The sequence below is a fragment of the Pseudoblastomonas marina genome (assembly GCF_014641655.1).
Taxonomy (GTDB): domain Bacteria; phylum Pseudomonadota; class Alphaproteobacteria; order Sphingomonadales; family Sphingomonadaceae; genus Alteriqipengyuania_A; species Alteriqipengyuania_A marina.
In genome coordinates, this window is sequence record NZ_BMID01000001.1 from 1607533 (window position 1) to 2057350 (window position 449818).

Consider the following 449818-nt stretch of genomic DNA (forward strand, 5'->3'; position numbering starts at 1 on the left):
CAGAAGATCGTGCTGGTCTTCTCCGCCATGCGCCACTTCGCCGAGGAACTGCGCGATGCCGGGTGGACGGTCGACTATGTGAAGCTCGACGACGATGGCAATTCCGGCAGCTTCACCGGCGAACTCGCACGCGCGATCGAGGAGCATGATCCACGCCTCGTCAGCGTGGTCGAGGCCGGCGAATGGCGCGTGCGGCAGGACATGGAGCAATGGGCCGACAAGTTCGCCTGCGCGGTCGAGATCCTGCGCGACGACCGCTTCGTCTGTTCGCAGGCCGAGTTCGACGAATGGGCCGACGATCGCAAGGAGCTCCGGATGGAGTTCTTCTATCGCGAGATGCGGCGGAAGACCGGGTTGCTGTTGGATGGCGACAAGCCGGTCGGCGGCGAATGGAACTACGACAGCGAGAACCGCAAGCCGCCGAAAGAGGGCCTCGCCGCGCCCGAGCGACCCAAGTTCGAGCCCAACGCGATCACGCAGGAAGTTATCGCCCTGGCCGAAGACCGTTTCGGCGATCACTTTGGATCATTGGAAAAGTTCGAGTGGCCCGTCACCCGCGACGAAGCGGAAGAGGCCGCCGACGCCTTCTTCGCCGAGCGGATCGAGTGCTTCGGTCCCTACCAGGACGCGATGGTCGCGGGGGAGGACGACCTCTTCCACTCGATGCTCTCGACCAGCATCAACCTGGGCCTGCTCGACCCGCTCGACCTCTGCCGCCGCGCCGAACAGGCGTACAGGGACGGCAAGGCGCCGCTCAATTCGGTCGAGGGATTCATCCGCCAGATCATCGGCTGGCGTGAATATGTGCGCGGCTTCTATTTCCACCAGATGCCGCACCTGCAGAAGGCAAACGCCCTGAACGCACAGCGCGGCTTGCCCGAATTCTACTGGACCGGCGAGACCGACATGGCCTGCATGGCCGACTGTATCCGCTCGACCCGCGACAACGCGCATGCGCACCACATCCAGCGGCTGATGGTGCTCGGCAATTTCGCGCTGCTCGCCGGGATTTCCCCGCGCGAAGTGCAGGACTGGTTCCTGGTGGTCTACGCCGACGCATACGAATGGGTCGAGCTGCCCAATGTCGCGGCCATGATCCTCTACGCCGATGGCGGCAAGCTCGCCTCCAAGCCGTATGCGGCCTCCGGCAATTACATCAACAAGATGAGCAATTACTGCTCGGGCTGCGCCTACTCGCCGAACAAGAAGACCGGCGACGGTGCCTGCCCGTTCAACCCGCTCTACTGGCACTTCATGGACCGCCACCGCGACCGCCTCGAAAAGAACCACCGCATCGGCCGGATCTACGCGACCTGGGACCGGATGGGCGAGGACCGCCAGCGCGAATATCTCGCCAGCGCCGAGGCGTTCCTCGACACGCTCGAGCCGGCGCGCGAGGGCTGGGCGCGCGCGGACTGACAAGCACGGCCTTCGTGGCGGCCCGCGCCCCGCCCCGTCCGCACGCCTGCAAAGGTTAACCGGAACAAGGCGATAGCCTTAACGTAGTCTAGGCATCCGGCACATAGGTGCCATCCCCTCCCCCAGGAGAGCCCCGATGAAAAAGACGTTTGTACCCGCCACCCTCGCCGCCACCCTTCTGCTCGGCGGTTGCGCCGGGCTCGGCGGGCTGCTCGACCCCGTGCTCGGCAACGACCGCTACGACGACCGCAATCTGAGCCAGTTCGAACGCGCCGCGGTCGAGGCCTGCGGGCGCGAGGCGTCGCGCTATGGCCGGGTCCAGGTCACCGATGCACGCCAGTCCGATCGCGAATACGTGCAGGTCCGCGGCCGCATCGACACGCGCGATCGCCGCAACGACGAATTCTACTGCGTCTTCCGCAATGACGGCCGGATCGTCGAATTCCGCGTCAGCTAGGCTTTTCTGCGGGCCTCGCGCCGCAATAGCTCGGCCTTGATCTCGGTGCCGTAGGCATAGCCCCCGAGCCCGCCATCGGCGGCGATCACGCGGTGGCAGGGGATCAGCACGGCGATGTTGTTCGCCCCGTTGGCACCGCCCACCGCGCGGCTGGCCTTCGGGTTGCCGAGCGCTGCGGCGAGTTCGCCGTAGCTGCGGGTCTCGCCCGGCGGGATATCGCACAGCGCCTGCCACACGCGCTGCTGGAAGGCGGTGCCCTTCACGTCGATCGGAATGTCCGTGCCGGTCCCGGGGCGTTCGACCGCCTCGGTGACGCGCGCGAACAGGTCGCGGAATTCCGTGCCGCCCTCGACCAGCTCGGCCTTGGGGAAGCGGGCGCGCAATTCGTCCTCGCCTTCATCGAAACTGAGGCAGCACACGCCGGTTTCGGTCGCGGCGACCAGCATCGCGCCTAGGCTCGTGTCGACCACGGTCCAGTGGATCGTGCGCCCCTTGCCGCCATCGCGCCATTCGCTCGCGCTCATGCCCAGTTTCCCTTTCGTATCGTCGTAGAAGCGGCTCGGCGCTTCGTAGCCGGCATCGTAGATCGCATCGGAAACCCGCGCCGAGCCGCCCAGCGCATCCTTCGCCCGCTCCTCGCGCAGCGCGCGGGCATAGGCCGAGGGCGAAAGCCCTGTCGCGCGCTTGAACACGCGCTGGAAATGGCTCGCCGAATAGCCGGTCAGCACCGCGAGTTCGCCCAGTGTCGGCTTGCCCTCGGAGGCCTTGATCTCGTCGATCGCCGCCGCGACCGCCGCCTCGTCGCGCGTGACGTCGTCGGGCAGGCAGCGCTTGCAGGCGCGCAGCCCCGCACCGCGCGCTTCCGCCCCGCTGGCGAAAAAGCGCACATTGGCGCGCGCCGGGTGCCGCGCCGCGCAGCTCGGGCGGCAGTAGATGCCGGTGGTCAGCACGCCGGTCACGAAGCGTCCGTCGAAGGCGCGGTCGCGGCGGAGCACGGCGTTCCAGCGAATGTCGTCGTCGATCCTCATGCTTCCTTCCTAGCGCGGTGGCGGATAGCGCGCATCCCGAAGCTTGCGGTCAAAAGACGCTCCCCATAGACAGGCGACAACATGACCCGGCTCATCCTCGCAATCGCGGTCCTGCTGACCGCCCTTCATCCCACCGCTGCGCAGGCCGACCAGGCCGATATCAACGCCGCCGCGCGATCGGTGGTGCGCGTGGTCGTGGTTGCCGACGATGGCGACACGGTCGAGATCGTCGGCCACGGTTCGGGCATCGTCGTGTCGCGCGACCTCGTGCTGACCAATGCCCATGTGATCGCGCCGCTGGCCGAGGACAGCGACCTCCGGCTCGGCGTGATCCCGAGCCAGGGCAAGACCGGCTACTTCGCCCGCGTCCAGCGTTTCGCCCCGCGGGTCGACCTCGCGCTGATCAAGCTGACCGAGGAAGGCCGACTGGTGCCGATGACCTTCACTCCCGGCGCGGTACCCGACGGGGCCGAAGTGTTCGCGATCGGATACCCAGCCAATGTCGATATCGCGCAGGGGCTGGATTTCGGCGACCTCATTTCGCCGATCTCGCCGGTCAAGACGCGCGGCAACGTCTCGGGCGGGCGATCGTCCAAACGTTTCGAGACGATCCTCCACACCGCCGCGATCGGTGGCGGCAACAGTGGCGGCCCGCTGGTCGACGGCTGCGGCCGTGTGATCGGGGTGAACAGCTTCGGTACCTTGTCGGACGGCTCGGACAGCGAATTCTTCTTCGCCGTCTCGGTGCGCGAAGTCCTCGAATTCCTGCGCGAGGCCGACGTCCAGCCGCGCCTCTCCTCGGCACCCTGCCGCAGCCTCGAGGATTTCGACGAGGACGAGGCCGAGCGCGCCGCTGCCGCCGAGCGCCGCCGCGATGCCGCGCGCCGCGCCGCCGAGAGCGAGCGTACCCGCGCGATGATCCGCGCCGAGCGCCGCGCGCAGCTCGAAGTCATGGCCGAACGCGAGAACGGCATGGCGCTCGCCGCGGTCCTGCTGCTGCTCGCCTTCGCCGCCGGCGGCGGTTCGGCCTGGCTCGTCGCTTCGGGGGCGAAGCGCGAATACGCGATTGGAGCCGGTGCCGCGTCGGCCTTCCTGGTGCTCGGCAGCCTGCTCGCGTGGTTCTCGCGCCCCGAGATCACCGACATCGAGGCGCGTGCCGAAGCGATGCTGCCCGAATCGGCCGGAGCCTCGGCCGAAGAGCCCGAGGACGGGACGATCGTCGCGGGCGATCTCATCTGCACGCTCGATCCCGCGCGCAGCCGGGTGACCGTCTCGGGTGGCGGCGACCTCGCCTTCGCCTGGGCCGAGGACGGCTGCGTCTCCGAACGCACCCAGTATGCCCGTGCCGACGACGGCCAGTGGAGCCGCGTGCTGGTGCCCAACGAGGACGATACCGTCGCCGTTAACCGCTACGATCCCGACACCGGCATCTTCCTCACCGAACGCTATCTTCTCCCGCTGTCGACGATGCAGCAGGCGCGCGAGGCGCGCGGCGAGTATTCGGCCCCCAAATGCGACGCGGGCGAGGACAAGGTGCTCGAACTCGGCTCGAACCAGCAGACGATCCTCGACCTGCTCCCTGCGCGCCCGAACGAGCGGCTGGTCTATCGCTGCGAAGTGAGCGCCGCCGCCGACTGACCGGACGCACGACAGGAATCGCAAAGCCGGCATCCATCCTGGCGCATTTATCGTGCGAATTGGCGTGCGATCTTCCCGGATACGGGCCAGCGTCTTGCAAAGAATCGGGAGTGTTGCTAGGCGCGCGCCAGCCTTGCCGGGGTGCACCCTCCGCACGATAGATTCGGCCTGGCGTCGCACTTATTTTCCGGCCCCGAGAGGACCATACCGCGTGGAGATTTCCGCCGCACTCAAGGCCAGCCTGGCAGGGCGCTATGCGTCCGCGCTGTTCGACCTGGCATCCGAAGCGGGCACCGTGACCGCGGTCGAAACCGACCTCGAGAAAATCGAGGCCGCGCTCGACCAGTCGCCCGAATTCGCTTCGCTGACGACAAGCCCCAAGGTTTCGCGCCGCGAAGCCGAAGTAGCGCTGCGCAATATCGCGCCGCTGCTCGGCATTTCGGAGCTGACGCAGAGCTTCCTCGGCACGCTGGCGGAAAACCGCCGCCTGTCGAAGCTGCCCGAGATGATCCGCGCCTTTCGCGCGATTGCCGCCGGCCAGCGCGGTGAAGTCTCGGCCGAAGTCACCAGCGCCCATGCGTTGACCGACGCGCAGATCGCCGAACTGCAGAAGAAGCTGACCGCGCGCGAAGGCCGCACGGTCAAGCTCGACACCCGAATCGACCCCGACCTCCTCGGCGGGCTCGTCGTCACCATCGGATCGAAGCGCATTGACGGCTCGATCCGCACCCGCCTCAACTCTCTTGCTCAAGCCATGAAGGGCTAAACAGTCATGGACATTCGCGCCGCAGAAATTTCCAAGGTCATCAAGGACCAGATCGCCAATTTCGGCACCGAAGCCGAAGTCAGCGAAACCGGCACCGTTCTGAACGTCGGTGACGGCATCGCCCGCATCCACGGCCTCGACAAGGTCCAGGCCGGCGAGATGGTCGAATTCGCCAACGGCGTTCAGGGCATGGCGCTGAACCTCGAAGCCGACAATGTCGGCGTGGTGATCTTCGGCTCTGACGCCGAGATCAAGGAAGGCGACACCGTCAAGCGCACCCAGACCATCGTCGACGTCCCCGTCGGCAAGGGCCTCCTGGGCCGCGTGGTCGACGCGCTGGGCAACCCGATCGACGGCAAGGGCCCGATCGAATCGACCGAGCGTCGCCGCGTCGAAGTGAAGGCGCCTGGCATCATCCCGCGCGAATCGGTTTCCGAACCGGTGCAGTCGGGCCTCAAGGCGATCGACGCGCTCGTTCCCGTCGGCCGCGGCCAGCGCGAACTGATCATCGGCGACCGCCAGACCGGCAAGTCCGCCGTCGCGATCGACACCTTCATCAACCAGAAGGACGCGCACCAGGGCGACGACGAGAAGAAGAAGCTCTACTGCATCTACGTCGCCGTCGGCCAGAAGCGCTCGACCGTCGCGCAGATCGTCAAGTCGCTCGAAGAAAACGGCGCGATGGAATACTCGATCGTCGTCGCCGCGACGGCTTCGGAGCCCGCTCCGCTGCAGTACCTCGCACCCTATACCGGCTGCGCGATGGGCGAATTCTTCCGCGACAACGGCATGCACGCCTGCATCGTCTACGACGACCTTTCGAAGCAGGCCGTCGCCTACCGCCAGATGTCGCTGCTGCTGCGCCGCCCGCCGGGCCGCGAAGCCTATCCGGGCGACGTGTTCTACCTCCACAGCCGCCTGCTCGAGCGCGCGGCCAAGATGAACAAGGCCGAAGGCGGCGGTTCGCTGACCGCGCTGCCGATCATCGAAACGCAGGCGGGCGACGTGTCGGCCTACATCCCGACCAACGTGATCTCGATCACCGACGGCCAGATCTTCCTCGAAACCGACCTGTTCTACCAGGGCATCCGTCCGGCGATTAACGTCGGCCTGTCGGTGTCGCGTGTGGGCGGTGCCGCCCAGACCAAGGCGATGAAGAAGGTCTCGGGCTCGATGAAGCTCGACCTCGCGCAGTATCGCGAAATGGCCGCCTTCGCGCAGTTCGGTTCGGACCTCGACGCTTCGACGCAGAAGCTGCTCAACCGCGGTGCGCGCCTGACCGAGCTGCTCAAGCAGCCGCAGTTCTCGCCGATGCCGTTCGAAGAGCAGACCGTGTCGATCTTCGCAGGCACCAACGGTTACCTCGACAGCGTCGATACGAACCGCGTGACCGAATACGAAAGCGCGATGCTCAGCTTCATGCGCAACGAACACGCCGATGTGCTGGAAGAGATCCGCACCACCGGCAAGTTCGAAGACGACACCAAGAACAAGGTCGTCGCCGCGCTGGACAAGTTCGCCAAGCAGTTCGCCTGAGACCCGCGAGAACACGAGATAGGGAGCCGAAATGGCTAGCCTGAAAGAACTCAAGGGCCGGATCAACTCGGTCAAGTCGACCCAGAAGATCACCAAGGCCAAGCAGATGGTCGCGGCAGCCAAGCTGCGCCGTGCGCAGGAGCGTGCCGAAGCCGCGCGCCCGTATGCCCAGCGCCTGTCGGGCGTGATGGCATCGCTCGCTTCGAAGGTGAGCGGCGACGGTGCGCCCAAGCTGCTCGCCGGTAGCGGCAGCAACCAGCGTCACCTGTTGGTCGTGGTCAACACCGACAAGGGCCTGTGCGGGGGCTTGAACGCGAACATCGTCAAGGCCGCCAAGGTCAAGGCGCGCGCGCTGCTGGCCGAAGGCAAGGACGTCCAGTTCTATCTCGTCGGCAAGAAGGGCCGCGCTCCGATCAAGCGCGACTACGCCGACCGGATCGAGAAGCACTTCGACACCGCCGACGTGAAGACCCCCGGCTTCGACGAAGCCGAAGCGATCGCCGACGACCTTCTCGAACGCTTCGAGAACGGCGAATTCGACGTCGCGCACCTCGTCTATCCGATCTTCCAGTCGGCGTTGACGCAGGACCCGACGGTCGACCAACTGATCCCGGTCCCGGCTCCCGAAGTCGACGCCGATCCCAAAGACGTGGCGAGCACCGGCGAGGCGATCGTCGAATACGAGCCCGACGAGGAAGCGATCCTCGAAGAGCTCCTGCCGCGCTACATCAAGACGCAGCTGTTCGGCTCGCTGCTCGAACGCGAAGCTTCCGAACAGGGCGCGTCGATGACCGCGATGGACAACGCCACGCGCAATGCCGGCGAGCTGATCGACAAGCTTACCATCCAGTACAACCGCAGCCGCCAGGCCGCGATCACCACCGAACTCATCGAAATTATCGCGGGCGCTGAAGCGCTCTAAGCAAGGCTCAAGGAAACGAACATGGCCACCGCTCCCGTTATGAACCAGACCACCAACGGCACGATCAGCCAGGTTATCGGCGCCGTCGTCGACGTGTCGTTCCCCGGCGAACTGCCGGCGATCCTGTCGGCACTCGAAACCAAGAACGGCGACCAGACGCTGGTCCTCGAAGTCGCGCAGCACCTCGGCGAAAACCAGGTCCGCACGATCGCGATGGACTCGACCGAAGGCCTCACCCGCGGCCAGGAAGTCGTCGCCACCGGTTCGCAGATCTCGGTCCCCGTCGGTCCGAAGACGCTCGGCCGCATCATGAACGTCGTCGGCGAACCGATCGACGAGCTCGGCCCGATCGGTGCCGAACAGACCGCCCCGATCCACGCCGAGGCCCCGGCCTTCGTCGACCAGTCGACCGACGCCGCGATCCTCGTCACGGGCATCAAGGTGATCGACCTCCTCGCCCCCTACGCCAAGGGCGGCAAGATCGGCCTGTTCGGCGGCGCCGGCGTCGGCAAGACCGTGCTGATCCAGGAGCTCATCAACAACATCGCCAAGGGCCACGGCGGCGTGTCCGTCTTTGCCGGCGTCGGTGAGCGTACCCGCGAGGGCAACGACCTCTACCACGAATTCCTCGACGCGGGCGTCATCGCCAAGAACGATGAAGGCCAGGCGATCTCCGAGGGTTCGAAGGTGGCGCTGGTGTTCGGCCAGATGAACGAGCCGCCGGGCGCGCGTGCCCGCGTCGCGCTGTCGGGCCTGACCATGGCCGAATATTTCCGCGACCAGGAAGGCCAGGACGTCCTGTTCTTCGTCGACAACATCTTCCGCTTCACGCAGGCGGGTTCGGAAGTTTCAGCGCTGCTCGGCCGCATTCCGTCGGCGGTGGGCTACCAGCCGACCCTGTCGACCGACATGGGCAACCTGCAGGAACGCATCACCTCGACCACCAAGGGCTCGATCACCTCGGTGCAGGCGATCTACGTCCCTGCGGACGACCTTACCGACCCCGCGCCCGCGACCTCGTTCGCGCACTTGGACGCGACCACCAACCTCAACCGTGCGATTTCGGAGCTGGGCATCTACCCGGCGGTCGACCCGCTCGACTCGACCTCGCGCGTACTCGAACCGCGTATCGTCGGCGAAGAGCACTACAACACCGCGCGCCGGGTCCAGGAAACGCTGCAGAAGTACAAGAGCCTGCAGGACATCATCGCCATTCTCGGCATGGACGAGCTTTCCGAAGAAGATAAGCTGACCGTGGCCCGCGCCCGCAAGATCCAGCGCTTCCTCTCGCAGCCGTTCCACGTCGCCGAGGTGTTCACCAACATCCCGGGCCAGTTCGTCCAGCTCGAAGACACGGTGAAATCGTTCAAGGCCGTCGTCGACGGCGAATACGACCACCTGCCCGAAGCCGCCTTCTACATGGTCGGCGGGATCGACCAGGCGGTCGAAAAGGCCAAGAAGCTGGCCGAGGACGCCTAAGACATGGCCCTGCATTTCGAACTCGTCACGCCGGCCAAGCTGGTCCGCTCCGAAGATGTCCACATGGTGGTCGTTCCCGGTGCGGAAGGCGAGTTCGGCGTGCTCGAAGGCCACGCGCCCTTCATGTCGACGATCCGCGACGGCAAGGTCCAAGTCTACAAGACCGAGGGCGCTGCGCCTGAAGAGATCGAAGTCCGCGGCGGTTTCGCCGAGGTCGGCGACAAGGGCCTGACGGTGCTCGCGGAGCACGTCGAGGGCTGATCGTTCTCACATCGAATTCTTGAAAGGGCGGCCTTGTGGTCGCCCTTTTTCGTTCAGGCTGGCACGACCGGCACGCGCGGTTCGAGCTTGCGGGTCATCCAGCGCCGGATATCGCGGCTGCGATGTTCGGTGACGGTGGCGATCAGCGCGCAAGTGCCGACCACCCCGCCCGCCAGCGCCGCAAAACCCATCACGCTGTCGCCGACGCCGATCCCATGGGCCGAGAGTGCCGAGATGATCGGCCAGTGGAAGATGTAGAGCGAGAAGGAAAAGCCCGCGAGCCAGTCGATCGGGCGCTTGATCCGCTCGAGCCCCGCCTGCCCTGCATCGGCGAAGGGACCTGCGGCGACGAACAGGAGCGCGATCCCGATCGCGAACAGATAGTCGGTCACGAAATAGTGCGAGTATTTCAGATCGTAGCCGAACGATTTGTGGAACAGTCCGACCGGGGTCGTGATTGCCCGCGCGAATTCACTGGCAAGCAGCATCGCAACCACCCCGACTATCGCGAGCCGGACGGCACGCTCCTTGGTCAGGTCGGGCTTGGGCCGGTAGCGCGCGAGAGCTGCGCCGAGCAGCCAGATCGGCAGCATCAGCAGGATCCGCCAACCCGCAATGAAGCCAAGCAGCACGACGAACGCGATCCGGGTCCTTCCCTTCAGGAAAAACCCCGCAGCGAAGATCGCGTAGAACCAGACTTCGTAGACCAGCGACCAGTAGGGCGGGTTCCAGACCGGCCCGGCCGCTGCCGCCCCGCTCTCGCTGAGAAAGATGGCCGGCAAGAGGAGCGACGAGGCGGTCAAGTCGTCATACGGCGCCGGTGCCTCGCTGGGCACGAGCCCCTGTACGCTTACTGCGAGATAGACGACCGCGCCGAATGCCAGCGCGGTCAGCGAGACCGGGAGGATCCGCGCCGCACGCGCGATCGCGTAGTCCTTCAGCGTTCCCGGACGGGCATGAACCGAATGCGCGATCACGAGCCCCGACAGCACGAAGAACACGATCACCGCATTGTGCTGCATCAGGTCCGAGAACGGGAACGGGCCGGTGTATATGTCCATCTGCACCATGTGACCGACCAGCACGACCAGCGCCGCGCCGCCGCGGACGGCGTCGAGCACGATCGACATGGCGGGCGTGATGAACGGTGCGCGTTCCATCGCCCCCGATTGCACGAACGCGGTTGAATTCGGGTTAATCGGCCAGCGTCGCGGAACCGAAGGCGAGCATCCGGGCATAGTCGCGCGAAACCCCGGGCACGAAATGGACGCCGTCGTGGGTGAAGCCGCTTGGTAGGTCGGGAGCAGCGATGAGCTGCACCCTCCCCTGCGCGGCCAGCTCGCGGAGATGGGCGGTGATCTCCGCTACCGCCTCGATGTCGTAATTCGCGCCCGCAGGCTCGACGTCCGGTTCGGCGGGCCAGACCTCGGCGAAGCGCAGATCGGGCCGCGCACATTGATCGGCGATGCGATCAAATGCGCCGCGCGTCGCCGCGAGATCGAGTTCGTCGGGTTTGGTGTCGTTGATCCCGAGCGCGATTGTGACCCGCGCGGAAGAAATCGCGCACACCACACCGCTGAGCCGTTCGAGATCGCGGCTGGTGGCGCTGGGATAGCCCGCGAACAGCGCGCCCTGAGGTTCGTCGGCCAGTTCGATCCGGCTGTCGCCGATCACGGTGGTCGCGGCGAAGGGGGCGCGCAGCAGCGTTTCGGCCGTCGTCAGCACCTCGGCCAGTCCCGGCCGAAAAGGAAGGATGATCCACGCGGAGAATGCCAGCACGAGCGCCGCAAGGCTCACGACAAGCCAGCCAACCAGGTTGAGGAATTTGCGAAGCGGCACGTTCATGGCGACAGGGCTCATAGCAGTCGGGTTTCACCAATTCGTGAACCGGCGCGCCTGCGGAGAATCGGGCGGCGAGACTTTCAACGCCGGGCAATTGCGCTATCCCGGGGCGACGGGGCGGGAAACGCATGAACGACGGCGCGACAGCAGCGAGATGGCAGGGCAGGTGGCAGGAGGCGCTGATCCTCCTGCTCGCCGCGCTCGTGTTTCGTTTCCCGAGCCTCGGTGACCCCAACCTCCATGTCGACGAATCGTTCTACTTCATGGTCGGCCAGGCCATGCATGACGGCGCCGTCCCCTATATCGATATCTGGGACCGCAAGCCCTTCGGCCTGTTCGCGCTGTACTGGCTGTTCGCGGCCTTCTCCGATCATGTCCTCGCCTACCAGATCCCCGCGCTGCTCTGCGCCGCGGGCACGGCGTACATCCTGACACGGATAGCCCGACTGTGGATGTCCGGCTGGGGCCCGACCATGGCGGGGATCGCCTATCTTGCCATGCTCCACCCGCTCGACGGCTATGGCGGGCAGGGGCCGGTGTTCTACAATCTGCTGATCGCGGGCGCGGCATGGCTGGTGATCGGCGGGTGGTTCGATTTCGACCGCGCGCGGTTCATGCGGCGCTACCTTGCGGCGATGCTGCTGTGTGCGCTGGCGCTGACGATCAAGCAGACGACGATGTTCGAGGCGATCTTCTTCGGCCTCGCCGGACTGTGGCGGCTGCATCGCGACGGTGTGGGAGCGGCCGGTATCGTCAATACCGGTGCCGCCGCCATCGCCATCGGGCTCGCCCCGACCGCGGCCCTGGCCGCATGGTTCGCCGCGCATGGCTGGATCGGAGAATGGTGGCAGGCGATGTTCCTCTCGAACCTTGCGCGCCAGTCGCTCGGGCTCGCGGTGCAGACCCACAATCTCTACGCGATCTTCCGCCTGATCCTCGTCTTCCTGGGCTGCGCGGCGCTGGGGCTGGTATTCCAGCGCAGTGCGCCCGGCTTCGCGCGCTATCGGGGGCTGATGCTCGGGTGGCTGGTGGCGGCCTTCCTCGGTTTCGCGGTGATTGCCAATGCCTTCACCCACTACCTGCTTCCGCTGCTGGTCCCCCTCACCCCGCTTGTGGCGATTGCCTTCGGCAAGCGCCTGGTCGGCCCGGTGCTGTTCGGTGCCACCGTGGTGGTCGCCTCGATCCTCGGTTCGACCTTCGACTTGGGCTATTATCGCGATAGCCGGGCCTCGTACGAGGCGGCGAACGAGGCGATAAAGGCAAACTTGGAGGATGGCCGACTATTGGTCTTCTTCGGCCCGACACTGTTCTACGAGACCGCCGACGCGATGCCGATGAGCCCGCTGGTCTTCCCCAACCACCTCTACGACCCCCTCGAGCGCAATGTCAGCCATCTCGATACCTATGACGAGTTGGACAGGATGATCAGGGCGCGTCCGGAAGTGATCGTCACACGCAAGATTTATGGATCCGAGCTCGATCAGGATATCCGCGAGTTGGTGGAAAATTACACGGCAGAGAATTGTCGTGTCGTGTGGGATGGGTACCTGCACGAGCCGCGACGTATCCGCCGCCCACACTTGGTCTACGCCTGCGACTGACCGCAATCGACGAACGTCGCGCTGGCTTCGGTCGAATCACTTGTGTTCGCCACCCCCGATGGCACTGTGCCCGCCTGTCTTACGGGAAAGGGGACGCTTACTCATGAAACTCGTATCAACCCGCGCGCTGGCCGCCTCGCTCGCGCTCGCCACCATCACCGCCACTCCGCTGGCTGCGCAGGATTCCAACACCGTGGTCGAACCCGAATTCGAAGCAGAAAACGATCCCTTCATCTGGCTCGAGGAAACCCGTAGTGAGCGCGCGCTCGACTGGGTTCGCGCCGAGAACGAGAAGACCGTCGCCGCACTGCAGACCGATCCCCGGTTCGAAGAGCTGAAGGCCGAGGCGCTGGCGATCTACAACGCCGAGGACCGCATCCCGGGGGTCAGCTTCACCCATTACGGGATGGTCAATTTCTGGCAGGATGCCGACAATCCCAAGGGCGTGCTCCGCCGCACGACGCTCGAGAGCTGGCGCACCGACGATCCCGAGTGGGAAACCATCCTCGACGTCGACGCGCTCGCCGCCGAAGAAGGCAAGGAATGGGTCTATGGCGGGATGAGCTGCCTGCCGCCCGACGGCACCCGCTGCATGGTCTACCTGTCCGACGGCGGCAAGGATGCCCGCGTGGCGCGCGAATTCGACCTCGAGACGCTGGACTTTGTCGAGGGCGGGTTCGAACTGCCCGAAAGCCAGGGCGGTGCCAGCTGGGTCGACCGGGACACGCTGCTGATCAGCCGCGATTTCGGCGATGATACCGTCACCGACAGCTTCTACCCCTTCACCACCCGTGAGTGGAAGCGCGGCACGAGCATCGACGAGGCCCAGGAAATCTTCCGCGGCGAAAAGAGCGACGTCTCGGCCGGCGCCTACCTGCTGCGCGACGGCGAAGGCACGGTGCACGGCCGCATGGCCTATCGCGGCATTTCCTTCCACGAACGCGAATATTATGTCGAGCACGATGGCGAATGGCTGAAGCTCGACCTGCCGAAGAAGGCCGGCCCCTACGGCATCATCGACGGGCACATGCTGTTCACCACCGATGTCGATTGGGAATCGGACGGCGTCACCTTCCCCGCGGATTCGATCGTCGCGGTCGACCTCGAGGAATGGAAAGCCGATCCCAACGGTGCGCAGAAGGTCCTCGTCTGGGCACCCGGCGAGCGCCAGACCAAGCGCGGCGGGGCCAACACCAAGAGCTCGATGTACGTCTCGATCCTCGACAACGTGAAGGGCAAGGTCCTCAAGTTCGATTACGAGGACGGCGGCTGGGGCTGGACCGAGATCGACCTGCCTGCGAATTCGACCGTCGGCGTCGCGACCGCGTCGGACGAGACCGACCAGATCATGTTCACCTCGACCGACTTCCTCTCGCCCGGCACCTATTACTATGCCGAAGACGGGGTGAACCTCGAAGTCGTCAAGGAAAGCCCGACGCGGTTCGACGCGACCGGCATGACGATCCAGCAGTTCGAAGCGACCAGCAAGGACGGGACCAAGATCCCCTATTTCGTGGTCCATGCGGAAGACATGCCGCTGGACGGCAGCACGCCGGTTCTGATGGGCGGCTATGGCGGCTTCCAGGTCCCGCGCCTGCCCTCCTATCTCGACTCGACCGGCAAGATGTGGCTCGAACGCGGCAATGCCTATGTCCTCGCCAATATCCGCGGCGGCGGCGAGTTCGGCCCGGACTGGCACCAGAGTGCGATCCGCGAGAACAAGCAGCGCACCTGGGACGATTTCATCGCCGTGGGCCGCGATCTCGTCGCGCGCGGGATCACCAGCCCCGAACATCTCGGCGTCGAGGGTGGCTCCCAAGGCGGCCTGCTGGTCGGCACCGCCTTCACCCAGGCACCCGACCTGTTCAATGCCGCGATCGTCCAGATCCCGCTCTTCGATATGCTGCGCTATCAGTATATCGGCCGCGGTGCCTCGTGGATCGGCGAATATGGCGACCCGCGCATCCCCGAACAGCGCGAATGGATCGAAGGCTATTCGCCCTACCAGAAGCTGCTCGAGGAAAAGGATTATCCGCGCGTATTCTACGTGACCTCGACCGCCGACGACCGCACCCATCCCAGCCACGGTCGCAAGGCCGCGGCGCGCATGGCCGCCCAGGGCGACGATTACCTGTATTACGAGGACATGCAGGGTGGTCATTCGGGCGGCGTCGACAACGAACAGCGCGCCAAGCTGCGCGCGATGCAGATCGTCTACCTGCTCCAGCAGCTGGCCGACGATCGCGACGGCGGCTGAGCGGCGCTCGCGAACGCGAACGAAAGGGCGGTCCTGCGGGGCCGCCCTTTTGCTATGGTTTCGGACGCCGCGTCACCGCGTGGAAATCGGGCGGCTTGTCGGCGATCCAGCGGAGGAATTTCGCCACCGCCTCGTTTTCGAGCAGCGGCGCGCGATCGCCGTCGAAACGTGCCAATTCGGCATTGCTGAAATGGGCGTGGATCGTGCGGTGGCAGATCGGATGGACCGGCACCGTGTCGCGGCCCTTTTTCGATTTGGGCACGGTGTGGTGCCATTGCAGGCGCTTCCCGATCGGCCGTTCGCACAACCAGCAGGACAGCGCCTCGCTCATTCGCGGACCTGCGGCGGCGCGCGACCGGTTTCGCGCCAGAGGTAGAGCCCCGCTCCGATGATGATCACCGCGCCCAGCAAAGTGAGTGCATCGGGCACGTCGCCGAACAGGACCATGCCGAGCAGCACCGCGACGATCATCTGGACATAGGTCGTCGGCGCGATGGTCGCGGCGCCTGCCCGCGTGGTGCCAAGGAACACCAGCCAGTGCGCGGTGGTGGCCGTGAGCGCCACGATCGCGCAACGCGCCACCACCGTCCAGTCCGGCGACCCGACCGCCAGCGCCTCGACCCCGCTATAGGCACCGATCGCCGCGGCGAGTACGAGGAACACCGCAGCGATGCTCGCGATCGAGAACTGCATTGCCAGCGGGCTCGCGAGATTGGCCGACATGCGATTGCCGAGCATCATCAGGCTGACCCCGAAGGCCGAGACCAGCGGCAAAGCGGCGGCCCAGCCGAGATCGGAGAAGCCCGGGCGCAGGAGTACCAGCACGCCGATGAAGCCTGCGATCGCCGCGACCCAGGTCGCTCGCCGCGACGGTTCGCCGAGAAACATGATCGCGAGAATGGCGGTGATGATCGGGCTGAGGAAGACGATCGCGGTCGCGGTCGCCAGTGGCATCACGAACACCGCACTGAAGAAGCCAAGCGTCGCCCCGCCCACGCCCAGCCCGCGCATCAGTTGCACGCCCGGCCGCGGATAGGCGAAGCCCTTGCGTCCCTCGCGCCACCACAGCAGCACGCCGAGCCCGACGGTGCCGATCGTGTAACGCAGGGCCGCGACCGCCGCAGGAGACCAGTCGCCCGCCATCGTCTTAACCACCGCGTCGCCGGCGGACAGGACCGAAAAGCCCAACAGGGCGAGGAGCAGGCCGGTGCGTTCGTCGTGTTGCATCGCATGCGCCCTAATGCGCTGCGCTCGAAAGGCCAGCACAGGTTTCGCCCGATGGGAGGTTTCCGGAAAATTTACCATTTCCCTGCAGAAGGGCACGCACATGAGGCGGGGCGCCCGCCGCAATGAACGGGATTGGCAGCGAATGAGTGCTTTCGGACGCAGGAGCGGAGGGAATGGCAGCCCGGGTGGCGGACGCCCGAGCTTCGGTGTCGCCCGCCCGATGAAGGGGAGCGGCTCTCCCCCGCCCAAGCGCGACGAAGACGCGCCCGCACCGGGCGGCGGCGAACAGTTTCCCCCGCTTCCGAGCGACAATGCCGACGGTGATGCGCCCGCGTCGGCGAACCCGCGCGGCGGAGATGCGATGGAGCGGCTCGCCCAGCGTTCGAACAGCGTCCACCAGCCCGCGACGCAGGACGGTTTCGAGGCCAGCGTCCACAAGATCAAGGAACAGGTGCTCCCGCGCCTGCTCGAACGTGTCGACCCCGAGGCGGCGGCCACGCTGACCAAGGATGAACTGTCGGAAGAATTCCGGCCGATCATCCTCGAGGTGCTCGCCGAGCTCAAGGTCACGCTCAACCGCCGCGAGCAGTTCGCGCTCGAAAAGGTCCTCGTCGACGAATTGCTCGGCTTCGGCCCGCTCGAGGAATTGCTCAACGATCCCGACGTCTCGGACATCATGGTCAACGGACCCGACCAGACCTACGTCGAAAAGAACGGCAAGCTGCAGCTCGCGCAGATCCGCTTCCGCGACGAGCAGCACCTGTTCCAGATCGCCCAGCGGATCGTGAACCAGGTCGGTCGCCGCGTCGACCAGACCACGCCGCTCGCCGACGCCCGTCTCAAGGACGGCAGCCGTGTCAACGTGATCGTTCCGCCGCTTTCGCTGCGCGGCACCGCGCTCTCGATTCGTAAGTTCTCCGAGAAGCCGATCACGCTCGACATGCTCAAGGGTTTCGGCTCGATGAGCGAGAAGATGTGCACCGCGTTGAAGATCGCGGGCGCGTGCCGGATGAACGTCGTGATCTCGGGCGGTACCGGCTCGGGCAAGACGACGATGCTCAACGCGCTGTCAAAGATGATCGACCCGGGCGAGCGCGTGCTGACGATCGAGGATGCCGCCGAACTTCGCCTGCAGCAGCCGCACTGGCTGCCGCTCGAAACGCGCCCCCCGAACCTCGAAGGCCAGGGCGCGATCACGATCGGCGACCTCGTCAAGAACGATCCTGGGCGAAATTCGTGGCGCGGAGTGTTTCGACCTCCTCGCCGCGATGAACACAGGCCATGACGGCTCGATGTGCACGCTTCACGCCAACAGCCCGCGCGAATGCCTCGGCCGCATGGAAAACATGATCCTGATGGGCGACATCAAGATCCCGAAAGAAGCCATCAGCCGCCAGATCGCCGAATCGGTCGATTTGATCGTGCAGGTGAAGCGCCTGCGCGACGGTTCGCGCCGCACCACCAACATCACCGAGGTGATCGGGATGGAAGGCGACGTGATCGTGACGCAGGAACTGTTCAAGTTCGAATATCTCGACGAGAGCGAGGACGGCAAGATCATGGGCGAATACCGATCGTCCGGTCTGCGCCCCTACACGCTGGAGAAGGCCCGCCAGTTCGGGTTCGACCAGGCGTTCCTCGAAGCCTGTCTCTAAGCCGCTTTCCAACCCTTGACCGCGGCAATCGCGAGGCCCGCGGCAACGAACAGCGACGCCAGCGCGATAAACGTCCACGGCATGAAGCCGACCGCATCGGGCGAACTACGCTTCACCCGGCGGTTGTCCGACCAGATCGAGAATATCGCGAGCAGCACCAGCCCGAGCGCCCACAGCGCCGCATGCGTGGCGGGGCTGGCAAAGCGAATGTGGCTCCAGAGCTCGTTCAAGTCCATCGCGCGCATATGGGCGCTGCATAGCCGATAGCAACGGCCCGGCTTGCACCGAATTGCGTGGTCGCTAAGGCCAGCGACGTGGATTCCACCGTCGCCGCCCCTCGCCCGCTCATGGCGGTCATTCTCCGCATCTGCGCCGCGCTGGTGCTCGCGACGATGTCGGCGCTGGTCAAGCTGGCCGGCGAAGCGGGCGTCCACCTCACCGAAATCGTGTTCTGGCGACAGGCGATCACGTTGCCGATCGTGTTCGGCTGGACGCTGATCGTCGCCGACCTCGCGAGCCTGAAGCCCAACCGCTTCTCCGCCCATTTCGTGCGCGCGCTATTCGGGATCACCGGGATGGCACTGGTCTACGGTGCGGTCACGCTGCTGCCGCTGGCCGAGGCGACGACACTCAATTTCACCGCACCGATCTTCGCGGTGATCCTCGCAATGGTGCTCCTCAAGGAGGAAATCGGCCGCTATCGCTGGACGGCCGTCGCGATCGGTTTCGCCGGCATCCTGATCGTGACCCAGCCCGGCAATGCGACGATCGATCCATTCGGGGTCGCCATCGGGCTCGGCGGCGCGTTCATGATCGCGCTGGTCTCGATCCAGATCCAGGATTTGAACCGCACCGAGACCGCGCAGGGCATCGTGTTCTGGTTCTGCATGCTGACCCTGCCGCTGCTGGCGCTGTTCCTGCCCTTCTTCGGTAGCGCGCACGACGCGAGTGGGTGGCTCCTGCTCGGCGGCGTCGGCCTGACCGGCGCGGCGGGGCAATTGCTGCTGACCACGAGCCTGCGGTTCGGCTCGGCTGCGACGGTGATCGTGATGGATTATACCGCGCTGGTCTGGGCGACGACCTATGGCTGGCTGTTCTGGGATCGCCTGCCGGGGCCCGCATTGTGGCTGGGCGCGCCGCTGATCATCGCGGCGGGCACGATCATCGTCCTGCGTGAACGCCACCTCGCTCGGCGCAAGACCGTCGGCGGAACCTAAATCGGCGCTTTCCGTTTGACTCGCATCGCGACCCGCTCGCTCCAAAGGAAGGAAATACCATGATCCGCAAGCTCCTTATCGCCACGGGCGCCATTGCACTCACGTTGGGCGCCACCGCCTGCAACACCGTCAAGGGGTTGGGACAGGACATCGAATCGGTCGGCGAAGCCGGTGAAGACGCGATCGATTGATCGCCACGCTTCGATAACAGTCGAGAAGGCCGGCCATTGCGCCGGCCTTTTTCATGCGCGCTTGCGATAGACCAGCAGCAGGTTGTTCGCGGGCATTTCGACGCGCCGCGACAGATCGAAGCCCGAGCGATCCGCCAGCCTGTCGAGATCCTCGCGCGGGCGCAGGCCCCAGCGCGGATCGCGGCTGCGCAGGCTGCGGTCGAATTCGACGTTCGACATAGCTGTCTCGGTCCGCCCCTCGAAGAACGGTCCGTAGACGATCAGCGGCGCTTCGACGGCGAGCACCCTCGCCGCGCCCTCGAACAGTCCGACCGTGGCGGGCCAAGGGCTGATATGGACCATGTTGATGCAGAGCAAAGCGGAGGCGCTTTCGACCGGCCATTGTCCCAGCGCTGCATCGAGCCCGAGCGGACCGCGAAGGTTGTCGCGCGCTTCTTCTGCGAAGCGCGCGAGCATTGCCAGCCGCGCTTGCTCGTCGCGATCGGTCGGCTGCCATTCGAGCGCGGGGAATCGCTCGGCGAAATAGGTTGCGTGCTCACCGCTTCCGCTGGCGATTTCGAGCACCAGGCCGGTGTCGGGGAGTTCGTCGGCGAGGATGTCGGCAATCGGTTCGCGATTGCGGAGGGCGGCGGGAGAACTGGGCGGCACCATGCGGCTCAGATCCAGCGCCGCACGCGCTTGCGATATGCCGCGTAATCCTCGCCGAAGACATGCGCGAGATGGCGTTCCTCGCGCGTGATCACGAAACGGTCGACCAGCAGCACCGCCACGACCGTGCCGATCATCGCGCCGAAGCTCCCGAACACCAGCGCGACGCCGAAGGAGGCGAATGCCATGCCCAGATACATCGGGTTGCGCGTGATCCGGTAGAACCCCTTGGTCACCAGCGCGTTGTCGCGCTTCCACGGTTCGGGGTTCGTCCCGGCCGAAAAGAACCAGCCGAGTGCCGCGCCGATCAGCACGCTGCCGAGCCCTACCAGCACCCAGCCGAGCGTTTGGGGCCATGCTCCCACGAGCACCGGCCATTCGAGCGTGCGGCCCGCCCACAGCCCGAGCAACAGGCAGCCGAAGTAAATCAGCGGCGGAGGGAAGCGGACCTGCGGGCTGTCGTCGTCAACCAGCGGCATCGTCGGTCTCCATACCGGGCCTGGTCGCGCGGTAGAACAGGTAGATCGCGAGGCCGAGTGGGCCCGCCATGAGGGTCGCGAGCAGTATCCCCGCCTGCGACCAGCGCGGGATGGCGCGCGCATCGGCGTCACCCGCGATCCACCAGCCGACCATCAGGTCGAAGGCGAGGTAATGCGTCCAGCCGACCACGACCCCACCGCGCGACTGGAACAGTTGCATGATCCCGTCGACCGAATAGTTCGCCAACAGCTCGGACATGCCGCCCGCGGTGCCCTCGGGGTCGAACGAGCCCGACGACAGGCCGAGCAGCAACACCGCATAGGTCGCGCAGAGCAGTGCGATCGGCACCGTCAGCACGAAGCGCCGCAAGGCTTCGGTGCGCGGCGCAAGGATCAGGACGCCCCATCCCGCCACAGCGACCAGGTTGGTCGCCGAGAAGAGCGCGTCCCACATGCCCTAGCGGTCCCCGACTTCGCTGGGAGTGGGGATGCGCGGCACGCCCGGCTCGCCCTGCCATGCCAGCACCGGCTTGCGCGCGGCCTGCGTCTCGTCGAGGCGGCGGCGCGGCGCGTAATACGGCGCGCCGTGGAGCGCCTCGTCGCCGTCCTTGGCGCGCTGCGCGACGTGACGGATGCTCTCGATCAACCGGTCGAGGCCGTCCTTGCTCTCGGTCTCGGTCGGCTCGACCAGCATCGCACCGTGCACCACCAGCGGGAAATAGACCGTCATCGGGTGGAAGCCCTCGTCGATCAGACCCTTGGCGATGTCGAGCGTCGAGAACCCTTCGGCGAGCCCGTCATCGCTGAACAGCGCCTCGTGCATGCACGGGCCGCTGGCGCCGTAGGGCGCGTCGAGCGTGTCCTCGAGCCGGCGCAGCACGTAGTTCGCGTTGAGCACGCAATCCTCGGCCACCTGGCGCAATCCGTCCGCGCCGTGGCTGAGGATATAAGTCAGCGCGCGGGTGAACATGCCCATCTGGCCGTGGAACGCCGCCATCCGGCCGAAGCTCTTGGCGTGGTCGAATTCCTTGAGGCTCTCTTCCTCGACCAGGTGAACCGTGCCGTCCTCCATCCGCGCAGTAAACGGCAGCGGGCCGTAGGGGGACAGCGCCTCGGACAACACAACCGGCCCGGAGCCCGGTCCGCCGCCGCCATGCGGGGTCGAGAAGGTCTTGTGCAAATTGATGTGCATCGCGTCGACGCCGAGGTCGCCCGGGCGGACCTTGCCCACGATCGCGTTGAAGTTCGCGCCGTCGCAATAGACGTAACCGCCGGCGGCATGCACCGCGTCGGAGATCGCCTTCATGTCGCGCTCGAACAGCCCGCAAGTGTTCGGATTGGTGATCATCACGCCCGCGACGTCGGGACCGAGCCGTTCCTTCAACTTGGCGAGGTCGACGCGCCCCTCCTTGGTCGCGGGGATTGCCTCGACCTTGTAGCCGGCGAAGGCCGCAGTCGCAGGATTGGTCCCATGCGCGCTTTCGGGGACGAGGATCACCTCGCGTGCATCGCCCTGCGCCTCGAGCGCGGCCCGGATGCAGAGGATTCCGCACAATTCGCCGTGCGCACCGGCCTTGGGGCTCATCGCGACGCCGTGCATCCCGGTCAGCTCGATCAGCCAGTGCGCGAGCTCGTTCATCACTTCAAACGCGCCGCGCACGGTGTCGACCGGCTGGAGCGGGTGAACATCGGCGAAGCCGGGCATCCGCGCGACCTTCTCGTTGAGGCGCGGATTGTGCTTCATCGTGCACGAGCCGAGCGGGAAAGGACCGAGGTCGATCGCATAGTTCTGGCGGCTGAGGCGGGTGTAGTGGCGCACCGTTTCGGGCTCGCTGAGGCCGGGCAGCTGAGCCCTTTGCTTGCGCGCGAACCGGCCCAGCGCGGGATCGATCTCGCCCGGCTGCTCGTCGAAATCGACGCCGGTCGTGTCGCAGCCCGCGAGTTCGAAGATCAGCTTCTCCTCGAGCATCAGCGCGGCGTCGCCGCTGCTGGTCGGGGCGGCTTCTCCACTGCCATCGCCCATGGCGGGCTTCCAGCCGGATGCGTTGGGCGCGTTCATGCCGCTTCTCCTTCGAGTACCGCGCTCAGGGTGGTGGCGAATGTCTCGATGTCCTCGGGGGTGCAGGTTTCGGTAACCGCGACGACGAGGCCGTTCGCGAGCGCCTCCTCGTCGGGATAGAGGCGGCCCAGCGATACCCCGCCCAGCACGCCGCGTTCGGCCAGTTCGCGCACCACTTCGCGCGCATCGGACGGCAGCACGATGGTGAACTCGTTGAAGTAGACGTCGTTGAGCACGCGCACCCCCTTCACGTCGCCCAGCCGCTGCGCCGCGAGCCGCGCACGCGAGTGGTTGATGCGCGCCAGCGTCTCGAGCCCTGCCCCGCCCAGCAGCGTCATGTGAATGCTGAAGGCGAGCGCACAAAGACCTGAATTGGTGCAGATATTCGAAGTCGCCTTCTCGCGCCGGATATGCTGCTCGCGGGTCGAAAGCGTCAGCACGAAACCGCGCTTGCCGTCGGCGTCGACGGTCTCGCCACAAAGCCGCCCAGGCATCTGGCGGACGAATTTCTCGCGGCAGCCGAACAGGCCGAGATAGGGTCCGCCGAAGTTGAGGCCGACGCCAAGCGACTGGCCTTCGCCGACAACAATATCCGCGCCCAGCGCGCCGGGCGCTTCGATCAGACCGAGCGCGACCGGCTCGGTCACCACCGCGACCAGCAGCGCGCCCCTGTCGTGCGCGGCGTCGGCGATCTTTGCGAGGTCGGGAATGCGGCCGAGGATGTCGGGATACTGCACCACGACGCACGAGGTCCTGTCGTCGATCTGGGCGATGATCGCGTCCTCGTCACAATCGGCATCGAGATCGGGCGCGCCCGAGAACAACTCGTCCTTGGTGAACTTCGCCATGGTCTGCGCGGTCGAGACGTAATGCGGGTGAAGGCCATGTGCGAGCACGGCGCGCGATTTGCGCGTGATCCGCCCGGCCATCACGATCGCTTCCCAGCAGGCGGTCGACCCGTCGTAGAGCGAGGCGTTGGCGATGTCGGTGCCGAACATCCGCGCGACCTGCGTCTGGAATTCGAACAATACCTGCAGCGTGCCCTGCGCGATCTCGGGCTGGTAGGGCGTGTAGGCGGTCAGGAACTCGCCGCGCTGGATAAGGTGGTCGACGCTCGCCGGGACATGGTGGCGGTAGGCTCCCGCGCCGAGGAAGAACGGCGCGTCGTTCGCGGCGAGGTTCTTCTTGCTCAATCGCCGCATGTGCTTTTCGACCGCCATCTCGCTGGCCTGCTTGGGCAGGCCCTCGATATCGCCCTTAAGCCGCGCTTCGGCGGGCACGTCGACGAACAGGTCGTCGATTTCCCTCGCGCCGATCGCTTCGAGCATCTCGCGGCGGTTGTCGTCGGTCAGTGGCAGGTAACGCATTTTCTTCCCCAGTCTGCCCTCCCGCCTTCGGGAGGGGAGCGAGACGCGAGCCGCGAAACGGTTTCAGTCGCAGCGGGGTGGGACTTGCGGCCCATGCCCACCCCCTGCCCCTCCCGCCAGCGGGAGGGGAATTTCGTCACAGATTGTCGACGAAGCTCGAATACTTGTCCTCGTCCATGAGGCCCGACAACTCGTCGGCGTTGGAGAGGCGGATCTTGAAGAACCAGCCGTCGCCCTCGGCGTCGTTGTTGACCAGTTCGGGTTCGCCGTCGAGGTCGCCATTGACCTCGACCACCTCGCCCGAGACCGGCGCATAGACATCGCTGGCGGCCTTCACCGAATCGACCACGCACGGAGCGTCGCCCTTTTTCAGCGTATCGCCCTTCTCCGGCAATTCGACGAAGGTGATGTCGCCCAGCTGGCTCTGCGCATAGTCGGTGATACCGACGGTGCCGACATCGCCGTCAACGTCGATCCACTCATGATCCTCGGTAAAGTAACGGGGCATTTGACTGTCTCCTCAGCGGAAATAGCGGTTGGGTACGAAAGGCATTGGGACGACCGTGGCGGCAAGCCGCTTGCCGCGCACGTCGACCTCGAGTTCGGTGCCGGTCCCGGCGCGGTCGGCGGCGACATAGCCCATCGCGATCGGATGGCCGAGGCTGGGCGCGAACCCGCCGCTGGTGACGGTGCCGACCTGCGTGTCGCCGGCCATGATCGCATCGCCCTCGCGCGCGGCGCGGCGGCCGTCGAGCGCGAGCCCGACGCGCTTGGCTTCGGTCCCGTTTTCGAGCAGTTTCAGGATGCGATCGGCGCCGTGGAAGCCCCCTTCGGCGCGGCGACGCTTGCTGATCGCGAAGGTCAGCCCGGCGCTCACCGGTTCGCTGTCGGTGGTGAGGTCGTGGCCGTAAAGCGGGAGCCCGGCTTCGAGGCGCAGGCTGTCGCGCGCGCCGAGCCCGATCGGCTTGACCTCGTCCATCGCGACCAGCGCTTCGGCCAGCGCCCATGCCTTGTCTGCGGGGACAGATATCTCGAACCCGTCTTCGCCGGTATAGCCCGAGCGGCTGATCCACAGCGGCGTGCCGTTCCAGTCGGCGAGGCCGGCCTGCATGAATTTCAGATCGTCGATCATCGGGGCGATCCGCGCCAGCGCGACCGCCGCCTCGGGCCCCTGCAACGCGAGCAGCGCCTGATCCTCGTGATGGGTGAGCGTGATCTCGTCGGGTAGGTGTTCGCGCAGGAAACCGATATCGTCCCACTTGCACGCGCCGTTGACGACCAGCGCGTAGTGATCGCCGGCGTTGGTGACCATCAGGTCGTCGAGCACGCCGCCGTCCTCGTCGAGCAGCATCGAATAGCGCATCCGGCCCGGCTTCAGGATCGCGAAGTCGCCCGGCATGATCGCTTCGAGCGCCTCGACCGCGCCTTCGCCGCTGACGCTGAGCTGGCCCATATGCGAGACGTCGAACAGGCCGGCATGCTCGCGCGTCCAGAGGTGTTCGGCGATGATTCCCTCATACTGGATCGGCATGTGATAGCCGGCGAATTCGACCATCCGTGCGTCCCGTTCGCGATGCCAGGCATCGAGTGGCAGGCTCTGGGTCTCGATCACGTCTTCGGGGGAATTGTCGGCTTCGGCGGTCACGCAAGGCTCCTTCGCGGGTGCACCCGCACTTTCCAGAGCCCCCTCTGTCGTTTGACCTGAGAGATTACGCGGGAAATCCCGCGCTTACCCCTTCGGTGGCCACCCGTGAGCGGCGCTTTCCAGAGTTCGCATGCGCCCCGCGCGGTCCCTTGCGCCTGAGAGATTCCGGGGCGGTTGCTCCTTCGGCGTCTCTCGGTCCGGAATCCGAATCGAGAGCACTCTCCCGCGCGGTTCAGCGATGCGCGATCACTGGCCGTGACCGCGATGGCTGTCAATCGCGAGGAACTACGATTTCCGGCGAAAGCGCAGGGCCTGACGGCGGATTGCGTCATTGTCGTGGACCTGCCGCCCGCGCGCGGTCTCGCCGGCCAGTTGCAGCATGGCCTCGGCTACCATGCGCGCGGGGATCGAGCGGTACTGGCGATACTTGCCGTGGAGCAGCAGGTCGGTGAGTGGGCTGGCGAGGATTCCGAGCCGTTCCATTGTCCGCCGGTCGCCGCCGCGCGCGCCCCTGAGCAGCCCGGGACGCAGGATGTCGAGCCGCTCGAACCCGATTTCGCCCAGCGCCTTCTCGACCTCGCCCTTCACCCGGAGGTAGAAATTCTTCGCATGCCGGTCCGCCCCGGTGGAGGAGACGACGATGGCGCGCGTCGCCCCGGCGGCGCGCGCGGCGCGGGCGCTGTCGAGCACCAGCCGCTCGTCGACCGCGCGGAACGCCTCTTCAGATTTGCCCGCCTGCCGCCAGGTCGTGCCGAGCGCGCAGGCGAAGACCTGCGGCGCGGTCGCGGCGATCGCGCTCGGCCAGTCGGCGGGATCGGCGAGCACCGCCTCCATCCGCGCACCGCGCGGAAAGGCGACCTCGCGCCGGATCACCGCGCTGAACCGATAGTCGCAGCGGCCGACGGCGGCGGCGATCATTTCCGATCCGACGAGGCCGGTCGCACCGACCAGAGTCAGCCGCACGGGATCAGACATTCTGCAATCCTTCGGGCGAAATGCCGGTGATTCGGCGATAGGCGTCGATGGCATAACGATCGGTCATCCCGGCGATGAAATCGGCGATGTGGCGCGCGCGTGCGGCGGCCTCCGCGGGCACGTCGCGCCAGCCCTCGGCCATCAGCGAGGGGTCGGCGGCATAAGCTTCGTATAGCACCTCGATCACGCCCTTCGCGGTGCGCGCCGCCGCCTGCTGCTCGGGGTGGTAGTAGACGGTCTCGTACATGAAGGATTTGAGCGCGCGTTCCTGCGCCGCGACCTCGTCCGAAAACCCGACAAGCTGGCGACCGGCGGCGCGCACGTCGGCGACGCAGTCGATCCCCGCGCAGCGCCTGCGGGTTTCCTCGAGCACGTCGTTGACCATCCAGCCGATCTGGCTGCGGACGAGCTCTCGCTGGCGCAATTCGACCGAGGCATGCGGGAAGCGCCGCTCGATCGCCCGCCAGCGATCGGCGACGAAATCGAGCGCGAGCAGCTGGTCCATTTCTAGGAAGCCCGCGCGCAACCCGTCGTCGATGTCGTGGTTGTCGTAGGCGATATCGTCCGAGATCGCCGCAATCTGTGCCTCGAGCGAGGGCCAGTCGCCGAGCGCGAGCGGATAGGCCTCGTCGAGCGCGGCGAGCGCCGGATCGGGATCGGCCACCGGCCCGTTATGCTTGGCCAGCCCCTCGAGCGACTCCCAGGTCAGGTTGAGGCCCGGATGCTCGATATAGGGGCTTTCGAGCCGCATCAGCGTGCGCAGTGTCTGCGCGTTGTGATCCCATCCGCCGCGGGTGAACAGCGCATCGTCCAAGGCCTTCTCGCCGGCATGGCCGAACGGGGGATGGCCGATATCGTGCGCCAGGCTCTGCGCCTCGGTCAGATCCTCGTCGAGCCCGAGCGTGCGTGCGATCGTGCGCGCGACCTGCGCAACCTCGAGGCTGTGGGTCAGCCGCACGCGGTAGTGATCGCCGTCGGGCGCGACGAAGACCTGCGTCTTGTGCCGCAGCCGCCGGAACGCGATCGAATGCACGATCCGGTCGCGGTCGCGCTGGAACACGCTGCGGGGGCCGCGCTGGAGGTTCTCGTCGGCAAGGAATTCGCGCCCGCGAGTGGCTGCCGGGTCGCTCGCGAGATGGGACAGGTGTTTCACCGCAGCCTCAGCCGCCCAGGATCCACTCCGCCCCGGCCTCGCAATGGATCGCCGTGCTGTCGTAGATCGGCATGATGTTGGCATCGACGTCGACAATCATCTCGAGCTCGGTCGAGCCGAGGATGATCGCCTCCGCCCCGCGCCGCTCGAGATTGGTGATGATCGTCTTCATGTCGCGCATCGAATCCTTGGTCGCCTTGCCGAGCATGAGCTCGGTATCGATGATCTCGTCGATCTCGGCGACGACCTCTTCCTCTGGCTCGATCAGCTGGAGGCCATGCTCGGTCAGGCGATCGCGATAGAAATTGCCGGTCATCACGTGGCGCGCGCCGAGCAGCGCGGCGACCCCGGAATCGTCGGCATTGACGCGATCGGCGATCTCGTCGGCGACGTGGATCACGGGAATGTCGACCGCGGCCTGGATGTCGTCGTAGACCCGGTGCACCGAATTGGCGGCGATCAGGATCGCGGTCGCGCCCGCCTGTTCGAGACGCTTCGCGGATGGGGCGACGAAATCGGCCAATTCCTGCCAGCTGGTTTCGCGCACGAAACGACGCGGCTGCGCGAAATCGAGGCTTTCGATCAGCAGCGGCGCGCTGTGTTCGGTGCCGCGAGCCTTCTGGATCCGGCGATTGAGCTGCTCATAGTACATGCGGGTCGAGATCCAGCTCATCCCGCCGATCAATCCGAGTTTGCGCAATCTTTCCTCCAGCGATTTTGCGCTGCCCTAGACAGGAAAGGGGCGGCGCGTCCAGCGACGCGCCGCCCCTAATCCTCATTCACGTGATGCGATCAGCGCACGCCAATCGTATCGGGGTTGCCGTCCGGGTCCCCCGAGACGGTGCCGTCAGCGCGAATTCCGCCGAGCAGCAGGATGCCGGCAGCGTGCGGAGACGCCATCGACGTGCCCGAAAGCGTGGCGTAACCGCCGTCCTTGTAGGTCGACAGGATCGCCGAACCCGGTTCCGCGAAGTCGACCGGCGGGTTGCCGTAGTTCGAGAAGCTCGACCAGTTGTCGCCCTGGGCGAAGGACGAGATCGTGTAGACGTTCGGACCGTTGGCCGAGGCCGGCGACTTGGTCGCCGCATCGGTGCTCTCGTTGCCGGCCGCGAGCACGAACTTGACCCCGGTCGCCGCCGCAGCTTCGACCGCCGCATTGAGCTCTGCGCTGTAACCGCCGCCGAGGCTCATATTGGCAACGTCGCCATTCGAGCCGTTGGCCGCGACGTAGTCGATCCCCGCGATGACGCCCGAATAGGAGCCCGAACCGCGGCGATCGAGTACCTTGACCGCGACGACGGTGGTGCCCGGAGCGACGCCGACGACGCCGATGCCGTTGTCGATCGCGGCGACCGTACCCGCAACGTGCGTGCCGTGGCCGTTGAGGTCGTCCGCGCTCTTGTCGCGCGTGTAATTGACCGAGCGCGACACATCGACATTGAGGTCGGGGTGGTCGAGATCGATCCCGCTATCGATGATCCAGGCGGTGGCCGAGCTGGTCCCGCCCGGTCCCCCGACGCGGGCGATGCCCCACGGCGTGGTCTGGGCCGGATCGCTCCCGCCACCACCGCCGCCGGGCTTGCCCCTGCCCTGCAGGACGATCTTGGCGACCTGGTCCTGTTCGCAATTCTTGATCTTGCCCATCGCCTGGAGGCGCGCCGCGCCCTGGGCGGAAATGTTCACGGCGAACCCACGGATCGAGTGTTCGTAAACGAACTTGACCTGCCCGCCCTGGGCGTTGGCCGAGCGCACCGCTTCGGCGCGCACCTGCCCCTTGTTCACCTGCGCCTTGTCGAACGAACAGATATAGCTGTTGGGGATCGCCTGTGCGGCGGCCGGGGTTGCGGCGCACAGGGCACCGGTTGCGGCCGCGAGGCCGAGTAAAATCTTGGTATTCATGTAGACCCTCCAATTGCCCCCGCAGAACGCAGGGTTTCAGTCCCGTCGATCGAAATCAACACCGGCCAATCTCACAATTTGATTGCGCCGAGTCCACCTCGAATTTGCCGTTTGGGTATAAAAAACGGAATACCGATGAAACTTTCTTTCATCACTTTGGTGCGGGAGAAGGGTAAACGGTTTTTAGCCATGTTCTGAGATCGGCAAGCGAGCGTTTCGGCGTCTCCTCCATCGGCAGATGGCCGATGCCCGGATAGATCGCGAGCGTGCTCTGCGGCAGGCGCTCGTCGTACCAGCGCGCCGCCGCGACCGGGATCAGCGCATCCTCCTCGCCCCAGATGACCAGGGTCGGGATCTCGAGCGCGGCAACAGCCTTCGCATCGAAAGCCATGCGCGCATTCGAGAAACGCGCGCGGGTGGCGGCTCGGTTGCCGGGGTAGCGCGCGAGTTCCCAATAGCGGTCGACCGCTTCGGGCGTGACCACCGCCTGGTTGGAGACGCTTTGCGACAGGCTTCGCTCGACGAGCGAGCGCGGCAGGAGCTGGCTCATGGCGGCGCCGATGACGGGCATGCGCGCGATCGTGAAGGCGAGATTGCCCCCGCCCTCGCGCTCGACCGGGGCGCCCGCGGCGTCGACGAGGACCAGCCCGTCGAGCCGGCCGGGATGTTCCATCGCATAGCCCGCCGCGATCCAGCCGCCCATTGAATTGCCGCCGAGGACGAAGCGCTCAAGACCCAGCTCGTCGACGACCAAGTCGAGGTCGGCGACGAAATCCTCGAGCGCATAGCTATCGCGCGCGCCCGGGCCGGTCAGGCCGTGGCCGCGCTGGTCGAAGCGGATCACGCGATAATCCTCGCGCAGCCCGTCGACCCATGCCTGCCAGGTGTGCAGGTCCGCATTCGAGCCGTGGAGCAGCACGATCGCGGGCGCATCGCGCGGGCCTTCGTCGCGCAGGTGGACGGTCATGTCGTTCTCGAGGGTCACGAATTGCGAGGGCGCACCGCCATATTTGGCGCGCATTTCGGTCGCATCGGTGTCGGGCGTGCGGAGCACGAGGAAGGCGACCACGAGCACCGCCGCCAAGGCGCCGAGGACACGCCAGAACCACTTCATTGGTCCATTCCCTCAATCCACGCGCGCACGGCGGCAACGCCTTCCTCGTCGACGGTCGACCTGCCGAGTTCGGGCATCGCAACCCCCGGCTCGAGGCTTTTCATCCGGTGGAGGATGATCGAAGCGGCGGGATCGCCCGGCGCGATCGAAAAGGCCAGTCCGCCCGAACCGCGCCCCGCGGCGACGGGGCGCTTCCGGATGCCGATCTTCACTGGATCGTCCTGCTCCCAGCGCAGGTCGAGCCCCGAATTCGAGGCCGATCCGCCGGGGCGGTGGCAATGGGCGCAATTGACGTCGAGATAGGCGCGCGCGGCCGCTTCGGGCGTGGCCTCCTTCCGCGCTTCCCACAGCGGCAGGCGGACTGCGACCTTCGGCAGGGCATCGAGCGTATCGGCTTCGTAGCGGCCGGCCAGCCATTGATCCGACAGGTTGCGCGCCTTTGGTCCGATCGGCACCACCGCGCCGTCGACCGAGTGGCATTCCTTGCATTGGTTCTTGTTCGGCACGCGGTAGCTGATCGCCTCGCCCTGCGGCGTCACGACCTCGACCCGCGCCCCGGCCAGCGCCAGCTTCGCGTCGGTCTGCTCCTCGTTCCACAGATAGGGCAGCGCCAGCCAGCCATCCGCGCGGTGAAGCAGCACCCGCGTTTCGATCAGGCGCCGTTCGTCGCCCTCGCCGAAGGCGAAGGTCTTGATCAACGCGCTGCCGACGGGGAAGCCGAGCAGGCCCTCTCCGTCCGCCGACAACTGCGTGCCCTCCGGAATGTAGGCGAAGCGCAGTTTGTCCGCCCCGTCCGACCACAACGGCGTGTTCAAGCGATAGGGCACCACCTGCCAGGTCGGGTTCTGCTCGCGCAGGTCGGTGAAGAAGGCATATTCGGACAGCAGGCGCGGCATGCCCTCCATCACCGCGACGTCGCTGACGGGCGCCATTGCCGTCTGGGGTGTGCGCGGCGCGGCGACCGCCGCGGTCGCCAGCGCCAGCGAGGCCAGCAGGGCGGCGCGCGCGATCACTTCAGCCGCGCCTCGAGTTCTTCCGGGGCGCCCCAGCCCTCGATGCTCCAGCCCTGACCGTATGCGGGCGCATCGAGCGGCCCGGGCTGCGCTTCCTCGATCCGCTGGCCCTGGCGCTGAAGGTTGAGCGTCCAGCCCGTGAGGTCGGGATGGACCAGCAGCGCGAAGCGTTCCTCGTTCTCCTCGAGGCCGTCCCACAGGATCGGCGGAAGTTTGCCGCCGAACGCGGCGACAAGCATCTCGCCGCCTTCGATATCGGGATCGGTGCCGCCTTCGCCCAGCACGTTGTCGGCGACCACCACGTCGCGCGGATAGGGATTGTAGTCCGGATCGTCGAACGAGAGCGGGTAGGCGATCACCATGACCTCGGCGGTCTCGTTGCCGCGGATGAGATTATCCTGCAGCCAGACGTTCTCGTTCGCCATCACCATCACCCCGGTGCCGCGTCGTACGCTGGCGACGATATTGCCCGCGGGCGCGAAATTTTCGGTGTCGTTGGCGATCACCAGGTTGTTGCGGATCAGCACGTTGCCGCCGCCCATCACCGGCAGGTTCGGCAGGTCGAAGACGAGGATGCCGCCGGTGTTGCGGGACACGAAATTGCCCTCGACGATCGCGTCGCGGCTGTTCTCGATCTCGATCCCGGCGACGTTGTCGGTCGCGACCGAATTGCGCACGGTGATCTTCGACGACTGGCCGACATAGATGCCGGCATCCGACGCGCCCGAGACCTCGCTCGCATCGACCAGCACGCCGGTGCTCTCGACCGGGTAGATGCCGTAAGCGCCATTGTTCTCGTCGGGCCCGCGGGTCCAGGTGACGCGGATCGCGTGATAGACGATATTGTCCGCACCCTTCGACTTGATCCCGTCGCCCTTGGGGTTCTCGACCGCGAAATCGCGCAGGGTGACGTTGTCCGAGGTGACCAGCAGCCCCTCGCCCGCGCCCTGCTGGCCGCTGAAATCGAGCACCGAGGCCTGCATTCCCGCGCCGCGCAGCGTCACCCCGTCAACATCGAGGCTGAGCCCGTCGGAGAGCGCGTAGCGCCCCGGCTCGAGCACGATCTCGTCGCCGGGCTCGGCTAGGATCAGCGCTTCCTGCAGGCGTTCCTGCGCGCCCTCGCCCGGCGCGATCATGTGCGTATCGGCGAGCGCCGGCGTGGCGACGAGGAGCGCGGGCAGTGCGATGGCGGCAAACAGCGATCTGGTCACGAACCTCTCCCCAAGGTTTTCAATTGCAATGCATCTTATTGCTCCTGCCATCCGTATAGGCAAGCGAAGGAGATTCTAATGACGCTTGCCCGTTTCGCCGCATTCGCCGCCCCCGCCCCCGCCCTCGCCCTTGCCGTCCTTGGCGCTGGCCCCTCCACTGCCGAAGCCCCGCAAGCCTCGATCGCGGGCGACTGGAAGACCGAGGATGGCAAGAGCGTAATCCGGCTCTACCCGTGCGGCGATGCCTTCTGCGGTCGGATCCAGCGCTTCCTCGTGGCCGAACCGGCGGGCGGCGCGCGCGACACGAAGAATCCCGATGCGGACAAGCGCGACCGCAAGCTGAAAGGCCTGCGGATCTTCTGGGACCTCGCCCCCGATGGCGACGATTTCGAAGGGCGCGGCTATTCGCCCGAGGACGGGCGGTATTTCAGGGCGCAGGTCAAGCGCGAGGGCGCGAAACTGCGCGTGCGCGGCTGCGTCGCGGTGTTCTGCAAGACGCAGGTGTGGACCAAGGCCTGAGGCGCAAGATCGTCATCCCCGCGAAGGCGGGAATCCAGGGCGATGGTGCGCCAAGCTATTCTGGATTCCCGCCTGCGCGGCAATAACGACGTGGGAGGCCTGGGCCTCAATCCAGCGCCTTGACGATTTCCTCGACCATCTTCTTCGCGTCGGACAGCAGCATCATCGTCTGGTCCATGTAGAACACGTCGTTGTCGACGCCGGCATAGCCGACGCCGCCCATGCTGCGCTTGATGAAGAAGACCTGCTTGGCAGCACCCACGTCGAATACCGGCATGCCGTAGATCGGCGAGGACTTGTCGGTCTTCGCCGCCGGATTGACCACGTCGTTCGCGCCGATGATGAAGGCGACGTCGGCCTGCGAGAATTCGCTGTTGATGTCCTCGAGCTCGAACACCTTGTCGTAAGGCACGTTGGCCTCGGCCAGCAGCACGTTCATGTGGCCGGGCATGCGGCCCGCGACCGGGTGGATCGCGAACTTCACCTCGACGCCCTTTTCCTCGAGGATATCGGTCATCTCGCGCAAGGCATGCTGCGCCTGAGCCACCGCCATGCCGTAGCCGGGGATGACGATGACCTTCTCGGCCTGTTCGAGCATGAAGGCCGCGTCGTCGGCGCTGCCCTGCTTGTAGGGCCGCTGCTCGCGCGCCTCGCCGCCGCCCGCCGCGCTGTCGTCGGCGCCGAAGCCGCCCGCGATCACCGACAGGAAGCTGCGGTTCATCGCGCGGCACATGATGTAGCTGAGGATCGCGCCAGACGAGCCGACCAGCGCCCCGGTGATGATCATCGCGGTGTTGCCCAGCGTGAAGCCCATCGCCGCCGCGGCCCAGCCCGAATAGCTGTTGAGCATCGAGACCACGACCGGCATGTCCGCCCCGCCGATCGGAATGATCAGCAGGAACCCGATCGCGAAGGCGAGTACGGTCAGCCCCACGATCAGCGGCAGCGTTTCTTCAGGGCCGGTCGTCATCGCGAACATCGCGGTCAGGCCGATGATAGCGGCGAGCGTGCCGAGATTGATGACATGGCGCGCGGGCAGGAGGATCGGGGCACCGCTCATCCGTCCGGATAGCTTGGCGAAGGCGATCACCGACCCGGAGAAGGTGATCGCGCCGATCGCGATACCGAGCCCCATCTCGACCTTGCTGACCGCTCCGATCGCGTCGCCTTCGAGCAGGCCGAACGCGCCCGGATTGAGATAGGCGGCCCAGCCCACGAGCACCGCGGCGAGGCCGACGAGGCTGTGGAACGCCGCGACCAGTTCGGGCATCGCGGTCATCGCGATGCGGCGCGCGATCAGGAAGCCGATCAGGCCGCCAATGGCGATCGCGATGCCAATCTCGGCGAGGCTGGCGACCGAATGGGTGACAAGCGTCGTGACGATGGCGATCAGCATCCCCGCCATGCCGAAGCGGTTACCCGTGCGGCTGGTCGCCGGGCTCGACAGCCCGCGCAGCGCGAGGATGAAGAACACGCCCGCGACGAGATAGGCGAGCGCGACCCAGGGCGAGGTGGTGGAAGCGCTGTCGCTCGCGGCAAGGGCCGGAGAGGCCCACAGCGCGGCTGGGGAAGCAAGCGAAGCAGGAAGGATTTTCGTGAGCATGCTCACTTCTCCTTCTTCTTGTACATCGCGAGCATTCGTTCGGTGACCGCGAAGCCGCCGAAGATGTTGATGCTCGCCAGCACCACGCCCGCCAGCCCCAGCCACTTGGCCGCGGGGCTGCCCGCTTCGGCCGCCGCGATCAGCGCGCCGACGATGATCACGCTGGAAATTGCATTGGTCACCGCCATCAGCGGCGTGTGCAGCGCGGGCGTAACCGACCACACCACGTAGTAGCCGACGAAACACGCCAGCACGAAGATCGACAGGATGCTGATGAAGTCCATTATTCGGCCCCCCTCAGCCGTTCGTTGACGATCGCGCCGCCCTGCGTCAGCCGCACCGCGTCGCCGATTTCCTCGTCGAGCACGGGCTTGCCCGCCTCCTCGTCCCAGAAGGCCGAGAGGAAATTGTAGAGATTGCGCGAATAGAGCGCACTGGCATCGGCGGCGAGGTGCCCGGCGGTGTTCGAGTAGCCGATGATGGTAACGCCGTGCTTCTCGACCGGTTCGTCGGGCTTGCTGCCCTCGACGTTGCCGCCCTGAACAACCGCGAGATCGTAGATCACGCTGCCGGGCTTCATGCTCGCGATCTGTTCATCGCTGATCAGCTTGGGCGCGGGACGCCCAGGGATCAGCGCGGTGGTGATGACGATGTCCTGTTTGGCTATGTGCTCAGACACGAGCTCGGCCTGCGCGGCCTTGTACTCGTCGCTCATCTCGGTGGCGTAGCCCCCCGAGCCCTCGCCCTCGATCCCCTCGACCGTTTCGACGAAGATCGGCTTGGCGCCGAGCGAGGCGATCTGTTCCTTGGTCGCGGAGCGAACATCGGTGGCGGAAACCTGCGCGCCCAGCCGCTTGGCGGTGGCGATCGCCTGCAGCCCTGCGACGCCGACGCCCATCACGAAGACCTTGGCCGGGCTCACCGTGCCCGCCGCGGTCATCATCATCGGGAAGGCGCGCCCGAACGTGTCGGCCGAATGGATCACTGCCTTGTAACCCGACAGGTTCGACTGGCTCGAGAGCACGTCCATCGATTGCGCGCGGGTGATCCGCGGCATGAATTCCATCGCCAGCGCCTCGAACCCGGCCTTGGCATAGGCCGCGACCCGCTCGCCGCGCTGGTAGGGATCGTGCATCGCGACGATCCACGCCCCCGGCTTCGCCCCGGCCAGCACGACCGGATCGGGCGCGCGCACGGCGAGCACGATATCGGCGCCGTCGAGCGCCTGCGGGCCGGTGAGCACCTTGGCCCCCGCCTCGGCATAGGCCGCATCGGACATTCGCGCGCCATCGCCCGCGCCCTGCTCGACCGCGACCTCGGCACCCAGCTTGATGAATTTCCCGACCGTTTCGGGCGTGGCAGCGACCCGCCGCTCGCCCTCCTCGGTCTCTTTGAGGATGGCGATGCGAATCGGTTCGGCCATACTGATCGGTTTATTCCGCGATCAGGAAGACGACGAGCATCGTGATGATCGCGATCACAGGGACCGACCATTTGAGCAGGTTGATGAACCCGCCATAGGTCTTGGTCGCGCTGTCCATATCCACTTTCGCCATGTCGGCGGTTCCCCTTGAAGTTGTCTTGCCCCGCTCCCTATCGCGGGAGGCGCAATGGCTCAAGGGGATCGCCCTTGGTTTCAGTTAATGACCCCTTTACACCTATTCGCTATCAATTCGTGCCAGATAGGGACGGAATGAGGGGTGAATCCCGATATGGAACAGGACGAAGCACGGCTCCTGCTGATCATAGATCGTGATCCAGCGCAGGCGCGCGCGGTGGCGAACCACGCCTCCCGCGACGGCTGGCGCACGGTCTGCGTCGACGAATGCGAGGCGGCGATCGCCACGCTGGGGACGCAGGAAGGCATGCAGCTGACCGCGATCGTGCTCGACCAGTCGGTCCCGGGCGAAGAGGCCTGCGACCTCATCGCCGAAATGAAGAGCCGCCGCCCGGCGCTCCCGATCCTGATGCTGACCGCCAGCACCTCGCCGCAGCTCGCGGTCGAGGCGATGCGTGCCGGTGCGACCGATTACCTCGTTAAGCCGGTCGGTCCCGAAAAGGTGATGCAGGCCGTCGCCGGGGCGACCCGCCGCGGCAGCCCCCAGAACGAGCTCGCTCCCCTCGCCGAGAAGATCAAGTCGGGTCGCGATTTCGACGCGATGGTCGGCGCCGCGCCCGCCTTTCGCAGCGCACTCGCAGTCGCCGCCAAGGCGGCGCGCGGCCACGGCCACTTGCTGATCGAGGGCGAAAGCGGGTCTGGCAAGGAAACGCTGGTCCGCGCGATGCAGGGCGCGAGCCCGCGCGCGAAAGCGCCGTTCAAGCTGCTCAACGTCGCCGACCTATCCGCCAGCGCGGTCGATTCGGCGCTGTTCGGCCATGAGCAGGGCGCCTTCCCCGGTGCCTTCGACAACCAGTCCGGCGCGCTCCAGAATTGCGACGGCGGCACGTTGGTGATCGACGAGATCGACCGCCTCCCGCTGGCCTCGCAGGTCCGGCTCGCCGAAGTGCTCGAGACCGGCTGCGTCCGCCCGCTCGGCGCGACCTACGGCTTCCGCATCGATACACGTGTTCTGGCCTGTTCGAATACCAAGCTCGCAGGACTCGTCGAGGCCGGCCTGTTCGACAAGGACCTGTTCGAGCGGATTTCCTCGACCCGGATCGAATTGCCGCCGCTGCGCGAACGGGCGACCGACATTCCCGCGCTCGCGCGCCACTTCCTCGCGCAGATCGCCGAACAGCCGGGCTTGCGACAGCTCGGTATCACCGACAGCGCGCTGGCGCTGCTCGCCGCGTTCGACTGGCCCGGCAACGCTCGCCAGCTGCAGGCCGTGCTGTTCCGCGCCGCGGTCTTCACCGAAGGCGACGCGCTGACCAGCGAGGACTTCCCGCAACTCTCGAGCATGGTCCTGCCCGAGCCGCAGAAAAGCGCGACCAATTATTCCGAACACGCCGGGGTCATGCTCTACACGGCCGACGGCAACCTGCGCCCGCTCGAGGACATCGAATCGGACGTGATCCGGCTCGCCATCGGCCATTATCGCGGCCGCATGACCGAAGTTGCCCGCCGCCTCGGGATCGGGCGCTCGACGCTCTACCGTAAGCTCTCCGACCTCGGGATCGACAACGCCGCCTGACGCGACGAAGCGCCGCACAGCGCGACCAGGCCGTGCAACGCTCCTGACACACGCTTTCGATCAGACCTTGATCGAGAAGCTGCCCTTCTTGCAGCCGACGATCGGCGCGCAGACCTCGCCCGTGCCCGACAGTTCGAGATTGCTGAAGTCGAAGGTGATCGTCGCCTCCGCCTTGAAGCTGTCGATGCTTCCGCCCAGCGTGATGCTCGGCTTGCTGGCGTTGAGCGTGGTGTCGATGATCGTCACGCTGCCGACCGGCGTCTCGAGCACGACCTGGACATGCACGCCGTCGGCGCCGAACGACCAGTTGAGCACCAGCGAACAGCCGAACGCCGAGACGATCACGATCCGCCCGTCGGTCGCCGAGACCTGGTTGCGGAGCAGCTTCGGATCGTCGGCGTCGATCTTCTCGCCGTAGTCGATGTGCGACAGCGTGTCTTTCTCTGCCATTTGCGGTTTCATCTTGCCTCTCCTCTTCCGTGCCTCCCCGGGATGGGAAAGCGCCGGACCATCGCTCGGCCAAGCCGGGTGGGCGAGGAGAGGCTAGTCCGGGGTGGACCGAAAGGGCTCTTCCGGCGACCGCCGGTTTACGGAAGGGAACGGTTCGCCCGCGCCCCGGGACGAGGTCCAAAATGGAGCGGCTAGTCGGCGGAGATGGACAAGCCTGCGGGCGAGCCCTAGCCCAAGCGGCATGACATTCGATTTCTCGGGCAAGCACGCCCTCGTCACCGGCGCCGCCTCGGGCATCGGCGCCGCCACCGCCCGCCGCCTCGCTGCCGACGGCGTGGATACGCTGCACCTCGTCGATCCGGACGGCGACGGGCTCGACGCGCTCGACCTCGCCTGCACGGTCCACCGTCACGTCGCCGACGTTTCCGACGAAGCGTTCTGGAACGAGTTCGACGCCGCAGAGCACCGGCTCGACCTCGCGCTGGCCAATGCCGGGATCGGCAGCGGCGGACAGATCGCGGATCTCGAGCTCGCCGAGTGGCGCAAGGTGATGGCGGTCAACCTCGACGGTGCGTTCCTCACCCTGCGCTCGGCGCTGCGCGCGATGAAGCTCAGGGGCGGCGGCAGCGCCGTCATCACCGCTTCGATCACCGGGGTGAAGCCGGTCCCGGGCATCGGGCCCTACGGCGTCTCGAAGGCCGGCGCGGCGCACCTTGCGCGGATCGCGGCGGCGGAGAACGCCGCGCACGGCATCCGCGTCAACGCGATCGCGCCGGGCGGGGTCGATACCGCGATCTGGGAATCCTCGCCGGACTTCCGCAAGTCGGCCGCCGAACAGGGCCGAGAGGCCACCATCGCCGCGATGGGCGCGATGAGCCCGCGCGGCCGCTTCGCGACGGCGGACGAGATCGCGGGCGAGATCGCCTTCCTCCTCTCCGACCTCGCAGGCAACGTCACCGGCACGGTGCATGTGACCGACGGCGGTTACTCGCTCTAGGTCCCGCCTTCAGGTCGGCAGCTCTCCGAAGTCCGTCAGCGCGGCATCCCTCAGCCCGCGCCAGACATTGCGCGCCTGCACCGTCTCGGCGACGTCGTGGACGCGCAGCAGCTGGTAGCCTGCCTCCATCCCCTTCACCGCCAGCGCGATGCTGCCGCCGAGCCGCTCGTGCACGGGCGCCTCGTTCGAAAGCGCGCCGATCATCCGCTTGCGGCTGGCGCCGAGCATCAGCGGGTGGCCGAGCGCGTGGAACAGCGGCAGCGCGTTGATCAGCGCGAGGTTCTCCGCCAGCGTCTTGCCGAAGCCGATGCCCGGATCGAGCAGGATGTTGCGCGCCGCGATCCCCGCCTCGAGCGCGACGTCGCGCCGTTCCTTGAGCGCGTCGAACACGTCGAGCACGACATTGGCATAGTCGCCGCCCTCGTGCGGGTTGGGCCCGTCGCCCGGCGCGTGCATCAGGATCACCGGCACGCCGCGATCCGCGACGAAGGCGAGGCTGCGGGGATCGTGGCGCAGCGCCGAGACGTCGTTGACGACATGCGCGCCCGCCTGCAGCGCCGCCTCCATCACGCCGACCTTGCGCGTGTCGATCGAGATCGCGGCGCCCATCGCGGACACCGCCTCGATAGCGGGGACGACGCGCGCGATCTCGTCGCCCTCCCACACTTCCTTGGCGCTCGGCCGCGTGCTTTCGCCGCCGATGTCGATCATCGCCGCGCCGCCCTCGCACATCGCCGCGGCCTGTTCGCGCATGGCTTCCGGATCGTCCATGAACGCGCCGCCGTCGGAGAAGCTGTCGGGCGTGACGTTGAGGATGCCAACTACCTGCGGCTGGTCCATGCGGACGGTCCGCGCGCCCAGTTCGAGCGGCGGATGCGCAAGCGTGAGATTCGCCCACTGCGCCTCGCCCTCAACCCCGAGTTCGTCGGGCAGCGCACCGAGCACCTCGGGCATCTCCGCGACCCCGCACCGCACGCGCGACACGACCTTACCACCTTCGCGCACGATCACCGCAAAGCGGCTGGCATAGACCATCCCCCCGGCGAGCCGGATCGCCTCCCCCTCCTCGCTCTGCGGCGAACCTGCGAGCGCGATCGGGCGGATGTAGACGCTATTGCTCATGCCGCACCCAAGTGGTTGAATTCGGGCGACGTGTTACAGGTGTTACACTGTCCAGGGGAAGGAATCTTCGGGGCGTAATTCGGGGCACACATGCGCGGTTGGTAGCGTCACCAGCGGCAGTAGGACAGTGCCCTTTTCCCTCCGTCATTCCCGCGCAGGCGGGAATCCGGAGCAATCCGGCACCACCCCTCGCTGGATCCCCGCCTACGCGGGGATGACGAAACAATTAGTCCCACCGTTATCCCGGGCCCCGGATCAAGTCCGGTGTGTCGAAAGGGGGCAATCCTCCGTCGCGAGCCTGTACAACTCCCGCGCCGCGTCGAGCGGCTTGACCGCTTCGCCCTCCTCGAAGCGCCAAAAAGTCCAGCCGCTGCAGCCGAGGCGCTAGCTCAGCTCCTGCGCTTTCCCGAGCGCCCGTCGTGTCCTCGATACCGGCAAGACCGTGGCGGTTAGCAACACCCCGACCAGCAGCAGGACGGCGACGAAGGTCATGACGAGATCGAGCGAACCTACGGTGGCGGTGAGTCCATCGATCAGACCGAAACGTTCCAGCAACAAGCGGATCCCTTCATTGGCGAAGAACGAGGCACCCACGAGCAGGAACGGCCAGCGGTCGCGCGATTTGAGCAGAAAGAGCGCCAATCCGCCCGAAAGGCACACCAACTGGCCCGTCATCGCGGCCAGCCCGAACCGGTAAAAGGTTTCCGGCCCCTCGATCCGGAATTGCGGCACAAAGCCGATCAGCGCGAAAAACAGCGCGATGCCGCCAAACAGGATGAGCGTGCTCAGCAGCAGGTGGCCGTGAAGGATCCGGCGTTTCTTGAACAGGAAGGCCAGGACGATGAGCAACGCCAGTTCCAGCGTGACCATCACGTTCTGCACGATCAGGAAATCGCCCTCGCCGGAAGCCGCGCCCTTCTTGGCGGAATAGACGCTGAGTGTTGCGACCGTCGCCACGATGACTGGGCCGACCAGCAGCACCGCCAGCCCCACCCTGCGGTGCAGCGCATAATCGCCCTTCGCGATCACGATCAGTTGCGCAAGCACCAGCAATATCCATCCCAAGGATGTTATGAGGTGAGCATAGTGATGCGGCTGTGGATCGGCCTGCGCTCCGAGGAAGAGATCCCAAAACCCCAACGCGCTGACGACCAGAACGACCGCGACCAGCGTGAAATCCGGTAGATATCGCCCGGTACGTTTCATGTGCAGCCCCCCGCGGGGGCAAGCTTATCGCGCGCGCAATGGCGGCGCAACGGCGGACGCGCAGGAAGACGTTCGCCTCAATCCTCCGTCGCGAGCCTGTACAACTCCCGCCCCGCGTCGAGCGGCTTGATTTCGCCCGCATCCTCAAAGTGCCAGAAGGTCCAGCCGTCGCAACTGGGGGCGCCTTGCAGCTTCGCGCCCAGCGCGTGGATCGAGCCGTCGGTCTTAGCTCGCTTCGCTTAACGTAATCTCGATCCGCAAGGGACGCACCCCGGGGGCTTGGTTGCCGTATTCGATCCGGACGGGTTCACCGATCCGGAGCTTCAGCCTGGGTGCGAAGCTGACATCGCCCAAAGTAGGCGAGGTGGCGTCGATCTGCGAACGCATATCGATCATGCCCGCATCGTCGCGAGTGAAAGTCACGTCGGCGCGATAGCTGCGCCCGTCGGGCTTTGTGATATGGACGGTTGCCGTCTCGCCATCGCGGACCTGCAGTTCGGGCTGGGCGATGGTCTCGCCATTGTCGGTGAGGTCCATGCTCATCGTGTAGAGCGCGGGATCGGCCGGCGCGACATAGCCCGAGAGCGCGAGCGCCATCGGGATGGCGGACGACGCGGCGAATTTCGTGGCCAGCTTCATCGCAAACCTCCCCTCAGTCTTCGGTCGCGAGCCGGTACAGTTCGCGCGCGGCGTCGAGCGGCTTGATTTGGTCGCCGTCCTCGAAGTGCCAGAAGGTCCAGCCGTTGCAGCTGGGGGCGTCCTGCAGTTTCGCGCCGAGCGCATGGATCGAACCGTCCTGCTTGCCGTGGGCCAACGAGCCGTCGGCGCGGACCGTGGCTTCCCACCGGCGCTTCTTGTCGAACACGACCGTGCCCGGCTTGACGAATCCCGCCTCGACCAGCGCGCCGAAGGCGACGCGGGGCGCATTGCGCTTGGCCTGCATGGTGGTGATCGCGCTTTCGTCGAGCGGGAGTTCCTTCTCGATCCGGGCGGTCGCGACGCGGCGGTATTTCGCCTCGCGCTCGCAGCCGATCCATTCGCGGCCCAGGCGCTTGGCGACCGCGCCGGTGGTGCCGGTGCCGAAGAACGGGTCGAGCACGACGTCGCCCTTGTTGGTGGTGGCGAGCATGACGCGGTAAAGGAGGCTTTCGGGCTTTTGCGTCGGGTGAGCCTTGTGCCCGTTCTCCTTCAGGCGTTCCTGCCCGCCGCAGATCGGCAGGACCCAGTCGCTGCGCATCTGCAATTCGTCGTTCAATGTCTTCATCGCGCGATAGTTGAACGTGTAGCGCGATTTCTCGCCCATCCCCGCCCAGATCAGCGTCTCGTGCGCGTTGGTGAAGCGGGTGCCGCGGAAGTTCGGCATCGGGTTCGACTTGCGCCAAATGATGTCGTTGAGGATCCAGAAGCCGAGGTCCTGCAGTGTCGCGCCGACGCGGAAGATGTTGTGGTAGCTGCCGATGACCCAGAGCGAGCCATTGGGCTTCAATACGCGGCGCGCCTCGGCCAGCCAGGCGCGGGTGAATTCGTCGTAGGCGCGGAAGCTGTCGAAGCGGTCCCAATCGTCGGTCACCGCATCGACATGGCTGCCGTCGGGGCGATTGAGATCGCCGCCGAGCTGGAGATTGTAGGGCGGATCGGCGAACACCATGTCGACGCTGTCGTCGGGCAGCGAACGCATCGCCTCGATGCAGTCGCTGTCCAAAATCTTGCCCAACGGCAATAGTTTGCGACGATCTTCTTCGGAAAGCTTGAGCTTCCGCTTCGGCTGCTTCGCGCCTGCGAGCGCCTTCGTTTCCATGACCTGGCCCATCGTCGTCCTTCCCCCTGCTGCCGGGGCAATTGGAGGCTCCGAAGGGGCCCCGTCAAGCAGCGATAAGCTCGGCCAATTTGGTTAACAAAAGGTTACCGGCGACGTCATAACAGCAGCGCACAAGATGTTGAGTCGCGGGCGAATCCGACGACTCCAGATATGGGGGTGTGGCGCGTTTGACTCACCTGCGGAGCCGAACTTCAGACCGTTTCTAGCTTGGCGTCGGGGCGTTCAGAGCAGGCTCAATTGCGCCACCGGGGCGAAGCTGCGGCGGTGGTGCGGGGTCGGCCCGTGGGTGCGCAGGGCCTCGAGATGCTGGGCAGTGCCGTAGCCGGCATTGCGCTCCCAGCCGTAATGAGGATGGCACGCGGCGAGATCGCGCATCGCGGCATCGCGGTGCTCCTTGGCGAGGATCGAGGCGGCCGAGATGCACGGCTCCTTGGCATCGCCCTTCACGATCGCGCGCGCGGGCCAGCTCCAGTCCGCGGTGCGCCCGGCAGGGGTGAGGTTGCCGTCGACCAGCACTTCGGTCGGCTCGCACCCCAGCGCCTCGACCAGCCGCGCGACCGCGAGCGTCATCGCCAGCATGGTCGCACCGAAGATGTTGAGCCGGTCGATCTCCTCGACCTCGACCACGCCGAGTGCCCAGCCGCAGCGCGCGCGGATCGGTTCGGCGAGCGCGGCGCGCTTCGCGGGCGACAGCACCTTGCTGTCGGCGAGCCCGGCGGGTCGCGGCTTGCAAAGCACGCAAGCGGCGGCAACAACGGGTCCCGCCAGCGGCCCGCGGCCTGCCTCGTCGACCCCGATCACGAGGCGGCCGTCATTCTGCCCGGCACATTCGGACCCGAAACCGGGATGAGGAGTTGAAACCAGCATGACCTATCTCTCGCACGCGCTCGCACTTTCGCTATCCACCGCCATGCTGGCAAGCTGTGGCGGCTCCGCCGCCGGGGATGGCGGGACGGAATCGACCCCTGCGGCCTCGGCCCCGGCGCAGGGCGAGCCGTTCGCGATCGCCGAGATCGGCACGTTCAACGAACCGTGGGCGGCAGCCTTCGCGCCCGGCACGCCGGTGCTGTTCATCACCGAGAAGGCCGGCGCGATCGAGGCGGTCGATACGCGGACCGGGCGCATGATCACGGTCAGCGGCGCGCCGCAGGTCGACTATGGCGGCCAGGGCGGGCTCGGCGACATCGCCTTCCTGCCGTCCGAGAGCAGCGCCGCGCTCGACCGGCGCACGATCTACCTGACCTGGGCCGAGGCCGGCGCCGGCGACACGCGCGGCGCGGTGCTCGGGCGCGGCCAGCTGGTGTGCGAACAGGCCGATGCCTGCGCGATTCAAGGTCTGAACGTGATCTGGCGGCAGGACAAGGTGACCGGTCGCGGCCACTATTCGCACCGCATCGCCTTTTCGCCCGACGGCCGATACCTGTTCCTCGCCTCGGGCGAGCGGCAGAAGATGCAGCCGGCGCAGGACACCTCGAACAATCTCGGCTCGGTGCTGCGGCTGACGCTCGACGGCAAGGCCGCACCGGGCAATCCGATGTATGACGAGGGCGGCAGCGCGGCGCAGATCTGGAGCTGGGGCCATCGCAACATCCTCGGCTTCGAGTTCGCGCCCGACGGACAGCTGTGGGAAGTCGAGCACGGACCGCGCGGCGGCGACGAACTGAACCTCGTCAAGCGTGGCCTCAACTACGGCTGGCCGGTGGTCTCGGACGGCATCCATTACGATGGCGGCGCGATTCCCGACCATGCGACCCGGCCCGAATTCGAGGCGCCGAAGGTCGGCTGGACGCCGGTGATCGCGCCGGGCAGCATGACCTTCGTCGATGGCGACATGTTCTCCGGCTGGAACGGCGACCTGCTGATCGCGGGCCTCAAGTCGAAGGCGCTCGTGCACGTGACCTTCGACGGCGATGAAGCCAGCGAGGTCGCGCGCTACGACATGGGCACGCGGCTGCGCGAGATCGTCGAAGGTCCCGATGGCGCGCTATGGGTGCTCGAGGACGGCGAGAACGGCAGGCTGCTCAAGCTGACGCGCTGATCCTGCTCGACTTGGCCGGTGCGCGGGCGTAACGGGCCCGGCCATGCCGTCGATCATCCCGCTCGATAGTGTCGATCCCGAACTGGTCGAGCAATTGCTCGACCGGGTGTTCGGCGACGAGCGCCATGCGCGCACCGCCTATCGCATCCGCGAGGGGCTCTCCCCCCTCCCCGGCCTCAGCTTCGCCGCGCTCGACGAGGAGGACCTGCTGGTCGCGACGCTGCAGAGCTGGCCGGTCGCGCTGACCGATCCGCAGGGGCGCGCCTGCCCGATGGTAATGGTGGGCCCGGTCGCGGTGGTGCCCGAGCGCCAGGGCGCAGGCTATGGCCGCGCGCTGTTCGCGGCGCTGGCGCAGGCGCTGGGCGGCCACGCCCCGCCGCAAGTGCTGATCGGCGACGAGCCCTATTACCGCCAGTTCGGCTATTCGGCGCGGCACACCCTCAATTGGGACACGCCCGGCCCGGTCGAGCGAGACCGGCTGCTCGTGCGCACCGACAACCCCGCCGTGCTTCCCAGCCACGGTATGCTCGGCCCGTGGCAGGCGGATTTGAATTAGCCCGATCGCGTCAGCGGGGATGACGGACCCGCGCCAATCTGCCAATCGGGCAGCGATGCCCTACACCCCTCCCCCCGATCTTGCCGGAATGTCGCTGATGGAGGTCGCGCAGGCGATGCACGATCGCGGCCTGCCGCCGCTCGACCAGTGGCAGCCCGAACATGTCGGCGACAGCGAGATGCGGATTGCGGCGGACGGACGCTGGTACCACCAGGGCGGCGAGGTGAAGCGGACCGCGATGGTGCGCGCCTTCGCCTCGCTGCTGCTGCGCGACGAGGACGGGCAGCACTGGCTCGTCACCCCGCACCAGAAACTGTCCATCGAGGTAGAGGACGCGGGTTTCATCGCGACCGACGTCAAGTGCGAGGACGGCGCGCTCGCCTTCCGGCTCAACACCGACGACCTCGTGATCGCCGGGCCCGACAACCCGCTTTCGGTCGAGGGAACGGCGGAGGAGCCCGCCGCCTATGTCGCGGTGCGCCACGGCACGCGCGCGCGGCTCGACCGTTCGACCTGGCTCCAGCTCGCCGAGATCGCCCTGGCAAATGGCGACGACCCGAGCGTCTCGAGCAACGGCGCGCGCTTTTCGCTGCTCCCCGCATGAGCCAGCTCTTCGCCCGCCTCCAGCGCCTGTTCGACGAGGGGCACGGAGTCGAACTCCCCGACCTGCTCAACGACCAGCGTTTCGCCGATCCCGATCCGCGCCCCGCCGCGGTGCTGATCCCGGTAGTCGAGCGCCCCGACAGCGAGGGCGGGCCGACCGCGATCCTGACCAAGCGGCTCGACGACATGCGCAAGCACCCCGGACAGGTCGCGTTTCCCGGCGGGCGGATCGATCCGGGCGAAGACGCGGTCGAGGCGGCGCTGCGCGAAGCGCACGAGGAGCTCGCGCTCGAACCCGCGCATGTCCGCGTGGTCGGCGCGACCGATCGCTACGTCACCGGAACCGGGTTCGAGATCACCCCGGTGCTCGGCGTCGTGCCGCCGGGCCTGCCACTCAAGCCCAATCCGGGCGAGGTCGAAGCGTGGTTCGAAACCCCGCTCTCGGTCCTACTCGACCGCGCAAACTGGTCGCGCAACACGGTGTTCTGGAAAGGCGCGGACCGGACCTATTACGAGATGGAGTGGGACGGCTTCCATATCTGGGGGGTGACCGCGGCGATCATTGTCAACCTGTCGCGGCGACTGGCATGGGTCGAATCATGACCACCCTGCCCGACACCGAATGGACCACCCGCGCGGACCTGCGCGAACTCGTCGCCGCGCTGGGCGAAGGCAATGCGCGCTGGGTCGGCGGAGCGGTGCGCGACACCCTGCTTGGGCAGCCGGTCAAGGATATCGATTGCGCCACGCCATTGGAGCCGCGCGAAGTGATTGCGCGCTGCAAGGCGGCGGGGATCCGCACCGTGCCGACCGGGATCGATCACGGCACGGTCACCGCGCTGCGCGACGAGGGCAATGTCGAGATCACCACGCTGCGGCGCGACGTCTCGACCGATGGACGCCGCGCCACCGTCGCCTTCAGCGAGAACTGGAAGGAAGACGCCGCGCGGCGCGATTTCACGATCAACGCGCTTTACGCCGATCCCGCGAGCGGCGAAGTCTACGACTATTTCGGCGGGCTCGACGACATCGCCACGCGCACCGTCCGCTTCATCGGCGATGCGCGCGAACGCATCCGCGAGGATCACCTGCGGATCCTGCGCTATTTCCGCTTCCAGGCGCGGTTCGGAAGCGAACCGCCCGACGCCGAAGCGATCGCCGCCTGCGAGGAACTCGCACCGACGCTGAAGGGCATCAGCCGCGAGCGGATCGCGATGGAACTGCTGCAGATCCTCGTCGCACCCGACGAGATGGATACGCTCGCGCGGATGGACGCACTCGGGGTGCTCGACGTGATCCTGCCCGAGGCCGACCTCGCACAGGCGGATGTGGTGAAGTGGGAGCGCCAGAACGAGCTCCGGCCCGAGCCGATCCGGCGTCTGGCCGGATTGCTTCCGCCCGATCCCGAGATCGCAAGCAAGGTCGCGGGACGGCTGCGCCTGTCGAACGCGCAGAAGAAACGCCTCCGGCTCGCCGCCGCACGCGAACCCGAAGATGCCGAAGACCCGCGCGGCCTCGCCTTCCGTTACGGCCTCGAGACGGCCAACGACCGGCTCGCGATCCTCGGTGCAAGCAATGTCGAGCTGCGCGGCTGGGAACCGCCGCAATTCCCCCTGAAGGGCGGCGAAATCGTCAAGCGCGGGGTCAAGGCCGGGCCCGACGTCGCGCGGCTGATGCAGACGGTCGAGAAGCGCTGGATCGCGGAAGGGTTCCCCGATCGGGAGCGAGTGGATGCGCTGCTGGACGAGGAACTGGAAAAATAGTCGTCATGCCCGCGCAGGCGGGGACCGAGTGAGGGGCCGTGCGAGTTTGGTCAGCATTCCCGCCTGCGCGGGAATGCCGAACTAAGCTGCCTTCGCCCGCTTCCGCCACGTGTGCAGCAGGGGCTCGGTATAGCCGTTGGGCTGCGTCGCGCCTTCGAAGATCAGCTCGCACGCGGCCTGGAACGCCGGGCCAGCCTCGTTTCCGACCAGCGGCACGTAAGCCGGATCGCCCGCATTCTGCGCGTCGACCTTGGCCGCCATGCGCCGGAGCGCGGCATCGACCTGGTCTTTGCTGACCACGCCGTGAGCGAGCCAGTTGGCGATATGCTGCGACGAGATGCGCAGCGTCGCACGGTCCTCCATCAAGCCGATATCGTGGATGTCGGGCACTTTGGAGCATCCGACCCCCGCATCGATCCAGCGCACGACATAGCCGAGGATACCCTGGGCATTGTTGTCGAGTTCGGCCTGGACTTCCGCGTCCGACCAGTTCGCCCCGTTCGCGAGCGGGATCGTCAGCAGGTCCGCCAGCGGCGGCACCGGCTCGCCCGCCAGTTCGTCCTGCCGCCGCGCGACGTCGAAGCCGTGGTAATGGATGGCATGCAGCGTCGCCGCGGTGGGCGACGGCACCCAGGCGCAATTGGCCCCGGCCTCGAGATGACCGCTCTTCTCCAGCATCATCGCCTTCATCCGGTCGGGCGCGGCCCACATGCCCTTGCCGATCTGTGCCTTCCCCTTGAACCCGCAGGCGAGCCCGATCGCGACGTTGCGCCGCTCATAGGCCTGCAGCCAGGTACTGTCCTTGATCTCGGCCTTGCGCAGCATCGCACCGGCCCGCATCGAGGTGTGGATTTCGTCCCCGGTGCGATCGAGAAAGCCGGTGTTGATGAACACCACCCGATCCTTCACCGCGTGGATGCACGCGGCAAGGTTGGCCGAGGTGCGGCGCTCCTCGTCCATCACGCCGACCTTGATCGTGTGCCGTTCCAGCTCGAGCAGGTCCTCGACCGCATCGAACAGGTCGTTGGTGAAAGCGCATTCCTCGGGCCCGTGCATCTTGGGCTTCACGATGTAGATCGAGCCCTTGATCGAGTTGCGCCAGCGGACGTGGCCTTCGACGTCGAGCGCACCGATCGCAGACGTTACGACCGCATCGAGCACGCCTTCGGGCACTTCCGCGCCGTCGCTTGTGAGGACCGCATCACTCGTCATCAGGTGGCCGACATTGCGCACGAACATCAGGCTTCGGCCCTGGATCGTCACCAGCCGGCCGTTGGTCGCGCGATATTCGACATCGTCGCCGAGCTCGCGCAGCACGGTTTCGCCGCCCTTCTCGAACTCGGCGGTCAGATTTCCGCAGATCACGCCTTGCCAGTTGCGATAGGCTGCGAGCTTGTCCTCGGCATCGACCGCCGCGACCGAATCCTCGAGGTCGACGATCGTGGTCAACGCGCTTTCGAGCCGCACGTCGGCTATCCCCGCCGGATCGTTGCGTCCGACCGGGTGGTTGCGGTCAATCACCACAACGATGTGCAAGCCGTTGTGCTGGAAGACCCAGCTTCCGTCTTCCTTCCGTCCGCACAAACACGAACCGTCCTTGAGCACCGGGTCGCCGGTCAACTCGGCCCAGCTCCCGCTTTCGAGCGGCAGCGTCACGTCGAGGAATTCCTTGGCTGCGGCGATCACGGCCGCGCCGCGATCGGGATCGTAACGCTTGCTCTTGGCGGGCGGCGCATCGAGCGCATCGGTGCCGTAGAGCGCGTCGTAGAGGCTGCCCCAGCGCGCATTGGCGGCATTGAGCAGGAACCGCGCATTGAGCGCGGGTACGACCAGCTGCGGGCCCGCGCGGGTGGCGATCTCGGCATCGACTTTTTCGGTCCCGATGGTGAACGGGCCGGGCTCGCGAACGAGATAGCCGATATCCTCGAGAAACGCGCGATAGACGTGCGGATCGTGGGGCTTTCCGGCGCGTTCATTGTGCCACCGATCGATGCTGGCCTGCAGCGTCTCGCGGGTTTGCAGCAGCTGCGCGTTGCGCGGCATGAATTCCGCCAGCAGCGCGGCAAAACCCTCCCAGAACCGCTCCGTATCGCGGCCCAGCACCATCAGCACATCGTCTTCGAGAAACTTCGCCAGTGCCGCATCAACCTGCAGACCGGCACGCACAACCCTGTTGGACATCCGTCACCTTGTTTTCGTGTATTAACCAGCGACCACGAAATGCCTGGGGAGGGCAGCCGCGCTATGGAGGTCGGCAGTTACGTTGGCAAGTACAGTAAAGATGCATGGCGCGGCTTGGCGTTCCGGGCGCAGCCGACTAACAGGGCGCCCATGTCGCTGACCGATGCCGAAAAAGCCCTGCTCGACGCGCTCGACGCCTCCCCCATGCTGGACCAGGTGGAGGCCTGGAGCGCGATCAATTCGGGCACCCGCAACCTTGCCGGACTGGCCGAGCAGGCCGATGCGCTGGCCGCCGCCTTCGGCGCGCTGCCGGGCGAGATCGAACTGGTCGAACCCGCGCCCGTCACCGCGATTTCGAGCGACGGGCAGGAGGTCGCACTCGACCACGGCAAGCACCTCGTGCTGCGCGTACGCCCCGGCGCCAACCGCCGCGTGATCCTGACCGGGCACATGGATACGGTGTTTCCCGAGGATCATCCGTTCCAGGACCAGAAATGGCTCGACGACGAGACGCTCAACGGACCCGGCGTCGCGGACATGAAGGGCGGCCTCTCGATCATCCTCGCTGCGGCGAAAGCGCTCGAAACGACGCCCGAGGCAAGCGCCTTGGGCTACGATGTCCTGATCAATTCGGACGAGGAGACCGGTTCGCTGTCTTCCAGCGCGCTGATCGCCGAGCTGGCGCAGGGCAAACTCGCCGCGCTGACCTTCGAACCCGCCGCGCTGCCCGACGGAACGCTGGCGCACGAACGCGGCGGGACCGGCAATTATTCGATCACCATCACCGGCAAGTCGGCCCATGCCGGGCGCAACCCGCACGAGGGCCGAAACGCCCTGCTCGCCGCTGCCGACCTCGCGTTGCGGCTCGAGGCCATGGCGCATGACGAGATGACCGTGAACCCGGCCAAGATCGAAGGCGGCGCGGCCAACAATGTCGTCCCTGACCATGCCGTGCTGCGCTTCAACATCCGTCCCAAGAGCACGCAAGCGATGGAAAGCTTCGATGCCGATCTCGACGGCGTATTGCGGGAGGTCGAAGCGGCGCGCGAAGTATCGATCCACCGCCATGGCGGCGTCACCCGCCCGCCCAAGCCGGTCGACGAACCGGCGCAGAAGCTGTTCGACCTGGTCAAGGAGTGCGGCGCGCTGCTCGGCCAGGAGATTGGCTGGAAATCGACCGGCGGGGTGTGCGACGGCAACAATATCGCCGCCTGCGGCGTCCCCGTGGTCGACACGATGGGCGTGCGCGGCGGCGCGATCCATTCGCCGGACGAATTCCTGATCGTCCCCAGTCTCGAAGAGCGCGCGAAGCTCGCCGCGCTCGTCCTTCACCGTATTGCCACCGGAGCAAAGTTTTGAGTTACGTAATACGCGCGGCCACCGCGCAGGATGTCGAAGCCATGTACGAGATGGCGAAACTGACCGGCGGCGGGTTCACCAACCTCCCGCCCGATCGCGACACGCTGCGCAAGAAGCTAGAGCGTTCTGAAGCGTGCTTTGCCAAGGAGGCCGACCGGCCCGACGACGACCTGTTCGTGCTGGTGCTCGAGGATACCGAGACCGGCGAGGTGCGCGGCACCAGCCAGCTGTTCACCGAAGTGGGCCAGCAATGGCCGTTCTATTCCTACCGGATCCAGACGCACACCCAGCATTCGCAGGAGCTCGACCGGACGTTCCGCGCCGAGATGCTGAGCCTGGTCACCGACCTCGAGGGCGCGAGCGAAGTGGGCGGCCTGTTCCTCCACCCCAGCAGCCGTGCGGGCGGGCTCGGCATGTTGCTCGCGCGCAGCCGCTATCTCTTCATCGCGATGCATCGCGACCGCTTCGGCGACAAGATCCTCGCCGAACTGCGCGGGATCATCGACGATCGCGGCGGGTCGCCGTTCTGGGACGGCCTCGCGGGCAAGTTCTTCGGCATGAGCTTCCAGGAAGCCGACGAGTTCAACGCCTTGAACGGCAACCAGTTCATCGCCGACCTCATGCCCAAGAGCCCGATCTACACCGCGATGCTGCCCGAAAGCGCGCGCGCCGTCATCGGGCTGCCGCACCCGACGGGTCGTGCAGCGATGCGCATGCTTGAGAACGAGGGCTTCGCCTACGAGGGCTATGTCGACATCTTCGACGGCGGTCCGACGGTCACCGCCCGCACCGACCAGTTGAAGACGCTGCGCGAGACGCGCCCGATGGAAATTTCGCGCTGCGATCTCGACATCGGCGACCGCGTGCTGATCGCGACCGGGCACAATGCGAACTTCCGCTGCTGCTACGGCATGATCGAACACGAGGGCGACAAGGTCGCGATCGATCACACCACCTGCCGCACCCTCGCGGTCGAGCCGGGCGACACCGCCTGGTGCGTGGCGCGGTGACGGAGAGGATCGAATGAGCCTCAGGGAAATCAATTTCGACGGGATCGTCGGTCCTTCGCACAATTATGCCGGGCTGAGCCTCGGCAATATCGCGAGTGCGAGCCACAAGGGCGATCCGTCCTATCCGCGCGCCGCGGCGCTGCAGGGCGTCGCCAAGATGCGGCACAATCTCGGCCTCGGGCTGGCGCAGGGTTTCCTGCTTCCGCTGCCCCGGCCCAACCGCGCCTTTCTCGAGGCGATCGCGCCCGACGAAGACACCCCGCCGGCGCTGGTCGCCGCGGCATGGTCCGCCTCCTCGATGTGGACCGCCAATGCGGCGACGGTCTCGCCCGCGCCCGATACGCGCGACGGCAAGTGCCACCTGACCCCCGCCAACCTCGTCACCATGCCGCACCGCGCGCAGGAATGGCAGGACACCAAGGCCCAGCTCGACCTGGCCTTCGGCGGCGAGGGCTTCGTCGTCCACGACGCGGTGATGCCGAGCTTCGGCGACGAGGGCGCGGCCAACCACATGCGGTTCTGCGAAGGCCACGACGCCCCCGGCGTCGAAGTGTTCGTCTGGGGCCGACAGGGCGGGCGCTATCCCGCACGCCAGCACGAACAGGCGAGCCGCATCGTCGCGCGCAGCCACGGGCTCGCCCCGGCGCGCGCGGTATTCATCGAGCAGAATCCCGAGGCGATCGCCGCGGGCGCGTTTCACAACGACGTCGTCTCGGTCGCCAACGAACGCGTGCTGTTCACGCACGAGCGCGCCTATGCCGACCAGGCGGGCGCCTATGACGCGATCCGCGCCGCCTTCCCCGCGCTGCAGGTGGTCGAAGTGCCCGAAACCTCGGTGAGCCTCGAGGAGGCTATCCGCACCTATCTGTTCAACGCCCAGCTCGTCTCGCTGCCCGAGGGCGGGATGGCCCTGGTGGTGCCGAGCGAATGCCGCGAGAGCGAAAGCGTGTGGTCGTGGGTCGAGACCATGCTCGGCTCGAACGGGCCGATCCGGCAGGTGCTGCCGGTCGATGTCCGCCAATCGATGGCCAATGGCGGCGGCCCCGCCTGCCTGCGCCTGCGCGTGGTGGCCGACCCGGATGCGGTCGATCCGCGCTTCATGGTCGACGAGGCCAAGGCCGGACGGATCGAACAGGTAGTCGCAGAGCACTGGCCCGAGCAGATCGATCCCGCCGATATCGGCAGCGATAGCCTCGCCCGCAGCGTGATCGACGCCCGGCGCGCGTTGCTCGATGCGCTGGAGCTCTCCGAACTGGCCTGACCGCCTGTGGTGCGGCTGCTCGATTTCGGGACGGATTCGACAAAGCCGCTTCTGTCGGGCAACTTTACGGTTATCGGATCGTTAAGCACGCAAGCCACGCGATTCCGCACGTGGCACGCTGCTTGCTCATCCGGCAGGCAAAGGAGTTCGGCCACCCATGTTCCGAAAAATCGGACGCCTGTTCACGATCAAGACCAAGTTCGAGGCATACGTCATCATCTATGCCCTCGCGCTCGGCGCGATCGAACGCGGCACGGCCTATCTCGACCAGTATCCGGGCATCGGCGGCTGGCTCCTGCTGCTTGCCTGCACCGGTGCGGTGTTCCTCGGCGGCGCGAAGATCCTCGATTGCGTGACGAAAGAGCAGGCGGAGCGAAAGACGCTCGAGGCGGAGACCGCTGCGGGCGGTGGGGCGTAGAGGATAAGAGTCTTTGTGGTTACGGACCCGCATCCGCGGGTCCATCCTCGGTGCTATTCTCTCCGCTTCGCTCCAAGGCACCTGCGGGCGGGCGGTCGCCCTTGCCTCCGCGCTAGTCGCGCCTCGGACGACCGTCTTGGTCGTATCCGCTTGGCGCTATCTCGCAATGTCCGTCCAGAATTTGCGCGCGATAGCGCGCACGCGTGCGACCGCACGCCGGCCGTTAGGCCGAAGCCAAGCGAGCCGGATGGCTCGCGCCCGGCGTTTGAGGGACCAAAGAAAATAGAAGTGGAGCGTTTCTGTTGCCAGGTACGCTCCGGACCCCTGTATCCGTTCTGTTGACCGGTCGGACCGACCGCGCTTTTGGCTTTGTAAATTCAGGCCGTTAGGCCGTCACATTACGCAGCGAGAGCAAGTGCTTCGTTATCGTTGGCACTTATTGGTTTTGAGCCTTTAACGGGTTACTCAGCCCGGACGAAAACAGCGCCTTTCAACACGCGTCGATCCTGGTTCGGCCCCGTCAATGCGCCCGCCCACTTGCTCGGTGGAGGCAGACGCAATGGTGGAGCCGCCGGGTACTGCCCCCGGGTCCGCCGTGCCTATTGCACGCCGCAGTTTATCGTCATAGCCCGCCGAAACGAGCAGGCCCTATATAGGCGCGCGGAGATTAATGTGAAGTGGACGGAGGCGCGCTCGCCTCGTCTTTCTTCAATTCAGCCAGAATCTTCTTCAGCACGTCGAGCTGCGGGTCGGTCGGCACGTCGGGGCTCTTCGCGCTGTCCTCGGTCTGTCGGGCGAGCTCCTGCATCTCGTCCATCGCCCGGTTCACGCCCCTAACCAACATGAATACGGCGAATGCGATCAGCAGGAAATTGATCACCTGCGTGATCAGGTCGCCATACCCAATCATCTGCACGCCGGCCTCCCTAAGCTCGGCGTAATTGGTCAGCGAGCCATCATAGCCCTCGGGAATCGGACCTAGCCGGACGAACTTGTTCGAGAAATCGATATCGCCGAACAGCCAGCCGATCAGCGGCATGATGATCCCCTCGGCGAGCGAGGTCGTGATCTTGCCGAACGCCGCCCCGATGACCACGCCCACCGCGAGGTCGATCACGTTGCCGCGCGCGATGAATTTCTTGAATTCCTTCCCCAAGCCCATGCTCTATCCTTTCTTGTCTAAGGGACATCGTTTGACACGCGCCGCACGAGGCCACAAGCGAGGTGCAAAGCTTGAAAGCGCGCCTAGCCGTGCTATCTAGGTAAGACAGTCGTTCTTAGGGGAGTTTGCCGCATGTCCTGGAAGTCCTTCCGCTTTGCCCTCATCGCTGCAGGTGCCGCCATGCTGGCGTCCTGCGGCATCAACTCGGTGCCGACCAAGGAAGAGGCCGCCAAGGCCGCCTGGGCCAATGTCGAAAGCGCCTACCAGCGCCGTGCCGACCTGATCCCCAACCTCGTCTCGACCGTGCGCGGCGCCGCCGCGGCAGAGGAAGACACGCTGACCGGCGTGATCGAGGCCCGTTCGCGCGCCACATCGATCCAGCTCAGCGCCGACGATCTCGACGACCCGGCCAAGTTCCAGCAGTTCGAAGCCGCGCAGGGCGAGCTCGGCAGTGCATTGAGCCGCCTGATGGTTACCGTCGAGCGCTATCCCGAGTTGCAGAGCCAGCAGCGTTTCGGCGACCTGATGGTCGCGCTCGAGGGCAGCGAAAACCGCATCGAGACCGCGCGCGTCCGCTACAACGAGGCGGTGCAGGACTATAACACCACGATCCGCACCTTCCCCGACATCGTCGGCGCGAAGGTGATCCACGGTGCCGAGCCGATGCAGACCTTCAGCGCCAAGCCGGGTGCCGACGAAGCGCCCACGGTCGACTTCGGTAACGAGGGCTGATCCTGCTTCAGCTAAACGTCATGTCGCGTGTCCTCGCCGCCTTCGCGCTGGTGTTCGCGCTTATCGCGAGCCCGGCGCTGGCGCAGGACTATCCGGCCCCGCCGGACGGTCCGATCCTCGACGCCGCCGACCTTATCCCCGCGGACCAGGAGGCGGCGCTCGATCGGCGCCTGCGCGACTACAACGAACAGACCGGCCGTGCGGTGATCGTCGCGACGGTACCCTCGATGGACGGTGCCGACATCGACAATTACTCGCGCGGGCTGGCGGAGTTCTGGAATATCGGCGGGGCCACGACCGAGGAAGGCGTGCTCGTTTTCGTCGCGCGCGACGACCGCAAGATGGCGATCAAGACCGCACGCGGGCTCGACGACCGGCTGACCGACATCAGCGCCGGACGGATCATCCGCAACACCATGCGCCCCGCCTTCCGCGCGGGCGATTTCGGCGGCGGGATCACGCAAGCGGTGGACGAGATCATCGAGCGGCTCGACCTGTCGCCCGCCGATGCCCGCGCGATCGCCGAAGCCGAAGCCGCCGCCGAGACGCAACGCGCCGAGGAAGGCGGATTCCCGATCGGCACGATCATCTGGTTCGTCTTCATCTTTTTGTTCTTCATCCTGCCGATGTTCTCGCGCGGGCGCGGCCGCCGCTATCGCCGCGGCGGCGTCGGCAGCGTGGTCGGCGACATCATTCTGTGGGAAGCCGGCAAGGCGGTCGCGCGCGGCCTGTCCGACAGCGGCTCGTCCGGTTGGGGCGGTAGCGGGGGCGGTGGCTTCGGCGGGTTCGGCGGCGGTGGCGGCGGCTTCGGCGGCGGCGGCGCCTCAGGTGGCTGGTAAGCGGGGCTGTAGATGAAATATCTGAACGCAGAAGATCATGCGAAGGTGAGCGAGGCGGTCGCCGCGGCCGAGCTGACCACCAGCGGCGAAATCGTCACCGTGCTGGCCGATCGCTCGGACGGTTATACCGACGTGATCCTCGTCTGGGCGGCGGTGATCGCCTTTACCGCGATGAGCATCTTTGCCGTCGTGCCCGACGCACTGCTCGACACGATCGACTGGTTCCGCGGCGGCTGGACGCACGACTGGACCTTCGGCGAGGTGATCGCCTGGCTGACAGGCCTCGGCGTGGTCCTCTTCCTCGCGATCTGGGGATTGTTCAGCTGGGAACGCCTGACCTACGCGCTGATCCCCGGCCCGGTGAAGACCAAGCGCGTGCACCACCGCGCGATCGAACATTTCAAGGTCGGCGCCGAACGCCGCACCCATGGCCGCACCGGCGTTCTGCTCTATCTCTCGATGAAGGAACACCGCGCCGAGATCGTCGCCGACCAGCCGATTGCCGAGATCGTATCGGCCGAGGTCTGGGGCGAGGCGATGGAGGACATGTTGGTGCATATCCGCGAAGGCCACATCGCCGACGGCCTCGCTGCCGGTGTGCGCGATGTCGGCAAGGTGCTGTCCGAAAACTTCCCCCGCGCGGAAGACGACCAGAACGAGCTGCCCGACCGGTTGATCGAGGTGTGAGCGGTACCGACGCCGACTGTCCCGAGGAAACCGTCTGGGCCGGCGATTACATCACCGCGAAGAAACGCGGGCGGTGGGAATATGTCGGTCGCGCGCGCGGCATCCGCGCGGCGGTGATCGTCGCGGTGGAGGACGGGCACGTCCTGCTGGTCGAGCAGTACCGCGTGCCGCTCGGCAAACGCTGCATCGAATATCCCGCGGGGCTGATCGGCGACGACGACGGCGAGGAGGACGAGGACCCGCTCAAGGCCGCCGGGCGTGAGCTCGAGGAAGAGACCGGCTATCGCGCCGAACGCCTAGAGGATTGCGGCGAATTCTATTCCTCGCCTGGCATGGTCAGCGAAAGCTTCACGCTGGTGAAGGCGTCCGGCCTGACGAAGGTGGGCGAAGGCGGCGGCACCGACAGCGAGGACATCACCGTCCACCGCGTCCCGCTCGAGCGAATCGAGGATTTCATCGCCGCGAAGCGCGCCGAAGGAATGGGTATCGACTCGCGCATCACACTCCTGTTAAGCGAGCGATTAACAAGGGGCTGAAGCCCCGGGCCAAAACGGGAGAGCGCATGGCCGGTCGTGTCGAAGGAAAACTCGCCCTCGTAACCGGCGGCGCGCAGGGCCTCGGCGCCGCGACCGGCCGCCGCCTGGTCGAAGAAGGCGCGCGGATCGTGCTGTCCGATCTCAACGAGCAAGGCGCGCAGGATACTGCCGCCGCGATCTGCGCGGAACATGGCGAGGACAAGGCCTACGCGATCGGCCACGACGTCGCCGATCCCGAAGACTGGGACCGCGTGATCGACTTCGTGAAGGACAAGCTCGGCGGGCTGTCGGTGCTCGTCAACAATGCCGGGATCGGCATTCGCGGCGATATCGAAACCTGCACGCTGGAAGACTGGCGGCGCGGCTTCGCGGTCAATGTCGACAGCATATTCCTCGGCTGCCAGCGCGCCCTCCCCCTGATGGCCGACCACCAGCCCGGTTCGATCGTCAACATCTCCTCGATCGCGGGCCTGATCGCGAGCGAGACGATGCCTGCCTACAATGCCAGCAAGGCGGCGGTGTGGATGCTGTCCAAGTCGATCGCGCTGCACTGCGCCAAGAAGGGCTGGAACATCCGCTGCAACTCGGTCCACCCGACCTTCGTCGACACCCCGATCCTCGACGGCATCGTGCGCAATACCGGGCGCGAGAAGGCCGTGATCATGGACAAGCTCGCGCGGCAGATCCCGCTCGGCCGGGTGGGCGAGCCCGACGACATCGCCAACGGCGTGCTCTACCTCGCGAGCGACGAGAGCAAATTCATGACCGGGGCGGAACTGAAGCTCGACGGGGGGATATCGGCGCAATGAATGATTGGCGGATGCCCGACCCGGCCTCCTTCCGCACCCTCGCGGACCTCGCCATTTTCAACCAGCGCGATTTTCCCGATCGCATCGCCTTCCATTGCGACGGCACCGACCTGACCTTCGACCAATTCGCGCGCCACACCGCGCAGGTCGCCAATGGCTTGCGCGATATCGGCATTGGCGCGGACGAGCGCGTAGCCTTTCTCGGTCGCAACACGATCGAATTCTACGAGACGGTGATCGGCGCCGCGCGCGCCGGGGCGGTGGTCACTCCGATCAACTGGCGGCTGGCCCCGCCAGAGATCGAGTGGATCCTGCGCGATTGCGCCGCGCGCGTGCTGTTCGTCGACGCCGCCTACGTCCAGGTCGCCGCCGAATTGCGCGGCAGCCTTCCGGGTCTCGAATACATCATCTGCCTGCAGGAGTGCGGCGAGGCCTTCGTCTGCTACGACGACTGGCGCGACGAGCAATCGGACAGCGAACCGGGCGTCACCCGCGCGCCCGACGATGCCGCGCTGCAGCTCTACACCTCGGGCACGACCGGCTTTCCCAAGGGCGTCGTGCTCTCGAGCAAGGCGCTGCTGCGCGCCGATTTCGACTATTCGCCCGAGAAAAGGGACCTGTGGGACATCTGGGACGAGGACGACGTCCTGCTGCTCGCCATGCCCAATTTCCATATTGGCGGGATCGCCTCGGGCATCCGCGGATTGAAGGGCGCGATCAAGAGCGCGATGATCCGCGAATTCGAACCCGGAGCCGCGCTCGATGCGATCGAGCGGCACCGCGTCACCAAGACCTTCCTCGTCCCCGCCGCGATTCACGTGATGCTCGCGCACCCCAAGGCGCAGGAGACCGATTTCTCGAGCCTGAGGCTGGTCGGCTACGGTGCCTCGCCGATCCCGCTCGACCTGCTGCGCGCGGCGCTCAAGGTGTTCGGCTGCGATTTCGCGCAGGTCTACGGCCTGACCGAGACCACCGGCACGATCTGCGCGCTGATGCCCGAGGACCACTCGGTCGAGGGCAACGAGCGGATGCGCGGCATCGGCCAGCCGATCAACGGGGTCGAGATGAAGGTGATCGACGCGGACGGCGAGGAGGTCGAAACGCGCGGGATCGGCGAGATCGCGATCCGCTCCTCCGCCAACCTCACCGAGTACTGGAACCGCCCCGATGCCACCGCCGAGGCGGTCGATGCCGAGGGCTGGTTCCGCACCGGCGACGCCGGTTATGTCGACGAGGACGGCTATTATTACCTGTTCGACCGGATCAAGGACATGATCGTGACCGGGGGCGAGAACGTCTACCCGGCCGAGGTCGAGAACGCCGTGTTCGGCTGCGAGGGCGTGGCCGACGTGGCGGTGTTCGGCGTACCGGATGAAAAATGGGGCGAGGCGGTGAAGGCCTGCGTGGTGCGCAAGCCCGGATCGGATGTGAGCGAGGCCGATGTCATCGCCCATGCCCGCGAACGGATCGCGGGCTTCAAATGCCCCAAATCGGTCGATTTCGTCGACGCACTACCCCGCAACCCTTCCGGCAAGGTGCTGCGCCGCGAACTCCGCGCGCCCTATTGGGAAGGCCAGGACCGCCAGATCAGCTAGCGGCCCCTTCCCCCCCCTAGAGCGAGCGACCGATTGCCGAGAAATCGAGCGAACCGTGCTCGTCGGCGAATTTCTCGTACAGTTCCTTGGCGTGCTGGCCGAGCGGCGTGCCCGCATCGGCGGTCTGCGCCGCTTCCATCGCGAGCTTCAGATCCTTGAGCATCAGCGCAGTCGCGAAGCCGCCCTTGTACTCGTTGTCGGCGGGGCTCTTGGGGCCGACGCCGGGAACCGGGCAATAGGAGGTCATCGACCAGCACTGGCCCGAGCTGACCGAGGAAATGTCGTAGAAGGTCTGCGGGTCGAGGCCGAGCTTCTCGGCCATCCCGAACGCTTCGCAGGTGCCGATCATCTGAATCGCGAGCAGCATGTTGTTGCAGATCTTGGCCGCCTGGCCGTTGCCCGCATCGCCGGCATGGATCACCGCCTTGCCCATCGCCTCGAGGATGGGCTTGGCGCGATCGAATGCCTTGTCGGTGCCGCCGACCATGAAGGTCAGCGTGCCGCCCGCTGCAGCCGCAATCCCGCCCGAGACCGGCGCATCGACCATGTCGTAGCCCGCCTCTTCGGCAGCCGAGATGACCTCGCGCGCGGTGGCGACGTCGATCGTCGAGCAATCGAGCAGCACCGCGCCGTCGGGCGCGTGGCCGATCACGTCGTTCTCATAGACCGATTTCACGATTTGCCCGTTGGGCAGCATCGAGACCACCGCCTCGACACCTCCGACCGCATCCTTGGCGGCGGTGAAGGTGTCGCAGCCGCTATCCTTGGCGGATTTGAGCGCGTCCTCGGACAGGTCGAAGGCGCGCACCTCGTGCCCCGCCTTGACCAGGTTCGCGGCCATGCCGCCGCCCATGTTGCCGAGGCCGATGAATGCGATTTTCATGTCTCTCTCCAGTCACACCAATAGAATTGCAAAGCCCAGGACGATCATTGCCGGGCCGAATAGAAGCATGAGGACCGGTTGGGCATATGCCATCATCCGGTCCCAGCGATTGAGCGGCAGCGGCTCATCCTCTCCGCCGATTTTCAGGGTCGCAGCTTCGATCAGGGTGATGCGCTCTTCGCGGCGATGACGCCAGCCGTCGATGCCGCGCCAGACGAACAGGGCACCGAATACAAGAAGGCCGAAGCCTTTCGTAATTACTTCCCCTTCCATTCGCCTTCGCGCTTCTCGATGAAGGCCTTCATGCCCTCGACCTTGTCTTCGGTCGCGGTGAGGATCTGGAACAGGCGGCGCTCGTGGAGAACGCCCTGGTCGAGGAAAGTCTCGTAGGCGGCGTTGACCATTTCCTTGTTCACCTTGGCCGCCATCGGCGGCATGCCGGCGATAGCCTTGGCGGTCTTGACCGCGTCCTCGACGAGGTCGTCATGCGGCACCACGCGCGCGACGAGCCCACTGCGTTCGGCTTCCTCGGCGTCCATCATCCGGCCGGTGAGGCACATTTCCATCGCCTTGGCCTTGCCGACCGCGCGGGTCAGGCGCTGCGAACCGCCCATGCCCGGCGCGACGCCGAGCTTGATCTCGGGCTGGCCGAACTTGGCCTTGTCGCTGGCAAGGATGAAGTCCGCCATCATCGCGAGCTCGCACCCGCCGCCCAACGCGAAGCCGTTGACCGCGGCGATCCACGGCTTGCGCGTCGCCTTGACGAGATGGCTGGTCCAGCGGGCGAAGAAATCCTCGTTGTAGAAATCCGCCGCGGGCTTGTCGGCCATCTCCTTGATGTCCGCGCCTGCGGCAAAGGCCTTTTCGCCCGCGCCGGTGAGCACGAGGCAGCCCTGGCTGTCGTCGGCCTCGAACGCGGCGAAGGCCTCGACGAGGTCCTCGAGGACCTGCGAATTGAGCGCGTTGAGCGCCTGCGGGCGGTTGAGCGTCACGAGCGTGACATTGTCGCGCTGTTCGACGGTGATGGTTTCGTAGGACATGGTCTCTCCAAACTCGTCATTCCCGCGCAGGCGGGAATCCAGGGAAAATTCGTGCGTCGCCGCTCTCGATCCCCGCCTGCGCGGGGATGACGAAGATCAGAGCGGCTGCCACTCCTCGCCTTCGGGGAGCGGCGCGAAGATGCTGTCGAGCAATTCGTCGGTCACGCCTTCGGGCGTCGCCGGATCCCACTTGGGATCGTTCGACTTGTCGACGATCACTGCCCGCACCCCTTCGGCAAAGTCGGGGCGCGTGATCACGCGGCTCGCTATGCGGTATTCGTTGCGCATGTTGTCGGCGAAATCCTCGAACTCGGCCGCCTCGGCGAGCTGGCGCAACGCGACCTTGCAGGTCTGCGGGCTCTTGGTCCTCAGCGTGGCGAGTTCCTTCGCCGCCCATTCGCTGTCGTCGGTTTCCAGGCTCGCCATGATCTCTTCGAGCGAGTCGGACTTGAAATGCCAGGCGACGCGCTCGGCCTGCTCCTCGATCTTCGCCTTGGGCGGGGTTTCGGAGAGGTCCGAGAGGATTCCGCCGATGCGGTCGGGATGCTCGATGATGCGCGCCTTCGCCTCGGCGAGTTTCTCGCTCGGCAGGTAGTGCGTCGCAATCCCGACCCACAGGCAGTCCGCGCCATCGAGCTTTGCGCCGGTGAGCGCGAGGAACTGGCCCATCCGGCCGCCGAGGCGCGAGAGGTACCAGCCGCCGCCGACATCGGGGAACAGGCCGATCCCGCTTTCGGGCATCGCGAAGCGGGTGTGTTCGGTCGCGACGCGATACTTGGCGGGCTGCGAGATGCCGACGCCGCCGCCCATCGTGATCCCGTCCATGAAGGCGACCACCGGCTTGTCGTAGGTGAAGAGCTGGTGGTTGAGCTGGTACTCGTCGTGGAAGAACTTGCGCCCGCTCTCGCCGCCGTCGTGCAGCGCCGAATTGCGCAGGAAGGCGATGTCGCCGCCGGCGCAAAAGCCGCGCCCTTCGGCATGGTCGACAATCACCGCCTCGACCGCATCCTGCGCCGCCCATTCGCTCAGCGCCGCGCTCATCGCGTGGCACATGTCGAGTGTCAGCGCATGCAGTGCCTTGGGGCGGTTCAGGGATAGATGGCCCACGCGATCGTGCGTGTGGGTGAGGACGTCTTCAGTCCGTTCGGTATTCGCTTCTTCGGTCACTGGCGGAGCATGTCCCTTCCGACGATCATTCGCATGACCTGGTTTGTTCCTTCGAGGATCGAATGCACGCGCAGGTCGCGCCAGAAGCGTTCGATCGGGTAATCCTTGAGGTAGCCGTATCCGCCGAACAGCTGGAGCGCGTTGTTCACTACGTTGCTGCCGCTATCGGTCGCGAGCCGCTTGGCCATAGCGGAGAAGCGCGTCTTGTCGGGCGCGTTCTCGGTCACCTTGGCGGCGGCGAGATAGAGCAGCGCGCGCGCCGCCTCGAGCTCGGTCGCCATGTCGGCGAGCATGAACTGCGTGTTCTGGAAATCGGCGATCGGCTGGCCGAATTGCTGGCGGTCCTTGGTGTAGGCGACCGCCTCGTCGAGGCAGCGCTGCGCCCCGCCGAGCGAACAGGCACCGATATTGAGCCGCCCGCCGTCGAGACCCGCCATCGCGAACCGGAACCCGTCGCCTTCTGCGCCGACGAGGTTTTCGGCCGGCACGCGGCAATCCTCGAAGATCAGCTGCGCGGTCGGGCTGGCGTTCCAGCCGAGCTTCTTCTCGGGCGCGCCGTGCGAAAGACCCTCGGTGCCCTTCTCGACCACGAAGCACGAAATGCCCTTCGACTTGTGGTCGCCGGTGCGCGCCATCACGACATAGACGTCGTTGTAGCCGCTACCCGAGATGAACTGCTTGGTACCGTTGAGGACGTAGTGATCGCCGTCCTTGACCGCGCTGGTCTTGAGCGCGGCGGCGTCCGAACCGCTGCCCGGCTCGGTCAGCGCGTAGCTGGCGATCTTCTCCATCGTCACCAGTTCGGGCAGGAATTTCGCCTTGACCGCGTCGCCGCCGAAGCGGTCGATCATCCACGCCGCCATGTTGTGGATCGAGATATAGGCGCTGGTCGCGGGGCAGCCATAGGCCATCGCTTCCATGATCAGCGCCGCCTCGAGCCGACCGAGCGCGATCCCGCCGCTTTCTTCCGAGACGTAGATCGCGCCGAAGCCAAGCTCGCCGGCCTGCTGGATCACCTCCTTGGGGAAGTGATGGGTCTCGTCCCATTCGCCCGCATGCGGGGTGATGTTGTCGGCGGTGAACTTGCGCGCCATCTCCTGGATGGCGAGCTGGTCGTCGGTGAGTGCGAATTGTCCAGTCATGGGGTCCCAATAACGGCTTCGACCTCGATTTCCACCTTCCAATCATCGCGCACAAGCGCGGGCGTGCCCACCATCGTGGCGGCCGGAGGGTGATCGCCGAAGGCGCGCGCATGAGCCGCGCCGACGAGGTCCTGGTCGGCAAGATCGGTGACGTACATGCGCGTGCGGACGACATCGGCGGCCGTCCCGCCCAAATCCTCGATCGCGGCGACGGCGATGGCGAAGCAGCGCGTCGCCTGTGCGCCCGCATCGCCCGGCGTGGTGCTGCCGTCGGGCTCGATCGGCCCGGTGCCCGAGACGAGGATGCGATCATCGACCCTGAGCGCGCGGCAGAATCCGAATTGCGCCTCGTAGGGCGATGCGGACTGCGCGCGGCGGCGTTCCTGTCCTCCTCCCCCGATCACCCGCAATAAATCCGTTCGATGACGTAATCGTCGTCATAGACCACGTTGACGCGGTCGGGCCGGTAATCCTGCGTCACCGCGCTGCGCGGCGGGATCCAGCGGAAGGCATCGGCGCCGCTTTCCGCCCGGATCCGCGCACCGAGTTCGACGCTGGTGCGCTGGCCGACCAGCGACTGGATGGGCGCGGCGTCGCATTCGCCCTGCGGCGCGACTTCGATCGGCTCGTCGCCGGCCTGCGTCGTCGCGCAGGCCGCGAGGGCGAACAGCGGCAAGGCTAGCAGCGCCTTCATGCCGCACACCTCTTGCGCGGCATCGGTTCGTAGCCGCCATCGTCACCGGCTTCAGAGGGAACCAGGCGGTCACCGCCATCCTCGAGCGTGAGCTTTGTCGACTGGGTCCAGGTCTCGCCCTCGCCCGACATGTTCATGTCGACAACGATCGCATCTTCACCCTCTGCGCGGATACCGGTGACGTCGCCGACCGATTCGTAGAACACGATCCGACGCTGGCCGATCTCCATCCGCAGGTCCGAGGTCGGGTCGCAGTTGCCTTCGACATAATCCCACGCGCCGAGGAAGCGTGCGGGGATCGCGCGGAGCGCGTCGGCGCTGTCGGCATTCCCTGCTTCGTCTGCGGGCGGGGCCGAGTCGGCGGCGTTGTCGGCCGCAGGGATATCGCCGTCGACCGGCGTGTCAGGTGCGGCGTCGCATCCCGAAATTGCGAGCACGAGCGCGGCGGCGAACAGGGCTGGTGTTTTCATCATGGCATCTCCGGACAGGGGCGAAATCTTTTCATCGACGGGATTCCGGCATCGTCGCCGCGATCGACGGTCAAGGATCCGTCGGGCTGAAGCGCGAATTCCATCCGCTCACTGGCGATCTCGTCTGCATAGCTGGTGTCGAAGGTCGCCACGATCTTCGACTCGCTGCGATCGTGCAGCTCGACGATCGTGCCGCCCTGCTCGAACAGACTGAAGCCATTCGCCGAGACGGTCATCACCTTGCCGAAATTGCGGTTGGTGTCGGAGGTCTGGTCGCAATCCTCGATCGTCGGCGCGCGGCCGAGATCGTCCTCGCGCCACTCGCCGCGCAGCGCCGGGGGCATGCCCGATCGCCCCTGCGCTTGCACCTCGTCGAGCGGCGGCGCGCCGTCGCCGATCCCGCCATCGGGTTCGACCGGGATCGGCGTTTCGTCTTCAGAAGTGTCGGACGCTTCGCTGCATCCTGCGAGCAGCAGGGCCGCGAGGGCGGCGCAGGCGGCGGGCTTGAAGGCGATCATGGATATATCTCCCATTGATGCTCCAACGCGCCGCCTGCCGATCCTATCCCCGTATCAACCCATCGTCGGTATGACGAAGGCGTTCGAACCGTCGCCGCCGCCATCGGGCCAGCGCTGGGTCACGGTCTTGACCTTGGTCCAGAACTTGAAACCTTCGGTGCCGTACTGGTTGGTGTCGCCGAAGGCCGAGCGCTTCCAGCCGCCGAAGGTGTGGTAGCTCACCGGCACCGGGATCGGAACGTTGATCCCGACCATGCCGACATTGACCCGCTGCGCGAATTCGCGCGCGGCGTGGCCGTTGCGGGTGAAGATCGCGACGCCGTTGCCGTACTGGTGGTCGCTCGGCAGCTTGACCGCGTGCTCGAAATCCTTCGCGCGCACGATCTGCAGGACCGGGCCGAAGATCTCTTCCTTGTAGCTTTCCATGTCGGTGGTGACGCGGTCGAGCAGCGTCGGGCCGACGAAGAAGCCCTCCTCGTGGCCCTGGAGCGAGAAACCGCGCCCGTCGACCACGACTTCCGCGCCTTCCTTTTCGGCGGTGTCGATCCACTGCTCGATGCGCGCCTTGTGCTCGGGCGTGACCACCGGGCCGTAATGCGCGTCGGGATCGTTCGATACGCCGACGCGCAGCGCGTTGATCGCGGGGATCAGCTTTTCCCGGAGGCGCTCGGCGGTGTCCTCGCCCACCGGGACGACGACCGGCAGCGCCATACAGCGTTCGCCCGCCGAGCCGAAGGCCGCACCGGCAAGATCGTTCACCACCTGGTCGAGATCGGCGTCGGGCATGACGATGCCGTGGTTCTTCGCGCCGCCCATCGCCTGCACGCGTTTCCCGGCAGCAACGCCGCGCTTGTAGACGTAGTGCGCGATGTCGGAAGAACCGACGAAGCTGACGCCCGCAATGTCCTCGTGGTCGAGGATCGCGTCGACCATTTCCTTGTCGCCATGGACCACCTGCAGCAGCCCTTCGGGCGCGCCGGCTTCGACGAACAGCTCTGCAAGGCGCACCGGGACGCTCGGATCGCGCTCGGACGGCTTCAAGATGAAGGCATTGCCCGCCGCGATCGCCATCCCGAACATCCACATCGGGATCATCGCGGGAAAGTTGAACGGGGTGATGCCCGCGCCGATGCCGAGCGGCTGGCGCATCGAATAGACGTCGATCCCGGTGCCCGCCCCTTGGGTGTATTCGCCCTTCGAGAATTGCGGCAGGCCCGCGCAATATTCGATCACCTCGAGCCCGCGCTGGACGTCGCCCTTGGCGTCGTCGACCACCTTGCCGTGCTCGGACGACAGCAGCTCGGCGAGCTCCTGCATGTTGGCCTCGATCAGCTCCTTGTACTTGAAAAACACGCGCGCGCGCTTCTGCGGGTTGGTCACGGCCCAGCCGGGCTGCACTTCCTTGGCCTTGGCGACCGCGCGATCGAGCAGCGCGGCGTCGCCGAGCGGGACTTCGGCCTGGACCTCGCCGGTCGACGGGTTCCAGACCTTGTGAGTGCGGCCCGTGGGGCTAGCGGGGCCGCCGACGATGAAATGATCGATGTTGCGCATGTGATATCCTCTCGAGAATCTGTTGGCCGCGCGATGCGCGCGAGAACTCGTTTAATCAAGGGTGGAGACGGCCAAGGGTTCCGAACGCGCCGGTTCCCGCCCCGCAAGCCTTGCAGCGCGGCGCACCTTCGTGGATGGATCGACCCGATGACCGACCACGCCGCCACCGATGCCGCCCTGGCAGCAGAGATCGCCACCCATGCGGGAGAACTATTGCTCGAGCTGCAGCGCTCGGGCCGATTCGAGGGCCGCGAACTGGGCGATGTCGGCGACGCCCGCGCCGATGCGCTGATCCTCGAACGGTTGCGCGCGGCGCGCCCCGCGGACTGCATCCTGTCCGAAGAATCGGCCGATATCGGAGACCGCCACTGCGCGCAGCGTGTGTGGGTGATCGACCCGCTCGACGGCACCCGCAGCTACAGCGAAGGCCGCCGCGAATGGTCGGTCCACGTCGCGCTTGTCGAGGACGGCTTGCCGACGCACGGCGCGGTGGCGCTGCCCACGCGGCAGGAGACCTGGCGGTCGGACAGGCCAAGCGAACTCGCTACCGCGCAGCGCACGCCGCGCATCCTCGTCAGCGGATCGCGCACTCCGGTAGAGGCCGATGCGCTGGCCGCGGCGCTGGGCGGCGAGCTGATCAGGATGGGCTCGGCCGGCTACAAGGCGATGGCGGTGCTGCGCGGCGACGCGGATATCTACTACCATTCGGGCGGGCAGCACGAATGGGACAATTGCGCCCCCGCCGCGGTCGCGCTGGCGAGCGGGCTGCACTGTTCGCGGATCGACGGGACCCAGTTCCGCTACAACCGCGCCGACACGCTGGTGCCCGACCTGCTGTTCGCTCATCCCGACTGGGCGGAGCGTGCCCTCGCCGCAATTGCCGCACTCTGACGGAACGACCGTTCCCGCTCTCCGTTCGTAGGGCAACCCACGAAAAAGAGAGGATAATCCATGTCGCTACAAGAAATGATCTCGCGCCACCCGCAGGTGACCGACGCGACGCTCAACGAGGCGCTGGTCGAAGCCAGCCGCCACGCGAACCTGTGCGCGCAGTTCTGCACCTCGTGTGCCGAGGCCTGCGTCGTCGAGGACATGGACATGGCGCAGTGCATCCGGAACTGTCTCGATTGCGCCGATGTCTGCACCGCCACCGCGCGTCTGGGGATCCGTCGCACGGCGCAGAATGTCGACGTGCTGCGCGCGCAGATCCGGGCCTGCATCGCGGCCTGCGAAGCCTGCGCCGCCGAATGCGTCCGGCACGACAATCCGCACTGCAGCAAATGCGCCGAGATGTGCCGCGAGGTCGCGCGCGACTTCAAGGCATGCCTCGACAGCGTGGACTAGGCCTCAGCCCCCGCTGACCGCGCGCATCATCTCCGCGCACAGGATCGCGCCGTAGGTGCCGAGCGCATAGCCGAGCACCGCCAGCAGCACGCCGACCGGGGCGAGCGCGGGATGGAACGCGCCGGCGACCACCGGGGCGCTGGCCGCGCCGCCGACATTCGCCTTGCTTCCTACCGCGACGAAGAAGAATGGCGCCTTCACGATCTTGGCGACGGTCAGCAGCAGGGCCGAATGGAAGGTCATCCAGATCAGGCCGACCGCCATGAACAGCGGCGCGTCGCCGAGCTGGAAGATGTCCATCTTGGTCCCAATCACCGCGACCAGCAGGAAGATGAATACGGTGCCGATCTTCGATGCGCCGACGCCTTCGAGCTGGCGCGCGGGAGTGAACGAACAGGCGAGGCCGATCGTGGTCGCCATCACGACGACCCAGAAGAAGCGGTCCGCCAGCACTGCTTCGGGGCCAAGCATGCCGGTGAACCAATACGACATCCAGCCCGCGCTCCAGTGGCAAAAGCCGACCGCGGCGAAGGTGAAGCCCGCCAGCATGATCATGTCGTTGGCGCTGGGCACGCGCGCCACCTTCTCGGTGAAGGCGGCCATCGTGTCGCGCAGGCGCGAGACCGAGGAGCTGTCTGCGCCGAGCCAGCGATCGACCCGCTCGTGCATTCCCGCGCCATAAAGCAGGAACGCCATCCAGATATTTGCGACCACGATATCGACCGCGACCATCGCGCCGTATTGCTCGATATCGTAGCCGTAGACTTCGAGCATCGCGGTCTGGTTCGCACCGCCGCCGATCCAGCTTCCCGCGAGCGTCGCGAAGCCGCGCCACGGCGCGTCCGATCCGCCGGTACCGAGGATTTCGGGCGCGAACTGCGCGACGATCCACAGCGCGATCGGCCCACCGATCACAATCCCGATGGTGGCGGTGAAGAACATGATCAGTGCCTTGGGGCCCAATCCGATGATCCCCTTGATGTCGATGCTGAGCGTCAGGAGGATCAGCGCCGCGGTGAGGAAATAATCTTTCGCGATCGGCCAGAGATTGCTTTCCGACACGTCCATGAAGCCGAAGCTGACCAGCAGCGAGGGGATCAAATAGGCGAGCAGGATGATCGGGACGAAGGTGAAGACCCGGCTCCACACCCCTCCGCGCTCGCGCAGCAGAAACAGCACCCCGAGGATGCCGGCGAGGATGCCGAAAATGATGACGTCGCTTTGGATCACTGTTTGCTCTCCCTCGGCGCCGCTCTCCGGTTCGGCGGCGCTTGCCCGGGGAGGCTTCTAGCCGTCGCTGAGCAGGGTGCAAGAGAAGCGGCCGGGCCGGGCCCGGCAGGTGGCCGATCCGCGGTCGGGGACAGGCACGCAAAAAGGATGGCCCGACATCGCTGTCGAGCCATCCTGTGCCCTCCGGCACCGGTGTTGCCGCCGTCACGCCAGTCGCGCGTCGTACGTCCCGTCGGTCACGGCGTAGTTCATGATCCCGACGGTGCCGCTGAAAACGGCCATCGTCATCAGCACGGCGGTGAGCAGGGTGATCGTATTTTTCATTGCAGGTCTCCTGGACGGGTTCGGCACGATTGCCGATGTCCCCTGTCTAGGAGCGGTCGCGCCGGACATCCTGAGGAGGCGCTGGAAAGAATCTGGCCCATAATCTTTCCAGATTCGGGCGACGCTTGGCGGGGTTGACGATTTCGTGATAATTCAATGGGACACCTCTGCAATATCTTCCTCCGGGAAGGTCGACGGAGTCGCGCGGCAAATGCAGGAGGCCCACTTCCTTGGATGCTAAAGCAGGCCCTGCATCGCATTTCCGACTGGGCGAGTTCACGCTCGACCCGCAGGACGAACGGGTGTGGGGTCCCGCCGGGCATGTGAAGCTCGGGAATAAGGCGTTCCAGGTGCTCCTGAGGCTGGTCGAGCAGGATGGCGGTCTCGTGACAAAGGACGAGCTGTTCAGCTCGGTCTGGGACGGGATGGCGGTATCGGAGTCGGCGCTGACCTCGGCGGTCAAGGAACTGCGCCGTGCGCTCGGCGACGATCCGAAGAATCCGCGCTATATCGAAAGCGTCTACGGCCGCGGATACCGGCTGGTCGCGCAGGCCGTGGTCGAGAGCGAGCCGGCCCGCCCGAAGGTGTCCGCAGCCCACCCGGGATCGTCCGATCGCTCCGAACCGCAATCCTATCCGCCGCTGCTGCACGTTCCCGCGCTGCGACACGACTCCGCGCAGGGGGGCTCATGGCTCGACGAGGTGATCCGCGAGGAAATCCTCCACGCGCTATCCCGCTTCAGCGATTTCCGGCTGGTCTCGGGCTCGGTCGCCGAGAATACCGACGACGCTGCGCAACCGACGGGGAAACGGGACTACCGCCTCGAGATCCGGCTGTTCCGCGGCGTCGGCCCGCTCGGGGTATTCGCCAGGCTGGTGAGAATGGAAAACGGCGAGATCATCTGGTCGGATCGCGCCCAGGTCGATCCCGAGCAACCCGAGGCCGATATCGAGAAGCTGGTTCGCGTCATCGTCTCCGCGGTGCTCCCGCGCCTGACCGACGACCTGACACGCCACCTGCCTGCGATACCCACCGATGCCTATGGTCGCTATCTCCAGAACACCAAGGCAATGCGTACGGCAAGCGGCCTCGAGGCGATGCAGGAGGTTGCGCGGAGGTGGGAAGAACTGATCGAGAGCCATCCCGGTTTCGCGCGCGCCTATGCCCCGCTCATCCTCCTGCTGAATACCGATTTCGGGTATAGCGGCCTCGGCTCGACGACCACCGACCACCGGGGCCGCGCCGCGGAGCTGGCGCGGCGGGCGGTGCTGATCGACCCCACCGAACCCTTCCTCCACACCGTCATGGCGTGGTGTTATCTCTGGGCCGGCGAGGCCGCGCAGGCGAGCGAACATTTGCGGCAGGCGTACGATCTCAATCCCTACCATCGCAAGCGGCTGCTCCAGATCGGGACCGGGTGGATGTTCATCGGAGACCTCGACCGGGCGGTCGAACTGCTCGACAAGTGCGAAAGCCTGACTCCCTTCATCACCGAGGCGCCGCACGAGGAAGCGGGCTTGCTGCATCTGTTGCTGGGCGAATACGACAAGGCCGAGGATTGCCTGCGACGGGTCGCGCGCCCGACCATCTCGAGCGAGCTCTACCGCGTCCTTGCCGCTTCGGCCGCGGGCGCAAGCCAGACCGCGACCCTCGCCCGCAAGCTGCACGCGATGGTGGCGGCACGCTGGTGCGGCGATACACCGCCCGATCGCGAGCGGTTCATCGCCTGGGCGCTGTTCCATCATCCGTTCCAGCAGCAGGATCGGCGCGACTGGGTGACGGACCAGCTGCAGGAGATTGCAGATCTCGTGGATTGAGGCCGCGGGAGCGTGCCAGCGCCGCGACGAGGCTGGTCCAGACCATTGTAGGGCGATGACCGGTGACGGCGACTCCCCGAGCTGCCACTTCGAGGCAGGCGATCGCATCGCGGTTCTTCTGCGAAAGCGCGTTGATCTCGATCCAGCGGCGGATAGGCTCGGCGCGCCCGGCGGGAAGATCGGCCTGTTCAAGCAGCGATTCCCATTCGCGCTCGGTATAGTGGAGGCTCCGGGCGGCGGTCATGATCGAACGCGCCTCGCCGGTTGTGAGAGCCTCACGGCGCAGCGCCCGGTGGACGGTTGCGCGGCAATCGACCAGCGGGAGCGTCAACGGCCGCCAGCCCCATTCCGCGGGGCCGTGCACCAGCGCGACCTCGTCGTCCGCGGTGAGCCGCGCAGCGGCATAGGCGCGATAGATGGCCCCCACCCCGACCATCCCGGCCGCCTCCATTTCCGCGGCCCGCAGCGCGCCCATGCTGGCGGCGCCCAGCACGCGCACGCCGCGTGACAGCAGCAGAAGGATTTCCTTGTGCCGAACCGCCGGGCGATGGTCGAAATAGCCGTCGACGAGGCAAACGGTATCATCGGACCCGGCGTCGAGCACGAGCAGGTCGCCCGCTTCGGCCGGATCGCGCCAGGCGATGTCCGGCCAGGCCGCGCGATCCGCCGGCAAGAGCGATGGTCCGGCGAAACAGAATACGGTCATGACGGCGCCCGTCGTTCGCGGTGGAGCGAACCGAGGCCGGGCACGAAGACCTTGACCACCGGGATCGCGTCTTCGGGAGCGAGACGCGCCACGGCGATCCGGTCGTAGCCGAGGCTCGCCAGCCGATCCGCCACACGGCGCGGCTCCGAACAGCGCGGCTCGATCTTCTCGAACGACGAAAGCGGGACGCCCAGTTCGACCGCGCCGAGCAGCCCGCCGCCGGGGGTCGACCGGTAGAGGCGAGGCATCACGTCGTCGCGCGATCCCGCGATGACCGTCAGGCGCGACTGGATCGCCTCGGCCATCGCCCCGAACAGCGCCCGCTCGGGATCGCCGTGCGCGCAGCTGCCCATGAAATCGCGTTGCCCCTCCCCGTAGGCCGCGGGCCCGCTCAGGCAGACGATGCACACCGGGATGCCGTCGATCGTTTCGGTGGCGAAGACGCGCAGCGTCGCCTCGGCGCTCGTGGCGCGCTCCTTCCAATGGCGAAACCAGTCGAAGGGGATCGAGGCGACGTCGATCCGGCCATGCGCCTTGGCCGCCGGCGACGAGCGCTCCCACGCGCCCACCGCATCGCGCTCGAGCACTTCGCGCAGGCCGGTGGCGATCGCCTCGCTTTCGCAGGTGCCCAGCGCCAGGCCCGCGCTGCTGCGTTCGAGCCAGTGACCGTCGGTGAGGGTGAAATCGAGCGACACGAACAGGTGGGGCAGGAAGAATTCGTCACCCGTGTTGAATTCGCGCGCGGCGCACCAGTCGAGCGCCCCGCACGCCTCGCCGACGCCCCGATCGGCGTTGCAATCGTGCGGATCGGGGCAGCGCGCCGACGCAGGCAGGTCGCGCCAGGGTGTCGCACGGATATTGACGACCGCATTCTCGGCGCGATGGCTCTCGAGCGCCTCGCCCAGCGCACCGATCCGCGCCAGCAGGTTGGACGCGTGCTTGCCCTGGTGGACGCTTTGCGCGCGGCCGAACGGGCGCACCGCCTGCCACACGGGAAAACCGATCCGGTCGAGGCCGGTCAGGTCGGCGAGCCGCGTCACTCCGGCTTCGCATCCCTCGGCCGCGATCTTGTCGAAGAACGGCTCGGGCGCGAGCGCACGCGGCTCGGCGGGCGGTCCGGGATCGACGTCCCGGGCCGACATGGCTTCAGTTATCCGTCTGCGCCTGCGCCGTGCTCATCATTTTCTGCGGCGGCTCGATATAGGTTCCGCAGACTTGCTCGCCGCGGTCAAGAAGGACCTTCAATCGATCGATGTCGCTACGGGCATCCTCGCTCAGGTCCGGATCGTCCGGATCAAATTCGGACACCGCCTGCGTGACGTAGATCTTGCCCCCGAACTCGAGCACGAACTTGGGTTCCGCAAATGCTTCGACTGGGTCGACACAAACGAACGCTTTTCTCCTGCCAGACATACCGCCTCCTGTTGCTGAAATCAGCGGCGGCATCTTCGGCGCAGGGAACCCCTTCGTCAATGGCACGGCCGATCGAAACGGGACCCAGTGCAAAATCGCAGGAAAACTACCATCGCCCTGAGGCAAAGGAGTTTTCCTTTTACTTTACCGTCAGCGCTGCCTGCTTGTCCCGCATCTTCGTGACCAAGCTCTCGAGGATTTCGCCCTCGTAATGGAGGCCGGTTTCACTGGCTAAAGCCACGCATCCGGCTCGATCGTCAATCAGATGCATCTCTTCTGACAGGACCATCGCGTCTCTTGTAATTTTTTTGCACGCTGCTATACAGAAATTGCCTAACGTCGTTTGCGACGGATTTTGATTGCCTCATCCTGCGATTAAGCGCGGCAGTGGCACCACTTCCATTTCATCCTACCGGCTCCGCTACGGAATTCGTCCGTGCGGATGATTTTTCGTACGCAAGGATGACTGATTGGCGAAAGAAGAGCTCATTACGATGGAGGGCGCGATCGACGAGATCCTGCCCGACGGACGCTTCGGCGTCACCCTCGACAATGGGCATCGTCTTATCTGCTACACTGCAGGAAAGATGCGTCGCTATCGCATCCGATCGGTCGTTGGAGACCGCGTACACGTCGAAATGACGCCATACGATCTGAGCAAAGGCCGGATCGTCTTCCGCGAACGGACACCGGGGCAAACGCCCGTGGGTGCCCGCAAGCGCGGATTCAGGCGCTGACACTTTTGAAAAGGCGGCGGGACCGACCCGCCGGACACAAGAATTATGACTGCAATGAACCTGCGCGATGCCTCGCGCCCGAAACTTTCGCTGCGCTACGGCGCGATCCACGCCCAGCGCGCCAATCAGGAAGGGACAAGTTCCCTCCCGATGCCGACCGCCGAATTGCGACATCTCGTGGCGACGATGATCGACTGATGACACCACGATACTCGCGGCCATGCATCTGCATTCCCGCCACAGCAGGACGCCTGACATGGACCTGAACCACCAATATGCCGAGCATCAGCGAGCCCTGATGGGGGCCGGTCGTACCGCAAACGAAGACGAGCGCCTGGCCAAACTGGCGACAGCTTCGCGCATCGCAGGCCGTATCAGCGACTTCCAGATCAGACTGGGCGCCGCGGCAGCCTGTGCCTGGAGCAAGGCGCAGTTTGCCGACCACGCGTTGATCAAAACGGACTCCCAAGCGATCCTGTAGTGCGAGCGCCCTGACGAACCAATTCTGCCCAGGTGGAAATTCGACAGGTATCCACGCACGGCCAGGCGATCGGAAATTTCCGATTCTCGCGCCTTGATCACGGCGACCTCGGTCCTTTAGACGACTTGATACACGACCCCGGCCCGCCATCTCGCGCGCCGGGGCAGGGTGTGCTTCAGTCGGCTTGCGCCAGCATCTCCTGAATTGCCGCATGAACCTTACCGGGCATGTAGGGCTTGGGGTAAAACCGCGAACCCTCCGGCAGTGGCGCTTTACCGAACAAGGGTTTTCCGGACGTCACGATAATGCCGATCTCCGGTCGGGTTTCAGAGACTTCTCGCGCCAACATGACACCGTCGAGGTCGCCGGGCATATCCACGTCGGTGAAAAGGATATCGATCGACCCGTCTTTCGACAGCGCTTCGAGAGCCTCGTGCGCGGTAGATGCTTCGATCAACCTGTGGCCAAGGGCGCCAAGTTGATCGACCACATCCATCCGGATGAGGACTTCGTCCTCGACGACGAGGATGACGGCCTCGGCAATATGCATGGGGACCAAATCCTATTGGGACAGTCCCTCCGCCTTTTGGAACGACGTAGCTTGAACGCCGTCCCTCACCCGTCCGTTCCCCCGCTGTCTCCTTTGCGCGAGAATGCGCGTCCGAATGGTATCGCGAAATCGCGATACAGAGAATCGAAGGTGTGCTAATGCGATCGACATCGCAGGAACTTCGTTTGAGCATCTGCGACTGAGAGACAGGTTTGCGCTCCCGCTTATATCGAGGAGCGAAACTTGCCTAACCCCATAACGATCGACGCCCCCGCCATCACTGCGCTCTCGTCATGAGGCGAAATAACCGCAACTCGCGCCTCACCCCCTCGGCCTCGCGACGTCAGGGCGAGACGACGCGCATGGCCATAAAGCTTCTCGGCACGGAGGCCGCGATAGAATTCATGAACGCGCATCATGATGGCTTGGGCGGACGCCCCATCGACCTGGCCGTCGCAAGCGAGGAGGGCCGGTCTCGTGTCGAACTCGCGCTCTCCGTTAGACGCGCCCCATCGCGCAAAAGTAAGATGCTCTAGAGCTTATCCGCCCGGGAGCATCTTGGCAGCACCGCCAGCCTAACAGCAGCACGGCGGGGGCCACAATTCCAACCTCGTCGAGAGGCCTGCGGGCGTTGTCAGTCCAATCGCAACTTGTCTCGGGCAGGTCGCAGCCAAACCCGTCGCGACGTAATGCTCGAGCATCTCGGGCTCCTGGTCGATTACGCACCACCGGCGGCCCGCCTCGTTCAACGAGTTGACACAGCGAAACGGGGCTGGCGGTTTTCGCGGCCGTGGCATGCATGCGCCCTACCCTCGCCCCCTCTTTCTTGAATCGGGTGCATTTGTTCTGACAGGAACGGCGAAAGGGTTGATCTCTCGCAATGGGGCGAAGCCGTTCGTTCCGGAGCCCTGCGCGCAATCTACACTTGGCAATCGTAAGAGGAACTGAAGTTCACGCCTCCTACTATTTGTAATTGCCTCGATCTTAAGGCATCGCAGCGTGTCGCATTGGCGATGAGGCTTCACAGATGCAGCGTACTTTAGCCAATCGGTCCGGTCGGGTGATCTCGCTCAGCAGGCTATTGCTCAGCGTGGTCTTCATCACCGCCATTTGGCTGGACCCTTCGCAACCCACCGCCTTTCCCGAAGCGGGATATATCCTGTTGACGGCCTATGTTGCTTTCGCGGTCGGAGCATTGTTGCTGACTTGGGATAATTGGCGGCGAGACTGGAAATTCGCATGGCCTTTCCATGTCGTCGATATCCTGCTGTTCTCGGTCATGGTTTACCTGACCGATGGTTATACCAGCCCGTTTTTCACGCTGTTCGTTTTCCTGCTGTTTTCCGCTGCGGTTCGCTGGAACTGGCGCGCGACCGCCATGACCGCTCTGGTTGTGACGGGCGCTTTTTTCCTGGCAGGCGCGCTCTCGCTGCAATTCGCTCAAGGCGACTTCGAGCTGCAACGGTTGATCTTTCGCACCAGCTACCTGTTGGTGGTTTCCGCTCTTTTCGTCTGGTTCGGGCAGCATCTCCAAGCCGCCTGGCAATCCGCACACAGCGATCTGGGAAAGAATGAGACCTCCTTGCGCGAAATACTGGAAACGCTGATCAAGAGCAGCGGGGCGCCAAACGTGTCTGTGCTCTGGTGGGATGACGAGGAACCCTGGGTTTACAGAAGCACGGCCACCGGCAAGGCTTATGATTATCAGCGCTTCGAGCCCCAAGCGCTGCAACCGTTTTTCGACCTTGCAGCGGGAGCATCGGGATTGCTGGGGGACGCCCGAGGCGTTGTCGCTCTCGAAGAGGAAGCCGGCCGCCTGGTAGAGCGACCCGCCAATTCGCAGCACTATATAAACCAGATTCTGGACTTCGACCGGTTTGCCGCCGCGCCATTTTCCACGATCGATATCCATGGCTGGATCGTGCTCGCCGGCACTTCAGGCTTGTCGGTCGACGACCTGAAGGAAGCCCGCACGGCTGCGAAAGGCGTAGCGCGCTTTTTCGATCGGACATCGCGCGAGCGATCGCTGGAAGAACGGGTCGCAGCGGAGAGCGGCTTGACGCTCGCACGCGATCTTCACGATAGCGTAGTCCAGATTATCGCGGGGGCCTCGTACCGGCTCAACGCCATGCACGGGATGTTCTCGGATAATGGTCCTCTGCAAGCCGAGATCGACAAGCTCCGCAGCGAACTCACGGCCGAACATGCCGACCTGCGCGCACTGATTGCTCGTTTGCGCGGCCAACCCGGCCATGTCGTTGAGCAGAATTTCGGGGCGGAAATGGCGCAGGTACTGGCGCGGATTTCCCGCCAGTGGGGCGTGACTTGCACTCTGGGGCACTCTCCGGAGCGCTTGACCATTTCGGCGGAGTGCCAGCGCGAAATCGGACTCATGCTGAGGGAAACTGCTGCGAACGCGGTAAAGCACGGCGGTGCGCGGGAAATCGCGGTCGAATGCCTGGTGGAATCCGGCCGTCTGTTGCTGACGATATTCGAGGACGGCAGCGGTTTCAATTCCGCGATGATCGCGGAGGACGGCGAGACCATAACGCACTTGCCGCTTTCCCTTTCCGAGCGCGTGAAAAAGCTGGACGGGGACTTGGAAATAGTGGCGCTTAATTCGGGTTCGCGTACACGTATTTCTCTGCCAATGGAGCGATTGTCATGACGCGGGTAATGATTGCCGATGATCACCCTCTCGTACTCTCGGGGGTGGAATCGATCCTGCGCGACAGCGAATTCGAAGTGGTGGGGCGCGCCAGCGATGGCACCTCCGTTCTTGAAGCGCTCTCCTCCGTGCGCCCAGACATCCTGGTATTGGACGTCTCAATGCCGCAGATGAGCGGGATGGACGTGCTTCGAACGATGCGCGCCCGCGGAGATCAGCGGCCAATCATTCTGCTTACTGCAAGCCTCGCCGATCATTGCTTGGTGGAGGCGCTGTCGCTCAACGTGGACGGCATCCTGCTCAAGGAAGGAGCCGAACACCTGCTGGTGCGCTGCTTGCGGGATGTAAGCCAGGGCAAGCGCTGGATCGATCGCGAGGCGATGGATCGCGCCCTGTCCTATACAATGAACGACGGTAAGAAGGGCCAGCACCCCCTGGCTTGCCTGACCAAGCGCGAGCGCGCCGTCACCGGGTTGATCGCCCGCGGGATGCGCAATCGCGCGATTGCGGTCGAGCTCGGCGTGACCGAGGGAACGGTCAAGGTGTACCTTCACCGAATCTACGAGAAATTGAACGTGCAGAGTCGCACGGAACTGGCGCTCCTGGCGTCGTCCGCGCCGGAAATCGAATGAAATTCAACAGCAAAAGACCTGTTTCGCTGTCGAAGGATAACGTCGATTTGGCCGAACGCTGAATGGGATAAGGGTAAATGGTTCGGTAATCTTCTGGGCATCCCATCGATCACAAAGATCACGGGGACAGCATTTTTTTCGACACCCAGGAGCATACCCATGAAAACCATTTCGATTCTCGGCGGTCTCGCCGCTCTCGCCATGTCTTCCGCCGCGCTGGCCGCGGTTACCTTCGACGCCGAAACCGGCACCGGCTTTGTCGGCAAGGGCGACGTCCAGCTCGCTTTCGGTTGGAACAACAAGGCCGCGCAGGACAATGCCAAGGCCGTCAGCTTCACTTTCGAAACCGAAACCACCTATGTCGCCACCTGCGAGTGGGACACCGTGGCCGGCAAGTCGGGCAACGTCATCCATCACGAAGTGAACTTGAACCGCAAAACCTCCGTGAATTCGGACATCGCTTCCGATCCGCGCAAGACCGGCCAGTACACGGGCTACAACCTGTGGGGCTTCGGCTCGACGACCACCGACGGGCAGTCGGTTCCGACCGTCGGCGGCGCGTGCCCCGGCAACAATCCCGGCACCGTGACCGAAGTGCAGGAACTGGGCACCACCGGCGGCCTGTTCGTGCACTTCAACGGCATGTCGGCGCAGCTCTAACGTTCCTGAGGCTTTCTCCAACTTGAAAGCCCTTCAGAGGGGGCGGGGGACCTCGGTCCTCCGCCCTCTTTGGTTCGGAAAGGCCTATGAAGACCAGCCTCACCGCGATCGGAATCCTTGCCCTGTCGGGATTTCCGCTGGAGCTCGCTGCACAGGAAGCGGCGGGCGAGCAGTCGAGTGAGGAAAACCGCATCGTCATCACCGCCGATCGCTTCATCATGCCGGCTCTACGCGGGATCAAGCCGGAGCGGAGCCTCGATGAAAGCGATGTTGAATCCTACGGTTCGGCCACCGTCGGCGAATTCCTCGACGAGATCAAGGCGCAGAACGGCGATGAAGACCCGGTCTTCCTCGTCGATGGCGAGCGCGTCGCAGGGATCGAGGATATCGAGGACCTGCCGGCCGAAGCGATCGATGCGCTCGACGTGCTTCCGCGCGGAACCAGCCAGATGGCGGGCGGCGTTCCCAATCGGCGCGTCTACAATATCGTCCTCAAGAAACAGCTGCGAAGCGCCGTCGTCACCTCCAGTGCAAGGTTCGCGACCGAAGGGGGATGGGCAGAGGGGCGCGGCGAGATCGCATTGACGAGGATCGCCGGTCGCGACCGGCTCAATGCCGCGCTCCGCTATCGCGATTCCGATGCCTTGCTGGAATCCGATCGCGATTTGGCCCAACCGGCCCTTGCGCGCGACCTTCCGATATTCGGCCTGACCGACACAGCAGACATAGCCGCAGCGCGAACCCTCAAGCCGGATTCGCATGTGATCGAAGCCAGCCTCGCCGGTGCGAACCGCTTGGCGCCTTGGCTGTCCGCCAGCTTCAACCTGCGGGGCCGCTGGTCGCGCGACGACAGTCTCAATGGACTGGCCAATGCCCTGTTTACCGATGCGGGCGGCGAAATCCTGCGGGCCTATTCGCGCGCGCCGCTCGAACAAAGCTTCGCCTTCGATAGCGCCAGCGGCAATTTGGTGCTCAATGCCGACGTGGGTCGCTGGCTGATCAGCTTGGCAGGCCAGCGCAATCGCAGCGCAAGATCCTTTGAAGCGGATTTTGCCCCGGCGGGGATCGCGGCCGGGCCCCGGCTGCCTGCCGGGGTGGATCCCGCGGTCGAACCGCTCGACGCATTTTTTGCCATCACCACCGGACGCAGCAACTCGCGCGGCGCGACGGACGGCGTCCGGCTCAACGCACTCGGCCCGCTACTCGCACTGCCCGCAGGCGATGCACGAGTGCGCGGCGCGCTCGAGTTCCGCCGCGATACACAAACCTCGGTCAGCGATTTCGGCGCAGGCCGGAGATTGCGCGATGTGTCGCGCCGGACCCGCGGCGGTGAAATCGGAGTCGATATTCCCATCGCAAGCGCACGGCAGGATGTCCTTTCCGGGCTCGGCGAATTGAACATGAGCTTCGATTATGCGCGAAGCGATGTCGAAGGCGCGGGGGTGCTCGACCGGATCACCATCGGTACACTCTGGCAACCGATCGCACCGCTTTCCATTACGGCATCGTTCGAGCGCGCCAATCTTCCGGTTCCGGTCGAGGTGCTGGGCGACCCGCTTACCATCACGCCGAATATCCGGATCGTCGATCTGCCGACCGGTCAGACGGTGGATGTGGACTTCCTCAGCGGCGGCAATGCCGGTTTGCGCTCCGCGACCCACGAAACACGCCGCTTCGCCATCAACGCATCGCCCTGGCCCGAGATCGGGTTGAATGTATTCGCCGATTATCGCGGGGAAACGTTGCGCGATACGATCGGGTTCGTTTCTTCTGCGAGCCTGCCCTTCTACACGGCATTTGCCGATCGGTTCGTCCGCGACGGAGCAGGACTGCTGATCGCCGTCGATGGCCGACCGGTGAATTTCGCGCGCCAGGAACGAGAAGAGCTGCGATGGGGTGCCTCGTTTCTCCTCCCCATTGGGGGCTCCGAGACAGCCAGCCCGTCAAACTCTGCGGATGATGCGGGAAGTGATTCCTATATCGCAATTCCGCCGGGAGCGGGGACGCGCCTGCAGTTCGTTCTCGCCCATACGCTGGCGCTGCGCGATCGCGTTTTTTTGAGCGATGCGGCCTCCCCGATCGACCTGCTCGAAGGAGGCGCCATCGGCCTGGGCGGCGGACGGCCGCGCCATATCCTCGATGCAAGCGCCGCATTATCGGCGCGTGGCCAGGGAATTCGCATGGCCACGCAATGGCGCTCGGCTTCGCGCCTGATTACTGGAAATAGCGCGCAGGACAGGCTCGACTTCGGCGGCCTCGCCACCGTCAATGTTCGGGCCTTCACCGATCTCGATCGCATCCTGCAGCCGTCCGGCTTTACCAAAGGTGCGCGCGTCTCACTGTCGATCATCAACGTCGCCAATGACCGCCAGATCGTTTCAGACGACGACGGGGTGACCCCGCTCGCCTACCAAAAGGCATATCGAGACCCGATCGGACGGATTGTCGAGATCGAACTACGCAAGGCATTCTAGCCCCGCAGATCCACCAATCCCGTTCCCAAATAAAGCCTGCGGATGTCGCCGGCGAACATGACTCGGAACCTGTTCCACCAGCCGGATCACCTCGGGCGACGAGTTGAAATTGCGAAATGGGCTGGCCGGTTTTCGTGGGCGAGGCATGCCCTCCACTGGCCGATCAGCGGCGAACCGCCAGTGGGAGCATTTGCCTAGACAATGCCCGGCTGCTTTGGCGATTATCCTCCCGATTTCTGCGTGTTTTCCGCACTTGCACGGTCCTGCAATCACGTGCATCGAACGGGCCTAGAAATTGTCCCGAGTACTCGTCACCGAAATGGCTTCTGTCCCTCGCATCGCAGCCATTCTGGCCGTCAAGAATGGCGCAGATTATCTGGGGGAAGCAGTTCGCAGCATTCTTCGGCAGACCATGGGCGATTTCGAGCTTGTCATCGTCGACAATGGCAGCACCGATGAGACGGCTGAAATCCTCTCCGGGTTTGCCCGGCAGGACAAACGGATAAGACTGCTATTCCTTCCAGACCCCGGGCTATCCGACTGCCTCCGGTTGGGAATAGCCAACAGCGCCGCCCCATACCTTGCGCGCCTCGACGCAGACGACCTGGCCAGGCCAGATCGCTTTGCGCTCCAGATGGAACGCCTCGAAGCGGATCACGGACTTGGTCTAATGGGTTCACAAGTGACGATGATAGACAATCGAAGCCGGCCCCTGGCGAGACTGACCCGTCCAACCCATGATCCCGAAATTCGACGACTGATGTCTCGCCTGGTGCCGTTTTGCCATTCGAGCGTGATGATGAAACGCGAGGTTTATGAGCGCGCCGGAGGGTACCGCCCCGGCATCCGTTACGGCGAAGATTGGGACCTTTGGCTCCGCATGGCTCCGCTCACGAGGATGGCAAACCACGAAGAAGCGCTCGTCTCCTATCGTGTGCATGGCAATTCAATCAGCCAGCGTTACGCCGTGCGGTTTTCGATCGCCCAGCTTCGGCTCCGGGCAGCTTCGCTTCAGGCACAACAGGAACTTGGGTCGCCTGACGGCTTTCCCGCCCGACCGCTGATGCGGGAAAGCTTTGCCCTCGTGCGCACATCTCGCGAAGAATTCGTCCGAGAGATCAAAACTCACGTTTTCAAACAGGCATTGAAGAAACTGCTTTTCGCACTCGGTGCCATGCCGATAGTATCGCGCGCATTCCCGAGGCTTTTTCACGCCTCGCCCTGATCGACGACGCCCTACCTCACCCCGGAACCGAGGCCTGCCGTTCCGGTCATCCCATCGATGAAGGGGACCGACGCGCCCACCAGTTCGCCCATCGCGAACCGGTCCACGAGGTCCTTCATCCCGCGTTCGATCCCGGTTCGAGGTTGCCAGCCAAGCTGGACCATCGCGCGCTCGGGGTTGCCTACGAAGCGGCTCACATCGTAGCTCCGCGGCGGCGCGAGGACGATTTCGACCGGCGCGCGCGCGCATTCGATCGCAAGTTCGGCCAGCCTGCGAAGCGTCGTGCCGCTTCCGGTGAGGAAATGGATCGGGGGCAGCGCCTCGCCGGCCATGGTCGCCATCACCGACCGGTAGAGACCGTCGGTCGCATCATCGATATGGGTGAAGTCGAACAGGTTGTCGGCTCCTTCGAGCCGCAGGACGCCTCCCTCGGCAGCGGTGCGCGCGAAGGCGGGGACAACCCGGTCGGAATGGTCGTGAATACATCCATAGACATTCGAAAACCTGACCAGGCTGGCGCGCAGGCCCGCGGCACTCGCATGGTGCACGAGTTGCTCCCCCGCGACCTTGCTGCGGGCATAGACATTGAGCGGGCTGAGCGGCGCATCCTCGCTCACGGGCAGGCTCGGAGATTCGCCGTAAACCTCTCGGCTGCTGGCGAAGATGAGCCACGGCCGTACCTCCATCCGCAGCGCAATATCGATGATTTCGCGCAGTGGGTTGACGTTGACCGCTTGGCACAGAACGGGATTCTGTTCCGCCCACACGACCCGGGAAATCGCAGCGAGGTGAATGATACCCGTCACGCCTTGCATGGCGCGTTCGAGGGCAGCCGAACTCCGGCTGTCCTCCGCAGGGTTATCGTGAAAATCGAATGTGCGAACCGGGATGGAAGACCGGACCAAGCGCTTCACAATCGAACGGCCGATCAATCCGCTGGAACCTGTGACCAAGATCATCGATCGCGAAGCCCCACTTCCCTTCCGGCCGATGGAGCCCACACGCAAGACGCGATGACCCTCAATCAACCAGCCCGAAGATCGATATAATATCCAGAAGGCTGTTATTGCAAGTTAGGCAGGAGGATGCCTCGCATTGCGCCAACCGCTTGGTTGCGGCTCGCTTTCACATGCGTCAAACGGGACTATTCACAGTCGCGACAGTTCAATTCACAGGAGACACCGGAATTGCGGGGATTGATCACCAGGTCCATGGCTCGGCTCGCCCAGATGGTCTCCGTAAGGTCCGTCCCTCCGGGCGGAGGACGATCGCCCATCCGCGATGCGCGCGTCCGGGCCAGCGGCCATTCGACCCGCGATGTCGAATCCTATTACCAGCACAACACCCCGGCCTACCTCCGGGGTTTCGGAGAATTCTTCCAGGGCAGCAGGCCTGATTCAGACGAACAGCTGGTCAGCTACACGATCGAAGCCGCGCAGCTCGCCGACGGACAGGATGTCCTCGATGCCGGGTGCGGCGTAGGCGGTCCCGCGCTTGCATTCGCCTCCCATCTGGATCTCCGCATCGAGGGTGTCACGCTTGCGCCGGCTCAAGTCGACGAAGCTCGCACGCGGATCGCCAAGGCCGAGCTCAAGGGTTCAGTTGCCGTGAGGCAAGGCGATTTTCACCAGCTGGCGACATTGTACCCGGGGCGACAATTCGACCGGGTGCTGCTGCTCGAATCGCTTTGCCACGCCGAATCCTATCGCGATGTGCTTGCCGGGGCCCGAGACCTGCTCAAGCCCGGCGGCAAGATCTACATCAAGGATTTCTATGCCGTCGACCACCGCGCCCGGCCGGAGCGGACCGAGGCCCAGAACACCGATCTGAAACGGCTGACCGATATCTACAAGCTCGTCGTCCCCGACCTCCCGAGCGTGCTCGATCTGGTCTCGGAGCTGGGCTTCCAGCTGGTCTATCTGCGAATGCCCGAATTCGAGCCGACCTACCGGCACTGGGCGCAATACGAAGTCGAAACCGGCCGGCCGTGGAGCCCGCATACGCAACCGGGCGAAGTGATCCAGGGGTTCGAACTGCTGGCGCAGAGCTAACGGCGTCTGCGGCTGCTCTCGTATTGCGGGTCGCGCAGCCGCGTCACGTCGTCCAGGACCTGCCGCCAACGCTGCGGAAACAGCAGCAGGTGAAAGACGAGCACGGCCAGATTCCTGGGATCGATCGCGATGCACGTCACGAGCAGCGCGAGCGGTAGGAATACGTCGTAGAACTCGTGCAGAAACAAGGTGCCGCGCGGATGGTGCCCGACGATCCTGACCACCATCAGGAAGCGGTCGTTCCGCTCCCACACCAGCCAGCCGTAGAGCGCCAACGCGACGACACCCGCCGCCAAGGCGATCGGTCCTGCCAACAGCGCCAACGAGCCGATTGCCATCAGTTCGAGCGGGAAGATGACCCGACGGGCCCAGCGGGCAGCCGCCTCGACGCCGATGCGCGCGACCAGCGTGTTCGCGCCGGCGAGCCGGTCGAACTCGACATCGACGATCTGATGCCACAGGATTCCGCGCAGACCGAAGCAGGTCGACCAGATGGCTACCCCGGCGAGCCACGCGGTCTGTTCGGCAACGGGCGCCGTCGCGAAGAAGGCGAGCGCAGCCAGTACCGCCGGGACGGTATTGGCGCCGATCGCATCGCACAGAGCTCCCGCAGCCCCGCGGGTCTTGAGCCGGATCGGGGGCAGCGAATAGAGCGAGAAGGCCAGCCAGCCCGTCGCGTAGACCGCGATCATGAAGGGGTTGTCGCGCCAGATGTAGCCGAAGAGGACCCCGCCTGCGGCGCAGGTCGCGAGGATGGCGAGCGGCAGGATCTTCCCGCTTCCGATCTGCGGGTTCGGCTTGCCGGCACGGTGGTCGTCGCCCCGGTCGGTCAGGTCGTTGAGGACGCTGACATAGATCGCGCCGGGGATCAGCGACACCAGCACGAGCGCGATCGGGGCAAGGACATCGTAGAGGGTCCGGTCAAGATAGAGGCTGGTGGCATAGGCGACCGCGAGTGGCGGCAGCAGCTTGTACTCCCACCAGTCCGACGCCCTGATCCACGATCTATTTCGAGATCTACTACCCCAACCCGCCTCCTCATCGTTCCCGATTGCCTGCGTCAACTCGCGCACCCTCCAGAATTTCGAGTAACGGACGATTTCGACTTTCCCGTTGTGGGCGAATGCGCCAACAAGCACAGACAATCAAACGGATTTGGTGGGGAACGCCGGGAATACAGCCGGTCAATTGGGAGGACTAAAACCGATGGCGTCCCGGTCGCCGAGGCGGATTGCCTTCGTCAGCTGCAACGAGACGCCGTGGGGTGGCAGCGAGGAATTATGGGCGCGTGCCGCCCTCGCCCTAGTGGGCAAAGGCATAACCGTCCGGGTCGCCAAGCCGCGGATCGACCCGAGCGCGCCCGCGATAAAGGCGCTGCGCGAGGCGGGCGTGAAGCTTGTCGATCTTGCGCGCATCTGGCCCCTCCCCGACCGGATCCGCGACCTCGCCGCCTGGTTCGCACGTCCGGCATTGATCGGCTGGCAGCTGCTCAGGCTCACCCTGTTCCTGTGGCGTTTTCGCCCCGGCCTCATTGTGCTGTCGCAAGGGGGCAGTTGGGACGGCTTCTACATGCACTTCGTGCTGAAGCGGTTTTCGATCCCCTATGCGCTCATTTGCCAGAAGGCATCCGATCACTACTGGCCGCCCGATCACCTGCGCCCCACGGTGTGCGACTTCATTGAGGGAGCCAGCCACGTCTTTTTCGTGTCCGAGCACAACCGCCGATTGCTCGAGCAGCAGGTTGGCGCTGCGCTCGCATCGGCTTCGGTCGTGCGCAATCCCTACCTCGTCGACCGGGAGGCACCGCTGCCTTGGCCCGGCGAGACGGGCACGACACGGCTGGCATGCGTCGGACGGCTCTTCCCGATGGAAAAGGGCCAGGACATCCTGTTGCGCGTCCTCGCAGATCCGAAGTGGCGCGAGCGCGATGTCGAGGTCAGTTTCTTCGGCGCGGGACCATGCCGGGACGGCCTCCAAGGAATGGCGGGGCATCTCGGTTGCGACAAGGCACATTTCCGGGGGCATGTCGCAGACGTGCGCGAAATCTGGGCGTCGCACCATGCGCTGGTCCTGCCGTCCCGGGCCGAAGGCCTTCCGCTGGTGCTGGTCGAAGCGATGATGGCAGGGCGGGTCGCGATCGTGAGCACCGCCGGCGGGAGTGCGGAAGTCGTCGAGGACGGCCGAACCGCCTTCCTGATGCAGGGCTTCGACGAAGCTGGACTCGATGCCGCGATGGAACGGGCTTGGACGGTCCGCGACCGGTGGCGCGGGATCGGCGAGGCCGCGGCCGCGGCGATCCGCGATAGCGTTCCGCCCGATCCCGCCGCCGAGCTGGCCGCGACGCTTCGTTCGCTGGCCGATACGCAGGCCGTTTCGAGGACGGGCGCGCGATGAGCGTCGAAGGGGTCGGCACTGTCGTATGGCAACGGATCGACCGCACCCTGCTCAGCATCCAGTACCTGCGGGCCCTCGCGGCAATCGCGGTGCTCGTTGCCCACGGCCTGCCGGGCCTCCCGCAGTTGCCGATCTCGCTTCTCGGGCTGGCAATGGACCTGTTCTTCCTGATGAGCGGGTTCCTGGTGGTCGTCATCTCTTCGGACGAGACGAGGCCGCTCGACTTTTTCGGCGATCGGCTGGCGCGGATCGTTCCGCTCTACTGGACGCTCACCCTTGCCGCGTTCGTGCTGATCTATTCGGGCATCCTGTTCCCGATCCTCGATCCGGGAACGATCGCGACACGGATGGCCGGCGCCGATTGGGCATTTCTCGTGCGCTCGCTGCTGTTCATCCCCGGAAGCAGCCCGTTCGAACCCGATCTCAACCCCCTGATTCCTCAGGGGTGGACGCTCAATTACGAAATGATGTTTTACGCGCTGTTCGCCGTCGCGCTGTTTCTACGCCGGCGCTACCTCGTTCCGATGGTATCCGTCGGTTTCGGCGTGCTGGTGGCACTGGGGATCCTGCTGGAGGGGGGCGAACCATTCCGCTTCTGGACCTCGCCGATGATATTCGAGTTCGTATTCGGTTTGTGGGTCGGTCTCGCATGGCAGCGTCGGTGGAATTACGGGCTGGTCTTCCTCGGGCTGATGCTTGCCTGGCTTCCCCTCATGGCGGTGACCGAGCAGTATTTCCTCGACGCACCGTTCACGCCCCAACGGATGCAATACCTGCCCTTCGTCCTTGCGCTCTTCATCGCTTGCGTCGCCCTCGATCGCGCCCGCGGCGGACTGCCCTTGTGGAAGCCCGTCAAGCTGGTCGGCGATGCGAGCTATTCGATCTACCTCGTCCATTTCTTCCCGATCATCCTCCTCGATCGGGTTGGCGCCGCGGTGCCGATCGCGCCCGCGGCGTACTTTGCGGTGGTGGTGGCGGGGGGATTGGCGAGCGGGCTCGCCACGTTCCACCTCGTCGAGCGTCCGATGATGCGGCTGGTCAGGTCGGTCCGCGCCGCCCGCCGCGCACGACCGTTGCGAGGCCTTGCGACGTGACCCGAGGTCGTGCGGCCATCTTCGAGAGGCGTCGGGAGTGGAGCGATGCCTGAACCGGCAAACCTGGCTGGAACTCCGGACGATGCCGCCACCGACCGCACTCCGTCGTTCCGCGACCCGGCGCTCGCACGGCGCTTTTCCGAAGAAGGGTTCGTCAAGTTGCGGATTCTCCCGAGCGATGCAGCGATCGCAATCGCCGGCAGGGTTGCCCGGCTGTATCCCCACGGTGTGGAGGCGAACCAGCCGCAGTCGAACTGGTATCTCGGCCTCATCGACGACGATCGCGAACTCGCCCTGCGCTCGGCGAGGCTGGTGCGCGACGCCATCGTACCGTCTCTTGCTCCGCTCTTCGCCCATGCCCGGTGCCATTATGCGAGCGTCGCCATCAAGCCCGGAGGGGCGGGAGCAACGCCGATCCACCAGCACTGGCCGACCACCATCGATCCGTTCGCGCGCCGGATAGCCTGCTGGGTCCTGCTGTCCGACAGTCACGGAAGCGCGGCTCGCTTCAGGCTCGTACCGCGAAGCCAGCGCATCCTGCCCTATATTCGCCATTCCCGGTCGGGCGACTATTTCGACGGGTTTTCGGAGCAGGTCGAACGGCGCCATGCCCGCGACCTCGAATTGTCGCCGGGAGAGGCCGTGCTGTTCGAGGACAGCATACTGCACGGGACCGGAGCGAATCCCGGTCGACAGATGCGGGTCGCCGCGCTCGCGAACTTTGTCGGCGTCGATATGGGGGCCGCGGCGCTGCTTCCCGACGGCGATGACGCCTTTGCCGTGATCGACACCGGTGGCAGGGACGGCATGGCCGAGTTTCTCGAGGCCGGGGAATGGCCGGAATCCTGGCGCCCCGTGTCACGAATCGCCAACCGCAACCGAGCGATCTCCGAGGAAGAATTCGTGCGCTTGCTGGCGGGGAACGAGGCGGCGACGCTCGACCATGATCCGCTCGATGCCATCCGGTCGCCGCGAAGCCGGTTTTCCCGGATCGTGCGACGCGCGGCAAGACTGGCAGGCCGGTGGACCGGGCGCGGTGCACCAGGTTGAGACGAGCGGCCGTTGCGCGGTGACTTCGAATCGCGCTTGGCCTAGTCCCTCGGGATCGGATTGGGTGACGTCGTTCTAGCGTCGACTTCGTCAGGAGCGCTGATGGGATTCGCGGCTGTAGGAGCACAGGTGGCGAAAGCCTGGACGGAGGCATTCCGGGTCGGGTGGAAAGTCTACCTGTTCCACCTCAAGACCCGGCGGCGACGCAATTGGCTGGGGCTCATCTGGGTGATCGTCCCCTTGCTGGCCGCGCTGGGTATCGGTCTGGGCCTCCAGTCGACCCGCCTGATCGGCCAGTCCGGCCTCGGCGGACTTCCTCCTGCGGTGTTCGTGCTGACCGGGGTGACCTTCTGGCAGGTCTTCGCCGATGCGGTGCTCATGCCCCAGCGACACCTGGCCTCCTTTCAGACCGAGCTTGCGGGGGGACATATGACGGTCGAACTCGCACTCCTGGTCGGACTGTTCGACCTCGCCTTCGCAATCCTTTTCCGCTGCCTGTTTCTCCTGCTGGTCGTCCCGCTCCTCGGCGTGTCTCCTTCGCTCAGCGCGGCAGCCCTCCCCGCCTTCCTCATCGTCCTGGCCACCGGCGGCCTCGCAATCGGCATCTTCGCCGCCTTGCCCGGCATGCTCATCGACGACATCGGCAGGTTATTGGCGGTGTTGCTGGCGGTGGCCATGTTCACCAGCCCGGTATTCTATCGCCAACCCGCCTTCATCCCCGACTGGGTCAATCCCCTGGCCCCGGTGATCGAAGCGGCACGGGCGAGCGCAACCGGCCTGCCGGTCAGTGTCGTATTCCTCGTCGGCTGCGTGGTGGTCGTCGCGGCCATGCTGGTGTTGGCGTTATCTTGGCTGAAGTCGGGCCAACGCCGATTCTTGAGCGCGCTGAGATGACCGCGCTGCGCTTGCGCGCCACCGACCTCGCCGTGGTGCGGTGCGCGAACCGATCGCGCGCCGCCTGGTACGCGCTGGTGGACAGCCTGAAGTCGTTCGGCGGCAGTCGCGCCGCTGCGCCACGGCTGCGTCCCGGGGAATTCTACGCGCTCGACGGGATCGACCTCGAACTTCGTGCGGGCGAGGCCATCGCCGTCATCGGCGAGAACGGTGCGGGCAAGAGCACGCTGCTCAAGGCCCTGGCCGGCACCCTCCAAACGAGCCGGGGCGAAATTGCACGCCATGGCACGGTGGGAGCGGTGATCGAACTGGGCGAAGGGCTCAACCCCCTGCTCACGGGCCGGGAGAACATCGAGCTGGGCGCGCTGTTGAAGGGGCTCCGCGACGACGAGGCGCTGGCCTATGCGAACCGTGTGTTCGTGTTCGCGGACCTGGCCGAGGCGATCGATGCGCCGTTGGAATCCTATAGCAGCGGCATGATCGCGCGGCTGTCGTTCGCTGCAGCGGCGATGACGCAGCCCGACGTGTTGCTCATCGATGAAGCGCTCTCGGTCGGGGACCCGGCCTTCCAGCGCAAGTGCGTCCGCTTCATCGACGACTTCCTCGCACGCGGCGGGTCGATCCTGCTCGCGTCGCACAACCTCGTCCAGGTCCAGATGCTTTGCTCGCAGGCGATCATGCTCGTCTCCGGCAAGCCTGCCTTCGCGGGAAGCGCGACCGATGCGGTCCGCGCACTCGTCGAGCGCAATCGCCATTGTGACCGGCCCGTCGAGGCGGAGGCGACATCGCTTCGCCTCGTTCGCTTCGGTGACGAGGCCGGTAAGGCGGTGACAGGAAAGGCAGCCGTCCTGGAGGTGGATTACACCCTCGATCACCATGTCGACGATGTCTGCTGGGGCTTCGAGATATGGACCGCCGACCAGCTCCAATGCGTCACCACCGCACAGGACATGCGCGGACGCGAGCTTGCCGCGGGATCGGGGACGCTCCGCTGCCGGGTCGACCGCCTTCCGCTCGCACCCGGCACCTATGCGATACGGCTCAACATCATCGACCGCAGGTCCGGGACTCCGGTGGCGCTGGCTGGCTTCGCGGGCGCGGCGAGTTGTATCGTCGTGGAAAGCCCGCCCTCGATCGCGAGCAATTACCAGGTCGAACTCGGCCAGCTCGCGGTGGTCGAAGTCAGCTGGACCTGAGGGGCAGCAACGAAGCAAGGCCGCGCAGGAGCGATGATCGAAGCGAGCCAGGTTCGCCTCCCGAACGCTTCCTTTTCACCAGGCCGACGAATTCACGCTTGTCGATCTGTCGATTGCGGCTCGCCACCCGTCCCCGGACCCGCCAGTCGGCCTGGCGGCTGACCAGGTCGGTGACGTCGTTCTGGAGGTAGAATTCGCTGTCGGCATCGACCAGCTCGAACTCTTCGTCGCCCGAATTGAAATAGAAGACCGGCTCGGCAGCGGCGGGGACGCAGGTGATCTGGACGGCGATGCGAGGATCGGGGCCATGGTTCTCCGGAGAACCGTGGACCAGGCTGTCGTCGAAGATGAAGCCGTGACCTGCCGATGCGGCGAGCGGGACTAACTGGTCGTCGAGATCGTCGCGATAGGCCGAAAAGAACGAGAGCGATCCGGGCCCCTCGATGTGCGGCACGAGCTTGTGGCTCCCCGGCACGACATGGAGCGTTCCGTTGGTCGCATCGACATCGACCAGGGGGCACCACATTGTCACCGAGGTCGCGTCGAGCGAATCGAGCACCGGCCAGTTCTGGTGAACCGGGATGCGCCCTTGGCCGGTCGGCTTCACGTAGAAATTGGCGGAGAGCGGGCGGAAATCGGCCAGGTGGCGCGCGATGGCCTCGGCGAATGCCTTCGAGAGCAGTTCGAAAGCTGCACGCTTGTAGGCCTTCCCCGTATCGAGGAAACTGCAATGATAGCTGTTCATTGCCGGGCCGGAGCCGTCGGGAGTCCACTCGTCGGCCGGGGCAAGCCCGGCCAGCGCCGTCAGTAATCCGGAGACTTCGCGCGGTTCGAGCAGCGGCACCGCCACATAGCCGTCGCGGTCGAGGGCCTCCTGCAATGTCGGATCGCGCAATATGGCGGCCATCAGGCGCCAAGTCCCGCAAAGGCGCGCGAGAGGCGACCGCGCCACGTCGCGCCGCGTTCCGCCCGCAATTGGGCGAGCGGGTCGAAGGTTTCGCTGGCCCGCTGCCCGCGTTCGAGCAGCGCCTCGAATTCCTCGAGCGTGGGCTTGTCTGACCAGGATGGCAGGCGTCCGATTTCACGGCCTTCGATCACGTCGGTGCCGCCGGGGAACATGGTCTGGCACTGGATTTCGTCGAAGTCGTTGTCGATCATCACCGCCTCGCCGGTTTCGTCGTGATGGTAGAGCATGTGCCGCGCGCCCTCGTGCATCACGATGGTCAGGACGATCGGGCGGGCCCGCTCGCTGGTATTGGGCGTCGAGCCATGGAGCAGCGAATTCTCGAACATGATCGCCTCACCCGCGCGGAGCGGGATCGGAATCGCGTGACGGCGCGTGAGCTCGTCACGATAGTCGAGGAAGAACTCGTCCGTTTGGAGGGTGCGGATGAACCGCAGGAGCAGGTGCGAGCCGGGGACCACCAGCAGGGTTCCGGAACTCTCGTCGCAATCCTCGAGCGCACACCAGCAGAACACCGCCGGTTCGAACGGCCTTTCGGTCAGCGGAACGTGCTGGTGGACGTTGAGGGCGCGCGATCGGGGAGGCTTGTACAGCAGCGAGGTCTCGAAATAGCGGGTGTCGTCAAGCATCGCATCGAGGCGTGGATGAAACGCCTCGGCCATGGCATCGCGAAACCGGGCCTGGAAGACGGGCTCCCGCTCGAACATGGAATTGTAGTAGCTGTCCTCGCAATCGTTCCGTTCAAAGCTGCGACCGGCCGCAACGTTTTCGAGCCGCTCGCGTACTTCTACGACCTCGTCTTCACCGAGGATCCTGCGCACCACGAAGCCGGTTCTGTCGAACTCGGCCTGCGTGGCCGCATCTCGAAACATCACCATTTCTCTTCCCTCGCCAGCAATTTCTTCAGTCTCGAGATCCGGCGCTGCCAGCTGCCTCGAGGATGGACTCCCCGCATCCGCAGCCGGTGGCGCCACTCGGCCGCATCGATCGGTTCGCAGCTTTCGTCGACCCGCGCTAATGGGCGCCGCTCGCACGGTGCGGGAAGTCGTCCGTTGAACATGTCCGAATAGGCGTATTCGTCCTCGGCGGCGTAGGCCACCGCCACCTCCCCTCCCTCGTCGCCGACGACGTAGGACGGGGTAGCCCCCTCCGGCACCATCGTGGTCAGGGTTACGAGCCGATCCTGCTCGCGCGCATTCCTCGCCGCACCGTGCGGCATCGTGTCGTCGAACAGGACGGCCTGGCCGGCGCGAACCTCGATCGCTTCGAGATATTGCTGCTGCAAGCTCGCGGTGAAGGACTGCCAGTATGCAGGGCGCATCGGGACCTGGATATGCCGGGTCAGCCGCTGGCTCCGCGGCACGATCGTCAGGGCGCCCGAATCGCGCGTACAGTCGACCAGCGGGCACCAGCAATTGATCGTCGCTCCGCGCAGATCCGAAACGTAGGGCGAATGCTGGTGGATCGGCGTTTCCGGTCCTTTGCCGGGCTTCCAGAAGAACGTCGCGAAGAGCGGCTCGAACCCGACCAGCACTTCGGTCAATGCGGGCTCGACGAAAGAGCGGATCAGCGCTGACGCCTCCGCGCGGTATTCGAGATCGAAATACGAGGTGTAGGCCGCCCCTTGCGGATCGTTGAAGCTTCGCTCGGTCGGCAATAGCCGCCGCGCTTCGCGGGAGAGGGCCTCGACCGCCTCTTCGCCCAGCAGGTCGACAACGACGAAGCCGTCGCGGGCGAACGCCGCGTCGAATCCGGGGTCGCGGAAATACCCGTTCACCGGTGCGCTACTCGAATACGGTCGATGGGATCGTGGCCCGGGGCGATCCTTTCCCCCGCCGCCAAAAGCGCGATGAACTCGGTTTCGTCGAGCGCGAGATTCCGGTTCTCGACGAAGCCGGCGCTCTGCAAAGCCGCTCGATTTTCCCGGGCGATGCAATAGAGCTCGGGGTCGATTTCGCCGGTTCCGACTTCGAGCGCTTCGAAGCGACCGGGGGCTGTCTCGGCGAGGATGCACAGCCGGCTTTCTTCCGGAATCGCCGTCCCGAGGATGCGCAACAGCGGATCGTCGCTCGCATTGGGCTCCGACCCGTGCAGCAGCGACCGCTCGAAGATGATCGCCTGCCCGGCACGAAGTTCGAGCGTGACCGCGTGTCGGCTTTCAAGCGCTTCGGCGAAACCGGCGAAATAGGGCGCGGTATCGAAACTCTGGACATGCCGGGTTATCGCGTGGCTGCCGGGAACGACGCGTAACCCGCCCCGGTTCCGACCGGTATCGTCGAGCGTGAGCCAGCAATGCACCGCGGGCTCGAAAATATCGCGCGTCACCGGCTGGTGCTGGTGGATGTCGAGGCGCCCCGCGCCGGCGGGCTTGGCGACGACATAGCCTCCTTCGTAGCGGAAGCGGTCGAGCAGGTCCGCGACGAGCGGGGCGAGCGTGCGATCCGCGATCCCGGCGCCGTTCGCACGGTGCGGCGGGTCGAACAGTGTGCCATAAAGCGCGCCCTGCGGGTCGTTCACGGGCGTGGCACCATCCATCGACCGGATCACCTGCGCGCGCAGTTCGCGCGCCGCCGCCTCGCCCAGCGCATCGACGACGACATACCCGTCGCGATCGAGGCGCGCCTGCAGGTCGTCGCCAAGAAAGGCCCGGCGTGGGGCACGTACGCTATGCATTGTTGAGGACCCGATCGACGAGCCGCCGCACGCGCCCGCGCCAGCGACCGGGCTGCCGGGAAGCGCGCGGGGCCGAACGTGCCTCGCTCCTGCCAGGGACCAGCGGAAACGTCGTATCGATGTGTCGCCCGGCGTCGAGGCGGCGCCAGAATTCATCGGGATCGACGAGTTCGTGGACGTCGTCGACATAGCCCAGCTTGCGCCAGTGCCCGGGCGGATCGATCATGTCCGGCCGGATGTGATACTGGTAACCGAAATCCTTGCCGGTTTCGTAGACCACGTATTGTCCGTTTGCCGCCGGGAACAACGCGATCGGCTCCAATGCTTCGGGAATGCAATGCGTGGCCAGCGCGATGCGATGGTCGCCGGTCTTGTTGGGGTAGGATGCGTGGATCAGGCTTTCGTCGAACAGCATGGCCTCGCCCGCTTCGAGGTACACCGACTCCATCCTCTCCGCGATCGAGTCCCACGCGCGCAGGAAATAAGGTTCCTGTCCGTACATCGGCATGATCGGGAAAAGCTTGTGGCTCCCCGGGAGGACCTGCATCACGCCGTTTTCCTCACGCATGTCTTCCAGCGCGCACCAGCAGAAGACGGTCGAGACCGACTGGTCGAGCGTGAAGATCGGATGGACATGCGGCGGTACGGCGCGCTCGCCCGCAGGCTTGACGATCACCGAGGGGTGCAGTCGCTTCATGCCGTCGAGCAACGGCATCATGCCCTGATCGAAGACCGGGCCGGCCAGCTCCTCGATCCAGGCTAACTCAGGTTCGTCAGTATAGATGTAGGTTACGTTCTCATGCCGGGGGATGCGCGACGGCAGCGAATGACGGGCCCGACGAGCGATTTCGCGGGCCACTTCGCGATCCATCAGCCGGGCCACGACGAAACCGTCGCGCGCGTACTGTTCTTCCAAGGAATCCGAGTGAAATATGATTCCCCTCCACACTAAAACCCGGCCTTCCTCTTAACAGCTGGCGAAGAGTCGTCGAGTCCCTGAATAGACGCGCTCCAGCCAAGACGTTCCGATCAAAAAGGCTTCCGATCTTCAAGGCGATTAGCAGCGGGACTCTGCTGCGGCAGAGGCTGCGTCTCCAACCATCGCGAGGGTGCGTGAGGCATCGAAATGGCAGTGCGGAAACTCCAACGATCTGCACCGAGCGCCCGTACTGCTGGGAGCCGACCGTCGGCTAACGACCCGACTGCGTTCATTGGGCACCATCTAAGAAGCCGCTATGAAACGAGTGTCCACGCATGCCCTAACTAGAGGCGCGGAGACCTAGTTACGGGCCTTCATCGCTTTTGCGTCTTCAAATGCTAAACACGGAAGGCAAGGAGGCTGTTGGGTCCATTGCAATCCTTCACCTTCCTTTAGCGGTTTGGCGGTATCGGATCGGAGGCGCCGAAACGCACCACCTTCGTGGGGGATTGGGGAACTGAATTTGGATTGGTTCACACTCAGTAAGAGCGACAGAGCACTTCCCCTACCAGTGTATGCCCAGCTCGTAACGAGGCTCTACCAGACGCCCCTTACCGTAACGGTAGGATCTGGCTGCTATATTGGTTTGCTTGGCGGGCTGGCCGCGTTCCGGGCTAACGATCTTGGGTTGGCTGTTCTCACGATCTCCGCGGTATCGTTTGTGCTCTTCGGTCTCCTGCGCCGGCCCCGATTTCTTGAGCAAAGATCTGCTAGGGAAATCTACAAATCGGAGGTGCCCTTCTGGTTTGCGGCATTGGGCTCTTCTTCTGCGGTCGGAGCGCTGAGCGCCCGCGCGATCATCGCGACCAATATCCCCATCGTCCACTTCCTGGCGCTCGCTCTCGCAATGGCCACCATGGCTATAGCACAACGCAACTACCACCGGCCCCGCTTGGTGGCGGCACAGCTCATTTCCGTCGCCGTGCCCGGCGCCTTGGCATGTTTCATTCATGGCGGGATAGAATACGGGGTCTTGGGCGTAGGCGCTCTGATATTATCCTTCATGATTTGGCGAACAGCTTTCGCTCACCACATCGACGCCCAAGAAATCATTATCAAGGACAAGATCCTCAGCGAGCAGAACCGCCGTTTTAATGCCGCCTTGAATAATATGGCGCAGGGTCTCTGTATGTTCGACGGGGATGGTCGTCTGGTTGTCTGTAATAGAAAATATATCGAGATATATGGACTGTCTGAAGATGTCGTTCGTCCTGGCATCGATTTGATGGGCATCCTCAAGCACAGTGTGGAAGTCGGAAATCATTCGGCGCGCGACGCAGAGGATTTGCACGATCGATTCGTTGACAAGATCGTGTCCTCTGACTCCTCAACATTTCTAAACGAGCTGGAAGATGGGCGGACCATTGCACTTGCACATGAGAGGATGCGTTCGGGAGGCTGGGTAACCACGCATGAGGACGTGACCGAGCGTCGACGTGCAGAGGCACGGATCGCTCACATGGCTCGTCACGATGCGCTAACGGATCTTCCCAACCGCACTTTCTTCCAGGAGCGGTTAACCGAAGCGCTTGCTCGAATCCCCGCCCATAAACAAGTGGCGGTGATGTGCCTGGACTTGGACCGATTCAAACCTGTAAACGACACGCTCGGTCATTCGGTCGGCGATGCAATCCTCCAACAAGTCGCAGAAAGACTGAAGGCTTGCGTGCGAGAGAATGACAGCGTCGCCCGGATCGGCGGCGACGAGTTCGCAATCATTCAGTCCGCCTCCACCCAACCAGAAGGCGCAAGCGTACTTGCAGAGCGGATCGTTTCGGCTCTTGACCATCCCTTTTACGTGGGTGCGAAGCAAGTCTGCATCGGGGCGAGCATAGGGATTTCTCTCGGACCGAACGACGGCCTCAACGCGAACCAACTGTTGGTGAACGCCGATCTGGCCTTGTATCAAGCGAAAGCGCGGGGACGGGCCCGTTATTCTTTCTTCGTTCCCGAAATGGACTTGGAGATGCAGACTAAACGCGAGCTTGAAGAAGACCTTCGCCGCGCAGTCGTGAATAACGAGTTCGAGATGGTTTATCAGCCCGTGATAGACACCTGTGACGGGAAGATCTCTTCATTTGAAGCACTCTTGCGCTGGAGCCACCCAAGCAAAGGCATAATCCTGCCTGGCGACTTCATCTCTACTGCCGAAGACATGGGCTTGATCGTGCCCATCGGAGAATGGGCCCTTCGAGAAGCATGCTCGAAGGCTTCAGCTTGGCCCACGAACATAGGGATTTCCGTCAACCTCTCGCCGGTCCAGTTCAGAAGTGGCGAAAAGCTCGTCCGTAGCGTTGCCAACGCACTTGCGGTTTCGGGTATCGATCCCAAGCGTCTCGAATTTGAAGTCACAGAGGGGGTTCTACTAGACGAAACCCTCGAAACTCTGACGATACTACAAGAACTTCGAAACCTTGGAGTGAGATTTGCGCTGGACGATTTTGGGACGGGATATTCGAGCCTAAGTTACTTGCGTTCGTTCCCCTTCCACAGAATCAAAATTGATCAATCTTTCATCAGGGACATCGACGTTCAACCGGAGGCTCTATCTATCGTCCGGGCTGTGACCGATCTCGGAACCAACCTCGGCATGTCTATAACTGCTGAAGGAATTGAAACCGCCGAGCAACTCAAGCACGTCCAAATTGAAGGATGTTCCCACGCTCAGGGGTACTATGTAGGAATGCCAATGGACGCGAAAAACGCTTCACGAGTTCTTGAAAAGGCTTTCTCCGTTCATGGCCGAGAGGCAGCGTAAACTTTTGATGGGGGCCCGTTCCCGAGGTCGGAACGGCAAATGGCTGTTCTCCGCCGCGTTCCGCTAGTTGACGCATTTGCTCTGACAGTGCCTCGCACGGCAGTGAGTATCGAGCGCTGAGCAGGCGCTGCGCGCCCCACCTATCACTGCGACAACTGCCAAGAGGTCTGAACCAGTCCTTGAAAAATATCCCGATAGCTATCCAAATCTTTTTGCGCGGCAGCATCGAATTCAGTTGCACGGTCCAATCGCGTTTCGATTCCGGTCATCGCCCCGAGAAATAAGGAACGAGCTCGATCATAATCCTCGCCCTCACGCTGTAATGCGATTGCAAGCGCAGCATCTGCCCTGATCTTTTCGCTATCGCCGATGTCTCCCAAATTGCGGCTCCTGGCCCAACCGAGCTCGAGATGACGTCTCTGGTTCTCGACCATTCCAAGCTTTGCACTCGCTGCGGCGAGCCTTAGATGCAGCGCTGTCAGTAAACGATGATTGTCGGGTGTGTTTTCGCTTGCGAGGCCGAGCCCCTTGTTGAAATTGTGTCGTGCACCAAAGGCATCACCCAGCGCCAGCTGCGCCTCTCCCAGCTTGAGGCTCAGCCAACCTTGCATCGCCATTGCCGCCATGCGTTCGCTGCGGGCGCGGGGGAGGTTGCCATGCGCGATCGAAAAAGCCTTGTTGTAGAGCGCCTCGGCCTTGGCATAGTCGCCATCGAGCATCCCTAGATCGCCCAATAGCTCGCGAATATGCGCTGTGTCCTTATGGTCGGGCATCTCGCGATCGACATACCAGGCCAATGCATTTTGCAGGTACGAGTGCGCCGCTCCGCTTCGGCCGGTAGCGAGGAAAAATTTGCCGATCGCGACCTGTATCTCGATCGCCAGTCGTGAGGAGTCTTCACCAATCAATTGGAGCAAATCGTAGGCTTCCAGCAAGTGGTCCTCAACCTTGCCCAAGCGACCACTGTACTCACTGGCACTGGCCAGTTCGAGCAATGTGCCCGCCATGAAGATCGCATCGGTGCTTACGGGTTCGGCACTCCTCGACGCGATCAATTTACGCACACGCACGGCGTTTTCCAGCAAGGGAATGGCGTCGGGCTGCCGCCCCCGCAATATAAGAGCCCGCGCCAGACTTCGGGATGTGTTGGCTTGCCAAACGTAATGTCGACTGTCTGGCGCCAACAGGTACGCTATCTCGGCGGCACGAAACCTGAATCTCAGGGACTCCTCCGGCCGTCCGGTTTGATCGGCAATGACTGCGGCACGATCCACCAGGAAAAGGCAGTCTAGGTCGGTGTCACCAGAGCTTTCGCACCTTTCCAACTCGGCAAGCAGGGTGAGATAAGAGTCGGTTCCGGCTTGTAACCCTTGAGCTTCCGCAGGGATTGGCCAGAAGGATTCTTGCGCGCCGAGCGCGCGAGGTAGTACCATCAAACCTAATGCGAAGATGAGACGCATGGCTTATGCCATAGGCTCATGTGCAGGTTTGTCAGCAGTCGAAGCCGGACACCGGCGAAGCTCCTGCCTTGAGGTCGGGCCACCGGAGTGGGCACCCGGCCAGCAAACAGCGCATTTGCGCAAAGCCATCCAATCCGGTGAGGATTTGCGAAGTCGGGTTCGAGCGGTCATTCCTCTCTTGGGTGGAATTGCCGCAATCACGAATCATGGAATAGCTCGGTTTTGCCGCATTGCTACGAAAGGGCCGGGGGCAGAACGCCTGTTCCGCGGCGAAGCGCGAGGCCCCCCCCCCGGCAAACAGATACTAGTGCTGGGGGTCGATGGCGGAGAGGGTGGGATTCGAACCCACGGTACGGTCACCCGCACACTGCATTTCGAGTGCAGCGCATTCGACCACTCTGCCACCTCTCCGTATCGGTGCATCGAGGGCGCCTGGCGCCCGGTCGAACGAAGCGGCGCGGTTAGCCGAAGGCCGTGACCTTGCCAACCCCGTTTTCGGGTCGCGGCGCGCTTTTTCGGGGGATGGGCCTGCGGTGTTCATTGTAGCACCCCGGGGGCGTACCTATATTTTGACCATGAGCGATCGTTCGATCTTCTTTTCGCCCACCGCCGGACGCAGTGTCGATGCGCCGATGCGCAATGTCGCGCGCTATTCGATCGGCGACGTCCTTCGCCACCGTCTGTTCGATTTCCGCGGCGTGGTGTTCGATATCGACCCGGTCTTCGCCAACAGCGACGAATGGTACGAGGCGATCCCCGAAAACCTGCGTCCGAAGAAGGACCAACCGTTCTATCACCTCCTCGCCGAGAACGAGGACAGTAGCTACGTCGCCTATGTCAGCCAGCAGAACCTCGTGTTCGACGGCGATAGCGGCCCGGTGGACCACCCCAACGTCGCCGAGATCTTCGAGGAATTCACCGGCAGCAAGTATCGCCTTCGCCGTTCGATGACCCACTGAGCCGGGATTTCAGCTTCAGGACCGAATCTTCCACCCGCTCTTGAGCAGGCGGTAGGTCAGGTAGCCAAGCGCCGCATTGAACGCGAGCAGGCCGAGCGCCGCCCAAGCGACGTGCGACGCGTCGCCGATATCGCTCTGGCCGAGGAAGCCGTAACGAAAGCCCGAGATCACGTAGAAGAACGGGTTCGCGCGGCTGATCGCCTGGAACAGCGGGGCGAGGTTCTGGATCGTGTAGAACGTCCCCGACAGCAGCGTGAGCGGCGAAATGATGAAATTGGTCACCGCCGCGTTGTGATCGAATTTCTCCGCCCACATGCTCGTTATCAGCCCGGCGAAGCTGAGCAGCAGCGCGCCCATCAGCCCGAACCACACGATCGCCCACGGATGCGGTGCAGCCAGTTCGACGCCCGGATAGAAGGCCATCGCCAGCGCCACCGCGCCGCCGACGAGGATCGCGCGGGTCATCGCCGCACCGACGATCGCGAGCATCATCTCGGCCTCGGATAGCGGCGGCATCAAATAGTCGACGATGGTCCCCTGGATCTTGCCTACCAGCAGGCCGAAGCTCGAATTGGCGAAGGCATTGTTCATCATGCCCATCGCAATCAGGCCGGGCGCGACGAAGGTTGCGAAGTTGACGCCGAGGATTTCGCGCTCGCCACGGCCGAAGGCGACGGTGAAGATAACCAGGAACAGCAAAGTGGTGAGCGCGGGGGCCCAGATCGTCTGCGTCTGCACCTTGAAGAAGCGGCGCACCTCCTTCATATAGAGCGTCCACAGCCCGCGCCGGTTTATCCGGCCGATCTGGGGCACTCCCCTTTCGGGAAACGCAGCGCCCGTCGCCTCGTTCGATGAGACGGAAACCGGCGCGCTGTTTTCGGGTTGGGAAGACATGGCACTCGCGACTAAACGCGCGGCCGAAACGAAGCAAGCCGCGTCCAAGGCACCGAAAATGGGCGCGACACAGATTACGGGACTTTCATGGCAGTCAGCTGGACCGACGAACGCATCGCGACGCTCAAGAAGATGTGGGAGGGCGGATCGACCGCCTCGCAGATCGCCGACGAACTGGGCGGCGTGTCGCGCAATGCCGTGATCGGCAAGGCGCACCGCCTGGGGCTCAAGTCGCGCCCCTCGCCGGTGAAGGCGAACGACAAGCCCAAGGCCAAGAAGGCCGCACCTGCCAAGAAGGCGGCGGCCAAGACCGCCGCAAAGAAGGCCGCGCCCGCCAAGAAGGCAGCGCCTGCGACCAAGCAGCCGACCAAGCCCGATCCGGCCTCCGCTCCGGCGCCGACCCCGGCTCCTGCGGCGGCGAAGGCCGATGCGAGTGGCACGTCGCAGCCGATCCCTAACCGCGCGCCCGACCTGCCCAAGATCGTTTCCTACGGGCCCGGTGGCTTCCTGCGCCAGGGCCCGGGCGACCAGCAGGCGCCGATTCCGCCCGCACCGCCGCGCCGCCGCGTGCCGGCCAAGCCGAGCCCCGAGATCGCCGACAAGACGAGCCTGCTCGACCTCAACGACCGAATCTGCCGCTGGCCGATGGGCCACCCCGGCGAACCCGATTTCCATTTCTGCGGAGCGAAGGTGAACCCCGGGTTCCCCTATTGCGTCGAGCATTGCGGCCGGGCCTATCAGGCGCAGCTGCCGCGCGGCGCGCGCCGCCCCCCGCCGCCCCTTCCCTTCGGCGGTCCGCGGGTCCGCTGACCAACACCTTTCAGAAGGCCCGCCGGTGCAGATCGGCGGGCCTTTTCATTTGGAGAGACCCATGGCCTTCGACCTGTATGCCGCCTTCGTACCGACCACCCGCCAACTGCTGGGCGCGCTACCCGGCGTGATCGCCAAGGCGGAGGAATTCGTCGCCGAGAACCATTGCAGCGATGCCGAGCTGATCGAGGCGCGGCTGGCCGACGACATGTGGCCGCTGCCGTGGCACGTCCGCTCGTGCTGGATGCACAGCGCCTATGCGCTCGACCAGCTGGCGGGGACCGAGTTCACGCCCGATTTCACGAGTATCCCCGACAGCTGGGACGCGATGCTCGCGATGATCGCCGAAGCGGAGGACCGGCTCGCCGATGCGACTCCCGAGGCGGTCAATTCCATCGCCGAACGCAAGATCGATTTCGTGCTCGGCGGCGAAACGCGCTTCACCTTGCCCGGCGAACGTTTCCTTCTCGGCTTCAACCTGCCAAATTTCCAGTTCCACGCGACGACCTTCTACGACATCCTGCGGATGAAGGGCGTGCCGCTGTCGAAGCGCGACTATATGGGCAATCCGGCAGGCCCGATGTTCCAGTCCTAGCGGTTGCGCGCGAACCAGATCGTGTGACGCGGGCCCTTGTTGTAGGGCCGTGCGCGCACTTCGCGCACCTCGACGTCGAAGCCCGCATCCTTGAGCCGCTTGGTGAACTTGTGATCGGGCGCCGCCGACCACACCGACAGGATCCCGCCGGGATTGAGCGCCTCGCGCGCCTTGGCGAGACCGGTGCGGGTGTAGATCCGGCTGTTCTGGTCGCGCACGATCCCGTCGGGACCGTTGTCGACATCGAGCAGGATCGCATCGAATTTTTCACAGGTACCGTCATTGGCGTCGTCGATCAGCGCCGCCACGTCGCAGATCACCACCTCTCCGCGCGGATCGTCGAGTGTATTGCCGGTGAGGTGCTGGAGCGGCCCTTTCGCCCAGTCGAGGATGTCGGGCACGATTTCGGCGACGACCAACTCTCCGTCCTCCCCCACCGCCGCGAGCGCGGCGCGATAGGTAAAGCCCATGCCATAGCCGCCGATCAGCACGCGCGGGTCCTTGGCGTCGAGTTCCGCCAGCGCCAGCACCGCGAGCTGCTCCTCGGAAAACTGCATCCGCGTGCCCATCAGCTCGTCACGCCCGAGCATGATGATGAAATCGCGCCCGTGGCTGACGAGGGTGAGCGTGTCTCCGCCGGGTATTTCTGCAGTGGCAATGGTTTCGCGGGGGAGCATGGACGGCTTTCTCCGATATCTGGTCGCCTATCTCCCGGCACGCCCGGTCCGGTTTGATCGACAATTCGAACCGTCTAGACAGACGCTGACATGACGCAACCCAGCATCGTAACCATCCGTACCCCGTGCCTGCTCCTCGATGAGGGCAAGATGCAGCGAAACATCGATCGAATGGCCGAGCGAGCGCGGAGCCTAGGCGTCGGCCTGCGACCGCATCTCAAGACCTGCAAGTCGATCGAGATCGCGGACCGGGTGGTGACGCGCCGCAAGGGCCCGGCAACGGTTTCTACCCTTGCCGAGGCGGAAGAATTCGCCGCATCCGGATTCAACGACCTGCTCTACGCAGTGGGCATCGCACCGCAAAAGCTCGACCGCGTAACCGCGATCCGGGCCTCTGGCTGCGACCTCGCCATCATCCTCGACAGCCTCGAACAGGCGGAGGCCGTGGCAGCGGCATCCCGAGCGTCGGACGATCCCATTCCGGTGCTCATCGAGATCGACAGCGACGGGCATCGTGCCGGTCTGCGTCCGGACGACGCGCAGCTGGTCGGGATCGGAAAGGCGCTCGACCAAGGCGGTGCCAAACTGCGCGGCGTGATGACCCATGCCGGCGGCAGCTACGACGCTGCCGGAGCCGATCGCCATGCCGAATGGGCGGAGCGCGAGCGCGATGCGGCCGTCGCCGCCGCCGAGCGATTGCGCGAAGCCGGGCTCCCCTGCCCCGTGGTCAGCGTCGGATCGACGCCCACCGCAATGGGCGCGCGCGATCTTACGGGCGTCACCGAACTGAGGGCGGGGGTATACGTATTTCAAGACCTCGTCATGGCGGGCATCGGCGTCTGCACGCTCGACGAGATCGCGATTTCCGTACTCGCCACGGTCATCGGCGCGCGACCGGATCGTGGGCAGGTCTTCGTCGATGCAGGATGGATGGCGCTGTCGCGCGACCGCGGAACCCGGAACCAGGATGTCGACCAGGGCTATGGACTGGTGTGCAGAGTGGACGGCAGACCGTTCGATGACCTGATCATTGCCGGAGCCAACCAGGAACACGGCGTGATCGAAGTCAGGCCGGGTTCCGACGCCCTCATGCCGGACCTTCCGATCGGCACGCGCGTCCGAATCCTCCCCAACCACGCCTGCGCGACAGCCGCGCAGCACGCGGAGTACCGGGTGCTGGACGGCGGAACGTCTGTGGTCGAAACCTGGCCTCGCTTCGGAGGGTGGTAGGCTGACAAGAAAAAAGACCGCGGAAATTGCTTTCCGCGGCCTTTCATCGATTGGTTCGGGGGACGATCAGTCCTTGAGGAAGTCCGGCACGTGGCTGTCGCCGCCGCCGTTGCCGCCCTCGGAGCCGCCGCGTCCGCCACGGTCGCCGCCACGGCCACGGCCACCGCCGTCACGACCGCCGCGCGGGCCACGACGATCGCCACCGCGACCACCACCGCCACTGCGCGGTTCACGCGGAGGACGGGTGTCTTCGAGCTCTTCGCCGGTTTCCTGGTCGACGACGCGCATCGACAGGCGGACCTTGCCGCGCTGGTCGATCTCGAGGACCTTGACCTTAACTTCCTGGCCTTCGGACACGACGTCGGTCGGCTTCTCGACCCGCTCGTTCTTCATTTCGGAGACGTGGACGAGGCCGTCCTTGCCACCCATGAAGTTCACGAACGCACCGAAATCGACGATGTTGACGACCTTGCCGTTGTAGATCTTGCCGACTTCGGCTTCCTCGACGATGCCTTCGATCCACTTCTTCGCGGCTTCGATTTCATCGGCGTTGGAGGAGCTGATCTTGATCGTGCCTTCGTCGTCGATGTCGACCTTGGCACCGGTTTCGGCGACGATCTCGCGGATCACCTTGCCGCCCGTGCCGATCACGTCGCGGATCTTCGACTTGTCGATCTGCATCGTCTCGATGCGCGGCGCGTGCTTGGAAACGCCCGAACGCGAGGAACCGAGCGCCTTCGACATTTCGCCGAGGATGTGCGCACGGCCAGCCTTCGCCTGCTCGAGCGCCTTGCCCATGATTTCCTTGGTGATCCCGGCGACCTTGATGTCCATCTGGAGCGAGGTGATGCCCTTCTCCGAACCGGCGACCTTGAAGTCCATGTCGCCGAGGTGGTCCTCGTCACCGAGGATGTCCGACAGCACGGCGAAGTCTTCGCCTTCGAGGATCAGGCCCATCGCGATGCCCGAGACCGGGCGTTCGATCGGCACGCCGGCGTCCATCATCGACAGACAGCCGCCGCAGACGGTCGCCATCGAGCTCGAGCCGTTCGACTCGGTGATGTCCGACAGGATGCGGATCGTGTAGGGGAAGTCTTCGTGATCGGGCAGCACCGGGTGCAGCGCGCGCCAGGCGAGCTTGCCGTGGCCGGTCTCGCGGCGGCTGGTGAAGCCGAAGCGACCCACTTCGCCGACCGAATAGGGCGGGAAGTTGTAGTGCAGCATGAACGGCGAGTAGCTCAGGCCTTCGAGGCCGTCGATCATCTGCTCGGCGTCCTTGGTGCCCAGCGTGGTGGTGCAGATCGCCTGCGTCTCACCGCGCGTGAACAGTGCCGAACCATGCGTGCGGGGCAGCAGGCCGACCATCGCCTCGATCGGGCGGACCTGGTCGAGCTTGCGGCCGTCGATGCGCTGGCCGTCCTTGAGGATGGCGCCGCGGACGATTTCGGCTTCGAGCTTCTTGACCGCCTTGCCGGCCGTCATCTGGGTCTGGCCGTCTTCCTCGGCATAGGCTTCCTTGGCCTTGGCGCGCGCTGCGTTGAGCGCATCCGAGCGGGCCGACTTGTCGGTCAGCTTGTAGGCCGCGGCGATATCGTCGCCGACGAGACCGCGCAGCTTTTCCTTGATCGCGGCGGAATCGTCCGAGGTGTCGATTTCCCACGGTTCCTTGGCCGCCTGTTCGGCGAGATCGACGATCGCGCCGATGACCTTCTTGGATTCCTCGTGCGCGAACATCACGGCGCCGAGCATTTCCTCTTCGGTCAGTTCCTTGGCTTCGGATTCGACCATCATCACCGCATCGTTGGTGGCGGCGACGACGAGGTCGAGGCGACCTTCTTCGTCGAGCGCACTCGAAAGCGACGGGTTGAGTTCGTATTCGCCATTGCGGAAACCGACGCGCGCGGCGCCGATCGGGCCCATGAAGGGCACGCCCGAGATGGTCAGCGCGGCCGAAGCGGCGATCATCGCGACGATATCGGGTTCGGTCTCGCCGTCATACGACAGGACCTGGCAGATGACGTTGATTTCGTTGTAGAAGCCTTCCGGGAACAGCGGCCGCACCGGGCGGTCGATCAGGCGGGAGGTCAGCGTTTCCTTCTCCGTCGCGCGGCCTTCGCGCTTGAAGAAGCCGCCCGGGATGCGCCCGGCGGAGGAGAACTTTTCCTGGTAGTGCACGGTCAGCGGGAAGAAGTCCTGCCCTTCGCGCACGCTCTTGGCGGCAGTCACGGCGCACAGCACCACGGTTTCGCCATAGGTGGCCAGCACGGCGCCGTCGGCCTGACGGGCGATCTGGCCGGTTTCGAGGGTGAGGGTCTTTCCGCCCCACTCGATCGATACGGTTTTCTTGTCGAACATGTATTTTCCTAAATGACCCGCCGCGCCTGATTGCGTCGGCGGGGCCTACTGCCGGGGATACCGTCCCGGTCCGGTGCGGGGCGTTTTCCTGTGCCCCAATAGTCCCTTCGCCGGATTGCGATGGAACCGGATGCGAAAGAGGCGGCCCTTTGTGGGAGCCGCCTCTCGCGAAACTCTTATTTGCGCAGACCCAGCTTCTGGATCAGGCTGTTGTAGCGCTCCAGATCCTTGCGCTTGAGATAGGCAAGGAGGTTGCGGCGCTTGTTGACCATCATCAGGAGCCCGCGACGCGAGTGGTTGTCCTTGTGGTGGTCCTTGAAGTGCTCCGTCAGGTTGCGGATGCGCTCGGTCAGGATCGCGACCTGGACTTCCGGCGAACCGGTATCGCCCTTGTTGGTGGCGTTGTCCTTGATGATTTCCGTTTTCTTCTCGGCGGTGACCGACATTCCATTTACTCCGCGGTATCCGGTAGGTTGAAACCCCGGACGACCCTCGTCGTCCCGCCTTCGAGTTCGACCAGCGCCACCGGCACGTCAGCGTGGGTGGCGCAGTAGAGCCCGTCGGATTGGGGCATTCCGGAAAGGACCCGGCCCTGGCGGACCGCCTGCGCGTCTTCCGGGTCGAGGGAAAGGGCCGGGATACCGTCCAGCCCCGCCTCTAGCGGCAGGAGTAGGTCTTCAAGGCTCGCGCGCTTAGCGTTTTCGTCGAGGATGTCCAGCGAAATCGCCTGTCGCTCGGTGAAAGGACCGGCCTTGGTCCGGCGCAGATAGGTGACGTGACCGACCGTTCCAAGCGCATGTGCGATATCCCGTGCCAGCGAGCGGATGTATGTCCCCTTCGAGACGCTCGCGACCAGCGTCACCGCCTCGGCCAGCTCGAGCGGGGCCGAGGGATCGTAGGGGTCGGGCCGCCCGGCGGTGGTGGCGAAGGCGCTCGGCTCGATCTCGTTGAAGTCGCGCTCGCCGCTCGCGAAGCCCAGCGAATGAACCGTGACCTTGCGCGTCGCGAGTTCGACCTCCTCGCCCTTGCGCGCGAGGTCGTAAGCGCGCTTCCCGTCGACCTTGAGCGCCGAGTATTTGGGCGGGACCTGCGCGATCTCTCCGGTGAAATGTTCGAGCACCGCCGAGATCGCGGCCATCGGCGGGCGACGATCGGAGCGGCGCACGACCGAGCCCTCGGCATCGAGCGTGTCGGTCTCTTCGCCGAACTGGAGCGTGAATTCGTAGGTCTTGTCGCTGTCGAGCATGCGGCCGGCGAGCTTGGTCGCCTCGCCCAGCGCGATCGGCAGCACGCCTTCGGCGAGCGGATCGAGCGTGCCGCCATGGCCGACCTTGGCCTTGGGCAGGCCGCTCTCCCGGATCGCGCGTTTGACCTTGCCGACCGCCTGGGTCGAACCCAAGCCGCGCGGCTTGTCGAGGATCAGCCAGCCGTTCAATGCCATCAGCCGGCCACCAGCTGCGCGATGAACAGCGCGACTTCGCGGAACTGGCCGAGCACCCAGTCGAGCGGCGGGCCGATCGTGCGTTCGAGGATGCGCCATTCGGGGAAGGCCCAGACGACGATGACCAGCGCGACGAAGACGAGGATGCCGGCCTTCTGGAATTTGGCATACTGCGCCGCCATCGACCGCGGCAGCAGGCCTTCGAGGATGTGCGAACCGTCGAAGGGCGGGATCGGCAGCAGGTTGAACAGCGCGAGGAAGGCGTTGATCAGGACGAAATAGGAAAACACCGTGATCGCGGTTTCGTTCACCCCCGCGAGCCCGACATAGAGTCCGAAGGCGATCGCCCCGAGAAAGCCGAGCAGGATGTTGGTCCCCGGCCCCGCCGCCGCGACCGCCATCATGCCGTAGCGCGGATTGTCGAGCCGGTCCTTGCGCACCGGCACCGGCTTGGCCCAGCCAAAGATCGGCCCTCCGGTCAGCGCGAGCGCGCCGGGCACCAGCAGCGTGCCGATCGGATCGATGTGGCGGATCGGGTTGAGCGACAGGCGGCGCTGCTCCTTGGCGGTCGGATCGCCGAGCGCGAGCGCGGTCCAGCCATGCGCGACTTCATGGAACACGATCGCGACGACGAGGCACGGGATCAGGATCGCCGCGATAAGGAGGGTGTCTGTCATGCGAGACTAGATAGGGTGGGTGCAGCGGGCTCGCCAGTCACCAGGCGGATCACCAATAACCGACATGGACATATTCGCGCTCGTACCAAGCGCCGTTACGCCATTCGAATGCATAAATGCCGATGGTGCCGCTGCCGCTTGAAAATTCTACGAAAGCGTATGTGTCATCCACGATGAGCGGCTGTGCGATACTCTGGCCGCACCATTCTCCTGCTTCGGGACGAGGAATTTCGCCCCAGCGCGACTTGAGAACAAACCGTTCTGTGCGACCACTTTCCGCTCTCTCGGCAGCGTTCCGGACATCGGCATGCTTAAACTGCTTGGGGAACGGGCCAATGCCGTAGGGATCGGTTTCGATGCTCGTCTCTCCACCGACATGGACGCACTGGCATCCGCGCCCAACCGCATCGCCAAGCACAAAATCGACCAGCTCATTGTCGGAATAGAGCCTGCAATCGAAATAGTCGCAGCCGCCGACCATCAGCGCCATTGCCAGAACTGACATCGTCCGTCTCGCGCTACCCACCCAATGCCTCGCTGAAATGCTTGCGGCACAGCGCGACGTAGCGGTCGTTGCCGCCGATCTCGGTCTGGGCGCCGGCCTTGACCGCCCGGCCCGCCTCGTCGACACGCAGATTCATCGTCGCCTTGCGCCCGCATTTGCAGACCGATTTCAGCTCGACCAGCGAGTCCGCGATACCGAGAAGCGCCGCGCTGCCCGGGAACAGCTCGCCCTGGAAATCGGTGCGCAAACCGTAGCACAGCACCGGTATCCCGCCCTTGTCGGCCAGCCGCGCGAGCTGCCAGACCTGGTCGCGGGTGAGGAATTGCGCCTCGTCGACGAGCACGCAGGCGAGCGGCTCCTCGCCATGTTCGCGCAGGACATGTCCCTCGATATCGGTGGAGGCATCGAAACGGTGCGCGTCGCTCGACAGGCCGATGCGGCTGCTGATCGCGCCGAAGCCGGGCCGGTCGTCGATCGCCGCGGTCCACAGCGACACGCGCATGTCGCGCTCGCCATAATTGAATGCGGCCTGCAGCAGGTTCGAGCTCTTCCCCGCGTTCATGCTGGCATAGTAGAAATAGAGCTTGGCCAAGCGCCGCATCCCCGTTGGTGATGATCCCGTCGAGCCCCCTATGGGCCGAGCTACCGCCGTTCGACAAGCGCCGGGGGAACCGCTGTGGGAAACTGGCCGTTCACCTACGCGACAGACCGCCGTGGCAATGCTAGGCGGGACACGAGGGAAAAATCGAAGGGGAATACCGCATGGCAGACGCCGCCACCGCCACGCCGGATGCACCGGACCAGACAGGTTTTCTCGGCTGGGTCGAACGGACAGGCAACCGCCTCCCCGATCCTGTCTTCATCTTCTTCTACCTGATCATCGCACTGGTCGTGGTTTCGGTAGCCTGCGCCTTGCTCGGCGTCTCCGCGGTCCACCCGACCGAAGTGGACGATGCGACGGGCAGCAATGCGGTGATCGCCGCGGTCAGCCTGTTGTCGGCCGAGAACATCCAGCGGCTGTGGGTCGAAATGCCCGCCACCTTCACCCACTTCCATCCGCTCGGCTACGTGCTGGTGGTGATGCTGGGCGCTGGCGTGGCGGAACGCTCGGGCTTCTTCGCCGCCGGCATGGCCAAGGCGGTCAAGGCCGCGCCAAAGGCGCTGCTGACGCCGGTGGTCGCGCTGGTCGCGATGCTCGGTAACCACGCCGCCGATGCGGGTTACGTCGTGCTGATCCCGCTCGCGGGAATCCTGTTCGCCGCCGCCGGACGCCATCCGCTCGCGGGCATCGCCGCCGCCTTCGCCGGGGTCTCGGGCGGGTTCTCGGCCAATATCTCCCCCGGCCAGCTCGACGCCCTGCTGTTCGGGATCACCGAGGAAGCGGTGGGCGCCTCCGCGCTCGACCCGCTGTGGACCGCGAATATTGCGGGCAACTGGTACTTCATCAGCGCGATGACGCTGATCTTCCTGCCGATCATCTGGTACGTCACCGACAAGATCATCGAGCCGCGCCTTGGCCCGTGGAAGGGTGGCGCGCAGGCGGGAATGGACGACGACCCCAGCCCCGACCCGACCGAGCATGACGGCGCGCTCGCCTCGAAGGGCCTGCGCCATGCGGGCCTCGCCGCACTGGGCGTGATCGCGCTGTGGCTCCTGATGACCTTCGCACCCGGCACGCCGCTGATCGACGAGGCGGCCTGCCTGACCGAAGCCGGAGCGCCGGTGGCCGATTGCTCGATCCACACCCAGCTTTCCCCGCTCTATCGCAGCCTCGTCGCCGGGTTCTTCATCCTCTTCCTCGCGACCGGCTGGGCCTACGGCCGCGCGGTCGGCACGATCAAGACCCACAAGGACCTGGTCGAGATGATGGCACAGGCGATGAAGGACATGGGCTACTACCTCGTCCTCGCCTTCGCCGCGGCGCATTTCGTGGCGATGTTCGGCTGGTCCAACCTCGGCCTGATCACCGCGGTGCACGGCGCCGCCGGGATCGAGAGCACCGGGCTGCCGCTGCCGCTGGTGCTTGGCCTGATGGTGATCTTCGCCGCCGTGCTGAACCTGTTCGTGGGCTCGGCCTCGGCCAAATGGGCGCTGCTCGCGCCGATCCTGGTGCCGATGCTGATGCTGCTCGGGATCAGCCCCGAGGGCGCGACCGCGGCCTATCGCGTGGGCGACAGCGCGACCAACATCATCACCCCGCTGATGGTGTATTTTCCGCTGATCCTGGTGTTCGCGCAGCGCTGGCAGAAGAGCTTCGGGCTCGGCAGCCTGACCGCGATGATGCTGCCCTATTCGATCTGGCTGCTGGTCAGCGGCACGCTGCTGATCGTGGCGTGGTTCTACCTCGGCATCCCGCTGGGGCCGGATGCGCCGGTGAGCTACGCGCTGCCGGGCGGGCAGTAGGAAATAGTCGTCATTCCCGCGAAAGCGGGGATGACGAAATGTGTGGTTAGTCCTCGTCCAGATCCCGCTTCACGCGCGGGTCGTCGAGCAGGCTTTCGATCCGGTTGGCCTCGTCGAAGCTCTCGTCAGCGCGAAATTGCAGCTTGGGCGCGAATTTGAGGCCGAGCCGCTGAGCGACTTCCTTCTGGAAGAATGCGGTGTTGGTGCGCAGCGCCTTGAGCGCCGCGGCCTCGTCCTCGCCCAATAGCGGCTTCACATAGACCTTGGCCTGCCGCAGGTCGGGCGACATCCGCACCTCGGTGACCGAGATATTGGTCGCGCGCAGCGTATCGTCATGCGCCTCGCCGCGCGCGAGCAGCTCGGACAGGATATGCCGAACCCGCTCGCCCACCTTGAGGACGCGGACCGATTGCTGTTCGGGGGTCGATGCGTTCTTAGCCATAGGTTTCCTCCCCTTCCGCCTGCGGGAGGGGCGGCGAGACTTGGGCTCGTCTCGCAAGTCCTAGTCGCAGCGGGGTGGGCTCTCGCGAGCCCATGCCCACCCCCGCCCCCTCCCGCGTGCGGGAGGGGAGACTGATCAAAGCGTCCGTTCCTGCTCGTTCACCTCGAACACCTCGAGCTGGTCGCCCGGCTTGATGTCGTTGGTATCCTCGAGCACCACGCCGCATTCGAGGCCCGAGCGGACTTCGTCCACATCGTCCTTGAAGCGCCGCAGCGAGGCGATGGTGGTGGCCGAAACGATGACGTCGTCGCGGGTGAGACGCGCGTGGAGCCCCTTACGGATGACGCCTTCGACCACCAGCAAGCCGGCCGCCTTGTCCTTCTTGCCGGACTTGAAGACTTCCTTGACCTCGGCACGGCCCATGACGTTCTCGACCTTGAGCGGCCCGAGTTCGCCGAGCATCTCCTTGGTGATCTCGTCGGTCAGGTGATAGATCACGTCGTGATACATCATCCGTACGCCGTCGCGTTTCACGAGTTCGCGCGCCTTCGGGTTCGGACGCACGTTGAAGCCGATGATCGGCGCCTTCGAGGCGGCCGCCAGCGTGACGTCGCTTTCGGTGATCGCACCCACGCCCGCATGCAGCACGCGGACCTTGATGTCGTCGTTCGACAAGTTGTGCAGCGCGGTGGTGATCGCCTCGACCGAGCCCTTGACGTCGGCCTTCACCAACACCGGGAACTCGACGACGTTCGACTGCATGTTGTTGAACATGGTGTCGAAATTGGTCGGCGCGAGCGCGGTACGGCTCTCGGTCGCCTTGGCCTGGCGGAACTCGGCGACCTCGCGGGCGCGCTGTTCGTTCTCGACCACGGTGAGCTGCTCGCCGGCATCGGGGACGCCGCCGAGACCGAGCACCTCGACCGGGGTCGACGGGCCGGCTTCCTTCACCTGCTTGCCCTGGTCGTTGACCAGCGCGCGCACGCGGCCGCTCTCGGTCCCGACGACGAAGGTGTCGCCACGCTTCAGCGTGCCGCGCGTGACGAGCACGGTGGCGACCGGGCCGCGGCCCTTGTCGAGCTGCGCTTCGACCACGGTAGCCTCGGCCGCGCGATCGGGGCGCGCCTTCAACTCGAGCAGTTCGGCCTGGAGGTTGATCGCATCGATCAGCTTGTCGAGCCCGGTGCCTTCCTTGGCGGAGACTTCGACGTCCTGCACGTCGCCCGACATCGCCTCGACGATGACTTCGTGCTCGAGCAGGCGCTCGCGAATCTTCTGCGGGTTGGCCTCGGGCTTGTCGATCTTGTTGATCGCGACGATGATCGGCGTGTTCGCCGCCTTCGCGTGGCTGATCGCCTCGATCGTCTGCGGCATGATGCCGTCATCCGCGGCCACCACCAGCACCACGATATCGGTCACGTTGGCGCCGCGCTGGCGCATCTCGGTGAACGCGGCGTGGCCCGGCGTGTCGAGCACGGTGATCTGCTGCTTGTCCTTGGTCGTGATCTGGTAGGCGCCGATGTGCTGGGTGATGCCCCCGGCCTCGCCCTTGGTCACGTTGGTCTTGCGCAGCGCGTCGAGCAGGCTGGTCTTGCCGTGGTCGACATGGCCCATGACCGCGACCACCGGGGCACGCGGCTTGAGCGTGTCTTCCGGATCCTCGTCCTCGGTCGGCACGATATCGATATCGGCTTCGGAAACGCGCTCGATATTGTGGCCGAATTCCTCGACCAGCAACTCGGCGGTGTCCTGGTCGATCGTCTGGTTGACGGTCACCATCATGCCCATGTTGAACAGCGCCTTCACGAGGTCGGCACCCTTCTCGGCCATGCGGTTTGCGAGTTCCTGCACCGTGATCGCGTCGGGCACGACCACGTCGCGGACCTGCTTCTCGCGCGGCTTGCTGGGGCCGCCCTGCGCACGGCGTTCCTTCTCGCGCGCACGCTTCAATGCGGCGAGCGAACGGGCGCGGCGGCCCTCGTCCTCGTTGAGCGCCTTGGTCACGGTCAGCTTGCCCGAGCGGCGCTTGTCCTTGCCGCCACCGGCGGCGCGCGCGGGCTTCTTCTCTTCCTTCTTCGCCGGGCGCTTGGGCTCGGGGCGCGCAACCGGCGTGAACTTGCGTGGCGCAGGACCCTTGCTCTCGCTTTCGTCCGAGGCCGCGGCGGAGGCATCAGCCTTCGCTTCGGCTGCGGCGGTCTGTTCTTCCTGCTCGCGCTCGGCGTCTTCCTTGGCCTGCTGGTCGGCCTGTTCCTTGGCCTCTTCCTTCGCCTTGGCTTTGTTCTCGGCGCGTTGCTTTTCCTCTTCCTCGCGTTCCTTGGCCTTGCGCTCGTCGCGCTTGCGGGCCTCTTCGGCGAGACGCAGGCGGTCTTCCTCGGCCTCGCGCTGCATGCGCGCGACGCGTTCCTGCGGTGTTTCCGCATCGGGCGCGGGCTTCTTCGGCGCAGGCTTCTTTGCCGCGGGCGCAGGCGTCGGCGCGGGCGCCGGGGCCGGTTCGGGCGTCGCTTCGGGCGCAGGCGTCGGTGCGGGCTCTTCGCCCGGCTTGACCAGCTTGCGGCGGCGCTTGACCTCGACCGCGACCTTGTTGGTGCGACCGTGGCTGAAGGTCTGCTTGACCTCGCCCGGCTGACTGCCCTTGAGGGTCAGCGGCTTGCGGGCTGGTTTCTTGTCGTCACTCATCTCGGTCAAACTTCCTTCATCACATTCTTTTCGTCGTCGGCGGTGTGTTCCGCACCGCCCGGGTGCGGCGCAGCGGCACCGCGAAATCGGTTGAGGCGGCCAAAAGCCGTCGCGACGCGCGCAGCGGCTCCTGCATCGACCAGCGCCAGGTGGACGACGTTCGCCCGGCCCAATGCCACAGACAACGCCTCGCGGTCCAGCGGCAAGCGTTCGCCTTTCAACGCCGAACCTTCCGCGTCGCTGCCGACGCGCCAGGCCTGATCGAGCTTTGCGGTCCCGTCCGCCGAGGCATCGGCCGCGTGGCCGAGCCAGCGGACTTCGCCACCGCGCGCCGCGGCGGCGATCTTTTCGGTACCCAAGATTAGGTGTCCTGCGCGCATTTCCAAGCCCAGCCGGTCATTCAGGCTGCGTAGCAGCCCCTTTTCGATCCGTTCGGGCAGGTCGTCGGGCACGTTCAGCGGCGCGCCCTTGAACGCGCGCGCCAAGGCGCTTCGCAGGCGCTTCTTCGCGATCGCCTGCTCGAGCTCGGCGCGCGACACGCCGATCCAGGCACCGCGACCGGGCGCCTTGGCCTGGGCATCGAACAGCACGTCGCCATCGGGCGAGATGGCAAGGCGCAGCAATTCGTGGCGCGCACCGTGCTCGCCCGAAAGGATGCACTTCCTTTCGGGGCAGGATTTCGCGGACCCGGAATTGCCGGGTCGCGCGTCTTCAGCGATGTCGGACGTCAGGCGCTCATTGGGTGGAGTCCGCATCGGCGGCCTCCTGTGTGGTTTCCTCGGCCTCGGTGGCCTCGGCGGGAGCGGCCTCGGCAGGAGCCGGAGCGGCCTCTTCCTCGTCGTCGAACCAGTGGGCGCGGGCGGCCATGATGATCTCGTTGCCCTGCTCTTCGGTCAGGCCGTATTCGCCGAGCACGCCGCCCTTGTCCTGCTCGCGCTGCGGACGATCGCGGCGCAGCGGCGGGCCGTCGGCGGTCGGGCTCTGGCGGCGACGCGGCGCTTCGCGCTTCTTCGCGATCAGCTCGTCGGTGGCGAGGTCGGCCAGATCGTCGAGCGTCTTGATCCCGGCCTTGCCAAGCACGACCAGCATGCCTTCGGTGAGGTGCGGGATATCGGCGAGGTCGTCCTCGACGCCCAGCTCGCGGCGTTCGGCGCGATATGCCTCTTCCTGACGCTCGATAGCTTCCTTGGCACGGTTCTGGAGTTCTTCGGCGAGGTCCTCGTCGAAGCCCTCGATCGAAGCCAGTTCCTCGAGCGGGACGTAGGCGACTTCTTCCAGCTCGACGAAGCCTTCGGCGACGAGCAGCTGCGACAGCGTCTCGTCGACGTCGAGTTCGTTTTCGAACATGTTCGAGCGTTCGGAGAATTCCTTCTGCCGCTTCTCGCTCGCTTCCTCGTCGGTCATGATGTCGATCTGGTGACCGGTGAGCTGGCTGGCGAGGCGCACGTTCTGGCCGCGGCGGCCGATCGCGAGCGAAAGCTGATCGTCGGGCACGACCACTTCGATCCGGCTCTCTTCCTCGTCGAGCACGACGCGGCTGACGGTGGCCGGCTGCAGCGCGTTGACGACGAAGGTCGCGATGTCCTCGCTCCACGGGATGATGTCGATCTTCTCGCCCTGCAGTTCCTGCACGACGGCCTGCACGCGGCTGCCCTTCATGCCGACGCAGGCGCCGACCGGGTCGATCGAGCTGTCATACGAGATGACGCCGATCTTGGCGCGGCTGCCCGGATCGCGGGCGGCGGCCTTGATCTCGATGATGCCGTCGTAGATCTCGGGCACTTCCTGCGCGAACAGCTTGCGCATGAAATCGGGGTGCGCGCGCGACAGGAAGATCTGCGGGCCGCGATTGTTGCGTTCGACCTTGGTGATCAGCGCGCGGATGCGCTCGCCGACACGCGCGGCTTCGCGCGGGATCTGCTGGTCGCGGCGAATGACGCCCTCGGCGCGGCCGAGATTGACGATCACGTGGCCGAATTCGACCGACTTGATCACGCCGGTGATGACTTCGCCGGCGCGGTCCTTGAATTCCTCGTACTGGCGCTCGCGTTCGGCATCGCGGACCTTCTGGAAGATCACCTGCTTGGCGGCCTGCGCATCGATGCGGCCGAGATCGACCGGGGGCAGCGGGTCGACGATGTAGTCGCCGAGCTGCGCGCCGTCTTCGAGCTTCTGCGCCTGCTTGAGGTCGACCTGCTTGAAGTAGTCCTCGACTTCTTCGACGACCTCGACGACGCGCCACAGGCGGAGGTCGCCGGTCTGCGGGTCGAGCTTGGCACGGATGTCGTTTTCGGCGCCGTAACGGTTGCGCGCGCTCTTCTGGATCGCCTCCTCCATCGCCTCGATCACGATCGACTTGTCGATCATCTTCTCGGTCGCGACGGCGTTGGCGATCGCGAGCAGTTCGGCGCGGTTGGCGGAAATCGGGCTTGCCATTGTCAGTCCTGTTCCTCGTTGGACGTGTCTTCGATGATTTCGTCGGCGCCGCTCGTATCGAGCGGCTGGGTCGCGGCGATCAGCCTGTCGGTGAGAACGAGCTTCGCGCTGTGAATCTGTTCGCGGTCGATCCGGGCCTCGCCCGCCTTGGCATCTTCTATCACGACCGTGTCGCCTTCGATGCCCTTCAACTCGCCCTTGTAGGTGCGCTGGCCGTCATAGCCCTTGACCATGCTGATCTTGGCCTCGTGTCCGGCCCAGTCGGCGAAATCCTTCGCGCGGGTAAGCGGACGGTCGATCCCGGGCGAGCTGACTTCGAGGTGGTAATGCCCCTCGACCAGCACCTCGCCCTCTTCCTCGAGCGCGTCGAGCTTGGCCGAGATGCGGCGCGACAGCGCGGCGCACTGCTCGATCACCAGCTGCCCGGTCGCCGGATCCTCGGCCATGACCTGGAGCGCGACGCCGCCGTCGCCGGCTTCGGACGCCATCGTCTTCACGCGCACGAGGTCGAATCCGAGCGCTTGCGCTTCGGGTTCGATCACTTCGGTCAGGCGTGCCAGATCGGCCATTCGTTCTCCGGTTTCGGACATCCGAAGCGGCAAAGGCGGTTTCGGCCGGCCCCTCGCGGCGCCAGCCCCTCCAGTGTCGCGACAATGTCGGGATGCGGGCTAGATAGGGGCGTGTGGCGCCAAAGGCAAGCGCCTAATCCTGCTTCTCCGCGAGGCCGTGTTTCTTGATGCAGTGGCGCAGCTGGTCGTAGCTCAGGCCGAGCGCCTCGGCGGTCTTGCGCTGGTTCCAGCGGTTCTTGCCGAGCGCATGTTCGAGGATCGCGCGCTCGTGCGAATCGACCGCGTTGCGCAAATCGTCGATATCGTCGTAGCGCGGCTTGGCGGAGACGACCCTCGCGCGCGGCGCCGCTTCGCGGTGCGCTTCGTCCTTGCGCTCGCCGAGCGGCTTCCACGGACTGTCGAACGGATCGAACTGGACGTGCCCGATCGGCTCGTCCCAGTCGTCCCAGCGATAGACCGCGCGCTCGACTACGTTGCGCAGCTCGCGCACATTGCCCGGCCAGGCATAGTCCTCGAGCTGCTGCATCACGTGGGGCGCGAATCCCGGCCAGTTGTCCCAATGCAATTCGGCCGCCATCCGCCGGGCGAAGAATTCGGCGAGCACCACGATATCGCCCTCGCGGGCGCGTAGCGGGGGGAGCGTGATGACCTCGAAACTCAGCCGGTCGAGCAGGTCGGCGCGGAACCTGCCCTGGTCGGCGAGCTTGGGAAGGTCCTCGTTGGTCGCGGCGACGATGCGAACGTCGACCCGGGTCGGGCGCGAGGAACCGATCCGGGTGACCTCGCCGTATTCGACTGCGCGCAGCAGGCGCTCCTGCGCGCCCATCGACAGCGTGCCGAGCTCGTCGAGGAACAGCGTGCCCTTGTCGGCCTCCTCGAAGCGGCCTTCGCGCGAGCGGGTCGCGCCGGTGAAGGCGCCCGCCTCGTGGCCGAACAGCTCGGCCTCGATCAGCGTTTCGGGGAGCGCCGCGCAGTTCATGATCACCAGCGGCTCCTCCCACCGGTTCGAGAGGCGATGGAGGCGCTCGGCGATCAGCTCCTTGCCCGTCCCCCGCTCGCCGACGACCAGCACCGGGCGCAGCATCGGGGCGGCGCGGCTGGCGCGTTCGACCGCGTCGAGAAAGGCCCCCGACTGGCCGATGAATTGGGTGTCCCGTTCCATGGGTTACAGCAATAGTGAAAAACCCCAACACTTGGCAATATACCCCAACGTCGTTTTCGACCAACGACATGGAAACCGCGCAATTCCGCGCTTTCCCGCGTTTGGCACAGAGATTGCTAATATGTGAACAACACCAACGCAAACCTTGGACGAAGGAAAAACCGCCATGAAAACCCGCCAGCTTCAGCCGACGCGCAGCAAGCTCGATGGGGCGATCGTCGCCAGCATTCTCGCGACGCTGGGCGTGAACCTGTTCTACATCGCCGGACAGATGCAGGCGGCCCCCGTCTTTGCCATCCTTCCGGGTACCGGGGCGCTGGCATGAGCGACGAGAGCCCCCTCGGTCCCGTCGGCAAGGCCAAGCGCCAGAGCCGCATCGATGCGGAAATCGAACGCATCCGCCGTTCGCCCGAACCGACCCGCGACAAGATGACCGCGGGCGACTGGCTCGACGGCGACAAGGTCCGCCAGAAATTCAACAACTTCCAATCCTCGGGAGCACCCCTAATGGGAATTTTCAACCGTGCGCGCGATATCTTCGCCGCCAATTTCAACGACATGCTCGACAAGGCGGACGATCCCTCGAAGATGATCCGAATGATCATCATGGAGATGGAGGAGACGCTGGTCGAAGTCCGCGCCTCCGCCGCCCGGACGATCGCCGACCAGAAGGAAATGCACCGCCACACGGTCAAGCTCGACAAGCTCCAGGCCGACTGGGCCGAAAAGGCCCAGCTCGCGCTGTCGAAGGACCGCGAAGACCTCGCCCGCGCGGCGCTGGTCGAGAAGAAGAAGGCGTCCGACATGTCGGCCCAGCTCAAGGAAGAGATCGCAGTGCTCGACGATGCGCTGCGCGCCTACGAACAGGACATCCAGAAGCTGCAGGGCCGGTTGCGCGAAGCCCGCAGCCGCCAGTCCTCGATCGCCGCGCGCCTCGAAAGCGCGGAAAACCGCGTCAAGCTGCGCAGCCTGATGACCAACGAGCGCGTCGACGATGCACTGACCCGCTTCGACCAGCTCGAACGCCGCGTCGACTATGCCGAGGGCCGCGCCGACGCGCTCAAGATCGCCGACGGTTCGGACAAGCCGAGCCTCGCCGACGAGATCTCCGCGCTCGAGGGCCAGGACGCGATCGACGACGAACTCGCCGAAATGAAGAAATTGCTTGGCCACGGAGACAGCGCGGCAGGCGACAAAGAACAGAAGAAAGAGGACTGACCCGTGGAAGAAGTAGCAGGAATCCTGATCGTCGCGACGCTGTTCGTCGCACTGCCTTGGCTGATCCTCCACTACGTCACGAAGTGGAAGACCTCCGCCACCATCACCACCGACGACGAGGTTTTGCTCGAGGAGCTCTACAACCTTGCCAAGCGGCTCGACGAACGGATGGACACCGTCGAACGTCTCGTCGCCGCCGATAACCCCGAATACGACGCACCCAAGCTGATCGCCGACCAGGAACGCGACAACCAGCAACTGCGCGAGCTCGACCGACTGCTCGCCGAGAAGGAAAGGACCGCCCGATGAACAGCCCCCGCACTACGCTCTACCGCGACAAGCAGAACGGCAAGATCATGGGTGTTTGCGCCGGGATCGCCGACTACACCGGGATCAACGCGTTCTGGGTCCGTATGGCTGTCATCATTACCCTCTTCGCAGGGATGGGCGTCATACTTCCGGCGTATTTCATCGCCGGGTTCCTGCTGAACAAGAAGCCCCCGCATCTCTATGTCGACCAGGACGAGACCCGTTACTGGCAGCGTGTCCGCCAGAGCCCGAAGCGCACCGCGCGCGAGATCCGCGCCCAGATGCGCGACGTCGATCGCCGGCTGGCCAAGGTCGAGCACTTCTACGTGAGCGACAACCGCCAGCTCAGCGCCGAAATCGAACAGCTGCGCTGAGCGCACGGAAGGGACTGATACGAAATGGATACCGGAACACTTGCCCTGCTGATCCCGATCATCGGCGTGTCGATCCCGATCGTCGCGATCTGGACCAAGCATCGCAAGGACGTCTTGCAGATGGAGATCGAGGCGACCTCGACCCAGACCGCCGAGAAGGCCGCGCAATATGCGAGCCGCGTGCAGGAGCTCGAGGACCGGGTCCAGGTGCTCGAACGGATCGTCACCGATCGCGGCTACAATGTCGCGACCCAGATCGAGGCGCTGCGCGACCAGCGCCGGGTCGACGAGAACGACAGCGGCGTGGCGCTCGACACCGACAAGCAGCACGCACGCTAGAACACGGAAGGAAGAGGGGACAATGGACAAGGAAAGCATGATCATCGTCATCGTCGTCGTCATGACGCTGGGATGGTTGGTCAACAACTGGATCCGCGCCAAGCACGGCTATCCGCTCGAAGACGAATGGGGCGGCAAGACCGAACGCTCCGACAGCACCGAGACCAAGGCGCTGCGCGAGGAAAACCGCGCGCTCCACGACAAGCTCGACGGCATGCAGGACCGCATGATCGTGCTGGAGAAGATCGTCACCGATCGCGGCTACGGCGTCGCCGAGGAAATCGAGCGGCTGCGGGACGAACGCAAGATCGACCAGTCCAGCGGCATCCCGCTCGACCTGAAGAAAGGGGAGCGCGCCTGATGTTCGGCCCCGACACCAGCCTCGTCGTCGATGCCATCCAGATCGGCTTGATCGCGCTGGGTGCGGGGATCGGCGGCACACTTCTGTTCCGGCGCTACGCCCGCACGAACCAGGGCGCGCCGTCACCGGCCGAGCCCAAAACCCAGGGTGCCGGATCGCTCGAAGATCGCGTCCGCGTGCTCGAACGCATCGCGACCGATCGCCCCACGGATCTCGCCGAACAGATCGAAGCCCTGCGCGACGGCGACATCACCTCGCCCGTCACACGAAAGGAAACCGTCTGATGGAATTCGTCGATCTGCTTCCTTATCTGGGCTGGATCATCGGCGGTGCCTTCGCGCTCGGCGCGGGGGGGATCGTCGCCTCGATCCACAACACCCGCCTCAAGGTGAAGCACGGCTATCCGCTCGAAGGTATGTGGGGCCAGTCGCTCAAGCCCGGGATGACCAGCGATGCTCAGCAGCGTGTCACCCTGCTGACCCAGGAAAATGCCGAACTGCGCGCCGAAATCGGATCGCTCAAGGATCGCCTCGGCAATGTCGAACGCATCGTGACCGAGGAAGGGTATCACCTGACCCGCGAAATCGACCGCCTGCGCGGTGACGGCTCCAATGGCGTCGTCTCGCTCGACGACGGGCGGAAGGAGCGCGCCTGATGGACTTCGAATTCCTCGCGATCATGGTCTTCGTCGTCGCGATCCTCGCGATCGTGCTCGGGATTGGCAACGACGCCTTCCAGCGCTGGCTGCGCCACAAGGAGAAGCAGCTCGAGCTGATGGCCGACAAGACCGCCGAGCAGGCCGCGCAATACGCCGCCAAGGCCGAAAAGCTCGAGCAGCGCGTGCGCGTGCTCGAACGGATCGCGACCGATACCGGCGCCGATCTCGCGACCCAGATCGAGGACCTACGCGACCGCGACATCGAGGAGAGCGTACAATGAGTTTCTGGACCGCCGCCGTCATCATCGCCGTGATCATCGCCGTGGTGCAACTCTACAAGGCCAAGCACGGCATCATCTCCGACCGGAGCGGGAACGAGCGCTACATCGAGAAACGCGATCCCGAGGCCGAGCGCGAAATCGCCGAGCTGCGCGAACGGATCAGGGTGCTCGAACGCATCGCCACCGACGACACCGAGGCCAAGCGCCTCGCCAACGAAATCGACGAATTGCGCAAAGACTAGGGAGACGCGCACATGATGATGTCCGAAACATTGATGCTGGCAAGTGCCGTGTTGATCGGCCTCGTCATCCTTTCCGCCACCACGCTGCGCGGTTGGGAAAGCTGGATCGCGCTCAAGCGCCAGGAAATGGAACGGCGCGGCGGCAGCGCCTCGGCGCCCGAAATCGAGGGCGGCGCGCCTGAAGGCGCGGCGCGGATCGAGATCGCCGACCTCAAGGAACGCATCCGCCGGCTCGAGGCGATCGCCAGCGGCGTCGATTTGTGAGCGGCAATTCCGGCACCGCCGCGCAGGCCGGGATCGGGCTCGGCAGCGCGATCGCGGTGGCGATCAGCTGGTCGCTGCACAAATCGATCCTGTGGGCGATCCTGCACGGCATCTTCGGCTGGTTCTACGTGATCTATTACGCGCTCACCCGCCCGGGCGGCATTTCGGGCTGAGCGATCCCCGGCGGGCTTTCGCATCCCCGCCGCCCGCGCTAGAGGCGCCGCCATGCGCAGCCTCGACGACATCCGCGAAGAATACGAATTCCTCGAAGGCGACGAACGCTATCGCCTGCTGATCGAACTCGGGCGCGATCTCGAGCCGATGCCCGATGCGCTCAAGACCGATGCCACGCTGGTGCGCGGCTGTTCGGCGCAGGTGTGGGTCTATCCCACTCAGGAGGGCAAGGCGCTCCACTTCCTAGCCGACAGCAACGCCGCGATCACCAAGGGGATCGTCGCACTTGTGCTGTCCGCCGTGCAGGACAAGCCGGCCGGGGAAGTCGCGGAAATGGACGTGACTGCGGCGCTCGAACCGTTCGACCTGAAGAACCAGCTCTCCTCGAACCGCACCCAGGGCGTCCCCAACATGATCGCCCTGGTGAAGGAACACGCCGCGCGGATCGCCGGCGGATAATTGCACGCCGATGCGAAGGCATATCTATCGCGCGCTGGGGTTCATCGCCGTCGGTCTCGGTGCGATCGGCGCGGTCCTCCCGATCATGCCGACCGTGCCGTTCCTGCTGCTGGCGGTCTATTTCTTCGCACGGTCGAGCCCGCAGCTCGAACAGAAGATCCTCGACCATCCGCAATGGGGTCCGCAGGTGCGCGACTGGCGGGAGCGACGTGCGATCAGCCGTCGGGCGAAGACGATGGCGATCGGCGCGATGGCGACCGGCGCGGTCGTCACCTATCTCACGCTCGGCCATCCCTGGTACTGGATTTCGGTCGCGATTCTCGTGATTGCGGGCAGCTGGATCGCCACGCGCAACGAATAGTAGCGCTAGATCAGGCCCCCGCGCTGTCCCTCACGACCGCGATCCCCGCCTCGCGCTGGGCCTTGAGTTCGGCCTTCAGCTTCGCCGGGTCGCGCGCGAAGACGAAGCCGAAGCTGACCCCGCCTTCCTTGCCCACCGTCGCATGGTGGAGCTTGTGCGCCTGCACCAGCCGCTTGGCATAGCCGCGCTTGGGTACCCATTTGAAATAGCGCTGGTGGACCAGCCCGTCATGCACCAGCGTGTAGATGATCCCGTATCCGAGCACGCCGAGCCCGATCCAGGTCGCCGGCCACCAGGCATCGGCCCCCATCACCATCGGGCTGCCGAGCGCGAACATCGAAATGCTCATCGCCGCGCCGACCAGTGCGTAGAGGTCGTTCTTTTCGAGTGTCTTGTCGTGCGGTTCGTGGTGGTCGCGGTGCCAGCCCCAGCCAAAGCCGTGCATGATGTATTTGTGGCTCGCCCACGCGACCCATTCCATCGCGAAGATGGTGGCAAGGACGATGGCGATTGCGATGGCGACCTGCATGGCAGGCATGAATATAGGCGCTCAGGCCTTCTTCGGAAAGAAGTAGCTCGCGATCTCTTCGCCGATCCGCGCCGGACGCAGCGTTTCGGAATCGATGCAGCACCAGCTCGACTTGACCTCGGCCAGCACCTCCTCGCCGCGCGCGATCACGGTGGTGTAGAAGGCGCGCGCGCCCTTGATACTGTCGAGCACCGTCCTGGCGATCACCTCGTCGTCGATAAAGGCAGGCTTGCGGTAGGTGATCTCATGCTTGAGCGCGACCCAGGCGCGACTCGCGAGCGCTTCTGCCGGGGCGAGCTTGCGCCAGTGCGCAAGCACCGCGTCCTGCACCCAGCCGAGATAGCGGGCATTGTTCACATGGCCCATGAAGTCGATGTCGTCGGGCACGATGTTGATCGGAAGGGTATGGTCGCGACGCGTCATTGACATCAATGTAAGCAACAACCGGTTGCGTTTCCATGACACCATGCGGATTTTGCGACGAAAGGAGGGAAACCGTTGCCCGAAGACAACGCACCTGGCCGCAAGCTCGGCTTCGAACCGGTGGTCGACCGCCGAACGCGCGTGCTGTTGCTCGGTAGCCTGCCGGGCGAATCCTCGCTCGCGGCGCAGCGTTACTACGCGCATCAGGCGAATCGTTTCTGGCACCTGGTCGGCAAGGCGATCGGCGAGGACCTCGCCACGCTCGATTACGAAGCGCGGCTCGCGCTGTTGCTCGCGCGCGGGATCGGCTTGTGGGATACGGTCGACAGCGCGCACCGCAGCGGGAGCCTCGACAGTGCGATTCGCGATGCCCGTCCGACCGACCTATCCGGCCTGGCCGCAACCCTTCCCGCCCTGCGGATGATCGGCTTCAACGGAGCGAAGTCGGCTGCGCTAGGCCGCAAGGCGATCGGGACGACCGATATCGCGTTGGTCGACCTGCCGTCGAGCAGCCCCGCCTATGCCGCGATGCCACTAGCCGAAAAGGAAAAACGCTGGGCCGTGATCGCCGACCATCTCTAGCCTTGCGAGGCCCGGCCTGCGCTTTCATAAGGCCGGGAATGACGAGCAAACTCAAAGGACCGGCAGCCATTGGCGCCGCCATCGGATCCGCCGCCATCGCCGCGGCGCTGCTTTACACCAACAAGCGCAAGAGCAAGGCCAACAAGCCCAAGGCGCCGGACGTCGTCCCGCCCGAAACCGATTGAGGGAGACGCGATCATGAAAGCGCTGCGAACGCACGAAGTCGGCGGCCCCGACACGCTCACGCTCGACGAGGTCGAGACCCCCACGCCCGGCAAGGGCCAGGTGCTGGTCGAGGTGAAGGCCTGCGCGATCAATTACCCCGACACGCTGATGATCCGCGACCTCTACCAGTTCAAGCCCGAGCGCCCCTATGCGCCGGGCGGTGAGATTTCGGGCGTGATCGCCGAGATCGGCGAAGGCGTGAGCGGGTGGAATGTCGGCGACCGTGTGATCGCGATGCTCGGCAATGGCGGGCTCGCCGAACAGGTCGCGGTCGAGGCCGCACGCCTGTTCGCGATTCCCGACGGAGTCGATTTTCCCACCGCCGCCTCGATCCTGATGACCTACGGCACCACGATCCACGGGCTGAAGGATCGCGGCGATATCGCCGAAGGGCAGACCGTGCTGGTGCTCGGTGCGGCGGGCGGCGTCGGCCTGTCGGCGGTCGAACTCGCCAAGGCCTATGGTGCGCGCGTCGTCGCCGCGGTTTCGAGCGAGGAAAAGGCCGAGGTCGCGCGCAAGGCCGGTGCCGACGAGGTCGTGATCTATCCCAAGGGCGACATCGACAAGGACGCCTCGAAAGAACTTGCTGGCCAATTCAAGGCTGCCGTCGGACCGCAAGGCGCGGACATCGTCTACGATATCGTCGGTGGCGCCTATTCGGAACCGGCGCTGCGATCGCTCGCGTGGGAGGGCCGGCACCTCGTGATCGGTTTCCCGGCGGGCATCCCCAAGATCCCGCTCAACCTTACCCTGCTGAAGAGCTGCGACATTCGCGGCGTGTTCTGGGGCGCCTTCACCGCGCGCGAACCGGAAAAGAACCGACAGAACATCGCCGAATTGTTCGACCTGCTCGCGGCGGGCAAGATCAACCCGCTGGTATCCGAGACCTTCCCGCTCGAAAAGGGCGGCGAGGCGATCGCCAAACTCGAGAACCGCCAGGCGATCGGCAAGCTCGTCGTGACGATGGATTGACTTGCAGCCACCCGGCGCGCTGCTATGCGGCGGGCGACCCATTCGAGAGGAACAAGCGATGACCGATTTCAAGGACCGCGAGCGCGGCGAGGAAACCAAGTACGCGTTCGACCAGGAAACCCAGTTCAAGATCACCGCCCGCCGCAACCGGCTGCTGGGCCAGTGGGCAGCCGACCAGATGGGCCTGACCGAGGAAGAAACCGACGCCTACGCCAAGGCGGTGGTGCAGGCCGATTTCGAGGAAGTCGGCGACGAGGACGTGATCCGCAAGGTGCTGGGCGACCTCACCTCGGCCGAATGCGACATCGACGAGGCGACCGTTCGCGCCAAGCTTGACGAGTGCGAAGCCGAAGCGCGCCGCCAGTTCATCGAAAGCACCTGATCCGATGGCGATGCAAGCGGACGAGATCGAACGGCTGATCAAGGCCGCCCTGCCCGATGCCGAGGTGACCATTCGCGACCTCGCCGGCGACGGCGACCATTACGCCGCCGACGTCCGCTCGCCCGCGTTCGAGGGCAAGACCCGGGTCGCGCAACACAAGATAGTCTACGACGCGCTGGGTGGCCGGATGGGCGGCGAACTCCATGCCTTGCAACTGACCACCGGGCTTCCCAACTGAAGCCTACACTCAGTTTGCCAAGGGACCGGGACATGTCGGACACCAACCAACGTATCGAAGACGTCGTCAAAAGCCACGACGTCGTCCTCTTCATGAAGGGCACGCCGCTCTTTCCGCAATGCGGCTTTTCCAGCCGCGCCTGCGCGATCCTCGACCATTGCAAGGTCGAATTCGAGAGCGTCGACGTGCTCCAGGACATGGAAATCCGCCAAGGCATCAAGGCCTATTCGGATTGGCCGACCATTCCCCAGCTCTACGTCAAGGGCGAGTTCGTCGGCGGCAGCGACATCATGATGGAAATGTTCGAGGCCGGCGAATTGCAGCAGATGCTCGCCGACAAGGAAGTCGCCAAGGCCGAATAGGCGCACCCGCGCACCGGATACAAAAAAGCCCGCCATTTCGGCGGGCTTTTTCGTTTGGGTGTCAGGGAGGCGGGACCGCGGAGACTTGGGGTTGCAGTCCCGCCTCGAATGACTGCTTGGGTGACGACCTCCATACAAGACCCGTGCCAGTTGCGAGAAATCGTGGATTTGAGGGATTCCTGAACGCGTTAAGCTTGTTGCGTAACCAGCAGGTGTCAAAATCTCCGACAGGCTTGGCAGTGCCACGCGCATCGTCCACCTAACGTCGCATGAGCGAAACCGACGTCCAGCCCTCGCGCCCGGCCGCGACCTGCGTGATCTTCCGCCGCGCCGATAGCGGTCCCGACGAAATCCTGATGCTGCGGCGCTCGAAGGAACTCGAATTCGCCGGCGGTATGGTGGTGTTTCCGGGCGGACGCGTCGACGAGGCCGATCTCGCGCTGGCCGAGACGCTCGGCGCGGCGGATCGCGAGGAGGCCGGCGCGCGCATAGCCGCGATCCGCGAGACCCTAGAGGAATCGGGTCTCGCCATCGGCCTTACCGAGCAGATCAGTGCCGATCGCGCGCAGGCAGCCCGCGCGATGCTCGACGAGATCGGCGCGCTCGAGCCGGTGCTCGCGCATTTCGGCCTCGCGCTCGATCTCGATGCGCTGGTGCCGTTCGCCCGCTGGCATCCGCGCCACGCGCATTTCCGCGTCTACGACACCCGCTTCTACCTTCACGACCTCGGCACCGGCGCGGTCGACGTCGCGGTCGACGAGACCGAGAACACCCGCCTGTTCTGGGCCAGCGCGAAGGAAGCACTCGCAATGATCGCACGAGGTGAGATCGAGGCGATTTTCCCCACTCTGCGCAATCTCGAACGACTCGCCCTGTTCGACGGCTTCGGCGGCGCGCGCGATCAGGCCGAGGGCATCGAGATTCGCGAGATCCGCCCCGCGGTCGAGACCCGCGAGGACGGCAAATGGCTGACGATTCCCGACGACCAGGGTTATCCGGTGACCGAGCAATTGCTTTCCACCGCCGATCGCGGCGGCGGCAAGGGTAAGTAGCCGGGGCAAATAGTTGCCCGTCGAGTGCTGTGGGACCGTGGTCCGGCGTGTCTTGCTCTCGTCATGCTTGTGCGTAAGACCATGCGGACAAGGGGCAAACGGGACTAGACATGAGCATTCTGACGGTCGCTTCGGTCACCAAGACCTTCGCCGACGTGCGCGCGGTCGACGATCTGAGCTTCGCGGTCGAGCCGGGAGAGATCTACGGCTTCCTCGGCGGCAACGGCGCAGGCAAGACCACCACGCTACGGATGGTGCTCGACATCATCCGCCCGACCAGCGGCGCAATCACCGTGCTCGGCGGATCGCCCGACCGCGACAACGCCGCGGGGATCGGTTTCCTGCCCGAGGAACGCGGGCTTTACGGAAATATGAGCGCGATCGACACGATCGTCTATTTCGGGCGGTTGAAGGGCATGGAAGCGGGCGCGGCGCGCAGCGCGGGGCTCGAACTGCTCGATCGCTTCGGCCTCGCCGACCGTGCGAAATCGAACATCTCCGACATGTCGAAGGGGATGGCGCAGAAGGTCCAGCTCGCCGCCTCGCTGGTCAACCGCCCGCGCCTGCTGCTGCTCGACGAGCCGTTCTCCGGCCTCGACCCGGTCAACCAGGGCCTGCTCGAGGAAGAAATCCTGCGCGCCTCGCGGGATGGTGCCGCGGTGGTCTTCTCGACCCACGTGATGCAGCACGCCGAACGGTTGTGCGACCGGCTGCTGCTGCTGCGCAAGGGGCAGAAGCGCTTCGAAGGTACGCTCGACGAGGCGCGCGACCTGCTGCCCTCGCGGATCGATGCGGTGGCCAAGGATACGATCGAAAAGGTCCCCGGGCTCGCCAAGGCCAAGCGCGGCAAGGCGCTGGGCGACGGGTGGCACGAATACACCCTAACCGTCCCGCCCGAGGGCGATGCCGGCGCGGTGCTAGAACACTGCACCGCCAACAGCGTGCCGCTGCGGCAATTCGCCGAACAGCGCGCGAGCCTGCACGAGGTATTCGTCCAGCTGGTCGGTGACGAGGGAGTCGAACGATGAACAATATCCTGCTCGTCGCACGGCGCGAGTTCCGCCAGATCGTCCAGATGAAGAGCTTCTGGGTCACGCTGCTGCTGATCCCGATCGCGCTCGCGCTCGGTCCGATCGTGGCCGACTCGCTCGACGAGGACGAGGCGACCAAGGTGATGCTGGTCGATCGCTCGGGCGGCGCCATCGCCGCCACGATCGAAGAGCGTTTCGCGCTCGAGGAGGATCGTACCGCCCTCGCCCGCCTGGCGCGCTATGTCCGCCGCCACGGGCTCGAACGCGCCGATCCGGACGCGCCATGGACCCAGTACGACCGCTGGTACACCGAGGCCGATATCGCCAGCTTCCGCGAAGCCGGCGGGATCGAAGGTGCGCTCGAAAGGATCGACGCGGCGAAGGAGGAGGACACCCCCGAATTCGAACCGGGCGAGCCGAACTATCAATTCGTCGAGGCCCCTGATGCGCTCGCCACCGCCGAGGGCGAGGCGCTCGAAGCCGCAGTCGAGGACGTGATCGATCCCGACGAGGGCGACGAGGAAGCATCCTACGTCGTGCTGGTCGACGAGAACTACGAACAACGCCCGGTCGTACGGCTGTGGTCGAACGATACCCCGCGCACCAGTTTCGTCACCACGTTGCAGGACGTGCTCACGACCGATCTGCGCGGGCGGCTGCTGACCGCCGACGGCCTCTCGCCCGAACGCGCTGCTGCGGTCCAGGCCGCCCAGCCCGCGATCGCGGTGACCACGCCCAAGCCCGGCGACGGCGCGCGCGAGGCGCTGCTGGTGCGCTCGATCGTGCCGCTGGCGCTCGCCTATATCCTGATGATGAGCCTGATGCTGTCGGGCAGCTGGATGCTGCAAAGCTCGGTCGAGGAACGCTCGAACAAGCTGCTCGAAAGCCTGCTCGCCTGCGTGCGTGCAGAGGAGCTGATGTGGGGCAAGCTGATCGGCACCGTCGCGGTCGGCCTGTCGATGATCCTCGTCTGGGCGATCTTCGCCGGAATCGCGGGCTTCGCCTTTTCGGGCGCGGTGGCCGATTTCCTGCGGCCCGCGCTCGAACCGGTCAGCGATCCGCTCATCATCCTCGCGATCCTCTATTTCTTCGTCATGGGCTACGTCGCGGTGTCGATCATCTTCCTCGCGATTGGGTCGATGAGCGACACGATGAACGAGGCGCAGGGCTTCCTGATGCCGGTGCTGTTCGCGATCCTGCTGCCGGTAACCTTCGTGATCCAGGCGATCCTCGCGGGCAATTCGGGGCCGATGGTGCAGGCGCTGACCTGGATCCCGCTCTGGACGCCCTTCACCGTGCTCGCGCGGCTGGGCACCGGGATCGAGACTTGGGAAGTGCTCGGATCGGGAGCGCTGCTCGCCGGCTTCGTGGTGCTCGAATTCGTATATCTCGGACGACTGTTCCGAGCGAGCCTGCTCGCCACGGGCCAGAAGCCGGGTCTGAAGGTCTTGGCTGCGAGACTAAAGGGAAGTTGAGCGGGACGGGAGCAGGCCACGCTCCCTTTACTCAATACTTGCCCCAGACGAACCGGCTCGAGAGGGCGAAATTCCACACCGAGCCGATCACGATCCCGGCCAGTGCGGCGACGTATTCGTTGAAATCGTAGCGCACCAGCACCGCCGCGACACCGATATTCGCGAGCAGGCCAATCGAGCAGGTGAGCGCGAACTTGATCCAGCCTGCGACCAACTCGCCGAACCCTGAAAGCCGCTTGTCGGCATAGGTCAGCGCGTTGTTGAGCACGAAGTTGAACGTCATCGCGACCAGCGCGGCGATCGTCTGGCCGACCTCGAACGGGGTCACCACGGTGTTGCGGAAGGTCCCGCCGAAGCTTTCGAGGAACAGCGCCAGCACCACCATGTGGACCACCACGCCCGCCGCGCCGATCGTGCCGAACAGTGCGAAACGGGTCGGGATGATGTGCCCCAGCCACCGATCGTAGAGACCGATGAGGTATTCGAACACGACCGTACGGTCGAGCTTGCTCTCGCCACTTGCGCGTTCTGCGAACTTCAGGGGAAACTCCTTGACCCGGTAGGGCTCGTCTGCGGTCGCCAGGATGTCGAGCAGGATCTTGAACCCGATCCCCGACAGCCGGTCCGCCGTGGCGCGCAGGGTGGCGCTTGGCAGCATGAAGAAACCCGACATCGGGTCGGTCAGTTCCACGCCGGTCAATCTACGGGCCAGCCCGTTGGCCAGGTGCGATCCCTTCTCGCGCGTCGCGCTCGAGAGGCCGGCGGCGCTTCCGCCCTCGACGAACCGGGAACCGACCGCGACCTCCGCCTCGCCGCTGTCCAGCGCAGCGAGCATTTGCGGCAGCAGGTTCGGATCGTGCTGGTGGTCGGCATCCATCACCGCGACATAGGGCGCGGCGGTCGACAGCATCCCCTCGATCGCGGCCGAGGCCAGCCCGCGGCGCCCGATCCGCTGGATCACGCGCACGCGGCGATCCTTCAGCGCCAGTGCGCGCGCCGCGTCGGAAGTACCGTCAGGCGAATTGTCGTCGACGAAGATCGCTTCCCAGCCATCGGGGCCCAGCGCCTGCTCCAGCCGCGCGACCAATGGCGCGAGATTATCGCGTTCGTTGAGCGTGGGCAGCACCACCGCCAGCTTCAGGGCATGGCCCGGGGCAGGAGCTTCTGCGGAGGGAGGGATGGTCTGCGTGGCCATGGAAATCCGGCGTGGCGTTAGCCCAGCGTTGCGAGCATGTTAAGCTCCGATTTGGGCCAGCCGGGCGCGTAGCCGGGCACGTGCGGCGAGCAGGTCTTCGCGCCGTTCGCCCAGCAGGTATTCTCGCAAAGGGGCTTCGAGCCGATCGAGATCGGCGAGAAATCGCGACCAGTCGGCCGGATCGGGCCGCGCGACGCGCCCACCGAAACCGAGTTCGCGCAGCACCAGCAATTCGTAGCCCACCAGCGCCCCGGCCCAGCCGCGTGCGCTCGGCGCGGCGGCGATCGCGGAAAGCAAACCGTCGCAGGCATCGTGCACCGAAGGATAGGGCTGCCGCTCGGGCAGCGCCGCAGCGGTGAGCGCGCAGCACCACTCGATCGCCGCCGCCGGGAGCGGTTCGCCCAGCAGCGGCGCGCGGCTCTCGACCAATTCGACCTTCGCGAAGGGCAATTGCGAAGCCGAACGCGCGCGCAGGTCCAGCGCGACGCGGTTTCCCGGGATCAGGACGGGGCGCAGTACGCGTCCGCGCCCGCCGGCGACATAGCCGGCGACGAGCCCGTGGCTCTCGGTGAGGAAGCGTGCGATCGCCGCGGTCTCGCCATGCGGGCGCGAGGCGACGAGGATGGCGGTCGCGCGCAGCTGCATGGCGCCCTGCTACGCGGTTACTTGCCCGCGAGCTTGGCTTCGAGCGCGGCGAGCTTGGCCTCGAGGATGTCCTGCTTCTCGCGCGCGGTCGCGGCCATCTGCTTGACCGCCTCGAATTCCTCGCGGCTGACGAAGTCGAGCCCGCCGAGCGATTCCTTCAAGCGCTCGCGCGCGCCGTCACGGGCCTCGCGGGTCATCCCCGCAAAGGTGCCCGCCGCCGCGTTGGCGAGCTTCACGAAGTCGGAAATGATCGGGTTTTCGCTTTGCATGCTGCGCAGATGGGCGTTCGCGCGGGACTTGTCTAGATGGCGACGCGCTGCACCGCGCCCGACACTTCGGTCTCCGACGCGTCGGGGTTTTCCTGCCAGAACTGGAAGTTCAGCACGGTCGCGAACAGGACCCATGCGAGATAGGGCAGCAGCAGCAGCCCGGCGAGCTTGCGGATGCGCCAGAACAGCACGACGGTGACGATCACCGCGACATCGATCGCGACAAGCAGCCAGAAGGCCTCGATGATCTTCTGCGCGCCGAAGAACACCGGCGTCCACGCGAGGTTGAGTAGCAATTGCACGAACCACACGCCGAGCGCGAGCTCGCGCCCATAGGCTCCGCGCGCCGAAGCGACCAGCGCGGCGGCAAAGCCGATCATCGCGTAGAGGATCGTCCACACGATGCCGAACACCGCGGGCGGCGGGAACAGCGAAGGCTTGGTGAGGCTCTGGAACCAAGGACTGCCGGCATCGCCGCCGACCTGGCCCGAGAGGTAACCGAGCAGCATCGTCATCGGAACGAGGAACAGTGCCCAGCGCAGCAGCGAGGCGCGTAACTGGCCGGGGGAAGCGATCAGATTCATGACAGTCCTTCTATCGGGCCTTTCGGTCGGTGCGCGCTAGCACAGCGGCGGCGGGGCGCAAATCACGCCGGACCGCTGTCCGGTGAAGGGACATCTCCGGGCGACAAGCGCCCGCGTCGCGCCGCGAGCAGGAACTCGACATTGCCCTCCGGCCCGGTGATCGGGCTCGGCACGATCCCGTCGACGGTCCAGCCCTGCGCCTCGAACCAGGCGCGCGCCTGGTCGCAGACCCGCTCATGCAGCACGGGGTCGCGCACCACCCCGCCCTTGCCGACCTCGTGTCGCGCGACCTCGAATTGCGGCTTGACCAGCACCACCGCGCGGGCATCGGGCGCGACGAGCGCCAGCGGGCGCTCGAGCACCTTGGCAAGCCCGATGAAACTCGCATCGCAAACCACCCAATCGCACGCCCGGTCGATCAGTTCGGGGGTCAGGTGACGCGCATTGGTCTGTTCAAGCACGGTCACGCGCTCGTCGCTGCGCAGCTTCCAGGCGAGCTGGTTGGTCCCGCTGTCGACCGCGAAGACATGGCTCGCGCCCTTGCTCAGCAGCACGTCGGTGAAGCCGCCCGTCGAAGAGCCGATATCCATCGCCACCGCGCCCTTCGGGTCGAGACCGAAGGCGTCGAGCGCGCCCGCCAGTTTGATCCCGCCGCGGCTGACCCAGGGATGGTCGCGCCCGCGCACATCGAGCGCAGCATCCTCGGCGACCTGCTGGCCCGGTTTCTCGATCTTGGTCTCGCCCACGAACACCACGCCGGCCATGATCAGCGCCTGTGCGCGGGTCCGGCTTTCGGCGAGCCCGTGCGCCACAAGCGCCTGATCGACGCGTATTTTCGTCGGCTTGCCCATTTTCGCTGTCGTTTCGGCTCCGGAATGCTTGCGGGCGGGCGATCCCCCTCCCATACCGGATCGATGAAGTCTATTCCCCTGCTCCGCTACACGATCCTTGCCCCCACCGCCGCGCTCGCGCTGGCCGCCTGTTCGCAGCAGGCCGCCCCGCCCTCGCCGACCCCGCCTCCCCCGCCGCCGCCGGTGGTCGAGACACCCGCGCCGGCTCCGGCGCCGGCGCCGACCTATGACGACTGGCGCGACGCACCGAAGACCGCGGGCGCGTGGCGCTCGATCAAGCAGGGGAGCGATCCGGCCTCCGCGGTCTACCAGGCGCCCGGCGGCGAGACGCTGGTCGAAATCCGCTGCGACAATTTGCGCGTCGATATCCGCCGCGCCGGGACGGGGAGCGAGGAATTGCCGATGACCTTCCGCACCGTGCAGGCCGATGGCAGCTTCGGTGCCGACACCCGGACCGCGCGCCCGGTACGTCCGCTGATGTACGAAGCCAGCGTCCCGGCGGTCGATCCGATGCTCGACCGGATCTCGTTCTCGCGCGGGCGCTTCACGCTCGAAGTGCCCGGCCTGCCGACGCTTTACCTGCCGAGCGATCCGGAAATGGTGCGGGTTTTCCAGGAGTGCCGCGCACGTTGATTGCGCGAACGCGATATTCTGACGTGGAAAAAAACTTATTCAAGGGTTGTTTGGCGAACGATCATGACTCACAAAGGGATCACGGTCGGCGCGATGGTAGCCTGAAGGATACCAGCACAAAGGGACCTCCAGGCGCCTGATCCGTCCGAGCCACATGAGTGGCGACTGGCTTACAAGCGCGAAAGGAGGTGATCCGATGTCTCATGGTTCAGCAGGGAGGTCGGTAAGTTTCCGCGCGAGGTACTATCTTTGATCCACCAAGGTAAAAGATAGAGACCTCGTGAAGCGGCGCTGACGGCCGCTGACCATGAAAAGGGCGGCTCCCGCAGATCGCGGGGCCGCCCTTCTCATTTGTGTGGTTACGCCCGAGCATCCGCGCAGGCATCCTCGGTGCTGTTCTCTCCGCTTTGCTCCGAGGCACCTGCGGGCGCCCGGTCGGGCTTGCCTCGGCCTGGTCGGCCTCGGGCGACCGCCTTCGCCGTGTCCGCTTGGCGCTTCATCGCGATGTCCGTCCAGGACTTGCGCGCGGCAGCGCGCACGCGTGCGACCGCACGCCGGCCGTTTGGCCGAAGCCAAGCAGCGCGGATGCGCTGCGCCCGGCGTTTGAGGGCCCCAAACAAAAGACTCCGGATGGGCGAGCGAAACACAAAGACTTTCCCCACCACCTGCACCGCATCCCTTCCCTCCTCTTGTCGAAAATCACCGGCTCGCCTAACCGGCCAACCAAACCCGAGGGAGATACCATGGCCGACGCGCCGGAATACGACATTCGCCATATCGAACACCCCAACCCGGTCCCGTCGGCGACCCGCGAACAGGCGATCGCCGATCCCGGCTTCGGCAAGCTGTTCACCGATCACATGGTCCGGATCGACTGGCACGAGGACAAGGGCTGGCACGATGCGCGGCTGATGGCGCGCGGACCGATCGAACTCGATCCCAGCGCCTCGGTGCTCCACTACGCGCAGGAAATCTTCGAAGGATTGAAGGCCTATCGCCACGCCGACGGCTCGCTGGCGTTGTTCCGGCCCGAGGAAAACGCCCGGCGGTTCAACCGCTCGGCCGCGCGCCTCGCGATGCCCGACCTACCCGAAGAGGCATTCCTCGGCGCGATCCGCGCGCTGGTGCTCAAGGACAGGGACTGGTTCCCGAGCGTCGAGGGCGGCTCGCTTTACATCCGCCCCTTCATGATCGCGACCGAGGCCTTCCTCGGCGTGCGCCCGGCGAAGGAATACGCCTTCATGGTGATCCTTTCGCCCGCCGGCGGCTATTTCAAGTCGGGTGCCCCGGCGATCTCGATCCGCCTGGGCGAGCATTATACCCGCGCCGCGCCGGGCGGGACGGGCTTCGCCAAATGCGGCGGCAATTACGCCGCCAGCCTCGTGCCGCAGGGCGAGGCGCTGGCATCGGGGCACGACCAGGTCGTGTTCCTCGACGCGGTCGAACGCAGGTGGGTCGAGGAACTGGGCGGGATGAACCTGTTCTTCGTGTTCGAGGACGGTCGTATGGTCACCCCGCCGCTGGGCGACACGATCCTCGCCGGTATCACTCGCGACAGCATCCTCACGCTCGCGCGTGAAGAAGGGCTCGACGTGGTCGAGGAACGCTATGCGATCGACCAGTGGCGCGCCGATGCCGAAAGCGGGAAACTGGTCGAGACACTGGCCTGCGGCACCGCCGCGGTGGTGACCCCGGTCGGCAAGGTCACGGCCGAGGATTACAGCTTCGAGATCGGATCGGGCGGTCCGGGTCAGTTGACCCAGAAACTGCGCGAGCGGCTGGTCGGGATCCAGACCGGCACGGTCGAGGACCGCCACGGCTGGATCACCAAGCTCGGCTAGTCCTCGCGCGGGAGCGCGGTCAGCACCATCGTCGCACCGTTTTCGTCGATATGGGACAGGTGCGATGCACGCGCCTGGTGGGCGAAGGCATTGAGCAGGCGGGCGCCGAGGCCGCCGCCCTCGTTCGGGCGCGCGGACGTACCGGCCCCGTCGTCGACGACTGTCGCCGTCCACGCTTTGCCGTCATGGATGAGCGACACCTCGACCGATCCGTCGCGCCCGTCGGCGAAGGCGTATTTGCCGCAATTGGCGATCGCCTCGTTGACATAGAGCCCGATCGCGACCGCAATTTCGCGCGGCAGGGTGACGTCGGCGATATCGCAGTCGAGATCGACCCCGTCGTGCAGTGCGGCGCTCGCCACCCGGCCCGCGAGGTTTTCAAGATAGGGCTTCATCGCCGTTTCGGCGCCCTCCTCCTGCTCGAGCTGGAGGTTCGAATAGGCCTCGGCGAAAGTGCGCACGCGGCGGATCGCATCGTCGAACGCAACATCGAGCCGCGGATCCTTCTCGCGCTTCTTCTGGATCTCGAGCAAGGCGGCGACCAGCGCGAAATTGTTCTTCGTGCGGTGCTCGAGCTCGGCCATCAGCACCTGCTTGCGAGCAAGCTGGTCCTCGGCGAGCTCGGCATTGTTGCGCACCGCGCGGCGAAACGCCTCGGCGAACAGGACCACGACCAGGACGCAGACCGCATTGATCGCCACCCGCGCCGGATCGGTCGGGTCCTCGAAGGCGAAATCTCCCTGGGGGCGCAGCACGAAATACCACGCCCAGCCGAAGGTCAGCACGAAACACGAGATCCCGCCCCGCCACGAGCTGAACAGCGTCGCGATCAGCACCGCCGGGTAGATCATCGCGAAGGGCCCGCTTTCGGGCGCCCACAAGTTCACGAGCGCGCGGATGCCCACCATTGCCCCGCCGCACAGCAGGCCGAACGCGATCTCGGCGAGCTGCCGCCGCGTATCGCTGACATAGCGATCGCCGATATTGAAACGGGCTAGGCGTTGCATGGAAACTGCGGGACCCTTGAAACTGGCAGGCGCTGTAAATCAAAATCTAGCACCTGTCGCATGATTTCAAGTCAGCCAGCGAGCGACAGCAGCTCGGCCGCGCTGGGGGCATGTTCAAGCAGCTCGATCAATGCCCGCTCCTCGCGGCTGTGCCACTTGGTCTTGCGCGGCATGCGCAGCCTGGCGCGCCATTTCTCCTGCCGTCCGACCAGCGCGATCACGGCGGGATGGATGTAGCTCTTGCGCGCCATCGCGGGCGTATTGCCGAGCCGCTCGCCGACCTCGGTCGTCAGCGCCTTGATCGTCAGCTCGCCCTCGGCAGCGGCAAGCTCGCCCAGTCCGATGACGCTCGCATGCCAGGTACGGAAATCCTTCGCGGTGAAGGCCTCGCCCATCGTCTCGCGGAGGTATTCGTTGACGTCGCTGCTATCGATCGGGTGCGGGTCGCCATCCTCGTCGAGGAACTGGAACAGGTGCTGGCCGGGCAGGTCCTGCATCCGCTTGACGAAATTGGCGAGACTGCCGTCGGTGACGCGCATCTCGCGCCGTTTGCCCCCCTTGGCGGTGAAACGAAGCACGAGGCTGCGACCCTTCACCTCGGCATGCTTGCGCCGCAAGGTGGTCGCGCCGAAGCTCTTGTTCTCGCGGGTATAGCCCTCGTTCCCGATCCGAATGCTCCCGGTATCGAGCAGCCGCACCACGCTCGCGAGCGCACGCTCGCGTGTCAGGTTGGGCGAGCGCAAATCCTTCGCCACCCGGTCGCGGATCAGCGGCAGGAGGTTGCCGAAGGCAGCGCAGCGATCGAACTTTTCGCTTTCCTGCTGCGCGCGGAAATCGGGATGGTAGCGATATTGCTTGCGCCCGCGCGCATCGTAGCCGGTCGCGAGGATGTGGCCGTTGGGCGCGGGGCAATACCATTCGTCGGTGTAGGCGGGCGGGAGCGCGATCGCGTTCAATCGGTCCTTCTCCGCCTGGTCGGTGATCAAGCGCCCCTTGGGATCGTAATAGGCGAAGCCGCGCCCCGCTCCCTTGCGCGTGATGCCCGGCATGTCGTCGTCGACATAGATCAGCTTCGTCATCGGGTTGCGTCCCTTCGAAAGAGTCAAACCGCCTTACCGCGCGAGCGGTTCCCCCTGACCTGTCGATCAACGTGATCGCGAAATCGGCCCTTGTGCGCGTAACCCGATGCCCCATCTCGGCCAGACACGGTCGCAGATCGAAACCGAACCAAGGACCCGCCGATGCCCAAAGCCTACACGCCGCCGAAAGTCTGGAAGAACACCGAAAGCGGCGGCAAGTTCGCCAATATCAACCGGCCCACCTCCGGCGCGCGCGAGACGCGCGAGCTGCCGCGCGGCGAGCATGCCTTCCAGCTCTACTCGCTGGCGACGCCCAACGGGGTGAAGGCCTCGGTCATGCTCGAGGAACTGCTCGAAGCCGGCCACGATGCCGAATACGACGCCTACACGATCAATATCGGCGAAGGCGACCAGTTCACCTCGGGCTTCGTCGGCATCAATCCGAACAGCAAGATCCCCGCCCTGCTCGACCTTACCGGCGACGAGGAAGTGCGCGTGTTCGAGAGCGGCGCGATCCTGCTTCACCTGGCCGAAAAGTTCGGTGCCTTCCTGTCATCCGAACATCGCGCCGAAATGCTCAGCTGGCTGTTCTGGCAGGTCGGCAGCGCGCCCTTCATCGGCGGCGGCTTCGGCCATTTCTACGCCTATGCGCCCGAGAAGTTCGAATACCCGATCGACCGCTATTCGATGGAGACCAAGCGGTTGTTCGACGTCGCCGACCAGCGGCTGGGCGAGACGAACTACCTCGCCGGTGACGACTACACGATCGCCGACATCGCGACCTTCCCGTGGTTCGCTCCCTTCGTCGAGGGCACGATTTACAACGACGCCAAGACCTTCCTCTCGATCGACGAATACGAAAACGTCGCGCGCTGGGTGAAGGAGATCGCCGCCCGTCCCGCGGTCAAGCGCGGCCGGATCGTCACCAAGGCCTGGGGCGAGGACGACGAACAATTGCTCGAACGCCACTCCGCCGCCGATTTCGCGGGGAAGAAAATGTAGGTTGCTGGGTGCGGTCAGGCATCCGCCTGACCTCGGTCCCAGGACTCCTCCGCAAGCCATCGACGGATGTCGAGGGCACACCTGAACAATCCTCATCTCGCCCTTCACATCCGCGTCCACCGCGCTATATGGGCGCGCGCTGCTGGGGTGTAGCCAAGTGGTAAGGCAGCGGTTTTTGGTATCGCCATTCGCAGGTTCGATCCCTGCCACCCCAGCCAGCCCTCCTCGATATCGATAGCGGACGCGGGCTGCCCGATTTCGGTGCGAAACGGGCGCGAACCGGCCGCTTGCATGGCGCAGCCGATGGCCCGGTCCGCAGTCGCTACTGCGGCTGGTCTTCGACGGGTGATGTCGCCACGACCATTACGAAGATAAAATTCAATGAAATATTAGGCGCCATGCTTTATCAGGTCGGCATGAGCCTGTTGAATTCCCGGAAATTCCGAGCGAGCTCCAGCGAGGCGGACGCAGGGATCGACCGGAACCAGGTTCGGGCGAAGCCCGACGGAGACGCGGCCAGGCTCCTGCGCATCGCAGTCAAGATATTCGATGCCGCAGGCAGTGCCATCGTCCTGCTCGATCGCCGCGGCGAGCAGTTCGAAAGTATCCACGGAGGGGAACGAGGCAGGCGCGCCGAGATCGTCGCGCTCTGTCAGCGGGCCATTGGCTCCGGCGAAAAGGCGGTGGTGCGCGAAAGGGCTGAGGCCGAAGGGGCATGCCTCCAGCCCGGCTCCAAAGAATCGGGCCACCGGCTTCTTTCGACCGCCGTCCCGCTGTTCGATTGCGCGGACAAGTGCGTGGGCGCACTGTGCGTGTTCGGGCACCCCGAAATCCCGCTGTCGACCGAACTGTCCTGCTGGCAGGACCTGCAGGCGCTTGCCAGGTCGTCGATCCGAAACCGGCCCGGCGCAACGCTCGACCGCATCGTCAGGGAATTCGCATCGGTCACGTCCGACGCCATCCTGGCGGCCGACCATGCCGGCAGGATCCTCTTCTGCAATCCTGCGGCCGAGCGCATGTTCGGCCAATCCGCAACCGACATCGTCGGCCGCCAATTCTCCGCGCTTTTCCCTGATTGCCCGTCGCGCAGCGATAGGTGGGGCGCGTTCGAACCCTCGGCTTCGAACGACGGCTTCGTCGAGCGAGAGGCACTGCACGCCGACGGATCGCGGTTCCCAACCGAATTGTCGTTTGCGAGTATCGGCGAAGCGGATGAGCGGATCGGGTTTGCATCGATCATCAGGGACATCAGCGTCCGCAAGCGGCTCGAAGCGGAAAAACGGCACGCGGTCACGCTGCTCGACACGATCGTGAAAAACCTGCCGGCGATGCTGTTCGTCAAGGACGTGGCGACACGCGAATACGTGTTCGTGAACCCGGCTGCCGAACGACTGATCGGCCGTCCGGCGAAAGACATCATCGGCCGAACCGACCGCGAGCTGTTCCCCGATCAGGGCGCAGACTACGAGGCCCGCGACACGCAGGCGATCGCGCTCGCGGCCCCCTTCACCTTCGAGGGACAATTCGTGCGCGACGACGGCGAAACCGCCAATGTCCGGACCAAGCGCGTGATCATGGACAGCGCGGACGGTGAATCGCGCTACATCCTCGGCCTGTCCGAGGATGTCAGCGAGACCCGCAGGGTCGAGGCCAAGGTCCTCCAGCTCGCAAGGTACGATGCCCTGACCGGGCTCTACAACCGGTCGCACCTCACCGAGATCATGCACGACCTGGTCAATGCGAAGGCACCCTTCACGCTCCTAAGCATCGATCTCGACCGCTTCAAGGCGATCAACGACCAGTTCGGACACCTTGTCGGCGACCGGGTCCTGAAAATGGTAGGAGAACGCCTGCAGGCGATCGTCGGGTCGGACAACCACATCGCCCGGATCGGCGGTGACGAGTTCGCGGCGATCATCGAGGGTGCGGATTGCGAAGCGCAGGCAATAGAGTTGGCGCAACGCGCGATCGATGATCTCGCGCGCCCGTTCGAGGTCGACAACCGGAACTGCTATATCGGAACGTCGATTGGCATGGTCGGCTTTCCGCATGACGGAAAGACCACCGACGAACTCAGGGGAAATGCCGACCTGGCACTGTATCGGGCCAAGGCCGACGGTCGCGGCACCTATTGCGTGTTCGATTCGAGAATGGATGCGGTGCTGAAGGACCAGCGCGAGCTCGAAACCGAATTGCGCGAAGCCATCGCGAATGGCGAGATTTCCCTCGAATTCCAGCCCGTATACTCGGTCGAGGACTGGTCGATAGTCAGCGCAGAAGCGTTGGCGCGCTGGAACCACCCCACCCGCGGCCCGATCTCGCCCGAGACGTTCATTCCGCTGGCGGAGGAATGCGGACTAATCGGGGAGCTCGAAGCCCAGGTCCTGCAGCAGGCCTGCGAGGCGGCATTGCAGTGGCCGTCGCATATCTGCGTCGCGGTCAATCTTTCGCCGCTCCAGTTCCACTCGGGGAGCCTGCCAAGCCGGGTCATCGATACGCTGGAATCCACGGGCTTTCCCCCCGAACGTTTGCAGATGGAAGTGACCGAAAGCCTCCTGATTCAGGATGTCGATCGGACCTTCGAGCAGCTCGAGGCCTTGCGTGCCCACGGCATCCAGGTGCTGCTCGACGATTTCGGCGTGGGCTATTCCTCGCTGAGCTATTTCCAGCGTTTCACCTTCGACCGGGTCAAGATCGACCGGTCCTTCGTCAACGAAATCGATCGATCGCACACCGCGAAGGCGATCGTCGAAGCGATCGTTCGGCTGGGCCGAAAATTGCAGATGGGCGTGGTGGCCGAGGGGGTGGAAACCGAAGAACAGATGCATGTGCTCAGCGCGATGGGCTGCACGCACCTGCAGGGTTATTTCCTGAGCCGCCCGGTGAATTCGAAGCTGGTGTCCCGCGCGTCGCTCCAGAACGTCGCCTAAGTCCTGCCCGACTATTGCGCGGTATGCGGCGCGTATCACCGCCGCGGACGGCGATGCTCGGTCTTCAATCCAGACCGGACTGAAAGTCCCCAACTGGCCGGTTGCGGGGATTAATCGCGCTCGCCATCGCCTTGAACATCCACTGCCGAGCGAATTCGGTTTGCCGTTTCGCTGCGCCGGTTCGCATCACCGGGCCTCCACCAATCAGGAGGCGATCAATGTCAGACAAGAGCAAGCAGGCGCTGGATTTCGTGCGAAGCGTCGAACTCCCGCCCGAAGACAAGGCATTCGACCGCGCGATCGCGCGGGCACGCGATGATGTCGGTCCGATGGCCGACGATCCCGAGGGCGATGAAACCGCTTCGGTGGTCGGCGGGAGCCTCGCCTCGTTCACCGCCAATCTGACCGGCCAGAACCGGTCCGACACCAAGAATGCGACGCTGTTTGCGCAACTGGCGGCCGATGCCGCGTTCGACCGCCAGTCGCAGCCGATGGAATGGTACCACCAGTATGTCGAGGTCCTGAGCCAGATCGGGTGGAACCGCCCCGGCTTCAACTTCAGCAGCTACACTTCGGGCGGCACGACCGTGCAGCTCGACCAGGCGGTGCTGACGATCCTCGGCGGCCTCGCGACCGCGAACGAGATCGCGATGGTCGCCGCCACGATGGAGGCGCTCAAGGAAATGAGCGACGATTCCAAGCAGATGACCGTTTGGGATTCGAAATCGAGTGACGGTTCCAAGGGCAATTTCCAGATCCTGCCCTGTACCCGCGAGGACAATGGCGATGTCGCAATGATCCTGACGGGCATGCAATTTACCGCGCACCATTCGGAAAAGCGCTTCCTGTGGTTCAGCTGGAGCTCGGATTCGATCAAGATCGTACAGGCCGCCGCGCGCTTCGTTCTCAACGAGGATATCTACAAGGAGGTCCGCAAGGCGATCGTCGAGCGCCTCGGCGAGCGGGCGACCAAATACGTTGCCGAAATCCCGCTCGGTGACTGACCGCCGGATCGAGCCCGCGGTGAACAGGAGCTTCGGGGAAGGATATCCCGGAGCAAAATCGCTCCCGATCGCGGTTGATCGACCTGTCCGACGAGCCGTCAGGCTTCCTGCGCGACGGAGAAGTCGACCGCGGCGATCGCTTCGATCACTTCGTGGCGGAGACGCCTGGCCTCGTCGATCGGAACGCCGGGTATCTCCATCGTTCCGCCCGCCAGACCAAACTGCACGGTGGCATAGCCGCGCCATTGCGCCAGCGGGCCCTGCGCGATCTCTACCGACTGGAGCTTGACCTTGGGGGCGGCGGTCAGCTGCGGGGAGAGGATCCCGGTGCGCACGAAGACCTGTTCGAGCGCGGTCGCGTGGCGGTGGCGCCGCCAGCTGAACCAGCTGAGCCCACCAACCACCGCGAGCAGCGGGACCGGTGCGGCAAGCAACCACGGGCTGACGGTGGTCGCTACCACTGCACCGATCACCAATATCCCGGCCGACACGATCAGCGCGGTGTCGATCCACGCCTTCGGGGTGGGACGCACCCACGCGATGCTTTCGGGGGGAAGCGCTATCCTCGCCGCCTCGGCAACGGGGACGATCTCGTCCATTTGCCCGAAGGGGACGACAACGTGGCTCGCTTTCTTGGCATCGCTCGCGAGGCTGACGAATTTGAGCGAGTGCCAACCGAACAGGCGACGGAACCACTTCGTGCCGAGCGTCATCGCCTGCACCCGGTGCGCGGGCATCACGACATCGGTCCTGGTGAACAGGCCGCGCCGGCGACGGAAGCCCTTGGCCGTGCGCTCGAGCAGGAAGCCGTGATCGCGCACGAAGGTCTGCACGACCCCGGTGACGAGACCGAGCGCCACCACCCCGGCCGCCGCGGCGATCGCGCTCAGGACCTGGGCGGCGAGGCCCATCGCGGCAAGCTTGCGCCCCTGCCCCTCAAGCGCGTCGCCGAGCACCGCATCGTACATGTCGTCCCACGAGAACAGGAAGTCGAGCTGGCCGATGGCACCGAAGATCACCGCGAAGATCACCAGCGAGAATTCGAACAGGCCGAACCGCAACAGGCGTTTCTCGTCCATCGCGAACAGCGCCTGCCCGTCCGCGGTCGCGGCCTCGGCGGCAGGGTCGTCGGCATCGATGTCGAGGGCGCCCTCTCGCTGCGCCCGCACGGTTTCGCGCAAGCGCTCGGCCTCGCTTTCGGTGACATAGGCGAGGTTCAGGTCCTCGCCTCCGCCCGCGCCCGTCTCGAACTTGACCCGCACCAGCCCGAACAGCCGCGCTACGAGCGGTTGCTCGAGGCTGACGTCCTGGATCCGCTCGTAGGGCACCGAGCGCGCCTGGCGCGAAACGATCCCGCTTTCGACGCGGATATCTTCCGCCCCCACGCGATAGGTGGTCTTCCACCAGCCGAGCCAGGTGACGAAGCCGATGACCATGACGACGAGACCGAGCAGCGGCAGGAAACCCAGCGCCTCGCGCACTTCGCCGGCGACGAAGAATATACCGATCGCCGGGAGGATCGCCTGGCGCACCGAATCGACCAGTCGGACGAGCAGGCCGATCGGCGCTGTGCGCCGGACGGGCTCGCCTTCTGCAACCGTCACTGCCGCGTGATCTTCCGGCGCGATCGGCGCAGGCGTCTCCGCCGCGTCGATCACAGCGTGTCGCGCTTGATGTGCGCGCGGATTTCCTCGCGCATGGCGAGTGCGTCCTCGTCGAGCAGGCCGGGCAGCGAGACGCTCGCATTGTGGTTGCCCGCCGTGTGGAGGACGATCGTCGAGAGGCCGAAGGCGCGTTCGAGCGGCCCGCGATCGACGTCGATATGCTGGACCCGGCCGAACGGCACGATCGTGTCCGAACGCCACCACACCCCGCGCGCCACCCGCAGCCGGTCGCGCCCGAGATCGTAGCCGCGCGCCTGGTAGCGACGTCGCGGCCAGCGCCAGAGGAAGAACCCGGCCAGCAGCAGCACCGGCCCGACGAAGATGCCGCCAGGCACCGCGTCGTCGAACGGTCGCACGAGCTCGAGCACGCTCGCGCCGACCAGGAACGGCAGCGCGGTCAGCGCAATCGTGATGCGCAGCACCGTACGGTAATTGGGATGGACCGGCGTAAGCCCTTCGTCGCCGCCAGCTTCGGGCACCTTCGCCCGCTCGATACCCTCCACGTCGCTCATGCCAACCTATATGCGACCGGTGTGCTGTTCGCACAAGACAGGTCGGCATGAAAAAGGGGCACCGCCGCGCGGCGATGCCCCGAATTCTCGACTTGAAGCAATCAGAACGATTTGCGCACGGTCATCCCGAAGGTCCGCGGCTGGCCGACCTGGAAGCCGAGGCGCGCGCGGCCCCCGCGTTCGCGGTCGAAGGACAGCAGCGGGTTCTCGTCGAGCACGTTGTTGGCATAGACGATCACCGACAGCCCGCTGTCGAAATCGACCCCGGCGCTGAAATTGAGCAGCGAATAGGCCGGCAATTCGAGATCGAGCGTCGTGCTGTCGGTTCCCGGCGCTCCTGCGAAGGGCAGGTTCGAGACGAAGGTCCGCGGGTTGTTCTCCTGGTCCGCCGGCTGGGTGAAGCGTGAGCCGACATATTGGAACGAGCCCCCGAAGAAGCCGGTCGCATTGTCGGAGAAATCCCACTCGTAGCTGGCCGCCGCCGACATCTGGAATTCGGGCACCGAGGGCAGCCGGTTGCCGTCGCGGATCCCGGTCGCGGCGGTGAGCGCGCCGGGCAGCGTGGTATCGAACTGCGCGTCGATATAGCTCATCGCCAGGCTCACGTCGTAGCCTTCGGCCGGTGCGAACTCGAGTTCCATCTCGACCCCGGCCGAATAGGCGTCCTCGACGTTGAAGACGATGCGCGAGGAGCAGCTGCCGGCGTCGAGCGTGACTTGGAGGTTGTTGATGTCGTTGTAGAACGCCGCGGCGCTGAAGCTGAACGAATCGCCGAACGCCTTGCCACCGACCTCGTAGTTCCAGAGCGTCTCGTCTTCATACGACTGGAAGCTGCCGAACAGCGCCTCGTCCTGTGCCGAGCAGAGCGTCACGTTGAGCGGATCGTTGACACCGCCGAGCCGGAAGCCTTTCGCCGCCTGCGCGTTGAGGGTGAAGTTGTCCGACACGTCGTAGGCGAGGATCACCCGTGGGCTGATCCCGTCGGATTCGGTGGTGTCGAAATTGTTGTCGCCATTGGCGAACAGGCCGCCCGAGAGAAACTGACGCGATTCCTCGAAATCGTAGTACCGCGCGCCCGCGGTAACCGACAGGCGCTCGGTCAGTTCGTAGGTACCCTCGCCGAACACTGCGACCTGCTGGATGTCGTAGGGCAGGTCGGCATTGTAGGGAGAATCGAGGTTGGGGAAGCCGTTGGCGACCGCCGCAGAGGTTCCCGCGCCCAGCGTGGCATCGGTGGCGGCGGCATAGCCCGGAGTCGGCAGGCGCTGGGCATAGGTGCGATCCACCTGCGAATAGAATGCGCCGAACACCCACTGGAACGGTCCTTCGCCGGTCGAGGACGCGCGCACTTCCTGCGTGAAGCTCTGCAACTCGGTCGTGTCGCGCAGGTTCGATGGCAGGTTCACCGCTGCGACGGGATAGCCGAGGTCGACCGAAACCGATCCGGTCAGCGCGCTGGCATCGCGGCTGACGAGGATGTCGCGATCGGTATAGGAGGTCACCGAGGTCAGGCCGACGGAGTCGCCGAGCGGGATTTCGACCACCAGATCGGCGAGGAAGGTCTCGTCCTCGAACGCCTCGCGCAGCAGCAGGTACTGCTGGCGGTCGTCGTAGACCGTCGGCGGGGTGGTGAACTCGTTGGCATAGAGGTTGAACACGTCCTGCCGGTTGAACCCGTTCACGTCGATCCGCTGATAGACGAAGCGCGGCGTGATGCTGAAACCGGGCGCCGGTTCGAGCCGCATCGCGATCCGGCCGCCCGCACGCGTGCCGTCGTTGATGTCCTGCCCCCCGGCCGGACCGATCGCATCGATGAAGCCGGCGTAGCTCGTGTGGTAGCCGACGATGCGGATCGCGCCGATATCGCCGAGCGGCGCATTGGTCGCGCCCTTGATGCTCCAGCCCGCATCGCCGCCGTCGATCGCGGTGACGCCCGCCTCGATGACGCTTTCGGTCACGCCGAGTTCGGGCTGCGCAGTGATGTAGCGGATCGTCCCGCCGACCGAGCCCGATCCGAACAGCGTGCCCTGCGGACCGCGCAGCGTCTCGACGCGCTGCAGGTCGAACAGGTCGAGATCGGGGGTGAACAGCGACAGCGAGATGACCGATTCGTCGAGATAGACGCCGACCTGTTCCTTCACGCCCGGCTGGTCGCGGACGACCTGCCCCGCCGACACGCCGCGCACCGCGACCTGGCTCTGGCCGGGGCCCAGGTTCTGGACCGTGAGCCCTGCGACGTTGCGCGAGATGTCTTCGATGTTCGCCGAACCGGTTTTCCGGATGTCCTCGGCAGTTTGCGCGTTGATCGAGAACGGGACGTCCTGGATCGTCTGGTCGCGCTTGGTCGCGGTCACGACGATGCGGTTCTGCGGCGGAACCTCGTCGGTCGGCTGGGTCGCGGCGTCTTCCTGGTCGCTCTCCCCGGTATCCTGCGCCATTGCCGGCGAAGCGGCGAGCAGCGTGGCGGCGCCGACCAGCAAGGCCGCACGATAGCCGATGGCATGGCTCGATCTCGTTGCGAAAGTTCTCATCAGTCCCGTCCTTTCAAATCGTCGCGAAATTCCCCATTCCGCGACCAGGCGGGTTGATACTTTCACAATTTGACGTGCCCGCGCAAGATTCTAACAGGCAAGAGCTGTGCTTGCGTTCACCGATGTTGCATAGCGGCAACATCCGATGGGATGTCGGCGGCCGGCACGCGACCGGCCGCCGGTCTCGGTCAGGGCAAGCGCCAGACGATCTCGGCCGAGAACGTCCCCTTGACCCTGGCGCCGGTATCGTCGCGCGCGGGAGAGAACGCGCCGCGCCGCGGCAGCAGGCGGCAGGTCGCGCGGTCGAGCGCGCTATGGCCGCTCGAACGCGTCACCGTGCAGCTCTCGATCCTGCCATTTGCGCCGATTTCGAGCCGGTAGCCGACCGTGCCCTCTTCCCCGCGCCGCGCGGAGATCGACGGGTAGTCGGCGGTGCTGAACCAGCTCGCGGGCGGGCTCGACGGCACCGGGCCGGTCGGCGTGTAGGCGACGGTCGGGCTGGGCCTGGGCGTCACCGCCGGGCCCGGCGTGCCGCTCGCGGGGGTGCCGGGCACGACGAACCAGTCGTCGGTCAACTGGGGAACGTCGGTCGTCGGGACACCAGTCGCCGGCGCCGGCAACTCGGTGCGAGGCTTCGGAGTGAAAATCACCGTGTCGCCCGTCTTCGGCACGTCCGGCGAAGCGGTCGGCTCGGGCGGTGGCGGCTCGACCGGGTCGTAGATGACGGCGGTCGGATTGGGCTTGGGCGTTTCGACGAACGGAACGTACCCGCTCGACAGCCCGGTGATGACCAGCGCTGCGATCCCGACCTGGATCGCGGTCGCGGCGGCCATTGCCCTGGGGTCCGGCCCCTTATGGGTATTCGCATAGGACATGCTTCTCTCCTCTTCCCGTGTTGCGCCGCCCCCCCCGGCGGCCCGGGAAAGGGCGGGGTTCCGTTGGGGAACAGGTGAACCGTGCGCCCCCATCGGTGAACCGAAAGTGGAACGGTCGTTCAGAAGACGGACAGGAAAGCTGAATGGGATGAGGCTGAGCGCGCCTGAGCCCGGGAAAGTTACGGCGCGATGCGTTCTTCAGCCGCGCGGCACAGGATCAGGCTGTAGCGCTCCTGCCGGTCGAGCCAGCGCTGCAAGGGCGTCCAGCCGCCCGCGCGCAGCAGCATGAAGGCGCTGCGACGGCTGAACTTGTGGCTGTTCTCGGTGTGGATGCTCTCGCCCTCGGCCATCGCGAACTTGCGACCCGCCACCTCGAAGGTGATGTCGCGCGTCGCGACGAGGTGCATCTCGATCCGGGCATAATCGTCGTGCCAGCGCGCTTCGTGGCGCAGCGCATCGACCGGGATCGTACCGTCCAATTCGCGGTTGATGCGATGCGCGAGGTTGAGGTTGAAGGCGGCTGTCACGCCCTTGGCGTCGTCGTAGGCGGCCTCGAGCACCTTGCGGTCCTTCACGAGGTCCATCCCGATCAGCAGCATCGATTTCGCACCCAGCGTGGCGCGCATCGAGCGGAGCAGGTCGACCCCGGTGCGCGGCACCATGTTGCCGATCGTCGACCCGGTGAAGAAACCGAGCTTAGGCATGTCGGCGGTCTCGGGCGGAAGCGCCACTTCCTTGGTGAAATCCGCCTCGACCGGATGGACCGCCAGACCGGGAAATTGCTGCGCCAAGTCGGCTGCCGCGGCGCGCAGGAAATCGCCCGCGATGTCGAGCGGGACATAGGCCGCCGGATCGATCGCCCGCAGCAGCAGCGGGGTCTTGACCGAACTGCCCGACCCGAATTCGACCACCGCCCTGCCCGGCCCGATCGCATTGGCGAAATCGGCCCCGCGCTCGGTCAGGATCTCGGTCTCGGCGCGGGTCGGGTAGTATTCCTCGACCTGGGTGATGTCCTCGAACAGTTGCGAGCCGTCATCGTCGTAGAGCCAGCGGGCGGGGACCGCCTTCTGGTCGTAGGACAGGCCCGTCAGCACCTCCTCGCGGAAGGCGCGATCGACCCCCTGCTCGTCCTTGTCGACGAGCGCGATGCCCTCTTCTGCGGCCATAAGTCAGATATCCTTTGCCAGTCTCAGGCCGGTGAACTGCCATCGCTGGTGCGGGTAGAAAAAGTTGCGGTAGGAAGCGCGCGAATGGCCGCGCGCGGTGGCGCAACTCGCGCCCTTGAGCACGAACTGCCCGCTCATGAACTTGCCATTGTATTCGCCTACCGCGCCTTCGGCGGGCCGGAAGCGCGGGAACGGGAGATAGGCCGAGCGGGTCCATTGCCAGCAATCGCCGAACAGCTCGGTCCCGCCGCGTGGCATGACCGGGGTGGCGCCGATCCGCCCGGCATCAAGCTGGTTGCCCGCCGCGCTGTCGAAGGCGGCATCGCATTCGGGGCAATCCTGCCCGCGCGCGATCGCTTCCCATTCGAACTCGGTCGGCAGGCGCCGGCCCGCCCATGTCGCGAAGGCATCGGCCTCGAAATAGGAGATGTGGGTGACCGGAGCATCCGGGTCGCGCGCGCGCCAGCCGGCATGGGTGAACTGCTCTCCATCACGCCAGTAGAGCGGCGCCTGCACGTCGTTCTCCTGCACCCAGGCCCAGCCGTCGGACAGCCACAGCAGCGCGTCGTCATATCCGCCATCGGCGACGAACTCGGCCCATTCGCGATTGGTCACCAGCGTCGAACGCATAGCGAAGGGTTCGAGCAGCGCACGATGCGACGGACCTTCGCAATCATAGGCGAAGCCATCGGACTGGTGGCCGATCTTCGCGATTCCGCCGGGGTAGGAGAGCCATTCGGGTTCGCATCGTTTCGCGGCCGGATCCCGTGCCGCGTCGAACATCGCCGGGCCGAGCGGGTTCTGGAACAAAGCGTGCTTGATGTCGGTGAGCAGCAATTCCTGATGCTGCTGTTCGTGCGCGCAACCGAGCACCACCAGTGGTGCCAGCTCATCGTCGGCAAGCAGCGGCTCCATCGCCGCGTTCACGTGCGCGCGATAGGCGAGGACCTCGTCGAGCGAGGGGCGCGAGATCATTCCGCGATTGAAGCGTGCGTTCCGCTCCCCGTGGCTCTCGTAATAGGAATTGAACAGGAACGCCCAGTCGGGGTCGAAGGGCTCGTAGCCATCGACGTGTTCACTCAGCAGGAAGGTCTCGAAGAACCAGGTCGTGTGCGCGAGGTGCCACTTGGCGGGGGAGGCATCCTCCATCGACTGGATCGTCGCATCGGCATCGCCCAGCGGCGCTGCGAGCGCTTCGGTCAACGAACGCACGTCGCGAAAATGCTCGGCTCGCTTCTCGGCGCACCAATCGGGTGCACTTAGCGGTAATGCTGCCTCGGCCAGCGAAACTCTCCCTCGGGCTCCGGTCGACCCAGCATAAGCGACCGTTCACTCATTGAAACCCTCGGGCGGCGATTATTTTCCCGGCAATTTCAGATGGGAAAGATTTGCCGATCCGATCGCTCAGGCGGCATTCGATTTCGCGTCGGGGCCGAAGGCCGCTTGGTCCCGCAGCGTGTCCGCCAGCATGAAGGCGAGTTCGAGCGATTGCGCGGCATTGAGGCGCGGGTCGCAATGGGTGTGGTAGCGATCGCCCAGCCGGTCGTCAGTGATCGCCACCGCACCGCCGACGCATTCGGTCACATCCTGCCCGGTCATCTCGACATGGATCCCGCCGGGATGGGTACCCTCGGCACGGTGGGCGGCGAAGAAACCGCGCACCTCGGCGAGAATCCGCTCGAACGGACGGGTCTTGAGGCCGCCCGCGGTCTTGACGACATTACCGTGCATCGGGTCACAGCTCCACACCACCGGGTGTCCTTCGCGCTCCACCGCGCGCAGCAGCGGCGGCAGGCCGTCATGGATGGCCTCGTGCCCGAAGCGCGAGATAAGCGTGATCCGCCCCTCCTCGCGCGCCGGGTTGAGCGTGTCGAGCAGGCGCAGCAGGAGCTCGGGATCGAGCGAGGGGCCGCACTTGATGCCGACCGGGTTGGCGATCCCGCGCAGGAATTCGACATGTGCGCTGCCATCGAAACGCGTGCGGTCGCCGACCCACAACAGGTGCGCCGAGGAGCCGTACCAGTCGCCGGTCAGCGGGTCCTTGCGCGCCAGCGCCTGCTCGAATGGGAGCAGCAGCGCCTCGTGGCTGGTGTAGAAGGTCGTGCCCTGCAACTGCGGGACCGTGGCGGGATCAACCCCGCAAGCTTCCATGAAATCGAGCGCCTCGCCGATCCGGTCGGCGGTTTCGGTGAAGCGCTGCGCCCAGGGCGAGCTCGCGATATGATCAAGCGTCCACTGGTGGACCTGGCGCAGATTGGCATAACCACCGCCGGCAAACGCGCGCAGCAGATTGAGCGTCGAGGCGGCCTGCGAATAGGCCTGCACCATGCGCCTGGGATCGGGTTCGCGCGCGGCGGCGTCGAAATCGATCCCGTTGATGCTGTCGCCGCGATAGGAGGGCAGCTCGACATCGCCCTGCCGCTCGGTCGGGGTCGAACGCGGCTTGGCAAACTGGCCCGCCATCCGGCCCAGCTTCACCACCGGCATCCGCCCGGCGAAGGTCAGCACCACCGCCATCTGCAGGATCGCGCGGAAGGTGTCGCGAATATTGTCGGGGTGGAACTCGGCGAAGCTCTCGGCGCAATCGCCGCCATGCAGCAGGAAAGCCTCGCCGCGCGCGACTTCGGCGAGGTCCTCGGTCAGCGCGCGCGCTTCTCCCGCGAAGATCAGCGGCGGGCGTTCGGCGAGCTCGTCGGTCGTCGCGCGCAGGGCCGCCTCGTCCGCATATTCGGGCAATTGCCGCGCCTCGTAGCGGCGCCAGCTATCGGGAGACCAATCCTGCTTCATCCCCCGCGACATAGTAAGCGCACCGGGTGGATGCCAGAAAATCCTCGATCGGTTTCGTCGATCAGTCCTCCGGCACGATCGCGATCCGGATCGCATCCTCGGGTCGGAGATATTGGCGCGCGAGGTCCTGCACGTCCTCACGGGTCACCTGCGAGAAGTCCTCGAACACCGTGTCCATCTGCGCGAAGCGGCGGGGGTCGAACGTCGCATCCTCGAGCTGCCACATGTAGAAGGCCGAGCCGAGCAGGCCCGGGCGCAGCAGTCGCCGCATCGGTTCGAGCGCCTTGGCCAGCTCGGCCTCGGTCGGTCCGTTGGCGACCAGGTCGGCCGAGATGCGATCGATCTCCTCGTAGATCGCGGAGACGTCCTCGGGTTTCACCTGCGCGATCGCGAGCATGCGCCCGCCGTTCTCGACGCTGACCGGCCATTGGGACACCATTTGCGGGGTGTAGCTCGCGCCCATCCGCTCGCGCAGCGCATCGAGCAGGCGGCTCGAATAGATCGTCGCAACCGCCTCGAGCTTTCGCGCCTGGCGATAATCGGCAATCCCGCCCGCAGTGTTCCACGCCATCACCGCCATCGCCTGGTCGTCGGCCCCGCGATGGGTGACGGTGATCGGCGTCGCTGTCGGCGCAGTGACGGGGACGGTGGCGCTGGCGGTATCCACCGGCAGCGCCGGACGCGGGGCGAGCGCGCCGAAGGTGCGGTTGAGCCCCGTGATCCCGGCCTCGCGCCGGAAATCGCCGAAGACCTGCACCTCGATCGGGCCGGAAGCGAGGATCTTCCCCCACAGCTCGGCGAAACGCGCCTGGGTGGTGCCTTCGAAATCTTCCCCCGTGGGAGAGCGGAAGCGCGGATCGCCGTCATGCAGCAATTGTTCGAGATCGCGCTCGAACACGCCGAGCGCACTGGTTGCGTAGCTGCGATATCCCTGGATGCCAGCCGCACGCGCGCGACGGACCGGGCCCTCGTCCCATTGCGGATAGGCGAATTTGGCGGCGAACAGGTAGAGCTGGTCGGCGAGGTCTTCATTGCGGGTCTCGGCCTCGAGCACGAAGCGCCCGTCCTCGATCGTGAACTGGTAGCCGATCTTGCGCCCGGTGGTCAGCCGGTCGAGCGCCTCGTTGTCGAGCCCCGCCTGCCCCGCTGCGACCAGCGCCATTTCGCCGAGCGCGGCATAGGGCACGTCCTCGGCCGAAAACGCGCGGCGGCCAGCCCCGAAGCGGACCTTGACCGTCAGCCGCCCCGGCTCGTTGGTCTTGGGCCAGATCAGCGCCGAAACGCCATTGCCCCAGTCGAGCCGTTCGATCGCCTCGATCCCGGTCTGCGTGATCTCCGGTTCGGTGGGTTCGCCGACAGCGGGCAGGCTGTCGATATCGACATCGGCGGCGGCGAGGCGCGCCTCGCCATTGGCCGCGACCTCTCGGGTCAGCGCGAGCGCCAGCGCGGCATCGTCCGCCGTGTCCGGTCGGTTGGTGACGAGCAGCGCGCGCCCGACCGTGCCTTCGAACAGATCGCGCGTCGCGGCATGGATCGCCTCCGGGGTAAAGGACGGCTTGGCACTGGCGAAAAGGCGCAGCACGGCGCCGGGCGAGGTCACCGTCTCGCGGATATCGATCGCCCCGACCAGATCGTCGGCGAGCTCGTCCGAGGGCTGCAGGTTGCGCTTGTCGAAATAGTCCTGGTAGCCGACTTCGTATTCGCTGACCTCGCGGTCGATTTCCTCCTGCGTCGGCGGGGTGGCGATGGCATCGGCGATGATCCCGCGCACCTCGGCGAGCGCGCCCTCCCAATCGCTTTCGAGCGGACCGACCGAGATGTAGGTCGCATCGGTCGAACGGTACACATCGTCCTGCCGCACCGAGGCATAGAGATAGGCCCCCGCGCGGGCGCGCGCCTCGAGCCGGCGGTTGATCACCGCCTGCGCGATGAAGCTCCGCATCAGGCCGCGATTGTATTCCTTAGTGTCGAGCACCGGCCGCCAGGGCCGCAGGATCGCCCAGCTGAGCGAGGGTGCTAGATCGGGCTCGACCATCGTCGCGGCCTCGCCCAGCGGCGGCAGGATCCCGTCCGATGCGACGGCATCGCCGGGTGCCTCCGGATCGCCGAAACGGGGTGCCTCGGTCGCCGGGCCTTCGGCGCGCCAATCGGCGTAATGCGCCTCGATCATCCGCGCGACCGCGACCGGATCGATATCGCCGACCACCACCAGCACGGTGTTGTCGGGCCGGTACCAGCGGCGATGGAAAGCCGAAACGCTCGCTCCCGTGGCGCCCGCAAGCGTTTCAGGCGTGCCGCCCGGCTGGGTCTCGCCGAGCCGCTGCCCGCGATAGAAAATTTCACGCTGGCGTTCGGCAACCCGGCGCTGTGCGCTTTCACCGTCGCGGTTCTCGGCCTGGACGATCGGCAGTTCGCGACGCACGTTCGCGTCCGACAGCACCGGTGCGGCGAGCATCCCCGAAAACAGCCGCAACGTCTCGTCGACATCGTCGTGCGCGGCGCTGGGCAGGTTGATCTGGTAGACTGTCTGGGTCGGGCTGGTCGTCGCATTGGCGTCGATCCCGATCTGCGCGCCCATCGCCTGCCAGCGCGAAAAGGCCTCGTTCGGGCCGAGATACTTGCTCTCGCGGAACAGCAGGTGTTCGAGCAGGTGGGCGTAGCCGTGCTCGGTGTAGGTCTCGTACATCGAGCCCGCATCGACCAGCGCGCGAACTGATACCTGGCCCTGCGGCACGTAATTGCGGCGCACCGCATAGCGCAGGCCGTTGGGAAGCTCGCCGAACAGCCAGGCGCGCTCCTGTTCCAGGTCGGAGCCTTCGTAGAACCAGTTGTCCTCGCCGCGCTGCAGGCTTTCGGGTTCGGCCTGGACCTGCACGGTCGAGGTCGAATCGTGGTTCTGCGCGTGGAGCGGCGCGGCGACGGCGGAGGCGAGGAAGGCAAAGGCGGCAAATGCGCGCGGAAGAAAGGTCATGCTGGGGGCATATCGTCGCACCCCATGAAGCGCGAGTGAATATCCCCCTCCCCTTGCAGGGGCGGATCGCGTCGCTACATCGTGTGCATGTTCATCGAAACCGAAACAACGCCCAATCCCGCGACCCTCAAGTTCATGCCCGGTCGCCCGGTGATGGGCGACGACGGCACGCGCGACTTCGCCTCGCCCGAGGATGCCGAGATATCCCCTCTCGCCGAAATGCTGTTCGCGCTCGGCGACGTCACCGGCGTCTTCTTCGGCAAGGATTTCGTCTCGGTGACCGCCGCGCCCGGCGTGCAATGGGCCGATTTGAAGCCGCAGGTGGTGGCGGTGCTGCTCGATCACTTCGTCACCAAGACCCCGCTTTTCAAACCCGGCGCGACCGGCGGCAACGGGATTGCGGTGCCGCCCGAGGACGATGGCGGGATCGAGATCGAGGACGATCCGGCCGACGCCGATATCGTCGCCCAGATCAAGGAACTGCTCGACACCCGAGTGCGTCCCGCCGTTGCCGGCGACGGTGGCGACATCCGCTATCGCGGGTTCAAGGATGGCGTGGTCCATCTGCAGATGCAGGGGGCCTGCTCGGGCTGCCCCTCATCCACCGCCACGCTCAAGCACGGCATCGAAGGATTGTTGAAACATTACGTGCCCGAAGTGGTTGAAGTCCGCGCAGCCTGATTTTCCCCAACCAGACGGAGCACGAGACCCTTGGCCGATACCCTTTCCGACGACGCCCTCGACATCATCTTCCGCGACGCGCGCAGCTACAATGGCTGGCTCGACAAGGACGTGAGCGAGGAACAGATTCGCGCGATCTACGACTTGATGAAGATGGCGCCGACCTCTGCCAACTCGCAGCCGGCGCGGATCGTGTGGTGCCGGAGCGACGAGGCGAAGCGGAAGCTCGCCGACACCGCGATCGATTCTAACAAGGACAAGATCCTGACCGCCCCGGTCGTGGCGATCGTCGGTTACGATATCGATTTCCACGAGGAATTGCCGTGGCTGTTCCCGCACACCGATGCAAAGAGCTGGTTCGAGGGCGACGAGGACGGCCGCAAGGAAGGCGCGTTCCGCAATTCCTCGCTGCAGGGCGCCTACCTGATGATCGCCGCGCGCGCACTGGGCCTCGATTGCGGCCCGATGTCGGGCTTCGACAACGACAAGGTCGACAAGGCCTTCTTCGGCGACGCGCCCAGGCACCGGTCGAACTTCATCTGCGGCATCGGCCATGGCGATCGCGAGAGCATCTTCGACCGTTCGCCGCGCCCCGAATTCGAGAAATTCAACCGCTTCGAGTGATTGCAGCCGGCGCGCGCGCCGATTAGGCGGATGCGATGCGTACGCTCGTGATCGATAGCGCCACCGAGGCCTGCTCCGTCGCCCTGTTCGAAGGGCGCGAACTGATCGCGCACGAACACCATGTGCTCGGGCGCGGGCATGCCGAACGGCTGGTACCGATGATCGCCCACCTTCCCGAGCGCGGCCGCGCGGGCCGGATCGCGGTGTCGCGCGGCCCGGGCAGCTTCACCGGCGTGCGGGTGGGGATCGCCGCAGCGCGGGCGCTTGCACTTGCATGGAACGCGGGGCTGGTCGGCTATGCCACCCACGCGATGATCGCGGCGATGGCGCGGGCCGAGCGCGGCGCACAGCCGGTTGCGGTTTGTACCCGCGGGGGCCACGGCGAGTGGTTCTGCGCGCAATACGACGCCGAGGGGCGCGAGCTGTTCGCGCCGGCCTCGCTCAAGCCCGAATACGCGGCCGCCTCGCTGTCGGCCGCGCTCGTCGCAGGGGGCGAGGCGGAGACGCTGGTCGAGCGGCGCGGCGCGGGCATGGCGATGGCGCTGTGGCCCGATGCGCGCGGATTCGCCCATCTGAATCCCGAGGCGCTGACGTCCGACGTCGCCGCGATCTACGGCCGCGCGCCCGATGCCAAGCCCGTTGCCGCCCGGGAGCGGACCTGATGGCGAGCCTGGCCGAAGAAGCCGTGCTCGACGGGGTCATGCGGGTAATGGCGCGCGGTTTCGATCCCGAATACAACGAGGCGTGGACGCGCAAGCAGGTGACCGACATGCTCGCCATGCCCAGCGGCCACCTGATCGTGGTGGATCGCGAGGGACGGCGACTCGCTCGTCACGGTCGGGTCGCGGGATTCGCGCTGTCGCGCGCCGCGCCGGGCGAAGAGGAATTGCTGCTGATCGCGGTCGATCCGGCGCATCGCGAAGCCGGTCTCGGCGCCCGGCTACTGGCGCTGCTCGCTGCCGATGCGCGGGCGCGCGGCGGCGAAAGACTGTTTCTCGAAATGCGCGAAGGAAATCCGGCGGTTAGATTGTACGACCGCATCGGTTTTGTCCCAATAGGCCGACGAAAGGAATACTATCGGACGCGTTCGGGACACAAATTGGACGCAATAACCTTCGCGTTAACCATCTAGAGCGAACAAAATAGACCTGTTGGTCTGCTTGCTATATCATGGATTACGGCTTAACCGCGCGACCGTTGGCCGTCCCCCCGGCCACCCCCTCAAGGCTCAAGTGAAAAACAAGGAAACACAATGGAAGAGATCGATCTCGACATGACCGAGACGCTCATTACGCTCACGACCGAAATCGTCGCGGCGCATGTCAGCAACAACAGCGTCGACGTCGCCGATGTCCCGAACCTGATCACCAATGTCTACGGTGCCCTCGCCGGCCTCGGCGACCTTGGCGAGAAAGAGGAAGCGGCCCCCGAACCGGCCGTTTCGATCCGTTCGTCGGTCAAGAAGGACCACATCGTCTGCCTCGAATGCGGCAAGAAGATGAAGATGCTCAAGCGTCACCTGTCGACCGATCACGACCTGACTCCGGAAGAATACAAGGCGCGCTACAACCTGTCGGCCGATTACCCGCTGGTTGCGCCCGACTATGCCGAGAAGCGCCGCGATCTCGCCAAGAAGATCGGCCTCGGCCGCAAGCCCGGCCAGAAGCGCGGGCGCAAGAAGAAGGCCTGATCGGGGCAATCGCCCCCACCGATTTGAAGATTCGCCCTGCCGCGCTATTGCGCCGCAGGGCTTTTCTTTGCGATACGGAATATTGTGCACCAGAAAATCGACATCGAGGCGCTATGCGCCGAACGCGGATTGCGGATCACCGAGCAGCGCAAGGTGATCGCGCAGGTTCTTTCCGACAGCGAGGACCATCCCGATGTCGAGATGCTGCACGAGCGCGCCAGCAAGATCGATCCCAAGATCTCGATCGCGACGGTCTATCGCACCGTCCGCCTGTTCGAAGAGGCCGGCATCCTCGACCGGCACGATTTCGGCGACGGGCGCGCGCGCTACGAGCCCACGCCCGAGGCGCACCACGACCACCTGATCGATATCGAAACCGGCAAGGTCGTCGAATTCGTCGACCCCGAACTCGAAGCGCTCCAGAAAGTCATTGCTGAAAAGCTCGGCTATCGCCTCGTCGACCACCGGATGGAACTGTATGGCGTCCGGCTCTCCCGCAAGGACTGAGGACCCGGACACCCGCGAGGCGGCGACCCGCGGCGAAACGACGCCGATCGGGGCGCTCGGCTGGATCGTGTTCACGGTGCGGATCGCGGCGCTGGTGCTCGCGCTGCTGGTGTTCGTGCCGCTCCACTATCTCTACCGCGTCGCGGCCTACGGCTCGCCCTTCCCGATGTGGTTCCTGGGATTGGCCGCGTGGATCGCGGGAGCGCGGGTGCGCAAGATCGGCACCCCGCTCAAGCGCGACGTGTTCTTCGTCGCCAACCATGTCTCGTGGATCGATATCCTCGCGCTCGCCGGGCACAGCGGCACCGCCTTCGTCGCCAAGGCCGAACTCGAGAAAACGCCGGTGCTCGGCTGGCTCTCGACCTTGAACCGCACCGTCTTCGTCCAGCGCGAACACCGCATGGGGGTGGCCGAACAGATCAACGCGCTGCGCGAGGCGCTGGAAGACAATTGGTCGGTCACCGTCTTCCCCGAGGGCACGACCACCGACAACAAGTCGCTGCTGCCGTTCAAGACCTCGATGCTCTCGGTGCTCGAACCGCCGCCGCCCGGCGTGATGGTCCAGCCGGTGATGCTCGACTACGGCACATACGGCGAATGGCTCGGCTGGATCGGCAACGAGAGCGGCCTCAACAACGCGAAGCGCATCCTTGCGCGCCCCGGCACCTTCACGCTCGACCTGCATTTCCTCGAGCCCTTCAGCCCCGAGGAATTCCGCGGTCGCAAGGCGATCGGCGCCCGCGCCCGCGCCGCAATCGAAGCCGCGCTGGCCACCGCCCACGGCGAGCCGCTGCGCGAGTTCAGGCACGACGTCGTGCCGGTCAGGTACAACGCGCCGAAATAGGCAGCCTGGCACTGGCTTCGCCCCTTCAAATGCGCGCGCACCTATGAAAACCGTCCCCAACCTTCGCGCCGCCGCAATCTACGCCGCCGGCTTTTCGCTGACCGCATTGCTGTTCTCGGCCACGGCAATGTTGCTCGTCGGCATGGCGGCGGGCTTCACCGGCACCACGGCGCCGCCGATTTCGCTGCTCGCCGCCGGTGTGGCGGGCCCGACCCTGGCCGCGATCCTGTTTGCGCGCTTGTTTCGCCGCGAGCGTCTATCGCCGAACACCGGTTTGCCCTCGTGGAAGCTCCTGCTGCTGCCCTTCGGCTACGGCTTGGCCGCACTGCTCGGCGCGAAGGCGAGCGGCGCGACCGTGGTCGTGCCTTCGATCACGGATATCGCGCTCGCCTTCACCCTCCAGTTGCTGGTTGTCGCGCTGCTCGAGGAGATCGGCTGGCGCGGTCACCTCGTCCCGGTCCTCGCCGCGCGCCTTGCGCCGATCGCCGTCGCGTTGCTCGTCGCCCTCGCGTGGTTCTTCTGGCACCTGCCCAAATTCGGGATCGGACCGCTGTTCGTGGCCATGCTCGCGATCGGAGGATTGGCCAATTCGATCCTGCTCACGCGCCTACTCTACGCGCGCGGTGGCGGGCTGGTCGGGTGCATCGTCCTCCACGCATCCTTCAACACCGCCGAAACCGTGATCGATCCGAACGCAACCTCGATGCCCGCGCAATATGGCGCATTCGCTGCCGTGATAGCGGTCTCGGTCGTTGCTGCAGCCATTGCCTGGCACCGAAACCGCGACTGGTTTCACGCGCGACCACGTTGAACGCGGCCCCGGTTTCGCCTAAAGGCGCCCCTCCCATGAAACAGACCACGCCTCCCAAGACCTACCGGGTCAAGAGCTTCGGCTGCCAGATGAACGTCTATGACGGCGAGCGCATGGCCGAATTGCTGGCCGAAAAGGGCATTACGCCCGCGCCCGAGGGCGAAGATGCCGACCTCGTGGTGCTCAACACCTGCCATATCCGCGAGAAGGCGGCAGAGAAGGTCTATTCGGACATCGGGCGTATCGCCAAGGCGGGCGAAGAGGCTGGAAAGAAGCCATTGATCGCGGTCGCGGGCTGCGTCGCGCAGGCCGAGGGCGAGGAAATCATGGCGCGCGCGCCGGCGGTGTCGATGGTGGTCGGCCCGCAGGCCTATCACCGCCTGCCCGCCATGCTCGACCGCGCGGTGAAGGGCGAGCGCGCGACCGATACCGACATGCCGGCCAACGCCAAGTTCGCCGAGCTTCCGCAGCGCCGCAAGAGCGCGCCCAGTGCCTTCCTCACCATCCAGGAAGGCTGCGACAAGTTCTGCACCTATTGCGTCGTGCCCTACACGCGCGGCGCCGAAATCAGCCGCCCCTTCGTCGAGCTGGTCGAGGAGACAAAGCGCCTCGTCGCGGCGGGCGCGAAGGAGATCACGCTGCTCGGGCAGAACGTCTCGGCCTGGAGCGGCGAAAACGAGCGCGGTCACCGCGTCGGCCTCGCCGGACTGGTCGCCGAACTGGCGAAGGACCCCGACCTCGCGCGGATCCGCTACACCACCAGCCACCCGGCCGACATGGACGAGGACATCATCGAGGCGCACGGCAGCATCGCCAAGCTGATGCCCTACCTCCATTTGCCGGTACAGAGCGGCAACGACCGCGTGCTGAAGGCGATGAACCGCAGCCACACGGCGGAAAGCTATCTGAAGCTGCTCGAACGCTTCCGCGCGGCGCGCCCCGACCTTGCGCTGTCGGGCGATTTCATCGTCGGCTTCCCCGGCGAAACCGACGCCGAGTTCGAGGACACGCTCAGGATCGTCGACGAGGTGCGCTACGCCGCCGCCTTCAGCTTCAAGTATTCACCCCGCCCCGGCACCCCCGCGGCGACGATGGACGACCAGGTCGCGCCGGAAGTGATGGACGAGCGCCTCCAGCGGCTCCAGGCCGCACTGCGCCGCGACCAGATGGCGTTCAATGAAGCTTCGGTCGGCAAGACCTGCGAAGTCCTCGTCGAACGCCGCGGCAAGAAGCCCGGCCAGTGGCTCGGTAAGTCGCCCTGGCTGCAATCGGTGTGGTTCGAAGGCGACGCGCAGATCGGCGACCTGGTGCAGGCCGAACTGCTCGAAGCCGGGCAGAATTCGCTCGCCGCAAGGCTCCGCGAAGGCGCCCTCGCCTAATCGATCGGCGACAACGCGGCGGCGTCGACCAGCACCTCGCCAGCCGCCGCTTCCTCACCGCTCGATGCGTTGGCGGTATAACCCTCGCCGGTCCAGACCAGCTTGCGCGTGACTTCCGGAGCGCCGCCGCCATAGGTCGTGACCCACAGGTCGCGCCAGCCGTCGGTCGAGTTGTCGAGGACGCCGAACGGCATTTGCACGACGCTGGTCTCCGATACCTTGCGGAAGCCCTCCTCGCCCTCCGCCAGCACCACCAGCGAGCACCCGCCGGTCCCGCACAGCATCGGACCGCCGACATAAACGAGCGCTTCCGCCCCGCCGTCGCCGTCGAGATCGACCATCGCCGAACGGTACATGAGGCGGCCCATCTCGGCGTAGTTCTCGCGTATCCAGGCTTCGATCGCCGCGCTGTCCGCATCGCCTTGCGCGCCAGCCGCCTCGGGTCCCACCGGGGTCGCCTCCGCCGCCGGTTCTTCGGTTTCCGAATCCTTGGGCGCATTGCACCCGGCAAGCGCGCAAAGGGCAATTGCGGCGGACAGCCTGGCGGCGAGAGGCATGGCGTGATCCTTTCGGTGGTCGCGTGAATCCGCGCAGGATGCGCCGGCGTGCCACTGATGACAAGCTCGTGACTTTCCACCGCCCTGTCGCAAGCAGCCTTGCGCACCGCTCCCCATGGCCTAGATTTCCGACTCGTACGCAAGAAAGGACTCAGTTGGCTCGCAGACCTGCTCACAAGCCCCGCCACGACAAACCCGGCAAGCCGGCCAATGACGGCAGCGGGGGTGGCACCGGTCGCTCGCGGACCGAGGTCGATTTCGAGAACACCGCTCTGCTCGGCGCGTTGTTCGGCCAGTTCGACGCCAATCTCGTCCAGGTCGAAAACCGGCTCGGCGTCTACATTTCCGCCCGCGGCAATACCGTCCAGATCGAAGGCCCGACCGACCAGGTCGCCCGCGCGCGCGACGTGCTCACCACGATGAGCGAACGGGTCGCGGTGGGGCAGGACCTCGATGCCGGGCTGATCGAATCGATCATCGCGATGTCGAACGAACCCACGCTTGAAGGCATCGTCGATTCGAAACAGGATGCGCCGCCGATCATGATCCGCACCCGGCGCAAGACGATCGCCCCGCGTTCGGCAACGCAGATCGACTACATGAAGGCGCTCGCGCGCGACGATATCGTCTTCGCGCTCGGTCCGGCGGGCACCGGCAAGACCTACCTCGCGGTGGCGCAGGCGGTCAGCCAGCTGATCACCGGCGATGTCCAGCGACTGATCCTCTCGCGCCCCGCGGTCGAGGCGGGCGAGAAGATCGGCTTCCTCCCGGGCGACATGAAGGAGAAGGTCGATCCCTTCCTGCGCCCTCTGTACGACGCATTGTTCGATTGCATGCCGCCCGAGCAGGTCGAGCGGCATATCGAAAGCGGCGTGATCGAGATCGCCCCGATCGCCTTCATGCGCGGCCGCACGCTCGCCGATGCCTTCGTGATCCTCGACGAAGCGCAGAACACCACCCGCGAGCAGATGAAGATGTTCCTCACCCGTTTCGGCCAGAACAGCCGGATGGTGGTGTGCGGCGACCCGCGCCAGGTCGACATCCCCGGCGGCGACCGCATGAGCGGCCTCGCCGACGCGGTCGAGAAGCTGGAAGGGGTGGAAGGCTTCGGCACGATCCGCTTCACCGCCAAGGACGTCGTCCGCCACCCGATCGTGGGTCGGATCGTCGACGCCTATGAGGGCACGGCAGAGTAAGAAGCTGGCGCGAAGTGCATCTGGACATCGAGATAGACGGCTGGCCGGACAGCGATTGGCCCGCGCTCGCCGAGCGCGCGGTCGAGGCCGCGGCGGAGGAGCTGCCGGCGCTCGCCAATGAGCGCCTGATGGCGAGCCTGCTGTTCACCACCGACTCCCGGGTCCACGAACTCAACAAGGAATGGCGCGGCAAGGACAAGCCGACCAACGTGCTGTCCTTCCCGATGCTCACCGCGGACGAATTCGAGAGCCTCGCCCCCGACGGCCCTCCCGAAATGTTCGGCGACCTCGCGCTCGCCTCCGAGACCTGCGCGCGCGAGGCGGCGGAGAAGGCCATCCCGATCGAGGATCATACCGCGCACCTCATCGTCCACGGCATGCTCCACCTCGCGGGCTACGACCACGAGACCAGCGACGAAGACGCCGAGGAAATGGAAGCGCTCGAAGTCAAAATACTTGCACGGCTGGGGGTGGCGGACCCATATGATGCATCCAACGCAATAAAGAGAGATTCGTAAGGGCCATGCCCGACAGCAATGGAGACGCGGACAGTAGGGGCGGCCTGCTCCAGGCCATCCGCAAATTGATGGGGTCCGACGATGGCGAGCGCACGCTGCGCGCGCAGATCGAGGACCAGCTCGACGCCGTCGACAACGCCGAAGGCTCCGACGAAACCCAGCGCGAGCCGCGCAGTGACGACCTGACGCTGGTCGAGCGGCAGATGCTCAAGAACCTGCTGCATTTTTCCGAACACGATGCCGACGACGTCGCCGTGCCGCGCAGCGAGATCGTCGCCGTCAGCGCCAGCAACAGCTGGGACGAGGTCGTCGCGACCTTCGCCGAGCACGGTCATTCGCGCCTGCCGGTCTATCGCGACACGCTCGACGAAGTGATCGGCATGGTGCTGGCGAAGGACCTGTTCCCGTTTCTCGCCACGCAATCGCAGCCGCCCGACGACTGGACCGTGCTCATGCGCCAGCCGCTGTTCGTGCCGCAGGCGCGCGGCGCGCTCGACGTGCTGGCCGATATGCGCAGCCACCGCACCCACCTCGCCATCGTGGTCGACGAATATTCGGGCACCGACGGGATCATCACGATCGAGGACCTCGTCGAAGAGATCGTCGGCGAGATCGAGGACGAACATGACGACGAGCCCGAGCCGCAGCTGCGCGCGCTCGAAGACGGAATCTGGGAAGCCGATGCCCGCTGCGAGCTCGACGATATCGCCGAGCACGTCGATCCGCGCCTGGCCGAGGTCGAGGAAGCGGTCGATACGCTCGGCGGGCTCGCCTTCGTGCTCGCCGAACAGGTGCCGCAGCCCGGCGCGATCCTCGTCCATGCCAGCGGCTGGAGGATCGAGGTACTCGAAGGCAATGAGCGCCGGGTCGAGAAGGTGCGACTGCATCCGCCCGGCGAGGACGACGACGAAAGCGCCGACGGCTGATGCGGAGACTGCCTCCGCTGCGTTCGCTCGAAGCCTTCACCCGCACCGTGCGGCTGGGTAGCGCGCGCGCCGCGGCGGAAGAACTCGCACTGAGCCCCAGCGCGCTTTCGCGCCGAATCGCGACGCTCGAGGAATTCACCGGCAAGCGGCTGTTCTCCCGCCAGAAACAGGCGATGAAACTGACCGACGAGGGCGAGGCCTTCTACCGCGCGGTCGCACCGCGGATCGATGCGCTGGCCGATGCGATCGACGGCCAGGTCGAGGACGGGCGGCTCCACCGCCTGCATCTCGGCGTGATGCCGCTGTTCGGTAGCCAGCGCCTGTTCCCGCGCCTCGCCGAATTGCGCAAGAAGCATCCGCAATTGCATATCGACATCGACACCAGCCCGCATCTCGAGGCGCGCGTGGGCGATACGCTCGACGCCGCGATCGTGCTGTCGCAATCGCCCGACAGCGCACTCTATTCGGTGCGGCTCGATCACAACCGGGTGTTCGCGATCGCCGATCGGGCCACGGTGGCCGAAGTGGGTGATACGCCCGACGCGGCGCGGCTCGCGCGGCAGACCTTCCTGGTGCACAACGAGCTGGCCGAAAGCTTCACCGCCTGGCGCGACGAGATCGGCCTGCCCGAGCTCACCCCCGCCGCGATCGACCATTTCGATTCGGGCCAGCTGATCCTCGAAGCGGCCGCGCAGGGCCTCGGCATCGCGATCATGCACGACGATCACCTCGCCCGCGCCAAGGACGAGCGCCTTGCCGCGCTGTTTCCCGATATCGAGGTCGAAAGCCCGTTCAGCTATTGGTTCGTGTGCCGCCCGGGCGCGCTCGAAACCCGAGCGGTGCGGCAATTCCACGACTGGCTGGTGGGCGCGGGGCTCTAGCCGCGGGGCTATTCGGGGGCGAGCGTCATTGCGCGCTCGACGACCGTTTCGGAGCGGGCGGGTTTCTTGATCAGTTCGGCATCGAGCGTGCGGACCAGTTCGTCGTTGCGATCGAGATCGCCCGAATGGAGGATGTAGGGAATTCCGCGGCCGCCGAGTGCCTCGGCGATCGGCACGCAGGTCTCGCCCCCGCCCAGGTTCACGTCGAGCACCGCCGCGACGATGTCGCGGGTTTCGAGCGCCTCGAGCGCCGCCTGCACGCTGCGCACGGCGCAGTAATCGTAGCCCGCGTCCTCGGCCGCGAATTCGAGGTCCATCAGGATCAGGGCCTCGTCTTCGACCAGGAGGAGCGTGCCGTTCAAGGCGTCAGTCCTTGACCATCGGCAGGCAGACGACGACGCGCACGTCGTCTCCCTCGCCGGTGGGCTCGACCGCGATCGAGCCGCCCGCCGCATTCACCATGCGCTGCATGATCAGCGTGCCAGCCTTGCCGCCCTCGCCGGACCACGCCTCGGAGAAGCAATCGTGCCATTTCAGGCAGACGATGCCGTCTTCGTCCGCAGGCGCTTCCCAGTCGAGCCTCGCCGCCCCCTCCCCGCGCGACAGGCAGCCATGCTCGCTCGACATCACGACGAGTTCGTGAATCACGATCGCGAGCATCGAGACGATGCTGAACGGGATCAGGACGTCGGGACCCTCGGCGGTGAGCCGGGCCTGTTCGGTCCGGTGCACGTCGAGGACCGAATCGATCGCCGCCTTGAGGTCGATCGCGTCGTCCTTGGCGGTTTCGAGCGTCGCGTCGTAGATCCGCCCGAGCGACGAAATCCGGTCGTTGATCTCGCGCGCGGTATCGGGGTCGCCGCGCTCGCGTCCGACCAGCTTGGCGACCGAGGAGATCACCGCGATGATGTTCTTCATCCGGTGCGAGAGTTCGCGCGCGAGCTTGGTCGCATGCTGCTGTTCGGCGCGCGCGGCGTAGACGTCGCTGACGTCCCACTGGCTGCCGAAGAAGTAGATCAGGTTACCCTCTGTGTCGTAGATCGGGCCGATATGGAGCGCGTTCCAGAAGGGTGTGCCATCCTTCTTGTAATTGCGGATCTCGACAACGATGACTTCCTCGTTGTCGATCGCATGACGCAGGCGCTCGACGACTTCGGGCCGCGTGTCCGGCCCTTGAAGGAAACGGCAATTGCGCCCGACGACTTCGTCCTCGGAATAACCGGTCAGTTCGCGGAAGGCGCGATTGGCGAAGATGATCGGCACATCGGGCTGGTTGGGATCGCACAGGCAGATCGCCATGCGCGTCTGCGCCATCGCCTGTTCGAACAGGACGCCCGATGCGCCTTCGAACTGGTCTTCGGGATGGTTGTCACGAAAGTGCGCGGGCGCTTCGTCGTGAGTCTGATCGAACGCTCGCGCTCCAAAATTCTCGTTTTCCGACAATGCTTTGTGCTCCCGCTCGCAGCGCGCTTGGCGCCCGGACGTGTTCAGGCCTGCAAAAGGAACGCGCCCGAAAGGGGCGCGTTCCCTCGAAATTCCGCGCTTATGTGACCGTCGCCTTGACGATCTTGCCCGGATTGGCCGGCGGTTCGCCCTTGGGGATCGCGTGGACGACGTCCATCCCGCTCTCGACCTCGCCCCAGACCGTGTACTGGCGGTCGAGGAAACCGGCATCGTCGAGACAGATGAAGAACTGGCTGTTGGCCGAGTTCGGGTCCATCGTGCGCGCCATCGAACAGGTGCCTTCCTTGTGCGGCGCGTCGTTGAATTCCTGCTTGAGGTCGGGCTTGTCCGAGCCGCTCATGCCGGTGCCGGTCGGGTCGCCGCCCTGCGCCATGAAGCCGGCGATCACGCGATGGAACACGACCCCGTCGTAGAAGCCCTCGCCCGCCAGTTCGGCGATGCGCTCGACATGGTTGGGCGCGAGGTCGGGACGCAGCTTGATCACGACGTCCTTGGGTTCGCCGTCGCCGGTGTCGATCGAGAAGGTAAGTTTTTCGGCCATGGATTTGGATCTCCTGTTGATGCGCGAAGCGACTAGCGAGGCTGCGGAGCAATGTCACCCGCGCCTTGCCTTTACGCGCGGCTTGCCTAGACCGCTGTCATGACCGAGACCCGCGATACCGAGCTGCTTGATGCGCCCTATAAAGGCGATGGCGGCAACGTGGCGGACAATTTCGACGAGGACAACCGGCTGAAGCCCGAATTCGTCCGCCGGGTCGAAGACGCGCTGCACGACGGCGAGCCGGGCACCGCGCACGACCTCGTCGAGCCGCTCCACCCGGCGGACATCGCCGACCTTTTCGAGCTCATGGACGAGGACGAGCGCCCGCTGCTCGCGACCTCGATCGCCGAGCTGATGACCGCCGAGGTCGTCGCCGAAATGAACGAGCACGTGCGCGAACTGCTGGTCGAGGCACTGCCCGCCGACGCCGCCGCGCAGATCGCCGAACAGCTCGACACCGACGACGCGGTGGCGATGCTCGAGGATCTCGACGAGGCCGACCAGAAGGCGATCCTCGCCGAGCTCGACCCCGAGGACCGCGCCCCGCTCGAAACCGCGCTCGCCTATCCCGAGGAATCGGCCGGGCGCCTGATGAGCCGCGAATTCGTCGCGGTGCCGGGCCATCTCACGGTCGGCGACCTGATCGATTTCCTGCGCGAACAGCGCGACCTCTCGGCCGATTTCTTCGAGGTCTTCGTGATCGACGAGCGGATGCGCCCGCTCGGCACCTGCCAGCTGTCGTGGATCCTGCGCACCCCGCGCACGGTCCGGCTCGAAGACGTGATGAAACGCGACCAGACGCTGATCCCGGTCGATCTCGACCAGGAGGAGGTGGGCCTCAGGTTCCAGAAATACGCGCTGATCTCGGCCGCGGTGATCAATGCCGATGGACGGCTGGTCGGCCAGATCACCGCCGACGATATCGCCCACGTCATCGCCGAAGAGGCGGGCGAGGACGCGCTGCTGCTCTCCGGCGCGGGCGAAGGCGACATCAACGAGCCGATCCGCGAGGCCTACTCTGCGCGCGTGCGCTGGCTGATCGCGAATCTCGGCACAGCCGTGGTGGCGAGCGCGATCATCGCGTTTTTCGGTGCGGCCATCGAACAGCTGGTCGCGCTGGCGATCCTGATGCCGATCGTCGCCAGCATCGGCGGCAATGCGGGCACGCAGACCATGGCGGTGACGGTGCGTGCAATCGCCACCAATCAGCTGACCGAATCGAACACCATGCGCATATTGTGGCGCGAGTTTCGCGTCGCCGCGCTGATGGGGGTGACCATCGCGGTGCTCATCGGAGCGGCGGTGGCGGTGTTGTTCACGCCGCAACTCGGCGGAGTGATCGCGCTCGCCATGGTCGTCAATATCGTTATCGCAGGGTTGGCGGGCGTGCTGGTGCCGGTGATCTTCGACCGTCTGGATGTCGACCCCGCGGTCGCATCGAGCGTGTTCGTGACGATGATCACCGATTCGATGGGCTTCTTCGCCTTCCTCGGTCTCGCCGTGGCGAGCGGGTTGGTGGGTTGAGGCGCTCCATCGGCGCCCTATCTTGATCCCATGCCGCTTCACCTGACCAAGATCGCCTTCGGCGCGAAGAATTTCGCGGACATCGAGGGCTGGTACGCCAACCGCACCGACTTTCGCCTCAACACGCGCTATTGTCCGAAGCGGGTCGACGAACTCGAAGGCGGATCGCTCTACTGGATCTTCGACCATTCGCTGGTCGCGCGCTCGCCGATCGAGGGGTTCGAGCAGCGCCCCGACGGTCGCTGGTGGATCAACCTCGAGCCGCGGCTGATCCGCGTCCACCCCAAGCCCAAGCGCGCCCACCAGGGTTGGCGCTACTTGAAGGACGAAAATGCCCCGCGCGACCTCGCCGAGGGCGAGGATATCGGTGATGCGCTGCCGGGCCGGTTGCAACTCAAGCTCAAGAAGCTCGGACTGGTCTAATTCGGAACGCCACCCCGACCCGACCCGTTGGTTGGGAAAGGAGGTATTTATGCCCGAACGCCAATCGCTTCACCCTGACAACGATCTCATCGACCGCATGACCGATGAGGAAACGCCTTCGCAAGGGAGTTCCTCGGGCGGCACGGTCAATACCCGCGTCGGCAGCCGCGCCGATCTCAAGCGCGCGACCGATCCCGACAATCGCGAGCCGGTCGTCGGCTCGGACAATCCCGAGGAAGACGCCAAGAAAGGCGACAAGACGCTCGCCGCGATGCAGGACAGCCGCAAGAGCTAGGCGGTCTTCTCCGCTACCCGCCGCAGGGCCGTGACGTAGGTCTCCGGCTCCTGCGCGCCGGGCACCAGGAACTTGCCCGCCACCACCATCGCCGGAACCCCGGTGATATTGGCGTCGAACGCCGCGCGCTCCTCGGCGCGGATGCGCTGGGCCAGCGCCTCGTCATCGAGCGCCGCCGCAGCGGCTTCGCGATCGAGACCCACAGCATCCGCCAGTTCGAGCAGGACCTCGCGATCGGCGACGTCGCGCCGGTCGCGGAAATGCGCGTCGAACAGTGCCAGCTTGAGGTCGGTCTGGACCTCCCACCCGGCCGTATCGAGTGCATGGGCGAGCAGCTTGTGCGCGAGGAAGGTGTTGCGCATCAGCGCGGGCGGTTCCGCGCCGTCCCCCTCCCATTCGAACGAATAGCCGACCCGCTCGGCCATTGCCTGCATCCGCGCGGCGCCCTCGCGCGCCTGATCGATCGTGCGGCCATACTTGCGCGCGATGTGTTCGAGCCGCTCCTCACCCTCGGACGGCATGTCGGGATTGAGCTCGAACGGCCGCCAGCGCGTCTCCACCTCGATCTCGCCCTCGAGTTCATCGAGCGCCTTGAGGAGATTGCGGTACCCGATGATGCACCACGGGCACATCACGTCCGAATAGATGTCGATCGAGAGGTTGGTCATGAATCGTGCTCCAGCCACCAGGTCACGAGGTGATGCGCGATCGCGACCGAGCGGGGGAAGACGAGCGTCTCGGTCCCCTCGGACCCAGCGGCGCGCGCTTCCTCGAGTTCGACGCGGGTGAACCAGCGCGCATCCTCGAGCTCGGTTTCGTCGATCGTCAGCGCGGGATCGACTGCATGCGCGTGGCAGCCGATCATCAATTGCGAGGGGAACGGCCATGGCTGGCTCGCGACATAGCGCACGTCGCGCACGCTCACGCCCGCCTCTTCCTTAACCTCGCGCGCGACCGCCTCCTCGATGCTCTCGCCGGGTTCGACAAAGCCCGCCAGCGCCGAATAGGTGCGCGGCGGGAATTTGGGCTGGCGACCGAGCAACAGCTTGCCCTCGTGCTCGACCAGCATGATCGTGACCGGATCGGTGCGCGGGAAATGCTGGGCGTCGCAGGATGGACAATCGCGCTGCCAGCCACCCTTGGCGATCTCGGTCGCCGCGCCGCAACGCGCACAGAAGCGATGGCGGGCATGCCAGTCGACCAGGCTGCGCGCGCCGCCATAGGTCGCGAGGTCCTGCTCGGAGAGCAGGTTGATCGCCTGCCACACCTGCGGCTGGGCATAGGCCGGGCCCTCGGCACCCTCGGCGGGGACCGGGGCGAAGCACGGCTTGCCCTCCATCAGCCCGAGGAAGACGAGTTCGGCGTCGGGATCGCAATCGGCCAGCGTGCCCCAGGCGAGCGCGCCCCCATCGTCCATCCCCGGCGTCAGCCCGTCGAGCTTGAGCAGCCGCGCGCGCCAGTTCATCTGCCCTGCAAGCGCATCGGGATCGGCGCGCAGATGGTCCGCGCGGTCGAGCGGCGAGCCGGTAAAGGCGATCGCGGGCGGGGCGGAGGTCACGCCGCCGCGGCGGTCGCCATCTCGGCGAGGTCTTCGCGCACCGCCTTGGGGAAGGCCGCCTGAACCGCGTTCTCGCCCTGCGGCATGACCTGGGTGTAGACGCTCGCGCGCAGGTTCGCACCGAAATGGACGAAAGCCGCGGTGCTCGCCGCGCCGCCCCAGCCATAGGTACCCTCGTTATCGCCGAGGCCGACCCGGCCGCCCGCGCCGAAGCCCTCGCCCTGCACCCAGGTGCCGGCGGTGCTGGCGGTATCGGGCAGCAGGTTGGAGGTCGCCAGACGAACCGCGGCCTCGCTCATCACGCGGGTGCCGTCGATGCTGCCGAGCCCGAGCACCATGCGCAGGAACCGGTCGTAATCGCGCGCCGAGGAGACGAGGCCCGACCCGCCCCAGTAGAGCGGGGGCTGATCGAGATAGATCGACGCAACCGCCGGATCGAGCGGGACGAGGCTGCCGTTCATCACGCCATAATTGGTGGTGAGGCGCGATTTCTCGCTCGCGGGCACGCGGAAGAAGGTGCTTACCATCTTGATGGGATCGAAGATGCGGCGCTGCAGGAAGCGATCGAAGCGCATTCCGCTCGCCACCTCGATCACGCGACCGAGGAGGTCGATCGAGGCCGAATAGGACCAGCGCGTGCCCGGCTGGTAGATCAACGGCAGGCCCGCGAGCGTGTCGGCGAATTCCTCGAGCGAGGTGACCGACTTGCCGCCGCTCAGCCCCGGGATCGGCAGGCGGGTGACCTGGCCCGAGGTCAGGCCGAGCTTCCCGTATTCGGAATTGCCGGGCATGCCGGGGATCGCGTAGCCGAGCCCCGCGGTGTGGGTCAGAAGCTGGCGCACGGTGATCGGGCGCTCGGCCTTGACCGTGCCGCCGCCCGCGGTGCGCACCTTCATCTCCTTGAAGGCGGGAATGATCTCGCCGAGGGGCTGGTCGAGCCCGAGCTTGCCCTCGTCGACCAGCATGATCGTGGCGAGGCCGGTGATCGGCTTGGTCATCGAATAGATGCGATAGAGGCTGTCGATATCGGCCTGCGCGGCGCCGTCGCGCGTCTGCGGCCCCTTGGCGATCACGGCCGGCGCCTTCTGCCCGAAGCCGAGCACCGAGACCATGTTGACCGCCTTGCCGCCGCCGACGAACTCGTCGGTCATCTCGGCCACCGAAGGCCACAATTTGCGCGCCGCCTCGCTCTTCGCGAACGCCGCCGCGGGCGATCCGAGGAAGGCGGCACCGGCGCCGAACATGGCAGACCCGCGCAACATCTGGCGACGCGAAAGGGCGGGAACGGCGAATTCGGCTGGGCGCATGGACAAGATTCCTATCGGTTTCGAATGGCAACCGTCGCACTAGTTGCGCGAAGCTGCAAGAGAGTTGAATGGAGGCGCTGTCCTACCTATGTAGGACACATGAGAAACCTGATTTCCTGGATCCTCGGCCTGCTGGCCCTAGTCATCGTCATCCCCTCGACCATCCCGCTGCTCGGCTGGGGCAACTGGTTCGCTCTCCCCGTGCTCGCGCTCGGCGTGATCGTCGGCCAGCTGGCACCGCAGAAGTCCGGCCGGAACTTCAACCTGGTCGTGCTGGTGGTCGCGGCACTCCGCCTCAGCATCGGCGGCGGTATCTTCTAGGCAATCGCGCGGTCGGCTGCCTTCGCGAACAGCGTCGGCAGCCCCGCCTCGTCGAGCCGGTCGAGCAGCCACCATTCGCCATCGCCCGAAGGCTTGCCTTCGCCGCGATGCCGCTTCACCGCGAGCGTGAGTCGCGCATGGGTGAAGGTGTGTGTCACTGCACCGGCATCTTCCCACTCACCGTCGAGCGGGGCTTCGCCCGAGCCATCGACCCGCGCGGTCCAGCCATCGTCGGGCAGCGCGCGCATCCCGCCCATCATGCCTGTCTCGGGTCGGCGGACGAGCCACACCGCGCCGTCGCGCTCGATCCAGAAGGCGGCGCCGCGCCGCTCGGGCTTGGCCTTCCTTGGCGGCTTGACCGGAAACCGCTCGGGCTCGCCGGTGCGATAGCCCTCGCAGTGTTCGCGGACCGGGCACAGCAGGCACTTGGGATCGCGCGCGGTGCAGATCGTCGCGCCGAGATCCATCGCCGCCTGGACGAAATCGCCCGCGCGGCCTTCGGGCCAGATCGTCGCGGCCTCGGCGCGGATCGCCTTCCGCGCTTTGGGCAGCGGCTCGTCCACCGCGAACAGCCGCGCCACCACCCGCTCGACATTGGCGTCGACCGGCACCGCGTCCTCGCCGAACGCGATCGCGGCGATGGCGGCGGCGGTGTAGTCGCCCAGCCCCGGCAATTCGCGCAGGCCCGCCTCGCTTTGCGGGAAACCGCCGCGCTCGGCCACCGCGCGCGCCGCTTTCACAAGGTTGCGGGCGCGGGCGTAGTAACCGAGCCCCGCCCAGGCGGCCATGATCTCCTCGTCGCTGGCGGAAGCGAGGTCCTCGACCGTCGGCCAGCGCGCGACCCATGCCTCCCAACGGGGACGCACCGCGGCGACCGTGGTCTGTTGCAGCATCACTTCGGACAGCCAAACGCGATAGGCATGACCGGCGGGCCGCTCGCCGCCAGGCGGCACGCGCCACGGCAGCGACCGCGCATGGCCGGCATACCAGTCGAGCAAAAGGTCGGCGATCGGTCTGGAAGTCACGTCGCCCCCATGGCATAGTCGGTCCACCGATGAAACGCTCCGATCCCCCCAAGTCGCGCAAAGGACCCAAGCGCTACGAACGTCCGCGCGGACAGGGGGCGCGGCGGCTCGGCGAGCTGGTGCCCGATATCGGGCGCGCGGCGTTCCGCAAGTTCGGCTTCGTGCAGAGCTCGATCGTCACCCGCTGGCCCGAGATCGTCGGCGCGAACCATGCGCGCACCTGCCAGCCCGAGCGCATCCGCTTCGCCCGCGGGCGCAAGGATGGGGGCACGCTCGAACTGGTCGTGCTGCCCGCGCACGCGCCGATGATCCAGCACGTGATCCCCGAGATCATCGAGCGGGTGAACCGTTTCTTCGGCTACAATGCGGTGGCGCAGGTCAAGCTGCGGCAAGGCGCGGTTAAGGCGCCTGTTGCAAGACCGGCCGCCGCACCGCCCAGCCTCAAGCCGGTCCCGGTCGAGCTCGGCGAATCGTTACGCGATATCGGCGATCCCGAACTGCGCGCCGTGCTCGAGGGCCTTGCGCGCGGCCTCGGAGCCGACAAGGACTAGACCACCGAGATGATGCTCAAACAGATCACCGCCGCGTTCGCCGCGGTTCTCGCCATCGGCGCGGCCCCGCCGCAGTCGAAGAATTTCGTCACCAACGTCACCCGGACCGCGACCGGATCGCACCTGATCGGCAATCCGGAGGCGAAGGACACGCTGGTCGAGTTCGTCAGCTATACCTGCGGGCACTGCGCCGCGTTCGAGCGCGAGGGGGCCGAGCTGATGAAGGCGCAATACGTCGCCACCGGCCGGATGAAATTCGAGGTCCGGCACCGCGTGCTCAACGTCGTCGACATGACGGTGGCGACGGGTGTCCACTGCCTGCCGACCGCCAAGTTCTTCACCGCCCATTCGGCGATGCTGCGGAGCCAGGACAAATGGCTGGCGAAGGCGTCCTCGGCCACGGCTTCGCAGCAGGCGCGCTGGAAAGCCGGCACCCCGCGCGACAAGATGCGCGCGGTGGCTTCGGATATCGGGCTCTACGACATGCTGGTTCGCCACGGCCTGTCGCGCAGCCAGCTCGACAATTGCTTCGGCGATCCGGCAGTCTACCAGCCGATCACCGACCAGACCGCCGCCGCATCAAAGCGGGGCATCAACGGCACACCGACCTTCGAATTGAACGGCGTACGGCTCGCCGCGATCACTGCGCGCGATGTGCTGTTCGTGCTCGAGAACGCGATCAAGCGCTGATCCGAGTACCCAAGCCCCCTTCCGTCCGGGGTAAAGCTGTGCAAAGCCGGTGGACGAAGCGCACGGGCGACTTTCCCGCCGCGCGACCCTTCGCCTAGACTGTCATCCAATCTTTCCGTGAGGCCACATCCATGACCCGCAACTTCCACCTTCTCGCCCTCACCCCGCTCGCACTCGCGCTCGCCGCCTGCGGCGGCGGCGACGATGCCACCTCGGGCACCGAGCTGACCGGCGAACCGATCGCCGAAGTCCCCGCGCCCGAAGGCCAGACCTGGACCCAGGTCGTGACCCGCACCGAGGAAGGCGGCTATTTGATGGGCAACCCCGATGCCCCGATCAAGCTGCTTGAATTCGCTTCGCTGACCTGCGGGGCCTGCGCCCAGTTCTCGCAGCAGAGCTCGGAAGAACTCAAATCCGAATTCATCGAAAGCGGCCGGGTCTCGTTCGAATATCGCAACTACCTGCGCGGCCCTCAGGACCTGATCGCGGCGCAGATCATGGAATGCGGCGCGCCCGAGCGCGTGATCCCGCTGGCCGACCAGCACTATGCGCGCTTCGACGAGTTCGGCCAGGCCCTGTCCGATCCGCGCATGCAGCAGATTTCTAGCCTCCCCGAAGACCAGCAGAACGCCGCGTTTGCCGAGATCAGCGGCTTGCTCGATTTCTTCGCCCAGCGCGGCATCAGCCGCGACGAGGCGCTGTCGTGCATCGCCGACGAAGCGAAGGCCACCCAGATGGCCGAGCAGATGCAGAGCTGGAACTCGAATTACGAGATCACCGGCACGCCGACGATCTACATCAACGGCAACCCGGCAGGCGTCACCAGCTGGGACGCGGTCAAGCAACGCCTGGAGGCCATGGGCGCGCGGTAAGCGCGTCCGGGCAGCGCGCGGATGGAGTTCAAGCGGCTTAGACTGAGCGGCTTCAAGAGCTTCGTCGAGCCTGCCGAACTGCGGATCGAGCCGGGGCTGACGGGCGTCGTCGGCCCCAATGGCTGCGGCAAGTCCAACCTGCTCGAGGCGATCCGCTGGGTGATGGGCGAAAACTCGCCCAAGTCGCTGCGCTCGGGCGGGATGGAAGACGTGATCTTCGCCGGCACCGAAGCCCGGTCCCCGCGCGATTTCGCCGAAGTCCAGCTCTCGATCGCCGACGACGACGGCGACGACCTCGAATTCGTCCGCCGGGTCGAACGCGGTGCGGGCAGCGCCTATCGCATCAACGGCAAGGACGTCCGCGCCAAGGACGTCGCGCTGACCTTCGCCGATGCGGCCACCGGCGCGCACAGCCCCGCGCTGGTCAGCCAGGGCAAGATCGCGCAGGTGATCGCGGCCAAGCCGACCGAGCGCCGCCAGATGCTCGAAGAGGCGGCGGGGATCTCGGGCCTCCACGTCCGGCGCAAGGACGCCGAGCAGAAACTGCGCGCGACCGAAGCGAACCTTTCGCGGCTCGAAGACATCATGGCCGGTCTCGACAGCCAGATCGCCTCGCTGCGGCGTCAGGCCAAGGCGGCCGAACGCTACACCAAGGTCACCGACCAGATCCGGGTCGCGGAAGCGCGGCTGGTCTATGCCCGCTGGCGCGATGCCGCTGCCGCCGCCGATGCCGCGCGCAAGGAGGCCGAAGCGGCCGAAGCGAGGGTGACCGAGGCGCAGGCGCGCGCCAGGGAAGCCGAGAAGGCGCAAGGCCTCGCCGCCGAGCGCCTCGCCGAGGCGCGCGAGGAACAGGCCGACCGCCGCGACGATGCCAGCGCGCACGGCCACCGGATGGCGGCGCTGTCCGACCAGTTGCAGGCGGCCGAGGAACGGCTCGCTGACCTCGACCGCCAGAAGGCGCGGCTTGAGGAAGACCGCGGCGACGCCGACCGGCTGACCAAGGACGCCGCCGAGGCGCTGTCGCGGCTCGAGAAGGAATTGAAGGACGGCGCAGCCGCGCTCGCCGCCGACGAGGAGCGCCTGCCCGCGCTGCGCACCGAACTCGAAAAGGCCGAGAGCGCCGCGCGCAGCGCCGAACTCGCGCTCGCCAAGGCTACCGCCGACCAGGCCGGAGTCGAGGCCGAATGGCGTGTCGCCGAAGCCGCGCTCGAACAGGCGCAGAACCGGCTCGACCGGCTCGACGGCGAAGCGCGACGGCTCGCCGAGGTGCGCACCGCGCTGTCGGAGGAAGGCGATCCCGAGGTGCTGCTGCAGGACGCCGCGCAGGCGCGCGCCGCCGCCGAAACGACGCTGACCGGTGCGCGCGACGCGCTTGAGCAGAAGCGCGCGGCGAAGGAGCAATTGCAGGCCGCGCGCGACGAGGCCTCGTCCGCGCTCTCCTCGGCGCGCGCCGAACTCGCCGGGATCGAGCGCGAATGGCAGGCCCTCAAGCGCGACCGCGAAGCGCGCGAGCGGCAGGCGCAGGGCGCGCTCCCCAAGGCGCTCGACAAGGTCCGCGCCGAAAAGGGCTACGAACGCGCGCTCGCCGCCGCGCTGGGGCGCGACGCCAAGGCGATGCTCGGCAATGCGGACGGCGACGGGCGCTACTGGACCGGGGCGAGCAAGCCCGCACCGGTGGTCGACAGTCTCGCCGCCCATGTCACCGACTGCCCTCCCGAACTCACTGCCCGCCTCGCGCTCGTGCATGTCGTCGATACGGATGATGGCCGTGCCCTCAAACCGGGCGAATGGCTGGTCACCCGCGACGGCGCGCTGCGGCGGTGGGACGGGTTCGTCGCCCGCGGCGAAGGCGGGGCGGAAGCCGCGCGGCTCGAGGCCGAGAACCGCTTCGCCGAACTCGACACGCAGCTGCCCGCGCTGCGCAACGCGGTCGAGGCAGCCAATAAGCACCACGAGGAGGCGCAGGAGGACCTGCGCACATTGCAGACCGATCTCGTCGCCGCCGAACGCACGGTCAACGACGCGGTCGAGGACGAACGCGCGGCGCTGCGCGAGGTCGATCGCGCCGAGGCGCTCAAGGCCCGGCTCGCCAGCCGCGCGGAAGAGCTTTCGCGCGCCGAGGGCGAACTCGCCGAGCAACGCAAGCAGGCCGAACTCGATCTCGACCATGCGCGCGGCAAGAAGGCCGAGCTGCCCGACCCCGCAAGCGGGCGTGCCACGCTTTCCGCCGCGCAGGCGAAGCAGGACGCGGCGCGCGCCACCCAGCAATCGGCGCTCACCGCGCTCTCCAGCCACGAACAGTCGCTTGCGGTCGCGCGCGAGCGGGCCGAGCGCCAGAAGGCCGATATCGCCGGCTGGCAGGCGCGCAGCGACGATGCCACGCGGCGCCTCTCGGACATGTCGCGTCGGTTCGAGGAGATCGAGGAAGAGCGCGCGGTGGTCGCCGCCAAGCCCGAGGGGCTGATCAAGGAAATCGAACAGGGCGACGTCGTCCGCGCGCGACTGACCGCCGAGCTCGAGGCGGCCGAACAGGCCGTCGCCGAGGCGGGCGAGACCGCGCGCGCCGCCGACGAAGAGCTGCGCGAGGTGCAGGAAGCACTCTCGACCGCGCGAGAGGGCCGCGCTGCCGCCTCGACCAGGGCGGAGAGCGAGGATGCACGGCGTAAGGAAATGGCAGGGGTCGCGGGCGAGCGCTTCCAGGTCCCGCCGCCGATGCTGCCCGGAAAGTTCGAATTCGACGAAGACGCAGTCAAGTCGGCGGGCGAGGAAAGCACCGAGATGGACCGGCTGGTCGCCAGCCGCGACCGGCTCGGTCCGGTCAACCTCGTCGCCAAGACCGAGCTTGAGGAGGCCGAGGAAAAGCATGGCGCGAGCATCGCCGAGCAGGAAGAGCTGGGCGAAGCGGTCAACCGGTTGCGCGGCTCGATCGGCAACCTCAATCGCGAGGGCCGCGAGCGGCTGCGCGCCGCCTTCCACGCGGTCGACGCACATTTCCAGCGGCTGTTCGCGCGCCTGTTCGAGGGCGGCGAGGCGCATCTCGCGCTGATCGACAGCGACGATCCATTGGAAGCCGGCCTCGAGATCTACGCCCAACCGCCGGGCAAGCGTCTCCAGTCGCTGACGCTGCTGTCGGGCGGCGAACAGGCGTTGACCGCGATCGCGCTGATCTTCGCGCTGTTCCTCACCAATCCCGCGCCGATCTGCGTGCTCGACGAGGTCGACGCGCCATTGGACGACGCCAATATCGATCGCTTCTGCGACCTGCTCGACGCGATGGTCCGCGAAACCGCGACCCGTTACCTGATCGTCACCCACAATGCGGTAACGATGAGCCGGATGCACCGCCTGTTCGGCGTGACGATGGTCGAAAAGGGCGTCTCGCGCCTCGTCAGCGTCGATCTCGGTGGGGCGGAAGAGCTGCTCGCGGCGGAGTAGGTCCGATCAGCGACGCGCAGCGCGGATTTGCGTCAGCGCCGTTTCGAGCATGAGGTCGCGTTTCTCGCCGATCGGATTGGGAGCGATCGGATATTCCGGCACGACACCGCGCACCTCTTCCGAGCCCGATGGCCGCACCATATAGGCCTTTGGATAGACGATCGAAGCGCCCGAATTCGGCAGGCTGAACCGTTCGACGGCGCCGTAGGTGGTCGGCAGGTCGGCGGTCTCTTCGCCCATGATCGTCGCGATATCGAGATCCTGCATCAGCGCCGCGACCACCGCCGCGTTCGAATAGCTGTGCTTGTCGACCAGCAGCCAGACCCGCCCTTCGAAGGCGTTTTCATCGATCGGCTCAATCGACGGAAGTTCGATCGCCACCCGTTCGCCCACTTTTGCGGTTGCGATCGCCGAACCGACCTTGCCGCCAAGCGTATCGGAATCGATCTCGCGATCCTGCCAGATGCGTTTTGTATTGGCTCCCGCCCGAATCTCGTAGCGCGATGAGTGACGAAAAGGCTCGTCGACCAGCCTTGCGACGATGAGATCGGAAAAGCTCGCATCGCCGCCCGGATTCCCGCGCAAGTCGATCAGCAGGTCGCGCGCGCCCGAGCGTGCCATACTGGCGAAGGCCTCGTCGACGAAGGAGCTGAAGGCCCCGATCGCATAATCACCTTCGCCATCGCCGCGTTCTTCTTCGGTGGCGAAGAACGGTCCCGGCTGGAGATAGTAGATATCATCGGGCATCTCCCGCGCAACTCGCGTCGAGGCGCGGCGCTCGGGTTTCACAACAGGGCGCGATTCCTGGAGAGCGAGCATTTCACCATAGGTCATGGCCGCGATCTCGCGGCTTCGGGTCGTGCCGTCCGAAACGACATATTCGACGGCGAGAGCATCGACCGGGCCGAACATCTGGTGAAGGTAGACCGGAAGCGCCATCTCCACCTGCGCGCGCAGCAGGCGTGGCGTATCGGCGGCGATCAATTCGCGGGCTCGATCTTCGAACTGTTGCATGGTCATTCCGCCGATCCGCGTGATACGCGATCCCGGCGGCATATCGTCAGTCGTGTCCGCCCACTCCTCGGTCAGCATGGAATCACCGCGATACACGATGGACAGCGGGACTATCGTTCCGCCGGCCTGGACATACGCAATCGTATCGCCGACGGGCGCATCGGTCTTCGAATGGCCAATATTGCCGAAGGCGAGTGCCTCTTGGACCAGCAGGTTGAACTCCGGCTTTGCAATCGGTCCCGAGATCCGAGCGCGAAGTTCCGCGATCTTGGCGTCGTATTCGGCCTCGCTGCGCCGCGCGAACAGGTCGACATGCTCCTGTTGCAGGCTGGCGTAGAGCGAGGCGAGGTCGGCCCGCGCTTCCTGCGCGGTGAGACAGTCGCGACACGCGGCTTGTTCCTGCGCGGAGGCTCCTGTCGCGGCAGTCACGAGCAGGAAAAAGCCGGCGATTCGAGCGAATAAACGGGTCATGGCCCGCTGTCTTATCCGCCCTGCCCAGCGGGTCAACTGGGCGGGTGGAGGGGCAATCGATGGTGCCGTGGGCGGCTAATCCAGCACGAAGCGCGGGCCTGCCCCCATCGCGGAGGCGCGGTCGTCCTTGTTGTAGAGCGCGCATTTTTCGAGGCTCAGGCAGCCGCAGCCGATGCACTGGTCGAGCTTGTTGCGGGTGCGGTGGAGCAGCTCGATCTTGGCATCGAGCATCGCCCGCATCGACTGGCTGATCTTCTGCCAGTCGCGGAGCGTCGGGGTGCGGCCCTGCGGTAGCTTGGCGAGTTCGCGCTCGATCTCGTCGAGATTGAGCCCGAGCTTCTGCGCGATCAGGATGAAGCTCAACCGGCGGATGTCCGAGCGCAGGAAGCGACGCTGGTTGCCTGGGCTGCGCAGGCTCTCGATCAGGCCCTTCTTCTCGTAGAACCGGATCGCCGACACCGCCAGCCCGGTGCGCTTCGCCAGCGCCCCGATCGGTAGCAAGTCGTTTCGTGTCATCGCCATTTCCGCTTTCCCCCATCGGCAGAACCGCCATTGACCTGAACCTAACTTCAGCTTGCATATAGAGCAAGTCCCTCTCCGGAGGGGCATTGGACCAACCTCGACTAGAGGAGACGAACGATGCCCAAGGGCTTGCTCGAACACGTGAATATCTCGGCAACCGATCCCGACCGCAGCGCCGCGCTGCTCGAAAGACTGTGCGGATGGAAGGAGCGCTGGCGCGGGCCGTCGATGCTGGGCGGGCGCACAATCCATGTCGGCACCGATCGGCAATATGTCGCGCTCTACACCGGCGACCAGGTGAAGGGGGACTTCGCCAAGGGCGCGCCGCTCAACCACGTCGCGCTCGAAGTCGACGATCTGGCGGCGGCGGAAGGAGTGGTGAAGGAAGCGGGTCTCGAACCCTTCGGGCGCGGCGATTACGAGCCGGGCGAGCGCTTCTACTTTTTCGATTGGGACGGGATCGAGTGGGAGGTGGTCAGCTATGAATGAGCCGATCCTGCGCAACCCGATCTTCGGCAGACGTGACGAGGTCGCCCTCGAGGGGCGACCTAGTCTGCGATCAGGCCGATCGCGAGATAGATCAGGAACGGAGCACCGATCCCGAACAGGGCGGCGAGGACCCAGGCCACGCGCACCAGCGTGACGTCCCAGCCGAAGTAATTGGCGATCCCGGAGCACACGCCCATCAGCTTGGCGTCGGCGCGGCCGAGGCGGAATTTGGTCGGTGCCCCGGGATTTTGGCGTCGATCGAGCTGGCTCATGCGAGCTGGCCGATGACGATGGTGTCGGCGGCGATGGCGCTGTCGGTGGGGACGGCGACGGTGCCGGTGATCAGGACCAGGGAAAGCGCGAGCGCCGAGAAGGCGGCGGCGACCTGGTTGCGAAGCGAAGAAAGCGTATTCATTTCAAGGGTCCTTTTGGTGGGCCGAGACCCCATTGTCTGGCCACGCCGAGTACTTTGCAGGAGGTGTGCCAAACTCAAAAAATCGCGGGTTTCTGCGGTTTTCTGACCGGGCGCACGATTCTTTACAGGAAGTGAATGCCACGTTGTGGGATATTTTCCCAATTCTTGGTTTCGTGAATTTCGCGTGACCTTTGCCTGCCCCCTCCCCTAGGAATTCCTCCATGGCGCTCGCCTCGCTCACCCTGTCCGATTTCCGCAACCATGCGCACAGCGAATTCGCCGATGCGCGGCGATTCAACCTTCTGCTCGGCGAAAACGGCGCGGGCAAGACCAATGCGCTCGAAGCGATCTCGCTGCTCTCTCCCGGGCGCGGCATGCGCCGCGCGGCGCTGGGCGAGATGGCGCGCGATGGCGGTACGGGCGGACTCGCGGTTGGCGCGGACCTGCGGGTCGGCGACGACATCGTGCGGCTCGGCACGCGGATCGATCCCGCGCGCCCCGGCAGGCGCACCGCGCGCATCAACGGCGCCGACGCCCCGCTCGCGCGGCTCGGCGAATGGCTCGGCGTGCTGTGGCTGACCCCGGCGATGGATCGGCTCTTTACCGAAAGCCCGGGTGGCAGGCGCCGCTTCCTCGACCGGCTGGTGCTCGCGCTCGAGCCCGGTCACGCGCATCACGCCACGCGCTACGAGACCGCGCTGCGCGAACGCAACCGGTTGCTCGCCGACGATGCCTTGCCCGACCCGGTGTGGATGGCGGGGATCGAGGCGCAGCTCGCCGAGCACGGCGCGGCAATGAATTTCTCGCGTGCGGCGCTGGTCGGTCGCCTCTCGCGCGCGCTCGCACAACTGCCCGAGGAGCCCTTCGCGCGACCCGATATCGCGCTCGACCAGGGCGGGTCGGACGATGCCGACGCGCTGCGCGAGGCGCTGGCCGCGCATCGCCCGCGCGATCGCTCCGCCGGGCGCACGCTGATCGGCCCGCACCGCGCCGACCTCCTCGTCCACATGGCAGGCAAGGACCGCCCTGCCGGCGATTGCTCGACCGGCGAACAGAAGGCGATGCTGATCGCGCTGGTGCTCGCGCATGCCGGGCTGATGCCGAAGGATCGCCCGCTGGTCCTGTTGCTCGACGAGGTCGCCGCGCATCTCGATCCCGAGCGGCGTGCGGCGCTGTTCGATCGCCTGCGCGACGGGCAAGCGCAGGTCTGGCTGACCGGGACCGAGCGCGCGCCCTTTGCCGAGATCGAAGCCGAAGCCGCGCGCTGGGACGTCAGCGCGGGCTCGGTCGAAAGGCGCAGCTGAACCGGGTTATTCGGCGGTCGCGGTCGCTTGCTCGGGAATGGCGGCCACAACCTCGTCAGCCGTATCCTCGACAAGCGTCCCGATCGCCGTAGCGGTCGGGTGGATGCGGTCGGACTGGAAATTGCCCGGGTCGCGGTAGATCGATTCGAGGAAGAACGGCACCAGCGGCACGTCGAACTGCTCGGCGAGCTCGCGATAGATCGCGTCGTACTGGCTGACGAATTCCTCGCCCAGATTGGGCGGCGCGCGCATCCCGAACAGGATCGCGGGCACGTCCTTCTCGCGCGCGATCTCGAGCATGCGGCGCAGGTTCGACCGGGTCTGTTCGGGCGGGATCGAGCGCAGCAAGTCGTTGCCCCCCAGCTCGATGATCACGAGGTCGGGCTTGTGCGGCTGCCCGTCGATCGTGAAGGCGAGGCGATCGCGACCCGCCTGCGTGGTGTCGCCCGAAACGCCGGCATTGGCGATATTGGCGTTGATCCCGCGCGCGCGCAGCGCCGCCTCGAGCTGCGCCGGGTAGCTCTGCCCGGCCTCGACCCCGTAGCCCGCGAACAGGCTGTCGCCGAAGGCGAGGATATGGACCGCTTCGCCCTGCGGGTCGGCGGCGGCTTCGGGCACGACCGGGGTCGCCTGCGCAGCCTCGGCGGGAGCGGGCGCTTCGTCCTCGGTCGAACCGCAGGCGGCCAGCAGCGCCAAGGCGCTCGTCGATGCGATAATGCGTTTCATTGTGAAACCTCCTTGCGGGTTCGCTCCTAGCTATGCCATCGCGTCCGGGTGACAAGTCTTTCCTCGACGAACGCCCCATCCGTGCGGACCGATCTGGCGATCGACGCGCGCGATATCCGCCTCACCCTCGGCGATGCCGCCCGGCCGGTCGAGATCCTCAAGGGGATCGACCTTGCGGTGTGCGAGGGCGAGACACTCGCCCTGCTCGGCCCTTCTGGCTCGGGCAAGAGCTCGCTGATGGCGGTGCTCTCGGGGCTCGAACGCGCCTCCGGCGGCAGCATCGAGGTCGCCGGCGAACAATTCGCCACGCTCGACGAGGATGCGCTGGCGACCGCGCGGCGCGGCAAGATCGGGATCGTGCTCCAGGCATTCCACCTGCTGCCGACCATGACCGCGCGCGAGAATGTCGCCACGCCGATGGAACTGGCGGGGATGGACGGCGCGCGCGCCCGCGCCGCGAGCGAACTCGAGGCGGTCGGGCTCGGCCACCGGCTCGATCATTACCCGACCCAGCTGTCGGGCGGCGAGCAGCAGCGCGTCGCGATCGCCCGCGCGATCGCCCCGCGCCCGACGCTGATCTTCGCCGACGAGCCGACCGGCAATCTCGACGCCGCGACCGGCGAGCAGATCATCGAGGTGCTGCTCGACCGCCGCCGCGAGACCGGCGCCACGCTGGTGATCATCACGCATGACCCCGCGCTGGCCGAACGATGCGACAGGATCGTGACGCTCGCCGACGGCAGGATCGAGAGCGATAGTGCACAATAGCCTCTATTCGTCATTCCCGCGCAGGCGGGAATCCATGGAGAGCGGCAGGACGGGTGTCGATCCGCCCTGGAACCCCGCCTGCGCGCGGATGACGAGATAATGGGCTGGTCCACCGCCTGGCGCATCGCCAAGCGCGATCTCAATGCGCGCTTTCGCGGGTTGCGGCTCCTGCTCGTCTGCCTGTTCCTCGGCGTCGGGGCGCTGTCGGCGATCTATTCGCTGACCGGCGCGATCGAGGGCGAGCTCGAAACGCGCGGGCGCGAAATCCTCGGTGGCGATCTGCAGGCCGAGGTCTGGCAGCGCGGGCCCACTGAAGAGGAACTCGCCGCGTTCGAAGCGCTGGGCGAAGTTTCGATCGGGCTCCGCATGCAGGCCAGCGCGCGCAATGGCGATCTCGTCTCCCCGATCGAATTGAAATCGGTCGACGAGGCCTATCCGCTGGTTGGCGTCCTCACGCTCGAGGACGGTCGCGACGTCGGCGCACCCGCGATGGACGAGGCATGGGTCAGCCGTGGCGCGGCCGACCGGCTCGACCTTGCCCCGGGTGACACCTTCTCGATCGGCGGGCGCGAGGCGCGCGTCGGCGGGATTATCGCGAACGAGCCCGACCGATTGAGCGAAGGCTTCTCGCTCGGCCCGCCCGTGCTGGTGCGCACCGGCTTTCCCGAGGCCGCAGGGCTCGCCGCGCCGGGATCGTTCTACCAGTCGAAGACCCGCATCGCCTTCGACGGCCCGCGTGAGCTCGACGCGACGGTCGAGGATCTCGAAACCCGCTTCCCCACAGCGGGCTTCGATTTCGACACGTCCGAGCGCGCCTCGCCCGGGGCCGAGCGCTTCGTCTCGCGGATGGGCCAATTCCTCGTCCTCGTCGGCCTTGCCGCGCTGGTGATCGCCGGGATCGGGATCGGCGGCGGGGTCGCCTCCTATCTTGAGGCCCGGCGCCAATCGATCGCGACGTTGAAGGTGCTCGGTGCGACCAGCCGCGACATCGCGCGCATCTACCTGTTGCAGATCGTCGCAGCGGCGCTGGTCGGGAGCCTCGCCGGGCTGGTCGCCGGGCTTGCGCTGACACCGCTGCTCGGGGCCGCGCTCGAGGACCTGCTGCCGGTCGCCGCCGGGGTGACTCTCGATCCGCGCGCGCTGCTCGTCGCGCCCGCTTTCGGCCTGCTGGTCGCGCTGGTGTTCGCCGCGCCCCCGCTGGCCAAGGCACGCAGCTTCCCCGCCATGGCGCTGATGCGCGCCCGCGCCGCCCCGCTCGCGCGCGATCGCGCCGCCTGGCTGCCGGTGACGCTCGGCCTCGCCGCGATCGTCGTGCTGGTGCTCCTGACTTCGCAGCAGCGCATGCTGAGCATGTTCTTCCTTGGCGGGGCCGCCGCGATGCTCGCCGCGCTGGCGCTGCTCGGCTGGGCGATCCGCCGGCTCGCCGCGCGCGCGCCGCGGCCCGGTGCGCCGCTGCTGCGGATCGCACTCGCCAACCTCCACCGCCCGGGCGCGCAGACCGGCGCGCTGGTCACCGCGCTCGGCTTCGGCCTCTCGGCCTTCGTCCTGCTCGCCGCGATCCAGACCAGCATCGCGGGCAATATCGCACTGAGCGTGCCCGCACGCGCGCCCGACTATTTCGTGCTCGACGTGCCGCGCGACGACGAACCTGCCTTCCGCAAGCTGATCGAGGAGACCGCGCCCGGCTCCGACGTACGCACAGTGCCCGCACTGCGCGGGCGGATCCTCGCCTACGGTCCCGAAGACGCGCAGGTGGTGGTCGACGAGCTCGAGGAACTGCCCGAGGGCGCGTGGCCGCTGCGCGGCGAACGCGGGCTGACCTATGCCGACGAGGTACCCGAGGGCAATTCGCTGGTCGAGGGCGAGTGGTGGGGGCCGAATTGGGCAGGCGAACCGCTGGTCTCGGTCGACGCAGAACTCGGCGAGGTGCTCGACCTCGACATCGGCGACACCATCACGATCGGCGTGCTCGGGGTCGAACGCACCGCGCGGATCGCCAGCTTCCGGCGGATCGACTGGGAGGCGCTCGGCTTCAATTACGTGCTCGTGTTCTCGCCCAATGCGCTGGAGGATGCGCCGCACAACCTCGCCGCGACGATCGAGACCCCCGGCGGGCCTCCGCCCGAACTGCTGCAGGCGCTGGTGCGAGAATTTCCCTCGAGCTCGCCGATCGAGGTCGGCGGATTGCTGCGCCAGGCGCGCGACCTACTGAGCCAGGTCGGCGCCGCGATCCTCGCCGCCGCCTCGGTCGCGGTGCTGGCCGGGCTCGCGGTGCTGACGGGCGCGATCGCCGCGGCGCGCGCGAGCCGGCTCTACGACAACGTGATCCTGCGCGTGCTCGGCGCGAGCCGGCGCCAGCTGCTGGTGCTGCAATTGCTCGAATACGGCCTGCTCGCGCTGGTGCTGTCGGGGGTCGCGCTCGCGATCGGGAGCGGGCTTGCCTGGCTGGTGGTGGTCGAACTGTTCGAGTTCGACTGGCTGCCCGACTGGCCGACGGTGCTCGCGGTGCTCGGCGGCGGGGTCGCGACGGTGCTGGTGGTGGCGCTGGGCGGCTCGCTGCCGCTACTCAGGGCCAAGCCCGCGCGCGCGCTCCGGACGCTCTAGGCCGCGTCGGCCCGGGCCACGGTGAGCCGGTTCCGCCCGTCGGCCTTCGACTGGTAGAGCGCGGCGTCGGCGGCTTGCAGGAAGAAGCTTTCGTCGGCCCCCGTCTGGTGCAGCGCCACACCGAGGCTGACGGTCAACCTGTCGAGGCCGAGTTCGGGATCGCCAGACAGCTCGTGGACCGCATGGCGCAACCGCTCGGCGACCTTGGCGGCGAGTTCCGCATCCGCACCAGGCAGGATGACGAGGAACTCCTCGCCCCCCAACCGTCCGAACAGGTCCTGGTCGCGCAGGCACGAGCGCCCTGCCCCGGCGATTTTCTGCAGCACGAGATCGCCCACGCCGTGCCCGTGCGTATCGTTGATCGCCTTGAAGTGATCGACGTCGAGCATGATGATCGCGAGATCGCGGCCGGTCTCGTCCGCAGTCTCCATCTCGCGCGCGAGCATGGTCAGCAGCTTGCGCCGGTTGGCCACGCCGGTGAGCTGGTCGGTCTCGGACAGCAGCAGCGCCTTGCGCACGTCCTGTTCCGCCTGCACCCATGCCTGCTCGAGCTTGCCCATCGCCTCGACATGGTTGGTGATGTCCTTGAAGACGCCGAACAGGGCGTCCGAACGATCCATTTCCGACCGCTCGACATAGCCCGACGAATGGACGAACCGCAGCTCGCCGCTCGGGCGCCGGATACGGATCTTGTAGTCGAACGGCTTGCCGCTGATGATCGCCTCGCGGAACGCCGCGCGCACGATTTCCACGTGCTCGGCATCGATCGCACCGCTGTTCAGGTCCTGCGGCTCGTCGTGGTCCGGGTCGAGCCCGAAGATCCGGTACATCTCGTCGGACCATTCGATTTCACCGCTCTCCACGTCGTAGCGCCAGTGCCCGACATTGGCGAAGGCCTCCGCGGTCTCGAGCAGCGTGTTGCGCCGGGCCAGTTCCTGCGCCTGGCGCCGCGATTTCTCGAGCAGCGTCGATAGCGGCAATGCCGAAGCGAACACCGTCAAAAGGTAGAGTTGCAGCATGTAGATGCTGATGATCGGGTCGTCAGTGAAGCCGGTCGGCAAGCGGTCGAGCGCCGCCGCTGTCGAACCGCCGATGGTGACCAGCATCAGCATCCCGAGCGCCCCGGTCACCCCGAGCAGGTAGGTCGCGAACACCGTCACCGTGAGCGGCAGGAACAGCAGCGCAAAGCGGGTCTGAAAGAATGCCACCGCGATCGAGGCCGCGCCGGCGAGCAGGATCACGATCGCCTTGAGCCACATGTCGCGGGACAGGAGGCGGCGGTGCCGTCCCTGATAGAGGATCACGAGGGTGGGGGCCACGATCAGCTGGCCGAGCAGGACGGTACTGAACCACGAGCCGGCGAATTCGAGCGGGGATTCGATCGCGGGCAGGGTCGCGGCGATCATCGCGCCCGAAGCCGAAGCGATCACCGCGCCGAAGAAGAACCGGGCGACCCAGACCGGGTCGTCGAACCGGCCCCAGGCGCGGTTGCCGTCGAGGCTGATCCGGGAGGCGATCATGCCCCCGGCGAGGTTGCCGGCGGTAAACCCAGTCGCAAGCAGCCACGACTGATTGAAGACCAGGTTCACCACCATGCTGGCGATACCGACGAGGAGGAGGAGCGCGATCCGCGCGTTGCCCTTGAGCAGCATCAGCCCCGCGAGCAACACGCCGCTCGACGGCCAGATCACGGCGATCCCATCGGCGGTGCGTGTGGTGACGAGCGCCAGCACCGCGAGCAGGCCGTAGCCGAGCGCGAAGGCAAGCGGAGCCCACCACGCTGTGATCCCGGCGTTGTCGACCCTGTCTGACATCGTATCCCTATGCCGAGTGGCGGTTAACAACGACTTGAGAACGCACGCCGCGCCAATACGAGAAAGGGGGCACAGGGCCCCCTTTCCGTATCATCGAGTGCGGTCGGTTCAGAAGCGGAACCGCGCGGTGGCACCATAGGTGCGCGGGGCGTTGGGATAGCCCGAGACGGTCCGCGACTGCGCCACGCCCGGGAAGATCGTCGTCAGGTAACGATCATTGGTCAGGTTGCGCGCCCAAGCCGACAGTTCGAACCCGTTATCCATCGCGAAGGTCAGCGAGGCGTTGACCTGATTGACCTCGCGGGTGAACTGGGTCGCCGCCGCGCGCGCCGAGGCGAACGGATCGGCCGCGGTCGGATCGGCGAAGTCGGGCAGGCCGTCGAGGATCTGCGTGTCGCTCTCGTGATAGTAGTCGACGCGCGGGATCAGGCGATTGCCCGAGCTGCCGAGATCGATCGTGTACATTGCCGAGGCCGCGAACGTCAGCTCGGGAATGCCGGCCGGGGTGCTGCCCGACAGGTCGCCCACGGCCGAACCGGTGAACTCGTCGTAGTTCGCATCGAGCACGGTGGTCGCCATCGTCAGCACGAGGTTGTCGGTCGGCGTGAGGGTCATGTCGAACTCGATGCCCTTGGTCGACTGGACGCCCGCATTGGCCAGCGCGAAGCCGGTGCCGGTGAAGGCGAAAGACTGGAACCCTTCGATCGTCTGGTCGAACAGCGCGAGGTTGAACGAGATGCCCGGATACACGCCTTTGAGGCCGATTTCGTAGACTTCGGCGTTCTCGGGGCCGGCGAAGCGCGAACCGGTGGTGAGGTTCGGCACGGCGAGACCGGCATTGAAGATCGGCGAGTCGGGTGCGGCGATGAGGCTGCGGCCCGGGCCCGGGGTGAAGTCGGCGGCCGACGGGCGGCTGTCGCGCGACAGGTTCACCGACGAAGCTTTGAAGCCGGTCGCGTAGGTGATGTAGCCGTTGAGCCCCTCATAGAGGTCGGCCGACAGTCGCAGCGTGTAGCTGAAATCGTCGTCCGCGGTCCGGCCCGGCTCGACCGAGTTGGGCAGGTTGAGGAAGGGCGGCTGGAACTGCAGCGCGGTCAGGCCGAGCAGCGGGTTGATCGCCGGATTGGTGGCCGCGGCGATCAGCGCCGCCCGGTTGGCGGCGGGCAGCGACCGGAAGGCCGTGGGCGAATTGATCGCGCCACCCGTGGCACCGATGATGAAGGCGTCGACCACGTTGATCTGCGCCAGCGGATCGTAGCTCGCCTGCGACAGCGTGAAGTTCTTCTTGTCGTCGGTGTAGTTGAACCCGGCGGTCAGCGTCACGCCTTCGAACACCTCGTAATCGAACGTGCCGAAGATCGAGTAGGCTTCGTTGTCGAGCGCGAAGAATTCATCGGTCAGCGGACCGGGCGCGAAGATCGAGTTCTGCGGCAGGCCGAGTGCGAACTCGACGCCCGACAGCGTCCCGGGGACGCCCCCGCCGGCGAGCAGGTCGAAGAACGGCCGCGACTGCGTGCCCGTCGTCAGGCCCGAGACCTGGCGGATTTTCTCGTCGAACAGGAAGCCGCCGAGCAGGACCGAAAGCGGCCCGAATTCGCCGGTCAGGCGAAGCTCGGAAGTGAAGGTGTCGACCGACTGGTCGCGCAGCTCGTTGACCACGTCGACGCTGGTGAAATCGACGTCCTGCTCGTTGCGCGAACGCAGTTCGCGATAGGCGGTGATCGAGGTCACCGAGAACGGTCCGAACTCGGTGTCGAGCTGCAGCGAGACGCCGTAATTCTCGACTTCGTTCTCGGGCAGCCGGTTGAGGAAGGTGCGGTCGTCGTAGATGCTGTCGGGACCGGTATTGGTCGCCCCGCCGAGCGCGAAGAGCAGCGGCGTGGTCGGACCGGCCTGGACGGTGCCGACATAGCAGCACAGTTCGTCGATCTTGCCGTAATCGGCGATCAGGCGTGCGCTGGAGACCGCGTCGGGCTCCCACAGCAGCTGGCCGCGGACGCTGTAGCGATCGCGATCGTTGATGTTCTCGCCGAGCCCGACCGCTTCGACGTAGCCGTCGCGGGTGTTGTACGAACCGTCGATCGCGAAGGCGACCGTGTCGGTGATCGGGCCGGTCACATCGCCCTTGACGATGAACTGGTCGTAATTGCCGTAGGTCGCCGAAACCGAGCCGCCGAATTCGAACTGCGGCGCCTGGGTCACGACCGAGATCACGCCGGCGCTGGCGTTCTTGCCGAACAGCGTCGACTGCGGGCCCCGCAGCACCTCGATGCGCGAAACGTTGGCGAGGTCGGAGATCTGGCCCGCCGAGCGCGAGCGATAGACGCCGTCGATGAAGACGCCGACCGAAGGCTCGATGCCGAAATTGTTCGCGCCGTTGCCGAAGCCGCGGATGATGAAGGTGGTGTTGGCCGAACTCTGCAGCTGGCTGACCCGCAGCGACGGGGTAACCGTCTGGAGGTCGATCAGGTCACGGATTTCGGCGCGCTCGAGCGTTTCGGCGGTCGTCACGCTGACCGAGATGGGCGTGTCCTGAAGCGTCTGCTCGCGCTTGGACGCGGTAATGACGATGCGATTGCCGGTCGCGACATCCTGTTGCGCGCCGAACTCGTCACCGTCGGCGGGCTGCGCCATTTCGAGATCGTCCTCGTCGGATGCCTGGTCGACATCCTGCGCGAAGGCGGCGGAAGGCAGCGCCACGCTCGCCGCACCGGCAAGCAGGGCAAAACGAAGGCCGGCACCACGGCCGTTGAAACGGGTATTCATACGACGATATTCTCCCAAATCGCGCGGCCGGTTTTCGGGCCTGCGCATTTCCCATGTCACAACGGTTAATCGATCGATTAGGATTGGACAATCGCGTTAACGCGGATTTGCCCCGCTCCGTCCCCAAGCGCGTCTATACTGTTGCATCTGCGCCACAAGTCCCCATCTTGCAGGCGACGCGCCCTTAGGCTAGTGGCGCGCCCGATTGTGCGGCGCACAATGAGATGCCGCCGCCCACAACTCGCAACACGGATATTTTCATGACCACTTCGCTCCGCAACGTGGCGATCATCGCGCACGTCGACCACGGCAAGACCACGCTGGTCGACCAGCTTTTTCGCCAGTCCGGCACCTTCCGCGACAACCAGCGCGTGGAAGAGCGCGCGATGGACTCGAACGACCTCGAGAAGGAACGCGGGATCACCATCCTCGCCAAGCCGACCTCGATCGAATGGGCCCCGCCCTCGGGTGGCGAGAATATCCGCATCAACATCGTCGACACCCCCGGCCATGCTGATTTCGGCGCCGAGGTCGAACGCATCCTGTCGATGGTCGACGGCGTGATCCTGCTGGTCGACGCCGCCGAAGGCCCGATGCCGCAGACCAAGTTCGTCACCGGCAAGGCGCTTGGCCTTGGTCTGCGCCCGATCGTCGTGGTCAACAAGATCGACCGCCCCGACGGCCGCCCGCAGGAAGTGCTCGACGAGGTGTTCGACCTGTTCGTCAATCTCGACGCCGACGACGACCAGCTCGATTTTCCGGTGCTCTATGCCTCGGGCCGCGCCGGCTATGCGGGCATGGACGACAGCGTGCGCGACGGCGACCTGCTGCCGCTGTTCGAGACCATCGTCTCGCACATCCCCGAACCCGATCTCGATCCCGACGGCGAATTCGCGATGCTCGCGACGCTGCTCGATCGCGACCCGTTCCTCGGCCGCATCCTGACCGGCCGGATCGAGAGCGGTCGGCTCGAGGTCGGCATGCCGATCCGCGCATTGAACCTGAAGGGCGAAGTGATCGAAGCGGGCCGCGCCACCAAGGTGTTCGCCTATGAAGGCCTCGATCGCGTCCCCGTGCTCCATGCCAAGGCGGGCGACATCGTCGCGATCGCGGGCCTGACAGATGCGACCGTGGCCGACACGATCGCCTCGCCGGAAGTCACCGTGCCGCTCCACGCGCAGGAAATCGACCCGCCGACGCTGAGCATGACCTTCGCGGTCAATGACAGCCCCTATGCGGGCCGTGAGGGCGACAAGGTGCAGAGCCGCGTGATCCGCGAACGACTCGAGCGCGAGGCCGAGACCAACGTCGCGATCCGCATCACCGAAAGCGCCGAGAAAGACGCCTTCGAAGTCGCCGGCCGCGGCGAGCTCCAGCTCGGCGTGCTGATCGAGAACATGCGTCGCGAAGGCTTCGAGCTGTCGATCAGCCGCCCGCGCGTGCTGTTCCAGGAAGAGAACGGCCAGCGGATGGAGCCCTACGAGACGGTCGTGGTCGACGTCGACGACGAGCACTCGGGCACGGTCGTCGAGAAGATGGCGCAGCGCAAGGCCGAGATGACCGACATGCGTCCCTCGGGCGGCGGCAAGACCCGCCTCACCTTCTCCGCCCCCTCGCGCGGCCTGATCGGCTATCACGGCGAATTCCTGTCCGACACGCGCGGCACCGGGATCATGAACCGGCTGTTCGAGAAATACGGCCCCTACAAGGGCAAGATCGAGGGCCGCCAGAACGGCGTGCTGATCTCGATGGAACAGGGCGAAGCGGTGGGCTACGCATTGAACGCGCTCGAAGATCGCGGCGTGCTGTTCGTGAGCCCGGGCGAGAAGCTCTACCAGGGCATGGTGATCGGCGAGAACGCCAAGCCGCAGGACCTCGAGGTGAACCCCTTGAAGTCCAAGCAGCTGACCAACTTCCGCTCGACCGGCAAGGACGACGCGATCAAGCTGACCCCGCCGCGCAAGATGACGCTCGAACAGGCGATCGCCTATATCCAGGACGACGAACTGGTCGAGGTCACCCCGCAGAGCGTCCGCCTCCGCAAGCGCTATCTCGATCCGCACGAGCGCAAGAAGATGTCGCGCAAGGAAGCCGCCTGACGCGCGGCAACAGCTTGTTCCGCTGACTGAAACCGTAAGGGCCGCGATCTTGCTATCGCGGCCCTTCGTGTTTTATCGCTTCCCCGGGTTCGCGACCGAGGGGAGGATGTCGGATGTCGGAACTGCTTGCGCTTGTCGTCATTGCGATCGTCGCAATCTGGCTCTTTCGCAGGGTCACGGCAGGATCGTCATCGCGCAACGCCGCTCCCCCTCGGTCGAGCTTCGAGATCGAGCGGGACGAAGCGATCGAGCGGCTGTTCGAGGGGATGCAGCCGCTGGTGCGACATGCCGAAGCGCTCAATCGCCGCCTGCGCGACCTGCTCGAGCGCGATCTGCAGGGCAATATCCCCGACCTGAAGCGCGAAAAGCTCGAATCCGAGCTGGGGCGGATTTTCGATGACGAGCTGGCCCAGCCCAATTCGATGCACCTGTGGTTGCGACGGATCGGGGAGTCGGGCCCCGTATTCGAATTCTCCGACACGGCGAGCCGCAGCTTCCACGACCGCTTCATGGGCCCGGTCGATCACGACGATACCGAGAAGTGGGAAAAGACCGTCGCCTATGCGGTGCTACGCTGGGACATCCAGGGGGATTACTACACCGGCATGGCGCTGCTCGACCTCGATGCCGCCAAGACCCTGCTCGATCGCCTGATGTGGCTGCACGTCGAACAGATGCCCTTCGGCTACACGCCCGAAATGCTCGGGGTCGAACCGGGATCGGTGCAGGACCTGATCGCGGAGAACAAAGCCTACCCGCAGGTCGGACCCTACTTCAAACGCTGAACTACCGGCGAGCTAGAACCACGCCCGCACGCCCAGCACCGCGACGAACCCGCCGGTGCCCTCGCCCTCGGCGCGCGCGATATCGGCGGTGCGGCCGATCTTGCGCTCCCAGCCGACCCCGACATAGGGCGCGAATTCGCGGGCGATTTCGTAGCGCAGGCGAGCGCCCGCCTCGATCTTGGTGATCCCGCTGCCGAGATCGAATTCGGGGATATCCTGCGCGGAGAATTCCATCTCGACGCGCGGCTGGAGGATCAGGCGTTGGGTGATCTTCTGGTCGAGCTCGGCCTCGACCAGCGCGGTGAGGTCGCCCTCGGTCGAGAGGAAGGCCGCGGCGTCGACATGGAACATGTAGGGCATGAGGCCCTGAACGCCGACCGCGAGATGCGCGCGTTCGACCGGCGCGATGGTGTAGCGCACGCCTGCCTGGAAATCGAACCACGGCCCGATCGCGCGGCTCCAGAGTGCCTGCACGTCTGCGTCCTCGAGCGGCTCGCCGAATTCGCCTTCGCCTTCGGACTTGAGCCAGATCTTGTCGATATCGCCGCCGTACCAGGCCTGCGCGTCCCACAGATAGGCATCGTGCGCGCCGCCGCGATATTCGAGCCGTTCGACCATCACCATGCCGGTGGTCATGCTGCCGTTCTCTTCGGCCAGCTGCGCCCGCGCCGGGGCCATCGCGGCCTCGCCGTAGATTTCGTCGGCGGCGTGGCGCGGCCCTTCTAGCGCGGCGGGCGGCGGGGTCTCGTCGAGCGGGATCACGGTGTCGGCCTCGCCGACGGTCAGCTGCCCGTCGGGGCCGAACTGGAGGCCCGGAAGGATCGGCGCCTGGGTGGGAGCCGGTGCCGGCTGTTCGGCCTTTTCCTTCTCCTGCTCCTCCTGCTTGCCGTGCTGCGAATGGTCCTGCGCCAACGCACTCGCGGGCAACAGTGCAGCACCGGCGACCAGCGTCGCGGCAAGTTTCATCGCGCGGTTCATGCCGGGAACGGCCGCACGGTCACGACCTGCATCATGCCGGCGTGCATGTGGTAGAGCAGGTGGCAGTGGAAGGCCCAGTCGCCGGGCTCGTTGGCGGTCAGGTCGAAGGTTGCCTTGCCGCCCGGCTGGACGACCATCGTGTGCTTCAAGGGCTGGTCGGTCGCGCCCGCGCCGTTGACCAGTTCGAAGAAATGGCCGTGGAGGTGGATCGGGTGCGCCATCATCGTGTCGTTGACCAGCGTCACGCGCACCCGCTCGTCATAGGCGAAGCGGATCGGATCGTCGGTCACCGCCGTGAAGCGCTTGCCGTCAAACGACCACATGTAGCGTTCCATGTTGCCCGTGAGGTGGATTTCCATCCGCCGCGTCGGCTTGCGGCGCGGGTTCGGCTTCTTCGCGCGCAGGTCGGTGTAGCGCAGCACGCGGTGATCCACCTTGTCGAGGCCGAGACCCGGGAAGTCCATCCGGTCGACCGGCATCGGCGAGACCATGTCGACGCCTGCGGGCTCGGCATCGGGCGGCAGCTTGGACATGTCGCGCATCGAATGGTCCATGCCCTCCATCTCGTCCATTCCCGCCATGCCCATATCGGCCATGGTCAGCGTGACCGGTTCGCGCAGCGGCGGCACGAGTCCCTTGCGGCCCGGCGTATCGGTTAGCGTCGCGACGCCCATGCCCGAGCGATCCATCGCCTCGGCGACGATCGTGTGCGCGCCGGCCTTCGGCTCGACCACCACGTCGTAGGTCTCGGCCGTCGCGATCTGGAATTCGTCGACCGCGACGTCGCGCACGTCCTGCCCGTCGACCTGGATCACCTTCATCTCGACGCCCGGGATGCGGACATTGAAGAAAGTCATCGCCGAACCGTTGATGAAGCGCAGCCGCACGCGCTCGCCCGGCTTGAACAAGTATTCGAGATCGTCCGCCGGGCCGTGGCCGTTCATCAGGAAGGTGTAGGTGGATCCGGTAACGTCCGAGATGTCGCGCGGGTTCATCCGCATCTTCGCCCATTCGCGCCGCATTTCGCCCGACATCTCGCCATTGGTGGCGGTCTGCATCTGGCGGTTGAAATAGTGTTCGCCGACCTTCAGTTTCCGCATCACCTCGTGCGGGTGGAGCGGGGTGAACTCGCTTAGCAGCACGACGTAGTCGCGATCGTATTGCGCATCTGACCCGTCGGCCGCCTCGATCACCAGCGGGCCGTAATGCCCGGCCTGTTCCTGCAGCCCCGAATGGCTGTGCCACCAGTATGTCCCGCTCTGGCGGATCGGGAATTCGTAGGTGAAGGTCTCGCCCGGCCTGATTCCCGGGAAGCTGACCCCCGGCACGCCGTCGAACTGGAACGGCACCAGCAGGCCGTGCCAGTGGATCGAGCTGTCCTCGTCGAGATTGTTGGTGACGTGCAGCCGGACGTCCTGCCCTTCGCGCAAGCGCACGAGCGGCCCCGGCACCGACCCGTTGATCGCCACCGCATGGCCACTGCGTCCTCCGGTCGAGAAATGCGCGCGGTCGATGGTCAGGTTTATGTCCTCGCCCGACAGTTCGGGCGGCCCCTTGACGGCATGGCGCAGCGACCCGCCGCGCGCCCAGGCGGGCACGGTCAGCGCGGAGGCCGCGGCGAGCGCGACGGAGCCGGACAGGAACGAGCGGCGGGGAATCGAAAGGCGCGAAATGGTCATGGGGGAAGAGGACCGGTCGACAAGGGGTAACGTTGACTTGATGGGTTCCTTCTATATACCCCCCAAGGGTATTTCAAGAGCGAACCATGGCCGAGCATCCCCAACGAAAAACGCTTCATCGACTCTCGCGGATCGAGGGACAAGTGCGCGGGATCGCGCGCATGATCGAGGACGACCGCTATTGCATCGAAATCCTGCACCAACTGCAGGCGGTCAAATCCGCGCTCGCCAAGGCCGAGAGCGAGATTCTGAAGAACCACGCCGCGCATTGCGTCGCCGAGGCGATCGCGACCGGCGACACTGAGGACCAGCAGGCCAAGTTCGGCGAACTCGTCGACCTGTTCGAGCGCGTCCGGAAATAACACGAGGGAGAGAGCATGAACCATCGAGCACTGAGGATGCTGGCCGCGGCAGGCATGCTGTCGCTTGCACTGCCCAGCCTGGCGACCACCGCATCGGCGCAGGAAGCCGAACAGGGCGCGGACGAAGCCACTGCGGCGGGCGCCCTGATCGCCTATCGCGACGCGCTGGTCGCGCTCGATGCCGACGCCGCGAGCGCGCTGTTCGTCGAGGATTCGAGCGTGTTCGAGAACGGCAAGGCCGAGGGCAGCTGGGCCAATTATCTCGAGCACCATCTCGGGCCCGAGCTAGGTCATTTCGAGGCGTTCGAATTCCCGCGATACGAGGTCGAAATCCGCGAGATGGGGGATCTGGCCTATGGCGAGGAACGCTATTCCTACCGCATCACCCTCGAAGACGGCCGCGTGATCGAGCGCGACGGGGTGGCGACCAGCCTGTTGCGCCGTGAAGGCGACACGTGGAAGATCGTCAGCCACCACAGCTCCAGCCGGGCACCGAGGAACTGACCATGCGATTGATTGCCCTGGCCGCGGCCGTCTTGCTGTTCGCGATCGCGACACCGCTCGCCGCGCACGGCCCCGAGAGCCACGAGGAAGAGAAAACCGCCCAAGTCTCGCCGCCGACCGGGTCCCAGGCCCCAATCGATGCCGATGGCGACAGCTCCGCCCGAGCGGCGCAGGCCGATGTCGGAGCGCGGCAGGAACCGCAGGTGACCGTCGCATCAGTGCTCGAAAACCTGCACCCGGCGACCGTCCATTTTCCGATCGGCCTGCTGTTCGCCGCCGCGCTGGTCGAACTGCTCGCCTGGCGCCGCCGTTCGCAGCGCCTCGCCCAGGCCGCCACCGTGATGGTCGGCGCAGGCGCGATCGGATCGGTGATCGCGGCGCTATTCGGCTGGATCCATACCGGGCTGTGGTTCGGCGGCGACGGTCTGGTCCAGTGGCACCGCTGGCTCGGCACCAATCTCGCCGCGCTCGCGCTGCTGGCCTGGTGGGTCAGCCGCTATCCCGATTATCGCAAGGCCTTCCGCGTCCTGCTTTTTGCGTCGGCCACACTGATCATGGTCCAGGGCTATCTCGGCGCAGAGCTTTCTCACGGGCCGAACCATCTCCTTGGCGCTCACCACGAAGCCTCTCCGCAGGAGAACGAGGCGATCTCTCCGGCACCGCAAGCCGCAGGCGTCGAGGTCTCTGGAGAAACCCGCCCTGCCGTCGATCCCGAGGGTGCGGAATCGCCCGGAGACATGGCCGAGCCATCGCCGGCTCCCTCACCTCGCCAGACCGAGGCTGATGCGACGAGGTCGAGCCCGGCACCCGCGCCCTCGCCCACTCCGCCTCCTGCCGCAGAACAGGCGGATCCGCATGCGGGTCACGACATGGATGCCCCACCCACCGACTAAAGGAACCCCCAAGATGCGCCTGAAACCCCGTCTCTCGCCGGTTCACCTCCGCCGCTCGCTCGGACTTTTTGCGGCCTATGCCCTCGTCGCCTGTGCCGGCGTCGCGCAGGCGGCGAGTTTCACGATGTTTCGCGATCCCGGCTGCGGTTGCTGTCTCGCCTGGACACAGCATGTCGAAGGCGACGAAGCGCACGAAGTCGAGCGCGTCGATCATCCCGACATGGGGGCGATCAAGACCAAGCACGGCGTCCCCGACGACCTGTGGTCATGTCACACGATGCTCGCCGACGGCTACGTGATCGAGGGCCATGTGCCCCGCGCCGATATCGAGCGCCTGCTGCGCGAACGCCCCGAGGGTGTGACGGGTCTGGCGGTCGCCGGAATGCCGCTCGGCTCCCCCGGCATGGAAGCGGGCGACCGGCGCCAGCCCTACCAGGTCATCGCCTTCGGCCCTGCCGGACGCAGCGTATGGGCGAGCTATCCCGCCAAATAGTGATCAACCCGGTCGATCCGGCCCGAAGAAGGAAATGCATCGATGAAGACCATGTTTGCAGCAATGAGCGCGGCGGCCCTGCTGGCCTCCCCGGCCATGGCAGCCGAAATGAAATGCGACATGCCGTGCTGCGAAAAGGACGCGGACGGCGAGATGGCGTGCTGCGAAAAGATGAAGAAGGCGGGCGAGGACGGCGGCGACAAGCCGCACCAGCATCCCGAAAACGGCGAACCCGCTCCGGAAACCCCCGCGACCGGGGAGGAATGACCGCATCCCGCCAAGCTTCCGCCCGTTGAATTGAATGTCGCGTCCCGAGGTCAGGATCGCGCTGTTCGGCTTTCTCGCCGCCTTCCTGTGGGAGATGTGGCAGATGCCGTTCTACGCGACGGCGGGCCTCACCATCGCGGAAGCCGTGCGCGGGTGTTCGCTGGGCTCACTCGGTGATTCGGGGCTGATGGTCCTGGCCTATTCGGTCGGGTCTATCGCCACCGGCAACCGTCACTGGGTCCGGCAATGGACACCGGCGGCGCTCGCTGCCTATCTCGGGACCGGCCTGCTCGCCACCATCGTCGTCGAAATGATCGTCGAGGGACGGGCATGGGGCTGGCACTACGCCCCGCTCATGCCGCGCGAGCCGCTGACCGGTGTCGGCCTGGTCCCGATCGCGATGTGGATCGTCGTCCCGCTCTTCACGCTGTGGCTGTCTCGGAACATTCCTCCCCGAAAAAGCTTGAATCGATAAACTAGACCCATCGGACAGCGGAGGAAGCATTGGCTGCGCCAAACAGCCGCCCGCGGGTTTGCCGCAGGGCGATCGTCCAAATCGACAGGCGCGACGGGATCGCGCGGTGACAACTGCGCTGATCATCGGGGTGATCCTGTTCGTGCTGTCGCTCTACCTGCATCTGACGATGCTGCGCGGCGCGAAAAGGATATCGCCGCCCGAAGGCGATCCGCACCATCTGCGGCTGATCGGCGGATCGGTGCTGGTGCTCATCAGCCACCTACTGATCGCAGGGATTTTCGCGGGCGGCTTCGGCCTTGCCGAAAGCCTCGGGCTCGGCGGGTTCGAGAAGGAGCCGACCGATGGCTGGATGGACTACTACTACTTCGCGCTGATCACGGTTTCGACCGTCGGGCTGGGGGACATCTATCCCACCGGGCACCTGCGCGCGATCACCGGCATCGCGGCGATCACCGGCTTCCTGATGATCAGCTGTACCGCGCAATACGTCTACAAGACCATGAGCCAACAGGAGGATTAGGAATGGCAGACGGACACTCCGGCCACGGACGCAATTACTGGCGCTTCATGGCGATGGTGGCGACCTCCACCGTCATCATGTTCTTCCTGATGTACGCCAACACCTTCGACGCCGATCACGTCTTCTGGAGCGAAACGCGCTTCTGGATGACCTTCGTGATGGGCGGGATGATGATGATCGTCATGCTGCTTTTCATGTGGGGCATGTACAAGGACCGGAAGAAGAATTTCATCATCCTCGCGGTGGGCGCGGTGGTGATGGCGCTGGCGCTGTGGCTGGTCCGCAGCCAGGCGACGATCGACGACAAGGAATACATGTCGGCGATGATCCCGCACCACTCGATCGCGATCATGACCAGCGAGCGCGCCAGTCTCAAGGATCCGCGCGTGCGCAAGCTGGCGCACGACATCATCCTCGCCCAGCGGCGCGAGATCGCGCAGATGAAATACCTGATCGCCGATATCGAGGCCAACGGTGTGCGCAGCGAGGAACGCCTGCCCGAAGGGTTCGAGGCCCCGCGCTCGACGCCGACACCGGCGCCGACCGCGACGCCTGCCCCGACCGAGACGCCCGAGGAAGGAGCAGCGCAATGAAACACGCAGCACTCCCAGCCGTCGCGCTCGCCCTGACCTTGGGCGCCTGCAACCAGAACACTGCGATCGGCAACGACCGCGAAGCCGATCTCTACCCGCCGCCCGAGGCCGCGGCGATCGAGCCCGCCGCGAGCGCGCTGCAGAACGTCGCAACCGCGATCGTGAAGCCCGAGACGATGAGCGAGGCCGATATCGCCGCGATCGGCGGCACGCAGGGCCGCTGCGTCTACCGGCTGACCGAGATCGGTTACCCGGTGTTCGTCTACGAGCCGGGCGGAGAGGGCTTCATCAAGCTCAACGGCAAGCTGATCCCGCTCTCGGCGAGCGGCGCAAACCGCTATGCCAGCGGCGACCTCGTGGTTGCCACGCGCGATCTCGACACCACAGGCAATGCCGGATTGCGCGGGCAGGAGATCATCGTGGTGCCGCCGGGCGCGAAGGACGAGCTCGGCTATCACGGCTTCGTCGGCTGCCCGCGGACCGCGTGAGGCTGCGCCCCGCCTGGTGAGATGCGGGGCGCACCCGACCTGATTTGCGATTGCCGCACGGACCTGCGGGCCCTAGCCTGACACCCAAAGCAATCTGGGGAGAGCCGACCATGCGTATCGCAACCACACTTCTGGCCACCGCCGCGCTTGCCGCAACGCCGCTCGCGGCACAGGAAGCGCAGAACGCCGCCACCACCACGACCGCCGAGGCGACCGGCGGGATCGGTCCCGGCGCGCGGCCGGTGGGCGCGCAATGGAGCCGCTCCCCCGTGGTCGCGCCCAACGGCATGGCCGCCACAGCGCACCCGCTGGCGACGCAGGTCGCGCTCGACATCCTCAAGGCGGGCGGCAGCGCGGTCGACGCGGCGATCGCCGCCAATGCCGCGCTCGGGCTGATGGAGCCGACCGGCAACGGCATCGGCGGGGACCTGTTCGCGATCGTCTACGATCCCAAGACCGACAAGCTTTACGGCATCAACGGCTCGGGGCGCTCGCCCAGCGGCCAGACGCTCGACCAGCTCAAGGAGAAGCTCGGACCGGGGGCGACCTCGATTCCGCCGGTCGGCCCGCTGCCGATCACGATCCCCGGCACGGTCGACGCGTGGTTCGACCTGCACGAAAAATTCGGCAAGCTGTCGATGGCGGACAACCTCGCCCCGACGATCCGCTATGCGCGCGAAGGCCACCCGGTCGCGCCGGTGATCGCGATGTACCTCCAGCGCTCGCTAGCGGCCTATGAAGACCGGCTCGAACGCTACGATTTCGAGTTCGAGAACGCGCGCGCGACCTACTTCCTCAACGGCGCGCCCGAAGCGGGCGACATCTTCCGCAATCCCGACCTCGCCAACACGCTCGAACGGATCGCGAAGAACGGCCGCGACGAATTCTACGAGGGCGAGACCGCGAAGGTGATCGTCGATTACCTGCGCGAACAGGGCAGCGCCTTCACGCTCGAGGATTTTGCCAGCCATGACAGCGAATGGGTCGACGTCGCCTGCGTCACCTACAAGGCGGGCTACGAACTTTGCGAACTGCCGCCCAACGGGCAGGGTTTCGCCGCACTGCAGATGGTCAACATCTTGAAGAACGTCGACCTCTCGCAATGGGAGCGCGGCAGCCCGCAGGTGCTGCACTACATCACCGAGGCCAAGCGGCTGGCGTTCGAGGACGTCGCGCGCTTCTATGCCGATCCCGATTTCTACAAGGCCCCCGAAGGCCTGCTGACCGATCAATACGGGGCCGAGCGCTTCGCACTCATCGATCCGGCGAAGGCCACCCCCGCCTTCACCCCCGGCGCGCCCAAGGCTCCGAAACTCGAGGGCGAAGGCGACACGACCTACCTCACCGTCGCCGACAAGGACGGGATGATGGTGAGCCTGATCCAGTCGAACTATCGCGGCATGGGCGGCGGGCTGGTCGCCGACGGGCTCGGCTTCATGTTCCAGGATCGCGGCGAGCTGTTCAGCCTCGATGCCACCCACCCCAACGCCTATGCGCCCTCCAAGCGGCCGTTCCACACGATCATCCCTGCCTTCGTTAAGAAGGACGGAAAACCCTGGATGAGCTTCGGCCTGATGGGGGGCGGGATGCAGCCGCAGGGCCACGTCCAGATCCTCGTGAACCTCGTCGACTACGGCATGAACCTGCAGGAAGCGGGCGACGCCGCGCGGCTGATGCACGATGGCGGCCGCGCGCCGACCGACGCGATCAAGGGCAGCGCCGCCGACACCTACGAGATCGACAGCCTCGGCGTGTTGATGGTCGAGCCCGGCACCCCCGCGGCTACGATCGAGGCGCTGCGCGATATGGGTCACAATGTCGAGATCGAGACCACCGGCATTCCCTTCGGCGGCTACCAGGCGATCGTCCGCGATCCCGCGACCGGGGCCTATACCGGCGCGACCGAAATGCGGAAGGACGGCCAGGCGGCCGGGTATTGATGCGGATGGCACCGGTCGCCACCAACCCGCTCGACCTGATCGGCAACACCCCCATCGTCCTGCTCGAGGGGCCCAGCGAGGCGGCCGGGTGCGAGATCTGGGGCAAGTGCGAATTCCTCAACCCCGGCGCCTCGGTGAAGGACCGCGCTGCGCTGGGGATCATCCGCGATGCCGAGGAACGCGGCGCGCTGAAGCCCGGCGGCACGGTGGTCGAGGGGACCGCCGGCAATACCGGGATCGGTATCGCGCTGGTCGCCAATGCGCTGGGTTACAAGACCGTGATCGTCATGCCCGACAACCAGGCCTCGGAGAAATACGCCACGCTGCGCGCGCTCGGCGCCAAGCTGGTGCTGGTCAAGCCGACCAAGTTCAAGGACCCGAACCACTTCGTCCATACCAGCCGCCGGATCGCCGAGGAGCGGGACGGCGCGGTGTGGGCCAACCAGTTCGACAACCAGGCCAATCGCCGCATCCACGAGGCCACCACCGCGCCCGAAATCTGGGAGCAGATGGAAGGCCGGGTCGACGGCTTCACCTGCGCGGTCGGCACCGGCGGCACGCTCGCGGGCGTCGGGCTCGGGCTCAAGGCGAAGGACAACGACATCCGCATCGCGCTGACCGACCCGCACGGCGCCGCGCTCTACGAATATTACGCGCATGGCGAGCTCAAGTCCGAAGGCAGCTCGGCCGCCGAGGGGATCGGCCAGGGCCGCATAACCGGCAACCTCGAGGGCGCGCCCATCGACACCCAGTTCCGCATTTCCGACGAGGAAGGACTGCACTGGGTCGCCGAGCTGCTGCGCGAGGAAGGCCTCTGCCTCGGCCTGTCGAGCGGCATCAACGTCGCCGGCGCGATCGCACTGGGCAAGCAGTTGAAGGCCGACGGCCGCGACAACCCGCGCGTCGCGACGATCCTGTGCGACACCGGCTTCCGCTACCTCTCGACCATCTACAACCGCGAATGGCTCGAGGCGAAGGGCCTGCCGGTGTTCGGGTGGTTGTGAGCCAGCCCCCTCCCGCATGCGGGAGGGGAGTTCCAGCGCCTAAAAATCCGCTGAAATCGACGCTTTCATCGTGCGCGGCCGACCTTGCAGCAGTGCGGCGGAGAAGCTGTCGAAGGCGCTGGCCCAATAGGCCTCGTTGGCGACGTTATCGACCGTCAGGCGCAGCGTGACCGGGACCTCGCCCGCCGCCAGCACGTAACGCGCGCCGAGATCGAAGCGGGTCCAGGCATCGAGCCGCAGCGTGTTCGCCGCATCGACCCATTGCTCGCCCGTGTGGACCGCGCGCGCTGTCAGTGTCAGGCCGGGGGCGAAGGGCAGGTCCCACTCGACATCGGCATTGGCGGTGAATTTGGGCACACCGGGCACCTCGCCGCTGCCGTCGAGTTCGGCGTCGGCGAGCGAGACGCCGCCGATGAAGCGCAGGCCCGGCGCCACCGTGCCGTTGGCGGTGAATTCGATGCCCTGGTGGCGCTGCTCGCCGAGATAGCCGAACCGTCCCGAGGGGAGCACGCCCTCGCCCGGCCGGCTGATGCGATAGCCGGCGAGCGTCAGGAACATGTCGCCCAGCGCGAGCTTGCCGCCGACTTCGTATTGTGTCGACTTGCGAGGACCGAGCGTTTCGCCCGGGTTTGAGACCAGCGTCGGGTCGAGCGGCGCGGTCGGCCCCTGCTGCAGCGCCTCGATCCGATTGGCATAGAGCGAGAGCCCCGCGAACGGCTTGGCGACGATCCCGGCCACCGGCGTCACCGCATCCTCCTCGTAGGTCGAATCGAGCTGGCCGCCATTGTAGTAGTTGAAGCTGTCCTGCCGGATCGACTGGATGCGCAGGCCGCCGGTCACCAGCAGCCGCTCGTCGAACAGGCCGACCGTGTCGGATACGAAGCCGCTGACCAGCTTGCTGCGGGCGATCGGGAACGGATCGTCGAGATCGCCGCCGACCAGCGTCGAGCTCGGCAGTGCGACCTGCGGGGTGTCGTAGAGATTGGTCGCGAAGCCGGCGAAGCCCGGGCCGTAGCGGAAATCGAACGCGTTGCGGTTGGTCTGCCAGTTGATGTTGCCGCCGAAATTGAACTCATGCGTCACCGCGCTGCCGACGCGCGCGCGCAGCCCCGCCTCGATTGCCTCGTTATTGTCGGTGCGCGGGACCACCAGCGCGTTGCCGTTGGCGTCGCCGGTTGCAGCGTCGAGCACCGTCAGCCCGCTATAGATGCCGTCTTCGCGCCCGTCGCGCGCCCCACCCCGCAGGTAGAACAGCGCGTTGTCGGCGAGGTCGTATTCGAAGCTCGCGGTGCCGAAGATGTCGCGCATCTCGGTGAAGCTGAAATCCTGCGCGTAGTTCGCCTCCGGCGCGGGCACGGCGGGGATCGTCGCGGTGCCGACCGTCACCTTGGGGCGAAGATTGTCGACCCGCACCTCCTGGTAGGCGAGGTCGAGCGCGGCGCGCACGTTTCCGCCGTCGTAATCGAACCCGGCACCGAGCACCTGCGTGCGGCGGTCCTCGCCGTCGATCGCCAGCTCTCCCTCGCGATACGCGCCGTTCACGCGCACGCCCCATTCGCCATCCGCGCCGAATCGGCGACCGATATCGACGCTGCCGCCGAAATGCGCGTCGCCGGTATAGCCCGCGGTCACACGGGTGAGCGGATCGGCATCGGCGCGCTTCAACATCAGGTTGACGCTGCCGCCGAGGCCCGAGCCGCCCGGCGCGGCACCGTTGAGGAAGGCGCTCGCGCCATTCAGGACCTGCACGCTTTCGAACAGTTCGGGCGCGACCAGCTGGCGCGGGGCGATGCCGTAGAGCCCGTTCAAACCGACATCGTCGCCGAACAGCGCGAAGCCGCGCACCACGAACAACTCGCTCGCATTGCCGAAGCCGTAGCTGGTGCGCACGGTGGGATCGTTCTCGAGCACCTCGCCGAGCGTCTGCGGCTGCTGGTTCAAAATCAGGCTCTCGTCATAGGAGCGAACCGCGAAGGGCAGGTCCTCGGCCGGCTTGTCGCCCAGCGCGCCCGCATCGCCGCCATTGTCGACCTGCGAGGAATTGTCCGCCTGCGCGGTGATGATGATGGTGTTCCCGGGTGCGGCTTCGTTCTCGGCATCCTGCGCCAGCGCGGGGGTGGCGATGGCGGCGGAGAGCGACAGCAGCGAGGCGGACAGGCGGTAGTTCATCGGGAGACTTTCTGTTCTTGGGAGGTGTTGGAATGGGTCAACCGCGTCCGGTCAGGCGCAGCGCGATCAGCGTGAGGAGGGTGGTGCCGAGCAGGAGCGCGGCGGCGATGTCCCACCCGCCCTCGCCGAGCAGCCCGGCGACGAGCCCGCCGAGCGAGGTCGCCATCAGCAGCAGCGGCATGCGGAACACCTGCCACGCGGACAGGCGTCGCGTCGTGCGCCCGGTCGCACGCAGGCTCGGGAGCCAGCTCATGACAGCGCCCCGCGCCGTGCACCGGTGCGGATTTCGGAAATCCGGCGTTCGATATTCTCGTGCCGCCGGCGCCACCACAGCAGCAGCCCGGTCCACAGCACGCGGATCGTCAGCAGGGTGAGCAGCGCCCACAGGATCTTCAGCGCGAGCCCGCCGTAATCGCCGAAATGGAGCGGCTTCGACATCATCAGCGCCTGGTTGAGCGCGGGCATGTCGCGCGCATCGACCAACGCGCCGGTCTCGGCATCGACCAGCGCGGGGGTGAGCAGGTGCGAGGTCAGCGGGCGGTCGCCCTGGAAGAAGATCGCATAGTGCCGGTCGGTGCTCCAGTCGCCGCCGGGAAAGCCGATGAATTGCGGCGAGCGGCCCGGCAGCGCCGCCTTGGCCGCCGCCATCGCGGTGTCGAGCGAGCCGTAATCGGCCGGGTCGAGCGCTTCGCCGCCCGCATTCGCCGCGGTCATCGCGGCCAGCTCGTTCTCGCGCCAGCTATCGGTCAGTGGATCGGCGAAGGCGTTGATCGCGCCCGTCGCGCCGACCACCAGCGCCCAGGCGAGCGTCACCATGCCGAGGTAATTATGCGTATCGAGCCGCTTCACGCGCGCGCTGCGTGTCCGCCGCACCGTGCCGAAGCGCAGCCGCCGCATGAACGGCGCGTAGAGCACCACGCCCGAGACCAGCGCGAGCAGGAAGCCGAGCCCCATCGCGCCGAGGAACAGCATTCCCGGCAGACCGAGAAACAGGTCGGTGTGCAGTTCGAGCACGAAATCGAGAAACGCGTTGGTCGGCGCGGGACCCAGCGAGGCCCCGGTCGCGCGATCGAAGAACAACAGCGACATCTCGCTGCCGGGCGCATCGGGCGCGGGCCCGGTGGTCACGGTCAGCAGCGGCGAATCCTGGCTGAACGCCATGAACAGCGGCACCTCGCCCGACCGCTCGGCGAGCGCGGTGGAGAGCATCGTATCGAGCGGCAACCCACCATCGGCCGACGGCGCGCCCGCCCCCGAAGCCAGCAACGCCCCCTCGGCATCCGCCCCCGACAGTGCATCGATCTCGTCATGAAAGATCAGCGGCAAACCCGTGACGCACAGCATCAACAGGAACGCCATCGGTACGAGGCTGCTCCACTTGTGCAGAAGATACCAGAATCGGATGGCGCGACGAGTCACTCGCGCCGGTTAGGAGCGCACCACCCCGCCGTCAATGCTAATCATTCGCAATAGCGATATTGGCATGCCCTTGCCCGTTTCCCGTTTCAGGCTTCGGCTATCTGCCCGCAAGCCGATGATTTTCCTACATGCCGCCGCGCTGGTATGGTCGCGTCGGCTCTTTCCTACCGTCGATCCTCCCGCTTTCGCTGCGCCTCTTTGCCGGTCCGGGCACGGTTTGCAGGCACACCCCTCCATTGTGGACATTCAGGGGCTCCCTCCCCCTGTCCGTCCGCGCGGCATTTCCGGTGTCAAGCTGTTGACCTGGAGCGATAAATCCGGAGCGTGCGAGGGTGACGCCGTGTCACCTTCGTCACCTTTCGCTGGGTCGCCGTTTTCGCGGCCCAAACCGTGGTCCATGACTCCGGCCATCTCGCAGGATTCCGCGACATGGCTGGATATTGCCCCCCTCATTTGTTAGCCCCCCGCACCATGCAGACCGGAACACTCATTTCGCTCGTCGCCTATTTCGTCCTGATGCTCGGCATCGGGCTGTATGCCTGGCGCAAATCCACCGATACGTCCGAGGGCTATTTGCTCGGCGGGCGCAATTTGCACCCCGCCGTGGCGGCGCTTTCCGCCGGGGCGTCGGACATGTCGGGCTGGCTGCTGCTCGGCCTGCCGGGCGCGCTTTACGCCGCCGGGCTGGTCGAGGCCTGGATCGGGATCGGGCTGTTCGTCGGCGCGCTGGTCAACTGGATCGTGGTCGCGCCGCGGCTGCGCAAGCAGAGCGTCGAGCGCGGCAATGCGCTGACCATCCCCGAATTCCTGTCCAACCGCTTCCCTGACAAGGCGATCGCGCTGCGCACCGTCTCCGCGCTGGTGATCGTGCTGTTCTTCGCGGTCTACACCGCCAGCGGCCTCGTCGCGGGCGGCAAATTGTTCGAGACCGCCTTCCCCGCGCTGCTGCCCGATGTGCCATTGAGCGACTACATGCTCGGCATCTGGATCACCGCGGGCGTGGTGCTCGCCTATACCATGGTCGGCGGGTTCCTCGCGGTCAGCCTGACCGATTTCGTGCAGGGGTGCATCATGCTGGTCGCGCTGGTGCTGATGCCGCTGGTGGTGATGTTCGGCGAAGGCGGCAGCGCCGGAGGATCGCTGGCCGAGGTGCCCGTCGAAGGGTTCCTGAGCCTTACCGAGGGACTGACATTGCTCGGCTTTATCAGCGCTGTGGCCTGGGGCCTCGGCTATTTCGGCCAGCCGCACATCATCGTGCGCTTCATGGCCGTGCGCTCGGTCGAGGCGGTGACCACCGCGCGCAACATCGCGATGAGCTGGATGGGCGTGTGCGTGCTCGGCGCCGTCGGCCTCGGGATCGCCGGGCGCGCCTATGTCGAGCGCAACGGGCTCGCGGTCGAGGATCCGGAAACGATCTTCATCGTCCTCGCCGACCTGCTGTTCCACCCGCTGATCACCGGCTTCCTGCTCGCCGCGCTGCTCGCCGCGATCATGTCGACGATCAGCTCGCAATTGCTGGTCGCGTCATCCTCGCTGACCGAGGATTTCTATCGCCTGTTCCTGCGCAAGGAGGCGAGCGAGCGCGAGACGGTCAATGTCGGGCGGATCTCGACGCTGCTGGTCGCGCTCGCCGCGATCGTGGTGGCGAGCGATCCCGACAGCCAGGTGCTCGGCCTCGTCTCGAACGCCTGGGCCGGCTTCGGGGCGGCCTTCGGTCCGCTGATCATCCTCTCGCTGACCTGGAACCGGATGACCGGTGCCGGCGCGGTGGCTGGGCTGGTGACCGGCACCGGCGTGGTCGCGGCCTGGATCGCGCTCGGCTGGTCGGACTGGCTCTACGAGATCGTCCCCGGCTTCGCCGCCGCATGGCTCGCGATCTGGCTGGTGAGCAAGGCGACCCAGCCCGCGGCCGAAGCGGCGGTCGAGCCCGCCTGATGGCCAAGGTCACGGGGCTCGGCGGCGTATTCTACGTCGTCAAGGACCCGGCCGCGACGCGGGCCTGGTATCGCGAGGTACTGGGTATCGACGGCGAATACGGGCCGCAGATGCCGTGGTCGGAGGAAACCGGCGACCAGCCCTATTCGCTGATCTCGCATTTCAAGGACGGCGAATACCTCAAGCCCGGCCAGCCGCATTTCATGATCAACCTGCGGGTCGACGATCTCGACGCGTTCGTCGCCGAACTCGAGGCGAAGGGCGTCGACGTGATCGACACGGTCGACGAAGGCTACGGCAAGTTTGCATGGTTGCTCGACCCGGACGGGATCAAGATCGAGCTGTGGCAGCAATGCGCCCCGCCGCCGGAATAGGCGGCTAGCGCTACCGCCAAGCTCCGACTGCGATCCTGATGCACCGGGTGCGTCAGGTTGAAGACCGAGCCCCCGCCAGCGCCGACCTTTGCCTTGTATCTCCCGCGCGACTATGGGCTGCGCATGGCCGAACCGCACCCCATCGCCGGCACGCGCATCGCGCTGTTTTCCGGCAACTACAATTACGAGAAGGACGGAGCCAACCAGGCCCTCAACCGGCTCGTCGGTTACCTGTTGCGCCAGGGCGCGGAGGTAAAGGTATTCTCGCCCACCACCGAAACTCCCGCTTTCGAACCCGAGGGCGAACTGCACTCGCTGCCGAGCAAGCCGATCCCGACCCGTACCGAATACCAGTTCCCGCTGGGGCTTTCGGCCGAGAACCGGGCAACCCTCGACGCATTCGATCCGCAAATCGTGCACCTGTCCTCGCCCGACGTTTCGGGCCATCGCGCGCTGACCTGGGCGCGCAAGCGCGGCGTTCCGACGGTGGCATCGGTGCATACGCGGTTCGAGACCTATCCCGCCTACTACGGCGCCGCCTGGGCTGAAAAACCGCTGCTCGCGATCATGCGCCGCTATTACAGCCGCGCCGACGTGGTGCTCGCGCCGACCGAGGTGATCCGCGACGAATACCGCAAGCTCGGTCTCGGTAGGCGGTTCGGCATCTGGCAGCGGGGGGTCGACAAATCCATCTTCAACCCCGGCAAGCGCGACCTGGAATGGCGCCGCGAGCTCGGCATCGCCGACGATGCGGTCGCGATCGGCTACCTTGGACGGCTAGTGCTGGAAAAAGGTCTCGGCCAATTCGCCGAGGTGATCGGCGAGCTCCGCCAGCGCGGGGTTGAGCACGAAGTCCTCGTCATTGGCGAAGGCCCGGCACGCGAATGGTTCGCCGAGCGCGTGCCCGATGCGAAGTTCGCCGGGTTCCAGATCGGCGAAGGGCTGGCGCGCGCAGTCGCCAGCATGGACGTGCTGCTGAATGCCTCGAGCACCGAGGGCTTCTCCAACGTCACGCTCGAGGCGATGGCCTGCGCGCACCCCGTCGTCGCGGTCGACACGATCGGCAGCGACCACCTGGTTCAGGACGGGATCAACGGGCGCCTCGTCGAGCGCGGCGACATCGCCGGCTTTGCCGATGCCTTGCAGGCCTATTGCGAGGACGATGTCCTGCGTCACGCGCACGGCCAGGCCGCACTCGAACGCGCGCACGAATTCGACTGGGACGGCGTCAACGACGCGGTCGCGCAGACCTATCTCGAACTGCTGCGCCAGTAGAATGGCGAAACGCAGACGCGACGACGCCCGCCGCGCCCGCTCGATCGATCAGTGGAGCAGCCCCCGGTTGCGCATCGTCCAGGCATACCAGGTGAAGAAGACCGCGAGCACGATCACCACGTACATGATCGCGCCCCCGCCAAAGTCTTCCAGTTCGGGCGGAACCTCCTGTTGCAACGAAGCGACGAACGAACCCGCCGCGCCCACCAGCGAAACGAGGAAGGCGGGCACCGCCAGCCGGTTGCGCGCCAGCAGCAGCAACGCCCCTGCCAGGCCACCCCAGACGCCCAGCGCCCACAGCGCGCTCATCCAGGCGGGCTGCGCTGCGATCCAGGCCAGCGCGACATCGGTCGTGGCCTCGTCCATGCCCATGAACGCGAACCAGCCGCGATTTTCGAGCTGCGTCATCAAGTAGTCCGTGGCACCGAACCCGTTCCACACCAGCGCCAGGATTCCGACCGCCCAGAAGTGCCAGGGCAATTTCGTATCGGACATTGTTCCTCTCCCCAAGAAAACGTCGTCGACCCCGGGATCGAGATTACCACCTCCCGCAATAATGGCAATTCGGCCGCCAGTGGCTAAGTAGGTCCGCAATGGCCGACCTATTCGCAAACCAAGCGCCGCAAGACGCACCGCCAGCCGAACCGCGGGAGGATGCGCCGCTGGCCGATCGCCTGCGCCCGCGCGCGCTCGACGAGGTGATCGGGCAGGATCACCTCACCGGCGAAGAAGGCGCGATCGGGCGAATGGTCGCCGCCGGGCGGCTGTCGAGCATGATCCTGTGGGGGCCACCGGGCACCGGCAAGACCAGCATCGCGCGGCTTCTTGCCGACAGCGTGGGCATGCGCTTCGCCTCGATCAGCGCAGTATTCTCGGGCGTGGCCGACCTCAAGAAAGCCTTTGCCGAAGCCGACAAGGCAGCCGATGCGGGTCAGCGCACGCTTTTGTTCGTGGACGAGATCCACCGCTTCAATCGCGCGCAGCAGGACGGCTTCCTGCCTTTCGTCGAGCGCGGCACGGTGACGCTGGTCGGTGCGACCACCGAGAACCCGAGCTTCGCGCTCAACGCCGCGCTGCTCAGCCGCGCGCAGGTGCTCATCCTCCACCGGCTCGACCCGCAAGCGCTGGCGCACCTGCTCGATCGGGCGGAAGAACTCGAAGGCCCGCTTCCCCTCACCGCCGAGGCACGCGACGCGCTGGTTGCAAGCGCCGATGGCGACGGGCGTTTCCTGCTCAACCAGGCTGAAACACTCTATGCCGCGCAGATCGATGAGCCGCTCGATCCGGCAGCACTCGGCGCGTTCCTCCAGCGCCGGGTCGCTGTCTACGACAAGGATCGCGAGGGGCATTACAATCTCATCAGCGCGCTGCACAAAGCGGTGCGCGGTTCGGACCCGCAGGCGGCGCTCTACTACCTCGCACGGATGCTCACCGCAGGCGAGGAACCGCGCTTCCTTGCGCGACGCCTGATCCGCATGGCGGTCGAGGATATCGGTCTCGCCGATCCGCATGCCCTCACCCAGTGCATGGCGGCCAAGGATGCCTACGAATTTCTCGGCAGCCCCGAAGGCGAGCTCGCGCTGGTGCAGGCCTGCCTTTATCTCGCCAGCGCACCCAAATCGAACGCCGTCTACAAGGCGCAGAAGGCGGCGTGGAAAAGCGCTAAGGTAACCGGCAGCCTGATGCCTCCGCAGAACATCCTCAATGCGCCGACGAAGCTGATGAAGGATATCGGCTACGGCAAGGGCTACAGCTACGATCACGATGCCGACGAGGGCTTTTCGGGCGATAATTACTGGCCCGAGGAGATGGAACCGCAGACCTATTACGCGCCGGTCGATCGCGGCTTCGAGCGCGAAGTGAAGAAGCGGCTCGACTATTGGGACAGGCTGCGGCGCGAGCGCGGTGAAGGCTGAGCGCTTCAAACACTTCGTCGCGATCGACTGGTCGGGCGCGAAGGGTGCGCGGCAGAAGGGGATCGCGATCGGCGTGGCCGATGCCGCAGGCGGCCCGCCGGTGCTCGCCGAACCAGAGCGCGCGTGGTCGCGCGAAGACGTGCTCGCGATCCTGCGCGACCTGCCCGACGATACGCTGGTCGGGATGGATCTCGGCATGTCGCTGCCCTTCGCAGATTGCGGCGCGTTCTTTCCCGGTTGGGAGGCCAGTCCACCCGATGCCAAGTCGCTGTGGGCGCTGGTGGACGAGATTTGTGCCGACAACCCCAATCTCGAAGTCGGCAACTTCGTCACGCACCCGGACTTGCGCGAATATTTCCACCATGGCGAGCGTATGGGCGAACATTATCGCTGCGATGGTGCCGCCCACCGCAACGGCCGCCTGCGGGTGACCGAGCACGCGCAGGCGCGGATGGGCTGCCGCCCGCACAGCAACCTGAAGCTCGTCGGCAGCGGGCAGGTCGGCAAGTCCTCGCTGACAGGCATGCGGGTATTGCACCGGCTGGGCGGCACGGTGCCGGTCTGGCCCTACGACCCGCTGCCCGATAGCGGCTCGGTGATCGTCGAGATGTACACCGCGATCCCTGCGCTTTCTGCCGGACGCAGCGCCGCGACTTCCAAGCTGCGCGATTACGACGCGCTCAATGCCGCGCTGGCGCATCCGGCGATCGGTTCACCCCGGGTGCGCGGCAGCGGCGCCCTGTCGGACGACGATGCCGACGCGCTGCTCACCGCCGCGTGGCTCCGCGTCCGAGCCCATGATCCGGCGCTCTGGTCGCCCCCAGGCCTGACCCGCGAACTCGCCTCCACCGAAGGCTGGACCTTCGGCGCCGCCTGAACGGGCCGACGCCAGCGTTAACCATCAAATATTATTGCCAAAATGCGACATTCTCCCAGGACCTTGGGGCAATCCCCAACTGACGCCTGATCGCGGTTGACCGACTCCCGCCCGGTTTTCAGGGCCCCCTGCTCAAAAGGGAGTCGCAGAACTTTGAAAACCCGATTTTTTCTCGGGGCAGCACTGCTGCCATTCGTCAGTGCGTGCCAAGAAGACGGCCAAGCCCCCCCGCCGATCTCCGCCCCCTCCCCTTCGCCGACGCCGTCCCCTTCACCGACGCCATCGCCGACCCCGACACCAACACCGACCCCCACCAGCGCCTGTGGGACCGACGCGTCATTGGGGTGTCTCGACCTGGCTTCAACGCCCGCGACGTTCGAGGGCAATCTCGACGTCGAGACCGGGAGCGCGCTTTCGTTCTCACGGCGCGACGTGCTCACCGACATGGACTATTCCTACGGCTTCGCGATCGACGACTTCGATCGGGACGGCCGCCCCGACATCAGTTTCTTCGATTCATGGGTCTCGACCGCAGTCTCGCGTCCGCGCAGCATTACGGGTTACGTCGAATACAGCGGATCCGACCTCAGGACGATCGTACCGGGCGACGCACTCAGCGGGTTCGAGGCGAAGGGGCAGTTGCTGTTCGAGCGGCACACGACCGTGGACGTCAATAATGACGGACACATGGACGTCGTCGGTGTGCTCAATTCCCACGATGCCCTGATCGCCTACCTGAACCCCGGCGATCGCATCAGGAACTGGCCGCGTCGTATCCTCGCGACCGACCTTCCCAACCCGATCAATATCGACAAGGGCGACATCGATAACGACGGAGACATGGATCTCGTCGTGAACCTGCGGATCAATTCCGATGGCGATCCCGAGCAGAAAACCGGTGTCTACTGGCTCGAAAACCCTTCGGCACGCGACGCTGCGTGGGCGGTGAGCGAGGTCTCGGCGACCAAATTCAGCCGCTCGCTTGCGGTCGGCGATTTCGATGATGACGGATTTCTCGATATCTTCGCCTCGGACCTTTCCGGTCGCATGTCCGCCTTCCTCGGGAACGGCGGAAGCAGTTGGAATGCAGTATCCGTTGGCACCGGCGCCGCCCACGGCCATTTCGGCTCGGTTTACGACGTCAACGATTCGGGCAGGTTCGAAATCCTCCAACCTGTCTACCAGGGGATCGCCGTCTACACCTTCGACGCCGACGAATCGACGTTCGGTTCGTATCGCGTCGCCAGTTTCGAGCAGGAAGCGAAACAGATCATCATCACCGAAGCCAAGGCCGCCGATTTCGATGGCGACGGACTGCTCGATATCGCTTTCACGATCGGTTCGTCGGTCTCCGATCCGTTCGCGCCGGCGCGAGGGGGCCTCTATATCCTGCGACAGACCGACACCGGATGGTCACTCGACGTTATCGAGGAGGATCGGGGCTCGATGGTCGGACTTGAGCTCGTGGATTACAATGGCGACGGGAAAATCGATATTGTCGCAAATATCGAATACCCGCTGAATGCGGTGACGGTGTACCTGCAGAACTAGCGATCGGGCCTGTTGGCAGGCGCCATACGAGGCCGCGGGCCCGTTGGGGTGCTGCCTGTCCCAACGGCTTTCGCTTGGTGCGAAAGAAGCAGCCTTGCGGCTCGGCAATCGCTAGATCTCGTCGAGCCGCCCGCTGAAGACCGACCAGCCGGTGCGGTCGGCGATCTGGGCGAGCGCGCGGGCGCCGAGCAGGCTGGTGCCCCAGCGGTTGAGCCCGGGCGACCACACCGCGATCGTCGCGCGGCCTGGAATGCTGGCGAGGATCCCGCCGCCCACCCCCGACTTGCCCGGAAAACCGACATCGAAGGCGAATTCGCCCGAATTGTCGTAGTGGCCGCACAGCAGCATCAGCGCATTGATCCGCCGGGTACGCTCGCGCGAGCACATTCGTTCGCGGGTCACCGGATCGCACCCGTCGAAGGCGAGAAAAAGCGCGGCGTCGGCCAGCTGGCGGCAGGTCAGCGCCAGTGCGCATTGGCGGAAGTAGACCGACAGGACGTCCTCGACCGGGTTCAGCAACCTCCCGAAATCGGCCATGAAATAGGCGAGACTGCGATTGCGCGCGCCGGTTTCGCTTTCCGAGCGGGCGACCCGCTCGTCGATCCCGATATCGTCATCGCGCCCCATGTTCTGCAACTTGGCGAGCAGGTCCGCCACCGCCTCGTCGGGCCCGCGATCGCCGATAAAGCGGTCGGTCGTGACGATCGCGCCCGAATTGATGAACGGGTTGCGAGGAATGCCCTTCTCGCGCTCGAGCTGGACGATCGAGTTGAAGGCGTTGCCCGAAGGCTCGCGGCCGACCGCATCCCACAGCGCCAGCCCTTCGCGCTCGAGCGCCTGGGCGAGCACGAAAACCTTCGAGATCGACTGGATCGAGAACGGCTCGTCCGTATCGCCCGCGCAATGGACCTCGCCGGAACGGGTCGCCACCGCGATGCCGAACTTGGTCGGGTCGACCTCGGCCAGCGCCGGAATATAGCGCGCCGGGGTCCCGCAACCGCGCTCGTCCGCGAGCGCATTCCAGGTGTCGTCAACGATCTGTTGCAGGTCCATGGTGCCCGACTAAGGGAATGGGACTGGATTTTGCAGCCCCTTTCGATCATGGGGCGCTTGTCAGTGCCGGTTTAGCTCAGCTGGTAGAGCAGCGGTTTTGTAAACCGAAGGTCGCGGGTTCGATTCCTGCAACCGGCACCATATCCTTCCCCGCCCGTTACTCTCCCACACAGGGGAGTTAAGCGTTTGAAAGAGCCGCATAGCGTCGCCGATATCCTCGACGATCTCGAGGAGCTGGCGGAGGGAAACGACCAGGTGTCGATCGCCGACACGATCGAAGCGTTCGGCGAGCGCAGTTGGGGGCCGCTCATCATGGTGCCCGCACTGCTCGAGATCACCCCGATCGGTGGAATTCCCGGCGTACCCTCGTTCCTCGCGCTGGTGGTCGCCCTCGTTGCAGTGCAGATGGTGATCGGACACGATCACCTGTGGATGCCCGGCTTCATCGAAAACCGGTGTGTCGAGGCCGACAAGCTGGAGAAGGCTGCGGACAAGCTGCGCGGACCCGGCAAGCGGCTCGACCGGTGGTTTCACGGGCGCTGGTGCAGGTTCACGCGCAATCCGTGGCACAAGATCGCCGGCGTGCTGATCCTGGCCCTATGCGTGACCGTTCCCCCGCTCGAACTGCTGCCCTTCGCGAGCAGTGGCCCGATGATCGCGATCGCGTTCTTCGGGCTCGCACTGATGGTGCGCGACGGATTGCTGATGCTGGTCGCAACCGGCCTCGCGGTCGTTTCGCTTGTCGTCGGGAGCTATTTTGCGCTCGGATCTTCGGGCGGCGGTTAGCTAGCCTCGGCCGCGATACGGGGCGACGCCCTGATCCGGCACCCACAGCCCGGCTGGCGCATCGCCCGATTGCCAGAAAACGTCGATCGGAATGCCGCCGCGCGGATACCAGTAGCCGCCGATCCGGAGCCAGTGCGGTTCCATCTCGTCGAACAGGCGCTGTCCGATCCCCACCGTCACGTCCTCGTGGAAGCCGCAATGGTTGCGGAAGCTGCCGAGGAACAGCTTGAGGCTCTTCGATTCGACGATCTGCGCCTTGGGCGCGTAATCGATCACTAGGTGCGCGAAATCGGGCTGGCCGGTCACCGGGCACAGCGAGGTGAATTCGGGCGCGGCGAAGCGGACCATGTAGGTCGATCCGGCACGCGGGTTGGGCACGTAGTCGAGCACCGCCTCTTCAGGCGATTCGGGCAGCGGGCTCTGCTGGCCCAGGAATTTGGGTGTGTCGGACATGCCACAAGCTCTGGCGCGAATGACACCGCCTTGCAAGCGCGGGGCTGATTCGCCGCGCTTCACCCGCTATTCAGAGCGCTTTCGCGAAGCCGTCGCATCGCGCCCCAATAGCAGCATCGCCCATGTCAAAGATCCTCGTCCTACCGCTCGCTTCGCTTGCCGCACTGATTGCGCTTGCCCCGGCGGAAGTCGCCGCGCAGGGCTTCGACCTGCCCCCTGCCCCGACGCCGTCGCCGTCCTCGAGCCCGGTCTACGGACCGCAGGATCCCGACCGGCCGGCCGCGCGCCCGATTCCCGTCCCGACACAGCGCGCGACCCCGGCGGCACGAAGCACGCCCATGTCGCAGCCGAGCGCGACAGCAACGCCGACGCCCTCGCCGCAGTCTCCGGTCGTCCAATCGGTCCCGACATCGCGCCAGACGACTGCCGCGAGGCGACCGACTGAGCCTGCGAACCGGCCCGTAACGACCGAGCGCGCTCCCGGGACTCCCGGCGAGCCGACGTCGCAGCCAGACGCAATTGGTCCGACCGAAATCCCGACCTCGCTGCCGGCCGCTCCGACCACAGCGACCGCTCCGCCCGAGCCTGCCGGAGAGGCACCCACCGACAGCGGCCTGCCGTGGCTGTGGATCGTTCTGGTCGCGCTCGTCATCGCGCTGGCCGGAGGAGCATTTGCCTGGTGGCGTCGACGCGAAGGCCCCGCGGCCGTCAGCGTCCCCGAAATCGAGCGCCCGGCGCCCGTGAAGCGGTCGCCCGCGGCAACCAACCCGGGTCCGGTGCAGGCAGCCACGCCAGCGGCCACGGTCGCCGATCCGTCCAAGGTCGCGCCGCTCCCCTCACCGCCCAAACCCGCCGCCGTGGCCTTCGACAACGGACCGCTGCACGTGGCGTTCGAGGTGCGCGATATCACCGCGACCCTGATGACGGTCACGCTCAACTACCGCATCACCGTATCCAATCGCGGTCGCGAAACGCTGACCGAGCTGCTCGTCGGGGGGGTGATGGAAGCCGCGCGGGGAGACGTGGCGATCGAGCGCCAGCTCGAGCCCCCGCTGGGCAAGCTGCCCGCTGCGCACAATTCCAAGAACCTCGAGCCCGGCGCGGTGATCGAACTGACCGGAGAGTTCCGGGTGCCGCTCGCGCAACTCAACCCGATCCGCCGCGGCGAGCAGGCCCTGTTCGTACCGATCGTCCGTCTGCGCGCGGCCGCTGCCTCCGACGGCAACGATCCCGTGATCGCACAGCAAAGCATCCTGCTGGGGCGGGCCGACCAGGGACCAGAGCTGGTTCCGATCCGGCTCGACCAGGGGCCGCGCGTCTATCGCCATATCGGCCAGCGCCTCGTCGCCCCGCAGGCCGCGTGACGGGTGGACCTCGCCCTGCGCGCTAGCTAATCCTGATCCTTCGCAGCGGGAGAAGGTGCGATGGACAGTCTCGTATCGACCGAATGGCTCGCGGGAGAGCTCGAAGCCGACGACCTGCGGGTGGTCGATGCCTCGAAGCACCCGTTCGAACCCCAGCGGGACCCGCGCGCCGAATACGAAGCCTCGCACATCCCGGGCGCGGTGTTCCTCGATCTCGGCGCGCTGGTCGACGATGCGGCCGATGCGCCCAACATGCTTCCGCCGCCCGAACAATTCGCCAGCCGGATGCAGGCGCTCGGCATCGGCGACGGCAGCCGGGTCGTCATCTACGACGATCGCAGCCAGGTACGGAGCGCCACCCGCGCCTGGTTCATGTTCAAGCTGTTCGGTGCTTCCAACGTCGCGATCCTCGACGGCGGGCTCACCAAGTGGGAGCGCGAGGGCCGCCCGGTCGAAAGCGGTCGACGGGAGCGGCGAACGCGCCATTTCACCACCTACGGCTCGGGCCGGCAGGTGCGCTCGAAGGCGGACATGCTCGCCAATATCGATCGCGATGCCGAGCAAGTGGTCGATGCCCGCCCGGCCGAGCGTTTCGAAGGCTCGACGCCCGAGCCGCGCGAGGGCATGGGCGCGGGCCATATCCCCGGCGCATGCAACCTGCCGGTGGGCTGGCTGTTCGAAGACGACGGCACCTGGAAGGACGAGGCGGGCCTGCGCGCCGCGTTCGATCGCGCGGGGGTCGATTTCGACCGGCCGCTGGTCACCAGTTGCGGCAGCGGGATGACGGCCGCCGCGGTCCTGTTCGCGGCGCACCTGCTCGGGAAGGACGATGTCGCGCTGTATGACGGCAGCTGGGCCGAATGGGGCGCAGACCCCGCTACCCCCAAGCAGACGGGACCGGCGCGCTGACCGGGGATCGCAAACCGCCCAGGAAGACGGCGACACGGCTCGTCGAGGGAGGACGTCGTCCCGAATGGACCGGCGCGGTGGTCAATCCGCCGGTCTGGCGCGGCTCGACCCACCTCTACGACACCCACGAGGAACTCGCGCGCGGGCACCCCAATGCCGACGGGCATTTCCACTACGGGCGGCGTGGCGCGCCGACCCAATGGGCGTTGGCCGAGGCATTGACCGAGCTCGAACCGGGCGCGGCCGGGACGATGCTCTATCCGTCGGGCACGGCGGCCTTGTTTTCCGCGTTGGCGGCGGTGCTCGAAAGCGGCGACCGGCTCGCGCTGACCGACAATGCCTACGAGCCGACGCGGGCGATCGCGTTCGGCCCGCTCAAGCGGATGGGCGTCGAAACGATCACCTTCGATCCGCTCGACCATGCGGCGTTCGAAGCGCTGGTGAGCGAGGGCGTTGCCGCGGTCCTGCTCGAGAGCCCGGGCAGCCTGACGATGGAAGTGTGCGACGTTCCCGCGCTGGCGGATATCGCACATCGTCACGGAGCCACGGTCCTGCTCGACAATACCTGGGCCTCGCCGCTCGGCTTCGCCGCGCTCGATCACGGGGCCGATATCGCGATCATGTCGCTGACCAAGCATGTCGGCGGGCATTCCGACCTGCTCATGGGGAGCGCGGCCGGCAACGAGAAATTCTACCGCACGCTCCGGCGCGCGGCGCAGTTGCAGGGCCAGCACGTCTCGCCCGACGATGCCGCGCTGGCCCATCGCGGGTTGCGCACGATGCAATTGCGGCTCGAGCGCGCGACCGAGAACGCCCGCAAAGTCGCCGAATGGCTGGCGGGCCGCGACGAGGTCGCGCAGGTGCTCTGCCCGCTGCTCCCCGGCGCGCCGGGCAACGAGCTGTGGCAGCGCGATTTCAGTGGGGGCTGCGGGCTGTTCAGCTTCGTGCTGAAGGGTCGCGACAAGGCTGCGCGCGGGCGTTTCCTCGATGCGCTCGACCTGTTCGGCATGGGCTATAGCTGGGGCGGGTACGAAAGCCTCGCCGTACCGTTCGATCCGGCGCGGATCCGCGACCGGATGGCGTGGCCACCGGCCGGCTGCGCGAATGAAGACGTGCTCGGCATCCGCCTTTCCGTGGGATTGGAAGACAGCAGGGACTTGATTGCAGACCTCGAACAGGGGATTGCTGCTCTCCACGCATGACGACACCAACTGCCACCGCCACCGCTCCCGAGACCGCCGCCGACAGCGGTGCGCAGCCGCTCGCGCCGGTATTCGACCGGCTCGAAGAGGCCGCCAACGCCACACCCGAACCAGTCGATACCGCGACCGGCGCGGTCACCGCCACCGAGGGCATCCGCGAAGTCGCGGCGCAGAACGAAACCGCAGGCACCGTGGTCGAGGCGATCGACGCGGTCGCGCTGACGCTCGGCGATCATCGCATTTCGCTGCTCGATGTGCTGGTTGTGATCGGCATCATCGGCGGCGTGCTGCTGTTCGCCTGGGGCTTCGGCAAGGTCGTACGCCGCGGTATCCGCAAGTTCAGCGGGTTCGACGCAACCCAGCAATTGCTCGCCGAAAAACTCGTCACGATCGTCGTCTGGGCGGTCGCCTTCCTGATCGGGATCGACCTGCTCGGCATCGACCTCACCGCGCTGGCGGTATTCTCGGGTGCTTTCGGCCTGGCGATCGGTTTCGGCCTGCAGAAGACTTTCGGTAACCTGATCGCGGGAATCATCCTGCTGATGGACCGCTCGATTAAGCCGGGCGACGTGATCGCGGTGACCGACCAGGCGGGCAAGGAAAGCTTCGGCCAGATCCGCAAGATCGGCATCCGCGCGGTCTCGGTCACCACCCGCGACCAACGCGAATACCTGATCCCGAACGAAAACCTGATGATCAACCAGGTCGAGAACTGGTCCTATTCGTCAAAGAACGTGCGCATGCAGGTGCCGGTCGGCGTCTCCTATGGCTGCGACATCGGCGTGGCGGAAAAGCTGATGCTTCAGGCGGCGAAGGATTGTCCCCGCGTGCTCGATATCCCGCCTCCCACCGTGTGGCTCGACGGCTATGGCGACAGCAGCGTGAATTTCGTCATCCAATGCTGGATCAAGGATCCCGAAGACGGGGTCGGCAATGTCCGCTCGCAGGTGCTCAAGAACCTGTGGTGGCTGCTCAAGGAAAACGACATCGAGATCCCCTTCCCGCAGCGCGATCTCAACCTGCGCGGCAACGAACAGTTCGACCAGCTGATCGCTGCCGTCGCGCAGCGCATCGATACGACGGGGAAAGAGCCCTAGAGCCAGCCCTCGGTTTCGTACCAGCGCGCGGTTGCGGCGAGCCCCTCGTGCGTATCGATTTGTGGTTCCCACAGCTCCGGTGGCGGCCTGCGATCGGGTCGCGCCACCCAATCGGGGTGCACCATGTAACCGACCCGGTCGGGGGTCAGCTTGGCCTTGTCGCCGCGCAGCATCCGGTCGCCGCGCGCGGCAAGCGAGAGCAGCCGGCCGGGCACGCGTGGCACGAATGCCTTGCGCCCTACCGCCGCAGCGATCGCGCGGGCGAGCTCGCCGTGCTCCCACCCCTGCGCGCGCCCATCGTCGGGCTCGTAAATCCGGTCGTCTCCGCGTTGCCCCGCCAGCGTCAAGAGCAGCGATGCGAGGTCATCGACGTGGATCACCGAGGTCCGTCCCTGTGGCGGCATCGGCAGGACGCGCTTCTTCGCCGCGCGGAACAGTTCGAACATCTCGGTATCATGCGGCCCGTAGACCGCCGGAGGGCGGACGATGCTGCAGTCCAGCCCCGAAGCTCGCACGACGTCCTCGCCGCGCTTCTTCGAGCGACCATAGAGCGACAGGTCGGGTTCGCGCGCTGCCAGCGAGGAAACGAGCACGAGGCGTTCCGGTCCCGCTTGTTCGGCCGCACGGGCCAGCGAGTATGCGCCCCGCACATTGGCTGCTTCGAACAGCGCCGGATCGGAAGCGCTGACCACCCCCGCGACATGGATCACCGCGTCGCTATCCGCGACCAACCGTTCGAGTGAAGTATCGTCGGACAGATCGCCTGCGATCCATTCGAGGCCCTCGCGTTCCGACTGCGGGCGGCGGGTCAGCGCGCGCACGGTGTGTCCGGCGGCGAGCGCCCGTTCGATCGTCGCGCGGCCGACGAAACCCGTGCCGCCGGTGATCGCGAGCACGCTCAAATCGGCGACCACTCCGCATCGTCGGCATCTTCGACCTCGGCACTGCCCGGTGCACCGGTCTTCTTCTCGGGCAAATATCCCAGCACCGCGTCGAGCAGTTCGGGGATTCCGTCGCCGGTCGCACCCGAGATCGGGAAGACCTCGTCGACGCCCGCTTCCTTCAACTCGGCGGCGAAGGCCTCGAACAGTTCCTCGTCGACCAGGTCGAGCTTGTTGAGCGCGACGAGGCGGGGCTTGTCTTCGAGCCCCTCGCCATAGGCCGCCAGCTCATCCTCCACCGTCTTGAGCGCATCGACCGGCTCCTCGCCCTCGATATCGATCAGGTGGATCAGCACGCGGCAGCGCTCGATATGGCCGAGGAAGCGATCGCCGATGCCCTTTCCATCCGCAGCACCCTCGATCAGGCCGGGGATGTCGGCGATCACGAATTCGCGGCCCTTGTGGCGCACCACGCCGAGTTTGGGCGCAATGGTGGTGAAGGCATAGGCTCCGACCTTGGCCTTGGTGTTGGCCACCGCGTTGAGGAAGGTCGACTTGCCCGCATTGGGCAGCCCGACCAGCCCGACATCGGCGAGCAGCTTCAACCGCAGCCAGACCCACATTTCCTGCGACGGTTCGCCCGGCTGGTGCTGGCGCGGCGCACGGTTGGTCGAGGTCTTGTAGCTCGCATTGCCGCGGCCGCCCATGCCGCCCTCGAGCAGCACGATGCGCTGGCCTTCCTCGGTCAGGTCGGCGAGCACCTCTTCCTTGTCCTCGGACAGGATCTGCGTGCCCACGGGCACCTTGATCACCAGCGGCTTGGCCGAGGCGCCGGTGCGGTCCTTGCCCATGCCGTGGCCGCCGCGATCGGCCTTGAAATGCTGCGAATACCGGAAATCGATCAGCGTGTTGAGCGCGGGCACGGCTTCGAAGACCACGTCCGCTCCGCGACCGCCGTCACCGCCATCGGGACCGCCCATCTCGATATACTTCTCGCGCCGGAAGCTTACGGCCCCGGGGCCGCCTGCGCCCGAACGAATGAAAATCTTGGCCTGGTCGAGGAAATGCATGCTGGTTCAGGTAGTCCGGATGGGCGCGATTGGGAAGGAAAGGGTCCATAAAACCGAAAAAGGCGGCCCGAGGGCCGCCCTTTCATTCCAACTGGTGGAGCCGAGCGGGATCGAACCGCTGACCTCGTCATTGCGAACGACGCGCTCTCCCAACTGAGCTACGGCCCCGTTCCAGTGGCTTCTCGCCGCAGCCTAAGCCGTGCGAGGGGCGCCCATTAGCCAAAGCACGCGCGCGTGCCAAGGGCTAATCGCGACCTATTCCTCGCCGTCGGGCGTGGGGCCGTAGGCCGGCTCGTCGGAGGAGGGCGACGCCGGCGTCGGCGTGGGGCGGATCGGATCGGGATCGGGCAGGGCCGCCGTACCCGGCAGGCTCGCCGGGGCGCCGGTTACGGTGAGCGGCGCATCGGGCGTCGGTACGCTCGGTGCGGTTTCCGGATCGACAGGGGCGATGCCCGTCCCGGTCTGGATCGCGGTGTCGCTGACGAGGCTCGATGCCATGATCGGGGCCGAGATCGGCGTACCGTAGGTTTCTTCCCAATCGGCGACCGCGGCGCGCCAGGCCTCGAATTCGTTATAGAAACTGATCAGCACCTCATCGAGCTCGGCCAGTCCCTGGGTGGCGAAGGATTCGAACTCGGCCGGGTCGACCACGGTGACGCCGAAACTCAGCCGGTTCGCAACGTCGCACAGCTCGGGCATCGTCGGCGGGAAAGCGAAATAATTGTAGACCTTGGTCATGTAGCTTTCGCGCGGCATGACGTAGCGGGCGCCGTATTCGTCGCGAAAGCGCTGTTCGACGCCGCGATTGGCAGCCGAAAGCGCGCGCGCGTGGCGCTTGAGCATGGCGCCGTAATTGTCGACCAGCAGGCTGTAGTCGGGCCCGAGGCAATTGAGCGCCGCTACGTTGAGCGCGCTGCGGAAATTCCACACCACCTGCGAGGTCGAGATGTTGCGGTTGACCGTATCGCGCCTGCCGAAGGCATCCATGGGCGGGATCACCACGCCGCCGGTGACGCCCAAGGGCGGCTGCGGGCGCGGCGGAATGACCACGGCGGCGGGCGGCGGCGGGGGTGGCGGCGGCGGAGGAGGAGGCGGCGGTGCCGGCGTCGCACAAGCGGCGAGCGCCGCCACGAGGGTGACAATGACACCCGTTCTCATCGAATTACGACCCGTCATACCAACCTTCCCGAAAATCCTTAACGACAGCCCCCTGTCCGGACCTGCCTTAGCGGAAGCTGAAGCTCCACGCCAACCAACCTTTGTAATGAATAGCCGCTGACAACGAAAAAGCCCGGCAGGATCACTCCTGCCGGGCTTTCGCGTGTTCGGTCGTCCCTTCGCTTATTCGCGTCCGCCGAGGAAGGCGAGCAGGAACTGGAACATGTTGATGAAGTCGAGATACAGGCTGAGCGCGCCGAGGATCACTGCCTTGCCGGCCCACTCGGTCCCGCGGACATGCATGTACTGCGCCTTCAGTCGCTGCGTATCGTAGGCGGTGAGGCCCGCGAAGATCAGCACGCCGATCGCGCTGATCGCCATGGCGAGACCGCTCGACTGCAACCAGATGTTGAGCAGCATCGCAACGAGCAGTCCGACCACGCCCATGATCAGGAAGGTGCCGAAGCCCGACAGGTCCTTCTTGGTGGTGTAGCCGAACAGGCTGAGGCCGGCGAAGGCGGCCGCAGTCGCGAAGAAGGTCAGCGCGATGGATTCACTCGTGTAGACGAGGAAGATCGTCGACAGAGATATACCCATCAGGGTCGCGAAACCCCAGAACATCGCCTGCAAGGCACCTGCCGAGAAGCGATTGGCGCCCAAGCTCATCGCAAACACGATCGCCAGCGGCGACAAGATCACGATCCAGGCCAGGATACCGCCACTCGTGAACAATTGCGCGGCCATCGAATTCTCGCCGCCTTGGGCGAAGACGAGCGCAATGATCCCCGAGAGCAGCACGCCCGAGGTCATGTAGTTGTAGATCGAGAGCATGTGCTTGCGCAGCCCCGTGTCGCGCACGGTGCTCGGCACCGAGGCGCTGTCGATGCCGGTTCCGTAACCGACGCCGGTGCGCTGGTCGTTCCAATCGGCCATTCGTCGAACTCCTATCCCGTCCGCGCCACCATAGGCGCTGACTTGTGCCGACAATATCGGCATCCATCGGCTTAATTTCAAGCGTAATCGGTCGCCGCGACCGTGCGCGTCACTTACCCGATTTACGCGCTTCTTCCGCCATTTCGGTGCCCCGGTCGCGCGCGGCGGCGAGCGTGTCGCGGAGCAGGTTGCGCAGTGCATCGCGCTCGTCGAGCACGTCCATGCCCTTTTGCGTCATGCCGCCGGGGCTCGCGACCCGCTTGGCCAGCTCACCCGGCGAGTGCCGCGAATTCACCGCCAGCTGGGTCGCCCCGTCGACCATGGCGAGCGCCAGCTTGTCGGCTTCCTCGCGATCGAGCCCGAGATCGGTCGCCGCTCCTGCGATCGCATCGATGAAGCGGTAGACGAAAGCCGGGCCCGAACCGCCCAGCGCGGTGGTCAGCTCGTAGTTTTCCTCATCGACCCAAGCGAAGGGGCCGAGCGGCTTGGCCAGCTGCTCGACGGCTTCGCGCTGCTTTTCGGTCAGGCTGCGGCCTGCCAGCGCGATCGGCGACTTGCCCAGCGCACAGGCGAGGTTCGGCATCAGGCGGATCACCTTGCCCGCATTGGGAAAGGCCTTGCGCAGCGAATCGAGGTCGACCCCGGCGAGGATCGAGATGATCGTCGCGCCGTTCGAAGCCGGGCCCAGCTTGGGCGCGACGTCGGCGAGCATGTGCGGCTTGAACCCCAGCACCAGCGCGTCGAAGGGCGTGGGCGGGATATCGGTGACCAGCTTGGTCCCCTGCGGCACCGTTTTCGGGCGCGGGTTGTAGATCGTGAAGTGGTGCGGCGGGATTCCGCCCGCGATCCAGCCTTCGACCATAGCCGAGGCCATGTTGCCGAAACCGCAGACAAGGATACGTTCAAACATTGCGCGATGCCTCCATGGGCATTGCGCCTATTAGGCTTCGCCCGCTGCGTCCACCATTGCATTGGCCAGCGCTTCTGCCGGTTCCTTGTCGCCCCACAGCGCGAACTGGAAGGCGGGATAGAACCGGTCGCATTCGGCCACCGCCGCCTCGACCGCGGCTTTGGCCTGGGCCAGGCTGAGCAATCCGTCGTCGCCGAGCATCAGCCCGTGGCGGTAGAGCAGCATTCCGCCATTCGACCAGATGTCGAAGTGGCCGAGCCAGAGCTGTTCGTTGACCATCGCCAGAAGCTCGAACACGGCCACCCGCTTTTCCTGCGGCACGCGCACTTCGGGCAGGCAGAGCAATTGCAGGACATGATCGTCGCGCCGCCACACGCCGCGCAGCTGGTAGGTCGTCCAACTGCCGCGGATCTCACCCGCGATCTCGTTTTCCTGGGTCAGCTCGAAGGGCCAGCCATGGGCTTCGAACAGCGCCGCGAGCATTTCGACCGGTGCGGCATCCTCGGTGGCCGTGATTGCGTTTACCGTACCCATGCTTCCCTCATGTCCATGGGCGCCCTTATGAATCGCCATGACTCCCGGGAGCAATGTGCGCCGGACTCGCAGCTGCGTATAACTCGATAAGCCTGTGGTATCGCTGTGGAAAAGCCCGGCAGGAACTGGGGATAACTACCCTGCGTCGCAATCCACGGAGCAGCTCAACGGTCGGGCAGGAGGATCACTTCCTCGCCATCTTCGGACCGCCAGACAAGGCTGTCATGCCCCGCTTCCTTGAGCGCATTAACCAAGTCCATGGCCTCCGCGCGCGACGCGAAGGGGCCAGTTACCATCCGGTTGGTCTGGCCCAGCCCAGCTCGATAGCCATCGCGGCCCTCGAGCTGCGAATGGCGTCGCTGGAGCCGGCGCCAGTCGAAGGCCAGCGCATCGACGTCGCGACCGATTCCGAGCTGGACCCAGATTCGCGCGGGGTTCGGTGGCGGCGGGGGGTCTTCGGGCTGCGGGCGCGCAGGTTCGATCCCGGTCACGTCGACCCCGCCCTCCGACGCATCCGGATCGACCGTCGGCCTCGCGAAATCGCCGAATGCGCTGGCGAAATCGGGTTCGGGTTCAGCAATCGGCTCTTCGCGCGTCGTCGACGGCACCTGCGACAGGTCGAATCCCGCGCTTGGCTGCACCGGCTGCTCGACCGGCGCCGCGGCGCCCTGCTCCTGTGTCGGCAGGGTGGAGCGCGAGACTTCGCCTGCACGCGTCTCCGGGTTCGACGGAGCCGGATCTGCCGCTGGCGCCGAATCGGTACGTTCGCGCGGGACCGCTGTTCGAGACTGGCGATCGCGCAGCGTCGTCGCCTGCCGGGCAAGCACTTCACCATCGCTGTCGCGCGTGACTGCGTCCGCTGGCTCGGGGCGGCTGGCCTGCGTCGTTCCTGCATCCGGCCCGAAGGGCTGGCCCTGCGGCACCAGGCCGTCACCGGGCTGTCGCCGCCCCTGCGCCGCCGATTGCGGGCTGCGGACATAGGCCGCGATCTCGGGCGTATCGCGACCGATCTGGCTCGAGCGCGGAAACTGTCCGAGATTGGCGGCCGCCGCTTGCTGGGCGGCTGTCAACCGCGGCATGATCCGCAGGAATGGCTCCATCTCGCGCGCGAGCCCGGCGGGCATGACCGCATTGGCGACCGTGACCGCCTCGTCGCTCGCGCCGAGGATCGCCAGCGCGAAGGCGCGCGTCCGCCATGCCGCCTTGTTCTGTCGTTGCAACAGCGGCAGCAGGGTGGCTTCGGAGGCTTCACGATCGCCCGCGATCGCCTGGCTGAGCGACAGCCGCCGGACGAGTTCCTCCGAACGGGTCACGGCGAGGGCCTCGCGATAGATCGCCTGCGCGCGGGCCTGGTCGCCGACCAGGTCATAGGCCAGCCCGCGTTCGGCGACGATCGAGAGATCGCGCAGCGCGTCGTCCCCGACATTATCGAACAGGCTGAGCGCCAGCACCGGCTCGTTTCGCCGGACCTGGACCGCTGCCAACCCCGCCAGCGCGTCGCTGCTGCCCGGATCGAGATCGCGCAGGCGCGAGAAGAAACCCAGCGCCGCGTCGGTATCGCCCAGCGCCAGCGCCGAGCGCCCGGCCGTCAGCAGCGCGCGCCGTTCGTTCGGGTTGCGCGCCAATGTCTGCAGGGCTTCGGTGAGCGCGCGCTCCTCGGCGCTCGGAAGTCGCTGGACGACTTCCTGCGCCTGGATGGCGACAGGCAGGACCAGTGCCGCCCCGGCACAGGCCAGCGCGGCGAGCGTCGTGCGCAGCGGCTTACTGGTTGTTCTGGCGACCGAGGAAGCGCGGAATATTGACGGCGCCATTGTCGTCCTCCTCCTCGTCTTCCCCCGCGCCCTTTTCCGGTTCCGACGAGGACTTGCCCCCGCCGCGCGACAGGTTGGCCATGCGTTCGAACAGCGTGCTGCCACCGCCCGGAACTGGCGGACCGCCCGAAGGCTGGGCCGGGGCCCCACCTGCCGAGGTCCCGCCGAGGCCGTCGGCGGCGGACGGTGCGGGTTCGGGAGCTGGGGACGGCGTGCCCGCCTCGTCATCGCGGCATTCGGCGAGCCGCGAGGCGTCGAGCAGCAATTCGTCTTCGCCCTCGTCCTCGACCTCGTCGATGCTATTGGGCATGCGCGGAAGACCACCGCCGGTCAGGTCGGCATAGGCATCCTCGTTGACGTCGTCTTCGCCTTCCTCGTCCTCGGCGAAATCGAGTGACAGGTCGAGCGGTTCGTCCTCGTCGTCGGAGAAGCCATGGTCTTCTCCGGGCGCGGTGTAGCCGCTGTCGTCGGCCGGTGGCGGCACCGCGTCGTCCGACGCGCCGGAATAATCATCGCCGCCGTCGAAGCCCTCATTGGTGTCGAGGTCGTCGACCGGTTTCGCCTCGCCACGGCGTGCGAGCGGGGAGTCGCCGAACCCGGCATCGGCGGGCTCGGGCGAGGCCTCCTGCGGTTCGGGCGCTTCGTAGGTGATCTCGGGTTCGGGCACCGGTTCCTTCTTGACCGGCTCGGGCACGCGGGACGCCGGCGACGGGGTACGCGCCGCACGACCGCCGTCATGCGCGCCCGCGACATGGCCGTCGATCCCGGTCGCCACGACCGAGACGCGGATCTTGCCTTCGAGGTCGGGGTTGAACGCCGAGCCCCAGATGATGTTGGCATCGGGATCGACGAGCTCGCGGATGTGGTTGGCGGCCTCGTCGACTTCGAGCAGGCGCATGTCCTCGCCGCCGATGATCGAGATGATGACCCCGCGGGCGCCCTGCATCGAGACGCCGTCGAGCAGCGGATTGGCGATCGCCATTTCGGCCGCTTCGAGCGCGCGGCTTTCGCCCTCGCTTTCGCCGGTGCCCATCATGGCCTTGCCCATTTCCTGCATCACCGAGCGGATGTCGGCGAAGTCGAGGTTGATTAGGCCGGGCATCACCATCAGGTCGGTGATCGAGCGGACGCCCTGCTGCAGCACCTCGTCGGCAAGCTGGAACGCTTCCTTGAAGGTCGTCTCGGCCTTGGCGACGAGGAACAGGTTCTGGTTGGGGATGACGATCAGCGTGTCGACATGGTCCTGCAGCTGGTCGATCCCCTGTTCGGCCGAGCGCATGCGCCGCGTGCCTTCGAACAGGAAGGGCTTGGTCACCACGCCGACAGTGAGGATCCCCATCTTGCGCGCGGTTTCGGCGATCACAGGTGCGGCGCCGGTGCCGGTGCCGCCGCCCATGCCGGCCGCGATGAAGACCATGTTGACGCCTTCGAGCGCCTTTTCGATTTCCTCGATCGTTTCTTCCGCCGCAGCACGGCCGACTTCGGGCCGCGCGCCCGCGCCCAGCCCCTTGGTCAGTTCGGGACCGAGCTGGATGCGGGTTTCGGCGACGGAGCTGTTGAGCGCCTGTGCGTCGGTGTTCGCGTAGACGAAGTCGACGCCCTCGATATCGGCATCGATCATGTTGGTGATCGCGTTGCCGCCCGCGCCGCCCACGCCGATGACGACGATGCGAGGACGCAGTTCGTCCATGTCTGCCGGGGCGATATTGATGCTCATTCCATTCTCTCCTGAAAGCACGCAGCTCTCACCAGGGGGTATTCACTCATAGCAATGGCACAATGCCATGTGCTGTTCCAAAACATATCGGCGACTAATCCACTGTCTCAAGCAGGGGAATCGCCTAGAATCCGTCCTTCATGATGCGCCAGATGCGTTTCGCCATGCCCAGCGGGCCGCTGCCCCCGCTGCTTTCGCCGCCTCCGCGCAGGGCCCGAAGGTCCATCGGCGGGTTCGCGGCATGGAGGGCGAGGCCCGCGAGCGTCGCGAATCCGGGCCCCGAATGCGCTTCCGCCATGCCGCGCACGAAGCCCGGCTTGCCCAGTCGAACGGGGCGTCCCAGCGCGCCCTGCATGTAATCGGCGATCCCCGCCAGTTCCGAACCGCCGCCGGTGAGCACGATCTGCCGACCCGCCCCGGCATTGCCGCCCATGCGCTTCAGTGCGGCCCCGACATCGGCGGTGAAACGCGCCAATTCCTGCCCGACGACGGCAACGAGATCGGCGCGGGCGATGGTGCCGGCCTCCTCGCCCGCGTCGCCTTCGGCCTCGAGCCCGACGATCGGCAGCATTTCCTTGTGGTCGGCGAGCGAGGCGAGCGCCGAACCGTGGACGCATTTCAACCGCTCGGCCTGCCCGCGGCGAATGCCGAAGCTTGAGGCGATCGCCTCGGTCATGTCGGCCGAGCCCCAGGTGATGGTCTGCAGGCCGACCGGCTTTCCGCGCGAAAACAACGCGATGGTGGTCACTTCTCCGCCGAATTCGACCAGCGCGCAGCCGAGGTCGAGCTCCTCCTCGGTAAGACAGGCCTGCGCCGCGGCGATCGGCGAGGCGACGATCCCGGCTACGTCGTAATGCGCATTCTGGACGACTTCGCGCATGTTGCGGATCGGCGCCGGATCGGCGAGCACGGCGTGGACGTGGACGCCGAGCTGCTCGGCATGCATGCCGACCGGGTCGAGCACGCCCTGCGCGTCGTCCATCGTGTAGAGCGCCGGCTGGGCGTGGAGCAGCTGACCGCGATCGCGCCCGATCCGCTCGCGCGCGAGCAGCAGCAGCGTCTCGACGTCCTCGCCCTCGACCCGGCGTCCGCCGATCTCGCACTCGGCGGGCACGATCTCGCTGCGCAGGCCGGCACCCGAACACCCAACCCAGACCTCGCGCACGCTGCGCTCGGCGATCTGTTCGGCGCGGTCGATCACGTGGCGCACGGCGGCGCTCGCGGCGTTCATGTCGACCACGTAGCCGCGGCGAAACCCGTCGGCCTTGCGGTGATGCGCGCCGAGCACGGTCACCTCGCCGCCCTCGCCGACCTGCGCGACGAGCGCCGAAACGCGGAAACTGCCGAGATTGACCGCGCCGATCACGCGGCCCGGTTTGGGCGCGGCCATTATTCCTCTTTCTCCTCGAGCGCACGCTCGGCGCGGCCGGGTTCGCGCAGGTAGATGCGTGGCGGGTTGCGCATGTCGAAACTGGTCGCCTTGCCCCCCAACAGGCGGTTGCGCCCGTCGAGCTGGGCGAATTCGATCAGCGCGGTCGAGGCGGGTCGCTCGCCCTCGGGCAGCGCGAGCACCTGCCCGGTCTTGAAATGGACGTTCCAGCGACGATTGCCGATCCATTCGGCCTCGGCGATCTGCGGGCGCAGCGCAGGCGCGGATTGCAGCAGGCGTTCGAGCGGCTGGATCCGCTCAGCCGAGCCCGCCCCGGCGAGGATCAGGTAATCCTCCGCCTCCTTGCGGCTCACGACATCGAGTTCACGTCCTTCGCTGTCGACCAGCACCAACCGGTCGGCCTTGCGGAGGACCGCGACCGGTTCTCGTTCGACGATATCGACCACCAGCGTATCGGGCAGCTGGCGCGACACGCGCGCATCCTCGACCCAGGGGAGGGTCAGCAGGTCTTCGCGCAGCATGTCGAGATCGACCAGCGGCAATGCGCGCTGCTCGAGATCGAGCACCCGGTCGTAGACGCGCCGCTCGTTGAGGTTGTCGGTTCCGCGCACGTCGACCCGGATCACTTCGAACCCGGCGTCGTGGGCGATGACCGCGACCTGGTGGCGCGCCATGGTCGGAACACCCGCCGCGACCGCGACGGTCCAGGCCAGCGCCAGCCCGCCGGCGATGATCAGCGCCGCGAACACGCCCTGCCATTGTTTCTGGCTGAGCGGGATCGCGCCCAGTGCGGTATCGAGCACCGAGGCCGATTTCCTGCGCGCCGCGCTCGCCTTGGCGCGCGTGTTCTTGCGCCGCGCCGTGGTGCGCGCGGGTGTAGCCTTGCGCTTGACCCTAGCCATCGGCCCGCTCCACCTCCGCCGACTGGCGGCTCCAGGCTTCGGCGAGGATCGCCTCGACCAGTTCCTCGTAGGAGATGCCGCAATGCCGCGCCTGTTCGGGCACGAGGCTCAAAGGCGTCATGCCCGGCTGGGTGTTGGTTTCGAGCACGAACAGACCGTCTTCGCCCTGCTCGTCGTCCCAACGGAAATCGGTGCGGCTGGTGCCGCGACAGGCCAGCAGGCGATGCGCGGAAAGCGCGTGCGCCTTGCAAAGTTCGGCGATCCGCTCGGGGATTTCGGCGGGGCAGACGTGCTCGGTCAGCCCGTCGGTGTACTTGGCATCGAAATCGTAGAAGCCCGCCTTGGGCTTCAACTCGGTCACGGTGAGCGCGCGCGCTTCCGTGCCATCGTCGAGCACCGCGACGGTGAGTTCGCGCCCGCGAATGAACGGCTCGGCGAGCAGTTCGCGGAAATCCTGCCACGGACCCTTCGCATCACGCGCGATCGGATTGCCGTAATTGCTTTCGTCGGTGACGATCGCCACGCCGACCGAGCTGCCCTCGTTCACCGGCTTGAGGACGTAGGGGCGCGGCAGCGGATCGCGCTCGTGCACCTCGGCGCTCTTGACGATGCGCCCGCCGGGCATCGGAATGCCGTGCGGTACCAGCGCCTGCTTGGTCAGCTGCTTGTCGATCGCGATGACCGAGGCGGCGAGACCCGCGTGGGTATAGGGGATGCCCATCAGGTCGAGCATGCCCTGCACGCTGCCATCCTCGCCCGGCACGCCGTGAAGCGCGTTGAAGACGACATCGGGTGCGGCCTCGGCTATGCGCGCCGCGACCTGCCGATCCATGTCGATCCGCGTGACCGTGTGCCCATTGGCTTCGAGCGCCTTGGCGACGCCCTCCCCGCTCATCAGCGACACCGGGCGCTCGTTCGCCCAGCCGCCCATCAGGACGGCGACGTGGAGACGGGGCAGATCAGTCATGGCCGCCCCACGCGCTGGATTTCCCATTCGAGGTCGACGCCGCTGTCGGCGCGCACGCGGCGGCGGACTTCCTCGCCCAGCCCCTCGATATCGGCACTGGTCGCATCGCCGGTATTGATCAGGAAATTGGTGTGTTTTTCGCTCACCTGCGCTCCGCCCATGGTCAGGCCCCGACAACCGGCGGCGTCGACATATTGCCACGCCTTCCCGCCTTCGGGGTTCTTGAAGGTCGAACCGCCGGTCTTGGTCCGCAGCGGCTGCGATTGCTCGCGCGCTTCGGCGATCCGGTCCATTTCCGCGCCGATCTCCTCGGGATCGCCCGGCTCGCCCCTGAAGCGGGCAGAAACGACCACCGCGCCGTCGGGCAGTTCGGAATGGCGATAGGAATAGCGCAGCGCCTCGGCCGGAAGGACCATGCTGTCGCCATTGCGCATCACCACGGTGCAATCGACCAGCACGTCGGCCACTTCGCGGCCATAGGCGCCGCCGTTCATTCGCACGAAACCGCCAACCGTGCCGGGGATGCCGCGCATGAACTCGAGCCCCGCAATCCCCGCATCGCGGGCCGAGGATGCGGCGAGGATACCGGGCGTACCGCCGCCCGCCCTGACCACGTTGCCGTCCTCGATCTCGCAGCCCGAAAACGGCTTGCCGAGGCGGATCACCACGCCGGGGACCCCGCCGTCGCGCACGATCAGGTTCGAGCCAAGCCCGAGCGGCATCACCGGCACGGCTGGGTCGAGCCGCGAGAGGAAGGTGCGGAGGTCATCGAGGTCAGCGGGTTCGAACAGCCAGTCGGCCGTGCCGCCGCTCTTGAACCAGACCAGCTTGGCAAGCGGCGCACATTTGGTCAGCGAGCCGCGTGCCGCGCTTTCGGGCACGCGCGCGACCATCGCCTCGTCGCTCGTGCAATCGGGGGCGTCGTTCGAGCATTCGCCTTTCCAGTCGTCGGGCTGATCGATCACTTGTCTTTTCGCTCCTCGATCGCGTCCGCCAGCCCGGCAGCGATCCTGGTGATGTCTCCGGCGCCGAGGCAGACCACGAGGTCGCCCGCGCGCACTTCCTCGGCCAGTCGGGTCGCGAGCGCCTCTTCGTCGGCGACTTCCTCGGCCGCCCGCGCACCGCGATCGCGCAAGCCAGCGACCAGCGCGGCGGCGTCGACGCCCTCGATCGGGTCCTCGCCCGCCTCGTAGACTGGGGTCACGAACACCATGTCGGCATCGTTGAAGGCGCCCTGGAAATCTCCCATCAGGTCGCGCAGGCGGGTGTAGCGGTGGGGCTGGCACACCGCAATCACGCGTCCGCCCTCGCCCGCCGCGGCGACGTTCTCGCGGGCGGCGGAAAGGACGGCCCGGATCTCGACCGGGTGATGGCCGTAATCGTCGATCACCGTCGCACTGCCGCCCTCGCAGGCCACCTCGCCGACCTTGGTAAAGCGTCGCTTGACCCCGCCGAACTGGTCGAAGCCGTTGCAGATATATTCGTCCGCACAGCCCATCTCGGCGGCCACGGCGACCGCGGCGATCGCGTTCTGGACATTGTGCCGCCCCGACATGGGCAGGTCGATATCGCTGATCGTGCGCTCGCTGCCATCGCGGTCTCGGATCACCACGTCGAAGCGATTGCCGGTCGCGGTCGGGCGGATGTTCTGGCCGCGCACATCGGCCTGCGCGGAGAAACCGTAGGTCACCACGCGGCGATCGCGCACCATCGGAATGATGTTCTGGACCTCGGGATGGTCGACGCACAGCATCGCCGCTCCGTAGAACGGGACGTTCTCGATGAACTCGACGAACGCCTTCTTGACCGCATCGAAGCCGCCGTAGTGATCGAGGTGCTCGGGATCGATATTGGTGACGACCGCGATCGTCCCGTCGAGCCGCAGGAAGCTGCCGTCACTCTCGTCGGCTTCGACAACCATCCAGTCGCTATCGCCGAGCCGGGCGTTCGAGCCGTACTGGTTGATGATCCCGCCATTGATCACGGTCGGGTCGACCCCGCCCGCATCGAGCAGCGCGGCGATCATGCTGGTGGTCGTGGTCTTGCCGTGGGTGCCCGCGACGGCGACCGTGCGCTTCAGGCGCATCAGCTCGGCGAGCATTTCGGCGCGGCGGACCACGGGGATACGCTTCTCCAGCGCGGCGGCGACTTCGGGATTGGTGCGCTTCACCGCGGTCGAAGTCACCACCACCGCCGCATCGCCCAGATTGTCGGGCGAATGGCCGATCGCGACGGGGATTCCCGCATCGCGCAACGAGACCACACGCGCGCTCTCGGCGATGTCCGAGCCCTGTACGCTGTAGCCGAGATTGTGCATGACCTCGGCGATGCCCGACATGCCGATCCCGCCGATCCCGACGAAATGGATCGTGCCGATATCGCGCATGCCGCCCATCGGCAAATTGCCCGCGCCGCTCATGCCCCCGCTCCCTGCATTTCGCCCGAAACCTCTCTTTCGGTGCTGTCTCCCATGCGGATCACGTCCATCAACGGCGCACCGCCGAACCCCTCGACGAGGTCGGCAAGCTTCTGTGCGGCCTTGGGATGGCCGCAATTCCACGCGGCATGGGCGGCGTTGGCCAGCGCATCGGGGCGTTCGGCCAGCGCCTTGATCTGTTTGGCCAGCTCCTTGGCAACGAAATTTTCCTGCCGGATCGCGCGCGCCCCGCCAGCCTTGACCATTTCGCGTGCATTGACGGCCTGGTGGTCGTCGGTCGCGATCGGCAGCGGGACAAGGATCGCCGGTCGCCCCACCGTGGTGAGTTCGGCGATGGTCGAGGCGCCCGCACGCCCGATAAACAGGTGCGCGCGCGCCAGCCGCTCGTGCATGTCCTCGAAGAACGTGCCGAGCTCCGCCGGAATCTCGTGGCTGGCATAGCGTTCGCGCACCGCCTCGATATCTTCGGGGCGACATTGCTGGACCACCTGCAACCGGCTGCGGAGCGCATTGGGAAGCATGGCCAGGCCATCGGGCACGACCTCGGACAGGATTCGCGCACCCTGGCTGCCGCCGGTCACCAGCACACGCAGCAGGCTGTCTTCGGACACCGGGGGAAACGGTTCGTCGCGCAGCGCGAGCACTTCCTTGCGCACCGGGTTGCCGGTCAGTTCGACCTTGTAGCGATGCTTGTCGTCGAGCCGCCGGGTCTCCCGGTAGCTGGTCGCGATCGCATCGACCCCGCCCGCGAGCAGGCGATTGACGCGGCCGAGCACGGCGTTCTGTTCGTGCAGCACCGCCGGGACCTTCGCCTTGCGCGCAGCCAGCAGGGTCGGGAGCGAGGGATAGCCTCCGAACCCGACCACCGCGGTGGGTTCGAAGCTTTCGAACAGCCTCAGCGCCATCTTGCGCCCTGCCAGAACCGCGCGAATCCCCTTGATGAGCTGGATCGGGTTCTTCGAGAAGCGCCCGGCGGGGACGACATGCGTTTCGAGATAATCGGGCTTGCCCGGGATCGCGTCGCCGCGTTCGTCGGTGACCAGCGCGACGTGATGGCCGCGCGCATGCAATTCGTCGGCGAGCGCGAAGGCGGGAATCAAATGTCCCCCGGTCCCCCCGGCGGCGAGAACGAAATGGCGGTTGGCGGTGGTCAAGCGTCGTCTCCCCGATCGGCCCATAGCGGCCCTTCGCGGCTCAGATAGGGATTTCGCCGCGTGAGTGCGAGCAACATTCCGAGCGCCAGGAAAAGCGCGATGGTCGAGGAGCCGCCATAGGAAATCAGCGGCAGCGTCATCCCCTTGGAAGGGAACAGCTGGAGGTTGACGAGGATGTTGATGAAGGCCTGACCCCCGACCAGCGCGACCAGCCCGGTCGATGCGAGCACCGCGAACAGGTCCTCCTCGTCGGCCACGCGCGAGAGGATCCGGATCACGAGCGCAAGATAGACCAGGATGACGATGCCGCAGGTCACCAGCCCGAATTCCTCGCCGATCACCGAGAAGATATAGTCGGTATGCGCTTCGGGCAGCGCCATCTTGCGTTCGCCCATGAACGGCCCGGTGCCGAGCCAGCCGCCCGCCCGGAGCGTGCGCGCGGCAAGATCGACCTGGTCGAACTCGGTCCCGCCGGAGAAAAAGGCGAGGATGCGGTTCCGCCCGTTCTCGTAAAGCAGGAGAACGAGCGCCAGCGCACCCAAGGCTGCGCCGCCGAACATCGCGAAGCGCTGGAACGGTACGCCCGAAACGAGAATCAACACGCCGAGTACGCCGCCGAACAACACCGTCGAGCCGAAATCGGGCTGCATCATCAGCAGCGCCGCGATCAGCCCGAAATAGGCGACCGCCAATCCGACCACAGGAATGCCGGGATCTTTCAGGCGCCAGCTCAGCACCCAGGCGAGCGCGACCGCGAAGGCGGGCTTGAGGAACTCGGCCGGCTGGACGCCCATGCCGAGCCGGATCCAGCGCTGCGCCCCGTTGACTTCGTATCCGGCGATCGGGACCAGCAGCAGCAGGCCGGTAAACCCCGCCGCCGCGAGCAGCGCACCGCGCCGCACGTCGCGCTTGGATTGCATCGAAACGAAGATCATCGCCGCGAAGCCGACCACCAGCCAGCGCAGGTGGAGATAGAGAAAGTGCAGCGGATCGAGCCGTTCGCTCGCAGTGGACAGGTCCGCCGCGGTCGCGGGCGATGCCACCGCCACCGCCGCGATCCCGATCCCGGCGAGCGCGACGATCAATCCGAGCAGGAACTTGTCGACTTCTCGCCACCAGACGGCGAGTTCCTCGATCCGCGAACGAGGGCGGGCGACCGGCAGCTTTCCGCGCTGGGGGCTGAGCGACGACATCTCGGTCACAACGCGACCTCCGAATGGTCTTCGATCAGCGCCGTCACGATCTGGCGGAAGGCATCGCCGCGCGCTTCGTAGTCGCGGAACTGGTCGAAGCTTGCACAGGCAGGTGCGAGCAGAACCACATCGCCCTCATCCGCCGCCGCCATCGCCGCACGCACCGCGTCGCCGAGCATTTCGGAACGCGTCACATCGGTATGGGACGCGAGCAGCTCGGCGAAACGAGGGCCGGCATCGCCGATCGTGTACGCCGCCTTCACGTAGCCGAAATACTGTTCGCATTCATCGAGCCGGTCGCCCTTTGGCAGGCCGCCGCATATCCAGTGGATTCGCGGCGCAGGATCGGGCGGAAAGGCGGCGAGCGCGGGTGCGGCACTGGCCGGATTGGTCGCCTTGCTGTCATTGACGAAAGTCACGCCGCGATGCTCGGCGACCCGTTCCATCCGATGCGGCAGGCCGGGAAATGTCTTGAGCGCCGGAAGCCACTGTTCGGGTGTCAGGCCGACGATCTCGCAGATCGCCACCGCGACCGCGACGTTCTGGAGGTTGTGCGGTCCCTGCAGCGAGGGCCAGTCATGCTGCAAATGCGCCAGCCCGGCTCCCTCGACCTCGTGCACCAGCGCCTCGCCGCGGCGCGCCCGCTCGCGCACGGCCACCGCACACGTCTGCGCATCGCCCATTCCGAACACAGCGTGGCGATCGGCGTCCTGCATCGCGAACAGTCGTGCCTTGGCGCCTGCATAATCGGCAAAATCGGCATAACGATCGAGATGGTCGGGCGTGATGTTGAGCAAGGCCGCGACGTCGCACGACAGCGTCTGCGTGATATCGATCTGGTAGCTCGACAATTCGAGCACGTAGACCCCGTGCGCGGGGAGCGCATCCTCGCCGAGGATCGGCTTGCCGATATTGCCACCCATCAGGCTCGGCACGCCCGCCTGTTCGAACAGGTGGTGGACCAGCGCGGTGGTGGTCGACTTGCCGTTGGTCCCGGTAATCCCGACGACGCGGTGCGGCGGAAGCTCGTCGCGCATCTGCGCAAACAGCTCGATATCGCCGATCAGCGGCACGTTCGCGCGTTGGGCCGCGGCGACGATCGGGTGGCGGTTGAGCGGCACGCCGGGCGAGACGACCACGCCGTCGAACCCCTTGAGGTCGATCATGAGCGGATCGGCGAGCGTGACCCCGTCGGGCACCTGCTGGCGCGGTTCCTCGCGGCTGTCCCAGGCGGTCACCTCGGCCCCGCTGTCGACCAGCATTTGCACGGTTGCGCGACCCGAGCGCGCAAGCCCGAGCACGGCGTAGCGCTTGCTTGCGAAGGCGCGATCCGCCTTCACCGGAGTTTCAGCGTGGACAGGCCGATCAGTGCGAGGACGATGGCGACGATCCAGAAGCGGATCACGACCGTGCTCTCGCTCCAGCCCATCTGCTCGTAATGGTGGTGGATCGGCGCCATGCGGAACACGCGCTTGCCGGTGCGCTTGAACCAGAAGACCTGGACGATCACCGACACGGCCTCGAGCACGAACAGCCCGCCGACGATGCCGAGCACGATCTCGTGATGGCTCGCGACCGCGATTGCGCCGAGCGCGCCGCCCAAAGCGAGGCTACCGGTATCGCCCATGAAGACCGCGGCAGGTGGGGCGTTGAACCACAGGAAGGCGAGCCCCGCCCCCATGATCCCCGCGCACAGAATCGCGAGCTCGCCCGCGCCCTCGACATAGGGGATGCCGAGATATTCGGCATAGTCGACGCGGCCGGCGAGATAGGCGATTACCGCGAAGGCGCCCGCAGCGATGATGACCGGCATGGTGGCGAGGCCATCGAGCCCGTCGGTGAGGTTCACGGCATTGCCCGCCCCCACGATCACCACCGCGGCGAAGACGTAATAAAGTGGCCCGAGCGGGACATAGGTACTCGGCAGGAACGGAATGTAGAGATTGGTGTCGATCTTGCTCACGATCAGCCACACCGCGATACCGGCAATGATGAATTCCAGCAGGAGTCGCACCTTGCCGGAAACCCCTGCATGATGGCTCTTCGTTACCTTGTCGAAGTCGTCCATGAAGCCGATCAGGCCGAAGCCCAGCGTGACCGCGAGGCAGGCCCACACGAACGGGTTGGCGAGATCCATCCATAGCAGCATCGACACGGTCAGGCTGATCAGGATCATCAGCCCGCCCATCGTCGGCGTGCCCTTCTTGGCGAGGTGGCTCTGCGGCCCGTCGTCGCGGATCGGCTGGCCCTTGCCCTGCCGCACGCGCAACATGGCGATGAATTTCGGCCCGATGATCAGGCCGATGATCAGCGCGGTGAACAGCGTCGCGCCGGCGCGGAACGTCTGGTAACGGATAAGATTGGCAGCGCCGGGAAAATCGAACCACTCGGCGAGTAAGAAAAGCATCTGTCAGTCCCCATCGGCCGGCGCATCGACCAGGTCGGCGACCAGCGCGGCCAGGCCGACCGAATTCGAGCCTTTCACCAGCACCGCGTCGCGATTGGCGAGACCGATTTCGTCGAGCGCCGCCTGCGCCGCGGAAGCATCGTCGCAATGGGTGAAGCGGGGCATTTTGCCAAGGTCGGAGACCTCGCCTGTCCCCAGCCGTTCGGCCAACGGCCGCATCGCTGGCCCGACCAGGATCGCCTGGTCTACCTGTGCGGAGAGGATCGGCTCGAGTAACTCGGCGTGGAACCGGTCCGAATGATCGCCCAACTCGCCCATTGCGCCGAGCACCGCGATCCGGCGGTCTGCGTCGACCGCACCGAGCAGCGCGAGCGCGGAGCGCATCGAGGTCGGATTTGCGTTGTAGCTTTCGTCGATCAGCAGCGCTTCGCCGCCTTCGACCGGGAGGACGTGCCGCTCGCCGCGCCCCGGCAGTCCCTGCAGTTCGGCGAGCGCGAGACCCGCCGCACCGAGATCGGCGCCCAGCGCATCGCAGGCCGCGATCACCGCCAGCGCGTTGGAGACCCAGTGTCGCCCCGGATTGCCGATCGTGAAGCACAGTCGTCGGTCGCGCACCTGGACCGTCAGGAGCGACCCGCCATCGCGCGTCGTCACGCTTTCGAGGAGCTTGATGTCAGCGGCGCTCTCGAGACCGAAGGTGGTCACGCTGGCTCCGACCGCTTGCGCCGCCCCGGCGAGCAATTCGGCATGCGGACTGTCGGCGGGGACAATCGCGATCCCGCCCGGTTCGAGCCCTTCGAAGATTTCCGCCTTGGCGCGCGCGATGTTTTCCTCGCTGCCCAGGTTCTCGATATGCGCGGGGGCGATCGCGGTGACCAGCGCGACATGCGGCCGCACCTGCGTGGTCAGCGCGGCGATCTCTCCCGCATGGTTCATACCCATTTCGTAGACGCCGTAATGGCTTCGCGCGGGCGTGCGCGCGAGCGAGAGCGGGACGCCGGTGTGGTTGTTGTAGCTCTTGACCGAAGCATGTGCCGCCCCGCGGCTGGCGCGGTCGAGCGCGGCGAACAACGCCTCCTTGGTCGAGGTCTTGCCGACCGAACCGGTGACGCCGACGACCTGCATGTCCGCTCGCGCACGCGCCGCGGCACCAAGCGCCTCGAGCGCGGCCTGCGTATCGTCCACCAGCACGTGAGGTCCGTCGACCGGTTTAGAGACGAGCACGCCCGCCGCGCCGCGTTCGAACGCGCCCGCGACGAATCGATGGCCATCCATTGCCGCGCCCTTGAGCGCGACGAACAGGTCGCCCTCACCCACGTCGCGGCTGTCGATCTCCACGCCGGACACCTGGAAGCTGCCATGCGCGGTGCCGCCGGTGGCCGAGGCAATCGCGTCGGCATCCCACAGCGCGAGCGGGAGGTCGTCGGACGGCTGTTCGGGCCAGTCGAGGATCGCCGGGTGCGCCATCATCCCTCCGCCGCACATTCGCGCGCCACGTCGACATCGTCGAATGCGAGGACGCGTGCGTCCTTGCCCGCGCCGACCACCTGGCCCTGTTCGTGTCCCTTGCCCGCGATCAGCACGATATCGCCGCGCGTTGCCTCGCGGATCGCGGTGCAGATCGCATCGCGCCGGTCGCCGATCTCGCGCGCCTGCGGAGCGCCCTCCATAATCGCGGCCCGGATGCTCGCCGGGTCCTCGCCGCGCGGATTGTCGTCGGTCACGATGACCTGGTCGGCGGCCTTCGCCGCGACTTCACCCATCGGACCGCGCTTGCCCTGGTCGCGATCGCCGCCCGCGCCGAACACGACCGTCAACCGCCCCTTGCAGTGCGGTCGCAACGCCGCGATCGCGGCTTCTAGTGCATCGGGCGTGTGGGCATAGTCGACATAGGCGGGCGCGCCCGAGCGGCTGATCACCGCACGCTGGAGCCGCCCGGCGACCGGTTGCAACCTTGCCACCCCATCGAACACCTGCGCCGGCTTTCCGCCAGTGGCGAGTGCGAGCCCCGCTGCGGTCAGCGCGTTCGCGGCCTGGTAGGCGCCGATCAACGGCAGCGCGATCTTCCGTTCGGTCCCGTCGTGCCGGACGACGATTTCCTGCCCGAGCTCGGTCGGTGCCTGCGACACGAGCACGATGTCTTCGCCCTGCTCGCCGACGGTCATGACCTTCACACCGCGCGCCTTCGCGCGCGCGATCACCTCGGCCGATTTGGGATCGTCGGCCCAGATCACCGCCGTACCATCGGGATCGAGGACCTTTTCGACGAGCCGCATCTTGGCCTCGAAATAGTCTTCCATCGTGGCGTGGTAATCGAGGTGATCGCGACTGAAATTGGTGAACGCCGCCGCCTTCACCGGCACGCCCTCGTTGCGATATTGCGACAGGCCATGGCTGGAGGCCTCGTAGGCAACGTGGGTCGTTCCCTCGCGCGCGAGTCCGCGCAGGTTCGACAGGAAGGTCACGATGTCGGGGGTGGTCAGCCCGGTCGAAACGCTTTCGTCGGGAGTCGTGACGCCCAGCGTGCCGATCGAGGCCGCGCGTTCGCCCGCCATGCGCCACAATTGGCGCGTCATCTCGGCGGTCGAGGTCTTGCCGTTTGTCCCGGTTACCGCGACGATCGTCTCGGGGAACGGCCGGAAGAACGCCCCGGCAAGCCGGGCGAACAGGCGACGCGGCTTGTCGTCGGCGAAGTGGAGCGCGCCTTCGACCTTGGCCTCGGGCCGCGCGATCACCCCGATCGCGCCGCTCTCGATCGCCTGCGGGATGAAGTCCTCGCCATTGACCGTGTAGCCCTGGAACGCGCCGAACACGGTGCCCGGCGCGACCTTGCGATGGTCGATCGCGAAGGCATTGACCTCGGCATCGTCCGCACCATCCGGAAATTCGATTCCGGCGCGTTCGCACAGACGGCTGATACGCATGGCCTAGCCCTCCGTGACGACGAGGGGTTTCAGGTCGGACAGGTCGATATCGCGGGTCGCATCGGGGTCGACGCCCAGCATCGGGCCGATCCGCGGGACGATCCGGCCGACCGCGGGCGCGGCATTCCAGCCGGCGGTGCGCTGGCCGTAGGTGGAGGCATTGCCCGTGGGCTCGTCGAACATCGCAATAATCACGTAGCGCGGTCTATCCATCGGGAACGCCGCTGCAAAGGTCGATACGAGGCTCGTGCGGCGATATCCACCGCTGCCCGGCTTTTCGGCCGAACCGGTCTTGCCGCCGACCCGGAATCCTTCGGCGTCGGCCTTGCGTCCGGTGCCGTAGACCACGATCATCCGCAGCATCTGGCGCATCTTGGCCGAGGTCGCGGGGCTGAACACGCGGCGACCCTCGACATATTCGCCGGGCGCGCGTTTCATCAGCGTGGCAGGGCGGTAGATCCCGCCATTGACCATCGCGGCATAGGCGCTGGCCAAGTGCAGCGGGGTAACCGCGATTCCGTGACCGTAGGAAACGGTCATGTTGCGGATGCGCGACCATTTCTTGGTCTCGAACAGCGGATGGCCGCGAGCCGGCAGTTCGATTTCCGGACGCACCGACATGCCGAGATCGACCATCGTCTTCTGGAGCCGCTCGACGCCGAGCTCGTCGGCGATCTGCGCGGTGACGATGTTCGAGGAATGGATCAGCGTTTCGGGCACGTTGAGGCTGTCGCCGATCACGTGGCTGTCGCGGATGCGGTGCGGACCGACCTTGAGCGGCTCGCGCGCCGGATAGCGCCGCGCCAGGCTTTTGACCGTGCCCGCCTCGATCGCCGCCGCAACCGACAGCGGCTTGAAGGTCGAGCCGAGCTCGTAGACCTGGTTGGTCACGCGGTTGAAGATGTTCTGCGCGCCGTCGGAATCGATCCGGTTGGGGTTGAACGAGGGCAAGGACGCGAGCGCCAGGACCTCGCCGGTCTCGACGTCGAGGATCACGCCAGCCGCACCGATCGCCTCGTGCATTTCGATACCCGCCATCAGCTCGTCTTCGAGCGCGCCCTGCACCCGCGCATCGATCGACAATGCGACGGGTTCGCCGCGCCCGGCCGGATCGAGCAGCCGGTCCTGCAGCGCCTCTTCCATCCCGACCTTGCCCTCTCCGTCGGCGTCGACGAAGCCGATCACGTGCGCCGCGAGCGAGCCCTGCGGATAGAAGCGTTCCTTCTCGGGCGGGTATTCGAGCGCGGGTTCGCCCAGCGCGTGCACTTTCGCCATTTGCCGCGGCAGGATGCGCCGCGCGAGATAGGTCGGCTTGCCCGACTTGAGCTTGCGCAGCAGCCGGCCCTCGTCGGCTTCGGGGAAGATCGCAGCAAGCGCCTTGGCGACCGCCTCGGGCGACTTGACCAGCGGCGCGCCACCATCGCCGATCGCCTGCGGGTTGTACCACAGCGCGCGGGCATGGAAGGCGCGTGCGAGCGGTACGCCGTTGCGGTCGACGATCTCGCCGCGTTCCGGCAGGAGGCGCTGCGCCATCGACAGCGGCTGTGCGCCCGGCTCGACCGCGCCGAGCCATGCAATGCGCGCCAGAGCGACCACCGCGAGGGCGAAGAAGACCAGCGCGATCCACAAGCCGCGAATCTTGGCGAGGTAAAGCACCCGGCGGCGTTCCTGGTGCAGGCGAAACGCCGGCGATGCCTGCGCGACCCCGCCCAGCGCCACACTCATTCGGAGGCTTCCTTGTCGAGCCGGTAGTCTGCGAACAGCGCGGCGAAGCTGGGCTGCGCCTTTTCCTTCGCAGCGTCCTCGGCCTTCTCGACCACTGCGCGCTGGAAGCTCGGCTGGGCCGTGGGCTTCTCTTCGCGCGGCTTCGCCTCGGGCTCGTCGTCGGCAACCGCCTCGGCGACTTCGCCCGAGAAGGAGGCGAGTTCGACATCCGCGATGTCGCCACGCGCCACGCGGATCATCTGCGGCGCACCCGCGGCGCGCGGTTCGGCGAAGGCGGCGAGCGCGCGCTCATTGGGCAGGAACTGACCCGGCCCCGGCGCGACATAGCCGAATTCCATCCGGTTCAACGCCGCGAGCTGCTGCTGGCTGGCGCGGGTCTCGAACTCGGTTTCGAGATAGAGGTTGTCGCGCTGCAACTCGACGATGCGCTCTTCGGCGTTGCGCACTTCGCTACGCACCGCATTGACCTTGAACATCAGCATCGCCACCGCGCTGGCGCAGCCGAGCAGGACCGCGGCCCAACCGGCGGTCTTCACGTGGGAGCGGTTGACCATCATGCCGGGACCCCGACCTGCGTTCTGGCCGGCGCTTCGGTGCGAGTCGCGGCGCGCAGGATCGCGGAGCGCGAGCGCGGGTTGAGGTCGAGCTCGCCCTGCAGCGGCTTGACCGGCTTGTCGGGCTTTTCGAACGTCGGGAGGAAATCGTCGAGCCGCTCGGGCATGTGGCGCGAGGTGGCTGCCTGGCCGCCCGAGGCGGCGCGCAGGAAGCGCTTGACCATCCGGTCCTCGAGACTGTGGAAGCTGACCACCGCCAGCCGCCCGCCGCCGCGCAGCAATTGTTCGGAGGCGCCGAGCGCGGTCTGCAATTCGTCGAGTTCGCCGTTCACGTGGATGCGGATCGCCTGGAAGCTGCGCGTCGCGGGATCCTTGGGCGCGCCCCCTTTTTTCTGAGAATTGGGCCGGTAACCGAGCGCGCGGCGCACCACGGCGGCAAGATCGGCGGTTGTGTGCAGCGGGCGCGCGGCGACGATCGCGCGCGCCACGCGGCGCGACTGGCGCTCCTCGCCATATTGGTAGAGCACGTCGGCAATCGTGCTTTCGCCCGCTTCGTTGAGGAAATCGGCGGCGCTGGTGCCCGACTTGCTCATCCGCATGTCGAGCGGCCCGTCCGAGCTGAAGGCGAAGCCGCGCTCGGCCTGGTCGAGTTGCATCGAGGAGACGCCGAGATCCATCGCGATCCCATCGACCTGCGCCACGCCGACCTCGGCCATCGCCGCGGTCATTTCGGAGAAGCGGCGCGGATGGAGCACGAGGCGCTGCGGATCGGCCTTGTGCTCGGCCCATTCGCGGCCCTTGGCGATCGCATCAGGGTCGCGATCGAAGGCGTGCACGGTCGCGCCGCGATCGAGCAGCGCGCGCGTGTAGCCGCCCGCCCCGAACGTCGCATCGATGATGACCGATCCGGGCACGGGATTGAGAGCCGCGACGACCTCGTCGAGCAGGACGGGAATATGCGGTCCGTTGGCGAGGTTCATTTCGCGCCCCCCTTGCTCTTTGCCTTCGCCTTGGCGGCAGCCTCGGCGGCGAGCGCGCGGCAGGCCGCCTGCGCGCCTTCCCAGCCTTCGCCTTGGTCGTAGAGCTGTTCGGGGTTCCACAGCGTGAAGAAGCTGCCGGCGCCCTGGAAATAGATGTCCTCGTCGAGCTTGCCGAGCCCGGCGAGGTGCTCGGGCATCACGAACCGACCACTGTCGTCGAACGGGATTTCGGCGAAACCGAACAATTGCATCGCGCGCAGGTCGCGGTCGAAATCGCGATCGCGATCGATCGCGATCCGCTCCTCGCGGTCGAGCTGGGCTTCGAGTTCGAGCCGGCGCGAGAGGCCGAAGCCGACGAGGCAGTTCCAGCGCTCGTGCTTTGCGAGGCACAGGATGCGCCCTTCCGAGCTGTCCTTTACTGCCTTGCGGAAAATCGGGGGCAGGACATAGCGACCCTTTTCGCCGCGAAGCGAAAAGCCCTGACCGCTGTATTTTCCTCCACCAAGCGACACGTCGCATTCCCCGGTTCGAATTCCCCGACCGGACGAGCATCATCGTTCCCGAAAGCGTGCGGCTTCGGGGCGGCCCCGCCGAAGGACGGAACACGCGGAATCATCAGCTCATCCGATGGAACGACTGTGTACCCCGGACAAAGGCGGGAAAAAAGGGAATTTTACGGGAAATCGCGGTATACTTCGGTAAGTATCTGTTTTTACGCGATATATTTCAATGCCTCGATTTTCAATCGTTAACAAGAAGTTACCGGAAAGTGCTGGAATTCGGGAGAAATACGTAAGCCGATCACGGCACCGAAGGGCCGGTCCCGCGAATTCCCCGGCTATGGTCGAAGCGCGGATTCGATCAGCTTGTCGAGCAGTGCGGCGCGGATTTCCGCGGTTTCGCCTTGGTCGGGCTCGAGCAGCGCAGCATCGGCCAACGCCAACACCCGCCCCTTCCCGATCGCGCAGTCCGCCAGCCGCGAGTCGGCCTCCACAGTGCAGTCTCCCGCAAAATCCCCGGCGTCCTCGGCGAGCTGGAAGCGCCCGGCGCGCGACAGTGGAAGGGACACGCCGTTCCAGTCCACGCCGCTCGCGCGGTCGGCCTCGTCGCGCACAAGCTCGAGCCCCCAGCGCGACAGGATCGGCGACAGCAGCACGCCCGCGGGCGGACGGCGTCGGTCGCCGAGCGGATAGCTGCTCTCCTGGGTCAGGCCGGGATCGGCGAACAGCAGCACGGTTCCCCCGCCACGCACGAAATCATCGAGCGCGACGTTCTCCTCGGGCGCGAGCGGGCGCGGCTGGGCGAGGATCAGCAAATCGGTCTCGGCCAACGCGTCCCAGCCGTCCTCGCGTTCGCCGAGCCAGTCGACCGCGCGCCAGTCGCCGCGTTCGGCAAGCACACCGACGGCCCAGTGCGAGGGCGCATCGGCCGACAGCAGGTCGGCCATGCCCACCCCCTCGGGCTGCGCGATCGGCAGGGTCGAGAACAGCGCGATATCGACCGGGTCGGCAGGCGGCTCCGCCGCCTCGTTTCCGACGGTCGGATTGCAGGCTGCAAGCGCGCCGGCGGCCAGGACCGCGAGGCTACTCGCTCGGCGGCGGGGTCGAAACATTGTCGGCGGTCGCACTGGTGGTGGGGGTCGGCGTGGCCGGTTCGGGCGACGGAACCACACCGATCTCGGCCAGCGGATCGGACGCTGGGGTCTCGGTCGGCGCAGGCGGATCGATCTTGGCTTCGGGCACGGCGGTCTGCTCGACCTCCTGCGCGCGATCGATCACCGCATTGGCGATGCCGATGACGAGCAGGATGAAGCCGAGCCCGATACCACCGACCTGGAGGCGATAAAGCGCTTGGCTACGGCGCCCGGGGGCAGTCCGCGGCGGTTCGCCGGACGAAGGAGTATCGGCAATGGCCATGGCCGCAGACTAGGCCCTTTCGACTCGCGGTCAATCCCGCGGTTACGCGACGTTTGCCGATCCGGGGCTCAGTCTTCGGGGGCGATCTGAACCTTGAGCCCGTCGAGCGCCTCGCTGAACGGGATCTGGCAGGACAGGCGCGAATATTCGGTCCGGTGGTCGGTGCTTTCGAGCAGGTCGTCCTCGTCTTCGCTCACCGGGTCGAGCTTGCCGAAATGCTCGGGATCGACATGGACGTGGCAGGTCGCGCACGAGCAGCACCCGCCGCAGAGCGCCAGCAATTCGTCGAAGCCGTTGTCGCGAATGGCTTCCATCACGGTCAGGCCGCTTTCGACCTCGATCGTGCTTTCTTCGCCTTCGCGGGTGACGACGGTAAGCTTCGGCATGGTGTGTCCTCGAACTATGGCAATCCAGTCGCGGCGGCTGCTAGGGTGTGGTTCCCGATTTGGCAAGGAGCGCGCATGGGCCTGACGAAAGAGCAGCTGGTCGAGGATATCGATGCGGTTGCGGCGCGCGAGCCCGCTATCGCCGCCGCGCTGGAGAAGGTCGGCTATCCGGAGGCGCGAATCCGCCCGACCGGCTACCGCACGCTGCTGCGCACGATCGTCGGCCAGCAGGTCAGCGTCGCCGCCGCCAGCTCGATGTGGAACAAGCTCGAGGCGCATCTTGGCGAGGACACGCCGACCGACCGGCTCCTCGCCAGCAGTTTCGACGAGCTGCGCGCCTGCGGGCTGTCGCGCCAGAAGCAGGGCTATGCGCGATCGCTGTGCGAGCTGGTCGAAAGCGGCGCGCTCGATCTCGAAAACCTGCCGGCCGACGACGAGGCGGCGATCGAGGAGCTGACCCGGATCAAGGGAATCGGTCGCTGGTCGGCTGAAATCTACCTGCTGTTCGCCGAGGGACGCCGCGATATCTGGCCCGCCGGCGATCTCGCCGTGCAGGCCGGGATCGGCAAGATCCTGCGGCTCGAGGAACGCCCGAGCGAAAAGAAAACGCGCGCCCTCGCCGATGATTGGCGCCCGCATCGCGGCGCAGTGGCCATCCTGACCTGGCACAGCTACAACAATCCGGCCCTGTGACCCGTTCGTCGATGACAAATGGACTTGTCATGACGTAAAGTCTACTTTCCAAGTCGCTTAACAAGGGGAGATGTTACGATGACTACCAAGTTCAAACTGCTCGCCACCTGCACGCTTGCCGCCATGGCGTTGACGCTGCCGGGTGCTGCGGGCGCCACTTCCAGCAATGAAAGCCCAAGCATGACCCAGACCTCCGAGGCCGCCACGCTCATCCCGCGTGAGGCGCTGTTCGGCAATCCGACCAAGGCCGCCGGCCAGATCAGCCCCGATGGCAAGTGGATCAGCTGGCTTGCGCCGTCCAACGGCGTACTCAACGTGTGGCTGGCACCGGCCGACGATCTCGACGCCGCGCGCGTGATGACCAAGGCGACCGATCGCCCGATCCGCCAGTATTTCTGGGCCCCCGACAGCCAGAGCCTGCTCTACATCCAGGACAAGGGCGGGGACGAGAACTTCCTGCTCTACGGCATCAACGTCGACACCGGCGACGAGATCAAGCTGACCGATTTCGAAGACACTCGCGTCACCGTCGTCGGCGGGTCGGACAAGATCAAGGACAAGATCCTCATCGGCCTCAACAACCGCGACGCGCGCTTCCACGACGTCCACCTGCTCGACCTCAACACCGGCGAACTCGAAATGGTGATCGAGAACAACGCCTATGCGGGCTTCGTCGCCGACGACAATCTCGATGTCCGGCTGGCGATCCGTCCCAATGCCGATGGCGGGATGGATTTCTTCCGCGTGGTCGACAACGAGGTCGAGGAAGAACCGTTCGGTCGCACCGAACTGGAAGATTCGCTGACCACCAATCCGGCCGGCTTCACCACCGACGGCAAGACCCTCTACTGGGTCGACAGCCGCGGGCGGAACACCGCCGCACTGGTCGCGATGGACGTCGAGACCGGCGAGACGCGCGTGATCGCCGAAGATGACCGCGCCGATATCGGCGGTTCGATCCGCGACCAGGAAACCGGCGAGGTCGAGGCCTATTCGGTCAATTACCTTAAGAACGAATGGAAGGCGCTCGATCCCGAAATCGGCGCGTCGCTCGATTTCCTCAAGGCCAACCTGACGGGGGAATTCGGGATCAGCTCGCGGACCGAAGACGACAGCAAGTGGATCGTCGGCAACGACCCCGTCGTCGGCCCGGCCAAGTCGTTCCTGTTCGATCGCGATGCGAACACGCTGACCCAGCTCTACGTCACCCGCCCCGAACTCGAAGGCGCGCCGCTCCAGCCGATGCACACGCTCGAATTGAAATCGCGCGACGGGCTGACGCTGCCGTCCTATCTCACGCTCCCGCCGGGCAGCGACAGCGACGGCGACGGCAAGCCCGACGAGGCGGTGCCGATGGTGCTGCTGGTGCATGGCGGCCCGTGGGCGCGCGACGGCTATGGGTTCAATCCGTATCACCAGTGGCTCGCCAACCGCGGCTATGCGGTGATGAGCGTCAACTATCGCGGTTCGACCGGCTTCGGGAAGGACTTCATCAACGCCTCGAACCTGCAATGGTCGAAAGCGATGCATGACGACCTGATCGACGCCACCCAGTGGGCGATCGACGAAGGCATCGCGATCGAGGACAAGGTCGCGATCATGGGCGGATCCTATGGCGGTTACGCCACGCTGGTCGGATTGACCTACACGCCCGAAACCTTCGCCTGCGGTGTCGATATCGTCGGCCCGTCCAACCTCGAGACGCTGCTCTCGACCATCCCGCCCTACTGGGCCCCGGTGGTCGCGCAGTTCCACGAGCGGATGGGCAATCCCAATACGCCCGAAGGCAAGCAGCTGCTGATCGACGCTTCGCCGCTCTACAAGGCGGACCAGATCACCAAGCCGTTGCTGATCGGCCAGGGCGCGAACGATCCGCGCGTCAACCAGGCCGAAAGCGACCAGATCGTCGAGGCGATGAAGGAAAAGGGCATCCCGGTGACTTACGTGCTCTATCCGGATGAAGGCCACGGCTTCGCCAAGCCGTCCAACAACATCGCCTTCAACGCGGTGACCGAGAATTTCCTCGCCACCTGCCTTGGCGGCCGGGCCGAGCCGATCCGCGACACGGTAAAGGCATCGACCGCCGAGATCGTCGAAGGTGCGGACTTCGTCCAGGGCCTTTCCGAAGCGATCAAGTAAGGCACCCGCCCAGCGCGCCCTGGAGGCGTGACACGAAGCCGCGCTCGCATTAGGCGGGTGCGGCTTCTTTGCATTTCGGACGGGACGGGAAATCATGAAAAAGGCGATCTTCATCACCGGCGGCGCGTCGGGCATCGGGCGCGCCACCGCGGTCAAATTCGGGCGCGAAGGCTGGTTCGTCGGCCTCGGCGACGTCGATTTGGACGGCATGCGCGCAACCGAGGAGATGCTGCCGGGCGGCTACTCCTACGCCCACAAGTTCGACGTGCGCGATCGCAAGGAATGGGACACCGCGCTGTCGGCCTTCAGCGCCGCCGCGGGCGGTCGGATCGACGTGTTGTTCAACAATGCCGGCATCCCGCTCGGCGGCCCGCTGGTCGAATGCTCGACCGAAGAGGTCGAGCGCTGCATCGACATCAATCTGAAGGGCGTGTTCCACGGCGCGATGGCGGCCTATCCCTATCTCAAACAGACCGCCCCCGGATCGGCCCTGATCAACACCGCCAGCGCGGCGGGAATCTGGGGCACGGGCGGCGCGGCGGCCTATTCGGCGACCAAGTTCGGTGTGCGCGGGATGAGCGAAAGCCTCGATGCCGAATGGTCGCCCGACGGGATCAAGGTCGCGGCGATCATGCCGAGCTTCATCGAGACCCCGCTGCTCGACCACGCCCCCAATCGCGCAAGCAATGAAAGCGTGCGCGAACGGGTGAAGCAGGCCGGGCTCGAACTGACTCCCGTCGAGGACGTGGCACAGGCCGTGTGGGACGCCGTGCACGGGGACGATCTCCACGTCGTCGTCGGCAAGACCGCCCGGCAGCTGCGCTTTGCCGCGCGCTGGATGCCCGGCCGGCTGCGCAAGCGCTCGCGGAACATGGCCGGCGTGATGGGGAAGAAGACCTAGGGGTCCCTAGAGCAGGTGGTCGATCGCCTTGGCGAGTGTGACGTCGCGCTGGCTGAGGCCGCCTGCATCGTGGGTGGTCAGCGTGATCTCGACGCGGTTGTAGACGTTGAACCACTCGGGATGGTGGTCCTGCGACTGGGCGAGGATCGCCACCCGGGTCATGAAGCCGAAGGCCTGCACGAAATCGTCGAACTCGAAGGTGCACTCGATCGCCTTGCCGTCGCCGCGCAAGGTCCAGCCCTCGAGCTCGGCGAGCGCGGCATCGCGTTCGGCGTCGGTGAGTTGGGGGACGGACATGGTCGCTCTCCTGTGCTTGTCGCTGCCGCCCCCCTCGCCTAAGCGACCAAGCGATGCAAGCGCCGCGCCTCATTGCCAGCGATCTCGCGTGCCGCCGGGGCGACCGAGTGCTGTTCGCCGGGCTCGAGCTCGACCTCAGGCCGGGTGACGCGCTGCACCTCGCCGGGCCCAACGGCGTGGGCAAGACGAGCTTGTTGCGCTTGCTTGCCGGATTGATGCGCCCCTTCGCGGGCAGTGTCGAGCGCGAGGGCGCGGTCGGCTGGATCGACGAGCACAGCGCGCTCGATCCCGACCTGCCGCTGGGCACGGCACTGCGCTTCTGGGAACGGGTCGACGGCTGCACCGCACCCGATATCAACCCGCAGTTACTGGGGGTCGACCACCTGCTCGACGTCCCGGTGCGCTACCTTTCCACCGGTCAGCGCAAGCGCGCGGCCTTCGTCCGCCTGCTCAACCGCCACTGCCCGATCTGGCTGCTGGACGAACCGTTGAACGGGCTCGACAGCGATGGCGCGGCGAAGATCGAGGCGCTGATCGCGCTTCATTGCGGTGGCGGCGGGCTCTGCGTGGTCGCGTCGCACCAGCCGATCGGGATCGACAGGGTGACCCGGATGGAGCTCGGCGCATGAGTCCCTTCGCCGCCCTGCTCCGCCGCGACCTCGCCGCGATGTTCGGCTCGGGTGCGCGCGGCGGTGCGGCGCTGCCCGTCCTGTTTTTCCTCGCAGTGGCGACGCTCTATCCCTTCGCGGTCGGCAGCGACGCGCGGCTGCTCGCCGAAACCGGCGGCGGGGTGCTGTGGATCGCGGCGCTGCTGGCGGCGCTGCTCCCGATAGAGCGGCTGGTGCGCCCCGACCTCGAACTCGGCCTGTTCGACCAGCTCGCGCTGCGCGGCGTGGCCGAGGAGGCGAGCCTTGCCGCGCGGATCCTCGCCCATTGGCTGAGCTTCGGCCCGCCGCTGATGGTGGCGGCGCTTCCCGGCGCGGCGCTGATGGGGATCGAGGCGCAGACGCTGCTCAACCTCGAACTCGGCCTGCTGGTCGGTACGCCCGGACTGGCGGCACTGGGCGTGATGGCGGCGGGGCTGACCGCGGCGCTGCGTTCGGGCGCGGCGCTCGGCGGCCTGCTTGCGATCCCGCTGGCGGTGCCCCTGCTGATCTTCGGGGCGGGTAGCCTCGATGGAAACGCAGATGGCGCGCTCGCGCTGACCGGCGCCGCGAGCCTGGTGCTGCTGGCGCTCGCCCCGTTCGCGGCGGGTGCGGCGATCCGCGCGGCCAGAGAATAATCACAAAGCCCGTCATTCCCGCGCAGGCGGGAATCCGGGATAGCTCAGCGCTTCATCGCTCTGGATCCCCGCCTGCGCGGGGATGACGTGGGGCTTACACACACCCCGGATGATGCCGCCCGGTCGGGCTTTCGGTGAAGATTTCCACCCCGTCCTCGGTGATCCCGATCGAGTGTTCGAACTGAGCGGATAGCTGGCGGTCCCGGGTGACGGCGGTCCAGCCGTCCTCGAGGATCTTGCCCGCCGGCTTCCCGGCATTGATCATCGGTTCGATCGTGAAGAACATGCCCGGCTTGAGCTCCGGCCCGGTGCCCGCGCGCGCGGCGTGGATCACTTCGGGCGCGTCGTGGAACAGGCGCCCGAGGCCGTGCCCGCAGAATTCGCGCACCACGCCGTAGCGGCGCGCTTCGGCATGTTCCTGGATCGCCGCACCGATATCGCCGAGCCGGGCGCCGGGCTTCACCGCCTCGATCCCGAGCATCAGGCATTCATAGGTCGTCTCGACCAGACGCCGCGCCTTGAGCGGCACCTCTCCGACGAAATACATGCGGCTCGTATCGCCGTGCCAGCCGTCCAGCTGCGGTGTCACGTCGATATTGAGGATATCGCCTTCCTTGAGCGCCTTGTCGCCCGGGATGCCGTGACAAATCACGTGATTGAGCGAGATGCACGAACTGTGGGTATAGCCGCGATAGCCGAGCGTCGCGGGCACCGCGCCGCCATCGAGCATCATCTCGCGGATGATGTCGTCGAGCTCGCCGGTGGTCACGCCCGGGCGGACATGGTCGTACATCGCGTCGAGGATCTTGGCGGCCAGCCGCCCGGCCTTGCGCATCCCGTCGAAACCGGCGGGGCCGTGCAGCTTGATCGTGCCATCGCGGATGAGCGGCTCGTGGCCCGTGATCTTTTCGTATCGTGTCATGCTGCGCGATATAGGCGCACGTGCCGCAAAGTGCCAGCTAGCCGCTCAGTCGCGCGCGCCGGTCTCGCCCGGCAGCGCGAAGGCGCCCCGATAGCCCGGCTTGAGTGCGGCGATCACGCGGCGCGTCACCGGAATCTCGACCTCGTAGGACCCTTCGGCATAGGGCCCTGCGGCATAGGGCGGAACGAGGATGCCGATCGTGTCGAACGCGTCGCCCGATTGCGAGCGCAGGACGAGCACCGCATCCTCGATCGGGTCGATACAGGCATCGAACGGATCGTCGCTGTCCTTCGCCACCGGCTGCCCGCGGCGTTCGGCGCGCAGTTCGTCCAGCCGCGCGCAAAAGCGCTGGCGGATCGCTTCCAACAGCGCCTCGGGAGTGGCGAACAGGTCGACCGGCTTCACGCCCTTGCGTTCGCGATCGTTCCATACGAGCGAATCGAAGGTGTACATGCCGTGCGCGCCGCCGAAGTAGGAATCGGTCTCCGCGACGAGACTCAGCCAGCCCGGCGGCCTCGCCGCGACCTTCCATTCGGTCGCCAGCGTGTGCGGACGGAATTCGTAGTTTTCGGCTTCGGAATCCTTCTTCGATTCCCGCGCCTGCTGGATCAGCGCGGTGCGCGCTTCCTCGAGCCGGCGGTCGAGTACCATCCGCAGGCCCTGCCGCGAACCGGCTTCGCCCGGATAGGAGTAGGAAAACGAATAGAGTTCGGTCGAAAGCGAGACCTGCCGCGCACCCGCGCTCCCCGAATCCTGCGCCGCCGCGACCCCGTCGCCACCCGCCGCCGTCGCCTTGGCGCGGGCTTCGGGATCGCTTTCGACATCGCCGTCGCGCCCGTCGCCGCCCGAGCAGCCTGCGGAACAGGCGACTAGGGCAAGCGTAATCATGGCAGGCGCGAATCTGCGCATTTCTCGACCCATCTCCTTGCAGAAACCGCCGCAGAGCGGTCAGGACGACACAATGAGCGAAAACACCCAACTTATCCAGCCCGATCGCGGCCAGGACGCGATCCCGATCCACCTCGTCAATGCCGACGGTTTCGGCGACTGGGCCAAATCGCTGTCAGAACCGCAGCGCGCCGCACTCAAGGCCCAGCGCTTCGAGGGCAAGGGCTACGAAGTCGGCATCGTCCCGGCCAAGGAAGGCAGCGGCTGGTTCGCGGTCGGCGGCGTCGCCAATCCCGACGAGCTGTCGAGCTGGTGCATGGCGGCGCTGGCGGAAAAGCTACCCGAAGGGACCTATCGCCGCACCGAGGGTTCGCCCGGTCCCGCCGCCTATGGCTGGCTCACCGCCCAGCACAAGTTCGAACGTTACAAGGCCGAGCCGGACGAACGCGGCGCGCGCGTGCTGCTGACCAAGGACGCGGCACGAATCGACGAGCTGGTGTCGGAAGCCGAAGCGGCGAACCTCGTCGCCGATCTCGTCAACACCCCGGCCGAGGACATGGGCCCCGAGCAGCTCGAGGAGGTCGCGCGCGACCTCGCCCACACGCACGGCGCATCGATCTCGGTGGTCAAGGGCGACGCGCTCGAGCGCGATTACCCGATGGTCCATGCCGTCGGTCGCGCCGCAGCGCGCAGCCACGCGCCGCGCTTGATCGAACTCGAATGGGGCGACGAGAGCCACCCCCGCATCGCCGTCGTCGGCAAGGGCGTGGCGTTCGATTCGGGCGGGCTCGACGTCAAGAGCGCGGCCGGCATGAAGCTGATGAAGAAGGACATGGGCGGTTCGGCCCATGCGCTGGCACTCGCGCGCCTGATCATGGAGAACAGGCTTCCGGTGCGGCTCCACCTGCTGGTGCCGGCGGTCGAGAACGCGATTTCGTCCAACAGTTTCCGTCCCGGCGACGTGCTCAAGAGCCGCAAGGGGATCACCGTCGAGATCACCAATACCGATGCCGAAGGCCGCCTGATCCTCGGCGACGCCCTCGCCCGCGCGAGCGAGAAGAAACCCGCATTCATCCTCGACTTCGCCACGCTGACCGGCGCGGCGCGGGTCGCGGTCGGGCCCGACCTGCCGGCGCTGTTCGCCCGCCGCGACGAGACCGCTCAGGAACTGATCGAGGCAGGCCGCGCGCATGACGACGAACCGTGGCGCCTGCCGCTCACCGACAGCTACCGCGAATGGCTCAACAGCGACATCGCCGACATGACCAATGCCCACGGCAATGCCTTCGCCGGGGCGAGTGTCGCGGGCCTGTTCCTCGACAAGTTCGTGGGCGACGGGATCGACTGGGCGCATTTCGATACCTTCGCCTGGCGTCCCGCGGCCAAGCCCGGCCGGCCGAAGGGCGGCGCGGCGCTGGGCCTGCGCGCGGCCTACCGCATGTTGAAGCAGCGCTATGGCTGAGCTTGCCAGCCACCCTGGCGCGAATTAGGGGCAACCGAACTTTGGGGCGAATATCTTGAACGAAACGATCACCGGCAATTTCGGACTGACCGGACCGGTTTCCTGGCCGGACCCGACGCGCGCGCCGATCCGCGGCGACCTCGCGCATATCGCGCTCGCCGGACGCTTCCTCGTGCCCCATTACGCGGTGCCGCAAGCGCGGCTTGTGACCTGCGACACGCCGATGTGGATCGGCGCGCAGAAGCCCGAGGACAAGCACGGCGATCTCGCCGAAGGTTCGATCTTCGACGTGCTCGACATTTCGGGCGAGTGGGCGTGGGGTATCGAGCACAGCGACAGCGAGGACGGGCTCGGCGGCAAGGTCGGCTGGGTGAAGATCGCCGATCTCGGCGAGCCGCTTTGAGTCCGCGCGCATGATCGAGGTATTCGTCGACGGGGCCTCTGGCACCACCGGGCTCGAGATCGTCGAACGGCTCTGCAAGCATCCCGATTTCACCCCGGTCGTTCTCGACGAGGCGCAGCGCAAGGATCGCGAGGCGCGGCGCGAGGCGCTCAACGACAGCGACTTCGCCGTGCTCTGCCTGCCCGATGTCGCCGCGCGCGACGCGATCGAACTGGTCGACGATGCCGCGCGGGTGCGGATCGTCGATGCGTCCTCCGCCCATCGCACTGCCACTGGCTGGACCTACGGCTTTCCCGAGATCGGCTTTCGCGAGGAGATCGCCGACAGCGCGCGGGTCTCCAATCCGGGCTGCTACCCGACCGGCTTCCTCGCCGGGCTCGCCCCACTGGTCGCCGCCGGGCTGCTGCCTTCGGACTGGCCCTATTCGGTCCACGCGGTTTCGGGATATTCGGGCGGCGGCAAGGCGCTGATCGAGCGTATCGACAACGAGCCCGGCCTCGCCTGGCGCGGCTATGCGCTGTCGCTCGAGCACAAGCACCTCGACGAAATGCAGGTCCACTGCGGGCTTGCCCACGCGCCGATCTTTTCTCCCGCGGTCGCCCCGGCGTTTCGCGGGATGGTGGTCGAGGTCCCGCTGCCGCTCGATGCGATCGCGGGCGCGGCGCCGGTGCCCGAGTTGCGCGCGCATCTCGCGGCGACCTATCGCGACAGCAAGGTCGTCCGCTTCCTCGACAACCTGCCCGAGGAGCTGGTGCTCGATCGCGAAAGCGGTGCTTGGGACGGGCTGGTGCTCCGCCTGCTCGCGTCGGAGGACGGCCGCCGCGCCAAGCTGGTCGCGACGCTCGACAATCTCGGCAAGGGGGCGAGCGGCGCGGCGCTGCAGAACCTCAACCTGATGGCGGGCCTGCCCGAAACGCGCGGTCTCGCGCTCTGACCGGATCGCTTTCCACGAACCGTGCATAAGATACCGCAGTGCACAATGACGGTCTTTCCCCTCGCGCAATCATCCTCTAGCGTCACGCGCCATGATTGAACGATTCCGTCGCGCAGTCCTGCCGCCGGAACGCGAACACAGGGGGCTATCCGCGCGGTGAAAAAGATCGAGGCGATCATCAAACCGTTCAAGCTCGACGAGGTGAAGGAAGCGCTTCACGAGGTCGGCGTTTCCGGAATCACCGTGACCGAGGCGAAAGGCTTCGGCAGGCAAAAGGGCCATACCGAGCTCTATCGCGGCGCCGAATACGTCGTCGATTTCCTGCCCAAGGTAAAACTCGAAGTGGTGGTCGGCGACGACCTCGCCGAGCGCACGGTCGAGGCGATCGCCAACGCCGCGCAGACCGGCCGCATCGGCGACGGCAAGATTTTCGTCACCGCGATCGAAAGCGCGCTGCGAATTCGCACCGGTGAACGGAACGACGACGCGATCTGACGTTGATAGACTAACCGCACACTCTCCACACACCCTCATACCCCACGGAAGGGCCCTCCCATGGCAAGCGCCAAAGACATTCTGAAACAGATCAAGGACGAAGAGATCGAATGGGTCGATCTTCGTTTCACCGACCCCAAGGGCAAGTGGCAGCACCTCTCGATGGTGGCCTCCGCGCTCGACGAGGACATGCTCGAGGACGGGCTGATGTTCGACGGCTCGTCGATCGCCGGCTGGAAGGCCATCAACGAAAGCGACATGATCCTGCGCCCCGATCTCGACAGCATCTATGTCGATCCGTTCAGCGCCACCCCGATGCTCATCGCATTCTGCGACATCGTCGAACCCTCGACCGGCGAACTTTACGGCCGCGACCCGCGCTCGACCGCCAAGCGCGCCGAGGCCTATCTCAAGTCGACCGGGATCGGCGACACGATCTATGTCGGCCCCGAAGCCGAGTTCTTCATGTTCGACGACGTCCGCTTCGAAGACGGCTATGCCGGTTCGGGCTACGCGATCGACGATATCGAGCTGCCGACCAATAGCGGCAAGGAATACGAGATGGGCAACATGGCCCACCGTCCGCGCGCCAAGGGCGGCTATTTCCCTGTTGCGCCGGTCGACAGCGCGGGCGACATCCGCGCCGAGATGGTCTCGACGATGATCGAGATGGGCCTCGATTGCGACAAGCACCACCACGAAGTCGCCGCCGCGCAGCACGAGCTCGGCCTGACCTTCTCCGAGCTGACCACCTGCGCCGACCAGATGCAGATCTACAAGTATGTCGTGCACCAGGTCGCGCATGCCTACGGCAAGACCGCGACCTTCATGCCCAAGCCGATCAAGGACGATAACGGTTCGGGCATGCACACCCACATGTCGATCTGGAAGGACGGCAAGCCGCTATTCGCGGGCAATGAATATGCCGGCCTCAGCGAAACCTGCCTGTTCTTCATCGGCGGCGTCATCAAGCACGCCAAGGCGCTGAACGCCTTCACCAACCCGACCACCAACAGCTACAAGCGGCTGGTGCCGGGCTTCGAGGCGCCGGTGCTCCTGGCTTACTCCGCGCGCAACCGCTCGGCTTCTTGCCGCATCCCCTACGGTGCGGGCGAGAAGGCCAAGCGCGTCGAATTCCGCTTCCCCGATGCGATGGCCAACCCCTACCTCGCCTATTCGGCGCTGCTGATGGCGGGCCTCGACGGGATCCGGAACAAGATCCATCCGGGCGAGGCGATGGACAAGAACCTCTACGACCTGCCGCCAGCCGAACTGGCCGACGTGCCGACCGTCTGCGGATCATTGCGCGAGGCGCTCGAGGCGCTCGAGGCCGACAACGACTTCCTGACCGAGGGCGGCGTGTTCACCGAAGAACAGCTCGACGCCTATATCGAGCTCAAATGGGACGAGGTCCTACGCCTCGAAACCACCCCGGCTCCGGTCGAATTCGACATGTATTACAGCGCCTGATCGCGCGGCGTAACATTTTGGTTACGCCGCGCCGCTAAGCGCTGCGTCTACCGAGCGAAGGGCGGCGGAGCGATCCGCCGCCCTTTTTGTCTAAAAAGGCGCGGGTCGCTTCTGCGCCACCGAGGCCTGTCTGTTCGGATCCCGCGGCAAGTTGACCCACGTGATCACACTGCCCGGCATGCCGAGCCAAAGCGTTGCGCCGTTACTGGTTTCCAGGATCATCCAAGCCGAGAGCGAAGCCAGGTTTTTCCGCACCCTTTCAGGATCGTCGCAATAGGTTTCACTGATTTCCGACGCGCACCGAAACGGCCGATCACCACGGCGAAAGGCGTCGAGCTCGCTCAGCTTTTTGATACCGTCGACCGGTTCGAGCGGGGGCATGATCCCCGAGTAGCTCGCGAACTGGCACGGAATGGTGGGTGACCACGCCACCTCCGGTCGACGGGTGACCCGGTAGCGGACCCACCGTTGCTCAGCGTCGTCGGCTCCCGGAACGACGAAATAGGCCCGGAAGGAGGTTCGTTGACATCCATCTCCGACCCGCTCCGGCATCTCCTTTAGGATTATCGACCCTTCGTTGGCGGGCATCATCGGTCCCACGTTTCTACCGAAAGTGGCTTCCGTGATTTGTCCATGATCTTCGCCCTGTAAGATGAGCTCGCCGAGCTCTGCCGGGGACTTTCCTTCCAGATCGTCGTGCAGGAAATATACGAGCGGCTGTGAAGCACCGATTGCCCCAAACCCCAAAACCATGGAAATGAATAGGCCCCGCATAACAAAATGATAGCGCACCCTTACTCAAACGACAATTACGGCCGCGTTCGCGCGGTCTGACGCCGTTTCGTCGGTCTCAGGAGACCTTTTCCCGTCTAGCGCGTTGAGGCGGCATGGACGGTCCCTTTTTCGGTATCTCGGCGTACCATATCCTGCTGGTCGGGTGCGGCTTCGCGATCGTGGTGGCCTATTGGTTGCCGCGCTATTTCTCCGGGCGCGAACCGGCCGCTTCGGGTCTGCTTATCATCGGCGGGCTGCTGGTATTCGGCCTGCTGCCCGGCGTTCCCGAGGCCTTCAGCCCGATCGATCGCCCGAAGTTCTGGGAGATCGCCAGCGAATTCGCCGTCATCATCGCGCTGTTCGGGACGGGTATCCGCATCGACCGGGTGACCGGCAAGGGATTGTGGGGGCCGACCGCGCGGCTGCTTGCCATCGCGATGCCGCTTTCGATGCTCGGCGTGGTACTGATCGGCTCGGTGGCGGGGCTGACGATCGCCGGTGCGGTGCTGCTCGCCGCGGTGCTCGCGCCGACCGATCCTGTGCTCGCTGCCGACGTCCAGGTCGGCCCGCCGCTCGAAGGCGGCGAACATCCGGTGCGGCTGGCGCTGACCACCGAAGCGGGCCTCAACGATGGCCTCGCCTTCCCCTTCGTCTATCTCGCGATCTTCATCGTCGCGGCGCAGGGCGGGGTGGCCGACTGGCTGGGCGAATGGTTCGCGCTTTACGTCGTCTACAAGATTGCGGTCGGGGTCCTCGCCGGGATCGCGGCGGGCTGGATCCTGGGCAAGGTGCTGTTCGTCCTGCCCCGCGCCAACCCGCTGGCGATGACCGGCAGCGGTGTGATCTCGCTTGCCGGGGTGCTGCTGACCTACGGCGCGACCGAACTGATCGAGGGCTACGGCTTCATCGCTGCTTTCGTTATGGGGCTGGTGTTGCGCCGGGCCGAGGCCGACCATGAATATCACGGGCGGCTGCACAGCTTTTCCGAAGCGCTCGAGCACGCGGTCACCGCGATCCTGCTGGTGCTGCTCGGCGGAGCGATCCCCGCGCTGCTCCCCTATCTCGACTGGTCGCACGCGCTGCTCGGCCTCGCGCTGATCTTCCTCATTCGCCCCGCGACGGGAATGGTGGCGCTGGCCGGCACGAGGCTGTCGCTCAAGCAGCGTGGCGTGGTCGCCTTCTACGGCGTGCGCGGGATCGGCTCGATCTATTACATGGCCTATGCCGGGGCGCAGCTCGACCTGGTCGACGAAGGCGCGCTGTGGGCGACGGTGGTGTTCACCATCCTCGTCTCGACCCTCGTCCACGGGTTCAGCGCGGGCAGCGTCGTCTGGGCCGCCACCCATGACGAGAATTCGGAAATCGCGCCCGAGAAGTCCTGATCCGGGCGATCCGCCGAAGGTTCAGCGCATCGCCAGCATGCCGCGTTTGGCAACGACGACGAAGGCCGCGAGCAGGGTCAGGCCCCAGAGTCGAGCGGCGCGGGCCCGGCCGTGTAGTCGAGATGCGCGGCGATCGCCCAGCCGCCGCCGACGAAGAAGAGGAGGTAGAACGCGGTCGCCCCGGTTTCGCGGCCGATCGCGCGCATCAGTTCGTCCTGCCGCTTGTGCGAAGCGATCGAGGCATAGATTGCGACGATCATCAGGCCGACGATCGCCAGCAACGCCGACGATGGCGCGTTCGGCCCCGCCGGCGCCGCCAGCGCCGCGACGATCAGCGCCGCGCCCGCCGTGACCATGCCCAGCCCGCTCATCGACAGCTGGTATTTCTGCTCGCGCAGTTCCTCGGCATCCTCGACATTGAGGAAGGACGCACCCGCCTTGGGGGCCACCACGCCGGCGAGCACCGCGATCGCGGTGACGAGATAGGTCACCCCCACCAAGGCGGCGATCTCGCGCGAAGCGCCCAGATCACCGAGCGTGCCGGTGTCGGCCAGCTGCATGAAGCCGAACGCCCCGAGGAAACCGGCCACCCCGCCCAATCCGAGGGCGAAAAGGGTCTTCTTCAGCTTGCGCGACTTTTCCGTCGCTTCGGTGGTCGTGTCAGTCATGTTCGGGCTCCCATTCGTCGAGGAAAATTTCGGGCACCGGCACGGCGAACAACTTCGCCATCCGCAGCGCCAATGGCAGTGAGGGATCGTACTTGTCGGTCTCGACCGCGTTGATCGTCTGCCGCGACACGCCGAGCCGCCGGGCCAGTTCGCCCTGGCTCCAGCCCGCCTCCTCGCGGAAATGCTTCACGCGGTTGTGCACCGAATCGCCTCCCTTGCCTGTAAAGAGCTCTTTACTGTAAAGAACATTTGACAGTCAAGAGGTCTTTACACCCCCGCACCCGCCGCATTTCCTACATGCGCGGTTTCGGGCACACTGATCCGCGTGATGTCGACTCCCTCGATTTTCCCAGTAAATCCTCAGCCTTGGCGGCGTGCGCGCGGGGCGAATTATTTCTCTCCTGAACAGTGTAACACCCGGTCCATGCCTCCTCGCGGCATCCGGTGCCCGCCGTTTTCCTACTTGGCCCAAATCGCTTACATGGTCCGGCTGTCCATCGTGAACGAGGAGAGCCCCAACCATGAACCGCCAGCCGATATTCGACTGTGTCCGCGACCTGCTCGGGCGGGGGTTCCGGCAGTACGAGGTCGACCGGATAGACGCGGCGATCGATCGCGCGACCGGGGCGATCGCGGCGCGCCCTGCGCCGCTGGTGCAGCCGGGGGAAGACCGGCCGCGACGCCTCCGGCTCGGCGCGGAAGGCCGTGCGCTGATCTGCAAGTGGGAGGGGTGCCACCGGCAGCGCGCCGACGGGCGCGTCGAAGCCTATCCCGATCCCGGCAGTGCGGATGGCCACCCCTGGACGATCGGCTGGGGATCGACCGGGACGGGAATCGCGCGCGGGACGGTGTGGACGCGGGAGCAATGCGACCGGCGCTTCGATGCCGATCTCGCGCGTTACGCGGCGGAGGTCGAGCGCGCGCTGGGAGATGCTCCCACCACGCAGGCGCAGTTCGATGCGCTGGTGAGCTTCCACTACAATACCGGGGCGATCCGCCGCGCCACGCTGACGAAGCGCCACCGCGCCGGCGATTTCGTCGCGGCGGAACGCGAGTTCGGGCGCTGGATCTACAACGATCGCCGCCCGCTCAGGGGCCTCGTCGACAGGCGTCGCGATGAGGTTTCGCTTTATCGCAAATGTTAAGGGCGTCGGAACCTTGGGCCCGAACCTGCCGTTGAAGCGGGCAAAGGAGTTCGAAATGCGCAAGATACTGATCGGAACGGCGACGCTCGCGATCGCCGCCATGACAACCGCCTACTCGCTCCCCGCAGACGCGCAGGGACGTGGCAATGGCAACGGAAACGCCCAGGCCGAACAGCGCGGGGGCGGCAACGGCAACGGAAAGGGCAATGCCAAGGCCGATCGCCGTGGCGGGCCCTCGATGGAGGCGCGCGCGCAGCAGCGCGGCAACGGTAACGGCCAGGCGAAGGCCGATCGCCGCGGCGGTCCGCCGGTACAGGCGCGCGGCAACGGCAATGCCGATGCGCGCGGCAATGGCAATGCCGACGCACGGGCCTATCGCACTGCCGACCGCGACTATCGCGGCCGCGATCGCGATTACTATCGCACCGACGATCGCTATCGCGACAATGACGGCCCCTTCTTCACCCGCGATCGCGACGGCAATCCGGGTCTGATCAACGGGTGTCCCCCGGGCCTTGCCAAGAAACGCAACGGCTGCCTGCCTCCCGGCCAGGCGAAGAAGCGCAACTACGATGCCGGCTGGTTCGGCCTTTCGGGCAACGATTACCGCTATCGCGACGGATACATGGTCCGTTACGGTGACAGCGGCATTTCGGGCTACATCCCGCTGCTCGGCGGCGCGCTGTCGATCGGCCAGCCTTGGCCCGGAGATTTCGGAGTCTCGCGCGTGCCCAGCTACTATCGTTCCTATTATAATCTGGGCGACGATTACCGCTATTACGACAACACGCTGTACCGGCTCGATCCCGAAACCGCCGCGATCACCTCGATTGCCGCGTTGATCACCGGCGACGACATCACCGTCGGCCAGCCGATGCCGGCGGGCTACGACGTCTACAACGTGCCGATGGGCTATCGTGATCGTTATTACGATCGTCCCGACGCGCAGTACCGCTACAGCGACGGCTATATCTATCAGGTCGATCCCGAAACCCGGCTCGTCGCCGCGGCGATCGAATTGCTGACCTGAGCGGAAGGGGAGAAAAGACCATGAAGAACACGATCTGGCTGGCGTCGATCGCCGCGACCGCGCTCGCCCTCGGCGGGTGCGAGCGCGTCGAGGACGGCGAAGCCGCACCCGCAACCGAGAACACCGCCGACCAGACGCTGACCGCGTCGATCAGCCAGGCGGACGGCCTGTCGACTGTGGCTGGCGTCATCACCGAGGCGAACCTCGCGTCGGTGTTCGACGGGTCCAGCGCCTATACGGTGCTGGCGCCGACCGACGACGCCTTCGCCGAACTGGGCGATGCGGCCGAACAGCTCACGCCCGATGGCGACAACGCGCCGATGATCGCCCTGCTGCGCAATCATATCGTCACCGGGCACCTGCGGCCCGACGACCTGCGCACCGCGTTGGCGGACGACGAGGACGGCGAAGTCGAGATGGCCAGCGTCGGCAGCGACCCGGTGACTTTCATGATGGACGGCGACGCGATCGTCGCGCGCGGGCCTGACGGAGCGCAGGTCCGCCTGCTGGTCGATCGCGCGGTCGAGGCCAATAATGGCGTGCTGATCCCGGTCGACGGCATCCTGCGGCGGCTTCCGACGGCCACCACCGCCAGCCGCTGACCACCGAACCGAACGCACCAGTGAAGCGCGTCGTGGCTAGTAGTCGCGGCGCGCTTCGAGGTTCAGGCTCTGGCCCGAAATGGTCGAGATCGAAGCCAGCAGCGAGAGCCAGCTGGTGATCCGGAACTCGAGCTCGGTGGCGCTGTAACCGCGTCCGTCGGTGATCAGCTCGGCGTAGAAGCGATCGCCGAAATACTTGCCCACCGCGACCGCCGTGCCGCGCCCGATCGTCGGGTCCGAGCCGACCACGCGCAGGCGATCGAGCCCGATCGCGCTGCGCAGCGAGTTGATCGGATCGAGCCCGCCGCCGCCGCGCAGGCTCGCCAGCGCCGCACCCAGCTGGAGCGCTTCGGGGGCCGAGATGTCGGTCACCGAGTCGCCGAACAGCAGCCGCGACAGGACTTCCTCGTCCGACAGCCCGCTGGGCGAGGAGAACGCGATCTGCGGGCTCTGCGCGGTGCCGGTGATCGAGACGGTGGCATCGACCGCGCCGCCATCGTTCTCGGCGACGATGCTGAGCCTGGGATTGGGTGGATTGCTGCCGGTGAAGTCGATCCGGCTGGTCTCGCGCAGCTCGAACCGCGCGCCGGCGAACGAATAGGTCCCGCGCACCAGAGTCGCCTGGCGGTAGATCTGCGGCGCGTCGACGGTCCCGCGCAGGCGGATATTGGCGGCCCATTCGCTGTCGAGGCCGAGCCCGCGCACCTCGATCTGGTTGTCGGCCACCGCGTCGATCAAATAACGCCACGGGCCCGAACGGCGGCGCGGCGGGGCGGTATCGGCGCGCCCATTGATCTCGCGCGTGGCGATCTGTGGCAGGCGTTCGCGCGCCGGCCCGGCCCCGAGTTGCCAGCGTGCCCGGTCGATCCGCAACCGGCCCGCAATGGTCCCGCCATTGCCGTCGGACACCACGCGCAGGGGGCCGGTGACGGTCGCACCGAGATCGTCGCGTTCGAGCAGCCGGGCATTGTCGGCGGCAAGCTTGAGGTCAATCGTCGGCAGCCGCTCGCCGAGACCCGACAGGTCGATGAAGCCCGACCCGCTGACCGTGCCGCCATTGGGCGCACGCCCCGAGAACCGCCCGATCCGCAGCCGCGCGCCGGCGAAGCGACCGCGCACCCGGATCGAATCGACATCGGTCCCGGTCAGCGCGCTCTGCAGCCGCAGGTCGTCGCTGGCGAGCGACCCGGCGATTGAAGGATCGCGCAGACTGCCGGAGAAGTTCGCGGCGACTTCGAGCGGGCCGGTGAGGTCGAACAGTTCGACCGCGATCAGCCGCCACAGCGCCGAAGCCGGTCCGTTGTAGCGCAACTGCGCATCGAGCGCGCCGCGTTGCAGGCGATCGGGCAGGTTGCCACTGCCCGGCAGGTTCGCGATCCGCCCCTGCAGCCGCCCACGCGTGCGGCCGTCTTCGCGGATCAGCGCACGCGTCTCGAGCCGCGTCGGCGAAAGGTCCGCCGCCAGGAAGAGATCGATCGGGCGCGAGGTGACGACGAGGCCGGCGCGGCTCAGCCCCTCGACCTTCACCCTCGCGTTGCCGACCGGGATCCCGTTCGGGCCGACCTCGTAATTGACGAGCCCCGATATCTGCCCGCCGAGCCCGAGATCGGCGACTGCGATATCGGTGATGTTGAGCGGGAGTTCGTCTAGCGCGAGATCGAGCCGGGTTCCGTTCGCGGCACCGAAGCGGCCCGAGGCGATCACGCTACCCCCGGCATAGGAAATCTGCGACCGCTCGAGCTCCCAGCCGCCACCATCGAGGCGATTGAGCACCGCGCGCCGCGGCATCGCGATGCGGCGACCGGCATAAGTGCCCTGCAGCGCGAGTGCGACCCTCTCGGGCGCGACGCGACCGTCGAAATTGAGCGCGAAACGACTGCCGCGCCGCCCGGCGACGAGCCCCGTCAAGCTGCCGCGCCCGTTGCGCAACGCCACATCCGCCTCGGCCCGACCGAGGAACAGATTGCCGCGCGATACGCCGGCGAGGTCGATCTCGGCATCGATCGAGGAAGCGTCCTCGGCGAGGACTCCACGCGCCTCGACAGTGCCGCGCGCGATCCGCACGGGGGTTTCGCCACCGAAACTCGCATTGGCGGCGCGCAGGTTCGCACTGAAGCTCTGATTGCCCTCGAGCGGCATGAGCTGGATATTGCCGGTGAGCCCGCCGCCGGTCAGCCCGATCATGCCCCGCGCGATCCCGTCCTCGATCTCCACCGTGCCCTCGCCACGCGTGTCGGCGACGGTGAGCTCAGCGACTTCGATCCGCAGCGGCCCACCCTCAGGCGCAAAGAGATCGAGGTCGCCGCTGAACGGTCCGAGCAGCGAATTGCCGCTAGTCTGGATATCGAACCCGTCCTCGATCGGCGAAAGCGCCACTCGGACGTCCTTCAACCCGGCTGCGGGCAACGGATCGGCGAAGACCAGCTCGGCCACCGGTCCCGCGTCGTCGAGCCGGGCATCGAAGGTGAAAGGTCCGTACTGGACGTGGCGACCGTCGCCCGCCAGTTCGGTGTTTCCGTTCGCCAATCGCCGACCCGAGGCCGTCAGCGAAAGCTTCTCAGCCTTGAGTGCAAAATCGTCGAACAGGATCGGCAGGCCTGCGCCGAGGAGGACATTGCCGTCGAAATCGAGCCGCGGCCCGGCGAGGTTCGCGAGCGTCGCATTGGCGACTTCGGTGATCGCCCCGTCGAGCGTGGCGGACAGCGTCCATGCGCGGGCGCCGCCGATCTGCAGGTCGATCCGGGCACGGCCGCCCGCACGCCCGATATTGTCGATCGCCAGGCCGTTCGCGCGCGCCGGCCCCGTCAGGCGATAGGTACCGCTGCCGATATCGCCGCGCAGTTGCAGGTCCGCGGAGAGCCCTGGTGCGCGCAATGCGAGATCATCGGACAGCAGGCGACCGCCGGTATAGGTGAGCGTACCCGCAGCTACGACCGGATCGAGCCGTGGATCGACCTGCGCGAGCCCGGTCACGATCCGCTGGGCGCGCGCTTCGAGCGGTACGACCAGGCGGGTCCCGTCCCACGTCGCCGTCCCCGACTGGGTCAGCCCCTCGAGCACGTAATCGCCCGCAGCGATCCGTCCGACCGAGAGCGCATGCTCGATCTCGAGATCGCGAAACGCACCGTCGAGCGTCGCGGACAGGATCGTGTCCTCGAACGCGACACTGTCGGACAACAGGTTGGGATCGGTCAGCCGGGCATCGAGGGCAAGATCGTCGAACCGGTTGTCGGCGAGGTCGATCGCGCCTTCGGCCACCCCCCGCACTGCTGCGCCGGCGATCTGCGCACTGCCCTCAAGCACGCTGTCGGCGAGCGAACCGACCGCGCGCAGGCTGACCGTGCGGCCGAGTGCGCGCGAGGGCAACCCGGTGAGATTGTCGCGCGGATCGACCTGGCCGAGAAGTTCGTACGTCTCGCCCTGTTTGGTGAACCTGATCGCGGCCAGCCGCTCGTCGGCCTGGGTCGCGAAGATCCCGCCGGTCCAGCGCTCCCACGTACCGTCGCCGAATACCTGCACCCGCAAGTCCTCGCGCGCGCCCGCCAGCCCGGCGAGGAAGCCGCCCGCCGGAGCATTGTAGTCGAGCCGGAGGTTATAACGGTCCGCATCGGGTTCGCTGTCGAGCAGGAAGGCGAGATTGTCTTCGCCGCTGATATCGGCGCGTGCATCGACATAGGCGCGCCCGTCGCGAATGTCGGCCTTCAGCACCGCGTTGACGACTTGGCTCTCGCTTCCGATCACCCCTGCGGCGGCGGTGAAATCGACCAGTTCGAGCCGGTCCACCCGGATATCGAAATCGGGCAGGATCGGCGCGTCCTCGTCACCGGGCAGGAGCTCGGGCGAGCGCAGGAAGGTGCCGCGATAGGCGACGAGCTTGCGCACATCGAGGCCGCTGGTGAACCAGCTGAAGGGTCGCCAGTCGAGCTCGACCAGCGGGATTTCGAGGAACTTGCCTTTGGGATCGGAAAGGACGACGTCGTGCAGGGTGGCCTCGCCGTAGAGGTCGCCATCGATCCGGCCGATCTCGATCTGGAGCCCCGAAGCGGGCGCGATCTCGGCGATGCGATCGGCCACGAAGCGCTGTCCGAAGGGCGAATTGAGCACTGCCAACGCCGCGATGACGGCGAGGACGAGCGCGCCGAGCGTGACCACTATCCACTTCGATATCCGCGCCGGGATGGGGAGTTTCCGCGCCGCCATCAGAACGCCTGGCCCAGCCCGACATAGACCGCGACCGGGCTGTCGCCTTCGCGCCGGTTGAGCGGCACGCCGACATCGACCCTGATCGGTCCGAAATTGGTTTCGTAGCGCACGCCGACGCCCGCCCCGATGCGGATGTCGCTGAAATCGGGGGTCGCGCCGCGGTCGACCGAACCGGCATCGACGAAGGGCACCACCGACAGCGCGCCGGAGAAAAGCGGCGTCCCGATCCGTGCCTCGAGGTTGATCTCGGTCAGCGAGCGTCCACCCGACGGTTCGCCGAGCATGTCGCGGGGCCCGATCCGCTGGTAGCCATAGCCGCGCACCGAATTCGCCCCGCCGGCATAGAAGCGTCGCGAGGGCGCTATAGATTGGATGTCGGCGCCGGGGATGGAGCCGAACTTGGCGCGGCCCGCGAGCACGATATTGTCGGACAGCGAGAAATAGGCCCGTCCATCGAGCCACACCCGCGCATAGTTCGACTGCACGTCGTTATTGCGCGACGTTTCGGGCGAGACGAAGGCGCTCAGGCGGAAGCCGGTGGTCGGGTCGAGCAGATTGTCCGAACTGTCGAGCGTGGCGGACAGCGGCAGCGCCGCGACGAAATAGGTTTCGCGCGGAGCCATGGTTGGTCCGGTGAGCGAGCCTTCGCGCTCGCTGGTGGCGACCGCCTCGAACCCGACCGACCAGTACCACGGCTTCTGGAACAGCAGCGTGGTCTCCTTCTCGAACCGGGCGAGCAGCGCGGCAGTGGTGGCCACGAAGGCGTCGCGCTTGATCGTGGTCCCGTAGAGATCGACCGAGAGGACCTGGTCGCGGCCCATGAAATTGTTCTTGCGGAACACCACCCCGGCGAGCTGTTCGCGGGTCCCCACCACGCCGCGTACGCGCAGCATGCCTTCGGGCGGGAACAGGTTGCGATGTTCCCAGCTGCCTTCGAGCCGGAAGCCGTCCTGGCTGTCGTAACCGATCGCCCCGGCCCAGGTGCGCAAGGGGGCCTCGGTCATTTCGACGTCGAGCACGACCTCGCCCGGCGCCTCGCCCTGGGGTGCGGTTGTCTCGCGCGGGGTCACGGTCACCGAAGAAACCAGCCCGGTGGCGAGGATTGCCTGCCGCAGGTCCTGGACATCGGAGCGCATATAGAGTTCGCCCGGATCGAAGCGTGCGATCCGCTGCAGGTGGCGGCTCGAGAGGAAATCCTCGCGGTTCGAATTGACGCCGGCGAAATTGTACTTGCCCCCCGGTGCGACCGGCACGGTCAGATCACCCTCGACCCGCTCGTGATCGATCAGCAGCGAGGGCTCGCCGACATCGGCGAAGGCGTAGCCGCTCTCGCCGAGTTCGTAGGTGAGCCCGGCGACTGCGTAGACGATATCGTCGCTCTTGACCGCATCGCCGACTTCCAACGGATCGAGTTCGTCGATCGAGACGAGCCCGTCACGCAACCGGCGCTCCTCGCGCGGGGTGATCTCGTCGGAGCTGTCCTCGCGGCGCACGCCGAAGCTTGCCCGAAGGTGGGGGTAATCGCTCCCGGTCTCCGCGAGATCGCCAAGGTCGATCGCCCCAAAAAGATATTGCTGTCCCGGGACGATATCGAACCGGATTCTCGCGCCCTCCCCGGCCGGATCGCCAATCGGCGCGGCGGCGACGGTGCGGAAGATCTGGGCGTCGTAATAGCCGTAGATGCGCAGCAGGTCGTCGAGCAGTTCGCGGTCGTTCGCCGCGCGCGCATTCAGCTGGGCGATGGTCGAATCGTCGCTGTCGAGCTCGACGATCGAGGACAGCGCACGGAACCGCTCGAGGAATTCGGTGCCTTCGGGGAACCGGTCGCCGCCGGTCGGGAAAACGAGCGTCAGCGTGTCGTTGATCGCGAACTCCTCCCCGCTCGCGACCAGCGGTTCGACGATTGTGTCCGCCTGAGCTTCCTCGAAGGCGGCAGCGAGTTCGGGATCGGGTTCGATCGGGTCCGGGCGGGCGAGTTCGAACGGCGGTTCGGGCCACTCGACCGACAGGTCCATCTCGGGCAGCGGCGCCTCTGGATCGACCCGCTCGCCGTCGATTTCCTCACCGGACTCTTCCGCCTCGGCCCATTCTTCCGGATTGTCGATCGCACTGTCGGGGATCAGCGCTTCGAGTTCATCCTCTGTGTCGCGATCCTGGGCCTGCAGAGGGGTCGCGGCGAAGCCCAGCGCGAACAGCGCCGCCGCCAGCCAATTGGTTCGGAACCGGTCAGGCGTCCGCGTGAATGGGCGCGCCACCTGCGACGCCGTCCTTGTCCTTGCCACCGAACATGAACCCGTCGCCGTGCGGCTTGCAGGCTTCGGCGATGAGCTCGGCCTGGCGGGTGGGGGCCATCGGTTCCCAGCCATTGGGACCAAGCAGTTCGAGCGGGCGGAAGCGGACCTTGTACTGCATCCGGGGTGCGCCTTCGACCCAGTATCCGAGATACACGTATCCGAGCCCCTGCGAGGCGGCGCGCTGGATGTGATCGAGGATGATGTAATTTCCAAGCCCGCTGCGATCTTCACATTCGGGGTCGTAGAAACTGTAGATCATCGAGAGCCCGTCGCCCTGCCTGTCGGTCAGGCAACAGCCCACGAGCTTGCCAGGTTCGACCCCGTCACCCGGCTCGCGATATTCGATAACACAACTGGTTACCGGCGTATGCTCCACCATATCGGCAAAATCGACTTCGTCCATCTCATTCATCCCGCCGCCCGGATGGCGCGCGGAGAGATATTTGCGCAGGAGTTCGAATTGTTCGGCAGTCGCCCACGGACGGCACTCGCTCGCCACGAGGTCGGCATTGCGCTTGATATTGCGTTTCTGGCTCGAGGACGGCCTGAACTGTTCGGCCACCACGCGAACCGAGACGCAGGCCCGGCAATCGAGGCAGGAGGGACGATAGGCGACCGTCTGGCTGCGACGGAAACCGATCCGGCCGAGTGCTTCGTTAAGCGCATCCGAATTCGGCCCCGACAATTCGGTGAATACCTTCCGCTCGGTCTTTCCCGGCAGGTACGGACAGGGCGCGGGGCTCGTCACGTAGAAACGGGGAAAGCGAACGGGGGCGGTCACGGTTCGGGGCACCTCTTCCAGTCAATCCGGCGGCGGGGCGAGCCCCGCGCTCGACGACGTTTATGTCGTCCAACATGGAGTGTTTAAAGGGGATTAACCACGAAAATTTTCAAATCGGCAAGAATTGCGGGTGGGATTGAGGGCGGCGAGGCAAACCGTGCCGAAGCTGGACGGAACCCGACCGGCGCACTCCCGGTGCAGGGATCAATCGGTCCTCTGGTCGATCTCCACCCGGCTCACCGAATAGCCCGCCTCGCGCAGGCTCGCGACCAGCGCGTCGAGCTGTTCGGCGTCGCGCGCCTCGCACTCGATATCGGTCATCGAATCCTTCGCCGGCAGCGAGGTGAAGACGCGGTGGTGGATCACCTCGATGATGTTGACGTTGCGCTCGGCGAACAGCTTCATCACCTGGTAGAGCGCGCCGGGCCGGTCGATCAGCATGATCCGCAATCGCGCATATCGCCCGCTCCGCGCGAGGTCGCGCAAGAGCACGTTGGCGAGCAGGCGTGTATCGATATTGCCGCCGCAGAGCGGGATGCCGACATTGCGCCCGGCGAACTTCTCGCGATGTTGCAGGACGGCTGCCAGGCCGCTCGCCCCGGCGCCTTCGGCCACGGTTTTCTCGATCGTCAGCAGCAGCGCGATCGCGCTTTCGATATGCCCCTCGTCGACCAGCAGCAGGTCGTCGAGCAGATCGCGCAGCACCTCGCGGGTGAAATGTCCCGGTTCCTTGACCGCGATGCCTTCGGCGATCGAATCCCCCCCGATCGGGAGGTCGGTGCCGTTGAGCGTGTTGTAGAGCGCGGGATAGAGTTGCGCCTCGACCCCGATCACCTCGATCTCCGGCCGCAAGGCCTTGGCCGCCGTGCCCATGCCCGAGGACAATCCGCCGCCGCCGATGGGGATCGCGAGCATGTCGAGCTCGGGCGCGTCCTCGAGCATTTCGAGCGCGACCGTGCCCTGTCCCGAGGCGACCTGTGGATCGTCGAACGGATGAACGAAGGTCAGCCCGCGTTCGCGTTCGAGTTCGCGCGCATGGGCGTAGGCTTCGTCGAAGGTCTCGCCGAACAGCTCGACCTTGCCGCCGACCATCTCGGTCTGGCGGATCTTTATCGTCGGGGTCGATTTCGGCATCACGATCGTGACGGGAATGTCCTGCCGGGTGCCGTGATAGCTCAAACCCTGCGAGTGATTGCCCGCAGATGCCGCGATCACCCCGCGCCTGGCATCCGCCGGATCTAGCTGCAGCAGCGCGTTCAATGCGCCGCGCTCCTTGTAGCTCGCGGTAAATTGGAGGTTCTCGAACTTGAGCCAGATATTCGCGCCGGTGATTTCGCTGAGCGTGCGCGAATGCCGGGTCGGCGTACGGACGACCTGCCCCTCGATCCGCTCGGCGGCCGCGCGGATCGTCTCGAGGCTCAGCCCCTCATGTGTTTTATCGTCTCCCATGCCAGCGCGGGTAGCGCAAAGCCCTGCCCGCGCCAACGCATGATCGGGCCGCATCGCTTGCAAGTACCGCCGGGCGCATGCAAAGCCTCGCCGCATGGGCGACGGAAAGCGCATCTTTTTCCTCGGGCTCGGCCCGATCGGCGGCGCCATCGCGCGCCGGCTTGCCGCCGCCGGCCACGAAGTGATCGTCTACGATCGTAGCGACGACCGCGCCGATGCCTGGGTAGCCTCCGATGACAGCGGCGCGATCCGCGTGCCGACGCCTGCCAGCGGGGCCGAAGGCGCCGATGGGGTGATCGCCTGCCTCGACCGCGACGAGGATATCGAGGCGATGTTCCTCGACGAGGACGGCGCGCTGGCCGCTATGCGCAAGGATGCAGTGCTGATCGACCACACGGCTGGTCCAATCAGGATTGTGCGGCTTTTGGCGCAGGATGGTTCGGCTCATGGCGTCCACCTTGTCGATGCACCCGTCGCCTGCGGTCGGGCGGAGGACGAGAATGGCACGCTTGCGATCGCATGCGACTGCAGCGAAGAAGCGCTCGCCCTCGCCCGTCCGATCATGGATGCCTATGCCGCGCGCATCATCCACGCCGGCGCGGCAGGATCCGGACAGGCAGCCGCGATGGCGAACCAGGAACGAGTTTGATGGGAGTGAAAAGGTGAAGATGATTCGGGTCGCGCTGGCTGCGCTGGCGCTCGGAATGACGGGCACGGCGGCACACGCCGACACGCTGTTCGACGACGTCCAGGGCATCACTCTCGACGAAGAAGGCAAGATCCAGCGCTTTGTCGCCTTGCTCGTCGGTGACGATGGCCGGATCAAGCAGGTCTTCCAGCGCGGCGAGGAATTGCCGCGCGACGTCGATTTTCGCGAGGATGGCCGGGGCCGCGTGATGATGCCCGGCCTGTTCGACGCACACGTTCACGTGATGGGCATCGGCTTCGGCGCGCTGACCCTCGACCTGTCGCAGACCAAGTCGCTCGAGGAAGCGCAGGCGCTGATCGCGGCCTATGTCGAGGAGTTTCCCGACCGTCCCTGGATCCTCGGTCGCGGCTGGAACCAGGAAATCTGGGGCCTGGGTCGCTTCCCGACCGCAGCCGAGCTCGACGCGGTGGTAGGCGATCGCCCCGTATGGCTCGAACGGGTCGACGGCCACGCCGCCTGGGCGAACAGCAAGGCGCTCGAACTGGCGGGCGTGACCGCCTCGACCCAATCGCCCTCGGGCGGCCGGATCGAACGGCTGCCGGGGACTCGCACGCCCTCGGGCGTGTTCGTCGATGCGGCGATGGACCTCGTGCAAAAGGTGGTCCTGCCGCCGCGCCCGGTCGATCGCGACCTTGCGCTGCAGGCCGCGCAGAAGATCCTCGTGCGCAACGGTATCGTCGCGGTCGCCGATATGGGGACCACGATCGAGGACTGGCAGAGCTTCCGCCGTGCCGGCGATAGCGGCGCGCTCGACATCCGGATCGTGAGCTACGCCGCCGGGATCGACAACATGTCGCTGATCGGTGGCCCCGGACCGACCCGCTGGCTGTATGGCGATCGCCTGCACATGGCAGGTGTGAAGCTCTATCTCGACGGTGCGCTCGGATCGCGTGGGGCATGGTTGAAGGAGCCCTATGCCGACGCACCCGACCAGACCGGACTGCCGCTCGCGACACCCGCGCAATTGCGCAACACGATGAGCCGCGCCTCGCTCAACAATTTCCAGCTGGCGATCCACGCCATCGGCGACGCCGCCAATGCCGAAGTCCTCAACGCGATCGACGATCTCGACGAGACCTACGAGGGCGATCGTCGCTGGCGCATCGAACATGCGCAGATCGTCGCGCCGCAGGACCTCGCGCGATTCGGACAGCTCGGGGTCATCGCCTCGATGCAGCCGCTCCACCAGACATCAGACATGTTCATGGCCGAGGCGCGACTCGATCCCGCCCGGCTCGAGGGTGCCTATGCCTGGGATACGATCCGCGAGAATGGCGGCCACCTCGCCTTCGGGTCGGACGCGCCGGTCGAACCGGCCGATGCCTTCGCCGGCCTCGCGGTCGCGGTCTCGCGCCAGAACGCAGAAGGCGAGCCTTATGGCGGCTGGAGGAGCGAGGAAGCGATCAACTTCGAACAGGCGCTTGCGGCCTTCACCACCGGTGCCGCCTATGCCGCATTCGCCGAAGATCGACTCGGGCGCATCGCGCCCGGCATGCGTGCCGATTTCCTGTTCGTCGATCGCGACCCGACCATGGCCTCTCCCAGTCAACTGCGCGAGACGCGCGTGCTGGAAACTTGGATCGGTGGCCGGAGGGTCTATCGCGAAGCCGAATAAAACGGTATGGGAACGTAACTTAATGGAAACCATTCCCGCCTAGCGCATGGATGTGCGATCCATGGGTCCGCGCGGGAAGGAACGCTGCAAATCGGCAACAGTTCGAAGATTGGGCTGAAATGTAGCGCGAAATTGAAACAGAAGGCTTGTCTTGAGGGTTCGAATCGCATAGAGCCCCAAATCGAAAGAGCTCAAAGGAGACTTTAAGAATGAATATCCGTACTTTCGCCGCTGCCGCTGCAGCGCTGACTCTCACGACCACGCCGGTTCTGGCGCAGGCCGATGCCAGCCGCACCGCCGCACCCGCGGAAGAAGCGGAAGCGGGCTTCGGTTCGTCGAGCCTCCTCCTCATTCTCGCGATCGTCGCGTTCGGCGCCGGCATCTTCGTGCTCGCCGACAACGACGACGACACGCCGGTCAGCCCGTAAGACCGACGCTAAACGAATTCGAAAGCGGGGCCTTCGTGCCCCGCTTTTTTTGTCTGCATTGTAGGCACATCACCCCCGAAAGTCAGACTTCGACCGGTTGACGCCGTCCATATTGTCGCGCAAATGTTGGCCTGAGCCCGATAATTGGTATTTTCGGTATTATTCAGGCTTTTACTGGCGGTCGTCGTTCATCAGGAACGGTTGATCGCGCACTTGGAACGTCCCGCGGGTCGCTCCGTTGGAATAGTGAATCCGCACTCGCAGGAGGGAATATGAATATCAAAAAGACACTCATCGCCGGCGCCTCGGCTTCCATGCTGATCGCGTCGCCGATCGCCGCGCAGGCCGATCGCGCCTCGGCTCCGGCCGAAGACAGCGAACAGGTCTTCGGTGGTAGCTTCCTCATTTCCGCGCTGATCGTTGCCGCCGTCGTGGTCGGCATCGTTCTCATCGCCGACGATGACGATGAACCCGTCAGCCCGTAAGGCTCGACGAACTATTGGAATTGAACGCGGGGCCATTCGGCCCCGTTTTCATGTCAGGCGTCGGTTTCCGGCTGGCCTGCGACGTCCTGCCGATCGCGCTTGCGCTCGGACAGGCGCATCAACACCAGCGATCCTTCGAACAGGAGGAACAGCGGTACCGCGAGCAGGATCTGCGAAAACACATCGGGCGGCGTGATGATCGCAGCGACCGTCACGATCCCGACGATGACATAGCGCCGCGCCTTCGCGAGCTGCGCGCGTTCGACGATCCCGGCCCGGTTCAGCAGCAAGAGGAAAACCGGCAGCAGGAAGCTGACGCCGAACACGATGATGAACCGCATAACGAGCGCAAGGTAATCTCCCACCGCGGGCAGCGCCTCGACCGTCAGCCCGCCGCGCTCGCCCTGGAATCCCAGAAACCATTTGAATGCGGTGGGCATCACCACGAAATAGGCCAGCGATGCGCCCGAGAGGAACAGCACGGGCGTCGCGAGCAGGAACGGCAGGAACGCCTTCTTCTCCTTCGCATACAGCCCAGGCGCGACGAACGCCCACAGCTGGTTCGCGATGAAGGGGAAGGACAGCAGGAAGCCCGCGAACAACGCGACCTTCATGTCGACGAAGAACTGTTCGTAGAGCTTGGTGAAGATCAGCTGCCCCTGCCCTTCGGCAAAGGCGCTGCGCAGCGGAAGCACCAGCCAGCCGAAGATCACATCGGCGAATGGCAGGCAAATGGCGAAGCCTACGCCGAGGAACACCAGCGCGCGGACCAGCCTGGTGCGCAATTCGGCGAGGTGTTCGACCAGCGGGGCCTGCGTTTCGTCGAGATCCTTGATCAGCGCCATCAGCCGTGCCCCTCATTGCTGCCCCTGCCAAACGGCAATTGCGGAAGTTCGGACGGCAGCGGTGGGTCGTCGGGATCGCGCGCGGGCTTCGCCTCGGCGCTCTCCGACGCTTCTTCGGGCGGAGCTGCCAGCGGCCGCATTTGCGGTTCTTCGGCCTCGGTCGCCTGGCGCTTACGCATGGGCTCGAACTCGGCGATGTCCTCGGTCGCTTCGGGATGGTCGCGCATGATCCGTTCGTTCTGCGCCTTCCACTCCTTCTCCATGTCCTCCATTTCCGCCTCGCGGATCATCGTGTCGATGCCCGAGCGGACGTGGTTGGACATGCGGCGTATCTTGCCGAGCCAGCGTCCCGCCTGTCGCAAGGCAGCAGGCATGTCTTTCGGACCGATCACCGCGACCGCGACGACCAGGATGATCAGGATTTCGGCGGCGCCGATGTCGAACATGGGCTCTTGTGCCTCGCGGGTTTAGCGCGCGCCCTTGCTGCCGTCCTTGGTTTCGGTCGGCGTCGGCGGAACAGCGCCATCCGAGGCACTCGGCGGCGGGATCTGGCGCGTGGGTTCGGATGGCTCGGACGGCTTGTCCTCGTCGCTCATCCCCTCCTTGAAGCTTTTCACACCCTTGCCGAAATCGCCCATCATTTCCGAAATCTTGCCGCGCCCGAACAGGACGAGGATGACAAGCGCGATAATAAGAAGCTGCCAGACGCTGAGGCCCATGGGAAATTCCTTGTTGGTTCGAAGCCCGATATAGGCGTTCGGCCAGCTATTCGCCAGCCGCGTCCGTATCGGTTCGCGCGAATTCACCGTCGTCGCCGTCGTCCTCGGCGGTCTCGTCTCCGCCCTCAAAATCGAGCGCTTCCATCGCCGCATCGACCGGATCCAGCAGCCCGGCGGCGCGCAGATCCTCTATCCCCGGCAGGTCGCGGCGCGATTCGAGCCCGAAATGGGCGAGGAATTCGGGGGTGGTGAGATAGGTGAGCGGTCGACCGGGCACTTCTCGACGCGGGCCCATCCGTACCCAGCCTGCCTCCATCAACACGTCGAGCGTGCCGCCGCTGGTCTGAACCCCGCGAATCGATTCGATTTCGGCCCGCGTGACCGGTTCGTGATAGGCGATGATCGCGAGGACTTCTGTCGCGGCGCGCGACAGGCGCCGGATCTGCTCTTTTTCGCGCCGCAGCAGGTGCGCGAGATCGGGGGCAGTCTGGAAGAACCACTTCTTGCCGCGCTCGACCAGCCGCACCCCGCGTTTCGCATAATGCGCCTGCAGTTCGGCCAGTGCCGGCTTGACGTCGGCATCGCCGAGATGCGTCGAGATGTCCTGCCAGGTCATCGGCTCCTCGCTTGCAAAGAGCGTTGCCTCGACCGCCCGCACCAACTCGTCGGGGGCGCTCATGCGGCGTTCTTCGCCTTGGGCATGGCCCGCAGGCGCAGCGGACCGAAAATATCTTCCTGCTCGATTTCCGCCTTGCCCATCCGCGCGAGCTCAAGCGCAGCGACGAAGCTCGAAGCGAGCGCCGACTTGCGCAATTGCGGATTGGCGTGATCGGGCAGGAAATCGCGGATTTCCATCCATTTGACGCTGATACCCAGCATCGAGGACACGCGCGACAACGCGCTGTCGAGCGTCATCACCATCCGCTCGCGCACCATGTGGATCGCCGGCGCAGTGCGCGCCTTCACCTGTCCATAAGCCTGGACGAGCGCGAAGTGATCGCATTTCCATTTGTGCTTCCTGTCGATCCGCAATCCTTCGGGCGCTCCGCGCACGAACACGTCGCGCCCGATCCGGTCGCCGCCCATCAGGCGCGCCGCGGCATCGCGCATCGCCGCGAGCCGCTGGAGTCGCAATTGCAGCCGCAAGGCGAGCTCTTCTGCGCTCGGCTCGTCCTGCTCTTCCTTGGGCAGCAGCAGCGCCGATTTTAGGTAGGCGAGCCACGCCGCCATCACGAGGTAATCGGCCGCCAATTCGAGCCGCAACGCACCCGCACGATCGATATAATCGAGATATTGCTCGACCAGCGCGAGGATCGAGATGTTGCGCAGGTCGACCTTTTGCCGCCGCGCAAGGTCGAGCAGGAGATCGAGCGGCCCCTCCCACCCGTCGAGTTCGAGATAGAGCGCGTCGTCAGGCGTCGGACCGGTAGCGACGCCGTCCCACTCCTCTTCCTCGCCCTCGAACGGTTCGAGCGTCAGGCCATCGAGCATATCGGTCATGCGGCGACCTCGGCGGCATTCAGCAAGGCATCGCGCTTGGCGATAAGGTCTTCGCGCTGAGCGAGGTCTCCGCGCGCGAGATCGGTCGCCTCGAGCGCCCGGTCGAGGCGCTGCATACCCTGGTCCGAGAGCGTCCCGCAGCGTTCGGCAATCCCGCGCATGTCGTCCATGCGGCCCCAGCAATTGAGCACCAGGTCGCACCCGGCGGCGAGCGCCTTTTCGGAACGTTCGGGGATCGTACCCTCGAGCGCCTGCATATCGATATCGTCGGTCAGCAGCAGGCCGTCGAAGCCGATCTCACCGCGTATGATGTCGTTGACCACGGTCGGCGATTGCGTCGCGGGGTGCTCGGGGTCCCACGCCTCGAATACCAAGTGGCAGGTCATCCCGATCGGGTAGTCAGCCAGCGCCCGGAACGGCGCGAGATCGTGTTCGAGCTCTTCGGCCGATGCCTCGACCCGCGGGAGTTCCTTGTGCGAATCGGCCATCGAGCGGCCATGGCCGGGCATGTGCTTGATGCAGCCAGCGACCCCGGCCGAAGCGAAACCGTCGAGGATCGCGCGCCCCAGCGCGGCGACGCGCATCGGATCGCGGCCCAGTGCGCGATCGCCGATAACATCGTGCGCCCCGTCGACCCGTACGTCGAGCGAGGGATGGCAATCGACGGTGATACCGGCTTCGGCGAGTTCGAGCCCCAAAGCCGTGGCATTGACCCTCGCCGCCTCGATCGCGGTGGCGGGAGCGATATCGTAGAGCCTGTCGAAGAGCTCGCCCGGCGGAAAGGCCGGCCAGACCGGCGGCTTCATCCGCGCAACGCGGCCGCCTTCCTGGTCGATGCAGATAAACAGCTTGTCGCGCCCCTGGATCGCGCGCAAATCGTCGGTCAGTGCGCGCAATTGCTCGCGGCTCTCGATATTGCGCCCAAACAGGATGTAGCCCGCCGGATCGCAATCACGGAAAAAGGCGCGCTCCTCGGCAGAGAGCGCGGTTCCGGCAAAGCTGAGGATCGCGGGCATCATCGCGGAAATGTGCGCCTGTCGCGCGGTTCAGCGCAAGCGCGAGAGCGACGGGAAGTGTGGAAAGAGAGTCCGGTCGAGTCGACGCCGAACTGTGCACTCAATCGCGGACCTGGCAGTCGATACCCACCGAACGCAATTCGCCGCACAGCGCGTTCGCTTGCGACGCATTCGGGGCGAGCGCCTGGAGCCGGAAGACGGTGCCGATATCGGCGCGCGCTTCCTCGATCCGGTAATTGCGACCTTGCAACGGGCCGTTTGCGGACAACTCCGCCCACGCCTGCTCGGCACGATTGCGACTGCGATAGGCACCGACCTGCACACCAACGCCGGACGCCGGTGCCTGACTCTCCGCAGGTGCTGTCGGAGTGTCGACTTCGCTGCCACCTGCTAGCTGCGCCTGCTGCGTCTGCCCCTCGGCAGCGGTCGGCGCACTATCCCCGGTGCGGTCGAATTCGCGTCCGCCGCGATGTTCGGGCGCGATCTTGTAAGGACCATCCGGCGCGGCGATCACTTCGCCGGACGCGGTTTCGGCCGGGTCGCCGGAATTGCCGTACAGAAACCAGATTGCCCCGACTATCGCGATCATCGCGGCCAGCGCGATCAGGCAGAGGACCACTATCCGGCGCGTATCGAACGCGTCCTCGTCCTCATCCTCGAGCCCGCTTTCGAGCCAGGGCAGGCTGCGCTCTTCCTCGAGCGCGAGGCGATCGTCGTTTCCGTATGCCGCGTCGGACATGGCCGCAGGTCCCTAAAGTTCGTCGACGGCCTCGACGCCGAGGATGGCGAGACCGTTGCGAACAACCTGCCCGATCCGTTCGGCGAGGAAAAGCCTCGCGGAGGTGATTTCCGCATCGTCCTCGACGAGGATGCGCATTTCGGGCCGGTCGTTGCCGAGGTTCCAGAAGGCATGGAACGCGGCGGCGAGGTCCTGCAGATAGAAGGCGATGCGGTGCGGTTCGCGCGCGGCGGCCGCGCTCTCGACGATCCGCGGGAACTGTGCCGCGACCTTGACCAGCGCCAGTTCTTCCTCGCCCAGCCGGTCGAGCCCGTCGGCGCTCGGCGCGACGCCCGCCGCGGTCGCCTTGCGCAGCGTCGATGCGATCCGGGCATGGGCATATTGCACGTAGAAGACGGGATTGTCCTTCGAGGCCTCGACCACCTTGGCGAAGTCGAATTCCATCTGCGCGTCGGGCTTGCGCGTGAGCATGGTGAACCGCACTACGTCCTTGCCCACTTCGCGCACCACGTCGGCGAGCGTGACGAATTGGCCCGAACGCTTCGACATCTTGACCGGCTCGCCATCGCGCAGCAGCTGGACCATCTGCACGAGCTTGACGTCGAACGGGACGTTGCGGCCCGAGCCCTCGGTCAGCGCGGCGACCGCGGCTTTGATCCGCTTGACCGTACCCGAATGGTCGGCCCCCCAGATATCGATCAGCGCATCGGCATTCTCGGCCTTCTGGAAGTGATAGGCGAGATCGGCACCGAAATAGGTCCAGCTGCCGTCGCTCTTCCTGATCGGGCGATCCTGGTCGTCGCCGAACCTGGTCGCGCGGAACAAGGGCAGTTCGACCGGCTCCCAATCGTCGAGCGTTTTGCCCTTGGGCGCTTCGAGCTCACCGTCATAGACGAGATCGTGCTCGCGCAGCCACGCTTCGGCCGCTTCGGGCTTGCCGGCCGCCTGCAACTCGGCTTCCGAGGCGAACAGGTCATGCTCGATCCCGAGCAACGCGAGATCGGCCTTGATCAGCTCAATCATCCGTTCGACCGCAAAGCCTCGAAACACCGGTAGCCATTCGCTCTCGGTGGCCTCGAGATACGTATCGCCGAAACGTTCCCTGGCCGCCTCGCCGACGGGCTTCAGGTATTCGCCCGGATAGTAGCCTTCCGGAATGTCGCCGATATCCTGGCCGTGCGCCTCGCGATACCGCAGGTGCGCCGAGCGCGCGAGCGTATCGACCTGGCTTCCGGCATCGTTGACGTAATATTCGCGGGTGACGTCGTGCCCGGCGAATTCGAGCAGGCCCGCCAGCGCATCGCCCACCACCGCGCCGCGGCAATGGCCCATATGCATCGGCCCCGTGGGGTTGGCGGAGACGTATTCGACATTGACCCGCGTGCCCTCACCCACGGTCGAACGGCCATAGGTCTCGCCCAGTGCCGCGATCGCGCGCAGTTCGTCGCGCCACGCATTGTCGGACAGCCGGAGGTTGATGAAGCCCGGCCCGGCGATTTCGACCGAATCGATCGCGTCGACCTTGCGCAATTCCTCGGCCAACGACTCGGCCAGCGCGCGCGGATTGGTCTTCGCCGGCTTGGCCAGCACCATCGCAGCATTGGTGGCGAGATCGCCATGCGCCGGATCGCGGGTCGGCTCGACGGTAACGTTGCCGCGCTCGATCCCTTCCGGAAGCGTCCCGGCGGCCTGGAGCGCATCGAGCGCAGAGGAAACATGCGCGGCCATTGCCGCGTGAATGGTCTTGGTGGCTTTCGACATGGCGCCAGCGCTTAGCAAATCCGCCACAGAGCGCAACGAATCACGCGCCCCTGCGGGACCGCTCCCGGAATCAGCGCGTGGCGTTGTAGCGCAGCTGGTCCTCGGTCAGCTGGAACCCCACCAGCATCTCGAAGCTAGCCCGCGCAACCGCGGCGCGCACTTCGGGGCGAGTCAGCGGATCGACCGCCGCATCGGGATCGCCGGGGCGACGGCGACGCGTGATCTGCTCGCGGATATCCTCGGGCAGGGTCGCTTCGGCGCGATCGATATAGGCGGCGGCGGTGCCAGTGGCACGCGCGCGGTCCTGGCCGTCGGCGAAGTTCACCGTGACGCTGCCGACCTTCTTCGAAACGATCGCGCTGCCGCCGCGCAGCACGGTCACGAAATAGGGCAGCGTGACCTGCCGCGCACCCCGCGTGTCGGTACGCCGGGCGAGCACGTCGAAACTGGCGGTGGCGTAGATCTCATCCGCGCTTTCGGCGCATTCGAAGCGCAGGTTGGTCATGCTGGCCGACACGTCGAGCGCGGCGGCGGAATAGTTGTTCGGCGCGCTGAAGGTCGTCACGTCGCCGGTATAGTCGGGAATCCCGACCGCCGGGCAGGTGCTGCGCACCGCGGTGATGCCGACCCCTTGGTTGACGACGATATCGCCTTCGTTGGCACAGCCCGCGAGGCTGGCGGCGGCAAGGGCGGCAAAACTGGCAAAGCGGAGATTCATGGTTGGACCTGGTCCCGAATTTTGTCTCGTGTTCGCACCCGCCCTAGCGAGGCGGACGACAAAGCGCTAGATGCGCGTCCATGAATGCTCCCTTGCAAACCACAGACGTGCGCCGCGACGCGCTGACCGTCCTGGTCGCCGCCCCGCGCGGTTTCTGCGCCGGCGTCGACCGGGCGATCGAGATCGTCGAGCGCGCGATCGAGAAATACGGTGCGCCGGTCTATGTCCGGCACGAAATCGTGCACAATCGCTACGTGGTCGACGCGCTGAAGGAGAAGGGCGCGGTGTTCGTCGAAGAGCTCGACGAAGTGCCGGACGGCGTGCCGGTGGTGTTTAGCGCACACGGCGTGCCGAAGGCCGTGCCGGCCAAGGCCGAGGAACGCGGGCTCGATTATCTCGACGCGACCTGCCCGCTGGTGAGCAAGGTTCATCGCCAGGCCGAACGGCAGGTCGAAAAGGGGCGCCATATCCTCTTCATCGGCCATGCCGGCCATCCCGAGGTGATCGGGACGTTCGGCCAGGTGCCGAAGGGCGACATGACGCTGGTCGAGACGGTCGAGGACGTGGCCCGGCTCGACTTCCCAGCCGAACGCGAACTCGCCTTCCTCACCCAGACGACCCTGTCGGTCGATGACACCGCCGATATCATCGCCGCGCTGCAGGAGAAGTTCCCGGGCATCATCGCGCCCAAGGCCGAGGACATCTGCTACGCGACCTCGAACCGCCAGGCCGCGGTCAAGCAGATTGCGGAGAGCTGCGACCTCATGCTGGTTATCGGCGCGCCCAATTCCTCCAACTCGCTCCGGCTGGTCGAGGTCGCCGACCGGCTCGGCACCGATGCCAGGTTGATCCAGCGCGCGAGCGAGATCGAGGAAAGCTGGCTGGCGGGCGTCGGGACCGTTGGTGTGACGGCGGGCGCATCTGCACCCGAGATTCTCGTTCGAGAGGTCATCGCCCGGCTCGGCGAATTCCGCACGCTGGACGAGCGCCAGGTACGCACGATCGACGAGCGGATGGTGTTCAAGCTGCCGCGTCAGCTCGTCGACTGAGCCGGCGCCATGGCGGTTTTCACCGCGCTCGACGAAGACGAACTCGCCGCATTCCTGCAGGCATACGGCTTGTCCTCCGATGCGACGCGCACTCCGCTCGAGGGTGGGGTCAGCAACAGCAATTGGTGCCTCGATTTCGGCATTTTGAGCCCCGCTTTGGTCCTGACGGTCATCGAACCGCCGATCGCGCGCTCCGAACTCGATTTCGTTTTCGCCTTCCAGCGCCATCTCGATGCGAAAGGCCTGCCGCTGGCCGCGCCGCTCGGCCGGTCGGACGGTTCGCTGTGGGGAACGCTCGCCGGCAAGCCCGCACTTCTTTCGCCTTTCCTGCCGGGCACCGTCGCGGTGGCACCCGATTCGCGGCAGGCGGGCCAGATGGGCGAGCTCCTCGCCCGCATGCACCTCGATGCGGCCGATTTCACACCGCGCCGGTCCAATCCGATGGGCCTCCCCGATATGGCAGCGATCGTGCGCAGGCTGGACCCGCTCGCGATCGAAACGGCCGTTCCGGGGCTCGCTGCGGACCTCGCCTCCGCCTTCTCGGAAGCACTCGACGACTGGCCACAAGGACTGCCGGCCGGCGCGGTCCATTGCGACCTGTTCCCAGACAACGTGCTGTTCGCCGGCCCGCGCCTGTCGGGCGCGATCGACTTCTATTTTTCCTGCACTGCGCCGTTCGCCTACGACCTCGCAATGACCCATGCAGCATGGTGTTTCACCCCGGGCGATTCGGTCTTTCGCGAGGATGTTTCGGCGGCATTGCTCGATGCATATGCACGATCGCGAGCGCTCTCGTCCGGGGAGCGCGCCGCACTCCCGCTGCTCGCCCGCGTGGCCTGCCTGCGGATCCTCGCCACCCGTCTGCGCGACTGGATCTCACCGCCGGAGGGGGCGAGCGTCACCGCGAAGCATCCCGCTGAATTTGCACAGAGACTGCGCTTCTATTCAGGCGATCGGGGCGCTAGAGCCTTCGCTCCATGAGCAGGGTAGAAATCTTCACCGACGGTGCGTGCAAGGGCAATCCCGGTCCCGGCGGCTGGGGCGCATTGCTCCGCATGGGCGGCCGCGAAAAGGAACTGTCGGGCGGCGAGCTCGAAACGACCAACAACCGGATGGAAATGACCGCCGCGATCCGGGCTCTCGAAGCGCTCACACGGCCCTGCAAGGTCGACCTTCACACCGACAGCACCTATGTGCGCGACGGGATCACCAAGTGGATCTTCGGCTGGAAGAAGAACGGCTGGCGTACCGCCGCGAAGAAGCCGGTGGCCAATGCCGAACTGTGGCAGGAACTCGAGCGGGCGGCCGCACGCCACGATGTGACCTGGCATTGGGTCCGGGGCCATGACGGTCACGAGGACAACGAGCGGGCGGACCAGCTCGCCAGCGACGCGGCAATCGCGATCGCGCGCGGAGAGCGTTAACTTCCGCGATTGCGCGACCGGCCGAACCGGCCCGGCGCGAAGAGCGCGGCATCGAGCCCCCGCGTCATCGCATCGCGCGGCAGGTCGAGCAGCAATTGCGCGCAGAGGCGCGCCGCAGCGGGCGCGGTCTGGATCCCCGTCCCGCCCTGCCCGGCACACCAGAAAAAGCCCGGCGCGTCCTCGTCGTAGCCGAACACCGGGAGGCGATCGGGTGCGAAGCTGCGCAGTCCGGCCCATTTGCGCTCGACCGCCTCGACCTTCCATCCGAGAACGTGGGCGAACCGGTCGATGGCATGGGCGATCGCGGCTTCCTCGGGCGCGGCGTCGCACGGCTCGGACGGCTCCTCGTCATGCGGCGAGAGCCACAAGCGTCCGGCTTCGGGCTTGAAATAGAACCGCCCGTTGATGTCGAGCGTCAGCGGCAGGTCGGGTCGTGGGGCCGGGTCGGTCCGCAACTGTGCCACCGTGCGGCGAAACGGGGTGATCCCCAGCGCCCGTGCGCCCGCCATGCGGGCTACGCCGTCCGCCCACGATCCCGCGGCATCGACGATCCGGGTCGCGGTGACCCGTCGGCCGCGCGAATCGCCGAGCACCCAGCGATCGCCGTCACGCGCGATGGCTTCGACCCGCCAGCGCAACTGGAGCTCCACCCCGCCCTGCCGCATCTGCGAAATGTAGTGCTGGTGCAGCCCGGCCACGTCGATATCGGCGCAGTCGGGCAGGTACAGGCCGCAAGTCCAGCGCGGATCGAGGTCGGGATGGACGCCGAGCAGGTCGGCGCGGTCGTAGCGCGCGATCTCCACCCCGCTCCCGGCATAGCGATCGAGAAAGGTTTCGAGGATCGGCGCGTCGGCCTCGCGCGCGAGGTAGAGCCCGCCCCGCCGCGTCAGGAACCCATGATCGCGGAGGAAATCCCCCGAGGCCAGCGTCAGCGGCACGACCCCCGGCCCGCCATAGGTCTGCTCCCAGAACGCCGCCGAACGCCCGGTCGTGTGATATCCGGGCGTGTCCTCGCCCTCGAGCACGACCACCTTGGCGTACCCGGCGCATTCGGCCGCCAGCGAGGCCCCGGCCATGCCCGCCCCGACGATCGCGATGTCGTAATGGACGCTCACTTGGGTTCGGGGGTGCTCTGGTCGAGAAAGGCGAGGATGGTCACCTGTGCGCGGTCGCGAACTGCATCGACCTCGCGCAGGATCTCGTGTCGCGCCTCCGGTCCGAAATTGGCGAGGGTGGCATGCGGCAGGCGCTCGGCCGCGCGCGCGGTCGCCTTCGGATCGACCAGCTTGTCCTCGGTCACGTTGATCAGCAGCACCGGCGTTTCGACCGCCTCGAGCGCCCCGGGCGCAAAGATTTCGCGCACCGAGGCGTAGCCGCGTTCGACCCAGCCCCAGCTACCCGGTCCCATCTTGAGCTCGGGCCGCGCGTCGCGCCACCAGATCTCGTCCTCGTAGCGCTCCGCGTCATGGGTCAGCAGTTTCATCCGGTCGCGCGGGATCTCTCCCGGTTTCTCGCTCCATTTCCATGCCGGTCGCGCCGGATCGCCGATGCTGCTCATCGCCTTCGCCACGCCATGCGCGAAGCCGAACGGCACCGGCGGACCGCGAAAGCCGAGCATCGGGGCGACGAGAAAGGCTGCGTCGGGATCGACCCGGTGCTCGACCAAGGCGCGCAGCACGAGGTGCCCGCCCATCGAGTGGCCCGCAAGCACGTGCGGACCGGGCCGCTCTGCGCTCCAGTCCTGCCACAGCGCGGCGAGATCGGAGACCCAGACCCCGAAATCGGAGATGTGGCCAGTCAGCGCGTCTTCGCCGAGCCGGCCCGAGCCGGCCTGGCCGCGCCAGTCGGCACCGGTCACGTTCCAGCCCGCCGCATGCCATTCGGCCATCGATTCGATGTATTTCTCGTAATGGTCGCCGCGACCGGGGAAGAACAGGATCGAGCCCCGCGCGGCCTCGCCTTCGGGCACGGTCCAGTCGATCCGGCGGATCCGATGTCCGTCAGCCGCCTCCCAATAGTTCTCGGTGACTCCCGGCGGGATGGCGCGGCGATCGATCGCGGTGGCGGTCATGGAAGTGTGCGATCCTTCGAATCGTGGTTACCGGATGGTAACCGCTACGCCCTAGGACCGTCGCCGGACAGAGACGGGACCCGCGGGGCATCATGGACAACGAGACGATTTCCTACGCATTGCTGATGGGGCTGGCAATCGCACTCGTCGTCGCGATCGCCACCGACCTCACCCGCCGCAAGATCTACAACTGGAACACGTTCCCGATCGTCCTCGCGGCCCCCGCATGGTGGTGGGCGGCGGGATTCGATCCCTGGCCGGGCATGGCGATCCAGGTCGCGCTCGCGGTCGGGATATTCCTGTTCGGCGCATTGCTCTTCGCGATCGGCGCGATGGCTGCCGGCGACACCAAGCTGATGACCGGGATTGCCCTGTGGTTCCCGCCCATGGTCTTTCTCGAATATTTCGTCTTCGTCGCGCTGTTCGGCGGTGTGGTGACGCTGGTCTTCGGCGGGCTCCATATCATTCGGCGCAAGCACCTGCGCAGCGGCGATGAACTCGCCGACGACCCGACGGTCGGAACGATCGGTGGCGGCAATCCCGTCAAGGGCCCGAAGATCCTGATCCCCTACGGGATCGCCGTCGCGCTTGCGGGCTTGTGGATCCTCTTCAGCAAATACCCGGTCTTTTCCTGAGGCTTCCGGCCAGCGCCGTGAACCGGATTTTAACCAGTTCACCCTGATAAGACGCACGATACCCGAAGTCGGAATTCCAAAGGGGGCGTTACGCCATGGATAGGAAGAAACTCGTTTTGCTGATCGGCGCGCTGGTGATCGCGATCGGCACGGCGTTGATGGCGCGCAGCCTGTTTGCAGGCGCAGCCGCGCCCGAGGCGCAGGCCTCCGCCGTCCAGCCGCAAGGACCGCGCGTACTGGTCGCCCAGCGCACGCTCCCGGTCGGGACGATCATCACCGCAGATGCGCTGAACTTCCAGCTCTGGCCTGCCGACATGGTGCAGGACGCCTATTTCCTCGACGGCGAGACCGACGTTTCGAAGCTGATCGGCACCGTCGTCCGCTTCCCGGTCACCGCCGGCCAACCGGTCACCCAAGGTGCGCTCGTCAGCCCCGGCGATCGCGGCTTCCTCGCCGCGGCGCTCGGCCCGGGCATGCGCGCGGTGACGGTCCAGGTGAACGACCAGACCGGCGTCTCCGGCTTCGTCTTCCCCGGCGACCGCATCGACCTCGTGCTCACCCAGGAAGTGTCGGGCGACGGCCAGGCGCTCAAGGCCTCCGAAACCATTCTGCGCAACCTGCGCGTCCTCGCGACCGACAAGATGCGCGACGCGCAGACCGAAGAGGGCCAGACCGTCGTCACCGGCTTCACCTACGTGACGCTCGAAGTGACGCCGAAGATTGCGGAAAAGATCGCCGTCGCCAAGGAAATCGGCACGCTTTCGATCTCGCTTCGCTCGATCGCCGACAATGCCGGCGAACTCGAACGCGCCATCGCCAGCGGCGAAGTCGTGATCCCCGAAGGCGCCAGCGCCGACGAGGAGAAACGCATCATCCGCGCCGCGATGACGAGCCCGCAAGACGGTGAATCGACCTTCGTTACCGGCGGCGACGTGTCGCGCTTCCAGCGCCGCACCGTTCCCGCCCAGCGTTCGGGTGGCCCGCCCGTCGAAGGGATGCCCGGTCCGTCCGGTCCGCGCGGCCCGAGCTTCACCGGTCCCGCACCCGAAGGTCTCGGCAAGCCCCGGATCGTCGGTCCGACCGTGACCGTCCGCCGCGCCGACAAGGTAACCGTCGAAGAGGCCGGCAAGTAAGCCGCCGTACCGCAGACAATAAAAACAAAGGCCAAGTCCATGAAACGTAGCCTGAAAACTGTATTGCTCGGTGCGGCGCTGGGGGGCGCCACGCTGACCGCACCGACGGCCCCCGTCATCGCCCAGGGCGTCGTCGCTCCCGAAAGCCAGCTTACGCTGTCGATCGGCAGCGGGCAGCTCGTCGATGTCGGCGGTCGCATGGCCGATGTCTTCATCGCCGACGACAAGATCGCCGACGTGCAGATCAAGTCCGACCGCCAGCTCTACGTCTTCGGCAAGGCCGGCGGCGAAACGACGATCTACGCTTCCGACGCCTCGGGCCAGATCATCTATTCGGCCACCATCCGCGTGGGCTCAAACATCGACAGCATCGACCAGATGATGGCGCTCGCCATGCCCGATGCCAAGGTTTCGGTAGCGACGATCAATGCGAGCACCATCCTGCTCACCGGCACCGTCGGTGCGCCCGAGGATGCGGCCGAGGCCAAAAGCCTCGTCCAGGCGTTCGTGGGCGAGGAAACACAGGTGATCAGCCGCCTGCGCATGGCGACCCCGCTGCAGGTCAACCTGCAGGTCCGCATCGCCGAAGTCAGCCGCAGCTTCGTCCGCGCGATCGGGGTCAACCTCGCATCGATCGATTCGACCAGCGGCTTCCAATTCGGCGTTACCCAGGGCACGGCCGCCTCGGTTCTCGCCCCGGGCCGTTCGCTCGGCACCGGCGTCGAAGTGACCGATCGCGTGTTCAACCCGATCACCGGCGAGGTCGAGGACCTCCCGGGAACCAGCATCCCCGGCGGCGGATCGGGCACCACGCTCGGTCTGGTCGGCGAATTCCTCGGGCTCGACCTCGGTGCGGCGCTCGACCTTGCCGAAACGCAAGGCCTGGTGACCACGCTGTCGAATCCGAATCTTACCGCGCTGTCGGGCGAGACCGCCAATTTCCTCGCCGGTGGCGAATTCCCGATCCCGCTGAACCAGGGGCTCGGAACGACGACGATCGAGTACAAGAACTACGGCGTAAGCCTGGCCTACACGCCGACCGTGCTCGCCAATGGTCGCATCTCGATCCGCGTCCGGCCCGAAGTGTCCGAACTTTCGAGCCAGGGTGCGATCACGCTCAATGGCTTTCAGGTTCCCGCGCTCATCACCCGCCGCGCCGAGACGACGGTCGAGCTGGGCTCGGGCCAGAGCTTCATGATCGCCGGCCTACTGAGCAACCAGTCGCAGAACTCGATCGAGAAGGCACCGGGTCTCGGCGACGTCCCGATCCTCGGCAACCTGTTCCGCTCCTCGACCTATCGTCGTGGCGAAACCGAGCTCGTGATCGTGGTCACGCCGTACCTGGTCAAGCCGGTCGATGCCAACCGCATCGCGCTGCCGACCGACGGCTTCCGCAGCCCGAGCGAGTTCCAGCGGCTGATCCAGAACAAGGAAAACGACGGGGTGTCGGGCGCCCAGCGCCCCGTCCCGCGCGCCTCGACGCAAGGCGCTGCCCCGTCTGTCGATAGCGGCGCGCCGCCGATCGCACAGGGCCGCGAAGAAGATACCGCCGCGCCCGGCTTCAGCTTCGAGTGAGAGAGGACCGAGAAATGAAACGCACGATTATCCAACGCGCTTCGGCCGCCTTCGCGCTGTCGCTCGGCCTGCTTACCGCCGGTTGCGGCGGCACTCCCGAATGGCGCGGGCTCGAAAGCCCGAACCAGCCGGTCGTCACCCGTACCAATTACACGATGGACCTGTCGGCCGGAGCCGAAGGCCTGTCGATCCCCGAACAGCGGCGCCTCGCCGATTGGTTCGCGGCGATGGAGCTTGGCTATGGTGACCGCATCGCGATCGACGATTCGTCGGCCAGCCAGGCGACCCGCGACGCCGTGCAGGCGATCGCCTCGCGCTACGGCATGATCATCGAGGATACCGCGCCGGTCACCGAAGGCGTGGTCGGACCGGGCGCAGTGCGCGTGGTCGTTACCCGCTCGCGCGCCGAGGTTCCGGGCTGCCCCAACTGGTCCGCCCAGTCGGATCTCAACGACGTCAACGCAACCTACCCGAATTACGGATGCGCCGTGAACGGCAATCTCGCTTCGATGGTCGCCAACCCGGAAGACCTGATCCGCGGCCAGCAGGCGCAGGGCGGTTCTTCGGAGGCGACCTCGACCAAGGCGATCGAAGCCTATCGCGCCGCCGCGCCGACCGGCGAAGGCGGACTTGAAGAAACCGACACCACCGGAGGAAACTGAGATGAACGCGCCATGGAAGGCAGGTCAGGGCAACCGCGACAGCTTCGCCGCCTATATCTGCGACGACACGACGCTCGACGTCTTGCGGCCGGTGGTGGTCGAAATGGGCTGGCAGCCCGAGAAGTGCAACAAGGGCGGGCTGCGTAACGCGGTCCAGTCGCTCGCCGTCTCGGCCAGCCCGAACATCCTGATCGTCGACCTTTCGGAATGCGGCGATCCGCTGAACGACATCAACGCGCTCGCCGAGGTCTGCGAGCCCGGCACGGTGGTGATCGCGATCGGCCAGGTGAACGACGTTCGCCTCTATCGCGACTTGCTCGCCAGCGGGATTCACGACTACCTGCTCAAGCCGCTTTCCTCGGGTCAGGTGCGCGATGCGCTGTCCGAGGCGCAGGCGGTGTTCTCCGCCCCCAAGGCCGGCGAAGGCGAGGTGGCGAAGCGCCATATCTCGACCGCCATAGTCGGTACGCGCGGCGGCGTAGGTGCCTCGACGCTCGCGACCAGCCTCGCGTGGCATTTCTCGCAGGACAAATCGCTGCCGACCGCGTTGCTCGATCTCGACGTGCATTTCGGGACCGGTGCGCTTGCGCTCGATCTCGAGCCGGGCCGCGGCCTGACCGATGCGATCGACAATCCGGGCCGGATCGATGGGCTGTTCCTCGAACGCGCGATGATCCGCGCGAACGACAACCTCGCGATCCTCTCGGCCGAAGCACCGATCGCGCATCCGCTGATGACCGATGGCGCCGCCTTCGTGCAGCTGGAGGAGGAATTCCGCCAGTCGTTCGAGATGACCGTCATCGACATGCCGCGCAACATGCTGATCAACTTCCCGCATTTGCTGTCGGACGTGAACGTGATGGTGCTCGCCACCGAATTCACGCTCGCGGGTGCGCGCGATGCGATCCGCATCCTGTCCTGGCTCAAGACCAATGCCGCGCAGGTCCAGCCGATCGTCGTCGCCAACAAGGCGCAGCCGAATGCGGAGATTTCGAAGTCCGAATTCGAGGCCTCGATCGAGTGCGGCGTCGATGTCGTGCTGCCCTACGATGCCAAGGCCGCCGTGACTGCGGCAAAGCTCGGCCAGCCCTTCATCGAAGCCAACCGCTCGCATAAAATGTCGAGCGGGATCAAGGATATCGCCGCGCAGATCATCAAGGTCGGCGATCCCGAGGCGGAGCCCGCGACCGAAGCACCGGGAGCCAAGGGCTCGCTGCTCGGCAAGTTCGACCTCAAAGGTCTGCTCGCAAAGAAGGAAAAGGCGCCCGAAAGCGCCTGAACGCCATGATTTTCCCGGTGGCGGCGCACCCGTGCCCCGCCACCGGCCCGCGCCAAACCAAGGGGGTTTCGCCCAGTGCTACAGACCGTATTGATCGCTAGCGGATTGTTCGCGCTGTTGGTGCTCGCCTATTCGGCCCTGTCCGGACCGGCACCCTCCAAGGCCACCCAGCGGCGACTGGCGCAGGTGCGTTACCGCCATTCGGCGAACACCAAGGACAAGGTCGAGGCGCAGCTCAAGAAGGCCGTCGCCGCTCGCCGTCCGAAAGCTCACCGGATCGCCGGATCGGGCAGCCGTATCGAGGCTCTCGACCTGCGGCTCCAGCGGACCGGCAAGAAGTGGACGCTGTCGCAATATCTCTATGCCTCGCTCGGCATCGGGCTGGTGGTCGCGGCGATCGTCTTCCTTCGGTCCGGTGCCCTGCCGCTTTCGCTCGCGATCGGCGCGCTGGCCGGGTTCGGCATCCCGCACATGGTGGTGAGCCGCGCGATCAAGAAGCGCGCTGCCCAATTCAACTCGAAATTCCCCGACGGGATCGAGCTGCTCGTACGCGGCCTGCGTTCGGGCCTGCCGGTCACCGAAACGCTCGCCGTCGTCGCTCAGGAAGTGCCCGGGCCGGTGGGTGAAGAATTCAAGACCGTGGTCGAACGCATCAAGATCGGCACGCCGATGGAAGACGCGCTCCAGGAAACGGCCGATCGGCTCAACACGCCGGAGTTCAGCTTTTTCTGCATCACGCTGGCAATCCAGCGCGAGACCGGGGGCAACCTCGCCGAAACGCTTTCGAACCTGTCCGACGTGCTCCGCAAGCGCGCGCAGATGAAACTCAAGATCAAGGCGATGAGCTCCGAATCGAAGGCCTCGGCCTATATCGTCGGCGCGTTGCCCTTCATCGTGTTCGGGATGATGTACTGGATCAGCCCCGAATATATCGGCGGCTTCTTCACCGAGGACCGGCTGATCGTGGCCGGCCTGGGCGGACTGGTCTGGATGAGCATCGGCGCCTTCATCATGGCCAAGATGGTCAGCTTCGAGATCTGAGCGGGACGCGAGACGCATATGGAAACCACCGGCCCCACCCTCCTCGGCTTCGACGTCATCATGATCGGGACGATCCTCGTCGCAATCGCGGTGCTCGCGGTCGTGCTCGCGATCTACGCCGCGGTCACCGTGAAGGACCCGATGGCAAAGCGCGTCGCGGCGCTCAACGCCCGACGCAACGAGCTCAAGACCGGGATGGTCACGCAGACCGCGAAAAAGCGCAAGAGCCTCGTCAGCAAGGACGAGAAGGTCGACAAGGTCCGCGACACGCTCAAATCGCTGAAGGTGCTCCAGAAGGAGCAGGTCGACGAGGTCGTGCAGAAGCTCGCCCAGGCCGGTATCCGCAACAAGGACCTCGCGGTCTATGTCATCTTCGCGCGCATGATCCTGCCGATCGTCTTGGGCGGCAGCGCGTTCCTGCTCATCTACGTCGCCAACTATTTCCCCGATTGGGGCGGCATGAAGCGCCTGATGGCCTTCGCTGCGGCGGTGGGTGCGGGCTACAAGGGCCCGGAGATGTTCATCAAGAACAAGATCAACAAGCGCACCGACGCGATCCGCAAGGGCCTCCCCGACGCGCTCGACCTGCTGGTGATCTGCGCCGAGGCCGGCCTGACCGTCGACGCCGCGTTCAACCGCGTCGCCAAGGAACTGGGCCGCGCCTATCCCGAACTGGGTGACGAATTCGCGCTGACCGCGATCGAACTTTCCTTCCTCAACGAGCGCAAGCAGGCGTTCGACAATCTCGCCTATCGTGTCGACCTCGATGCCGTGAAGGGCGTGGTGACGACGATGGTGCAGACCGAACGCTACGGTACGCCGCTCGCCTCGGCGCTGCGCGTACTGTCGGCGGAGTTCCGCAACGAACGCATGATGCGCGCCGAAGAGAAGGCCGCGCGCCTGCCCGCCATCATGACGATCCCGCTGATCATGTTCATCCTGCCGGTGCTGTTCATCGTGATCCTGGGCCCGGCGGCCTGTTCGATCTCCGACACGCTCGGCGACGGCGGCGTTAACGGCTAATCCTCGCGCGCCCTCTCGTAGACCCGGTCAAGGAGCCCGGCGAACGTTTCGCGTTCGTCGGGCTCCAGCACGTCGAACAGACGTTCCTCGATCTCCAGTGCGTGCTCCATGATCTCCTCGAACACCTCGCGCCCTGTCGCGGTAAGGCCGAGAACATGGCTGCGCCCGTCGCTCGAATGCGGTTCGCGCGCCGCCAGCTCGCGGCCCTCGAGCGTGCGGCAGGCGCGGCTGACCGCGACCTTGTCCATCAGCGTCGCCCGGCCGATCTCGCGCGGGGTCAGCGCTCCGCTGTCGCCGAGCACCGCCATGATCCGCCATTCGGGGATCTTGAGCCCGAAGCGCGACTGGTATTCCTGCGCGATCCGGTCGCTGACCGCGTTCGAGGCGATCGAGAGCTTGTAGGGCAGGAACCGGGCGAGCCGCGACATGTCAGTCCTTCGGCTTGGCCGCTTCGGGCGTAGCCGCGGCGAAGGCGGGCAGCTCGTTCAGCGCGCCATCGATCCGCACCAGCCTGGGATAGGCCGACAGGTCGGTCTCGAACCGGCGCGCATTGTACATTTGCGGCACCAGACAGATGTCCGACAGGTCGGGCGCATCGCCGCCCAGATAGCCGCTATCGGGCGCCAGCGCCTCGAGCGCCGCAAAGCCCTCGTGGATCCAGTGGCGGTACCAGCGGTCGACCGCGTCCTGTTCGTGGCCAAGCTCGTTCTTCAGATATTTGAGCACGCGCAAATTATCGAGCGGATGGATATCGGCCGCCACCACCAGAGCCCGCGCCAGTGCGCGCGACCGCGCCACCGGATCCGAAGGCACCAGCGGCGGCTCTGGCCGGGTTGCATCGAGATAGTCGATGATTGCGAGGCTCTGGGTCAGTTCGTGCCCGTCGATCGCCAGCGTCGGGACGAAACCCTGCGCGTTGCGTGCGCGATTGTCATCGCCCGATTGCGCGCCCTCGACGAGGTTCACCTCGCGCGATTCGTAGTCGACGCCCTTGAGGCCGAGCGCGATACGCACCCGGTACGAAGCCGAACTGCGCCAGTAATCGTAGAGGATCGGCTTGGTCATTTCAGCACCCTTCCCGCGACCGCATCGAGTTTCGCCACCAGCTCGCTGTCGCGGATGTCTTGGGCGGTGATGATGGCGTGTTCGAGAGCTGTGTCGATCGGCACCGGCTCACGCTTTTCAGGCAGCGCGCGACACAGTTCCGCCACCGTCTTCGCGGCGGTCTTCGAATTCGCCTGCATGACCTTGAGCACGGCGGTGATGTCGACGCCCTCCTGGTCGTCGCGGAAGCTGTCGTAGTCGGTGACCATGCCAAGCATGGCATAGGGCAGCTCGGCCTCGCGCGCGAGGCGGGCTTCGGGCATCCCGGTCATCCCGATCACGTCGCCCGCCCAGGCGCGGTAGAGCCGGCTTTCGGCGCGGGTCGAGAATTGCGGGCCGTCGATCGCGACATAGGTCCCGCCGCGATGAAGGGCAGCTCCCGCCGATTTGGCCGCGTCGCCCGCGTGCTTCGCCAGGCGTGGACAAACCGGATCGGCGAGGCTGACATGCGCGACGCAGCCCGGCCCGAAAAAGCTGTTCTCACGGCTCGTCGTGCGGTCGATGAACTGGTCGACCGCAACGAACTGGCCGGGCTCGATCTCTTCGCGCAGCGATCCGATCGCCGACAGCGCGAGGACATCGGTCACCCGGGCGCGCTTCAGCACGTCGATATTGGCGCGGTAGTTGACCTGGCTCGGCGGGACCCGGTGCCCCTTGCCGTGGCGCGCGAGGAATGCGACGCGGACATGGCCGATGCGGCCGAGCGTCACCGGGCCGGACGGTTCGCCGAATGGCGACCTGATCTCGATTTCCTGCGCCTCCTCGAGCGCGAGGCCCTCGCTCAGGCCCGACCCGCCGATAATCCCGATAATCCACTCGTCGCTCACGCGAACTCCCGTTTCTGCCTGATGTGCCGTCGGGTTAGCCGTCGGCGAGGATGCCCGCCATGACGAAATCGATGACATGTTCGCGATAGCGGTCGCGCAAGCTCTCGGTCAGCGAATCCTGGTCGTAGCAATGCTTGAGTACGAGCCGCGCGCTGAAGAAGCGATCGGCCGCCCCGGTGGCGATGAAATAGAACATTTGCGGGTCGATCTTGCGGAACGCGCCGGCTTTCACTCCTTCGGCGATCAGCCGGTCATAGGCCTTCTGCAGCGGGGTCAGGTATTCGTCGGCGATGCGCTGCGCTTCCTCGGGGTCGCTATCGCGCACCAGCCGCATCAGCAGGCGGTTGAGATACGGCGTGTCGTAATAGGTATCGACCATCGCCGAAAGGTGCCGGCGCAGCTTTTCGGTCGGCTCCATGTCCTTGGCCATCAGCGCCTCGACCGAGTGGACGATCGCCTGCATGTCGCGATCGAGCAGCGCCTTCATCAGGCCCGCCTTGTTGCCGAAGTAGTACTTCACCAGCGCCGAATTGAGCCCAGCGCGCAGGCTCAGCTCGGACAGCGAGATATCGACCTGGTCGCCCTCGCGCATGATCGTGCTGGCGGTTTCGAGCAGCTTGTCGCGGGCATCGGGCGGCAGGTTGTCGGTGACGCTGTTCATTCGAATTCGGGTTCCTCCCACCACGGGTAGAAGTCAGGCATATCGCTGGATGGCCGTCCGGGAAAGTCGGGCGGGCGTTTTTCCAGGAAGCTGGCGATGCCCTCCCCCGCGTCCGCGCTGCGCGACAGGCGATAGATGCTGCGGCTGTCGATCCGGTGCGCCTTCATCGGGTGGTCGAGACTGGAGAGCCGCCACATCATCGCGCGCGTCATCGCGACCGAGACGGCGGAAGTGTTCTCGGCGATCTCGAGCGCCAGCTTGCGGGCTTCGCCGAGCAGCTCGCCCTGCGGATGGACCGAGCGTACCAGCCCTGCGGCGCGCGCTTCCTCGGCGCCGAAGATGCGGCCGGTATAGCACCATTCGAGCGCGGTCTGCATGCCGACGAGGCGCGGCAGGAACCAGCTCGACGCGGCTTCGGGCACGATCCCGCGCTGCGCGAACACGAAGCCGTAGCGCGCATTGTCGCTCGCGAGGCGGATGTCCGCGGCGAGCTGCATCGTCGCGCCGACGCCCACCGCCACGCCGTTGCAGGCGACGATCAGCGGCTTCTTCGAGTTGAACATGCGGAGCGTCAGCCGGCCGCCCCCGTCGCGCACGCGCTCATCCGACAGGTCCTCGACTTCCTCGTCCGAGGAGAACGGCCCCGCCCCGCTGTCGGGGGTCAGGTCGGCCCCGGCGCAGAAGGCCCGCTCGCCCGCGCCGGTCAGGATCACCGCGCGCACCGCGTCGTCGGCATCGCTCGCATCGAGCGCTGCACAGATCTCGCGCATCATGTCGCGGGTGTAGGCGTTGAGCTTTTCGGGCCGGTCGAGCACGATCGTCGCGACCGGGCCGTCGACCTCGTAACGGATCTGGGTGAAATCGCTCAACTGGTCGCTCCTGCGAAACGGATGGACCGCATGTTACACTGTCCGGGAAAGAAAAAACCGCCTCGCTCCGCGCCGGGGAAAATGGCGGGAAGGAGGCGGTTTTCGATCATGCGACGATGCTATCGCGCGCATGGAAAGTAGGAAAGCCGATCAACGCAGCGCCATGCGCCACGCCTCGCATCAGCGAGGGGCCATCCTGATCGCCCCGTCGAGGCGCACGTCCTCGCCGTTGAAATAGCCGTTCTCGATCATGCACAAAGCGAGCTTGGCGTATTCCTCGGGATTGCCGAGCCGCTTGGGGAACGGGACGCTGGCATTCAATGCCTCGATCGCCTTCTCGGGCAGGCCCATCAGCAGCGGGGTATGGAAGATGCCGGGCAGGATCGTGTTGACGCGGATGCCCTCGTTCATCAGGTCGCGCGCGATCGGGAGCGTCATGCCGACGACGCCGCCCTTCGAGGCCGAATAGGCGGCCTGCCCGATCTGGCCGTCCTCGGCCGCGACCGAAGCGGTGTTGACGATCGCGCCGCGATTGCCGTCATCGGTGATCGGATCGAGCGTCATCATGCCCGCGGCCGACTTGGCTATGCAGCGGAACGTGCCGATCAGGTTCACCTGCACCACGAATTCGAAGGCGGACACGGGGAAGTGCTTGATTTCGCCGGTCTGCTTGTCGCGGCTGGCAGTCTTCATCGCATTGCCGATCCCGGCGCAATTGACGAGGATGCGCTCCTGACCGTGCGCCTCGCGCGCCCTGGCGAAGCCCGCGTCGACGTCTTCCTCGCTGGTCACGTTGACCTTGCAGAAGACGCCGCCGAGCTCCTCGGCCATGGCGTTGCCCTTCTCCTCGTTCATGTCGAAGATCGCGACCTTGGCGCCCTTGGCCGCGATCGCGCGCGCGGTCGCGGCGCCGAGTCCCGATGCGCCGCCGGTGACGATGGCGGGCGTGTTGCTGCTGATTTCCATGCGTTCCTCTTTCATTGGGTCCCGGCACTGGCGGGGACCTTGTCTTAATCGGTGGGATGCCCCCGCTTTCGCGGGGACTCGCCGCTATGTCAAAGCGCCTCGACGATCGTGACGTTGGCGACGCCGCCGCCCTCGCACATCGTCTGGAGGCCGTATTTCTTGCCGTGCGTCCTGAGCGCATGGACCAGCGTCGCCATCAGCTTGGTCCCGCTCGCGCCGAGCGGGTGGCCGAGCGCGATCGCCCCGCCATGCACGTTGAGCTTCTCCGGGTCCGCCCCGGTGTGCTTGAGCCACGCCAGCGGCACCGGCGCGAAGGCCTCATTGACCTCGTAAAGGTCGATCTGGTCGATGTTCATCCCGGCGCGCTTCAATGCCTTGTCGGTGGCGAAGAGCGGTTCCTCGAGCATGATCACCGGGTCGCCCGCGGTGACGGTGAGGTTGCGGATCCTGGCCAGCGGCGTGAGCCCGTGATCCTTCAGCGCCTGCTCGCTGACCACCAGCACCGCGCTCGACCCGTCGCAGATCTGGCTCGCGGTGGCGGCGGTGATCACGCCGTCCTCGGACAGCTTCTTGACCGAGGCGATCCCCTCAAGGGTCGCGTCGAAGCGGATGCCTTCATCGACCGTGTGCCATTCCTCGCCATCGGGCGTCTCGATCCGGACGGGGACGATCTCGTCCTTGAAATACCCTGCTTCGGTGGCAGCGGCGGCCTTCTGGTGGCTGGCGAGTGCGAATTCATCGAGCTCGTCCTTCGAGAAGCCGTGCTTCTTCGCCATCATCTCGGCACCCATGAACTGGGACCACTGCACGCCCGGATATTTCTCCTCGAGCCCGGGCGACTTGTAGTGGCCCATGCCCTCCTTCATGAACAGCGTCGCGGTCGACCCCATCGGCACGCGGGTCATGCTTTCGACCCCGCTGGCGATCACGACGTCCTGCGTCCCGCTCATCACCGCCTGCGCTGCGAACTGGATTGCCTGCTGCGAGGAGCCGCACTGGCGGTCGATCGTCACCGCAGGGGTGCTTTGCGGCAGGTTCTTCGAGGCGAGCACCGCGTTGCGCCCGACCTGGAGCGCCTGCTCGCCGCCCTGCAGCACGCAGCCCATCACCACGTCGTCGACCGCGCCCCCGTCGATCCCCGTCCGCTCGACGATCGCATCGAGAGACCTGGCGGCGAGGTCGACCGGGTGGACGCCCGCAAGGCGCCCTCCGCGCTTGCCCCCGGCGGTGCGGACGGCTTCGACGATATAGGCTTCGGGCATTTGGGGCTCCTCTCCGGAAATTGGTTTAACCGAGCGATTAAACCGCCCTCCGGGCAAGCGCAAGCGAGCAAAAGAAAAGGGCCCCGCGGATCGCTCCGCGGGGCCCTGTTTCGTGTCGGTCCTGCGACCGGCGGGTTCTTAGAACTCGAAGGAAATCGAGCCGAAGAACTCGCGACCGTCGAGGTCGTAACCGTTGCCGATCGGAGTGTTCGAGATGCCGAACACTTCGTTGGTGTCGATCAGCGGCGGGGCCTGGTCGAAGATGTTCGAAACGCCGAGACGGATGTTGAACCGGTCGAAGTCGACGCGGATCGAGGCGCTGCTGACGAAGTAGTCGTCGGCGAAGCCGATGTCGCGGCAGAACACGCCGTCACCCGGGACGATGCCGTCGGGAACGAATTCGCCGTTCGGGCCCGAGTTCGAACCCGAACCGTTACCCAGACAGGTGTTCCCGATGAAGCCGGTCGGCTGACCGTCCGGACCGCGACCGAAGGCGTCGGACAGCGGATCGATGCCGCTGGCCTGCTGCTCGGTCGGGCCGATGTAGCGGGTCGACCAGGTGAAGGTCACGTTGTCCACCGCGGCGGTGAAGTTCGCGCGGCCCGTCCAGGACGGGAAGCCGAATTCGCCGGCGTCTTCGTCGATCGTCGGGTTGCCCTGATCGTCGAGGAAGGTGGTGTCACGTGCGATCAGGTGGTTCGCCCGGACGTTGAGGCCGAGACGGACATCCTTGCCGAAGGCGGCGACATCGGTCGAGACGTTGGCGTTGAGGTCGATACCTTCGACCAGTTCCTCGTTGATGTTCACGAAGCCGGCGAAGACATCGCTGATCAGGCGGCGCGCGTCCGGCTGATAGTCGATGAAGTCGCAGAAGCTCGAACGGACACCGTCATCACGCGTGAAGCACTGGTTGACGATGAACTGTCCGGTCGGCTCGGCGATCGCGCCCTTCACACTGATGTTGTAGTAGTTGAAGTTGAACGAGAAATCGACCGGACCGAAAGCTTCGGCGAAGGCGAAGCCGGTGGTGAACGAGTCGGAGGTTTCCGGATCGAGCTCCAGGCTGCCGCCCGAGGTGATTTCCACGCTCGGCGTCTGGACCGTGTTCGAGCCGTCGGTACCGACGGTGGTCGGGTCACGGCCTTCACGACGGCAGTTGTCGAGCACGTTCGTGTCACGCGTGTCCTGGGCCGCCTGGTAGCCGCCGTTCAGCGGAGCGTAGGCGGCGGGCGGGACGGCGCAGGGATCGAAGATCCCGCCGAAGCCCGACTGACCGGCGAGGAACAGTTCGCGCAGGTTCGGCGAACGGAACGAGGTACCGTAGGACAGCTTCAGGAGCAGCGGCTGGAACGGACGCCAGCCGAGCTTGATCGAGTAGGTGCCATTGGTGCCGTAGTACTGGTCTTCGGTGAGACGACCGGAGATGTTCAGGCGAACATCTTCGGCAAGCGTTTCACCGGTGACGAGCGGCAGGTCGAGTTCGCCGAACGCTTCCCAGATATCCTTGCTGCCCTGCGCGCCCTGGTCGGCGAAGAAGCCGAAGAACGTGCCGTCACGGGCGATGTCGCCCGGGATCGAGGTCAGGGTATCATCGCGATATTCGCCACCCAGCACCATCTTGGCGGTGCCGCCCGGCAGTTCGAACACCGAACCCTGGACGTAGGCCGAGATGACCGTCTGTTCGTAGCGGGTGTCGAAGGTACGCTCGTCGAAGAGGTAGTCGCGTTCCGCCTGCGTCGCGAAGTCCCCGATCACGTTCTGGTAGAGGCTCGCTGCGAACAGGTTCACCGGCACACAGCCCGCGACCACGTCGTCGGCGATCGCGCCCGGGTTCCGGATACCGGCTGCATCGCAAGGACCGCCGGCAAGCGTCGTCGGGTTCGAGGAACCCGTGCTCGACACGGAGGGGTCGATACCGAGTGCGAAGGCAAGGCGATCGTTGCGGATACCGCGACGATTGGCGCTGCCATCGGAGCGCGAGTAGACGCCCGAGACTTCGAACGTCCAGTCGTTGCCCGGACCGAAATCGATGAACGGCAGATCGCCCTTCACACCGAAGACGCCGCGATACTGTTCCTGCACGGTTTCGACCGTGTTGCGGTCGCCGTCGACGCTGACGACCGGACGGACGACGTAAGAACGGCCCGTGGGACGCGCGAAGGCACCGCCGGCAAAGGTGTAGAGGCCGTCGAAGCGGTTGTTCGCATCACCGCAATCGACGCCGCCGGCGGCGATGTTACACGGGTTGAACGGGTTGTTCGCCGGCACATACGGGAACAGCTGCGGGACCGTGCCGCGAGCGAAGACTTCGGCGCGGCTGTAGTTGGCTTCGAAGAACGGCGTGATGTTCCAGTCGCCACCGAAGCTGTACTCGCCATAGGCCATGACGTTGTACAGGTCCTGCGGGCTGATGAACGAAGGCCGCAGATCGTTGCCGTTGCGGGTGACGTCGGCGAAGTTGACGTCGAGCAGGCCGTCGCCGTTACGGTCGACCGGGTCGCCGAACGCGTCGAACGCATCGGAGAAGAACGGGATGCCCGTGTTACCGGCCTGGCCGGTCGAGGCGAACACCGTCTCGTCGTAATAGATCGAGCTGAAGAACAGCGGGCTGTTGGGGATGATGCGCTTGGCAGCGGCATCGATCGTGCACGCGTTCGGGATTTCACCGATCGTGCCGCCCGAATCGGCCAACGTGTTGGCGTTGTCCGAAATGCCCACGGTACGGATCTCACCGGTGTCGGTGATTTCGTAATGGGTGTTACAACCGGCGAGGAAGTCGCGATCGCCGATCCGGATTTCGTCGCGACGGCTGTATTCGGCGCCGATGCCGAAGTTCCAGTTGTCGCCGAACTTACCGAACGCGGCGCTGATCTGGTAGTCGTCGCCACCGCCCTGCTCGTTCAGGTCGCCCGAGGCGAACAGTTCGAGACCGTCGATGTCCTTGCGCAGGACGATGTTGCCGACGCCGGCAACCGCGTCCGAACCGTAGACCGACGAAGCACCGTCGAGCAGCAGGTCGTAGCGCGCGATGAGCGAGGACGGCAGGAGGTTGATCGACGGGTTGGTCGGCGCGCCTTCGACACCGGCCGGCGCGAGGCGGCGACCGTTGATCAGGAGCAGCGTACGGTCGGCACCGAGGCCGCGCAGGTTGAGCGTCTGCGAACCCGGGCCGTTGTTGAGCACGAAGCCCTGGAAGGTGGCGTCGATCTGCGTACCGGCAGCCGATTCCGACTGCTGGAGGATCGAGGCGGCGTCGAACTGGCCGGTGTCCTGCAGCGTTTCGGTGTCGAGCACCTGCAGCGGCGAGATCGAGCTGTAGGTGTCTTCGCGCTCGATGCGCGAACCGGTGATCACGACGTTGGTCGTCTGCGTGGAGCCGTCGGCCTCGGGCGCGATGTCGCTGACTTCGCAATTCGGATCGTTGACGCTGACGCCGGTCGGATTGCCCGCGTCGTCATATTCGCAGACGGCTTCACCGTCGTCGCCGGTATCCTGCGCGGACACGGCCGTCGGCAGAGCGGCAAAGATTGCCAGGGACGAGGCCGAGCAGGCCAGCCCCAGAAACGATTTCGAGGTAAAATTGCGCATGATTTCTCCAGTCGCGACAAATTCAATGACTGGATTTCCCACCCCCCGGCCCACGATCGATCCCTTGGAATCGAACCACCCTGCCAGGAAACTTATCGAAAGTTAGGAAACCCCCAGTCCCTTTGGTAACGTGGTTTCTGCATGACCGTTCATCTCGTGTCAAAGGAGTGAAACACTTTTCGAGGGGCTGTGACGAGAATCACACAGTTGTGGCGAACGCCCCGTTAACGAAGCGCTCGCCACAGATTTGTGCAAAATCTTGTAACTAAATTACGCGAGCGCAAAATCTACCCGCTTGCGACCGACATTTCCAAAGCTCCGTCGCCCTCGTCGATCGCCACCTTGCTGCCATCGGGCACCTCGCCCTGGAGGATCATCTCGGCGAGCGGGTCCTGCAGGTAGCGCTGCACCGCGCGCTTCAGCGGCCGCGCGCCGTAGACCGGATCGTAGCCCACCCGGCCGAGCCATTTGAGCGCGGCGTCGGTGAGGTCGAGCACGATCTTGCGGTCCTTGAGCAGCTTCTGCACCCGACCGACCTGGATCTCGACGATCGGCGCCATGTGTTCCTCCGCGAGGCGATGGAACAGGATGATCTCGTCGAGCCGGTTGAGGAATTCGGGCCGGAAATGGTTGCGCACCACTTCCATCACCTGCGGCTCGACGTCGGCGACCTGCTGGTCGTCGGTCATCTGGCTGAGATACTGGCTGCCGAGGTTCGAGGTCAGGATGATCAGCGTGTTCGAGAAATCGACCACCCGGCCTTGCCCGTCGGTCAGGCGCCCGTCGTCGAGCACCTGGAGCAGCACGTTGAAGACATCGGCATGCGCCTTCTCGACCTCGTCGAACAGCACGACCTGGTAGGGTCGCCGCCGCACCGCCTCTGTCAGCACACCGCCTTCCTCGTAGCCGACATAGCCGGGAGGCGCGCCGATCAGCCGCGCGACCGCGTGCTTCTCCATGAATTCACTCATGTCGATCCGCACCATCGCGCTGTCGTCGTCGAACAGGAAGCCTGCCAGCGCCTTGGTCAGTTCTGTCTTGCCGACACCGGTGGGCCCGAGAAAGAGGAAGCTGCCGAGCGGACGGTTCGGGTCCTGCAGACCGGCGCGCGCGCGGCGCACCGCCTTCGACACCGCCTCGACCGCCTGCGCCTGGCCGATCACGCGCTGGCCGAGCACATCTTCCATCTTGAGCAGCTTCTCGCGCTCGCCCTCGAGCATCTTGTCGATCGGCACCCCGGTCCAGCGCGCGACCACGCCGGCGATGTCCTCTTCGGTCACCTCTTCGCGCAACAGCGCGTTCTCGGTGTGGCCCGAGGCTTCCTCGAGCTTCTTCTCGAGCTCGGGAATCTTGCCGTAGGAAAGCTCGCCCGCCTTGGCGAGGTCGCCCGCGCGCTGCGCCTGTTCGAGTTCGAGCCGCGCGGCGTCGAGCTGCTCCTTCAATTGCGCCTCGGCATGGATCTTGTCGCGCTCGCCTTGCCAGCGCGTGGTCAGTTCGGCCGATTGCTGCTCGATCTCGGCCAGTTCCTTGCGCAGCGCCTCGAGCCGGTCCTTCGAGGCCGTGTCGCTTTCCTTCGCGAGCGCGCTCTCCTCGATCTTCAGCTGGATGATCCGCCGGTCGAGCGCCTCGATTTCCTCGGGCTTGCTCTCGACCTCCATGCGGATGCGCGAGGCCGCCTCGTCCATCAGGTCGATCGCCTTGTCGGGCAGGAAGCGGTTCTGGATGTAGCGGTTGGAAAGCTGCGCCGCGGCGACGATCGCGCCATCGGTGATCCGCACGCCGTGGTGCAGTTCGTACTTGTCCTTGATCCCGCGCAGGATGCTGATCGTGTCCTCGACGCTCGGCTCGTCGATGAAGACGGGCTGGAAACGCCGCTGGAGCGCGGGGTCCTTCTCGACGTATTTCTGGTATTCGTCGAGCGTGGTCGCGCCGATGCAATGGAGCTCGCCGCGCGAAAGTGCCGGCTTGAGCAAATTGCCGGCGTCCATCGAACCCTCGCTCGCGCCCGCCCCGATCAGCGTGTGCATCTCGTCGATGAACAGGATGATCTGGCCTTCGGCGCCCTTGACCTCGTCGAGCACGGCCTTGAGCCGCTCCTCGAACTCGCCGCGATATTTCGCGCCCGCGATGAGCGCGCCCATGTCGAGCGCCATCAGCGTGCGGCCCTTGAGGCTGTCGGGCACGTCGCCATTGGCGATACGCAGCGCGAGGCCTTCGGCGATCGCGGTCTTGCCGGTGCCGGGTTCGCCGATCAGCGCAGGATTGTTCTTGGTCCGGCGGGCGAGGATCTGGACCGTGCGGCGGATTTCCTCGTCGCGCCCGATCACGGGATCGAGCTTGCCGTCCTTGGCCGCCTGGGTGAGATCGCGGGCGAAGCGCTTCATCGCGTCATAGGCATCTTCGGCGCTGGCCGAATCGGCGGTCCGTCCGCCGCTCACTTCCTGGATCGCGGCCTCGAGCGCCTTTGCATCGACACCCGCCGCCTTGAGCGCCTGCCCGGCGCTGGTGGTGGTCGACAGTGCGAGTGCCTGCAGGACGCGCTGGACCGGCACGTAGGCATCGCCCGCTTTTTCGGCGAGCTGCTGCGCCTGGTCGAGCGTGCGCACCGCGTCGTTGTCGAGCCCCGGCGTCTGCTGCGCTCCGCCGCCCGACACCGCCGGGATCTTCGCCAGCGCGGCATCGGCCTCGTCCTCGGCCATGCGCGGATCGCCACCGGCCTTCGAGACGAGCCCCGCCGCCATGCCCTCGGAATCGTCGAGCAGCGCCTTCAAGAGGTGCGCGGGCGTGATCCGCTGGTGCGAATTGCGGATCGCGATGGTCTGCGCGGCCTGCAGGAAGCCCTTGGCTCGATCGGTGAATTTTTCGAGATTCATCGCTGGTCTTGCCCCTTAGATCAGATGGTCCCGCGTGATATAATGTTGCAATAACGCAACACAAGTCCGAACCCCTTTTCACGCGCGGGTGTATTACCCGCATAGGTAGGCCATGCGGCGCGCACCGCAAGGGCTTTGCACCGCATGGTCCAACAGGTTTCGGCCGGGTCAGGCGCGTTACCCGGGGCGCCAGCTTCGTGCCAGCTCGTCGAGCAGCATCACGCCCCAGCCCCGCGCGCCGGCCGGCACGAGCGGATCGGAGCCGCTGCCGCGATCCACCGCCGCCATGTCGATGTGGATCCAGGGCAGGTCCTCGGGCACGAAATATTCGATGAAATGCGCCCCCGCGCTGGCACCGGGCGCGGGCGAGGCATCGGAATTCTTGATATCGGCGATGTCGGAAACGATCGCCTTGCGATACGCCTCGTTGAGCGGAAGCCGCCAGACCGGCTCGTCGACCAGCCTGCCCGCCGCGGTGGCGGCGTCGGCATGGGCATCATCACGCGCGAACAGGGCGGAATATTCCGCCCCCAGCGCGCCGACGGCGGAGCCCGTCAGCGTGGCGATATCGACCAGCGCGAAGGGCTCGTTCTCCTGCACGACGTATTCGATCGCATCGGCGAGTACGAGCCGTCCCTCGGCGTCGGTGCTGCGGATTTCGATCGTCTTGCCCGACAGCGTGCGGACCACGTCGCCCGGACGCTGGGCGTTGGCGCCCGGCATGTTCTCGGCCAGCGCCGCGACAGCAACGACGTGGACCGGCGCGCGCGACTTGGCGAGGCTCAGGATCGCGCCGGTTACCGCCGCCGCGCCCGACATGTCGCCCTTCATCTCCCACATACCGCTATTGGGCTTGAGCGAAATGCCGCCGGAATCGAAGGTGATCCCCTTCCCCGCCAGCGCGATCGGCGGTCCATCGGCACCGCGATAGGTCACCACCATCATCCGGCTGCCGCGCGAGCTGCCCTGCCCGACGCCCGCGATCGCGCCCATCCCGAGGCGCCGGAAATCGGCCTCGTCGAGCACTTCGATCGTAACGTTGGGCGCCCCGGCGAGCGCAGCGCGCGCGCGATCGACGAAGCTCGCGGGATAGATCACATTGGCCGGTTCGTTGACCAGGTCGCGCGCGAGCCGGACCCCTTCGGCGAGATGTGCCTGCCGCGATTCCCACTGCGCGCGCGCCTCTGCCGCCGCGCTACCGACCAAGGTGATCGGCTGGACCGGCGGCGCGCTCCGGTCGCTCTTGTAGCGATCGAACCGGTACTGCCCGAGGCTCGCGCCCAAGGCGGCCATCGCCATGGCTTCACCGGAGGGAAGTCCGGCGATCGCGATGGCTGCATCCTCGCCCTGGAACTCGCGCGCGATCCGCGCCCCGACGACGCGCCAGTCGATCGGCTCGCCATCGGCATTCGCCGCCCCGAACAGCATGATCGGCCGCCCTCCGGCCGGTGCGGGCAAGACCAGGGTCTGGCCGTCCGCTCCGGTGAAGTCAGCAGCCGCGATCCGCGCGGCGGTATCAGCCGGCAGGCTTGCAGCGAGAGCAGGAAGGTCGGCACCGGTCATCACCACCGCGATCGCGGCATCGGCGGGCATGGCTGTGGCGAAGGCGATCGGTCGTTCGGCGGAGTTGTCGACGGTCGCGGGCGCGACACCCGAACCGAGCACCGATTGCGCGCTGGCCGCGCCGGGCATTGCCGCTAGCGGAGCGATCGAAAGAGCGAGAATTGCAAGGCCGTTGCGTGTCATGAAGAACCCTCCCCGGGATCGGTTGGCGAATTATCGCGCGGGGCTATCGAAGGAGGGTGTCGCGGCGTCGAGCAAGCAATCGGCGATCCGCCGACCGGCATCGACCATCGGCATCAATCGGTGGCGACGAGATCGAGCCCCGGGACCATCACCGTGCGCCCGCCGCCGAATTCCTCGCGAACCACGATCAGGCCCTGCCGCTCCAGATGGCCGAGCAACCGGCGAATGCGCCCCGGCGAACTGGTGCCGTAGGCGTGCGCCAGCGCCTCCTCGTCGACCGCGACCTCGCCCGCGTGCGCGGCGCGCGCGATGACGAAGAACGGGGCGAGCAGGTCGTCGTCGACATTCGCCCCGAGCGCGAGGATCTGTGCGCGCACCGCGTCGTCGAGATCGTCGAGCCCGGCCCCCGCTTCGGCGAACTTGCGGCGAAAGCCGGGCATGTCGGGCATCGGGCCGACCAGCCGCTCGCGCCGACAGCGCGAGATGAAGGACTGGTACTGCGCGCCGGTCGATTGCGCGACGACGTGATCGTCGCGTGCCAGTTCGGCGATTATCGCGTCGATGCGCGCGGCGACCTCGTTCGCTCCCGCGCTTTCACCGGCCTCGTCCGTCGGCGCCTCGTCGGCCCGGGACAGGCTCTCGACCACGTCCTCGACCTTCGGCGCGGGCGGCGGCGGTGGCGGCGGCGGCGCGGGTTTCGCGACATCCTCGGCCAGCCCCTCGGTGAGCAGCGAGGCCATGTCCTCGGGCGCGGTGTCGGGCATCGCCATCAGCCCTTCGCTGCGCGCCTTGTTGCCGGTCTTCACCGGGCCGATCTTCACCGCCAGCGGACGTCGGGTGATCGCCGGACCGAGCGCGAGGAAATGGCCGCGTTCGAGTTCGCGGATACGTTCGGCCTGGCGCCGCTCCATCCCCAGCAGGTCGGCGGCGCGGACCATGTCGATATCGAGGAAGGTGCGCCCCATCAGGAAGTTCGAGGCCTCGGCGGCGACGTTCTTGGCGAGCTTGGCGAGCCGCTGCGTCGCGACGATCCCGGCCAGTCCACGCTTGCGCCCGCGGCACATCAGGTTGGTCATCGCCGAGAGCGTCATCCGGCGCGTGTCCTCGGCGATCTCGCCCGCGACCGAGGGGGCAAACATCTGCGCTTCGTCGACCACCACCAGCGCCGGGAACCAGTGTTCGCGCGGAGCATCGAACAGCGCGTTGAGGAATTGCGCGGCGCAGCGGATCTGTTGCTCGACCTCGAGCCCCTCGAGGTTCAGCACCACGCTCGCGCGGTGTTCACGGATGCGGCGCGCAAGCGCCTCGATCTCGGCCGCCGAATAGGCTGCGCCGTCGATCACGACGTGGCCGAACTCGTCGGCGAGCGAAGGGAAGTCTCCCTCGGGATCGACCACCACCTGTTGCACCATCGCGGCGCTTTCTTCGAGCAGGCGGCGCAGCAGGTGCGATTTCCCGCTGCCCGAATTGCCCTGCACGAGCAGGCGCGTCGCCAGCAGCTCCGCGATATCGAACTCGACCGGCTGCCCGGACGATTCGTGGCCGATGGTAATGCGTTCCCTCACCGCCCCATGGCTAGCCAGCCGATCGGGATAAGCGAAGGGCGCGCACACGGTTTTGCCCAACGCGTTTGCAGTCCCCTCAAGCGCTCGCTACCCAACGCCACGAGGGAGATAGATTGCTTATGAAGACCTGGTTGGGACGAATCGGCTTTGCCTCGTTGGGGCTGGCCCTCGCGGTGTTCGTCGGGCTCGCGGTGTGGGAACCGATCGCTGCCGAGGAAGGAACGGCACCGCCGCCCGCGACCTATTCCGCCGAGATCGTGCGCGACGAATTCGGGGTGCCGCATATCTACGGCGAGCGCGACGTCGACGTCGCCTACGGCATCGCCTGGGCGCATAGCGAGGACGATTTCGCGACCCTGCAGGACGTCGCCGCGATGACCCGCGGGCGCTACGGCGCGATCGCCGGACAGGACGGCGCAGTGTTCGACTACGCCTTCCACCTGCTCGACGCGAAGGGCACGGTCGACCGCAACTACGACAGTCTCGCGCCCGATGTGCGCGCGTTGCTCGACGCCTACGCCACCGGGCTCAACGATTATGCCGAACAGCACCCCGGCGAACTCAAGCTGGGCGACCTGTTCCCGGTCGACGGTCGCGATATCGCCGCCGGCTTCGCGCTGCGCCAGCCGTTCTTCTTCGGACTCGCGAACAAGCTCGGCCGGCTGGTCGAAGGCGAGGAATACCTGCCCGATCCGGGTCGCCCGATCGACACCGCACTGCCGCTGCCCGGCTCCGACGAAGGGCGCAATCTGGGCTCGAACGCCTTCGCCATCGCGCCGGAGAAATCGGGCGGCGAAACGCTGCTGGTCTCGAATTCTCACCAGCCGTGGCGCGGCGGGGTGGCGTGGTACGAACTCGTCGTCGAAAGCGGCGAAGGCTGGCATTTCGCCGGCGCGACCTTCCCGGGCAGCCCCTATCCTTTCCTCGGCCACAACGAGAATCTGGGCTGGACCAACACGGTCAACATGCCCGACATGTACGATATCTACGAACTGGTCGTGCGCGAGGGCGATAGCGGGCTCGAATACGAACTCGACGGCGATTGGCGTCCGCTCGGCACCAAGGACGTGACGCTGCCGGTCAAGGTCGGCCCGGTGGTGCTGCCGATCCAGCGCACGGTCTATCGTTCGGTCCACGGCCCCGTGGTCAAGAACGACGATGGCTATTTCGCGATCCGCTATGGCGGGATGGATTCGATCGACCAGCTCGACGCCTATTATCGCCTCAACAAGGCGGAGACCTTCGCCGAGTGGAAGGGCATCCTCTCGCGCCTCGATATCCCGTCAACCAATTTCCTCTACGCCGACGAGCAGGGCAATATCGCCTATTACTACAACGCCGCGATCCCCAGGCGCCCCGCCGAAGGCTCCACCGACTGGCGCGGCGTGCTGCCGGGGAACGACAGCGCGCTGATCACCGAAGGCTATTACGACTTCGCCGAACTGCCCCAATACGAGAACCCGGACTCGGGTTGGCTCTACAACGCCAACAACAATCCTTTCTCCGCCGCGGGCAGCACCGACGACCTCTCGCCCGAGGCATTCCCCGCCGCGATGGGGATCGAGACCAAGAGCACCAACCGCGCGCGCCGTGCCGCGAAGCTGATGGAGGACGCCAACCGGATCGATCGCTCGGCCCTCGAGCGGATCAAGTACGACGTTGCGTGGGAGCGCGAGGGCTATGTCGCGACCGCGCTCGACGCGATCGCCGCGCTCGATTTCGAACAGGAGCGCTACGCCGAGGCACAGGCGATCCTCGCCGGATGGGACTTCACCTCCGACGGCGTCGGTCGCGCCGATTCGCTCGCGCTGCTGATCCTGCGCCAATACATGGGCAAGGACTATAACGGCGAACCGCTGCCCGATCCGCGCGCGGAGCTGGTCAAGGCGGCCGATTTCCTGGTCGAGCACTACGGCCGGCTCGACCCGCCGATGGGCGAGGTGCTGCGGTTGCGGCAGGGCCCAGGCGAATTCGCGGTCGACCTTCCGCTCGACGGTGGCAGCGATACGCTGCGGGCCTCGACGCTGTGGGATGTCGAGGATGACGGCCGCCTGTCGGTCAAGCACGGCGACAGCTTCCTGATGTTCGTGACCTGGGAACGAGGCGCGCCGGTGCGATCCGAAAGCATCCAGCCTTTCGGCGCGGCCACCACGCGGCCCGGCGATCCCAATTTCACCAGCCAGGCGCCGCTATTCGTGCGCAAGGAGCTCAAGCCGGTGCGCTTCTGGCGGTCCGACGTGTTGGAAAATGCCGTTCGTCGAAAGACGGTGACGCATCCGCGCTAGGGCCTTACGGTCCCGCGCGACGAGTCGTAATTCGCTGCAACTTCTGGCGGCGGGCAGACGCCGCAACGGGGAGAATACTATGAAGAAGGTCTACGGTTTCACCAGTCTCATCGCGCTCGCGCTCGGCGGATGCGCGACCTATACCGACGAAGGTGTCGCGGTCGCACCCGCAGCGCCAGCGGCGGAAGCGCCAGCGGTCATGCCCGCTCCGGCCACCGCGCAGAACGACGATCTCGCCGAGCTCGTCGACCAGGTGCGGATCCCCTACGAGGTCTTCACGCTTCCCAACGGCCTCACCACCGTGGTCCACACCGATCGCAAGGCCCCGCTGGTGGCGGTTTCGGTGTGGTACGACGTCGGCTCGAAGCATGAGCCCAAGGGCAAGACCGGCTTCGCCCATCTGTTCGAGCACCTGATGTTCAACGGCAGCGAAAACGCGCCGGGCGATTTCTTCGAACCGCTCCAGCAGGTCGGCGCGACCGGCTTCAACGGCACCACCAATGCCGACCGCACCAATTATTTCGAAACCGTACCGACCGCCGCGATCGACCGCGTGCTCATGCTCGAAAGCGACCGCATGGGCTACCTGCTCGGCGCGGTGACGCAGGAGAAGCTCGATAACCAGCGCGGCGTCGTCCAGAACGAGAAGCGCCGCGGCGACAACCAGCCCTTCGGCCTGCTGCGCTACGAGATCGTCGAGAACATCTTCCCCAAGGGCCACCCCTACCACCACTCGACCATCGGCTCGATGGACGACCTCGGTGCCGCGACGCTCGACGACGTGAAGCAGTGGTTCCGCGACAATTACGGCCCCAACAACGCCGTGCTCGTGCTGGCCGGCGACATCGACGTCGCCACCGCCAAGGAGAAGGTCACCAAGTGGTTCGGCGCGATCCCGAGCGGGCCCGAAGTGCAGGATCCGGCCGTGCCCGTCCCCACCCTCGCCGCCGACGGCGAGAAGGTGATCTACGACCAGGTCGCGACCACCCGCATCTATCGCATGTGGCCGATCCCCGGCGAGACCTCGGCCGAGAACGTGCCGATCCAGCTCGGCGCGACCGCGCTCGGCGGCCTCGCCAGCTCGCGCCTCGACAATGCGCTGGTGCGCGGCAAGGGGCTCGCGGTCTCGGTCAGCTCGGGCACCTGGACCAATGAGGACGCCGGCGTCTTCCTGATTTCCGCCGACCTCAAGCCCGGCGTCGATCGCGCCGATCTCGAAGCGGCGCTCGATGCCGAGATCGCCAGCTTCATTGCCGGCGGCCCGACCGCCGACGAACTCGCCCGGTCGAAGACCACGATCGTGTCGCGCCTGATCGGCGGGCTCGAATCGGTCGGCGGTTTCGGCGGCAAGGCCGTGACGCTCGCCGAAGGCCAGCTCTATCACGGCAATCCGGGCGAGTATCGCGAGCAGCTCGAGCAGATGGTCGAAGCCGACCCGGCCTCGATCACCGCGATCCTGCAGCGCTACCTGACGAAGCCGCGCTTCGCGCTGGTGGTCGAGCCGGGCGAGCGTACCGAGGGCGGCGAGAACCGCGGCGGTGCGGTGATCGCCACCGACAGCTCGGGCAAGGAAGTGTTCCGCGCCGCCGAGGATCATTACTGCGAAGGCGAGAGCTGCGATTTCGACGAACTGGCGGTGCAGGCGTTCCAGGATCGTTCGCAGCTGCCGCCGGTCGGCCAGCTGACCGATCTCGACTTCCCCGATATCGAGCGCGCCACGCTCTCGAACGGTATGGAAGTCTATTTCGCGCGCCGCGCTGCGGTGCCGAAGGTCTCGGTCCGGATCGCCTTCGACGCCGGCTACACCGCCGATCCGCGCGACGCGCTGGGCACCCAGTCGCTGATGCTGCAGGCGATGGACGAAGGCACCGACAGCCTCGACGCGACCGAACTCGCGATCGCGCAGGAGCGCCTCGGTGCGAACGTGTTCGCCTTCGCCGATTTCGACGACACCAGCTTCCAGCTCTCGGCCCTGTCGACCCGACTGGCCCCGTCGCTCGACCTGCTGGCCGACTACATCCGCAACCCGGCCTTCCGCAGCGAAGATCTCGAGCGGGTGCGCGCGCAACAGCTCACCCGGATCAGTTCGGAGCTGAAGAACCCCCGCGCGGCCGGTTCGCGTGCGCTCGCGCAGCTGGTCTATGGCGACCATCCCTACGGCATCCCGCCCTCGGGCCTCGGCGATAGCGCCGCGGTGACGGCGGCCACGCCCGCCACGCTCGAAGCGACCCATGCGCGCTGGATCCGTCCGGACAACGCCAAGGTCTTCGTCGTCGGCGACACCACGTTGGCCGAAGCGGTCAGCCTGCTCGAAGACAGTTTCGGCGATTGGCGCGCTCCGGCGAGCCCGCTCCCGACCAAGCGCTTCGATGTCCCGGTCCCCACCCCCGAGGCGCGGATCCTGCTGCTCAACCGCCCGAACTCGCCGCAATCGGTGATCCTCGCCTCGCGCGTGCTCGACCTGCGCGGGACCGACGACACGATCGTGCTGGGTGCAGCCAACGAGGTGCTCGGCGGCAGCTTCTTGTCGCGGATCAACATGAACCTGCGCGAGACCAAGGGCTGGTCCTACGGTTCGCGCTCGTCGATCGGCTACAACCAGGATCGGCTGAGCTACAACGTCATCGCCGAAGTGCAGGCCGACCGGACCGGGGATTCGATCCTCGAGCTGGAAAAGGAAATCACCGGCTTCGTGACCGATAACGGTGTCACCGGCGACGAGCTGACCCGCACGGTCAACGGCAATGTCCGCGAGCTTCCGGGCCAGTTCGAAACCGCAGGCGCGGTGCTCGGCGGCATGGTCAACATCGTCAACTACGATCGTCCCGACGATTACTACGAGACGATCGCCGATCGCTATCGCGGGCTCACCGCCGAACAGATCGCCGAGGTGGCGCGCGCCAACTTCGTCTATGGCGATCTCGTCTATGTCGTGGTCGGTGATGCCGAAGTGGTCCGTCCGCAGCTCGACAAGACCGGCCTGCCGGTCGAGGTCCGCGAGCTCGACGAGTAATTGACACCGATGTCAGCAACCGCGATGAAGCGGGCAGTTTTTATCCAAGGAGATCCTCAATGTCCGTAGCCGGAACCTACAACACCGTCGTGAAGAGCCCGATGGGCGACCAGAACGGCACCTTCACCGTCGTCCCCGGCGACGACGGCAAGACCTTCACCGGCAGCATGGCGGGCGGCATGGGCTCGATGGACGTCAAGGACGGCACCATCGACGGCAATACGCTCAGCTGGAAGATGGACATGACCGTCCCGATGCCGATGACGCTCAACTGCACCGCCACCGTCGATGGCGACCAGCTGACCGGCACCGTGAATGCCGGCGCCTTCGGCGACATGCCGCTGACCGGCGAACGCAAGGGCTGATCGGCCGCAAGGCTTGAAATCGGGGCCGTCGGAGCGATCCGGCGGCCCTTTTTCGTGGATGCGAGGCCGTCGCGACGGTTGCTTTCGTTTCGCCGCGACCCCAAGCTCGCTTTTCCATTCGAGAGGGGCATCGATGCTCGACAGATTGAAGAAGGTGCCGCTCGCGGTCCAGATCCTCGTGGGCCTCGCGATCGGCGCCGTGGCCGGGTTGCTGCTCCCGCGCGCAGGCACCAATGCGCAGGTCGACGAAACCGTCGCCGCGCTCTCGCTCGGCGGCCGCCTGTGGCTCCAGGCGCTGCAGATGACGATCCTGCCGCTGGTCTTCGCATTGCTTTCGACGCTGTTCATCCGCTCGCAGGCGCTGGGCGGCGGCGGGCGCACCACGCGGCGTTCGTTCGTCACCATTATCGGGCTGTACCTGCTGGCCGTGCCGCTCGGCATCCTGTACACGCTGACCCTGCTCGAACTCTTCCCGATCACTGCCGAGATGGCGCAGTCGATGCGCGCGATGGCGGGCCAGGGCGTCCCCGCCGAAAGCCCCGAATGGGCCGAGGCCTTCCTTGCCATCGTCCCGACCAATATCGTCGCCGCGATGGCCGGCGGGACGCTGCTGCCGGTGCTGTTCTTCTCGCTTGTGTTCGGCGCGGCGCTCGCGCGGCTCGAGGACGGCGACGGCAAGCAGGCGCTCTCGGCCGGGCTGACCGGGCTGGCCGACACGGTGTTCATCATCGTCGGCTGGGTGCTGCGGCTCGCGCCGATCGGGGTGGCCTTGCTGATCCTCCCGACGACGCAGGAGCACGGCGCCGATATCTTCGCCGGGCTCGCGCATTACATCGCGCTCGCGGTGACGCAGGTGCTGGTGTTCATCGCCGCGATCTACCTCGTCGCCCGGCTGCTCGGCCGAATTCCGCTGCGCCGCTTCGCCAGCGCGATGCTGCCGGTGCAGTCGGTCGCCTTCGGCACGCAGAGCTCGACCGGGTGCATGCCGCTGACGATCAAGGCCGCGCGCGAGATGGGCGTCAGCGCCGAGGCGACCGACGTCGCGGTGCCGCTCTCGGCGGTGATCTTCCGCATGATTGCACCCGCGAGCGGGATATTCATCGCGAGCTATGCCGCGGCGGTCTACGACCTGCCGCCGCTGGGCATCGCGCTGCTGGTGACGGTCGGCCTGCTCGGCATCGTGCTCGAGATGAGTCTCGTGGGCATCCCCAGCGCCGCAACCTTCGTCGCCTTCTACGCGCCGATCGCCGCGCTGGTCGGCATCCCGATGGAATTCATCGTCGTGCTGCTCGTGGTCGAGACGATCCCCGACATCTTCAAGACCGTGCTCCACGTCACCGCGCACGCGACCACCGCGACGGTGGTGGATCGGGGACTGGCAGGACCGGACCCGATCACCACGGAAAAGGGCTAATATGGACGAGAGCTTCGTCACGATCGCCACGATCTTCCTGACGCTGGTAGGAGCCGGCTGCCTCTACTCGGTCTACGCCGACCTCAAGCACGATCGCGGCCAGATGGCGCACGAACTGCACGACTATTCGCGCAAGGAGCTGCCGCTCAATTTCTGGCTCGGCGTGGCGTCGAAGGGCGCGGGCGCGGTGGTCGCGGTGGCGCTGATCATCTGGCTCGGGACGACGTCCGCCTAAGGCGCGACTACAATTTGCCGCGCAGCGCCTGGTACGCCGCCGCCGCGACCGTGTTCGCGAGGTTGAGCGAACGGATCTGCGACGAGCGCATCGGCAGCTTCACCAGTCGCTCGGCATGGGCCTCGACGATGTGGGCGGGGATGCCCGTGGTCTCCTTGCCGAAGACGAGATAGGCGTCGTCCGGATAGTCGGGATCGTAGAAGCTCGTCTCGGCGAATTCCTCGAACAGGAACAGCTGGTCGGTGCGTGGGCTGCGTTCGGCGAGGAAGGCATGCCAGCTGGCGAATTCGACCAGCCGGATATGCTGCCAGTAGTCGAGCCCGGAACGCTTCACGCGCTTGTCCGAGATATCGAAACCGAGCGGGTGGATCAGCACCAGCTCCATGTCGAGCGCCACGCAGGTGCGCCCGACCGCCCCGGTATTGCCGGGTATCTCGGGCTCGACGAGGACGATGCTGGGTTTCGGCTCGGTCACGGTCGGATCAGCCGAGCTTGTCCTTCAGGATTTGGTTGACCACCGCCGGATTGGCCTTGCCCTGCATCGCCTTCATCGTCTGGCCGACGAAGAAGCCGAACAGCTTGTCCTTGCCGCCCTTGTACTGCTCGACCTTGTCCTCGTTATTGGCGAGGATCTCGTCGATCGCGGCTTCGATCGCGCCGGTGTCGGAGACCTGCTTGAGGCCCTCCGCCTCGGCGATCTCTTCCGGCTCGCGGCCGGTCTTGAGCACGATCTCGAAGATTTCCTTCGCCTGCCCGCCCGAGATCTCGCCCTTGGCCTGCATGTCGAGGATGCTCGCCTGCGCTTCGGCGGTGGCATGGGCCGGGTTGGCCTCCTCGCCGAGCGACTTGATGATCCCCGGAGCGACCGAGAGCGCCCAGTTGGCGACCTGCGTCGCGACGTCCTTCTCGGGCTTGCCGATCCCGCTGGCGGTGGCCGCCAGCAGGTTCTCGAACCGGGCGAAGGTCTCGACCTCGGCGGTCAGTTCGCGGGCATTGTATTCGGTGAGGCCGAGCTCGTCGATGTAGCGCGCGCGCTTGGCATCGGGGAGTTCGGGCAGCGAAGCACGGCATTCCTCGAGGAAGTCGTCCTCGAGCTCGAGCGGCAGCAGGTCGGGATCGGGGAAGTAGCGGTAATCGTGCGCGTCTTCCTTCGAACGCATGATGCGCGTGGTGCCGGTTCCCGGATCGAACAGGCGCGTTTCCTGATCGACAGTGCCGCCGTCCTCGAGCACGTCGACCTGGCGGCGCGCCTCGTATTCGACGACCTGCTGGACGAAGCGCACCGAGTTGACGTTCTTCGTCTCGGTCCGCGTGCCCAATTCGCTGTCGCCGACCTTGCGCACCGAGACGTTGACGTCGGCGCGCATCGAGCCTTCTTCCATATTGCCGTCGCACGAGCCGACATAGCGCAGGATCGAGCGCAGCTTGCGGACATAGGCCCCGGCCTCGGCGGGCGAGGTCATGTCGGGGCGCGAGACGATTTCCATCAGCGCCACGCCGCTGCGATTGAGATCGACATAGGACATGGTCGGATGCTGGTCGTGCATCAGCTTGCCCGCGTCTTGTTCGACATGGATGCGCTCGATCCCGATGACCTTGTCTTCGGGTATCCCCGCCTTCTCGTCGGCGTCGATCACCAGCTGCCCCTCGCCCACGATCGGGTGGTAGAGCTGCGAAATCTGGTAGCCCTGCGGCAGGTCCGCATAGAAATAGTTCTTGCGGTCGAAGCGCGAATATTTGTTGATCTGCGCCTTGATCGCCATGCCGGTGCGCACCGCCTGGCGGATGCATTCGCGATTGGGCACGGGCAGCATGCCCGGCATCGCCGCATCGACGAGGGAGACGTTGCAATTGGGCTCAGCCCCGAAGGCGGTGGAGGCGCCCGAAAACAGCTTGGCGTTCGACGTGACCTGCGCGTGGACTTCGAGGCCGATCACGACCTCCCATTCGCCCGTGGCGCCCTGGATCGTATACTTGCTCATGACCACCACTTCTCCGGCTGGGCGGTAAACCCGGCGCGTTTCTCGATCGCGAGGCCTGCGTTGAGCACGCCCTGCTCGTCGAACGGCTTGCCGACCAGCTGGAGGCCCAGCGGCAGACCGTCACCGTTGAGGCCGCACGGCACGCTCATCGCAGGCAGGCCCGCAAGGCTGGCGGGGACAGCGAAGACGTCGTTCAAATACATCGTCAGCGGATCGTCATCGAGGCTGCCCAATGCGAAGCTCGCGGTCGGGCAGGTCGGGGCGAGGATCACGTCGCACTTGTCCCACGCCTGCTCGAAATCGCGCGCCACCAGCGTGCGGACCTTCTGCGCCTGCGTGTAATAGGCGTCGTAGAAGCCCGCGCTGAGCACGTAGGTGCCGATCATCACGCGGCGCTTGACCTCGTCGCCGAAGCCTTCGGCCCGGGTCGCGGCATACATGTCCTGCAGCCCGGCACCCTCTGGCAGCTCCCGCAACCCGTAGCGCACGCCATCATAGCGCGCGAGGTTGGACGAGGCTTCTGCGGGCGCGATGATGTAATAGGCGGGCAGCGCATACTTGGTGTGCGGGAGCGAGATGTCGACGATCTCGGCGCCGGCATCCTTGAGCCACGCCTTGCCCTGCTCCCAGCTTTCGAGGATTTGCGGGTCGGTGCCCTCCATCCGGTATTCGCGCGGAATGCCGACGCGCTTGCCCTTGAGATCGTCGGACAGCGCGGCTTCCCAATCGGGCACGGCCAAGTCGAGGCTGGTCGCATCCTTCGGATCGAACCCCGCCATCGCACCCAGCATGATCGCGCAATCGGTGACGTCGCGCGCCATCGGCCCGGCCTGGTCGAGGCTCGAGGCGAAGGCGATCGTGCCCCAGCGCGAGCAGCGGCCATAGGTCGGCTTGATGCCCGAAATGCCGGTGAAGGCGGCGGGCTGGCGGATCGAGCCGCCGGTGTCGGTGCCGGTCGCCGCCGGGCACAGCCGCGCCGCGATTGCCGCCGACGAACCGCCCGAGGAGCCACCCGGCGCAAGCGCGGCGTTGCCGCCGTCGCTCTTGCGCCACGGCGAAATCACGTTTCCGAACGCGCTGGTCTCGTTCGACGAGCCCATCGCGAACTGGTCCATGTTGAGCTTGCCCAGCATGGTCGCGCCCGCATCCCACAGGTTCTGCGAGACCGTGCTCTCATAGGTCGGGGTGAAGCCGCCGAGGATCATGCTCGCCGCGGTGGTTTCGACGCCTTGAGTGCAGAACAGGTCCTTCATGCCGATCGGCACGCCGCCCATCTTGCCGAGGTCTTCGCCCTTCGCACGCCTGGCGTCGACAGCATCGGCTGCTTCGAGCGCGCGTTCGGGCGTCTTCACGAGGAAGGCGTTCAATGGATCGGCAGCGGCGACCGCGGCGTTGAACGCCTCGGTCACTTCGCGCGCGGTGAAGGTGCCGTCGGCGACGCCGTCGCGGATGGCCTTGATGCCGAGTTGCGTGAGGTCGGTCATTCGATCACCTTGGGCACGCCGAAGAAGCCGTGTTCGGCCACGGGCGCATTCGCGAGCACGTCCTCGCGCCGGTCGCCGCCGGTCTTGGGGTCGGCGTTCACGACGTCGTCGCGCATGCGCAGCGTGTTGGGGATCACCGCCGTCATCGGCTCCACACCGGTCACGTCGACCTCGCCGAGCTGTTCGACCCAGTCGAGGATATTGTTGAGTTCGGGCACCATCTTCTCGCATTCGGCATCGCTCATCGCGATGCGCGCCAGCGAGGCGATTTTCGCCACCTGTTTCGTGTCTACGGACATGCCAGCGCACTAGCCGCGCGGGGGCCGCGCTTCAAGCGGGGACATGCCCGTCTCCGGGCCTATTCGAAGGGGTCGCCGACCGGTTTGCCGTCGATATAAAGCTGGCGGCCGGAATAGGGACGGATTTCGATCGCATCGTCCGCAACATCGGCGCCGGGCGCCGGTGGCACCAGGCCGCGCTCGAGCCGCCCGGCGCGGTTGCTCATCTCTCGCGCGATCCCTTCGGCATCGAACACGAGGTGGTCGATCCGGCGGCCGTCGGTCAGGATCACATGCGTGCCCTCGCCCCGGGGGCCGACGACTACGGCGCGGCAGGCGCGGCGGCACATGATCCCGCTATCGCCGACAAAGTCGCGGATCGCCGAGCGAAGCGCTTCGTCGCCACCGACGATCTGCAGGTTCGCGACCCGCTCCTCGCCGATGTCGCGCCGATCCGATCCGTCGCGATAGGGCTCGTAGGGTCGCGATTGCCGCGCGAGCGCCTGCTTGGCGGCGCGCGAAACCTGCGCATCGACCGAGGCGGCGAGACCCTGTAGCGCTTCGCGCCCGGGCGCACCGAAATCCCATTTGAGCGCGTCGAAGTCGAACGCATCGACCGGCACCGCACCGGTTTCGAGCCGCGCGAGCTGGTTCGATGCGCTGATCGCGCCGAAATTGAATAGCGGTAGCGCCAGCAGCAGCGCATAGGCGGCGGTGCCCACGGCGAGCTTGAGGTTCGAGGCGCGCAGGCGGTCCGGCCAAGCGGCCTTCCAGCCGCGCACCGTATCGATGAAATAGGCCACGCCATAGGCGACCGCGACGACGATCGCGGCGAGTCCCCACAAGCGTTCGGGGCTGAGCCCGTGTTGGCCGATCCGCAGCCCCATCGAGATCGCGGCGAACACCGTCAGCGGGAGGATGCCGAGCGCAAGCACGCGCGCCGCGATGCGCATGGCGGGATTGGCGCTCATGCCGCGCGGATCGTCGCGGATCACGGCGTTGGCGAGCACGAAGCTACCGGCGGCGATCGCGAGCAGCAGCGGCGTGGCACTGTCGGTCGCGTCCCACAGCACGCCCGGCCCGGAGACCAAGACCGCGGCGAGGAACACCACCACCGCGAGCGCCACCGGCACCGCGAGAAGGCTGAACACGGTCAGCACCAGCGATTGGAGCGTGCCGATGATCTTCAGCTGGTTGCGCAACACCCCGAGCGCCGCGCCGAAGGCCGCACCCGAGAAAGTCCAGCCGAACCACGAATCGTCGATCAGTTCGTCGAGCGGGATGCCGACGAGGTCGAGCAGCTGGCTGACGAGGAACAGCACGATCCACGACAGGCCGGTGAAGGCCAGCGCGCCGCCCGCGCTGATCGCGTCGGTCCACACGTGATAGTGCGTATCGGCGTAGGAGGTACGCCAACGGCGGCGATGGAAGCCGGCCTGGAACAGCGGGAGCGAGAGCCCGGCGGCGAAGATACCGGCCCAGATCCCGTATTCCTCGGCCGCGAGGTCGTCCGCCCGGCCCACTGCGCGCCACACCAGCCCGCCGATCACGAGGCCGACGATAGCGGCGTAGATCGCCGGTTCGCTCCAGCGATCGCGATCGAGCGTGAAGGCGAAAGCAAGCGCGCCGAAGCCCGCCAGCGCGGCCAGCGCCATGCGGAGGCCGCTGTCCTCGGCATGGTCGGTCAGCAGGTGGACGACCAGCCCGGCGAGGCCGAGCAGGCCGGCCAGCACCCACGGGCGCAGCGCCCATTCGGAATGCAGGTGCGCGCGCGTGCTCGGTTTCGCCATGGCCTATTCGGTCGGGGCGGGTGCCGGCGCCTGGGCTTCGCCCTCGCCCTGCTGGGCCTGCTGCGCGATCATGAATTGCTGCGCAGCCTGGAAGCGCTGTTCGACATCGGCGCGTTCGAGGATGTCGACCACTTCGAGGTCGAACACGAGGTCGCTATCGGCCGGGATCGGCGATCCGGGGGGCGGCGCGGAACCATAAGCTTTCTCGGCGGGGATATAGAGCGTGTACTTGCCGCCCTTCTTCACCTGCTGGAGGCCTTCGAAGAAGCCGGGGATGGTCGCGCCTTCCTCGACCGCGAAGGGCGTGCCGCCGGGCAGGATCGATTCGGGAATCGGGAAATCCTGCGATTCGTCGAAGGTCGTTCCGTCGGGCAGGCGACCGGTATAGCGCGCGAACACGACCTGGCCGATCTCGGCGGTCGGACCCATGCCTTCCTCGATGACCTCGAGCTTCAATCCCTTGGGCTGCGCCGCCCAGGCGAGGCCCGCGGCGGCGAGCACGGCGATCGCGATGCCGATCCAGAGCTTGAGCAGCGACCCCTTGGCGATGGGCTGCAACGGCACGCGGGTGACTTCGGTCATGACAAGAGCGTCCTGATAAATACGGCGAAAAACAAACGGGGCGCGAAAGGTCTGCCCCTTCGCGCCCCGATTGGCGTATCAATGGTGCGAGTGCAAGCGCGGTGTCTTACGAACCGTCGCGTTCCAGCCGCTTGCGTTCGAGCTTGCGCGCGCGGCGCACGGCGGCAGCCTTTTCACGGGCGCGCTTTTCGCTCGGCTTTTCATAGTGACGGCGCAGCTTCATTTCGCGATACACCCCCTCGCGCTGCAGCTTCTTCTTGAGCGCGCGCAGGGCCTGGTCGACATTGTTATCGCGAACCATGATTTGCATAAATTCAAACACCTCACTGAAAGGCGAGAGCCCACTCGAAAATGTGGGGTGCGCCCTATATCTAAGCCATGAAAATCGGGCCGAATCCGTACACGGAACGGCTAAGCGGTGGCGCAAATAGGCATTCGCAGGCGAAAATGCAACCCCAAACCCCTCCAAAACGTCCGCGCGGGGGTGACGCGGCGGCAGGCTAGTATATAGGGCAGCGCCATGGCTTCCCCCTCTCCCTTCACCGCAACCGCGCTCGTCGCGCTGGGAGGCGGCACCGGTGCCGCGGCGCGTTACTGGCTTGGCCGCGCGATCGGCGCGGGCCATCCGTTCCCCTGGGGCACGCTCGTCGCAAATATCGCCGGCAGCATGGCGCTGGGCATCCTCGTCGGCTGGCTGGCACGGCACGGAGAAGGCGGGCAGCACCTGCGGCTGCTGCTCGCGGTCGGGCTGCTGGGCGGCTTCACCACATTCAGCGCCTTCAGCCTCGAAAGCGCCCTGATGATCGAACGCGGCCAAGCGGGGCTCGCCGCGCTCTATATTGGCGGATCGGTGGCGGCGGGCGTCCTCGCGCTGTTCGCCGGATTGAGGATCGCGGCATGAGCATCGAGCGCGACAAGCAGGACGAAGTCCGCACCTACACGGTCGCGGCCGACGATGACGGCATCCGGCTCGACCGCTGGTTCAAGCGGCACCTGCCGCAAATAGGCTTCGCCACCGTCTCGCGCTGGGCGCGCACCGGGCAGGTGCGGGTCGATGGCGGGCGCGCCAAGCCCGACGATCGCATCGCCACCGGCCAGGAAATCCGCGTCCCCCCGGGCGGGCGCGATCCCAAGCGCAAGGGCCCGCGCCGGGTCGAACTGACCGAGCAGGAGGTCGCCGACGCCGAAGCGATGGTGATCCACCGCGACCGCGCGGCGATCGTGCTCAACAAGCCGCCCGGTCTCGCGACGCAGGGTGGCACCGGCATGACCAAGCATGTCGACCGGCTGCTCGACGCGTTTCGCGACAGCGAGGACGACCCGCGCCCGCGCCTCGTCCACCGGCTCGACAAGGATACCAGCGGCGTGTTGCTGACCGCCGCCACGCCGGGCAGCGCGGCGTTCTTTTCCAAGCGCTTCTCCGGGCGCAGCGCGACCAAGGTGTACTGGGCGCTGGTGGTCGGCATTCCCGAGGAGAAGGAAGGCCTGATCGACGCGCCCTTGGCCAAGCAGCCGGGCAGTCACGGCGAGCGCATGCACCATGATCCCGAGGGCCAGCCGGCCAAGACGCGCTATCGCGTGATCGAGCGCGCGGGCAACAAGGCCGCATGGGTCGAGCTGCACCCGCTCACCGGCCGTACCCACCAGCTTCGCGCGCATATGGAAGCGATCGGCCACCCGATCGTGGGCGACGGAAAATATGGCGGGCAGGACGCGATGCTGACCGGCCAGATCAGCCGCAAGATGCACTTGCATGCGCGGCGCCTGATCATCGGCGCGCCGGGCGGCAAGACGATCGACGTGGTCGCCCCGCTGCCCGAACATTTCGCGCAGACGATGGAAGCTATGGGTTTCGACCTGTCGCTGGGCGAGGAGATCATGGACTGGTCGCCGCCGCCGCCCACCAAAGAGGCGAAGAAGGCCAAGGCCAAGGCGCATGCCAAGCAGTATCGCAAGGCCCGCCGCGGCGAACGCCGCTCGCGTGTGACCTCGAAACCGGCGAAGAAGAAGGGCAAGCCCGGCAATCCGAAAGGCAAGCGGAGATAGTGCATCCCAACCCTGCCTACCGCCACGCAGATCGTGCGCTGCGCGAGGACATCGTCGAGCAGGTCGGCTTCGGCACGGTCTTCGCGAGTACCCCGGACGGGCCGCGCGTGGCGCATGTCCCGATCGTCTCCACCCGCGACGGCGCGATCCAGTTCCACATGGCCAAGGCCAACGGGCTCGCGCGCCATCTCGATGGAGCAACCGCGCTGGCGGTGGTCAACGGACCCGACACCTATGTCTCGGCGCGCTGGTACGACGAGCCGAACAGCCACGTTCCCACCTGGGACTACCTGGCTGTCGAAATGGAGGGCCCGGTGCGGCAGATGGCCGAGGAAGGCCTGCGCGCGCATCTCGAAGACCTGACGGGCCGCCACGAAGCCCGCATCGCAGACGGCGAACCCTGGCGGATGGCCGAGGCCGATCCCGCCCATATCGACAAGCTGGTGCGCGGTATCACCGGCTTCGAGATGGAAGTGAAGGCGTGGCGCGAGACGATCAAGCTGCACCAGGGCAAGCCCGAAAGAGTGCGCGCGCGGATCGCCGACCGGCTCGACGAACAGGGCGCGGGCGCGATCGCGCACCTGATGCGGACGCTGGCATCGTGAGGGCTGCGCGATGAGCGATGTGGTCCGTCTCGCTGTATTCGATTGCGACGGCACGCTGGTCGACGGGCAGGCCGCGGTGGTCGAGGCGATGGCCGCCGCCTGCAGCGCCCTTGGCGAGCCGCTGCCCGACCCCAACCATACCCGCCGCTCGGTCGGGCTGAGCCTGCCATCGGCGATGCTCTCGCTGTTCCCCGACGCCGGGGCCACACGCCGCGATGCTCTGGTCGAAGCCTACAAGGACGCGTTTCGCGCGGCGCGCGAACGCAACGCCGTGGTCGAGCCGCTCTATGACGGGATCGCCGAATTGCTGACCGGGCTTCATGCGGGCGGGTGGCAGCTCGCGGTCGCGACCGGCAAGTCGATGCGCGGCCTGAAGCACACGCTCGAAACGCACGGTCTTTCCGATCTGTTCAGCTCGCTCCAGACCGCCGACCGCAACCCGTCCAAGCCCGATCCCGCTATGCTGCGCAACGCGATGGACGATTGCCTCGCGCAGAGCTGCGTGATGATCGGCGACACCAGCTACGACATGGCGATGGCACGCCAGATCGGCGCGCGCGCGATCGGGGTCGATTGGGGCTATCATGCACCCGACGAGCTGATCGATGCCGGGGCCGAACGCGTGGTCGCCGATACGAACGAACTGAAGGAGCTGCTCGATGGATGAGCGACAGGCGCGCAATCGCCACATGCTGATCAGTCTCACCCGCCTGTCCGGGGCGGTGCTCATCATCTTCGGGATGATCGCATTGTCGGGCCGGATCGACCTCGACCGGACTTACGCCTGGGTGATGGTGATCGTCGGGATGGCCGATTTCTTCTTCGTCCCGCTGGTCCTCTATCGCCGCTGGCGCACGCCGAAGTCGTGAAAAGGTTCTACGAGACAGCCGAGGCGCAGGCGGTCGAAGGCGGCTGGCAGGTCATGCTCGACGGCCGCGCGGTCAAGACGCAGGGCGGCCGCGCGCAGGTGGTGCATTCGCAGCGACTGGGCGAGGCGATGGCCGCCGAATGGGCAGCACAGGGAAACAAGATCGATCCGAAGGGCTTCGTCCTGCGCGACCTGGTCGACCACGCAATCGACAATGTCGCCCCCGATCCCGGCGCTACCGTCGACCGGCTGCTGCGCTACGCCGAGACCGATACGCTGTGTTATCGCGCCGATCCCGAGGATGCGCTGTTCAAGCGACAGCAGGAGGTATGGGAGCCGCTCGTCGCCGCATTGGAAGCGCGCGAGGGGATCCGGCTAGAACGCGTCAGCGGGGTGGTCGCACGCCCACCCTCGGACGACACGATCGAGGCGCTACGGCGCCGCCTCGCCGCCCTTCCCCCGCTCGAACTCGCGGCGGTCGACATGATGACTTCGCTCGCGGCATCGCTGTGCGTCGCCCTCGCCGCAATCGACGACGATGCCGATCCCGACAGGCTGTGGGATGCGGCCGAGCTCGAGGAGAGCTGGCAGGCCGACCTCTGGGGCAAGGACGAGGAAGCCGAAGAGCGCCGCGCCGAGCGCCGCGCGAACTTCAGGCAGGCGTTCGACTTCGCGCGGCTCGCGCGGCGCTAGCGCCTAGCCCGAAATCCAGTCCGCGATCTGGCCGGCGACGTCGTTGGCCGCCCGGTTGAGAGCGGGTCCGACGGCATTCGCCTCGGGCGCAATGCCAGGGATCCGCGATTCGAACCGACGCGCGACCGTCTGTTGCCCTTCGCGGTGGAGCAGCGCGTCGAACCGCACGATCACCGATCCGTCGCGCGCGTCGTAACCCATTTCGAGCAGGCGGCCCGAGAGCAGCGTCCCGCCGGATGCATCGGTATCGTCGCCTTCGAACACGACCCGCCCACTGCGCGCCCGCACCGTCTCGGCGATCAGCGCCTGCATCAACCGCGTCGGCCGTTCGACCCACATCGCGTCTTGCAGGTAGGCGACATTCGACGCGTCTACCTGCACCGGGACCCGCGTCACCGCGAGCCGCTGGCTGGTCGAGGGCTCCTCGACGATCAGCGCGTTCTCGACGCTCCCGGTGATCTCGGTCTGCGATTCGGGAGTCGCCGGCGTGAGGTTGAACAGCGTGGGTGGCGGGTCCTCGCCGAAACTGATGCAGCCCGACAGCGCGAGCAGCGCGGCCAGCGGAGCGAGGCGGATGAGAGGGATACGCATGGTTCGGCTCGGCTCCTTAAGGCTCGTAATCGGGCAGCGGCGGGCTCGACAGGAGTCCGCTCGCGCCCTGCTGTTCGATCCGCTCGGTCAGTTGCCGCAGCGCGCGCGTGGTCGCCTGCAGGTCCTTGATCGCGGCCTCGGCGGCGGGAAGCGTCGATTCGTTGACGCGCTTGGCGGCCGGCTGGATGCTCTCGAGGGTCGCGTCGAGCGTGTCGGCGGTCTCGCGTGCCTTGGCCAGCGTCCGGCGCAATTCCTGCGCGACCGACGCGCCTTCCTGGTTGAGGATGCGGTCGGTCGACCCGGCGACCTGTTCGAACTGGGCCAGCGTCGCGCCCGCCTGCGCGAGGGTGCGGTTCAGTTCTTCCATCGTCGCGGTGATCATCGGCGACTGGTCGGCGAGGCTGTCGGACAGGCGCTCGGTGTTGCGCAGGATCCCGGCGAGCGTGTTCTGGTTCTCCGGATTGAGCAGTTCGGTCAGCCGCTCGGTGAGGGTCGACAATTTCTCGAGCACTTCGGGCGCATTCGACAGGATCGCGCCGAGACCGCCCTGGCGCGGCGGGATCACGGGCTTGCCCTCGGGACCGAGCTTGGTGATCGGCGGGGTGTTGGCCTGCGCGCCTGTCAGCTGGATGGTTGAGATCCCGGTGAAACTGCCCTGGACGAAGGCTTCGGTGCCCTGGCGGATCGGGATGTCGTCATTGACCTCGATCCGCACGCGCACCTTGCTCGGGTCCTCGGGCCACAGCTCGATCTGCTTGACCTCGCCCGCGGGCACGCCCGAGAACGAGACCGGCGATCCGTTAGCCAGCCCGTCGACGCTCTGCGGGAAGAAGATGTCGTATTGCCGTTTCGAGCCGTCGTTGATCTGCGCGAGCCAGACGATGAACAGGCCCAGCGCCGCCAGCAATGCCAGCGTGACCGCTCCGACCCATATGTAGTTTGCACGCGTTTCCATTGCCCTGCCCTATGCCTCGCCCGCCACGGGCTTGTCCATTGCCCGGCGCAATTCGTCGAGCGCTTGCGCGGTGAGCGCCGCCCGGCCGCGCGGGCCCTTGAAATATTCCTGGATCCACGGGTGATCGAGATCCATCAGGTTGGTGACCGTGTCGACCGCGATCACCTGGTTGTCCGCCAGCACCGCCACCCGGTCACAGATCTCGTGCAGCGTATCGAGGTCGTGCGTGATCAGGAACACGGTGAGACCAAGCGTTTCGGACAATTCCTCGGTCTGCTTGTCGAAGGCCGCCGCACCGATCGGGTCGAGCCCCGCGGTCGGCTCGTCGAGGAACAGCAATTCGGGATCGAGCGCAAGCGCCCGGGCGAGCCCGGCGCGCTTCTTCATCCCGCCCGACAGTTCCGACGGATACTTGCCGAGCGCCTCTTCGGGCAGCCCGGCGAGCTTGACCTTGTAGTGGGCGATCTCGTCGAGCAGCTCGGGGGAGAGTTCGGGATAATACTGCTTGAGCGGGACCTGGATGTTCTCGCCCACCGTCAGCGTGGAGAACAGCGCCCCGCCCTGGAACAGCACGCCCCAGCGATCGCGGATCCCGATGATCTCGTCTGGATCGGCCTCGAGGATGTTGCGGCCGAACACCTCGATCTCGCCCTCCTGCGGGGTCTGCAGCCCGATGATCGAGCGCATCAGCACCGACTTGCCGGTGCCCGAACCGCCGACCACGCCGAGGATTTCGCCCTTCCTGACGTCAAGCGACAAATTGTCGTGCACCACCTGCTCGCCGAAGGCGTTGCGCAGGCCACGCACGCGAATGGGGTATTCGCCGTAATCGTCCTGCCGCGCGACCGCGCGCTCGTCGATCCTGTCGAGCGGGTCGCTCATTTCCACCCCACGCTGGTGAAAAACACCGCAAAGATCGCGTCGACCACGATCACGAAGAAAATGCCGAACACCACCGCCTGGGTGGTCCGCTTGCCCACTTCCTCGGCGTTGTTCTCGACCTGCATCCCCTGGTAGCAGCCGAGCAACGCGACGATCAGGCCGAAGACCGGCGCCTTGATCAGCAGGACCCACAGATCGTAGGTCGGCACCACATCGCGCACACGTGCAAGGAAGCTGGTGAAGTTGAGGTCGAGCATCAGGTCCGAGATCGCCGCCCCGCCGATGATCGACATCACCGCGGCATAGAAGCCGACGAACACCATCATCACCGTGCACGCGATCAACCGCGGGATGATCAGCTTTTCGGTCGGCGAGATACCGATCGTGCGCATCGCGTCGATTTCCTCGGTCAGCTTCATCGTCCCGATCTGCGCGGCGAAGGCAGAGCCGGAACGGCCCGCGACCATGATCGCCGCCATCAGCACGCCGAGTTCGCGCAAGGATATGCGCCCGACGAGGTTCACCGTCAGCGATTCGGCGCCGAATTGCGACAATTGCGCCGCGCCCTGCTGCGCGATCACTACGCCGATCAGGAAGCTCATCAACCCGATGATGCCGAGCGAGTTGACGCCGACCAGTTCCATCTGCCGCACGATCGCGCGCATCGGGAAGCGCCGCGGATGGCGGATGATCGATCCGAAGGCGAGCACGATCCGGCCGAGGAAGGACAGCAGCCCGATCGTGCCCTTGCCCCAGTCCTGCACGTATTCACCCGCGCCGTAGAGCACGCGTTCGACCAGCGGCGCACGATCGGGGTGCACCTTGGCGTCGCCCTCGGCAACCTCGACGGCTTTCAAGAGACGTTGGGCGGTGTCGTTGGCGCCCTCGATCTCGGCATCGTGTTCGTCGGCCAGCCGCGAGACGATCCACGCGCCGACCGTGTCGATGTCGTCGACCGCCGAGATATCGATCGTCGCGAGATGGCCGTCGTAATTGCGCAGATCGCGCTCGATCAGGCCGATCGAATCGACACGCATCGGTCCGCTGAGCACGATGCGACTGCCCGCGCCGCTCTCGCCCCCGTCCCCTTCATGGATATCGTATTCCGCCCACTCGCGCATTGCACCCTCTCGTGTGGGCGAAAAGCCGCCCCGTCACAAGTGCGAACGCCGCTATTGCGCCCGATTGCACCCTTTGCCATTGCCCCCGCATGTCGAGCGAGCACAACAACGAAACGATTGACCGCACTTTCGATCCCGCAGCGATCGAGGCGAAGTGGTATGCCCAATGGGAAGAGCACGGGTTGTTCCGGCCCGAGCGCGGTGAGGCCGAAGCCTTCACCATCGTCAACCCGCCGCCCAATGTCACGGGCAGCCTTCATATCGGCCATGCGCTCGACAACACGCTGCAGGACATCGTGGTGCGCTACGAAAGGCTGCGCGGCAAGGATGCGCTGTGGGTAGTCGGGGTCGACCATGCCGGGATCGCGACGCAAATGGTGGTCGAGCGCCAACTCGAGGCGAAGCAGGACAAGCGCACCAATTATTCGCGCGAGGAGTTCGTCGACAAGGTTTGGGAATGGAAGGACGAAAGCGGCGGCCAGATCACCGGCCAGCTGCGCCGCCTCGGCTGCTCGATGGACTGGTCGCGAGAGCAGTTCACGATGGACGATCACTTTTCCAAGGCGGTGCTGACGACCTTCGTCAGGCTGCACGAGGACGGGCTGATCTACCGCGACAAGCGGCTGGTCAACTGGGACCCGAAGCTCAAGACCGCGATCAGCGACCTCGAGGTCGAACAGCAGACCATTCCCGGCAGCTTCTGGCACATCCGCTATCCGCTCGAGGACGGCGTCACGCTCGATAGCGGGGCGGACTTCATCCAAGTCGCGACCACGCGCCCGGAAACCATGCTCGCCGATATGGCGGTCGCGGTGCATCCCACCGACGAGCGTTACAAGAGCGTGGTCGGCAAGCATGTGATCCTGCCGATCACCGGGCGCAAGGTGCCGATCGTCGCCGACGAACACGCCGATCCCGAACTCGGTTCGGGTTGCGTCAAGATCACCCCGGGCCACGATTTCAACGATTTCGAGGTCGGCAAGCGCGCGGGCATCGCGCCCGCCGACATGCTCAACATGCTCGATGCCGATGCCAATGTCTGCCAGACCGCCGACGGCATGGTGCCCGAGGAATATCTCGGCCTCCACCGCTTCAAGCGCGACGGAACCGACGGCGCGCGCGAACTTGTCGTCCAGCGCCTCAAGGACAGCGGCCATCTGATCCCGCACGTGGTCGAGAAGGATGGCGAGCGGATCGAGCACGACGCCGAACCGCGCCAGATCGCGACCCCCTTCGGCGATCGCGGCGGCGTGGTGATCGAGCCGTGGCTGACCGACCAGTGGTATGTCGACGCCGAACAGCTCGCCGCCGCACCGATCGCGGCGGTGAAGTCCGGCGAGGTCGAGATCGTCCCGAAGAGCTGGGAAAAGACATTCTTCAACTGGATGGAGAACATCCAGCCGTGGTGTGTCAGCCGCCAGCTCTGGTGGGGCCACCGGATCCCGGCGTGGTACGATGCCGAGGGCAATGCCTATGTAGCGATGACCGAGGAAGAGGCGCAGGCCAAGGCCGGCGAAGGTGTCGAGCTTACCCGCGACGACGACGTGCTCGACACCTGGTTTTCCAGCGCGCTGTGGCCGTTCGCCACGCTCGGCTGGCCCGACGAGACCGCGCTCGTCGACAAGCACTATCCCAACGACCTGCTGATTTCCGGCTTCGACATCCTGTTCTTCTGGGATGCTCGGATGATGATGATGGGCCGCCACTTGACCGGCCAGAACCCGTGGCCGCGGCTTTATCTCCACGGCCTCGTGCGCGCGCCCGACGGGCAGAAGATGTCCAAGTCGAAGGGCAATGTCGTCGATCCGCTCGGCCTGATCGACCAGTACGGTGCCGATGCGCTGCGCTTCTTCATGGCCGCGATGGAAAGCCAGGGCCGCGACATCAAGATGGATAACAGCCGGGTCGAGGGCTATCGCAATTTCGCGACCAAGCTGTGGAACGCGGCGCGTTTCTGCCAGTCCAACGGGATCACCGCGAGCAAGACCATCGCCGCGCCCGAGGCCAACCACGCGGTCAATCGCTGGATCGTGGGCGAGGTGATCGAGACGCAGGCTACGCTCGACAAGGCGCTGGCCGATTTGCGCTTCGATGCCGCCGCAAACACGCTCTACCACTTCGTGTGGGACCGGTTCTGCGACTGGTACCTCGAGCTGATCAAGGGCAATATCGACGACGAGACCAGGGCCGTCGCTGGCTGGGCGCTCGACCAGATTCTCGTCATGCTCCATCCTTTCATGCCCTTCGTCACCGAAGAGCTGTGGAGCCTGCTCGGCGACCGCGCGGACTACCCGCTGATCACCGCCAAATGGCCCGATCCGCAGGCTGAAGTGGATGCGCAGGCGAAGGCCGAGATCGACTACGTGATTGCGCTCACCACCGCGCTGCGATCGGCCAAGAACGAGCTCGGCCTGCCGCCGGGCGCGAAGCTCGAAGCGTGGATCGAAAGCCCTTCGGACACCGGCGCGAGCGTGCTCGACAACCAGGCCGCGGCGCTCGAACGCGTGGCGCGCCTCTCCGCCGTGCATCGCACCGCCGCGCCCGCCGGCGCGTCGATGCAGGTCGCGGCCGGGAGCGACGCCTATATCGTCCCGCTCGAAGGGCTGATCGACATCGATGCCGAGAAGGCCCGTCTCACCAAGGCGTTGGCGGCGAGCGAGAAGGAAGCCAAGGCACTCGAGGGGCGGCTCGGCAACGCCAAATTCGTCGAAAAGGCCAAGCCCGAAGCGGTCGAGAAGGCGCGCGCCGACCACGCGCACCACACGGCGGAGATCGAACGTCTCCGAGCCGCGCTCGGGCGGCTCGGATAGGGTTCATCGGCGTCGGTGGGGGGGGGGGGTGAGCCCTAGCCGTCGGTAGCGCGGCGCGCCATGCGGTCGGCACCCTTGCGCATGTTCCCGGCCCCGGCGCGCATCTTCTGGGCGCCCTGTTCGAGCTTGGGGATCGAATCGATCAGGTCCTGCTCGGTGATCGGCTTCTTTTCGCCGTAACCGCGATTCTCCTGCGCGTTGATGCGCTCGACCTCGGAGAGGCGGAAATCGCGATTGCGCAGCTTGCGGGCATATTCGGCCATTTCGTCGGCCCCGCGTTCCATCTCGTCGGCACCCTCGCGCATGGCTTCGGCACCGCTGCGCATACCCTCGGCGATTTCGAGATCGACTTCGCGCAGTTCCACGGCCGCCTCGCGCGCTTCCTCGGCCGCTTCCCGCGCCGCCTCGCGTGCATCTTCGGCGGCTTCGCGTGCAGCCTCGCGCGCCTCTTCGGCCGCTTCGCGCGCCGCTTCGCGGGCCTCGCGGGCTGCTTCCTTCGCTTCGCGCTCCGCTTCGTCGGTCTCGCGGTCAGCCTGCTCCATCGCGATCACGGTGGGTCCTGCGACCAGCGCGCACGCGCCGAGCAGTATCGCCAACATCTTGCGTGTCATCCTCTCACTCCTTGCTTGATTGCAGCCTGACCTAGGACCGTGCGCCGCGCGATCTCCAGCCGGACTCGATCAACTACACTTGTAATCGGACGAACGGGCAATCGATGGCATTTCGGCTCGTTCTCGGCAGGGGAACACGATATGGGGGCGCCATGTCGCTGGTTCTCGCCACCCAGGCTCTCCATGAGCCCGAAATTTTCGCCTCGGTCCAAGGCGAGGGTCCGAGCATGGGCGTGCCCTGCACCTTTGTGCGGCTGTCGCGCTGCAACCTCGCCTGCGTTTGGTGCGACACCGCCTATACCTGGCATTTCACCGGAGACGAGCGCCCCCACCGCTCGGGCGAGACTTACGAACGCAAGTCAAACCAGCTGACGCTGTCGGAGACCGAGGTGGCCGAGCGCGTGTCCGCCCTCGCCCCGCGCCGCCTGGTCCTCACCGGCGGCGAACCGACGCTGCAGGCCCCGGCACTGGCGAAGATGCTGCAGCAACTCGATGGCTTCACGGTCGAGATCGAGACCAACGGCACCTCGCCGCCGCATCCTGCACTCGACCCGCTGATCGACCAATACAATGTCAGTCCCAAGCTCGCGCATAGCGGCAATCCGGCCGAACTGGCGCTGGTGCCCGAGCGCCTCTCGCACTGGGCGCAGGAGCCGCGCGCTTTCTTCAAGTTCGTGATCGCCACGCCCGAGGACGTTGCCGAGGTCGATGCGCTGGTGGCGCATTACGCGATCGATCCCGCACGGGTCTTCCTGATGGCCGAGGGAACGGACAGCGAGACGCTGCGTGCCCGCGAAAAATGGCTCACCTCGCTCTGCATCGAGCGCGGGTATCGCCTGAGCGACCGTCTCCATATCCACCTGTTCGGCGATACGCGCGGGACCTGACGATCACGACGAGAGAACCTCGTCCACCCACTGCGGGACGAGCTTGCTGGCCTGCCCGTGCCGCGCATCGTCGAACCATGCGGTCCCCTGGCTCGGTTCGAGATTGAGCTCGAGCGTGCGCACACCCATCGCCCTCGCCTCGCGTACGAAGCCGGCGGCGGGATAGACCGCGCCCGACGTGCCGATCGAGACGAACAGGTCCGCCTCTCGCAACGCGCCGTAAATCCGCTCCATTTCGTAGGGCATCTCGCCGAACCAGACGACGTCGGGCCGAAGCGCACGCTCTCCGCATTCGGGGCATGGCGGTCGTTCGACCAGCGTGTCGCGCCACGGCGTGCGTACGTCGCAGGCGGTGCACCAGGCGTTCAGGTGGGTGCCGTGCATGTGGAGCACGCGCTTGGCGCCGGCGCGCTCGTGCAGGTCGTCGACGTTCTGTGTGACGATCAGCAGCTCGCCTTTCCACCCGGAATCCAGCTGCGCCAGCGCCTCGTGCGCCGGGTTGGGTTCCTTGGTCTGGATCGCCTCGCGCCGCATGTCGTAGAAGCGCAGCACGAGGTCGGGATCGCGCGCGAAGGCCTCGGGCGTGGCGACGTCCTCGACCTTGTGCTGTTCCCACAGCCCGCCGCCCCCGCGAAAGGTATCGATGCCGCTTTCGGCGGATATCCCCGCGCCGGTCAGGATCACGATGTTGCGGATATTTCCCATGTCCCCCATGAACCACGCCGCGAGGGAGAATGGCAATGGTACGGATAGGCATTATCGGCAGTGAGGGCCGGATGGGGCAGGCGCTGATGCGCGCGGTCGAGGAGCAAGGGCATGAATGCGCGGGCGGCGTGGATCGCGGCGACAACCTCGAAAACCTGTCGAACAAGTGCGACGTGCTGGTCGATTTCTCCGCCCCCGGCGCGCTCAAGAGCAATCTCCAGGCTGCGATCGGCGCAGGGATCCCGATCCTGATCGGCACCACCGGGCTCGAGAGCTGCCATCACGATGCAATCGACAACGCGGCGCGCGCGATCCCGGTGCTGCAGACGGGCAATACCTCGCTCGGCGTCAACATGCTCGCAGCCCTCGTCAAACAGGCGGCGGCAAAGCTCGGGCCCGACTGGGACATCGAGATCGTCGAGATGCACCACCGGCACAAGGTCGATGCGCCCTCTGGCACCGCGCTGTTGCTAGGCGAGGCCGCCGCCGAGGGGCGCGGGATCGACCTCGATACCAATTCCGAACGCTGCCGCGACGGCCATACCGGCGAACGCGGCGAAGGCGCGATCGGTTTCGCCGCGCTGCGCGGCGGCACGGTGGCGGGTGACCACAGCGTGATCCTCGCCGGCGAGCAGGAAAGCATCACCCTTTCCCACCGCGCCGAGGACCGCGCGATCTTCGCCCGCGGCGCGGTCAAGGGCGCGGCGTGGCTGACAGAGCGCGAGGCCGGGCGCTACAGTATGGACGATATGCTCGGCCTGTAGACGATGACCAAGGACCAGATCTTCGAGTTCTTCCGGCGGCTGGCGGAGGACGACCCCGCGCCCGAGACCGAACTCGAATACGGCAATGCCTACCAGCTCGTCGTCGCGGTGGCGCTCTCGGCGCAGGCGACCGACGTGGGGGTCAACAAGGCGACGCGGGCGCTGTTTGCTGCGGTCGAAACGCCGCAACAGATGCTCGAACTGGGCGAGGACGGGCTCAAGGAGCATATCAAGACAATCGGCCTGTTCAATTCCAAGGCCAGGAACGTGATCGCGCTCTCGCAGCTGCTGGTCGACGAATATGGTGGCGAGGTACCCGATACGCGCGAGGATCTCGTCCGTCTGCCCGGCGTGGGGCGCAAGACCGCCAATGTCGTGCTCAATTGCTGGTTCGGGCAGGAGACCTTCGCGGTCGACACGCATATCTTCCGCGTCGGCAACCGCACCGGGCTCGCCAAGGGCAAGACGCCCGAGCAGGTCGAGGCCAAGCTCGAAAAGCGCGTTCCCCAGCCTTTTCGACTCCACGCGCATCACTGGTTGATCCTGCACGGTCGCTATGTCTGCAAGGCGAGGACGCCCGAGTGCTGGCGCTGTAAGCTCGTGGACCTGTGCAGCTACCGGAAGAAGGTGCTGGAGAAGCCAAAGGGGCGGTAGTTAGTCCTTCCTGCCCCTGATTTCTCGCCAGTATTCTTCCGCGACGTCAGCATCGATTTCGATCGGCATCGAACTTTGCGGATAGAGGCGATCCTGACCGTCCTTGCGTGGACCTGAGATCCAAAAATGGTCCCCGTTGTCGTCCGCGACATGGTTAAACTTGTAGCCATTACCAACCTTCGAAAAGGTCCTGCCGCCGTAATGCACGGAGCGGCCGGACTTCGAAAAAGTGACGCGCCCGATCCTCGCCGGTCCATTCAAGCCTTCGGACTTGTCCTCGATATACATGATCCGAGTCTTGGGTTTGGACATGCCCTAGACATCGTCGGCGGAGATCATTTCCTCGCGGTCCAGCTCGCCGGTCATGGCGGCCACCGTGGTCGCCACGGCGGCGTCGCCGGAGACGTTGGTGGTGGTGCGCATCATGTCCATGATACGATCGATCCCCGCGACCAGCGCGATGGTTTCGAGCGGGACGCCGACCGCGCCGAACACCAGCACCATCATGATCAGGCCCGCGCCCGGGATGCCCGCCGCGCCGATCGCGCCGAGCGTGCCGAGGATCGAGATCATGAAATAGTCGCTCCACGACAGGTCGACCCCGAAGGCCTGCGCGCCGAAGATCGTGGCGAGGCCGAGATACATCGCGGTGCCGTTCATGTTGATCGTCGCACCGAGCGAGATCACGAAGGCCGCGACCGAGTTCGACACGCCGAGGTTCCGCTCGGCGCAGCGCAGCGTGACCGGCAGCGTCGCGTTCGAACTGGCGGTCGAGTAGCTGACCGCGATCGCGTCGACGATTCCGCGGAAGAAGTCGATCACCGGCAGCCTGGCGAGGAACTTGATCATCGCCGAATACATCACCCCGATGATCAGGAGGCAGCCGAGATAGTTCAGCGCCACGAGCAGGCCGAGCGCCTGCAGCGCATCGACGCCGAGCGTACCCGCAACCCACGCCATCAGCGCGAATACGCCGAACGGGGTCAGTTCCATCACCACCATGGTGACCTTCTGCATGACGACCGAGCCGCTTTCGAAGATCGCGAGGACGGGCTTGCCCTCCTCCTTCGCCATCAGGATGCCGACGCCGATCAGCAGCGAGAACACGATCAGCGGGAGGACGTTGACGTCCGCCATCACCTGTACGGGGCTGTCGGGCACGACTTCGAGGATCATGTCGCGGAATGTGACCGCCTGTTCCTGCCGCGCCTGCGCGTTTTCGAGCGCGCCCTGGTCGAGTTCCATCGAGGTTCCGTCGATGCTCGAACCGGGGGTGAAGAAGCTGCCGATCGCTAGGCCCAGCCACACCGCGATCTGGCCGGTGACGACGAACAGCAGCAGCGCGCGCCAGCCGACATTGCCGAGCTTGCGCAAGTCGCCGATGCTCGCGACGCCCGCGACCAGGCTGAAGAAGATCAGCGGGACGACCAGCATTTTGATGAAGGCGATGAAGATATCGCCGATGATCTTGATGCTTTCCGCGCCCGGTCCCCAGACGAAGCCGACGATCACGCCGAGGATCAGTGCGGCGATCACACGCTGCCACAGCGGAATGGCGAACCAGGTTTTCATGCAGTCTTCCCCTACCTCTTTGGTGCGGGATGCTAGGCGGGGTTGAGCCGCATTGGAAGCGCCGAGCGCATCCTATCCAAATTCGTCATCCCGGCGACGGAATTCATTGCGCGAGAGCCGCGACGGCGATCCGCCGATAGATGTTCGACAGCAGGCGTAGGTCCGCCACCGCGACCGCCTCGTCGACCTTGTGCATGGTCGCGTTGACGAGACCGAATTCGATCACCGGGCATAGATCCTTGAGGAAGCGCGCATCCGAGGTACCGCCGCTGGTCGAAAGCTCGGGCAGCAGCCCGGTCTCGGCCTTCACCGCCTGGATGACGAGGTCGGAAAATTCGCCCGGCGGGGTGAGGAAGCTCTCGCCCGAGATCATCGGTCGCGCACTGCCGCCGTGCTTTTCGGCGATCGCCGTCACGCGCTCGGCCAGTTCGGCGCCGGTGTGGAGGTCGTTGAATCGGATCGAGATTCGAGCCTTTGCCTTGCCGGGGATGACGTTGTGCGCGCGGTTCGCCACGTCGAATTCGGTGATCTCGAGATTGCTCGCCTGGAACCATTCCGTCCCCTCGTCGAGCGCGAGTTCGTCGAGCTCGGACAGCATGCCGATCATGCGCGGGAGCGGATTGTCGGCGAGGTGCGGATAGGCGACGTGGCCCTGGCGTCCCTCGACCTCGAGCCAGATATTGACCGAGCCGCGCCGCCCGATCTTCACCATATCACCCAGCCGGTTCACGCTGGTCGGCTCGCCGACGAGGCACAAATCGGGCCGCTCGCCCGCCTCGTTCATCCAGTCGATCAGCGCGCGGGTGCCATGGAGCGCAGGGCCTTCCTCGTCGCCGGTGATCACGAAGCTGATCGTGCCCGCCTCCGCGGGGATCGCAGCCACCGCATCGACCATGCAGGCGATCGAGCCCTTCATGTCGACTGCGCCGCGACCATAGAGCAAGTCGCCGCCCGGTTCGGATTTCACTTGCGGTTCGAACGCATCAACCGACCAGCCGTCGCCCGGAGGCACCACGTCGAGATGGCCGGCGAAGGCGAAATGCTTCGATCCTCCGGGACCGCGGCGGATCGCGAAACAGTTCTCGACCGGCTCCTCGTCGCTGCCCTCGGGCCCGTCGCCGCGGGTGAAACGGTGGACCTCGAACCCCAGCGGGGCGAGCATCGCCTCGAATGCATCGAACACGCACCCGCGCGCGGGGGTGACGCTTTCGGCTTCGATCAGCCGCTTGGCGAGGGTGACGACATCGGTCATGACGCTTGCGCTAACAGGAGCCGCGCCCATGCCCAAGCTCGATCTCGAGACCATTCCCCAGACCAATGCGACCGGATACCCGCCCGAATTCGCCGACAAGGTTCAGGCGCGCAATTACCGCCGCCTCGCCCCCGCCGCGGGACTGGAGGATTTCGGCGCGAGCCACGTGGTGCTCGAACCCGGCGCGTGGTCGTCGCAGCGTCACTGGCACGAGGGCGAGGACGAGCTGCTGGTGATGGTCGAAGGCGAAGGCGTGCTGGTCGACGATGCGGGCGAACATGCGCTCCGCCCCGGCGATATCGCGGCCTTCCCCAAGAACGACGGCAACGGACATGTCATCCAGAACCGCAGCGATGCGCCGTGCAGCTTCGTCGTGGTCGGCAAGCCCTCGACCACCGCCTGCCACTATCCCGATATCGACATGCACCTGCCCGCGGGCGGTCCCTTCACCCGCAAGGACGGCAGCGCGTTCTAGGCGTGCCCTAGTCCAACGCCTCGTCGAGCAGGTTCGCCATCCGCAGCCCCGCCTGCTGCACGCGGCGGCGCAGCGCGGGAAGCTGCGCGACGATATCTTCCTGCGTCAGCGCGGTCTTTTCGGGGAGGTCTTCCTCGGCGGGATTCTCGGTGTCGAAGGCTATCGGATAGACCAGCGTGCGCGACAATTCCCAGCTCTCGCGGCCCCAGTCGGCCGGCGTCCCGCCCGACAGCGCCGCGCGTTCCTCGGCGGTGTAGTGGCGCACGAGCGCGGGCCGCGCCGAGCTGATCGCGCGTTCGGCCATCGGGCCGTCCCAGATCCAATGGAGGTTCAACGACGGCACGATGCCGTAATCGGTCTCGCGGTCGTTACCGCCGCGATCGTCCTTGTCGCCCGAATGCAAGGGCATGTGGATGTCGCCGGTGAAGTGGACGAGGAAGGCCAGAGCTTCGAGCCGGACGTTGTCGGGCAATTCACGGCGCGAGAGCACGTTCATCGCGCGCTCAATCTGGCCGTTGACGCAGGCGCCGCCGGAGCAGTTCTGGCGGGCATTGTATTCCCCGTCGATCGGCGCGGTCTTATAGTGCCAGGCGGCGGTATAGCCCCAGCGATCGAAATCGCGGCGCACGCAATCGGCCCAGACCGACGCATCCTCGAGCGTTTCGAGCGCACATTCGGGCGTGCCCAGCAGCGGCGCGGCCTTCAGCAGCCGGTCGATCTCGGCGCGGGTTTCGGGCGTGACGTTCTCGAGCGCGATGCTGGCGGTGATGCGGTGGGCGTAGAACCCCCAGGCCTTCACCGGACTCGCCACGGCGAGCGCCAGAAAGACGGCGAAAACGGTAAGAAATCGAATCATGCCTGCGCCCTGTCATATTGCTGGATCGTCCAATCCTCGTCCTCGGCCGCGGCGATCCATTCCTGCATCCAGTCGTGCTCCCACACCGCCTGCATGTAGCCTTCGGCGAACCCCGGCACGGCGACGCCATAGGTCAGCAGCCGGCTGACCACGGGCGCGTAGAAAATGTCCGCCGCGCCGAACGCGCCGAACAGGAAGGGGCCGCCGCTGCCATAGCGCGAGCGCGCCTCCGCCCACAGGCCGAGGATGCGGATGATGTCCTGCCTGCAATCCTCGCTGAACGACCCGCCGGTGATCCGCTTGCGGATGTTCATCGGGCATTCGCTGCGCAGCGCGTGATAGGAAGAATGCATCTCCGCCACCATCGCCCGCGCGGTGCCGCGCGCGACCTCGTCCTTGGGCCAGAAACGCTCGCGGCCGACCTTGTCGGCGAGGTATTCCATGATCGCGATCGAATCCCACACCACCGCCTCGCCGTCCCACAGCACCGGCACCTTGCCGTGGCTGGGCTGGAGGTTGTCCTGCCGCTGGTGTTCTTCCCAGTCACTTCCGAACAGCGGCACCACGATCTCGTCGAAGGACAGGCCCGATTGCTTGCATGCCAGCCAGGCGCGCAGCGACCAGCTCGAATAGTTCTTGTTGCCGATGACGAGTTTCATGCGCGGGTCCCTGTTGCTCGGCCCCGCCCTATGCATTCACGCAAAGCCTGTCGACAATGAACCGATGAACGCGCAAGAGCGATCCATGACCATGCCGCCCTTCCACCTCGCCTTCCCCGTCGACGATATTCCCGCCGCGCGCCGCTTCTACGGCGAGGTGATGGGCTGCCGCGAGGGCCGCAGCGCCGAAGACTGGGTCGATTTCGATTTCTACGGCCACCAGATCGTCGCGCATAAGGTGAAGCGCGCCGGCGATGCAGATGCCGGGGCAAACCCGGTCGACGGGCACGACGTGCCGGTGCCGCATTTCGGCGTGGTGCTGTCGATGACCGAGTGGCAATCGCTGGCAGACCGGCTCGCGGGCAAGGTCGATTTCGTGATCGAGCCGACGATCCGTTTCAGGGGCGAGCCGGGCGAACAGGCGACGATGTTCTTCCGCGACCCCAGCGGCAACGCGCTCGAGATCAAGGCATTTGCCGACCCCGCGCGGATTTTCGCGACCTGAAAAAGGCGAGGCGGGCCAATTCCTGCCTTTCCGCTAACGACCCGATTGCGGACCGTCCGCTCTTGGCCTCACCTTCGGCAATATAGGCATCCACGGGGCCCATAAGTCGGTGTGAGGCGTTACCGTTCCATGACCATGCACTACACGCGCACGGGGCGCGGAAAACCCCTTCTCCTTGTCCACGGACTGGGGGCTACTTGCCGCTCGTGGGACACGATCTCGCCTGCGCTTTCTCAGGCCAGGGAGGTAATCGCCGTGGACCTGCCCGGCCACGGGCAGACGCCCGAAGAGGCCGACAGCGGCACGTTTGACGGGCTAGCGCGCAGTCTGAACGACTGGCTCGGCGCGGAGAATCTCACAGGTATTGATATGGTTGGCAGCTCGCTGGGTGCTCGTCTGGTGCTCGAGATGTCGCGGCGCGGCCAAGCCGGCGCGGTTGTCGCACTGGATCCGGGCGGCTTCTGGCAGGGGTGGGAGCGCACCTTCTTCAAAGCCACCATAACGCCATCGATTGCTCTGGTTCGCGCGCTGCGACCGGCGCTTTCTGCCATCACCGGGAATGTCGCGGGCCGGACCGCGCTCATGGCCCAGCTCTCCGCAAGGCCGTGGGCGCTCGATCCGGCATTCGTCGCGCGTGAACTGAAGTCATTGGCTAATACGCGCACCGTCAATTCGCTTGTGAAGGATCTCGCCAACGGCGCAATGCAGGAGGGCCCTGCGAATACGGCTGCGCCCGTTGTCATCGGCTGGGGACGCAAGGATCGGTTGTGTCTACCGCAGCAGGCGGATCGCGCGATCAAAGCCTTTCCTGAATCGGCGATGCACTGGTTCGAGCGTAGCGGACACTTTCCGATGTGGGATCAGCCAGAGGAGACCGTCCGCGTGATTCTGGACGCTACGAGTATCTCGGTATCGAAATGATACTGCAACTTGGCGGTTAGCAAATCGAGGGCCTATGCAGGGGCTAGTCCCATCGTAATGTCCTTGTGTTAGGCCGTTCGCGGACCGTCAACTATCGGCTAGATTTAACGAAAAGCGGTCTGTCGGCTAACGACCCGGTTGCTGCCATCGGCTGCTTGCGCGATGGTGCCCCGATGAAAGCAGTTTTCTACGCTATTGCGCTGGTCACGGGCGCAGCATGTTCGCAGGAGCAAGCCTCTGAACAAGAGCTAATCATGCGCGCAATCGAGTCGGCGGTGCAACTTCCCGCCGCTGCCGAGCCACTAGAAGAATACTCCCGCAACTATGCCTTGCGACCCGACGGCAAGGTGATTGGCGTTTATGTCCTTCCAAGTCCGGCAGAGGCGCGAGTGGGCGACGTTGGCTGCGAAGTCATGCTCGAAAACTTCGAGTCGCGGCCATGCACGGACGCCGAAGAGGAAGAAATCGCTGGCCGAGAAAAAGCTACTGCGGACCTGTTTGGTCAGGCTAATCAGTCGCGCTGGTTTGACAATCACCGCGACTTGCCAATGATGGACGACGGCGGGTGCAATCTGATTGTGATTATCTTCGATCCGCAGTCGCAGCTTATTCAAAGCACAAAGTGCAACGGTGAAGCCTGACGGCAGCTAACCACCCAAACCCGGTCATTTCGAGTCTCCCGCGGGAGGCTGAAAAGCAGTCGTTCGTCAGAGCTCGCTATCCGACAGCACCGCAGCGCGCAGCTCGGCGATGCCCATGCCCTTCTCGCTCGAGGTGACATGCAGAACCGGGAAGGCGGCGGGACGCTTCGCCAGCGCCTGCGCGGTCGCTTCCGCGACCTTGTCGAGCTCGCTCGCCTTCAGCTTGTCGGCCTTGGTCAGCACCACGCGGTAGCCGACCGCGGCCTCGTCGAGCATGTCCATCATCTCGGCGTCGTGCTTGGTGATCCCGCGGCGGGCATCGACCAGCACCAGCGCGCGATTGAGCACCGGCCGCCCGCGCAGGTAGGAGCGGACCAGCTTCTTCCATTTCTCGACCACCTTGGGCGGGGCCTTGGCGAAACCGTAGCCGGGCATGTCGACCAGCCGCAGCTGGGTCGGGTTGCCGATCTCGAACAGGTTCAGTTCCTGCGTGCGTCCCGGCGTGACCGAGGTGCGCGCGATCGCCTTCCTGCCCGTGAGCGCGTTGATCAGCGAGCTCTTGCCCACGTTCGATCGGCCCGCGAAGGCGATCTCCGGGAAGTCCGGTTCGGGCAGGAACTTGAGCTGCGGGGCTGAGAGCAGGAAATCGACACGACCGGAAAACAGTTTCCGCGCGCGTTCGATGAGCTCGGGATCGGGCTCCACCTACTGACCCTTCGCCTCGGCCAGCTTGCGCCGCTTCTCTTCCTTCTCCTTCAGCGCCTGTTCGCGCAGCTGCGGGTTCTTGGAATAGAGATATTTCTGCTGCGCCAGCGTCAGGATGTTGTTGGTCACCCAGTAGAGCAGCAGGCCCGCGGCGAACGGTGCCATCACGAACATCAGCACCCACGGCATGATCTTGAAGATCTGTTCCTGCACCGGATCGGCGATCGGATTCATGCGGAACTGCAGGAACATCGTCAGGCCGAGCAGGATCGCGAGCGGGCCGATCGCCAGCAGCGCCGGCGGCGTGAACGGCAGCAGGCCGAACAGGTTGAGGACATGCGCCGGATCGGGCGCCGAGAGATCCTCGATCCACAGCACGAACGGCTTGTGACGCATTTCGACCGACAGCATCAGCACCTTGTAGAGCGCGAAGAAGATCGGGATCTGGATGAAGATCGGCAGGCAGCCGGAGAGCGGGTTGACCTTCTCCTTCTTGTAGAGGGCCATGACCTCCTGCTGCATCTTCTGCTTGTCGTCCTTGTAGCGCTCCTGGATCGCCTTCATCTTCGGCTGGATCGCGCGCATCGCCGCCATGCTGGCGAACTGCTTCTGCGCGATCGGGAACAGGAAGAAGCGGATGATGACGGTCAGCAGGATGATCGCCACGCCGAAATTGCCCGACAGCGATTCGAGCTGCTTGAGCAGCCACAGGAACGGGCGTTCGAACCATTCGAACCAGCCCCAGTCGATCGCATGGCCGAAATTGACGATGCCGCCGTCTTCATAGGCGTCGAGAACGTCGTTTTCCTTGGCCCCGGCAAACAGCTGGGTGCTGCGGGTCAGGGTCTCGCCTGCGGCGACCGCGGTCGGCTGGTAGACGAGATCGGCGCGGAAGATCGAATTGCCGAGCGAACGGAAATCGGCCTCGGCCTCGGCCCCGGATTGCGGGACGAGCGAGGAGAGCCAGTAATGGTCGGTGAAGCCGATCCAGTCGACATCGCCATTGCCGCTGCTCCGGCCTTCCTCGACGAGATCGTCATAGCCGATATCGAAATTCACCGCGTCGTCGAACGCGCCGATCGGCCCCGAATGGATGATCCATGTGCCTTCGTCGGCAAAGCGATCGGTGCGGTTCACGACCCCGAACGGCTGCGCGACGATCCGTTCGCCGCCGCGATTGGCGACCGACTGGGTCGCGGTGATCATGTAGTCGTCGTCGATCGCGAAGCGGATCGCGTAACCGGTGCCGTCGGGCGCCGTCCATTGCAGCGTGACCGGCGTGTCGGGGGTGAGCGTCGCATCGTCGGCGACCTTCCACACGGTGTCGCGATCGGGGAACTGCGCGCCCGAACCGACCCAGCCGAACTGCGCGAAATACTGGGCTTCGGTGCCGGCCGGCGCAAACAGGCGTACCGGCTCTTCGGCGCCGTCTTCGAGCGTTGCGAGATGGCGCGTGAGCACGAGATCGTCGACCAGCGCACCGCGCAGGTTGATCGACCCTGCAAGGCCCGGCGCATCGATCGGCACGCGACCGGCGCTGGCGAGCTCGCTGTCGAGATCGCGGACCGGCTGCGTCGCTTCGATCGGCGCGCCCTGTCCGCTGGCGGCGGGGGCCTGGGCCGAGGTGTCGCTGCCCGGCGCCGGGCCGGCACCGGTCGGCGCGGCGGCCGCCTGCGGACCGTCCACGGCCTCGACCACTTCGGCCGACTTCTCGGGCTGCGGGTAGAAGGTGTTCATCGCCGTGTCCCAGCCGATCAGCACCAGCGCCGACAGGATGATCGCGATGATCAGATTGCGGTTGTCGTTCACGAGAGGTCCCGTCTCAATTCTTCAAATCGTGCATGATATGGGAAGGCGCAAGGTGTTTTAAACCTGTGACACACCGGATCAGGGAACCGGATCGTGTCCATGCCCGCCCCATGGATGGCAGCGGCATATCCGCTTTGTCGCAAGCCAGCCACCCCTAATCGCCCCGTGCCGCTCGAGCGCCTCGATCGCATAGGCCGAGCAGGACGGGGTGTAGCGGCAGGTCGGAGGCAGAATTCGCGAGGGGCCGAGTTGCCACCCGCGCGCGAGGAGGATCAGCAGGCGTTTCACTTGCTGCCCTTGCGATCGGGCTTGCGGGGTCCGCGCCGGCTCGCCCGCCCCGCGCGCGCCTGCGCCAGCGCCGTGGCAAGTTCTTCGCGCATCTCGGCGAAGTCCCGCTCGATCCCGCCGTCGCGCCCGATCAGCACGTGATCATGGCCGTCGAGCCCGTGTTCGGGGATCAGTTCGTGCGCCAGCGCACGCAACCGCCGCTTCATCCGGTTGCGGACCACGGCGTTGCCGACCTTCTTGGTCACGGTCACGCCGAATCGCTTCGATTCGAGGTCGTTCCTCTGCGTCAGCAACACGAAACCGGGCCGCGCAACGCGCAGCCCCCGGTTGGCCCGGAGAAAGTCCGGGCGGTTCCTGATAGTGGAGAGTGGAGCGCGCGCCATCGGCGCCCCGTAACAGCTTACGCGCTCAGCTTCTTGCGACCGCGACGACGGCGGTTGGCGAGGACCTTGCGGCCACCCGGGGTCGCCTTGCGGGCGAAGAAACCGTGGCGGCGGGCGCGCACGAGATTGCTGGGCTGGAAAGTGCGTTTCATCGTATCGAACCTAGGTTTGTGCCGGACCCTGTCGGGTGGCCGGAAATTGAAAGGGCCGCCTCACGGGCGACCCGATATCGAGCGCGCGCCTAGAAAAAACCCGCGCTCAAGTCAAGCCAAAGCGACCGTGACCTCAGCCGGTCTGCTCGATCGGCACATAGCGCGCCAGCTCTCGGGTATCCAGCCACAGCGCGTCGTAATGCGGGACCGAATTGGTCATCGCGTAAAACCGCTCCGCCTCGCCCTCGCCGAGCCCCATTTCGACGTAGAAGTCGATATAGGCGCGGTTGACCGGGTCGTTGGCGGCGAAATCGCTCGCCTCGCGGCCATAGATGTCCATCCAGCTGTGCACGGCGAATTCGGCGTCGCGATGCGCGATCCGGCGCGCGCCCGCAAGGAACAGTTCGACCGCGCCCGAACGGACCGAACCGTGCGCGGGCACGTAGGTCACGATGGCGTGATCGCGCAGCATCCGCGCGAGGCGGAAGTTCGCATTGTCGTCGACCGTGCCCGGGGCCTCGACCATTTCGAGCATGCCGATACCGGGGTGGTCGCGCAGCAGCTGGGCGAACTGTGCGGGGCTGCGGCCGTCGATCAGGCCGAGCAATGCGACCTTGCCCTCGCCGAGCACGCGGAACGGGCCGTAATCGAGGGTCGCTACCTTCTGCGTGGCACGCGGGACCATCGGCACGCGGTTCCAGATCGTCACCGCACGCTGGGCGGTTTCGTATTCGACCGGGGTTTCGTAGGCGATCGTTGGCGCGGCGGCGACGGCCTGCGACGGCGGCTGTTCGAGCAGCGCGACCGAGCTGTCGGCGAACAGCACGTCTTCGTAGGCGATCGTCTGCGCGGCGGCGGGGCTTGCGACCAGGGCCAGCGCGGCGAGGAAAAGTTTTGCGACCTTTTGCATGTTGATCTCATGCAGGGGCGCGACTTGCCAGCACGCTTAGGCACAGAGTCACCTAGGCTGGTTAATCGAATCTTGCAGACACGGCGGCTGCGGCGGCGCGAGAACCGGATCATGCGCGAATTCTGAAGTTTTTCAGTCCTCGACAGATGCGGCTCGCTCCGCCAGACCTGTCGCGGCAGGGTTAACAGGGGACGGATGGCATGGTCGCACTGGTATCGACCGTCGCATTTCTCGGGCTCGAAGCGCGCGCGGTCGAGGTGCAGTGCCAGATCGCGCCCGGCATGCCGCGATTCGGCGTGGTCGGCCTGCCCGACAAGGCGGTGGGAGAATCGCGCGACCGGGTACAGGCGGCGCTTTCCGCGCTGGGCCTCGCGCTCCCACCCAAGCGGATCACGATCAACCTCTCGCCGGCCGACCTGCCCAAGGAAGGATCGCATTACGACCTCCCGATCGCGCTCGCGCTGCTCGCCGCGATGGGCGTCACCGATGCCGAGCAGCTGGCCGATTACGTCGCGGTGGGAGAGCTTTCGCTCGACGGACGCATCGCGCCCTCGCCCGGCGTGCTGCTCGCGGCGATGCATGCCGCGGGCGCGGAAAAGGGATTGATCTGCCCGGCCGCCCAAGGTCCGGAAGCGCGCTGGGCGAGCGGAGTGGCGGTGCTCGCCGCGCCCGATCTCACCGCATTGCTCAACCATTTGAAGGGCACGCAGGTACTCTCCCCGCCCGAACCGGGCGAGGCGGCCGAGCCCAGGAACGGCCCCGACCTGAAGCAGGTCAAGGGCCAGGAAACCGCCAAGCGCGCGCTCGAGATCGCCGCGGCAGGCGGACACAATCTGCTGATGAACGGGCCACCGGGCGCTGGCAAATCGCTGCTCGCATCGTGCCTGCCGGGCATCCTTCCTCCGCTGACGCCCGAGGAAGCGCTCGAGACCTCGATGATCGCCTCGGTCGCGGGCACGCTGGAGGGTGGCGCGATCAACCGCACCCGGCCGTTTCGCGCGCCGCACCATTCGGCTAGCATGGCGGCGCTCACCGGCGGCGGATTAAGGGTGAAGCCGGGCGACGTCAGCCTCGCGCACCTCGGCGTACTGTTCCTCGACGAACTGCCCGAATTCCAGCGCGCCGTGCTCGATTCGCTGCGCCAGCCGCTGGAAGCGGGCAAGGTCGACGTCGCGCGCGCCAATGCCCACGTCACCTATCCCGCGCGCGTGCAACTGGTGGCGGCGATGAACCCGTGCCGCTGCGGCCATCTCGGCGACCCCGCCCTCGCCTGCAGCCGCGCCCCGCGCTGCGCCGCCGACTACCAGGCCAAGATCTCCGGCCCGCTGCTCGACCGGATCGACATGCATGTCGAGGTCGACCCGGTCAGCGCCAGCGATCTTGCTCTACCCCCGGCCGCCGAAGGCAGCGCCGAAGTCGCGTCGCGCGTCGCCCAGGCCCGCGCCCGCCAGTCGAGCCGCGACACCGAGGCGCGCACCAACGCCGAACTCGAAGGCGACGACCTCGACCGCTACGCCACGCCCGACGAACCGGGCCGCAAGCTGCTAATGCAAGCTGCCGAGGCGATGCGCCTCACCGCGCGCGGCTACACCCGCATCCTGCGCGTGTCGCGGACGGTCGCGGACCTCGCGGGGGCGGAACAGGTGGGGCGAATCCACGTTGCAGAGGCATTGAGTTACAGGCGGCAACCGCCGCGTGCATAGACACGGCTCAGGCCGAGGAGGCCGTACGATGCTCACCTGGTTTCGCGATCGCTATCTCGACCTGCTCGGGTCGATCTACATCTACAACGAGCATCGCGGGTATACGGCGATCGACCGGGTGCTCGAGGCGGTGCGCGCGCGCTATCCGGAAGATGCCGAATTCATCGCAAAGGTCGAGCGGCACCGTGCGGACGAGCGCAAGCATTACGTGATGTTCAAGCGCTGGTTCGAGTTGCGCGGCACCCGACCGCTCGCGGTCGACCGGATGTTCGGCCATATCGACCGCTTCGTCGAGATCATGTTCGGACGCACGATCGACGGGCTCGACACCAAGGAAGTGATCGCGCGCGACGAATTGTTCGAGCGGCTGTGTCGCGTGATCTCGCTGACCGAACAGCGCGGCTACAAGCAGGTCGAAATCCTGCTCGCCAACCGCTTCGTGAAGAGCGACCCACAGCTGGTGAGGATCTTCGAAATCATCAAGCAGGACGAACCAAGCCATTGGGCGCCCTATGACGGCTGGCTCAAGCAGCACGCGAGGCGCGAACCGAGATGGTGGGAGCGCGCATTGGACGGTTTCATCCATTCCGAACTGCTGTTCCTCAAGCTGCCGCTGCTGTTTCTCAATCCCTTCATGAAGCGTCGCACGAGCTGGCGCGACGAGGGCGAGGTCGATCCCGACCGCTATTCGCGCAAGCTGGGGGCGCATCCCGCCTGACCCGCACCACCGTGCCATCGCCGCCGCCCGCCGACGCGCCGCTCCATCGCCGGCTGTTCACCCGCCGCGTGGGCGGCATGCTGGTGCGCAACACCGTGGTCAGCACCGGGGTGTTCCTTATCGGGCTCGGGGTCCTGTTCGTGCTGGTCGAATATTACGGGGTCGACGAGGTGATCGCCTCGGGCATAGGTTTCGTGATCTCCAATTCGATCCATTACCTGTTCGGTCGCTGGTGGGTTTTCGCCGGAACCGAGCGCGAGCTGGGCAAGGGCTATGCGCTGTTCCTGCTGAACAGCGGCGTCGGGTTGGCGCTCACCATGGGGCTGATGTGGGTTTTCCTGCAGTTCACCCCGATCAACTACCTGATCGCGCGGGTGCTGGTCTCGGTGGTGGCGGGGCTGGCAATGTTCGTGCTGAACGCGGTGTGGAACTTCCGCCGGGTCTAGGGCGTCGGCGGGTCGCTTGACCGCTCGCCGGATTCAAGATTAGCTCCCCCGACAACGCGCAAGGGGGGAGCCATGCCGTACAAGAAAGCCTATCTGTGGGTCACGCTGGTAGTCCTGCTGACTATTCCGGCATTCTGGCGCGGATATTTCGGGCAATTCACCGATGCGCCGTGGGAGATGCATTTCCACGCTGCGACTGCGACCGGATGGATGATCCTGCTCGCCACCCAGGCCTGGGCCGCACACCGCAAGGACCGGTTGGCGCTGCACCGCGCGCTGGGCCGCGCGAGCCTGTTTTATTTCCCGCTTTTCATGGCCAGCGCTATGGTGATCGTGTGGTCGATGGCCAAGGCGACCGCGTTCGGCGACAGCATCATCTACGAGGCGCATGGCGAAGGCCTCGGCGCCTACGACCTGCTGAGCGTGCTCGCGGTCGCGTGGTTCTTCCACGAGGCGCTGAAGGAGCGGCACGACGTCCACGTCCATGCGCGTTTCATGATCGGGACGCTGTTCATGCTGCTCGGGCCGGTCCTCGCGCGGCTATTCGCCATCCCGCTCTTCATCACCCTGGGTGGGAGCTACGAGCCGCCCGTTGTTTTCTACGCCGCACTGGTCGTTGCGCAGTTCGTCATCGCCGGCATTGCCGTGTGGCTCTGGCGCGCCGCGCCGGTGAAAGGCCGTCGCCCGATGGCGATTGTCGCGCTGCTCGTGGCCGCGCAACTGGTGCTGTTCTCGGTGGCGCGCCTTTCGGATGCATGGCGCGAGCTGTTCATGGCGATCGGGGCGACGAGCCCGGCGATCTGGATGGCGCTCGGATGCGCCATCGGTGCGCTGGTCGCATGGCGCGGATGGCAGGCAGGCAAACGCCGACCGCACAAGGATACCGCCCCCGGAGCCGTCCCCGCGGAATGAGCGAATGACAGCCTATTCGGCTGCGACCGCATCCTCGCTCGACTGACGCCAGTCCTTGACCGGTTCGTCGCGTGCGCCGGGATTGCAGCACTTGCCGACCTTGGCGCGGCTGCCGTCCTCGCGCTGGCCGAGCTTGTCGCGCGGAACCAGCCAGAGATCCTCGTGCGTCAGCGTGCGCCCGTCATGCGCGAGGATCGAGACCGGGCCCAGCGGCAGCCGGTCGCGCTCGTCGACCAGCACCGGATCCTCGGTGAATTCGGCACCGTATTTCTGGCCCCATTGACGCAGCGCGATCATCGCCGGCAGCAGGTCGAAGCCCTTCTGGGTCAGCCGGTATTCGATCTTGCGGCGATCCTCCGGACACGGTTCACGGCGGAGGATTTCGTGCTCGACCAGCTTGGCCAGACGGTTGGAAAGGATGTTCCGCGCGATGCCGAGCTCGCTCAGGAATTCCTCGAAATGGTGGAGCCCGTTGAAGCTGGCGCGCAGGATCATGAAGCTCCAGCGTTCGCCCATTACTTCCAGCGCTTGCGGCAGCCCGCATTCGGTCAGCTCGCGCAGCGGTTCGCGTAAATCGCCCATATCGTCCTTTCCCGGTGCGCTCATAGCGCAAAGGCGCAGTGCCACAAAATCGAAACAAAGTTTTTAGTTGCAACTTAAAACTTAAGGCAGTAGGTATCGATTCGCAACTGAAAAACGGTTGCCCGCAATAACGATACGAAACCAGCCCGAAGGACCCCTCCGATGAAACTCACCAGCACTCTCTCGCTCGCTGCGCTCGCGATCGCCGGCACGTTGTCCAGCTTCGCCGCGACCACCGCCCCGGCCAATGCCGTCAACAACCACTATTACCGTGCCCAGCTCGCCAGCCCGGTCGAAACCGCCCGTTCCGACATCCAGAAGGGCGTGCTGTGGGATTGCGAAGGCGACACCTGCGTCGCACCGAACAAGGGCCGCAGCCGCGACGTGATCGTGTGTCAGCGCCTGGCGAGCGAATTCGGCGAAGTCACCGCCTTCCGTGCCGCCAACAACGTGTTCGACGCCGACGAACTGGCGAAGTGCAACGACTGAGCAACCGGCTCTCCCCCGGGGAGCCTCCTCCCGGCTCCTCTCCCCGTGCCCCCGCGCTCCCCCGCGCGGGGGCTTTTTCATGCGGCGAGGAAACCGCGCGCGACCAGCTGGCCGCGGAAGGTCTCTGCGTCGGAGAAGACTTCCGCATCCCAGCCGGCGGTGCGTGCCGCTTCGACATTGCGGACCGTGTCGTCGACAAAGAACAGCTCGCCCGCCGCGCGCCCGTAGCGCTTTTGCGCGAGCGCGTAGATCGCCGGGTCGGGCTTGGCGAGCCTGACCTTGCCCGAAACGACCACCTCGCGGAAATGGCGGGTCCAGCGATATTCGGCGGCGAAATCGTCCCAGAAGCTGTCGGCGAAATTGGTCAGCGCGAAGATGGGTACATCCGCCGCCACCAGTTCCTCGAGCAAGGCGACCATCCCCTCGACCTCGCCCGGGATCGAGTCGAGGAAGCGCGTCGCATAGGCATCGATCAGCGGACCGAATTCGGGATACTGCGCCTTGCGCTCGGCCACCATCAGCTCGAGCGGTCGGCCCGCGTCATGCTGGAAATGCCATTCGGGCGAGACGACGTTCTCGACGAACCAGGCGCGCTGACCGTCATCCGCGATCAGCTCGCGGTAGAGATGCGCGAGGTCCCAATGAACCATGACGCGCCCGATATCGAAGACGACTGCCTCAACCAAAACAAAAAACCCCCGCCTGGGCGGGGGTTTCCGTAATCCAAATCAACCCGGGCTCAGCCCTGGCGCGCCTTGAAGCGACGGTTGGTCTTGTTGATCACGTAGGTGCGACCACGGCGACGGATGACGCGGCAATCGCGGTGACGGTTCTTCAGCGACTTGAGGCTGTTGCGAATCTTCATGGTGCGTATCCCGGAAATGAAACAGGCACCGGAGATGGTCTCCGATGCCGGAAAATCAAGGCGCGGTTAGTGCGCGCGGACGAGCTTGTCAACGATTCAGTCTGTCCGCATTCTCTCCCATTCGAGGGCATGGCGCACGATCGTATCGAGATCGTCATTCCGCGGCTCCCACGGCAGGGTCGAACGAATCCGCGAAGGATCCGAGACCAGTTCGCCCGGATCGCCCGCGCGACGGGCTTCGGTCCGCCGCGCGATCTCGGTACCCGCCACGCGCTCGACCGCGTCGAGCACCTCGCTGACCGAGAACCCGCGCCCATAGCCGCAATTCATCGTCAGCGAGGCTTCCGGTTCGGCGATCAGCCGTTCGAGCAGCAGCACATGCGCCGCCACGAGATCGGACACGTGGATATAGTCGCGCACGCCGGTGCCGTCGGGCGTTTCGTAATCGGTCCCGAAGATCGCGACGCCGTCGCGCCGCCCGGTCGCCGCTTCGCAGGCGACCTTGATCAAATGCGTCGCCCCGGCGGTCGACTGGCCTGCCCGTCCCTGCGGATCAGCCCCGGCAACATTGAAATAGCGCAACACACCGTAGTTGATTTCATGCGCCGCCGCGGTGTCAGCCAGCATCTGCTCGGTCATCAGCTTCGACCGGCCGTAGGGATTGATCGGCGCAGCCGGGGTCTCCTCGTCCACGGGTGAATGGTCGGGCGCGCCATAGACCGCCGCAGTCGAGCTGAAGATGAAATGCCCGATGCCATGCGCCACGGCGGCGGCGATCAGCGCGCGGCTCTTGGCGGTGTTGTTGCCGTAATATCTGAGCGGATCGGCAACCGATTCGGGGACCACGATCGAGCCGGCGAAATGCATGATCGCGCCGATTTCCTGCTCGACGAAGATCCGCGCAAGCAGTTCGCCATCGGCGATATCGCCCTCGTAGAACGGGACGTCCTTGGCCACGGCGGCGCGGAACCCGGTCGAAAGGTCGTCCACTACCGCGACCGGCCAGCCGGCATCGCGCAACGCCAGCACGGCATGGCTTCCGATGTAGCCGGCCCCGCCCGTCACCAGCACCGGCGTGCGGAGGAGCCCGGGGCCATCGGGAAACTTTCTGTCCATCATTCGCTTCTAACAGGCCGTCGCGCCTTCGGGGAGCCACCCGCGCTTCCTTTCCTCGATTCGATCGCGGGCGTACGGATCGCCACGACTTTCAAGGAGTCGACCCCATGTTCGCCACGTTCCGTCGTCCCGCCCTCATTGCGCTTTCGGCGCTCGCCCTCTCCGCCTGCGCCACGGCGCCCTATGCTGGGCCGACCGAGGTGACTCGTTTCTCCGCGCCCGACCTCGCCGAGGCGCCGCGCGGCCGGATCGAAGTGGTCGTCGCCCCCGGCGAGGAGACGAGCGGTCTCGCCATGCAGCCCTATCTCGACGCGGTGACGCGCGAGCTCGCCTCGCTCGGTTACGCCCCGGTTTCCGGCGGCGGCACGCAAGTCGCCGAAGTGCGTGCCGGGCGCGGCGAATTGCTCGCCGATGGATCGCGCCGCTCGCCGGTCAGCGTCGGGGTCGGCGGATCGACCGGGACCTACGGCTCGGGCGTCGGCGTCGGCATCGGGATCAATCTGGGCGGCGGCGAGCGCCGCACCGTCGACACCAGCATGGCGGTCATGATCCGCGATATGGACACGCGCGAAGTGCTGTGGGAAGGCCGGGCCAGCTTTGCCGCGACCGAAAACGCGGACGAATTCGAGGTCGCCAACGCGGCCGACAAACTTGCCAGCGCCCTGTTCGCCGGATTTCCCGGCAATTCGGGCGAAACGATAGAGGTAGAATGACCCACAATATCGCGATCGACACCGCCTTCGATGCGGGCAATATCGAAGTCAAAGCCGTGGACGGGGCGAGCGCGCGCCTCGCCATCCGCAAGGACAACCAGTCCGAGTTCAAGCAGTGGTACTATTTCCGCGTGTCGGGCGCGGCGGGCCGCGAACTCGAACTCAAGATCGAGGACCTCAAGGATTCGGCCTATCCGGGCGGCTGGCCCGACTACGATTCGGTCGTTTCCGAGGATCGCGAATATTGGGGCCGTGCCGACAGCGAATACGATGCCGACAGCGGCACGCTCACGATCCGCTATACGCCCGAATCGAACATCGCCTGGTTCGCCTATTTCGCGCCCTATTCGATGGAGCGCCATTTCGACCTCGTCTCCGAAGCCGCGCTGATGGACGGGGTCTCGCACCGCGTTCTCGGCCACACGCTCGACGGGCGCCCGATCGACTGTCTCGAAATGGGCGAAGGCGACAAGCATGTGTGGCTCTATGCCCGCCAGCATCCGGGCGAAACGCAGGCCGAATGGTGGATGGAAGGCGCGCTCGACGTGCTCACCGACATGGGCGATCCGGTCGCGCGCACGCTGCGCGAGAAGTGCACGCTCCACGTCGTGCCCAATATGAACCCGGACGGCAGCTTCCGCGGCCATCTGCGCACCAATGCCTGCGGCGCGAATTTGAACCGCGAATGGGAAAACCCGACCGCCGAACGCTCGCCCGAGGTGCTCGCCCTGCGCAATGCGATGGACGAGACCGGCGTGTTCTTCGCGATGGACGTGCATGGCGACGAGGCGATCCCCGCCGCCTTCCTCGCCGGCTATGAAGGCATCCCGGGCCTGACCGAGGAGCATTATGCCGGCTTCACCCGCTACGAGCAGATCCTCGACCGCCGTTCGGTGCTGTTCCAGACCGAAAAGGGCTACGACAAGTCGAAGCCCGGAGAAGCCAACCTCTCGATGAGCACGACCCAGGTCGCGCACCGCTTCAAGGCGACCGCGATGACGCTCGAGATGCCCTACAAGGACAATTTCAAGAGCCCCGACCCCGAACAGGGCTGGTCGCCCGAGAACTGCGAAGCGCTCGCCCGCGACTGCCTCGGTGCGCTGGTGGAGTGGCTCGAAGCCTCGGACGCCTGATCGCGCGGGTCAGGCCGCGAGCAGTTTTTGCGACACCTCTTCGGGGGTGCCGGTGACCAGCAGGGGCTGTCCGCCAATGATGCCGACATTGGTCTGGCCGTTTTCGGCCACCCGCAGCCATGCGACATTGGAAGCGACGACAAGGTAGTTGCCGCCGCGCGAGGCCAGTTCGACGAATTTCATGTGTTGGGACTCCGGTGCGCCGAGCGCGCCGGAGTCTGATAACGCGCAGACCTTAACAGCTTGCCCGCAGCCTCAGTCCAAACTTGCCGGGCCGAAGGCATCGGGCAGCAGCGCGCTCAGCGTGGTGCGACGCACGTCGTCGGGGCCGACGCAGAGGATTTCGGGATCGGTCCCGCCGAGCGCGGCGAGTTCGTTGAGCACCTGGCGGCAACGGCCGCACGGCGTAATCGGCTCGGCGCCCGGTCCGGTGACCGCGACCGCCTCGAGCCCGCCGCGTACGCCCGCATCCATTGCCTTCGCCACCGCAACGGTCTCCGCGCACAGCGCGAGCCCGTAGCTGGCATTCTCGATATTGGTGCCGGTCACCACCGTGCCGTCGGCAAAGCGCAGCGCCGCGCCGACCGGGAAGACCGAATAGGGCGAATAGGATTGCTTGGCCGCATCGCGCGCGGCGGCGATCAGGTCTTCGTCGGTCATCTTGCTACTCCCGCGCCACCACCCAGCGCACCGTGCCTTCGCCGCCTTCGTAGGCGCGATAGGGATTGGCGGTCCAGAGCGTCCACGGGCGCCCGCCGTAATCGGGTTGGTAATATGTCCGCGACAACCACAGGTCGCGTTCGAGCCGCGTCGCGATCCCGAATTGGTCCTGCGCCTCGTGGGACAGCTTGAGGATGGCGGGTTTGCCCGCGTGCGTTTCGATCTGGTTGAGCAGCGTGGTCAGCTCGCTTTCGACCGCGGCATCGGAGAGGGTCTGCGGACAGGACTCCTGCCCCCGGTCGAACTCGACCACCGGGGGGAGCAATTCGCTATCGCGCGGCACGATGGTGGCGAAATTGCCCGCCTGGGGGTCGGCCGGCTGGCACGGATCGAAGCGATGCACAGCGCCCACTGCCAGCCCCGCCTCGCGCGCGCCGGCCAGGTGCCGGGCGAAGGTCGAATCCTTGGCAAAGGCGCCGTCGCTGGCATCGAGATAGGCGAAGCTCGCGCCGTTGGCGGCGAGCGCGCGCCAATTCGCCGCGCCTTCCTCGAGCCCCCATTCGACGCCCTGCACCGGGAATTGCGCGCGCGGCGGGGTCCATTGGCGCAGCTGCCACCAAGCCACGCCGCCCGCGACCAGCGCGACCAGCAAGAGCGCGCCCAACACGCGCGAGACCAGTTTTCGAGATTTCCGTGCCAATGTGCGCCCGCCTGTCCTTCAGCTCTTAATATGCAGGACGCAGATCAGTGTGAAGAGCCGCCGCGCGGTTGCGAAGTCGGTTTCCACCTTTCCGTCGAGCCGCTCGAGCAGCAGCTCGGCGGCATTGTTGTGCACCCCGCGCCGCGCCATGTCGATCGTCTCGATCTCTTTCGGGGTCGCCTTGCGGATCGCCTGGTAATAGCTGTCGCAGATGGCGAAATAATCGCGGATCGGACGGCGGAAGCGGGCGAGCCCCAGCACCAGCGTTTCAAGCTCTGCGTCATCCACGTCGGCGATCAGCAGCACCAGCCGCCCGTCGCGCACAGAAAGCGAGAGGTGGTACGGCCCGTCGGCTCCCTTCTCCGCCGCGCGCACCGGCCGGAAGCTATTGTCCTCGATCAGGTCGAAGATCGCGATCCGCCGCTCCTGCTCGATATCGGCATTGCGCCACAGGATGGTCGCCTCGTCGAGTTCGATCTTGGCAATGCGGTGATCGGGCATCGGGTTAGCCTTCGCAGATGCAACGCCCGTTGTCATTCCCGCGCACGCAGGAACTCCGGGGTAATTTTGCACCACATCGCCCTGGATCCCCGCTTTCGCCGGGATGACGAAAAGTTATGACCGACATCCACAGCACCCAATTGGATCGCGCCACTTGAAGCCCCTCTCCCCCTCCCGCACTATGTCGCTCATGGCCGATCAAGATCTCATCATCCGCGACGACAAGCATGCCGCGCAGGCGTTGCCCTCCAATATCGAAGCGGAGGCCGCGTTCCTCGGCGCGGTGCTGTTCGACAACCGCGTGCTCGAAGAGCTGCCGGTCGCGCTCCAGCCGCAGCATTTCTTCGAATCGATCCACCAGAAGATTTTCGAACGCATCCTCCAGCTGATCGATCGCAATGCGACCGCCAGCCCGGTGTCGCTCAAGCCCTATTTCGAGGGCGACGAGGCGCTCGCCGACCTCGGCGGTACGAGCTACCTGATGCAGTTGTCGGGCACCGGGCTCGGCACGCTCGCGGCGCGCGAGCTATCGCAGCAGATCTACGATCTCGCGCTGCTGCGCGAACTGGTGGTTGTCGGGCGCGATCTCGTCACCGGGGCGATGGATACGAGCGAGGACATCTCGCCCGAAAAGCAGATCGAAAATGCCGAGGCCCAGCTCTATCGGGTCGCCGAGGGCAGCGCGACCAACGAGAGCGCCAAGAGCTTCGGCGCGGCGAGCATGGAATCGCTGCGCCAGATCCAGAAGGCGCTCAATTCGGGCGGCAAGGTCTCTGGCAAGACCACCGGCTTCGTTTCGATCAACTCGCAGACCGGCGGTCTGCACGATTCGGACCTCATCATCGTCGCCGGGCGCCCGGGCATGGGCAAGTCGGCGATCGCGACCAACATCGCCTTCAATGCCGCCGAGCGGCTGCGCACCGATCGCGAAGCCGGCATCGACGACAGCGAATCGATCGGCGCGGGCGTCGCCCTGTTCAGCCTCGAAATGAGCGCCGACCAGCTCGCCACGCGTATCCTCGCCGAACAATCGGGCATCAGCTCCTCGGCGCTGCGCATGGGCAAGCTGTCGAAGGAAGATTTCGCGCAGCTGGCCCATGCCAGCCAGCGCCTGTCCGAGCTGCCGCTCTATATCGACGATACGCCCGCGCTCACCATCGCCGGACTGCGCGCCCGCGCGCGACGCCTGAAGCGGCGCCACAATATCGGGCTGGTGATCATCGATTACCTCCAGCTGCTCCAGGGCACCGGCCGCGCCAACGACAATCGCGTGAACGAGATCTCCGAAATCAGTCGCGGCTTGAAGACACTCGCCAAGGAACTCGAGGTCCCGGTGATCGCGCTGTCGCAGCTCTCCCGTGCGGTCGAGCAACGCGACGACAAGCGGCCGATGCTGTCCGACCTGCGCGAATCGGGCTCGATCGAACAGGACGCCGACATGGTGTGGTTCATCTATCGCGAGGACTATTACGTCGCCTCGCGCGAACCCAAGCGCCCGGTCGAGGGCGACGACGTCGCGGTCCACGAAACCCACGCCCAGTGGATGCAGGAGATGGAGCGGGTCTACGGCCTGTCCGAACTGATCGTCGCCAAGCAGCGCCACGGCTCGACCGGCAAGGTCCGCCTGCGCTTCGAACACAAGATCACCAAGTTCTCCGACCTCGCCGACGAGGATTACGGCTCGCCGGAATATTAAAGCCCCAAGTTCAGTTTCCGGCTGACCGTGTAATCGACCACCGCGACGAGGAACCAGCTGAGGTTCCACTTGATCCGCGTCCACAACCCGCTGCGCTGCCGGTGCAGCGCAGGTGTGATTTCGGTCGAGGCGGGGATATGGGTATCGACGAATTGCCGCATCCGGTCGGCCAGCCCCCTGTCCTCGATCCGCAGCATCAGTTCGAGGTTCACATAGAGGCTGCGCATGTCGAAATTGGCGCTGCCGAGATAGACCGCGTCGTCGAGCACGATCAGCTTCATGTGCAGCTTGCAAGGCTCGAATTCGAAGATCCTTGCGCCCCGCTTGAGGAGGTCGTGATAGAGCGAGCGCGAGGCACCGATCGTCGCGCCATTGTCCGATTTCGCGGCCATGATCAGCCTCGTTTCACCCTTGCGAGCGATATTGCCGATCCGCTGCAACAGCCGCCTGGGTGGCGAGAAATAGGCCATGATCATGTCGAGGCGCGCGCCTTCGATCAGGTCCTCGCCGACGCAACGGGCCCAGCTCGACAGGCCCTTTGTCGGCCCGCCGATCAGCCATTGCACCGGGCCGTCGCCCGGGTCCCATTCGCGCAGCAGCTTGCGGATCGCGCGCCACTGGTGCCGGTCGCTCTCGGTCCACCGCTCGAGCTGGTCGAACCAGTCGCACAGCCGGTCCACCCCGTCGCCCTCGATCACGATACCCAGGTCGTGCCAGCCATCCTCGCACGGTGTCTCGAAATACCCGTCCTCTATATTGAACCCGCCGAACATGGCCTCCTGGCCGTCGGCGATCGCCATCTTCTGATGGTTGCGGATCAGGTAGCGTTGTGACCAGGTCGCAGAAAAGCAGCTGTACTTGCCGCCCGCGGCGACGAATTCATCGAAGAATTTCTCGTCGGCGCTGGCCCCGAAACTGTCGATCAGGAGGCTGACCGCCACGCCGCGCCGCGCGGCTTGGGTCAGTGCATCGCGGACCTTGGTCGAAGCGCCGTCCTCGGCAAAGATGTAGAAACACAGCTTGAGCGATTCGCGCGCGCTCTCGATCAGTGCGATCAGCGCCTCCAACCGGTCGCGACCGTCGGGATAGAAGGTGAGCGTCTGTCCTTGCGCCTCGACCGTGAAGGGCGCCGGATCGTGATAGGACTGTTCCTGCTCGCAGGGCGCATCGGCCATGCGCCCCGCTTCGCACCCCTTGCGCCCACGTGCAATGCTTGACTTTTTCCCGGTTCGCCCCTAGCTCGCCACCCTTCCCGACAGCCATGTCGCTTACACGAATTTACGGAGTGCCCGATGGCGCGCGTTACCGTCGAAGATTGCGTCGACAAGATCCCGAACCGTTTCGACCTCGTCCTGCTCGCCGCGCAGCGTGCGCGCGAGATCTCGGGCGGCGCCGAACTCACGCTCGAGCGCGATCGTGACAAGAACCCGGTCGTCGCCCTGCGCGAGATCGCCGAGCAGAACGTCAAGCCAAAGGACCTCAAGGAGGCCGTGGTGCAGAGCCTGCAGCGCGTGATCGAGGAAGAGGACGACGATATCGACGAGATCGGTTCGCTCAGCCAGTCGGCCGAAGCGCTGCGCATCTCGGCCTCGCAGCCGGCACGCCCGACTTCGATCGGATCCGATTACGACGGCTGATCGCAGCCAACCCGATGATCAAAAGGGCCGCCCGGCGAGGCGGCCCTTTTCGTATTCGCCGTCGGCGCTATCATGCGCCCGAACTGAGCAGGGATCGGGACCGGGGCATGAGTGATATCGGCGAAGCGTTAGGGACGGTCGCGGAGGGCGGCCTCTATTCGCGCGCGGTCGAGAAAACGGACGGCGAGGGTCCGGTCGGAGCAGGGAGGCTGGTGAAAGGTCATTTCGCCGAAGAGACTTGCCTCAATTGCGAGACCTCGCTGCACGGGACGCATTGCCACAATTGCGGACAGAAGGCGCATCTTCACCGTACGATCCACGCCTTCATGCACGACCTGCTGCACGGCGCGCTGCATTTCGAAGGCAAGATGTGGTCGACGCTGCCCAAGCTGGTACTCAAGCCGGGCGAGCTGACCCGCCGGTACGTCGCGGGCGAACGGGCGAAGTTCGTATCACCAATGGCGCTGTTCCTGTTCTCGGTCTTCCTGATGTTCGCGATCTTCCAGGCGGTGGGGCTGACCGCGCCCACCCTGCCCGACACACCTTCGCGCGATCAGATCAAGACGGCGATCGCTGCCGAGATCAAGGGCCAGGAAGATCGCATCGAAACGCTTGACGAACGTCTGGCCGATGAAAACCTCGAACAGTCGGTGCGGGAGCGGTTGAACCGGCGCCGACAAGAAGCCGTCGGCGACCTCGAAACCGCGAGAGCCGCGGCAGCCACGCCCTTCGTCCAGGGCGCGAGCGACGGAACCCAGGCCGAGGCGGACGGGACCGCAACCCCTGACGGCGAGAGCGATACGCGCGTCATCGCCTCGGATTCTTCGGGCGATCGCCGAATGACCATGAACCTCACCGGGATCGATTGGATAGACAACGGCATCGTCAAGAAATGGGAGCAGAACCCGAGCCTGATGCTCTACAAGTTGCAGGCCAACAGCTACAAGTTCAGCTGGCTGCTGATCCCGCTTTCGGTGCCGTTCGTGTGGCTGCTGTTTGCCTGGAAACGCAATTTCCGCGCCTACGATCACGCGATCTTCGTGACCTACTCGCTATCCTTCATGTCGCTGCTGTTCATCTCGCTCAGCATCATGGGAATCCTGAAGGCTCACACTGCGGTGATCGCCTTCGCGGCGCTCTTCATCCCGCCGATCCACATGTACAAGCAATTGCGCGGTGCCTACGGCCTGTCGCGCTTTTCTGCGCTCTGGCGCCTCGTCGTGCTGCAGGTTTTCATCCTGATCGTGCTGGTGCTGTTCCTCCAGCTGCTGCTGGTGATCGGCGCTTTCTGACGGTCAGTCGACCGCCGGGGCTTTCTCGAGCTCGTCGGCCGGATCGTCCCCGTCGCGCAATTTGCCTTCGAGCGCGGCCGCGCCTTCGCTCACCTCGCGCGCAGCATCGGCGGCAACGTCCTCGAGCACTTCGCCTGCCGCGTCGGCGTTCTTGGCGGCATCGTCCGCGGCGTATTCAGCGGTTTTCTCCGCGTTCTGCTGCGTTTCCTGCGAACAGGCGGCGAGCGGCAGCGCCAGCGCGAGAAGCGCGGTCGGAATCAGGTTTCGCATGGTCGTTCTCCCTCTGTAACGAGGGATCAACGCGTCACGCGCCTTGCGGTGCCGGGCCTTCGCCGCCGAACTTCCGACCCGCCTTGGGCACGGCGCTGCCATGCACGGGACGGACGACATTCGGGCCCTTGGGCTCGTCGGGACGGTCGATCTTGCCGTTTTCGAGCAGCTCGTCGATCTCGTCGCCGGTCAGCGTCTCGTATTCGAGCATCGCCTGGGCGAGCAGGTGGAGCTTGTCTTCCTGCGTCTTGAGGACTTCGGTCGCGCGCTTGTGCGCCCCGTCGACCAGCGCACGGATTTCGGCATCGATCAGCTTGTTGGTCTCGCCCGAGCCCATCGTGCGCGCGGACTGGCCCATGCCGAGATAGCCTTCCTGCTGCTCCTCGTACTGGAGCGGACCCAGTTTGTCCGACATGCCCCATTTGGTGACCATGTTGCGCGCCAGCTTGGTAGCGTACTGGATGTCGGAGGAGGCGCCCGAGCTGACCTTGTCGTGGCCGAAGATGATCTCCTCCGCCACGCGGCCGCCCATAGCGACCGCGAGATCGGCATGCATCTTGTCGCGATGGTAGGAATAATTGTCGCGTTCGGGCAGGCGCATCACCATTCCCAGCGCGCGGCCGCGCGGGATGATCGTCGCCTTGTGGATCGGGTCCGAGGCCGGCTCGTTCAGCGAGACGAGCGCGTGGCCCGCCTCGTGATAGGCGGTCATCTTCTTCTCGTCGTCGGTCATGACCATCGAGCGGCGCTCGCTGCCCATCATGACCTTGTCCTTGGCGTCCTCGAATTCCTGCATCGCGACGAGGCGCTTGTTGCGCCGCGCGGCGAGCAGTGCCGCCTCGTTGACGAGGTTGGCGAGGTCCGCGCCCGAGAAGCCCGGCGTGCCGCGCGCGATGGTGCGCGAGTTGACGTCGGGCGCCAGCGGCACCTTCTTCATGTGCACTTCGAGGATCTTCTCGCGGCCCTCGATATCGGGCACCGGGACCACGACCTGACGGTCGAAACGGCCCGGGCGCAGCAATGCGGGGTCGAGCACATCGGGCCGGTTGGTCGCGGCGATGATGATGATGCCTTCGTTCGCCTCGAAACCGTCCATTTCGACCAGCAGCTGGTTCAATGTCTGCTCGCGTTCGTCGTTCGAATTGCCGAGGCCGTGGCCACGGCTGCGGCCGACCGCATCGATTTCGTCGATGAACACGATGCACGGCGCGTTCTTCTTGGCCTGTTCGAACATGTCGCGCACGCGGCTCGCACCGACGCCGACGAACATCTCGACGAAATCGGAGCCCGAAATGGTGAAGAAGGGTACGCCCGCCTCGCCCGCGATCGCGCGTGCAAGGAGGGTCTTACCCGTACCGGGCGAGCCGACCAGCAGCGCACCCTTGGGAATCTGGCCGCCGAGCTTGGAGAAGCGCTGCGGATCCTTGAGGAATTCGACGATTTCCTCGAGTTCTTCGCGCGCCTCGTCGATCCCGGCGACGTCCTCGAACGTCACCTTGCCCGACTTCTCGGTCAGCATCTTGGCTTTCGACTTGCCGAAGCCCATCGCGCCGCCCGCGCCGCCGCCCTTTTGCATCTGGCGCAAGGCGAAAAAGGCGAGGCCGAGGATCAGGATGAAGGGCAGCGCCTGGATCAGCACGTAAAACAGCAGGTTGGGCTCTTCGTCGGGCGCGCCCGAAAAGGCGACGCCGTTCGCTTCGAGCAGCTGCGGCAGCGAGGTATCTCCCGCCACCGGCACGGTCGTGAAGGTCGTCTTGTCGGCATACTGGCCGACGATCTTGTCTTCGGAAATGCGCACCTCGGAGACGCGTCCCTCGGCCACCTGCTGGCGGAACTCCGAATAGGCGATCGCATCGCCCCCGCCGTCCTGCGGCGAGAACATCGAGACGACCAGCAGCAGGACCATGAATATCCCGCCCCATACCATCAGGCTCTTAATCCAGGGGTTGGGCCCGCCCTCTTCGGGTTCGTTGGGGGCGTTGTTCTGATCGCTCATCGCAGGGGCATCCTTTCACGCACGTATGTAGGCGCACGCGGGTGAATGACAAGTTGCCGGGACGGGCACGATCAGCGGCAATTCCGATCGACGGCATAGGCTCGGCAGAATACCTCGACCGCGCCGTCGATCCGGCGCCGGTCTTCTGCTCGGGTCGGTTCCGCGCCGAATCGCCGCTCTAGGTCGCCCATCCCCTTGCACATCGAGACGAATTGTTCGGTTGCGAGCGGGATATCGTCGATCGCGACCTCGCCAGCGTCGTGCATCGCCTCGAGGAATTCGGCGAAGGCCATTTTCATGCGATAGGGCCCGGCTGCGAGGAACGCCTTGCCGATCCCCGGTTCACGCTCGGTTTCGGCGGAAATTCGCCGGTCGAACTGGATCATCTCGGGCCGCGACAGGAATGCCGTCATCGCCTCGCCGATTTCGGTCAGCCGCTCGCGCAGCGTTCCCTCGACGAATTCGGGGACATCGAAGCTACGCCGCATCTTGCCGCATTCGGCTACGACCGCGGCGGTGAAGAGCTCCCGCTTGCCACCGAACTGGTTGTAGATCGTGACCTTCGAGACGCCCGCTTCGGCGGCGATCGCCTCGATGCTCGAAGCGGCATAGCCGTGGTCGAAGAACGCCCGCGCGGCCGCATTCACGATTGCGACGCGTTTCTCCTCGTCCACCGGGCGACCGGTCCGCTTTCTAGTCTTGCTCAAATCGATCCTTGACATATTGAACGGGTCCGTTCACCTGAACGCGATCGTTCAATTGAACGCAGCCGTTCAGGTGAACGCTGTCGTTCACTTATGGACGCTGCGGGTCGCAACCGCAAGAGGCGCGTCGTCACGGCGCGGGACCGGAGCAGGACACGCAATGATCTGGATCGCCATCCGGATGCTGACCGGCGACAGGCAGAAGTTCTACGGGCTGCTGTTCGGAATCGCCTTTTCGACCCTGCTGATCACCCAGCAGCTGACGATCTTCGTCAACCTGCTCGAGCGCGGCGCGAGCGGGGTCTACAACGTGTCGAGCGCCGATGTCTGGGTAATGGATCCGGTCAGCCGTACCACCGATGTCGCCTATGCCATGCCCTCGACCGCGCTCGACAAGGTGCGTGGCGTGTCGGGGGTCGAATGGGCGGTACCGCATATCCGCGCGACCGCGGCGGTGCGGACCAAGGACGGCGACCTCGAAGGCGTGGCGATCATCGGGGTCGACGACGCGACGCTAATCGGACTGCCAAAGCGCATGATCGAAGGCTCACCCGATGTCCTCTCGCAACCCGACAGCGTGATCATCGACGATGTCGGCATGACGCGGATGTTTCCCGACCAGTCGCCGATCGGCGAGCGGCTTGAATTGAACGACCAGCGCGCGGTGGTCCGCGGGATCGCTGATGCGATCCCCAGCTTCACCAGCACCGTCGTGCTCTACACCAAGTATTCGCAGGCGCTGAACTACGTGCCCGGCACGCGCAATCGACTATCCTTCGTGCTCGTCGGCAAGGCCGATGATGTGAGCGCGCAGCAACTGGTCGACCGGATCGAGGCGCAGACGGGCCTGCGCGCCCGCACGCGCGAGCAATTCGCCGGCGACGGGGTCGATTTCATCATCGAGAACACCGGAATTCCCCTGAATTTCGGGATCACCGTGATGCTCGGCTTCATCGTCGGCGTGGCGATCGTCGGGCTGACCTTCAGCCTGTTCATTCGCGACAATATCAAGCAGTTCGGGGCGCTCAAGGCGATCGGCGTGTCCAATGGCCGGATCGCCCGGATGGTGGCGGCGCAGGCGGGCATGGTCGGGATGGTCGGCTACGGCCTCGGCGTGCTCGGCACGGTCGGCTTCATCCACGCCTTCTCCGGCGACCCGACCTTCAAGGGCTTCTACATCCCGTGGCAGATCCCGCTCATTTCGCTGGTAGCGATCGTGCTGATAATCGCGCTGACCGGCTGGCTGAGCTTGCGCACCGTGCTCAAGACCGAGCCCGCGGCGGTGTTCCGGTGAGCGCGGCGCCGATCAGCAAGGCGATTTCGGTGCGCGATATTGCACGCGATTTCACCGCCGGGCAGCAAACCATCCGGGTGCTGCACGATATCGATATCGACGTCCATTCGGGCGAGCTGACCTACATCGTCGGCGAAAGCGGATCGGGCAAGACGACGCTGATCAGCATCATGTGCGGGATCCTCTACCCGACCGAAGGCACGGTCCGGGTATTCGATACCGATATCTACCACCTGTCCGATACCGAACTGGTTGAATTCCGGCTCAACAATATCGGCTTCATCTTCCAGCAGTACAACCTGATCCCGGCGATCGACGCGGCCAGCAACGCCGCCGTCCCGCTGATCGCGCAGGGGATGGACCGGCACGAGGCGCGCGAACGTGCGGTCGCGATGATGGACAAGCTCAACATCGCCGACCAGGCCGACAAGCTGCCCAACCAGCTTTCGGGCGGGCAGCAGCAGCGTGTCGCGATCGCCCGCGCGCTTGTGCACGAGCCGCGCCTCGTCGTCTGCGACGAGCCGACCGCCGCGCTCGACGCCAGGTCCGGCCGCCGCGTGATGGACCTGTTGCGCGAAGTCGCGGTGGACGAGGATCGCGCCTGCATCATCGTTACCCACGACAACCGCGTGTTCGACCTCGCCGACCGCATCCTCGTGCTCGAGGACGGCCGCGTCACCCATGACGGCGCCGAGATGCCCGAAGACCACTAGACGGACTGAGACCATGGCCCTGCTACCGAAAAACCTGAGCTTCTCGCGCCAGATCCTGCCGCTGGTGGCGCTCGCGGGGCTAGTCCTCGCGGTGATCTACATCGCCACCGGCCTGCCCGATCGCGAGCTGTCCGAACCGACCGAAGAACCGCCGCGTGCGCCCCAGGAACTCGCCAATGCCGCCCGAGTGGCGGGCGCGGGCGTAGTCGAACCCTCAAGCGAGGTGATCGATATCGGCACCGCTATTGCCGGGCTGGTGACGATGGTGCGTGTGCAGCCGGGCGATTACGTCACCAAGGGCCAGCCGCTGTTCCAGGTCGACGACCGCGCGGTGCGCGCGCGCGTCCGCGAGGCCGAAGCGCAGATCGGCGAGGCGCGTGCCGCGATCGCCGAAGCGCAGAGCGCCGCCGCAACCGCCGCGCGCCAGCTCGATCTTTACCGCAACGTCTCCGATCCCGCCGCCGTCAGCCGCGCCGAGGTGATCCGCGCCGAGGGCGAGGCGAGCGCGGCACAGAACCGGCTCAATGCCGCCCGCGCCCGGCTGCAGAGCGCGCAGGCGATGCGATCGAGCGCCACCACCGAGCTTGGCCGGCTGGTCGTGCGCGCGCCGATCTCGGGCGAGATCCTCGCGGTCGACATCCGCCCCGGCGAATATGTCTCGACCATGGGCGGCAATGCGAGTTTCATCCGCATGGGCGAAACCCGGCCACTCCATGTCCGGATCGATATCGACGAATCCGAAGCGGCGCGCATCGCGCTGGGAGAGCCCGCAACCGTGAGCCCACGCGGTGCGTCGGACCGCCAGGTCAAGGCCAGCTTCGTGCGCGCCGAGCCGCAGGTGGTGCCCAAGCGCTCGCTCACCAACAGTGCCGCCGAGCGGGTCGACGTCCGCGTGCTGCAGGTCATTTACGCTCTCCCGTCGGCGGCCTCGTCGAACGAGGCGCTGTTCCGCGTCGGCCAACAGGTCGATGCCTATATCCCCGCGCGCCGCAACGGCGCGACGACGGACATCGTCAAACCCGAAGCGGACGAGACCGAATGATCCGCCGCGCCGCCCTTCCCCTCGCCTCGGCGTTGGCGCTGTCGGCCTGCGTCGCCGGGCCGCCGCCCCAGATCGACACGTCCCCGCCGGTGCTCCCGCTGGGTTACGCCTACGCGCCCGAAGCGGGTGTTGCCGGCAAGCTCGAGGACCTGCTGCCCGACGAGGATCCCGCCTTTTCAGCGCTGGTCGCACGCGCTCTCGAAACCTCGCCGACGCTTGGCGAGGCCGCGGCGCGGATCGACGCCGCGCGCGCGTCGGCCGCACGTGCGGGCGCCGAACGCATGCCGCGCCTCGATGCGGGCGCTTCCGTCACCGGTCAGCGCACCAATCCCGTGCAATTCGCCGCCGGCCTGCCGCCGGGTGTCCAGATCGAAAGCGAGCGGATTTCCTATGGCGTCAACCTCGCCGCGAGCTGGGACCCGGACCTGTTCGGCCGCTTGCGGGCGCAGGAGCGGGCGCAAGTGCGACTGGTCGAAGCCGCCGGAGCCGATGCGCAGGCGGTCCGCAACGCGCTGGTCGCCGAGATCGCGGGGGCGGTGATCGACTGGCGCACGCTGGCCCGCCGCGAGGGCGCGCTGCGCGAGGACCTCGCCGCGGCGACAGAGCTTGCTCGGCTTGCGGGCGTGCGAGAACGCGCCGGGATCGCGCCCGGTTTCGACCGCGTGCGCGCCGAGACCTCGGCCGAAACGACCCGCAGCCGGCTCGCCGCGCTCGCGAGTGAGCGGGCCCGTCTCACCGGCCAGCTCGTCACGCTGACCGCCTCGTCGGGACGCGATGTCCTTACTGCCCTGGCCGAGGTTGCACCACGCCCCGAGCGTGCCGTGCCGCCGCCCACCCTGCCCGGCGCGCTGCTCCAGAATCGGCCCGACATCCTTGCCGCCAGCGCGAGGCTCGCGGCCCGCGACGAACAGCTCGCCGCAACCGCCGCGCGCCGTTTTCCCAATCTCTCGCTGAGCGCGGTGGTCGGACTGCTGGCCTTCGGGATCGGCGACCTGTTCGATCCGGATTCGATCGTCGGCTCGCTGGCGGCGGACGTCGCCGCCCCGCTGCTCGACTTCGGCCGGATCGAGGCCGAGATCGACGGCGCGGCTGCAGACAAACGCGGCGCCTTCGAGGCCTATCGCGGCACGGTCTTTGCCGCGCTGGGAGAGGCCGAGGCGGCCTACGGCCTCGTCGCCGCGACCGATGCCGAACTCGCCGCGGCGCGCCGCGAAGAAGCCTCGTCCATCCGCAGCGCCGATCTTGCCAATACGCGCTACGAGGCCGGGCTGGCCGATTTCCTCACCGTGATCGAGGCCCGCCGCGTCGCCGACGGGAGCGCCGAACGCGCTGCCGCCGCGCTCGGCCGCGCGCTGCGCGCGAGGGTGCTGTTGTGGCAGGCGCTTGGCGGGACACCCGCGACCGGCTCGAGCGAGCCGGAAGGCTAGCGATCAAGCCTTCTCCTTGGCGTCCTTCTTCTCGCGCTCGGCGTCGCGCTTTTCCTTGCGCTCTTCGGCGGTATCGGGCGCGGTGAAGGACAGCACCACGTCGCCTTCGCCCACGGTCGGCTGGGTGATCGAGGTGAAAAGTTCGAGCGACTTGTCGGCACGGATCACGGCGAAGGGCATGCCCTGATCGCCGAGATATTCGCGCAAATCCTTCATCTTGAACTGCTCGCTCATTCGCGTGCGCGAAAACTCCCAGCCCTCGCCCACGCGCACCAGCAGGTCGTAGACCGAGGGTTGCTCCTGGAAGATCACATTGCCGCGCGCGGTCGTCATGCCCGTGCGCTGGTCCGGACCGGCCTGCGCGACCTTGTCGTAGCCCAGTTCGGGGCCGAGTTCCGAACAGACCAGCGCATTGAAGGCGTCGGTCTCGGTCATCGCGATCACGGTGTTGAAATTTGCGAGCGGCAGGTGATGGCGCCAATCGTCGTCGAGCATGTCGCCGTGATGGGTCGGCACCTCGAGCTTCTTGGCGGCGCGCAACGCGAATTTCGAACTGTCGACGACCTCGACCTTGATGTCCGAATTCTTGAGCGCCTTGGCCAGAGCAAGGCTGAACCCGTTGACCCCGATCAGCATCAGGCCTTCGGCGCGGCCCTGGTCGATACCGAGGCGATGCGCCCACCATTTCGCGGTGAATCCATGCGCGACGATCGTCGCGATCGCGGTCGCGAAAGCCAGCGGGACAAGCAGTTCGGCCCCCGGCACCCCGCGCTGTTCGAGCCGGATCGCGAACAGGCCGGTGATCGCCACGGCGACGATACCGCGCGGTGCGATCCAGGCGATGAACAGCCGTTCGCGCCACGGAACGTCGCTGAACAGCAGCGCCGTCAGCACCGTCGCGGGGCGTGCGACGAACATCAGCAGCGCGAGGTAGATCACGAATTCCCACTGCACCCGGCTGACGACTTCCCAGTTGAGCGTCGCCGAGAGGATGATGAACACGCCCGAGATCAGCAGGACAACGAGGTCCTCCTTGAACCGGCGCAGCGCCTGCGTGCTGAAGGTCGGCTTGTTCGCCATGACCATGCCCATCACGGTGACCGTGACCAGCCCGCTTTCGTGCATAACAAGGTCGGCCGCAACGAAGCTGCCGATCACCGTGACGAGCAACAGAGGCGCCTTGAGATATTCGGGCACGTAACCGCGCGGGAACAGCCAGGTGAGAGCCCAGCCGCAGGCGAAGCCGATCAGTCCCGCAATGCCCGTCGCGACCAGCACGTCGACGCCGATATTGACCGGGTCGATCTCGATGCCTTCATAGGTCAGCCAAGCGAAGATCCCGATCGCGAGCAGCGCGCCGATCGGGTCGTTGATGATCGCTTCCCACTTCAATGCATCGCCCGTCCGCCGCGGCAGGTTCAGCTCGCGGAGCAGCGGCCCGATGACCGTCGGCCCGGTTACCACCAGAATGCCGCCGAACAGCATCGACAGCTCCCAGCTCAGCCCGACCCCGTATCGAACCGCCAAGGTGCAGAACATGAAGCCCAACGGCACGCCGAGGAAGATCAGGCGTTTGACTGCGCCGGCGGCATGGATCAGGTCGCGGAAGCGAAGCGAAAGCCCGCCCTCGAAAAGGATCACGGCCACCGCGAGCTTGATGATCGGCTCCTGCAATTCGCCGAAATCGGCCTCGGGATCGAGGAACCCGAGCACCGGTCCAACGACGATGCCGGACAGGAGGAGGAAGACGATCGCGGGGCGACCGGTGCGCCAGGCGATCCACTGGGCCGCGAGACCGAGAACGCCGATCAGCGCGATCTTCACCATGAGGGTGTCTAAGTGCATGGGGCCTCCCCTGCCCTATCCGTTTGTGAATTGCACCCCCTTACCTTCGTGATCCGGCTCAGCTTTCGCTCGCCATGCCGCTGGTCGATGGCTAGGGGCACCCCGACGAAAGCGGGTTGGCAGGATTGCCCCGCTTGGCAGGGGCGCTGCACGATGTCGGGACTGAAGACTGGATTATTGCCGCTCACGGCTGCGGGCGCGATCGCGCTCGCAACCAGTCCTGCCTGCGCGCAGGACGAGCCCGAAGCGGCCGCATCGCAGGTTTCGGCCAGCGGCACCGGCCAGCAGCGCCGCGTCTTCACCCCGGAGGATCTCGCCCGCTTCGCCCCGCGTAGCGCGCTCGACCTGCTCGAGCAGGTCCCCGGCTTCCAGATCGAATCCGAAGACGGCGAACGCGGGCTCGGCCAGGCTTCGGGCAATGTGCTGATCAACGGCCGGCGGCTGTCCTCGAAGTCGGAAAGCGCGCGCGACCAGCTGGGCCGGATTTCCATCGACAACGTTGTGCGCATCGAAATCCTCGACGGGACCACGCTCGATATTCCGGGCCTGACCGGTCAGGTCGCCAATGTCGTGGTCGAGGCCGGCGGCCTGTCGGGCCAGTTCGAATACTCGCCCCAGTTCCGCCAGGTCGGCGGCCCCGCCCTGCTCGACGGCAGTATCTCGATCAGCGGGGCCAGCGGCCCGTTCGAATACCAGCTTGCCTTCAACAACGAGGACGATGTCGGCGCATCGCGCGGACCGAGCCTGCGCTTCGATGGGGCCGGAAACCTGATCGAACAGCGGTTCAGCGACAATGAGCGCCGCACCCGCTCGCCCAAGATTTCGGGCAATTTCGGCTGGAGTAACGACAACGGCGTGGTCGCCAATGCGACTCTCAGCCACCAGTGGACCTTTTTCCGCAACCGCTCGGACGAGTTGCGCACCGACGGAGCCGGCGACAATGCGCGGTTCGTCGACCGCACCACCGATGACGACGCGGTGCGCTACGAGGTCGGCGGCGATGTGGCCTTCCCCGCCTTGGGCGGGACGCTCAAGCTGATCGGCCTTGCGAGCGGGGACGATTCCGATTTCGTCAGCACCGAACTCCTCACGCTCGACGCTGACGGATCGCTGAGCGGTGCCCGCTTCGCCCAGCTGCGAGAATCGGGAGAACGGATCGGGCGCGCCGAGTTCACCTGGTCGGGCGGTGGCGCCGACTGGCAGCTTGCGGGCGAGGCCGCCTACAACACGCTCGGCCAGGTCGCGCGGCTGTTCGAGATCGATCCTGACGGCAATTTCGGCGAGATCGACTTTCCCGCCGGGGTCGGCGGGGTTTCCGAGGATCGCTACGAGGCCTCGCTCAGCTACGGTCGCCCGCTTTCAGCGACGCTCTCGCTGCAGGCGACCGCGGCGGTCGAACGCTCGACGCTGACGCAGACCGGCTCGGCCGCCGCCTCGCGCACCTTCCTGCGCCCGAAGGGCTCCGCCTCGCTCGCCTGGTCGGCACAGGACGATCTCGACCTCACCTTCAGTGTGCGCCGCCGCGTCGGGCAGTTGCAATTTGGCGACTTCCTCGCCCGGGTCTTCCTCGGTGACGATCGCGAAAATGCCGGCAACAACGAATTGCGCCCGCCGCAAAGCTGGGAATTCGAAATCGAGGCGCGCAAGGACTTCGGTCGCTGGGGCAATGCCAGCCTGCGCCTGTTCGACTACCATATCGAGGACCTGGTCGACGTGATCCTCGTCGATGGCGGGCAGTCGCCGGGCAATATCGCCAGCGCGCGGCGCACGGGCGTCGAGTTCAACGGTACGCTCGAACTCGCCCCGCTGGGGATCGGCGGGGCCAGGATCGACGCCGGGATCGACTGGCAGCGCGCGCGGCTCGACGATCCGCTGACCGGGCTTGCCCGCGCGATCAGCAATGCCGACCCCTATCGCATCGATATCGATTACCGCCACGATATCCCGGGCTCGGACATCGCCTACGGCGCAAGCGTGTTCCTGAGCGGAGACGAACCGTTCTTCCGCATCACCGAGAGTGGCTTCGAGCGCAACGGTCCGGCGTTCGGCGGCATCTTCGTCGAGCACAAGGACCTGTTCGGGCTGACGGTGAATGTGCGGATCGGCAACCCCTATCTCGGCGGGGACACCTCGATCCGCACCGTTTACGAAGGTCCCCGGAACGCTTCGCCGATCCTGTTCGTCGAGGAACGCGACCGCGAATTCGGACGCTCTGTCCGGTTGTCGGTCAAGGGCTCCTTCTAGCCCGTTCACGCATCGCTAAGGGCTTCGGCACTAGCATTCGCCCATTCTACCGGAGGAAGACCCATGCGCGCGATTCGTTCGATCCCCTTGCTGTTCGGCACGCTGGCCGCGCTTGGCCTCGCGGCATCCCCCGCCTCCGCCCAGGAATCGGATGAAACTGAAACGACCGCTGCCGAAGATCTTTCGGAGACGCTGCGCGACCCGCAGGTCCAGGCTACCGCCACTGCCACCGTCGCGATTCTCGGCGAAGTACTGCTCGACATGCCCGTCGGCCCGCTGGTCGAGGCGATGGACGAAGCGGTCGACAAGATCGCACGCGAAGCCGGAACCGAAGCGCCTCCGCGCAAGGACGTCGATCCCGACGCCACCCTGCGCGACATGCTTGGCCCCGATGGCGATCGCGTGTCGGTCGAACTGGCCGAGCGCGTGCCGCAGGCGATGGATGCCGCGGCCGGGATGACCGGTGCGATCGAGTCGGCCCTGCCCAAGCTGAAAGAGGCCGCCGAGCGCATGAAGCGGTCGCTTCCCGCGCGTCTGCCCGTTCTGTCGCGAGACTGATTGCACGCGCGCCATTGCACGCGCCCCTCGCTTTCGGCAAAGCGTGGGGCCAAGCATGTGGCACCTTTACCAATTCCCGCTCTGTCCCTTCAGCCGCAAGGTGCGCCTGCACCTGGCGGAGAAGGGCATTGCCTATGAACTCGTGCGCGAGGACCCCTGGCGGCGGCGCGACGAATTCCTCAACATGAACCCGGCCGGCCGGGTGCCGGTGCTGCGCGACAGTGCCAAGGGCACGGTGCTGGCCGACAGCCGGGCGATCGGCGAATTCATCGAGGAAACCTTCGAAGGCAATGCAATGATCGTCGGCAATGCGCTCCAGCGCGCCGAGATCCGCCGCCTGGTCGCGCTGTTCGACGAGCACCTCTACGGCGACGTCACCGCGCCGCTGCTGCAGGAAAAGATGAAGAAGCGGCTCGTCACCCGCGAACCGCCAGATGCGCGCGTGCTGCGCGAGGCGATGAAGCTCGCCCACGAGCATCTCTACCATATCGACTGGTTGGTCGATAACCGCGCCTGGCTCGGCGGGCCACGATTGAGCCTCGCCGATCTCGCCGCCGCCGCGCAGCTGTCGGTCGCAGACTATCTCGGCGCGCTCGACTGGCGCGGTCACGACCAGGCCAAGAGCTGGTATTCGGTGATGAAGAGCCGCCCCAGCTTCCGCGCGTTGCTGGCGGAGAAGATGGATACGATCCAGCCGGCGGATAATTACGCCGATGTGAACTGGTAAAGAAGCGGTCTATCCAGCCAGCGTCCAGTCGAGACGAAGTTTTTGTAGTTACCCACCCGCATCCGCGGTCCAATTCTCTCCGCTTGGATCCGAGGCACCTGCGGGCGACCGCCCAATACGGATGCGCTGCGCCCGGCGCCTGAGCGTCTGAAGAAAGCTAAACTACACTCTTCTTCCCGAAGCGCCCGTGCTTGCGATAGCGCGCCATCCAGCGATCGAGGAACAGGCCGAGCGGCTTGGGGCTGATGCCGAGCTTGTCGAAGCCGGGATAGTCGCCGCTCGCGACATTGCCCTTCTCGAGCAGCTTCCACTGCTCGCGGCTGATCGGGGCACCCGGCATCCAGCCGGTGGCCGCAGCGATCCCGCCCGACACGGCATCGGGCAGCGGGATGAAGTGGCGGTTGCGCCCCTGCGCCTGCGCGATCCGGCGGTTCAAGGCGATCATCGGCACGCGTTCGGGTCCCGCAAGTTCGTAGGTCTTGCCGCCGTGCTTGCCCGGATCGGCCAGCGCGGCGACGATGCCCGCAGCGACGTCGTCGACCCAGACCAGCTGCAATTCGCTCTCGGGCGCAAAGACCGGCAGCACCGGCAGGCGCTGGATCAGCCCCGCCATCATGTTGATGAACTCGCCATCTTCTCCGAAGATAATCGACGGGCGTACGATCGTCGCCTGGGGGAACAGGTCGCGCATCGCCGCCTCGCCTTCGGCCTTGCTCACGGCATAGGCGGTATCACCGTCCGGATCGGCCCCGATCGCCGAGACGTGGACGAGCGCGCCAACCCCTTCGTCGGCCGCGGCCTGCGCGATATACTCGGCGCCCCAGGCCATCACGGCTTCCGCATTCGCGCCGAACGCGCCGGTTAGGTTCACCACCGCATCCGATCCCGAGATCGCCGCGCGCACGCTGTCCTCGCGCGACACGTCGCAGCGCACGAGCGCGAACTGGCCGAGGTTCGCGAGCGGCTTCAGATGCCGTGCCTTCTCGGGATGCCGGCTCGCGATCTTGAGCCGCGCACCGCGCTCGAGCAGGTCCTGCGCGACATGGGTTCCGAGCCAGCCGCTGCCCCCGAACAGGGTCACGAGTTTTCCGGAAAGCGGGTCGGTCTTGGTCATGGCGGTCATCCTGCCGAGAAATGGGCGTCGCGCGACCCGTTACTGGTCGCAATCAGCGTTGACAATGCCCCCATCGCTTCGCTAGTGGCCCGCGCCTACCGAGCGGCGGACTCAGACGATCCACCGCGACTAGTGTGCCCAGATGGCGGAATTGGTAGACGCACCGTCTTCAGGTGGCGGCGCTCGCAAGGGCGTGGAGGTTCGAGTCCTCTTCTGGGCACCATTAACGGGATCGGCATCGACTGGCATCCCGGTTCAATACCGCGATTCTTGCCAATTACGGTCGGTCGGATCAATTCGGGCCGGCGACTTCTTCGATCGCCTCGACGATCGTGGCGTAAACGCGGTCGAGTTGAGCTTCCTCGATACAGTAGGGCGGCATCACGTAGACCGTGTTGCCCAGCGGGCGCAGCAAAACGTTGCGGGCGCGGAAGGCGGCGAGCAGGCGGGGGGCGAGATCGGAGAGGTATCCGTCCGCCTCGCCCACGTCGACAGCGGTGATCGTCCCCGCCTGGCGCGCATTGCGGACCAGCGGGTGCGAAGTCAGGCGCGTCAGCTGCGCCGATTGGCGTTGTGCCAGCGTGGCGATCCGCTCGGCCACCGGTTCATCCTGCCAGATCGCGATATTGGCGTTGGCCGCCGCGCAGGCGACCGGATTGGCGGTGTAGCTCGACGAATGGAAGAACATCCGCGCGCGGTCGTCGCTCAGGTGAGCTTCGAACACCGGTTCGCTCGCCATGGTGACCGCCAGCGGGATCGCGCCGCCGGTCAGTCCCTTCGACAGGCACAGGATATCGGGCTCGATTCCCGCCTGCTCGCAGGCGAGCATGGTGCCGGTCCGTCCCCACCCCGTCATCACCTCGTCGGCGATGAAGAGCGTGCCGTATTCGGCGCAGATGCGGCGCATTTCGGCCAGGGTCGCGGGCGAATACATCAGCATCCCGCCCGCCCCCAGCACCAGCGGTTCGACGATGAAGGCGGCGGCCCGGTCGCGGCAGGCACGCTCAAGCGCATCGAGCGTGCGCTGCTCGGATCCCTCGGCCGGGAAGGGTATCGATGTTACATCGAACAGCAGCGGCTCGTAGGCGCGGTTGAAGGCTCCCCGCGCACCGACCGACATCGTCCCGATCGTATCGCCGTGATAGCCATTGTCCATCACCACGATCCGGTGGCGCGCCTCGCCCCGGTGGAGCCAGTAACCGAGCGCCATCTTCAGCGCGACCTCGACACTGGTCGATCCGGAATCGGAGAAGAACACGCGGGTCAGGCTCTCGGGCATCAGCGTCCGCAGGCTGGCGGCCAGTTCCTCCGCCGGGGCGTGGGTCCAGCCGGCGAAGATGATCTGGTCGAGCCGCGACGCCTGCTCGGCGATCGCCGCCGCGATCCTGGGATGGGCATGGCCGTGGGTCGTCACCCACCACGACGAGATCGCATCGATCACCTCGGCACCGTCCTGCGTGTGGAGCACGGCGCCCTGTGCGTGGGTGACGTGCGGGATCGGCTCGCCGAGCCCGTGCTGGGTAAACGGATGCCAGACCGGCGAGCTGGTCATGCGAAATCTCCGAGGTCGAATGCGCGCGCGAAGGCAGTAGACAGGTTGTCGGCATCGAGCGGGTCGACTATCGGCAGGCGCCCCAGTCGCGCGACCCTGCCGATCGCGCAGATGGTCGCCTCGCTGTCCTCCTGAGGCGCGCCGATAAAGGCCACGCCGAGGATGGGCACGCCGCGTGAACGCAGCGCCTCGATCGTCAGCAGCGAGTGATTGATCGTGCCCAGCTCGGTCCGCGCGACGATCACCGCCGGCGCGCCCCATCGCGCGAACAGATCGGCATAGAGCAGGTCGCGCGTGACGGGCACGAGCGCCCCACCCGCCCCTTCGACTACCAGCGTGCCGTCGACCTTCGGCAGGTCGAGATATGCAGGATCGATCGTGGCGCCATCGAGCTCGGCCGCGCGATGGGGGGAGCACGGCGTCGTCAGGCGGTAGGCTTCGGGCAGGATCGAGGCGGCGGGCACGCCCAGCGCCGCCACACGCGCGCTGTCGCTGCCATCGTCGAGCCCGGCCTGCACGGGCTTCCAGTAATTTGCGCCGAGCGCCGCAGCCAGCGCGGCGGAGAACACCGTCTTGCCGATATCGGTGTCGGTGCCGGTCACGATGATCGTCTCTTTCACAGGAGTTCTCCCAAGGCGGTCGCAAGTTCGTCGATGGCTTGATCGTCGGTGTTGAGGGTGATCGAGACGCGCAGCCGCGCCGTGCCGTCGGGCACGGTCGGCGGGCGGATGCCGCGCACGTCGAAGCCGCGCGCCTGGAGCGCCGCCGCGATCTCCATCGCGCGGGCATCGTCGCCGATCGGGACCGGCTGGACCTGGTTGCCGCTCGGGGCAATGCCAAGCGGTGCCACGGCGCGGCTGGCGCGGACGACGAGCGCCTGCAATCGGGCGCGGCGGTCATCGGCCTGCTCGATGATTGCCAGGCTCTCGCGCACGATTGCCGCCATCAGCGGAGATGGCGCGGTCGAGAAGATGAAACTGCGCCCGCGATTGACGATGAAATCGCGCAGGTTCGCGGGGAGGAGGATGAGCGCGCCCTCGCATCCCAGCGCCTTGCCGCAGGTCGCGAGTCCGACCACGTTCTCGCGGCCATGCAGTGCGGCGGCGAGGCCGCGTCCCTCCGGACCATGGACGCCGACCGCATGCGCCTCGTCGACCAACAGCATGGCATCCATACGCTCCGCCAGCGCGGCGAAGTCGACGATCGGCGCCCGGTCGCCGTCCATGCTGTAAAGCGTCTCGATCGCGATCCACGGGGGGCCGGTTCCGCCCGCCCTGCGCCAGCGGCGGATCGCGTCTTCGGCGGCGCTCGCATCGTTGTGCGCAAAGCTCTCGCCGGGCGCGCGCGACAGGCGCATGCCCTCATGCGCGCTGGCGTGCACGAGCGCGTCGTACAGGATCAGGTCGTCCGGTTGTGGCAGCGTTGCGAACAGCAGGCTGTTGGCGGCGAATCCCGTGGCGAGAAACAGCGCGGCTTCGCTGCCGAAGAACCGGGCCGCCTCGGCCTCGAGCGTCTCGTGCTCGGTGGTGTTGCCGCGCAGGAGGCGCGAGCCGCCCGAGCCGAGATCGACACCCCGGCGCAATGCGGCGATCGCGGCTTCGCGCAGCTGCTCCGATCGGGCGAGGCCTAGATAGTCGTTGGAGGAAAAATCGCGCCCCGATCGCGGTGCGAGCGTGCGGCGGCGACTGGCCTGCTCGAGCTTGCGCAGGTCGTCGCGGTAGAAATCGGGAAGCGTCACGCAGCGGCCCATAGGCAAGCATGCCCGGTCTGCAAAGGGAACCTGCCCGCCCCTCCTGGGCCCGGTCGTATGCCCCTTCACATTGCGCCGCGGGCACGCCACATGCACCCGCACCCCACAAACACTGTCGCGCGCTGCCGCGCGTCATTCCGTTTCCCGCAAGAAAGGCCCCGCCATGACCGATTATCCCTCGCTCCATCTCCTGATCGGCGGCGACAAGCTGGGAACCGACGGGCGCGAAACGCGCGACGTGATCGACCCGGCCACCGAGGAAGTGATCGGCCATCTGCCGTGCGCCTCGAAGGAAGATCTCGACCGCGCGCTCGACCATGCGGCGAAGGGTTTTCGCATCTGGCGTGACACGCCGGCCGACAAGCGCGCCGCGATCCTGCGCAAGGGTGCCGAGCTGATCCGCGAGCGCGCCGACGACATCGCGCAGATCCTCACCCGCGAACAGGGCAAGCCGGTGGCCGAAGCCAAGGGCGAGACGCTCTATGCTGCGAACCTGATCGAATTCTATGCCGGCGAATGCCAGCGCATCTACGGCCGCACGCTGGTGCGCCCCGACGGGCAGAGCGCACGGGTCGAATACGAGCCGGTCGGCCCGGTCGCCGCCTTCGCGCCGTGGAACTTCCCCTCGCTCAATGTCGCGCGCAAGATCGGCGGACCGCTTGCCGCGGGCTGTTCGGTGATCGTCAAGCCCGACGAGGAAACCCCTGCCGCGGGCCTCGCGATCTGTCAGGCGATGATCGATGCCGGGGTCCCCGGCGAAGCATGCCAGGTGGTGTTCGGCGTGCCCGACGATATCAGCCGCCACCTGCTCGGCTCGCCGGTGATCAAGAAACTGAGCTTCACCGGCTCGACCGCGGTCGGCAAGCATCTCGCCGCGCTCGCCGCGCAGGACCTGAAGAAGGCGACGATGGAGCTCGGCGGCCACGGCCCCGTGCTGGTGTTCGACGACATGGATGTCGACCACGTGCTCGACAAGATGGTGCCGACCAAGTTCCGCAATGCCGGGCAGGTCTGCGTCAGCCCCACGCGCTTCATCGTGCAGGATTCGATCTACGAGCAGTTCCGCGACGGATTCGCCGCGCGCGCCAAGGCGATCGAGGTCGGCAACGGGTTCGACCAAGACACGCAAATGGGCCCGATGGCCAATGCCCGCCGCCCCGACGCGATCGAGGCGATGATCGCCGATGCGCGCGACAAGGGCGCAAAGGTGCTCGCGGGCGGCGAGCGGATCGGCAATCAGGGCTTCTTCTATGCCCCCTCGGTGCTCGCCGACGTCCCGGTCGAGGCCGAGATCATGAACGAGGAGCCGTTCGGGCCGGTCGCGATGATCAATCGCTATGACGGCGAAGCAGCCATGCTCGAAGAGGCCAACCGCCTGCAATACGGCCTCGCCGCCTATGCCTGGACCAATGACAAGGCCCGTCGCCAGCGGCTCGCACGCGAGATCGAGGCCGGCATGGTCGCATTGAACCATACAGCGGTCAGCGCGGTCGACGCCCCGTTCGGCGGGGTCAAATGGTCGGGTTATGGCAGCGAGGACGGCCACGAGGGCGTGATGGCGTGCATGGTCCCCAAGACCATCCACGAAACGCTCTAGTTCAGGACGTTGATTGCCTCTCGCACCCGCGCCTCGACCTCGTCGCGCGGGAGACCGGGGGGAATGATCTCGCCGAAGCGGATGGTGATCGTGCCGCTGCGTTTCCAGCCGCGGTGGTAGAGCGGCCCGCTGTTCACCGCCATCGGCACCACCGGCACGCCGAGCATCTTGTAGAGACCGGCGAAGCCCGACTGCAGCTTCGGCTTCGCGCCGTGCGGCACGCGACTGCCTTCGGGGAAGATCGCGAGCACGCGATCCTGCGCGGCATAGGCCTGCCCGTCGGTGATCATCCGGCGCAGCATCTTCGCGCCCTGCTCGCGGTGGACCGCAACCGCGCCCCACCGCGTCGCGGCGGGGCCCCAACCCGGGATGCGCCACAATTCGGCCTTGGCGAAGGGCACGGGCCTGTCGAGCAGTGCGGGCAGGTGGATCGCCTCGAAAAAGCTTTCGTGCTTGCTTGCGACCAGGTGGCCGCCCGCCGGGGCATTGCCCTCGACCACGATCCGGATCCCGAGCAAATTGCGTACGCACCAGTGATGCCAGTCGGACCACGCCTGGACCGCACCGGTCGCGCCGCGCAGGCGCAGCAGCGAGGCGATCCCGGCCCAGCCGATCAGCGGAAAGCTGCCGCCGTAGAAGGCGATGGCAAAGGCGATGTTGCGGAGGATGGTGACCGGTCCGGGCATGGCGCTACTCCCACAGTGCGGCGAGACGCCGCGCGAGCAGCTTGTGATATTCGAGAAACAGCATGCCGAAGGTCGGATCGGTCGGCACCGCATCCTCGAGGATCACTACCTTGCCGCCGGTCGCGCGTTCGAGATCAAGCGCGGTGCGACGGATATGCCAGTCCGAGGTGACGAGACGGACCGAGCGGAATTCCTTCTCTTCCAGCCACTTCGCCGCTTCGCGAGCGTTGGACTTGGTATCGACCGAAACGAAATCGAGCGTCACGCAGCATTCCATCAGCGCTTCCTCGACCCCGAAGCCCTCGGCGAATTCGGGCGGGCGCACTTCGCGATCGACCCCGGCGACGAACATCGCCTGCGCCTTGTCCTCGCGCAGCAATTCGAGTCCGCGATCGATCCGCCCGCCGCCGCCGGTCGGGACAACGATCGCATCGGTCTGCGTGTCGGCGGCCGGTTGCGGCAGGACAATCGCGAACCACACGAAGCCGAGCGCCCACAGCAGCGCGACGACGGCGGCCGAACGGCGGACGATCTGGCCGAAACTCACAGCATCTTCCCCAGCGCACGCATGACCGAAAAGCGCGCCGTCGCCATTGCCAGGAACACGCCGACGATCGGCACAGCGGCGAGCGCCAGCCAGTCGTTCCATTCGAGGGTCGCCTGGCCAGCGAGCCCGTCACCCAGCCCGGCGAAGCGCAGGCCCAGCGCGAGGATCGTCAACAGCGCCACTGCCAGCCCGATCGCTCCGCCCCCGGCCGCGTCGAGCGCGATCGAGCGCTGGAAAACACGGGCGATCTGGCCATCGGTCCCGCCGAGCATGTGCACCACCTCGATCGTGTCGCGGTGCGCGTTGATCGCGGTGCGCGCCGCCAGCAACACGGCCGCCGAAGTCGCCGCGGCGAGCATCACGATGAGCGCAAGCGCCATCCAGCGCAGCGATTCGACCGCATCGAATACCGGTCCGAGCCAGCTCGCCTGCGCATCGACCCGGGCGTCGGGCGCGAGCGGCGCGATCACCTGTTCGATCCGGTCGATGGCGGCGCTGCTCGGTTCGCCGCGCAGGCGGATATCGACCATGGCGGGGATCGGGACGTTGCCACCCTCGACCGCTTCCTCGCCCAGCCACGGCTCGACCAGCGCATCGAGTTCTTCCTGCGGCACGCGCCGAACCGAGACGACCCCGGCGAGGCCCTGCAATGCGGGCAGCAGCAATTCGACCTGTCTGCTCCGCTCGCTCTCGTCGGGCTCGAGCACCTGGACCGTGACCCCGCCCTCGATCGAGGCCGAGGTGCTCGCAGCCATGTTGCCGAGCGCCAGCGCACCTGCCGCGGCGACCACGGTGATCGCCACCATGATCGCGATCAGCCACGGCATCGGCCCGCTCATCCGCGCCTGCGGGACCAGCGCGGTATCGCCCGAGGCACCGAGCGGGCGCCAGCCGCGCCGGACGCTGTCCTTGACCACCGGCGGGGTGGATTTTCCCTTGGCGCCGCTCATGCCGAAAGGCCCTTGCGCGGAGGATAGCGCAGGGCGCCGGTGGGGTCCGAAAGCTTGCCCTTGTCGAGGCGCATGATGAGCGAGTCGGGCACCTTGCGCAACAAATGGAGATCGTGGGTCGCGACCACCACCGCGGTGCCCAGGCGCCCCAGCGCCTCGAACAGCCGCATCAGCTTGACCGCCATGTCGGGATCGACATTGCCGGTCGGTTCGTCGGCCACGAGCATGTCGGGCCGCCCGATGACCGCGCGCGCGATCGCCACGCGCTGCTGCTCCCCGCCCGACAGGGTAGCGGGTCGCGCATCGACCCGATCGGCGAGCCCGACCCATTCGAGCATGTCGCCGACCGGCTTGCGCAGATCCTTTTCCGCCACGCCCGCCACCCGCAGTGGCAGCGCGACATTGTCGAAGGCGGAGAGGTGCTGGAGCAGGCGAAAATTCTGGAACACCGTGCCGATCCGGCGCCGATAGCCCGGCAGCCGGTCACGCGGCAGCGTGATCGCGTCCTGCCCGAACATCGAGATTGCCCCGCGCGAGGGGCGCTGGGCGAGGTAGAGCAGCTTGAGCAGCGAGGTCTTGCCCGCGCCGCTCGCCCCTGTGAGGAAGTAGAATCGGCCCGGATAAAGCGAGAAGGAGACGTCGCTCAGCACTTCCTTGCCCGTCCCGTAGCGCAACCCGACATTGTCGAAGCGAACGATCTCATCTTCGCTGGCCGTGGTCATGGGCTTTCGAGGCTCTTTTCTCGTTCTGGCGCGCTGCGCCCGGTCGATAGGGGCTATAGCGATGCCTCCATGTGGAAAAAAGGCCCGCATGCGCGCGTTTGCACGGGCGCGAACTTGCGGCGCCGTGCGCGTTGTGCGTAAGCCCCTTGGGATGATTATTGCCTGTCCGGCCTGCAACACGCGCTATGCCGTCCCCGACAGCGCCATCGGCGTGGACGGTCGGACCGTGCGTTGCGCGAAGTGCAAGCACAGCTGGTTCCAGGACGGTCCGCCGGTCGAGCGACTGACCGATGCGCCGGCTCCGCCCCCTCCGCCACCGCCTGCGCCCCAGACTCGGTCCCAGCGCGCGCCCGAAGGTGCGTCCGAGACCGCACCGGCCCGCCGGACACCCATGGCCGGGCCCGCAGCCGAAGGCGTCGAGCGTCCCGTCGCGCCCGACCAGGTGCCGCCGCCTGCACCGACATCCGCCCCGGTGCCGCCGTCCGAGCCGGCCCCGGAAGAGGGCAACGAACCGGTGCCACCGCCGCCGGTCGCCGATCCGGTGCCCGAACGGTTCGACGAGGACGATCACGGCGAACCGCCGGTCGGGCACGACATCCCCGCGCACGATCACGGTTCATACGACGAGGAAGATGTCGAAACCGGATCGAGCTTCGCGCACGAACCGCCCTTCCGCCCGCGCCGCAACTGGACGCGGATCTGGACGATCGGCGCGGTCGCCTTCGCGCTTGCCGCGCTCGGTGTGTTCGGGGCGTTGCAATATTTCGGCATGCCCGACTGGTTGCCGGGCAACCGCCCGACCTTCGTCCAGGCACCGCCCGATCTCGTGCTCGAATTCCCGCCCGACCGGCAGGACCGGCGCACACTGCCCAACGGGATCGAATATTTCGAGACCAGCGGGACGGTGACCAATGTCGGCACCGAGACCCGGCGCCTGCCCCCGATCAAGATCGTGCTGCGCGATTCGCGCGAGCGGATCGTTTACGAAACGCAGATCGTCCCCCCGGTGGGCGAGCTCGCCCCGGGCGAAAGCGTGACCGTGAACGAGGCGATCGTCGACGTGCCGACCAGCGCGAAATTCACCGAATTCGGATGGGCGGCGTTCTGACGCTGAGAAAATTCGCGCGAATGCAAGCAAACCGCACGGATGCGCTTGCGGCCCCGCCAAACCGGTGTTAATGGCGCGCGCCTACCGAGCAGGCCCGCTCCTTCGATAGCGGGCCTTGTCATGTCTAGAGTGCGGTCGTGGCGGAACTGGTAGACGCGCAACGTTGAGGTCGTTGTGGGTGAATAACCCGTGGAAGTTCGAGTCTTCTCGACCGCACCAGACATTTCGGTTCCAGCCACAATCGATCGATTCGAGGCAGTACCGGCCGGCGCATACGCGCGATCGCTGTCAGGCGACCTTGCGACTGTATTCGGCGGTGATCGTGCGGATATCGTCGAAGGTCATCGGTTTTCCGATCAGGTAACCCTGCGCGATGTCGCACCCGGCCGAGCGGAGGAATTCGAGGCACTCGGCGTGCTCGACGCCTTCGGCGACGACGGTCAGGCCGAGTTCGTGCGCCAGCTGGATCGTCGACCGCACGAGCATGGCATCGCTGACCTCCTTGTGGGCATGCTGGACGAAGCTCCGATCGATCTTCAGTTCGGACAGCGGCATCGTCTTGAGGTAGGAGAGGCTCGATTGCCCGGTGCCGTAATCGTCGATCGAAATGGCGATGCCGAGCGCGCGCAAGCGATGGAGCGCAGCGGTCGATTCCTCGGGATCGTCGAGCGTCGCGCTTTCGGTGATTTCGAAAACCAACCTGTCCCGCGGGATGCCACTGGTCGATACCAGCTGTTCGATTTCCCGGATGAAGGACCTCGAGGATAGCAGCCGCGCCGAAATATTGACGGCGGCGCGCAGCACGATCCCCTCGTCGCACCAGGCCATCAGCGCGTCGATCGACTTGCGCAGGACGTAAATCGTCAGCGAATCGATCCGGTTGGATTTCTCGGCCAGCGGGATGAAGTGGCCGGGAGCGAGGAAACCGCGGGTCGGATGCTGCCAGCGCACCAATGCCTCGACGCTTGCGATCTCGTTCGACCCCAGATCGAGTTGCGGCTGGAACCAGACCTGCAACTCCTCGCGTTCGATCGCACCTTCCAGCTCGCCGAGTAGCGAAACGCGGCGTTCCATGTTTTCCTGTTCGGTGTCGGCGTGGAAGGAGACGGTCCGTTTCTGGGTCGCCGCCACGCGCGCCGCGTGGATCGCTTCGTTGAGCGCATCTTTCGATGCCACCCCGAAGGTCAGGTCGGTATCGACCGCCCGGTTATCGATATACATCGGCGCGCGCAGGAGCTTTGCCAGCTTTGCCAGCTCCTGATCGGGATCGTAGCCAAGGGCCGAAACCGTCCATGCGAGCACTCGCTCCTCGACCCGGAAGATACACACCGATGCATCGTACTCAGTGACACGGTCGGCCATGCGCCGGATCAGCGTATCGCTCCCATCCTCACCGAGAACGGCGCGCAGGGCCTCGTAATTGTCGAGTGCCATGGCGATCGTGAGGCGTTCCTCGTCGATCCCGGGGCGCTGTACGAACGCGCGACGATTTTGCAGGTCGGTGCCGGGGTCGTAGAGACGCCGATGCTGGAAATCGTGGTGGAGATGTCGTGCGATGATCATTCCGGTAACCGCGATTACGCATACCAGCGCCGGCACGATATCAGCCGCGATCCGCGACACCGCCTGCAAGCAGAACCCGGCGACCATCAACGACACGATGATCGTGCCGCCCCTCGCGGCAGCCAGTGCGGAAGTCTGGGCACCGAGGATCCACACCGAGATCAAAGCCGCAAACGCCAGTGGCAGGATCCAGCCGATTTCGACGAAGCGTCCCGCCAGCAGCGTTTCGACACCCAGCGCCTGGACGACCGCCCCCGGAATGACGCCATGAAGCGGCACGGGGTAACGATCGAACAGCTCGATCGCGGTCGCGCCGATGATGACGTCCTTGCCGCGCAACTCGTCGGGATCGAACCGGCCACGCTCGATCTTGACGAAGCTGTGGCGGGGAATCGTGGCCGGATCCACCGACAGGTCCAGCGCGAAGATTTCGTCGACCGCGCCATTCGCGCCCGAACTGGCAGCCGCGAGCGACGGCCGCGGCATGTCGCCGGTAACCGCCCCCATCGGCAGCGAACGCACGAAGCCGTCGGCATCGGGCCGCATCATGACCGAAGCGAGGCTGACCGAGCGCCTCAGCGGCTCGATCGGCAGTGCTTCGAGCGCGCGGCGATCGTTCGCGCTCGCGGCCTGGGAAAAGGTCGGCAGGTAAACGGGGGTCTTGGCGCGTTCGAGCGCGGCGGCAAAGGCAGCGTCGTCACCCGCCGCCGATGGCGAGGAGAAGTCGATATCGAAGGCAATCGATCGCACGCCCGCCTCGTCGAGGCGCTTGACCACGTTCGCGTAATGCTGGCGCGGCCATGGCCAGCGATTGACTGCTGCCAGGCTGGCGGCATCGATCTCGACGACGTGGACCTGGCCACTGGCCTCGCGGGGCGACCACTCGTGGATCGCTTCGCGCCACTGCTGCTCGAGCGTGACATGCAGCCCGCTGACGGCGAATAGCGCCGCCGCGGCAATGCCCGTCAGGAAAGCGGAAAAAGCGAACAGGAACCGCATGGGCGCGTCAGGCTGTGCTGGCTGACACGACACAGTGGATCACCGGCTCAGACCGGCGCATCGCCGCCCCCGAAACCGGCAGGCTTGCCATTGCCGGGACCGTTGCCCGGCCCGCCACCGTTTCCGCCACCGTTGCCATTGCCGTTGCCCGGCTCCTCAGGGTCGAGGCCGCCGTTCTCGGGATCGACACCCTGGCCCGGATCTCCTCCGGCCGGATCGACTCCTTGGCCGGGATCCTCGCCGCCATTGCCCGGATCGGACCCGGGCCCTTGCCCTGGATTACCATTGTCGGGCGCACCGCCACCATTCCCGGCGCCACCATCGTTGCCGCTGCCTGCGCCGCCGCCATTGCCACTACCAGCACCGCCGCCATTGCCGCTACCAGCACCGCCGCCATTGCCGCTACCAGCACCGCCGCCATTGCCGCTACCAGCACCGCCGCCATTGCCGCTACCAGCACCGCCGCCGTTGCCGCTACCGGCTCCGCCGCCATTGCCGTTGCCAGCACCGCCGCCGTTGCCGCTACCGGCTCCGCCGCCATTGCCGTTGCCAGCACCGCCGCCATTGCCGTTGCCAGCACCGCCGCCATTGCCGCTACCGGCTCCGCCTCCATTGCCACTGCCTGCGCCGCCGCCATTGCCGCTACCGGCTCCGCCGCCATTGCCGTTGTCGGCACCACCGCCATTGCCGCTACCAGCACCGCCGCCATTGCCGGCATTGCCGCCAGCTTTGCTGCGGGCAGCTGCCGCCACGATATTGCCCGCGAGCGATCCGATTTCACCCTGGATAAAACCGCCGGAAACCTCGTCGAGATCGACCGGGCCGCTGACGATCGCCCCGCCGATTTCCTGCGACGCACCGCCGGGGTTCGGAACCGGCACCTTGACCGTGCCGCCCTGAGGTTGGCCGGCGCCGCGATTGGGCGAATCGATGATTTTCTGCCCGTCGCCCTCGACCACGAGCCGCAGGCGGTCGTTCGCGCTGACCATCGCCACCACGCCCGGCAGGACGAGGTCCTTTGCCCCGCCATCCTCGGTCGCCACTTCGACCGCGCCTTCGGTCACCTGCACCGAGGCCCCTTCGGCCCCGACGGTGACGGTAAAGGTCGTGCCCTTTACCACCGCGGCGAGATACGGCGTGCCGACGCCGAAATGCGGATCCTTCTGCTTGTCGATCCGGAACAGCGCACGCCCCCAGTCCTGCACTACCTGGATCACCGAGCGCGATTCGCTCCCGTCGGCGATGCGAATGCGCGTATTGGGCCGGATCGTGACGAACTGCCGTTCGCGGACGATTATCGCATTGCCGCCATTGCGCGCCTCAATCGAATCGCCTGGATCGAGCTTAGCGCCGCGACGCGCCGCACGTTCACCACTGTCGTCCTTGATCACGACCTGGCCTTCGACCTCGCTCACGGTCCAGGGGCCGGACTGGGCAAACGCACTCGTACTGCTCAAGAGAACAGCGATCGGTGCAAGAACGATGGTTGTTCGTCTGTGGCGCATAGTACAATCCCTTCAGCCCTACCGAATAGGACAGGGCATCTTTCACTCAGACAAAGGATGTTGGTTAAAAACGGGTAACTTCGAATACTAATATTAAGCATTTGGTTATGGCGACCCGTTAATGAGCGCAGCCAGGGAGGTCGCACTTGATGCGCGCAAAACTCATCGCTGCGACCATTGCGTTCGGGCTCGTCGGATTGCGCCCTGCCCACGCGCAGGATGCGCAGGAACGGATCGATCCCACCCAGCTCGAAGAGCGCGATGAAGAGGACACGCCCAGTGAGGCGGCCCCGATCTACATCGAGCCGGAATCGGTGCTGCCGGTCGCCGTCGGCGCCAAGCAGTACGATGTCGGCGCCATCGTGATCGACGGAAATTCGGCCCTGTCCGACGAGGCCTTCCTCGACATCATCGAAGCCTACAGCGCCCGCACGTTGATCGAATCCGAGATCGCCGCGCTGGCCGATGCGGTCGCGCGGCGTGCGCGCGAACGCGGATACGTCCTCGCTACCGCCACCATCGCACCGCAATCGCTTTCTCCCGGCGTGCTGCGCGTGACGCTCGAGGAAGGCTCGGTCGACGAGATCCGCGTGGTGGGCGTCGATCCGGACGCGATCTATTCGCAACTGAAGCCCTTGGTCGGCAGCGGCCCGGTCACCCTGCCCGAACTCGAACGCAGGGTGCTCATCGCGGGCGACGTATCGGGGGTGGTCATCCGCTCGACCCGGCTCGAGCGCGAAGGCGACCGCAACGTCCTGTTGGTAAACGCGACGCGCGAAAAGGCCTCGGCCTCGGCTTCGCTCCGCAATGACGGGACCGAGGCGATCGGGCCCTTCCGCGCGCGGATCGACGCCGATTTCAACGGTCTGCTAGCCGCGACCGACGAAGTCGATCTCACCCTTTCCACGTCGGTGCTAGAGCCCGGGGAATTGCAATACCTGGCCGCCCGTTACGCCGGGACGGTCTCCCCCGACGGGCTCCAGCTCGCCCTGTCCGGCTCCTATTCGGCGACCCGGCCCGGGGCTTTCCTGCGCGATCGCGAAATCCTTGGCGAATCGTGGCGGGCGGAATTGCGCGCGCGCTATCCAATGTTGCGGTCGCGCCGGGCGAGCATGTGGCTCGAAGGTGAATTCCAGGTCCGCGACCTGCGTCAGGACCGCGCCGGGATCCGGGTCCAGCACGATCGGCTCGCGGTGCTTCGCGCAGGCGCCTTCGGCACCGCCGAGCTCGCTGGCGGGCGCCTGCGCGGACGTATTACGGTGGCGCGCGGCCTCGATATCCTCGGCGCGACGCAGGCGGGGGACCCGCTGGCTTCGCGCAGCGACGCGTCGGGCCGGTTCACCCTCGCCGAAGCATGGCTTTGGTACCGCTGCACGCTCGGCGGCAATTTCGGGCTCGAACTGTCCGCGCGCGGACAGGTTTCGAGCGATCCGCTGCTGATCACCGAAGATATCGGCCTCGGCGGCCCGTATTACTTACGCGCCTACAATTACAACGAACGCTCGGGAGACGAAGGCGTCATGGGCTATGCCGAGCTGCAATATTACCTGGACAAGCCGGTCGACTTCGTCAGCGGCATGCAGTTTTATGGCTTCATCGATGGCGGCGTGGTCAGCGAGATCGGCACCGCCGTGAACGACGGCTCGCTGTTCTCGGCCGGCGGCGGTGTGCGCGTCGACATCACCCGCAGGCTCGATGTCGATCTCGAGCTGGCGGTCCCGCTATCGGGGCCGCGCTTCGACAGCGATGGGTCGACGCCCAAGGTCAATCTGAGCGTCTCGCAGGATTTCTAGGCGCGCGCCCGCAGCGCCAGCAGCGCAAAGCTCGCGAGCCAGTGTTCGCCCATGTAATCGCCGGTCACATGCGGCAGCGCGGCGTCGAGATGGCGCTGCGCGGTCACCTCGTCACCCAGTTCGCGCCACGCCCATGCGCGGCTGAGGTTGAGTCCGTCGAGATGGGCGATCTTGCCGTCGGTGCGATCGCTGACCGTGGCGGGCGTGAACAGGGTCGGCGGAAGGTGCGCGGAGCGTCGGGGGAGAAGCGCAGTGAACCACGGCGCGAATTCCTCGGGCGACAGCGTGCGCTTCATCAGCAAAGCCTCCGCGAGGGTCGGCGAAAGGAACTCGTCGCCGCCCGGTTCCCAGGCCTGCGAATCGCGATCCTGATCGAACCAGCCGCGCGCGGTGCGGCGGATCGTCTCCGCGAGTTCCTCGTCGAACCGGTCGGCCCACTCGATCGCAAGCGTCAGCGCGAAGGCAGAGTTCGGGTGTGCGCCGGTGCGGATCGGATAGGTGAGCACGCCGAGATAGGCCTTGAATCCCTCTCCGAAATGCCGCGCGAGCGGCTCAACCCGTGTCGCCCAGTCGCAATCCTCGTGCCGCGTCGCCTCGAGGTGGAGGTAAAGCAGCCACGCCCAGCCATAGGGGCGTTCGAACCCGCGCGAGGCGGGGCGCTGCGCATAGGCGAGTTCGACCGCCAGCTTTTCCTTGGTGAAGGTGGTTTCGGCGAGCAAGGCGATATCGCTCGCCTCCGGCATGTCCGGATAGAGCCGCCGCAGCGTCAGCAGCGTCCACCAGCCATGCACGCAGGAATGCCAGTCATAACTGCCGAAGAAACACGGATGGAGCGTGCGAGGGGAGAGGACATCCTCGTCGCCTTCCATAACGTGGTCGAGCTTGTGCGGATATTCGCGCGCGACGTGGCCGAGCGCGGCTTTCGCGAAACGGCGGGCGATTTCCTCGGTCAGTTCCATAGCAGGAATGCCCCCACATAGATGATCACCACGTTGCAGACCCAGAGCGGGATCGCGGTGCCCACTTGCTGGCGGATCACCCCGTTCTGGTCCTTCAGTTCCAGCAATGCGGCCGGGACGATGTTGAAATTCGCCGCCATCGGGGTGAGCAGCGTGCCGCAGAAGCCCGCCAGCATCCCGACCGCGCCGATCGTCGCGGGATTGCCCCCGTATTCGACGATCAGAAGCGGTATCCCGATCGCAGCCGCCATCACCGGGAAGGCGGCGAAGGCATTGCCCATGATCATCGTGAACACCGCCATGCCGAGCGCGAAAACGACCACCGCGACGAACACGTTGCCGTCGGGGATGATCGTGCCTGCAAGGCTGCCGATCACGTCGCCCACGCCCGCAAGCGCGAACACCGCGCCCAGCGCGGCGAGCATCTGCGGGAGGATCGCGGCCCAGCCGATCGAATCGAGCAGCCGTCGCCCCTCCTCCATCGGCGCGAGCGCGGGCGGGCGCAGCCATGCGATCCCCGCCGCCAGCGCGAACAGCACGCCGATCGCAAACAGCAGCAGCGTCTCGCGCCGCTCCTCGAACAAGCCGGTCTCGCCGAACGGCGTGTAATTGTAGGCCAACGTGCCGATCACCGCGGTCAGCGGCACGACCAGCGCGGGCAGGAACAGCTTGTTGCCAAGCAGTTTGGAAAAGTTCTGGCGCTCGGCGGGCGCGGTCGTCGCCGGATCGCTACGCTTCAATCCGCCCATGCCCGCAACCGCCACCAGCGCCAGCACGATCAGCCCGTTGACGAAATCGGAGACATGGCTGCCGACCAGGAAACTAAGCGCGAGCAGGCCCCAGAAGCCGGCATTGCCGAAGCGGCGATCGCGCAGGCTCAGCAGCGACCAGCCGACGAAGAAGATCCCGGCGAGGATATAGAGCCATTCGTAGGTGATCATTTGGCCGTCCTCCCCAGTCGCTTGTCGAAGGCGAGGATGCGGCCGCCATGGATCAGGAAGGCGCAGATCGCGGTCGGGATCGCCCACACTGCCAGTTCGAGTGGGGTGAGTTTATAGCCGTATCCTTCGAGCACGCCCTGAATCAGCAGGATCGAGGCGATAGCGAAGAAGATGTCCTCGCCGAAGAACAGCCCGACATTGTCGGTCGCCGCCGACATCGCCTTGACCTTCTCGCGCTCTTCCTCGGGCAGGTCGCCGTGGGTCTTGACCGCCGCGGCCTCGGCCATTGGCGCCACGAGCGGGCGCACCGCCTGCGGATGGCCGCCGATATCCTTCATCCCGATCGCGGCGGTGATCTGCCGGAAACCGAGATAGAAGACGAGCAGCTTGCCCATCGTCGCGCCGCGCAGATTCTCGATCACCGCGCGGGCGCGTTCCTGCAGGCCGTACCGTTCGAGCAGGCCGATCACCGGCAGGATGATCCAGGTGACCGAGATATAGCGATTGTCGTTGAACGCCGATCCCAACGCTTCGACCACCGAAACGAGGTCGAGCCCCGCCAGCACCCCCGTCGCGACGGCCGCGCCGACCACCACCAGCAGCGGGTTGAAGCGCAGGGCGAACCCGATCACGACGATCGCGATGCCCAGCAACGGCCAGTAGTTCATGTGTCGCTTCTCCCGAAACCGCCGCCACCCGGCGTCAGCACCACGAATGTATCGCCCGGCTGCATCTGCGCCGAGCCGGTCGCGCCCAGATCCTCGCGCGCACCGTCCTTGCGCTCGACCCAGTTTTTGCCCGGCAGCGCATCCTCGCCACCTTCGAGCCCGCGCGGGGCGATCTTGCGGCGATTGGCGAGCATGTTGGCGCGCATCTCTTCGAGGAAGGTGAGGCGGCGGACCACGCCATCGCCGCCACTATGCGCTCCCTTGCCGCCCGAGCCACGCCGGATCGCGAACTCCTCGAGCCGCACCGGCAGGCGCGTTTCGAGGATTTCGGGATCGGTGAGGCGCGAATTGGTCATGTGGGTCTGCACCGCACTGGTGCCGTCATGGTCCGGCCCCGCGCCCGATCCGCCCGCGATCGTCTCGTAATACTGGTGCCGTTGGTTGCCGAAGGTGAAGTTGTTCATCGTCCCCTGGCTTGGCGCGAGCCCCTTGCAGGCGGCGAACAGGCAATCGGTGACGACCTGGCTGGTCTCGACATTGCCCGCGACCACCGCGGCGGGCGGGACGGGGTTCAGCATCGACCCATCCGGAACGACCAGTTCGACCGGGCGCAGGCAACCGTCGTTCATCGGGATAGGATCGTCGATAAGCGTGCGCAGGACATAGAGCGCGGCAGCGCGGGTGATCGATCGCGGTGCGTTGAAATTGTCGTCGCGCTGATCGGAGGTCCCGGTGAAATCGAAGACGGCGGAGCGGTTTTCGCGATCGATCCGGATAGCAACCTTCACCACCGCGCCACTGTCCATTTCATAGGCGAAACTGCCATCCTCGAGCCGGTCGAGTAACCCGCGCACGCTTTCCTCGGCGTTGGCGAGGACATGGCCCATATAGGCGGCGAAGACATCCGCTCCGTGTTCGGCCGCCGAGCCGGTCAGCAATTCGGCACCTCGCGTGCAGGCGGCCAGCTGCGCGCGCAGGTCGGAAATATTGCGGTCGGGCGCCCGGGCCGGATACTCGCCGCTCGCCAGTACGTCGCGCACCCCGGCCTCACGAAACCGGCCTTCGTCGGCGAGCAGGAAATTGTCGATCAGCACGCCTTCCTCGTCGATCGTGCGGCTTTCGGGCGGCATCGATCCGGGGGCAATCCCGCCGATATCGGCATGATGCCCGCGCGCAGCAACGAATGCGTCGGGCGCCTCGCTCTCGTCAGAATAGAATACAGGCACGATCACCGTGACGTCGGGCAGGTGCGTCCCTCCGCGATAGGGATCGTTGAGGCAATAGGCGTCGCCTCGCTTCATCCCGCGCCCGTCGGCGGGCTTGCCGTCCGCACCCTGTCCGCGCGCCTCGATTACCCGGCGGATCGAATCCCCCATGCTGCCGAGATGCACCGGGATATGCGGCGCATTGGCGATCAGCGCGCCTTCGGCATCGAAGATCGCGCAGGAAAAATCGAGCCGTTCCTTGATGTTGACCGAGGTCGCGGTCGACTGGAGCACCAGTCCCATTTCCTCGGCGATCACCATGAAGAGATTGTTGAAGATCTCGAGCCGGACCGGATCGACCGTGGTACCTTCGGCACGCCGCGTGGGCCGCGCCTCGACGCGCTTCAAGACCAGCGAGCCTTCCTCGGCCAACTGTCCCTCCCAGCCAGGCTCGACCACGGTGGTGGAGCCCGGATCGATCACCAGCGCGGGGCCGGCGATCGCCGCGCCGTCGTTCAGCACCGCGCGCTCGACCGTTTGCCACTCGCCGCTCGCCTCGCCCGCGACCGCGACCGGCTCGGGCGCGATGTCGGCAAGCCCGCCGACAGTTCCGCTGGCCTCGACGCTGAGCGCCTCGACGATGATCTCGGCCGCGTCGTCCGACCAACCGAAACGGTGACGGTGCTCGCGACGGAACTGCGCGTCCATCGTCTCCGCGTCGGCGCAATCGAGCGTCAGCGTGCTGTCGCTCCCGGCGAAGCGGAGCTGCGCATGCGGCGCGATCTCGATCGCTGCCTCGGGGATATCCTGGTCGAGCAGCGCCTGCCGCGCCTCGTCCTGCAATCGCTCGAGCGCTTCGTCGAAACCGTCGGCCAGCGGAACGACCATACTGCGTTCGCGGATCGCCTTCACCGGGGCGAGGCCGATGCCGTAGGCCGAGAGCAGGCTGGCGAGCGGGTGGACGAGCACGGTGTCCATGCCCAGCTCGTCGGCAATGCGGCAGGCGTGCTGCCCGCCCGCGCCGCCGAAACAGGCGAGTGCATAGGTCGTGACGTCATGGCCGCGCGCGACCGAGATCTTGCGGATCGCGTTCGCCATGTTGTCGATCGCGATGGCGAGGAAGCCTTCGGCGATCTCGTCCAACGGCATCGGTTCGGGCAGGCTGTCGGCGACCTCCTGCAAGCGTGCATGCGCCGCCGCCGCGTCGAGCGGGCCGTCGCCGTTCGGGCCGAACACGCGCGGGAAGAAGGCCGGGTCGATCCGCCCGAGCACGAGGTTGCAATCGGTCACCGTCAGCGGGCCGCCCTTGCCGTAGCAGGCGGGTCCCGGGTCGGCGCCCGCGCTTTCGGGGCCGACCCGGAAACGCGCGCCGTCGAAGCGGCAGATCGAGCCGCCGCCCGCCGCGACGGTGTGGATCTGCATCGCCGGGGCCGCGACGCGCACCCCCGCGATCACCTCGTCGCCGGTCAGTTCGTATTGCCCGGCATAGTGGCAGACATCGGTGCTCGTCCCGCCCATGTCGAAGCCGATCAGGCGTTCGTGGCCAAGCGGCTCGCACGCCGCGACCATCCCGACCACGCCCCCGGCCGGGCCGGAGAGGATAGCATCCTTGCCGCGAAAGCTCCGAGCTTCGGCAAGCCCGCCGTTCGACTGCATGAAGGACAACCGATCGTGTTCGGGCAGGTTCGCTCGCAGCCCGTCGACATAGCGGTCCAGTACCGGCGAGAGATAGGCATCGACCACGGTGGTATCGCCGCGCGGCACCAACTTGATCAGCGGCGCGACCTCGTGCCCCGCGCTGATCTGCGAGAAGCCGAGTTCGCGCGCGATGACCGCGACGCGCCGTTCGTGCGCCGGGTATTTCCAGCCATGCATGAAGATCACCGCGAGCGCGTCGAACCCCGCCTCGCGCAGCTCCTGCAATTGCGCGCGCACCGCATCCTCGTCGAGCGCCTGCAAGGTTTCGCCGTCGACACTGACCCGCTCGTCGATCTCGACCACGCGTTCGGGCAATTGTTCGGGCAGGACGATATGGCGCGCGAAGATTTCAGGGCGCGCTTGCGTGCCGATCCGCAGCGCGTCGCCGAAGCCCCTTGTGATCGCCAGCGCGAGACGCTCGCCCTTGCGTTCGAGCAGCGCATTGGTGGCGACGGTAGTGCCGATCCGGACCTCGGCGATCGGACCTTCACCGTGTTCGGCGAGCAGGCGTGACACAGCCTCGCTCGCCGCATCGTCGTAGCGACCCGGATCCTCGGACAGCAATTTGTGGGTCACGAGCCTGCCGTCGGGCGTGGTCGCCACGACATCGGTGAAGGTTCCCCCGCGATCGATCGCGAAGCGCCAGCCTGCCTTTGGATCACTCATGCCCGTTCGGTCGCACGAACCGGGACACCCCGCAAGTTCAGTCGGGCAATCGCGCTGCACACGTGTCGAAGCGCGTCAGCCGATCACACCGTCATCGCGCGCCTTCCCGATCCGCGCGTCGTCCCAGCCGATCTCGCGCAGGATCGCTACGCCATCCGCGCCGACCTCGGACCCCGGTTGCGGGGTATCGGTCGCGGTCTCGGAATAGCGCGGTGCAGGCGCGGGCTGGGTGTCGCCGCCGACCTCGACGAAGGTCCCGCGCGCCTTGTTATGCGGGTGCTTGGGGGCCTCGCCCATCGACAGGACCGGGGCGAAGCAGACGTCGGTATGCTCCATCAGGTCGCACCATTCCTTGCGCGTACGGGTGCGAAACAGGCTGGTCAGCTTGGCCTTGAGCGAGCCCCAGGCGGCAGGATCGTGCTGGCGGTCGAATTCGGGATCGTCCTCCAGCCCCGCAAGCCGCCGCAACTCGGCGTAGAATTGCGGTTCGATCGATCCGATCGAGATGTATTCTCCGTCGCTGCATTGATAGGTGTCGTAATAATGCGTGCCGGTGTCGAGTGCGTTGGTCCCGCGCGTGTCCGACCACACGCCGGCATTGCGCATGCCCCAGATCATGCCCATCAGCAGCGCGGAGCCGTCGGTCATCGCGGCGTCGATCACCTGACCTTCTCCCCCGCGCGCGACGTGCAGCAGTGCACTGACCATGCCGTATGCGAGCATCATGCCGCCGCCGCCGAAATCGCCCACCATGTTGATCGGCGGGGTCGGCTTCTCGCCCGCGCGGCCATAGTGATAGAGCGCGCCCGCCAGCGCGATGTAATTGATGTCGTGCCCGGCCGCCTGCGCATAGGGGCCGTCCTGCCCCCACCCGGTCATGCGCCCGTAGACGAGGTTGGGATTGTCCTCCAGCAGCACTTCGGGGCCGAGCCCGAGCCGTTCCATCACACCGGGGCGATAGCCTTCGATCAGCCCGTCGGCGGACCGGCACAATTCGCGCACGACTGCGCGGCCCTCTTCGCTCTTCACGTCGACCGCGATCGAACGCCGCCCGCGCGCCAGCACGTCGCGCTGTGCCATCACTCTCGCGCCCGCACCGGGGCGTTCGACCCGGATCACCTCGGCACCGTGATCGGCCAGCATCATGCCCGCAAACGGACCCGGGCCGATCCCGGCCATCTCGACGATGCGCAATCCTGCAAGCGGTCCGGCCACGCTACCCTCCCCGTTGTTAATCGCTTGCTTAAACCGCGCTCCGGCACGCGGCAAGCACGCTCTCGAGCCATTCGCGCGCATCCGCGCGATCGCCCGCGTCGCAGACGAATTCCTGCCCGCGCGCGGCGGCCGCGAGCGTACCGTCTTCGTGCCAGCGTTCGGGCTTGCCGTGATAGCTGAGCCCGCATTCGCGCATGAAGGAGGGCACGCGCCAACGCGACAAGGGACCGCCCGGGACGGTCAGCCGCAGGTCGTCGGGCGCGGATTGCGCCAGCCCGCCGGGCCCCGACCAAGCGGTATCGTTCTTCGCGTGCATGCCGATTGCGTGGGGGAAGCCGAGCGCGACCAGCTCGTTGCGACGCACGGCGTCCATTTGCTCGATCGGCTCGATCCGTTCGATTTGCATCCAGCCGAAAATGCGGTGATGACGCTTGCCATCGGGCCCGGCGAACAGGCCGAAGAACAGGAAGGTGTCGCCGCTCCCGACCCCCTGGTTTTCGAGGTGCGATTGCGCGGCGGCGCACTGGCCGAGGATTGCAGTGCCGCAGTCAGGGAACATGGGATCGTGATGGCAATGCTCCGCACCGGAAAGCTTGCCGCGAGAAGCATTCGCAACATGATCGGCCAAGCCGAGATCGTCCCACGTGGTCGAGGAATGACCCCCGCTCGGGATCGGCAGGCTCACCGGCACGCCGTCGACGATCGGCGACGGACCGCCGCCCGAAGAGCTGTCGAACCCCTTGCGGCTGAGGACGATTTTCACAGCGTCAGCCGGATCCCGCCCCACACCGTGGTCGGCGTGCCGAGATCGATCGAGCCACCCTGGTTGCGCGTGATGATGCGCTCGCCGGTCAGGTTCTCGCCGCGCAGCACAAACGACAGGCGCTCGGTCAGCGGCAATTGGGCGAAGGCACCCAGCATGGTCGCGGCGGGCAGCAGGTCGGTTTCCTGGTCGCTTTCGAACTGGTCGCCGACGTGGCGCAGGGTCAGCGCCACCTCTGTCCGCTGGTGCGGCCGCCACGCCAGCGCCGCCCCGCCTGCGATCTCTGCCACCTGCGGCGGACGATTGCCGTCGAGCGGCGCGGCCGCGCCCGTTCCCTCGACCACGGCATCGGTGACAGCGATCGAGGCGCGCGCCGAGAAGGTGCCCCAGCGCAGCTCGCCGTCGAGCTCGATACCGCGCGCGCGCACCGCGTCGAGATTGCGGCGCTGGCGCAGCACCGGCGTCAATGTGACGTTGGCGACCGCATTTTCGAGCCGGTTGTCGAAAGCGGTGAGCGAGAGCCGCGCGTTGTCGCTCTCCCAGTCGGCGCCGATCTCGTAGCCCCACAGCATTTCGGGGGCGAGCGCGGCATTGGCCTCGGTCACAACCGGGAAGATCACGAACGGTCGGTACAATTCATTCAATGTTGGCACGCGCAGGCCGCGATAGACCGCCGCCCGGATTGCCACCGCATCGCTCGCTTCGAAGCGGAGGCCCGCCCGGCCCGTCAGCCCCCAATCGCTGCGCTCGGCAAAGCGATCATCGGTCAGCACCGCGCCGGTCGCACTCTCCGCGCGATAGAAACCCTCGGCGATGGTCCAGCGATCGGCGCGCAGGAGGCCAAGCCAGCTCAACCGTCCGCTCTCGCCCGACAGCCCGGCGAACAGGCCGAGATCTTCATTGGTCCCGCCCGTCCGGCGGCGCTCGGTAAGGTTGCCCGAAAACGCGCTGATCGCATCCTCGCTCAGGACCCCCGAAGCCCGGCGGTAGTCGATCCCGAAGCGCCACTCGCCCAGTGCCGTTTCGGGCGGGCGCAATTCGATCTTGCCCCCCAGCCCGGTGCTCGGCGTCTTGCGCTGGTCGAGCACGGGGGTGAAGCGGGTCGAACTGATCACCACGTTCGAGAAATCGCGCAACTGGACGTAAGCTAGCGCCTCGACCTGCCACGCGCCGCGCGCGACCAGCCGCACGCTGGCATCCTGTCCGCTGGTCGAGCTGTCGGCCCCGGCAAACCGCAGCGTGCGTTCGTCCTCGAATAGGGCGACGCGTGCCTGCAACTCGACGCCCTGCGAGAGAGGCGCGACCGCGCGTGCCTCTACCGAACGGGCATCGTAGGCGGCGGGTACGGTGGCGCTCTCGCGCTGGTCCTGCGGCGTGGTGAAGAACCCGTCACCGCGATCCCAGCGGGCCGACAGCGTCGCAAAGCCTTCGCCGAGACGCGGCGCGGCCTGCACCCAGGCCTCGGTCCCGCCGCGATCGTTGACCAGGGCTTGTGTGGCGAGCGGATCGAGTTGGTCGGGCCCCGCGCTTTCGAGCGCGATTGTGCCCGATACCGCTCCCGCGCCGAATGCCCCGGCCCCGCCGCCTCGCGTCACCGCAATCCGGCCGAGCCGTTCCGGGGCGATCGCGAAAAACGGGATGTAGCCGAAGAACGGATCGGCCAGCGGCACCCCGTCGAGCAGCACCAGTGCGCGGCTGGTCGCATTGCCGCCGAGCGCGCGCAGCGTCGCGCCCTGCGCCGAGGGATTGGCCGAACGGCTGTCCGAACGGCGGAACTGCTGGAAGCCGGCGACGCCTTCGAGCACGTCCTCGATCCGGCCCGATGGCGCGGCGAGGATCGCCTCGCGGTCGATCTCCTCGGTCGCGAGCGCTTCCTCGCCCTCGGGCGCGTCGAGCGCTTCGCCGGTGACGACGAGCGTGTTCTCTGCCTCCTGCGCGAATGCCGGGTGGCCGAGGGCAAGGAGCGGGAGCACGAGAAAGGAACGATGCATGGCGTTTCCTAGCATTGTCAAAGCCCGCGTCGAGGGGATAGGACGCGCGCATGAGCGAACCGCGTATCATCGACATCAGCCAGACCCTGCGCGTCGGCATGCCCAACTGGCCCGGCGAGCCCGAATTCGCCTACACCCGCAAGGCCGAAATTTCGGACGACTGCCCGGTCAATACCGGTGAGGTGGTGATGAGCACGCATGCCGGGACGCATGCCGATGCGCCGCTGCACTACCATGCCGACGGCGTCGACAGCGCACGCAGCGACCTCGCCGCCTATGTCGGCGAATGCGCAGTGGTCGATGCCCGCAACGCGATCGACGCGGTCAAGATCGAGGATATCGATTGGGATGAGCTCGCAGGCGCCAAACGCGTGCTGTTCCGAACCTATGACCGGGTCCCGCGCGCCGCATGGGACCACGGCTTTTCCGCGATCGATCACGCGGTGGTCGATCGCCTCGGCCAGCAGGGCGCGGTGCTGATCGGCACCGACACCCCGTCGCTCGACCCGATGACCTCGAAGACGATGGACGCGCACCACGCTGTCCGCCGCCACGACATGCGTATTCTCGAAGGCCTGGTCCTCGATCACGTGGCAGAAGGACGATACGAGCTCGTCGCGCTGCCGCTGCCGATCGAAGGCGCCGATGCCAGCCCGGTACGCGCGATCCTGCGCGAGCTCGCATGACCGATCCCGCCGCCCTCGACGCCGCCGACCCACTGGCGCATTTCCGCGATCGCTTCGCGCTGCCCGAAGGGACCATCTATCTCGACGGCAATTCGCTCGGGCCCCTCCCCAAGGCGACGCGCGAACGTATGCACGCAATCGTTGACGAGGAATGGGGCGACGGGCTCATTTCGAGCTGGAATGCCGCCGGGTGGATCGACGCCCCACGTCGGATCGGTGACAAGCTCGCCCGGCTCGTCGGAGCGAGAGCGGGCGAGGTGATCGCCTGCGATTCGACCAGCGTGAACATCTTCAAGGCGCTCGCCGCCGCGCTCGACTGCAATCCCGATCGTTCGGTGATCCTGTCGGAAGGCGGGAATTTCCCGACCGACCTCTACATGGCCGACGGACTCGCCCGCCTCAGTCCGCGAGCGAAGACGCGCATTGTCGATTACGACGACCTCGAACGCGCGATCGACGAAAGTGTCGCAGTCGTGCTCGTGACACAGGTCCATTACAAGACCGGCCGTATGCGCGATCTCGTGGATTTCACCGCGAAGGCGCATGCAGCCGGCGCACTGGTGGTGTGGGACCTGAGCCACTCGACCGGCGCAGTCCCGGTCGACCTCAATGGCGCGAAGGCCGATTTCGCGGTCGGCTGCGGCTACAAGTATCTGAACGGCGGCCCCGGCGCGCCGGCCTTCCTGTTTGCTGCCGAACGTCACCACGCAGCGGTGCAGCCGGTCCTGGCGGGCTGGTTCGGGCATCGCGCGCCGTTCGAATTCACCGACGATTACGAGGCTGCTGCGGGAATCGAGAAATTCCTCGCCGGCACGCCGCCCATGCTCGGTCTCGCCGCGCTCGAAAGCGGGGTCGACCTGATGCTCGAGGCGGACATGGCGGCGATCCGCGCCAAGTCGCTGTCGCTATCTCGCCTGTTCATGGAGCGGATGGCAACGCTCTGCGAGCGCCACGGCTTCGAACTCGCCAGCCCCGCGGACGACGCGCAGCGCGGGAGCCAGGTCTCCTATCGCCACGAACATGCCTGGCCGATCTGCCAGGCGATGATCGCGCGTGGCGTGATCGGCGATTTCCGCGCCCCCGATATCTTCCGCTGCGGCTTCAGCCCGCTCTACCTGAGCCACGCCGAAGTCGCCCGTGCGGTCGAGATTCTGTCCGAGGTGATGGAGAGCGACGCGTGGCATGCTTCGGAACACCAGGCCAGGCGCGCGGTTACATAGGTCGCGACTTCGATTGAAGGCGCGGCGCCGCCCGGGTAAAGGGCGGCGCATTGTTTTTGATCCGATCAGAAAGTCCCACCGCTTGCCAGCCTCCATTGATCGCCAGAGTTTCCGCCTCGCCTATCGCATGGAAGAGGAGGCCTGCGTCACCGAACGCCTCAAGCAGGCCGGCCCGGCGAGCCGCCTGCACGACCAGGCGGCCGAGATCGCCGGGCGGTTGATCACCGATGCGCGCAAGCGCAAGGCCTCGGGGATCGACGCCTTCCTCCACACTTACGGCTTGGCGACCGAGGAAGGCATCGCGCTGATGTGCCTCGCCGAAGCGCTGCTGCGCGTGCCCGACAGCCGCACCGCCGACATGCTGATCAAGGACAAGCTCGCGGGGGTCGACTGGGCCGAACACATGGGCGACAGCCCTTCGACCTTCGTCAATGCCGCGACCTTCTCGCTGATGCTGACCGGCGAGGTCCTCAACGGCCCGACTCCCGACATGCGCGGGCTCGGCACGACGCTCAAGCGCACCGCCAACCGGCTCGGCGGGCCGGTGATCCGCAAGGCGACGCTGCAGGCGATGACGATCCTCGGCGGCCAGTTCGTCTACGGCCGCACGATAGAGGAAGCGCTGAAGCGCGCCGCCCCCGAACGCGCCAAGGGGCTGACCCACAGTTTCGACATGCTCGGCGAAGCGGCGATGACCTTCGCCGATGCCGAGCGCTATCGCATCGCCTACGAACAGGCGGTCGAGCGTCTGGCGCGCGAGGCGCAAGGGACGATCGCGGCTTCGCCCGGCATTTCGGTCAAGCTCTCGGCGCTCCACCCGCGCTACCAGTTCACCCACGCCGAAAAGGCGATCGCCGACCTCGTTCCCGTGGTCCGCGCGCTGGCCGAGAAGGCGCGCGACGCGAACATCCACTTCACGATCGACGCCGAAGAGGCCGAACGGCTCGAAATGTCGATGGACATCATCGAGCAGTTGGTCGCCGAGGACGATCTCTTCCGCCTGCCCGACGGGTCGCGCTGGGAGGGCTTCGGCCTCGCGATCCAGGCCTACCAGAAACGCGCCGCCCCGCTGTGCGACTGGACCGTCCGGCTCGCGCGCAAATACGATCGCAAGCTGATGGTGCGGCTGGTCAAGGGTGCCTATTGGGATACCGAGATCAAGCTCACCCAGGTCGGTGGTTACGACGATTTCCCCGTCTTCACCCGCAAGATCGGCACCGATGTGTCGTATCTCGCCTGCGCCTCCAAGCTGTTGCAGGCGGGCGACGACATCTACCCCGCTTTCGCGACCCACAACGCCTACACGGTGGGGGCGATCAAGGCACTGGCTGCCGAGAACGGCCGCGAGGGCAAGTTCGAGTTCCAGCGCCTCCACGGCATGGGCGAGGACGTGTTCGGCGCGCTCGCCAAGCTCGAAGGCAACCAGCGCACCAATGTCCGCATCTATGCGCCCACCGGCACCCATAAGGACCTGCTCGCCTACCTCGTGCGCCGCCTGCTCGAGAACGGAGCGAATTCCTCCTTCGTCAACCGGATGGCCGATGCGGAGGTGCCGGTCGCGGACCTGACCACAGACCCGGTGGCCGAACTCGCCGCGCTCGAACCCAAGCGCAATCCGGCGATTCCGCTGCCGCGCGACATTTTTCCCGATCGGATCAATTCGAAGGGTGTCGACCTCGCCGACCCGCTGGTGCGCGAACCGCTGATGGACCGGCTCGACACGCTCGACACGCGGGAATGGGAGGCCGCGCCGACGATCACCGCGACCAGCTATGGCGACAAGGACGCGATCCACGCGCCGCAGAACCGCGACGACGTGGTCGGCTGGGTCCGCGAAGCCACCGAAGCCGACGTCGAACTCGGCATTTCGGTTGCGCTCGAGGTGCAGGATGCGTGGAATGCCTATGGTGGCAACGCCCGCGCCGAGCTGCTCGACAAGGCCGCCGACGCGTTCGAGGACCACATGGACGAGTTCCTCTCGCTGTGCCGGCGCGAGGCGGGCAAGACCGTCATCGACGGCGTGCTCGAGGTTCGCGAAGCGGTCGATTTCCTGCGCTATTACGCCAACGAGGCGCGGCGCCAGTTCGCCGGGCCGATCGACCTGCCGGGCCCGACCGGGGAGGAAAACCGCCTGACGCTCGCCGGACGCGGGATCATCGGGACGATTACGCCGTGGAACTTCCCGCTGGCTATCTTCATCGGCACCGCCGCCGCGGCGCTTGCGGCGGGCAATTGCGTGCTCGCCAAGCCCGCCGGGCAGACTCCCCTGATCGCCGCGCTGGCGGTCGATCTGTGCCATTCGGTCGGGATTCCCAAGGAAGTCCTCCAGCTGATCCCGGGCGACGCCAAGCCGGGCATCGCGCTGAGCTCGGATCCGCGCATCGCCGGCATCGCCTTCACCGGTTCGACCCAGACTGCGCAGGCGATCAACCGCACGCTCGCTGCGCGCGAGGGACCGATCGGGATCTTCATCGGCGAGACCGGCGGCCAAAACGCGATGATCGTCGACAGCTCGGCGCTGCCCGAGCAGGTCACGCGCGATGTCATCGCCAGCGCCTTCCAAAGCGCCGGCCAGCGTTGTTCGGCGCTGCGCGTGCTCTACCTGCAGGACGATATCGCCGACGAGATGCTGACGATGATTCGCGGCGCGTTCGAAGCGCTCAATGTCGGCGATCCGAAGCATCTCGAAACCGATGTCGGCCCGGTGATCGACGAGACCGCCAAGCGCTCCCTCGACAAGCATATCGCAGGCAAGAAGCGGCAGGGCCGCAACGTCTACCAGAAGAAGCTCCCGCGCGCGCTGCGCGCCGGCACCTTCGTCGCCCCGACCATCGTCGAGATCGAATCGATCGAATCACTGAAGCGTGAGAATTTCGGTCCGGTGCTCCACGTCGCGCGCTTCCGCGCCGACCGGCTCGAACAGGTGATCGAGGATATCAACGGTACCGGCTACGGCCTGACGCTCGGCCTCCACAGCCGCATCGACGCGACCCGCCGCCTCGTCGAATCCAAGGCTCGGGTCGGCAACCTCTACGTCAACCGCAACCAGATCGGCGCGGTGGTCGAGAGCCAGCCCTTCGGCGGCGAGGGCATGTCGGGCACCGGTCCCAAGGCGGGCGGCCCGCATTACGTGTCGCGCTTTGCGACCGAACGGGTGGTGACGATCGACACCACCGCGGCGGGCGGCAACGCTTCGCTGCTGGCCGATATCTGATGGAGGTGGTCCTTCCATGAGCCGGACGCGGCCTCTGCTGATCGCGGGGGCCGCGCTGGCGATCGGAGGGCTGCTCTGGGCCGAACGCCGTCGCCCCCTGCGCGAGCGCACACTCCCGCAATGGCCGCGGCTCGCCACCAACCTGCTGCTCGGCGCGAGCTGCGCGCTGGTGATCCGCGCGGTCGAAACGCCGCTGGTCGGGCGCATAGCGGCGACCAACGAGGCGAAGACTCGCGGCATCATGCACCTGCTGCCTAGGCGCCTGCGCTTCGCCGGCGGGTTGCTGGCGATGGATTACGCCTATTACTGGTGGCACGTCGCCACCCACAAGGTACCGTTCCTGTGGCGCTTCCACCGGGTCCACCACCTCGACCGCGACCTCGACTCCTCGACCGCGATCCGCTTCCACGCGCTCGACATGCTGGTCTCGCTACCGTTCCGGCTGGTCCAGACGCGGCTGGTCGGAGTCGATCCCGCGACCCATCGCGCATGGCAGGACTTCTTCTTCGCCTCGGTGCTGTTCCACCACTCGAACCTGCGCCTGCCCCACGGATGGGACCGGGCCCTCTCGCACCTGCTGACCACGCCCAAGATGCATGGCATCCACCATTCGGCCGTGCTGTCCGAACAGGACAGCAACTGGACCAGCGGTTTCAGCCTGTGGGACCGGCTCCACGGCACCTTCCGCGACGACGTCCCGCAGGGCGCGATAACCATCGGACTCGACGATGCCCGATCGCTCGATGATCTCGATCCGGTGGACCTGGTCCGGGCCCCGTTTCGCCCGCTGCCGCAGCGCTGAAACCCGCCATCTCACGCAGAAATCGGCGTTTAACCAAGAATTAGGGACGTTTGCCTATTCCGGATGAACCGAAATCCGGGAGACCACGTCCAAATGAACGCCCTGGCCCAGTCGCTGTCTGTCGAACCGATCGAAGAGGATCGCGGCGCGAACCTGCGCGAAGAGCTCGCCAAGATCGAGATTCCCGAGATCGAGGAAGACGTGGATGGCGATGCCCTGTCGCGCTGGCTGACGTCCAAATCGCTGGCCGAAAAGGCCAAGGCGATATCGGTCATCACGATCGGCTCGCTGCTCACCGTGGCCACCCTCGCCGTGCTCGCGCTGCTGTTTCCCGAACACGCGGGTGCATTTACTGTCGCCATCATCAGCATCACCGTCGCGGGCACCATGCTGGGGCTCGCCAGCCTTCGCTTCATCCTCGACCGGATCATCGACCCGTTCAATGCGATAGCGCAGGGCATGACCCGGCTGGCAAAGGGCGACCGGGACGTCGTCGTCACCGGCACCCATCGCGGCGACGAAATCGGCAAGCTTGCGCGCGCCTTCGCCGTGTTCGTCAAGTCGGGGCACAAGCTCGATGAATTGCTTGCCGACCGGAAGGAGGCGGCCAAACGCCGCGAGGAAGAACGCGAACGCCGCCATACCGCCGCCGAAGACGCCCGGCGCGAAGCCATCAACCGCCTCGCGGCGGATTTCGAAAGTTCGATCAGTCGCGTTGCCGGCAGCGTGGCCTCGGCCAGCGCGCAGTTGCAGGAAACCGCCACCTCGATGGCGATCGCCGCCGAACAGGCGACCACCCAGACCGGACAGGTCGCCGTCGCCATGGACAAGGCGCATACCGGCGTCACTTCTGCGGCCACGGCGTCGGACGAATTTGCCATGTCGATCGCAGAGATCAGCCGTCAGGCCACGCAATCCGCCGAACTGGCGCGCAAGGCCAGCGACGCCGCCGACGGTGCCGACGAGACCATTTCCGCGCTTTCCGCAAGCGCCACGCAGGTCGGCCAGATCGTCGAACTGATCCAGTCGATCGCGCAGAAGACCAACCTGCTCGCGCTCAATGCCTCGATCGAGGCGGCGCGTGGCGGCGAGGCAGGGCGCGGCTTCGCCGTCGTCGCGAGCGAGGTCAAGGAACTGGCCAGCCAGACCAGCCGGGCGACCGAAGAAGTTGCCGAGCAGATCCGCGCGATCCAGGGTTCGACCGGCGACAGCGTGTCCGCCCTGCGCTCGATCGTCGACCAGATCGAACAACTCGAATCGACCTCGATCTCGATCGCCAGCGCGGTCGACCAGCAATCGGTCGCCGGACGCGATCTCGCCCGCAATATCGATATCGCGGCGCGCGCCACCGACGAGGTTTCGACGAGCATCGAGCAGGTCCGCGAAACCTCAATCGCCAACGGTGCGGCCGCCGGCCAGGTCCTGTCGAGCGCGACCGAGCTCGAGAGCCAGGCCTCGAGCCTGCGCGCCGACGTCGAGCGCTTTCTCAAGCAGGTCCGCGCGGGCTGAGCCTTTGCGCTAACCGGCGCGTCGAGGCCGACCGATCACGGTCGGCCCCGACCGGTCATCAGTCTTCCCACCAATAGGGCAGGCGGCGTGCGTCGCCGGTCTCGACCTCGTTCATCGTCCGCGCATCGTAGAGCCGCCCGCCGAGCATGACGTGGCTGATCTTGTCCGAATTGCGGATATTTTGCGACGGGTCCGCATCGAGCACCACGAGGTCGGCGAGCTTGCCGACTTCGAGACTGCCGATATCGCGATCCATCCCGAGCGAACGCGCCGGGGCGATCGTGCCTGCGCGCAGCGCCTCGACCGGGGTCATCCCGCCGCGCACGAAGCTCCACAGCTCCCAATGCGCCGCGATCCCGGCCTGTTGGCCGTGCGCACCGATCGACACCTCGACCCCGCGCTCGGCCAGCTTCTTCGCCTCGCGCGCGGCATCGTCGTCGTAGAACGCCCATTCGGGCGCCTTGGTGCGGCGCGCAGTGCCCGCCAACAGCCATTCGGGCGGCGAATGAATGAGCAGCGGATTGGCGAAGACGTCCGTTTCCTGACGCCAGTAGGGATCACCGGCAAGCCCGCCATAGGTTACCGCCAGCGTGGGCGTGTAATTGGTGTCCGACTGACTGAAGAACTGCAGCACGTCCTCGTACATCACCCCGACCGGGATGTTGTGCTCAACCGTCGAGTTGCCGTCGGCGATCAGGTTCATGTCCATCCCGAACAGCGAGCCGCCTTCGGCCACCACCAGCATGTTTTCCGCCCGCGCGGCGGCGACCACCTGCTGGCGCTGTTCGCGGCGCGGCTGGTTGTAGTTCTTCACGCTGACGCCGCCCTGCGCCTTGATCCGGCGCACATGCGCAAGCGCATCCTCGTAATTGTCGATCCGGGCGAAGAAGCCGGGCGCCTTCGCGCCGTAGATCACCTCACCGGTCGAGAAGATGCGCGGGGCGAGCAGGCTGCCGGTCTGCTGGCGTTCGGCGGCGGCGAAGATCGTGCTCGCTTGGCTCGATGGATCGTGGATCGTCGTCGTGCCGAGCGCGAGCTGCTGGACCTGCGCCCAGTTTTGCTGCGGGATCAGATCACCCTGCCCCTGCGGCCCGTGGGCGTGGGCATCGACGAGACCCGGCATGATCACCTTGCCCGCCATGTCGACCGTGGTCGCGCCGCGCGGGATCTCGACCGAACCGGCCGGTCCGACCGCGACGATGCGATCGCCGCGGATCAGCACGGTGCCGTTCTCGATCGCGCCCGCACCGCTTTCGCCGGCCATGGTCAGGATCTTCGCCCCGACCAGGGCGACCATGCCATCGGGCTTATCCGCCGGCACCGTCATCGCCATCGAGACGCCGGTTTCGGGCGGGGTGAACTTTTCGTCCGATCCCGGCGCATCGGCGAAAAGCTGCGACAGCGCGACGCGATGGAAGGTGGGGCCGTTCGACCAGGTTACCGTCCGTCCGTCGGCACTCCAGCCGATATAATCCGCGCCGCCCTTGGAAACCTTGGTCACCGGCAACGCGCCGCCGCTTTCGCCCACGCCGATCGCCTGACCACCGGGCATCAGCGGCATCACGAAGAGCTCGTAATTCTGGACGTAGGCGACGAATTCGCCGGTCGGGGAGACGCTGAAGGTGCTGGCGAGATCCCCCTGGGCGTGGACGCGCTTCGCTTCGCCATTGAGGTCGGTCGAGACCAGCTGGAGGCTTCCGCCGCCGAAGCCGAGCGAGAACAGCCGGCCGCCGTCGGCACCGAAATGCGGGTTGGAGAGCCCGCGCGCAATCAGTTCTGGCGTGCCGCCACTCGCGCTCACGCGATAGGTACCGGCATCTTCCGAATATTCGGGATCGAGCAGGAAGCCACCCTCGCCCTTCTGGAACACGATCGAACGACCGTCGGGCGCGAAACGCGGGTTCGAATAGTGGCCCGGCACGTTCGTAATCTTGCGTGGATTGCGACCATCCGCGTCGGCGACGATCACTTCGCCCAGCCCGGCATCGGTCCAGCGGACCCAGGCCATCCGGTTGCCGTCGCGCGAGAAGGTGGGCCAGCCTTCGATGGCACCGCCGTCGCGCGTCAGACGACGCGGCGTGCCGCCATCGACCGGCTTGACCCACAGCTTGCCGAGGCTTTCGAACACCACGCTGCGCCCGTCGGGCGAAAGGGTCGCGCCCTTGGGCATCTTGGTGGTGATCGTATCGGGGGCGACCTCGATCACCGGATGCGGCGCGCTCGCGACGCCGCGCGTGTCGTCGATGCGGAACGGGATCACCGCCGCGCCGCTACCATCCGCATTCACGCGGCGCAGCTTGCCGCCCGCCCAGAACACGATGGAACGGCTATCGGGCGTCCAGTCCATGTTGGGGTAAACGCCGTAGACCGCCCATGTCCCTTGGAGGTCGAGGTCGAGATCGCCGTAGATCTCGCGCGTCGCTCCGGTGGTCAGGTTCTTGACGAACAGCTTGGTCTGGTCGCGTTCGCGCCGGACGAAGGCCATCAGTTTCCCGTCGGGCGACGGGGTCGGGCGAACCGAGCCGCCATAGCCCGAAACCGCAGTGCTCGTTTCGCCCGTCGCGAGGTCGTAGCGTTCGATCTCGAACAGCGACTGGGTGGTGTCCTGTGCGTATTCGAAGATCGGGCCCGAGGACACGTTCCTAGTATAATAGATCGCTTCGCCGTCGGCCGAGTAGATCGGCTCGCCGAGTTCCTTCTGGTGCTGCGGGTTGGGCCGCTCGACCAGCGCGACACCGCCGCCGCCCGAGACATGGTAGAGCCAGACTTCACCGGTGCCTGCCGATCGTCCCGTCGTGAAGTGTTTCTTGGCGATGATGAAGCGCCCGTCGGGGGACCAGTTGGGCTGGTTCAGGAGGCGGAAGCTCTCCTTGGTCAGCTGCTTCTTGTCCGACCCGTCGGCATTCATCAGCCAGATATTGTCACCGCCGCCGCGATCCGAGGTGAATGCGATGCGGCGACCATCGGGCGACCAGCGCGGCTGGACTTCCCAGGCGAGACCTTCCGAAATCCGCGTGGGCGTGCCGCCCCCGATCGGCATGGTGTAGATATCGCCGAGCATGGCGAAGGCCAGCATGCGCCCGTCGGGCGAAACGTCGACATCCATCCAGGTGCCTTCGTCGGTACGGATCGGGACCTGCTTGATGTCGAATCCGCGCGGGGCGGTGACGTCCCACTTGCCGTCGTCAGCCGTTTCCTCGGCCACCGGGGTCGCGTCGACTTCCTCGCCGCTGTCCTGTGCGGGAAGCTCGTCGGGCTCGGGTTGCGGCGGGATCACCTCGTCTTCAGGCTTCTCGGTCTCTTCGACCGGCTGGTCCTGCACATCTTCGTCCTGCGCGAAGGCGGGCTGCGCTACAAGGACGAGGGCAATTGCGGATGCGACTGACGCGACTGAGGTGAATTTCATTGGGCTCTCCCTGTTGTCGGGCGGGGGCCTAGCAAAGCGCGCGGACGATGCACGAGTCTTTTCGATGGATTGCATGGGCCAGCCGGTTATGGTCGATTCCATGGCGATCCCCCGCATCGTGATCTTCGCGCGCCTACCGGTGCCGGGCGAATGCAAGACGCGGCTGATTCCCGAATACGGGCCGGAAGGGGCGACCAAGATTTATCGCTCGCTGCTACTTCACACGGTCGAGCAGGCGCTCAAGAGCGGGTTACCGGTGGAGATCCGGACCACCGGCGGGTGCGCTGCCGAGTTCCGCAAATTGCTCGGAGACGGTCCGACCTTCGTCCCGCAGGGAGATGGCGATCTCGGGGCGAAGCTCGCGCGGGTAGAGCACCCAGCGCTAGTCGTCGGTAGCGATTGTCCCGGCGTGATCCCCAACCTGTTCGTCGCCGCCGCAACCGCGCTGGCGGAGCGCGAAGTGGTTATCGGGCCCGCGAGCGATGGGGGATACTATCTGATCGGCTTCAACCGCGACGTGGCCTTCCTGTTCGATGACATGGAATGGAGCACCGATCGGGTGTTCGAGGAGACGATGGCGCGGCTCGCTCAGGCGCAAGTCGCACCCGCCGTCCTGCCTGAGCTTGCCGATGTCGACGAGCCGGAAGACCTCGCCGACTGGCCCGAATTCGGACCATGAGCCTGACGCTCGTCATCCCGGTGCTCGACGAGGCTAAGGCGCTGCCAGCATTGGTCGAACAGGTCGCTGCGCTCGATCCTCAGCCGCTCGAGATCCTGCTGATCGATGGCGGCAGCGCCGACGAGACGGTTCGCATCGCGCAGGCCGCCGGATGGCGCGTGCTCGATTGCGAACGGGGCCGGGCGAAGCAGATCAATGCCGGGGTCGCCGCCGCAAGCGGCGACAAGGTCTGCGTGCTCCACGCCGATACCGAGCCGCCGCGCGATCTCGTCGCGGTGGTCGAAGATACGCTTTCCGATGACCGCATTTCACTCGCCGGGTTCACCACCGTGCTGCGCGGGCGGGACAAGACCCGTTGGGGCACCTCGTTCCACAACTGGATCAAGACCTGGTACGCGCCGCTTTTCCTGCGCCCGCACCTGTTCTTCAGGGGCGTGCGGCTGCTGTTCGGCGACCACGCGATGTTCTTCCGCAAGGCGCAGTTCCTTGCCGCCGGCGGCTGCGACCCCGGAACGCCGGTGATGGAGGAAGCCGACCTTTGCATCCGCATGGCCGAATATGGCCGGGTTAAGCTGGTTCCGCGGGTGATCTACACCTCGGACCGTCGCGTGGCCGAATGGGGCGCGCTGAAGGCCAACTGGATATATTTCAAGGTCGGCATGATGTGGGCCTTCGGCGCGCGCGAACGGCTCGCCAATCACTACCCCGACATTCGGTGAGTGTCCGCACCGGACAGGAACCCCGCCTCGATGCAGTGATCGATCAGCAACTCCAGATAGGCCCGATCCGTCGCACGCGATTCCAGTCCGGTCAGCGCGCGCAAGGCGCTATCGTCGAACTGCGGGTCGCGCTGGAAATAGCTGGCATATAGCCCCGCGATCCGACCGTAAAGCCGCCGCTCGAGCGGCGGCAACGCTCCGGCATCGAACGCGTCCGGCGAGACCAGGGCGGGCCGGGAAAATTGCTCGTAGCCGCCAATCGCACTGGAGAAATCCTGCACCGAGACCGGCGCGCCTGAGACGAGGTGGAAGGTGCCGCCGCGCGCGGCATCCCAGAGCGTCACCAGCGCCGTCAAGCCGCCCGCGACATGATCGATCGGGACGAAATCGAGCGTTGCGTCGGCGCGCGCCTCCATTTGCTTCACGCGCCCCTCGGCGATCAGCTTGAACGCGGCATAGATCGTGTCGAACTGGCGGATTGCCCCGGTCTTGCTGTCGCCGGTGACGATCGACGGGCGCGCGATCGCATGCGGCAAACCGCTGGCGCTCACCAGCCGCTCGGCTCCGGCTTTCGAACGTTCGTAGCCATTGGCGAAGCCGGTTTCCGGGAGCGGATCGCCCTCGCGGATCGTCCCGTCGCGCGTCCCGCAGACATAGGCGGTCGAAACGTAAAGCAGCCCACAGTCGCCCAACCGTGCCAGTTCGATGACGTTGGCGGTGCCCTGCGTGTTGGTGCGGTGGTATTCCGCATCGGAGAGGTCGAAACGCACTGTCGCCGCGCAATGGACGATCAGGTCGTGCGCTTCCGCCAGAACCTTCGCTTCATCATCCGCAAAGCCCAGCAGCGGCTCGGTGATATCGCAGCCAAGCACCCCCGCGACCGGGACCAACGCGCCGCTATTCGCGCGGATCTCGCGGTTGCGATGGACCAACGCGGTGACTTCGTGACCCGCCGCGACGAGGCGCGCCGCGAGTTCGCCGCCGATCAGCCCGGCGGCCCCGGTGAGCAGGATCTTCATCAGCAGCAGGCCGCCGGGGTGGCCGGAACATCGCCCTGCCCCGCGCCGAACGGCATCGCGATGCCGCAATCGGGGAAAACGCCGTAATGAGTCGAGAAATCACCGAAGAATTCGAAGTGCTCGGCAAAGCGCGTTTCGGCGAGCATCTTCCAACTATTGCCGCAGATCGGGAACATCCGCCCGGCCTCGATATGGTGGTGCGCGTCGAGCTCGAACACGCGTTCCTGCCCCGGCACCGTGCCCTTGTAGCGCACCGCCTGCCCGTAATCTTCGCATTGGGTTTCGAGCCCGTCGAGCTTGAACAGGCGATAGGTCGCCGAATGGAAGGCGATCCCGTCGAGCTTGGCCGCCACCGCCGGATCGCCGATGCCCAGCGGGCGGGAGGTCACCATCCGCGGATCGCGAAAGCCCGCCTCCTTGGCGAGCGCGACGAAATCGCCCCAGTAGAGCGCTCCCGACAGGCATTCGCCATGCAGCACCGGATCGTCCTTCAGGACCTCGGGCACGCGGCGTTCGGCATAGACGTCGGAAAAATACATCTCGCCGCCAGGCTTGAGCAACCGATGCGCAGCCTCGAATACCGCCGCCTTGTCCGCGACGAGGTTGATCACACAGTTGGAAACCATCACGTCGAAGTTGTTTGCCGCGAGGTCGAGATCGGCCAGCTTCTCGATATCGCCTTCTAGGAAGCGAACGTTGCTTTTCGCATAGCCGAAGCGCTCGCGTTGCCAGTCCTCGTGCTGGCGCGCGACCGCGAGCTGTTCGGGGGTGACATCGACCCCGGTCACCGAGCCAGTCTCGCCGACGAATTGCGCGAGGATATAGGCATCCTGCCCGCTGCCCGAGCCGAGATCGAGCACGTGCGCACCCTCGATCGCCTGGGGGGCGACAAGCCCGCAGCCGTAATAACGCGCGCGCACATCCTCGTGCACGTTGCGCATCGCGGCCATCACTGCCGGCGGCGGAGCCTCGGCGGTGCAGCAGGCGTCGGTTTTCAGGTCGTCGGACCCGGCCAACACCTTGCCGTAGTAATCGCGCGAATTTTCCAGGTTCATGAAACCGCTTGGCCCCTCATTGCGAATAAGACAGTGAACGTTGATACGGCGCCTATCCATGAAAGGTTTCGGGAACACGCATGAAATTTACGCATGACGCGATCGTCATCGGTGGCGGTGCCGCCGGATTGACGGCGGCAGGGGGCTGCGCGCTGTTCGGGCTGAAGGTCGCGTTGATCGAAGCGGGCGAAATGGGCGGAGAGTGCCTCAACAATGGCTGCGTGCCGTCGAAGGCCCTCATCACCGCGTCGCGCCGCGCCGCCGAGGCGCGCGAGCCCACCCGCTTCGGAGTGACTCTGGCAGCGCCGCAGATCGACTATTCGGGCGTGCACAAGCACATCCACGACGCCATCGCCGCGATCGCCCCGCACGATTCGCAGGAGCGCTTCGAGGAAATGGGTTGCGAGGTGATCCGCGACCATGCGCGGCTGGTGGACAGGCACACGGTCGAGGTCGGCGGACGTCAGATTAGCGCGCCGCGGATCGTGCTCGCGACCGGATCGAAGCCGCTCGTCCCGCCGATCGAGGGGATCGAAAGCGTCCCTTATCTCACCAACGAGAACCTGTTCGATCTGGACGAGCGCCCCGACCACCTCGTGATCGTCGGCGGCGGTGTGATCGGGATGGAAATGGCGCAGGCATTCCGCCGTCTCGGCTCCGAAGTGACCGTGATCGAACCCGAAGCGCTGCTGGCGCGCGACGACAGGGAGAATGTCGCGGTGGTGGTCGAGGCGATGAAGGCCGAGGGCGTGCGCTTCGTGACAGGGCTCGCGAAAGGAGTGTCGGGCGGTCCGGGCGCAATCTCGGTTGCGATCGACAATGGCGAGAACGTTGACGGGACCCACCTGTTGGTCGCGGTCGGGCGTAAAGCGAATATCGACGGCTTGAATCTCGAAGCCGTCGGCATCGAGCGCGGCCGCGACGGCATCGTCGTCGATGACCGGCGCCGTACTTCGGTGACCAACATCTACGCGATCGGCGATTGTCGCGCGGGACCGCGATTGACGCATGTCTCGGGCTATGAGGGCTCGAACGTCGCGCTCGAGATTACGCTCGGCCTGCCGGCCAAGGTCGATTATTCGGCCCTGCCCTGGTGCACCTTCACCGAGCCCGAAGTCGCGCAGATCGGCCTCACCGAAAAGGACGCGCGCGCGAAACACGGCGATGCGATCCGCGTGGTGACCGAGACCTTCCACGACAACGAACGCGCGCTTGCCGAGGGCAATGACGCCGGCCGAGCGAAGGTGATCTTCAAGGGCAAGAAGGTGATCGGCGCGAGCCTGGTGGGCAGGAATGCCGGCGAGTTGCTGTTACCTTATTCGCAGCTGATCACCGGCAAGGCATCGAGTTTTGCGATGGGCAGCGCGATCATCGCCTATCCGACCCGCAGCGAGATCACCAAGGCCGCCGCCTTCGCCGCGTGGGAGCCGACCGTGTTCGGCAAATGGCCGAAGAAATGGGCGCGGTTCGTTTCGAACATGAGAAAGCGTTTCGCATGAGTACCCGCACCCTAGGCCGCACGAAGAGTCGCAACGCGCGGACCGGCCCCTCGCCTTTCGCGGCCGATGCCCCCGCGCTCCCGCCCGCCAAGTTCACCGATCCCGACTGGACAGCGCAGCGCGAGCCGCGCGCATCGGTGCCGCTGATCGAGCTCGAAACGCTGTGGCTCAACACCGGCACGCTGTGCAATCTCGCCTGCGCGACCTGCTATATCGAGAGCAGCCCTACCAACGATGCGCTGGTCTATCTTTCGGCCGAGCATGCGGCGGAATTCTATGGCGAAGCGCAGGGCATGGGCACCAAGGAAATCGGCTTCACCGGCGGCGAACCGTTTATGAACCCAGCCTTCCTGCCAATGCTGACCGACGCGCTCGAACGCGGGTTCGAGGCGCTGGTGCTGACCAACGCGATGAGGCCGATGCGGCGCCACGAGGAGGCGCTGCTGGTGCTCCGCGAACGCTTTGGCGACAAGCTCACCCTGCGCGTCAGCCTCGATCACCATACCAAGGCCGGGCACGAGGGCGAACGCGGGCCGAACAGCTGGGAGGTGGGTCTCGACGGGCTACGCTGGTTGTCCGAGCACGGTTTCTCGATCGCGGTCGCCGGGCGCTTGTTGCCGGGCGAAGGCATGCCGGAGGCGCGCGCAGGCTATGCTGCGCTGTTTAAGCGCGAGGGTATCGCGATCGATCCGCAGAACCCGGCGCGGCTCGTGCTCTTTCCCGAAATGGACGAGACCAAGGACATTGCCGAGATCACCACCGGTTGCTGGGACATCCTCGGCAAGTCGCCAGCCGACATCATGTGCGCCACCAGCCGCATGGTGGTGCACCGCAAGGGCGAGGAGCGACCGCGTGTCGCGGCCTGCACGCTGATCCCCTACGACGAGGAATTCGACCTTGGCGACACGCTCGCCGAAGCTTCCCACCCCGTGAAACTCAACCACCCGCATTGCGCGCGCTTCTGCGTTCTCGGCGGCGCGAGCTGCTCGGCCTAGTCCTCATTCTCCGTTCGTACTGAGCCTGCCGAAGTACGCACGCCCCCAACGCCCTTCGACAGGCTCAGGGCGAACGGACTTAGAAACTATCTACGCCGCGTCCTTCGCGGGACAATATTTCGCCAGGTACTGCTGGTGGGTGGGCATGTGCTGGGTCAGCCAGCGGATCGATTGCTCGATCCCGTCGATCTCGCCCTTGAGCGCGGCGAGCTTCGACGGGTCGACCATGATGTTGTGGCCTTCCATCGCGATCCCCTGCCCCATCATCACCGCGGCCCAGCTGGTCTCGGTGAAGAGCTCGTCCTCCTCGCGGAAGATCTGCCCATTGTGGCGGAACAGCTCGATCTTCTCGGTCAGGCTGTCGGGCACCGACATGGTGCGGCAGTAATTCCAGAATTCCGAATCGGTCCGCTCGGTCGCCTTGTAGTGGAGGATCAGGAAGTCGCGGATGCGCTCGTATTCCTTGAGCGTGAAGCGATTGAACGCATCTTCCTGCGCCTGCGTTATCCCGTTGGAAGACAGCAGCGAGACGAGCTTGTTGAGCCCGGTATTGATGAGGTGGATCGAGGTCGATTCGAGTGGCTCCATGAAGCCCGCCGATAGCCCGAGTGCGACGACGTTCCTGTTCCAGAACTTCTTCCGATGGCCGGTGACGAAGCGCAAATGATTCGGATCGGCCTGCGGCTTGCCGGCTATGTTGCCCACCAGGATATCGGTTGCCTCGTCGGCTTCCATGAACTGGCTGCAATAGACGTGGCCGTTGCCGTTGCGGTGTTGCAGCGGGACCTGCCACTGCCAGCCGGCGCTGTGCGCGGTAGCGCGGGTATAGGGCAATGGCGGCGAACCGTCGTCGCGCCCGCAGGGCAGCGCGACCGCCCTGTCGCAGGGCAGCCAATGGGTCCATTCCTCGTAGCCGGTCTCGAGCGCCTGCTCGATCAGCAGTCCGCGAAACCCGGTGCAGTCGATGAACAGGTCGCCGGAAATCTCCTGCCCGCCTTCGAGCGTGATCGAGAATACGAAGCCGCTCTCGGGATCGAGATTGACCTCGGACACCTTGCCCTCCTGCCGCACCACGCCGCGATCCTCGGCGAATTTCCTGAGGAATTTGGCATAGCGACCGGCATCGAGGTGATAGGCGTAATTGCTCGGCGGGAGGTCGCCGCTCTTCTGGTAGTCCTCGGTCCGCGCGAACTTGCCGAAATGCGCGGCGATTGTTTCCAGGTTGAATACCTGGATCGGGCGCTTGTCGCCGGCTTCCTTCATCGCGTGCCAGATATGGTGGAAGGACACGCCGTCGATCTCGTAACCGTAATTGCCGAACGGGTGGATGTAGCTGTCGCCGAGCTTGCCCCAGTTGACGAACTGGATGCCAAGCTTGAACGTGCCGCCGACCGCGGCGAGCATTTCGGCCTCGCTGATCCCGAGCAACTTATTGAAATCGACGAAGGGTGGGATCGTCGCCTCGCCCACGCCGACCGTGCCGATCGCTTCCGATTCGACCAGCGTGACGTTTATCCCGCGCCCCTTGCCCATGCGCGACAGCACCGCCGCCGCCATCCAGCCCGCGGTCCCGCCGCCCACGATCACGATATTTTCGATTGCCATTGAACCCTCTTCCCTCACGCCTTCCTTGCCATTTTACGATCCCGCAGGCCAGAGCCTGTGGCCGCAACGCAACGCCCCGTTGTTAACGTTCATTTTGCCGCTTGTGAACGCTAACATTGTAGCATAGGTGTGATCCGGGAACTTGGCGGGATTCGTCTCGCCCATACGGGATGTCTAGGGAGGATCCATGTCCGTTAAGCTTATTTCGCGCGGCCCGCGGTCGCGTCGCTATGCCGCACTTGCCACTGCATCGAGCCTGGCGCTCGCCGCCGTGTCGCAGCCTGCGTTCGCACAGGACGCCGACGAGGAGGACGACGCCACCGAGCAGGAAAGCCCTGCCGGTACGCCTGAAACGCTCGACCCGGAAAACAAGGTCATCATCACCGGCATCCGCCAGTCGCTGCAGACCGCGCAGGACATCAAGCGCGATGCCGATACCGTGGTCGACGTCATCAGCGCCGAGGACATCGGCGCGCTGGCCGACCGGTCGGTCGCCGAAGCACTGCAGCGCGTCCCCGGCGTCAATATCTCGCGTTTCGAACAGCGCGACGACCCCGACCGCTTCTCGGTCGAAGGTTCGAACGTCATCATCCGCGGCCTGCCCTACGTCCTCTCGACGCTGAACGGCCGCGACATCTTCTCCGCAAATGGCGGTCGCTCGCTGTCGTTCAACGACGTCTCGCCCGAACTGCTCGGACGGGTCGAGGTCTACAAGAACGTCTCCGCCGACATGATCGACGGCAACATCTCGGGCCTCGTCAATCTTGTCACCCGCAAGCCGCTTGACCAGCTCGGCTTCAAGATCGCGGGCACGATCGAGGCCAATTACGGCGATCTCGCCGAAGAGTGGGCACCGGGCTTCTCGGGCCTCGTGTCGAACACCTGGGAGACCGCCGGCGGCAGCACGATCGGCCTGCAGGCGGGATACGCCCAGCAGGAATTGATCACCCGCACCGACGCCTCGCAGATAACCGACCCGTGCTATCGCGCCGATACGCTCGACGGTCCCTGCTTCCGAATCGTCAATGTCGGGTCGGGCGGCTACACCGGCGATCCGAACTTCAATTCGTCGAACTTCCCGCCTGCCGGCAGCGTCGTCGTCCCCAAGGGTGCGGGTGTCCGCACCACCGACCTGACGCGCGATCGCCAGGCCTATTCCTTCGTCGGCCAGTTCGAGAGCGCCGACCAGCGCTTCCTGTTCACCGCGGAATACCTCCGCGCCGAAACGCAGTCGACGCTCGACGAATTCGCCGCGCTGGCTTTGGTCAACGATGACGGCCTGTTCCCGATTCCGGCCGGACCGGTCACGATTACCGACGGCATCTTCCAGTCGGGCACGCTCACGCAGGCCCAGCCGTTCAACGGCGGCCGCGGCATCCCGACCGAGCTGCTGCGCTTCCAGCGCGAAGACGAGGCCTTCACGCAGGACATCTCGGTCGATCTCGACTTCACGCCGACCGATCGGCTGCGCTTCAATTTCGAAGGGCAGTACATCTCGTCGGGCCGCCAGGAAGCCGGCCAGATCGGTGCGATGCAGACCTACACCGACCTGTTCATCGACAATACCGGCGAAACGCCGATCGTGCAGTTCTTCGAGCCGAACACGACGACGTCCGACGCCGCCTATTTCAACGACGACACCCGCACCTTCTACTGGTTCCTGCTCGACAACCAGGTCGATAACGAGGCCGACCTCTACTCGATGCGCGCCGATGTCGAATACGACATCAGCGACACCGGCTTCTTCCGCACCGCCAAGTTCGGCGCGCGCTTCGCCGATCGCAATCGCACGACGCGCAGCGCCAATTTCTCCAACTGGGGCAATCTCGGTGCACCGTGGACCGGTCGCAACGGCAACTGGAACTGTGCCGACTTCCAGGCCTTCGGCTGCGGCGGCGCCTACGTGTTCGACTTCCCGAACTCGGCTCAGGTCCGCAATCCCTTCGGCGACAACTTCCAGCGCGGCAATGCGCCGATCCCGATGGGCAACGGCTCGGCCTTCTATTTCGGCGGCGACAACCTCGTCGAGGAATACCTGAACGGCACGGTCGACCAGGTCGCCGATGCGATCAACGCCTTCACGCTGACGCCGAACCCCTACGGTACGATCGGTACGCGCTCGGGCGTGGTTCCGGGCACCGTGTTCCTGCCGGGTGAGATTTCCGACGTCGGCGAATCGACCGACGCGTATTACGCACGGCTCGATTTCGGCACCTTCTTCGACAATGGCTGGGACCTGTCGGGTAATATCGGCGTGCGCTACGTCGACACCACGATCCGCACCGGCGGGGAAATCAACTTCCCGTTCGCGAACTTCTTCGACACCAATGGCGACAATGCCGTCAGCGTCGCGGAAATCGATGCCGCCTGCGCCCAGGCGCAGCAGCAACAGCCCAACGCGCAGCTGCCCGGCTACTGCGGCCTGACCGCCGCACGGAAGGCCGAATTCGCTTCGGTCTTCACCGGCGAGACGATCCCCGACAACGCCAATATCAGCTTCGATAACTGGCTGCCGAGCTTCAACGTCAAGCTCGACACCGGAACCGGCTTCGTCTTCCGCGCCGCCGCTTCGAAGGGTATCTCGCGTCCCGACCTGGCAGCCTTCCGCACGGGCGGTGCAATCTTCGACAACACCAACGACCTGCGGCAGGCCGGCTTCCTCGATAGCGGACCGCTGTTCCAGATCTTCACCGGCAACCGTTTGCTGACGCCGATCGAGAGCTGGAACTACGACATCAGCCTCGAATACTACTTCGCCGAGGTCGGCTCGATCACCGCGGCGCTGTTCCAGAAGGATTTCGACAATCTCTTCGGTGACGGCCCGACGATCCGCAGCTTCACCAGCCCTTCGGGGGTTACCACCGACGTCGAGGTCAACGGTCCGATCAACTTCGGCGAAGCGCGCCTGCGCGGGATCGAAGTGGCGTATCAGCACGCGTGGGATTTCCTCCCGGCGCCGCTCGACGGGCTCGGCACCCAGCTGACCTACACCTATATCGACAGCCAAGATTTCAGCAGCTCGGGCGACGTGTTCGGCGACCTGCCGCAGCCCGGCGTTTCCGAGCACACGGTCAACGCCGTGCTGTTCTACGACAAGGGTCCGCTGTCGGCCCGCGCCGCCTACAACTGGCGGTCGGACTTCCTCCAGACGCCGCGCGACGTGATCTTCCCGTTCTCGCCGATCTACGGGGAATCGACCGGGCAACTCGATGCGTCGATCTTCTACGAGCTGACCGACAACATCAAAATCGGCGCGCAGGGCGTGAACCTGCTCGACGAGGTCACGCGGACGAGCCAGGTGGTCGATTTCGACGGGACGCGGATCACGCGCTCGGCGTTCCGCAACGACCGTCGCTTTACCTTCCTCGTGCGCTTCGACTTCTAAGGTCGGGTGCGCCTGGTCCACAGCGGGAAGGCGGGTCCCCACCGAAAGGTCGGGACCCGTTTTCTTTTCCGTCGTGACCGCATACGGGTAGTTCGGGTGCCCGGGGGCTTGGACAGCCACCGATATGCCGGGCCAATCGATGGGGGATCAAGATGGCGCGTCGCCGCCAGTCGGTAACAATCAAGCATGTCGCCGCCGATGCGGGAGTTTCCCTGCAGACGGTCAGTCGCGTCATCAACAATGAACCCAATGTCCGCCCGGCGATGAAGGAGCGCGTCCAGGCGAGCATCGACAAGCTCGGCTACGTGCCCTCGATCGCGGCCCAGCGGATGAGCGGGTCGCGGTCCTACCTGATCCTCGCGATCAACGACCGAGAGCGCACGATTGCCGACTGGACCGCTCGCCAGGGCGGCGATTGGGTCGACCAGATGCTGCTCGGCGGGATGCTGACCGCGAGCGAGCACGGCTATCGCATGCTGATCGAACTGGTCGACACGCATGACGACCATGTCGAGCGGGAACTGGGCGCGGCGCTGAGCGCGCTGCACCCCGATGGCGTGGTGCTGACCCCGCCCCACTCGGAAAATTCCCAGATCACCGGCCTGCTAGCCGAACGCGGTATCCGCTTTGCCCGGATTGGGTCGAAGGAGCCGGGCCCGGGTATCGCGATGACGATGGACGACGACGGCGCGGCGGAAGAAGCGACCCGCCACCTGCTCGAACTCGGCCACACTCGTATCGGCTTCATCGCCGGTTCCGAGGAGTACAGCCTCTCCGACTGGCGCAAGGCGGGGTGGGAACGGACGATGGGCGAAGCGGGCCTCGATTGCGACGATCTTTGCGTCCGCGGCGATTTCGGATTCGACAGCGGTCTTGCCGCGGCGCGCAAACTGCTGGCGCTCGACGACCGCCCGACCGCGATCATCGGTTCGAGCGACCAGATGACGCTCGCGACGCTCGAGGTCGCGCACGAACAGGGGCTCGAGGTCCCGCGCGACCTTTCGCTGATCAGCTTCGACAACACCCCGATCGTGCGCTTTTCCAACCCCAAGCTGACCGCGATCGACCAGCCGATCGCGAAGACGATCGCGCGTGCGGTCGAACTGCTGATCGATCGCGATGGGGACGAGGTCGAGCAGCCGGTGGTCGTATCGGGCGAGCTCGTGGTGCGCCAGTCGACCGCCGCGCCGCCCTCCGGCACGTGACGTGTGACTGACCAACCACGCCAGGCGCTGCGCTTCCTGTGGCTCTACGCGCTGGCGGCTGCCGGTGGCGCGGTCGCCTACGTTCCGTTCCTGACGATCCTGCTGCCGGTGCGGATGAGCGAATTGTCGGGCGCCGAGGACGTCGAACCGCTGGCCTACGCCGCCTTTGCGGGCGCGATCGCCGCCAGCCTCGCCAATATCGCCTTCGGCGGGCTGAGCGATCGGACGGGCTCGCGACGCGGCTGGATCCTCGGCGGACTGGCGCTGTCCTCGATCCTGCTCGTCTCGGTCCGTACAACCGACGATATCGCCGCGCTGATCGCGCTGATCGTGCTGTGGCAATTGGCGCTCAACATGATGTTGGCCCCGCTCGCCGCCTGGGCGGGCGATCTCGTGCCCGATGCGCAGAAAGGCTTTCTCGGCGGGCTGCTCGCCTTCGCCCCGGCCGCCGGCGCGCTCGCAGGCGCGGTGGTGACATGGCCGGGCCTCGCCGATGCCGACGGACGGCTGGTGCTCGTCGTTGCGATGGCCGCCGCGATGGTGCTCCCGGTCCTGCTGGTAGGGCGCCCGGTGCCGATGCCGCAACTGATGGTCCCCGTACCGGCCTCGACGCGAACCGACCGCCCGCGATCGCTCGTCGCGCGCATGTGGATGGCCCGCCTGCTGGTCCAGCTCTCCGAAGCCGCCTTGTTCGCCTATTTGCTCTACTGGTTCCGCAGCATCGACGCCTCTGTCACCGACAGCGATACCGCGCGCATCTTCAGCCTGGTGCTGGTCGCCGCGGTGCCGTTTTCGCTTCTCGCGGGGCGCTGGTCGGACCGCGTCGACCGACCGATCCTGCCGCTCGCAGTGACCGCGGCAGTCGCGAGCCTCGGCCTGGTGCTGATGGCGCTGGCCGAAACACGCGAGGCGGCGATCGGGGGCTATATCCTGTTCGGCCTCGTCGCCTCGATCTTCCTTGCGCTGCATTCGGCGCAGACGCTGCGGGTCCTGCCCCGACCGCAGACGCGCGGGCGCGATCTCGGCTTCTTCAACCTGACCAACACCACGCCCTCGCTGATCATGCCGTGGCTGACGCTGTCGCTGGTCCCCGGTTTCGGCTTCGACGCGCTCTTCACCGTACTTGCCGCCCTCGCACTCCTCGCCAGCCTGCTGCTCGCCACCGCGCGTACCCGCGGCTGAACCATATCGGCGCTTGCCTTCGCCTCCGCACCGTGCCAATCCCTCCAATTGGGAACGTTCTCATTCGTGAGAATCAGGAGGATTTAAAAGCATGGTCGGTCGTCTTCTCGCATCGGGGGCGTGTCTTGCGCTGGCAGCATGTGCAGCGCAGCCCGGAACCGTGGCATCGACGGGCGGTTCGCAAACTGCGGCAAGCCAGGCCAGCGTTGACGCACGTGTCGCGGACATGCTCTCGCGGATGAGCCTCGAACGCAAGGTCGCGCAGCTGATCCAGCCGCAGGTCAATTCCTTCACTCCCGAGGACATGGCGCGCTACCGCTTCGGCAGTTATCTCAATGGCGGCAATGGCGGCCCTTATGGCGACGAATTCGCCGCCGCTTCGGAATGGCTGCGCTATGCCGACGAAATGTACCTCGCCTCGACCCGGCCACTGCCGGGCGACGAGCCGGTCATTCCCACGATCTGGGGCACCGATGCCGTGCACGGCCACACCAATATCGTCGGCGCGACGATCTTCCCGCACAATATCGGGCTCGGCGCGACCCGCGACACCGATCTGGTCCGCCGGATCGGTGCGGCCACCGCGACCGAGATCGAGGTTACCGGGATCGACTGGAACTTCTCGCCCACCGTCGCGGTCGCGCGCGACGATCGCTGGGGTCGGACTTACGAAAGCTATTCCGAAGACCCGCAGATCGTCGCCCGGATGGGCGCGGCGCTGGTCGAAGGGCTGCAGGGCCGCCCGGGCGCTGGCGACTTCCTCGGCGATGGCCGGGTGGTCGCGACCGCCAAGCACTTCTTCGCCGATGGCGGCACCGACCAGGGCGTCGACCAGGGCGACGTCAACGGCGATATCGACGCGCTGAAGGCGATCCACGCGGTCCCCTACCCCGCCGCAATCGATGCCGGGGTCGAAGTCGTGATGGCGAGCTTCAACTCGATCAACGGCGTGAAAATGCACGGCAATCGCGCGCTGCTGACCGGCGTGCTGCGCGAGGAGATGGGCTTCGAGGGCGTGGTCGTGGGCGACTGGAACGGACACGGCCAGATCGCCGGCTGCACGGTCGATAATTGCCCGCAGGCGCTCAATGCCGGGCTCGATATCTACATGGTGCCCGACGACTGGAAGGCTCTGCTCGAAAACCTCGTGCGCCAGGTCGAGAACGGCACGATCGCGATGGCTCGGCTCGACGAGGCAGTCGGCCGCGTACTGCGCATGAAGATCCGCATGGGCCTGTTCGATCGCGACGCGAGGAAGCCGTCCGAGCGTGCCAATGCCGGAGAATGGGGCAAGCTCGGCATGGCCCCGCACCGCGATCTCGCGCGCGAAGCGGTCGCCAAGTCGCAGGTCATCCTCAAGAACAACGGCGTGCTGCCGCTCAAGCAGGGCGCGAAGGTGATCGTCGCAGGCAGCGCGGCCGACGATATCGCGCAGGCCGCGGGCGGCTGGACGCTGACCTGGCAGGGCGGCGGCGAGCTCGACAATTCCTATTTCCCCAACGCCACCTCGATCTACGCCGCGATCGCCGAAGAGGCGCGCGCGCAGGGCGGCAGCGCCACCCTGTCGGCCGATGGCAACGCGACGATCGGCGACCATGACGTCGCGATCGTGGTGTTCGGCGAGGAACCCTATGCCGAGTTCGTCGGCGACCGGAAGACCATGGTATTCGAGGACACCGAGGGCCTCGAATTACTGCGCAAGTACGAGGCAGCGGGTGTGCCCACCGTGGCGCTGTTCCTGTCGGGCCGCCCGCTGTGGATGAACCGCGAGATCAACGCCTCCGACGCGTTCGTCGCGTCGTGGCTGCCGGGCAGCGAAGGCGGCGGCGTGTCGGACATCCTGTTCGGCAAGCGCGAAGCGACCGGGCGACTGTCCTTTAGCTGGCCCGCCGAGTGCGGCGGTGCCCCGGTCAACGGTCCCGGGGGTGCGCTTTTCCGCGTCGGTTACGGCCGCTCGCTCACCGACACCGCCCCGCTCGCCGAACTGTCGGAGGAATGCAGCTATCTGGCGCAGGGCTCGGCGGCGACCTGGTACGATCTCGGCCGGCTCGCCAGCGGCATCACCGCCTATGCCGGCGAGACCCGCCTTCCGAACCTGCGTGGAGAAGGTGCCGGCGTGGTCGCCCGCGGTGTGGACAAGGACCGGCAGGAAGACGCGCGCGAAGTGGTGTTCGGCCCCGGAGCGACCTTGTCGCTGACGCAGGCCGGCGAAGGCAAAGGCGATTACCGCATCCTCTATGACCTGCCGGCGCAGCCCGCGGGCAAGGTCACGCTGACCGTCGGCGAGACCGAGATCGACATCACGCGCAATTTCGCGCTGAGCGCGGGCAAGGGCTGGCGCGAGATGATCATCACCGAACGATGCGCGCCCGAGCTCGGCGACCGCATCGCGATCACCTCCGACGCGCCGCTAACGTTGAAGATCGCGCGAATCGTGCGGCAGGACATGCCCGAGGGCGCCGAGTGTTCGTTCTGATCGCCCGTGATCGGACTGACATGAATTGATTTGGACGCACGCCCCGTCGCGCATAGATCGGGGTGAGCGAGGGAGAGGGAATAACCATGGCACTTGCACCCGACGTATCGAGCAGCACCGATCCGCAACCGCTCGAGGATGAAGGCACCCACATCAACGCACCGGGCCTGCAGTTCTTCGTCTTCGGCCTGTTCTTCATCTTCGGTGGCATCACCTCGCTCAACGACGTGATCATCCCGAAGCTGAAAGAGCTGTTCACGCTCAACTACACCCAGGCGATGCTGGTGCAGTTCTGCTTCTTCACCGCCTACCTCGTGATCGGCATCCCCGGCGCCAAGCTGGTCAAGCGGATCGGCTATATGCGCGGCGCGGTGGCGGGCCTGTGCCTGATGATCCTCGGCTGCCTGCTGTTCATCCCGGCGAGCCAGACCGCGACCTACGCGCTGTTCCTCGGCGCGTTGTTCATCCTCGCCAGCGGCGTGGTGATCGTGCAGGTCGTCGCGAACCCGCTGATCTCGCTGCTCGGCCCGCAGAAGACCGCGCATAGCCGCCTCACCTTCGCGCAGGCGTTCAACTCGCTCGGCACCACGGTCTTCCCGATCGTCGGCGCCGCCGTGATCCTCGGCAGCCTCGCCAACGTGACCGCCGACCAGTTGTCGGGCGCGGAACTGATCGCCTACCGCCAGGCCGAAAGCGAAGCGATCTGGCAAGGCTATCTCGGCCTCGCCGTGCTGATCGGGCTGGTCGCGCTCGCGGTCTGGGCGTTCCGCAACCGCCTGCAGGGCGAGAAGCACGAAGCCTCCTCGGGCCTCGCCGGGCTCGACCTCCTGAAGCGCACCCGCTTCGGTTACGGCGCGCTGTGTATCTTCCTCTATGTCGGCGCCGAAGTCGCAATCGGCTCGATCATCATCAACTATCTCGCGCTCGAGCGCGTGCTCGGCCAGCCCGAAAGCGTTATCGGCTGGATGATCGGCCTCTACTGGGGCGGCGCGATGGTGGGGCGCTTCATCGGTTCGGGCCTGCTGCGGGTGTTTTCGCCGGGCAAGATCCTGGCCTTCAACGCGATCGGTGCGATTCTTCTGATTGCGATCTCGGCCAACTCCGCCGGCGAAATCGCGGCCTACAGCCTGCTCGCCTGCGGCCTGATGAACTCGATCATGTTCCCGACAATCTTCTCGCTGGCCTGCGAAAAGCTCGGCCCGCGAGCGGCCGACGGATCGGGTATCATCAACGTCGCTATCTTCGGCGGCGCGGTCGTGCCGCTGCTGTTCGGGGTGATCGCCGATGCGAGCGGCAGCCTCGCCTTCGCGCTGGTACTGCCGGCGATCTGTTATGCGATCATTGCCGGCTTCGGATATTACGCGCGCCGCCCGGCCTGACCCCGCTAGACCCAAAGGACCCGACCGGGGGGCTGGCGCGTAGTCTCCATATGAGAAAAGGACTCCGATGACCGCCCCCGGCGAGACTTCTTCCAAGCTGCTGCTGTTCGGCGCGACCGGCGACCTCGCGCGCCGGATGCTCCTGCCCTCGCTCTATGCGCTGCATTCCGACGGGCTGGTGCCCGACGAGCTGCAGATCATCGGCACCGCGCGATCGGAGATGTCGGACGATGAATTCCGCCAGATGGCGCGCGAGGCGCTCGAGGAACACCTTCCCGAGGATCGCAAGGATCCGAAAGCGCTCGAGAGCTTTCCCGAGCGGCTGAGCTACCAAGCGCTCGACGCCTCGACGATCGAGGGATTCGATGCGCTGGCCGAGAAGGTCGGCGACACGTCGGGCGGCCTCTCGATCTTTCTTTCCACCGCGCCGTTCCTGTTCGAGCCGACGATCAAGGGGCTCGAATCGGCCGGGCTGGCTGGCAATAACGTCCGCATCGGGCTCGAAAAGCCGCTCGGCAACGACCTCGCTTCTAGCCGCGAGATCAACGATGCGGTCGCCGCGGTCTTCCCCGAGGAGCGGATCTTCCGGATCGATCACTATCTCGGCAAGGAGACGGTGCAGAACCTCATGGCGCTGCGCTTTGCCAACATGCTGTTCGAGCCGGTCTGGAACGCCGCGCACATCGAGCATGTCCAGATCACCGTCAGCGAGACCGTGGGGCTCGAAGGCCGCGCGGGCTTCTACGACGAGACCGGCGCGCTGCGCGACATGGTGCAGAACCACATGCTGCAATTGCTCGCGCTCACCGCGATGGAACCGCCGGGCGATTTCGACAGCACCGCGATCCGCGACGAGAAGGTCAAGGTCCTGCGCGCATTGCGCCCGCTCGGGCCGGAAGAAAGCGTGCGCGGCCAGTACACCGACGGCGCAGTCGGCGGCGAGGCGGTCGGGTCGTACGAGGCCGATCTCGACGATAGCTCCGACACCGAAACCTTCGTCGCCCTGCGCGCCCATGTCGACAATTGGCGCTGGCAGGGCGTCCCGTTCTACCTGCGCACTGGCAAAAGGCTAGCCGAACGGCGCAGCGAGATCGTGGTCCAGTTCCGCTGCGTGCCGCACAACATCTTCGGCAAGCGCGGCGGGCAGTTGCAGGCCAACACGCTCGTCATCCGGCTCCAGCCGGAGGAATATGTCCGGCTGCTGGTGATGGCCAAGGAACCGGGACTCGACAGCGAGAAGGTGATCCTGCGCGAGGTGCCGCTCGACCTGTCGCTGAGCCAGGCCTTCGCCGGGACCGTCCGACGCATCGCCTACGAACGCCTGCTCCTCGACCTGATCGAAGGCGACCAGACGCTGTTCGTCCGCCGCGACGAGGTCGAGGCGCAGTGGCAATGGATCGACGCTATCCGCGCCGGCTGGGCCGAGAGCGGCCTTGCCGCCAAGCCCTACAGCGCGGGCAGCTGGGGCCCGAGCGCGGGGATTGCGCTGACCGAACGCGACGGGGTCAGCTGGCATGAGTGAGATCGAACGCCTTACCTTCGACGACCAGAACGAACTGCATGCCGCGCTCGCCGACGAGATGCGCCGCGCGATCGCAAGCGGGCGCGAAAAACGCGGCTCCGCCCTGCTCGCACTGAGCGGCGGCAGCAGCCCGTTCCCGATCTATCGCAGTCTCGCCGAAGAGGATCTTGGCTGGGCCGACGTCACGATCATCCCTGTCGACGAGCGGCTGGTCCCAGAAAACGACAAGCTGTCGAACACGGCCAAGCTGCGTGAGGTTTTCGAGCCCGCCGGGGCGCGGGTGCTGGGCCTGTTCCCCGATCCGGAAACCGACCCGCTCCCTCCGTCCGCGCTCGACGTGGTCGATCTGCCAGCCGACCTGCTGTGGCTGGGCATGGGTGGTGACGGGCATTTCGCCAGCGTCTTTCCCGGGCCGGATTACGAGCGTGCCTTCGCCACCGAGGACGACACCGTGTTCGTCAATCCATTTCCGATGCCCGCCGGGGCACCGGTCGGACGCCTGAGTATCTCGCCGCGCGCGATCGCCGATTCGCGCCGGCTGATCCTGGTGATTGCGGGCCGCGACAAGCGCGCCGTGTTCGACCGCGCGCTGGCCGAGGGCACCGCCTCGCCCTACCCGATGGGTCGCTTCCTCGAGGAGTTGCAGCCCACCATGACCGTTTACGAAGGCCTGTTCTGATGACCCTCGATCCGACCATCGAAAAGGTGACCCAGCGGATCGTCGAGAAGAGCCGCGACGGGCGCACACGCTATCTCGACCTGATCGAGCGCATGGGCGAGGAAAGCCCGCGTCGTTCGGCATTGTCCTGCGGCAACCTTGCCCACGCCTTCGCCGCGAGCGGCGAGGACAAGGCGACGATCCGCGAGGCGCGCGCCACCAACATCGCGATCGTCACCGCCTATAACGACATGCTCTCGGCGCACGCGCCCTATTATCGCTACCCGGAGAAGATCAAGCTGTTCGCCCGCGAGGTCGGCGCGACGGCACAGGTCGCCGGCGGCGTCCCCGCGATGTGCGACGGGGTCACGCAGGGGCAGGACGGGATGGAACTGTCGCTGTTCAGCCGCGACGCGATCGCGATGGGGACCACGATCGCGCTGAGCCACGCGATGTACGAAGGCGCGCTGATGCTCGGCATCTGCGACAAGATCGTGCCCGGTCTGCTGATGGCTGCCTTGCGCGCAGGACACCTGCCGACGATCTTCGTGCCCGCCGGGCCGATGCCGTCGGGGCTTGCCAACAAGGAAAAGCAGCGCGTCCGCCAGCTCTATGCCGAGGGCAAGGCCTCGAAGGGCGAATTGCTCGAAGCCGAGAGCGCGAGCTATCACGGCGAAGGGACCTGCACCTTCTACGGCACCGCCAATTCCAACCAGATGATGATGGAGGTGATGGGCCTCCATGTTCCCGGCGCGGCCTTCCCCAATCCCGGCACGAAGATTCGGCAGGAGCTGACCCGGGCCGCCGCGCACCGGGTTGCCGGGATCGGCAAGGAGGGCGACGATTACCGCCCGCTCGGTCGCTGCGTCGACGAGAAGGCGGTGGTCAACGCGATCGTCGGCCTGCTCGCGACCGGCGGGTCGACCAACCACATGATCCATATCCCCGCGATCGCGCGCGCGGCGGGAATCAGCGTCGACTGGACCGATTTCGCCGAACTGTCAGAAGCGGTGCCGCTGGTCGCGCGGGTCTATCCCAACGGCTCGGGCGACGTGAACGATTTCCAGGCGGCCGGCGGCATGGGCTTCGTGATCCGCGAATTGCTCGCCGAAGGCCTCCTGCACAAGGACGTGATGACCGTGTGGCATTCGGACCTCACCCTCTATGGCCGCACCCCCGAGCTGGACGATGGCGCGCTCGTCTGGAACGACGCGCCTGCCAAGAGCCTCGACGAAACCATCCTGCGACCGCCCGCGACGGCGTTTTCCGACCATGGCGGGCTCGCGCTGCTCGAAGGCAATCTCGGCCGCGCGGTGATGAAGACCAGCGCGGTCGACGAAAGCCGCCACACCATCGAGGCGCCGTGCCGCATCTTCCACACGCAGGAAGCGGTGCAGGCCGCGTTCAAGGCGGGCGAGCTCGACCGCGACGTGGTGGTGGTGGTCCGCTTCCAGGGACCGCGCGCGAACGGGATGCCCGAATTGCACAAACTGACCCCGCCGCTGGGCGTGTTGCAGGATCGCGGCTTCAAGGTCGCGCTCGTTACCGACGGCCGGATGTCGGGCGCCAGCGGCAAGGTGCCCGCGGCGATCCACCTTTCGCCCGAGGCGCTCGGCGGAGGCCCGATCGGCAAGCTGCGCGATGACGACCTCGTTCGCGTCTGCGCACAGGAAGGCACGCTCGAAGCGCTGGTCGACGCCGAGGACTGGAACCTGCGTGATACGCCCACGCCGCCAGCTGCCGAAGACGGGCTGGGCCGCGAGCTGTTCGCGCTGATGCGCCGCCATGCCGACGAGGCCGAGCGCGGCGGCAGTGCGATGTTGTTCGAGGCCGGGCTGTGAGTGCTCCGACCCGCATCGTCACCGCCGATATCGGGGGCACGCATGCCCGATTCGCGATAGCCGAAGTGGCCGACGGCAAAGTCGCTTCGCTCGGCAAACCGACCAAGATGGCCTGCGCCGATCACGCCAGTTTCCAGACCGCGTGGGAAGCCTATGGCGAGGCGATCGGCGAGCAATTGCCCCGCGCCGCCAGCATCGCGCTGGCCGCGCCGATCGCGGGCGACCTGATCAAGCTGTCGAACAATCCCTGGGTCATCCGGCCCGCGCTGGTGAACAGCAAGCTCGGTCTCGACACGCATTTGCTGCTCAACGATTTCGCTGCGGTCGCGCATGCGGTCGATGCCGTAGGACCTGAACACCTCGCGCATGTCGCCGGACCGGAGGCCCCGCTGCCCGAAGACGGGATCGTAAGCGTAATCGGCCCCGGCACCGGCCTGGGCGTCGCGATCCTCGCGCGGATCGGGGGGCGCGGCCATGTCTTCGCGACCGAAGGCGGCCATTCCGATTTTGCCCCGCTCGACCGGATCGAGGACAAGCTGCTCGAACGGCTGCGGGGCGACCACACCCGCGTCTCGGTCGAGCGCGTGGTCGCGGGGCCGGGCATCCGCCCGATCCTTGAGACCATCGCCGAGATCGAGGGTCGGCCGATGCCGCAGGGCGATGACAAGGCGCTGTGGACGATGGCGCTGGCGGGCGAAAACAGCCTTGCCGAAGCCGCGCTCGATCGATTTTGCCAGTGTCTCGGCGCGGTGGCGGGCGATATCGCGCTGACCCACGGCCCAGGCCCGGTGGTGCTGGCGGGCGGGCTCGGCCTCAGGCTCGCGAAGATCCTCCCGCAATCGGGCTTTGCCGAGCGCTTCGCCGCCAAGGGCCGCTATCGCAAGCTGATGGAGCAGCAGCCGGTCAGCATCATCACCCATCCCGAGCCGGGCCTGTTCGGTGCCGCCGCGGCATTCGCCAAGGAGCATACGTGACCGACATCGGCACTATCATGCGCACCGCCCCGGTGATCCCGGTGCTGGTGATCGAGGACGCGGCCGACGCCGTGCCGCTGGCCGAGGCGCTGGTGGCGGGCGGGCTGCGCGTGCTCGAGGTGACCTTGCGGACACCTGCGGCAATTGACGCGATCCGTGCGATGAAACAGGTCGAGGGCGCGATCGTCGGAGCAGGCACGGTGATCGACCCCGACGGGCTCGACGCCGCGATCGATGCGGGCAGCGAGTTCATCGTCTCGCCCGGCCTGACCGAGCGCCTCGGCCAGGCGGCGAACGAACGCGAGATCCCGTTCCTCCCCGGGATCGCCACCGCGAGCGACCTTATGTGCGGGCTCGATCTCGGCCTGACGCATTTCAAGTTCTTCCCGGCCGAGGCGAATGGCGGGATCGCTGCGCTCAAGGCCCTCGCGGGACCGTTCGGCCAATGCCGCTTCTGCCCCACCGGCGGGATCACCGCCGCCAGCGCGCCCGATTGGCTGGCGCTCGATCCGGTGTTGTGTGTCGGAGGCAGCTGGATTGCGCCCAAGGGTGCCGCGCCGCACGACATCGAGGCGCTTGCCCGCGCCGCCGCGGCGCTCGGCTGATCGCAGCAATGTCTTGAAAATGTCGCATCCCGCGCGCAAGCGTTGGAATGTGAACGAGTTGACGCCCCTCCACCCTGCAGCGCCTGCATCCGAAGGTGCCGAGGATGCGAACTCGTTCGAGAACGAACATTTCTTCAATCGCGAACTGAGCTGGCTGGCCTTCAACCGCCGCGTGCTCGCCGAGGCGCGCAATCGCGACTACCCGCTGCTCGAACGCCTGCGCTTCCTGTCGATCTCGGGGAGCAATCTCGACGAGTTCATCATGGTCCGCGTCGCCGGGCTGATGGGGCAGGCCAAGCGCAAGATCGACGAATTGTCGCTCGACGGGATGACCCCGGGCCAGCAGCTTGAAAAGATCAACGACGAGCTCGAGCGGATCGAGCGCGAACAGGACGCGGTGTGGGACGAGTTTCGCACCGAACTGGCCGAGAACGGCATCGAGGTGATCGACGGCAGCACGGTCGACGACATGACTTGCTCGTGGCTCGAGACCTACTTTACCGAGAACATCCTGCCGGTGCTGACCCCGCAGGCGGTCGATCCCGCACACCCCTTCCCCTTCGTCGCCAATCTCGGGCTCGGCCTGCTGTTCAACCTCAAGCGCAAGAGCGACGGGGTATCGCTGGTCGAGATGGTGCTGATCCCCGGGAATCTGCCGCGCTTCATCCGCATTCCGGGCCGCGACACCAAGTATATCAGCATCGAGAACCTGATCCGGCGCCATGCGACGCTGCTGTTCCCCGGCTTCAAGCTGCGCGGAGACGGTCTGTTCCGCGTGATCCGCGACAGCGACATCGAGGTCGAGGAAGAGTCGGAAGACCTGGTGCGCTATTTCCGCAGCGCGATCCAGCGACGCCGGCGGGGCGACGTCGTCCACCTCGAAATCGAGGAGGGATTCGACGAGGAAGCCGAGACCCTGCTGCGCGAACAGCTTTACCTGGCGCAGGCGACGGTCGACGAGAAGAGCGGTCTGATCGGTTTCGCCGCGCTCGAGCGAATCGTCGAAGAGGATCGGCCCGATCTCAAGTTCGAGCCTTACAGCCCGCGCTACCCCGAGCGGATCGCCGAGCATGATGGCGATGCCTTTTCCGCGATCCGCGAAAAGGACATCGTGATCCACCACCCCTATGAGAGCTTCGAGGTGGTGGTCGATTTCCTGCGCCAGGCCGCGCGCGATCCCGATGTCGTCGCGATCAAGCAGACGCTCTATCGCGCCGGCTCGCAATCGCCGATCATCGGCGCGTTGATCGAGGCCGCCGAGGCGGGCAAGTCCGTCACCGCGGTGGTCGAATTGAAGGCACGCTTCGACGAGGAGCAGAACATCCACTGGGCGAGCGAGCTCGAACGCTCGGGCGTCCAGGTGATATACGGTTTCGTCGACTGGAAGACCCACGCCAAGGTCTCGATGGTTGTCCGGCAGGAAGGCACCAGCTTCCGCACATACTGCCATTTCGGGACCGGCAATTACCACCCGGTCAACGCCAAGGTTTACACCGATCTCAGCTACTTCACCGCCGATCCTGCAATGGGCCGCGACGCTGCGAAACTATTCAACTTCATCACCGGCTATGTAGAGCCCGAAAACCTCGAGCGCATCGCGGTCTCGCCCAGCGGGTTGCGGCGGACCGTCTACCAGTTGATCGACGCCGAGATCGCCAACGCGGCCAAGGGCAAACCCGCGGCGATCTGGGCCAAGATGAACGCGCTCGCCGATCGCAAGATGATCGAGAAACTCTACGAGGCAAGTCAGGCCGGGGTGCGCATCAACCTGGTGGTGCGCGGGATCTGCTGCCTGCGCCCCGAGGTCCCGGGCCTGTCGGACAATATCACGGTCAAATCGGTGATCGGGCGGTTCCTCGAACACGGCCGCATATATGCCTTCGCCAATGGCGAGATGATGCCGAGCAAGAAATCGAAGGTCTATATCGCCTCGGCCGACTGGATGAGCCGCAATCTCGATCGCCGGGTCGAGACAATGGTCCCGATGACCAACAAGACCGTGCGCGACCAGGTGCTCGAACAGGTCATGCTGGCCAATTTGCTCGACA

General features: G+C 66.0%; 442 protein-coding genes, 6 tRNA genes, 1 other RNA gene, 2 pseudogenes and 2 riboswitches (2 of these 453 running past the window's edge). Of the genes and pseudogenes, 222 read left to right on the top strand and 229 right to left on the bottom strand.

The genetic code is table 11. The annotated features are described in order from the left end of the window. A protein-coding gene (locus IEW49_RS07830) for a cryptochrome/photolyase family protein (RefSeq protein WP_188642142.1) crosses the window boundary here: on the top strand, positions 1–1419 show its 3' portion. It extends 153 nt beyond the left edge of the window; only the last 1419 of its 1572 coding nucleotides appear in the window; the start codon falls outside the window, past its left edge; its stop codon occupies positions 1417–1419. A 136-nt stretch (positions 1420–1555) separates the two neighbouring features. Further along, positions 1556–1876: a hypothetical protein gene (locus tag IEW49_RS07835; protein ID WP_188642143.1), complete on the top strand. Its 321-nt coding sequence runs from the start codon at positions 1556–1558 to the stop codon at positions 1874–1876. On the opposite strand, the gene IEW49_RS07840 is transcribed toward IEW49_RS07835, so the two are convergent. Next, the gene (locus IEW49_RS07840) at positions 1873–2904 is read right to left on the bottom strand and encodes a bifunctional transcriptional activator/DNA repair enzyme AdaA (protein WP_188642144.1); all 1032 of its coding nucleotides are present in this window, start codon (positions 2902–2904) and stop codon (positions 1873–1875) included. The genes IEW49_RS07835 and IEW49_RS07840 overlap by 4 nt on opposite strands. Positions 2905–2985: 81 nt before the next feature. Here IEW49_RS07840 and IEW49_RS07845 point away from each other — a divergent pair, with 81 nt between their 5' ends. From IEW49_RS07845 to IEW49_RS07870, 6 genes are all read left to right on the top strand, one after another. Further along, the gene (locus IEW49_RS07845; protein ID WP_188642145.1) at positions 2986–4542 is read left to right on the top strand and encodes a S1C family serine protease; all 1557 of its coding nucleotides are present in this window, start codon (positions 2986–2988) and stop codon (positions 4540–4542) included. Between the two features lie 211 nt (positions 4543–4753). Then, the gene (locus tag IEW49_RS07850; protein WP_188642146.1) at positions 4754–5308 is read left to right on the top strand and encodes a F0F1 ATP synthase subunit delta; all 555 of its coding nucleotides are present in this window, start codon (positions 4754–4756) and stop codon (positions 5306–5308) included. 6 nt (positions 5309–5314) lie between these two features. Further along, positions 5315–6844: a F0F1 ATP synthase subunit alpha gene (atpA, locus tag IEW49_RS07855; protein ID WP_188642147.1), complete on the top strand. Its 1530-nt coding sequence runs from the start codon at positions 5315–5317 to the stop codon at positions 6842–6844. 31 nt (positions 6845–6875) lie between these two features. Further along, positions 6876–7766 carry a F0F1 ATP synthase subunit gamma gene (locus IEW49_RS07860; protein ID WP_188642148.1) on the top strand — a complete coding sequence of 297 codons (891 nt, stop codon included), beginning with the start codon at positions 6876–6878 and terminating at the stop codon, positions 7764–7766. A 21-nt stretch (positions 7767–7787) separates the two neighbouring features. After that, positions 7788–9245, top strand: coding sequence for a F0F1 ATP synthase subunit beta (atpD, locus tag IEW49_RS07865; RefSeq protein ID WP_188642149.1), 1458 nt, complete (start codon positions 7788–7790; stop codon positions 9243–9245). Between the two features lie 3 nt (positions 9246–9248). Beyond that, positions 9249–9506 (top strand): ATP synthase F1 subunit epsilon, encoded by a 258-nt coding sequence (locus tag IEW49_RS07870; protein ID WP_188642150.1) that lies wholly within the window; start codon positions 9249–9251, stop codon positions 9504–9506. A gap of 53 nt (positions 9507–9559) precedes the next feature. Here the strand turns inward: IEW49_RS07870 and IEW49_RS07875 are convergent, their stop codons facing one another. Next, positions 9560–10666, bottom strand: coding sequence for an acyltransferase family protein (locus tag IEW49_RS07875; protein ID WP_188642151.1), 1107 nt, complete (start codon positions 10664–10666; stop codon positions 9560–9562). A 34-nt stretch (positions 10667–10700) separates the two neighbouring features. Continuing rightward, a complete protein-coding gene (locus tag IEW49_RS07880) occupies positions 10701–11366 on the bottom strand; it encodes an SGNH/GDSL hydrolase family protein (protein WP_188642152.1) in 666 nt (221 codons plus the stop codon). A gap of 110 nt (positions 11367–11476) precedes the next feature. On the opposite strand from IEW49_RS07880, the gene IEW49_RS07885 reads away from it, so the two are divergent. Beyond that, positions 11477–12949, top strand: a complete 1473-nt coding sequence (locus IEW49_RS07885) for a hypothetical protein (RefSeq protein ID WP_188642153.1) — start codon at positions 11477–11479, stop codon at positions 12947–12949. 103 nt (positions 12950–13052) lie between these two features. Next, positions 13053–15206 carry a prolyl oligopeptidase family serine peptidase gene (locus tag IEW49_RS07890; RefSeq protein ID WP_188642154.1) on the top strand — a complete coding sequence of 718 codons (2154 nt, stop codon included), beginning with the start codon at positions 13053–13055 and terminating at the stop codon, positions 15204–15206. 52 nt (positions 15207–15258) lie between these two features. Here the strand turns inward: IEW49_RS07890 and IEW49_RS07895 are convergent, their stop codons facing one another. Both IEW49_RS07895 and IEW49_RS07900 read right to left on the bottom strand, forming a co-directional pair. Further along, positions 15259–15537 (bottom strand): HNH endonuclease, encoded by a 279-nt coding sequence (locus IEW49_RS07895; protein ID WP_188642155.1) that lies wholly within the window; start codon positions 15535–15537, stop codon positions 15259–15261. Continuing rightward, on the bottom strand, positions 15534–16433 hold the full coding sequence (locus IEW49_RS07900; protein WP_188642156.1) for a DMT family transporter: 900 nt from the start codon (positions 16431–16433) through the stop codon (positions 15534–15536). The genes IEW49_RS07895 and IEW49_RS07900 overlap by 4 nt, the downstream gene beginning before the upstream one ends. 142 nt (positions 16434–16575) lie before the next feature. Here IEW49_RS07900 and IEW49_RS07905 point away from each other — a divergent pair. Next, positions 16576–18088 (top strand): annotated as a pseudogene (locus IEW49_RS07905) (TadA family conjugal transfer-associated ATPase). On the opposite strand, the gene IEW49_RS07910 reads toward IEW49_RS07905, so the two are convergent. After that, positions 18085–18324, bottom strand: coding sequence for a hypothetical protein (locus IEW49_RS07910; RefSeq protein ID WP_188642157.1), 240 nt, complete (start codon positions 18322–18324; stop codon positions 18085–18087). The pseudogene IEW49_RS07905 and the gene IEW49_RS07910 sit on opposite strands and share 4 nt — an antisense overlap. Before the next feature lie 78 nt (positions 18325–18402). Here IEW49_RS07910 and IEW49_RS07915 point away from each other — a divergent pair, with 78 nt between their 5' ends. Next, positions 18403–19305, top strand: a complete 903-nt coding sequence (locus tag IEW49_RS07915; RefSeq protein WP_229658131.1) for a DMT family transporter — start codon at positions 18403–18405, stop codon at positions 19303–19305. 59 nt (positions 19306–19364) lie between these two features. Further along, positions 19365–19496 (top strand): entericidin A/B family lipoprotein, encoded by a 132-nt coding sequence (locus tag IEW49_RS07920; protein WP_188642158.1) that lies wholly within the window; start codon positions 19365–19367, stop codon positions 19494–19496. A gap of 51 nt (positions 19497–19547) precedes the next feature. On the opposite strand, the gene IEW49_RS07925 is transcribed toward IEW49_RS07920, so the two are convergent. From IEW49_RS07925 to IEW49_RS07990, 14 genes are all read right to left on the bottom strand, one after another. Continuing rightward, complete coding sequence (locus IEW49_RS07925) at positions 19548–20147, bottom strand: DUF938 domain-containing protein (RefSeq protein ID WP_188642159.1); 600 nt, start codon at positions 20145–20147, stop codon at positions 19548–19550. A 5-nt stretch (positions 20148–20152) separates the two neighbouring features. Beyond that, positions 20153–20623 (bottom strand): methyltransferase family protein, encoded by a 471-nt coding sequence (locus tag IEW49_RS07930; protein ID WP_188642160.1) that lies wholly within the window; start codon positions 20621–20623, stop codon positions 20153–20155. Next, complete coding sequence (locus IEW49_RS07935; protein WP_188642161.1) at positions 20610–21077, bottom strand: ABA4-like family protein; 468 nt, start codon at positions 21075–21077, stop codon at positions 20610–20612. Before IEW49_RS07935 ends, IEW49_RS07930 begins: the two co-directional genes overlap by 14 nt. 3 nt (positions 21078–21080) lie before the next feature. Then, positions 21081–22682, bottom strand: a complete 1602-nt coding sequence (gene gcvPB / locus IEW49_RS07940; protein WP_188642162.1) for an aminomethyl-transferring glycine dehydrogenase subunit GcvPB — start codon at positions 22680–22682, stop codon at positions 21081–21083. Next, positions 22679–24049, bottom strand: coding sequence for an aminomethyl-transferring glycine dehydrogenase subunit GcvPA (gene gcvPA, locus IEW49_RS07945; RefSeq protein ID WP_188642163.1), 1371 nt, complete (start codon positions 24047–24049; stop codon positions 22679–22681). Before gcvPA ends, gcvPB begins: the two co-directional genes overlap by 4 nt. Before the next feature lie 136 nt (positions 24050–24185). Next, entirely contained in the window at positions 24186–24557 is a 372-nt protein-coding gene (gene gcvH / locus IEW49_RS07950; protein WP_188642164.1) for a glycine cleavage system protein GcvH, read from the bottom strand. Positions 24558–24569: 12 nt separating this feature from the next. Further along, on the bottom strand, positions 24570–25694 hold the full coding sequence (gcvT, locus tag IEW49_RS07955; RefSeq protein ID WP_188642165.1) for a glycine cleavage system aminomethyltransferase GcvT: 1125 nt from the start codon (positions 25692–25694) through the stop codon (positions 24570–24572). Between the two features lie 34 nt (positions 25695–25728). Next, positions 25729–25826, bottom strand: a riboswitch (glycine riboswitch). After that, a riboswitch (glycine riboswitch) is annotated at positions 25827–25930 on the bottom strand. Positions 25931–25979: 49 nt separating this feature from the next. Beyond that, entirely contained in the window at positions 25980–26669 is a 690-nt protein-coding gene (locus IEW49_RS07960) for an NAD(P)H-binding protein (RefSeq protein WP_188642166.1), read from the bottom strand. Further along, the gene (locus IEW49_RS07965; RefSeq protein WP_229658132.1) at positions 26662–27822 is read right to left on the bottom strand and encodes a deoxyguanosinetriphosphate triphosphohydrolase; all 1161 of its coding nucleotides are present in this window, start codon (positions 27820–27822) and stop codon (positions 26662–26664) included. The genes IEW49_RS07960 and IEW49_RS07965 overlap by 8 nt, the downstream gene beginning before the upstream one ends. Positions 27823–27829: 7 nt before the next feature. Then, positions 27830–28522: an aspartate/glutamate racemase family protein gene (locus IEW49_RS07970; RefSeq protein ID WP_188642168.1), complete on the bottom strand. Its 693-nt coding sequence runs from the start codon at positions 28520–28522 to the stop codon at positions 27830–27832. 92 nt (positions 28523–28614) lie between these two features. Beyond that, a complete protein-coding gene (locus IEW49_RS07975) occupies positions 28615–29721 on the bottom strand; it encodes a S8 family serine peptidase (RefSeq protein WP_188642169.1) in 1107 nt (368 codons plus the stop codon). Between the two features lie 151 nt (positions 29722–29872). Continuing rightward, positions 29873–30835, bottom strand: a complete 963-nt coding sequence (locus tag IEW49_RS07980; protein ID WP_188642170.1) for an alpha/beta fold hydrolase — start codon at positions 30833–30835, stop codon at positions 29873–29875. Further along, complete coding sequence (locus IEW49_RS07985; RefSeq protein ID WP_229658133.1) at positions 30832–31848, bottom strand: SO2930 family diheme c-type cytochrome; 1017 nt, start codon at positions 31846–31848, stop codon at positions 30832–30834. The genes IEW49_RS07980 and IEW49_RS07985 overlap by 4 nt, the downstream gene beginning before the upstream one ends. Next, entirely contained in the window at positions 31845–33059 is a 1215-nt protein-coding gene (locus IEW49_RS07990) for a parallel beta-helix domain-containing protein (protein WP_229658134.1), read from the bottom strand. Before IEW49_RS07990 ends, IEW49_RS07985 begins: the two co-directional genes overlap by 4 nt. Positions 33060–33137: 78 nt before the next feature. On the opposite strand from IEW49_RS07990, the gene IEW49_RS07995 reads away from it, so the two are divergent. Continuing rightward, complete coding sequence (locus IEW49_RS07995) at positions 33138–33578, top strand: DUF2147 domain-containing protein (protein WP_188642172.1); 441 nt, start codon at positions 33138–33140, stop codon at positions 33576–33578. A 106-nt stretch (positions 33579–33684) separates the two neighbouring features. On the opposite strand, the gene IEW49_RS08000 is transcribed toward IEW49_RS07995, so the two are convergent. From IEW49_RS08000 to IEW49_RS13220, 4 genes are read right to left on the bottom strand one after another with little or no spacing between them, the layout of a single operon-like run. Continuing rightward, the gene (locus tag IEW49_RS08000) at positions 33685–35181 is read right to left on the bottom strand and encodes an NAD(P)(+) transhydrogenase (Re/Si-specific) subunit beta (protein ID WP_229658135.1); all 1497 of its coding nucleotides are present in this window, start codon (positions 35179–35181) and stop codon (positions 33685–33687) included. 2 nt (positions 35182–35183) lie between these two features. Continuing rightward, positions 35184–35465 carry an NAD(P) transhydrogenase subunit alpha part 2 gene (locus IEW49_RS08005; RefSeq protein ID WP_188642173.1) on the bottom strand — a complete coding sequence of 94 codons (282 nt, stop codon included), beginning with the start codon at positions 35463–35465 and terminating at the stop codon, positions 35184–35186. Next, positions 35465–36604, bottom strand: a complete 1140-nt coding sequence (locus IEW49_RS08010; protein ID WP_188642174.1) for a Re/Si-specific NAD(P)(+) transhydrogenase subunit alpha — start codon at positions 36602–36604, stop codon at positions 35465–35467. The genes IEW49_RS08005 and IEW49_RS08010 overlap by 1 nt, the downstream gene beginning before the upstream one ends. 10 nt (positions 36605–36614) lie before the next feature. Further along, entirely contained in the window at positions 36615–36737 is a 123-nt protein-coding gene (locus tag IEW49_RS13220) for a hypothetical protein (protein WP_268235625.1), read from the bottom strand. Between the two features lie 156 nt (positions 36738–36893). On the opposite strand from IEW49_RS13220, the gene IEW49_RS08015 reads away from it, so the two are divergent. Further along, entirely contained in the window at positions 36894–38315 is a 1422-nt protein-coding gene (locus tag IEW49_RS08015) for a sigma-54-dependent transcriptional regulator (RefSeq protein WP_188643151.1), read from the top strand. A 60-nt stretch (positions 38316–38375) separates the two neighbouring features. Here IEW49_RS08015 and IEW49_RS08020 read toward each other — a convergent pair whose 3' ends face one another. Continuing rightward, complete coding sequence (locus tag IEW49_RS08020; protein ID WP_188642175.1) at positions 38376–38777, bottom strand: hypothetical protein; 402 nt, start codon at positions 38775–38777, stop codon at positions 38376–38378. 229 nt (positions 38778–39006) lie between these two features. On the opposite strand from IEW49_RS08020, the gene IEW49_RS08025 reads away from it, so the two are divergent. After that, positions 39007–39762, top strand: coding sequence for an SDR family NAD(P)-dependent oxidoreductase (locus tag IEW49_RS08025; protein WP_188642176.1), 756 nt, complete (start codon positions 39007–39009; stop codon positions 39760–39762). A 9-nt stretch (positions 39763–39771) separates the two neighbouring features. Here the strand turns inward: IEW49_RS08025 and folP are convergent, their stop codons facing one another. The 6 genes and pseudogenes from folP to rnhB form a co-directional block, all read right to left on the bottom strand. After that, positions 39772–40884, bottom strand: coding sequence for a dihydropteroate synthase (folP, locus tag IEW49_RS08030; protein WP_188642177.1), 1113 nt, complete (start codon positions 40882–40884; stop codon positions 39772–39774). 384 nt (positions 40885–41268) lie between these two features. Then, on the bottom strand, positions 41269–42090 hold the full coding sequence (locus IEW49_RS08035; protein WP_188642178.1) for a hypothetical protein: 822 nt from the start codon (positions 42088–42090) through the stop codon (positions 41269–41271). 77 nt (positions 42091–42167) lie between these two features. Beyond that, positions 42168–42308 (bottom strand): annotated as a pseudogene (locus tag IEW49_RS13115) (site-specific DNA-methyltransferase); the annotation flags it as partial. A 7-nt stretch (positions 42309–42315) separates the two neighbouring features. Beyond that, the gene (locus tag IEW49_RS08040) at positions 42316–42729 is read right to left on the bottom strand and encodes a hypothetical protein (protein ID WP_188642179.1); all 414 of its coding nucleotides are present in this window, start codon (positions 42727–42729) and stop codon (positions 42316–42318) included. 13 nt (positions 42730–42742) lie between these two features. Further along, a complete protein-coding gene (locus IEW49_RS08045) occupies positions 42743–43900 on the bottom strand; it encodes a site-specific DNA-methyltransferase (RefSeq protein ID WP_188642180.1) in 1158 nt (385 codons plus the stop codon). A 231-nt stretch (positions 43901–44131) separates the two neighbouring features. After that, entirely contained in the window at positions 44132–44776 is a 645-nt protein-coding gene (rnhB, locus tag IEW49_RS08050; RefSeq protein ID WP_188642181.1) for a ribonuclease HII, read from the bottom strand. On the opposite strand from rnhB, the gene IEW49_RS08055 reads away from it, so the two are divergent. From IEW49_RS08055 to IEW49_RS08075, 5 genes are read left to right on the top strand one after another with little or no spacing between them, the layout of a single operon-like run. Beyond that, positions 44775–45947: a PQQ-dependent sugar dehydrogenase gene (locus IEW49_RS08055; RefSeq protein ID WP_188642182.1), complete on the top strand. Its 1173-nt coding sequence runs from the start codon at positions 44775–44777 to the stop codon at positions 45945–45947. The genes rnhB and IEW49_RS08055 overlap by 2 nt on opposite strands. Positions 45948–45990: 43 nt before the next feature. After that, entirely contained in the window at positions 45991–46503 is a 513-nt protein-coding gene (locus tag IEW49_RS08060; protein ID WP_188642183.1) for a GNAT family N-acetyltransferase, read from the top strand. Positions 46504–46558: 55 nt separating this feature from the next. After that, the gene (locus IEW49_RS08065; RefSeq protein ID WP_188642184.1) at positions 46559–47107 is read left to right on the top strand and encodes a DUF1285 domain-containing protein; all 549 of its coding nucleotides are present in this window, start codon (positions 46559–46561) and stop codon (positions 47105–47107) included. Continuing rightward, positions 47104–47709 (top strand): CoA pyrophosphatase, encoded by a 606-nt coding sequence (locus IEW49_RS08070; RefSeq protein ID WP_188642185.1) that lies wholly within the window; start codon positions 47104–47106, stop codon positions 47707–47709. The genes IEW49_RS08065 and IEW49_RS08070 overlap by 4 nt, the downstream gene beginning before the upstream one ends. Next, the gene (locus tag IEW49_RS08075; protein WP_188642186.1) at positions 47706–48869 is read left to right on the top strand and encodes a CCA tRNA nucleotidyltransferase; all 1164 of its coding nucleotides are present in this window, start codon (positions 47706–47708) and stop codon (positions 48867–48869) included. The genes IEW49_RS08070 and IEW49_RS08075 overlap by 4 nt, the downstream gene beginning before the upstream one ends. Before the next feature lie 81 nt (positions 48870–48950). Here IEW49_RS08075 and IEW49_RS08080 read toward each other — a convergent pair whose 3' ends face one another. Next, complete coding sequence (locus IEW49_RS08080) at positions 48951–51050, bottom strand: malate synthase G (protein ID WP_188642187.1); 2100 nt, start codon at positions 51048–51050, stop codon at positions 48951–48953. A gap of 150 nt (positions 51051–51200) precedes the next feature. Here IEW49_RS08080 and IEW49_RS08085 point away from each other — a divergent pair, with 150 nt between their 5' ends. The 4 genes from IEW49_RS08085 (at position 51201) to IEW49_RS08100 (ending at position 55098) form a co-directional block, all read left to right on the top strand. Continuing rightward, positions 51201–52409, top strand: coding sequence for a hydrolase (locus tag IEW49_RS08085; protein ID WP_188642188.1), 1209 nt, complete (start codon positions 51201–51203; stop codon positions 52407–52409). After that, positions 52406–53419 (top strand): arginine N-succinyltransferase, encoded by a 1014-nt coding sequence (gene astA / locus IEW49_RS08090; RefSeq protein WP_188642189.1) that lies wholly within the window; start codon positions 52406–52408, stop codon positions 53417–53419. The genes IEW49_RS08085 and astA overlap by 4 nt, the downstream gene beginning before the upstream one ends. A gap of 13 nt (positions 53420–53432) precedes the next feature. After that, positions 53433–54680, top strand: coding sequence for an N-succinylarginine dihydrolase (locus IEW49_RS08095; protein ID WP_188642190.1), 1248 nt, complete (start codon positions 53433–53435; stop codon positions 54678–54680). A gap of 157 nt (positions 54681–54837) precedes the next feature. Continuing rightward, on the top strand, positions 54838–55098 hold the full coding sequence (locus IEW49_RS08100) for a hypothetical protein (RefSeq protein ID WP_188642191.1): 261 nt from the start codon (positions 54838–54840) through the stop codon (positions 55096–55098). Between the two features lie 323 nt (positions 55099–55421). Here the strand turns inward: IEW49_RS08100 and ssrA are convergent. Both ssrA and mscL read right to left on the bottom strand, forming a co-directional pair. Further along, positions 55422–55779: a transfer-messenger RNA gene (gene ssrA / locus IEW49_RS08105) on the bottom strand. After that, positions 55766–56260, bottom strand: a complete 495-nt coding sequence (gene mscL, locus IEW49_RS08110; RefSeq protein ID WP_188642192.1) for a large conductance mechanosensitive channel protein MscL — start codon at positions 56258–56260, stop codon at positions 55766–55768. The genes ssrA and mscL overlap by 14 nt, the downstream gene beginning before the upstream one ends. A gap of 132 nt (positions 56261–56392) precedes the next feature. Between mscL and IEW49_RS08115 the strand changes: the two genes are divergently transcribed. The 6 genes from IEW49_RS08115 to IEW49_RS08140 are packed head-to-tail and all read left to right on the top strand — an operon-like array spanning position 56393 to position 61458. Then, positions 56393–56992: a LemA family protein gene (locus IEW49_RS08115; RefSeq protein WP_188642193.1), complete on the top strand. Its 600-nt coding sequence runs from the start codon at positions 56393–56395 to the stop codon at positions 56990–56992. Positions 56993–57012: 20 nt separating this feature from the next. Beyond that, complete coding sequence (locus tag IEW49_RS08120) at positions 57013–57831, top strand: TPM domain-containing protein (protein ID WP_188642194.1); 819 nt, start codon at positions 57013–57015, stop codon at positions 57829–57831. Positions 57832–57843: 12 nt separating this feature from the next. Then, positions 57844–58518: a TPM domain-containing protein gene (locus tag IEW49_RS08125; RefSeq protein ID WP_188642195.1), complete on the top strand. Its 675-nt coding sequence runs from the start codon at positions 57844–57846 to the stop codon at positions 58516–58518. Further along, positions 58515–59054, top strand: a complete 540-nt coding sequence (locus IEW49_RS08130; protein WP_188642196.1) for an NUDIX hydrolase — start codon at positions 58515–58517, stop codon at positions 59052–59054. Before IEW49_RS08125 ends, IEW49_RS08130 begins: the two co-directional genes overlap by 4 nt. 26 nt (positions 59055–59080) lie before the next feature. Next, positions 59081–59863, top strand: coding sequence for an SDR family oxidoreductase (locus IEW49_RS08135; protein WP_188642197.1), 783 nt, complete (start codon positions 59081–59083; stop codon positions 59861–59863). 11 nt (positions 59864–59874) lie between these two features. Beyond that, on the top strand, positions 59875–61458 hold the full coding sequence (locus IEW49_RS08140) for a fatty acid--CoA ligase (RefSeq protein ID WP_188642198.1): 1584 nt from the start codon (positions 59875–59877) through the stop codon (positions 61456–61458). A gap of 16 nt (positions 61459–61474) precedes the next feature. Here IEW49_RS08140 and mmsB read toward each other — a convergent pair whose 3' ends face one another. The 10 genes from mmsB to IEW49_RS08190 form a co-directional block, all read right to left on the bottom strand. Continuing rightward, positions 61475–62341, bottom strand: a complete 867-nt coding sequence (gene mmsB / locus IEW49_RS08145) for a 3-hydroxyisobutyrate dehydrogenase (RefSeq protein ID WP_188642199.1) — start codon at positions 62339–62341, stop codon at positions 61475–61477. Between the two features lie 12 nt (positions 62342–62353). After that, positions 62354–62614 carry a hypothetical protein gene (locus IEW49_RS08150; protein WP_188642200.1) on the bottom strand — a complete coding sequence of 87 codons (261 nt, stop codon included), beginning with the start codon at positions 62612–62614 and terminating at the stop codon, positions 62354–62356. Continuing rightward, positions 62599–63381, bottom strand: coding sequence for an enoyl-CoA hydratase-related protein (locus IEW49_RS08155; RefSeq protein WP_188642201.1), 783 nt, complete (start codon positions 63379–63381; stop codon positions 62599–62601). Before IEW49_RS08155 ends, IEW49_RS08150 begins: the two co-directional genes overlap by 16 nt. A 96-nt stretch (positions 63382–63477) precedes the next feature. After that, a complete protein-coding gene (locus tag IEW49_RS08160) occupies positions 63478–64548 on the bottom strand; it encodes an enoyl-CoA hydratase/isomerase family protein (RefSeq protein WP_188642202.1) in 1071 nt (356 codons plus the stop codon). Next, the gene (locus IEW49_RS08165; RefSeq protein ID WP_188642203.1) at positions 64545–65690 is read right to left on the bottom strand and encodes an acyl-CoA dehydrogenase family protein; all 1146 of its coding nucleotides are present in this window, start codon (positions 65688–65690) and stop codon (positions 64545–64547) included. The genes IEW49_RS08160 and IEW49_RS08165 overlap by 4 nt, the downstream gene beginning before the upstream one ends. Beyond that, entirely contained in the window at positions 65687–66094 is a 408-nt protein-coding gene (locus IEW49_RS08170; RefSeq protein WP_229658136.1) for a RidA family protein, read from the bottom strand. Before IEW49_RS08170 ends, IEW49_RS08165 begins: the two co-directional genes overlap by 4 nt. Then, positions 66091–66384, bottom strand: coding sequence for an I78 family peptidase inhibitor (locus tag IEW49_RS08175; protein WP_188642204.1), 294 nt, complete (start codon positions 66382–66384; stop codon positions 66091–66093). The genes IEW49_RS08170 and IEW49_RS08175 overlap by 4 nt, the downstream gene beginning before the upstream one ends. Then, positions 66381–66857: a hypothetical protein gene (locus IEW49_RS08180; RefSeq protein WP_188642205.1), complete on the bottom strand. Its 477-nt coding sequence runs from the start codon at positions 66855–66857 to the stop codon at positions 66381–66383. The genes IEW49_RS08175 and IEW49_RS08180 overlap by 4 nt, the downstream gene beginning before the upstream one ends. Further along, complete coding sequence (locus tag IEW49_RS08185) at positions 66854–67372, bottom strand: hypothetical protein (RefSeq protein ID WP_188642206.1); 519 nt, start codon at positions 67370–67372, stop codon at positions 66854–66856. Before IEW49_RS08185 ends, IEW49_RS08180 begins: the two co-directional genes overlap by 4 nt. A gap of 54 nt (positions 67373–67426) precedes the next feature. Beyond that, positions 67427–68923 carry a CoA-acylating methylmalonate-semialdehyde dehydrogenase gene (locus IEW49_RS08190; RefSeq protein WP_188642207.1) on the bottom strand — a complete coding sequence of 499 codons (1497 nt, stop codon included), beginning with the start codon at positions 68921–68923 and terminating at the stop codon, positions 67427–67429. A gap of 147 nt (positions 68924–69070) precedes the next feature. Here IEW49_RS08190 and IEW49_RS08195 point away from each other — a divergent pair, with 147 nt between their 5' ends. Together IEW49_RS08195 and IEW49_RS08200 are read left to right on the top strand one after the other, a co-directional pair. After that, positions 69071–69814, top strand: a complete 744-nt coding sequence (locus IEW49_RS08195; RefSeq protein ID WP_188642208.1) for a 3'(2'),5'-bisphosphate nucleotidase CysQ — start codon at positions 69071–69073, stop codon at positions 69812–69814. 60 nt (positions 69815–69874) lie between these two features. Beyond that, positions 69875–70267 carry a four-helix bundle copper-binding protein gene (locus tag IEW49_RS08200; RefSeq protein WP_188642209.1) on the top strand — a complete coding sequence of 131 codons (393 nt, stop codon included), beginning with the start codon at positions 69875–69877 and terminating at the stop codon, positions 70265–70267. Between the two features lie 3 nt (positions 70268–70270). Here IEW49_RS08200 and IEW49_RS08205 read toward each other — a convergent pair whose 3' ends face one another. Beyond that, positions 70271–71497 (bottom strand): DUF819 family protein, encoded by a 1227-nt coding sequence (locus tag IEW49_RS08205; RefSeq protein WP_188642210.1) that lies wholly within the window; start codon positions 71495–71497, stop codon positions 70271–70273. 554 nt (positions 71498–72051) lie between these two features. Between IEW49_RS08205 and IEW49_RS08210 the strand changes: the two genes are divergently transcribed. Beyond that, positions 72052–73638, top strand: coding sequence for a winged helix-turn-helix domain-containing protein (locus IEW49_RS08210; RefSeq protein ID WP_188642211.1), 1587 nt, complete (start codon positions 72052–72054; stop codon positions 73636–73638). On the opposite strand, the gene IEW49_RS08215 is transcribed toward IEW49_RS08210, so the two are convergent. Genes IEW49_RS08215 through IEW49_RS08225 form a run of 3 tightly spaced genes read right to left on the bottom strand, consistent with a single transcriptional unit; the run spans position 73541 to position 75790 of the window. Further along, positions 73541–74344 (bottom strand): TfuA-like protein, encoded by an 804-nt coding sequence (locus tag IEW49_RS08215; protein WP_188642212.1) that lies wholly within the window; start codon positions 74342–74344, stop codon positions 73541–73543. The genes IEW49_RS08210 and IEW49_RS08215 overlap by 98 nt on opposite strands. Further along, the gene (locus IEW49_RS08220; RefSeq protein ID WP_188642213.1) at positions 74341–75486 is read right to left on the bottom strand and encodes a YcaO-like family protein; all 1146 of its coding nucleotides are present in this window, start codon (positions 75484–75486) and stop codon (positions 74341–74343) included. Before IEW49_RS08220 ends, IEW49_RS08215 begins: the two co-directional genes overlap by 4 nt. A gap of 4 nt (positions 75487–75490) precedes the next feature. Beyond that, positions 75491–75790, bottom strand: a complete 300-nt coding sequence (locus IEW49_RS08225) for a hypothetical protein (protein ID WP_188642214.1) — start codon at positions 75788–75790, stop codon at positions 75491–75493. Between the two features lie 437 nt (positions 75791–76227). Between IEW49_RS08225 and infA the strand changes: the two genes are divergently transcribed. From infA to IEW49_RS08240, 3 genes are read left to right on the top strand one after another with little or no spacing between them, the layout of a single operon-like run. Beyond that, entirely contained in the window at positions 76228–76494 is a 267-nt protein-coding gene (infA, locus tag IEW49_RS08230; protein ID WP_188642215.1) for a translation initiation factor IF-1, read from the top strand. A gap of 45 nt (positions 76495–76539) precedes the next feature. Beyond that, a complete protein-coding gene (locus tag IEW49_RS08235) occupies positions 76540–76692 on the top strand; it encodes a hypothetical protein (RefSeq protein WP_188642216.1) in 153 nt (50 codons plus the stop codon). Between the two features lie 58 nt (positions 76693–76750). After that, positions 76751–76975 (top strand): hypothetical protein, encoded by a 225-nt coding sequence (locus tag IEW49_RS08240; protein ID WP_188642217.1) that lies wholly within the window; start codon positions 76751–76753, stop codon positions 76973–76975. A 175-nt stretch (positions 76976–77150) separates the two neighbouring features. Here IEW49_RS08240 and IEW49_RS08245 read toward each other — a convergent pair whose 3' ends face one another. After that, positions 77151–77525, bottom strand: a complete 375-nt coding sequence (locus tag IEW49_RS08245) for a response regulator (RefSeq protein ID WP_188642218.1) — start codon at positions 77523–77525, stop codon at positions 77151–77153. Between the two features lie 1027 nt (positions 77526–78552). On the opposite strand from IEW49_RS08245, the gene IEW49_RS08250 reads away from it, so the two are divergent. From IEW49_RS08250 to IEW49_RS08270, 5 genes are all read left to right on the top strand, one after another. Continuing rightward, positions 78553–80193, top strand: coding sequence for a sensor histidine kinase (locus IEW49_RS08250; protein WP_188642219.1), 1641 nt, complete (start codon positions 78553–78555; stop codon positions 80191–80193). After that, positions 80190–80825, top strand: a complete 636-nt coding sequence (locus IEW49_RS08255; RefSeq protein WP_188642220.1) for a response regulator — start codon at positions 80190–80192, stop codon at positions 80823–80825. The genes IEW49_RS08250 and IEW49_RS08255 overlap by 4 nt, the downstream gene beginning before the upstream one ends. 159 nt (positions 80826–80984) lie before the next feature. Continuing rightward, positions 80985–81485: a hypothetical protein gene (locus IEW49_RS08260; protein ID WP_188642221.1), complete on the top strand. Its 501-nt coding sequence runs from the start codon at positions 80985–80987 to the stop codon at positions 81483–81485. Between the two features lie 86 nt (positions 81486–81571). Continuing rightward, a complete protein-coding gene (locus IEW49_RS08265) occupies positions 81572–83959 on the top strand; it encodes a hypothetical protein (RefSeq protein ID WP_188642222.1) in 2388 nt (795 codons plus the stop codon). Positions 83960–84278: 319 nt separating this feature from the next. After that, a complete protein-coding gene (locus IEW49_RS08270; protein WP_188642223.1) occupies positions 84279–85184 on the top strand; it encodes a glycosyltransferase family 2 protein in 906 nt (301 codons plus the stop codon). Between the two features lie 11 nt (positions 85185–85195). Here the strand turns inward: IEW49_RS08270 and IEW49_RS08275 are convergent, their stop codons facing one another. Further along, positions 85196–86143: an NAD-dependent epimerase/dehydratase family protein gene (locus IEW49_RS08275; protein WP_229658137.1), complete on the bottom strand. Its 948-nt coding sequence runs from the start codon at positions 86141–86143 to the stop codon at positions 85196–85198. Between the two features lie 252 nt (positions 86144–86395). On the opposite strand from IEW49_RS08275, the gene IEW49_RS08280 reads away from it, so the two are divergent. Continuing rightward, on the top strand, positions 86396–87235 hold the full coding sequence (locus IEW49_RS08280) for an SAM-dependent methyltransferase (RefSeq protein ID WP_188642225.1): 840 nt from the start codon (positions 86396–86398) through the stop codon (positions 87233–87235). Here the strand turns inward: IEW49_RS08280 and IEW49_RS08285 are convergent. Next, positions 87232–88299: a UbiA family prenyltransferase gene (locus IEW49_RS08285; protein WP_188642226.1), complete on the bottom strand. Its 1068-nt coding sequence runs from the start codon at positions 88297–88299 to the stop codon at positions 87232–87234. The two genes, IEW49_RS08280 and IEW49_RS08285, sit on opposite strands and share 4 nt — an antisense overlap. Positions 88300–88441: 142 nt before the next feature. Here IEW49_RS08285 and IEW49_RS08290 point away from each other — a divergent pair, with 142 nt between their 5' ends. The 5 genes from IEW49_RS08290 to IEW49_RS08310 all read left to right on the top strand — a co-directional run bounded on the left by IEW49_RS08290 (position 88442) and on the right by IEW49_RS08310 (position 93863). Beyond that, the gene (locus IEW49_RS08290) at positions 88442–89629 is read left to right on the top strand and encodes a glycosyltransferase family 4 protein (RefSeq protein WP_188642227.1); all 1188 of its coding nucleotides are present in this window, start codon (positions 88442–88444) and stop codon (positions 89627–89629) included. Continuing rightward, entirely contained in the window at positions 89626–90723 is a 1098-nt protein-coding gene (locus IEW49_RS08295) for an acyltransferase family protein (RefSeq protein ID WP_188642228.1), read from the top strand. Before IEW49_RS08290 ends, IEW49_RS08295 begins: the two co-directional genes overlap by 4 nt. A gap of 45 nt (positions 90724–90768) precedes the next feature. Next, on the top strand, positions 90769–91773 hold the full coding sequence (locus IEW49_RS08300; protein WP_188642229.1) for a phytanoyl-CoA dioxygenase family protein: 1005 nt from the start codon (positions 90769–90771) through the stop codon (positions 91771–91773). Positions 91774–91875: 102 nt separating this feature from the next. After that, complete coding sequence (locus IEW49_RS08305) at positions 91876–92667, top strand: ABC transporter permease (protein ID WP_188642230.1); 792 nt, start codon at positions 91876–91878, stop codon at positions 92665–92667. Next, complete coding sequence (locus IEW49_RS08310) at positions 92664–93863, top strand: ABC transporter ATP-binding protein (protein ID WP_188642231.1); 1200 nt, start codon at positions 92664–92666, stop codon at positions 93861–93863. The genes IEW49_RS08305 and IEW49_RS08310 overlap by 4 nt, the downstream gene beginning before the upstream one ends. Here IEW49_RS08310 and IEW49_RS08315 read toward each other — a convergent pair. The 5 genes from IEW49_RS08315 to IEW49_RS08335 are packed head-to-tail and all read right to left on the bottom strand — an operon-like array spanning position 93850 to position 98416. Next, positions 93850–94770 carry a phytanoyl-CoA dioxygenase family protein gene (locus IEW49_RS08315; protein WP_188642232.1) on the bottom strand — a complete coding sequence of 307 codons (921 nt, stop codon included), beginning with the start codon at positions 94768–94770 and terminating at the stop codon, positions 93850–93852. The genes IEW49_RS08310 and IEW49_RS08315 overlap by 14 nt on opposite strands. After that, positions 94770–95705, bottom strand: coding sequence for a phytanoyl-CoA dioxygenase family protein (locus tag IEW49_RS08320; RefSeq protein WP_188642233.1), 936 nt, complete (start codon positions 95703–95705; stop codon positions 94770–94772). Before IEW49_RS08320 ends, IEW49_RS08315 begins: the two co-directional genes overlap by 1 nt. After that, on the bottom strand, positions 95699–96604 hold the full coding sequence (locus tag IEW49_RS08325; protein ID WP_188642234.1) for a phytanoyl-CoA dioxygenase family protein: 906 nt from the start codon (positions 96602–96604) through the stop codon (positions 95699–95701). The genes IEW49_RS08320 and IEW49_RS08325 overlap by 7 nt, the downstream gene beginning before the upstream one ends. Next, on the bottom strand, positions 96601–97500 hold the full coding sequence (locus IEW49_RS08330) for a phytanoyl-CoA dioxygenase family protein (RefSeq protein WP_188642235.1): 900 nt from the start codon (positions 97498–97500) through the stop codon (positions 96601–96603). Before IEW49_RS08330 ends, IEW49_RS08325 begins: the two co-directional genes overlap by 4 nt. Next, positions 97493–98416 carry a phytanoyl-CoA dioxygenase family protein gene (locus tag IEW49_RS08335; protein WP_188642236.1) on the bottom strand — a complete coding sequence of 308 codons (924 nt, stop codon included), beginning with the start codon at positions 98414–98416 and terminating at the stop codon, positions 97493–97495. The genes IEW49_RS08330 and IEW49_RS08335 overlap by 8 nt, the downstream gene beginning before the upstream one ends. Before the next feature lie 526 nt (positions 98417–98942). On the opposite strand from IEW49_RS08335, the gene IEW49_RS08340 reads away from it, so the two are divergent. Next, positions 98943–101237, top strand: a complete 2295-nt coding sequence (locus IEW49_RS08340) for a putative bifunctional diguanylate cyclase/phosphodiesterase (RefSeq protein WP_188642237.1) — start codon at positions 98943–98945, stop codon at positions 101235–101237. A 143-nt stretch (positions 101238–101380) separates the two neighbouring features. Here the strand turns inward: IEW49_RS08340 and IEW49_RS08345 are convergent, their stop codons facing one another. After that, complete coding sequence (locus IEW49_RS08345; protein ID WP_188642238.1) at positions 101381–102697, bottom strand: tetratricopeptide repeat protein; 1317 nt, start codon at positions 102695–102697, stop codon at positions 101381–101383. 321 nt (positions 102698–103018) lie between these two features. Continuing rightward, positions 103019–103108, bottom strand: a tRNA-Ser gene (locus IEW49_RS08350). Between the two features lie 164 nt (positions 103109–103272). Between IEW49_RS08350 and hspQ the strand changes: the two genes are divergently transcribed. Beyond that, positions 103273–103656, top strand: coding sequence for a heat shock protein HspQ (gene hspQ / locus IEW49_RS08355; protein WP_188642239.1), 384 nt, complete (start codon positions 103273–103275; stop codon positions 103654–103656). A gap of 15 nt (positions 103657–103671) precedes the next feature. On the opposite strand, the gene IEW49_RS08360 is transcribed toward hspQ, so the two are convergent. After that, positions 103672–104550, bottom strand: a complete 879-nt coding sequence (locus tag IEW49_RS08360; protein ID WP_188642240.1) for an ABC transporter permease — start codon at positions 104548–104550, stop codon at positions 103672–103674. A gap of 87 nt (positions 104551–104637) precedes the next feature. On the opposite strand from IEW49_RS08360, the gene IEW49_RS08365 reads away from it, so the two are divergent. Together IEW49_RS08365 and IEW49_RS08370 are read left to right on the top strand one after the other, a co-directional pair. Next, a complete protein-coding gene (locus IEW49_RS08365; RefSeq protein ID WP_188642241.1) occupies positions 104638–105360 on the top strand; it encodes a GcrA family cell cycle regulator in 723 nt (240 codons plus the stop codon). 61 nt (positions 105361–105421) lie between these two features. Next, entirely contained in the window at positions 105422–105955 is a 534-nt protein-coding gene (locus tag IEW49_RS08370; protein WP_188642242.1) for a DUF1993 domain-containing protein, read from the top strand. Here the strand turns inward: IEW49_RS08370 and IEW49_RS08375 are convergent. Next, complete coding sequence (locus tag IEW49_RS08375; protein ID WP_188642243.1) at positions 105952–106632, bottom strand: polyamine aminopropyltransferase; 681 nt, start codon at positions 106630–106632, stop codon at positions 105952–105954. The genes IEW49_RS08370 and IEW49_RS08375 overlap by 4 nt on opposite strands. Before the next feature lie 90 nt (positions 106633–106722). Between IEW49_RS08375 and IEW49_RS08380 the strand changes: the two genes are divergently transcribed. Next, a complete protein-coding gene (locus IEW49_RS08380; protein ID WP_188642244.1) occupies positions 106723–107862 on the top strand; it encodes an alanine racemase in 1140 nt (379 codons plus the stop codon). A gap of 66 nt (positions 107863–107928) precedes the next feature. On the opposite strand, the gene pnp is transcribed toward IEW49_RS08380, so the two are convergent. The 6 genes from pnp to IEW49_RS08410 form a co-directional block, all read right to left on the bottom strand. Then, complete coding sequence (gene pnp / locus IEW49_RS08385; protein ID WP_188642245.1) at positions 107929–110217, bottom strand: polyribonucleotide nucleotidyltransferase; 2289 nt, start codon at positions 110215–110217, stop codon at positions 107929–107931. 176 nt (positions 110218–110393) lie between these two features. After that, positions 110394–110663 carry a 30S ribosomal protein S15 gene (gene rpsO / locus IEW49_RS08390; protein WP_188642246.1) on the bottom strand — a complete coding sequence of 90 codons (270 nt, stop codon included), beginning with the start codon at positions 110661–110663 and terminating at the stop codon, positions 110394–110396. 5 nt (positions 110664–110668) lie between these two features. Next, positions 110669–111658 (bottom strand): tRNA pseudouridine(55) synthase TruB, encoded by a 990-nt coding sequence (truB, locus tag IEW49_RS08395; RefSeq protein ID WP_188642247.1) that lies wholly within the window; start codon positions 111656–111658, stop codon positions 110669–110671. Further along, positions 111658–112335: a site-2 protease family protein gene (locus IEW49_RS08400; RefSeq protein WP_188642248.1), complete on the bottom strand. Its 678-nt coding sequence runs from the start codon at positions 112333–112335 to the stop codon at positions 111658–111660. The genes truB and IEW49_RS08400 overlap by 1 nt, the downstream gene beginning before the upstream one ends. A 49-nt stretch (positions 112336–112384) precedes the next feature. Next, positions 112385–112825: a hypothetical protein gene (locus tag IEW49_RS08405; RefSeq protein ID WP_188642249.1), complete on the bottom strand. Its 441-nt coding sequence runs from the start codon at positions 112823–112825 to the stop codon at positions 112385–112387. A gap of 28 nt (positions 112826–112853) precedes the next feature. Beyond that, a complete protein-coding gene (locus IEW49_RS08410) occupies positions 112854–113432 on the bottom strand; it encodes a thymidine kinase (RefSeq protein ID WP_188642250.1) in 579 nt (192 codons plus the stop codon). Positions 113433–113602: 170 nt separating this feature from the next. On the opposite strand from IEW49_RS08410, the gene IEW49_RS08415 reads away from it, so the two are divergent. Then, positions 113603–115243 (top strand): AbgT family transporter, encoded by a 1641-nt coding sequence (locus IEW49_RS08415; protein WP_188642251.1) that lies wholly within the window; start codon positions 113603–113605, stop codon positions 115241–115243. A 46-nt stretch (positions 115244–115289) separates the two neighbouring features. Here the strand turns inward: IEW49_RS08415 and rbfA are convergent, their stop codons facing one another. From rbfA to pspF, 6 genes are all read right to left on the bottom strand, one after another. Then, a complete protein-coding gene (rbfA, locus tag IEW49_RS08420) occupies positions 115290–115685 on the bottom strand; it encodes a 30S ribosome-binding factor RbfA (RefSeq protein WP_188642252.1) in 396 nt (131 codons plus the stop codon). Positions 115686–115820: 135 nt separating this feature from the next. After that, positions 115821–118361 (bottom strand): translation initiation factor IF-2, encoded by a 2541-nt coding sequence (gene infB / locus IEW49_RS08425; RefSeq protein WP_188642253.1) that lies wholly within the window; start codon positions 118359–118361, stop codon positions 115821–115823. 5 nt (positions 118362–118366) lie between these two features. Beyond that, entirely contained in the window at positions 118367–119116 is a 750-nt protein-coding gene (locus IEW49_RS08430; RefSeq protein ID WP_188642254.1) for a DUF448 domain-containing protein, read from the bottom strand. Further along, on the bottom strand, positions 119097–120797 hold the full coding sequence (gene nusA / locus IEW49_RS08435; protein WP_188642255.1) for a transcription termination factor NusA: 1701 nt from the start codon (positions 120795–120797) through the stop codon (positions 119097–119099). The genes IEW49_RS08430 and nusA overlap by 20 nt, the downstream gene beginning before the upstream one ends. A gap of 2 nt (positions 120798–120799) precedes the next feature. Further along, entirely contained in the window at positions 120800–121366 is a 567-nt protein-coding gene (gene rimP / locus IEW49_RS08440) for a ribosome maturation protein RimP (RefSeq protein WP_188642256.1), read from the bottom strand. A 133-nt stretch (positions 121367–121499) separates the two neighbouring features. Next, entirely contained in the window at positions 121500–122528 is a 1029-nt protein-coding gene (gene pspF, locus IEW49_RS08445; RefSeq protein WP_188642257.1) for a phage shock protein operon transcriptional activator, read from the bottom strand. Between the two features lie 166 nt (positions 122529–122694). Here pspF and IEW49_RS08450 point away from each other — a divergent pair, with 166 nt between their 5' ends. From IEW49_RS08450 to IEW49_RS08515, 14 genes are read left to right on the top strand one after another with little or no spacing between them, the layout of a single operon-like run. Further along, a complete protein-coding gene (locus IEW49_RS08450; RefSeq protein ID WP_188642258.1) occupies positions 122695–122853 on the top strand; it encodes a hypothetical protein in 159 nt (52 codons plus the stop codon). Beyond that, positions 122850–123746: a phage shock protein PspA gene (gene pspA / locus IEW49_RS08455; protein ID WP_188642259.1), complete on the top strand. Its 897-nt coding sequence runs from the start codon at positions 122850–122852 to the stop codon at positions 123744–123746. The genes IEW49_RS08450 and pspA overlap by 4 nt, the downstream gene beginning before the upstream one ends. Before the next feature lie 3 nt (positions 123747–123749). Beyond that, positions 123750–124055 (top strand): envelope stress response membrane protein PspB, encoded by a 306-nt coding sequence (gene pspB, locus IEW49_RS08460; RefSeq protein ID WP_188642260.1) that lies wholly within the window; start codon positions 123750–123752, stop codon positions 124053–124055. Beyond that, on the top strand, positions 124052–124429 hold the full coding sequence (pspC, locus tag IEW49_RS08465) for an envelope stress response membrane protein PspC (RefSeq protein ID WP_188642261.1): 378 nt from the start codon (positions 124052–124054) through the stop codon (positions 124427–124429). Before pspB ends, pspC begins: the two co-directional genes overlap by 4 nt. Positions 124430–124453: 24 nt before the next feature. After that, positions 124454–124768, top strand: a complete 315-nt coding sequence (locus tag IEW49_RS08470; protein ID WP_188642262.1) for a hypothetical protein — start codon at positions 124454–124456, stop codon at positions 124766–124768. A 22-nt stretch (positions 124769–124790) separates the two neighbouring features. Next, complete coding sequence (locus tag IEW49_RS08475; protein ID WP_188642263.1) at positions 124791–125129, top strand: hypothetical protein; 339 nt, start codon at positions 124791–124793, stop codon at positions 125127–125129. Next, positions 125129–125413 (top strand): hypothetical protein, encoded by a 285-nt coding sequence (locus IEW49_RS08480; protein WP_188642264.1) that lies wholly within the window; start codon positions 125129–125131, stop codon positions 125411–125413. The genes IEW49_RS08475 and IEW49_RS08480 overlap by 1 nt, the downstream gene beginning before the upstream one ends. Further along, positions 125413–125784 carry a hypothetical protein gene (locus tag IEW49_RS08485; RefSeq protein WP_188642265.1) on the top strand — a complete coding sequence of 124 codons (372 nt, stop codon included), beginning with the start codon at positions 125413–125415 and terminating at the stop codon, positions 125782–125784. Before IEW49_RS08480 ends, IEW49_RS08485 begins: the two co-directional genes overlap by 1 nt. After that, positions 125784–126068 (top strand): hypothetical protein, encoded by a 285-nt coding sequence (locus IEW49_RS08490; RefSeq protein WP_188642266.1) that lies wholly within the window; start codon positions 125784–125786, stop codon positions 126066–126068. Before IEW49_RS08485 ends, IEW49_RS08490 begins: the two co-directional genes overlap by 1 nt. Continuing rightward, positions 126065–126310 (top strand): hypothetical protein, encoded by a 246-nt coding sequence (locus tag IEW49_RS08495; RefSeq protein ID WP_188642267.1) that lies wholly within the window; start codon positions 126065–126067, stop codon positions 126308–126310. Before IEW49_RS08490 ends, IEW49_RS08495 begins: the two co-directional genes overlap by 4 nt. Positions 126311–126322: 12 nt before the next feature. Then, positions 126323–126574, top strand: coding sequence for a hypothetical protein (locus IEW49_RS08500; RefSeq protein ID WP_373282493.1), 252 nt, complete (start codon positions 126323–126325; stop codon positions 126572–126574). Then, complete coding sequence (locus tag IEW49_RS08505) at positions 126571–126747, top strand: hypothetical protein (protein WP_188642268.1); 177 nt, start codon at positions 126571–126573, stop codon at positions 126745–126747. The genes IEW49_RS08500 and IEW49_RS08505 overlap by 4 nt, the downstream gene beginning before the upstream one ends. Before the next feature lie 52 nt (positions 126748–126799). Continuing rightward, positions 126800–127207, top strand: a complete 408-nt coding sequence (locus IEW49_RS08510) for a SufE family protein (RefSeq protein ID WP_188642269.1) — start codon at positions 126800–126802, stop codon at positions 127205–127207. Between the two features lie 10 nt (positions 127208–127217). Next, a complete protein-coding gene (locus tag IEW49_RS08515) occupies positions 127218–127568 on the top strand; it encodes a YbaN family protein (protein ID WP_188642270.1) in 351 nt (116 codons plus the stop codon). A gap of 10 nt (positions 127569–127578) precedes the next feature. Here the strand turns inward: IEW49_RS08515 and IEW49_RS08520 are convergent, their stop codons facing one another. Both IEW49_RS08520 and IEW49_RS08525 read right to left on the bottom strand, forming a co-directional pair. After that, the gene (locus IEW49_RS08520; RefSeq protein ID WP_373282495.1) at positions 127579–128106 is read right to left on the bottom strand and encodes a sterol desaturase family protein; all 528 of its coding nucleotides are present in this window, start codon (positions 128104–128106) and stop codon (positions 127579–127581) included. A 12-nt stretch (positions 128107–128118) separates the two neighbouring features. After that, positions 128119–128526 carry an acyl-CoA thioesterase gene (locus tag IEW49_RS08525; protein WP_373282496.1) on the bottom strand — a complete coding sequence of 136 codons (408 nt, stop codon included), beginning with the start codon at positions 128524–128526 and terminating at the stop codon, positions 128119–128121. Positions 128527–128595: 69 nt separating this feature from the next. Here IEW49_RS08525 and IEW49_RS08530 point away from each other — a divergent pair, with 69 nt between their 5' ends. From IEW49_RS08530 to IEW49_RS08570, 9 genes are all read left to right on the top strand, one after another. After that, a complete protein-coding gene (locus tag IEW49_RS08530) occupies positions 128596–129102 on the top strand; it encodes a DNA-deoxyinosine glycosylase (protein WP_188642272.1) in 507 nt (168 codons plus the stop codon). A 38-nt stretch (positions 129103–129140) separates the two neighbouring features. Further along, on the top strand, positions 129141–129287 hold the full coding sequence (locus IEW49_RS08535) for an isopropylmalate isomerase (RefSeq protein WP_188642273.1): 147 nt from the start codon (positions 129141–129143) through the stop codon (positions 129285–129287). Positions 129288–129300: 13 nt separating this feature from the next. Further along, positions 129301–130299 carry an NADPH:quinone oxidoreductase family protein gene (locus tag IEW49_RS08540; RefSeq protein WP_188642274.1) on the top strand — a complete coding sequence of 333 codons (999 nt, stop codon included), beginning with the start codon at positions 129301–129303 and terminating at the stop codon, positions 130297–130299. 58 nt (positions 130300–130357) lie between these two features. Further along, positions 130358–130681: a DUF1476 domain-containing protein gene (locus tag IEW49_RS08545; protein WP_188642275.1), complete on the top strand. Its 324-nt coding sequence runs from the start codon at positions 130358–130360 to the stop codon at positions 130679–130681. 4 nt (positions 130682–130685) lie between these two features. Further along, positions 130686–130919, top strand: coding sequence for a BolA family protein (locus IEW49_RS08550; protein WP_188642276.1), 234 nt, complete (start codon positions 130686–130688; stop codon positions 130917–130919). A 32-nt stretch (positions 130920–130951) separates the two neighbouring features. After that, entirely contained in the window at positions 130952–131281 is a 330-nt protein-coding gene (grxD, locus tag IEW49_RS08555; RefSeq protein ID WP_188642277.1) for a Grx4 family monothiol glutaredoxin, read from the top strand. A 269-nt stretch (positions 131282–131550) separates the two neighbouring features. Then, the gene (locus IEW49_RS08560) at positions 131551–132333 is read left to right on the top strand and encodes an NUDIX hydrolase (protein ID WP_188642278.1); all 783 of its coding nucleotides are present in this window, start codon (positions 131551–131553) and stop codon (positions 132331–132333) included. A 110-nt stretch (positions 132334–132443) separates the two neighbouring features. Then, positions 132444–133361, top strand: a complete 918-nt coding sequence (locus IEW49_RS08565; protein WP_188642279.1) for an ABC transporter ATP-binding protein — start codon at positions 132444–132446, stop codon at positions 133359–133361. Then, positions 133358–134839, top strand: a complete 1482-nt coding sequence (locus IEW49_RS08570; RefSeq protein ID WP_188642280.1) for an ABC transporter permease — start codon at positions 133358–133360, stop codon at positions 134837–134839. Before IEW49_RS08565 ends, IEW49_RS08570 begins: the two co-directional genes overlap by 4 nt. A 31-nt stretch (positions 134840–134870) precedes the next feature. Here IEW49_RS08570 and IEW49_RS08575 read toward each other — a convergent pair whose 3' ends face one another. From IEW49_RS08575 to IEW49_RS08595, 5 genes are all read right to left on the bottom strand, one after another. After that, complete coding sequence (locus IEW49_RS08575; protein ID WP_188642281.1) at positions 134871–136034, bottom strand: glycosyltransferase; 1164 nt, start codon at positions 136032–136034, stop codon at positions 134871–134873. Positions 136035–136073: 39 nt separating this feature from the next. Next, entirely contained in the window at positions 136074–136679 is a 606-nt protein-coding gene (gene recO, locus IEW49_RS08580; RefSeq protein ID WP_188642282.1) for a DNA repair protein RecO, read from the bottom strand. Between the two features lie 17 nt (positions 136680–136696). After that, positions 136697–136948 (bottom strand): accessory factor UbiK family protein, encoded by a 252-nt coding sequence (locus IEW49_RS08585; RefSeq protein ID WP_188642283.1) that lies wholly within the window; start codon positions 136946–136948, stop codon positions 136697–136699. A 32-nt stretch (positions 136949–136980) separates the two neighbouring features. Next, positions 136981–137532: a TspO/MBR family protein gene (locus IEW49_RS08590; protein WP_188642284.1), complete on the bottom strand. Its 552-nt coding sequence runs from the start codon at positions 137530–137532 to the stop codon at positions 136981–136983. 62 nt (positions 137533–137594) lie between these two features. Continuing rightward, the gene (locus IEW49_RS08595; protein ID WP_188642285.1) at positions 137595–138383 is read right to left on the bottom strand and encodes a TlyA family RNA methyltransferase; all 789 of its coding nucleotides are present in this window, start codon (positions 138381–138383) and stop codon (positions 137595–137597) included. Between the two features lie 63 nt (positions 138384–138446). Here IEW49_RS08595 and IEW49_RS08600 point away from each other — a divergent pair, with 63 nt between their 5' ends. Together IEW49_RS08600 and IEW49_RS08605 are read left to right on the top strand one after the other, a co-directional pair. Next, positions 138447–139016: a hypothetical protein gene (locus IEW49_RS08600; RefSeq protein WP_188642286.1), complete on the top strand. Its 570-nt coding sequence runs from the start codon at positions 138447–138449 to the stop codon at positions 139014–139016. Positions 139017–139759: 743 nt separating this feature from the next. Then, on the top strand, positions 139760–140857 hold the full coding sequence (locus tag IEW49_RS08605; RefSeq protein ID WP_188642287.1) for a branched-chain amino acid aminotransferase: 1098 nt from the start codon (positions 139760–139762) through the stop codon (positions 140855–140857). Here the strand turns inward: IEW49_RS08605 and IEW49_RS08610 are convergent. After that, the gene (locus IEW49_RS08610; protein ID WP_188642288.1) at positions 140854–141864 is read right to left on the bottom strand and encodes a sensor histidine kinase; all 1011 of its coding nucleotides are present in this window, start codon (positions 141862–141864) and stop codon (positions 140854–140856) included. The two genes, IEW49_RS08605 and IEW49_RS08610, sit on opposite strands and share 4 nt — an antisense overlap. Positions 141865–141935: 71 nt before the next feature. Next, positions 141936–142943, bottom strand: coding sequence for a DNA topoisomerase IB (locus IEW49_RS08615; protein WP_188642289.1), 1008 nt, complete (start codon positions 142941–142943; stop codon positions 141936–141938). Positions 142944–143105: 162 nt separating this feature from the next. Between IEW49_RS08615 and yghU the strand changes: the two genes are divergently transcribed. From yghU to IEW49_RS08635, 4 genes are all read left to right on the top strand, one after another. After that, positions 143106–143945 carry a glutathione-dependent disulfide-bond oxidoreductase gene (yghU, locus tag IEW49_RS08620; protein WP_188642290.1) on the top strand — a complete coding sequence of 280 codons (840 nt, stop codon included), beginning with the start codon at positions 143106–143108 and terminating at the stop codon, positions 143943–143945. Positions 143946–144088: 143 nt separating this feature from the next. Next, positions 144089–144163 (top strand) — tRNA-Gln (locus IEW49_RS08625). Positions 144164–144343: 180 nt separating this feature from the next. Beyond that, positions 144344–146875 carry a putative bifunctional diguanylate cyclase/phosphodiesterase gene (locus tag IEW49_RS08630; protein ID WP_188642291.1) on the top strand — a complete coding sequence of 844 codons (2532 nt, stop codon included), beginning with the start codon at positions 144344–144346 and terminating at the stop codon, positions 146873–146875. Between the two features lie 218 nt (positions 146876–147093). After that, complete coding sequence (locus IEW49_RS08635; RefSeq protein ID WP_188642292.1) at positions 147094–147879, top strand: hypothetical protein; 786 nt, start codon at positions 147094–147096, stop codon at positions 147877–147879. A gap of 98 nt (positions 147880–147977) precedes the next feature. Here the strand turns inward: IEW49_RS08635 and IEW49_RS08640 are convergent, their stop codons facing one another. From IEW49_RS08640 to IEW49_RS08675, 8 genes are all read right to left on the bottom strand, one after another. After that, positions 147978–149537, bottom strand: a complete 1560-nt coding sequence (locus tag IEW49_RS08640; protein ID WP_188642293.1) for a PH domain-containing protein — start codon at positions 149535–149537, stop codon at positions 147978–147980. Beyond that, on the bottom strand, positions 149534–150055 hold the full coding sequence (locus IEW49_RS08645; protein ID WP_188642294.1) for a PH domain-containing protein: 522 nt from the start codon (positions 150053–150055) through the stop codon (positions 149534–149536). Before IEW49_RS08645 ends, IEW49_RS08640 begins: the two co-directional genes overlap by 4 nt. Before the next feature lie 101 nt (positions 150056–150156). Continuing rightward, on the bottom strand, positions 150157–152586 hold the full coding sequence (locus IEW49_RS08650) for a TonB-dependent receptor (RefSeq protein WP_188642295.1): 2430 nt from the start codon (positions 152584–152586) through the stop codon (positions 150157–150159). A 188-nt stretch (positions 152587–152774) separates the two neighbouring features. Then, positions 152775–153419, bottom strand: a complete 645-nt coding sequence (locus IEW49_RS08655) for an energy transducer TonB (protein WP_188642296.1) — start codon at positions 153417–153419, stop codon at positions 152775–152777. A 221-nt stretch (positions 153420–153640) separates the two neighbouring features. Next, complete coding sequence (gene egtD / locus IEW49_RS08660) at positions 153641–154627, bottom strand: L-histidine N(alpha)-methyltransferase (RefSeq protein WP_188642297.1); 987 nt, start codon at positions 154625–154627, stop codon at positions 153641–153643. A gap of 3 nt (positions 154628–154630) precedes the next feature. Then, a complete protein-coding gene (egtB, locus tag IEW49_RS08665) occupies positions 154631–155911 on the bottom strand; it encodes an ergothioneine biosynthesis protein EgtB (protein ID WP_188643155.1) in 1281 nt (426 codons plus the stop codon). Between the two features lie 120 nt (positions 155912–156031). Continuing rightward, positions 156032–157414 carry a class II 3-deoxy-7-phosphoheptulonate synthase gene (locus tag IEW49_RS08670; protein WP_188642298.1) on the bottom strand — a complete coding sequence of 461 codons (1383 nt, stop codon included), beginning with the start codon at positions 157412–157414 and terminating at the stop codon, positions 156032–156034. A gap of 61 nt (positions 157415–157475) precedes the next feature. Beyond that, entirely contained in the window at positions 157476–160385 is a 2910-nt protein-coding gene (locus IEW49_RS08675) for a M16 family metallopeptidase (RefSeq protein WP_188642299.1), read from the bottom strand. 87 nt (positions 160386–160472) lie between these two features. On the opposite strand from IEW49_RS08675, the gene IEW49_RS08680 reads away from it, so the two are divergent. From IEW49_RS08680 to miaB, 9 genes are all read left to right on the top strand, one after another. Further along, positions 160473–161066, top strand: coding sequence for a NifU family protein (locus IEW49_RS08680; protein ID WP_188642300.1), 594 nt, complete (start codon positions 160473–160475; stop codon positions 161064–161066). Positions 161067–161096: 30 nt separating this feature from the next. Further along, positions 161097–161690 carry a malonic semialdehyde reductase gene (locus tag IEW49_RS08685; RefSeq protein ID WP_188642301.1) on the top strand — a complete coding sequence of 198 codons (594 nt, stop codon included), beginning with the start codon at positions 161097–161099 and terminating at the stop codon, positions 161688–161690. Positions 161691–161725: 35 nt separating this feature from the next. Continuing rightward, entirely contained in the window at positions 161726–162352 is a 627-nt protein-coding gene (tsaB, locus tag IEW49_RS08690) for a tRNA (adenosine(37)-N6)-threonylcarbamoyltransferase complex dimerization subunit type 1 TsaB (protein WP_188642302.1), read from the top strand. After that, on the top strand, positions 162352–162822 hold the full coding sequence (locus tag IEW49_RS08695) for a GNAT family N-acetyltransferase (protein WP_229658139.1): 471 nt from the start codon (positions 162352–162354) through the stop codon (positions 162820–162822). Before tsaB ends, IEW49_RS08695 begins: the two co-directional genes overlap by 1 nt. A gap of 120 nt (positions 162823–162942) precedes the next feature. Further along, positions 162943–163380, top strand: a complete 438-nt coding sequence (locus tag IEW49_RS08700) for a Ros/MucR family transcriptional regulator (RefSeq protein ID WP_188642303.1) — start codon at positions 162943–162945, stop codon at positions 163378–163380. An 84-nt stretch (positions 163381–163464) separates the two neighbouring features. Further along, positions 163465–163887 carry a Fur family transcriptional regulator gene (locus IEW49_RS08705; RefSeq protein WP_188642304.1) on the top strand — a complete coding sequence of 141 codons (423 nt, stop codon included), beginning with the start codon at positions 163465–163467 and terminating at the stop codon, positions 163885–163887. Next, positions 163859–164731, top strand: a complete 873-nt coding sequence (locus IEW49_RS08710) for a lysophospholipid acyltransferase family protein (protein ID WP_188642305.1) — start codon at positions 163859–163861, stop codon at positions 164729–164731. Before IEW49_RS08705 ends, IEW49_RS08710 begins: the two co-directional genes overlap by 29 nt. 43 nt (positions 164732–164774) lie before the next feature. After that, positions 164775–165542 carry a CPBP family intramembrane glutamic endopeptidase gene (locus tag IEW49_RS08715; RefSeq protein WP_188642306.1) on the top strand — a complete coding sequence of 256 codons (768 nt, stop codon included), beginning with the start codon at positions 164775–164777 and terminating at the stop codon, positions 165540–165542. A 35-nt stretch (positions 165543–165577) separates the two neighbouring features. Beyond that, positions 165578–166921 (top strand): tRNA (N6-isopentenyl adenosine(37)-C2)-methylthiotransferase MiaB, encoded by a 1344-nt coding sequence (miaB, locus tag IEW49_RS08720; RefSeq protein WP_188642307.1) that lies wholly within the window; start codon positions 165578–165580, stop codon positions 166919–166921. Here miaB and IEW49_RS08725 read toward each other — a convergent pair. After that, a complete protein-coding gene (locus tag IEW49_RS08725; protein WP_188642308.1) occupies positions 166918–167478 on the bottom strand; it encodes a COG3650 family protein in 561 nt (186 codons plus the stop codon). The genes miaB and IEW49_RS08725 overlap by 4 nt on opposite strands. Positions 167479–167750: 272 nt before the next feature. On the opposite strand from IEW49_RS08725, the gene IEW49_RS08730 reads away from it, so the two are divergent. Genes IEW49_RS08730 through IEW49_RS08745 form a run of 4 tightly spaced genes read left to right on the top strand, consistent with a single transcriptional unit; the run spans position 167751 to position 170999 of the window. Beyond that, complete coding sequence (locus tag IEW49_RS08730) at positions 167751–168674, top strand: PhoH family protein (protein WP_373282521.1); 924 nt, start codon at positions 167751–167753, stop codon at positions 168672–168674. A 14-nt stretch (positions 168675–168688) separates the two neighbouring features. Beyond that, entirely contained in the window at positions 168689–169192 is a 504-nt protein-coding gene (ybeY, locus tag IEW49_RS08735) for an rRNA maturation RNase YbeY (RefSeq protein WP_188642310.1), read from the top strand. A 5-nt stretch (positions 169193–169197) separates the two neighbouring features. Further along, positions 169198–170118: a hemolysin family protein gene (locus tag IEW49_RS08740; RefSeq protein WP_188642311.1), complete on the top strand. Its 921-nt coding sequence runs from the start codon at positions 169198–169200 to the stop codon at positions 170116–170118. Continuing rightward, a complete protein-coding gene (locus IEW49_RS08745) occupies positions 170118–170999 on the top strand; it encodes a LysR substrate-binding domain-containing protein (protein WP_188642312.1) in 882 nt (293 codons plus the stop codon). The genes IEW49_RS08740 and IEW49_RS08745 overlap by 1 nt, the downstream gene beginning before the upstream one ends. An 8-nt stretch (positions 171000–171007) precedes the next feature. Here IEW49_RS08745 and IEW49_RS08750 read toward each other — a convergent pair whose 3' ends face one another. The 3 genes from IEW49_RS08750 to IEW49_RS08760 all read right to left on the bottom strand — a co-directional run bounded on the left by IEW49_RS08750 (position 171008) and on the right by IEW49_RS08760 (position 173004). Then, positions 171008–171361, bottom strand: coding sequence for a response regulator (locus IEW49_RS08750; protein WP_229658140.1), 354 nt, complete (start codon positions 171359–171361; stop codon positions 171008–171010). Positions 171362–171365: 4 nt separating this feature from the next. Then, positions 171366–172442 (bottom strand): PAS domain-containing protein, encoded by a 1077-nt coding sequence (locus IEW49_RS08755; protein WP_188642313.1) that lies wholly within the window; start codon positions 172440–172442, stop codon positions 171366–171368. Between the two features lie 100 nt (positions 172443–172542). Next, the gene (locus IEW49_RS08760) at positions 172543–173004 is read right to left on the bottom strand and encodes a peptidylprolyl isomerase (protein ID WP_188642314.1); all 462 of its coding nucleotides are present in this window, start codon (positions 173002–173004) and stop codon (positions 172543–172545) included. Between the two features lie 99 nt (positions 173005–173103). On the opposite strand from IEW49_RS08760, the gene mgtE reads away from it, so the two are divergent. The 3 genes from mgtE to IEW49_RS08775 are packed head-to-tail and all read left to right on the top strand — an operon-like array spanning position 173104 to position 175246. Further along, entirely contained in the window at positions 173104–174528 is a 1425-nt protein-coding gene (mgtE, locus tag IEW49_RS08765) for a magnesium transporter (protein WP_188642315.1), read from the top strand. A gap of 30 nt (positions 174529–174558) precedes the next feature. Further along, a complete protein-coding gene (locus IEW49_RS08770; protein ID WP_188642316.1) occupies positions 174559–174951 on the top strand; it encodes a DUF1489 family protein in 393 nt (130 codons plus the stop codon). 49 nt (positions 174952–175000) lie between these two features. After that, complete coding sequence (locus IEW49_RS08775) at positions 175001–175246, top strand: hypothetical protein (RefSeq protein ID WP_188642317.1); 246 nt, start codon at positions 175001–175003, stop codon at positions 175244–175246. Here the strand turns inward: IEW49_RS08775 and IEW49_RS08780 are convergent. Genes IEW49_RS08780 through IEW49_RS08790 form a run of 3 tightly spaced genes read right to left on the bottom strand, consistent with a single transcriptional unit; the run spans position 175243 to position 178111 of the window. Then, positions 175243–175914, bottom strand: coding sequence for a DsbA family oxidoreductase (locus IEW49_RS08780; protein ID WP_188642318.1), 672 nt, complete (start codon positions 175912–175914; stop codon positions 175243–175245). The two genes, IEW49_RS08775 and IEW49_RS08780, sit on opposite strands and share 4 nt — an antisense overlap. Beyond that, positions 175911–176804 (bottom strand): NAD(+) diphosphatase, encoded by an 894-nt coding sequence (nudC, locus tag IEW49_RS08785; RefSeq protein WP_229658141.1) that lies wholly within the window; start codon positions 176802–176804, stop codon positions 175911–175913. The genes IEW49_RS08780 and nudC overlap by 4 nt, the downstream gene beginning before the upstream one ends. Then, positions 176801–178111, bottom strand: coding sequence for a serine hydrolase domain-containing protein (locus tag IEW49_RS08790; RefSeq protein ID WP_188642319.1), 1311 nt, complete (start codon positions 178109–178111; stop codon positions 176801–176803). Before IEW49_RS08790 ends, nudC begins: the two co-directional genes overlap by 4 nt. Before the next feature lie 99 nt (positions 178112–178210). On the opposite strand from IEW49_RS08790, the gene IEW49_RS08795 reads away from it, so the two are divergent. Further along, a complete protein-coding gene (locus IEW49_RS08795; RefSeq protein WP_188642320.1) occupies positions 178211–178432 on the top strand; it encodes a hypothetical protein in 222 nt (73 codons plus the stop codon). On the opposite strand, the gene IEW49_RS08800 is transcribed toward IEW49_RS08795, so the two are convergent. Continuing rightward, positions 178429–179457 (bottom strand): A/G-specific adenine glycosylase, encoded by a 1029-nt coding sequence (locus IEW49_RS08800; RefSeq protein ID WP_229658142.1) that lies wholly within the window; start codon positions 179455–179457, stop codon positions 178429–178431. The genes IEW49_RS08795 and IEW49_RS08800 overlap by 4 nt on opposite strands. 29 nt (positions 179458–179486) lie before the next feature. On the opposite strand from IEW49_RS08800, the gene IEW49_RS08805 reads away from it, so the two are divergent. The 4 genes from IEW49_RS08805 to IEW49_RS08820 all read left to right on the top strand — a co-directional run bounded on the left by IEW49_RS08805 (position 179487) and on the right by IEW49_RS08820 (position 185005). After that, positions 179487–180008 carry a DUF721 domain-containing protein gene (locus tag IEW49_RS08805; RefSeq protein WP_188642322.1) on the top strand — a complete coding sequence of 174 codons (522 nt, stop codon included), beginning with the start codon at positions 179487–179489 and terminating at the stop codon, positions 180006–180008. A 9-nt stretch (positions 180009–180017) separates the two neighbouring features. Then, positions 180018–180698: a DsbA family protein gene (locus IEW49_RS08810; protein WP_188642323.1), complete on the top strand. Its 681-nt coding sequence runs from the start codon at positions 180018–180020 to the stop codon at positions 180696–180698. Between the two features lie 131 nt (positions 180699–180829). After that, a complete protein-coding gene (locus IEW49_RS08815) occupies positions 180830–181570 on the top strand; it encodes a thioredoxin domain-containing protein (protein ID WP_188642324.1) in 741 nt (246 codons plus the stop codon). Positions 181571–181591: 21 nt separating this feature from the next. Continuing rightward, positions 181592–185005 carry an AAA family ATPase gene (locus IEW49_RS08820; protein ID WP_188642325.1) on the top strand — a complete coding sequence of 1138 codons (3414 nt, stop codon included), beginning with the start codon at positions 181592–181594 and terminating at the stop codon, positions 185003–185005. Between the two features lie 6 nt (positions 185006–185011). Here IEW49_RS08820 and IEW49_RS08825 read toward each other — a convergent pair whose 3' ends face one another. Together IEW49_RS08825 and soxR are read right to left on the bottom strand one after the other, a co-directional pair. Next, the gene (locus IEW49_RS08825) at positions 185012–186490 is read right to left on the bottom strand and encodes a S41 family peptidase (RefSeq protein WP_188642326.1); all 1479 of its coding nucleotides are present in this window, start codon (positions 186488–186490) and stop codon (positions 185012–185014) included. A gap of 75 nt (positions 186491–186565) precedes the next feature. Next, entirely contained in the window at positions 186566–187006 is a 441-nt protein-coding gene (gene soxR / locus IEW49_RS08830; protein ID WP_188643159.1) for a redox-sensitive transcriptional activator SoxR, read from the bottom strand. Positions 187007–187129: 123 nt separating this feature from the next. Between soxR and IEW49_RS08835 the strand changes: the two genes are divergently transcribed. Beyond that, the gene (locus IEW49_RS08835) at positions 187130–187501 is read left to right on the top strand and encodes a VOC family protein (protein ID WP_188642327.1); all 372 of its coding nucleotides are present in this window, start codon (positions 187130–187132) and stop codon (positions 187499–187501) included. Between the two features lie 59 nt (positions 187502–187560). On the opposite strand, the gene IEW49_RS08840 is transcribed toward IEW49_RS08835, so the two are convergent. Then, entirely contained in the window at positions 187561–187773 is a 213-nt protein-coding gene (locus tag IEW49_RS08840) for a PspC domain-containing protein (RefSeq protein WP_188642328.1), read from the bottom strand. Beyond that, positions 187770–187916: a hypothetical protein gene (locus IEW49_RS08845; protein ID WP_188642329.1), complete on the bottom strand. Its 147-nt coding sequence runs from the start codon at positions 187914–187916 to the stop codon at positions 187770–187772. Before IEW49_RS08845 ends, IEW49_RS08840 begins: the two co-directional genes overlap by 4 nt. A 221-nt stretch (positions 187917–188137) precedes the next feature. On the opposite strand from IEW49_RS08845, the gene recF reads away from it, so the two are divergent. Beyond that, positions 188138–189220, top strand: coding sequence for a DNA replication/repair protein RecF (recF, locus tag IEW49_RS08850; protein WP_188642330.1), 1083 nt, complete (start codon positions 188138–188140; stop codon positions 189218–189220). Positions 189221–189226: 6 nt separating this feature from the next. Here the strand turns inward: recF and IEW49_RS08855 are convergent, their stop codons facing one another. Next, positions 189227–189946, bottom strand: coding sequence for an arylesterase (locus tag IEW49_RS08855; protein WP_188642331.1), 720 nt, complete (start codon positions 189944–189946; stop codon positions 189227–189229). A gap of 81 nt (positions 189947–190027) precedes the next feature. On the opposite strand from IEW49_RS08855, the gene IEW49_RS08860 reads away from it, so the two are divergent. Further along, positions 190028–190714: an ABC transporter ATP-binding protein gene (locus tag IEW49_RS08860; RefSeq protein ID WP_229658143.1), complete on the top strand. Its 687-nt coding sequence runs from the start codon at positions 190028–190030 to the stop codon at positions 190712–190714. Positions 190715–190813: 99 nt separating this feature from the next. Next, positions 190814–193318: an ABC transporter permease gene (locus tag IEW49_RS08865; protein ID WP_188642332.1), complete on the top strand. Its 2505-nt coding sequence runs from the start codon at positions 190814–190816 to the stop codon at positions 193316–193318. On the opposite strand, the gene IEW49_RS08870 is transcribed toward IEW49_RS08865, so the two are convergent. Both IEW49_RS08870 and IEW49_RS08875 read right to left on the bottom strand, forming a co-directional pair. Beyond that, the gene (locus tag IEW49_RS08870; protein WP_188642333.1) at positions 193315–195132 is read right to left on the bottom strand and encodes a diguanylate cyclase; all 1818 of its coding nucleotides are present in this window, start codon (positions 195130–195132) and stop codon (positions 193315–193317) included. The genes IEW49_RS08865 and IEW49_RS08870 overlap by 4 nt on opposite strands. A gap of 108 nt (positions 195133–195240) precedes the next feature. Next, positions 195241–197898 (bottom strand): TonB-dependent receptor, encoded by a 2658-nt coding sequence (locus IEW49_RS08875; protein WP_188642334.1) that lies wholly within the window; start codon positions 197896–197898, stop codon positions 195241–195243. 260 nt (positions 197899–198158) lie between these two features. On the opposite strand from IEW49_RS08875, the gene typA reads away from it, so the two are divergent. Then, positions 198159–199997: a translational GTPase TypA gene (gene typA, locus IEW49_RS08880; RefSeq protein WP_188642335.1), complete on the top strand. Its 1839-nt coding sequence runs from the start codon at positions 198159–198161 to the stop codon at positions 199995–199997. A gap of 113 nt (positions 199998–200110) precedes the next feature. Then, positions 200111–200782: a hypothetical protein gene (locus IEW49_RS08885; protein ID WP_188642336.1), complete on the top strand. Its 672-nt coding sequence runs from the start codon at positions 200111–200113 to the stop codon at positions 200780–200782. 12 nt (positions 200783–200794) lie between these two features. Here the strand turns inward: IEW49_RS08885 and IEW49_RS08890 are convergent, their stop codons facing one another. Together IEW49_RS08890 and IEW49_RS08895 are read right to left on the bottom strand one after the other, a co-directional pair. After that, positions 200795–201760, bottom strand: a complete 966-nt coding sequence (locus tag IEW49_RS08890; protein WP_229658144.1) for a copper resistance protein B — start codon at positions 201758–201760, stop codon at positions 200795–200797. Then, positions 201757–203439 (bottom strand): copper resistance system multicopper oxidase, encoded by a 1683-nt coding sequence (locus tag IEW49_RS08895; RefSeq protein ID WP_188642337.1) that lies wholly within the window; start codon positions 203437–203439, stop codon positions 201757–201759. The genes IEW49_RS08890 and IEW49_RS08895 overlap by 4 nt, the downstream gene beginning before the upstream one ends. 86 nt (positions 203440–203525) lie before the next feature. Between IEW49_RS08895 and IEW49_RS08900 the strand changes: the two genes are divergently transcribed. The 11 genes from IEW49_RS08900 to IEW49_RS08950 all read left to right on the top strand — a co-directional run bounded on the left by IEW49_RS08900 (position 203526) and on the right by IEW49_RS08950 (position 210981). Beyond that, the gene (locus tag IEW49_RS08900; protein WP_188642338.1) at positions 203526–203801 is read left to right on the top strand and encodes a metal-sensitive transcriptional regulator; all 276 of its coding nucleotides are present in this window, start codon (positions 203526–203528) and stop codon (positions 203799–203801) included. A 15-nt stretch (positions 203802–203816) separates the two neighbouring features. Further along, on the top strand, positions 203817–204305 hold the full coding sequence (locus IEW49_RS08905) for a YybH family protein (RefSeq protein WP_229658145.1): 489 nt from the start codon (positions 203817–203819) through the stop codon (positions 204303–204305). 2 nt (positions 204306–204307) lie between these two features. Beyond that, the gene (locus IEW49_RS08910) at positions 204308–205198 is read left to right on the top strand and encodes a DUF2231 domain-containing protein (RefSeq protein WP_188642339.1); all 891 of its coding nucleotides are present in this window, start codon (positions 204308–204310) and stop codon (positions 205196–205198) included. 13 nt (positions 205199–205211) lie between these two features. Beyond that, the gene (locus tag IEW49_RS08915; protein WP_188642340.1) at positions 205212–205691 is read left to right on the top strand and encodes a DUF411 domain-containing protein; all 480 of its coding nucleotides are present in this window, start codon (positions 205212–205214) and stop codon (positions 205689–205691) included. Between the two features lie 42 nt (positions 205692–205733). Then, positions 205734–205958: a hypothetical protein gene (locus IEW49_RS08920; protein WP_188642341.1), complete on the top strand. Its 225-nt coding sequence runs from the start codon at positions 205734–205736 to the stop codon at positions 205956–205958. A gap of 34 nt (positions 205959–205992) precedes the next feature. Then, complete coding sequence (locus IEW49_RS08925) at positions 205993–206433, top strand: hypothetical protein (RefSeq protein WP_188642342.1); 441 nt, start codon at positions 205993–205995, stop codon at positions 206431–206433. Between the two features lie 106 nt (positions 206434–206539). Then, complete coding sequence (locus tag IEW49_RS08930; protein WP_188642343.1) at positions 206540–206956, top strand: potassium channel family protein; 417 nt, start codon at positions 206540–206542, stop codon at positions 206954–206956. Between the two features lie 53 nt (positions 206957–207009). After that, the gene (locus tag IEW49_RS08935) at positions 207010–207549 is read left to right on the top strand and encodes a DUF305 domain-containing protein (RefSeq protein WP_188643163.1); all 540 of its coding nucleotides are present in this window, start codon (positions 207010–207012) and stop codon (positions 207547–207549) included. Beyond that, positions 207546–208037 carry a DUF6692 family protein gene (locus tag IEW49_RS08940; RefSeq protein WP_188642344.1) on the top strand — a complete coding sequence of 164 codons (492 nt, stop codon included), beginning with the start codon at positions 207546–207548 and terminating at the stop codon, positions 208035–208037. The genes IEW49_RS08935 and IEW49_RS08940 overlap by 4 nt, the downstream gene beginning before the upstream one ends. Before the next feature lie 110 nt (positions 208038–208147). Beyond that, positions 208148–209977 (top strand): gamma-glutamyltransferase family protein, encoded by a 1830-nt coding sequence (locus tag IEW49_RS08945; RefSeq protein ID WP_188642345.1) that lies wholly within the window; start codon positions 208148–208150, stop codon positions 209975–209977. Next, positions 209977–210981 carry a cysteine synthase A gene (locus tag IEW49_RS08950; protein ID WP_188642346.1) on the top strand — a complete coding sequence of 335 codons (1005 nt, stop codon included), beginning with the start codon at positions 209977–209979 and terminating at the stop codon, positions 210979–210981. The genes IEW49_RS08945 and IEW49_RS08950 overlap by 1 nt, the downstream gene beginning before the upstream one ends. A gap of 39 nt (positions 210982–211020) precedes the next feature. On the opposite strand, the gene IEW49_RS08955 is transcribed toward IEW49_RS08950, so the two are convergent. Genes IEW49_RS08955 through IEW49_RS08965 form a run of 3 tightly spaced genes read right to left on the bottom strand, consistent with a single transcriptional unit; the run spans position 211021 to position 214569 of the window. Beyond that, positions 211021–213150 carry a TonB-dependent receptor gene (locus IEW49_RS08955; RefSeq protein WP_188642347.1) on the bottom strand — a complete coding sequence of 710 codons (2130 nt, stop codon included), beginning with the start codon at positions 213148–213150 and terminating at the stop codon, positions 211021–211023. Between the two features lie 37 nt (positions 213151–213187). Further along, complete coding sequence (locus IEW49_RS08960; protein WP_188642348.1) at positions 213188–213403, bottom strand: hypothetical protein; 216 nt, start codon at positions 213401–213403, stop codon at positions 213188–213190. Further along, positions 213400–214569 carry a PepSY-associated TM helix domain-containing protein gene (locus IEW49_RS08965; protein ID WP_188642349.1) on the bottom strand — a complete coding sequence of 390 codons (1170 nt, stop codon included), beginning with the start codon at positions 214567–214569 and terminating at the stop codon, positions 213400–213402. The genes IEW49_RS08960 and IEW49_RS08965 overlap by 4 nt, the downstream gene beginning before the upstream one ends. Before the next feature lie 471 nt (positions 214570–215040). Between IEW49_RS08965 and putP the strand changes: the two genes are divergently transcribed. The 3 genes from putP (at position 215041) to IEW49_RS08980 (ending at position 218153) form a co-directional block, all read left to right on the top strand. Then, positions 215041–216504, top strand: coding sequence for a sodium/proline symporter PutP (gene putP, locus IEW49_RS08970; protein ID WP_188642350.1), 1464 nt, complete (start codon positions 215041–215043; stop codon positions 216502–216504). Then, positions 216504–216878 carry a VOC family protein gene (locus IEW49_RS08975; protein WP_188642351.1) on the top strand — a complete coding sequence of 125 codons (375 nt, stop codon included), beginning with the start codon at positions 216504–216506 and terminating at the stop codon, positions 216876–216878. The genes putP and IEW49_RS08975 overlap by 1 nt, the downstream gene beginning before the upstream one ends. A 123-nt stretch (positions 216879–217001) precedes the next feature. Continuing rightward, entirely contained in the window at positions 217002–218153 is a 1152-nt protein-coding gene (locus tag IEW49_RS08980) for a glycosyltransferase family 4 protein (RefSeq protein ID WP_188642352.1), read from the top strand. Positions 218154–218201: 48 nt separating this feature from the next. Here the strand turns inward: IEW49_RS08980 and IEW49_RS08985 are convergent, their stop codons facing one another. Then, positions 218202–218648: a hypothetical protein gene (locus tag IEW49_RS08985; protein WP_188642353.1), complete on the bottom strand. Its 447-nt coding sequence runs from the start codon at positions 218646–218648 to the stop codon at positions 218202–218204. 98 nt (positions 218649–218746) lie between these two features. Here IEW49_RS08985 and IEW49_RS08990 point away from each other — a divergent pair, with 98 nt between their 5' ends. The 3 genes from IEW49_RS08990 to IEW49_RS09000 all read left to right on the top strand — a co-directional run bounded on the left by IEW49_RS08990 (position 218747) and on the right by IEW49_RS09000 (position 222497). Continuing rightward, the gene (locus tag IEW49_RS08990) at positions 218747–220069 is read left to right on the top strand and encodes a replication-associated recombination protein A (RefSeq protein ID WP_188642354.1); all 1323 of its coding nucleotides are present in this window, start codon (positions 218747–218749) and stop codon (positions 220067–220069) included. After that, on the top strand, positions 220059–220946 hold the full coding sequence (locus IEW49_RS08995) for a hypothetical protein (RefSeq protein WP_188642355.1): 888 nt from the start codon (positions 220059–220061) through the stop codon (positions 220944–220946). The genes IEW49_RS08990 and IEW49_RS08995 overlap by 11 nt, the downstream gene beginning before the upstream one ends. Before the next feature lie 339 nt (positions 220947–221285). Further along, positions 221286–222497, top strand: a complete 1212-nt coding sequence (locus IEW49_RS09000) for an FG-GAP repeat domain-containing protein (protein ID WP_188642356.1) — start codon at positions 221286–221288, stop codon at positions 222495–222497. A gap of 111 nt (positions 222498–222608) precedes the next feature. On the opposite strand, the gene IEW49_RS09005 is transcribed toward IEW49_RS09000, so the two are convergent. Further along, positions 222609–223550 carry a glutaminase gene (locus tag IEW49_RS09005; RefSeq protein WP_188642357.1) on the bottom strand — a complete coding sequence of 314 codons (942 nt, stop codon included), beginning with the start codon at positions 223548–223550 and terminating at the stop codon, positions 222609–222611. Positions 223551–223615: 65 nt separating this feature from the next. Here IEW49_RS09005 and IEW49_RS09010 point away from each other — a divergent pair. Then, positions 223616–223691 (top strand) — tRNA-Thr (locus IEW49_RS09010). Between the two features lie 45 nt (positions 223692–223736). Further along, positions 223737–224336, top strand: coding sequence for an exopolysaccharide biosynthesis protein (locus IEW49_RS09015; protein ID WP_188642358.1), 600 nt, complete (start codon positions 223737–223739; stop codon positions 224334–224336). Here the strand turns inward: IEW49_RS09015 and queF are convergent, their stop codons facing one another. Continuing rightward, positions 224337–224789, bottom strand: coding sequence for a preQ(1) synthase (queF, locus tag IEW49_RS09020; RefSeq protein WP_188642359.1), 453 nt, complete (start codon positions 224787–224789; stop codon positions 224337–224339). A 122-nt stretch (positions 224790–224911) separates the two neighbouring features. Between queF and IEW49_RS09025 the strand changes: the two genes are divergently transcribed. Genes IEW49_RS09025 through IEW49_RS09040 form a run of 4 tightly spaced genes read left to right on the top strand, consistent with a single transcriptional unit; the run spans position 224912 to position 229361 of the window. Further along, positions 224912–226153: a hypothetical protein gene (locus tag IEW49_RS09025; protein WP_188642360.1), complete on the top strand. Its 1242-nt coding sequence runs from the start codon at positions 224912–224914 to the stop codon at positions 226151–226153. A 60-nt stretch (positions 226154–226213) separates the two neighbouring features. Next, entirely contained in the window at positions 226214–227062 is an 849-nt protein-coding gene (sseA, locus tag IEW49_RS09030) for a 3-mercaptopyruvate sulfurtransferase (protein WP_188642361.1), read from the top strand. After that, complete coding sequence (metC, locus tag IEW49_RS09035) at positions 227014–228264, top strand: cystathionine beta-lyase (protein WP_188642362.1); 1251 nt, start codon at positions 227014–227016, stop codon at positions 228262–228264. The genes sseA and metC overlap by 49 nt, the downstream gene beginning before the upstream one ends. After that, positions 228261–229361 carry a mechanosensitive ion channel family protein gene (locus IEW49_RS09040; protein WP_188642363.1) on the top strand — a complete coding sequence of 367 codons (1101 nt, stop codon included), beginning with the start codon at positions 228261–228263 and terminating at the stop codon, positions 229359–229361. The genes metC and IEW49_RS09040 overlap by 4 nt, the downstream gene beginning before the upstream one ends. On the opposite strand, the gene IEW49_RS09045 is transcribed toward IEW49_RS09040, so the two are convergent. From IEW49_RS09045 to IEW49_RS09175, 27 genes are all read right to left on the bottom strand, one after another. Continuing rightward, the gene (locus IEW49_RS09045) at positions 229358–230275 is read right to left on the bottom strand and encodes an NAD-dependent epimerase/dehydratase family protein (RefSeq protein WP_229658147.1); all 918 of its coding nucleotides are present in this window, start codon (positions 230273–230275) and stop codon (positions 229358–229360) included. The genes IEW49_RS09040 and IEW49_RS09045 overlap by 4 nt on opposite strands. Further along, positions 230260–231312 carry a GTPase ObgE gene (gene obgE / locus IEW49_RS09050; protein WP_188642364.1) on the bottom strand — a complete coding sequence of 351 codons (1053 nt, stop codon included), beginning with the start codon at positions 231310–231312 and terminating at the stop codon, positions 230260–230262. Before obgE ends, IEW49_RS09045 begins: the two co-directional genes overlap by 16 nt. Before the next feature lie 92 nt (positions 231313–231404). Beyond that, positions 231405–231480, bottom strand: a tRNA-Ala gene (locus IEW49_RS09055). Between the two features lie 87 nt (positions 231481–231567). After that, a complete protein-coding gene (locus IEW49_RS09060) occupies positions 231568–232470 on the bottom strand; it encodes a hypothetical protein (RefSeq protein ID WP_188642365.1) in 903 nt (300 codons plus the stop codon). A 183-nt stretch (positions 232471–232653) separates the two neighbouring features. Next, the gene (locus IEW49_RS09065) at positions 232654–233403 is read right to left on the bottom strand and encodes a Bax inhibitor-1/YccA family protein (RefSeq protein ID WP_188642366.1); all 750 of its coding nucleotides are present in this window, start codon (positions 233401–233403) and stop codon (positions 232654–232656) included. 109 nt (positions 233404–233512) lie between these two features. Next, entirely contained in the window at positions 233513–234313 is an 801-nt protein-coding gene (locus tag IEW49_RS09070) for a pyrroline-5-carboxylate reductase family protein (protein WP_188642367.1), read from the bottom strand. A 30-nt stretch (positions 234314–234343) separates the two neighbouring features. Then, on the bottom strand, positions 234344–234847 hold the full coding sequence (locus IEW49_RS09075) for a type III secretion system chaperone family protein (RefSeq protein WP_188642368.1): 504 nt from the start codon (positions 234845–234847) through the stop codon (positions 234344–234346). Between the two features lie 164 nt (positions 234848–235011). Further along, a complete protein-coding gene (locus IEW49_RS09080; RefSeq protein ID WP_188642369.1) occupies positions 235012–236658 on the bottom strand; it encodes a tetratricopeptide repeat protein in 1647 nt (548 codons plus the stop codon). After that, positions 236609–238375, bottom strand: a complete 1767-nt coding sequence (ftsZ, locus tag IEW49_RS09085) for a cell division protein FtsZ (protein WP_188642370.1) — start codon at positions 238373–238375, stop codon at positions 236609–236611. Before ftsZ ends, IEW49_RS09080 begins: the two co-directional genes overlap by 50 nt. 124 nt (positions 238376–238499) lie before the next feature. Next, positions 238500–239765 carry a cell division protein FtsA gene (gene ftsA, locus IEW49_RS09090; protein WP_188642371.1) on the bottom strand — a complete coding sequence of 422 codons (1266 nt, stop codon included), beginning with the start codon at positions 239763–239765 and terminating at the stop codon, positions 238500–238502. Next, positions 239765–240667 carry a cell division protein FtsQ/DivIB gene (locus IEW49_RS09095; RefSeq protein ID WP_188642372.1) on the bottom strand — a complete coding sequence of 301 codons (903 nt, stop codon included), beginning with the start codon at positions 240665–240667 and terminating at the stop codon, positions 239765–239767. Before IEW49_RS09095 ends, ftsA begins: the two co-directional genes overlap by 1 nt. After that, on the bottom strand, positions 240660–241634 hold the full coding sequence (locus IEW49_RS09100) for a D-alanine--D-alanine ligase (protein WP_188642373.1): 975 nt from the start codon (positions 241632–241634) through the stop codon (positions 240660–240662). Before IEW49_RS09100 ends, IEW49_RS09095 begins: the two co-directional genes overlap by 8 nt. Beyond that, the gene (murB, locus tag IEW49_RS09105) at positions 241631–242527 is read right to left on the bottom strand and encodes a UDP-N-acetylmuramate dehydrogenase (protein ID WP_188643165.1); all 897 of its coding nucleotides are present in this window, start codon (positions 242525–242527) and stop codon (positions 241631–241633) included. The genes IEW49_RS09100 and murB overlap by 4 nt, the downstream gene beginning before the upstream one ends. A 68-nt stretch (positions 242528–242595) precedes the next feature. Next, on the bottom strand, positions 242596–244053 hold the full coding sequence (murC, locus tag IEW49_RS09110) for a UDP-N-acetylmuramate--L-alanine ligase (RefSeq protein WP_373282500.1): 1458 nt from the start codon (positions 244051–244053) through the stop codon (positions 242596–242598). Next, entirely contained in the window at positions 244050–245225 is a 1176-nt protein-coding gene (gene murG / locus IEW49_RS09115; RefSeq protein WP_188642374.1) for an undecaprenyldiphospho-muramoylpentapeptide beta-N-acetylglucosaminyltransferase, read from the bottom strand. Before murG ends, murC begins: the two co-directional genes overlap by 4 nt. Beyond that, on the bottom strand, positions 245222–246418 hold the full coding sequence (locus tag IEW49_RS09120) for an FtsW/RodA/SpoVE family cell cycle protein (protein WP_188643167.1): 1197 nt from the start codon (positions 246416–246418) through the stop codon (positions 245222–245224). The genes murG and IEW49_RS09120 overlap by 4 nt, the downstream gene beginning before the upstream one ends. Positions 246419–246423: 5 nt before the next feature. Next, positions 246424–247758: a UDP-N-acetylmuramoyl-L-alanine--D-glutamate ligase gene (murD, locus tag IEW49_RS09125; RefSeq protein WP_188642375.1), complete on the bottom strand. Its 1335-nt coding sequence runs from the start codon at positions 247756–247758 to the stop codon at positions 246424–246426. Continuing rightward, positions 247755–248825, bottom strand: a complete 1071-nt coding sequence (gene mraY / locus IEW49_RS09130; RefSeq protein ID WP_188642376.1) for a phospho-N-acetylmuramoyl-pentapeptide-transferase — start codon at positions 248823–248825, stop codon at positions 247755–247757. Before mraY ends, murD begins: the two co-directional genes overlap by 4 nt. A 3-nt stretch (positions 248826–248828) precedes the next feature. Continuing rightward, positions 248829–250295, bottom strand: a complete 1467-nt coding sequence (locus IEW49_RS09135; protein WP_188642377.1) for a UDP-N-acetylmuramoyl-tripeptide--D-alanyl-D-alanine ligase — start codon at positions 250293–250295, stop codon at positions 248829–248831. Then, positions 250292–251749 carry a UDP-N-acetylmuramoyl-L-alanyl-D-glutamate--2,6-diaminopimelate ligase gene (locus IEW49_RS09140; protein ID WP_188642378.1) on the bottom strand — a complete coding sequence of 486 codons (1458 nt, stop codon included), beginning with the start codon at positions 251747–251749 and terminating at the stop codon, positions 250292–250294. The genes IEW49_RS09135 and IEW49_RS09140 overlap by 4 nt, the downstream gene beginning before the upstream one ends. Before the next feature lie 3 nt (positions 251750–251752). Further along, positions 251753–253474 (bottom strand): peptidoglycan D,D-transpeptidase FtsI family protein, encoded by a 1722-nt coding sequence (locus IEW49_RS09145; RefSeq protein ID WP_188642379.1) that lies wholly within the window; start codon positions 253472–253474, stop codon positions 251753–251755. Next, entirely contained in the window at positions 253471–254031 is a 561-nt protein-coding gene (locus tag IEW49_RS09150; RefSeq protein ID WP_188642380.1) for a hypothetical protein, read from the bottom strand. Before IEW49_RS09150 ends, IEW49_RS09145 begins: the two co-directional genes overlap by 4 nt. Then, entirely contained in the window at positions 254028–255008 is a 981-nt protein-coding gene (gene rsmH, locus IEW49_RS09155) for a 16S rRNA (cytosine(1402)-N(4))-methyltransferase RsmH (RefSeq protein ID WP_188642381.1), read from the bottom strand. Before rsmH ends, IEW49_RS09150 begins: the two co-directional genes overlap by 4 nt. After that, positions 255005–255520, bottom strand: coding sequence for a division/cell wall cluster transcriptional repressor MraZ (locus tag IEW49_RS09160; RefSeq protein ID WP_188642382.1), 516 nt, complete (start codon positions 255518–255520; stop codon positions 255005–255007). The genes rsmH and IEW49_RS09160 overlap by 4 nt, the downstream gene beginning before the upstream one ends. A gap of 326 nt (positions 255521–255846) precedes the next feature. After that, positions 255847–256620, bottom strand: a complete 774-nt coding sequence (locus tag IEW49_RS09165) for a Gldg family protein (RefSeq protein ID WP_188642383.1) — start codon at positions 256618–256620, stop codon at positions 255847–255849. Then, on the bottom strand, positions 256592–256924 hold the full coding sequence (locus tag IEW49_RS09170; protein WP_188642384.1) for a hypothetical protein: 333 nt from the start codon (positions 256922–256924) through the stop codon (positions 256592–256594). Before IEW49_RS09170 ends, IEW49_RS09165 begins: the two co-directional genes overlap by 29 nt. A 68-nt stretch (positions 256925–256992) precedes the next feature. Then, the gene (locus IEW49_RS09175; protein WP_188642385.1) at positions 256993–257310 is read right to left on the bottom strand and encodes a 2Fe-2S iron-sulfur cluster-binding protein; all 318 of its coding nucleotides are present in this window, start codon (positions 257308–257310) and stop codon (positions 256993–256995) included. Between the two features lie 75 nt (positions 257311–257385). Here IEW49_RS09175 and IEW49_RS09180 point away from each other — a divergent pair, with 75 nt between their 5' ends. The 3 genes from IEW49_RS09180 to IEW49_RS09190 all read left to right on the top strand — a co-directional run bounded on the left by IEW49_RS09180 (position 257386) and on the right by IEW49_RS09190 (position 261043). After that, positions 257386–258003, top strand: a complete 618-nt coding sequence (locus IEW49_RS09180; RefSeq protein ID WP_188642386.1) for a DNA-3-methyladenine glycosylase family protein — start codon at positions 257386–257388, stop codon at positions 258001–258003. A gap of 78 nt (positions 258004–258081) precedes the next feature. Then, a complete protein-coding gene (locus tag IEW49_RS09185) occupies positions 258082–260142 on the top strand; it encodes a S9 family peptidase (protein ID WP_308419698.1) in 2061 nt (686 codons plus the stop codon). Positions 260143–260236: 94 nt separating this feature from the next. Further along, complete coding sequence (locus tag IEW49_RS09190; RefSeq protein WP_188642387.1) at positions 260237–261043, top strand: SDR family oxidoreductase; 807 nt, start codon at positions 260237–260239, stop codon at positions 261041–261043. Between the two features lie 6 nt (positions 261044–261049). On the opposite strand, the gene IEW49_RS09195 is transcribed toward IEW49_RS09190, so the two are convergent. Then, entirely contained in the window at positions 261050–261340 is a 291-nt protein-coding gene (locus IEW49_RS09195) for a 4a-hydroxytetrahydrobiopterin dehydratase (protein ID WP_188642388.1), read from the bottom strand. A 53-nt stretch (positions 261341–261393) separates the two neighbouring features. Between IEW49_RS09195 and ccmA the strand changes: the two genes are divergently transcribed. Beyond that, positions 261394–261969 (top strand): heme ABC exporter ATP-binding protein CcmA, encoded by a 576-nt coding sequence (gene ccmA, locus IEW49_RS09200; RefSeq protein ID WP_188642389.1) that lies wholly within the window; start codon positions 261394–261396, stop codon positions 261967–261969. Next, positions 261966–262622, top strand: coding sequence for a heme exporter protein CcmB (locus IEW49_RS09205; protein ID WP_188642390.1), 657 nt, complete (start codon positions 261966–261968; stop codon positions 262620–262622). The genes ccmA and IEW49_RS09205 overlap by 4 nt, the downstream gene beginning before the upstream one ends. Positions 262623–262716: 94 nt before the next feature. Here IEW49_RS09205 and map read toward each other — a convergent pair whose 3' ends face one another. Further along, a complete protein-coding gene (gene map / locus IEW49_RS09210) occupies positions 262717–263544 on the bottom strand; it encodes a type I methionyl aminopeptidase (RefSeq protein ID WP_188642391.1) in 828 nt (275 codons plus the stop codon). Between the two features lie 45 nt (positions 263545–263589). Next, on the bottom strand, positions 263590–264453 hold the full coding sequence (locus tag IEW49_RS09215; protein ID WP_188642392.1) for a DUF4163 domain-containing protein: 864 nt from the start codon (positions 264451–264453) through the stop codon (positions 263590–263592). A 52-nt stretch (positions 264454–264505) separates the two neighbouring features. Between IEW49_RS09215 and IEW49_RS09220 the strand changes: the two genes are divergently transcribed. From IEW49_RS09220 to glnA, 5 genes are all read left to right on the top strand, one after another. Further along, a complete protein-coding gene (locus IEW49_RS09220) occupies positions 264506–265894 on the top strand; it encodes a leucyl aminopeptidase family protein (RefSeq protein ID WP_188642393.1) in 1389 nt (462 codons plus the stop codon). 55 nt (positions 265895–265949) lie between these two features. Continuing rightward, positions 265950–266297: an SH3 domain-containing protein gene (locus IEW49_RS09225; RefSeq protein WP_188642394.1), complete on the top strand. Its 348-nt coding sequence runs from the start codon at positions 265950–265952 to the stop codon at positions 266295–266297. 10 nt (positions 266298–266307) lie between these two features. Further along, positions 266308–267231, top strand: a complete 924-nt coding sequence (gene argC / locus IEW49_RS09230; protein WP_188642395.1) for an N-acetyl-gamma-glutamyl-phosphate reductase — start codon at positions 266308–266310, stop codon at positions 267229–267231. A 156-nt stretch (positions 267232–267387) separates the two neighbouring features. Beyond that, positions 267388–267726: a P-II family nitrogen regulator gene (locus IEW49_RS09235; RefSeq protein WP_188642396.1), complete on the top strand. Its 339-nt coding sequence runs from the start codon at positions 267388–267390 to the stop codon at positions 267724–267726. Between the two features lie 60 nt (positions 267727–267786). Further along, positions 267787–269196, top strand: a complete 1410-nt coding sequence (glnA, locus tag IEW49_RS09240) for a type I glutamate--ammonia ligase (protein WP_188642397.1) — start codon at positions 267787–267789, stop codon at positions 269194–269196. 90 nt (positions 269197–269286) lie between these two features. On the opposite strand, the gene IEW49_RS09245 is transcribed toward glnA, so the two are convergent. After that, positions 269287–269970: a hypothetical protein gene (locus IEW49_RS09245; protein ID WP_188642398.1), complete on the bottom strand. Its 684-nt coding sequence runs from the start codon at positions 269968–269970 to the stop codon at positions 269287–269289. Between the two features lie 113 nt (positions 269971–270083). Here IEW49_RS09245 and IEW49_RS09250 point away from each other — a divergent pair, with 113 nt between their 5' ends. Beyond that, positions 270084–271352, top strand: coding sequence for a cation:proton antiporter (locus IEW49_RS09250; RefSeq protein ID WP_188642399.1), 1269 nt, complete (start codon positions 270084–270086; stop codon positions 271350–271352). Positions 271353–271429: 77 nt separating this feature from the next. Here the strand turns inward: IEW49_RS09250 and IEW49_RS09255 are convergent, their stop codons facing one another. Both IEW49_RS09255 and IEW49_RS09260 read right to left on the bottom strand, forming a co-directional pair. Further along, positions 271430–272020: a hypothetical protein gene (locus IEW49_RS09255; RefSeq protein ID WP_188642400.1), complete on the bottom strand. Its 591-nt coding sequence runs from the start codon at positions 272018–272020 to the stop codon at positions 271430–271432. After that, positions 272013–272222: a helix-turn-helix transcriptional regulator gene (locus IEW49_RS09260; protein WP_188642401.1), complete on the bottom strand. Its 210-nt coding sequence runs from the start codon at positions 272220–272222 to the stop codon at positions 272013–272015. Before IEW49_RS09260 ends, IEW49_RS09255 begins: the two co-directional genes overlap by 8 nt. Before the next feature lie 319 nt (positions 272223–272541). On the opposite strand from IEW49_RS09260, the gene IEW49_RS09265 reads away from it, so the two are divergent. The 3 genes from IEW49_RS09265 to IEW49_RS09275 are packed head-to-tail and all read left to right on the top strand — an operon-like array spanning position 272542 to position 274797. Continuing rightward, entirely contained in the window at positions 272542–273165 is a 624-nt protein-coding gene (locus IEW49_RS09265) for a lysozyme (RefSeq protein ID WP_188642402.1), read from the top strand. 55 nt (positions 273166–273220) lie between these two features. Beyond that, entirely contained in the window at positions 273221–274195 is a 975-nt protein-coding gene (locus IEW49_RS09270) for a hypothetical protein (RefSeq protein WP_188642403.1), read from the top strand. Between the two features lie 20 nt (positions 274196–274215). Continuing rightward, entirely contained in the window at positions 274216–274797 is a 582-nt protein-coding gene (locus tag IEW49_RS09275) for a fasciclin domain-containing protein (protein WP_188642404.1), read from the top strand. A gap of 36 nt (positions 274798–274833) precedes the next feature. Here the strand turns inward: IEW49_RS09275 and IEW49_RS09280 are convergent, their stop codons facing one another. The 4 genes from IEW49_RS09280 to IEW49_RS09295 form a co-directional block, all read right to left on the bottom strand. Continuing rightward, positions 274834–278997, bottom strand: coding sequence for a translocation/assembly module TamB domain-containing protein (locus IEW49_RS09280; protein WP_188642405.1), 4164 nt, complete (start codon positions 278995–278997; stop codon positions 274834–274836). Further along, positions 278997–281255 carry an autotransporter assembly complex protein TamA gene (locus IEW49_RS09285; RefSeq protein ID WP_188643219.1) on the bottom strand — a complete coding sequence of 753 codons (2259 nt, stop codon included), beginning with the start codon at positions 281253–281255 and terminating at the stop codon, positions 278997–278999. Before IEW49_RS09285 ends, IEW49_RS09280 begins: the two co-directional genes overlap by 1 nt. Further along, a complete protein-coding gene (locus IEW49_RS09290) occupies positions 281227–282075 on the bottom strand; it encodes an arginyltransferase (RefSeq protein WP_188642406.1) in 849 nt (282 codons plus the stop codon). The genes IEW49_RS09285 and IEW49_RS09290 overlap by 29 nt, the downstream gene beginning before the upstream one ends. Before the next feature lie 204 nt (positions 282076–282279). After that, on the bottom strand, positions 282280–283524 hold the full coding sequence (locus IEW49_RS09295; protein WP_188642407.1) for a threonine ammonia-lyase: 1245 nt from the start codon (positions 283522–283524) through the stop codon (positions 282280–282282). Positions 283525–283618: 94 nt separating this feature from the next. Between IEW49_RS09295 and IEW49_RS09300 the strand changes: the two genes are divergently transcribed. From IEW49_RS09300 to IEW49_RS09315, 4 genes are all read left to right on the top strand, one after another. Continuing rightward, positions 283619–284173 carry an NAD(P)-dependent oxidoreductase gene (locus IEW49_RS09300; RefSeq protein ID WP_188642408.1) on the top strand — a complete coding sequence of 185 codons (555 nt, stop codon included), beginning with the start codon at positions 283619–283621 and terminating at the stop codon, positions 284171–284173. 19 nt (positions 284174–284192) lie between these two features. Then, positions 284193–285848, top strand: coding sequence for an amidohydrolase (locus IEW49_RS09305; RefSeq protein WP_188643169.1), 1656 nt, complete (start codon positions 284193–284195; stop codon positions 285846–285848). A gap of 209 nt (positions 285849–286057) precedes the next feature. Beyond that, on the top strand, positions 286058–286276 hold the full coding sequence (locus tag IEW49_RS09310; RefSeq protein WP_188642409.1) for a hypothetical protein: 219 nt from the start codon (positions 286058–286060) through the stop codon (positions 286274–286276). Between the two features lie 272 nt (positions 286277–286548). Continuing rightward, positions 286549–286761 carry a hypothetical protein gene (locus IEW49_RS09315; protein WP_188642410.1) on the top strand — a complete coding sequence of 71 codons (213 nt, stop codon included), beginning with the start codon at positions 286549–286551 and terminating at the stop codon, positions 286759–286761. A 53-nt stretch (positions 286762–286814) separates the two neighbouring features. Here IEW49_RS09315 and tatC read toward each other — a convergent pair whose 3' ends face one another. From tatC to IEW49_RS09360, 9 genes are all read right to left on the bottom strand, one after another. Then, a complete protein-coding gene (tatC, locus tag IEW49_RS09320; RefSeq protein ID WP_188642411.1) occupies positions 286815–287606 on the bottom strand; it encodes a twin-arginine translocase subunit TatC in 792 nt (263 codons plus the stop codon). After that, entirely contained in the window at positions 287606–288052 is a 447-nt protein-coding gene (gene tatB, locus IEW49_RS09325) for a Sec-independent protein translocase protein TatB (RefSeq protein WP_188642412.1), read from the bottom strand. Before tatB ends, tatC begins: the two co-directional genes overlap by 1 nt. Before the next feature lie 21 nt (positions 288053–288073). Then, positions 288074–288325, bottom strand: a complete 252-nt coding sequence (locus tag IEW49_RS09330; protein WP_188642413.1) for a twin-arginine translocase TatA/TatE family subunit — start codon at positions 288323–288325, stop codon at positions 288074–288076. 46 nt (positions 288326–288371) lie between these two features. After that, positions 288372–289004, bottom strand: a complete 633-nt coding sequence (gene scpB, locus IEW49_RS09335) for an SMC-Scp complex subunit ScpB (protein ID WP_188642414.1) — start codon at positions 289002–289004, stop codon at positions 288372–288374. Then, positions 289001–289816, bottom strand: a complete 816-nt coding sequence (locus tag IEW49_RS09340; protein WP_373282522.1) for a segregation and condensation protein A — start codon at positions 289814–289816, stop codon at positions 289001–289003. The genes scpB and IEW49_RS09340 overlap by 4 nt, the downstream gene beginning before the upstream one ends. A gap of 5 nt (positions 289817–289821) precedes the next feature. Further along, positions 289822–290844, bottom strand: coding sequence for a beta-N-acetylhexosaminidase (gene nagZ / locus IEW49_RS09345; RefSeq protein WP_188642416.1), 1023 nt, complete (start codon positions 290842–290844; stop codon positions 289822–289824). Positions 290845–290941: 97 nt separating this feature from the next. Next, a complete protein-coding gene (locus tag IEW49_RS09350; RefSeq protein ID WP_188642417.1) occupies positions 290942–291580 on the bottom strand; it encodes an SPOR domain-containing protein in 639 nt (212 codons plus the stop codon). A 12-nt stretch (positions 291581–291592) separates the two neighbouring features. Next, on the bottom strand, positions 291593–293341 hold the full coding sequence (gene argS, locus IEW49_RS09355; RefSeq protein WP_188642418.1) for an arginine--tRNA ligase: 1749 nt from the start codon (positions 293339–293341) through the stop codon (positions 291593–291595). Positions 293342–293411: 70 nt separating this feature from the next. After that, positions 293412–294059: a hypothetical protein gene (locus IEW49_RS09360; RefSeq protein WP_188642419.1), complete on the bottom strand. Its 648-nt coding sequence runs from the start codon at positions 294057–294059 to the stop codon at positions 293412–293414. An 80-nt stretch (positions 294060–294139) separates the two neighbouring features. On the opposite strand from IEW49_RS09360, the gene ispH reads away from it, so the two are divergent. From ispH to rnhA, 3 genes are read left to right on the top strand one after another with little or no spacing between them, the layout of a single operon-like run. Next, positions 294140–295108: a 4-hydroxy-3-methylbut-2-enyl diphosphate reductase gene (gene ispH / locus IEW49_RS09365; protein ID WP_188642420.1), complete on the top strand. Its 969-nt coding sequence runs from the start codon at positions 294140–294142 to the stop codon at positions 295106–295108. 9 nt (positions 295109–295117) lie between these two features. Then, positions 295118–296089, top strand: coding sequence for a homoserine kinase (locus tag IEW49_RS09370; protein WP_188642421.1), 972 nt, complete (start codon positions 295118–295120; stop codon positions 296087–296089). Continuing rightward, on the top strand, positions 296086–296532 hold the full coding sequence (gene rnhA, locus IEW49_RS09375; RefSeq protein ID WP_188642422.1) for a ribonuclease HI: 447 nt from the start codon (positions 296086–296088) through the stop codon (positions 296530–296532). Before IEW49_RS09370 ends, rnhA begins: the two co-directional genes overlap by 4 nt. Here rnhA and IEW49_RS09380 read toward each other — a convergent pair. Then, complete coding sequence (locus tag IEW49_RS09380; protein WP_229658220.1) at positions 296529–297608, bottom strand: NAD(P)/FAD-dependent oxidoreductase; 1080 nt, start codon at positions 297606–297608, stop codon at positions 296529–296531. The two genes, rnhA and IEW49_RS09380, sit on opposite strands and share 4 nt — an antisense overlap. Positions 297609–297643: 35 nt before the next feature. Then, positions 297644–298603, bottom strand: a complete 960-nt coding sequence (locus tag IEW49_RS09385; protein ID WP_188642424.1) for an alpha/beta fold hydrolase — start codon at positions 298601–298603, stop codon at positions 297644–297646. A gap of 92 nt (positions 298604–298695) precedes the next feature. Between IEW49_RS09385 and IEW49_RS09390 the strand changes: the two genes are divergently transcribed. The 7 genes from IEW49_RS09390 (at position 298696) to IEW49_RS09420 (ending at position 305951) form a co-directional block, all read left to right on the top strand. Next, a complete protein-coding gene (locus IEW49_RS09390) occupies positions 298696–299238 on the top strand; it encodes an A24 family peptidase (RefSeq protein WP_188642425.1) in 543 nt (180 codons plus the stop codon). Between the two features lie 95 nt (positions 299239–299333). After that, positions 299334–300371, top strand: coding sequence for a Flp pilus assembly protein CpaB (gene cpaB, locus IEW49_RS09395; RefSeq protein WP_188642426.1), 1038 nt, complete (start codon positions 299334–299336; stop codon positions 300369–300371). A 39-nt stretch (positions 300372–300410) separates the two neighbouring features. Then, on the top strand, positions 300411–301946 hold the full coding sequence (locus IEW49_RS09400) for a type II and III secretion system protein family protein (protein ID WP_188642427.1): 1536 nt from the start codon (positions 300411–300413) through the stop codon (positions 301944–301946). 14 nt (positions 301947–301960) lie between these two features. After that, positions 301961–302608: a CpaD family pilus assembly protein gene (locus tag IEW49_RS09405; RefSeq protein ID WP_188642428.1), complete on the top strand. Its 648-nt coding sequence runs from the start codon at positions 301961–301963 to the stop codon at positions 302606–302608. A 1-nt stretch (position 302609) separates the two neighbouring features. Continuing rightward, on the top strand, positions 302610–303887 hold the full coding sequence (locus tag IEW49_RS09410; protein ID WP_188642429.1) for a CpaE/TadZ family protein: 1278 nt from the start codon (positions 302610–302612) through the stop codon (positions 303885–303887). Positions 303888–303962: 75 nt separating this feature from the next. Further along, positions 303963–304928 (top strand): type II secretion system F family protein, encoded by a 966-nt coding sequence (locus IEW49_RS09415; RefSeq protein WP_188642430.1) that lies wholly within the window; start codon positions 303963–303965, stop codon positions 304926–304928. A gap of 18 nt (positions 304929–304946) precedes the next feature. Beyond that, positions 304947–305951, top strand: coding sequence for a type II secretion system F family protein (locus tag IEW49_RS09420; protein WP_188642431.1), 1005 nt, complete (start codon positions 304947–304949; stop codon positions 305949–305951). Here the strand turns inward: IEW49_RS09420 and IEW49_RS09425 are convergent. The 11 genes from IEW49_RS09425 to IEW49_RS09475 form a co-directional block, all read right to left on the bottom strand. After that, positions 305948–306379, bottom strand: coding sequence for a MarR family winged helix-turn-helix transcriptional regulator (locus tag IEW49_RS09425; RefSeq protein WP_188642432.1), 432 nt, complete (start codon positions 306377–306379; stop codon positions 305948–305950). The genes IEW49_RS09420 and IEW49_RS09425 overlap by 4 nt on opposite strands. A 1-nt stretch (position 306380) precedes the next feature. After that, complete coding sequence (gene maiA, locus IEW49_RS09430; RefSeq protein WP_188642433.1) at positions 306381–307016, bottom strand: maleylacetoacetate isomerase; 636 nt, start codon at positions 307014–307016, stop codon at positions 306381–306383. Beyond that, entirely contained in the window at positions 307013–307882 is an 870-nt protein-coding gene (mtnP, locus tag IEW49_RS09435; protein ID WP_229658148.1) for an S-methyl-5'-thioadenosine phosphorylase, read from the bottom strand. Before mtnP ends, maiA begins: the two co-directional genes overlap by 4 nt. Before the next feature lie 34 nt (positions 307883–307916). Further along, positions 307917–308543 carry a TetR-type transcription factor C-terminal domain-containing protein gene (locus IEW49_RS09440; protein ID WP_188642435.1) on the bottom strand — a complete coding sequence of 209 codons (627 nt, stop codon included), beginning with the start codon at positions 308541–308543 and terminating at the stop codon, positions 307917–307919. Continuing rightward, complete coding sequence (locus tag IEW49_RS09445) at positions 308540–309412, bottom strand: crotonase/enoyl-CoA hydratase family protein (RefSeq protein WP_188642436.1); 873 nt, start codon at positions 309410–309412, stop codon at positions 308540–308542. The genes IEW49_RS09440 and IEW49_RS09445 overlap by 4 nt, the downstream gene beginning before the upstream one ends. 180 nt (positions 309413–309592) lie before the next feature. After that, positions 309593–310378 (bottom strand): SDR family NAD(P)-dependent oxidoreductase, encoded by a 786-nt coding sequence (locus tag IEW49_RS09450; protein WP_188642437.1) that lies wholly within the window; start codon positions 310376–310378, stop codon positions 309593–309595. An 89-nt stretch (positions 310379–310467) separates the two neighbouring features. Further along, positions 310468–311640, bottom strand: coding sequence for an acetyl-CoA C-acetyltransferase (locus IEW49_RS09455; protein ID WP_188642438.1), 1173 nt, complete (start codon positions 311638–311640; stop codon positions 310468–310470). A 138-nt stretch (positions 311641–311778) separates the two neighbouring features. Next, a complete protein-coding gene (locus IEW49_RS09460; protein ID WP_188642439.1) occupies positions 311779–315228 on the bottom strand; it encodes a TonB-dependent receptor domain-containing protein in 3450 nt (1149 codons plus the stop codon). A gap of 287 nt (positions 315229–315515) precedes the next feature. After that, positions 315516–318101, bottom strand: a complete 2586-nt coding sequence (clpB, locus tag IEW49_RS09465; RefSeq protein ID WP_188642440.1) for an ATP-dependent chaperone ClpB — start codon at positions 318099–318101, stop codon at positions 315516–315518. A 177-nt stretch (positions 318102–318278) separates the two neighbouring features. Further along, positions 318279–319847 (bottom strand): leucyl aminopeptidase family protein, encoded by a 1569-nt coding sequence (locus IEW49_RS09470; RefSeq protein ID WP_188642441.1) that lies wholly within the window; start codon positions 319845–319847, stop codon positions 318279–318281. A gap of 113 nt (positions 319848–319960) precedes the next feature. Then, positions 319961–321412, bottom strand: coding sequence for an ATP-binding protein (locus tag IEW49_RS09475; RefSeq protein ID WP_188642442.1), 1452 nt, complete (start codon positions 321410–321412; stop codon positions 319961–319963). Positions 321413–321531: 119 nt separating this feature from the next. Between IEW49_RS09475 and IEW49_RS09480 the strand changes: the two genes are divergently transcribed. From IEW49_RS09480 to IEW49_RS09500, 5 genes are all read left to right on the top strand, one after another. Beyond that, positions 321532–323697: an acylase gene (locus tag IEW49_RS09480; RefSeq protein WP_188642443.1), complete on the top strand. Its 2166-nt coding sequence runs from the start codon at positions 321532–321534 to the stop codon at positions 323695–323697. Between the two features lie 79 nt (positions 323698–323776). Beyond that, positions 323777–326710 carry a M16 family metallopeptidase gene (locus IEW49_RS09485; RefSeq protein ID WP_188642444.1) on the top strand — a complete coding sequence of 978 codons (2934 nt, stop codon included), beginning with the start codon at positions 323777–323779 and terminating at the stop codon, positions 326708–326710. A gap of 59 nt (positions 326711–326769) precedes the next feature. Beyond that, positions 326770–327075 (top strand): hypothetical protein, encoded by a 306-nt coding sequence (locus IEW49_RS09490; RefSeq protein ID WP_188642445.1) that lies wholly within the window; start codon positions 326770–326772, stop codon positions 327073–327075. Between the two features lie 133 nt (positions 327076–327208). Then, positions 327209–328489 (top strand): dicarboxylate/amino acid:cation symporter, encoded by a 1281-nt coding sequence (locus IEW49_RS09495; protein WP_188642446.1) that lies wholly within the window; start codon positions 327209–327211, stop codon positions 328487–328489. 1 nt (position 328490) lies between these two features. Beyond that, on the top strand, positions 328491–328724 hold the full coding sequence (locus IEW49_RS09500) for a hypothetical protein (protein WP_188642447.1): 234 nt from the start codon (positions 328491–328493) through the stop codon (positions 328722–328724). 7 nt (positions 328725–328731) lie between these two features. Here the strand turns inward: IEW49_RS09500 and IEW49_RS09505 are convergent, their stop codons facing one another. From IEW49_RS09505 to rpsU, 7 genes are all read right to left on the bottom strand, one after another. Next, positions 328732–329199 (bottom strand): tRNA (cytidine(34)-2'-O)-methyltransferase, encoded by a 468-nt coding sequence (locus IEW49_RS09505; RefSeq protein ID WP_188642448.1) that lies wholly within the window; start codon positions 329197–329199, stop codon positions 328732–328734. Positions 329200–329206: 7 nt separating this feature from the next. Continuing rightward, positions 329207–330706, bottom strand: coding sequence for an Asp-tRNA(Asn)/Glu-tRNA(Gln) amidotransferase subunit GatB (gene gatB / locus IEW49_RS09510; RefSeq protein ID WP_188642449.1), 1500 nt, complete (start codon positions 330704–330706; stop codon positions 329207–329209). After that, the gene (gatA, locus tag IEW49_RS09515; RefSeq protein WP_188642450.1) at positions 330703–332190 is read right to left on the bottom strand and encodes an Asp-tRNA(Asn)/Glu-tRNA(Gln) amidotransferase subunit GatA; all 1488 of its coding nucleotides are present in this window, start codon (positions 332188–332190) and stop codon (positions 330703–330705) included. The genes gatB and gatA overlap by 4 nt, the downstream gene beginning before the upstream one ends. Beyond that, positions 332187–332489, bottom strand: coding sequence for an Asp-tRNA(Asn)/Glu-tRNA(Gln) amidotransferase subunit GatC (gene gatC, locus IEW49_RS09520; protein WP_188642451.1), 303 nt, complete (start codon positions 332487–332489; stop codon positions 332187–332189). The genes gatA and gatC overlap by 4 nt, the downstream gene beginning before the upstream one ends. Before the next feature lie 59 nt (positions 332490–332548). Further along, positions 332549–334258: a DUF4153 domain-containing protein gene (locus IEW49_RS09525; RefSeq protein WP_188642452.1), complete on the bottom strand. Its 1710-nt coding sequence runs from the start codon at positions 334256–334258 to the stop codon at positions 332549–332551. A 3-nt stretch (positions 334259–334261) separates the two neighbouring features. Next, the gene (locus tag IEW49_RS09530; protein ID WP_188642453.1) at positions 334262–334840 is read right to left on the bottom strand and encodes an FKBP-type peptidyl-prolyl cis-trans isomerase; all 579 of its coding nucleotides are present in this window, start codon (positions 334838–334840) and stop codon (positions 334262–334264) included. A 106-nt stretch (positions 334841–334946) separates the two neighbouring features. Beyond that, positions 334947–335150: a 30S ribosomal protein S21 gene (gene rpsU / locus IEW49_RS09535; RefSeq protein ID WP_188642454.1), complete on the bottom strand. Its 204-nt coding sequence runs from the start codon at positions 335148–335150 to the stop codon at positions 334947–334949. 210 nt (positions 335151–335360) lie between these two features. On the opposite strand from rpsU, the gene crcB reads away from it, so the two are divergent. From crcB to IEW49_RS09565, 6 genes are read left to right on the top strand one after another with little or no spacing between them, the layout of a single operon-like run. Continuing rightward, positions 335361–335741: a fluoride efflux transporter CrcB gene (crcB, locus tag IEW49_RS09540; protein WP_188642455.1), complete on the top strand. Its 381-nt coding sequence runs from the start codon at positions 335361–335363 to the stop codon at positions 335739–335741. After that, the gene (locus IEW49_RS09545; protein ID WP_188642456.1) at positions 335738–336886 is read left to right on the top strand and encodes an RluA family pseudouridine synthase; all 1149 of its coding nucleotides are present in this window, start codon (positions 335738–335740) and stop codon (positions 336884–336886) included. Before crcB ends, IEW49_RS09545 begins: the two co-directional genes overlap by 4 nt. Further along, entirely contained in the window at positions 336886–337491 is a 606-nt protein-coding gene (locus tag IEW49_RS09550; RefSeq protein ID WP_188642457.1) for an FMN-binding negative transcriptional regulator, read from the top strand. The genes IEW49_RS09545 and IEW49_RS09550 overlap by 1 nt, the downstream gene beginning before the upstream one ends. A 10-nt stretch (positions 337492–337501) precedes the next feature. Further along, a complete protein-coding gene (locus tag IEW49_RS09555) occupies positions 337502–338158 on the top strand; it encodes an HAD-IA family hydrolase (RefSeq protein ID WP_188642458.1) in 657 nt (218 codons plus the stop codon). Next, on the top strand, positions 338151–338360 hold the full coding sequence (locus tag IEW49_RS09560) for a hypothetical protein (RefSeq protein WP_188642459.1): 210 nt from the start codon (positions 338151–338153) through the stop codon (positions 338358–338360). Before IEW49_RS09555 ends, IEW49_RS09560 begins: the two co-directional genes overlap by 8 nt. Next, the gene (locus IEW49_RS09565; protein ID WP_188642460.1) at positions 338357–339052 is read left to right on the top strand and encodes an ATP12 family protein; all 696 of its coding nucleotides are present in this window, start codon (positions 338357–338359) and stop codon (positions 339050–339052) included. Before IEW49_RS09560 ends, IEW49_RS09565 begins: the two co-directional genes overlap by 4 nt. A gap of 3 nt (positions 339053–339055) precedes the next feature. On the opposite strand, the gene IEW49_RS09570 is transcribed toward IEW49_RS09565, so the two are convergent. From IEW49_RS09570 to IEW49_RS09585, 4 genes are read right to left on the bottom strand one after another with little or no spacing between them, the layout of a single operon-like run. Further along, complete coding sequence (locus IEW49_RS09570) at positions 339056–339643, bottom strand: ABC-type transport auxiliary lipoprotein family protein (RefSeq protein ID WP_188642461.1); 588 nt, start codon at positions 339641–339643, stop codon at positions 339056–339058. A gap of 16 nt (positions 339644–339659) precedes the next feature. After that, the gene (locus IEW49_RS09575) at positions 339660–340598 is read right to left on the bottom strand and encodes an MlaD family protein (RefSeq protein ID WP_188642462.1); all 939 of its coding nucleotides are present in this window, start codon (positions 340596–340598) and stop codon (positions 339660–339662) included. A gap of 9 nt (positions 340599–340607) precedes the next feature. After that, positions 340608–341480 (bottom strand): ABC transporter ATP-binding protein, encoded by an 873-nt coding sequence (locus IEW49_RS09580; RefSeq protein ID WP_188642463.1) that lies wholly within the window; start codon positions 341478–341480, stop codon positions 340608–340610. Then, positions 341477–342601 (bottom strand): MlaE family ABC transporter permease, encoded by a 1125-nt coding sequence (locus IEW49_RS09585; protein ID WP_188642464.1) that lies wholly within the window; start codon positions 342599–342601, stop codon positions 341477–341479. The genes IEW49_RS09580 and IEW49_RS09585 overlap by 4 nt, the downstream gene beginning before the upstream one ends. Positions 342602–342690: 89 nt before the next feature. On the opposite strand from IEW49_RS09585, the gene IEW49_RS09590 reads away from it, so the two are divergent. After that, positions 342691–345411 (top strand): valine--tRNA ligase, encoded by a 2721-nt coding sequence (locus IEW49_RS09590; protein ID WP_188642465.1) that lies wholly within the window; start codon positions 342691–342693, stop codon positions 345409–345411. 35 nt (positions 345412–345446) lie between these two features. Here IEW49_RS09590 and IEW49_RS09595 read toward each other — a convergent pair whose 3' ends face one another. Further along, positions 345447–346022 carry a hypothetical protein gene (locus IEW49_RS09595; protein ID WP_188642466.1) on the bottom strand — a complete coding sequence of 192 codons (576 nt, stop codon included), beginning with the start codon at positions 346020–346022 and terminating at the stop codon, positions 345447–345449. A 152-nt stretch (positions 346023–346174) separates the two neighbouring features. Between IEW49_RS09595 and IEW49_RS09600 the strand changes: the two genes are divergently transcribed. After that, positions 346175–346909, top strand: coding sequence for a 7-carboxy-7-deazaguanine synthase QueE (locus tag IEW49_RS09600; protein ID WP_188642467.1), 735 nt, complete (start codon positions 346175–346177; stop codon positions 346907–346909). Positions 346910–346912: 3 nt separating this feature from the next. On the opposite strand, the gene IEW49_RS09605 is transcribed toward IEW49_RS09600, so the two are convergent. Next, on the bottom strand, positions 346913–347614 hold the full coding sequence (locus tag IEW49_RS09605; protein WP_188642468.1) for an NAD-dependent deacylase: 702 nt from the start codon (positions 347612–347614) through the stop codon (positions 346913–346915). 35 nt (positions 347615–347649) lie between these two features. Here IEW49_RS09605 and dapB point away from each other — a divergent pair, with 35 nt between their 5' ends. Together dapB and nth are read left to right on the top strand one after the other, a co-directional pair. Beyond that, entirely contained in the window at positions 347650–348378 is a 729-nt protein-coding gene (gene dapB, locus IEW49_RS09610) for a 4-hydroxy-tetrahydrodipicolinate reductase (RefSeq protein WP_188642469.1), read from the top strand. A gap of 3 nt (positions 348379–348381) precedes the next feature. Continuing rightward, positions 348382–349032 (top strand): endonuclease III, encoded by a 651-nt coding sequence (nth, locus tag IEW49_RS09615; protein ID WP_188642470.1) that lies wholly within the window; start codon positions 348382–348384, stop codon positions 349030–349032. Here nth and IEW49_RS09620 read toward each other — a convergent pair whose 3' ends face one another. From IEW49_RS09620 to dapE, 3 genes are all read right to left on the bottom strand, one after another. Further along, positions 349033–349344: a 1-deoxy-D-xylulose-5-phosphate synthase gene (locus tag IEW49_RS09620; RefSeq protein ID WP_188642471.1), complete on the bottom strand. Its 312-nt coding sequence runs from the start codon at positions 349342–349344 to the stop codon at positions 349033–349035. Between the two features lie 3 nt (positions 349345–349347). After that, entirely contained in the window at positions 349348–350604 is a 1257-nt protein-coding gene (locus tag IEW49_RS09625) for a dicarboxylate/amino acid:cation symporter (protein WP_188642472.1), read from the bottom strand. A gap of 103 nt (positions 350605–350707) precedes the next feature. Continuing rightward, on the bottom strand, positions 350708–351856 hold the full coding sequence (gene dapE, locus IEW49_RS09630) for a succinyl-diaminopimelate desuccinylase (protein ID WP_188642473.1): 1149 nt from the start codon (positions 351854–351856) through the stop codon (positions 350708–350710). Between the two features lie 28 nt (positions 351857–351884). Here dapE and IEW49_RS09635 point away from each other — a divergent pair, with 28 nt between their 5' ends. Continuing rightward, positions 351885–352331, top strand: a complete 447-nt coding sequence (locus tag IEW49_RS09635; RefSeq protein WP_188642474.1) for a cupin domain-containing protein — start codon at positions 351885–351887, stop codon at positions 352329–352331. A gap of 7 nt (positions 352332–352338) precedes the next feature. Here the strand turns inward: IEW49_RS09635 and IEW49_RS09640 are convergent, their stop codons facing one another. Next, on the bottom strand, positions 352339–353187 hold the full coding sequence (locus IEW49_RS09640; protein WP_188642475.1) for a S1/P1 nuclease: 849 nt from the start codon (positions 353185–353187) through the stop codon (positions 352339–352341). Further along, positions 353184–353846: a glutathione S-transferase family protein gene (locus tag IEW49_RS09645; protein WP_188642476.1), complete on the bottom strand. Its 663-nt coding sequence runs from the start codon at positions 353844–353846 to the stop codon at positions 353184–353186. Before IEW49_RS09645 ends, IEW49_RS09640 begins: the two co-directional genes overlap by 4 nt. A gap of 85 nt (positions 353847–353931) precedes the next feature. Between IEW49_RS09645 and IEW49_RS09650 the strand changes: the two genes are divergently transcribed. The 3 genes from IEW49_RS09650 (at position 353932) to IEW49_RS09660 (ending at position 355913) form a co-directional block, all read left to right on the top strand. Beyond that, on the top strand, positions 353932–354351 hold the full coding sequence (locus IEW49_RS09650) for a VOC family protein (RefSeq protein WP_188642477.1): 420 nt from the start codon (positions 353932–353934) through the stop codon (positions 354349–354351). A 135-nt stretch (positions 354352–354486) separates the two neighbouring features. After that, entirely contained in the window at positions 354487–355272 is a 786-nt protein-coding gene (locus IEW49_RS09655; protein ID WP_229658221.1) for an alpha/beta fold hydrolase, read from the top strand. A gap of 173 nt (positions 355273–355445) precedes the next feature. Beyond that, a complete protein-coding gene (locus tag IEW49_RS09660; protein WP_188642479.1) occupies positions 355446–355913 on the top strand; it encodes a hypothetical protein in 468 nt (155 codons plus the stop codon). Positions 355914–355979: 66 nt separating this feature from the next. Here the strand turns inward: IEW49_RS09660 and yihA are convergent, their stop codons facing one another. From yihA to IEW49_RS09690, 6 genes are all read right to left on the bottom strand, one after another. Beyond that, positions 355980–356618 carry a ribosome biogenesis GTP-binding protein YihA/YsxC gene (gene yihA / locus IEW49_RS09665; protein ID WP_188642480.1) on the bottom strand — a complete coding sequence of 213 codons (639 nt, stop codon included), beginning with the start codon at positions 356616–356618 and terminating at the stop codon, positions 355980–355982. Then, positions 356619–358427 carry a membrane protein insertase YidC gene (yidC, locus tag IEW49_RS09670; protein WP_188642481.1) on the bottom strand — a complete coding sequence of 603 codons (1809 nt, stop codon included), beginning with the start codon at positions 358425–358427 and terminating at the stop codon, positions 356619–356621. Between the two features lie 78 nt (positions 358428–358505). Continuing rightward, positions 358506–358715: a membrane protein insertion efficiency factor YidD gene (yidD, locus tag IEW49_RS09675; protein WP_188642482.1), complete on the bottom strand. Its 210-nt coding sequence runs from the start codon at positions 358713–358715 to the stop codon at positions 358506–358508. Further along, the gene (gene rnpA / locus IEW49_RS09680) at positions 358712–359098 is read right to left on the bottom strand and encodes a ribonuclease P protein component (protein ID WP_188642483.1); all 387 of its coding nucleotides are present in this window, start codon (positions 359096–359098) and stop codon (positions 358712–358714) included. Before rnpA ends, yidD begins: the two co-directional genes overlap by 4 nt. Positions 359099–359115: 17 nt before the next feature. After that, complete coding sequence (gene rpmH / locus IEW49_RS09685; RefSeq protein ID WP_160616868.1) at positions 359116–359250, bottom strand: 50S ribosomal protein L34; 135 nt, start codon at positions 359248–359250, stop codon at positions 359116–359118. Between the two features lie 133 nt (positions 359251–359383). Further along, complete coding sequence (locus tag IEW49_RS09690) at positions 359384–360160, bottom strand: alpha/beta hydrolase (protein ID WP_188642484.1); 777 nt, start codon at positions 360158–360160, stop codon at positions 359384–359386. A 200-nt stretch (positions 360161–360360) separates the two neighbouring features. Here IEW49_RS09690 and IEW49_RS09695 point away from each other — a divergent pair, with 200 nt between their 5' ends. The 4 genes from IEW49_RS09695 (at position 360361) to IEW49_RS09710 (ending at position 363939) form a co-directional block, all read left to right on the top strand. Next, entirely contained in the window at positions 360361–361863 is a 1503-nt protein-coding gene (locus IEW49_RS09695) for a YifB family Mg chelatase-like AAA ATPase (RefSeq protein ID WP_188642485.1), read from the top strand. A gap of 28 nt (positions 361864–361891) precedes the next feature. Beyond that, on the top strand, positions 361892–362581 hold the full coding sequence (locus IEW49_RS09700; protein ID WP_188642486.1) for a ferritin-like domain-containing protein: 690 nt from the start codon (positions 361892–361894) through the stop codon (positions 362579–362581). Between the two features lie 11 nt (positions 362582–362592). Further along, positions 362593–363027, top strand: coding sequence for a GtrA family protein (locus IEW49_RS09705; RefSeq protein ID WP_188642487.1), 435 nt, complete (start codon positions 362593–362595; stop codon positions 363025–363027). Between the two features lie 72 nt (positions 363028–363099). Next, entirely contained in the window at positions 363100–363939 is an 840-nt protein-coding gene (locus tag IEW49_RS09710) for an MFS transporter (protein WP_188642488.1), read from the top strand. 12 nt (positions 363940–363951) lie between these two features. Here IEW49_RS09710 and IEW49_RS09715 read toward each other — a convergent pair whose 3' ends face one another. Further along, positions 363952–364521, bottom strand: a complete 570-nt coding sequence (locus IEW49_RS09715; protein WP_188642489.1) for a winged helix-turn-helix transcriptional regulator — start codon at positions 364519–364521, stop codon at positions 363952–363954. A gap of 162 nt (positions 364522–364683) precedes the next feature. Here IEW49_RS09715 and IEW49_RS09720 point away from each other — a divergent pair, with 162 nt between their 5' ends. Continuing rightward, positions 364684–365010 (top strand): CC_3452 family protein, encoded by a 327-nt coding sequence (locus IEW49_RS09720; protein ID WP_188642490.1) that lies wholly within the window; start codon positions 364684–364686, stop codon positions 365008–365010. A 77-nt stretch (positions 365011–365087) separates the two neighbouring features. Here the strand turns inward: IEW49_RS09720 and IEW49_RS09725 are convergent, their stop codons facing one another. The 3 genes from IEW49_RS09725 to galE all read right to left on the bottom strand — a co-directional run bounded on the left by IEW49_RS09725 (position 365088) and on the right by galE (position 366994). Further along, positions 365088–365696 (bottom strand): HAD family hydrolase, encoded by a 609-nt coding sequence (locus IEW49_RS09725; RefSeq protein ID WP_229658149.1) that lies wholly within the window; start codon positions 365694–365696, stop codon positions 365088–365090. Positions 365697–365749: 53 nt separating this feature from the next. Then, a complete protein-coding gene (ykgO, locus tag IEW49_RS09730) occupies positions 365750–365875 on the bottom strand; it encodes a type B 50S ribosomal protein L36 (RefSeq protein WP_007165381.1) in 126 nt (41 codons plus the stop codon). A 96-nt stretch (positions 365876–365971) separates the two neighbouring features. Beyond that, positions 365972–366994 (bottom strand): UDP-glucose 4-epimerase GalE, encoded by a 1023-nt coding sequence (gene galE / locus IEW49_RS09735; protein ID WP_229658150.1) that lies wholly within the window; start codon positions 366992–366994, stop codon positions 365972–365974. 104 nt (positions 366995–367098) lie between these two features. Between galE and IEW49_RS09740 the strand changes: the two genes are divergently transcribed. Both IEW49_RS09740 and IEW49_RS09745 read left to right on the top strand, forming a co-directional pair. Then, positions 367099–367704: a DUF4136 domain-containing protein gene (locus tag IEW49_RS09740; protein WP_188642491.1), complete on the top strand. Its 606-nt coding sequence runs from the start codon at positions 367099–367101 to the stop codon at positions 367702–367704. Beyond that, complete coding sequence (locus IEW49_RS09745) at positions 367701–368837, top strand: M14 family metallopeptidase (RefSeq protein ID WP_188642492.1); 1137 nt, start codon at positions 367701–367703, stop codon at positions 368835–368837. The genes IEW49_RS09740 and IEW49_RS09745 overlap by 4 nt, the downstream gene beginning before the upstream one ends. Before the next feature lie 9 nt (positions 368838–368846). On the opposite strand, the gene IEW49_RS09750 is transcribed toward IEW49_RS09745, so the two are convergent. From IEW49_RS09750 to IEW49_RS09765, 4 genes are all read right to left on the bottom strand, one after another. After that, complete coding sequence (locus IEW49_RS09750) at positions 368847–369020, bottom strand: hypothetical protein (protein ID WP_188642493.1); 174 nt, start codon at positions 369018–369020, stop codon at positions 368847–368849. 72 nt (positions 369021–369092) lie between these two features. Beyond that, complete coding sequence (locus tag IEW49_RS09755) at positions 369093–369497, bottom strand: cytidine deaminase (protein ID WP_188642494.1); 405 nt, start codon at positions 369495–369497, stop codon at positions 369093–369095. Positions 369498–369501: 4 nt separating this feature from the next. Next, complete coding sequence (locus tag IEW49_RS09760; protein ID WP_229658222.1) at positions 369502–370164, bottom strand: glycoside hydrolase family 25 protein; 663 nt, start codon at positions 370162–370164, stop codon at positions 369502–369504. A 51-nt stretch (positions 370165–370215) separates the two neighbouring features. Beyond that, positions 370216–370698, bottom strand: coding sequence for a UPF0262 family protein (locus IEW49_RS09765; protein WP_188642496.1), 483 nt, complete (start codon positions 370696–370698; stop codon positions 370216–370218). A 190-nt stretch (positions 370699–370888) separates the two neighbouring features. On the opposite strand from IEW49_RS09765, the gene IEW49_RS09770 reads away from it, so the two are divergent. Beyond that, positions 370889–372394, top strand: a complete 1506-nt coding sequence (locus IEW49_RS09770) for a replicative DNA helicase (protein ID WP_188642497.1) — start codon at positions 370889–370891, stop codon at positions 372392–372394. Here IEW49_RS09770 and IEW49_RS09775 read toward each other — a convergent pair. Next, positions 372391–373569 carry a phospholipase D-like domain-containing protein gene (locus IEW49_RS09775; protein ID WP_188642498.1) on the bottom strand — a complete coding sequence of 393 codons (1179 nt, stop codon included), beginning with the start codon at positions 373567–373569 and terminating at the stop codon, positions 372391–372393. The two genes, IEW49_RS09770 and IEW49_RS09775, sit on opposite strands and share 4 nt — an antisense overlap. Before the next feature lie 117 nt (positions 373570–373686). Between IEW49_RS09775 and rpoZ the strand changes: the two genes are divergently transcribed. Together rpoZ and IEW49_RS09785 are read left to right on the top strand one after the other, a co-directional pair. Further along, entirely contained in the window at positions 373687–374031 is a 345-nt protein-coding gene (gene rpoZ / locus IEW49_RS09780; RefSeq protein WP_188642499.1) for a DNA-directed RNA polymerase subunit omega, read from the top strand. A gap of 107 nt (positions 374032–374138) precedes the next feature. Then, the gene (locus IEW49_RS09785; RefSeq protein ID WP_188642500.1) at positions 374139–375323 is read left to right on the top strand and encodes a DUF3667 domain-containing protein; all 1185 of its coding nucleotides are present in this window, start codon (positions 374139–374141) and stop codon (positions 375321–375323) included. 3 nt (positions 375324–375326) lie between these two features. Here the strand turns inward: IEW49_RS09785 and IEW49_RS09790 are convergent, their stop codons facing one another. The 3 genes from IEW49_RS09790 to IEW49_RS09800 all read right to left on the bottom strand — a co-directional run bounded on the left by IEW49_RS09790 (position 375327) and on the right by IEW49_RS09800 (position 378296). Beyond that, entirely contained in the window at positions 375327–375593 is a 267-nt protein-coding gene (locus IEW49_RS09790) for a hypothetical protein (RefSeq protein WP_188642501.1), read from the bottom strand. A gap of 34 nt (positions 375594–375627) precedes the next feature. Beyond that, on the bottom strand, positions 375628–377589 hold the full coding sequence (gene ftsH, locus IEW49_RS09795) for an ATP-dependent zinc metalloprotease FtsH (protein WP_188642502.1): 1962 nt from the start codon (positions 377587–377589) through the stop codon (positions 375628–375630). Positions 377590–377660: 71 nt separating this feature from the next. Continuing rightward, a complete protein-coding gene (locus IEW49_RS09800; protein WP_229658151.1) occupies positions 377661–378296 on the bottom strand; it encodes a TetR/AcrR family transcriptional regulator in 636 nt (211 codons plus the stop codon). A 157-nt stretch (positions 378297–378453) separates the two neighbouring features. Here IEW49_RS09800 and IEW49_RS09805 point away from each other — a divergent pair, with 157 nt between their 5' ends. Genes IEW49_RS09805 through IEW49_RS09820 form a run of 4 tightly spaced genes read left to right on the top strand, consistent with a single transcriptional unit; the run spans position 378454 to position 382769 of the window. Then, a complete protein-coding gene (locus IEW49_RS09805; RefSeq protein ID WP_188642504.1) occupies positions 378454–379587 on the top strand; it encodes an ABC transporter permease in 1134 nt (377 codons plus the stop codon). Further along, positions 379584–380300, top strand: a complete 717-nt coding sequence (locus tag IEW49_RS09810; RefSeq protein ID WP_229658152.1) for an ABC transporter ATP-binding protein — start codon at positions 379584–379586, stop codon at positions 380298–380300. Before IEW49_RS09805 ends, IEW49_RS09810 begins: the two co-directional genes overlap by 4 nt. A gap of 13 nt (positions 380301–380313) precedes the next feature. Beyond that, positions 380314–381342, top strand: coding sequence for an efflux RND transporter periplasmic adaptor subunit (locus tag IEW49_RS09815; protein ID WP_188642505.1), 1029 nt, complete (start codon positions 380314–380316; stop codon positions 381340–381342). After that, entirely contained in the window at positions 381339–382769 is a 1431-nt protein-coding gene (locus IEW49_RS09820) for an efflux transporter outer membrane subunit (RefSeq protein ID WP_188642506.1), read from the top strand. The genes IEW49_RS09815 and IEW49_RS09820 overlap by 4 nt, the downstream gene beginning before the upstream one ends. 3 nt (positions 382770–382772) lie before the next feature. Here the strand turns inward: IEW49_RS09820 and IEW49_RS09825 are convergent, their stop codons facing one another. Next, a complete protein-coding gene (locus IEW49_RS09825) occupies positions 382773–384614 on the bottom strand; it encodes a cation:proton antiporter (protein WP_188642507.1) in 1842 nt (613 codons plus the stop codon). Positions 384615–384767: 153 nt separating this feature from the next. Here IEW49_RS09825 and IEW49_RS09830 point away from each other — a divergent pair, with 153 nt between their 5' ends. From IEW49_RS09830 to IEW49_RS09840, 3 genes are all read left to right on the top strand, one after another. Then, complete coding sequence (locus IEW49_RS09830; RefSeq protein ID WP_188642508.1) at positions 384768–386858, top strand: TonB-dependent receptor plug domain-containing protein; 2091 nt, start codon at positions 384768–384770, stop codon at positions 386856–386858. A 63-nt stretch (positions 386859–386921) separates the two neighbouring features. Further along, positions 386922–387416 carry a hypothetical protein gene (locus IEW49_RS09835; protein WP_188642509.1) on the top strand — a complete coding sequence of 165 codons (495 nt, stop codon included), beginning with the start codon at positions 386922–386924 and terminating at the stop codon, positions 387414–387416. 55 nt (positions 387417–387471) lie between these two features. Then, positions 387472–388143, top strand: coding sequence for a glutathione S-transferase family protein (locus tag IEW49_RS09840; RefSeq protein WP_188642510.1), 672 nt, complete (start codon positions 387472–387474; stop codon positions 388141–388143). A gap of 157 nt (positions 388144–388300) precedes the next feature. Here IEW49_RS09840 and IEW49_RS09845 read toward each other — a convergent pair whose 3' ends face one another. Then, entirely contained in the window at positions 388301–389257 is a 957-nt protein-coding gene (locus IEW49_RS09845; RefSeq protein WP_188642511.1) for a complex I NDUFA9 subunit family protein, read from the bottom strand. 136 nt (positions 389258–389393) lie between these two features. Between IEW49_RS09845 and IEW49_RS09850 the strand changes: the two genes are divergently transcribed. After that, positions 389394–389480, top strand: a tRNA-Leu gene (locus IEW49_RS09850). Between the two features lie 69 nt (positions 389481–389549). Here IEW49_RS09850 and IEW49_RS09855 read toward each other — a convergent pair. From IEW49_RS09855 to IEW49_RS09865, 3 genes are read right to left on the bottom strand one after another with little or no spacing between them, the layout of a single operon-like run. Then, complete coding sequence (locus IEW49_RS09855) at positions 389550–390809, bottom strand: adenosylmethionine--8-amino-7-oxononanoate transaminase (protein ID WP_188642512.1); 1260 nt, start codon at positions 390807–390809, stop codon at positions 389550–389552. Beyond that, the gene (gene bioD, locus IEW49_RS09860; protein WP_188642513.1) at positions 390806–391429 is read right to left on the bottom strand and encodes a dethiobiotin synthase; all 624 of its coding nucleotides are present in this window, start codon (positions 391427–391429) and stop codon (positions 390806–390808) included. Before bioD ends, IEW49_RS09855 begins: the two co-directional genes overlap by 4 nt. Beyond that, positions 391426–392547, bottom strand: a complete 1122-nt coding sequence (locus tag IEW49_RS09865) for an 8-amino-7-oxononanoate synthase (protein ID WP_229658153.1) — start codon at positions 392545–392547, stop codon at positions 391426–391428. The genes bioD and IEW49_RS09865 overlap by 4 nt, the downstream gene beginning before the upstream one ends. 175 nt (positions 392548–392722) lie before the next feature. On the opposite strand from IEW49_RS09865, the gene IEW49_RS09870 reads away from it, so the two are divergent. Beyond that, a complete protein-coding gene (locus tag IEW49_RS09870; RefSeq protein ID WP_188642515.1) occupies positions 392723–394156 on the top strand; it encodes an NAD-dependent succinate-semialdehyde dehydrogenase in 1434 nt (477 codons plus the stop codon). On the opposite strand, the gene IEW49_RS09875 is transcribed toward IEW49_RS09870, so the two are convergent. Genes IEW49_RS09875 through ftsE form a run of 4 tightly spaced genes read right to left on the bottom strand, consistent with a single transcriptional unit; the run spans position 394153 to position 397061 of the window. Continuing rightward, positions 394153–394842 carry a lysophospholipid acyltransferase family protein gene (locus IEW49_RS09875; protein ID WP_188642516.1) on the bottom strand — a complete coding sequence of 230 codons (690 nt, stop codon included), beginning with the start codon at positions 394840–394842 and terminating at the stop codon, positions 394153–394155. The two genes, IEW49_RS09870 and IEW49_RS09875, sit on opposite strands and share 4 nt — an antisense overlap. A 4-nt stretch (positions 394843–394846) precedes the next feature. After that, positions 394847–395374 carry a YdcF family protein gene (locus tag IEW49_RS09880; RefSeq protein WP_188643173.1) on the bottom strand — a complete coding sequence of 176 codons (528 nt, stop codon included), beginning with the start codon at positions 395372–395374 and terminating at the stop codon, positions 394847–394849. An 11-nt stretch (positions 395375–395385) separates the two neighbouring features. Next, positions 395386–396339 carry a cell division protein FtsX gene (locus IEW49_RS09885; RefSeq protein WP_229658154.1) on the bottom strand — a complete coding sequence of 318 codons (954 nt, stop codon included), beginning with the start codon at positions 396337–396339 and terminating at the stop codon, positions 395386–395388. Beyond that, on the bottom strand, positions 396336–397061 hold the full coding sequence (ftsE, locus tag IEW49_RS09890; RefSeq protein ID WP_188642517.1) for a cell division ATP-binding protein FtsE: 726 nt from the start codon (positions 397059–397061) through the stop codon (positions 396336–396338). Before ftsE ends, IEW49_RS09885 begins: the two co-directional genes overlap by 4 nt. 151 nt (positions 397062–397212) lie before the next feature. Here ftsE and IEW49_RS09895 point away from each other — a divergent pair, with 151 nt between their 5' ends. Together IEW49_RS09895 and IEW49_RS09900 are read left to right on the top strand one after the other, a co-directional pair. Beyond that, complete coding sequence (locus IEW49_RS09895; protein ID WP_188642518.1) at positions 397213–398169, top strand: MJ0042-type zinc finger domain-containing protein; 957 nt, start codon at positions 397213–397215, stop codon at positions 398167–398169. A 131-nt stretch (positions 398170–398300) separates the two neighbouring features. Beyond that, positions 398301–398388 (top strand) — tRNA-Leu (locus IEW49_RS09900). A 69-nt stretch (positions 398389–398457) separates the two neighbouring features. Here IEW49_RS09900 and IEW49_RS09905 read toward each other — a convergent pair. Both IEW49_RS09905 and IEW49_RS09910 read right to left on the bottom strand, forming a co-directional pair. Then, complete coding sequence (locus IEW49_RS09905) at positions 398458–400731, bottom strand: putative bifunctional diguanylate cyclase/phosphodiesterase (RefSeq protein ID WP_188642519.1); 2274 nt, start codon at positions 400729–400731, stop codon at positions 398458–398460. Between the two features lie 47 nt (positions 400732–400778). Further along, a complete protein-coding gene (locus IEW49_RS09910) occupies positions 400779–402146 on the bottom strand; it encodes a FecR domain-containing protein (RefSeq protein ID WP_188642520.1) in 1368 nt (455 codons plus the stop codon). Positions 402147–402385: 239 nt separating this feature from the next. Here IEW49_RS09910 and IEW49_RS09915 point away from each other — a divergent pair, with 239 nt between their 5' ends. Beyond that, positions 402386–404029 carry a ShlB/FhaC/HecB family hemolysin secretion/activation protein gene (locus tag IEW49_RS09915; protein WP_188642521.1) on the top strand — a complete coding sequence of 548 codons (1644 nt, stop codon included), beginning with the start codon at positions 402386–402388 and terminating at the stop codon, positions 404027–404029. On the opposite strand, the gene IEW49_RS09920 is transcribed toward IEW49_RS09915, so the two are convergent. The 7 genes from IEW49_RS09920 to IEW49_RS09950 form a co-directional block, all read right to left on the bottom strand. After that, a complete protein-coding gene (locus tag IEW49_RS09920; RefSeq protein WP_188642522.1) occupies positions 404026–404988 on the bottom strand; it encodes a DUF2891 domain-containing protein in 963 nt (320 codons plus the stop codon). The two genes, IEW49_RS09915 and IEW49_RS09920, sit on opposite strands and share 4 nt — an antisense overlap. Next, a complete protein-coding gene (locus IEW49_RS09925) occupies positions 404979–405929 on the bottom strand; it encodes a DUF979 domain-containing protein (RefSeq protein ID WP_188642523.1) in 951 nt (316 codons plus the stop codon). Before IEW49_RS09925 ends, IEW49_RS09920 begins: the two co-directional genes overlap by 10 nt. Continuing rightward, positions 405926–406597, bottom strand: coding sequence for a DUF969 domain-containing protein (locus IEW49_RS09930; protein WP_188642524.1), 672 nt, complete (start codon positions 406595–406597; stop codon positions 405926–405928). The genes IEW49_RS09925 and IEW49_RS09930 overlap by 4 nt, the downstream gene beginning before the upstream one ends. Further along, positions 406594–410166 carry a hydantoinase B/oxoprolinase family protein gene (locus IEW49_RS09935; protein WP_188642525.1) on the bottom strand — a complete coding sequence of 1191 codons (3573 nt, stop codon included), beginning with the start codon at positions 410164–410166 and terminating at the stop codon, positions 406594–406596. The genes IEW49_RS09930 and IEW49_RS09935 overlap by 4 nt, the downstream gene beginning before the upstream one ends. A gap of 75 nt (positions 410167–410241) precedes the next feature. Next, complete coding sequence (locus tag IEW49_RS09940; RefSeq protein WP_188642526.1) at positions 410242–411381, bottom strand: CaiB/BaiF CoA transferase family protein; 1140 nt, start codon at positions 411379–411381, stop codon at positions 410242–410244. Between the two features lie 28 nt (positions 411382–411409). After that, complete coding sequence (locus IEW49_RS09945) at positions 411410–412144, bottom strand: Nmad3 family putative nucleotide modification protein (protein ID WP_188642527.1); 735 nt, start codon at positions 412142–412144, stop codon at positions 411410–411412. Continuing rightward, positions 412141–414135, bottom strand: a complete 1995-nt coding sequence (locus IEW49_RS09950; protein ID WP_188642528.1) for a TonB-dependent receptor — start codon at positions 414133–414135, stop codon at positions 412141–412143. Before IEW49_RS09950 ends, IEW49_RS09945 begins: the two co-directional genes overlap by 4 nt. A 50-nt stretch (positions 414136–414185) precedes the next feature. Between IEW49_RS09950 and kynB the strand changes: the two genes are divergently transcribed. The 5 genes from kynB (at position 414186) to IEW49_RS09975 (ending at position 421566) form a co-directional block, all read left to right on the top strand. Further along, positions 414186–414821 carry an arylformamidase gene (gene kynB / locus IEW49_RS09955; RefSeq protein ID WP_188642529.1) on the top strand — a complete coding sequence of 212 codons (636 nt, stop codon included), beginning with the start codon at positions 414186–414188 and terminating at the stop codon, positions 414819–414821. Beyond that, positions 414818–416041, top strand: coding sequence for a kynureninase (gene kynU, locus IEW49_RS09960; protein ID WP_188642530.1), 1224 nt, complete (start codon positions 414818–414820; stop codon positions 416039–416041). The genes kynB and kynU overlap by 4 nt, the downstream gene beginning before the upstream one ends. Before the next feature lie 127 nt (positions 416042–416168). Then, positions 416169–419255, top strand: a complete 3087-nt coding sequence (putA, locus tag IEW49_RS09965) for a bifunctional proline dehydrogenase/L-glutamate gamma-semialdehyde dehydrogenase PutA (protein ID WP_373282523.1) — start codon at positions 416169–416171, stop codon at positions 419253–419255. Between the two features lie 16 nt (positions 419256–419271). Further along, a complete protein-coding gene (locus IEW49_RS09970) occupies positions 419272–420057 on the top strand; it encodes a sterol desaturase family protein (protein ID WP_188642532.1) in 786 nt (261 codons plus the stop codon). 93 nt (positions 420058–420150) lie between these two features. After that, positions 420151–421566 carry a methyl-accepting chemotaxis protein gene (locus IEW49_RS09975; protein WP_188642533.1) on the top strand — a complete coding sequence of 472 codons (1416 nt, stop codon included), beginning with the start codon at positions 420151–420153 and terminating at the stop codon, positions 421564–421566. Between the two features lie 58 nt (positions 421567–421624). Here the strand turns inward: IEW49_RS09975 and IEW49_RS09980 are convergent, their stop codons facing one another. Then, positions 421625–424972, bottom strand: coding sequence for an amidohydrolase family protein (locus IEW49_RS09980; protein WP_188642534.1), 3348 nt, complete (start codon positions 424970–424972; stop codon positions 421625–421627). 73 nt (positions 424973–425045) lie between these two features. On the opposite strand from IEW49_RS09980, the gene IEW49_RS09985 reads away from it, so the two are divergent. Together IEW49_RS09985 and IEW49_RS09990 are read left to right on the top strand one after the other, a co-directional pair. Next, on the top strand, positions 425046–425651 hold the full coding sequence (locus IEW49_RS09985) for a TIGR04282 family arsenosugar biosynthesis glycosyltransferase (protein ID WP_229658156.1): 606 nt from the start codon (positions 425046–425048) through the stop codon (positions 425649–425651). Beyond that, positions 425648–426370, top strand: a complete 723-nt coding sequence (locus tag IEW49_RS09990; protein ID WP_188642535.1) for a glycosyltransferase — start codon at positions 425648–425650, stop codon at positions 426368–426370. The genes IEW49_RS09985 and IEW49_RS09990 overlap by 4 nt, the downstream gene beginning before the upstream one ends. Here the strand turns inward: IEW49_RS09990 and IEW49_RS09995 are convergent. Continuing rightward, positions 426352–427389, bottom strand: coding sequence for an SDR family oxidoreductase (locus IEW49_RS09995; RefSeq protein WP_188642536.1), 1038 nt, complete (start codon positions 427387–427389; stop codon positions 426352–426354). The genes IEW49_RS09990 and IEW49_RS09995 overlap by 19 nt on opposite strands. After that, positions 427389–428444, bottom strand: a complete 1056-nt coding sequence (locus IEW49_RS10000) for a methyltransferase domain-containing protein (protein WP_188642537.1) — start codon at positions 428442–428444, stop codon at positions 427389–427391. The genes IEW49_RS09995 and IEW49_RS10000 overlap by 1 nt, the downstream gene beginning before the upstream one ends. A gap of 80 nt (positions 428445–428524) precedes the next feature. On the opposite strand from IEW49_RS10000, the gene IEW49_RS10005 reads away from it, so the two are divergent. Further along, on the top strand, positions 428525–429943 hold the full coding sequence (locus IEW49_RS10005; protein ID WP_188642538.1) for a dihydrolipoyl dehydrogenase family protein: 1419 nt from the start codon (positions 428525–428527) through the stop codon (positions 429941–429943). Continuing rightward, positions 429940–430938, top strand: a complete 999-nt coding sequence (locus tag IEW49_RS10010; RefSeq protein ID WP_188642539.1) for a radical SAM protein — start codon at positions 429940–429942, stop codon at positions 430936–430938. The genes IEW49_RS10005 and IEW49_RS10010 overlap by 4 nt, the downstream gene beginning before the upstream one ends. Positions 430939–431028: 90 nt before the next feature. On the opposite strand, the gene IEW49_RS10015 is transcribed toward IEW49_RS10010, so the two are convergent. Further along, the gene (locus tag IEW49_RS10015; RefSeq protein ID WP_188642540.1) at positions 431029–432543 is read right to left on the bottom strand and encodes a tryptophan halogenase family protein; all 1515 of its coding nucleotides are present in this window, start codon (positions 432541–432543) and stop codon (positions 431029–431031) included. Positions 432544–432730: 187 nt separating this feature from the next. Between IEW49_RS10015 and IEW49_RS10020 the strand changes: the two genes are divergently transcribed. The 11 genes from IEW49_RS10020 to IEW49_RS10070 form a co-directional block, all read left to right on the top strand. Then, on the top strand, positions 432731–435928 hold the full coding sequence (locus IEW49_RS10020; protein WP_188642541.1) for a TonB-dependent receptor: 3198 nt from the start codon (positions 432731–432733) through the stop codon (positions 435926–435928). Between the two features lie 152 nt (positions 435929–436080). Then, positions 436081–437133: a LacI family DNA-binding transcriptional regulator gene (locus tag IEW49_RS10025; RefSeq protein ID WP_188642542.1), complete on the top strand. Its 1053-nt coding sequence runs from the start codon at positions 436081–436083 to the stop codon at positions 437131–437133. Positions 437134–437136: 3 nt separating this feature from the next. Continuing rightward, positions 437137–438315 carry an MFS transporter gene (locus IEW49_RS10030; RefSeq protein ID WP_188642543.1) on the top strand — a complete coding sequence of 393 codons (1179 nt, stop codon included), beginning with the start codon at positions 437137–437139 and terminating at the stop codon, positions 438313–438315. A gap of 160 nt (positions 438316–438475) precedes the next feature. Beyond that, positions 438476–440791 (top strand): glycoside hydrolase family 3 protein, encoded by a 2316-nt coding sequence (locus tag IEW49_RS10035; RefSeq protein WP_229658157.1) that lies wholly within the window; start codon positions 438476–438478, stop codon positions 440789–440791. Between the two features lie 86 nt (positions 440792–440877). Then, complete coding sequence (locus IEW49_RS10040) at positions 440878–442170, top strand: sugar MFS transporter (RefSeq protein WP_188642545.1); 1293 nt, start codon at positions 440878–440880, stop codon at positions 442168–442170. A 67-nt stretch (positions 442171–442237) separates the two neighbouring features. Next, on the top strand, positions 442238–443692 hold the full coding sequence (gene zwf, locus IEW49_RS10045) for a glucose-6-phosphate dehydrogenase (RefSeq protein ID WP_188642546.1): 1455 nt from the start codon (positions 442238–442240) through the stop codon (positions 443690–443692). Further along, entirely contained in the window at positions 443685–444371 is a 687-nt protein-coding gene (locus IEW49_RS10050; RefSeq protein WP_188642547.1) for a 6-phosphogluconolactonase, read from the top strand. The genes zwf and IEW49_RS10050 overlap by 8 nt, the downstream gene beginning before the upstream one ends. After that, positions 444371–446191, top strand: coding sequence for a phosphogluconate dehydratase (gene edd / locus IEW49_RS10055; protein ID WP_373282503.1), 1821 nt, complete (start codon positions 444371–444373; stop codon positions 446189–446191). Before IEW49_RS10050 ends, edd begins: the two co-directional genes overlap by 1 nt. Next, positions 446188–447165: a glucokinase gene (locus IEW49_RS10060; protein ID WP_188642548.1), complete on the top strand. Its 978-nt coding sequence runs from the start codon at positions 446188–446190 to the stop codon at positions 447163–447165. Before edd ends, IEW49_RS10060 begins: the two co-directional genes overlap by 4 nt. Beyond that, positions 447162–447770, top strand: a complete 609-nt coding sequence (gene eda / locus IEW49_RS10065) for a bifunctional 4-hydroxy-2-oxoglutarate aldolase/2-dehydro-3-deoxy-phosphogluconate aldolase (RefSeq protein ID WP_188642549.1) — start codon at positions 447162–447164, stop codon at positions 447768–447770. Before IEW49_RS10060 ends, eda begins: the two co-directional genes overlap by 4 nt. A gap of 19 nt (positions 447771–447789) precedes the next feature. Beyond that, on the top strand, positions 447790–449818 hold the 5' portion of the coding sequence (locus IEW49_RS10070) for an RNA degradosome polyphosphate kinase (protein WP_188643177.1). 179 nt of this gene lie beyond the right edge of the window; only the first 2029 of its 2208 coding nucleotides appear in the window; the start codon lies at positions 447790–447792; its stop codon lies beyond the right edge, outside the window.

Coding starts and splice junctions, on each gene's coding strand:
- IEW49_RS09580 (WP_188642463.1), bottom strand. CDS start 341,480: ATGAGCGACCCGCTCGACAGGATCGACGAGCGCGCGGTCGCGCGGCAG.
- IEW49_RS08710 (WP_188642305.1), top strand. CDS start 163,859: ATGGCGTCCGGCTCTCCCGCAAGGACTGAGGACCCGGACACCCGCGAG.
- IEW49_RS08845 (WP_188642329.1), bottom strand. CDS start 187,916: ATGAATACGCTTTCTTCGCTTCGCAACCAGGTCGCCGCCGCCTTCTCG.
- ftsZ (WP_188642370.1), bottom strand. CDS start 238,375: ATGAGCATCAATATCGCCCCGGCAGACATGGACGAACTGCGTCCTCGC.
- IEW49_RS08985 (WP_188642353.1), bottom strand. CDS start 218,648: ATGTCCGATACGAAATTGCCCTGGCACTTCTGGGCGGTCGGAATCCTG.
- murB (WP_188643165.1), bottom strand. CDS start 242,527: ATGGTCGCGCGCGTGCCCGAAAGCGCGGCACGCGGCTCGCTGACCAAA.
- IEW49_RS10010 (WP_188642539.1), top strand. CDS start 429,940: ATGAGTACCCGCACCCTAGGCCGCACGAAGAGTCGCAACGCGCGGACC.
- IEW49_RS08100 (WP_188642191.1), top strand. CDS start 54,838: ATGTTCCGAAAAATCGGACGCCTGTTCACGATCAAGACCAAGTTCGAG.
- atpA (WP_188642147.1), top strand. CDS start 5,315: ATGGACATTCGCGCCGCAGAAATTTCCAAGGTCATCAAGGACCAGATC.
- IEW49_RS09460 (WP_188642439.1), bottom strand. CDS start 315,228: ATGCGCAATTTTACCTCGAAATCGTTTCTGGGGCTGGCCTGCTCGGCC.
- IEW49_RS08150 (WP_188642200.1), bottom strand. CDS start 62,614: ATGGAAGGGGAAGTAATTACGAAAGGCTTCGGCCTTCTTGTATTCGGT.
- IEW49_RS09485 (WP_188642444.1), top strand. CDS start 323,777: ATGAAGAAGGTCTACGGTTTCACCAGTCTCATCGCGCTCGCGCTCGGC.
- IEW49_RS08000 (WP_229658135.1), bottom strand. CDS start 35,181: ATGCTCACGAAAATCCTTCCTGCTTCGCTTGCTTCCCCAGCCGCGCTG.
- IEW49_RS09165 (WP_188642383.1), bottom strand. CDS start 256,620: ATGTTTCGACCCCGCCGCCGAGCGAGTAGCCTCGCGGTCCTGGCCGCC.
- dapE (WP_188642473.1), bottom strand. CDS start 351,856: ATGACCGATGTCGTCACCCTCGCCAAGCGGCTGATCGAAGCCGAAAGC.
- IEW49_RS08630 (WP_188642291.1), top strand. CDS start 144,344: ATGCTTTATCAGGTCGGCATGAGCCTGTTGAATTCCCGGAAATTCCGA.
- IEW49_RS08380 (WP_188642244.1), top strand. CDS start 106,723: ATGACGCAACCCAGCATCGTAACCATCCGTACCCCGTGCCTGCTCCTC.
- IEW49_RS09885 (WP_229658154.1), bottom strand. CDS start 396,339: ATGAGCGGCGCCAAGGGAAAATCCACCCCGCCGGTGGTCAAGGACAGC.
- IEW49_RS09790 (WP_188642501.1), bottom strand. CDS start 375,593: ATGCGAAACCTGATTCCGACCGCGCTTCTCGCGCTGGCGCTGCCGCTC.
- IEW49_RS08400 (WP_188642248.1), bottom strand. CDS start 112,335: ATGACAGACACCCTCCTTATCGCGGCGATCCTGATCCCGTGCCTCGTC.
- IEW49_RS09180 (WP_188642386.1), top strand. CDS start 257,386: ATGGGCCTGACGAAAGAGCAGCTGGTCGAGGATATCGATGCGGTTGCG.
- IEW49_RS08255 (WP_188642220.1), top strand. CDS start 80,190: ATGACGCGGGTAATGATTGCCGATGATCACCCTCTCGTACTCTCGGGG.
- IEW49_RS08315 (WP_188642232.1), bottom strand. CDS start 94,770: ATGGCCGCCATATTGCGCGATCCGACATTGCAGGAGGCCCTCGACCGC.
- IEW49_RS07910 (WP_188642157.1), bottom strand. CDS start 18,324: ATGGACTTGAACGAGCTCTGGAGCCACATTCGCTTTGCCAGCCCCGCC.
- IEW49_RS09150 (WP_188642380.1), bottom strand. CDS start 254,031: ATGATGGTCAACCGCTCCCACGTGAAGACCGCCGGTTGGGCCGCGGTC.
- IEW49_RS08415 (WP_188642251.1), top strand. CDS start 113,603: ATGGCAGACGCCGCCACCGCCACGCCGGATGCACCGGACCAGACAGGT.
- IEW49_RS08470 (WP_188642262.1), top strand. CDS start 124,454: ATGGATACCGGAACACTTGCCCTGCTGATCCCGATCATCGGCGTGTCG.
- zwf (WP_188642546.1), top strand. CDS start 442,238: ATGACCGCCCCCGGCGAGACTTCTTCCAAGCTGCTGCTGTTCGGCGCG.
- IEW49_RS08025 (WP_188642176.1), top strand. CDS start 39,007: ATGACATTCGATTTCTCGGGCAAGCACGCCCTCGTCACCGGCGCCGCC.
- IEW49_RS09655 (WP_229658221.1), top strand. CDS start 354,487: ATGCACTACACGCGCACGGGGCGCGGAAAACCCCTTCTCCTTGTCCAC.
- IEW49_RS09185 (WP_308419698.1), top strand. CDS start 258,082: ATGACTACCAAGTTCAAACTGCTCGCCACCTGCACGCTTGCCGCCATG.
- IEW49_RS09245 (WP_188642398.1), bottom strand. CDS start 269,970: ATGCGGGGCCTATTCATTTCCATGGTTTTGGGGTTTGGGGCAATCGGT.
- IEW49_RS08265 (WP_188642222.1), top strand. CDS start 81,572: ATGAAGACCAGCCTCACCGCGATCGGAATCCTTGCCCTGTCGGGATTT.
- IEW49_RS08940 (WP_188642344.1), top strand. CDS start 207,546: ATGAAACACGCAGCACTCCCAGCCGTCGCGCTCGCCCTGACCTTGGGC.
- IEW49_RS08260 (WP_188642221.1), top strand. CDS start 80,985: ATGAAAACCATTTCGATTCTCGGCGGTCTCGCCGCTCTCGCCATGTCT.
- IEW49_RS08975 (WP_188642351.1), top strand. CDS start 216,504: ATGGCCAAGGTCACGGGGCTCGGCGGCGTATTCTACGTCGTCAAGGAC.
- IEW49_RS09600 (WP_188642467.1), top strand. CDS start 346,175: ATGTCGCTGGTTCTCGCCACCCAGGCTCTCCATGAGCCCGAAATTTTC.
- ftsE (WP_188642517.1), bottom strand. CDS start 397,061: ATGACCACGGCCAGCGAAGATGAGATCGTTCGCTTCGACAATGTCGGG.
- IEW49_RS09590 (WP_188642465.1), top strand. CDS start 342,691: ATGTCGAGCGAGCACAACAACGAAACGATTGACCGCACTTTCGATCCC.
- IEW49_RS09545 (WP_188642456.1), top strand. CDS start 335,738: ATGAGCATCGAGCGCGACAAGCAGGACGAAGTCCGCACCTACACGGTC.
- IEW49_RS09100 (WP_188642373.1), bottom strand. CDS start 241,634: ATGACTGATCTGCCCCGTCTCCACGTCGCCGTCCTGATGGGCGGCTGG.
- IEW49_RS08345 (WP_188642238.1), bottom strand. CDS start 102,697: ATGCGTCTCATCTTCGCATTAGGTTTGATGGTACTACCTCGCGCGCTC.
- IEW49_RS08920 (WP_188642341.1), top strand. CDS start 205,734: ATGAAGACCATGTTTGCAGCAATGAGCGCGGCGGCCCTGCTGGCCTCC.
- IEW49_RS08600 (WP_188642286.1), top strand. CDS start 138,447: ATGAAGTCTATTCCCCTGCTCCGCTACACGATCCTTGCCCCCACCGCC.
- IEW49_RS08020 (WP_188642175.1), bottom strand. CDS start 38,777: ATGAAACCGCAAATGGCAGAGAAAGACACGCTGTCGCACATCGACTAC.
- IEW49_RS08560 (WP_188642278.1), top strand. CDS start 131,551: ATGAGCGAAACCGACGTCCAGCCCTCGCGCCCGGCCGCGACCTGCGTG.
- IEW49_RS08565 (WP_188642279.1), top strand. CDS start 132,444: ATGAGCATTCTGACGGTCGCTTCGGTCACCAAGACCTTCGCCGACGTG.
- IEW49_RS09040 (WP_188642363.1), top strand. CDS start 228,261: ATGACGACACCAACTGCCACCGCCACCGCTCCCGAGACCGCCGCCGAC.
- IEW49_RS08810 (WP_188642323.1), top strand. CDS start 180,018: ATGATGCTCAAACAGATCACCGCCGCGTTCGCCGCGGTTCTCGCCATC.
- IEW49_RS07875 (WP_188642151.1), bottom strand. CDS start 10,666: ATGGAACGCGCACCGTTCATCACGCCCGCCATGTCGATCGTGCTCGAC.
- IEW49_RS08905 (WP_229658145.1), top strand. CDS start 203,817: ATGAACCATCGAGCACTGAGGATGCTGGCCGCGGCAGGCATGCTGTCG.
- IEW49_RS09925 (WP_188642523.1), bottom strand. CDS start 405,929: ATGATCACCTACGAATGGCTCTATATCCTCGCCGGGATCTTCTTCGTC.
- scpB (WP_188642414.1), bottom strand. CDS start 289,004: ATGAGCGCCCCCGACGAGTTGGTGCGGGCGGTCGAGGCAACGCTCTTT.
- IEW49_RS09570 (WP_188642461.1), bottom strand. CDS start 339,643: ATGCGTATCCCTCTCATCCGCCTCGCTCCGCTGGCCGCGCTGCTCGCG.
- IEW49_RS08820 (WP_188642325.1), top strand. CDS start 181,592: ATGGAGTTCAAGCGGCTTAGACTGAGCGGCTTCAAGAGCTTCGTCGAG.
- grxD (WP_188642277.1), top strand. CDS start 130,952: ATGTCGGACACCAACCAACGTATCGAAGACGTCGTCAAAAGCCACGAC.
- IEW49_RS09585 (WP_188642464.1), bottom strand. CDS start 342,601: ATGCGCGAGTGGGCGGAATACGATATCCATGAAGGGGACGGGGGCGAG.
- IEW49_RS08175 (WP_188642204.1), bottom strand. CDS start 66,384: ATGAAGGCGCTGCTAGCCTTGCCGCTGTTCGCCCTCGCGGCCTGCGCG.
- IEW49_RS08245 (WP_188642218.1), bottom strand. CDS start 77,525: ATGCATATTGCCGAGGCCGTCATCCTCGTCGTCGAGGACGAAGTCCTC.
- IEW49_RS09205 (WP_188642390.1), top strand. CDS start 261,966: ATGAGTCCCTTCGCCGCCCTGCTCCGCCGCGACCTCGCCGCGATGTTC.
- IEW49_RS09405 (WP_188642428.1), top strand. CDS start 301,961: ATGAAACGCACGATTATCCAACGCGCTTCGGCCGCCTTCGCGCTGTCG.
- IEW49_RS09775 (WP_188642498.1), bottom strand. CDS start 373,569: ATGGCCGATGCGCCCTGCGAGCAGGAACAGTCCTATCACGATCCGGCG.
- IEW49_RS09455 (WP_188642438.1), bottom strand. CDS start 311,640: ATGCCCGAAGCCTATATCGTCGAAGCCGTCCGCACCGCCGGGGGCAAG.
- IEW49_RS09560 (WP_188642459.1), top strand. CDS start 338,151: ATGGATGAGCGACAGGCGCGCAATCGCCACATGCTGATCAGTCTCACC.
- IEW49_RS08575 (WP_188642281.1), bottom strand. CDS start 136,034: ATGGCCACGCAGACCATCCCTCCCTCCGCAGAAGCTCCTGCCCCGGGC.
- argS (WP_188642418.1), bottom strand. CDS start 293,341: ATGTCGAAAGCCACCAAGACCATTCACGCGGCAATGGCCGCGCATGTT.
- IEW49_RS08605 (WP_188642287.1), top strand. CDS start 139,760: ATGGCCGACGCGCCGGAATACGACATTCGCCATATCGAACACCCCAAC.
- IEW49_RS09390 (WP_188642425.1), top strand. CDS start 298,696: ATGGACAACGAGACGATTTCCTACGCATTGCTGATGGGGCTGGCAATC.
- IEW49_RS08250 (WP_188642219.1), top strand. CDS start 78,553: ATGCAGCGTACTTTAGCCAATCGGTCCGGTCGGGTGATCTCGCTCAGC.
- IEW49_RS08910 (WP_188642339.1), top strand. CDS start 204,308: ATGCGATTGATTGCCCTGGCCGCGGCCGTCTTGCTGTTCGCGATCGCG.
- rimP (WP_188642256.1), bottom strand. CDS start 121,366: ATGGCCGATCTGGCACGCCTGACCGAAGTGATCGAACCCGAAGCGCAA.
- IEW49_RS09450 (WP_188642437.1), bottom strand. CDS start 310,378: ATGGAAATCAGCAGCAACACGCCCGCCATCGTCACCGGCGGCGCATCG.
- IEW49_RS09915 (WP_188642521.1), top strand. CDS start 402,386: ATGCGCGCAAAACTCATCGCTGCGACCATTGCGTTCGGGCTCGTCGGA.
- IEW49_RS08980 (WP_188642352.1), top strand. CDS start 217,002: ATGGCCGAACCGCACCCCATCGCCGGCACGCGCATCGCGCTGTTTTCC.
- IEW49_RS09500 (WP_188642447.1), top strand. CDS start 328,491: ATGGACGAGAGCTTCGTCACGATCGCCACGATCTTCCTGACGCTGGTA.
- pnp (WP_188642245.1), bottom strand. CDS start 110,217: ATGTTCGACAAGAAAACCGTATCGATCGAGTGGGGCGGAAAGACCCTC.
- IEW49_RS09825 (WP_188642507.1), bottom strand. CDS start 384,614: ATGCACTTAGACACCCTCATGGTGAAGATCGCGCTGATCGGCGTTCTC.
- IEW49_RS08140 (WP_188642198.1), top strand. CDS start 59,875: ATGCCCGACCCGGCCTCCTTCCGCACCCTCGCGGACCTCGCCATTTTC.
- IEW49_RS07930 (WP_188642160.1), bottom strand. CDS start 20,623: ATGCCGCTGGTTGACGACGACAGCCCGCAGGTCCGCTTCCCTCCGCCG.
- IEW49_RS09360 (WP_188642419.1), bottom strand. CDS start 294,059: ATGAATCTCCGCTTTGCCAGTTTTGCCGCCCTTGCCGCCGCCAGCCTC.
- IEW49_RS08360 (WP_188642240.1), bottom strand. CDS start 104,550: ATGTCTTCCCAACCCGAAAACAGCGCGCCGGTTTCCGTCTCATCGAAC.
- IEW49_RS09005 (WP_188642357.1), bottom strand. CDS start 223,550: ATGGACCTGCAACAGATCGTTGACGACACCTGGAATGCGCTCGCGGAC.
- rpsO (WP_188642246.1), bottom strand. CDS start 110,663: ATGTCGGTCACCGCCGAGAAGAAAACGGAAATCATCAAGGACAACGCC.
- IEW49_RS09270 (WP_188642403.1), top strand. CDS start 273,221: ATGCGCAAGATACTGATCGGAACGGCGACGCTCGCGATCGCCGCCATG.
- IEW49_RS08365 (WP_188642241.1), top strand. CDS start 104,638: ATGGCAGTCAGCTGGACCGACGAACGCATCGCGACGCTCAAGAAGATG.
- IEW49_RS07860 (WP_188642148.1), top strand. CDS start 6,876: ATGGCTAGCCTGAAAGAACTCAAGGGCCGGATCAACTCGGTCAAGTCG.
- IEW49_RS09770 (WP_188642497.1), top strand. CDS start 370,889: ATGGCCGATCAAGATCTCATCATCCGCGACGACAAGCATGCCGCGCAG.
- IEW49_RS09140 (WP_188642378.1), bottom strand. CDS start 251,749: ATGCGTATCAGCCGTCTGTGCGAACGCGCCGGAATCGAATTTCCGGAT.
- IEW49_RS09300 (WP_188642408.1), top strand. CDS start 283,619: ATGGGCGACGGAAAGCGCATCTTTTTCCTCGGGCTCGGCCCGATCGGC.
- IEW49_RS08675 (WP_188642299.1), bottom strand. CDS start 160,385: ATGACCTTTCTTCCGCGCGCATTTGCCGCCTTTGCCTTCCTCGCCTCC.
- IEW49_RS09065 (WP_188642366.1), bottom strand. CDS start 233,403: ATGGCCGATTGGAACGACCAGCGCACCGGCGTCGGTTACGGAACCGGC.
- IEW49_RS09990 (WP_188642535.1), top strand. CDS start 425,648: ATGAGCCTGACGCTCGTCATCCCGGTGCTCGACGAGGCTAAGGCGCTG.
- IEW49_RS08670 (WP_188642298.1), bottom strand. CDS start 157,414: ATGAAGCAGGATTGGTCTCCCGATAGCTGGCGCCGCTACGAGGCGCGG.
- IEW49_RS08890 (WP_229658144.1), bottom strand. CDS start 201,760: ATGAACCGCGCGATGAAACTTGCCGCGACGCTGGTCGCCGGTGCTGCA.
- IEW49_RS09935 (WP_188642525.1), bottom strand. CDS start 410,166: ATGAGTGATCCAAAGGCAGGCTGGCGCTTCGCGATCGATCGCGGGGGA.
- IEW49_RS09220 (WP_188642393.1), top strand. CDS start 264,506: ATGAGCGAAAACACCCAACTTATCCAGCCCGATCGCGGCCAGGACGCG.
- metC (WP_188642362.1), top strand. CDS start 227,014: ATGGGGCGCAGACCCCGCTACCCCCAAGCAGACGGGACCGGCGCGCTG.
- IEW49_RS09425 (WP_188642432.1), bottom strand. CDS start 306,379: ATGTCGCGGCTCGCCCGGTTCCTGCCCTACAAGCTCTCGATCGCCTCG.
- IEW49_RS08275 (WP_229658137.1), bottom strand. CDS start 86,143: ATGATCTTGGTCACAGGTTCCAGCGGATTGATCGGCCGTTCGATTGTG.
- IEW49_RS08615 (WP_188642289.1), bottom strand. CDS start 142,943: ATGACGAAGCTGATCTATGTCGACGACGACATGCCGGGCATCACGCGC.
- IEW49_RS08225 (WP_188642214.1), bottom strand. CDS start 75,790: ATGCCGCCGCTGATTTCAGCAACAGGAGGCGGTATGTCTGGCAGGAGA.
- IEW49_RS08500 (WP_373282493.1), top strand. CDS start 126,323: ATGATGATGTCCGAAACATTGATGCTGGCAAGTGCCGTGTTGATCGGC.
- IEW49_RS09875 (WP_188642516.1), bottom strand. CDS start 394,842: ATGCCCGGACCGGTCACCATCCTCCGCAACATCGCCTTTGCCATCGCC.
- IEW49_RS09970 (WP_188642532.1), top strand. CDS start 419,272: ATGAGCCGGACGCGGCCTCTGCTGATCGCGGGGGCCGCGCTGGCGATC.
- IEW49_RS08375 (WP_188642243.1), bottom strand. CDS start 106,632: ATGCTCCCCCGCGAAACCATTGCCACTGCAGAAATACCCGGCGGAGAC.
- IEW49_RS08310 (WP_188642231.1), top strand. CDS start 92,664: ATGACCGCGCTGCGCTTGCGCGCCACCGACCTCGCCGTGGTGCGGTGC.
- IEW49_RS13220 (WP_268235625.1), bottom strand. CDS start 36,737: ATGGCGAAAGTGGATATGGACAGCGCGACCAAGACCTATGGCGGGTTC.
- IEW49_RS08770 (WP_188642316.1), top strand. CDS start 174,559: ATGCCGCTTCACCTGACCAAGATCGCCTTCGGCGCGAAGAATTTCGCG.
- IEW49_RS08135 (WP_188642197.1), top strand. CDS start 59,081: ATGGCCGGTCGTGTCGAAGGAAAACTCGCCCTCGTAACCGGCGGCGCG.
- IEW49_RS09175 (WP_188642385.1), bottom strand. CDS start 257,310: ATGCCGAAGCTTACCGTCGTCACCCGCGAAGGCGAAGAAAGCACGATC.
- IEW49_RS09420 (WP_188642431.1), top strand. CDS start 304,947: ATGGAAACCACCGGCCCCACCCTCCTCGGCTTCGACGTCATCATGATC.
- rpoZ (WP_188642499.1), top strand. CDS start 373,687: ATGGCGCGCGTTACCGTCGAAGATTGCGTCGACAAGATCCCGAACCGT.
- IEW49_RS09635 (WP_188642474.1), top strand. CDS start 351,885: ATGCCCAAGCTCGATCTCGAGACCATTCCCCAGACCAATGCGACCGGA.
- IEW49_RS08585 (WP_188642283.1), bottom strand. CDS start 136,948: ATGCAAAGCGAAAACCCGATCATTTCCGACTTCGTGAAGCTCGCCAAC.
- IEW49_RS09025 (WP_188642360.1), top strand. CDS start 224,912: ATGTCAAAGATCCTCGTCCTACCGCTCGCTTCGCTTGCCGCACTGATT.
- IEW49_RS08450 (WP_188642258.1), top strand. CDS start 122,695: ATGAAAACCCGCCAGCTTCAGCCGACGCGCAGCAAGCTCGATGGGGCG.
- edd (WP_373282503.1), top strand. CDS start 444,371: ATGACCCTCGATCCGACCATCGAAAAGGTGACCCAGCGGATCGTCGAG.
- IEW49_RS08935 (WP_188643163.1), top strand. CDS start 207,010: ATGGTGGCGACCTCCACCGTCATCATGTTCTTCCTGATGTACGCCAAC.
- IEW49_RS07895 (WP_188642155.1), bottom strand. CDS start 15,537: ATGAGCGAGGCGCTGTCCTGCTGGTTGTGCGAACGGCCGATCGGGAAG.
- hspQ (WP_188642239.1), top strand. CDS start 103,273: ATGAGCGATCGTTCGATCTTCTTTTCGCCCACCGCCGGACGCAGTGTC.
- IEW49_RS08510 (WP_188642269.1), top strand. CDS start 126,800: ATGCGCAGCCTCGACGACATCCGCGAAGAATACGAATTCCTCGAAGGC.
- ftsA (WP_188642371.1), bottom strand. CDS start 239,765: ATGGCCGCGCCCAAACCGGGCCGCGTGATCGGCGCGGTCAATCTCGGC.
- IEW49_RS08045 (WP_188642180.1), bottom strand. CDS start 43,900: ATGGGCCAGGTCATGGAAACGAAGGCGCTCGCAGGCGCGAAGCAGCCG.
- IEW49_RS09690 (WP_188642484.1), bottom strand. CDS start 360,160: ATGCAAAAGGTCGCAAAACTTTTCCTCGCCGCGCTGGCCCTGGTCGCA.
- IEW49_RS08805 (WP_188642322.1), top strand. CDS start 179,487: ATGAAACGCTCCGATCCCCCCAAGTCGCGCAAAGGACCCAAGCGCTAC.
- IEW49_RS09305 (WP_188643169.1), top strand. CDS start 284,193: ATGATTCGGGTCGCGCTGGCTGCGCTGGCGCTCGGAATGACGGGCACG.
- mgtE (WP_188642315.1), top strand. CDS start 173,104: ATGACCGAGACCCGCGATACCGAGCTGCTTGATGCGCCCTATAAAGGC.
- IEW49_RS08125 (WP_188642195.1), top strand. CDS start 57,844: ATGAAATATCTGAACGCAGAAGATCATGCGAAGGTGAGCGAGGCGGTC.
- IEW49_RS08370 (WP_188642242.1), top strand. CDS start 105,422: ATGGCCTTCGACCTGTATGCCGCCTTCGTACCGACCACCCGCCAACTG.
- queF (WP_188642359.1), bottom strand. CDS start 224,789: ATGTCCGACACACCCAAATTCCTGGGCCAGCAGAGCCCGCTGCCCGAA.
- IEW49_RS09555 (WP_188642458.1), top strand. CDS start 337,502: ATGAGCGATGTGGTCCGTCTCGCTGTATTCGATTGCGACGGCACGCTG.
- IEW49_RS09280 (WP_188642405.1), bottom strand. CDS start 278,997: ATGGCGGCGCGGAAACTCCCCATCCCGGCGCGGATATCGAAGTGGATA.
- IEW49_RS09815 (WP_188642505.1), top strand. CDS start 380,314: ATGGCCCTGCTACCGAAAAACCTGAGCTTCTCGCGCCAGATCCTGCCG.
- IEW49_RS08290 (WP_188642227.1), top strand. CDS start 88,442: ATGGCGTCCCGGTCGCCGAGGCGGATTGCCTTCGTCAGCTGCAACGAG.
- IEW49_RS09920 (WP_188642522.1), bottom strand. CDS start 404,988: ATGGAACTGACCGAGGAAATCGCCCGCCGTTTCGCGAAAGCCGCGCTC.
- IEW49_RS09950 (WP_188642528.1), bottom strand. CDS start 414,135: ATGCATCGTTCCTTTCTCGTGCTCCCGCTCCTTGCCCTCGGCCACCCG.
- IEW49_RS09440 (WP_188642435.1), bottom strand. CDS start 308,543: ATGAACAGCGTCACCGACAACCTGCCGCCCGATGCCCGCGACAAGCTG.
- IEW49_RS09720 (WP_188642490.1), top strand. CDS start 364,684: ATGAAACTCACCAGCACTCTCTCGCTCGCTGCGCTCGCGATCGCCGGC.
- IEW49_RS09805 (WP_188642504.1), top strand. CDS start 378,454: ATGATCTGGATCGCCATCCGGATGCTGACCGGCGACAGGCAGAAGTTC.
- IEW49_RS08475 (WP_188642263.1), top strand. CDS start 124,791: ATGGACAAGGAAAGCATGATCATCGTCATCGTCGTCGTCATGACGCTG.
- IEW49_RS07980 (WP_188642170.1), bottom strand. CDS start 30,835: ATGAAGTGGTTCTGGCGTGTCCTCGGCGCCTTGGCGGCGGTGCTCGTG.
- IEW49_RS07880 (WP_188642152.1), bottom strand. CDS start 11,366: ATGAGCCCTGTCGCCATGAACGTGCCGCTTCGCAAATTCCTCAACCTG.
- IEW49_RS08680 (WP_188642300.1), top strand. CDS start 160,473: ATGTTCATCGAAACCGAAACAACGCCCAATCCCGCGACCCTCAAGTTC.
- IEW49_RS09840 (WP_188642510.1), top strand. CDS start 387,472: ATGTGGCACCTTTACCAATTCCCGCTCTGTCCCTTCAGCCGCAAGGTG.
- IEW49_RS08545 (WP_188642275.1), top strand. CDS start 130,358: ATGACCGATTTCAAGGACCGCGAGCGCGGCGAGGAAACCAAGTACGCG.
- IEW49_RS08485 (WP_188642265.1), top strand. CDS start 125,413: ATGGAATTCGTCGATCTGCTTCCTTATCTGGGCTGGATCATCGGCGGT.
- IEW49_RS08515 (WP_188642270.1), top strand. CDS start 127,218: ATGCGAAGGCATATCTATCGCGCGCTGGGGTTCATCGCCGTCGGTCTC.
- IEW49_RS07845 (WP_188642145.1), top strand. CDS start 2,986: ATGACCCGGCTCATCCTCGCAATCGCGGTCCTGCTGACCGCCCTTCAT.
- IEW49_RS09765 (WP_188642496.1), bottom strand. CDS start 370,698: ATGCCCGATCACCGCATTGCCAAGATCGAACTCGACGAGGCGACCATC.
- IEW49_RS08760 (WP_188642314.1), bottom strand. CDS start 173,004: ATGGCCGAAAAACTTACCTTCTCGATCGACACCGGCGACGGCGAACCC.
- IEW49_RS09215 (WP_188642392.1), bottom strand. CDS start 264,453: ATGCGCAGATTCGCGCCTGCCATGATTACGCTTGCCCTAGTCGCCTGT.
- IEW49_RS08280 (WP_188642225.1), top strand. CDS start 86,396: ATGGCTCGGCTCGCCCAGATGGTCTCCGTAAGGTCCGTCCCTCCGGGC.
- maiA (WP_188642433.1), bottom strand. CDS start 307,016: ATGACCAAGCCGATCCTCTACGATTACTGGCGCAGTTCGGCTTCGTAC.
- IEW49_RS09295 (WP_188642407.1), bottom strand. CDS start 283,524: ATGGGAGACGATAAAACACATGAGGGGCTGAGCCTCGAGACGATCCGC.
- IEW49_RS08300 (WP_188642229.1), top strand. CDS start 90,769: ATGCCTGAACCGGCAAACCTGGCTGGAACTCCGGACGATGCCGCCACC.
- rnpA (WP_188642483.1), bottom strand. CDS start 359,098: ATGGCGCGCGCTCCACTCTCCACTATCAGGAACCGCCCGGACTTTCTC.
- IEW49_RS09830 (WP_188642508.1), top strand. CDS start 384,768: ATGTCGGGACTGAAGACTGGATTATTGCCGCTCACGGCTGCGGGCGCG.
- IEW49_RS08165 (WP_188642203.1), bottom strand. CDS start 65,690: ATGACTGGACAATTCGCACTCACCGACGACCAGCTCGCCATCCAGGAG.
- IEW49_RS08080 (WP_188642187.1), bottom strand. CDS start 51,050: ATGTCCAACAGGGTTGTGCGTGCCGGTCTGCAGGTTGATGCGGCACTG.
- IEW49_RS09700 (WP_188642486.1), top strand. CDS start 361,892: ATGCTCACCTGGTTTCGCGATCGCTATCTCGACCTGCTCGGGTCGATC.
- IEW49_RS08155 (WP_188642201.1), bottom strand. CDS start 63,381: ATGTCCTACGAAACCATCACCGTCGAACAGCGCGACAATGTCACGCTC.
- IEW49_RS09380 (WP_229658220.1), bottom strand. CDS start 297,608: ATGGCCGGGGCCTCGCTGGCGGCCGAATGCGCCGGGTACGCCAAGGTG.
- IEW49_RS09625 (WP_188642472.1), bottom strand. CDS start 350,604: ATGAAAACCTGGTTCGCCATTCCGCTGTGGCAGCGTGTGATCGCCGCA.
- IEW49_RS08915 (WP_188642340.1), top strand. CDS start 205,212: ATGCGCCTGAAACCCCGTCTCTCGCCGGTTCACCTCCGCCGCTCGCTC.
- IEW49_RS09120 (WP_188643167.1), bottom strand. CDS start 246,418: ATGTCGTCGCTCAGCCCCCAGCGCGGAAAGCTGCCGGTCGCCCGCCCT.
- IEW49_RS07900 (WP_188642156.1), bottom strand. CDS start 16,433: ATGCAACACGACGAACGCACCGGCCTGCTCCTCGCCCTGTTGGGCTTT.
- rnhA (WP_188642422.1), top strand. CDS start 296,086: ATGAGCAGGGTAGAAATCTTCACCGACGGTGCGTGCAAGGGCAATCCC.
- dapB (WP_188642469.1), top strand. CDS start 347,650: ATGGTACGGATAGGCATTATCGGCAGTGAGGGCCGGATGGGGCAGGCG.
- IEW49_RS08840 (WP_188642328.1), bottom strand. CDS start 187,773: ATGAGCCAGCTCGATCGACGCCAAAATCCCGGGGCACCGACCAAATTC.
- IEW49_RS09470 (WP_188642441.1), bottom strand. CDS start 319,847: ATGACACGCAACGGCCTTGCAATTCTCGCTCTTTCGATCGCTCCGCTA.
- IEW49_RS08065 (WP_188642184.1), top strand. CDS start 46,559: ATGCCCTACACCCCTCCCCCCGATCTTGCCGGAATGTCGCTGATGGAG.
- IEW49_RS09170 (WP_188642384.1), bottom strand. CDS start 256,924: ATGGCCATTGCCGATACTCCTTCGTCCGGCGAACCGCCGCGGACTGCC.
- IEW49_RS07890 (WP_188642154.1), top strand. CDS start 13,053: ATGAAACTCGTATCAACCCGCGCGCTGGCCGCCTCGCTCGCGCTCGCC.
- gatB (WP_188642449.1), bottom strand. CDS start 330,706: ATGAGCAAGTATACGATCCAGGGCGCCACGGGCGAATGGGAGGTCGTG.
- IEW49_RS08590 (WP_188642284.1), bottom strand. CDS start 137,532: ATGAATCTGATCGCTTCCCCCGGCCAGTTACGCGCCTCGCTGCTGCGC.
- IEW49_RS08120 (WP_188642194.1), top strand. CDS start 57,013: ATGTCGCGTGTCCTCGCCGCCTTCGCGCTGGTGTTCGCGCTTATCGCG.
- IEW49_RS08745 (WP_188642312.1), top strand. CDS start 170,118: ATGCGGAGACTGCCTCCGCTGCGTTCGCTCGAAGCCTTCACCCGCACC.
- gatC (WP_188642451.1), bottom strand. CDS start 332,489: ATGTCCGTAGACACGAAACAGGTGGCGAAAATCGCCTCGCTGGCGCGC.
- IEW49_RS08190 (WP_188642207.1), bottom strand. CDS start 68,923: ATGCGCAACATCGATCATTTCATCGTCGGCGGCCCCGCTAGCCCCACG.
- IEW49_RS09710 (WP_188642488.1), top strand. CDS start 363,100: ATGCCGTACAAGAAAGCCTATCTGTGGGTCACGCTGGTAGTCCTGCTG.
- mmsB (WP_188642199.1), bottom strand. CDS start 62,341: ATGAAAATCGCATTCATCGGCCTCGGCAACATGGGCGGCGGCATGGCC.
- IEW49_RS07870 (WP_188642150.1), top strand. CDS start 9,249: ATGGCCCTGCATTTCGAACTCGTCACGCCGGCCAAGCTGGTCCGCTCC.
- IEW49_RS10050 (WP_188642547.1), top strand. CDS start 443,685: ATGAGTGAGATCGAACGCCTTACCTTCGACGACCAGAACGAACTGCAT.
- IEW49_RS07975 (WP_188642169.1), bottom strand. CDS start 29,721: ATGAATACCAAGATTTTACTCGGCCTCGCGGCCGCAACCGGTGCCCTG.
- IEW49_RS08945 (WP_188642345.1), top strand. CDS start 208,148: ATGCGTATCGCAACCACACTTCTGGCCACCGCCGCGCTTGCCGCAACG.
- IEW49_RS08740 (WP_188642311.1), top strand. CDS start 169,198: ATGCCCGACAGCAATGGAGACGCGGACAGTAGGGGCGGCCTGCTCCAG.
- galE (WP_229658150.1), bottom strand. CDS start 366,994: ATGATGGACAGAAAGTTTCCCGATGGCCCCGGGCTCCTCCGCACGCCG.
- IEW49_RS08055 (WP_188642182.1), top strand. CDS start 44,775: ATGACCTATCTCTCGCACGCGCTCGCACTTTCGCTATCCACCGCCATG.
- IEW49_RS09715 (WP_188642489.1), bottom strand. CDS start 364,521: ATGGGCGATTTACGCGAACCGCTGCGCGAGCTGACCGAATGCGGGCTG.
- IEW49_RS08855 (WP_188642331.1), bottom strand. CDS start 189,946: ATGAAACGCATTATCGCATCGACGAGCGCCTTGGCGCTGCTGGCCGCC.
- IEW49_RS08865 (WP_188642332.1), top strand. CDS start 190,814: ATGGGCTGGTCCACCGCCTGGCGCATCGCCAAGCGCGATCTCAATGCG.
- IEW49_RS08725 (WP_188642308.1), bottom strand. CDS start 167,478: ATGCCTCTCGCCGCCAGGCTGTCCGCCGCAATTGCCCTTTGCGCGCTT.
- IEW49_RS09350 (WP_188642417.1), bottom strand. CDS start 291,580: ATGTCCGACGCGGCATACGGAAACGACGATCGCCTCGCGCTCGAGGAA.
- IEW49_RS09060 (WP_188642365.1), bottom strand. CDS start 232,470: ATGAGAACGGGTGTCATTGTCACCCTCGTGGCGGCGCTCGCCGCTTGT.
- IEW49_RS09855 (WP_188642512.1), bottom strand. CDS start 390,809: ATGACCAGCTCGCCGGTCTGGCATCCGTTTACCCAGCACGGGCTCGGC.
- cpaB (WP_188642426.1), top strand. CDS start 299,334: ATGGATAGGAAGAAACTCGTTTTGCTGATCGGCGCGCTGGTGATCGCG.
- ykgO (WP_007165381.1), bottom strand. CDS start 365,875: ATGAAGATTCGCAACAGCCTCAAGTCGCTGAAGAACCGTCACCGCGAT.
- IEW49_RS08570 (WP_188642280.1), top strand. CDS start 133,358: ATGAACAATATCCTGCTCGTCGCACGGCGCGAGTTCCGCCAGATCGTC.
- IEW49_RS09135 (WP_188642377.1), bottom strand. CDS start 250,295: ATGATGGCGCACCCGGCGATCCTCGACTGGCCCGAACAGCCGTCCGAC.
- argC (WP_188642395.1), top strand. CDS start 266,308: ATGATCGAGGTATTCGTCGACGGGGCCTCTGGCACCACCGGGCTCGAG.
- rnhB (WP_188642181.1), bottom strand. CDS start 44,776: ATGCTGGTTTCAACTCCTCATCCCGGTTTCGGGTCCGAATGTGCCGGG.
- soxR (WP_188643159.1), bottom strand. CDS start 187,006: ATGACACGAAACGACTTGCTACCGATCGGGGCGCTGGCGAAGCGCACC.
- IEW49_RS08835 (WP_188642327.1), top strand. CDS start 187,130: ATGCCCAAGGGCTTGCTCGAACACGTGAATATCTCGGCAACCGATCCC.
- IEW49_RS08795 (WP_188642320.1), top strand. CDS start 178,211: ATGAGAAACCTGATTTCCTGGATCCTCGGCCTGCTGGCCCTAGTCATC.
- IEW49_RS09530 (WP_188642453.1), bottom strand. CDS start 334,840: ATGACCGAAGTCACCCGCGTGCCGTTGCAGCCCATCGCCAAGGGGTCG.
- IEW49_RS09370 (WP_188642421.1), top strand. CDS start 295,118: ATGGCGGTTTTCACCGCGCTCGACGAAGACGAACTCGCCGCATTCCTG.
- putA (WP_373282523.1), top strand. CDS start 416,169: ATGGAAGAGGAGGCCTGCGTCACCGAACGCCTCAAGCAGGCCGGCCCG.
- IEW49_RS08405 (WP_188642249.1), bottom strand. CDS start 112,825: ATGGCGCTGATGGTCGGCGGCTGCGACTATTTCGATTGCAGGCTCTAT.
- IEW49_RS09620 (WP_188642471.1), bottom strand. CDS start 349,344: ATGTCCAAACCCAAGACTCGGATCATGTATATCGAGGACAAGTCCGAA.
- IEW49_RS08095 (WP_188642190.1), top strand. CDS start 53,433: ATGAGCCTCAGGGAAATCAATTTCGACGGGATCGTCGGTCCTTCGCAC.
- IEW49_RS08525 (WP_373282496.1), bottom strand. CDS start 128,526: ATGTCAATGACGCGTCGCGACCATACCCTTCCGATCAACATCGTGCCC.
- IEW49_RS09095 (WP_188642372.1), bottom strand. CDS start 240,667: ATGGCTAGGGTCAAGCGCAAGGCTACACCCGCGCGCACCACGGCGCGG.
- IEW49_RS08115 (WP_188642193.1), top strand. CDS start 56,393: ATGTCCTGGAAGTCCTTCCGCTTTGCCCTCATCGCTGCAGGTGCCGCC.
- IEW49_RS07995 (WP_188642172.1), top strand. CDS start 33,138: ATGACGCTTGCCCGTTTCGCCGCATTCGCCGCCCCCGCCCCCGCCCTC.
- IEW49_RS08550 (WP_188642276.1), top strand. CDS start 130,686: ATGGCGATGCAAGCGGACGAGATCGAACGGCTGATCAAGGCCGCCCTG.
- IEW49_RS08650 (WP_188642295.1), bottom strand. CDS start 152,586: ATGAGAACTTTCGCAACGAGATCGAGCCATGCCATCGGCTATCGTGCG.
- IEW49_RS09895 (WP_188642518.1), top strand. CDS start 397,213: ATGATTATTGCCTGTCCGGCCTGCAACACGCGCTATGCCGTCCCCGAC.
- tatC (WP_188642411.1), bottom strand. CDS start 287,606: ATGGCGCTGATCAAGGATCTCGACGAAACGCAGGCCCCGCTGGTCGAA.
- IEW49_RS07885 (WP_188642153.1), top strand. CDS start 11,477: ATGAACGACGGCGCGACAGCAGCGAGATGGCAGGGCAGGTGGCAGGAG.
- IEW49_RS10025 (WP_188642542.1), top strand. CDS start 436,081: ATGGCGCGTCGCCGCCAGTCGGTAACAATCAAGCATGTCGCCGCCGAT.
- IEW49_RS08635 (WP_188642292.1), top strand. CDS start 147,094: ATGTCAGACAAGAGCAAGCAGGCGCTGGATTTCGTGCGAAGCGTCGAA.
- IEW49_RS08495 (WP_188642267.1), top strand. CDS start 126,065: ATGAGTTTCTGGACCGCCGCCGTCATCATCGCCGTGATCATCGCCGTG.
- IEW49_RS09745 (WP_188642492.1), top strand. CDS start 367,701: ATGACCCACAATATCGCGATCGACACCGCCTTCGATGCGGGCAATATC.
- IEW49_RS09340 (WP_373282522.1), bottom strand. CDS start 289,816: ATGCTCGATGGCCTGACGCTCGAACCGTTCGAGGGCGAGGAAGAGGAG.
- IEW49_RS09980 (WP_188642534.1), bottom strand. CDS start 424,972: ATGAAATTCACCTCAGTCGCGTCAGTCGCATCCGCAATTGCCCTCGTC.
- IEW49_RS09195 (WP_188642388.1), bottom strand. CDS start 261,340: ATGTCCGTCCCCCAACTCACCGACGCCGAACGCGATGCCGCGCTCGCC.
- IEW49_RS08825 (WP_188642326.1), bottom strand. CDS start 186,490: ATGACCCGTTTATTCGCTCGAATCGCCGGCTTTTTCCTGCTCGTGACT.
- pspA (WP_188642259.1), top strand. CDS start 122,850: ATGAGCGACGAGAGCCCCCTCGGTCCCGTCGGCAAGGCCAAGCGCCAG.
- IEW49_RS07835 (WP_188642143.1), top strand. CDS start 1,556: ATGAAAAAGACGTTTGTACCCGCCACCCTCGCCGCCACCCTTCTGCTC.
- IEW49_RS08520 (WP_373282495.1), bottom strand. CDS start 128,106: ATGCCTGCCATGCAGGTCGCCATCGCAATCGCCATCGTCCTTGCCACC.
- IEW49_RS08005 (WP_188642173.1), bottom strand. CDS start 35,465: ATGGACTTCATCAGCATCCTGTCGATCTTCGTGCTGGCGTGTTTCGTC.
- IEW49_RS09400 (WP_188642427.1), top strand. CDS start 300,411: ATGAAACGTAGCCTGAAAACTGTATTGCTCGGTGCGGCGCTGGGGGGC.
- IEW49_RS08610 (WP_188642288.1), bottom strand. CDS start 141,864: ATGCAACGCCTAGCCCGTTTCAATATCGGCGATCGCTATGTCAGCGAT.
- gatA (WP_188642450.1), bottom strand. CDS start 332,190: ATGACCGACCTCACGCAACTCGGCATCAAGGCCATCCGCGACGGCGTC.
- gcvPA (WP_188642163.1), bottom strand. CDS start 24,049: ATGCGTTACCTGCCACTGACCGACGACAACCGCCGCGAGATGCTCGAA.
- IEW49_RS09645 (WP_188642476.1), bottom strand. CDS start 353,846: ATGAAACTCGTCATCGGCAACAAGAACTATTCGAGCTGGTCGCTGCGC.
- IEW49_RS09330 (WP_188642413.1), bottom strand. CDS start 288,325: ATGGGCCTCAGCGTCTGGCAGCTTCTTATTATCGCGCTTGTCATCCTC.
- nusA (WP_188642255.1), bottom strand. CDS start 120,797: ATGGCAAGCCCGATTTCCGCCAACCGCGCCGAACTGCTCGCGATCGCC.
- IEW49_RS08695 (WP_229658139.1), top strand. CDS start 162,352: ATGGCGAGCCTGGCCGAAGAAGCCGTGCTCGACGGGGTCATGCGGGTA.
- IEW49_RS09480 (WP_188642443.1), top strand. CDS start 321,532: ATGAAGACCTGGTTGGGACGAATCGGCTTTGCCTCGTTGGGGCTGGCC.
- IEW49_RS09905 (WP_188642519.1), bottom strand. CDS start 400,731: ATGCGGTTCCTGTTCGCTTTTTCCGCTTTCCTGACGGGCATTGCCGCG.
- IEW49_RS09275 (WP_188642404.1), top strand. CDS start 274,216: ATGAAGAACACGATCTGGCTGGCGTCGATCGCCGCGACCGCGCTCGCC.
- IEW49_RS08875 (WP_188642334.1), bottom strand. CDS start 197,898: ATGAATACCCGTTTCAACGGCCGTGGTGCCGGCCTTCGTTTTGCCCTG.
- IEW49_RS09145 (WP_188642379.1), bottom strand. CDS start 253,474: ATGAGTGTGGCGCTGGGCGGGGTCGCGCAGGCATCGCCGGCGTTTCGC.
- IEW49_RS08790 (WP_188642319.1), bottom strand. CDS start 178,111: ATGCGCCCAGCCGAATTCGCCGTTCCCGCCCTTTCGCGTCGCCAGATG.
- IEW49_RS09595 (WP_188642466.1), bottom strand. CDS start 346,022: ATGACACGCAAGATGTTGGCGATACTGCTCGGCGCGTGCGCGCTGGTC.
- truB (WP_188642247.1), bottom strand. CDS start 111,658: ATGGCATTGAACGGCTGGCTGATCCTCGACAAGCCGCGCGGCTTGGGT.
- IEW49_RS08185 (WP_188642206.1), bottom strand. CDS start 67,372: ATGATCGCCTTCAAGCCCGCCGCCTGCGCCGCCCTCGCGGCCCTGCTG.
- IEW49_RS09755 (WP_188642494.1), bottom strand. CDS start 369,497: ATGACCGACGAAGACCTGATCGCCGCCGCGCGCGATGCGGCCAAGCAA.
- IEW49_RS08195 (WP_188642208.1), top strand. CDS start 69,071: ATGACCGACCACGCCGCCACCGATGCCGCCCTGGCAGCAGAGATCGCC.
- IEW49_RS08070 (WP_188642185.1), top strand. CDS start 47,104: ATGAGCCAGCTCTTCGCCCGCCTCCAGCGCCTGTTCGACGAGGGGCAC.
- IEW49_RS08430 (WP_188642254.1), bottom strand. CDS start 119,116: ATGCGGACTCCACCCAATGAGCGCCTGACGTCCGACATCGCTGAAGAC.
- IEW49_RS10005 (WP_188642538.1), top strand. CDS start 428,525: ATGAAATTTACGCATGACGCGATCGTCATCGGTGGCGGTGCCGCCGGA.
- IEW49_RS08040 (WP_188642179.1), bottom strand. CDS start 42,729: ATGAAGCTGGCCACGAAATTCGCCGCGTCGTCCGCCATCCCGATGGCG.
- tsaB (WP_188642302.1), top strand. CDS start 161,726: ATGCGTACGCTCGTGATCGATAGCGCCACCGAGGCCTGCTCCGTCGCC.
- sseA (WP_188642361.1), top strand. CDS start 226,214: ATGGACAGTCTCGTATCGACCGAATGGCTCGCGGGAGAGCTCGAAGCC.
- IEW49_RS08535 (WP_188642273.1), top strand. CDS start 129,141: ATGACGAGCAAACTCAAAGGACCGGCAGCCATTGGCGCCGCCATCGGA.
- glnA (WP_188642397.1), top strand. CDS start 267,787: ATGGCAAGCGCCAAAGACATTCTGAAACAGATCAAGGACGAAGAGATC.
- IEW49_RS09845 (WP_188642511.1), bottom strand. CDS start 389,257: ATGACCAAGACCGACCCGCTTTCCGGAAAACTCGTGACCCTGTTCGGG.
- IEW49_RS09640 (WP_188642475.1), bottom strand. CDS start 353,187: ATGATTCGATTTCTTACCGTTTTCGCCGTCTTTCTGGCGCTCGCCGTG.
- IEW49_RS07925 (WP_188642159.1), bottom strand. CDS start 20,147: ATGGTGCCGCCCAGTTCTCCCGCCGCCCTCCGCAATCGCGAACCGATT.
- murC (WP_373282500.1), bottom strand. CDS start 244,053: ATGAGCGGCGCGGGCAATTTGCCGATGGGCGGCATGCGCGATATCGGC.
- rbfA (WP_188642252.1), bottom strand. CDS start 115,685: ATGGCTAAGAACGCATCGACCCCCGAACAGCAATCGGTCCGCGTCCTC.
- IEW49_RS08270 (WP_188642223.1), top strand. CDS start 84,279: ATGGCTTCTGTCCCTCGCATCGCAGCCATTCTGGCCGTCAAGAATGGC.
- IEW49_RS08220 (WP_188642213.1), bottom strand. CDS start 75,486: ATGTCGGCCCGGGACGTCGATCCCGGACCGCCCGCCGAGCCGCGTGCG.
- rpmH (WP_160616868.1), bottom strand. CDS start 359,250: ATGAAACGCACTTTCCAGCCCAGCAATCTCGTGCGCGCCCGCCGCCAC.
- recF (WP_188642330.1), top strand. CDS start 188,138: ATGGCGCTCGCCTCGCTCACCCTGTCCGATTTCCGCAACCATGCGCAC.
- IEW49_RS09575 (WP_188642462.1), bottom strand. CDS start 340,598: ATGGAAACGCGTGCAAACTACATATGGGTCGGAGCGGTCACGCTGGCA.
- IEW49_RS09785 (WP_188642500.1), top strand. CDS start 374,139: ATGAGTGATATCGGCGAAGCGTTAGGGACGGTCGCGGAGGGCGGCCTC.
- gcvPB (WP_188642162.1), bottom strand. CDS start 22,682: ATGAACGCGCCCAACGCATCCGGCTGGAAGCCCGCCATGGGCGATGGC.
- infB (WP_188642253.1), bottom strand. CDS start 118,361: ATGAGTGACGACAAGAAACCAGCCCGCAAGCCGCTGACCCTCAAGGGC.
- mraY (WP_188642376.1), bottom strand. CDS start 248,825: ATGCTTTTCTTACTCGCCGAGTGGTTCGATTTTCCCGGCGCTGCCAAT.
- atpD (WP_188642149.1), top strand. CDS start 7,788: ATGGCCACCGCTCCCGTTATGAACCAGACCACCAACGGCACGATCAGC.
- IEW49_RS09995 (WP_188642536.1), bottom strand. CDS start 427,389: ATGAAGATCCTGCTCACCGGGGCCGCCGGGCTGATCGGCGGCGAACTC.
- kynB (WP_188642529.1), top strand. CDS start 414,186: ATGAGCGAACCGCGTATCATCGACATCAGCCAGACCCTGCGCGTCGGC.
- IEW49_RS08645 (WP_188642294.1), bottom strand. CDS start 150,055: ATGAGCGACGTGGAGGGTATCGAGCGGGCGAAGGTGCCCGAAGCTGGC.
- tatB (WP_188642412.1), bottom strand. CDS start 288,052: ATGTTCGACATCGGCGCCGCCGAAATCCTGATCATCCTGGTCGTCGCG.
- IEW49_RS09265 (WP_188642402.1), top strand. CDS start 272,542: ATGAACCGCCAGCCGATATTCGACTGTGTCCGCGACCTGCTCGGGCGG.
- IEW49_RS09695 (WP_188642485.1), top strand. CDS start 360,361: ATGGTCGCACTGGTATCGACCGTCGCATTTCTCGGGCTCGAAGCGCGC.
- IEW49_RS09490 (WP_188642445.1), top strand. CDS start 326,770: ATGTCCGTAGCCGGAACCTACAACACCGTCGTGAAGAGCCCGATGGGC.
- IEW49_RS09605 (WP_188642468.1), bottom strand. CDS start 347,614: ATGGGAAATATCCGCAACATCGTGATCCTGACCGGCGCGGGGATATCC.
- clpB (WP_188642440.1), bottom strand. CDS start 318,101: ATGAATCTCGAAAAATTCACCGATCGAGCCAAGGGCTTCCTGCAGGCC.
- mscL (WP_188642192.1), bottom strand. CDS start 56,260: ATGGGCTTGGGGAAGGAATTCAAGAAATTCATCGCGCGCGGCAACGTG.
- nagZ (WP_188642416.1), bottom strand. CDS start 290,844: ATGATGCCCGCGATCCTCAGCTTTGCCGGAACCGCGCTCTCTGCCGAG.
- pspF (WP_188642257.1), bottom strand. CDS start 122,528: ATGGAACGGGACACCCAATTCATCGGCCAGTCGGGGGCCTTTCTCGAC.
- IEW49_RS09385 (WP_188642424.1), bottom strand. CDS start 298,603: ATGACCGCCACCGCGATCGATCGCCGCGCCATCCCGCCGGGAGTCACC.
- IEW49_RS08320 (WP_188642233.1), bottom strand. CDS start 95,705: ATGGTGATGTTTCGAGATGCGGCCACGCAGGCCGAGTTCGACAGAACC.
- ccmA (WP_188642389.1), top strand. CDS start 261,394: ATGCAAGCGCCGCGCCTCATTGCCAGCGATCTCGCGTGCCGCCGGGGC.
- IEW49_RS08200 (WP_188642209.1), top strand. CDS start 69,875: ATGTCGCTACAAGAAATGATCTCGCGCCACCCGCAGGTGACCGACGCG.
- IEW49_RS08595 (WP_188642285.1), bottom strand. CDS start 138,383: ATGGGCAAGCCGACGAAAATACGCGTCGATCAGGCGCTTGTGGCGCAC.
- IEW49_RS09315 (WP_188642410.1), top strand. CDS start 286,549: ATGAATATCAAAAAGACACTCATCGCCGGCGCCTCGGCTTCCATGCTG.
- IEW49_RS08075 (WP_188642186.1), top strand. CDS start 47,706: ATGACCACCCTGCCCGACACCGAATGGACCACCCGCGCGGACCTGCGC.
- IEW49_RS07920 (WP_188642158.1), top strand. CDS start 19,365: ATGATCCGCAAGCTCCTTATCGCCACGGGCGCCATTGCACTCACGTTG.
- IEW49_RS08715 (WP_188642306.1), top strand. CDS start 164,775: ATGAAAACCGTCCCCAACCTTCGCGCCGCCGCAATCTACGCCGCCGGC.
- IEW49_RS08700 (WP_188642303.1), top strand. CDS start 162,943: ATGGAAGAGATCGATCTCGACATGACCGAGACGCTCATTACGCTCACG.
- putP (WP_188642350.1), top strand. CDS start 215,041: ATGCAGACCGGAACACTCATTTCGCTCGTCGCCTATTTCGTCCTGATG.
- IEW49_RS08085 (WP_188642188.1), top strand. CDS start 51,201: ATGTCGCTGACCGATGCCGAAAAAGCCCTGCTCGACGCGCTCGACGCC.
- IEW49_RS08955 (WP_188642347.1), bottom strand. CDS start 213,150: ATGAACTACCGCCTGTCCGCCTCGCTGCTGTCGCTCTCCGCCGCCATC.
- IEW49_RS09310 (WP_188642409.1), top strand. CDS start 286,058: ATGAATATCCGTACTTTCGCCGCTGCCGCTGCAGCGCTGACTCTCACG.
- IEW49_RS09070 (WP_188642367.1), bottom strand. CDS start 234,313: ATGTTTGAACGTATCCTTGTCTGCGGTTTCGGCAACATGGCCTCGGCT.
- IEW49_RS07935 (WP_188642161.1), bottom strand. CDS start 21,077: ATGTGGGACGCGCTCTTCTCGGCGACCAACCTGGTCGCTGTGGCGGGA.
- IEW49_RS09650 (WP_188642477.1), top strand. CDS start 353,932: ATGACCATGCCGCCCTTCCACCTCGCCTTCCCCGTCGACGATATTCCC.
- IEW49_RS07960 (WP_188642166.1), bottom strand. CDS start 26,669: ATGTCTGATCCCGTGCGGCTGACTCTGGTCGGTGCGACCGGCCTCGTC.
- pspC (WP_188642261.1), top strand. CDS start 124,052: ATGAACAGCCCCCGCACTACGCTCTACCGCGACAAGCAGAACGGCAAG.
- folP (WP_188642177.1), bottom strand. CDS start 40,884: ATGAGCAATAGCGTCTACATCCGCCCGATCGCGCTCGCAGGTTCGCCG.
- obgE (WP_188642364.1), bottom strand. CDS start 231,312: ATGCATTTCCTCGACCAGGCCAAGATTTTCATTCGTTCGGGCGCAGGC.
- IEW49_RS08895 (WP_188642337.1), bottom strand. CDS start 203,439: ATGACCATTTCGCGCCTTTCGATTCCCCGCCGCTCGTTCCTGTCCGGC.
- recO (WP_188642282.1), bottom strand. CDS start 136,679: ATGCAGCTGCGCGCGACCGCCATCCTCGTCGCCTCGCGCCCGCATGGC.
- IEW49_RS08815 (WP_188642324.1), top strand. CDS start 180,830: ATGACCCGCAACTTCCACCTTCTCGCCCTCACCCCGCTCGCACTCGCG.
- IEW49_RS08330 (WP_188642235.1), bottom strand. CDS start 97,500: ATGCATAGCGTACGTGCCCCACGCCGGGCCTTTCTTGGCGACGACCTG.
- rsmH (WP_188642381.1), bottom strand. CDS start 255,008: ATGAACCTCGCCAACGGACCGCATATTCCCGTCCTGCTCGACGAGGTC.
- IEW49_RS09750 (WP_188642493.1), bottom strand. CDS start 369,020: ATGAAATTCGTCGAACTGGCCTCGCGCGGCGGCAACTACCTTGTCGTC.
- IEW49_RS09075 (WP_188642368.1), bottom strand. CDS start 234,847: ATGGGTACGGTAAACGCAATCACGGCCACCGAGGATGCCGCACCGGTC.
- IEW49_RS08870 (WP_188642333.1), bottom strand. CDS start 195,132: ATGTCAGACAGGGTCGACAACGCCGGGATCACAGCGTGGTGGGCTCCG.
- IEW49_RS08780 (WP_188642318.1), bottom strand. CDS start 175,914: ATGACCAACCTCTCGATCGACATCTATTCGGACGTGATGTGCCCGTGG.
- IEW49_RS08490 (WP_188642266.1), top strand. CDS start 125,784: ATGGACTTCGAATTCCTCGCGATCATGGTCTTCGTCGTCGCGATCCTC.
- IEW49_RS10015 (WP_188642540.1), bottom strand. CDS start 432,543: ATGGCAATCGAAAATATCGTGATCGTGGGCGGCGGGACCGCGGGCTGG.
- miaB (WP_188642307.1), top strand. CDS start 165,578: ATGAAACAGACCACGCCTCCCAAGACCTACCGGGTCAAGAGCTTCGGC.
- IEW49_RS08990 (WP_188642354.1), top strand. CDS start 218,747: ATGGCCGACCTATTCGCAAACCAAGCGCCGCAAGACGCACCGCCAGCC.
- IEW49_RS08010 (WP_188642174.1), bottom strand. CDS start 36,604: ATGGCCGAACCGATTCGCATCGCCATCCTCAAAGAGACCGAGGAGGGC.
- crcB (WP_188642455.1), top strand. CDS start 335,361: ATGGCTTCCCCCTCTCCCTTCACCGCAACCGCGCTCGTCGCGCTGGGA.
- map (WP_188642391.1), bottom strand. CDS start 263,544: ATGACACGATACGAAAAGATCACGGGCCACGAGCCGCTCATCCGCGAT.
- IEW49_RS09870 (WP_188642515.1), top strand. CDS start 392,723: ATGACCGATTATCCCTCGCTCCATCTCCTGATCGGCGGCGACAAGCTG.
- IEW49_RS10020 (WP_188642541.1), top strand. CDS start 432,731: ATGTCCGTTAAGCTTATTTCGCGCGGCCCGCGGTCGCGTCGCTATGCC.
- IEW49_RS08655 (WP_188642296.1), bottom strand. CDS start 153,419: ATGGCCGCCGCGACCGCGATCCAGGTCGGGATCGCAGCGCTGGTCATC.
- IEW49_RS08240 (WP_188642217.1), top strand. CDS start 76,751: ATGGACCTGAACCACCAATATGCCGAGCATCAGCGAGCCCTGATGGGG.
- IEW49_RS08295 (WP_188642228.1), top strand. CDS start 89,626: ATGAGCGTCGAAGGGGTCGGCACTGTCGTATGGCAACGGATCGACCGC.
- IEW49_RS09660 (WP_188642479.1), top strand. CDS start 355,446: ATGAAAGCAGTTTTCTACGCTATTGCGCTGGTCACGGGCGCAGCATGT.
- yghU (WP_188642290.1), top strand. CDS start 143,106: ATGCCCAAAGCCTACACGCCGCCGAAAGTCTGGAAGAACACCGAAAGC.
- IEW49_RS09190 (WP_188642387.1), top strand. CDS start 260,237: ATGAAAAAGGCGATCTTCATCACCGGCGGCGCGTCGGGCATCGGGCGC.
- IEW49_RS10040 (WP_188642545.1), top strand. CDS start 440,878: ATGGCACTTGCACCCGACGTATCGAGCAGCACCGATCCGCAACCGCTC.
- IEW49_RS09985 (WP_229658156.1), top strand. CDS start 425,046: ATGGGCCAGCCGGTTATGGTCGATTCCATGGCGATCCCCCGCATCGTG.
- IEW49_RS09495 (WP_188642446.1), top strand. CDS start 327,209: ATGCTCGACAGATTGAAGAAGGTGCCGCTCGCGGTCCAGATCCTCGTG.
- IEW49_RS09410 (WP_188642429.1), top strand. CDS start 302,610: ATGAACGCGCCATGGAAGGCAGGTCAGGGCAACCGCGACAGCTTCGCC.
- IEW49_RS08540 (WP_188642274.1), top strand. CDS start 129,301: ATGAAAGCGCTGCGAACGCACGAAGTCGGCGGCCCCGACACGCTCACG.
- IEW49_RS08925 (WP_188642342.1), top strand. CDS start 205,993: ATGTCGCGTCCCGAGGTCAGGATCGCGCTGTTCGGCTTTCTCGCCGCC.
- IEW49_RS08775 (WP_188642317.1), top strand. CDS start 175,001: ATGCCCGAACGCCAATCGCTTCACCCTGACAACGATCTCATCGACCGC.
- IEW49_RS09740 (WP_188642491.1), top strand. CDS start 367,099: ATGTTCGCCACGTTCCGTCGTCCCGCCCTCATTGCGCTTTCGGCGCTC.
- IEW49_RS08015 (WP_188643151.1), top strand. CDS start 36,894: ATGGAACAGGACGAAGCACGGCTCCTGCTGATCATAGATCGTGATCCA.
- IEW49_RS09835 (WP_188642509.1), top strand. CDS start 386,922: ATGCGCGCGATTCGTTCGATCCCCTTGCTGTTCGGCACGCTGGCCGCG.
- typA (WP_188642335.1), top strand. CDS start 198,159: ATGACCACTTCGCTCCGCAACGTGGCGATCATCGCGCACGTCGACCAC.
- rpsU (WP_188642454.1), bottom strand. CDS start 335,150: ATGCAAATCATGGTTCGCGATAACAATGTCGACCAGGCCCTGCGCGCG.
- egtD (WP_188642297.1), bottom strand. CDS start 154,627: ATGGCCGCAGAAGAGGGCATCGCGCTCGTCGACAAGGACGAGCAGGGG.
- IEW49_RS09255 (WP_188642400.1), bottom strand. CDS start 272,020: ATGACTGACACGACCACCGAAGCGACGGAAAAGTCGCGCAAGCTGAAG.
- gcvH (WP_188642164.1), bottom strand. CDS start 24,557: ATGCCCCGTTACTTTACCGAGGATCATGAGTGGATCGACGTTGACGGC.
- nth (WP_188642470.1), top strand. CDS start 348,382: ATGACCAAGGACCAGATCTTCGAGTTCTTCCGGCGGCTGGCGGAGGAC.
- IEW49_RS08950 (WP_188642346.1), top strand. CDS start 209,977: ATGCGGATGGCACCGGTCGCCACCAACCCGCTCGACCTGATCGGCAAC.
- IEW49_RS08480 (WP_188642264.1), top strand. CDS start 125,129: ATGTTCGGCCCCGACACCAGCCTCGTCGTCGATGCCATCCAGATCGGC.
- IEW49_RS09975 (WP_188642533.1), top strand. CDS start 420,151: ATGAACGCCCTGGCCCAGTCGCTGTCTGTCGAACCGATCGAAGAGGAT.
- IEW49_RS08885 (WP_188642336.1), top strand. CDS start 200,111: ATGTCGGAACTGCTTGCGCTTGTCGTCATTGCGATCGTCGCAATCTGG.
- IEW49_RS08215 (WP_188642212.1), bottom strand. CDS start 74,344: ATGACCGTATTCTGTTTCGCCGGACCATCGCTCTTGCCGGCGGATCGC.
- IEW49_RS08305 (WP_188642230.1), top strand. CDS start 91,876: ATGGGATTCGCGGCTGTAGGAGCACAGGTGGCGAAAGCCTGGACGGAG.
- IEW49_RS09080 (WP_188642369.1), bottom strand. CDS start 236,658: ATGGCGCCGTCAATATTCCGCGCTTCCTCGGTCGCCAGAACAACCAGT.
- IEW49_RS09250 (WP_188642399.1), top strand. CDS start 270,084: ATGGACGGTCCCTTTTTCGGTATCTCGGCGTACCATATCCTGCTGGTC.
- kynU (WP_188642530.1), top strand. CDS start 414,818: ATGACCGATCCCGCCGCCCTCGACGCCGCCGACCCACTGGCGCATTTC.
- IEW49_RS09525 (WP_188642452.1), bottom strand. CDS start 334,258: ATGGCGAAACCGAGCACGCGCGCGCACCTGCATTCCGAATGGGCGCTG.
- IEW49_RS08060 (WP_188642183.1), top strand. CDS start 45,991: ATGCCGTCGATCATCCCGCTCGATAGTGTCGATCCCGAACTGGTCGAG.
- IEW49_RS07840 (WP_188642144.1), bottom strand. CDS start 2,904: ATGAGGATCGACGACGACATTCGCTGGAACGCCGTGCTCCGCCGCGAC.
- IEW49_RS08235 (WP_188642216.1), top strand. CDS start 76,540: ATGACTGCAATGAACCTGCGCGATGCCTCGCGCCCGAAACTTTCGCTG.
- IEW49_RS08180 (WP_188642205.1), bottom strand. CDS start 66,857: ATGATGAAAACACCAGCCCTGTTCGCCGCCGCGCTCGTGCTCGCAATT.
- IEW49_RS10000 (WP_188642537.1), bottom strand. CDS start 428,444: ATGAACCTGGAAAATTCGCGCGATTACTACGGCAAGGTGTTGGCCGGG.
- ftsH (WP_188642502.1), bottom strand. CDS start 377,589: ATGAGCGATCAGAACAACGCCCCCAACGAACCCGAAGAGGGCGGGCCC.
- IEW49_RS09930 (WP_188642524.1), bottom strand. CDS start 406,597: ATGAACTACTGGCCGTTGCTGGGCATCGCGATCGTCGTGATCGGGTTC.
- IEW49_RS09820 (WP_188642506.1), top strand. CDS start 381,339: ATGATCCGCCGCGCCGCCCTTCCCCTCGCCTCGGCGTTGGCGCTGTCG.
- ispH (WP_188642420.1), top strand. CDS start 294,140: ATGAATGCTCCCTTGCAAACCACAGACGTGCGCCGCGACGCGCTGACC.
- IEW49_RS08960 (WP_188642348.1), bottom strand. CDS start 213,403: ATGAGCTGGCTCCCGAGCCTGCGTGCGACCGGGCGCACGACGCGACGC.
- IEW49_RS08035 (WP_188642178.1), bottom strand. CDS start 42,090: ATGAAACGTACCGGGCGATATCTACCGGATTTCACGCTGGTCGCGGTC.
- IEW49_RS08900 (WP_188642338.1), top strand. CDS start 203,526: ATGGCCGAGCATCCCCAACGAAAAACGCTTCATCGACTCTCGCGGATC.